This window comes from Thermoanaerobacterium calidifontis (genome assembly GCF_055381745.1).
On the sequence record NZ_AP042436.1, the window covers coordinates 1979633 to 2441005 of the forward strand.

Annotated in this window: 447 protein-coding genes, 12 tRNA genes, 1 other RNA gene, 3 pseudogenes, 6 riboswitches and 3 other annotated features (2 of these 472 only partly in view); of the genes and pseudogenes, 79 read left to right on the top strand and 384 right to left on the bottom strand. The window is 35.9% G+C overall.

Features of this window, described 5'->3' with window-relative positions; genetic code table 11:
* Positions 1–6, bottom strand: partial view of a DUF134 domain-containing protein gene (locus ACZ42G_RS10345; protein WP_014759310.1) — the 5' portion only. 363 nt of this gene lie to the left of the window's left edge; 6 of the gene's 369 nt are visible here — the first part of the coding sequence; it begins with the start codon at positions 4–6; the stop codon falls past the left edge of the window.
* A gap of 153 nt (positions 7–159) precedes the next feature.
* On the opposite strand from ACZ42G_RS10345, the gene ACZ42G_RS10350 reads away from it, so the two are divergent.
* Positions 160–489, top strand: coding sequence for a hypothetical protein (locus tag ACZ42G_RS10350; RefSeq protein ID WP_014759311.1), 330 nt, complete (start codon positions 160–162; stop codon positions 487–489).
* Positions 490–517: 28 nt separating this feature from the next.
* On the opposite strand, the gene eno is transcribed toward ACZ42G_RS10350, so the two are convergent.
* The 9 genes from eno to ACZ42G_RS10395 all read right to left on the bottom strand — a co-directional run bounded on the left by eno (position 518) and on the right by ACZ42G_RS10395 (position 10202).
* Positions 518–1804 carry a phosphopyruvate hydratase gene (gene eno, locus ACZ42G_RS10355; protein ID WP_014759312.1) on the bottom strand — a complete coding sequence of 429 codons (1287 nt, stop codon included), beginning with the start codon at positions 1802–1804 and terminating at the stop codon, positions 518–520.
* Between the two features lie 20 nt (positions 1805–1824).
* Positions 1825–3366, bottom strand: coding sequence for a 2,3-bisphosphoglycerate-independent phosphoglycerate mutase (gpmI, locus tag ACZ42G_RS10360; RefSeq protein WP_464850360.1), 1542 nt, complete (start codon positions 3364–3366; stop codon positions 1825–1827).
* Between the two features lie 12 nt (positions 3367–3378).
* Entirely contained in the window at positions 3379–4125 is a 747-nt protein-coding gene (gene tpiA / locus ACZ42G_RS10365) for a triose-phosphate isomerase (RefSeq protein ID WP_464850361.1), read from the bottom strand.
* A gap of 13 nt (positions 4126–4138) precedes the next feature.
* Positions 4139–5320 carry a phosphoglycerate kinase gene (locus tag ACZ42G_RS10370; RefSeq protein ID WP_464850362.1) on the bottom strand — a complete coding sequence of 394 codons (1182 nt, stop codon included), beginning with the start codon at positions 5318–5320 and terminating at the stop codon, positions 4139–4141.
* A gap of 56 nt (positions 5321–5376) precedes the next feature.
* A complete protein-coding gene (gene gap, locus ACZ42G_RS10375; RefSeq protein ID WP_085111559.1) occupies positions 5377–6384 on the bottom strand; it encodes a type I glyceraldehyde-3-phosphate dehydrogenase in 1008 nt (335 codons plus the stop codon).
* A gap of 51 nt (positions 6385–6435) precedes the next feature.
* On the bottom strand, positions 6436–7458 hold the full coding sequence (locus ACZ42G_RS10380) for a sugar-binding transcriptional regulator (RefSeq protein WP_085111560.1): 1023 nt from the start codon (positions 7456–7458) through the stop codon (positions 6436–6438).
* A gap of 169 nt (positions 7459–7627) precedes the next feature.
* A complete protein-coding gene (gene rpoN / locus ACZ42G_RS10385; RefSeq protein WP_464850365.1) occupies positions 7628–8977 on the bottom strand; it encodes an RNA polymerase factor sigma-54 in 1350 nt (449 codons plus the stop codon).
* Between the two features lie 97 nt (positions 8978–9074).
* Positions 9075–9347 carry an acylphosphatase gene (locus ACZ42G_RS10390; protein WP_085111562.1) on the bottom strand — a complete coding sequence of 91 codons (273 nt, stop codon included), beginning with the start codon at positions 9345–9347 and terminating at the stop codon, positions 9075–9077.
* 30 nt (positions 9348–9377) lie between these two features.
* Positions 9378–10202 carry a Cof-type HAD-IIB family hydrolase gene (locus ACZ42G_RS10395; RefSeq protein WP_085111563.1) on the bottom strand — a complete coding sequence of 275 codons (825 nt, stop codon included), beginning with the start codon at positions 10200–10202 and terminating at the stop codon, positions 9378–9380.
* Between the two features lie 193 nt (positions 10203–10395).
* Between ACZ42G_RS10395 and perR the strand changes: the two genes are divergently transcribed.
* A complete protein-coding gene (gene perR, locus ACZ42G_RS10400) occupies positions 10396–10818 on the top strand; it encodes a transcriptional regulator PerR (RefSeq protein ID WP_464852161.1) in 423 nt (140 codons plus the stop codon).
* A 21-nt stretch (positions 10819–10839) separates the two neighbouring features.
* On the opposite strand, the gene ACZ42G_RS10405 is transcribed toward perR, so the two are convergent.
* The 18 genes from ACZ42G_RS10405 to ACZ42G_RS10490 form a co-directional block, all read right to left on the bottom strand.
* Positions 10840–12324 carry a VanW family protein gene (locus ACZ42G_RS10405; protein WP_464850367.1) on the bottom strand — a complete coding sequence of 495 codons (1485 nt, stop codon included), beginning with the start codon at positions 12322–12324 and terminating at the stop codon, positions 10840–10842.
* 82 nt (positions 12325–12406) lie between these two features.
* Positions 12407–13051 (bottom strand): endonuclease III, encoded by a 645-nt coding sequence (gene nth, locus ACZ42G_RS10410; protein WP_464850368.1) that lies wholly within the window; start codon positions 13049–13051, stop codon positions 12407–12409.
* Complete coding sequence (gene queG, locus ACZ42G_RS10415; protein WP_464852163.1) at positions 13032–14174, bottom strand: tRNA epoxyqueuosine(34) reductase QueG; 1143 nt, start codon at positions 14172–14174, stop codon at positions 13032–13034. The genes nth and queG overlap by 20 nt, the downstream gene beginning before the upstream one ends.
* 1 nt (position 14175) lies before the next feature.
* Positions 14176–16545 (bottom strand): Lon protease family protein, encoded by a 2370-nt coding sequence (locus ACZ42G_RS10420; protein WP_464850369.1) that lies wholly within the window; start codon positions 16543–16545, stop codon positions 14176–14178.
* A gap of 134 nt (positions 16546–16679) precedes the next feature.
* Complete coding sequence (locus tag ACZ42G_RS10425; protein ID WP_085111569.1) at positions 16680–16898, bottom strand: alpha/beta-type small acid-soluble spore protein; 219 nt, start codon at positions 16896–16898, stop codon at positions 16680–16682.
* Between the two features lie 72 nt (positions 16899–16970).
* Entirely contained in the window at positions 16971–17159 is a 189-nt protein-coding gene (locus ACZ42G_RS10430) for a ferredoxin (protein WP_013787592.1), read from the bottom strand.
* A 63-nt stretch (positions 17160–17222) separates the two neighbouring features.
* Positions 17223–17423, bottom strand: a complete 201-nt coding sequence (locus tag ACZ42G_RS10435) for a hypothetical protein (protein ID WP_014759327.1) — start codon at positions 17421–17423, stop codon at positions 17223–17225.
* A gap of 69 nt (positions 17424–17492) precedes the next feature.
* The gene (locus ACZ42G_RS10440; protein WP_464850372.1) at positions 17493–18152 is read right to left on the bottom strand and encodes a helix-turn-helix domain-containing protein; all 660 of its coding nucleotides are present in this window, start codon (positions 18150–18152) and stop codon (positions 17493–17495) included.
* 49 nt (positions 18153–18201) lie between these two features.
* A complete protein-coding gene (locus ACZ42G_RS10445) occupies positions 18202–19542 on the bottom strand; it encodes a radical SAM/SPASM domain-containing protein (RefSeq protein WP_464850373.1) in 1341 nt (446 codons plus the stop codon).
* A 109-nt stretch (positions 19543–19651) separates the two neighbouring features.
* The gene (locus tag ACZ42G_RS10450; RefSeq protein ID WP_274893172.1) at positions 19652–21295 is read right to left on the bottom strand and encodes a nucleoside kinase; all 1644 of its coding nucleotides are present in this window, start codon (positions 21293–21295) and stop codon (positions 19652–19654) included.
* A 93-nt stretch (positions 21296–21388) separates the two neighbouring features.
* Positions 21389–21565: non-coding RNA, 6S RNA (gene ssrS / locus ACZ42G_RS10455), on the bottom strand.
* A gap of 65 nt (positions 21566–21630) precedes the next feature.
* Positions 21631–22134, bottom strand: a complete 504-nt coding sequence (locus ACZ42G_RS10460) for a PTS sugar transporter subunit IIB (RefSeq protein ID WP_206198988.1) — start codon at positions 22132–22134, stop codon at positions 21631–21633.
* A gap of 79 nt (positions 22135–22213) precedes the next feature.
* Complete coding sequence (locus ACZ42G_RS10465) at positions 22214–23098, bottom strand: PTS system mannose/fructose/sorbose family transporter subunit IID (protein ID WP_085111573.1); 885 nt, start codon at positions 23096–23098, stop codon at positions 22214–22216.
* Positions 23099–23112: 14 nt separating this feature from the next.
* Positions 23113–23892, bottom strand: coding sequence for a PTS mannose/fructose/sorbose/N-acetylgalactosamine transporter subunit IIC (locus tag ACZ42G_RS10470; RefSeq protein ID WP_013787585.1), 780 nt, complete (start codon positions 23890–23892; stop codon positions 23113–23115).
* Between the two features lie 79 nt (positions 23893–23971).
* Positions 23972–24412, bottom strand: coding sequence for a PTS sugar transporter subunit IIA (locus ACZ42G_RS10475; protein ID WP_464850376.1), 441 nt, complete (start codon positions 24410–24412; stop codon positions 23972–23974).
* 130 nt (positions 24413–24542) lie between these two features.
* Positions 24543–27197 carry a sigma-54-dependent transcriptional regulator gene (locus ACZ42G_RS10480; RefSeq protein ID WP_274893174.1) on the bottom strand — a complete coding sequence of 885 codons (2655 nt, stop codon included), beginning with the start codon at positions 27195–27197 and terminating at the stop codon, positions 24543–24545.
* Between the two features lie 226 nt (positions 27198–27423).
* A complete protein-coding gene (locus ACZ42G_RS10485) occupies positions 27424–28371 on the bottom strand; it encodes a phosphoglycerate dehydrogenase (RefSeq protein WP_274893175.1) in 948 nt (315 codons plus the stop codon).
* Between the two features lie 234 nt (positions 28372–28605).
* On the bottom strand, positions 28606–29154 hold the full coding sequence (locus ACZ42G_RS10490) for a rubrerythrin family protein (protein ID WP_274893176.1): 549 nt from the start codon (positions 29152–29154) through the stop codon (positions 28606–28608).
* A gap of 124 nt (positions 29155–29278) precedes the next feature.
* Between ACZ42G_RS10490 and ACZ42G_RS10495 the strand changes: the two genes are divergently transcribed.
* Entirely contained in the window at positions 29279–29584 is a 306-nt protein-coding gene (locus ACZ42G_RS10495) for a hypothetical protein (protein ID WP_464850378.1), read from the top strand.
* Here ACZ42G_RS10495 and ACZ42G_RS10500 read toward each other — a convergent pair.
* The 5 genes from ACZ42G_RS10500 to ACZ42G_RS10520 form a co-directional block, all read right to left on the bottom strand.
* Entirely contained in the window at positions 29571–29936 is a 366-nt protein-coding gene (locus tag ACZ42G_RS10500; RefSeq protein WP_464850380.1) for an ATP-binding protein, read from the bottom strand. The genes ACZ42G_RS10495 and ACZ42G_RS10500 overlap by 14 nt on opposite strands.
* A gap of 86 nt (positions 29937–30022) precedes the next feature.
* Positions 30023–30598, bottom strand: a complete 576-nt coding sequence (locus ACZ42G_RS10505) for a hypothetical protein (RefSeq protein ID WP_464850381.1) — start codon at positions 30596–30598, stop codon at positions 30023–30025.
* 63 nt (positions 30599–30661) lie between these two features.
* Positions 30662–31261, bottom strand: coding sequence for a hypothetical protein (locus ACZ42G_RS10510; protein ID WP_464850382.1), 600 nt, complete (start codon positions 31259–31261; stop codon positions 30662–30664).
* A gap of 35 nt (positions 31262–31296) precedes the next feature.
* Positions 31297–32037 carry a hypothetical protein gene (locus tag ACZ42G_RS10515; RefSeq protein ID WP_464850383.1) on the bottom strand — a complete coding sequence of 247 codons (741 nt, stop codon included), beginning with the start codon at positions 32035–32037 and terminating at the stop codon, positions 31297–31299.
* Between the two features lie 270 nt (positions 32038–32307).
* Positions 32308–32823 carry a hypothetical protein gene (locus ACZ42G_RS10520; protein ID WP_274893179.1) on the bottom strand — a complete coding sequence of 172 codons (516 nt, stop codon included), beginning with the start codon at positions 32821–32823 and terminating at the stop codon, positions 32308–32310.
* Positions 32824–33035: 212 nt separating this feature from the next.
* Here ACZ42G_RS10520 and ACZ42G_RS10525 point away from each other — a divergent pair, with 212 nt between their 5' ends.
* Positions 33036–33677 (top strand): DUF1906 domain-containing protein, encoded by a 642-nt coding sequence (locus tag ACZ42G_RS10525; protein ID WP_085111582.1) that lies wholly within the window; start codon positions 33036–33038, stop codon positions 33675–33677.
* A 58-nt stretch (positions 33678–33735) separates the two neighbouring features.
* Here the strand turns inward: ACZ42G_RS10525 and ACZ42G_RS10530 are convergent, their stop codons facing one another.
* Positions 33736–34827: a VPS10 domain-containing protein gene (locus tag ACZ42G_RS10530; RefSeq protein ID WP_274893181.1), complete on the bottom strand. Its 1092-nt coding sequence runs from the start codon at positions 34825–34827 to the stop codon at positions 33736–33738.
* Between the two features lie 310 nt (positions 34828–35137).
* Between ACZ42G_RS10530 and ACZ42G_RS10535 the strand changes: the two genes are divergently transcribed.
* From ACZ42G_RS10535 to ACZ42G_RS10550, 4 genes are all read left to right on the top strand, one after another.
* Positions 35138–35362: a hypothetical protein gene (locus ACZ42G_RS10535; RefSeq protein WP_464850384.1), complete on the top strand. Its 225-nt coding sequence runs from the start codon at positions 35138–35140 to the stop codon at positions 35360–35362.
* Between the two features lie 57 nt (positions 35363–35419).
* Entirely contained in the window at positions 35420–35623 is a 204-nt protein-coding gene (locus tag ACZ42G_RS10540) for a helix-turn-helix domain-containing protein (RefSeq protein ID WP_143588951.1), read from the top strand.
* Positions 35610–35966 (top strand): sigma-70 family RNA polymerase sigma factor, encoded by a 357-nt coding sequence (locus ACZ42G_RS10545; protein ID WP_085111586.1) that lies wholly within the window; start codon positions 35610–35612, stop codon positions 35964–35966. The genes ACZ42G_RS10540 and ACZ42G_RS10545 overlap by 14 nt, the downstream gene beginning before the upstream one ends.
* 104 nt (positions 35967–36070) lie before the next feature.
* Entirely contained in the window at positions 36071–36697 is a 627-nt protein-coding gene (locus ACZ42G_RS10550; protein WP_168170168.1) for a DUF1906 domain-containing protein, read from the top strand.
* A gap of 55 nt (positions 36698–36752) precedes the next feature.
* Here ACZ42G_RS10550 and ACZ42G_RS10555 read toward each other — a convergent pair whose 3' ends face one another.
* Positions 36753–37583, bottom strand: a complete 831-nt coding sequence (locus ACZ42G_RS10555; RefSeq protein ID WP_085111588.1) for a hypothetical protein — start codon at positions 37581–37583, stop codon at positions 36753–36755.
* A gap of 48 nt (positions 37584–37631) precedes the next feature.
* Entirely contained in the window at positions 37632–39095 is a 1464-nt protein-coding gene (locus ACZ42G_RS10560; protein ID WP_274893185.1) for a YCF48-related protein, read from the bottom strand.
* Between the two features lie 261 nt (positions 39096–39356).
* On the opposite strand from ACZ42G_RS10560, the gene ACZ42G_RS10565 reads away from it, so the two are divergent.
* A complete protein-coding gene (locus tag ACZ42G_RS10565) occupies positions 39357–39605 on the top strand; it encodes a peptidoglycan-binding domain-containing protein (protein ID WP_464850385.1) in 249 nt (82 codons plus the stop codon).
* Between the two features lie 110 nt (positions 39606–39715).
* Here ACZ42G_RS10565 and ACZ42G_RS10570 read toward each other — a convergent pair whose 3' ends face one another.
* Together ACZ42G_RS10570 and ACZ42G_RS10575 are read right to left on the bottom strand one after the other, a co-directional pair.
* Entirely contained in the window at positions 39716–40816 is a 1101-nt protein-coding gene (locus ACZ42G_RS10570; protein WP_464850386.1) for a LolA family protein, read from the bottom strand.
* Between the two features lie 4 nt (positions 40817–40820).
* Positions 40821–41330: an RNA polymerase sigma factor gene (locus ACZ42G_RS10575; RefSeq protein WP_045410697.1), complete on the bottom strand. Its 510-nt coding sequence runs from the start codon at positions 41328–41330 to the stop codon at positions 40821–40823.
* 155 nt (positions 41331–41485) lie between these two features.
* Here ACZ42G_RS10575 and ACZ42G_RS10580 point away from each other — a divergent pair, with 155 nt between their 5' ends.
* Positions 41486–42379 (top strand): radical SAM protein, encoded by an 894-nt coding sequence (locus ACZ42G_RS10580; RefSeq protein WP_274893189.1) that lies wholly within the window; start codon positions 41486–41488, stop codon positions 42377–42379.
* Here ACZ42G_RS10580 and ACZ42G_RS10585 read toward each other — a convergent pair.
* Together ACZ42G_RS10585 and ACZ42G_RS10590 are read right to left on the bottom strand one after the other, a co-directional pair.
* Complete coding sequence (locus ACZ42G_RS10585) at positions 42362–43222, bottom strand: RluA family pseudouridine synthase (RefSeq protein ID WP_085111590.1); 861 nt, start codon at positions 43220–43222, stop codon at positions 42362–42364. The genes ACZ42G_RS10580 and ACZ42G_RS10585 overlap by 18 nt on opposite strands.
* Before the next feature lie 18 nt (positions 43223–43240).
* The gene (locus ACZ42G_RS10590) at positions 43241–43447 is read right to left on the bottom strand and encodes a YgiT-type zinc finger protein (RefSeq protein ID WP_274893190.1); all 207 of its coding nucleotides are present in this window, start codon (positions 43445–43447) and stop codon (positions 43241–43243) included.
* A 189-nt stretch (positions 43448–43636) separates the two neighbouring features.
* On the opposite strand from ACZ42G_RS10590, the gene ACZ42G_RS10595 reads away from it, so the two are divergent.
* Positions 43637–43768, top strand: a complete 132-nt coding sequence (locus tag ACZ42G_RS10595) for a hypothetical protein (RefSeq protein WP_274893191.1) — start codon at positions 43637–43639, stop codon at positions 43766–43768.
* A gap of 41 nt (positions 43769–43809) precedes the next feature.
* Here ACZ42G_RS10595 and ACZ42G_RS10600 read toward each other — a convergent pair whose 3' ends face one another.
* From ACZ42G_RS10600 to ACZ42G_RS10645, 10 genes are all read right to left on the bottom strand, one after another.
* Positions 43810–45045 (bottom strand): aminopeptidase, encoded by a 1236-nt coding sequence (locus ACZ42G_RS10600; RefSeq protein WP_464850387.1) that lies wholly within the window; start codon positions 45043–45045, stop codon positions 43810–43812.
* Entirely contained in the window at positions 44987–48283 is a 3297-nt protein-coding gene (locus ACZ42G_RS10605) for a UvrD-helicase domain-containing protein (protein ID WP_274893193.1), read from the bottom strand. The genes ACZ42G_RS10600 and ACZ42G_RS10605 overlap by 59 nt, the downstream gene beginning before the upstream one ends.
* On the bottom strand, positions 48201–51311 hold the full coding sequence (locus ACZ42G_RS10610; RefSeq protein ID WP_464850388.1) for a PD-(D/E)XK nuclease family protein: 3111 nt from the start codon (positions 51309–51311) through the stop codon (positions 48201–48203). The genes ACZ42G_RS10605 and ACZ42G_RS10610 overlap by 83 nt, the downstream gene beginning before the upstream one ends.
* A gap of 135 nt (positions 51312–51446) precedes the next feature.
* Positions 51447–53006 carry a citramalate synthase gene (gene cimA / locus ACZ42G_RS10615; RefSeq protein ID WP_274893195.1) on the bottom strand — a complete coding sequence of 520 codons (1560 nt, stop codon included), beginning with the start codon at positions 53004–53006 and terminating at the stop codon, positions 51447–51449.
* A gap of 67 nt (positions 53007–53073) precedes the next feature.
* Positions 53074–53901, bottom strand: a complete 828-nt coding sequence (locus ACZ42G_RS10620) for an ABC transporter ATP-binding protein (protein ID WP_014759357.1) — start codon at positions 53899–53901, stop codon at positions 53074–53076.
* Positions 53861–54514: a hypothetical protein gene (locus ACZ42G_RS10625; RefSeq protein ID WP_464850390.1), complete on the bottom strand. Its 654-nt coding sequence runs from the start codon at positions 54512–54514 to the stop codon at positions 53861–53863. Before ACZ42G_RS10625 ends, ACZ42G_RS10620 begins: the two co-directional genes overlap by 41 nt.
* A complete protein-coding gene (locus ACZ42G_RS10630; RefSeq protein WP_464850391.1) occupies positions 54507–54863 on the bottom strand; it encodes a GntR family transcriptional regulator in 357 nt (118 codons plus the stop codon). The genes ACZ42G_RS10625 and ACZ42G_RS10630 overlap by 8 nt, the downstream gene beginning before the upstream one ends.
* Positions 54864–54870: 7 nt before the next feature.
* Positions 54871–55974 carry a hypothetical protein gene (locus tag ACZ42G_RS10635; protein WP_464850393.1) on the bottom strand — a complete coding sequence of 368 codons (1104 nt, stop codon included), beginning with the start codon at positions 55972–55974 and terminating at the stop codon, positions 54871–54873.
* A gap of 115 nt (positions 55975–56089) precedes the next feature.
* Complete coding sequence (locus ACZ42G_RS10640) at positions 56090–56671, bottom strand: YdeI/OmpD-associated family protein (RefSeq protein ID WP_464850394.1); 582 nt, start codon at positions 56669–56671, stop codon at positions 56090–56092.
* Positions 56672–56699: 28 nt separating this feature from the next.
* On the bottom strand, positions 56700–57716 hold the full coding sequence (locus ACZ42G_RS10645; protein ID WP_464850396.1) for an alpha-hydroxy-acid oxidizing protein: 1017 nt from the start codon (positions 57714–57716) through the stop codon (positions 56700–56702).
* A 151-nt stretch (positions 57717–57867) separates the two neighbouring features.
* Here ACZ42G_RS10645 and ACZ42G_RS10650 point away from each other — a divergent pair, with 151 nt between their 5' ends.
* On the top strand, positions 57868–58485 hold the full coding sequence (locus ACZ42G_RS10650; protein ID WP_464850398.1) for a nitroreductase family protein: 618 nt from the start codon (positions 57868–57870) through the stop codon (positions 58483–58485).
* Between the two features lie 30 nt (positions 58486–58515).
* On the opposite strand, the gene yfcE is transcribed toward ACZ42G_RS10650, so the two are convergent.
* The 9 genes and pseudogenes from yfcE to ACZ42G_RS10695 form a co-directional block, all read right to left on the bottom strand.
* Entirely contained in the window at positions 58516–59067 is a 552-nt protein-coding gene (gene yfcE / locus ACZ42G_RS10655; protein ID WP_464850400.1) for a phosphodiesterase, read from the bottom strand.
* A 49-nt stretch (positions 59068–59116) separates the two neighbouring features.
* Positions 59117–59611, bottom strand: coding sequence for a preQ(1) synthase (queF, locus tag ACZ42G_RS10660; protein ID WP_013787561.1), 495 nt, complete (start codon positions 59609–59611; stop codon positions 59117–59119).
* 15 nt (positions 59612–59626) lie between these two features.
* On the bottom strand, positions 59627–60115 hold the full coding sequence (locus ACZ42G_RS10665; protein ID WP_274893202.1) for a QueT transporter family protein: 489 nt from the start codon (positions 60113–60115) through the stop codon (positions 59627–59629).
* A 207-nt stretch (positions 60116–60322) separates the two neighbouring features.
* A pseudogene (locus ACZ42G_RS10670) lies at positions 60323–60472 on the bottom strand (sugar phosphate nucleotidyltransferase); the annotation flags it as partial.
* A 40-nt stretch (positions 60473–60512) separates the two neighbouring features.
* Positions 60513–62732 carry a YhgE/Pip family protein gene (locus ACZ42G_RS10675; protein ID WP_274893203.1) on the bottom strand — a complete coding sequence of 740 codons (2220 nt, stop codon included), beginning with the start codon at positions 62730–62732 and terminating at the stop codon, positions 60513–60515.
* A 95-nt stretch (positions 62733–62827) separates the two neighbouring features.
* Positions 62828–63400, bottom strand: a complete 573-nt coding sequence (locus ACZ42G_RS10680; protein ID WP_085111605.1) for a TetR/AcrR family transcriptional regulator — start codon at positions 63398–63400, stop codon at positions 62828–62830.
* 75 nt (positions 63401–63475) lie between these two features.
* The gene (locus tag ACZ42G_RS10685) at positions 63476–64351 is read right to left on the bottom strand and encodes a DNRLRE domain-containing protein (RefSeq protein ID WP_085111851.1); all 876 of its coding nucleotides are present in this window, start codon (positions 64349–64351) and stop codon (positions 63476–63478) included.
* Between the two features lie 31 nt (positions 64352–64382).
* Positions 64383–66158: a TPR domain-containing glycosyltransferase gene (locus ACZ42G_RS10690; RefSeq protein ID WP_274893204.1), complete on the bottom strand. Its 1776-nt coding sequence runs from the start codon at positions 66156–66158 to the stop codon at positions 64383–64385.
* 44 nt (positions 66159–66202) lie between these two features.
* Positions 66203–66856: a DUF6385 domain-containing protein gene (locus tag ACZ42G_RS10695; RefSeq protein WP_274893205.1), complete on the bottom strand. Its 654-nt coding sequence runs from the start codon at positions 66854–66856 to the stop codon at positions 66203–66205.
* Between the two features lie 185 nt (positions 66857–67041).
* Between ACZ42G_RS10695 and ACZ42G_RS10700 the strand changes: the two genes are divergently transcribed.
* A tRNA-Leu gene (locus ACZ42G_RS10700) sits at positions 67042–67125 on the top strand.
* Positions 67126–67235: 110 nt separating this feature from the next.
* On the opposite strand, the gene ACZ42G_RS10705 is transcribed toward ACZ42G_RS10700, so the two are convergent.
* The gene (locus ACZ42G_RS10705) at positions 67236–67943 is read right to left on the bottom strand and encodes an arginase (RefSeq protein ID WP_274893206.1); all 708 of its coding nucleotides are present in this window, start codon (positions 67941–67943) and stop codon (positions 67236–67238) included.
* A 237-nt stretch (positions 67944–68180) separates the two neighbouring features.
* Between ACZ42G_RS10705 and ACZ42G_RS10710 the strand changes: the two genes are divergently transcribed.
* Positions 68181–69992 (top strand): ABC transporter ATP-binding protein, encoded by a 1812-nt coding sequence (locus ACZ42G_RS10710; protein ID WP_274893207.1) that lies wholly within the window; start codon positions 68181–68183, stop codon positions 69990–69992.
* A gap of 506 nt (positions 69993–70498) precedes the next feature.
* Here ACZ42G_RS10710 and ACZ42G_RS10715 read toward each other — a convergent pair.
* From ACZ42G_RS10715 to ACZ42G_RS10880, 34 genes and pseudogenes are all read right to left on the bottom strand, one after another.
* A pseudogene (locus ACZ42G_RS10715) lies at positions 70499–70860 on the bottom strand (IS110 family transposase); the annotation flags it as partial.
* Between the two features lie 229 nt (positions 70861–71089).
* Positions 71090–71983, bottom strand: coding sequence for an MFS transporter (locus ACZ42G_RS10720; RefSeq protein ID WP_274893209.1), 894 nt, complete (start codon positions 71981–71983; stop codon positions 71090–71092).
* Entirely contained in the window at positions 71967–72410 is a 444-nt protein-coding gene (locus ACZ42G_RS10725; protein WP_274893210.1) for an MFS transporter, read from the bottom strand. The genes ACZ42G_RS10720 and ACZ42G_RS10725 overlap by 17 nt, the downstream gene beginning before the upstream one ends.
* Before the next feature lie 33 nt (positions 72411–72443).
* On the bottom strand, positions 72444–73766 hold the full coding sequence (locus tag ACZ42G_RS10730; RefSeq protein WP_274893211.1) for a helix-turn-helix transcriptional regulator: 1323 nt from the start codon (positions 73764–73766) through the stop codon (positions 72444–72446).
* A gap of 159 nt (positions 73767–73925) precedes the next feature.
* Complete coding sequence (locus ACZ42G_RS10735; protein WP_274893212.1) at positions 73926–75095, bottom strand: MFS transporter; 1170 nt, start codon at positions 75093–75095, stop codon at positions 73926–73928.
* Between the two features lie 766 nt (positions 75096–75861).
* A tRNA-Lys gene (locus ACZ42G_RS10740) sits at positions 75862–75934 on the bottom strand.
* An 8-nt stretch (positions 75935–75942) separates the two neighbouring features.
* Positions 75943–76018 (bottom strand) — tRNA-Gly (locus tag ACZ42G_RS10745).
* Positions 76019–76026: 8 nt separating this feature from the next.
* Positions 76027–76113, bottom strand: a tRNA-Leu gene (locus ACZ42G_RS10750).
* 39 nt (positions 76114–76152) lie between these two features.
* Positions 76153–76225 (bottom strand) — tRNA-Lys (locus tag ACZ42G_RS10755).
* A gap of 4 nt (positions 76226–76229) precedes the next feature.
* Positions 76230–76305: transfer RNA gene (locus tag ACZ42G_RS10760), tRNA-Gln, on the bottom strand.
* 4 nt (positions 76306–76309) lie between these two features.
* Positions 76310–76386 (bottom strand) — tRNA-His (locus tag ACZ42G_RS10765).
* 34 nt (positions 76387–76420) lie between these two features.
* Positions 76421–76497: transfer RNA gene (locus ACZ42G_RS10770), tRNA-Arg, on the bottom strand.
* A 4-nt stretch (positions 76498–76501) separates the two neighbouring features.
* Positions 76502–76575, bottom strand: a tRNA-Gly gene (locus ACZ42G_RS10775).
* An 82-nt stretch (positions 76576–76657) separates the two neighbouring features.
* The gene (locus ACZ42G_RS10780) at positions 76658–77185 is read right to left on the bottom strand and encodes a metallophosphoesterase (RefSeq protein ID WP_274893245.1); all 528 of its coding nucleotides are present in this window, start codon (positions 77183–77185) and stop codon (positions 76658–76660) included.
* Positions 77182–77778, bottom strand: a complete 597-nt coding sequence (locus ACZ42G_RS10785; RefSeq protein WP_085111614.1) for an XTP/dITP diphosphatase — start codon at positions 77776–77778, stop codon at positions 77182–77184. Before ACZ42G_RS10785 ends, ACZ42G_RS10780 begins: the two co-directional genes overlap by 4 nt.
* Positions 77744–78523 carry a ribonuclease PH gene (gene rph, locus ACZ42G_RS10790; RefSeq protein ID WP_013787537.1) on the bottom strand — a complete coding sequence of 260 codons (780 nt, stop codon included), beginning with the start codon at positions 78521–78523 and terminating at the stop codon, positions 77744–77746. Before rph ends, ACZ42G_RS10785 begins: the two co-directional genes overlap by 35 nt.
* A gap of 146 nt (positions 78524–78669) precedes the next feature.
* Entirely contained in the window at positions 78670–80424 is a 1755-nt protein-coding gene (locus ACZ42G_RS10795) for an N-acetylmuramoyl-L-alanine amidase (protein ID WP_274893246.1), read from the bottom strand.
* Positions 80425–80596: 172 nt separating this feature from the next.
* The gene (locus ACZ42G_RS10800; RefSeq protein ID WP_085111616.1) at positions 80597–81556 is read right to left on the bottom strand and encodes an ABC transporter ATP-binding protein; all 960 of its coding nucleotides are present in this window, start codon (positions 81554–81556) and stop codon (positions 80597–80599) included.
* The gene (locus ACZ42G_RS10805) at positions 81546–82580 is read right to left on the bottom strand and encodes an ABC transporter ATP-binding protein (protein ID WP_085111617.1); all 1035 of its coding nucleotides are present in this window, start codon (positions 82578–82580) and stop codon (positions 81546–81548) included. Before ACZ42G_RS10805 ends, ACZ42G_RS10800 begins: the two co-directional genes overlap by 11 nt.
* Positions 82581–82594: 14 nt before the next feature.
* The gene (locus tag ACZ42G_RS10810) at positions 82595–83512 is read right to left on the bottom strand and encodes an ABC transporter permease (RefSeq protein WP_085111618.1); all 918 of its coding nucleotides are present in this window, start codon (positions 83510–83512) and stop codon (positions 82595–82597) included.
* Between the two features lies 1 nt (position 83513).
* The gene (locus tag ACZ42G_RS10815; RefSeq protein WP_013787532.1) at positions 83514–84443 is read right to left on the bottom strand and encodes an ABC transporter permease; all 930 of its coding nucleotides are present in this window, start codon (positions 84441–84443) and stop codon (positions 83514–83516) included.
* Positions 84444–85035: 592 nt separating this feature from the next.
* The gene (locus tag ACZ42G_RS10820; RefSeq protein ID WP_274893248.1) at positions 85036–86718 is read right to left on the bottom strand and encodes a peptide ABC transporter substrate-binding protein; all 1683 of its coding nucleotides are present in this window, start codon (positions 86716–86718) and stop codon (positions 85036–85038) included.
* Positions 86719–87143: 425 nt separating this feature from the next.
* Entirely contained in the window at positions 87144–88574 is a 1431-nt protein-coding gene (gene gatB, locus ACZ42G_RS10825; protein WP_274894076.1) for an Asp-tRNA(Asn)/Glu-tRNA(Gln) amidotransferase subunit GatB, read from the bottom strand.
* A complete protein-coding gene (gene gatA, locus ACZ42G_RS10830; protein ID WP_274893249.1) occupies positions 88574–90043 on the bottom strand; it encodes an Asp-tRNA(Asn)/Glu-tRNA(Gln) amidotransferase subunit GatA in 1470 nt (489 codons plus the stop codon). Before gatA ends, gatB begins: the two co-directional genes overlap by 1 nt.
* A 10-nt stretch (positions 90044–90053) precedes the next feature.
* On the bottom strand, positions 90054–90341 hold the full coding sequence (gene gatC / locus ACZ42G_RS10835; protein WP_013787527.1) for an Asp-tRNA(Asn)/Glu-tRNA(Gln) amidotransferase subunit GatC: 288 nt from the start codon (positions 90339–90341) through the stop codon (positions 90054–90056).
* Positions 90342–90399: 58 nt separating this feature from the next.
* Positions 90400–92379, bottom strand: a complete 1980-nt coding sequence (gene ligA, locus ACZ42G_RS10840; RefSeq protein ID WP_274893250.1) for an NAD-dependent DNA ligase LigA — start codon at positions 92377–92379, stop codon at positions 90400–90402.
* Between the two features lie 12 nt (positions 92380–92391).
* Positions 92392–94542, bottom strand: a complete 2151-nt coding sequence (pcrA, locus tag ACZ42G_RS10845; protein WP_274893251.1) for a DNA helicase PcrA — start codon at positions 94540–94542, stop codon at positions 92392–92394.
* Between the two features lie 115 nt (positions 94543–94657).
* Positions 94658–94957, bottom strand: a complete 300-nt coding sequence (locus ACZ42G_RS10850; RefSeq protein WP_013787524.1) for a YerC/YecD family TrpR-related protein — start codon at positions 94955–94957, stop codon at positions 94658–94660.
* A gap of 156 nt (positions 94958–95113) precedes the next feature.
* The gene (locus ACZ42G_RS10855) at positions 95114–95431 is read right to left on the bottom strand and encodes a PTS sugar transporter subunit IIA (RefSeq protein ID WP_045413042.1); all 318 of its coding nucleotides are present in this window, start codon (positions 95429–95431) and stop codon (positions 95114–95116) included.
* A 187-nt stretch (positions 95432–95618) separates the two neighbouring features.
* The gene (locus ACZ42G_RS10860; RefSeq protein WP_464850405.1) at positions 95619–96872 is read right to left on the bottom strand and encodes a transposase; all 1254 of its coding nucleotides are present in this window, start codon (positions 96870–96872) and stop codon (positions 95619–95621) included.
* A gap of 205 nt (positions 96873–97077) precedes the next feature.
* Positions 97078–98397, bottom strand: a complete 1320-nt coding sequence (locus tag ACZ42G_RS10865) for a PTS sugar transporter subunit IIC (protein WP_045413038.1) — start codon at positions 98395–98397, stop codon at positions 97078–97080.
* A gap of 11 nt (positions 98398–98408) precedes the next feature.
* Complete coding sequence (locus tag ACZ42G_RS10870; RefSeq protein WP_013787521.1) at positions 98409–98735, bottom strand: PTS sugar transporter subunit IIB; 327 nt, start codon at positions 98733–98735, stop codon at positions 98409–98411.
* 6 nt (positions 98736–98741) lie between these two features.
* The gene (locus ACZ42G_RS10875) at positions 98742–98942 is read right to left on the bottom strand and encodes a hypothetical protein (protein WP_464850406.1); all 201 of its coding nucleotides are present in this window, start codon (positions 98940–98942) and stop codon (positions 98742–98744) included.
* Between the two features lie 43 nt (positions 98943–98985).
* Positions 98986–101070 (bottom strand): BglG family transcription antiterminator, encoded by a 2085-nt coding sequence (locus ACZ42G_RS10880; protein WP_464850408.1) that lies wholly within the window; start codon positions 101068–101070, stop codon positions 98986–98988.
* A gap of 213 nt (positions 101071–101283) precedes the next feature.
* A riboswitch (SAM riboswitch) is annotated at positions 101284–101384 on the top strand.
* A 76-nt stretch (positions 101385–101460) separates the two neighbouring features.
* Here ACZ42G_RS10880 and ACZ42G_RS10885 point away from each other — a divergent pair.
* The 3 genes from ACZ42G_RS10885 to ACZ42G_RS10895 are packed head-to-tail and all read left to right on the top strand — an operon-like array spanning position 101461 to position 104007.
* A complete protein-coding gene (locus ACZ42G_RS10885) occupies positions 101461–102483 on the top strand; it encodes a methionine ABC transporter ATP-binding protein (RefSeq protein ID WP_464850410.1) in 1023 nt (340 codons plus the stop codon).
* Positions 102470–103147, top strand: coding sequence for a methionine ABC transporter permease (locus tag ACZ42G_RS10890; protein WP_464850411.1), 678 nt, complete (start codon positions 102470–102472; stop codon positions 103145–103147). The genes ACZ42G_RS10885 and ACZ42G_RS10890 overlap by 14 nt, the downstream gene beginning before the upstream one ends.
* A gap of 14 nt (positions 103148–103161) precedes the next feature.
* Positions 103162–104007, top strand: coding sequence for a MetQ/NlpA family ABC transporter substrate-binding protein (locus ACZ42G_RS10895; RefSeq protein ID WP_464850413.1), 846 nt, complete (start codon positions 103162–103164; stop codon positions 104005–104007).
* A gap of 32 nt (positions 104008–104039) precedes the next feature.
* Here ACZ42G_RS10895 and spoVB read toward each other — a convergent pair whose 3' ends face one another.
* From spoVB to ACZ42G_RS10985, 18 genes are all read right to left on the bottom strand, one after another.
* A complete protein-coding gene (gene spoVB / locus ACZ42G_RS10900; RefSeq protein ID WP_464850415.1) occupies positions 104040–105599 on the bottom strand; it encodes a stage V sporulation protein B in 1560 nt (519 codons plus the stop codon).
* A gap of 50 nt (positions 105600–105649) precedes the next feature.
* Positions 105650–106090 carry an S-ribosylhomocysteine lyase gene (locus tag ACZ42G_RS10905; RefSeq protein ID WP_464850416.1) on the bottom strand — a complete coding sequence of 147 codons (441 nt, stop codon included), beginning with the start codon at positions 106088–106090 and terminating at the stop codon, positions 105650–105652.
* Between the two features lie 143 nt (positions 106091–106233).
* Positions 106234–106413, bottom strand: a complete 180-nt coding sequence (locus ACZ42G_RS10910; RefSeq protein WP_014759400.1) for a hypothetical protein — start codon at positions 106411–106413, stop codon at positions 106234–106236.
* Positions 106414–106657: 244 nt separating this feature from the next.
* Positions 106658–107893: a M20 metallopeptidase family protein gene (locus tag ACZ42G_RS10915; RefSeq protein ID WP_464850418.1), complete on the bottom strand. Its 1236-nt coding sequence runs from the start codon at positions 107891–107893 to the stop codon at positions 106658–106660.
* 21 nt (positions 107894–107914) lie between these two features.
* Positions 107915–108706, bottom strand: coding sequence for a glutamate racemase (gene murI / locus ACZ42G_RS10920; protein ID WP_464850420.1), 792 nt, complete (start codon positions 108704–108706; stop codon positions 107915–107917).
* A gap of 108 nt (positions 108707–108814) precedes the next feature.
* Positions 108815–110065 carry a phosphoribosylamine--glycine ligase gene (purD, locus tag ACZ42G_RS10925; protein ID WP_464850422.1) on the bottom strand — a complete coding sequence of 417 codons (1251 nt, stop codon included), beginning with the start codon at positions 110063–110065 and terminating at the stop codon, positions 108815–108817.
* A 31-nt stretch (positions 110066–110096) separates the two neighbouring features.
* Entirely contained in the window at positions 110097–111623 is a 1527-nt protein-coding gene (gene purH, locus ACZ42G_RS10930) for a bifunctional phosphoribosylaminoimidazolecarboxamide formyltransferase/IMP cyclohydrolase (protein ID WP_464850423.1), read from the bottom strand.
* An 11-nt stretch (positions 111624–111634) separates the two neighbouring features.
* A complete protein-coding gene (purN, locus tag ACZ42G_RS10935; protein ID WP_014759405.1) occupies positions 111635–112243 on the bottom strand; it encodes a phosphoribosylglycinamide formyltransferase in 609 nt (202 codons plus the stop codon).
* Positions 112240–113250, bottom strand: a complete 1011-nt coding sequence (gene purM, locus ACZ42G_RS10940; protein WP_274893263.1) for a phosphoribosylformylglycinamidine cyclo-ligase — start codon at positions 113248–113250, stop codon at positions 112240–112242. Before purM ends, purN begins: the two co-directional genes overlap by 4 nt.
* A 16-nt stretch (positions 113251–113266) precedes the next feature.
* Positions 113267–114664: an amidophosphoribosyltransferase gene (gene purF, locus ACZ42G_RS10945; RefSeq protein ID WP_464850424.1), complete on the bottom strand. Its 1398-nt coding sequence runs from the start codon at positions 114662–114664 to the stop codon at positions 113267–113269.
* 9 nt (positions 114665–114673) lie between these two features.
* A complete protein-coding gene (gene purC / locus ACZ42G_RS10950) occupies positions 114674–115381 on the bottom strand; it encodes a phosphoribosylaminoimidazolesuccinocarboxamide synthase (RefSeq protein WP_045413006.1) in 708 nt (235 codons plus the stop codon).
* Positions 115381–115872 carry a 5-(carboxyamino)imidazole ribonucleotide mutase gene (gene purE, locus ACZ42G_RS10955; protein WP_464850425.1) on the bottom strand — a complete coding sequence of 164 codons (492 nt, stop codon included), beginning with the start codon at positions 115870–115872 and terminating at the stop codon, positions 115381–115383. Before purE ends, purC begins: the two co-directional genes overlap by 1 nt.
* 79 nt (positions 115873–115951) lie before the next feature.
* Positions 115952–117400: an NCS2 family permease gene (locus ACZ42G_RS10960; RefSeq protein ID WP_045413002.1), complete on the bottom strand. Its 1449-nt coding sequence runs from the start codon at positions 117398–117400 to the stop codon at positions 115952–115954.
* Between the two features lie 191 nt (positions 117401–117591).
* Positions 117592–117693, bottom strand: a riboswitch (purine riboswitch).
* 144 nt (positions 117694–117837) lie between these two features.
* Complete coding sequence (locus ACZ42G_RS10965) at positions 117838–118143, bottom strand: type II toxin-antitoxin system RelE/ParE family toxin (protein ID WP_045413001.1); 306 nt, start codon at positions 118141–118143, stop codon at positions 117838–117840.
* Complete coding sequence (locus tag ACZ42G_RS10970; RefSeq protein ID WP_464850426.1) at positions 118136–118423, bottom strand: type II toxin-antitoxin system Phd/YefM family antitoxin; 288 nt, start codon at positions 118421–118423, stop codon at positions 118136–118138. The genes ACZ42G_RS10965 and ACZ42G_RS10970 overlap by 8 nt, the downstream gene beginning before the upstream one ends.
* A gap of 136 nt (positions 118424–118559) precedes the next feature.
* Positions 118560–118694 carry a hypothetical protein gene (locus ACZ42G_RS10975; protein WP_269318783.1) on the bottom strand — a complete coding sequence of 45 codons (135 nt, stop codon included), beginning with the start codon at positions 118692–118694 and terminating at the stop codon, positions 118560–118562.
* On the bottom strand, positions 118691–118873 hold the full coding sequence (locus ACZ42G_RS10980; protein ID WP_045412996.1) for a hypothetical protein: 183 nt from the start codon (positions 118871–118873) through the stop codon (positions 118691–118693). Before ACZ42G_RS10980 ends, ACZ42G_RS10975 begins: the two co-directional genes overlap by 4 nt.
* A 183-nt stretch (positions 118874–119056) precedes the next feature.
* Positions 119057–119221, bottom strand: a complete 165-nt coding sequence (locus tag ACZ42G_RS10985) for a hypothetical protein (RefSeq protein WP_156097272.1) — start codon at positions 119219–119221, stop codon at positions 119057–119059.
* Between the two features lie 276 nt (positions 119222–119497).
* On the opposite strand from ACZ42G_RS10985, the gene ACZ42G_RS10990 reads away from it, so the two are divergent.
* Genes ACZ42G_RS10990 through ACZ42G_RS11000 form a run of 3 tightly spaced genes read left to right on the top strand, consistent with a single transcriptional unit; the run spans position 119498 to position 120674 of the window.
* Positions 119498–119713, top strand: a complete 216-nt coding sequence (locus tag ACZ42G_RS10990) for a helix-turn-helix domain-containing protein (protein ID WP_045414007.1) — start codon at positions 119498–119500, stop codon at positions 119711–119713.
* A 17-nt stretch (positions 119714–119730) separates the two neighbouring features.
* Positions 119731–119928 (top strand): hypothetical protein, encoded by a 198-nt coding sequence (locus ACZ42G_RS10995; RefSeq protein ID WP_052410020.1) that lies wholly within the window; start codon positions 119731–119733, stop codon positions 119926–119928.
* Positions 119925–120674: a Fic family protein gene (locus tag ACZ42G_RS11000; RefSeq protein WP_045413273.1), complete on the top strand. Its 750-nt coding sequence runs from the start codon at positions 119925–119927 to the stop codon at positions 120672–120674. The genes ACZ42G_RS10995 and ACZ42G_RS11000 overlap by 4 nt, the downstream gene beginning before the upstream one ends.
* 309 nt (positions 120675–120983) lie before the next feature.
* Here the strand turns inward: ACZ42G_RS11000 and ACZ42G_RS11005 are convergent, their stop codons facing one another.
* Complete coding sequence (locus tag ACZ42G_RS11005; RefSeq protein WP_045413279.1) at positions 120984–121487, bottom strand: hypothetical protein; 504 nt, start codon at positions 121485–121487, stop codon at positions 120984–120986.
* 22 nt (positions 121488–121509) lie between these two features.
* Between ACZ42G_RS11005 and ACZ42G_RS11010 the strand changes: the two genes are divergently transcribed.
* Positions 121510–122148 (top strand): hypothetical protein, encoded by a 639-nt coding sequence (locus ACZ42G_RS11010; RefSeq protein WP_464850429.1) that lies wholly within the window; start codon positions 121510–121512, stop codon positions 122146–122148.
* Here the strand turns inward: ACZ42G_RS11010 and guaA are convergent.
* From guaA to ACZ42G_RS11045, 7 genes are all read right to left on the bottom strand, one after another.
* Positions 122129–123667 carry a glutamine-hydrolyzing GMP synthase gene (guaA, locus tag ACZ42G_RS11015; RefSeq protein WP_045413284.1) on the bottom strand — a complete coding sequence of 513 codons (1539 nt, stop codon included), beginning with the start codon at positions 123665–123667 and terminating at the stop codon, positions 122129–122131. The genes ACZ42G_RS11010 and guaA overlap by 20 nt on opposite strands.
* Before the next feature lie 12 nt (positions 123668–123679).
* Entirely contained in the window at positions 123680–125134 is a 1455-nt protein-coding gene (gene guaB / locus ACZ42G_RS11020; RefSeq protein WP_085111641.1) for an IMP dehydrogenase, read from the bottom strand.
* Positions 125135–125217: 83 nt separating this feature from the next.
* Positions 125218–125315: riboswitch (purine riboswitch) on the bottom strand.
* A 79-nt stretch (positions 125316–125394) separates the two neighbouring features.
* Positions 125395–127020: a chaperonin GroEL gene (gene groL / locus ACZ42G_RS11025; RefSeq protein ID WP_014759415.1), complete on the bottom strand. Its 1626-nt coding sequence runs from the start codon at positions 127018–127020 to the stop codon at positions 125395–125397.
* A gap of 13 nt (positions 127021–127033) precedes the next feature.
* Complete coding sequence (gene groES, locus ACZ42G_RS11030; protein WP_013787499.1) at positions 127034–127318, bottom strand: co-chaperone GroES; 285 nt, start codon at positions 127316–127318, stop codon at positions 127034–127036.
* Positions 127319–127517: 199 nt separating this feature from the next.
* Entirely contained in the window at positions 127518–128522 is a 1005-nt protein-coding gene (locus ACZ42G_RS11035) for a hypothetical protein (protein ID WP_464850432.1), read from the bottom strand.
* A gap of 372 nt (positions 128523–128894) precedes the next feature.
* Positions 128895–129086 carry a hypothetical protein gene (locus ACZ42G_RS11040; RefSeq protein ID WP_013787495.1) on the bottom strand — a complete coding sequence of 64 codons (192 nt, stop codon included), beginning with the start codon at positions 129084–129086 and terminating at the stop codon, positions 128895–128897.
* Positions 129087–129202: 116 nt separating this feature from the next.
* The gene (locus tag ACZ42G_RS11045) at positions 129203–129388 is read right to left on the bottom strand and encodes a hypothetical protein (protein WP_013787494.1); all 186 of its coding nucleotides are present in this window, start codon (positions 129386–129388) and stop codon (positions 129203–129205) included.
* Positions 129389–129686: 298 nt separating this feature from the next.
* Here ACZ42G_RS11045 and ACZ42G_RS11050 point away from each other — a divergent pair, with 298 nt between their 5' ends.
* Positions 129687–130928 carry a S8 family peptidase gene (locus ACZ42G_RS11050; RefSeq protein WP_085111644.1) on the top strand — a complete coding sequence of 414 codons (1242 nt, stop codon included), beginning with the start codon at positions 129687–129689 and terminating at the stop codon, positions 130926–130928.
* A 16-nt stretch (positions 130929–130944) separates the two neighbouring features.
* On the opposite strand, the gene ACZ42G_RS11055 is transcribed toward ACZ42G_RS11050, so the two are convergent.
* From ACZ42G_RS11055 to ACZ42G_RS11070, 4 genes are all read right to left on the bottom strand, one after another.
* Entirely contained in the window at positions 130945–131463 is a 519-nt protein-coding gene (locus tag ACZ42G_RS11055; protein WP_464850434.1) for a hypothetical protein, read from the bottom strand.
* 73 nt (positions 131464–131536) lie between these two features.
* A complete protein-coding gene (locus ACZ42G_RS11060) occupies positions 131537–132328 on the bottom strand; it encodes an ABC transporter ATP-binding protein (protein ID WP_085111647.1) in 792 nt (263 codons plus the stop codon).
* A gap of 15 nt (positions 132329–132343) precedes the next feature.
* Positions 132344–133204: an ABC transporter permease gene (locus ACZ42G_RS11065; RefSeq protein WP_013787489.1), complete on the bottom strand. Its 861-nt coding sequence runs from the start codon at positions 133202–133204 to the stop codon at positions 132344–132346.
* 25 nt (positions 133205–133229) lie between these two features.
* Positions 133230–134219: an ABC transporter substrate-binding protein gene (locus ACZ42G_RS11070; protein WP_085111649.1), complete on the bottom strand. Its 990-nt coding sequence runs from the start codon at positions 134217–134219 to the stop codon at positions 133230–133232.
* A 306-nt stretch (positions 134220–134525) separates the two neighbouring features.
* Between ACZ42G_RS11070 and ACZ42G_RS11075 the strand changes: the two genes are divergently transcribed.
* The 5 genes from ACZ42G_RS11075 to ACZ42G_RS11095 all read left to right on the top strand — a co-directional run bounded on the left by ACZ42G_RS11075 (position 134526) and on the right by ACZ42G_RS11095 (position 139132).
* The gene (locus ACZ42G_RS11075; protein WP_464850437.1) at positions 134526–135707 is read left to right on the top strand and encodes an ABC transporter substrate-binding protein; all 1182 of its coding nucleotides are present in this window, start codon (positions 134526–134528) and stop codon (positions 135705–135707) included.
* A gap of 88 nt (positions 135708–135795) precedes the next feature.
* Complete coding sequence (locus tag ACZ42G_RS11080) at positions 135796–136680, top strand: branched-chain amino acid ABC transporter permease (RefSeq protein WP_274893285.1); 885 nt, start codon at positions 135796–135798, stop codon at positions 136678–136680.
* A 9-nt stretch (positions 136681–136689) separates the two neighbouring features.
* The gene (locus ACZ42G_RS11085; RefSeq protein WP_085111653.1) at positions 136690–137646 is read left to right on the top strand and encodes a branched-chain amino acid ABC transporter permease; all 957 of its coding nucleotides are present in this window, start codon (positions 136690–136692) and stop codon (positions 137644–137646) included.
* A complete protein-coding gene (locus ACZ42G_RS11090) occupies positions 137627–138427 on the top strand; it encodes an ABC transporter ATP-binding protein (RefSeq protein WP_464850440.1) in 801 nt (266 codons plus the stop codon). The genes ACZ42G_RS11085 and ACZ42G_RS11090 overlap by 20 nt, the downstream gene beginning before the upstream one ends.
* A gap of 3 nt (positions 138428–138430) precedes the next feature.
* A complete protein-coding gene (locus ACZ42G_RS11095; protein ID WP_464850442.1) occupies positions 138431–139132 on the top strand; it encodes an ABC transporter ATP-binding protein in 702 nt (233 codons plus the stop codon).
* Between the two features lie 36 nt (positions 139133–139168).
* On the opposite strand, the gene ACZ42G_RS11100 is transcribed toward ACZ42G_RS11095, so the two are convergent.
* The 11 genes from ACZ42G_RS11100 to ACZ42G_RS11150 form a co-directional block, all read right to left on the bottom strand.
* Positions 139169–139585, bottom strand: a complete 417-nt coding sequence (locus ACZ42G_RS11100) for a HutP family protein (protein ID WP_464850444.1) — start codon at positions 139583–139585, stop codon at positions 139169–139171.
* Positions 139586–139621: 36 nt separating this feature from the next.
* Positions 139622–140308 carry a DUF554 domain-containing protein gene (locus tag ACZ42G_RS11105; protein WP_464850445.1) on the bottom strand — a complete coding sequence of 229 codons (687 nt, stop codon included), beginning with the start codon at positions 140306–140308 and terminating at the stop codon, positions 139622–139624.
* The gene (locus tag ACZ42G_RS11110) at positions 140309–141205 is read right to left on the bottom strand and encodes a DNA-3-methyladenine glycosylase family protein (protein WP_464850446.1); all 897 of its coding nucleotides are present in this window, start codon (positions 141203–141205) and stop codon (positions 140309–140311) included.
* A 99-nt stretch (positions 141206–141304) separates the two neighbouring features.
* A complete protein-coding gene (locus tag ACZ42G_RS11115) occupies positions 141305–142153 on the bottom strand; it encodes an Asp23/Gls24 family envelope stress response protein (RefSeq protein WP_464850448.1) in 849 nt (282 codons plus the stop codon).
* 75 nt (positions 142154–142228) lie between these two features.
* Positions 142229–142372, bottom strand: a complete 144-nt coding sequence (locus tag ACZ42G_RS11120) for a hypothetical protein (RefSeq protein WP_014759433.1) — start codon at positions 142370–142372, stop codon at positions 142229–142231.
* Between the two features lie 150 nt (positions 142373–142522).
* Entirely contained in the window at positions 142523–143353 is an 831-nt protein-coding gene (locus ACZ42G_RS11125) for a sensor histidine kinase (protein ID WP_464850450.1), read from the bottom strand.
* A gap of 31 nt (positions 143354–143384) precedes the next feature.
* Positions 143385–144116 carry a LytR/AlgR family response regulator transcription factor gene (locus tag ACZ42G_RS11130; RefSeq protein ID WP_464850452.1) on the bottom strand — a complete coding sequence of 244 codons (732 nt, stop codon included), beginning with the start codon at positions 144114–144116 and terminating at the stop codon, positions 143385–143387.
* A gap of 244 nt (positions 144117–144360) precedes the next feature.
* A complete protein-coding gene (locus tag ACZ42G_RS11135; protein ID WP_464850454.1) occupies positions 144361–145629 on the bottom strand; it encodes an Nramp family divalent metal transporter in 1269 nt (422 codons plus the stop codon).
* A gap of 44 nt (positions 145630–145673) precedes the next feature.
* Complete coding sequence (locus tag ACZ42G_RS11140) at positions 145674–146333, bottom strand: redox-sensing transcriptional repressor Rex (protein ID WP_013787472.1); 660 nt, start codon at positions 146331–146333, stop codon at positions 145674–145676.
* Between the two features lie 80 nt (positions 146334–146413).
* Entirely contained in the window at positions 146414–147139 is a 726-nt protein-coding gene (locus tag ACZ42G_RS11145) for an OmpA/MotB family protein (protein ID WP_464850456.1), read from the bottom strand.
* Positions 147126–147944, bottom strand: coding sequence for a flagellar motor protein (locus ACZ42G_RS11150; RefSeq protein WP_045411191.1), 819 nt, complete (start codon positions 147942–147944; stop codon positions 147126–147128). The genes ACZ42G_RS11145 and ACZ42G_RS11150 overlap by 14 nt, the downstream gene beginning before the upstream one ends.
* Positions 147945–148070: 126 nt before the next feature.
* On the opposite strand from ACZ42G_RS11150, the gene ACZ42G_RS11155 reads away from it, so the two are divergent.
* On the top strand, positions 148071–149963 hold the full coding sequence (locus tag ACZ42G_RS11155) for an ABC transporter ATP-binding protein (RefSeq protein ID WP_274893293.1): 1893 nt from the start codon (positions 148071–148073) through the stop codon (positions 149961–149963).
* A 12-nt stretch (positions 149964–149975) separates the two neighbouring features.
* On the opposite strand, the gene ACZ42G_RS11160 is transcribed toward ACZ42G_RS11155, so the two are convergent.
* The 29 genes from ACZ42G_RS11160 to ACZ42G_RS11300 form a co-directional block, all read right to left on the bottom strand.
* A complete protein-coding gene (locus ACZ42G_RS11160; RefSeq protein WP_464850457.1) occupies positions 149976–150953 on the bottom strand; it encodes a D-2-hydroxyacid dehydrogenase in 978 nt (325 codons plus the stop codon).
* 128 nt (positions 150954–151081) lie between these two features.
* Positions 151082–152095, bottom strand: a complete 1014-nt coding sequence (gene tsaD / locus ACZ42G_RS11165) for a tRNA (adenosine(37)-N6)-threonylcarbamoyltransferase complex transferase subunit TsaD (RefSeq protein ID WP_464850459.1) — start codon at positions 152093–152095, stop codon at positions 151082–151084.
* Positions 152096–152106: 11 nt separating this feature from the next.
* Positions 152107–152553, bottom strand: coding sequence for a ribosomal protein S18-alanine N-acetyltransferase (gene rimI / locus ACZ42G_RS11170; RefSeq protein WP_085111674.1), 447 nt, complete (start codon positions 152551–152553; stop codon positions 152107–152109).
* 16 nt (positions 152554–152569) lie between these two features.
* Complete coding sequence (gene tsaB / locus ACZ42G_RS11175; RefSeq protein ID WP_464850461.1) at positions 152570–153250, bottom strand: tRNA (adenosine(37)-N6)-threonylcarbamoyltransferase complex dimerization subunit type 1 TsaB; 681 nt, start codon at positions 153248–153250, stop codon at positions 152570–152572.
* Positions 153250–153708, bottom strand: coding sequence for a tRNA (adenosine(37)-N6)-threonylcarbamoyltransferase complex ATPase subunit type 1 TsaE (gene tsaE / locus ACZ42G_RS11180; protein WP_274893298.1), 459 nt, complete (start codon positions 153706–153708; stop codon positions 153250–153252). Before tsaE ends, tsaB begins: the two co-directional genes overlap by 1 nt.
* Positions 153709–153830: 122 nt before the next feature.
* Complete coding sequence (locus tag ACZ42G_RS11185) at positions 153831–154415, bottom strand: ECF transporter S component (protein WP_085111855.1); 585 nt, start codon at positions 154413–154415, stop codon at positions 153831–153833.
* Between the two features lie 61 nt (positions 154416–154476).
* A riboswitch (FMN riboswitch) is annotated at positions 154477–154603 on the bottom strand.
* A 64-nt stretch (positions 154604–154667) separates the two neighbouring features.
* Positions 154668–155612: a carbamate kinase gene (gene arcC / locus ACZ42G_RS11190; RefSeq protein WP_464850462.1), complete on the bottom strand. Its 945-nt coding sequence runs from the start codon at positions 155610–155612 to the stop codon at positions 154668–154670.
* A gap of 102 nt (positions 155613–155714) precedes the next feature.
* Positions 155715–156656 carry an ornithine carbamoyltransferase gene (gene argF, locus ACZ42G_RS11195; protein ID WP_464850464.1) on the bottom strand — a complete coding sequence of 314 codons (942 nt, stop codon included), beginning with the start codon at positions 156654–156656 and terminating at the stop codon, positions 155715–155717.
* Between the two features lie 26 nt (positions 156657–156682).
* Positions 156683–157840 (bottom strand): amidohydrolase, encoded by a 1158-nt coding sequence (locus tag ACZ42G_RS11200; RefSeq protein WP_464850465.1) that lies wholly within the window; start codon positions 157838–157840, stop codon positions 156683–156685.
* 92 nt (positions 157841–157932) lie between these two features.
* Positions 157933–158610 (bottom strand): TVP38/TMEM64 family protein, encoded by a 678-nt coding sequence (locus ACZ42G_RS11205; protein ID WP_464850466.1) that lies wholly within the window; start codon positions 158608–158610, stop codon positions 157933–157935.
* Between the two features lie 11 nt (positions 158611–158621).
* A complete protein-coding gene (gene prpE, locus ACZ42G_RS11210) occupies positions 158622–159359 on the bottom strand; it encodes a bis(5'-nucleosyl)-tetraphosphatase PrpE (protein WP_464850467.1) in 738 nt (245 codons plus the stop codon).
* A gap of 34 nt (positions 159360–159393) precedes the next feature.
* Positions 159394–161532: a Tex family protein gene (locus ACZ42G_RS11215; protein ID WP_464850468.1), complete on the bottom strand. Its 2139-nt coding sequence runs from the start codon at positions 161530–161532 to the stop codon at positions 159394–159396.
* 55 nt (positions 161533–161587) lie between these two features.
* Positions 161588–162686, bottom strand: a protein-coding gene (gene prfB, locus ACZ42G_RS11220; RefSeq protein ID WP_240495752.1) for a peptide chain release factor 2 whose coding sequence is annotated in 2 segments (ribosomal slippage) — positions 161588–162616 and positions 162618–162686 — 1098 coding nt in all. Because the reading frame shifts where the segments join, the coding sequence is not laid out codon by codon here.
* Positions 162687–162709: 23 nt separating this feature from the next.
* A complete protein-coding gene (gene secA / locus ACZ42G_RS11225) occupies positions 162710–165394 on the bottom strand; it encodes a preprotein translocase subunit SecA (protein WP_464850469.1) in 2685 nt (894 codons plus the stop codon).
* A 140-nt stretch (positions 165395–165534) separates the two neighbouring features.
* On the bottom strand, positions 165535–165939 hold the full coding sequence (locus tag ACZ42G_RS11230; protein WP_464852165.1) for a bacteriohemerythrin: 405 nt from the start codon (positions 165937–165939) through the stop codon (positions 165535–165537).
* Between the two features lie 54 nt (positions 165940–165993).
* Positions 165994–166506, bottom strand: coding sequence for a 3H domain-containing protein (locus tag ACZ42G_RS11235; RefSeq protein WP_464850470.1), 513 nt, complete (start codon positions 166504–166506; stop codon positions 165994–165996).
* 34 nt (positions 166507–166540) lie between these two features.
* Positions 166541–167104 (bottom strand): DUF5317 domain-containing protein, encoded by a 564-nt coding sequence (locus ACZ42G_RS11240; protein ID WP_464850471.1) that lies wholly within the window; start codon positions 167102–167104, stop codon positions 166541–166543.
* Complete coding sequence (locus ACZ42G_RS11245; RefSeq protein ID WP_085111856.1) at positions 167094–168368, bottom strand: HD-GYP domain-containing protein; 1275 nt, start codon at positions 168366–168368, stop codon at positions 167094–167096. The genes ACZ42G_RS11240 and ACZ42G_RS11245 overlap by 11 nt, the downstream gene beginning before the upstream one ends.
* 215 nt (positions 168369–168583) lie before the next feature.
* The gene (locus ACZ42G_RS11250) at positions 168584–169225 is read right to left on the bottom strand and encodes a hypothetical protein (protein WP_085111693.1); all 642 of its coding nucleotides are present in this window, start codon (positions 169223–169225) and stop codon (positions 168584–168586) included.
* A gap of 125 nt (positions 169226–169350) precedes the next feature.
* Positions 169351–169890 (bottom strand): ribosome hibernation-promoting factor, HPF/YfiA family, encoded by a 540-nt coding sequence (gene hpf / locus ACZ42G_RS11255; RefSeq protein ID WP_085111694.1) that lies wholly within the window; start codon positions 169888–169890, stop codon positions 169351–169353.
* A gap of 143 nt (positions 169891–170033) precedes the next feature.
* Positions 170034–170756: an amino acid ABC transporter ATP-binding protein gene (locus tag ACZ42G_RS11260; RefSeq protein WP_464850472.1), complete on the bottom strand. Its 723-nt coding sequence runs from the start codon at positions 170754–170756 to the stop codon at positions 170034–170036.
* Positions 170743–171405, bottom strand: a complete 663-nt coding sequence (locus tag ACZ42G_RS11265; protein ID WP_013787448.1) for an amino acid ABC transporter permease — start codon at positions 171403–171405, stop codon at positions 170743–170745. The genes ACZ42G_RS11260 and ACZ42G_RS11265 overlap by 14 nt, the downstream gene beginning before the upstream one ends.
* 28 nt (positions 171406–171433) lie before the next feature.
* On the bottom strand, positions 171434–172210 hold the full coding sequence (locus ACZ42G_RS11270; protein WP_464850473.1) for a basic amino acid ABC transporter substrate-binding protein: 777 nt from the start codon (positions 172208–172210) through the stop codon (positions 171434–171436).
* Positions 172211–172384: 174 nt separating this feature from the next.
* A complete protein-coding gene (locus ACZ42G_RS11275; RefSeq protein WP_014759476.1) occupies positions 172385–172579 on the bottom strand; it encodes a zinc-ribbon domain-containing protein in 195 nt (64 codons plus the stop codon).
* Between the two features lie 138 nt (positions 172580–172717).
* Positions 172718–173185, bottom strand: a complete 468-nt coding sequence (flgN, locus tag ACZ42G_RS11280) for a flagellar export chaperone FlgN (protein ID WP_464850474.1) — start codon at positions 173183–173185, stop codon at positions 172718–172720.
* Positions 173186–173191: 6 nt separating this feature from the next.
* Positions 173192–173578 carry a flagellar export chaperone FliS gene (fliS, locus tag ACZ42G_RS11285; protein WP_013788616.1) on the bottom strand — a complete coding sequence of 129 codons (387 nt, stop codon included), beginning with the start codon at positions 173576–173578 and terminating at the stop codon, positions 173192–173194.
* A gap of 36 nt (positions 173579–173614) precedes the next feature.
* The gene (gene fliD / locus ACZ42G_RS11290; RefSeq protein ID WP_464850475.1) at positions 173615–175396 is read right to left on the bottom strand and encodes a flagellar filament capping protein FliD; all 1782 of its coding nucleotides are present in this window, start codon (positions 175394–175396) and stop codon (positions 173615–173617) included.
* A 12-nt stretch (positions 175397–175408) separates the two neighbouring features.
* The gene (locus ACZ42G_RS11295; RefSeq protein WP_085111701.1) at positions 175409–175735 is read right to left on the bottom strand and encodes a flagellar protein FlaG; all 327 of its coding nucleotides are present in this window, start codon (positions 175733–175735) and stop codon (positions 175409–175411) included.
* Between the two features lie 72 nt (positions 175736–175807).
* Positions 175808–175984, bottom strand: coding sequence for an aspartyl-phosphate phosphatase Spo0E family protein (locus ACZ42G_RS11300; RefSeq protein ID WP_274893321.1), 177 nt, complete (start codon positions 175982–175984; stop codon positions 175808–175810).
* A gap of 144 nt (positions 175985–176128) precedes the next feature.
* Here ACZ42G_RS11300 and ACZ42G_RS11305 point away from each other — a divergent pair, with 144 nt between their 5' ends.
* Positions 176129–177400 carry a putative DNA modification/repair radical SAM protein gene (locus ACZ42G_RS11305; protein WP_464850476.1) on the top strand — a complete coding sequence of 424 codons (1272 nt, stop codon included), beginning with the start codon at positions 176129–176131 and terminating at the stop codon, positions 177398–177400.
* A 21-nt stretch (positions 177401–177421) separates the two neighbouring features.
* Positions 177422–178156, top strand: a complete 735-nt coding sequence (locus ACZ42G_RS11310; protein ID WP_464850477.1) for a TIGR03915 family putative DNA repair protein — start codon at positions 177422–177424, stop codon at positions 178154–178156.
* Here the strand turns inward: ACZ42G_RS11310 and ACZ42G_RS11315 are convergent, their stop codons facing one another.
* The 12 genes from ACZ42G_RS11315 to ACZ42G_RS11370 are packed head-to-tail and all read right to left on the bottom strand — an operon-like array spanning position 178157 to position 189991.
* A complete protein-coding gene (locus ACZ42G_RS11315; protein ID WP_464850478.1) occupies positions 178157–179458 on the bottom strand; it encodes a C40 family peptidase in 1302 nt (433 codons plus the stop codon).
* A gap of 35 nt (positions 179459–179493) precedes the next feature.
* Entirely contained in the window at positions 179494–180204 is a 711-nt protein-coding gene (locus ACZ42G_RS11320; RefSeq protein WP_085111707.1) for an acylneuraminate cytidylyltransferase family protein, read from the bottom strand.
* A gap of 1 nt (position 180205) precedes the next feature.
* Entirely contained in the window at positions 180206–181267 is a 1062-nt protein-coding gene (locus ACZ42G_RS11325; protein WP_085111709.1) for a nucleotidyltransferase family protein, read from the bottom strand.
* Positions 181267–181929, bottom strand: a complete 663-nt coding sequence (locus ACZ42G_RS11330) for an acetyltransferase (protein WP_085111710.1) — start codon at positions 181927–181929, stop codon at positions 181267–181269. Before ACZ42G_RS11330 ends, ACZ42G_RS11325 begins: the two co-directional genes overlap by 1 nt.
* Before the next feature lie 32 nt (positions 181930–181961).
* Positions 181962–183023, bottom strand: a complete 1062-nt coding sequence (neuB, locus tag ACZ42G_RS11335; protein WP_276204884.1) for an N-acetylneuraminate synthase — start codon at positions 183021–183023, stop codon at positions 181962–181964.
* Positions 183024–183026: 3 nt separating this feature from the next.
* Entirely contained in the window at positions 183027–183689 is a 663-nt protein-coding gene (locus tag ACZ42G_RS11340) for a PIG-L deacetylase family protein (RefSeq protein WP_085111711.1), read from the bottom strand.
* On the bottom strand, positions 183686–184570 hold the full coding sequence (locus ACZ42G_RS11345; RefSeq protein ID WP_085111712.1) for a methionyl-tRNA formyltransferase: 885 nt from the start codon (positions 184568–184570) through the stop codon (positions 183686–183688). The genes ACZ42G_RS11340 and ACZ42G_RS11345 overlap by 4 nt, the downstream gene beginning before the upstream one ends.
* A gap of 1 nt (position 184571) precedes the next feature.
* Positions 184572–185735: a UDP-N-acetylglucosamine 2-epimerase gene (neuC, locus tag ACZ42G_RS11350; RefSeq protein ID WP_085111714.1), complete on the bottom strand. Its 1164-nt coding sequence runs from the start codon at positions 185733–185735 to the stop codon at positions 184572–184574.
* A 4-nt stretch (positions 185736–185739) separates the two neighbouring features.
* A complete protein-coding gene (locus ACZ42G_RS11355) occupies positions 185740–186858 on the bottom strand; it encodes a LegC family aminotransferase (protein WP_085111715.1) in 1119 nt (372 codons plus the stop codon).
* Entirely contained in the window at positions 186851–187837 is a 987-nt protein-coding gene (locus tag ACZ42G_RS11360; RefSeq protein WP_464850481.1) for an NAD-dependent 4,6-dehydratase LegB, read from the bottom strand. Before ACZ42G_RS11360 ends, ACZ42G_RS11355 begins: the two co-directional genes overlap by 8 nt.
* 31 nt (positions 187838–187868) lie before the next feature.
* Entirely contained in the window at positions 187869–189638 is a 1770-nt protein-coding gene (locus tag ACZ42G_RS11365) for a motility associated factor glycosyltransferase family protein (RefSeq protein ID WP_085111717.1), read from the bottom strand.
* Positions 189638–189991: a DUF8042 domain-containing protein gene (locus ACZ42G_RS11370; RefSeq protein ID WP_085111718.1), complete on the bottom strand. Its 354-nt coding sequence runs from the start codon at positions 189989–189991 to the stop codon at positions 189638–189640. Before ACZ42G_RS11370 ends, ACZ42G_RS11365 begins: the two co-directional genes overlap by 1 nt.
* A gap of 246 nt (positions 189992–190237) precedes the next feature.
* Here ACZ42G_RS11370 and ACZ42G_RS11375 point away from each other — a divergent pair, with 246 nt between their 5' ends.
* Positions 190238–191251 (top strand): endonuclease, encoded by a 1014-nt coding sequence (locus tag ACZ42G_RS11375; RefSeq protein ID WP_085111719.1) that lies wholly within the window; start codon positions 190238–190240, stop codon positions 191249–191251.
* Positions 191252–191642: 391 nt separating this feature from the next.
* Here the strand turns inward: ACZ42G_RS11375 and ACZ42G_RS11380 are convergent, their stop codons facing one another.
* The 12 genes from ACZ42G_RS11380 to ACZ42G_RS11435 all read right to left on the bottom strand — a co-directional run bounded on the left by ACZ42G_RS11380 (position 191643) and on the right by ACZ42G_RS11435 (position 201045).
* Positions 191643–192431, bottom strand: coding sequence for a flagellin N-terminal helical domain-containing protein (locus ACZ42G_RS11380; RefSeq protein WP_464850484.1), 789 nt, complete (start codon positions 192429–192431; stop codon positions 191643–191645).
* Between the two features lie 122 nt (positions 192432–192553).
* A complete protein-coding gene (gene csrA / locus ACZ42G_RS11385) occupies positions 192554–192781 on the bottom strand; it encodes a carbon storage regulator CsrA (protein WP_464850485.1) in 228 nt (75 codons plus the stop codon).
* On the bottom strand, positions 192762–193211 hold the full coding sequence (gene fliW, locus ACZ42G_RS11390; RefSeq protein ID WP_464850487.1) for a flagellar assembly protein FliW: 450 nt from the start codon (positions 193209–193211) through the stop codon (positions 192762–192764). The genes csrA and fliW overlap by 20 nt, the downstream gene beginning before the upstream one ends.
* A 22-nt stretch (positions 193212–193233) precedes the next feature.
* On the bottom strand, positions 193234–193791 hold the full coding sequence (locus ACZ42G_RS11395) for a DUF6470 family protein (RefSeq protein WP_464850489.1): 558 nt from the start codon (positions 193789–193791) through the stop codon (positions 193234–193236).
* A gap of 12 nt (positions 193792–193803) precedes the next feature.
* Positions 193804–194700: a flagellar hook-associated protein FlgL gene (gene flgL, locus ACZ42G_RS11400; RefSeq protein WP_464850490.1), complete on the bottom strand. Its 897-nt coding sequence runs from the start codon at positions 194698–194700 to the stop codon at positions 193804–193806.
* A gap of 16 nt (positions 194701–194716) precedes the next feature.
* On the bottom strand, positions 194717–196153 hold the full coding sequence (flgK, locus tag ACZ42G_RS11405) for a flagellar hook-associated protein FlgK (RefSeq protein ID WP_464850492.1): 1437 nt from the start codon (positions 196151–196153) through the stop codon (positions 194717–194719).
* 34 nt (positions 196154–196187) lie between these two features.
* On the bottom strand, positions 196188–196667 hold the full coding sequence (locus ACZ42G_RS11410) for a flagellar protein FlgN (protein ID WP_464850493.1): 480 nt from the start codon (positions 196665–196667) through the stop codon (positions 196188–196190).
* 13 nt (positions 196668–196680) lie between these two features.
* Complete coding sequence (locus tag ACZ42G_RS11415; RefSeq protein WP_464850494.1) at positions 196681–196959, bottom strand: flagellar biosynthesis anti-sigma factor FlgM; 279 nt, start codon at positions 196957–196959, stop codon at positions 196681–196683.
* Between the two features lie 46 nt (positions 196960–197005).
* Positions 197006–197416, bottom strand: a complete 411-nt coding sequence (locus ACZ42G_RS11420) for a TIGR03826 family flagellar region protein (RefSeq protein WP_085111732.1) — start codon at positions 197414–197416, stop codon at positions 197006–197008.
* Between the two features lie 6 nt (positions 197417–197422).
* Positions 197423–198112, bottom strand: coding sequence for a ComF family protein (locus ACZ42G_RS11425; protein ID WP_464850496.1), 690 nt, complete (start codon positions 198110–198112; stop codon positions 197423–197425).
* Between the two features lie 75 nt (positions 198113–198187).
* A complete protein-coding gene (gene recD2 / locus ACZ42G_RS11430) occupies positions 198188–200404 on the bottom strand; it encodes an SF1B family DNA helicase RecD2 (RefSeq protein WP_464850498.1) in 2217 nt (738 codons plus the stop codon).
* 68 nt (positions 200405–200472) lie between these two features.
* On the bottom strand, positions 200473–201045 hold the full coding sequence (locus tag ACZ42G_RS11435) for a hypothetical protein (protein ID WP_274893342.1): 573 nt from the start codon (positions 201043–201045) through the stop codon (positions 200473–200475).
* A gap of 235 nt (positions 201046–201280) precedes the next feature.
* Between ACZ42G_RS11435 and ACZ42G_RS11440 the strand changes: the two genes are divergently transcribed.
* Positions 201281–201883 (top strand): HD-GYP domain-containing protein, encoded by a 603-nt coding sequence (locus ACZ42G_RS11440; protein WP_085111736.1) that lies wholly within the window; start codon positions 201281–201283, stop codon positions 201881–201883.
* 109 nt (positions 201884–201992) lie between these two features.
* On the opposite strand, the gene metK is transcribed toward ACZ42G_RS11440, so the two are convergent.
* From metK to ACZ42G_RS11470, 6 genes are all read right to left on the bottom strand, one after another.
* On the bottom strand, positions 201993–203180 hold the full coding sequence (gene metK / locus ACZ42G_RS11445) for a methionine adenosyltransferase (protein ID WP_464850501.1): 1188 nt from the start codon (positions 203178–203180) through the stop codon (positions 201993–201995).
* Positions 203181–203255: 75 nt separating this feature from the next.
* A riboswitch (SAM riboswitch) is annotated at positions 203256–203357 on the bottom strand.
* 128 nt (positions 203358–203485) lie between these two features.
* A complete protein-coding gene (locus ACZ42G_RS11450) occupies positions 203486–203989 on the bottom strand; it encodes a rubrerythrin family protein (RefSeq protein ID WP_014756965.1) in 504 nt (167 codons plus the stop codon).
* 19 nt (positions 203990–204008) lie between these two features.
* Positions 204009–204509 (bottom strand): peroxiredoxin, encoded by a 501-nt coding sequence (locus ACZ42G_RS11455; RefSeq protein ID WP_085111738.1) that lies wholly within the window; start codon positions 204507–204509, stop codon positions 204009–204011.
* 223 nt (positions 204510–204732) lie between these two features.
* A tRNA-Tyr gene (locus ACZ42G_RS11460) sits at positions 204733–204818 on the bottom strand.
* 46 nt (positions 204819–204864) lie between these two features.
* Positions 204865–204940 (bottom strand) — tRNA-Val (locus tag ACZ42G_RS11465).
* 5 nt (positions 204941–204945) lie between these two features.
* Positions 204946–205021: transfer RNA gene (locus tag ACZ42G_RS11470), tRNA-Pro, on the bottom strand.
* 321 nt (positions 205022–205342) lie between these two features.
* Between ACZ42G_RS11470 and ACZ42G_RS11475 the strand changes: the two genes are divergently transcribed.
* Positions 205343–207712: a phosphodiester glycosidase family protein gene (locus ACZ42G_RS11475; RefSeq protein WP_464850503.1), complete on the top strand. Its 2370-nt coding sequence runs from the start codon at positions 205343–205345 to the stop codon at positions 207710–207712.
* Between the two features lie 23 nt (positions 207713–207735).
* Here the strand turns inward: ACZ42G_RS11475 and ACZ42G_RS11480 are convergent, their stop codons facing one another.
* Complete coding sequence (locus tag ACZ42G_RS11480; RefSeq protein WP_464850505.1) at positions 207736–208401, bottom strand: hypothetical protein; 666 nt, start codon at positions 208399–208401, stop codon at positions 207736–207738.
* Between the two features lie 76 nt (positions 208402–208477).
* Between ACZ42G_RS11480 and yyaC the strand changes: the two genes are divergently transcribed.
* Positions 208478–209023, top strand: a complete 546-nt coding sequence (yyaC, locus tag ACZ42G_RS11485) for a spore protease YyaC (protein ID WP_464850506.1) — start codon at positions 208478–208480, stop codon at positions 209021–209023.
* A gap of 6 nt (positions 209024–209029) precedes the next feature.
* On the opposite strand, the gene ACZ42G_RS11490 is transcribed toward yyaC, so the two are convergent.
* The 3 genes from ACZ42G_RS11490 to ACZ42G_RS11500 form a co-directional block, all read right to left on the bottom strand.
* Positions 209030–210484, bottom strand: coding sequence for a Gmad2 immunoglobulin-like domain-containing protein (locus tag ACZ42G_RS11490; protein WP_464850508.1), 1455 nt, complete (start codon positions 210482–210484; stop codon positions 209030–209032).
* A gap of 81 nt (positions 210485–210565) precedes the next feature.
* Entirely contained in the window at positions 210566–211960 is a 1395-nt protein-coding gene (locus tag ACZ42G_RS11495; protein WP_464850509.1) for a sensor histidine kinase, read from the bottom strand.
* A 9-nt stretch (positions 211961–211969) separates the two neighbouring features.
* Positions 211970–212647, bottom strand: coding sequence for a response regulator transcription factor (locus tag ACZ42G_RS11500; protein ID WP_013788657.1), 678 nt, complete (start codon positions 212645–212647; stop codon positions 211970–211972).
* A 99-nt stretch (positions 212648–212746) separates the two neighbouring features.
* Here ACZ42G_RS11500 and nagA point away from each other — a divergent pair, with 99 nt between their 5' ends.
* Positions 212747–213889 carry an N-acetylglucosamine-6-phosphate deacetylase gene (nagA, locus tag ACZ42G_RS11505; protein WP_464850512.1) on the top strand — a complete coding sequence of 381 codons (1143 nt, stop codon included), beginning with the start codon at positions 212747–212749 and terminating at the stop codon, positions 213887–213889.
* Between the two features lie 9 nt (positions 213890–213898).
* Here nagA and ACZ42G_RS11510 read toward each other — a convergent pair whose 3' ends face one another.
* The 3 genes from ACZ42G_RS11510 to ACZ42G_RS11520 all read right to left on the bottom strand — a co-directional run bounded on the left by ACZ42G_RS11510 (position 213899) and on the right by ACZ42G_RS11520 (position 216057).
* Positions 213899–214909: a LacI family DNA-binding transcriptional regulator gene (locus ACZ42G_RS11510; RefSeq protein WP_014756974.1), complete on the bottom strand. Its 1011-nt coding sequence runs from the start codon at positions 214907–214909 to the stop codon at positions 213899–213901.
* Positions 214910–215038: 129 nt separating this feature from the next.
* Positions 215039–215173, bottom strand: a complete 135-nt coding sequence (locus ACZ42G_RS11515; protein ID WP_274893354.1) for a hypothetical protein — start codon at positions 215171–215173, stop codon at positions 215039–215041.
* 62 nt (positions 215174–215235) lie between these two features.
* Positions 215236–216057 carry a Cof-type HAD-IIB family hydrolase gene (locus ACZ42G_RS11520; protein ID WP_085111744.1) on the bottom strand — a complete coding sequence of 274 codons (822 nt, stop codon included), beginning with the start codon at positions 216055–216057 and terminating at the stop codon, positions 215236–215238.
* Between the two features lie 201 nt (positions 216058–216258).
* Here ACZ42G_RS11520 and ACZ42G_RS11525 point away from each other — a divergent pair, with 201 nt between their 5' ends.
* Positions 216259–216930: a YetF domain-containing protein gene (locus ACZ42G_RS11525; protein ID WP_085111745.1), complete on the top strand. Its 672-nt coding sequence runs from the start codon at positions 216259–216261 to the stop codon at positions 216928–216930.
* A gap of 8 nt (positions 216931–216938) precedes the next feature.
* Positions 216939–217322: a DUF4363 family protein gene (locus ACZ42G_RS11530; RefSeq protein ID WP_274893355.1), complete on the top strand. Its 384-nt coding sequence runs from the start codon at positions 216939–216941 to the stop codon at positions 217320–217322.
* A gap of 35 nt (positions 217323–217357) precedes the next feature.
* Here the strand turns inward: ACZ42G_RS11530 and ACZ42G_RS11535 are convergent, their stop codons facing one another.
* Together ACZ42G_RS11535 and ACZ42G_RS11540 are read right to left on the bottom strand one after the other, a co-directional pair.
* Entirely contained in the window at positions 217358–218527 is a 1170-nt protein-coding gene (locus ACZ42G_RS11535) for a DUF6612 family protein (RefSeq protein ID WP_464850513.1), read from the bottom strand.
* Between the two features lie 95 nt (positions 218528–218622).
* Complete coding sequence (locus ACZ42G_RS11540; RefSeq protein ID WP_085111748.1) at positions 218623–219201, bottom strand: HDIG domain-containing metalloprotein; 579 nt, start codon at positions 219199–219201, stop codon at positions 218623–218625.
* 169 nt (positions 219202–219370) lie between these two features.
* On the opposite strand from ACZ42G_RS11540, the gene ACZ42G_RS11545 reads away from it, so the two are divergent.
* The 4 genes from ACZ42G_RS11545 to ACZ42G_RS11560 all read left to right on the top strand — a co-directional run bounded on the left by ACZ42G_RS11545 (position 219371) and on the right by ACZ42G_RS11560 (position 222482).
* Positions 219371–219730, top strand: a complete 360-nt coding sequence (locus ACZ42G_RS11545; RefSeq protein ID WP_274893358.1) for a BlaI/MecI/CopY family transcriptional regulator — start codon at positions 219371–219373, stop codon at positions 219728–219730.
* Between the two features lie 69 nt (positions 219731–219799).
* Positions 219800–220849, top strand: coding sequence for a M56 family metallopeptidase (locus tag ACZ42G_RS11550; RefSeq protein WP_464850516.1), 1050 nt, complete (start codon positions 219800–219802; stop codon positions 220847–220849).
* A 57-nt stretch (positions 220850–220906) separates the two neighbouring features.
* A complete protein-coding gene (locus ACZ42G_RS11555; protein WP_430349469.1) occupies positions 220907–221380 on the top strand; it encodes a hypothetical protein in 474 nt (157 codons plus the stop codon).
* 103 nt (positions 221381–221483) lie between these two features.
* Complete coding sequence (locus ACZ42G_RS11560; protein ID WP_274893362.1) at positions 221484–222482, top strand: hypothetical protein; 999 nt, start codon at positions 221484–221486, stop codon at positions 222480–222482.
* A 25-nt stretch (positions 222483–222507) separates the two neighbouring features.
* On the opposite strand, the gene ACZ42G_RS11565 is transcribed toward ACZ42G_RS11560, so the two are convergent.
* Entirely contained in the window at positions 222508–222699 is a 192-nt protein-coding gene (locus ACZ42G_RS11565) for a DUF86 domain-containing protein (protein ID WP_464850518.1), read from the bottom strand.
* Between the two features lie 235 nt (positions 222700–222934).
* Positions 222935–224032, bottom strand: coding sequence for an RNA-guided endonuclease InsQ/TnpB family protein (locus tag ACZ42G_RS11570; protein WP_464850520.1), 1098 nt, complete (start codon positions 224030–224032; stop codon positions 222935–222937).
* A gap of 410 nt (positions 224033–224442) precedes the next feature.
* Between ACZ42G_RS11570 and ACZ42G_RS11575 the strand changes: the two genes are divergently transcribed.
* The 4 genes from ACZ42G_RS11575 to panD are packed head-to-tail and all read left to right on the top strand — an operon-like array spanning position 224443 to position 227306.
* Complete coding sequence (locus ACZ42G_RS11575) at positions 224443–225288, top strand: Rossmann-like and DUF2520 domain-containing protein (protein WP_464850521.1); 846 nt, start codon at positions 224443–224445, stop codon at positions 225286–225288.
* A complete protein-coding gene (gene panB, locus ACZ42G_RS11580; protein WP_464850523.1) occupies positions 225281–226105 on the top strand; it encodes a 3-methyl-2-oxobutanoate hydroxymethyltransferase in 825 nt (274 codons plus the stop codon). The genes ACZ42G_RS11575 and panB overlap by 8 nt, the downstream gene beginning before the upstream one ends.
* Positions 226102–226953: a pantoate--beta-alanine ligase gene (gene panC / locus ACZ42G_RS11585; RefSeq protein ID WP_464850524.1), complete on the top strand. Its 852-nt coding sequence runs from the start codon at positions 226102–226104 to the stop codon at positions 226951–226953. Before panB ends, panC begins: the two co-directional genes overlap by 4 nt.
* Positions 226953–227306, top strand: a complete 354-nt coding sequence (gene panD / locus ACZ42G_RS11590) for an aspartate 1-decarboxylase (RefSeq protein WP_464850525.1) — start codon at positions 226953–226955, stop codon at positions 227304–227306. The genes panC and panD overlap by 1 nt, the downstream gene beginning before the upstream one ends.
* 45 nt (positions 227307–227351) lie before the next feature.
* Here panD and ACZ42G_RS11595 read toward each other — a convergent pair whose 3' ends face one another.
* The 21 genes from ACZ42G_RS11595 to ACZ42G_RS11695 form a co-directional block, all read right to left on the bottom strand.
* Entirely contained in the window at positions 227352–228428 is a 1077-nt protein-coding gene (locus ACZ42G_RS11595; RefSeq protein ID WP_464850527.1) for a CapA family protein, read from the bottom strand.
* A gap of 113 nt (positions 228429–228541) precedes the next feature.
* A complete protein-coding gene (gene tyrS, locus ACZ42G_RS11600; protein WP_464850528.1) occupies positions 228542–229759 on the bottom strand; it encodes a tyrosine--tRNA ligase in 1218 nt (405 codons plus the stop codon).
* Positions 229760–229802: 43 nt separating this feature from the next.
* Complete coding sequence (locus ACZ42G_RS11605; RefSeq protein WP_464850529.1) at positions 229803–230393, bottom strand: HD domain-containing protein; 591 nt, start codon at positions 230391–230393, stop codon at positions 229803–229805.
* Positions 230394–230477: 84 nt separating this feature from the next.
* Positions 230478–232400 (bottom strand): aconitate hydratase, encoded by a 1923-nt coding sequence (locus ACZ42G_RS11610; protein ID WP_464850530.1) that lies wholly within the window; start codon positions 232398–232400, stop codon positions 230478–230480.
* A 17-nt stretch (positions 232401–232417) separates the two neighbouring features.
* Complete coding sequence (gene nifV, locus ACZ42G_RS11615) at positions 232418–233569, bottom strand: homocitrate synthase (RefSeq protein ID WP_014756991.1); 1152 nt, start codon at positions 233567–233569, stop codon at positions 232418–232420.
* Between the two features lie 120 nt (positions 233570–233689).
* Entirely contained in the window at positions 233690–234526 is an 837-nt protein-coding gene (gene glcT, locus ACZ42G_RS11620) for a glucose PTS transporter transcription antiterminator GlcT (protein ID WP_464850531.1), read from the bottom strand.
* A gap of 28 nt (positions 234527–234554) precedes the next feature.
* Entirely contained in the window at positions 234555–235043 is a 489-nt protein-coding gene (locus ACZ42G_RS11625; protein ID WP_464850532.1) for a PTS sugar transporter subunit IIA, read from the bottom strand.
* Between the two features lie 100 nt (positions 235044–235143).
* The gene (gene nagE, locus ACZ42G_RS11630) at positions 235144–236532 is read right to left on the bottom strand and encodes an N-acetylglucosamine-specific PTS transporter subunit IIBC (RefSeq protein ID WP_014756994.1); all 1389 of its coding nucleotides are present in this window, start codon (positions 236530–236532) and stop codon (positions 235144–235146) included.
* A 154-nt stretch (positions 236533–236686) separates the two neighbouring features.
* Positions 236687–237637: a DUF7916 family protein gene (locus ACZ42G_RS11635; RefSeq protein WP_464850534.1), complete on the bottom strand. Its 951-nt coding sequence runs from the start codon at positions 237635–237637 to the stop codon at positions 236687–236689.
* 129 nt (positions 237638–237766) lie between these two features.
* Positions 237767–239413: a methyl-accepting chemotaxis protein gene (locus tag ACZ42G_RS11640; protein ID WP_085111763.1), complete on the bottom strand. Its 1647-nt coding sequence runs from the start codon at positions 239411–239413 to the stop codon at positions 237767–237769.
* Between the two features lie 96 nt (positions 239414–239509).
* Positions 239510–240805, bottom strand: a complete 1296-nt coding sequence (locus ACZ42G_RS11645; protein ID WP_085111764.1) for a pyrimidine-nucleoside phosphorylase — start codon at positions 240803–240805, stop codon at positions 239510–239512.
* 15 nt (positions 240806–240820) lie between these two features.
* Complete coding sequence (locus ACZ42G_RS11650) at positions 240821–241990, bottom strand: phosphopentomutase (RefSeq protein ID WP_085111765.1); 1170 nt, start codon at positions 241988–241990, stop codon at positions 240821–240823.
* A gap of 58 nt (positions 241991–242048) precedes the next feature.
* Positions 242049–242444, bottom strand: coding sequence for a cytidine deaminase (locus ACZ42G_RS11655; protein ID WP_085111859.1), 396 nt, complete (start codon positions 242442–242444; stop codon positions 242049–242051).
* Positions 242445–242458: 14 nt separating this feature from the next.
* Positions 242459–243181, bottom strand: coding sequence for a GntR family transcriptional regulator (locus ACZ42G_RS11660; protein ID WP_085111766.1), 723 nt, complete (start codon positions 243179–243181; stop codon positions 242459–242461).
* An 8-nt stretch (positions 243182–243189) separates the two neighbouring features.
* Positions 243190–244113 (bottom strand): ABC transporter permease, encoded by a 924-nt coding sequence (locus tag ACZ42G_RS11665; RefSeq protein ID WP_085111767.1) that lies wholly within the window; start codon positions 244111–244113, stop codon positions 243190–243192.
* Entirely contained in the window at positions 244110–245165 is a 1056-nt protein-coding gene (locus ACZ42G_RS11670) for an ABC transporter permease (protein ID WP_085111768.1), read from the bottom strand. Before ACZ42G_RS11670 ends, ACZ42G_RS11665 begins: the two co-directional genes overlap by 4 nt.
* Before the next feature lie 2 nt (positions 245166–245167).
* Complete coding sequence (locus tag ACZ42G_RS11675) at positions 245168–246694, bottom strand: ABC transporter ATP-binding protein (protein ID WP_464850538.1); 1527 nt, start codon at positions 246692–246694, stop codon at positions 245168–245170.
* A gap of 51 nt (positions 246695–246745) precedes the next feature.
* Positions 246746–247804 carry a BMP family lipoprotein gene (locus ACZ42G_RS11680; RefSeq protein WP_085111770.1) on the bottom strand — a complete coding sequence of 353 codons (1059 nt, stop codon included), beginning with the start codon at positions 247802–247804 and terminating at the stop codon, positions 246746–246748.
* A 206-nt stretch (positions 247805–248010) separates the two neighbouring features.
* A complete protein-coding gene (locus ACZ42G_RS11685) occupies positions 248011–248646 on the bottom strand; it encodes a cyclodeaminase/cyclohydrolase family protein (protein WP_085111771.1) in 636 nt (211 codons plus the stop codon).
* A gap of 58 nt (positions 248647–248704) precedes the next feature.
* Entirely contained in the window at positions 248705–249601 is an 897-nt protein-coding gene (gene ftcD / locus ACZ42G_RS11690; protein ID WP_464850541.1) for a glutamate formimidoyltransferase, read from the bottom strand.
* A 111-nt stretch (positions 249602–249712) separates the two neighbouring features.
* Positions 249713–251581, bottom strand: coding sequence for a DUF4914 family protein (locus ACZ42G_RS11695; RefSeq protein ID WP_464850542.1), 1869 nt, complete (start codon positions 251579–251581; stop codon positions 249713–249715).
* A 576-nt stretch (positions 251582–252157) separates the two neighbouring features.
* Here ACZ42G_RS11695 and nifJ point away from each other — a divergent pair.
* From nifJ to ACZ42G_RS11710, 3 genes are all read left to right on the top strand, one after another.
* The gene (nifJ, locus tag ACZ42G_RS11700) at positions 252158–255685 is read left to right on the top strand and encodes a pyruvate:ferredoxin (flavodoxin) oxidoreductase (RefSeq protein ID WP_464850543.1); all 3528 of its coding nucleotides are present in this window, start codon (positions 252158–252160) and stop codon (positions 255683–255685) included.
* Positions 255686–255830: 145 nt separating this feature from the next.
* Positions 255831–257042 (top strand): NADP-dependent isocitrate dehydrogenase, encoded by a 1212-nt coding sequence (locus tag ACZ42G_RS11705; protein ID WP_085111775.1) that lies wholly within the window; start codon positions 255831–255833, stop codon positions 257040–257042.
* 72 nt (positions 257043–257114) lie between these two features.
* Positions 257115–258062: an AEC family transporter gene (locus ACZ42G_RS11710; RefSeq protein ID WP_085111776.1), complete on the top strand. Its 948-nt coding sequence runs from the start codon at positions 257115–257117 to the stop codon at positions 258060–258062.
* 33 nt (positions 258063–258095) lie between these two features.
* Here ACZ42G_RS11710 and ACZ42G_RS11715 read toward each other — a convergent pair whose 3' ends face one another.
* On the bottom strand, positions 258096–258644 hold the full coding sequence (locus tag ACZ42G_RS11715; RefSeq protein WP_464850544.1) for a hypothetical protein: 549 nt from the start codon (positions 258642–258644) through the stop codon (positions 258096–258098).
* 216 nt (positions 258645–258860) lie between these two features.
* On the opposite strand from ACZ42G_RS11715, the gene ACZ42G_RS11720 reads away from it, so the two are divergent.
* Positions 258861–259319 carry an FMN-binding protein gene (locus ACZ42G_RS11720; protein ID WP_085111778.1) on the top strand — a complete coding sequence of 153 codons (459 nt, stop codon included), beginning with the start codon at positions 258861–258863 and terminating at the stop codon, positions 259317–259319.
* 127 nt (positions 259320–259446) lie between these two features.
* Positions 259447–260532 (top strand): VIT1/CCC1 transporter family protein, encoded by a 1086-nt coding sequence (locus ACZ42G_RS11725; protein ID WP_085111779.1) that lies wholly within the window; start codon positions 259447–259449, stop codon positions 260530–260532.
* 3 nt (positions 260533–260535) lie between these two features.
* Here ACZ42G_RS11725 and ACZ42G_RS11730 read toward each other — a convergent pair whose 3' ends face one another.
* From ACZ42G_RS11730 to ACZ42G_RS11835, 22 genes are all read right to left on the bottom strand, one after another.
* Positions 260536–261042 (bottom strand): hypothetical protein, encoded by a 507-nt coding sequence (locus tag ACZ42G_RS11730; protein WP_464850545.1) that lies wholly within the window; start codon positions 261040–261042, stop codon positions 260536–260538.
* Positions 261043–261054: 12 nt separating this feature from the next.
* Positions 261055–261666 carry a J domain-containing protein gene (locus tag ACZ42G_RS11735; RefSeq protein ID WP_464850547.1) on the bottom strand — a complete coding sequence of 204 codons (612 nt, stop codon included), beginning with the start codon at positions 261664–261666 and terminating at the stop codon, positions 261055–261057.
* Positions 261642–262544 (bottom strand): DUF5685 family protein, encoded by a 903-nt coding sequence (locus ACZ42G_RS11740; protein WP_464850549.1) that lies wholly within the window; start codon positions 262542–262544, stop codon positions 261642–261644. The genes ACZ42G_RS11735 and ACZ42G_RS11740 overlap by 25 nt, the downstream gene beginning before the upstream one ends.
* 79 nt (positions 262545–262623) lie before the next feature.
* Positions 262624–263115, bottom strand: coding sequence for a QueT transporter family protein (locus ACZ42G_RS11745; protein ID WP_274893394.1), 492 nt, complete (start codon positions 263113–263115; stop codon positions 262624–262626).
* Between the two features lie 217 nt (positions 263116–263332).
* Complete coding sequence (gene cobS / locus ACZ42G_RS11750; protein WP_274893395.1) at positions 263333–264091, bottom strand: adenosylcobinamide-GDP ribazoletransferase; 759 nt, start codon at positions 264089–264091, stop codon at positions 263333–263335.
* Between the two features lie 13 nt (positions 264092–264104).
* The gene (cobU, locus tag ACZ42G_RS11755) at positions 264105–264671 is read right to left on the bottom strand and encodes a bifunctional adenosylcobinamide kinase/adenosylcobinamide-phosphate guanylyltransferase (RefSeq protein ID WP_274893396.1); all 567 of its coding nucleotides are present in this window, start codon (positions 264669–264671) and stop codon (positions 264105–264107) included.
* Between the two features lie 24 nt (positions 264672–264695).
* Positions 264696–265745, bottom strand: coding sequence for a threonine-phosphate decarboxylase CobD (cobD, locus tag ACZ42G_RS11760; RefSeq protein ID WP_464850552.1), 1050 nt, complete (start codon positions 265743–265745; stop codon positions 264696–264698).
* 10 nt (positions 265746–265755) lie between these two features.
* A complete protein-coding gene (locus ACZ42G_RS11765; RefSeq protein WP_464850554.1) occupies positions 265756–266487 on the bottom strand; it encodes an AIR synthase related protein in 732 nt (243 codons plus the stop codon).
* A 9-nt stretch (positions 266488–266496) separates the two neighbouring features.
* Complete coding sequence (locus ACZ42G_RS11770) at positions 266497–266982, bottom strand: ECF transporter S component (protein ID WP_085111789.1); 486 nt, start codon at positions 266980–266982, stop codon at positions 266497–266499.
* Complete coding sequence (cbiB, locus tag ACZ42G_RS11775) at positions 266983–267933, bottom strand: adenosylcobinamide-phosphate synthase CbiB (RefSeq protein ID WP_274893399.1); 951 nt, start codon at positions 267931–267933, stop codon at positions 266983–266985.
* Between the two features lies 1 nt (position 267934).
* Positions 267935–269449, bottom strand: coding sequence for a cobyric acid synthase (locus ACZ42G_RS11780; RefSeq protein WP_274893400.1), 1515 nt, complete (start codon positions 269447–269449; stop codon positions 267935–267937).
* Entirely contained in the window at positions 269439–270821 is a 1383-nt protein-coding gene (locus tag ACZ42G_RS11785; RefSeq protein ID WP_274893401.1) for a cobyrinate a,c-diamide synthase, read from the bottom strand. The genes ACZ42G_RS11780 and ACZ42G_RS11785 overlap by 11 nt, the downstream gene beginning before the upstream one ends.
* Positions 270814–271614 carry an ABC transporter ATP-binding protein gene (locus ACZ42G_RS11790; RefSeq protein ID WP_274893402.1) on the bottom strand — a complete coding sequence of 267 codons (801 nt, stop codon included), beginning with the start codon at positions 271612–271614 and terminating at the stop codon, positions 270814–270816. The genes ACZ42G_RS11785 and ACZ42G_RS11790 overlap by 8 nt, the downstream gene beginning before the upstream one ends.
* Before the next feature lies 1 nt (position 271615).
* Positions 271616–272566 (bottom strand): FecCD family ABC transporter permease, encoded by a 951-nt coding sequence (locus tag ACZ42G_RS11795; RefSeq protein WP_206198997.1) that lies wholly within the window; start codon positions 272564–272566, stop codon positions 271616–271618.
* A 40-nt stretch (positions 272567–272606) separates the two neighbouring features.
* Positions 272607–273557 carry an ABC transporter substrate-binding protein gene (locus ACZ42G_RS11800; protein WP_464850555.1) on the bottom strand — a complete coding sequence of 317 codons (951 nt, stop codon included), beginning with the start codon at positions 273555–273557 and terminating at the stop codon, positions 272607–272609.
* Between the two features lie 150 nt (positions 273558–273707).
* A riboswitch (cobalamin riboswitch) is annotated at positions 273708–273879 on the bottom strand.
* Between the two features lie 402 nt (positions 273880–274281).
* Entirely contained in the window at positions 274282–274944 is a 663-nt protein-coding gene (locus ACZ42G_RS11805; RefSeq protein WP_274893404.1) for a hypothetical protein, read from the bottom strand.
* A 67-nt stretch (positions 274945–275011) separates the two neighbouring features.
* Entirely contained in the window at positions 275012–275647 is a 636-nt protein-coding gene (locus ACZ42G_RS11810; protein WP_085111797.1) for a hypothetical protein, read from the bottom strand.
* Complete coding sequence (locus ACZ42G_RS11815; protein WP_274893405.1) at positions 275634–275765, bottom strand: hypothetical protein; 132 nt, start codon at positions 275763–275765, stop codon at positions 275634–275636. The genes ACZ42G_RS11810 and ACZ42G_RS11815 overlap by 14 nt, the downstream gene beginning before the upstream one ends.
* 170 nt (positions 275766–275935) lie before the next feature.
* Complete coding sequence (locus ACZ42G_RS11820; protein WP_085111798.1) at positions 275936–276799, bottom strand: Rpn family recombination-promoting nuclease/putative transposase; 864 nt, start codon at positions 276797–276799, stop codon at positions 275936–275938.
* A 193-nt stretch (positions 276800–276992) separates the two neighbouring features.
* Positions 276993–277544, bottom strand: coding sequence for a hypothetical protein (locus tag ACZ42G_RS11825; protein WP_274893406.1), 552 nt, complete (start codon positions 277542–277544; stop codon positions 276993–276995).
* Positions 277545–277926: 382 nt separating this feature from the next.
* Positions 277927–279870 (bottom strand): TolB family protein, encoded by a 1944-nt coding sequence (locus ACZ42G_RS11830; protein WP_464850558.1) that lies wholly within the window; start codon positions 279868–279870, stop codon positions 277927–277929.
* Between the two features lie 2 nt (positions 279871–279872).
* On the bottom strand, positions 279873–280361 hold the full coding sequence (locus ACZ42G_RS11835) for an RNA polymerase sigma factor (protein ID WP_274893408.1): 489 nt from the start codon (positions 280359–280361) through the stop codon (positions 279873–279875).
* Positions 280362–280613: 252 nt separating this feature from the next.
* Here ACZ42G_RS11835 and ACZ42G_RS11840 point away from each other — a divergent pair, with 252 nt between their 5' ends.
* A complete protein-coding gene (locus ACZ42G_RS11840; protein WP_085111801.1) occupies positions 280614–281171 on the top strand; it encodes an RNA polymerase sigma factor in 558 nt (185 codons plus the stop codon).
* Positions 281168–281920, top strand: coding sequence for a DUF4367 domain-containing protein (locus ACZ42G_RS11845; protein ID WP_085111802.1), 753 nt, complete (start codon positions 281168–281170; stop codon positions 281918–281920). The genes ACZ42G_RS11840 and ACZ42G_RS11845 overlap by 4 nt, the downstream gene beginning before the upstream one ends.
* 232 nt (positions 281921–282152) lie before the next feature.
* On the opposite strand, the gene ACZ42G_RS11850 is transcribed toward ACZ42G_RS11845, so the two are convergent.
* From ACZ42G_RS11850 to ACZ42G_RS11860, 3 genes are all read right to left on the bottom strand, one after another.
* Entirely contained in the window at positions 282153–283604 is a 1452-nt protein-coding gene (locus tag ACZ42G_RS11850; RefSeq protein ID WP_464850561.1) for an amino acid permease, read from the bottom strand.
* A gap of 159 nt (positions 283605–283763) precedes the next feature.
* Positions 283764–284900, bottom strand: a complete 1137-nt coding sequence (locus tag ACZ42G_RS11855; protein WP_085111804.1) for a THUMP domain-containing class I SAM-dependent RNA methyltransferase — start codon at positions 284898–284900, stop codon at positions 283764–283766.
* 90 nt (positions 284901–284990) lie between these two features.
* Positions 284991–285725 (bottom strand): class I SAM-dependent DNA methyltransferase, encoded by a 735-nt coding sequence (locus ACZ42G_RS11860; protein ID WP_464850563.1) that lies wholly within the window; start codon positions 285723–285725, stop codon positions 284991–284993.
* Between the two features lie 154 nt (positions 285726–285879).
* Here ACZ42G_RS11860 and ACZ42G_RS11865 point away from each other — a divergent pair, with 154 nt between their 5' ends.
* From ACZ42G_RS11865 to ACZ42G_RS11875, 3 genes are all read left to right on the top strand, one after another.
* Positions 285880–286743 (top strand): DUF2156 domain-containing protein, encoded by an 864-nt coding sequence (locus ACZ42G_RS11865; protein ID WP_085111806.1) that lies wholly within the window; start codon positions 285880–285882, stop codon positions 286741–286743.
* A 73-nt stretch (positions 286744–286816) separates the two neighbouring features.
* The gene (locus ACZ42G_RS11870) at positions 286817–287305 is read left to right on the top strand and encodes an Lrp/AsnC family transcriptional regulator (protein ID WP_085111807.1); all 489 of its coding nucleotides are present in this window, start codon (positions 286817–286819) and stop codon (positions 287303–287305) included.
* Complete coding sequence (locus tag ACZ42G_RS11875; protein ID WP_085111808.1) at positions 287302–288465, top strand: aminotransferase class I/II-fold pyridoxal phosphate-dependent enzyme; 1164 nt, start codon at positions 287302–287304, stop codon at positions 288463–288465. Before ACZ42G_RS11870 ends, ACZ42G_RS11875 begins: the two co-directional genes overlap by 4 nt.
* A 14-nt stretch (positions 288466–288479) precedes the next feature.
* On the opposite strand, the gene ACZ42G_RS11880 is transcribed toward ACZ42G_RS11875, so the two are convergent.
* The 4 genes from ACZ42G_RS11880 to ACZ42G_RS11895 all read right to left on the bottom strand — a co-directional run bounded on the left by ACZ42G_RS11880 (position 288480) and on the right by ACZ42G_RS11895 (position 291359).
* Positions 288480–288632: a FeoB-associated Cys-rich membrane protein gene (locus tag ACZ42G_RS11880; RefSeq protein ID WP_464850564.1), complete on the bottom strand. Its 153-nt coding sequence runs from the start codon at positions 288630–288632 to the stop codon at positions 288480–288482.
* 16 nt (positions 288633–288648) lie between these two features.
* Positions 288649–290463, bottom strand: a complete 1815-nt coding sequence (gene feoB / locus ACZ42G_RS11885; protein WP_464850566.1) for a ferrous iron transport protein B — start codon at positions 290461–290463, stop codon at positions 288649–288651.
* A 21-nt stretch (positions 290464–290484) separates the two neighbouring features.
* Positions 290485–290712 (bottom strand): FeoA family protein, encoded by a 228-nt coding sequence (locus tag ACZ42G_RS11890; RefSeq protein WP_464850568.1) that lies wholly within the window; start codon positions 290710–290712, stop codon positions 290485–290487.
* A 95-nt stretch (positions 290713–290807) separates the two neighbouring features.
* The gene (locus ACZ42G_RS11895; protein ID WP_464850569.1) at positions 290808–291359 is read right to left on the bottom strand and encodes an undecaprenyl-diphosphatase; all 552 of its coding nucleotides are present in this window, start codon (positions 291357–291359) and stop codon (positions 290808–290810) included.
* 151 nt (positions 291360–291510) lie between these two features.
* On the opposite strand from ACZ42G_RS11895, the gene ACZ42G_RS11900 reads away from it, so the two are divergent.
* From ACZ42G_RS11900 to ACZ42G_RS11915, 4 genes are read left to right on the top strand one after another with little or no spacing between them, the layout of a single operon-like run.
* A complete protein-coding gene (locus ACZ42G_RS11900; protein WP_464850570.1) occupies positions 291511–291936 on the top strand; it encodes a Fur family transcriptional regulator in 426 nt (141 codons plus the stop codon).
* The gene (locus ACZ42G_RS11905) at positions 291933–292817 is read left to right on the top strand and encodes a metal ABC transporter solute-binding protein, Zn/Mn family (protein WP_464850572.1); all 885 of its coding nucleotides are present in this window, start codon (positions 291933–291935) and stop codon (positions 292815–292817) included. Before ACZ42G_RS11900 ends, ACZ42G_RS11905 begins: the two co-directional genes overlap by 4 nt.
* A gap of 19 nt (positions 292818–292836) precedes the next feature.
* The gene (locus ACZ42G_RS11910) at positions 292837–293610 is read left to right on the top strand and encodes a metal ABC transporter ATP-binding protein (protein ID WP_274893420.1); all 774 of its coding nucleotides are present in this window, start codon (positions 292837–292839) and stop codon (positions 293608–293610) included.
* Positions 293611–293624: 14 nt separating this feature from the next.
* A complete protein-coding gene (locus tag ACZ42G_RS11915; RefSeq protein ID WP_085111814.1) occupies positions 293625–294425 on the top strand; it encodes a metal ABC transporter permease in 801 nt (266 codons plus the stop codon).
* Between the two features lie 218 nt (positions 294426–294643).
* On the opposite strand, the gene ACZ42G_RS11920 is transcribed toward ACZ42G_RS11915, so the two are convergent.
* Positions 294644–295204: a VanZ family protein gene (locus tag ACZ42G_RS11920; protein ID WP_274893422.1), complete on the bottom strand. Its 561-nt coding sequence runs from the start codon at positions 295202–295204 to the stop codon at positions 294644–294646.
* Between the two features lie 596 nt (positions 295205–295800).
* On the opposite strand from ACZ42G_RS11920, the pseudogene ACZ42G_RS11925 reads away from it, so the two are divergent.
* Positions 295801–296208, top strand: a pseudogene (locus ACZ42G_RS11925) (IS1380-like element ISTps2 family transposase); the annotation flags it as partial.
* Positions 296209–296226: 18 nt separating this feature from the next.
* Here ACZ42G_RS11925 and ACZ42G_RS11930 read toward each other — a convergent pair.
* The 23 genes from ACZ42G_RS11930 to ACZ42G_RS12040 all read right to left on the bottom strand — a co-directional run bounded on the left by ACZ42G_RS11930 (position 296227) and on the right by ACZ42G_RS12040 (position 324756).
* Complete coding sequence (locus ACZ42G_RS11930) at positions 296227–296904, bottom strand: ABC transporter ATP-binding protein (RefSeq protein WP_274893423.1); 678 nt, start codon at positions 296902–296904, stop codon at positions 296227–296229.
* Between the two features lie 17 nt (positions 296905–296921).
* Positions 296922–299477, bottom strand: coding sequence for an ABC transporter permease (locus ACZ42G_RS11935; protein ID WP_274893424.1), 2556 nt, complete (start codon positions 299475–299477; stop codon positions 296922–296924).
* Positions 299478–299513: 36 nt separating this feature from the next.
* A complete protein-coding gene (locus ACZ42G_RS11940; RefSeq protein WP_303264761.1) occupies positions 299514–300176 on the bottom strand; it encodes an ABC transporter ATP-binding protein in 663 nt (220 codons plus the stop codon).
* Between the two features lie 18 nt (positions 300177–300194).
* Positions 300195–302750: an ABC transporter permease gene (locus ACZ42G_RS11945; RefSeq protein WP_274893425.1), complete on the bottom strand. Its 2556-nt coding sequence runs from the start codon at positions 302748–302750 to the stop codon at positions 300195–300197.
* A gap of 284 nt (positions 302751–303034) precedes the next feature.
* On the bottom strand, positions 303035–303562 hold the full coding sequence (locus ACZ42G_RS11950; RefSeq protein WP_274893426.1) for a hypothetical protein: 528 nt from the start codon (positions 303560–303562) through the stop codon (positions 303035–303037).
* 311 nt (positions 303563–303873) lie between these two features.
* Positions 303874–304296, bottom strand: coding sequence for a hypothetical protein (locus ACZ42G_RS11955; RefSeq protein WP_274893427.1), 423 nt, complete (start codon positions 304294–304296; stop codon positions 303874–303876).
* A 43-nt stretch (positions 304297–304339) separates the two neighbouring features.
* Positions 304340–304930, bottom strand: a complete 591-nt coding sequence (locus ACZ42G_RS11960) for a hypothetical protein (RefSeq protein ID WP_464852167.1) — start codon at positions 304928–304930, stop codon at positions 304340–304342.
* A gap of 243 nt (positions 304931–305173) precedes the next feature.
* Positions 305174–305362: a hypothetical protein gene (locus tag ACZ42G_RS11965; protein ID WP_274893429.1), complete on the bottom strand. Its 189-nt coding sequence runs from the start codon at positions 305360–305362 to the stop codon at positions 305174–305176.
* Positions 305363–305473: 111 nt separating this feature from the next.
* Positions 305474–306208: a YiiX/YebB-like N1pC/P60 family cysteine hydrolase gene (locus ACZ42G_RS11970; RefSeq protein WP_085111863.1), complete on the bottom strand. Its 735-nt coding sequence runs from the start codon at positions 306206–306208 to the stop codon at positions 305474–305476.
* 101 nt (positions 306209–306309) lie between these two features.
* The gene (locus ACZ42G_RS11975) at positions 306310–307068 is read right to left on the bottom strand and encodes a TSUP family transporter (protein WP_274893430.1); all 759 of its coding nucleotides are present in this window, start codon (positions 307066–307068) and stop codon (positions 306310–306312) included.
* A gap of 31 nt (positions 307069–307099) precedes the next feature.
* Positions 307100–308071 (bottom strand): tRNA dihydrouridine synthase DusB, encoded by a 972-nt coding sequence (dusB, locus tag ACZ42G_RS11980; protein ID WP_274893431.1) that lies wholly within the window; start codon positions 308069–308071, stop codon positions 307100–307102.
* A 151-nt stretch (positions 308072–308222) separates the two neighbouring features.
* On the bottom strand, positions 308223–311849 hold the full coding sequence (locus tag ACZ42G_RS11985) for a 5'-nucleotidase C-terminal domain-containing protein (RefSeq protein WP_274893432.1): 3627 nt from the start codon (positions 311847–311849) through the stop codon (positions 308223–308225).
* A gap of 460 nt (positions 311850–312309) precedes the next feature.
* Positions 312310–313236 (bottom strand): N-acetylmuramic acid 6-phosphate etherase, encoded by a 927-nt coding sequence (gene murQ, locus ACZ42G_RS11990; RefSeq protein WP_464850577.1) that lies wholly within the window; start codon positions 313234–313236, stop codon positions 312310–312312.
* Positions 313237–313240: 4 nt separating this feature from the next.
* Entirely contained in the window at positions 313241–314323 is a 1083-nt protein-coding gene (locus tag ACZ42G_RS11995; RefSeq protein ID WP_274893434.1) for a DUF871 domain-containing protein, read from the bottom strand.
* A gap of 37 nt (positions 314324–314360) precedes the next feature.
* The gene (locus ACZ42G_RS12000) at positions 314361–315734 is read right to left on the bottom strand and encodes a PTS transporter subunit EIIC (protein ID WP_274893435.1); all 1374 of its coding nucleotides are present in this window, start codon (positions 315732–315734) and stop codon (positions 314361–314363) included.
* A 117-nt stretch (positions 315735–315851) separates the two neighbouring features.
* A complete protein-coding gene (locus ACZ42G_RS12005; RefSeq protein WP_085111824.1) occupies positions 315852–316334 on the bottom strand; it encodes a PTS sugar transporter subunit IIA in 483 nt (160 codons plus the stop codon).
* Positions 316335–316345: 11 nt separating this feature from the next.
* On the bottom strand, positions 316346–317188 hold the full coding sequence (locus ACZ42G_RS12010) for a MurR/RpiR family transcriptional regulator (protein ID WP_085111825.1): 843 nt from the start codon (positions 317186–317188) through the stop codon (positions 316346–316348).
* Positions 317189–317317: 129 nt separating this feature from the next.
* Positions 317318–318628, bottom strand: a complete 1311-nt coding sequence (locus ACZ42G_RS12015) for a 6-phospho-beta-glucosidase (RefSeq protein ID WP_085111826.1) — start codon at positions 318626–318628, stop codon at positions 317318–317320.
* A gap of 41 nt (positions 318629–318669) precedes the next feature.
* Entirely contained in the window at positions 318670–318993 is a 324-nt protein-coding gene (locus ACZ42G_RS12020; RefSeq protein ID WP_274893436.1) for a PTS sugar transporter subunit IIA, read from the bottom strand.
* A gap of 25 nt (positions 318994–319018) precedes the next feature.
* Complete coding sequence (locus ACZ42G_RS12025; RefSeq protein WP_274893437.1) at positions 319019–320110, bottom strand: DUF871 domain-containing protein; 1092 nt, start codon at positions 320108–320110, stop codon at positions 319019–319021.
* Between the two features lie 119 nt (positions 320111–320229).
* Positions 320230–321543: a PTS sugar transporter subunit IIC gene (locus tag ACZ42G_RS12030; protein ID WP_274893438.1), complete on the bottom strand. Its 1314-nt coding sequence runs from the start codon at positions 321541–321543 to the stop codon at positions 320230–320232.
* Positions 321544–321581: 38 nt separating this feature from the next.
* On the bottom strand, positions 321582–321887 hold the full coding sequence (locus ACZ42G_RS12035) for a PTS sugar transporter subunit IIB (protein ID WP_274893439.1): 306 nt from the start codon (positions 321885–321887) through the stop codon (positions 321582–321584).
* A gap of 166 nt (positions 321888–322053) precedes the next feature.
* Positions 322054–324756, bottom strand: a complete 2703-nt coding sequence (locus ACZ42G_RS12040; RefSeq protein ID WP_274893440.1) for a sigma 54-interacting transcriptional regulator — start codon at positions 324754–324756, stop codon at positions 322054–322056.
* 168 nt (positions 324757–324924) lie between these two features.
* Here ACZ42G_RS12040 and ACZ42G_RS12045 point away from each other — a divergent pair, with 168 nt between their 5' ends.
* Positions 324925–326313 carry an APC family permease gene (locus ACZ42G_RS12045; RefSeq protein WP_274893441.1) on the top strand — a complete coding sequence of 463 codons (1389 nt, stop codon included), beginning with the start codon at positions 324925–324927 and terminating at the stop codon, positions 326311–326313.
* Between the two features lie 31 nt (positions 326314–326344).
* Here the strand turns inward: ACZ42G_RS12045 and ACZ42G_RS12050 are convergent, their stop codons facing one another.
* From ACZ42G_RS12050 to ACZ42G_RS12065, 4 genes are all read right to left on the bottom strand, one after another.
* Positions 326345–327976, bottom strand: coding sequence for a peptide ABC transporter substrate-binding protein (locus tag ACZ42G_RS12050; RefSeq protein ID WP_085111834.1), 1632 nt, complete (start codon positions 327974–327976; stop codon positions 326345–326347).
* Between the two features lie 191 nt (positions 327977–328167).
* The gene (locus ACZ42G_RS12055; protein ID WP_085111835.1) at positions 328168–328782 is read right to left on the bottom strand and encodes a DUF47 domain-containing protein; all 615 of its coding nucleotides are present in this window, start codon (positions 328780–328782) and stop codon (positions 328168–328170) included.
* A gap of 13 nt (positions 328783–328795) precedes the next feature.
* Positions 328796–329794, bottom strand: coding sequence for an inorganic phosphate transporter (locus tag ACZ42G_RS12060; protein ID WP_274893442.1), 999 nt, complete (start codon positions 329792–329794; stop codon positions 328796–328798).
* Positions 329795–329876: 82 nt separating this feature from the next.
* Positions 329877–330743 carry an aldose epimerase family protein gene (locus ACZ42G_RS12065; RefSeq protein WP_464850581.1) on the bottom strand — a complete coding sequence of 289 codons (867 nt, stop codon included), beginning with the start codon at positions 330741–330743 and terminating at the stop codon, positions 329877–329879.
* 141 nt (positions 330744–330884) lie between these two features.
* On the opposite strand from ACZ42G_RS12065, the gene tlp reads away from it, so the two are divergent.
* Complete coding sequence (gene tlp, locus ACZ42G_RS12070; protein WP_085111837.1) at positions 330885–331154, top strand: small acid-soluble spore protein Tlp; 270 nt, start codon at positions 330885–330887, stop codon at positions 331152–331154.
* A 22-nt stretch (positions 331155–331176) separates the two neighbouring features.
* Here the strand turns inward: tlp and leuS are convergent, their stop codons facing one another.
* Positions 331177–333621: a leucine--tRNA ligase gene (gene leuS, locus ACZ42G_RS12075; RefSeq protein WP_274893444.1), complete on the bottom strand. Its 2445-nt coding sequence runs from the start codon at positions 333619–333621 to the stop codon at positions 331177–331179.
* 48 nt (positions 333622–333669) lie between these two features.
* Positions 333670–333863 (bottom strand) — a binding site (T-box leader).
* Between the two features lie 55 nt (positions 333864–333918).
* Positions 333919–334623, bottom strand: coding sequence for a YjgB family protein (locus ACZ42G_RS12080; protein ID WP_274893445.1), 705 nt, complete (start codon positions 334621–334623; stop codon positions 333919–333921).
* A gap of 188 nt (positions 334624–334811) precedes the next feature.
* Between ACZ42G_RS12080 and ACZ42G_RS12085 the strand changes: the two genes are divergently transcribed.
* Positions 334812–335324, top strand: coding sequence for an ECF transporter S component (locus ACZ42G_RS12085; protein WP_274893446.1), 513 nt, complete (start codon positions 334812–334814; stop codon positions 335322–335324).
* 14 nt (positions 335325–335338) lie between these two features.
* Here ACZ42G_RS12085 and ACZ42G_RS12090 read toward each other — a convergent pair whose 3' ends face one another.
* From ACZ42G_RS12090 to ACZ42G_RS12265, 36 genes are all read right to left on the bottom strand, one after another.
* On the bottom strand, positions 335339–336532 hold the full coding sequence (locus ACZ42G_RS12090; RefSeq protein ID WP_274893447.1) for a M28 family peptidase: 1194 nt from the start codon (positions 336530–336532) through the stop codon (positions 335339–335341).
* A 317-nt stretch (positions 336533–336849) separates the two neighbouring features.
* Complete coding sequence (locus ACZ42G_RS12095) at positions 336850–339426, bottom strand: transglycosylase domain-containing protein (RefSeq protein ID WP_274893448.1); 2577 nt, start codon at positions 339424–339426, stop codon at positions 336850–336852.
* Between the two features lie 137 nt (positions 339427–339563).
* The gene (locus ACZ42G_RS12100; RefSeq protein ID WP_274893449.1) at positions 339564–340730 is read right to left on the bottom strand and encodes a pyridoxal phosphate-dependent aminotransferase; all 1167 of its coding nucleotides are present in this window, start codon (positions 340728–340730) and stop codon (positions 339564–339566) included.
* Positions 340731–341131: 401 nt separating this feature from the next.
* A complete protein-coding gene (locus ACZ42G_RS12105; protein ID WP_085113128.1) occupies positions 341132–342304 on the bottom strand; it encodes a sugar ABC transporter permease in 1173 nt (390 codons plus the stop codon).
* Positions 342305–342323: 19 nt separating this feature from the next.
* Positions 342324–343823, bottom strand: coding sequence for a sugar ABC transporter ATP-binding protein (locus tag ACZ42G_RS12110; RefSeq protein ID WP_206199045.1), 1500 nt, complete (start codon positions 343821–343823; stop codon positions 342324–342326).
* A 120-nt stretch (positions 343824–343943) separates the two neighbouring features.
* Complete coding sequence (locus ACZ42G_RS12115) at positions 343944–345119, bottom strand: sugar ABC transporter substrate-binding protein (RefSeq protein ID WP_274893450.1); 1176 nt, start codon at positions 345117–345119, stop codon at positions 343944–343946.
* A 177-nt stretch (positions 345120–345296) separates the two neighbouring features.
* Positions 345297–346364 carry a sugar ABC transporter substrate-binding protein gene (locus ACZ42G_RS12120; RefSeq protein ID WP_284700596.1) on the bottom strand — a complete coding sequence of 356 codons (1068 nt, stop codon included), beginning with the start codon at positions 346362–346364 and terminating at the stop codon, positions 345297–345299.
* Positions 346354–347949: a response regulator gene (locus ACZ42G_RS12125; protein WP_274893451.1), complete on the bottom strand. Its 1596-nt coding sequence runs from the start codon at positions 347947–347949 to the stop codon at positions 346354–346356. The genes ACZ42G_RS12120 and ACZ42G_RS12125 overlap by 11 nt, the downstream gene beginning before the upstream one ends.
* Positions 347946–349451, bottom strand: coding sequence for a sensor histidine kinase (locus tag ACZ42G_RS12130; RefSeq protein WP_274893452.1), 1506 nt, complete (start codon positions 349449–349451; stop codon positions 347946–347948). The genes ACZ42G_RS12125 and ACZ42G_RS12130 overlap by 4 nt, the downstream gene beginning before the upstream one ends.
* Before the next feature lie 11 nt (positions 349452–349462).
* A complete protein-coding gene (locus ACZ42G_RS12135) occupies positions 349463–350470 on the bottom strand; it encodes a substrate-binding domain-containing protein (protein ID WP_274893453.1) in 1008 nt (335 codons plus the stop codon).
* Between the two features lie 142 nt (positions 350471–350612).
* Complete coding sequence (locus ACZ42G_RS12140; protein ID WP_085113134.1) at positions 350613–351140, bottom strand: tryptophan transporter; 528 nt, start codon at positions 351138–351140, stop codon at positions 350613–350615.
* Positions 351141–351194: 54 nt separating this feature from the next.
* Positions 351195–351426: a binding site (T-box leader), on the bottom strand.
* Between the two features lie 135 nt (positions 351427–351561).
* Positions 351562–351726: a hypothetical protein gene (locus ACZ42G_RS12145; RefSeq protein WP_013788773.1), complete on the bottom strand. Its 165-nt coding sequence runs from the start codon at positions 351724–351726 to the stop codon at positions 351562–351564.
* An 89-nt stretch (positions 351727–351815) separates the two neighbouring features.
* Positions 351816–354044 carry an alpha-galactosidase gene (locus ACZ42G_RS12150; protein WP_274893455.1) on the bottom strand — a complete coding sequence of 743 codons (2229 nt, stop codon included), beginning with the start codon at positions 354042–354044 and terminating at the stop codon, positions 351816–351818.
* Positions 354045–354057: 13 nt separating this feature from the next.
* Complete coding sequence (locus ACZ42G_RS12155; protein ID WP_274893456.1) at positions 354058–354675, bottom strand: hypothetical protein; 618 nt, start codon at positions 354673–354675, stop codon at positions 354058–354060.
* Between the two features lie 98 nt (positions 354676–354773).
* Positions 354774–355553 carry a 2-dehydro-3-deoxy-D-gluconate 5-dehydrogenase KduD gene (gene kduD / locus ACZ42G_RS12160; RefSeq protein ID WP_274893457.1) on the bottom strand — a complete coding sequence of 260 codons (780 nt, stop codon included), beginning with the start codon at positions 355551–355553 and terminating at the stop codon, positions 354774–354776.
* A gap of 14 nt (positions 355554–355567) precedes the next feature.
* On the bottom strand, positions 355568–356398 hold the full coding sequence (gene kduI, locus ACZ42G_RS12165; protein WP_274893458.1) for a 5-dehydro-4-deoxy-D-glucuronate isomerase: 831 nt from the start codon (positions 356396–356398) through the stop codon (positions 355568–355570).
* A gap of 86 nt (positions 356399–356484) precedes the next feature.
* Positions 356485–357474, bottom strand: coding sequence for a LacI family DNA-binding transcriptional regulator (locus ACZ42G_RS12170; protein ID WP_274893459.1), 990 nt, complete (start codon positions 357472–357474; stop codon positions 356485–356487).
* 114 nt (positions 357475–357588) lie between these two features.
* A complete protein-coding gene (locus ACZ42G_RS12175) occupies positions 357589–359205 on the bottom strand; it encodes a mannitol dehydrogenase family protein (RefSeq protein ID WP_464850585.1) in 1617 nt (538 codons plus the stop codon).
* A gap of 19 nt (positions 359206–359224) precedes the next feature.
* Positions 359225–360625 (bottom strand): NADP-dependent phosphogluconate dehydrogenase, encoded by a 1401-nt coding sequence (gndA, locus tag ACZ42G_RS12180; RefSeq protein ID WP_464850586.1) that lies wholly within the window; start codon positions 360623–360625, stop codon positions 359225–359227.
* 18 nt (positions 360626–360643) lie between these two features.
* Entirely contained in the window at positions 360644–362128 is a 1485-nt protein-coding gene (locus tag ACZ42G_RS12185; protein WP_464850587.1) for a gluconokinase, read from the bottom strand.
* A 15-nt stretch (positions 362129–362143) separates the two neighbouring features.
* Complete coding sequence (locus ACZ42G_RS12190) at positions 362144–363124, bottom strand: D-isomer specific 2-hydroxyacid dehydrogenase family protein (RefSeq protein WP_464850589.1); 981 nt, start codon at positions 363122–363124, stop codon at positions 362144–362146.
* Positions 363125–363143: 19 nt separating this feature from the next.
* Entirely contained in the window at positions 363144–364592 is a 1449-nt protein-coding gene (locus tag ACZ42G_RS12195; RefSeq protein WP_464850591.1) for a tagaturonate epimerase family protein, read from the bottom strand.
* 32 nt (positions 364593–364624) lie between these two features.
* Complete coding sequence (locus ACZ42G_RS12200; RefSeq protein WP_274893465.1) at positions 364625–365389, bottom strand: DeoR/GlpR family DNA-binding transcription regulator; 765 nt, start codon at positions 365387–365389, stop codon at positions 364625–364627.
* A 157-nt stretch (positions 365390–365546) separates the two neighbouring features.
* Positions 365547–366422, bottom strand: a complete 876-nt coding sequence (locus ACZ42G_RS12205; RefSeq protein WP_464850593.1) for a sugar phosphate isomerase/epimerase family protein — start codon at positions 366420–366422, stop codon at positions 365547–365549.
* Positions 366401–367738, bottom strand: a complete 1338-nt coding sequence (locus tag ACZ42G_RS12210; protein WP_274893467.1) for an MATE family efflux transporter — start codon at positions 367736–367738, stop codon at positions 366401–366403. Before ACZ42G_RS12210 ends, ACZ42G_RS12205 begins: the two co-directional genes overlap by 22 nt.
* Positions 367739–367762: 24 nt before the next feature.
* A complete protein-coding gene (locus ACZ42G_RS12215; RefSeq protein ID WP_464850594.1) occupies positions 367763–368734 on the bottom strand; it encodes an AEC family transporter in 972 nt (323 codons plus the stop codon).
* Positions 368735–368748: 14 nt separating this feature from the next.
* Positions 368749–370239: a UxaA family hydrolase gene (locus ACZ42G_RS12220; protein WP_464850596.1), complete on the bottom strand. Its 1491-nt coding sequence runs from the start codon at positions 370237–370239 to the stop codon at positions 368749–368751.
* Between the two features lie 2 nt (positions 370240–370241).
* A complete protein-coding gene (locus tag ACZ42G_RS12225) occupies positions 370242–371693 on the bottom strand; it encodes a tagaturonate reductase (protein WP_464850597.1) in 1452 nt (483 codons plus the stop codon).
* Positions 371694–371756: 63 nt separating this feature from the next.
* A complete protein-coding gene (locus ACZ42G_RS12230) occupies positions 371757–373322 on the bottom strand; it encodes a glycoside hydrolase family 28 protein (protein ID WP_464850599.1) in 1566 nt (521 codons plus the stop codon).
* 15 nt (positions 373323–373337) lie between these two features.
* Positions 373338–374243, bottom strand: coding sequence for a carbohydrate ABC transporter permease (locus ACZ42G_RS12235; protein WP_085113153.1), 906 nt, complete (start codon positions 374241–374243; stop codon positions 373338–373340).
* Positions 374243–375124 carry a carbohydrate ABC transporter permease gene (locus ACZ42G_RS12240; protein WP_085113154.1) on the bottom strand — a complete coding sequence of 294 codons (882 nt, stop codon included), beginning with the start codon at positions 375122–375124 and terminating at the stop codon, positions 374243–374245. The genes ACZ42G_RS12235 and ACZ42G_RS12240 overlap by 1 nt, the downstream gene beginning before the upstream one ends.
* Positions 375125–375218: 94 nt before the next feature.
* A complete protein-coding gene (locus ACZ42G_RS12245) occupies positions 375219–376562 on the bottom strand; it encodes an ABC transporter substrate-binding protein (RefSeq protein ID WP_464850601.1) in 1344 nt (447 codons plus the stop codon).
* An 88-nt stretch (positions 376563–376650) separates the two neighbouring features.
* Positions 376651–377799 carry a glycoside hydrolase family 88/105 protein gene (locus tag ACZ42G_RS12250; RefSeq protein ID WP_464850602.1) on the bottom strand — a complete coding sequence of 383 codons (1149 nt, stop codon included), beginning with the start codon at positions 377797–377799 and terminating at the stop codon, positions 376651–376653.
* Positions 377800–377839: 40 nt separating this feature from the next.
* Positions 377840–378859, bottom strand: coding sequence for a LacI family DNA-binding transcriptional regulator (locus ACZ42G_RS12255; protein ID WP_464850604.1), 1020 nt, complete (start codon positions 378857–378859; stop codon positions 377840–377842).
* A gap of 13 nt (positions 378860–378872) precedes the next feature.
* Entirely contained in the window at positions 378873–380273 is a 1401-nt protein-coding gene (uxaC, locus tag ACZ42G_RS12260) for a glucuronate isomerase (RefSeq protein WP_464850606.1), read from the bottom strand.
* Positions 380274–380407: 134 nt separating this feature from the next.
* Positions 380408–380776: a LysM peptidoglycan-binding domain-containing protein gene (locus ACZ42G_RS12265; protein WP_464850607.1), complete on the bottom strand. Its 369-nt coding sequence runs from the start codon at positions 380774–380776 to the stop codon at positions 380408–380410.
* Between the two features lie 120 nt (positions 380777–380896).
* On the opposite strand from ACZ42G_RS12265, the gene ACZ42G_RS12270 reads away from it, so the two are divergent.
* Positions 380897–381325, top strand: coding sequence for a PPC domain-containing DNA-binding protein (locus tag ACZ42G_RS12270; protein WP_013788801.1), 429 nt, complete (start codon positions 380897–380899; stop codon positions 381323–381325).
* Positions 381326–381363: 38 nt separating this feature from the next.
* Here the strand turns inward: ACZ42G_RS12270 and ACZ42G_RS12275 are convergent, their stop codons facing one another.
* From ACZ42G_RS12275 to ACZ42G_RS12300, 6 genes are all read right to left on the bottom strand, one after another.
* Positions 381364–382419, bottom strand: coding sequence for an NAD(P)/FAD-dependent oxidoreductase (locus ACZ42G_RS12275; protein WP_464850609.1), 1056 nt, complete (start codon positions 382417–382419; stop codon positions 381364–381366).
* Positions 382420–382454: 35 nt separating this feature from the next.
* Positions 382455–383531, bottom strand: a complete 1077-nt coding sequence (locus ACZ42G_RS12280) for an FAD-dependent oxidoreductase (protein WP_464850611.1) — start codon at positions 383529–383531, stop codon at positions 382455–382457.
* Entirely contained in the window at positions 383528–383989 is a 462-nt protein-coding gene (locus ACZ42G_RS12285) for a DUF2383 domain-containing protein (RefSeq protein WP_464850613.1), read from the bottom strand. Before ACZ42G_RS12285 ends, ACZ42G_RS12280 begins: the two co-directional genes overlap by 4 nt.
* Before the next feature lie 94 nt (positions 383990–384083).
* Positions 384084–385019 (bottom strand): L-lactate dehydrogenase, encoded by a 936-nt coding sequence (locus ACZ42G_RS12290; RefSeq protein WP_085113163.1) that lies wholly within the window; start codon positions 385017–385019, stop codon positions 384084–384086.
* A 167-nt stretch (positions 385020–385186) separates the two neighbouring features.
* Positions 385187–385459 carry a colicin immunity domain-containing protein gene (locus tag ACZ42G_RS12295; RefSeq protein WP_085113164.1) on the bottom strand — a complete coding sequence of 91 codons (273 nt, stop codon included), beginning with the start codon at positions 385457–385459 and terminating at the stop codon, positions 385187–385189.
* Positions 385452–385793, bottom strand: a complete 342-nt coding sequence (locus ACZ42G_RS12300) for a hypothetical protein (protein WP_085113165.1) — start codon at positions 385791–385793, stop codon at positions 385452–385454. Before ACZ42G_RS12300 ends, ACZ42G_RS12295 begins: the two co-directional genes overlap by 8 nt.
* A 235-nt stretch (positions 385794–386028) precedes the next feature.
* On the opposite strand from ACZ42G_RS12300, the gene ACZ42G_RS12305 reads away from it, so the two are divergent.
* The gene (locus ACZ42G_RS12305) at positions 386029–386556 is read left to right on the top strand and encodes a hypothetical protein (protein ID WP_085113166.1); all 528 of its coding nucleotides are present in this window, start codon (positions 386029–386031) and stop codon (positions 386554–386556) included.
* A gap of 148 nt (positions 386557–386704) precedes the next feature.
* On the top strand, positions 386705–387439 hold the full coding sequence (locus ACZ42G_RS12310) for a DUF881 domain-containing protein (protein WP_464850616.1): 735 nt from the start codon (positions 386705–386707) through the stop codon (positions 387437–387439).
* Positions 387440–387477: 38 nt separating this feature from the next.
* Here ACZ42G_RS12310 and ACZ42G_RS12315 read toward each other — a convergent pair whose 3' ends face one another.
* The 5 genes from ACZ42G_RS12315 to galT all read right to left on the bottom strand — a co-directional run bounded on the left by ACZ42G_RS12315 (position 387478) and on the right by galT (position 393009).
* Positions 387478–388590 (bottom strand): GNAT family N-acetyltransferase, encoded by a 1113-nt coding sequence (locus ACZ42G_RS12315; protein ID WP_464850617.1) that lies wholly within the window; start codon positions 388588–388590, stop codon positions 387478–387480.
* Positions 388563–389183 (bottom strand): DedA family protein, encoded by a 621-nt coding sequence (locus ACZ42G_RS12320; RefSeq protein ID WP_085113169.1) that lies wholly within the window; start codon positions 389181–389183, stop codon positions 388563–388565. Before ACZ42G_RS12320 ends, ACZ42G_RS12315 begins: the two co-directional genes overlap by 28 nt.
* 108 nt (positions 389184–389291) lie before the next feature.
* On the bottom strand, positions 389292–390458 hold the full coding sequence (gene glgA / locus ACZ42G_RS12325; protein WP_464850618.1) for a glycogen synthase: 1167 nt from the start codon (positions 390456–390458) through the stop codon (positions 389292–389294).
* On the bottom strand, positions 390451–392028 hold the full coding sequence (locus ACZ42G_RS12330; RefSeq protein WP_464852168.1) for a hypothetical protein: 1578 nt from the start codon (positions 392026–392028) through the stop codon (positions 390451–390453). The genes glgA and ACZ42G_RS12330 overlap by 8 nt, the downstream gene beginning before the upstream one ends.
* A gap of 9 nt (positions 392029–392037) precedes the next feature.
* The gene (galT, locus tag ACZ42G_RS12335) at positions 392038–393009 is read right to left on the bottom strand and encodes a galactose-1-phosphate uridylyltransferase (RefSeq protein ID WP_464850620.1); all 972 of its coding nucleotides are present in this window, start codon (positions 393007–393009) and stop codon (positions 392038–392040) included.
* A 331-nt stretch (positions 393010–393340) separates the two neighbouring features.
* Here galT and ACZ42G_RS12340 point away from each other — a divergent pair, with 331 nt between their 5' ends.
* A complete protein-coding gene (locus ACZ42G_RS12340; protein ID WP_349290107.1) occupies positions 393341–393394 on the top strand; it encodes a hypothetical protein in 54 nt (17 codons plus the stop codon).
* A 236-nt stretch (positions 393395–393630) separates the two neighbouring features.
* Positions 393631–394623 carry a sodium:calcium antiporter gene (locus ACZ42G_RS12345; RefSeq protein WP_464850622.1) on the top strand — a complete coding sequence of 331 codons (993 nt, stop codon included), beginning with the start codon at positions 393631–393633 and terminating at the stop codon, positions 394621–394623.
* On the opposite strand, the gene ACZ42G_RS12350 is transcribed toward ACZ42G_RS12345, so the two are convergent.
* The 21 genes from ACZ42G_RS12350 to ACZ42G_RS12450 form a co-directional block, all read right to left on the bottom strand.
* Entirely contained in the window at positions 394624–395127 is a 504-nt protein-coding gene (locus tag ACZ42G_RS12350) for a flavin reductase family protein (RefSeq protein ID WP_464850624.1), read from the bottom strand.
* Positions 395128–395231: 104 nt separating this feature from the next.
* Positions 395232–396164, bottom strand: coding sequence for an SPFH domain-containing protein (locus tag ACZ42G_RS12355; protein WP_085113174.1), 933 nt, complete (start codon positions 396162–396164; stop codon positions 395232–395234).
* Positions 396165–396166: 2 nt separating this feature from the next.
* On the bottom strand, positions 396167–396559 hold the full coding sequence (locus ACZ42G_RS12360; protein ID WP_464850626.1) for an NfeD family protein: 393 nt from the start codon (positions 396557–396559) through the stop codon (positions 396167–396169).
* A gap of 238 nt (positions 396560–396797) precedes the next feature.
* Entirely contained in the window at positions 396798–398195 is a 1398-nt protein-coding gene (locus ACZ42G_RS12365) for a family 4 glycosyl hydrolase (protein WP_464850627.1), read from the bottom strand.
* A gap of 54 nt (positions 398196–398249) precedes the next feature.
* On the bottom strand, positions 398250–399107 hold the full coding sequence (locus ACZ42G_RS12370) for a carbohydrate ABC transporter permease (RefSeq protein ID WP_464850628.1): 858 nt from the start codon (positions 399105–399107) through the stop codon (positions 398250–398252).
* 1 nt (position 399108) lies between these two features.
* Positions 399109–399996: a carbohydrate ABC transporter permease gene (locus ACZ42G_RS12375; RefSeq protein ID WP_464850630.1), complete on the bottom strand. Its 888-nt coding sequence runs from the start codon at positions 399994–399996 to the stop codon at positions 399109–399111.
* Between the two features lie 65 nt (positions 399997–400061).
* The gene (locus ACZ42G_RS12380; protein WP_464850632.1) at positions 400062–401390 is read right to left on the bottom strand and encodes an ABC transporter substrate-binding protein; all 1329 of its coding nucleotides are present in this window, start codon (positions 401388–401390) and stop codon (positions 400062–400064) included.
* Between the two features lie 111 nt (positions 401391–401501).
* Positions 401502–402383: a glycoside hydrolase family 43 protein gene (locus ACZ42G_RS12385; RefSeq protein ID WP_464850634.1), complete on the bottom strand. Its 882-nt coding sequence runs from the start codon at positions 402381–402383 to the stop codon at positions 401502–401504.
* Between the two features lie 19 nt (positions 402384–402402).
* A complete protein-coding gene (locus ACZ42G_RS12390; protein ID WP_464850636.1) occupies positions 402403–404466 on the bottom strand; it encodes a hypothetical protein in 2064 nt (687 codons plus the stop codon).
* A gap of 15 nt (positions 404467–404481) precedes the next feature.
* The gene (locus ACZ42G_RS12395; protein ID WP_464850638.1) at positions 404482–406248 is read right to left on the bottom strand and encodes a sensor histidine kinase; all 1767 of its coding nucleotides are present in this window, start codon (positions 406246–406248) and stop codon (positions 404482–404484) included.
* Between the two features lie 7 nt (positions 406249–406255).
* Positions 406256–407050, bottom strand: a complete 795-nt coding sequence (locus ACZ42G_RS12400; protein ID WP_464850640.1) for a response regulator transcription factor — start codon at positions 407048–407050, stop codon at positions 406256–406258.
* Positions 407025–408452: a rhamnulokinase gene (locus ACZ42G_RS12405; protein ID WP_464850642.1), complete on the bottom strand. Its 1428-nt coding sequence runs from the start codon at positions 408450–408452 to the stop codon at positions 407025–407027. The genes ACZ42G_RS12400 and ACZ42G_RS12405 overlap by 26 nt, the downstream gene beginning before the upstream one ends.
* 27 nt (positions 408453–408479) lie before the next feature.
* Complete coding sequence (locus ACZ42G_RS12410; protein WP_464850643.1) at positions 408480–409757, bottom strand: L-rhamnose isomerase; 1278 nt, start codon at positions 409755–409757, stop codon at positions 408480–408482.
* 348 nt (positions 409758–410105) lie between these two features.
* Complete coding sequence (locus tag ACZ42G_RS12415) at positions 410106–410810, bottom strand: class II aldolase/adducin family protein (protein WP_464850644.1); 705 nt, start codon at positions 410808–410810, stop codon at positions 410106–410108.
* 184 nt (positions 410811–410994) lie between these two features.
* Positions 410995–411756 carry a DeoR/GlpR family DNA-binding transcription regulator gene (locus ACZ42G_RS12420; RefSeq protein ID WP_464850645.1) on the bottom strand — a complete coding sequence of 254 codons (762 nt, stop codon included), beginning with the start codon at positions 411754–411756 and terminating at the stop codon, positions 410995–410997.
* Positions 411757–411939: 183 nt separating this feature from the next.
* Complete coding sequence (locus ACZ42G_RS12425; protein WP_464852169.1) at positions 411940–412794, bottom strand: Rpn family recombination-promoting nuclease/putative transposase; 855 nt, start codon at positions 412792–412794, stop codon at positions 411940–411942.
* Between the two features lie 244 nt (positions 412795–413038).
* On the bottom strand, positions 413039–413449 hold the full coding sequence (hepT, locus tag ACZ42G_RS12430) for a type VII toxin-antitoxin system HepT family RNase toxin (RefSeq protein ID WP_464850646.1): 411 nt from the start codon (positions 413447–413449) through the stop codon (positions 413039–413041).
* A complete protein-coding gene (gene mntA / locus ACZ42G_RS12435) occupies positions 413442–413852 on the bottom strand; it encodes a type VII toxin-antitoxin system MntA family adenylyltransferase antitoxin (protein WP_464850647.1) in 411 nt (136 codons plus the stop codon). Before mntA ends, hepT begins: the two co-directional genes overlap by 8 nt.
* A gap of 41 nt (positions 413853–413893) precedes the next feature.
* Complete coding sequence (larAH6, locus tag ACZ42G_RS12440) at positions 413894–415147, bottom strand: nickel-dependent malate racemase, LarAH6 family (RefSeq protein WP_464850648.1); 1254 nt, start codon at positions 415145–415147, stop codon at positions 413894–413896.
* A 26-nt stretch (positions 415148–415173) separates the two neighbouring features.
* Entirely contained in the window at positions 415174–417636 is a 2463-nt protein-coding gene (locus tag ACZ42G_RS12445) for an MBL fold metallo-hydrolase (protein WP_464850650.1), read from the bottom strand.
* 11 nt (positions 417637–417647) lie between these two features.
* Positions 417648–418376, bottom strand: a complete 729-nt coding sequence (locus ACZ42G_RS12450; RefSeq protein WP_464850652.1) for a fumarylacetoacetate hydrolase family protein — start codon at positions 418374–418376, stop codon at positions 417648–417650.
* A 140-nt stretch (positions 418377–418516) separates the two neighbouring features.
* Positions 418517–418747, top strand: a binding site (T-box leader).
* Positions 418748–418795: 48 nt separating this feature from the next.
* Here ACZ42G_RS12450 and aroF point away from each other — a divergent pair.
* Entirely contained in the window at positions 418796–419803 is a 1008-nt protein-coding gene (gene aroF / locus ACZ42G_RS12455) for a 3-deoxy-7-phosphoheptulonate synthase (protein WP_085113051.1), read from the top strand.
* 254 nt (positions 419804–420057) lie between these two features.
* On the opposite strand, the gene ACZ42G_RS12460 is transcribed toward aroF, so the two are convergent.
* From ACZ42G_RS12460 to ACZ42G_RS12485, 6 genes are all read right to left on the bottom strand, one after another.
* Positions 420058–420432 (bottom strand): type II toxin-antitoxin system death-on-curing family toxin, encoded by a 375-nt coding sequence (locus ACZ42G_RS12460; RefSeq protein WP_085113052.1) that lies wholly within the window; start codon positions 420430–420432, stop codon positions 420058–420060.
* The gene (locus tag ACZ42G_RS12465; RefSeq protein WP_085113053.1) at positions 420429–420671 is read right to left on the bottom strand and encodes a type II toxin-antitoxin system Phd/YefM family antitoxin; all 243 of its coding nucleotides are present in this window, start codon (positions 420669–420671) and stop codon (positions 420429–420431) included. Before ACZ42G_RS12465 ends, ACZ42G_RS12460 begins: the two co-directional genes overlap by 4 nt.
* Positions 420672–420890: 219 nt before the next feature.
* Positions 420891–421361 (bottom strand): tRNA (uridine(34)/cytosine(34)/5-carboxymethylaminomethyluridine(34)-2'-O)-methyltransferase TrmL, encoded by a 471-nt coding sequence (trmL, locus tag ACZ42G_RS12470; RefSeq protein ID WP_013788852.1) that lies wholly within the window; start codon positions 421359–421361, stop codon positions 420891–420893.
* 15 nt (positions 421362–421376) lie between these two features.
* The gene (locus tag ACZ42G_RS12475) at positions 421377–421883 is read right to left on the bottom strand and encodes a DUF6106 family protein (RefSeq protein ID WP_085113054.1); all 507 of its coding nucleotides are present in this window, start codon (positions 421881–421883) and stop codon (positions 421377–421379) included.
* A gap of 68 nt (positions 421884–421951) precedes the next feature.
* A complete protein-coding gene (locus tag ACZ42G_RS12480) occupies positions 421952–423319 on the bottom strand; it encodes an MATE family efflux transporter (protein ID WP_085113055.1) in 1368 nt (455 codons plus the stop codon).
* 10 nt (positions 423320–423329) lie between these two features.
* Complete coding sequence (locus tag ACZ42G_RS12485) at positions 423330–424469, bottom strand: DNA polymerase IV (RefSeq protein ID WP_464850653.1); 1140 nt, start codon at positions 424467–424469, stop codon at positions 423330–423332.
* Between the two features lie 188 nt (positions 424470–424657).
* Between ACZ42G_RS12485 and ACZ42G_RS12490 the strand changes: the two genes are divergently transcribed.
* Positions 424658–425023, top strand: coding sequence for an ArsR/SmtB family transcription factor (locus ACZ42G_RS12490; RefSeq protein ID WP_464850655.1), 366 nt, complete (start codon positions 424658–424660; stop codon positions 425021–425023).
* Between the two features lie 55 nt (positions 425024–425078).
* On the top strand, positions 425079–427172 hold the full coding sequence (locus tag ACZ42G_RS12495; protein WP_464852170.1) for a heavy metal translocating P-type ATPase: 2094 nt from the start codon (positions 425079–425081) through the stop codon (positions 427170–427172).
* Positions 427173–427191: 19 nt separating this feature from the next.
* Here the strand turns inward: ACZ42G_RS12495 and ACZ42G_RS12500 are convergent, their stop codons facing one another.
* The 7 genes from ACZ42G_RS12500 to ACZ42G_RS12530 form a co-directional block, all read right to left on the bottom strand.
* The gene (locus tag ACZ42G_RS12500; RefSeq protein WP_274893498.1) at positions 427192–427971 is read right to left on the bottom strand and encodes a serine hydrolase; all 780 of its coding nucleotides are present in this window, start codon (positions 427969–427971) and stop codon (positions 427192–427194) included.
* A gap of 121 nt (positions 427972–428092) precedes the next feature.
* Entirely contained in the window at positions 428093–428722 is a 630-nt protein-coding gene (locus ACZ42G_RS12505; protein ID WP_464850657.1) for a TetR/AcrR family transcriptional regulator, read from the bottom strand.
* A gap of 18 nt (positions 428723–428740) precedes the next feature.
* A complete protein-coding gene (locus tag ACZ42G_RS12510) occupies positions 428741–429541 on the bottom strand; it encodes an ABC transporter permease subunit (protein ID WP_464850659.1) in 801 nt (266 codons plus the stop codon).
* Positions 429542–429553: 12 nt separating this feature from the next.
* Positions 429554–430351, bottom strand: coding sequence for an ABC transporter permease subunit (locus ACZ42G_RS12515; RefSeq protein ID WP_464850661.1), 798 nt, complete (start codon positions 430349–430351; stop codon positions 429554–429556).
* A 12-nt stretch (positions 430352–430363) separates the two neighbouring features.
* Positions 430364–431164 carry an ABC transporter ATP-binding protein gene (locus ACZ42G_RS12520; protein WP_464850662.1) on the bottom strand — a complete coding sequence of 267 codons (801 nt, stop codon included), beginning with the start codon at positions 431162–431164 and terminating at the stop codon, positions 430364–430366.
* 172 nt (positions 431165–431336) lie between these two features.
* Entirely contained in the window at positions 431337–433820 is a 2484-nt protein-coding gene (locus tag ACZ42G_RS12525) for an ASKHA domain-containing protein (RefSeq protein ID WP_464850664.1), read from the bottom strand.
* Positions 433821–434146: 326 nt separating this feature from the next.
* On the bottom strand, positions 434147–434311 hold the full coding sequence (locus ACZ42G_RS12530) for a hypothetical protein (protein ID WP_464850666.1): 165 nt from the start codon (positions 434309–434311) through the stop codon (positions 434147–434149).
* Between the two features lie 200 nt (positions 434312–434511).
* Between ACZ42G_RS12530 and nikR the strand changes: the two genes are divergently transcribed.
* The 5 genes from nikR to ACZ42G_RS12555 are packed head-to-tail and all read left to right on the top strand — an operon-like array spanning position 434512 to position 437498.
* Complete coding sequence (nikR, locus tag ACZ42G_RS12535) at positions 434512–434937, top strand: nickel-responsive transcriptional regulator NikR (RefSeq protein WP_274893504.1); 426 nt, start codon at positions 434512–434514, stop codon at positions 434935–434937.
* Between the two features lie 12 nt (positions 434938–434949).
* A complete protein-coding gene (cbiM, locus tag ACZ42G_RS12540) occupies positions 434950–435642 on the top strand; it encodes a cobalt transporter CbiM (RefSeq protein WP_274893505.1) in 693 nt (230 codons plus the stop codon).
* Entirely contained in the window at positions 435639–435956 is a 318-nt protein-coding gene (locus ACZ42G_RS12545; protein WP_085113067.1) for a PDGLE domain-containing protein, read from the top strand. The genes cbiM and ACZ42G_RS12545 overlap by 4 nt, the downstream gene beginning before the upstream one ends.
* A complete protein-coding gene (gene cbiQ, locus ACZ42G_RS12550; RefSeq protein ID WP_085113068.1) occupies positions 435949–436779 on the top strand; it encodes a cobalt ECF transporter T component CbiQ in 831 nt (276 codons plus the stop codon). Before ACZ42G_RS12545 ends, cbiQ begins: the two co-directional genes overlap by 8 nt.
* Complete coding sequence (locus ACZ42G_RS12555) at positions 436770–437498, top strand: energy-coupling factor ABC transporter ATP-binding protein (RefSeq protein ID WP_274893506.1); 729 nt, start codon at positions 436770–436772, stop codon at positions 437496–437498. The genes cbiQ and ACZ42G_RS12555 overlap by 10 nt, the downstream gene beginning before the upstream one ends.
* 26 nt (positions 437499–437524) lie before the next feature.
* On the opposite strand, the gene ACZ42G_RS12560 is transcribed toward ACZ42G_RS12555, so the two are convergent.
* The 3 genes from ACZ42G_RS12560 to ACZ42G_RS12570 form a co-directional block, all read right to left on the bottom strand.
* Positions 437525–438670, bottom strand: coding sequence for an MFS transporter (locus ACZ42G_RS12560; RefSeq protein WP_274893507.1), 1146 nt, complete (start codon positions 438668–438670; stop codon positions 437525–437527).
* 267 nt (positions 438671–438937) lie between these two features.
* Entirely contained in the window at positions 438938–439528 is a 591-nt protein-coding gene (locus tag ACZ42G_RS12565) for a TetR/AcrR family transcriptional regulator (protein ID WP_464850668.1), read from the bottom strand.
* A gap of 19 nt (positions 439529–439547) precedes the next feature.
* Positions 439548–441545 (bottom strand): oxidoreductase, encoded by a 1998-nt coding sequence (locus ACZ42G_RS12570; protein ID WP_464850669.1) that lies wholly within the window; start codon positions 441543–441545, stop codon positions 439548–439550.
* A gap of 251 nt (positions 441546–441796) precedes the next feature.
* Here ACZ42G_RS12570 and ACZ42G_RS12575 point away from each other — a divergent pair, with 251 nt between their 5' ends.
* Entirely contained in the window at positions 441797–442303 is a 507-nt protein-coding gene (locus tag ACZ42G_RS12575) for an RNA polymerase sigma factor (RefSeq protein WP_464850670.1), read from the top strand.
* Positions 442293–443387 (top strand): anti sigma factor C-terminal domain-containing protein, encoded by a 1095-nt coding sequence (locus ACZ42G_RS12580; protein WP_464850671.1) that lies wholly within the window; start codon positions 442293–442295, stop codon positions 443385–443387. Before ACZ42G_RS12575 ends, ACZ42G_RS12580 begins: the two co-directional genes overlap by 11 nt.
* A 54-nt stretch (positions 443388–443441) precedes the next feature.
* Here the strand turns inward: ACZ42G_RS12580 and ACZ42G_RS12585 are convergent, their stop codons facing one another.
* From ACZ42G_RS12585 to ACZ42G_RS12640, 12 genes are all read right to left on the bottom strand, one after another.
* Positions 443442–444716 carry a PTS ascorbate transporter subunit IIC gene (locus ACZ42G_RS12585; protein ID WP_464850672.1) on the bottom strand — a complete coding sequence of 425 codons (1275 nt, stop codon included), beginning with the start codon at positions 444714–444716 and terminating at the stop codon, positions 443442–443444.
* 25 nt (positions 444717–444741) lie between these two features.
* Complete coding sequence (locus tag ACZ42G_RS12590) at positions 444742–445017, bottom strand: PTS sugar transporter subunit IIB (protein ID WP_206199043.1); 276 nt, start codon at positions 445015–445017, stop codon at positions 444742–444744.
* Positions 445018–445051: 34 nt separating this feature from the next.
* Positions 445052–445786, bottom strand: coding sequence for a sugar isomerase domain-containing protein (locus tag ACZ42G_RS12595; protein ID WP_464850673.1), 735 nt, complete (start codon positions 445784–445786; stop codon positions 445052–445054).
* Positions 445764–447926, bottom strand: coding sequence for a BglG family transcription antiterminator (locus ACZ42G_RS12600; protein WP_464850675.1), 2163 nt, complete (start codon positions 447924–447926; stop codon positions 445764–445766). The genes ACZ42G_RS12595 and ACZ42G_RS12600 overlap by 23 nt, the downstream gene beginning before the upstream one ends.
* Positions 447927–448086: 160 nt before the next feature.
* Positions 448087–449022, bottom strand: a complete 936-nt coding sequence (locus ACZ42G_RS12605; protein ID WP_464850677.1) for a sugar kinase — start codon at positions 449020–449022, stop codon at positions 448087–448089.
* 14 nt (positions 449023–449036) lie between these two features.
* Positions 449037–449666 carry a bifunctional 4-hydroxy-2-oxoglutarate aldolase/2-dehydro-3-deoxy-phosphogluconate aldolase gene (locus ACZ42G_RS12610; protein ID WP_464850678.1) on the bottom strand — a complete coding sequence of 210 codons (630 nt, stop codon included), beginning with the start codon at positions 449664–449666 and terminating at the stop codon, positions 449037–449039.
* Positions 449667–449692: 26 nt separating this feature from the next.
* Positions 449693–450718, bottom strand: coding sequence for a LacI family DNA-binding transcriptional regulator (locus tag ACZ42G_RS12615; RefSeq protein ID WP_464850680.1), 1026 nt, complete (start codon positions 450716–450718; stop codon positions 449693–449695).
* A gap of 148 nt (positions 450719–450866) precedes the next feature.
* On the bottom strand, positions 450867–452480 hold the full coding sequence (locus ACZ42G_RS12620) for an MBL fold metallo-hydrolase RNA specificity domain-containing protein (protein ID WP_274893519.1): 1614 nt from the start codon (positions 452478–452480) through the stop codon (positions 450867–450869).
* Between the two features lie 116 nt (positions 452481–452596).
* Positions 452597–453799, bottom strand: a complete 1203-nt coding sequence (locus tag ACZ42G_RS12625) for an ROK family transcriptional regulator (RefSeq protein ID WP_350494223.1) — start codon at positions 453797–453799, stop codon at positions 452597–452599.
* A 245-nt stretch (positions 453800–454044) separates the two neighbouring features.
* Complete coding sequence (gene xylB, locus ACZ42G_RS12630) at positions 454045–455550, bottom strand: xylulokinase (RefSeq protein ID WP_464850682.1); 1506 nt, start codon at positions 455548–455550, stop codon at positions 454045–454047.
* A gap of 66 nt (positions 455551–455616) precedes the next feature.
* Positions 455617–456936 carry a xylose isomerase gene (xylA, locus tag ACZ42G_RS12635; RefSeq protein WP_085113082.1) on the bottom strand — a complete coding sequence of 440 codons (1320 nt, stop codon included), beginning with the start codon at positions 456934–456936 and terminating at the stop codon, positions 455617–455619.
* 272 nt (positions 456937–457208) lie between these two features.
* On the bottom strand, positions 457209–459017 hold the full coding sequence (locus tag ACZ42G_RS12640; protein WP_464850684.1) for an NAD(P)/FAD-dependent oxidoreductase: 1809 nt from the start codon (positions 459015–459017) through the stop codon (positions 457209–457211).
* Positions 459018–459155: 138 nt separating this feature from the next.
* Between ACZ42G_RS12640 and ACZ42G_RS12645 the strand changes: the two genes are divergently transcribed.
* A complete protein-coding gene (locus ACZ42G_RS12645; RefSeq protein ID WP_464852172.1) occupies positions 459156–460037 on the top strand; it encodes a selenium metabolism-associated LysR family transcriptional regulator in 882 nt (293 codons plus the stop codon).
* A gap of 6 nt (positions 460038–460043) precedes the next feature.
* Here the strand turns inward: ACZ42G_RS12645 and ACZ42G_RS12650 are convergent, their stop codons facing one another.
* Positions 460044–460766: an SGNH/GDSL hydrolase family protein gene (locus ACZ42G_RS12650; RefSeq protein ID WP_464850686.1), complete on the bottom strand. Its 723-nt coding sequence runs from the start codon at positions 460764–460766 to the stop codon at positions 460044–460046.
* A gap of 80 nt (positions 460767–460846) precedes the next feature.
* On the bottom strand, positions 460847–461373 hold the 3' portion of the coding sequence (locus ACZ42G_RS12655; protein WP_464850688.1) for a hypothetical protein. Its footprint extends 499 nt past the window's final position; the window shows 527 of its 1026 coding nt (coding positions 500–1026); its start codon lies off the right edge, out of view; its stop codon occupies positions 460847–460849.

The window sequence follows — 461373 nt, forward strand, 5'->3', positions numbered from 1 at the left end:
CGGCATTTTATCACATCCCATTTCTTTTTTTGCGTAATCATATTACTATTTTATCACTTATAAGCTAATCATATCAAGATACTTTTAAATACAATGTACACATATTCAAGATATAATGAATAGCATAAATTAGTCAACAATATATGAAGGATGATTTTTATGACACCATCTTCCATTATTCAAGAATTATCGTCTGGAAGCTCTTTGGCAACAGCTATCGGTTATATACTTTTTGCAATAGGAATAAATGGCAATGTAAAAACAAAAGAAAATCTTGTACTTTCTGGCAGATGGATTATTTTCATAGGAACTTTTTTGCTATACGCCCTAAATATAATATCGCTAAGGCAAAATGAAAATAAAGATGAAGCCACCATTGAAAATCCTGATTTGCTTATTTTAGCCGGCAGCTTTATGATTGCATCAGGCGCATTTGCAGACGCAGTCGGATTCGAAGTCAAAAATTTAAAAGAAGCTCAAGTATGTTGATACTGAGCTTCTTTTTTTGCATAGACAATTACTTTACGTTGTAAAATGCGTCTTTTCCAAGGTATTGTGCTATTCCGCCTAATCCTTCTTCTATCCTCATCAATTGATTGTACTTGACGACTCTATCTGTTCTGGAAGGAGCGCCAGTCTTGATCTGTCCCGCATTGACAGCAACGACAAGATCTGCAATAGTTGAATCTTCTGTTTCACCTGAGCGATGTGATACGACAGCAGTGTATCCTGCTTTCTTCGCCATCTCTATCGCATCAAGAGTTTCAGTCAATGTACCTATCTGATTAAGCTTAATGAGGATAGAGTTTGCAACACCCATCTTAATTCCTCTCGAAAGCCTTTCTGTATTTGTAACAAAAAGATCGTCGCCAACTAATTGGATTTTCTTGCCTAATCTTTCTGTTAAGAGTTTCCATCCATTCCAATCCTCTTCTGCCAAGCCATCTTCAATTGAAACGATTGGATATTTATTTACAAGCTGCTCCCAGTAATCCACCATTTCTTCTGATGTCCTTACAACACCTTCACCATCAAAATGGTATTTGCCGTCTTCTTTGTACATCTCAGATGAAGCTGGGTCAAGTGCTATCGCTACATCTTCACCAGGTACATATCCTGCTTTTTGGATTGCCTCCAATATTACCTGTATTGCTTCTTCGTTTGATGTAAGGTTTGGTGCAAAACCACCTTCGTCGCCAACTGTAGTGCTTAATCCTTTTGATTTAAGCACTGATCTTAAATTGTGGAAAACTTCAGCGCATGTCCTTAAAGCTTCATGGAAGCTTTGTGCGCCAACAGGCATTATCATGAATTCCTGTATATCCACGTTGTTGTCAGCGTGCTTTCCGCCGTTTAAAATGTTCATCATTGGCACAGGAAGCACTTTTGCATTTACTCCACCTAAGTACTGATAAAGTGGCAAGCCAACTTCTTCAGCAGCAGCTTTAGCAACTGCCAATGAAACGCCTAAAATTGCATTTGCACCCAAGTTTGATTTATTTGGAGTTCCATCTAAATCAATCATGGCTTTGTCTATTGCTACTTGGTCTATTGCATCCATTCCAATTATTTCTGGAGCAATCTTTTCATTTACATTTTCTACAGCCTTCAATACACCTTTTCCTAAGTACCTGTTGTTGTCGCCATCTCTCAATTCAACAGCTTCAAACTGACCTGTTGAAGCACCAGATGGAACAGCAGCACGACCTACAGCGCCGCTATCTAATTCCACTTCCACTTCTACTGTCGGATTTCCTCTTGAATCAAGTATTTCTCTTGCATAAACATCAACAATTATAGACATAAATATTCTCCTTTCGTTTTTTATCTTCCTATTATGAGGGACTTACCTGTCATTTCCTGTGGCTTCGGCAGCCCCAATATGTCAAGCACCGTTGGTGCTATGTCTGCTAAAATACCATCGTTTCTAAGCGTTATATCGCCTTCCCCTATCACTATGAATGGCACTGGATTTGTAGTGTGAGCAGTCTGTGGCTCTTTTGTCACTGGATCAATCATCTGCTCAGAATTTCCATGGTCAGCAGTTATAAGAATAGTACCGCCCACTTCCTGACAAGCCATCACTATTCTGCCAAGGCACTCATCAATTGCTTCTATAGCTTTGACAGCGGCGCTAAATACGCCTGTATGTCCTACCATGTCAGGATTTGCAAAGTTAAGCAATATAAAACCATACTGTTTGGATTTTATTTTTTCAACTACCGTATCTGTAACTTCGTATGCACTCATTTCTGGCTTTAAATCGTACGTAGCTACTTTAGGAGATGGTATAAGTATCCTGTCTTCTCCTTTATTTGGCTCCTCTACGCCACCATTAAAGAAGAATGTAACATGGGCGTATTTTTCTGTTTCCGCTATTCTAAGCTGTTTTATGCCTTTGTCGCTTAGGTACTCACCGAGGGTATTCTTTAAGTTCTCAGGCTTATACGCCACATGTATATTCTCAAATGTTATATCGTACTGCGTCATTGATACGAAGTAAACGGGAATATATCCTTTTTCTCTATCAAAAAAGTTAAACACTTCATCGATAAAAGCTCTTGTAATTTGTCTTGCCCTATCAGGCCTGAAATTAAAGAAGATTATAGAATCATTAGCATCTACAGTCGCAGTTGGTTTTCCGCCATCTAAAATAACCGTCGGCTCTACAAATTCATCTGTCTGATCTTTGCTATATGCAATATCAATCGCTTCTTCAGGCGAATTAGCAAAAACGCCTTTTCCCAATGCTATAGCATCGTAAGCTTTTTTAGTCCTTTCCCATCTTTTATCGCGGTCCATCGCATAGTATCTTCCAGATATCGTGGCGATTTTGCCGATCCCAAGCCTATTCGCTTCATCCTCAAATGCCTTTATGTATTCTTTTGCACATGCCGGAGGAACATCTCTTCCATCTAAAAATGCATGGACGTATACTTCGTCTAATCCTTCCTCTTTTGCAAGTTTCATAAGGGCAAAAAGATGGGTAATATGGCTGTGAACGCCGCCATCAGACAGAAGCCCAAAAAGGTGCAATTTCGAGCCATTCTTCTTTACATTTTGTATGGCGTCAAGGAATTCCTGCTTTTTGAAAAAAGCACCTTCTTTAATCTCTTTGCTTATCCTTGTAAGCTCCTGATAGACTATTCTGCCGGCACCTATATTAAGATGTCCTACTTCCGAATTTCCCATCTGTCCTTCAGGAAGCCCTACAGCTAAGCCACTTGGTATAATCTTTGTATTTGGATAATTTTTGAAATAATAATCTAAGTTTGGTGTATTAGCTGAATAAATGGCATTTCCTTCTTTGCTGTCAGAGATGCCAAATCCATCTAAGACAACAAGCATCACAAAGTTTTTGGGCATGCAATCCTCTCCTTAATAATTTACAATTTTAGCGAAATCCTGCGCTTTAAGGCTAGCTCCGCCCACTAATGCACCATCAATATCGCTTTCTGACATAAGCTCTTTAGCATTATCAGGTTTAACACTGCCACCATATTGTATTCTTACCTCATTAGCGATGTCTATACTGTATATGTCTGCAATAGTCTCTCTTATGACCTTTATTACATCATTCGCATCTTTCGATGTAGCTGTTTTTCCTGTTCCAATAGCCCAAATAGGCTCATAAGCTATGACGACATTCAAGACATCTTCACTTTTAATGCCATCCAATGCTTTTTTTGTCTGTTCTCTTACTACATTGAAAGCTTCCCCTGCTTCTCTTTGAGATAATGATTCGCCTACGCATACAATAGGCTTAAGTCCATGACTTAATGCAGATTTGACTTTTTTATTCACAGTCTCATCCGTCTCCGCAAAATACTGTCTTCTCTCTGAATGGCCGATTACGACGTATTCTACGCCTATCTCTTTAAGCATAATCGGCGAGACTTCTCCTGTAAATGCGCCTTTTTCTTCCCAGTGCATGTTCTGTGCACCTAATTTTATATTAGAGCCATCTATGGCCTTTTTTACGTCCACAAGATCCACAAATGGCGGTATTACTACAACTTCTGCTTCTGCACCAGACACTAAAGGCTTAAGCTCATTTACAAGATTTACAGCTTCGGATGGCGTCATGTACATCTTCCAATTACCTGCAATAATAGGTCTTCTCAATCAAAACACCTCTTTATTTGTCGTTTAATGCAGCTATTCCAGGCAATACCTTGCCTTCTAAGAATTCTAATGACGCACCGCCACCAGTCGATATATGTGACACTTTGTCTGCATAGCCTAATTGTTCTACTGCCGCTGCAGAATCTCCGCCACCGATTATAGTAGTGCCACTGCACTCGCTCATGGCTTTTGCGATTGCCTCTGTTCCCTTTGCAAATTCTCTGATTTCAAATACACCCATAGGACCATTCCAAACTACTGTCTTCGCATCTTTTATGACTTTTGAAAATTCTTCAATTGTCTTTGGTCCAATATCTACGCCGATCTTGTCATTAGGCATCTTGTCTATATCAACTACTTCATAAGGAACACCTGATTTTAATTCTGCACTGACTACCGTATCAACTGGCAAAAGCAATTTAACGCCTTTTTGCTTAGCCTTTTCGATCAAGTTTTTTGCAAGCTCTAATTTGTCTTCCTCCAAAAGTGATTTGCCTATTTCATAGCCTTCAGCCTTTATAAATGTGTATGCCATACCGCCGCCAATCAATAGGCTGTCAACTTTGTCTAAAAGGTTTGTGATAACACCGATTTTATCTGAAACTTTTGCGCCGCCCAGTATTGCCACAAAAGGTCTTTCTGGATTTTCCAAAGCGCCACCCATGAAGTTTAACTCTTTTTCAATTAAAAATCCAGATACTGCTGGCAAGTAACTTGCAACTCCCGTCGTAGATGCGTGCGCTCTATGTGCTGTGCCAAATGCATCGTTGACAAATACGTCAGCTAATGACGCCAATTCTTTTGAAAAATCTGGATCATTTTTTTCTTCTTCAGCGTGGAATCTGACATTTTCCAAAAGCAGCACTTCACCGTCTTTTAATGCGTTAGCTTTTGCCTTAGCATCTTCACCTATTACATCATCAGCTACAATGACTTGTTTTCCAAGTAACTCTGAAAGCCTTTTTGCAACAGGCTTCATAGAATACTCCATGTTGAACTTGCCCTTCGGCCTTCCTAAGTGTGATACTAATATCACCTTTGCATTATTGTCTAAAAGATATTGGATAGTAGGCAAAGCGGCTTTTATTCTCGTATCATCAGTGATGTTTTTTTCACTGTCCATAGGAACATTAAAGTCTACCCTTACAAGGACTCTCTTGCCTTTTACATCGATATCCCTTACAGTTTTTTTCATGATATACCTCCTATCGATATATTTTAGGACAAGGTTATAAGCCTTGTCCTATGATATTACAGTCTATCTGCTACATACTTAGCAAGGTCAACAACCCTGTTTGAATAACCCCATTCGTTGTCATACCATGAAACAACTTTTACCATATTGCCTTCCATAACCATCGTTGACAAGCCATCAACAATTGATGATCTTGAATCGCCTTTGAAGTCCATTGATACTAATGGTTCATCTGTATATCCAAGAATGCCTTTAAGTTCGTTTTCTGCTGCTTCTTTCAATGCTGCATTTACTTCTTCTACAGTTACGCTCTTTTCAAGCTCTGCAACAAGGTCAACAACAGATACGTCTGGTGTTGGAACTCTCATTGCAAAACCGTTTAATTTTCCTTTTAATTCAGGCAATACAAGTGCAACTGCTTTTGCAGCACCAGTTGTTGTCGGAATAATTGACATTGCTGCTGATCTTGCTCTTCTTAAATCTTTATGAGGAAGGTCCAGTATCCTCTGATCGTTTGTGTATGAGTGAACAGTTGTCATTAAACCTCTCTTAATTCCAAATTTGTTATGTAAAACTTTTGCAAATGGTGCTAAGCAGTTTGTTGTGCATGAAGCATTTGAAATAACATGATGTGCGTTTGGATCGTATTTGTCCTCGTTAACACCCATAACGATTGTTATATCTTCGTTTTTAGCAGGTGCAGAAATTATTACTTTCTTTGCTCCAGCTTCAATGTGTTTTACTGCATCTTCCTTGTTTGTAAATCTACCTGTTGATTCGATAACTATGTCAACACCTAATTCCTTCCAAGGTAATTTTGCAGGATCTGTTTCTTTTAATATCTTTATTTCCTTGCCATTTACAACAAGTGAATCTTCTTTTGCGACGACTTCGCCTTCGAATTGACCGAATGTTGAATCGTATTTTAATAGATGTGCTAATGTTTTTGCATCAGTAAGATCGTTGAATGCAACAATATCAAGATCTACATTTTTCTTTAATGCTGCTCTAAAAAAGTTTCTGCCTATTCTACCAAAGCCATTAATACCTACTTTTACTGCCATAATATTTCCTCCTTTAATTTTTATTTTTTATATTAAACACCTTTCGGTGTATTAACAACTTTTTAATATCTCAAATGCAGCGCCTTCATCAGTTATAAGGACATCCACCATTCCGCTTATGCAAGTTGATATAATCGCATCAGCTTTGCTTTTGCCACCTGAAACAGCTATCAAATTTTTGACGTTTTTTAAATCATCTTTTGTGAGAAATATGCTTGGCGTCTCATAAACTGTTTCACCGTTTATGTTTAAGTAAAAGCCCAATGCTTCTGACGTGGCACCAACATTCTTAAGATACTCTTTAGTCGATGAAGGTAAATTTCGCCTGTCAGCCATCACATCTGCACGTCCTATGCCAAAAAGCACTACATCAGCTTCTTTCAATATGTCAATAACGCTTTTTATGTCTGGCTCATTCATAAGGGTCTCTATAGCTTCTTTGCCTACGTTGTCAGGAATATGAAGCATTTTGTAAGAACCGCCCAACTTTTTTGCGAGGACTGATGCAATTGTGTTTGCTTGTTTTTCCACTTCGCGACCTAAGCCACCTCTTGCAGGCACAACCATTATGTCTGATTTGGTGTAGCACTGAGGCATTTCATTTGCAACTTCCATCACGCTTGAACCGCCAGTCAATGCAATGATGCTGTCATTCTTTATTATGCTTTTAAGGTAAGCTGCAGCAGATTTGCCCATGTCTTTTTTTATAAGCCTATCATTATCGACATCACCTGGTATCACGATGACCTTTTTTAGTTTCAGGCGATCCTTCAAAGTTTTTTCCATGTTGTTTAAGCCTTTTAACTCATGGATAAACTCCTTAAGCTCCTCCAAAAGTTTCTCGCCGTCTTTAGTCACAGTCATTCCTAAAGGATTTATATCGATAAGGCCTTGTCGCTTCAAAAAAGATACCTCTGTCCTTATTATCCTCTCGCCAATATTAAGCTGATATGACAAAGCTCGCCTTCCTATTGGCTGGCTGAAATATATATTACGCATTATAGTATACCTTTTTTGCAGCAGTTCTATTAGCTCAGGCACAATTTTCTGTTGTAATGATATTATGTCATTCATGTATCAAAACCTTCTTCAGGACTTTTATAGACCCGTTGTATTTTAACTGTCCCACCAAAACATCAAATAAATGTTTTTACCTTCAATACTATTTTATATTAAGACTTCTAATTTTTCAATAGACAAGATTATAAAAGAGAGCATTTTCTAAAATTATTGCTCTCTTTTATCAATATCTTTTTCTCTTGCTGGACGATGGAATATTCATCTCTTCCCTGTACTTAGCAACAGTCCTTCTCGATATCGTTACGCCTTTTTTAGATAAAATCTCAGCGATTTTTTGGTCGCTTAAAGTATCTTGAGGGTCTTCTTCGTTTATCAGTTGCTTTATCATCTCTTTTATCATTTCCTGCGAAAACATCTCACCGTCGCCATTGCCGATGCCGCTTTGGAAGAAGTATCTGATTTCAAAAACACCTAAAGGTGTATCGACGTACTTTCCGTTTACTGCCCTGCTTACCGTCGATTCATGAACTCCTACTGCATCTGCAATCTTCTTTAAGTTCATAGGTTTAATGTACTTCTGTTCTCTGTCAAAAAATGACCTTTGCTCCTTTACTATCGCATTTAACACTTTGTACAAAGTGTCCCTTCTCGACTCAATGCTTTTTATAAGCCACATGGCTGACTGAATTTTATTTGACAGGTACTTCCTTGTATTGTCATCATCAGTGACAGTCAAAATGCTTTCATACGACTTATTTATCCTCAAGCCAGGATACAAAGACTCATTTATAAGCACAACATAATCGCCGTCTATTTTCTTTATATAAGCGTCTGGAATGACGTATTTGATATCGTTATAGCTTGAAAAACTACTTCCAGGCCTCGGATTTAGCTTTTTTATCTCGTCTACGGCATTCTGCACTTCTTTAATATCCACATTTAATTTTTTTGCTATAAGCGAAAGCTTGTTGTCCGCAATTTCGTTTAAATAATTTTCCACAATTTCTTTTACTACGCCATTATACATGTTTTTGCTTTTTAACTGAAGCATGAGGCATTCCGTTAAATTTCTCGCTGCGATCCCCGGCGGGTCAAATGATTGCACTACATTTAAAGCCATCAATACATCTTCTTCACTGTAATTGTAATCTTCGCTGAGTTTTTTGATATCATCGTTTAGATAGCCATTGCTGTCAAGATCGTAAATTATGACTTTGCATATCTCTTTTATTTTCTTCGTAAGAGGTGTTATATGAAGTTGAAACAGCAGATGATCTGTAAGGGACGTATCAGTCGAGACCATGTTTTCAAAGCTTAAGTCATCTCTCTCTTCGTCATCGCTGCTGTAATTGTACTTATCAAGGTCACTATTCTTATTTAACTCATGGTAAATCTCGATGACGTCTTCCTTATCTTCGTACGCCTCCAACATGGGGTTGGTTTCCAATTCACTTGTGATAAGCTCATTTAACTCGTACGAATTTAGCTGTAATATCTCGATGGCCTGTTTAAGCTGAGGCGTCATCAATAATTTCTGTACTTGTTTTAAATTAAGTCCCATATCCAGCTTCATATTCTACACCCTCATATACATCAATATTCACATTTCAATTATACCATATTTGTAACCGTTTATAAAATGGATATTTTTAGTTTGACGACAGGTAAAACTACATTATTTCAAAAGAGTGATACAGACCTTGGTAGTCATCCCATTTTTGAGCTATACTTTCTACCCTTGCCCATCTTAGTCCATTTTTTATGTAATCGATAAGCATGTTTATGTCTTCTTCATTGCCTTCTGCTACAATCTCAACGCTTCCATCGTACAGATTCTTTGCATATCCAGTTATATTAAGCCGCAAAGCCATGTTGTAAACAGAATACCTAAGTCCAACACCTTGCACATGGCCTGTCAAATTAAGATGGACTGTTTTTTTCACAAAAACCCCTCCTTCCAAAAGCAAATCTACTTACAAGATAAATTTATTTATGACGTAAGCGACGCCGTTTTCCATGTTTGATTTTGTGATAAAGTCTGCCGTTTTTTTAAGTTTATCTATGGCATTTTCCATTGCCACACCAAAACCTGCGTATTCAACCATCTCTACATCATTTTCACTGTCACCTATTGCCACCATTTCTGATCTGTCCACTCCCAAATATTCTCCCAATATCTTGAGGCCGTTTCCTTTGTTTACACCTTTATTTAATATTTCTATATTATTGTGAAACGAGCTTGTAGTCTCTAATCTATCGCCTTTTTCGTTATCTATCGTTTTTCTCACTGCTTTTATTTTCTCTGAATCTTCGTCAAACATTACAAATTTCACAATGCTGTCTTTCAACTTGCTTTCAAATTCTGTATGAGAAGGTATATTCTCCACTTCTACTCGTAATGTTTCAGCGTACAATCTGTTCCACTCCCCATACTTTTGGAATTTACTGGTAATCTCCGGTGAATAAACTATTTTATCGCTGTAAAAATGATAATAAAGGTCGTTTTTCTTTGCCAAATCTATCAAATACGACAATATGTCTATATCAAGCACACTTTTATAAATTTCTTCATCATTGTCATCTATCACCATGGCTCCATTGCTGGCAATGATGTATGGCTTGAATCCTAAGAATTCCGAGTATGCATAAGCAGAAGCATAAATCCTGCCCGTTGATATGACAACATATATACCTGCATCACGAGCTTTTTTTAATGCTTCTAAGTTTTCTCTCGATATTTGCTTGTCATGCGTCAAAAGTGTATCATCCATATCTATTGCAATTAATTTATATGACATCATAGTCCCCCATTCATCAGAATATTTTTTCAATATTACTATACCATTACTGACAATCAACTTCAAGTTTTCACGATTTTCACTATGCATTTCAAAAAATGATTGACAGCATAAAATCGCAATAGTATAATGTAACTATAAATATTACATGAGAAATTTTATTAATTAATATTCCATAGAAAGAAGGGATATGATGGACGATATCTCGTCAATCCTGAAAGAAAAGGGATTAAAAGTGACACCGCAAAGGCTTGCTATCATCAACATGCTTAAAAATACCAAGGAACATCCAAGTGCTGAAACCATATACAAGACGCTGTCGTCCGATTTCCCAACAATGAGTTTGGCTACTGTCTATAAGACGCTTGAAATGCTAAAGAGTATAGGACTTGTGCAAGAACTTAATGTTGGTGAAGGTAGTTTCAGATACGACGCAAATGTCAATTCACACCCACATTTGATATGTTACAGATGCAATAGGGTAGACGACCTTGACGACTCAGCATTAGATGATCTTCTTGGTGAAGTAAGCAAACACACAGATTATCTTTTGATGGATCAAAAATTGTATTTTTATGGCTATTGCCCTGATTGCAAAAAAAAGGTGACAAATTAAAAAACGAGCGATGCTCGTTTTTTAATTTGTAGGATTTATGTTTTGCGGCTTCCCATTTAAATCATCTGTAGATACATTCTTTTCATCAATTTGGCTTTGAACACTTTCATTATTACTTACTTCATCTTTTTTCACGCCCCGCCTTATGACGCCGTCAACTGGCTTATATATGTCTGTATACAAAAATTCCTTTTTCACCAAAACATTGTTCTCATAAATGAGCCTGTAAGTATTTACCTTGTATCCTGTATGCTTTTCCACATCTACCTGCGTGACTCCTTCAGGCAAAGTAGGATCATCAACATATGTTACTTTTGGCTCGTACTTTTCCACAATCTCAGAATATATGTCGATCCTTTTGCCTGGATCTTCCGGATATCCGTAAAAGTTCACTATAAAGTTATTTCCGCTGATGTACGATTCAATGTATATAGGGTATTTTGTTGGATTTTCAAACTTTAAATCGAGAACGTCTCCTGAGATTGTAGCATCTTGCCCTGGCGAAACGTATCCGACAGGAAATGTGTGATGATATCTCTCATCAATTTTCATATCTGCTCTTAACGCAGCATTGTAAATGGTAGTTGCAACTTGACACACACCACCACCTATGTCGGGAACCAGCTTATTACCGATAATCACAGGCGCTTCTTTATATCCATTCTGTATGATTCTCGGCCCTAACGTTTTATTAAGAGAAAAAACTTGCCCCGGCATAAGCAGCTTGCCATTTACAGCTTTTGCAGCTACAGCAAGGTTTTCCGACCTATTTGCATCGCCAGTATTGAATTGTGTAGAAAAACTGACAATTTTGCCCTTTATCATGCTGAGTTCTGAAGCCTTTATGTCTGCATCGACTTTTTTAACCGTGACAGGAACTTCTACATAATCTTTATCACCTGTCATAATCACATTCTTTACCGCACTTTTTATACTTTCAATTGTCTTATTTGCATCGACTTTTAATCCCGAAATATCATTTGTAATGTTTATCTTACCGTCAGACACGTATATTTTAGCATCAACAGGATTTTTGTCTATGTTTTTCGATACGTCCATCACAAATTTATCTAAACCGTTAAAATTGGCTGTGGGGCTGTATTTAAGATATTTACCGTTCTTAGATACATCGTATATGGTCTTTATTCGATTTATGAAGTTCCCACTTTTGCCTATAGAATAAGCTTCATTGACGATAGCGTCATAGTCGTAACTTATTTTAACGTCACCGCTTGGAAGTACAAACTGCTTGTCGTTGTACTTTAAAACGACTTTTAAATTGTTTACCGTCTTAAGGTTATCTTGCAGTCTTAAATGGGCTTCAGATTTAGTAAGTCCACTAAGACTAATTCCATTGACAAAAACTCCCTTTGCAATAGTATTTTGATTCATGACAGCATAGAACATCACAAATGAACCAGCAAACACAGTTATTATTAATAAAAGAAGAATGATGTAAAAATAATTGCTTTTACTCTTTATGCTTTTTGTGTCCTTTGTCTCCATTTTGATCTCCCCATTATTTAGTTTTTAAATTTAGAACAATTTAATTATATTACAAATACATTGCAAATAAATTACATACTGATTAATTTTTTATAAAATTTTTATAAAACTTACAAATATGATTGATAGGGCAAATATCGCACTTAGGCTTCCGTGCCGTACAGATGTTTCTTCCATGGTATATGAGAAGGTGATGAGACAAAGACCACAAACTTTTAGGTATAATATCCATAAGCTGATACTCTGTCTTTAAAACATCATCGCTTTCAGCAAGGCCAATCCTATTTGACACCCTAAAAACGTGGGTATCAACCGCAATCGCATCCTGTTTAAAGGCATTGCTTATAATCACATTTGCAGTTTTCCTGCCAACACCCGGTAACTCCATAAGCTTTTCCATATCATCAGGCACAATGCCACCGTACTTGTCACACAAAATTTTGCAGGTGTTTATTATGTTTCTGGACTTATTCCTGTAAAGACCGCAATCCCTTATTTCTTCTTCAAATTCCAATGGATCAACGTCTTTTAAGTCAAATGGCGATTTGTACTTTTTAAAAAGTTTTTCTGTAACAATATTGACTCTTTTGTCGGTACACTGTGCTGATAGTATTGTGGCTACCAATAGCTCAAAAGCATTTTTAAAATGTAAACCGGGTTTTGCATCAGGATATGTCTTTTTAAGAATTTCTATAACTTCCAACGCTTCATCTTTCGTTATCCTCAAAAGTCTCACCTCTAATATTCGTTATGGCTTTCTTCATAAATTCCTTTGTAGACTCATCTTTTTCATTTAAATAAGCTTTTTTAATGTATGGAAAAGCATTTTCTTTGTCAAGGATGCTTAAGGCGTATGCGCTATATCCTCTTATATAAGCACTTTCAGAGTTTATAAGCTTTTTCAACGGTTCGATTGAATCCTTGTCATTTGAGTTGATAGCCGCAATTATGGCATTTCTTATTATAGTATTCTTGCCTCTCCAGGATGCCGATGTAGCTCCAAATAATTCTTTAAACTTTTTATTGTCAAGGCATAAGATGTCTTTCAAATCGTGTTTAGGTTTAAGATTTTGTGGCATAAATTCACGCCTTGTGACTTTCTTTGCTTTTTCATTAAATGGGCAAACATCCTGGCATGTATCACAGCCATATATTCGAGTTCCTAATCTTTTTAATGTGCTATCGCTTAAGTATCCTTTCTTAATTGTAGCATACGACAAACACTTATTGGCGTCTATTTTGTATTCTTCAATCAATGCTTTCCCAGGACACGCTTTAAGGCATCTTGTACAACTGCCACACTTTGATTCAATTTTGGAGTCCGGTTCAAATGGCACGTTTATCAGCATCTCTCCCAAAAATAAATATGATCCAAATTCCTCATTTATTATCATATTATTTTTCCCAAAAAATCCAATACCCGCATTGTAAGCAATGGCTCTTTCCAAAAGCGGATTGTTGTCAACAAGCAAAACAGTCTTGGTGCCACCACATTTAGATGAAATAAAATTTTCCAATTTTTTAAGCAAATCAATCATGACTTTGTGATAATCTGTGCCCCATGCAGTCTTTGAAATAACGCCATATCCAGACTTTAGGGCTTCAAATTCATAATCTACGTTGTATGAAACAGCGACAGATATTATGGTCTTGACATCGCTAAAAAGATAATAGGGATTTATCCTCTTTTCTACATCCTTTTCTTCAATGTTGCAATTTAAACCATTGTTAAGTCTATAAAGCAATAAATCCCTATACTCAAAAAGACAATCAGGACTTGCAAAGCCTATCACGTCAATACCGGATTTATAAGCAAACTCCTTAATCTCCTCTTTTGTGACACAAGTCACATCAAACATTCCTTTCTTTATCAGATGACTTTTCTTTTGTCAATATGTCGTAAAATGATCTTAGCTTATCTTTAACCCTTTCGTTTATATCACTCATCTTATGACCTGTCAATATTTCCATACCTTCATCTATCGTATTTACAGTGTATATGTGAAATTTTCCACTCTTGCATGCATCTATTACTTCATCGTCCAGAACAAGGTTTATTGCATTCTGCTCCGGGATTATGACACCTTGTCTACCTGTCAATCCCTTCACTTTGCATAATTTGTAAAATCCTTCAATCTTATGTGTTACACCACCTACAGGCTGTATAACTCCAAATTGATTGACAGAACCAGTTACGGCTATTTCCTGTCTGATGGGAATGTCTGATAAACTTGAAAGCAGCCCATAAAGCTCTGTGCTGGAGGCACTGTCACCTTCTACGCCTTCGTAAAGCTGCTCAAAACATATTCTGGCTGATAAAGTAAGCGGAAAATCCAATGCATACCTATTACCTATAAATCCTGTTATTATCATGACACCTTTGTCATGAATGTGACCACTCATTTTGGTTTCCCTTTCGATGTTTACTACACCTTCTTCGCCTGGATAAGTGGTAACCGTTATTCTGGAAGGCTTCCCAAATTGATAATCACCCAAATTTATGACAGAAAGTCCATTTACAATCCCAACTTTTTCACCGTCTACATCCATCAAAAATGTTCCATTCTTAAAATATTCTATATACTTTTCCTCTATCATATTGACACGCTTTACCTTTTCCTTTATAGCCTTTTCCACATTGTGAGCCATGACGACTTTACTTCCATCTACTTCTGCCCAGATGTTTGATTCATATAGAATTTCAACAATATCATTAAACTGTGTCGATAATTTGTTTTGGTCTTCCGATATCCTTGTCGAATACTCAATGACTTTTGCCACTCCTGTCTTGTGGAAAGGCCTTAAATTGTCTTCAATACAATGTTTCTTTATAAAAGAAGCCATTTTTGAGATATTTTCTCCGTTTAAATCCATCACGTCGTTGAAATCAACTTTAACTTTAAAAAACTTTTTAAAGTCATCATCATAGTTATAAAGGATGTAATATAAATAAGGCGTCCCTATGAGTATTATCTTTACATTTAAGTCAATTGGTTCCGGCTTTAGTGATGATATGGATAAAAGGCCGTAGGACGACGCAACATTTTCTATGACTATCTTATCCGTCTTTAGCGTACGCTTAATTGCATCCCATACATATGGATATGTCAAAACATCCTTAGCCTGCAAGATGAGATATCCGCCGTTTGCTTTGTGAAGGGCACCTGCTTTAATTTTTGTAAAATCAGTAATTGCCACTCCAAAGTCACTTTCATATTCGATATTTCCCAATACATTGTTGTAGTTGGGATTGTACTCTACCACAACAGGCGCACCATTTGTATTGCTGTTATCTACAAAAAGATTTACACTGTACTTTTTAAAAACATCTTTTTTGTTCTTTCGCATGATAAATGGAAATTGATTGTCTTCATCATCATCGCTTCTAAAACTGTCGATGTTTTCCAGTATATCTCTCTGAAGGCTGTCAAGATATCTCATTACACCGTCATATTGAGCGTATTTATTTCTTAAATCATCGATCAAATGTCCAACAGCCATAAGTCCTACGCTGTTGTCAAGCTCGTGAACAGCATCTCTCGTTTCTTTATCTATATTTTGTATATCCTTCCATATCTGCAGCGCTTTTTCCTCAAAGCTTGCCGCTTTGGCTTCTATTTCTTTCCTTTTCTCATCATCCAATAGCTCGTATTCTTCATTGCTTATCTGCTTACCGTCTACAACAGGTATGCTTACTATGCCAGTCTTTGTCTCTTTAAGCACAAAGCCAAAATTCTTTGCCAAATCATTTAGCTGTTGGATCAATTGATTCTTTCTATCCTGAAATTTCTTCACGATTTCATTTTTTTGCAAATCGTATGCTTTTGAATTAAATGCCTTAGGAACTTCTCTTTGAAGCTGCTCCACAAAATCTCTCATGTCGTTTTTAAATCTCTTGCCATCACCTGGCCTTAAATTTATGGCAATAGGCTGTGATGGTTTATCAAAATTAAACACATACACCCAATCGTCTGGTACCCTTTCTACCGATGCGACTTTAGAAACACTGCTTATGGCAAAGCTGGATTTTCCAGTGCCAGTAAGCCCAGTAATGAATATGTTGTATCCTTTTTGCTTGATTTTTAAACCAAACTCCATGGCATCTTTGGCTCTTTCCTGTCCTATGAGATCTTTCAAAGGTTCTACATCATCCGTAGTCTCAAAGCCAAGCAAATCCGGATCTATATGCTTTTTAAGATTTTCTGCTGTTAATTCCCTCATTTAAAGCCCTCCTTTATAAATAAGAATTCGACATAGATCTTTTTTTCCCTTCTTTTACAATACTAATGATTGCTTTATCATATGATTTGACTTATTAATAAATATTAAGCTGAAGGATATCCTTCAGCCTAATATCAATCTATCTTGCCATCTTTTTCATCCATCTGTTTTTCAGCGTATTTAATCATCTTTTTGACCATGTTGCCACCGATTTTCCCGACTTCTCTGGTGGTCATATTTTCATAACCTCGTTCCTTTATGTCATCATCAAGGTGTAATTCCTCAGCAACTTCTTCTTTTAAACTTTCAAGCTCGTCTTCCGCCTTTTCATACAATTTCTTTCTCTTTGACATAGAAAAAACACCTCCGCTTTTATTTTTCCTCCAGCGAAGGCATATATCCCAAACTTGTATATTTGCCAAAACTTATATTTCTTTTATTGCCTCAGTAGGGCAACCATCTATGGAATCACGGCAAGCCTGTTCTTCTCCTTCTGGCACTTCATCGACTATTGCCTGCGATTTGCCTTCGTCATTCCAGTCAAAAACCGCTGGACACGTGTCGATGCATAGGCCACAAGCTATGCACAAATCTTGATCTACATATACTTTCATAGTTTTACCTCCTATGCTATTTTATACATCTAATATAACATATTTTTGCAAAAAACAAAATATTTATTTTATTATATAGTAACACGCTTCCAAATCATCATCTGCAGCATTTACAATCCTGTTTTTAAACTTGTCAATAGTTTCTTCATTTACTTTAGCGCCTTTATCACCTAAAATCCGCGACACTACCATTTGACTGGCCATAGATTCTTTATATCTTTCCACAAAGTCCATTATCTCACTTATCTCTTTTTCTCTGTTCATAAAAGCACCTCCTAAATACTTAGTTTCTTTAAAAAAATTTTTATTATACAAAAAAAGACCTAAACGGTCTTAAATGTACAAAAGCGATTCTTTCAAAAAGTTATTTAACAATGTTTTATCATTCGCGCTTAGCTCTTTTATATATTTGTGGAATATATTAACCTTCTCAAAAACTTTCCTGCTTTCACTGGCTAAATGATAATCGATGTAAAATCCAATTACGATTCCCACAAACAAAATCACAGGCGCTTCACTGCCATTAATGTTTATGGAATTTTTTATGTTTTCAATTACTGCTACATCAAGTGTCTTAATCTGTAAAAGCAGCGTTGTCAATGCGTAAGCGCAAAATTTAAGAGGCTTTAAAGCAGCTTTTTTTTCGTTCATAAAATCATCTACTGATATGGAATCATCATTTTTTCTGATCACATTCAATAAGACTTCTTTTACGCTGTCCCACTCATGTATGCTGCTTTTATTTACAACGTCATAAGCACTTTCATTAGGCATGTAAACCAATATAGATCTGCCTATAGATTTATCCTCGCCAATAAAATACTGCCGTTTCACATAGCCCAGTTCTTCTAACTCTGTCAGCATATCATAGGCAGTCCATTTGCTTATGCCCATATAATTTGCGACGTCAGCATAGTGGACAGGAGCTTTATCCTTGTCGTAAAGCTTTATAAGCGTTTCCAAAAAGTCTACCTTTCTTTTCGTTAAAGGCACACAAACACCCCATTTCTCTTACATATAATAGGGTATTTTGCCTTCACAGTCAAGCTTCTTTTTCGGTAGAGGCCTTTGAATTCCAAATATCATCCGCTACTTCTCCCCATCTTTCTGCAACTTTCTCTAAATCGCTGTACAAATTTTCAATATGCGATGCATCGCTGTTTTCCGTATGCTTTGCCTTGGATTCCCTCACTATATTTAAAAGCTCCTCTGGATTGTCTATGAGTGGACATGGCCTCAAATGATTTTGATTAAACGGCATCCTCTTTCTATACGCTTTCATGATAGGAGACATGAGAGCTTCCTTCAGACTTACATCATTTATGTTGACATTAGCGTAATGGATGAAAGCACATGGCTCAACATCTCCTGCTGCATTTATGTGAAGATACCTCTTACCACCTGCTATACACCCTCCACTGAATTCTCCGTCATTCCAAAAGTCGATAGCAAATAGCTCTTTCGTAGCTCTTATATAGTTAATCCTTTCATAAGCGTATTTCCTCTGCTCAGGCGATACCATGAATTTTACATCCTGATCTTTTCCAACAGGAATGTAAGTAAAGTACCATGCAAAGTAAGCACCTTTGTCTATCATCATATCTACAAACTCATCACTGAATATTTCTTCAATATTAGTTTTAGTGTATGTAGCAGAGTAACCGAATAATACCCCATTTTCTCTCATAAGATCCATGGCTTTCATCACTTTATCAAAAGTGCCTTTGCCTCTTATCTCATCATTTTTGTCTTTTAAGCCGTTAATGCTTACTGCAAATGTTATATTTCCCACTCTTTTTACTTCTTTTACCATGTCCTCATCTATAAGCGTACCATTTGTAAACAAATGAAATACTTGATTCTTATGATTTTCAGCAAGTTTTATTATGTCCTTCATCCTGACGGTCGGCTCACCGCCAGATAAAACTATGAAATAGACCCCCAGTTCTTCTGCTTCTTTGCAAACTCTATCCATCGTTTCAAATGATAGATTATGAGGATTGTACTTTCCTGCCCAACAGCCCACACAATTTAGATTGCAAGCTTCAGTAGGATCCATAAGTATCGCCCACGGAACATTGGCATCTAATTTTTGTTCCCATTCTTGCTGTTTCGGAATGCCTTTAAGGCTGGCATTAACAAGGAAGTTTATCATGAGCGTCTTTAAGATGTTCTTGTCAATGTTTTTGATCCCTTTGACTGTGAACTTGTACCAGTTGCTGTCCTTGTCGTCTAAAAACGATTTTACACTTTCTATTTGCTGTCTGTGATTCGGCAGCACCGCTATTTTTGACATTAGATTGGCCATTGCTTGAAGGTTTTTCTCTGGATCTTTGTCGATGTAATTGATAATGGCTCCAACAACAGGATCGATGATGTTCATAGCTTCTCCTCCTTAACCAATAAAATTAAAATTACCAAAAAGACCAAAATTCTTCTTAAAAAAATATTAGCACTAATAATATATTAATTCAATACCCTTTTAGAACTTTTTACACATCCAAACAACTTCCGCCAATGAATTCTTTCATCAAAGAATTTGGTGGTATAGCAGATTCATCTTCTAAATTTACAAAGTAACTCAATATCTCTAAAAGCTCCTGCGCAACCGAAAACGCCTTGCTGTCTTTATTTATCTTTCTTAAAAGTGGCTCAGCGTACTTTTTTATAACAGGCAATTCATAAGGAAGCGAAGAATTAAACATGATATCTGCATCTTCCTGGTATGGGAAAATATAGTTTTCCTCACCTTTCCTTACAGAAGGCCACATAAGAATTGTCTCCTCGGCATCGCTGGAGCGGAACTGATTATCTCTCACAATCCTTCTTAAAAGTCGAGTCTCAGTAGTAGATATTCTGTTGTGCTCATCAAGATTTAACTGTGTCAAAGCGCTTATGTATATCCTGTACTTGCTGTCTTTTGGTATATCCTTTGTAAGCTTTTCGTTTAAACCGTGTATGCCTTCTACAAGGATTATGTGATTTCTGTCAAGTTTAACCTTTCTTCCTACTTTTTCTCTTTCTCCTTTTTTGAAGTTAAAAATCGGAAGCTCTACTTCTTCACCTTGCATAAGCTTTATTATGTGATCATTAAAAAGCTCTAAATCCAAAGCATCGATCGTTTCAAAATTGTAGTTGCCAAATTCGTCTTTTGGCGTCAATTCTCTCGGCAAAAAATAATTGTCAAGTGATATTGGCAGCGGTTTTAATCCATTTACTCTAAGTTGAACACTTAATCTGTGGACAAATGACGTTTTACCGGATGAGGAAGGACCTGCAATAAGGACCAACTTTATCATTTTATTTTGATATATATGATCTGCAATGGTGGCAATCTTCTTTTCATGAAGCGCTTCCGATATTAAGACAAGCTCTCTCCCATTGCCGCTTTTAATCATATCATTTAAAGACGCTACATATCCTATATTAAGTATATTTGCCCATTCCTCAGCTTCTTTAAATACAGATGCCAATTTAGGAACATCTTCAAATACAGGAAGCACATCTGGACTTTTTGGTTCAGGAAATAAAAGTATAACTCCTGGAAAATAGAGTATAAGATCGAACAGCTTCAAATAGCCTGTAGATGGAACACATGGGCTGTAGAAAAAATCTACAACATCTTCGCAAAAATAAACAGGGATTTTTTCTTTATCGCTGTACTTAAAAAGACTTACTTTTTCTTCTAAGCCTTCTTTCGAGAATAGATTAACAGCACTTTCTTTGTCTAAATACTTTTTTATTATGGGATAATCTGCATCTATTATCTCTCTCATCCTGCACTTTATATCATGCACGATTTTATTGTTTACAGTAGAACCATGAATCTCACAGTACAAACCTTTACCTAAAGAGTGCTCAATGGTAACTTTTGAATCAGGCAAGATGTCTTTTGCCGCTTTAATCAATACAAATGTGAGGCTTCTTCTGTATACCATCATCCCTTCTTCTGTCGACATATCGACAAATTGTATCTCACACTCTCTATCTACACTTGTAGACAAGTCAACCATGAGATTATCAACTTTTGCCGCAACTATCTTATACTTATGGTTGTCTTTAAACTGCTCTGATATTTCTTCCAATGTCACATGATCTGGAAAAGTAAAGACAGTACCTTCTACTTTTAGATTCATAAAATCACCTCACCATAAATTATATTACAATTGAAGATCTTTTTAAATCTGTGTATAAAAAAAACCGGCAATTGCCGGTTTTTTTTACATCCAATCTATCCCGCGAAGCCGTTCGGCTATGTTTTCAAGCCCGCTTCTAAAGTGGGTATCCTGTCAATTACTTCTGAAGTCCCATCAATGTGGGCTTTTCATACGTAATTGAACCCAAATTCCCGTTGTCATGGTGTTGGTTGAAAACAAATTCACCGTAACTAAACTCCTCAGGACCATCTTGTTGACTACAGTATATACCTAAATGCTTTTCATTGCAATAGTAGATTCTTGGAAATATGAAATCATCTTTTAATGTTAAACACACCAAGCGCAGCGTCAAGTCCAACTCTCTTGCTTTCAGGCACTGTCTGGAAGAATATTTCCACACCATAATTTTCTTCAAGCTCTAAAAGTGATTCCGTCTCTTCTTTGTTAAGGCTTACAGTAGGTATTATGAATTTTCTGTCTGCGCTTTTTGCTATACCGCCAATGTTTAGCTTCTTTATAGGCAGTCCTTTTTCAATGGTGTCTTTAACTGTTTTTATGTTTTTAAACAATAATATAACTTTAAATCCGTCGTAATGATCTTTCTCCCACAATTTTATTGAATCATCGACGGTCAATATTTTCAATGTAATATTAGCAGTAGAAGCAGACATGATGTAAATATTTTTCATAAATTCATCTTTTGCTAATTGGTCGTCAATGACAAATATTGAGTTGCAATTATACCCTTTTACCCATTTTGTCATAACTTGACCATGTATCAGTCTGTCATCTATTCTGGCAAAAATGATTTCTCCCACAGTGATCATCCTTTCTCATGATTTAAAATAGAGGTTTAGCTAAATCGCCTTTAAAGGCAATTAAGCTAAACCATGAATATTATAAAAGTCCTGTAAAGCCTAAAACCGCAAATATGACTATTAACCACAAAAGCACTTTCACTATTTTTAAACCTTTTCTTGAGAAATACCAATATACAAGCATAACTGTCAACAGTGGCAACAAGCCAGGCAATACTTTGTCTAAAATATCCTGTAAGACGAATTGTTTTCCTGACAAAGTCCATTTTAACGATGTATTTACTGTCACATAAGAAGCCGCCAAAATTCCCATCATAAAAGTACCTAAAACAGATAATCCATCAATGATTTTTCTAATTCTTGCACCACTGACAATTTCAACAACTGCAGAACGCCCAAGCCTATATCCCAATTCAGTAAAATAATATCCGTATGTGAATGTCAATGCAACAAACAATATCCAAGGAAGAAAAGCTCCCAATGCACTGCCAGCTTTTGCCCACGGTAGGAATATGCCTATTAAAATATACTGTACCGTACCTGAATCTATTGCGTCGCCTATGCCTGCCAAAGGTCCCATCAATCCAACCTTCGTGCTATTTATGATCTCTGGATCAACTGCTTCATCGATTTTGCCTTCATTTAGCTTTTTAGCCCTTTCCTCCTCCAATGATGCCGTTATTCCAAGTATTGTGCCACCGCCCCATACTGCTTGCGTATTGTAAAACAAAAGATGCCTTTTATACGCTTCTTTAAGATCCTCATTCTTTTTGTATATTTTCCTTAAAATAGGCATTAACCCAAACAAAAGTGAGGGTGCCAACATTCTATCAAATGTATGAGGTATTTCATTGGCGTACCACCATCTAAACCATCCTAAAAGCAAATCTTTTCTTGTGATTTTTTTACTGCCGTCATCAATTTCTGCCGAATTTACACTGTTTTTCGCTTTTACATCTTCCATGCCACTTACCTCCTTCAAATTTGTTGGCTATCTGCTTCTTTGCTTGTAAACATAACGTAGAGATATGCCATTATTCCTCCTAAGACAGCGTATGTCACAGTATTCACATTTAACGATTTTAGTATGACAGCCATAAAGTATGCCAAGAGGAAAAATACGACAAATTTTCTCTTGCCTATAACTGTAAGTGTCAACGCAATTCCTAGCGCAGGCAATCCTCCACCTATTACCGTCAAAACATGGAATAGCTTGCCGGCTGTAACGGTTTTTATCAACGCTGCTATCAATGGAGTCCCTTTGTAAAGTGCTATAAATATGGCTGGGAAGAATAATACAAGGCTAACTAAAATAGGCAAAACAATTATTGTCAATGTCAAACCTCTATCATTTAATTCTTCTGCATACTTATCCGTAAGTCGTAATACAAACGTATTCAAAAGGAATCTAAAAGAATACAAGTATGACCCTAATAGTCCTACAGGCACTGCGATTGCAATTGCTGCTGATGGATCAAGATGTGCCATAACCGCAACCGGAACTGCTATAGAAGCCGCAACTGCTGGCTCACTTGGCAATGTTCCACCAGGTGCGATTAACCCCATGTATATTAGCTGTATGGCAGCGGTGACTACCATGGCTTCCGGTACATTGTGCATGACGATACCTACTACAAGGCCTGTCATCAATGGCGTGAAGCGAAGCATCAATGTTGAATAACCAAGAGCACGTGCCTCAACTATAGCTACCCATAAAGCAATGATTGCAGCTTGTGATGCACTAATACTTACATGCATATAAAGTCCTCCTTTTTTTATTAAGTTTTTATATTTAAAGATAACTCTAAAAGAGCCATCTTTATTGCGGCGTATAAATTTACTTGCTGAGAATTTCTTTATTCATGTTTCTAATCCCTTCAATTCCTGATTTATAACACATATCAGCTAACATATTGACGTCGCAGCTATGCCTTGACGACAATGCTTCAATAAGCATAGGCAAATTTACTCCTGTCAAATAATTAAAAGTCAATTCCTTCAAGTTGGCTGACGTCACATTAAAAGGACTTCCTCCAAACATATCTGTCAAGACCAGCACACCTTCTCCTTCATCAAGCTCAATGATACCTTGCCTTACTTTATCTTTTAGTTTTAAAACATCATCACCTTCATTTAATCCTAAACATATGACATTTTCCTGTTTTCCTAATATTAATTCAGCACTTTTTAATAATTCCTTGCCAAACTCACCGTGTGTTACGACTAATATCCCTATCAAGATCATCATCCTTTCAAAATGTGATGTTTTGTCTTTCATAAATTTTATATTGCAAAAACCATGCCATAAAAATGACCTATCCGCAAGTGAATGTCTCTTAGGAGAGACATTCACCGTCTTTAAAATGTGTGCCATTAAAACACTTCTTAATGTAAATGTTTTTATCCAATCAAATGTGTGTCATGTCCCTAATATCAAGTGTGTCAATATATGTGTCAATCATCTCTGCTACATAGGCGTACTCACTATCTGGAATCTCTATTCCAAAGAGATTTTCTACAGCCTCAAAATGCTTTTTTATCAATTGAAACGAACCATTGTTGCGGTTTTTTATTACATCCAAATCGCTATTTGGCAAATAGTCCTTTCTAATCGCCCTCTCTATCAAACAAGCACAATGAAATAAAAATTTTATCCATATCTCGTCCTCTACTTTTTTATCCTTCTCATTGAGAATATCATTTAAAATTCCTTTTAAGACAGGATAAACCTTATCAGGATTTAAAAAATTTAATGTCTGTGCTAAAAGGTCTTTTAAATTCTTTTCATAAAGCGAGATATTGGTGGTGCCTGAATTCATATCACCCATGTTGCTATCGCCACTTAATAATGGATGCAAAGATACTATTTCGTCTACCAAATTGTCTATATCCATATCTGGAGTCAAGGCCTTTCTTGTAGCTTCAAGCACTAATGGAGTGCTGACCATTTCAATCGTCCTGGTTTTTATACCGGTTTTTTCGGTAATAATATCCGAAAAAGTTCTGAGAAGCCCCATATCGACCAGAATCAGCACACCTTTGCCTTGATCGATTTCTTTTATAATGTTGATAGCCTTGTCAAGAGTTACCTCTGGTTTTTCTTCCAGTGGCATATCCAACGCTCTTACATGATCAGTGCCAAGAAGTCTATTTGTAACTTCTGCAATACTGCTGGCAGTGCTATTTCCATGCGCCATAACCAATATTCCAATTTTGCTGCTGTTTTTCCCATACTGCAACGCCTGTAAAAACATCGCTATAAAGGCTGTCTCATCTTCAGGTATATCTATATTCAATTTTTCTTCAAGCCTCTCTTTTATGACATTTGCAGCACTATAAGCGGATTTATAACCTCTTGCTATACTTTCTCTATCAGGATGCGAAATAGCAATTCCTACTTTAAGCCTCTCAATCATGGTCTTTATGTGAAATGACAATAGATAAATTGCTTTCTGAGTTATTACTCCATCAAAGCTTTCACGGACGGCATTAAAAGCGTATTCCACAGCAGTCAATATATACGGATCAACAAACTTAAACAAAACACTTCTGTTGACGCCGTCAGTATCCTGTTCTATTGGATATAGATAATTTTTATAGTACAATTGTATCTGATTTTCTATGTTTTCCCTTATGTGCTCTGATGACATCCCTTGTCTGTTAAACTTTTCCCAGTTATCCATTATGAAGTCATACAAATCATCATCTGCACTGTAGGAACTTTTTAGAAAATTAATGTTCAATTTATCTTTTACGCCTACGGTGTTTTTGCTAAATACTATATCTCCATTATTGCTTATTTCCTTGAATACAATCTCATCCCTCAAATTGTGAATTTTTAATAGGCCTTCTTTTGCATTTTGCGGTAATGTTGATAAACAGACCTCTACCATCTCTTTTTCCTCAATGATATAATCCAAAAATGCTCTTGCACAGATTAACTTTATATCACTTTTCAATTGTCCAATATTGCCTGGACAGTCATAAAGCATTATTGCTTTTAACGCATCATTTTCTAATTTAATAGGCACATTTAGTCTTTCGTATTCCTCATAAAAGAACTGATATATGAATAAAAAGCGCTCAATCAACGTTCTTTTGTCAAGGCTTGGCAATTGAATTACCATAGGAATGCGCCTTAAGAAAGTGTGAAGCAAAGCCGAATGAGGATTTTCAGTTGTTGCTGCAATAATCAGAACTTTTACACTTCTAACATTTTCAGTCTCTCCAAGTCGTCTGTATTTCCCATTGTCAATAAGCGTAAATAGCATCTCCTGCCCTTCCGGTGGCATGCGGTGAATTTCGTCTAAAAACAATATACCGCCATCAGCTTCTTCAATGAGGCCTCTTTTTTCTTTGTCTGCTCCAGTAAAAGCACCTTTAATATGGCCGAATAATTGAGACATAAGCAACTGTGGATTTTGAGCATAGTCAGCACAATTAAACACTACAAAAGGAGAATTGCTTTTAAAAACTTTAGCTTCTACGCCAAACTTATACATCATTTCGGCAAATGTGGACTTCCCAACCCCTGTAGGGCCAATTATCAGCGTATGAAGCCCATTTGGAGGATACAATATGGCTGCTTTTGCTTTTGAAATTTGTTCTTTTAAGCTGCTTTTGGCACCGATGATATTATCAAGTATGCTTTCAGAATATTTATTGTTGATCTTTTTAGCGTTAATAAATTTATTGTGATTATTTTGACTAAGTTGAAATGATTCTCGGTTCAGTATTCCTGCGCTTGTTAATGTATTCACAAAATCTTTTCTATCTTCAAAAACAGACTTTGTAAAACGGTAACTGAATTTTTCCTTAAAATACAATCTATCTAAATACAAAACCGGCTTACCTTTTATTTTTATCGCTTTTCCTGATTTTAATAGCTTGTTAAGTTCCCTGCTGGTATTGCTTCTGGAGATGTTTAGTATCTTTCCTATATATAAAGCGTCATATCCTAAAGGACCGTTAAAATCATTGAAGTTTAAAGATTCCGTCAACTCCTTTAGTTTTTTATAAACTTTATCGCTTCTTTTTATGCTTTCATTACTTTTGAAATCCATTACCTATACCAGCTCCTTTTACAATTAATAGAAATAATGCTTTAATTATCACAAAATCTTTAGAAATAAAATGCGAAATTTTCAAAAATGATATTAAAATTTTATCACCAGTAATAATTTTATTCAATCTGAAATTTTTGCTGATTTCTTTTAAAAAACGCAATTACACCCATAATTAAGCCAGATAACAAGTTTTTTGCACTTTATCATTTTAAGCTTTGGCACATTATGCATATACAAATTTAGGCTCCTTACCTTCTAAGATGCTTTTAAGTCCTTCTACAGCCATCATGTTCATCCTATTTATGGCATCTTCTGTAGATGCACCGCAATGTGGAGAAAGTATCACATTTTCCAGTTTAATCAATTTGCTATTATATGGAGGCTCTATCTCAAATACGTCTAATGCCGCACCAGCCAATCTTTTTTGCTTTAAAGCTTCGTACAAGGCTTCCTCATTTATAAGTTCTCCACGTGAAGTGTTGATTATATATGCAGTGGTTTTAATCATTTCTAGTTCTTCTCTATCTATAAAATGATGCATGCTTTCTGTAAACGGTATGTGAAGTGTTATATAGTCTGAATTTTTTAGTAAAGTCTGCAAGTCAACATATTCCATCCCTATCTCTTTTGCAAATTCATAGTCAGGAAACATGTCATAGCCCAATATTCTCATGTCAAATCCTGTAGCCCTTTTGGCAACACTTTTGCCGATATTTCCCGTGCCGATTATACCAATGACCTTTCCATATACTTCCCTGCCAATGACTTTATCCCATCTATTATCTCTTACGATTTTATCCATCTTAAATAGTTGCCTGCTAAGTTCCAATATCATCGTAAACACTAAATCAGCAACAGATTCTTTATTAGCACCAGGCGTGTAAGTTATCTTTATGCCTAACTTTTTGGCGTATTCTATATCAATATTATCCAATCCAACACCGTACTTTGTGATAACCTTTAATTTTTTAGCATTATCTAAAATTTCTTTGGTTATTTTATCGACTCCTACAATGATGCCGTCAACGTCTCGAATAAGCTCATTTAATTCATTTTCAACAAAAGATCTTCCACTCTCATTCATTAGAACTTCGTAATCACTAAGCATTTCAATTATATCATTTTTCTTATGACACAAAGATCTTGGAGTTATCAAAATCTTTCCTTTCATTGGCTCTCCTCCAATCAATATTGTAATTTAGACGAGACAATCTTCCCCCATATATAAAGTGCAAATTTGATGCCAATGTTGCAACGCACAGCAAAATAAACCCTTAGGCTTAATATAAAAAAATGTGTGCAGTGAAACACATTGCAAGAAATTCATTTAGATGTGATTCAAATGTGTGTCAACTAAAATGATTAAGTGTGTGAAATTAAAAGGAAGGTTATAATCCCTTCCTCTTTAAAAAGACACAAATTTCGTTTTTTCTGCTCCACAGACGGGACACTTCTCAGGTATAGGTCCTACTGTTGTATAACCGCAAACACTGCATATATGTACTTCATTAAATCCTACGTCTTTCCCCATATCTACTGATAGTTTCGCTTCTTTGAAAAGATCAGCGTGGATTTTTTCCGCTTCTCTTGCCCATGTAAATGACTTTAAAGCTTCCTGTTCCTGTTGAAATTCTGCTGTAGCAATATACGTCGCATACATCTCGTTTACTTCAAAAAGCTCTCCGCTTATGGCTTTACCTAAATTGTTAGACGTATTTCCTATGCCGAATCCAGCCATTGATGGCACTAAAAAATCTCCTTCAATATCTTTATGTGCTTTAAAATGATTTCCTGCATGAACTTCCTCTGCATACGCTATGGCATTAAAAAGTTTTGATACGTTTTTAAAGCCTTCTTGCATGGCAATTTTACCCCACGATTTGTACCGTTGATATGCCATGCTTTCCCCGCCAAATGCAGAGCGCAGATTTGCTGCCGTCATATTATTTTTCATAAATACACCCTTTCTTTATGAGTTTGTCTATATTTTTTATCAAATTTGTTATTTTATACAATACATCATCATCTGTATGAACGTATATATCATTTTTTTCATAAATTGTATTGGGGGTTATATCATGGTTAATATAAAAAGTATATTAAATATGGCAAAAAAATTATTTAAAAGAAGCAGAGGATACGACAAAATAACATTAAGATTGTACGGCCTTGATGTAGAGGTAGAAAGGAAGACAAACATAGATGTGCCACATGAAGTCACAGTAGTTGTACCAAGAGTGGAGTTTAGAAAAAAAATAAAAGACGGTGAAGAAGATGTAGAAATAATCATGAACAGCATCACTGTGGTTCATTCACCACGCCACAAAGAGCTTGGTACATCTTCTCAACCGCCAAACATCCCTAAAAGGATCAACCGTGAATAAGAGCCGGAAGACATCTTACGCAGACTTGCTTTACCTCTCCTTTGTATTTATACGTCAAAATTGGCGCATCATCATCGCTGTTGCCACAATATGAACATCTATCTTTGTCAATGGTAGCCTTGTGCTTCAATGCAGCTTCTTCGTTAAAAGGCATTGCTTCCCTTTCTTCAATAGACAAAGCGCCTGTTGGACACACATTCAAGCATACACCTGCGCCATCGCAAAGCTCCTCGCTTATGACTTTGGCTTTCCCATTCACTAAAACTATTGCGCTTTCAACACATGGTGAAATGCAAAGTCCACATCCATTGCACTTCTCTTCATCGATCTTTACTATCTTTCTTTTGACCATTTGATAACCTCCATTCATTTTTGTCCAATATATACTATACAACAAAAACAGCGCAAAGTTTGTGACAAATATCACAGATTTTGAAATTAATCTTTTATAGAATCTAATACAGAATCTAAAAAATGTGAATTTATTTTGCCGTTAACTATCTTATAAGATTTATAGCTATTTATGTTATTGTACCAGTTAAAAAAGAATAAATGGTAAGTTTTAGCGGCATTTACGGCAACATCAATATATTTATCATTTGTCACACTTATTCCGACTCTTTCATCTTTTTTATTGGCATAAAAGACAATATCGTAAGAATAATTGTTTGTACTACTATATTTGCCATTATATTGCACAAGTTTAAATTGCTTTAAATACGATATCAAGTCATTTATTGTCTTTGTATCATTGGTGCTTTTTATGATGCTGTTTTTATCATTGTCATTATTTTTGACCAACATAACCGAAACAATTTTTGAATTGTCGAAGTTATTTAAAACCAGCGAATTAAACGACCCTATTCTAAAGTAGTCTAAGTAAAGATGAACTGCAAGAAGTATACAAAGAAAAAAAGCTACAGCATACCTAATCTTTGGTCTTTTAGATTCTGGATATTTTGAAGAAATAATCAAATATATTACCACTATTGCAAAAATCAATATAATGAGCAAATAAATTGACCCCCTTTAGATTATTTGTAACTAATTGGTTTGTTTATTTCTATCACTCATTAACTACCTTAGTGCATCCTGCCACTCCTTTGGCAAAGGATAGCTTTTAGTAAAAGCTTGACCATGATATACAGGAATTACATCAGCTTCAACAGCAGGCTTTAAAGGCACATGCTGTGCAATTATTACAGAACCTGGCGGTATATCCCCAAACATCGGTACAGGGCACCAATACCTTCCGTCAGGAGGTAAATATAGAAAGACAACGCCTTGCAATGTTATATACAAAAATTTATCGTTGGCTCCATTGCTTATGGATACAGGATCGGTTTTGTCGCTTTCAGAATAAATATATTTTTGCCATGCTTTAGGCACTTTCCAAGAAGTAAATGAATTTGATTTTGTACCTAAATCCTGCCAAACATGCCCATAGATATCTGAGCCTACAACTGGTATTTGTGACACATCAAAAGTTGGGTTTGTTTTCAATTGTTTTAAAATTTCTTTTTGTGATATTGGATTTTCCATATCGACACTTTGAACATTTTCAGATATCCCACTGCTATTGCTGTCATAAATGCTTGTATGTCTTGTTAACATTTGAGATAGCAGTATACCAACTATTATTCCTATTGCAAATATCATTACATTTTTTACCTTCATACAAGGACCCCTCTTTATCTTATTTTTAAACCTGATTAATATGTGAAATTAAATACTTTGTTTTTATCCAGTGAAATAACACTGATTGTGTTTTTTCCCCATTGTATCAGTGAATTTTGCATCGTCATATCTTTCTCTGAGATTTCGCCTACCGTATTTATCTTATGAGTTTTCATTTCATAAAGTTTTAAAAAATGACTTCCGTTCGGACCATTTACTTCTGCTGACGGCAAAAAAGCAAACTCATCTTCATTATTAGGGTTAAATGAAATTCTCATCATGCTTTCTTTTTTTGATTCATCATACCATAATATACTGCTTTTATTTGTGTCAGTATCGACAATGACACTAATTGGAACGTCTTGAGAAAACTCTAAAATGATGTATTTCCCTGACGGAGAAGCAGTCATATAATCAATGCCATTAAACAAATCGTACTTCAACGCGTATTGGGTTAAATCTATAGTCTTTACGACATTATCCTTTGCATAGCTAAGCTTTATATAACTTTTATCACCATCGTGACTTTCTTTTAAATCACCATTTTCAACAAATAAGAATTGATTCACCCAAGCTGATACGTGATTACCATTGTATGTAATAAGCTGTGGAATATGTTGGTTAATCTGTGTAGCAACTATACTATCGCTATTATTTTTTACAGTATTTGAAATTTGAGCCTTTTGCAATTTACTACGGTCACCTTCACTCATTTTGTTTCCGCATCCATTTAAAAATAGAGTTAAAATCAACAAGCTTACAAAAATCTTTTTCACATATAACCCCTCCTCACAACTTTTGACAATATTATACAATAAATTGAATATTTCTTTAAAATAAACTATTAAACATTTTGATCACTGGGCTTGTGTCAATAGAATAAATATAAGTCCAATCTAATTAATTTGATTTAACCAAAGCACACTCATTTTTATTTACAAATGTATTTGTAGTAAATTCTTATGGATGTTAATTATATTTTACGTTTTATCGCTGTCATTTGTGATAAACAATACATTGTTTATTAAAACATTCGATCTTGTAATTTATTCCAATTGATAAATAATATTATTTTTGATTATTCCTTTTTTTATGGTAACCAATATGACATAAATGGTATTTTCATCTATACCTGAAGTCTGTTTTACCACACCGGTTGTATCAGTGTAAATATATAAATATTTATTATTAACTTCAATATTTTTAATATAAAATTGTGGAACATATGTGGGTTTCGGTGGATATATTACAACACAAATAAGATTTTTGTCTGTAGTATCGAGAGAAATATTCGGAAATTGATTATTACTCAAAAATGCAACATCCTCAAAATGCTCTTTTTTAAATTTATCCCATTCTTTATCATTTTTAAACACATATATTCCTTCTTTTGGAAATTCAGACATATCTGTATAAGTTAGAAAATTGCTATATATAGTATAATATTCTATAGGTTTTAAATCTTTATAATTTGAACTCATATTATTACTTTTAATAGTATCACTTCCACATCCAGTTAAAAATAAAGCTAAAATTAAAAGGTAAGCTAAAAATCTTTTCATATTCACATCCCCCTGATACTTTTAACATTATTATACATCTAATTGAACTGTAAAATATTACATAAACATTAAAAATAATTAAGAAAAAATTAAATTTAAAAATACCTTTAAAAAAGGTTGTATTTTAAAAATAAAACACTCTTTTATAATATAGAAGGGTAAATCGGCCGATAAAATCCTTCTTAAAAAACTAACGAAAGTGAGGTAAAAAAATGGGTAATGGAATTCATACAGCAACAAATGTGTCTAACGCTTTAACATGTTTAAAAAATCAGGGTAAAACCTTTATAGGACGATACTTTGCTGTTACAAATACGTGGAAAGCTTTAACAGCAACTGAAGTACAAAAAATCTCTTCGGCAGGGTTATATATCGTATCTATATGGGAAGATGGTCCTGCCAATAGTCCTAGTTATTTTACGTACAATCAGGGAAAATTAGATGGAGATAATGCATTCAATTATGCCGCTGATTTAGAGCAAAGCGCTGATACTCCTATATACTTTGCAGTTGATTTTGATGCTACTACGACCCAAAAGCAAAGTATTTTGGATTATTTTAAAGGAATTAATGATGGATACCTTCAGTATATTTACGAACGCCAAAAGGCTGGCGAACAAGTTGTACATTATAAAATTGGTGTTTATGGAAGTTATGATGTACTAACATGGTGCAAAGATCAAGGAATTGCAACTTACTTTTTCCAAGCATATGCGCCAGGTTGGAGTGGTGGCAGAAATACAAATCCATGGTCCGGATATCATTTAAGGCAGACAGCTTCAAATCAAACACTTTGTTCAATAAATGTAGATCTAGACATATCAAATGATGCAGCTGGAGGATGGAAATTATAATAGAATATAACGAAAAAGAGAAGGCTTTATAATAAATTTATCGCCTTCTCTTCTTCTTTTAAAAAAGATTTTCCCATGAAAGTCCACCATTATTACTGTATTGTAGGTTTGTACCCAATTGTGATTTAACTAAAGCCCACCCATTTTTAGAATCTATAAATTGTATTTGTACTGTATTCTTAGGGATATTAACTTTATTCCACGTTTTACCGTTGTCATTTGTGATAAACAATACATTGTTTATTAAAACATTCCAATTATTTTTATCTACTAAATTTATCTCAATCGGTTTTTCTTTTATTGAAAATGACGATACTTCTTTCCATGTTGAACCATCATCACTACTGTCCATAAAAATTATTCGGTAATCGTTATGCTTAATATCGTAAATACAAACTGGTAAAATTACAATAGTTTTTTTCTCATAATCAAAAAATTTAGGAGAATAAAATAAAATGCTATCATCTTTGAATTTTGAAAGTAATGGTATATCTTTTTTATTCCATGTATAACCACTATTACTGCTTAAGTACAATCCATGTTTTCCCGGTATACGATATTCTGCTGTGATAATACCAGTCTTAGCATCAGGCAAAAAAATGAAAGATGTCTTTTCTCCTTCAAATGAAATTGAATTATCATCTATTAATGAATTGTTTGGCATTTTCCCTTTGCTAATAAGTGTCCATTTGCTACCTATTAATTTATACACATCAACAGGACTATCTCCAGATGCCGGTCCATATTCTTTTAACATCCAACCACTCAATTCTTCCTTCGTTTGAAGAAAAAATAATTTACCCATTGTAAAAGGAACTTTCGAACCAACCCAACTTTTACCTTTATTTCTAGTCTCATATAAAGTTCCATCTGAATATAGCACCCAAGAATAATTTTCGTTTAAAAAGTACCATGAAAAAATGTTATTTTTATTGGCAGGTGATACATTAATCCATGTCTTACCTTTATCGCTAGTAATATAAATTTTATTTCCCCCTAAAGCCCAACCGTTGTGTTGTGTCGTCATTTTAATATACTGAAAATTATATGTTTGCTTAGCATTATTATTCTTTATAACATTACTTGTTTTACTTCCACACCCACTTAAGAATATTGTTAAAACCAACAAAGCGATAAAAAATCTTTTCATGTAATCTTCCTCCAACTTAAAACTTTTAATAATATTATACAACTAATCGTTTCATTATTTATTACGCAAATATTACAAATTATTAAAAATTATTAAAATAAATTACATTAATTTAAAATTATGCTATAATATGCACAAAATAATAGATTTCGATGGGGAACAGGGCAAATAAATTGTTATGCCCTGTTTTTACTTTCTTATTTATATAATTGTTTTTCTTAAAAACTACAATTAATGGGTTGTATTTTTTATAAATAGGTACTCTTTAATAGATAAAAGGAAAATAGATAATTTTAAAACTTTTCCTTTTATGGAGGTGTTGAAGTTGCAAGAGTTTTTCAATTATACATCTCTTAGCACGTTGGCAGGTAATGTTGCAGCAACAATCCTCATAGCCCAACTCATAAAAAAGTTAAAATTAATAAAGAAAATTCCAACACAGCTGCTTGTCCTTATTATCTCATTCTCCATCATTACATTTACATCGGCTGTAACTGGTAAATTTTCTTTTAAGGATATTCCCCTGTATTTTTAAATTCTATATTGGCTGCATCATCGGCCATAGGTACTTATCATACTATTAATAGTGAAAATGAGAAGAAGTCTAAAAGAGTTGATTAACGATATAAATACAGGGGATAAAGATGCACTGTGGGAGCTAATTCAGAGATTTAAGCCATTGATAAATAAATATAAAAGAAAATTGGGCTATGACGGTGCAGAAGAAGACATAATTTTATGGCTTGTAAAAACTGTTAAAAAGTATAAAAAAGGTGAGAAGAATGATAAATTTTGATGATAATAAAATTATAGCTTATATAGCTGAAGGCATGAAAAATGAATATATAAGACTCTCAAAAAAGAATGTAAAAATAAAAGAAAATGAATTTCTTATTCTTGATGATAAAGAAATTATAGTTGATAATTTTGAATATGAAAATGTAGAGAACAAAATCTTTGTACAAGAGGTTTTGAATAAGCTTACACCACTACAAAAAATGATAATACTGGAGACAATCATATATGAAAAAAAAGAAATAGATATAGCAGCCAAATTAAATATATCACAACAAGCGGTAAGCAAGACAAAAAAGAAAGCTTTAGAGAAAATGAGAAAGTTTTTAGAAAAAAATCATTGAGAATTGGTTGTTAAATTCAATATAAAGCACTCTTTCATAATATAGAAGGGTAAATCGGCCGATAAAATCCTTCTTAAAAAACTAACGAAAGTGAGGTGAAAATGATGAGTGTAGAAGGTGTAGATTATATGTATGCAGTTCCAGCTAACACTGTTAGTTGCTTTGCACAAAATGGAATAAAATTTATATGCAGATATTATGCTACTAGCAATAATACAAAAAATTTGACACAAAGTGAAGCAAAAACAATATCTAGTAACGGGATTGATATAGTAACTGTTTATGAAACGAATCCGACATATGCAAGCTATTTTACTTATAACCAAGGCTATAATGATTGCCTTGATGCAGTTTCCAGAGCAGGAGAAGTAGGGCAGCCATACAATAGTGCTATATATTTTGCTGTTGATTACGATGCAAGCAATGATTTACCCAACATAAATAATTATTTCCATGGTGTAGGTGATGCGATGCAACAATATGCAAAAATGAATGGCGGAAGCAAATGGTATATTGGTGTGTATGGAGGTTATGCAGTTGTTAACTATATAAAAGGTAAGTGGGGAGTTTCTTATGTTTGGCAAACATCTTCATGGAGCAATGGAAATATTTATCCAGGATATAATATTTATCAATACGAAATCAGTACGAAGTCAAATCCTGTTAAATTATGTAATGTAGAAGTAGATAAAGACCGTTCACCTGGCAATTACGGCGGATTTAGGATCTAATTAAAAAAATATTCAATAGATCTGAAAAATAAGTAAGATCTATTGAATATTTTCATTAAAATAAACTATTAAACATTTTGATCACGTCCATATTACTGGCATGTGGATATAACCAATAATTGTAACCTATTTTTGATGTCCATTTTATGTATTGGAAAGAGTTATTTTCAATAAAAATTTCTCCTTCTTTTATATCACTTTTAAATAATCGAAAATATGACAAATAACTTTTAACTTCTTTTATCATATCATTATTATCATAACCCCGTATATAAATATCCCAATTATTATATTTTGTATATGCTAACTGTCCAGGAAAATTTTCGCCTGTTAAAAATTCTACACCGTCAATTACTACCTTTTTAAATGATTTATTAGGTTTAATTATTGGATATTTAATCTCATCTTTAAATTTGTTTTCACCAGCCGAAAGCAAAAAAAATGTGAGAGGGTCTAAACCGACCGGAACATAAGTTAAACGTTCATCGTTAATAGGAATAATCGCATTTATAGTATCTATAGCGATAAAATAATAATCTTTATTAGCTTCATATTTAATGGCATAGTATTTATTATTTCTAACAGAAGAGCCAAGAAAATTAAGTGTTTCAATTGTTGGCACATAGGTTGGCAATATAACTGGCACATTCGTAACTTTCTGTATTTGAGGTTTAATTGTTTTTAAAACATCATAAATATTACTATTATCTATTTTAGACTTTTGCAAATCTGCTTCTTTCGAATTAATTTTTGAAGTTGAGTTAATTTCTGCTTTTGCTTTATTGTTTAAAGAGTTATCTTTTGAGTGAATATTTGTATTATTAATACTTCCACACCCACTTAAGAATATTGTTAAAACCAGCAAAGCGATAAAAAATCTTTTCATGTGCACACCTCCCCAAAATCTTTAACAATATTATGTGGCAACCTGTCTTTACTTCCATATAACAGATTTCTCGCTAAATGATTTTATATCTTCGGAATTTAATTTATTGACAACTGAATATTTGCCATCTTTTAAATCAATAGTGCACAGTTCAAAATCACTATTCTTTTCGCCTATAAAAGCAATGCAATCACCATCGTTATTCCAAAAAATTTTCGCAACATTAATATAAGGAACATGAAAATTTTTATAAACATTATTTTCAGCATCGTACAAATATACTCCACCTTTACCTATTGTGCCGGATGTAAAAGCTAATTCATCATGGTTAGGAGACCAAACCCCATTAGTCGCGCCTCCATATCTATCACCAAATTTTATAAACTTTCCATCATTAGCATTAATTATTATACTGTCAGTATCTTCAGGCAAATTGAAATTAACATATATGAATTTGTTGCCATAAGACAGAGATACAGATTTTACATCAGCAACACTTGTAATTTTGTAATCTTTCATTATTACATAATTTGTTAAATCAAATTTTTTAATCTCACTTTTTGTGTTTAATTTTACAAATATATGTTTATTTTCATCATACGCGTATACATTTGCTGACCAAGTGTTCCCACCGTCATTTGTCACATAAGTCACAGTGTGATTTTCAGATTTACCATTGTCTGTTCTATAAAAATCGACATCTAATGTCCCATTTTTATCGTCTTTAAATACAGGTACTGTAGCCGACAAGATACAATACTTTTCATAGCCTTGTGGTGTAGGAACTGAAACTTTACTCCACGTATTGCCACCATCAACTGTTCTATACAGGATCACATCCGCTGATACCGGATTTGATACACCTATCCATCCATTATCTGTACCATAAAATTTCATATCAATTGATGTTCCTACAATTGGTAAACCTGAATAAGAATCTGATGAAGTAACATTTACTTTTTGCCATGTCTTACCTCCATCATTTGTTTTGAGTAAATATTTAATTTGCTGTTCCGCTGCCGCATCAGATACAGCCAGAAGCCATCCTGTACTTTGCGTTACAAATTGGATTTTCGAGATGCTTTGTGACAATTGCTGTGGCAGTTTATAACTTAGTTTGTTCCACGTTTTGCCTCCGTCTGTTGTCTTAATCACATACAATGTAGTATCGCTATTATTTATCCATGAAATCCAACCATCATTAGAGTCTAAAAAATATGGGACAACATTTTCTACATAGACGTCATTATATGCATCTTTTGGAAAAACGTTTATAGGTAAATTTATTTCAGTCCATGAATTACCTCTATCTGTTGACTTGAAAATCTGTAGATTCTCTAATGTTTTATGATTGTCTTTAAAAGACCATTTCCACATAATATCAGATTCATTTGATTTTGAAAAGCTCTTAGACATTGTATTTTGGCTAATTGTAGTATTCTGTTTTCCACCAATTCCACATCCAGTTAAAAATAAAGCTAAAATTAAAAGGTAAGCTAAAAATCTTTTCATATTCACATCCCCCTGATACTTTTAACATTATTATACATCTAATTGAACTGTAAAATATTACATAAACATTAAAAATGATTAAGAAAAAATTAAATTTAAAAATACCTTTAAAAAAGGTTGTATTTTAAAAATAAAATACTCTTTTCTATATAGAAGGGTAAATCGGCCGATGAATTCCTTTCAAAAAATAATAAAAGCGAGGTGAAAATAATGACATATCCCTTTACGCGTACATTAACTGGGGGCAATACGGGACAAGATGTGTACAGATTACAATATGCATTAAATGCCGTCGGCAGATACTATTTAATTTCAAGCTGTCACTGCAAAGCAGATGGCATATTTGGACCAGAAACTAAAAATGCTTTAATGTCTTTTCAAGCTTGGGACAATATAACTGTAGACGGAATTTTCGGAAATATAAGTTCAGATCACCTTGTAAAAAGATACAATGCTGGTCCAGTTGCAGTATGGGGTGAAAAACCGTTAGATCAGGTTTTTCAATCTTAAATATGAGTGTCATAAAAATAAGCGTATGAGTGAGAATATATTTTCTCTCACTCATATGCTTATTTTAAATATCATTTATTATCTAATTTATGTCAATAAAATATATTTGCCTATTTATTCAAATCATCCTTCAATTGTTTTAATACGTCGTCATTTAAATTTGACACAATATTTACAGTTGTCTTATCTTTATGATATTCTTGTATAAATATAAATTTTGTAAAATCCTCGTTGTAGTAGTCAAGCTCAATAGCATTTTCATTTTTATATTTCCGTACCTCAAATAGCTTAAAACCTTTAGGAATCTTATCTGGTACAATTATATCAAAATTTACAGCTTTCTGGACATCACTAATTGAACGAAAAATATCAAAATCACTTAGTCTATCAATTACAGGAACGTTTGAAGGAAAATTAGGTTTTAAACTTTCCTTGTCAACGCCAGAAGTAAAGTCTGTCTTATACATTATTACAGTTTTAATGTTGTTATGGACAGTTTCTTGTTTTAAAATGAAATTTGTCTCTTTATCTATCCAATAAGTGTCTATCCAGCTATCATCCTTAGAATTACCTGATGTTACTTCAATTACATTGGTATCAATTCCACCTATTTTTTCGCTGCCTACCAGTTTATAACTATCATTTTTTGCTATATCATCTATTTTTGATTTAAGGGCTAAGAAAGGTGAGCCAGTTGGATCTGAAGGAATTATTTCAATGCGATTTAAGTCTTTGTAATAATTCCATGACTTGTCACCATTTACAATTCTTATAAAATCATGTGTTTCATATCTATAGTTTAATGGACCAGCATATATTTCTTTCCAGGAATTATTAGATAAAACCACATTTGTCTTCATGTTTGTTGATATTTCTTTGCCCTCAATTACAATAGTTTTGACATTGTCATAAGCTTTTTGCATTGCATAAACAATATTATATGATGGACTTAAAGTAACCTTAGGAGCAATCCCATTTTCCTTATTCAATCCCCAAAAATGTATATTAATAAATATTATTGACAAAGACATTAAAATAGCTGCTGCTATGAATGATGTCAATAAATAATTCCATACTGACCTTTTTTGATGCTCTACGCTTGTATTTTCTGTATTTTCGTTTAAAGGTGCCTTCAATACCTTTTCTAATACATCTGGCGTATGCTCATTAGCATACTTGCGACACTCCTTATAAAAGTAATGCAACTTCATAATATCATCTCCTAATATTTTTTAATAATTTACGAAGTTTTTTCTTGATTATGGAATATTTCCACCGTACAGTACCTTGTGGAATATTCAAAATCTCACTGATTTCTTTATGCGTATAACATCCAAAAACATGTAGCGAAAATATTTCTCTCTCATCATTACTGAGATAATTCAGCACATCATTTATCATTATAGAATCCGTCACAAACTCATCAACATTTACAGCTTCTTCAACATTAGCATTTATTTCTTCATAATTTAATAATTCAAACTTTCTATCCCGCAAACAATTTAAAGCAAGATTCCGAGCAATTTTCATTATCCATGTTCGTAAATTATTAATAGAGCCATATTTATAGATGTTTGTTCTCACTCTTATGAATGTTTCTTGCATGATGTCTTCTGAAAGTCCAGCATCTTTCAGGATAGATAAAAGATAAAAATACACAGGTGTTTTGTACTTCATATATATTTTTATAAATTCATCGTCATTTTTTTGTTTTTCGTCATGCAATTTTTTCCCTCCTCAATCTAAACTAACACACTCTATAGACACTTCGTCAATTCATTTTGTTGGCAAAAAGTTATATTTTAATTATAAATTCTAGAGGAATTTTTCATACTTTGTTTATACACTAAATATGTTAAAATACTTATGAGGTGTTTTAAATGATATCAGAAGTATGCAATATATGTCCGAGAAATTGTAATGTTGATCGCAGTACAAAAGTAGGCTTTTGCGGCATGTCAAGTGAAATACATGTGGCAAAAGCATATCTTCATGAATGGGAAGAGCCTTGCATAAGCGGCAGCAGAGGGTCTGGAACAGTATTTTTCACAGGATGCAATTTAAGATGTGTATTTTGCCAAAACTACAAAATCAGCCAAGAAAATTTTGGTGTAAGTGTTTCACCAGAAAAGCTTGCAGATATTTTTATGAATTTAGAAAAAGCAGGTGCTCACAATATCAATCTCGTGACACCTACAATATTTGTACCAAAAATAAAAGAAGCTATAATCATAGCGAGAAATAATGGGCTTAGCATACCTATCGTTTACAACTCAAATGCTTACGAGAGTGTAGAATCTCTAAAATCTTTAGAAGGGCTCATAGATATATACTTGCCTGACCTAAAATATTACAGCGATGAAGTTGCTGTAAAATACTCTAATGCACCACATTATTTTGAGTACGCCACAAAGGCGATTTTAGAAATGTATCGTCAAGTAGGTGACCCTGTCTTTGACAGTGACGGCATAATGAAAAGGGGAATAATTATACGCCATTTGATATTGCCAGGGAAATTAGATGAGACAAAAATGATACTGAAGTGGATAAAGGATAATCTGTCTAACGAAGCGTATGTAAGCCTTATGGGACAATATACACCATTTTACAACGCCAATAAATACAAAGAGCTAAATAGAAGGATAAGCAAAAAAGAATATGAAGAAGCGATAGAATACTTCTTCGAAATAGGTTTGGAAAACGGATTTGTACAGGATGATGAAAGTGCATCAGAAAACTTCATTCCTGATTTTGACTTAGAAGGCATTCTTTAAAACAGCCTTCATGTCATCTGGAATTGGCGAATAGAGAGAGATGCACTTTCCAATAAAAGGCTGCTTAAATGTGAGTCTATAAGCGTGGAGTGCCTGTCTTTTTATATAAGATGTATCCGAACCATATAGCGTATCACCAATTATGGGATGCCCTATATGGCTTAAGTGAACTCTTATCTGATGCGTCCTGCCTGTCTTTAATTCTAACTTTACAAGGCTTAACCTTTCTCCTCTCTTTAGTAAACGAAAATGTGTCACTGCCGTATCTCCTTCATCGTCTACCATTCGCTCAATTGTGCTGCCTGGTTTTCTTTTTATAGGCAAATCTATCGTTCCTCTGCCATCCATATCTCCTTCGACTATTGCAATGTACAATTTTTTCATAGGAGATACTATTTGCAGATAATTTTGCATAAAAGGATTTTTGGCAAAAATGATTAAGCCGGATGTATCTCTGTCAAGCCTATTGACAGGCCTTATTGGCGCCTTAATGTTATTTTTTTCATAATACCAGGCAACACCATTTGCCAGTGTGCCATCAGGATGCCCGGCTGTAGGGTGGACAACAATGCCAGCATCTTTATTAACAACTAAAATGTCTTCATCCTCATAGCATATATGTAAATCCATTTTTTCAGGCCTTACTGATGTGTTTTCGTCATCCAACAAAAGCTCCACAACGTCCCCTTCAAAGACAAGCCTATTAACTATCGAAATTTCTCCATTTACAAGCATCTTGCCGCGATTTTTGTACTTTCTTATTAGAGTCGGAGAAAAGCCTTTATTTAGCAAAAACTCCTTCAACGTCAAATAAGCATCTTCTTTATTAACGACTACTTTCATTCCCTTACACCTTAAAAATCACGCTTTAATCAACCCAAAAAGAGACTTTCTCTCTTCTTTTTTCAGTAATTTATCCAATACTTCTGTGTCGTAATATTTAGCACCGCATTTTTGACAAACGTAAGTTGGAACATTTTTATAAACTACCATCTTTTTCCCCTTAATCAACTCATATTCTGCCATCTCTATCTTTACATCTCCCCCACAGAAGCATCGATTTAGCATTATTGACCTCCTTACATATCTAAGTTCCATACATTATATCGAAAAAACGACAAAAAATTTTAACATTTGACATAATCATTATATCATTATTTGTAGAAACAATGAATATTTTATACCGTAACAAAAATATTTTTTTATCATAATATGTTATTGTATCTATTCCCATCTATATAAAAAGGGGGTATTGTAATGTCTGGAACTGACTGCAAGAAGAAGCCAAAAGACGATTATTACTGGGTATGGATAGTTTTGATAATTGTCATAATACTGCTTTTAGTACCAGGTGTATTTGTACTCGATAAGCAAGAACCTACAGTATAATATTAAAAAGGCGTGGCTACATGCCAACGCCTTTTTTCAGCTTACAAAACACTTTTAATAAAATGGCCATCTTTATAGAAAAGTTCACCGTCTGCATATATTTCTCCGCCTTGCCTCATGTCACAAAGCATATCCCAATGAATGGCAGAACGATTTTTACCACCCGCTTCAGGCATGGAATCACCCAATGCCATATGTACCGTGCCTCCTATTTTTTCATCAAAAAGCATATTTCTCGTAAATTTTTGTATGCCGTAATTGGTGCCTATGGCTACTTCTCCAAAACGCTTAGCACCGTCATCTGTGTCCATCAAAGCGTGCAATAAATCTTCGCCTTTTTCTGCCGTGGCTTTTACGACAAGTCCATTCTCCACTTCCAGGTATATACCTTCTATGCTTTTACCCATGTATATTCCTGGGAAGCTAAACGTGATGTGTCCATTTATTTTATTTTCCACAGGTGATGTAAAAATCTCTCCATCAGGAAAGTTCTCTGTGCCACTGCAGTTTATCCACTTCCTGCCTGATGTATTGACGTATATGTCAGTCCCATCTGATACTATGTGCAGTTCTGACTTTTTATTCAGATAATCAACCCATATATCTTGCTCCATGCGTATCTTTTGCCACAATGATATAGGGTCATCGCTGTCTAATAAACCTGCGCCATAGACAAAGTCCTCGTATTCACTTAGGCTCATTTCAGCTTCCTGAGCATCTGCCTGAGTGGGATACTGTGTTCCACACCACCTTAAAGAACCATTGCCCATCCTTTCTGAGTAAACCTTTCTCCATGACGATGCACCTTTGGCTGCTAGCTGCAGCTTTAATGGATCTACATTTGAATTTGCTTTTGTGTTTTTGTTAGCCCAAGCAGTAAGCCATACATCTGCTTTTTCAAGAGCTATCCTTTGTATGTACTTTTCCATGAGAAGCTGTTCATCTGTGGCATTTTTTAAAATAATCTCTGATACATCAGGAATGTCAACCAATGTCTCAACATGAGCCCCTGCCTTAACTGCCTCCCTAACTACTTCGCTTATCCACGGTATAGCGATATCACCTGCTTGAACCAATACAAAATCTCCTCTTTTAACCTTTGTTGAGTAATTCACCAACAGATTTGCAAGCCTTTTTAACCTTGGGTCTGTCATGTGCCCACCCCCCATTAAATAATACTTAACCATATTATTACATATTACAGACGAAAATCCAATACTATTTGCAAATTTTGTTGTATAAACACATACTGCAATATTCACTTTTTCGCTTGACATATTCTTCAATCCCTTTAGCACCTAATAAGAACGGCACAACTTCACAGATTTTCCCTAATGTCTCCATGACATAAAGATCAGAAATGTCAACTTCAACGTACTTGCCTACATCTAAAAAGTACAAAAAAGCACCTTTCAAAATTGGTGAAAAACCACTGATTGTTTTTAAGCGCCGTAAAACATACGAATAAAGATGAATCTGTGGTGTATAATGTCTTGCCATTTTCTCCAAATCATCATCGCTATCTATTTTATTTGTCTTATAGTCAAAAATGTACGCTTCAATATTTCCATCATTTTCGTATATGTCGATTCTGTCGATTACTCCGTTTAAATTTATGTTGTCGTTTATGGGCACCCTAAATTTATACTCCTTTAATCTTTTTAGTAGTCTGCCATTTATCTTCTTTCTATGTTCATCTTTCAGCATGTAGTAATTGTCAATATACCTTTTGATGCTTTCATCATTTACACTACTTACATCAATATAGTCATCATCATCTAAAGTTTCAAGTATCTTATGAATAAACGTCCCTCTCTCTAAAGCACTTATTTTTCCATCATTTTCTGAGTAAATATCATCGCTGTTTTCATCTGATTCCACATATCCATCATCAAGCGACGCAATACATTTATAATAGTAAAGCACAGGACACGTCAGATAATCAATATATGCAGTTACAGAAACGTTGCCTTTAACGTTAAGAGGTATTTTGTCTATCAATTCACCAAATAATTTCATTTTATTTACATTTTTATCCAATTCTTTTGTATAATCAGGCTTGTTTTCTGCATATGATTGTAAACAACTGCCATCAATGTAGTCTATGTTAGAACAACCATCTTTAATAGCAAACAGCAACTGTTTCATAAATGAGTTTAGTTTGCTGTCTTCATCAATGTCATCTATATTGTCTTTCATTTGCCCTATAAACGCTAAAAACTTCTTTGCCCTTGTAGAAGCTACATAAAAAAGCCTCCTGCTTTCCATATTTTCCTTTTCAAGATACTTGTCATATTCCTCTTTATATAAGCTGTTTGCCGATTTATCCAAATCTCCATCATCGTTGACACCTATGCCAAAAATATAGCCTTCTTCGTCTAACACAAATAAAGGAGCCTTCCTCACCGATATGCCATCAGTAGCTTTATCCATGTCAGGTATTATTACAGCATCAAACTCCAGGCCTTTTGATGAATGAATAGTCATAATCTTAACGGCATTACTTTCTTCAGTATCCAAAAAAGCTTCAGAATCAAGCCCTGATGACTCTTTCAAAGCATCTAAATACTCAATCAGATCTTTAGGATCGAGTATGCCTTTTTCTTCAAAGCTTTTGATTATACTCTCCAATTTCTCCACATTTCTGAATTTTTGATATCCATTTGGCAAAGAAATCAAAAGTTTTTTATACTCTGTGATTTTTAAAATCATCTTAAATATCTCATACGGACTGTATATACCATTCATTTTCGAAATCTTATCCAAAATGTTGCAGGCTCTTTTTATGACCCATTTATCGTCACCAAACATTGAAGAAAATCTTTTTAATGTTTCAAATAAATCATCTGCGGATTCGCCATTGTACATATTCATGAAAGCAAATAAATCATCATCGCTAAATCCAAAAATAGGCGATCTTAAAGCTGTAAGAAGCGCAATTTCATCCGATGTGTCAAAAGCCAATTTGTAAACCGAAATGATGTCAATTATCTCCCTCTTATCCCAAAATCCAATCCCACCTATGATGCAATACGGTATGCCGCAATCCGCAAGTGCGCCTTCAATGCTTTTAAGACTTGACCTGCTTCTTAAAAGTACGGCAATATCCTTATATTCAAATCCTTCGCCTACAAGCTTTAAAATCCTACCTGCTATAATCTTGCCCTGAAAATCCTTTCTTGAATTAACCAAAGCTCCGTCTTCCATCAGCAACTCATTAAGCTTTTCTTTATTGTCATCGTCTTTCAAAAGTTGTTTTATCTTTTTATATCTTTCATTCTTTTCATTAACTATATCATCTTTTTTGTAAGTAATGAGTTCTACTTTAGGGCCTTCGTCGGCAAAGCTTTGATACTTCAATTCTTCGTATGGATCAATCAAATTTTTAAAGACACCATTGACTGTTGATATGATGTTTTTTGTGCTTCTGTAGCAATTGCTTAGATTAAGCACTTTTCCATCTACTTCTATTTTTCTGCAAAACTCATCAAATATCCTAAAATCCGTCCCTCTAAAACCGTATATTGACTGTTTTATATCTCCTACAATAAACAATTTGCCATTTGGAATCTTTCCATCTTTCTCAGTAAGCTTTAAAATAATCTCTTTTTGAAGGTGATTGGTGTCTTGAAATTCATCTACGAGAATGTATCTGTATCTTTCAAAATAATCATTTCTTATGATATCGTTAGAAAGAAGTCTTAAAGCAATCATCTCTAAGTCGTTAAAGTCAAGCAAATTCTTGCTTGATTTGAATGCCTTATAATTTTCCTCTATTTTCTCTAAGATTATAAGCGCCAAATTTTCCATGGCTTTTGTTGATTCGTCGCTGTCGAAAGATAATTTTATGTCTTCAACTGATAGTCCGGCTTCTTTCATGCGGAAATATAAGCTTATTACCTCAGATTGAAACATTTTTCCCGTAAATATCTTTGAAGGATATTTCTTTAATGCAGTCTCTAACATATATTTGTTGTTTTTATCGTTTATCACTTCATCAATCGCAATTCCTGCTATCTTTTTAACTGCTGTGCTAACCTCCCCTTCATCCATAATAGAAAACTTAGGATCGACTGAGGCTTCAGCAAAATTATCTCTTATCATTTTCTCGCAAAAACCGTGAATTGTATCGATGTTGGCAAATATCAGTGAATCTCTAAATACAGTCCACTTTTTGCTGTCCTTATCTAATTTACACAGCAATTCTATCTCTTTTCTTATCCTTTCTTTCATTTCAGCAGCAGCTTTTCGAGTAAATGTTATTGCGACAATATCGTCAATCTTGATACCAGCCACATCACTTAAAAGCTTTATGTACCTTTTAGTCAATACCCTCGTCTTGCCAGAACCTGCGCCAGCCCTTAGTACTACATTTTTACTTATATCAAGAGCTTTTAATTGCTCTTGGCTTAGATCTTCTTCAATCAACACGCTACGCACCATTTTCACCTCTTTTGCTTTCACGTTTATCATACCTGCATATTGATGCATAAGGACATCTAATATTAGAATCATCGTATAGGCATCCTTCAGGCAGATTAAAAGAACCTGTCATCATTCTGCCTACATTTTCAATTCCCTTTTTTTCGATCCAATCCATTATTACATCAAAGCTACTTTCGCTTAATACATCTTTAGGACCTGCATTCCCTTTAAAAATGTATTTCTTGTATTCATCAAGCATAATCCCATTTCTTTTGACATTTTCTACGCTGTAGTACAACAATCCTAAACAGGATGGATTTTTTATGCCAAGCTCATTTATTAGAATTTCTTCTGCAGCCATGTAATACGTAGGCAATTGAAAATCCAAACCATCTATGCACTGCCTCAGCCCTCCTACTGCCCCTAACTTATAATCGTATATAAGGTATTTCCCCGTCAAATTGCCATCTATGCTTCGCTCTAAATCGATTCTATCTATCTTGCCGTAGAAACTGTAACCACCGTAATGACTGTCTATCTCAAATTTCTTTTCAAACATTGATGGAATAAGCTCAGCGCCAGTCTTCCTATAATAATTAAGCCTATTTGATATATCATCTGCTATAAGCTTAAATAAAGTGTCATACATCTCTTTTTTAAACTTCTCAAGTATAATATCATTCTTAATGCCATCTAATTTCTCACAAGTTTTATCAATCACATCTTTAAGTTTTTCTTCATTTACATCGTAAAGATCCTTATTTTCGCTGTAGTATTTCATCAAAATCTCATGGTATGTAGAGCCCATGTTTTTCTTGAATTCAATTGACTCATCTGAAACTTTGATGTCCAAAAGCGTCTCAACAAAAAACCTAAAAGGACAAGCAACATAACTGTTTAAACTTGATGCGCTTAAGTGAACCCCATCAAGTATCTTTAAATTTTCTTCTTTGCGTATTTTGCCTGTGTATTCATTCATCTCATTGCATGTCACTCTTTTTCTCTCTAATGATGATAAATAACTAATATCTTGGTACGTTTTTGCAAGATTTGTCCTATATGACAAAATGTTCAAGTCAACATCATCGCATTTCGAATTTGCCAAAAAATACATTATTTCATCTTCGCTGGATAAATTGCTAACTTCATAAGCAAATCTGTCTTTCATGTAAACAATAGGAGCAACTACTTTTCCCAATGATATTTCATCAAAAAGACTTTCAACTTCATATACAAATGGTGATTTAATCATTTTATTGCCTTCTTCATCTGTCGTTCTGTAAGATATATAAACATCACCTAAAGAAGAAGCTATGCAAGAATTAAACCTTATTTTCTCCCTTTCTATTTCGAAGTTTCGGCTAAATACATAAAGATGGCTATTTTTCAAATAAGCTTCATCTTGTGAATCAAAAATCGGATTGATAGAAGATGTACTTGGAAAATCCCCCTCATTTGCACCAAGGATAAACACTGTATTGTATCTCTGTCCTCTTGCCAAATCCGGATTTACCACTTTCACACCTTCAATGTCAAGATTTTTGATCATTATATCGCAGTTTGCCATCATGTCTAATAAGTCCTCTTGAATAGCCTCAATGTCATCAGAAGAAGTTCCTCCATACCGCTTTTTTAGTTCCACAACATTTTTTAAAATTTGTTTCATCGCTTCTAATGCTTTCAAACTGTATACAAAATTCCTTCCGTCTATAATGCCTGATTCGTACAACGACATAATGTTTGAATCGATTTTAAGCATCTCAATGATATTTAAAATACTTTCCAAAAATTCACTTATATCTTTATACTGCTTTTCCTTGAAATCTACAAGCATATAAATGTATTTTTTTAATTTTTCAAACTCCCCATCGTTCAATGCAGATAAAATTTCTTCTTCATAATTGCTATGAGATACATCTATCAGCTTTGATGCTTTATTGTATACATCAATTATTTCATTAGGCATCAGATACTTTGATTTCATTATGCTGTCAAAGCTTTTAAAATCATGATTTATCTTATATGTGATCAAACTGTAAATATCACCTGAAATCATCATTGATATTAATTTCTTGCCATCATTAAACCTTAAAGGAATGCCCATCTCGTCAAAAATGTCAATTATGTTTTCTCTGTAGTCATCGATATTCCTTACAAACACAGCAATATTTTCAGGTTTTACTTTTTCAAATACTATCTTCTTCTTTATTATCCTTGCAGCTTCTCTTACTTCATGTTCTATGGAAGGACTATTCAGGATCATAAGAGTGCCGTCTACGCTTTTAATAATCTCTTTCCCTGAATACAAATATTTAGAAACTTTCTCTGCATTGCTGCCATCTATACTTTCTTCCATCATTTCATTTAGCCTAAATCCAATCTCCAATAAGTCTTTCACGATGCCGTTTTTTATAAAGATTTCATTGTACTCATTTTTAAATGGAATATTCACGTAAATATCATAATCGCTATTTAAAGCCATCTTCCTCAATAATTGCATATTTACACCGTCTAAATTTATAAAGCCGTCTACAATGACAATTCCTATCTTACTAAAATAATTTGAAATATTGACATATTGTATGGCGTTAACTGAAATGTCATCTACATCAATCAATCCATTTTTATTCTTGTAATCCTCATAATTAATGTAAATTTCCGCTAAATTATTCAACTTTTCTCTTAACACATTTCTTTCTAAAACATTGGCGATTTTTTTGATATCATTAGGATCTATCATGTTTCTCTTTGCTGTCTTTATAAAGCTTAAGACAGATTCTAAGAATCCTGCCTTATCTTTTACATTTCGATAGTAGCCATTGTAGTAAGACTTTCGCAAAATGCTTCTCAAGATTTCTTTCATCTCATAAGTCGATATTACTGTGTGATTTTTTATAAAATCGTTGCACAAAAGCATCGCCATATCTTCAAACACAAATATATCCGCATCTACGATGCCGCCATTTAATCTGATAAACTTATCTCTTACATCAAACATAGCCTCACGGGAAGGCAATATGTATAAAACCTTTTTCCCATTTCTTATAGTTTCCATCGACTTTTCAATAAGCATATCTCTAATATTGTTGCAAAAAGGCCCAAAAAATATCTCCTTCAATTTATCAGCTCCCACAAAAACAAATCACATATTTATTTTATTACATATGCTAAGGCGTCTCAAGGTAAAACTGCGTATTAAAAAAGACTGATGCACTGTGAACTATTCAGTCATTTGTGCAGCAGTCTCTTTTCATCATTTTTTATTAAGCTTATACTCTATTGAGTCTACAAGCGCTATCCAACTGGCATCTATTATATCTGTCGACACACCAATGGTGCTCCAAACTTCGTTTCCATCAGACGATTCTATTATTACCCTTACTTTCGCTGCTGTAGCAGAATTAGAATCTAACACTCTTACTTTGTAGTCTGTAAGTTTCATCTCCTTGACTTCCGGGTAAAACCTCTCTAAAGCCTTTCTGACTGCCTTATCAAGTGCGTTTACAGGTCCATCGCCTTCTGCAGCGGTTATTTCTTCTTGCCCGTCTACTTCTATCTTTATGAGGGCAGACGAATTTACATCGTCAACAGATGGTTCATTGACTATTACTTTAAATTCTATAAGCCTAAATGAAGGTTTATACAGCCCCAGAGTCTTCAATATCAAAAGCTTTAACGAACCTTCAGCACCTTCGTACTTATATCCCTTAGATTCCATTTCTTTTAGTCTATCTAATATTTCTTTCGTCTTATCAGAGTCGCGGTCTATGGTTGGGTCTACTTCATTTACTATACCTATTAAAGCGCTTCTGCCAGCTACCTCTGATAATAAAAGCACTCTTTCGTTGCCGACAAGCTCTGGATCGATGATTTCATACGACCTTGTGTTTTTGCAAACAGCATCTGAATGCATACCTGCCTTATGGGCAAACGCGTTTCTCCCTACATACGGTGCTCTTTCATCTGGTGCCGCGTTGGCTATTTCACTTACTCTTCTTGAAAGTACCGTAAGCTCTCTCATCTTGTCGTCTTCAACGCATTTTATTCCTTTTTTAAACTGCAAGTTTGGCAAAATCGTGCACAGATTTGCGTTTCCACATCTTTCACCATATCCGTTTATCGTTCCTTGGACTTGTACTGCACCTGCCTCTACAGCCATTATAGAATTGGCAACAGCCATACCATTGTCATTGTGAGCGTGTATGCCTATCTCACAATCAAATTTATCTACAACCTTTTTGGTTATGTCGTATATCTCTGTAGGAAACATGCCACCTTTTGTATCGCAAAGGCAAATGCTGTCTGCTCCTGCATCATACGCCACCTGAATTGTTTTCAATGCGTAATCAGGATTCTCCATAAAGCCATCATAAAAATGTTCTGCATCAAATACCACTTTTTTGCCCTGCTTTTTCAGGTAATTTATCGTATCATATATCATATTGAGATTTTCATCTAAAGTCGTTCGCAATATCTCACTAACGTGGAAGTCCCATGACTTCCCAAATACTGCCACATATTCTGTCTCTGCCAATAGAAGCGAACTGACATTAGCATCTTTCTCCACCGACGTGTTTGCCCGCCTTGTGCTGCCAAATGCTATCAACTTGGAATTTTTCAAACTTTTTCTTTTTATAATATCGAAAAACTCCATGTCTTTAGGATTGGAACCAGGATTTCCAGCTTCAATGTAATCTACGCCAAAATCGTCTAAAAGCTCAACAATCTTTATTTTATCTGATACTGTAAAGGAAATCCCCTGTGATTGAGCTCCATCTCTCAATGTAGAATCATAAATAACAATGTTTTTCACTTCAATGTCCCCCTTTGAACATATTCAACTATATCTATATATAAAGATATTTTATCAAATCAAATCATCAAAGTGAATAACTTGTTTGAAAAATTTCATCTGTGCTTTTTAAATAGCCCACAATAATTTGATTTAAACGAGGGTAATCGCCCACATCTTCATCTGTCTTAACCAAAACCTCGTCATTGATTACAGCTATAACTTTCATGTCCTTTACATTTTTGTTTGCACTTAGTATCCTATGCTTTTGTTTCGCTTCATCTATTGAATCGGTGTAAATTATTCTCCCGTTTTTTATAATAGCAAAGCTTGAAGCGTACTCCTCCAACTCGTATATCTCGTGTGAAGAAAGCAATACAGTTCCTTTTTTGTCATTGACATATTCTTTTATCATTTCTATAAGCTCAAATCTTACTGCTGGATCAAGGTGTTGAGTTGGTTCATCGAGAATAATGAGTTTTGCATTTGTAGAAAAAGCTAAAATCGACATCAAAATCGTCTTTTGTCCTTCCGAAAATTTTTGCATCTCTTGTTTTAGATTAAATCCATATCGCGATATGAGGCTTTTAAAAAAGTTGTCATCCCAATTTGGGTAAAGCGTCTCATATATCTTTCGATAATTTTCTAGACTTAAATTAGCAAAAACCTTTCTGTTTTCTGAAACAAACGCCATATCTGTTTTAAGTTTTGTGCTAAAAGGCTGCCCAAAAATGAATATTTCGCCTGCATCTTTTCCTATAATGCCCATTATACATTTTAATGTGGTGGTTTTCCCTGCACCATTAGGCCCAACAAGTGCGATTATTTCTCCTTCTGCCACAGAAAAGCTTACGTCTGATATAATTTGTTTGCCATCAATTTGTTTGCTTAAATTTATTACTTCCAAAGCTTTCATGGTGGTTTTCACCATCCTTTCGCGTATATACTAAATAGCTAATAAAACAAATCAATATTGAAAATACCAGTGACATAGCCAAATTCCCTTGCTTTGAAAAACTTATCAAACTGTAAGGATTAAAATTAGAACTATTTATATCAGGTGTGCCAAAATTACCTAAAATTGCATCGAAAATCACTGCAATAAAGCTAAAAACCACTGCGTCAACATTAAATTCAGAGAGTATAATCTGAATCCCAAATATTGAAAATATTAAAATCAAACTTCTTAAAATAAAGTCTAATTTTTCAATAATTGTATTGCCCAATAGAATTTCTCCAAAAGCAGAAGTGATAAAAACGGCAAGACACAAAAAAATCAGGTTGAAATTAAACAATTCTTTTTTGGAAAAAGGCAAAGAATACAGAAGTTCAGCATTTTGATGCCGTATATCATAAATCAGCAGCGATGATGATAAAAACAGTATTGCAAACTCCTTGACAAAAAAACTTGGCAATAAAAGTATCAACATCAAAATTGCAATTCTTCCTGTTTTTTCCGTTAATTCTTTTTCAAGATAAACGTCCATCTTTTTAAGCTCTAAGGTAAAGCTGCTTTTATAGTCACTCATTTTTCCAGACCTCCTCAAATATCAATATGGCCGTATAATAATCTATACTATTGTCTTTTAACTTAGCTACACATGTTTTTATTATCTCTATAACCTTTTTATCTACATCAAAATCTTTTTTAACAAAGTATCCAACACCTTGTTCAGCTTCAATATACCCTTCTGATTTTAACTTTTCCAATGCTTTTAATACAGTATTTATATTCACATCAAAGATTTGTTGCAATTCACGTATTGAAGATAGCTGCGATCCTTTTTGAAGGTTTCCAAGCAAAATTTCTGATTTTATCATATTCGCTATCTGCAGATAGGCAGGAACTCCACTGTGTTTGTCTACTTTTCTCAACATTTTGCAATCACTCTTTAGCTATTTTTATAAAACCGGAAGTATTGATGTCTACAGGTGCTTTATTCTTATTTACTACAGTTAATGTCCCGCCTGTCGAATTTACAGTAAGATTTCCTCTTTCATTGCTGCTGTTTAAAATATCGATTCTACCGTAAAGTCCAGTTGCATTAATATTTAGCTCACTAAATCTCGACATCTCATTTATAGCTAAACCTGTTGAATTGACAATTATTTTGTTAAAATCTAATTCTCCATTCAGAGTTGTACCAGAACTATTAATGTTCAAGACCTTTCCCTTTAAATTCCCAGTCACTTTAAGTCCGGCACAACTTAAATACACATCATTATTAGAAGATATATTGCCATTTATTGAAGAACCTGCAGAATTTAAGATGAAATTATTGAAATTACCGCTTCCAGTTATCTCAATACCTGCAGATCTTATATCTACAGCCTCATTTGGATTAGTTCCCAATTCGATCACATAAGTGACGTTTTGCTTTGGAGTTTTTTCAAAAACTGTCAAATTTCCATTATCGCTTTCCACGTTCAATTCGGATGGAATGTAAATAGTGTCATCATTTGTAAACTTTATTTCTATTCCACCTTTTACGGATAAGTTGACATTCTTTACATCTTTTAATGATATTTTCTTATCAGGCATTATTCTTTCGATTCCATCAATGCGTAGGCTATTATCCACTGTGCTCTTTACGTCTATTGGAAAACTGTTTGTTATCCGCAATACGCTATTTGATACGCTCCCAACACCTTGATATGAGTATAGTCCTGCAAGCCCTAATGCAACAAGCCCAAAAAGTATAACCGCAATCCCTATTGATATAAGGGAAGCGCTCCTTTTAATGGGAAAGATGCTTATTAAAAGTCCAAAAGCCCCGATAGCCATCAACATCTTGACAGAAAACCATGGCATAATCCAAGCTAAAAATATACATACCAATGAAAAAATCAGCCTCACCATTCTGCTTTCATTAAATCTCTTAAGCAATTGCATATTAAACGTCTTTTTAGAAATGACAACTGCAAATCCAACAAGAATCACGATAATCGATAAAAGGAAGACAATTGCTTCAATCAAATTATTTCTCATAAAACAACCTCCTTAAGTATTATACTGTTATATAATTATATAACACTATAATACATAAATGTCAATAGTCTTTACAATGTTTTATAAAAATAAAATAGGCGGAAACATCCGCCGTTTAGTCATTTAATCCCTTTCCGCTTAAGATTTTTCCTATATATTTATCAACTCTTGCCTCTCTCGTCTTAGATTGCTTCGGTTGCGAAAAATAAATAATGTACGCCCTCTGCCGCCCAGGGGTCAATGCAAAAAAAGCTGATTTTAAAATAGGATCTTCATCCAATTTAATCTGAAATTCATAAGGTATTTTAGTCTCATCGTTCTTTTTAAAATCTACTTTCATTCCCAGCTTTTCAATTTCAATCGCTTTAGTGATGTATTCCTTTAAAACATCCTCTTTCTCGGCAATTTCTTCAATGCTTTTAAACCTGATCTGTCGAGATGCCTGAGAATTTTCGCCAGGTTTAATTAAGATTCCTTTTTCATCATTTAGCAAAGAGCCCTTGAAGAATGAAATCGCACAGTATTCCTTAAATCCTATCAGTATGGCAATATTGCTTTTATTGTATGAATAACACGGCTTACCCCATTTTAAATCTTCCTCTAATTGAAACTCCAACATTATTTCTCTTAACTTTTCTAACTCATCTTTCCAGTTTAAAACTTTTTCTAAATACTCATCAACTTTAGGGTTTGTCATAAAATTACCTCATTTCTATCTTTTCATATCAGCTTGCTTTATACATTTCTGGCACGTTCTTTAAGTCTTTGCATCCAGTGAGGATCATGGCCTGATACAGCTCGTCAGCAACCTTGTTGAGATAAAACTCTATGGCTTCTCTTCCTCCTCCATGTGCAGCAATCATTATAGGTCTTCCTATTAAGACGGCTTTTGCTCCCAATGACAACATCTTTAAGACGTCTATCCCTGTTCTTACGCCGCCATCCACCAGTATATCGATTTTGTCACCAACAGCTTTTGCAATGTCAGGTAGGACATCGGCAGTTCCCATCGTGTAATCTAATACTCTTCCTCCATGATTTGAAACGACAATTGCCTTTACACCTGCTTCTGCCGCAATCATCGCCTCTTCTGCCGTCATGATACCCTTTAATATTAAAGGAAGCTCAATATTTTCAGCTATCATCTCGATCTCTTTTCTCGATTTTGGCCCTACAAACTGGCCGCTTCTTACCATCATAATAAGCCCAGCTCCATCCACATCGACGCCAAATGCTATAGCTCCTGCTTCTTTAGCAATTTTCGCCTTCTCTATTATCTCATCTACTGTCCGAGGTTTAGAAAATGGTATTCCTAAAACACCTGTTGATTTTATAGCATCGATGCCTGCAGGATACATGTCCTTATCATTTGCATCACCAGACATAAATATGGTTCCTACATTTTTGCACGCCTCTGCAACCATCATATCGTATTCACGTTCAGACAAATATCCGCCTGCATTTCCCTTAAGCCCTGTCATTGGAGCAGCAAAAACAGGCATCTTGACTTGAAAGCCAAAAAGTGATGTGGTTATATCAGGCTTTAGAACATCGTGAAGCGTCTTCAACTTGACTTTCCATCTGTCTAAAGCCTTTACGTTTTCGATAAATCCATTTCCCGTACCTGTACCGCCCATACCAGGGACTTCACCAGCACATGCAATGCCGTCACATCTTTTGCATCCCCTGCAATAGCCTTTCATGTTTTCCCTTGCTTTTTCCCTTATCTCATTCCAATCCATAAAAAGACCTCCAATGCAAAATTTTGTCCACATATATTATACAACTTTTTTCGATCTAATCATATTTCATAGTATGTCTATCCGATTTCTTTGTTTTTCGAAAAACATGTGATATAATTTAGGTGTAATTTCAAAATTAGGAGGAAATATTATGAAAGATTTAAAAGAAGTGTTCGAAGAAAGGCGTTCTGTTAATTTCTTTGATAAGAATAAAGAACTTGATGAGGATACATTAAAAAAAATAATTGACTTAGCAGTTTTGGCCCCATCTGCATTTAACTTGCAACCTTGGGAGATAATCGCTGTAAAGTCAAAGGAAGCAAAGGAAAAACTTTACGATGTGGCGTTGAAACAGCCAAAGATTCTTGATGCGCCGGTCACTTTAATCATGATAGGCGATAAAAACGCATATAAGGAAGATAATCCTGCATGGTGGTACATGAGAGATGTGGGAATACCTGATGACAAGATACAAGGCAGCATCGACTTTGCTAAAAACATGCTGTACAATACAGACCTAAAGGCAAACAATTTTGCCGTCAGAAATACATCGCTCTTAAGCATGTCCATAATGTACGCTGCAAAATACTACGGAGTTGACTCACATGCCATGATCGGCTTTGAGGAAGATAAGTTAAAAGAAGCCTTTGGTATACCTGATGACAAGGTCGTAGTGATGCTTATATCTCTCGGGTACTTTGATGAAAGCAAAACGCTTTATCCAAGATTAAAGAGAAATGGATATGAAAAGATAGTAAAAGTTGTATAGATATGATTAAAACCACCTATTTAGGTGGTTTTAATTTTTGATTTCAATTATCTTATTACCTGTCTCTATGTCTAAAATATATATGCCATCGTCATCAATTATGCTTATAGTATTTATTCCATCATCTCTTTTGCTTAAAGATGTAGAACCTGGATTTACAATTATGCAGTTGTCATGTTTCTTTAACACTGGAACATGGGTATGTCCAGTAACAAAATAATCAAGTTTGTACCTGAAAATCAAATCATGTATTTCGTCTTGGCTTATATTGTCGCCGTGCTGTACTAAAAACCTTTTGTTCTCAATCACTGCAAAGACGTAAGGCGATTGAATAGGGATGTTCAATACCATTTGATCTACAGATGCATCACAGTTTCCTTTCGATATCAAAATAGGTATTTTGCAATCATTTATGGCAGCAATAAGTTTCTTAGGATTGTATCCAGATGGAATGTCATTTCTAGGGCCATGATACAAAACATCACCCGCATGCAATATCAAATCAGCATCGTGAAGATAGCTAATAGCTTTTTCCCACGATGTATAATCGCCGTGTGTATCGCTTATTACCCCTATTTTCATGTATTGCATCTCCTTTAACGTCAATTGATATTTATATTATATCACAAAATCACCTGTTATCTACTTTTTCAGGGTACATATCATGGTAAAAAAGCCTTTTTTGTGCCACATCTTCCCACTTCGTACCAGGCCTTCCATAGTTGCAGTAAGGATCTATAGATATTCCACCTCTTGGAGTAAACTTGCCCCAAACTTCGATGTATTTTGGATCCAACAGTTTTATTAAATCCTTCATGATTATATTTACACAGTCTTCATGAAAATCCCCGTGATTTCTAAAGCTAAAAAGATAAAGCTTTAATGATTTACTTTCAACCATCAGCTTGTCTGGAACATATGAAATGTATATTGTTGCAAAGTCAGGCTGTCCAGTCTTAGGACAAAGGCTTGTGAATTCAGGACAATTGAACTTTACAAAATAGTCATTCTCTTGATGTTTATTAGGGAATGTTTCAAGCAAAGATGGATCGTAATCGAAAATGTATTTAGTCTCTTTATTCCCTAATTGAGATAATCCATTAAGCTCTTTCTCATCTCTTGGCATGATACTCACACTCCATCATAATTTGTTTTTCAACTGTTTGACTAACAGTACACCTACAATTCCAGGTATAATCTGACCTACTGTAACGCTTATGGCCAATATGTGATACGGTATTTTAAGCAAAACAGAAAGCCAAATTGGCACTATAAGGCCTGGAAATAATATTATAGGAATTGAGATAAACCAATCATTTAGACGATACTTTCTAATAAGGTAAACTGCATACGACGTCAATATGCCTACAAAGAAGCCTCCAATCATATCAGGAAGCCCTAAGCCTCCCATTAAAATATTACTAAGCATATTGCTTAATCCCATTGGCAATACCAAAAATGGGAAAATAGCAGCCAAGGCATAAATCGATGTTGCTATTCTTATTTGGTACTGGCCAAAAGCGAAATTTTGTGTAAAGTACATTACAACAAGGTACAATGCCATTACCAATCCAGAGATAGTCAATTTTTGAGTAAGGCTGTACTTCTTTTTTAAAAATCCTCCGTTCATGCTATACCTCCTAAAATTTCCAGTTATCACATCCTTCCATAAACATAATGAAAAAAAGCACAGTCCACCTGTGCTCATATATGCAAACTTTTGATTTGCAATGCCCGTAGTTTTGTTTATAGACAGGATGGTTTCGAACTGTCTTATTCAATTACTTATTTATTTTAACACCTCTATAAGATTTACACAAGATTTTTTTGTTTATACCTCTATCTCCAATTCCAATTCTATCGATCTGTCGAAGTGGTCCTCTATCGCTCTTTTGTTTCTTCGTGTTATTATGAGTATATCCTCTATGCCTGAGTTTACGGCTTCTTCAACTATATACTGAATCGTAGGTTTGTCTATCATTGGCAGTTTCAAAATTATTAAATATTTATGTGAATCTTATGTGAATTTAATTTGCAGCATTTAACTTTTCATCAATTTTATTCTTATCTCCTACTTTTCCCGACAGCAAAATTGACAAAAGCATAAATAAAATACCAAAACATGCTAAGATAAGCAAGTCGTGAATAATTAGCCCAATATTAGAACCTGAAATAGCTTCTCTCAATGCTTGAGTACCATATGTCATTGGGAAAAATGGATTTAGAATATTGAAGAATTTCGGTTCTAATTCCATAGGAAATACGCCACCAGATGATGTCAACTGCAGCATCAAAAGAACAACGGCGAAGAATTTTCCTGCCATGCCAAGAAGCATTACAAAAAATCCGATAATAAACACAAAAACCACAGACATTACAGCATTTATAACGTAATAGTATAGCAAATTGTTCACAGGCAATTTAAGTGCTTCTATCAATACAAAACCAGAAACTATCGATTGAAAAATTCCTAAAATGCTTAAGCTTAGCAGTTTACCTACGACAATTGAAGCGTTGCTAATATCTTTATAGCCGTTTTTATCGTAAATATCAATTATAAAGAATAAAATCAATGCGCCAACCCAAAGTGATAAAGGTATGAAATACGGTGTAAACCCAATGCCATAATTCGCTACTGGATTTAATCTCTTAGTATCAAGAATAATAGGTTCATTTATCATGCTCTTTTTCTCATCAGTTGTACTCATCACTTCTATTTTATCAGATGCATCACTAAGTTTTTTATAAAGAAGATCTTGATTTTTGTATAGTTTCTCCATGTTCTCTTGTATCTGCTTGCTGCCATTAGATACCGTCACCAACCCGCTATTTAAGTCTTTAGAGCCATTGTATAAACTAGAAGCACCTTGTTTTAATGCATTAAGTCCATCATTAAGTTTTAAAAGCCCGGATGTAATGTCGCTCATCTTTTGATTTAACAACGATATTCCATTTGCATACTGAGAAATGCCATTGCTTAAATTATTTTCACCATTTATAATTTGTGTTACTACTGTTTGCAATTGTGATACTCCATCATTCAATTTGTCATATCCAATTGTTAAATTATTAGTAGCGCTGTCTAATTTTTTAAGAGAATCGTTCAATGCATCCATCTTGGCCTTGTTAGTTTCAAGTCCATTGATTATTTGTTTTAATCCTGAATTTGATTCTGACACAACGGTAATCGCCGCCTTAAAATCCGAATCTGACATGGCCTCGGGGTGTTTATCAACATAATTGTTTAATGCAGCAACGGCGCTGTCCAAATTTGTCTGAATACTGTTCAATCCATTGCTTACCGAATCAAATTCTGTTAAAAATGACGATAGACTCTGACCAATTTGATCGTAACCATTTGTTACAGCGGTCGAGCCGCTTTTCAATTGGTTTATGCTGTTGCTTATTGCATTAAGACCTTGACTCACTCCATTTAAACCACTCTTTAGATTATTCATTCCATTTAAAATCAAATTGCTGTTTTTATCTACTTCATCTAATTTCTGAGATAAAATCTGAGCGCCATTTGCTAAATTTGACGCGCCATAATATGCGTTATTTGCCCCAATGCTTAAATTATACAACCCATCTTTAAATTGATTTGTTCCAGCCAAAGCTTTGTTAATGCCATCATTCAATTTTGAAACGCCATCATTTAGCATTTTTGCACCATCTGATAATTGTTTTTCCGCTAAAGAAGCTTGTTTTAAACCATTTCCAATGTCTTCAACATTTAAAAAAACAGTATCTATATAGCTTTTCCTTATCGTATCAGATATTTTTTGCGTCAAATTTTCTATGGCTTTATTTCCAAGCTGTGTCGCCAAAAAATTCTTTTTGTCATTTGTTATATACTGAATATGAGCTTTTTCTACGGCATTGCCATTGACACTTAAAATATTTTTGGAAAAGTCCTTTGGTATCACTATCATAAAATAATATTTATTGCCTTTTAAACCATCTAAACCATCATCGTAGCTTACAAAATTCCATTTGAAATCATGATTGCTTTTTAATTCCTTTACAATGTCATCCCCAAAACTTTTATATTTTCCATCGTATAGCACACTTTTATCCTGATTCACAACTGCAACTGGAAGTTTGTCTAACTTGCCATATGGATCCCAAAATGCATACAAATAAAGAAAGCTGTACAATAGTGGCATAAAAATAATCACTATTACTGCTAATCTAATAAATCTGTTTTGGGCCAATCTTTTAAGCTCATTAAAAATCACACCTGTCATAAATACACCTCCAATATTTTTTATACTGACCGGTCAGTTCTAACTTATTATAGTATCTTTGATCTTAAAAGTCAATAAAAAAACCATTATAAAGATTAATCTCTATAATGGATTCCATTAAATGTATATTCAATAACACTATCTGCTATATGTTCCGGGTCTATAACATCATTATTTCTAAATTGAAAGATAATAAGAGAGCTTATCATGCCAAAAAAAGCAGAAGATAGCAGTTTTTTATCACATCTTTCTATTAGCTTTTCTTCAATTCCTTCATCAATGATGTCCTCAATAATCTTTAAATAATCGTATATTTTTTCTCTAAAGCTATTTTGAATATCTTCTTTTCCCCACAATTGACTTAGCAATATAAGGACAAAATCTTTGTACTTAAATAAAAAATTCGACTGAACCACAATTATCTCCCTTAGTTTTTCTACAGAATTTTTCATGTGGCTTATTTTCTCCAGTATTTGATTCTTTAAAAGCGACAATCCTTCATCTATTAAGAATATCAATATATCATCTTTGCTATTAAAGTGATAATAGAGGGTTCCTTTGGCCACCCCTGCTTTATCTGCAATTTCATCCATTGTAGCCTTATAGAAACCTTTCTGAGAAATTATATCTATGGCTGCATTAAATATCTTTTCCTTTGTCTTATTCATTTAAAACTATCCCTCTTCATTCGATATTATACTATTAATATTATAATGCATTTTTTTAATTTGTGCTGCAATTTTTTAAACTTGTGCCTCAAACCACACGGTAATGTTTGCTCCTTTTCCTGCATCTTTGTTTTTATATGATAACCTTGAATATTGAGAAAATAAATAAGGTACCAATGCAACTGTTTTGCCTGCATCTAAAATTATTTCATTGCCATCCTCTATCCATAAATCGTCACCAGGACTTATGAGGAGTTTTACTATAACTGGATTTTCACTTGTATTATACACGAAGTACGTATATTTGTCATATGATGAGCAATCATTTACATCTGTAAAATTTTCATCATCATATGCCGTGTAAGTAAACTTCGCCTTCACAAATCTTCTTTCGTTTAGCGTAAATGGGTATCCTCCTATATAAGTCAGTTGTAACATTGGTCTTAAAGATATGTTTATTGATTCATCTTTAGAATAAAAACTTTTCGTTTCAAAGTTTTGCGCCTCTGGAGTTTTAAGCATTATCCCGTTGTTTTTGTAGATGCCACTTATCCATCCATTAACTATATTCGTTATATTAAATCCATACCAGCCCTCTTTAGTCACAGCCTTGGTAGAGCCAAATACTGTTTCATCAATATTCGGCCCATTATTCCATGTTGCTGTATTTTCATCCCATTCATCCACAATTAAAAACGGTGTAATATATGCAGGAATTGATGGATTTGTTGCATAATTGAAATAAAGCTTTAAAATAGCTTCAACCACGATAGAACCTTGTGGCACCATGCCTAAATCAAACTGTATAAGAGCTCTGTACACCGATTTCCCAGAAAAACCAATGTAATACCTACCGATCCAAAGTGTAGGATCACTTCCTCTATTGCTGTTGGGGTAACCCGATTCTAATGACGTATCTTTTGTGGATGGCTGTATAATTATAGAAGGCATTTCATCACCCCTACAAACAAAATCAAAACAATCAACTAATTTTATCTTCCTTTTGCCCACACAAACTGCTTAATATAATCATACCTTCTTCATCGATTATATCAAATAGCTTCATAGAACGTGCCAATTCTTCTTCAGCAAGTTTGTACGCTCCATGCCGATAATAAAGTTTTCCTAATCTCAACAAAACATCTTTCTCATTTACCATATTAAGCATATTTAAAGATTTTTCAAATAAGTCAAATTCCTGAATCTCAAACAGTTTGTCGAGTACAATAAAAATAACATTTGTATATGTGCCAGTGTCTTCGACGCCTATTGGCAATATCACATCTTTTTTAAGCAATAGGTCAAATTTGAAAAATACTTTATAAGCCTCTATAAAACGTTTTTTTAACAACAACATTTGATTCTTAATGCTTTTTCCAATCAACAAGCGGCAAATAATATTATTAATATAACTATCAATGGTGTATTCACCGCCATCCACCATTTCAAAACATTCTGCAGCTTCACCATATCTGTGTAGATACATCAATGTTCTTCCCTTTACATAATACGTTATATTATTCTTCAGTGAATTTAGTGCCATGTCTATAAATTTTAGCGATTCATGATACTTGCCATTTAAAAAAAATATATCGCTTATAATCGTATACGCTTCAGGTGACAAATCAAAATGCGAAACAATCTTCTCTATCGCAGTCTTCTCATCGTATCTGCTGAAATAAGCGTATGATAATTTATACAGTATTGCTTTATTAGTTGGATTAAGTCTAAATGAATTTAAAAAACATTCAATAGCATCGTCAAAATTTTTTGCATCCATAAAAACTTCACCCATGGCAAGGTAAGCTTTAAATCCGCCTACGCCTGTTATAAATCTATCGATAAGCGGCGGTTCACCCATATCTATACATCTTCTAAAACAATTTATGGCTTCTTGGTGATAACCAATCCTATGGTATAACATGCCTTTTAAGAACACCACATCAGTTACATTCGGATATTTTTCAATAGACTCATTGCATAAACTAAATGCTTCGTCAAGCCTATTTAATTGATTTAAACAAATGATCATCCTGATAATCAGTTTTGTCGTATAGCCAGTTTTAATGTTTTTTGAAAAATCAAAAGACTTCTTAAAGTAATTATACGCGCGTTCATAATCGCCCAACGCCATGTACTCCGCTCCAATATTGAAATTGTGAAAGGGATTGTCTGGATCTCTTTTTAGCTCTTTTTTCAGTATAGACATGTTCCTGTTTCTTTTATCTTTTTCTTTGATATTTTTGTGCAAATAGCCGTAGTGATAAACTTTTATCGGAACTTCTGCTACATTTCCACCATGATTTAATATTGAAATCAATATCTGTTCATGAATGGACCCAATAAATCTGTACTCAGCTTTATTCTTAATGATCCTTACATTTAAGTTGGAAAGAGCATCTGATCCTTCTTCATCTCCTACATAGCTTATGGTTTCAAACAAATATGCATCAATTTTATCGTCTTTCAAAAGCGCCTTTATCATTTTTTTACCAGCTTCATCAAGCTCGTCGTCAGCATCCATCAGCAAAATCCAATCGCCTTTTGCCTTATCTAATGAAAAATTTCTGGCTGCACTAAAGTCATTATTCCATTTATAGTAAAATACTGTTGCACCGAATTTTTTCGCTATGTCAACAGTTTTATCAGTACTGCCAGTATCCACGATTATAATTTCATCGACTACGTCGTAAACGCTTTTAAGGCATCTTTCAAGATTGTCCTCTTCATTTTTTACGATCATGCACAGGCTTAACATTTGAATCCTCCTTTCGAAAATATATGGGGCATAAAGCCCCATCGTTAAACCTGAGCGTTGTAATAAAATTCTGCAGTAGCTGCGGCACCGCCCGTGTCGTAATACAATCTTGTATACTGCATAAATTTTACAGCAGTCAAGACTGTAATAGATCCGCCTGCCAGACTAATACTATTGATGTCGTCAACAAAATAGGTGTCAGTAGTAGTAGGACTTATCTGGAGTTTAATGGAAATGGTATTAGTGCCTGTATTCGTTATATAATAAGAGTACATGGATTTGTTGCCTGTATTCTCCATTAGAACAACACCTGTTCCAGTTACACCTGCAATGCTTGTGGAGTCTTCTAAGAATGTCCTGCTTCCAAGTGTAAATGAATCAGTTGAAGCAGTAAGAGGTCTTATATCTAATGATGACGCAGTTACAGTCACTGTTCCAGCAACTGTGACCGTACCACTGCTAATAGTCACAGAATCAGTTGCACCACTTAGCGGTCTTATATCAAGATTTGATGCAGTAACCGTTAAAGTTCCTTGTGCCGTTACTGTACCTGCTACAGTCACAGAGCCATCAACAGTTGACAAAAGCTTTCCTGTCGTCGAATCTAACAATAGAGGCGTTGGTGTGGTGCCTTGCATTCCATGAACCAAAGTTTTTAGTTGTTCCGCCACTGGATTAAAAACTATATTGTTAGGCATCTATATCCCCCCTCTTTTTATATATTATGGAGATATAGCTCTTTTGTTACAAAAAATATATATTATAATATGTATAGAAAAACTTGTATATAGAATTGTACTTTCTAAGCCTTATCTGCTATTGACATTTTAATGAATATTAATTATAATACCATTGTTAAGGTTTTTGACTTAAAGATTTATGTGCGGATGTGGCGGAATTGGCAGACGCGCTAGACTTAGGATCTAGTGTCTTTGACGTGGGGGTTCAAATCCCTTCATCCGCACCAAAAACATATAGGCTGTAATAGAAATTTACATAGAAAAAAAGGCGCTGACCTACTTTTAGGTTAACGCCTTTTACTTTTAAGAATATCAATACATACTATCCACGGATCTTTTATGAAAAGTTGAGATAATAAAGTAGGTCTGAAAGTTGCGTTTTTTCAATGTCCCATTTCCTTTTATAAAGTTTAACCACTTTATATGGCAGGTTTAGGTTATTTACAAGCTTAAAAAACTCATCGTCAAGCCAAGGTGGTGTCCATGCACCCGATCTGCATATATGTATAGCTGCTGTATATATACCCTTAGGCAATTCATCAATATCATTGTAATACCTGACCGGAAAAAGTTTATTAAAATCTTTAAAGTCTTCTGGCTTTTCAGTCGTATGATGGCTGTACACTATATGAGCCTTTTTTATCCGACCTTCACTTAACAGTTTACCCATCCAATTAGCACAATTCAACTTAAAGTTTACCGAACTAATTCCTCCATATCCTAAATCAGCATGCGTATCTAAAGAGTACACTTCTTCACATTTATTATTTATAGCTATATGATATGACAACATGTGAGACTCAGACACGTACACTTCAATGTCTTTTGCAAAGATAAAATGTTCCCTTATCTTATCCCAAAAATCATCCAATCTATAAGATATGGACACTGATTTTTCTATGTCAATACCTCTCAAATAGCTTTCTAAATGCCTTTTATACCATATCCACTCTATATTTCTTTGTGTCTCAGTGTAAGAATTCAACCACTCTTTTTTTAAAGGAATAAAATAATCCCAATCTATACTTAATAGACTGCGAACCATATCCCTTCATCACCTAAAATGCTTAGAATAGTGGTTTCTCTCTATTTTTCAAATCCCATCCATTATTATATCACAATGAACAGAATAAGTGAGTTCATCTTCTTTATGCTTGCATACAATAAGTACCTCTTGCCATAGAATATTGACGTGTTTTATGACTGCCCTAATAAAAAAACATTTTTGACACATTGACTATAGTTTTGATATAATTTATTCGTAATTTCTTTTAACGAAAGAATGATTCAAATGCAATCAATGGGATATCGTGGCAAGAGATTTTACAGAGAGACTGATGAAAAGCCTCATATCACGAAATCACTTATTTTACGCATACTAAAGTATTTTTTGCCATATTGGAAGCTAATGATAGTATTGTTTATGACTGTTATTTTTACTTCCATATTAGGCGTAATTCCATCTATACTAACTAAAAACATAATAGATATTGCACTGCCAAAGAAAAACTTGACGCTTTTGGTTGTATATATTCTTTTGTCGTTTGCAACGACATTATTGCTTAATATTATTGCTGTTGGACAATCATATTTAAACAGCATTGTCTCAAAAAGCATAATCAGAGACCTAAGATCCATCATGTACAATCATTTAGAGCACATGTCTATAAGCTTTTTTTCTAATGCAAAAACAGGTGAAATAACTTCCAGAATCAATAACGACATTGGTGGAATAGAAAGTGTATTTTCAAATACGTTTATTCAGCTTTTGTCTGGTATATTTGTATTTCTAACAACTGCAGCAACTTTGTTCTACACAAATTGGATGCTTGCCATCGTCAGCCTTCTGACATTGCCTTTGTTTGTAATACCTACAAGAAAGGTTGGCAAAAGACGCTGGGAAATAGCACTTAAAACCCAATCAAAACTTGCTGAATTGACAAACATAATAACTGAAACTCTAAATATAAGCGGTATGTTCCTTATTAAGCTCTTTACAAAAGAAAAAGAAAAATATAAAGAATTTGAAAAAGTAAATAATGAAGTGACACAACTTCAAATAAGGGAAACGATCATTGGCAGATGGTTTTTTATGACAATACAAACTTTTATCGCAATAGGGCCGATGCTTATATATTTGGTTGGAGGGATAATACTCATAAAGTATAACAGTATTACAATAGGCGGAATAGTCATGTTTGTATCACTGATATCAAGGCTATATGGCCCAGTAAACACATTTTCAAATATACACGTGGATATTATTAGATCATTGGCATTGTTTGAACGAATTTTTCAATATTTAGATTTAAAAAGCGAGATTTATGAAAAGGAAAATTCCATCGTTGTTAATAACGTAAAAGGTGATATCAAATTCGATCATGTTTATTTTTCTTATGATGGTCTGCACGATACTCTTAAAGATATCAACTTTGAAATAAAGCCTGGTCAAATGGCAGCTTTAGTTGGACCAAGCGGAGCTGGGAAAACTACCATTACTTATCTTCTTCCCAGACTTTATGATGTGAAAATGGGAAAAATTTTTTTAGATGGAGTAGATATAAGAGATGTCTCACTTACTTCTCTAAGAAACCATATAGGAATGGTTACACAAGATACGTACCTTTTTAATACAACTATAAAAGAAAATCTACTTTTTGCACGCCAAGATGCCACAGATGAGGAAATAATAAATGCGTGTAAAGCAGCATATATTCACGATTTTATCGAATCTCTTCCTAACGGATACGATACAATTGTAGGCGATAGAGGTATAAAATTGTCTGGCGGTGAAAAACAACGCATATCCATTGCAAGGACATTACTAAAAAATCCCAAGATTATAATATTTGATGAAGCTACATCAGCACTCGACTCCAATTCTGAGTTTTATATACAAAAAGCATTAGAACCTCTTTTAAAGTCCAGAACCAGCTTAGTAATTGCCCATCGTCTATCCACAATAATTGCTGCAGACATAATATTTGTTGTAGTAAATGGTGAAATAGTTGAAAAAGGAAGCCATGAAGAACTTTTAAAAAAAGGAGGCGTCTACAAAGATTTGTATAACACCCAGTTTAGAATGAAAGAATGACGCTTTGATTTTAAACTCTGCGCCATTAATATCTTTCAAAAACTTTTTTGTTTTTTAGTGTGTTTTTATTTAAAAAGTGATTTCGCATACAAAAAGGGTATCGATAAAATCTCGATACCCTTTGATTGACTTAAATATTAGTGCGCCATTAGGGACTCGAACCCCAGACCCGCTGATTAAGATTGAACATTTTATTTTTTAAGTAGTTTTATTTATTGCGTTAGCAAAATGTTAGCATGTTTCGTTAGCATATTTCTGATTTGAAGCAGGCATTATACTCATTTTAAGAAAACACATTAGGAAACATCCAATAAGCCATAAAAAACAAAATACATAAAATTAAAGAATAATACAAAATATATTTCCAGCTTTTGCTTATATCTCGAATATCTTTATGAAAAATTAATCTAAAAATAAAATCTGCGACAAAAATTATTATCATTGTGCCGATAAAAATTAATAAGTATTTGTACAACTTTAAAACCTCCATAGCGAGTTGTCGCGCATTTTCTTTGTTCCCTATCATGAACATAGCTATACTTGAGAACCATGCTGAAAAAGATCTGCAATCCATTCTGCGTCTTTTACATCTGTCTTCCGTCTAGGAACAGCCTTCATGTCTCTTGCATTTATTACTATAGCACCTAATCCGAAAAGCTCGAATATATTGTATAATGGTTTCCAATAAGAAGCAGTGCTGTCCATGGCTATCATTTCACACCTTTCATTAAGTAGCCATGCAGTGAGTTCTCTTAATTCTGCTGTTGTTGTTCCGTACTCACGGATTTCCTCATCATTGCCACATTTAAAGCAATCATTTTTTGGTGTGTACATCAATCCCCCAACAACTCTCGTATAATCTATCCATCACTTTTCACCTCATAAATGAAGATTTTACGGCGCGGTTCCTTTATATTCCCTTATTTTACTATACGTCCTTTTGAACATTTTGTTATGGAAAGGTGGTTATACAAAAAGAAAGCCCCATCAGTTTATTTTACGAATTTGAATCTCAAATAGTCCCCACTCTCTGTGCTGTACACTCTAATTATACCACGATTATTACTGTCTATCGTGATGCTGTCAAAGCATAATGTTTATTTTGCATAATCTGGCAATTTGTCTATATCCGATAGAGATTTATTTTTAAAAAATGAGTATATAACAATAAACAATGTGATTCCGGATAGAATAAATACCAATCGATAATTCAGCACACTTACACCTAATAGATTCTTAATAAAATCAATGAATCTATTGTCTACAGTAAGAATGTTTTTGAATCCAACATCTGTAATAGGACCTACAATAAGATATGCCACAGGCATAATGCAACGAATAATCATGGATCTTGCTGTATAAACACGTCCTTGCAGTTCCTTAGGCGTTTTTAACTGCCAAAGTGTCCCAGCAGCCACATTTGAAATCGGAATAAATAGCAAAAATAGCATTCTGCAAAGCGATACGGTAATAAACGATGCCCTAATTCCTATTAAAAGTAAGAAAACTGACGCACTAAGAATACAACTCTTTATCGTTTTTGTGTAGGAAGCATCGCTTTTATGTAATGTAGCAATGAAACTACCAATAAACATGCCAATTCCGCCAAATGTCTGAACAATACCTAACTGAGTGCTGTTTCCAATTGAAAGCATTAAAGGAGTAATGAGTACAACAGCAAGATTATCCAGAAAATTAGCAATTGCAAAGAGAAATACCAATAATGTAAGCCCCTTTCTTGCAAAAATAAACTTAAAACCATCATTCAAATTATTAATAAATTGATTCCAGCTCCATCTGTTTTCTCTCACTTTTTCATTTTCAAATTCCTTATTAAATATTCTTGCAGGGAAGAACATCCAGATAGCCATGGAGATGACGTATGTCACCAGATCAATTATAATGATTCCTTGTAATCCTATAAATGTATATAGAATGCCTGCAATTACAGGTGTCAATAAGTTATTTAATGAATCACTTACTTGATTCATGCCATTTTGCTGTTTTCAGATTTTCTTTGTCTACAATGTACACAATTGATGATTGGACAGCAGCACTCTCAAACAGATTAAATGCTGCAATCAACAAAATAATGATGTAAGTAATAAATAAGTTAAAATAGTTATTTCTTAAAAGGAAAATAAAAGCGAAAGACACAATAGCAGCTCCTGTATTAAAGAATATAACTACTTTTTTTGTATTAAACTTATCAGCAACAAAACCTGCAATCTGCGAAAGAAATATTGCAGGCAATACTGAAAAAAGTATAGAAATAGCCAATGGCGTAGCTTTGCCTGTTTTCTCATATATCCATACACTTAGTCCAAAGTCTGTTAAGCCACTTCCGAGAATAGATATTAATTCAGCAAACCAAACGAAGACAAATTGCTTATTTATTTTTATCTTTGAATTTAACAATGATATTACCTCTTTTCTTATAATACCATAAAGTCAACGAGGCTTTATAAAAATATTCGAATACAGTCTCATTGATCCTGCAATTTTATCAGCCTCACTCAAATGATTTCTACACTTGTCTACATTATCATCTTCTAAATACAATTTTGATAGCTTTATGTGAACTTTTAACAATTCTTTTACGCTGTTTATATTTTTGACAACTTCCAATATTTTGTTGTATGTGTTTATTTCTTTTTCTCTATCGTTTAATTGCTTATAAATATCAGCCAATCTGTAATTTCCCATTATGATGTATTCTATGTCATTGTTTTTATTAGCTATCGAAATGCCTTCTTCCATGAGACTTATAGATTCTTTGGTGTCCCCTATTTTAAATAACACGTTGGCTTTTTCAATAAGTGTATGGGACAATGATTTTTCATCTTTGCTGCGCCTTATCTTCTCTGCTTTATCAAGATACTCTAAAGACTTTTCATAATCATTTAGATCTGCGTAAATTTCGCCAATATTGCTGTAAATAAATCCTGCTATTGAATCTTCATCATTAACACCGTTTAGTAAATTTTTATATACGTCTAAAGATTTTTCAAGAAAGCCCATCGTTCTAAAGCAATTGGCTTTTATAGAACTTGCATAAATATAGTTAATAAGTTCATCTGATTTGTTACAATCTTTAAGAAATTTCTCAGCATATTCTATTGCATCATCATATTTGCCAATGTGTTTATAACATAATGAAATGTTATAAATCGCTTTATTTCTTATGCTTTTATCGTTTATTTCATCAGCAAAACTCATGGCTTTATCAAAGTAAAATATTGCTTCTGCATAATCAGTTATATTCATCTTGCAAACGCCTAACATATTATAAACGTATGGTATCTGTTCCTTGAATCCATACATCATCAATAGTTCAAGGGCTTTGTTGTAGTTCAATATTGCATCTATATATTTATTTGCATTATACATTATGTCGCCAATTTTAATGCTTATCAGTGCGTTTACTCGCTTTCTTCCGTATTTTTCTGCAATTTCAAGCAATTCATTTATTTTGCTTAAATCATCTTCATTGTTAATCTCTTTTAATTTTTGGACACAATAATATTCGGCTTCTTCAGCAGGCGTCATTAAAAGGTATTCACCATCTATGTTTAGATTTATGCCAATCTCTTTGGCTCTTTTATTAAATTTCTCTGCTATGACAGAAGCTGTTTCTTTGCTCATAGTGCTTCTACCGCTTTCAATCATGCTTATAAAGCCTCTGGTAATGTTTTTATCCTGTAGTTCTCTCTGTTTCATCTTAAGCATTTTCCTAATTTTCTTTAGCCTTTCACCTTGAGTTGAAAATTCCATATAAATTTCCCACTTTCTTTTTTATATACTGTCTTAAGTCTTAAATTAATATCTATTATACAATAAATGATTTCTAAAGACTATTGGTATAAAAGATAAAACATTTAATGAATTTACGTTTTTTATTTCATTAGAATATATAGATAGTCTTTTGCCTTTTCAAGATGTTATCTCTAAATGTATTTTATTTCGTGCTACAAATCCGCTAATTAATACTATAAAACCACCTATTAACAGTACTGCCCTTACGCCCAAAAATTTTGCTGCAATACCCCCAAATGCTAATGAAATAATCGATGTTATATTTATTAACATTGTATTCATGCTAAATGTCCTCCCAAGGTATTGATTATCACAATTTTCCTGTATAATTGTAGTCCTTGAAATGGAATATAATGCATTGAATATTCCATTAAAAAATTGTATCAAAATTGCTAAAACAAAGAATGTATTTAATGGAAATACAGTAGTAGAAATTCCTAACCCTATCAATCCTAACTTAAAAATAACATCAACTGATACATTTTTTAGATATTTATATAAAACAAGTGAAGTCAGTATCATTGCTAACCCTTTAAAAGTAAGAATTGCACCATATCCCTGCGAATCTGTTTTTAAAAATTTATAAACATACATGATTAGTAATCCATTTAACATGCCAGCGGCTAATCCAACCATCATATTTATTGATAATGTATTGAAAATTATACAATTATCTTTTATATACTTTAATCCTTCGATAAATGAAATCTTTTCTGTTCGATCCAATTCTACATCATTTGGGGACTCATCTTTATATAATTCTATCAAGAAAATCATTACCATAGATAATAGAAAAGTCAAAGAATCAATATAAAAGCAATATTTAATATCAAATTTTGAAATAATAAAACCACTAATTGAAGGCCCTAATACCATCATTAATGAACTATATGAACTGCTTAAACTATTGACTTGTCTTAATCTGTCTTTTTTAACTATTTCCGGCAATATACTACTTTTAGCTGTATCATAGAATATAGAAATACTAGATACAATAAAAATTATAATAAAAACATATTCTTTAAAAAAAGGTATTAAAAAAACTAAGATAGCTCTAAAAAAATCTCCTAAAATTAGAATTTTCTTCTTATTATAAATATCAACTATTTTCCCAGCAAATACTCCAAAGATTAATGAGGGCAATAGCATCATAATAGACAAAAACGACATATCTATAGATGAGTTATTAATGTTGTATACTAATGTTAAAACAGCAATTCTATCTATCCAATCCCCTATATCAGAAATTACCTGTGATGATATGAAAAGAAAAATATTTCTACTCACATTTTTCCACCTTTTATTGGATTTAATTGCACGATTTTAATAGTATTGCCAAATTATTAAACCATTATCATATTAAACAATATTATAAACACTTGAACTATTCAAAGTTAAAGCTTTTTTTATTCATCTTAGTTTCCTCCTTAAACCAAATTTTTCATATTATTTACTTTATTATATCATATCGAAATTCAAATGCAATATATTTTTTTATTTTTATTGCACTATTCAATAAGGAATTCAATTAATAATTTCCCAGGTTTTTGACAGTTACAGCATTTCAAATAGTTCCTAAAGCCTTACAATTAGCCCATTTTTGTGTCAAATTTCATTTATTTAAAAATGAGTAATATGAATAATTTTTTAAAAAAAATATCTTAACTTTCTGATTGAAATTTCCGATATTTAAAATAGCGTTAATTGCAGTATTCTTGAGGACTTTCAAAAACATTACTCACTTTTTATAAGCATCAATAAGTTGCAAAATGTAATATTTTCAATGCTTCTTAAGCTTTTTCTTTTCTTCAACTGTCAAAAAAGGGAGTATAAACTTTTTTAGTAGCTTATACTAACTTCAATATACTCTGTAGATTTTTGTACACATAGCTTTTACAGTTAACCATCATTTGCATAATTATTAAAGCGGAAATAAAAAAAGATATCCGCCTTTTAACGGATACCCCTTCATTTTCACATTAGCACTTTTTACACTTTTAATTTTTAAGCACTTCTCAAGCACTTTTTTTATTTTAAAATCCTTAAATACTAGTGCGCCATTAGGGACTCGAACCCCAGACCCGCTGATTAAGAGTCAGCTGCTCTACCAACTGAGCTAATGGCGCATGATGTATGGAGCGGACAACGAGACTCGAACTCGCGACCCTCACCTTGGCAAGGTGATGCTCTACCAACTGAGCTATGTCCGCATGATATATGGTGCGGGAGAAGGGACTTGAACCCATATGCCATGACTGGCACTAGAACCTGAATCTAGCGCGTCTGCCAATTCCGCCACTCCCGCATTAACGCCAGATTGTTCCTCTTTCAATATCTTTTTAAGCGACCCATCCGCGATTCGAACGCGGGACACCCTGCTTAAAAGGCAGGTGCTCTGCCGACTGAGCTAATGGGTCATGCTGGCTGGGATGGCAGGATTCGAACCTACGAACTGCCAGAGTCAAAGTCTGGTGCCTTACCACTTGGCTACATCCCATCAATGGGGTGGGTAGTGGGGCTCGAACCCACGACCTCCAGAGCCACAATCTGGCGCTCTAGCCAACTGAACTATACCCACCATATTATAAACACAAATCGCATTCTTCAAAAAATGGTGCGCCTGAAGAGATTCGAACTCCCGACACACGGATTAGAAGTCCGTTGCTCTATCCAACTGAGCTACAGGCGCATATTGGAGCGGGTGATGGGAATCGAACCCACGTAGCTAGCTTGGAAGGCTAGAACTCTACCATTGAGCTACACCCGCATATACAGTTGTCATCGCTTGTTTCTGCCTCATCGCTCTGACAGTTTTAAATTATATCAGGAATATTTATCTTTGTCAACACCTAAAATTCAAATTTTGTTCCACTTTTTTTATTTCCAATGTATTCCTCCATATCATCTATATTTATTAGTTGCGGCACAATGATGCCATCTTCTATATTTACTATGGATACTGTCCGTGATGACCCTTCACGCGGCATTGAAGGGCTTCCAGGGTTCAATACAAGCATATCACCATCCCTATATATTAGCGGCACATGGGTATGGCCATAAAACACAGCATCAACCCCGTATTCCCGGGCTTTTTCTATTATGATGCTTTTTTCAAATTTGACATAGTACTTATGTCCATGTGTTAATAATATTTTTTTACCAGCTACTTCAATAATCTTTTCGTACTTCTCTTTGTCGCCAAAATCGCAATTACCATATACATATACAGTTGGTATTCCAAACTCTTTATCCAGCGCTTCTGCATCTTTGTAATAGTCACCTAAGTGTATAATGTAATCAATATTTTTAATATTTTTTAAAATATTCCTGACTGATTGCAACATTCCGTGAGTATCACTTGTAACAAATAGTCTCATTTGCGGTCCTCCAAATTATTTTTTATATATTCTTTTAATTTTTTCAAAGCATTTGCCCTATGACTTACTTTATTTTTTTCTTCTAAGCTAAGCTCTGCTAATGTCTTTCCTATTTCATCAACATAAAATATAGGATCATACCCAAAGCCATATTGTCCTCTTGGAGCATCAATTATCCTACCATCCACTTTTCCTTCTATTATAGCTTCTCTTCCTTTGTAAATCAATGCTATTACGGTTTTAAAAGTAGCTTTCCTCTTTTCCATCGGAACACCTTTTAATAAGTTTAAAAGCTTGTTGTTGTTGTCTTCGTATGTGGCATTTACACCGGCAAATCTTGCAGTATAAACTCCTGGTTCACCATCTAAATAGTCCACAAACAAACCTGTATCATCTGCAATTACCAGTTCATCGGTTAAATCTGCTATAGCCCTGGCCTTTAAAAGAGCATTTTCTTCAATCGTCTTCCCTGTTTCTTCTACTTCATCATATGATCCAATGTCGTCTGCCGACAATACTTCATAATCTTCTTTAAAAAATTCCCTTATCTCATCCACTTTATGCTTGTTGTGGCTCGCTACAACTATTTTCATCGCTTTCAACTCCAATTTCTAATGATATATCTCCCAATGATTCTTTTTGAACCTGTATGATTTTATTCAAGCCTTCCTCCGCTAATTCTAAAAGCTCTGAAAAATCACTTTTGCTAAAAGGCCCACCTTCACCAGTTCCTTGTATCTCGATGAATTCGCCTTTATCCGTCATGACAATGTTCATATCAACGTGTGCATTGCTATCTTCTAAGTAACAAAGATCTAAAAGCTTCTCATTGCCTACAATTCCTACGCTTACAGCAGCGACAAAACTTTTTATAGGGAGTTTACTTATAGCGCCCTTTTCCTTAAGTTTATTCATGGCATCTACAAGTGCCACAAACGAACCTGTGATGGAAGCTGTCCTTGTTCCACCATCAGCCTGTATTACATCGCAGTCAATCCATATCGTCTTCTCACCTAACGCATCTAGATCGACAACAGCTCTCAATGCTCTTCCAATGAGCCTTTGGATTTCCATGGTGCGTCCTGATTGTTTGCCTTTTGTTGACTCCCTCTGTGTTCTGGTTTCAGTAGCTCTCGGAATCATTGAATACTCACTTGTAATCCATCCTTTGCCAGTCCCTTTTTGAAATGGCGGTACTTTATCTTCAATTGATGCTGTGCAAATGACCTTTGTATTGCCGACTTCTATCAAAACAGATCCTTCTGCGTATCTGTTGAAATTTCTCGTTATCTTTATAGGTCTTAATGATCTGGAATCCCTTCCATCTACTCTTTTCATTTCTTCAGCTCCTTTATATTTTATATTATAATTTTAGCCTTATTTAATTTTCATTATCCAGAGCGCAAACCATAATATTATTTTAAAACCTTTTAAATCAATTTACAAGAAAGCATATAAAAAAAACAGGCGATTTGTTGCCTGTTTTAATTGCCGCCATATACGGAGTTTGAAACAGTCATGCTTATGCTGCCATTAGATAATTTGTCAAAATAATCGACAATCCCATTGTATATTCCTTGTGCAACTTTCCACTGAAAATTTTCATCAGTCAGAAGCTGAGCATCTGTAGGACTTGTGACGAATCCAGTCTCCACCAAAACAGCAGGCATCTTCGTCTGATTGAGAACGACTAAATTAGGCCTTTCTGAAAGCCCTCTGTCAGTGGTATTTATCTGTTTCATCAGATCATCATGAATTATCTGTGCAAATGTCTTTTCATCTCTTGTATCGCCATTGTAACCGTTTGGGTAATACAAAACTGTTGTGCCGTTTGCTGATGGCGATTCAAAAGAATCAGAATGAATGCTTACAAAGACATCTGCTCCTGCATTATTCGCTTGTGAAGGCCTGTCATAAAGACCCACATCAGTGTCTGTTGTTCTGGATATCATAGTCCTGTATCCTCCATTGTCCAACAGCGTCTTCAATTTTAATCCAATGGCAAGATTAATATCTGCTTCGTGTATCCCTCCGACACCTATAGCACCTGGATCAGAACCTCCATGCCCTGGGTCTATGTATACTAACTGCTTTTTGTTAGGGTCTGGTTTTGTTATTGTAAGCAATACGCCCTGAGGAGTTGGTTGAACACTAAAATCTGCTTTAAGGCTTGTCTCCGCAACAATCCTTACTGTATTGGCATCAAGCTGAGAATACCTAATCCCTGTAACTACGTTTCCGGTATACGATATGCTACCTGCCAGTTTACCATCAGACATTGTCAGACTTGCACCTGTCACATCTATAATGATCTTGTTATCACCATATCTGGATGGGCTAAAGTGGTCGGCATCTGTATTTATCGTTATCTGATCGCCATTGTTGACCTTAGCAGCTAAAATGTTCGTCACCTTATTTTGCCCTATTTTAAACGATATGTCAAATTCTTTTTTATCTTGTGACTGTGTTATAGTATATGGCATTGAATAGTCCATATTCACAACAAGTCTTGTTACTGCTGGTTGTAACTTGTTCTGCCCTATGTAGGCCTGATTTAAGCCATTTTTGTCTATCTTTATCTGCTTATTAGCAACAGTATTTATCGCATTGTTGAAGTCAAAGTAAATTCTTATGCTGCTGTCATCATTTACAGAACCACGCGTATACGTTAGAGGTCCATCACCTTTAACAGTTATGGTATACATACCATTTGTGTAATTTGATGTAAAACTCACAATATTGACATTGTTTGCAGAGGGAGGATCTACTTTCTTAGTAGCTTGAATTAGGTATTTGTCTGCGACCCATTTCACATCATAACCTAAGTTTTCAAACAAAAACCTCATAGGCACATACGTCGTATTGTTGTTTATAAGCCTTGCTGGAACATCCAACGATACATTATTGCCGTTTACTGTAGCGTAATTTTTACCTATAACCAATTTAATTACTTTGTCCTTTGAAGTCACAGTAACTGTCTGAGTCTTACCATCCCAGTCGACTTTTTGACCTAATCCTTCGCTAATTGCTCTAAGCGGCACTATTGTGCTATTGTCAATGATAAGCGGCGGATTATTGCCAGTGTCAAATTTTCCTCCATCGACGGTAATCGACACGTCAGGCACATTGTAGCTTATAGGTTTGTTATCAAGTACAATCGTAGCTTTATATGCATAGGCAGTTATGTAAAACGTAGACAAAAGCAGTAAAAGCGCAAAAAAAGCGATGACCTTTTTCAACATTTTCCCCCCTTTGCATATAAAATCGGCATTTTTTTCATCATATTTATATATTATTATACATATATTACAGACAAGTTACAAACATATTAAGATTTTATTAAGATGTTAAACGTTATTACTTTGAAATTAAAACTACAATGCAAAAAAATAAAGCACTCAAACGAGTGCCTTATTTATCAAAAAGATGACATGCAACAAAGTGTCCACTTCCAACCTCTTTCAATTGTGGCGTAACTTGGCTACATATGTCCATGGCATATTTACACCTTGTTCTAAATTTACATCCTGAAGGAGGATTAATTGGGCTTGGCACATCTCCTTCAAGTATGATTCTCTCCCTCTTTCTCTCCACTTCCGGATCAGGTATTGGAACAGCAGAAAGAAGCGCTTGTGTATATGGATGCAATGGATTTGTATACAGTTCACCGCTTTGTGTAAGTTCTGCAATCGATCCTAAATACATAACTGCAACTCTATCGCTTATATGCCTTACCATGCTTAAATCATGAGCAATAAAGAGATACGTCAATCCCTTTTCTTCTTGTAAATTCATAAGCAAGTTTACAATCTGGGCTTGTATGGACACATCTAATGCTGATATAGGCTCATCGCAGACTATAAACTCTGGCTCAATTGCCATTGCCCTTGCTATGCCTATCCTCTGCCTTTGTCCACCAGAAAATTCATGAGGAAACCTATTGGCATGTTCTTTATTTAAACCTACCATCTCAAGAAGGCTGTATATCCTTTCTCTCCTCTCTTTTCCAGTGTACAAACCATGAATGTCTATCCCCTCTCCTATGATATCGCCAACAGTCATGCGAGGATTCAGCGATGCGTAAGGATCCTGAAAAATCATCTGAGCTTTTCTTGCAAATTTCTTTCTTATTTCATTGTTCATTTTATGAACAGGTATATCGTCAAATATCACCGAACCACCTGTAGCCTCATAAAGACCAATTATAGTTCTACCTGTAGTAGACTTTCCACATCCCGACTCACCAACAAGCCCCAATGTCTCACCTTTTTTTATGCTAAAACTTACATCGTCAACAGCTTTTAACACACCGCCGCTGACGTGAAAGTATTTTTTCAAATTCTTAACTTCCAGTATTACATTATCTTTCACCTGCGTACGCCTCCTTTTCAAAAGGATTTTCAACCTTCGGCGCGTATGGATGCTTCAACCAGCAGGCAACCTTATGCGTATCAGTTTCATTGGTATACTCTGGTTGAGCCTCATAGCAAATTTTCATAGCATAGTTGCACCTTGCAGCAAATGGACATCCTACAGGAGGCGCAAACAAATCTGGAGGCGTTCCGACAATCGGCACAAGCTTCTCTTTATTCTGAGCATCAAGTCTTGGAACAGATTTTAAAAGTCCCCATGTATAAGGATGCTGTGGATGCTTAAATATCTCATCAGATGTGCCTGTCTCTATAACTTTACCTGCATACATGACTATGATTCTCTCTGCTATATCTGCAACAACACCCAAATCGTGCGTAATCATTATTATAGACGTATTGAATTCTCTTTGCAGATCTTTCATCAAATCGAGAATTTGCGCTTGTATCGTAACATCAAGCGCAGTAGTAGGTTCATCAGCAATGAGAAGTTTCGGCCTGCATGCCAATGCAATAGCAATCATGGCCCTCTGCCTCATGCCACCCGAAAATTCATGTGGATACTGATTTATACGCCTTTCAGCATTTGGTATACCTACTACGTCCAACATTTCCTTAGCTTTTTTCATCGCTTCAGCTCGTGTAACCTTCTGATGCTTCAAAATCACTTCGGCAATTTGTTTTCCAATTGTCATTGTCGGGTTTAAAGATGTCATAGGATCTTGGAATATCATGCCTATTTCTGATCCTCTTATTGCTTGCATTTGCCTTTCACTAAACTTTGATATCTCTTTCCCGTCGAATATGATTCTTCCACCTTTAAATCTACCTGGAGGCTCAGGGTTTAACCTCATGACAGCCTGCATCGTGACTGATTTTCCACATCCTGATTCTCCGACTATGGCTAACGATTCACCTTTCATAACTTGAAAGCTGACATCTCTTACTGCCTTTACTTCGCCTGCATACGTGTCAAATGAATATTCCAAATTTTGTACATCCAACAATACTTCTCTATCTCCCAAAATACTTACCTCCTTTAACGGCGAAGCCTTGGATCTAATGCATCTCTCAAGCCATCACCAAGCATGTTAAATGCCAGCATCGTTATGCTTATGAAGAAGCCCGGTATGAAAAGCTGCATTGGATACATTAGCAAAACTTGTGTAGCATCATTCGCAAGCGTACCCCAGCTTGCCAGAGGCGGCCTTATGCCAAGACCGATGTAACTTAAAAATGCTTCTGCAAATATTGCATTAGGAACATCAAACGTCATTGACACTATTATTGGACCCAGTGCATTCGGTATCAAATGCCTCAATATTATCCTGCCTGGGCTAGCTCCAAGTGTCTTAGCAGCCAACACAAACTCCTGCTCCTTAAGCTGCAGCACTTGACCTCTAACTATTCTGGCCATACCTACCCATCCCGTCATAACCATTGCAGTAATGATAGTCCATAAACCTTGACCCATCACAACCATCAAAAGAATTACGAGTATTAAGTAAGGTATGCCATAAAGTATATCGACAATACGCATCATGATATTGTCAACTTGCCCACCAAAATAACCGGCTATACCACCATACGTAACACCAATTACCGCATCAAGTAAGGCAATCGTGACACCGATAAATAAAGATACCCTTGCACCCATCCAAACTCTTACAAAAAGATCCCTTCCAAGGTAGTCTGTCCCGAACCAATGAACTTTAGAAAATGGCTTATTTGTATTGAACAGATCCTGATGAGCGTAGTCAAAAGGCCTCAAATGTGGACCTATTATCGACATTATAACGAGAAGTATCAAGAAAATCAAAGATCCCATAGCAACCTTGTTCTTTCTAAGCCTTCTCCATGCATCTTGCCAGTAACTAATGCTTGGTCTTACAATCGACTGGCTTTCAGAAGCATTTGCTCCTACTATTTCAAATTTATCCTTGCTTATGTCCACCATTCTACTTTCCTCCCTTTGCCAGTCTTACTCTTGGATCTATAAGTCCATAGGCAATATCCACTATGAACATCATGACTACCAATATGATGCTATAAAATATGGTCGTACCTAATATCATGGAATAATCTTCATCGTATATGCTTTGCACAAAGAACTTTCCAAGACCTGGTATGCTGAAAATCTGTTCAATGACAAACGTTCCTGTCACTATTCCAGCAAATAATGGACCTAATACTGTCACAACAGGCATAATGGCATTTCTAACCATGTGCTTCCATATTATCTGCAACTGTGAAAGTCCTTTCGCTTTTGCCGTCTTTATATAATCCTGCCCAATGACGTCTAACATACTTGTTCTCATCATACGAGAAATTATAGATAGTGTAGCGAATGACAAAGCGATGGATGGCAATATGGTGTATTTAAATGAACCCCATCCCGACACAGGAAGCAACTTTAGCTTAGATGCCAAAAGAAGCTGCAAAAGCGTAGCTATTATGAAGTTTGGAACGGAAATTCCAATTATCGCTAAAAACATCGAAAAATAATCCCATCCACCTCCACGCTTCAATGCTGCAACAATTCCAAAAAATAATCCGAAGACAACACCAAGGAAAATTGATTGCACTCCAAGCTGGAATGAAGCTGGAGCAGATTGCTTAATTATATCGTCTACTGTTCTATTTAAATATTTGAGGGAGATTCCTAAATCACCATGCATTAAATTATCCAAATAATACCCATATTGTACAATGAGAGGTTTATCGAGATGATATTTTGCCAACATATTTTGTCTTATTTGCGGTGGAACCTTTTTTTCACTCGTAAAAGGATCACCTGGTATCATGTGCATCAAGAAAAATGTCAATGTTATGATTACCCATATTGTAATCAGCATGTATACAAATCTTTTAATTGAATAATTTAGCAACCAAAACACCTCCTATAAATATTCGTTTACCATATATATGTTAACTAAATTTAGATTCAATACCTGTTTATCATTGTTGATATTTTACATACTGTTTGCAGTAATCCCCCCGCGGACTGTAACAATCGCGCTCACTGATTGTGAATATATTCTTATGTCACTTTATCAATTTTCCTCCTATAGTAAATAAAAGTGAAAATAAATAGTACTTACCCCCAGCTATACCTAAAAACACCCCCCGCTATTTGTATTTTTTGATTTATATGATAATTGAATTTTTTATATACATAAATTTTATTACATTTAGATTTATTAATCAATAACAAATTTTTACCCGTTACATTTACAAAGAAACCGATATAATTTACTTATTTTAAACTATGAAAAATTCTGCCACAAAAATTTCACAAAAATATTGTTATTTGTAAACTAAATACTTTTTAAGTATAGCACCATTGGCAATCAATCTCAATATTTTAAAGCATTTCGGCAATTTTTTAGAGTTGGTTAAAATCTTTGTTGAATTGCACGAAAATTTGCAAACATGCAAAAACCGGGGAATTGACCCCGGTTCATCCTCATTGATGAATTCTTATTGGTTCTTACCTTCTATATATGCCCACTTAAGTTCCCAATCAGTACCAAAATTCGGCACAATTAGATCTTTAACATAACTCTTTGTGACAATTGCATAAGCTTGGAAGTAAAGTGGACCTATAGCCATATCATTCATGGCAATCTTCTCCGCCTGTATCATGTCATCGTTTCTCTTCTTCAAGTCTGGCGTCGACTTTGCATCATCAATCAACTTGTCGTATTCTGGATTGCTGTAGAAAGCAGTGTTATTACCGTTGTTTGTCTCCCACATGTCAAGGAATGTCATTGGGTCATTGTAGTCTGCGCCCCATCCAGCCAATACCATGTCAAAATTTCCTTTATTCATATCGTCTAATCTTATCTTAAATGCCTCATTCTTTATCTGCACATTTACGCCAAGATTTTGATTCCACATTTGCTGCAACGCTTCGGCATTCTTTTTAGCTGCACTTGTATCATCTGCTGTAAATGTGATTGTAGGCAATTCTTTTAAGCCTAATTCTTCAAGCCCTTTCTTCAGATAATCTTTTGCAGCCTGCACATCATTGTCTTTAAAGAATGGTGAACCGTCTTGCTTTGAAAAATCCTCCCCGTTATATCCAGGTACACCTGGCGGCACTATCGACTCTGCCGGTATAGAGCCATTCTTCAAAACCTGCTCTGTAAATGCTTTTCTGTCTATAGCCAATGTAAATGCTTTTCTGATATTTACGTTTTTAAATATGCCTTTCTTGTCATTGAATTGTATATACCAGTTGGTAGCAACAGGCTTTATTGAAAATTCTTTTGTATTCTTGTACTTATCCATCAGATCGCTTGGAACCCTCATCTGATCAAGCGTACCATTGTCATAATTTTGAGCTTGTGTATTTGCGTCTTTTATTATCAAAAGATTAACCTTCTGTAGCTTAACACTGTCTTTGTCCCAGTAATCAGGATTTTTCTCTAAAACGAGATTTTGATCGTGATTCCACTGCTTTAATACGAATGGACCACTATAAACTAATGTATCTGGACTTGAACCTAATTTATCGACTCCTACTTTTTCTACAAAAGACTTCTCTTGTGGCAAATATGTTCCAAATGCAGTAAGACCTAAGAATTGTGGCGCAGGAGCTTTTAACTTGACTTGTAACGTCTTATCGTCAAGGGCCTTTATTCCTACTTGGTCAGCACTGCCTTTGCCAGAGTTGTACTCCTCAGCGCCTTGGATGTAATAAAATTGATATGCATACTGTGATGCTGTCTTAGGATCTAATACTTTCTTCCAAGAGTACTCAAAGTCATAAGCTGTTATTGGATTTCCATCGCTCCACTTTATCCCATCTTTTAAGTGGAAAGTATAAGTTAGACCATCACTTGATATATCCCAGCTTTTTGCGAGGCCAGAACCTGGCTTAAGCTGTCCATCTTTGTCATACCTTGTCAATCCTTCAAGAACATCATTCAATACATCAAATGATGCAACATCTGTTGAAGTAAATGGGTTTAAGTTTGGCGGATCTGCTGCTAAATTTAATGTCAGAACTTGCTCATCTGTCTTTGCAGTTTGAGTACCTGAACTGCTATTGTTTTTGCTTTGAGAGCTGCTGTTATTATTTGCTGAACACCCTGCCAATAGCGCAGAAAGTGCTAATACCAATGTCAACAATAAAGCTAACCAATTTTTTCTCTTCATCAAAAATTTCCTCCCATCAAAATATAATATTTTTGATTTTACTCCCCCCAAAAATAAGTCCTCATCTCTCACCCCCAGCTATGTATGATTTATTTGAAGAACTTCTTTGGCAACACAAAATTTTAATTTAAAGTACAACCGAAAATCAAAATCTACTGCATGTTTAAGAACATTTTACTCATAATATACTATGCATGCGATATTGAGATAAATTTACTGTTCACAATTTTAAAACAATTTACGAGGATTTTTATTTATTATATCATTAGATGTTTTGCTATACAAGTATATATTAAAAATTCAGTGAAAATTGTTTATGTAATACTACTATCTTGTATTTTTTAGTATATTCTGAAATAATATTAAATTTAAAAAGCATACACCGTTTCTAATAGTGTATGCTTAAATTTAAAAAATAATAATATTTATTTTGAGAGCTCTTCTAATAAAATTTTATTTGCCAATTGTGGATTTGCTTTCCCCTTTGTTGCTTTCATTATTTGTCCAACCAAGAAGCCTATTGCCTTGTCTTTGCCATTTTTATAATCTTCAACAGATTTTGGATTATCCTCAATGACTTTTAATGCAATCTCTCTAAGTTCATCTTCATTGCTAAGCTGCTTTAGGCCTTTCTCCTCTACGATTTCTTCGGGATTTTTACCTGTTGCAAACATTTCCTCAAAAACTGTTTTAGCGATAGAACCTGTAATAGTACCATTGTCTATCAAGTTTAAAAGCGAAGCCATCTGATGTGGCTTAATCAAAATTTCTTCAACTTCTTTTCCCGTCTCCTTTAAAAGCCTCATCATTTCACCCATTATCCAATTGCTTACTGTTTTAGCTGATGAGTACTCTAAAACGCACTTCTCAAAAAAGTCTGCCAATGGTTTTGATGAAGTAATTACAGATGCATCGTATTCTGGAATGCCATATTGTGTGACAAATCTTTCCTTCTTATGCTCAGGCATTTCAGGAAGTGATTTTCTTATTTCCTCTTTCCATTCATCAGAGACTATTATTGGCACAAGGTCTGGATCTGGAAAATACCTGTAATCGTGGGCTTCCTCTTTGGAGCGCATTGACTCTGTAATGCCTTTTTGCTCGTTCCAACGGCGAGTCTCCTGCACTATTGTTTCTCCGCCCTCTATGAGTTTTATCTGCCTTTTTATTTCGTATTCCAATGCCTTCTGAACTGCTTTAAATGAATTTAAGTTTTTAAGCTCGATCTTTGTCCCAAACTCTTTGCTGCCAACAGGTCTTACTGATACGTTTGTATCAACCCTCAAAGATCCCTCCTGCATTTTGCAGTCAGATACTTCAGAGTATTCAAGGACGCTTTTCAGTTTTGTTAAGTACAGGTAAGCTTCCTCAGGAGTCCTCATATCTGGTTCAGATACTATCTCAATAAGCGGCACACCTGTCCTATTGTAATCTACTAATGATCCATCTACGTTCTCATGCATTAACTTGCCAGCATCTTCTTCTATGTGTATCCTGGTAAGCCCTATTTTCTTTTTTACCCCATCAGATGTTTCAATTTCTACGTATCCATTTTTGCAAAGCGGTAGGTCGTACTGAGATATCTGGTATGCTTTAGGCAAGTCTGGGTAAAAATAATTTTTTCTATCCATTTTGCTAAATTTAGATATTTCGCAATTTAGCGCAAGTCCAGCCTTCACAGCATACTCTACAACTTTCTTGTTCAAAACAGGCAATGTTCCTGGTAATCCCAAACACACTGGACAAACATGTGTATTTGGTTCACCGCCAAATTCAGTAGTACAGTTGCAAAATATCTTCGTCTTCGTAAGAAGCTCTGCATGTACTTCAAGTCCTATGACTGCTTCGTAATTCATCATTTAGCACCACCTTTAAAACTTGGTTTTGCATTAAAGCTTAAAGCTTTTTCAAAAGCATATGCTGCATTTAATATCGTTCCTTCATCAAAATGCTTACCGACGATCTGAAGGCCTACAGGAAGTCCATCTGAAAGTCCACAAGGCAGCGACAATCCCGGAAGTCCCGCTATATTAACTGGAACCGTATATACATCAGCCAAGTACATTGCCAATGGATCTTCAACTCTTTCACCGATTTTAAAAGCCGTCGTAGGCGACGTTGGGCCAACTATCACATCCACATCTTGAAAAGCCTTCTCATAATCCTGTTTAATAAGTGTCCTTACTTTCAGCGCTTTGTTGTAGTACGCATCATAATACCCCGAACTTAATGCGTATGTGCCTAACATTATCCTTCTCTTTACTTCTTTTCCAAAGCCTTCGCTTCTGGATACCATGTACATATCGATAAGGTCTTCGTATTTTTCTGCTGCGTGGCCATACCGTATGCCATCATATCTGGCCAAATTTGAACTTGCCTCTGCAGATGCTACTATGTAATACGCCGCCAGCGCATAATCCATGTATTTAAGGCTTATTTCCCTTATTTCGGCTCCTAACTCCTCAAATGTCTTTAACGCGTCTTCAATGGATTTCTTTACTCCTTCATCAAGCCCTTCTCTAAAGAATTCTTTTGCAAATCCTATCTTCATTCCCTTTATATCGTCTTTCAGGAATTCCTTATAATCACTTTTTCTTACGTTGTCTACAGAAGTAGAATCTTTTGGATCATGACCCGCAATGGCATTTAGCACAATAGCACAGTCTGTCACGTCTTTTGTGATAGGGCCTATTTGATCTAAAGATGACGCAAAAGCGACAAGTCCATATCTGGAAACAAGGCCATATGTAGGTTTCATGCCAACGACACCGCATAATGACGCAGGCTGCCTTATAGAACCACCTGTATCAGATCCAAGTGAAAATGCACACTCATCAGCAGCAACTGATGCAGCAGAACCTCCAGATGAACCTCCAGGCACTCTTTCCAAGTCCCATGGGTTTTTAGTCGTCTTGAAAGCTGAATTTTCGGTAGATGAGCCCATCGCAAATTCATCCAAATTTGCCTTTCCAACCATCACAGCACCAAGATTGTTAAGGTTCTCCACCACTGTTGCATTATAAGGAGGAATGAAATCTTCAAGCATTTTCGATGCACACGTAGTTCTTATGTTCTCTGTACACATATTGTCCTTTATGACAACAGGTATACCTGTCAAGTCATTTATGTTTCCATCTTTAATCATTTTGTCAGCTTCTTCGGCTCTTTTAAGCGCAAAATCCTCTGTTTCGCATATCAACGCGTCTACTTTTGGTTCAATTTCATTTATTCTTTTTAAATACGCCTTAGTCACATCTACAGCGCTTACTTCTTTTTTCCTTAAAAGTTCATTAAGCTCATGTATTGTTAATTCATGCAATTCCATCAATACCACCTCACTCGATTATCTTTGGTACTTTAAAGCATCCATCTTCTTTTTCTTTAGCATTCATAAGGATTTTTTCTCTATCCATTGATGGCACAACTTCATCTTCGCGGAAAACATTGCTTATTGGGACAATATGCGCTGTAGGCTCTACGCCATCTGTATTTAGCTCATTTAACTTGTCCACATATTTTATAATGCTATCAAGCTGATGAGAAAATTTCTCTAACTCGTCATCAGAAAATTTAAGCCTTGCCAATTTTGATACGTGGATAACTTGGTCTTTTGTAATTGACATGCATACACACCCTTTCAACTCTTAAATACTAATAAAAAGCATCATTTAGTTAATTTTATCATTGTTTCAGCATGTTTTCAAACTGTTCTTCATTTAAAATCTTTACTCCAAGCTCTTGTGCTTTTGAAAGCTTTGAACCTGGATCTGCACCTACAACGACATAATCTGTCTTTTTGCTGACAGAACCTGTCACTTTTCCCCCTCTTTCTTCTATAAGCTTTTTAGCCTCATCTCTTGTGTACTTTTCAAGTGTTCCAGTTAAGACAAAAGTAAGTCCTTTAAAATTGTCATTAACATTTATTGCATCCTTCTTGCGCATATTTACACCAGCAGCTTTCAATCTGTCTATTATATTGAGATTTTGCTTTTCCTTGAAAAAGGCTACTACACTGTCTGCCATCTTAGGGCCAATTTCCTCTATTTCAGTAAGCTCCTCAAAAGTAGCTTTCTCAAGAGATTCCATCGTCTTGAAATGACTGGCTAAAATGCCGGCAGCTTTGCTTCCAATGAGATCAATGCCAAGCCCAAAAATCAATCTGTCTAAATCTCTGCCTTTGCTTTCTTCTATAGCATTGATGAGATTCTTTGCTGATTTATCTCCCATCCTATCAAGTTTTATCAAATCATCGTACTTCAAATAATACAGATCTGATATGTTGTGTATAAGATTGTTGTCAAGAAGCTGTCCTATTACCGCTGGTCCTAATCCATCTATGTCCATGGCATCTTTAGATGCAAAGTGTATTATGCCTCTTTTTAACTTAGCAGGACAATTTAGACCTGTGCACTTAGTCACAGATTCACCGGGAAGCCTCACCGTTGCAGCACCGCATTCGGGACACACTTCTGGCATGATAAAAAACTTCTCGCTGCCATCTCTTTCTTCTGCTACAACACTTACAACTTCAGGTATGATTTCGCCTGCTTTTTGGATTATCACCGTATCACCGATTCTTATGTCCTTTTCTCTTATGTAATCTTCATTGTGAAGCGTCGCTCTTGATACAATAGAACCTGCGATTTTCACAGGCTCTAATATGGCAGTTGGCGTCAATGCACCGGTCCTTCCAACCTGAACTACTATGTCTTTGACTTTCGTCTTTTGTCTTTCTGCTGGATACTTAAATGCGATTGCCCAACGAGGATCCTTTGCAGTAGAACCTAAAATATCCCTTTTCTCCAAATCATTTACCTTGACAACAGCGCCATCTGTTTCATAAGGCAAACCATCCCTTATGTCCCTTATGTAATTTATGTCAGCAATGACTTCGTCTATATTTCTACATACTTTAATATGGGGGCTTACTTTAAATCCTTGATATTTCAAAAATTCTAATGCTTCGGCATGCGTTTTTAATTCTATTCCATCTATTCTCTGTAAATTAAATACGAAAATGTCCAGATCTCTTTTAGCCGTGATTTTAGGATTTAATTGCCTAAGTGATCCAGCAGCAGCATTTCTCGGATTTGCAAAAAGGCTTTCTCCGTTTAATTCTCTTTCTTCGTTTAACTTTTCAAATGAAGCCTTAGGCATAAAAACCTCACCTCTTACGATGAGGTTTAAATCATCTTTAAGTCTTAAAGGAATTGATTTAATGGTTTTTAGATTGTTTGTCACATTTTCACCTATAATTCCATCACCTCTCGTGGAGCCGACAGTAAAAAAGCCATTTTCATATATAAGCTCCACAGATAAACCGTCAATTTTAAACTCTACTACGTATTCTACATCACCGACAGATGCTCTTACTCTCCTGTCAAAATCTCTAAGCTCGCCTTCAGAAAAGGCATTTGCCAAACTTTGCATCGGCACTACATGTGTAAATGGTTCAAACTCTTTCAAAGGTTCGCCGCCAACCCTTTGAGTGGGTGAATCAGGTGTCTTAAATTGAGGGTACTTTTCTTCTAACTCAATGAGCTCTCTCATCATCATGTCGTATTCGTAGTCGGATATCTCTGGCTTGTCCAGTACATAGTACATGTAGCTGTGATGATTAAGCTTATCTCTCAATTCATTTATCCTGTCTTCTATCGTCATAAATACACCACCTTACGATATAGCCCTGATTGGAGCGTACTTCAAAGACAACCTCTTTATGCCAACATTAGGAAATGCAACAGTCAATTCCTTGTCATCGCCGCTTCCATCCACGCTCACTACAGTTCCAATGCCCCATAATTTGTGCTCAACCTTATCTCCTGGGTTGTAGTTTTCTTTATTATTCGCCTTCCTGGCAAAAGTATTTATATACGATGAAACTGAAACATAATCATTTCTTTTAACAGTGCCTTTGTCGTATTCGATGACCAAATCTCGAGGAATTTCATTGATAAACCTTGAAGCCGTATTGTACTGTGGCTTGCCGTACAGATTTCTATTTCTCGCATAAGTCATAAAAAGCCTTTCTTTTGCCCGAGTTATGCCTACATAACACAGCCTTCTTTCTTCCTCCAGTTCATGCTCGTCCACAAATGACATAGAATTAGGAAATATCCCTTCTTCCATACCTGCTATAAATACGACGGGAAATTCAAGCCCTTTAGCTGAGTGTAGCGTCATTAAAACTAGGCTTTCTCCTATTTCACCTGCCGTATCAATATCAGATACCAATGTTATGCTTGACAAAAAAGCTTCTAAAGACTTGTCCTGGGAGCTTTCCATAAATTCACGTGCTGCACCGATAAACTCATTTATATTTTCTATTCTTCCTTCAGATTCTTCAGTGCCGTCGGCCTTAAGCTCCTCTATATATCCAGTTTTATCCAGTACATAATCGATAACTTCAGTGACAGTCATAAAGTCAAGCTGGCTTATCAGATCGTCAATAAACTCTTTAAAGCCGTCAAGCGCCTTTCTCGTTCTTCCGCTGACTTCAACATGAGGAATCGCAAAGTACATGCTTGTATCATGTTCCAAAGCGTATTTTTCTAAAGAAGCTACAGTTGACTCACCAATGCCTCTTTTAGGCACATTTATTATCCTTTTTAATGATACATCATCGTATGGATTTATAAGAATCCTTAAATACGCAATAATGTCTTTTATCTCTTTTCGATCGTAAAACCTCAATGCTCCAACTAATTTATACGGTACGTCATTCGCCATACAAGCTTCTTCAAATATACGGGACTGGGCATTTGTCCTGTATAAGACAGCAAAATCCGAATATTTTCTCCCCTCAGAAACCAAGTTTTTTATCGTCTCTATGATGAAATTAGCCTCATCCCTCTCATTTTGTGCTTCCCATACGACAATCTTTTCACCGTTTTTATTATCTGTCCACAGTCTTTTTCTTTTTCTTTTAACATTATTGTCAATGACGCTGTTGGCCGCATCAAGTATAACCTGCGTTGAGCGGTAATTTTGTTCAAGCTTTATAACCTTAGCCTCTGGATAATCTTTCTCAAAGTCTAAAATATTCTTTATGTCGGCCCCTCTCCATCCATATATGCTTTGATCATCATCACCTACGACACAAAGGTTTCTGTACTTTTGAGCCAATAGATTTACAAATTCATACTGTGGCCTATTTGTATCTTGATACTCATCTATCATTATATACCTGAATTTGTCTTGATAATACCTCAATATGTCCTCGTTTTTTTGAAAAAGTTCTATGGTCTTTATTATTATATCATCGAAATCCAGTGCATTGTCCTTTTTAAGCTTCTTTTGGTACAGCTTATAAACATCAGCAATTTTTTTATTTCTGTAGTCATTGCCAAATTCCAGCAAATAGTCGTCTGGCGATATCATCTTGTCTTTTGCCTTTGATATGGCAGCTAACATTCCTTTTATTGTGTACTGCTTGTCATTTAAATTCAACTCTTTTATACAGTCAGAAATCAGCGTTTTTTGATCTTGCGTATCGTATATTACAAAATTTCTATCGTACCCTATCTTTTCAATATCCCTTCTCAATATGCGGACACATGCTGAATGGAATGTAGAAACCCATATATCTCCTACATATCCTAAAAGCGACTCAACTCTGTCCTTCATTTCTTCTGCTGCTTTGTTTGTAAAGGTAATGGCGATGATGTTAGCTGGTGACACATTTTTCTCCCTTACAAGGTATGCAATTCTATGTGTCAAAACTCTCGTCTTGCCGCTGCCTGCACCAGCCAAAATCAAAACAGGTCCTTCTGTAGTGACAACTGCCTCCTTCTGTCTGTCATTTAATCCTTCAAGAATATTCATCTAATTCACTCCAAATAAAATATTTGCACCTAAACTTACGATTATATTGTATATGTAACTTTTCAATTAATCAACCACTTTATCGTCACGTCTATAATCAAATAAAATCTCGGATCTACCGAGATTTTTCCTTTAATCTATCTAAAATCAAATTGTATCCATTCGCTCCATAATTAAGCGCCCTGTTGACTCTGCTTATTGTAGCGGTGCTGGCTCCTGTCTTTTCGGCTATTTCAATATACGTCTTCCTATCTCTTAACATTTTAGCCACTTGAAGTCTTTGAGCCAGCGATTTAACCTCGTTTATGGTAGCTATATCTTCAAAAAAACGATAACATTCTTCCATGTCTTTAAGCATTAAAATCGCTTCAAAAAGCTTGTCCACGTTCTCGTCCTTTATTTTAGAATCGTACATCGACAATCCCTCTCTCTTAAAATTTTTTATAAAATGTCCATCTCCATTGTACAAAATTTGCACAAATTATTCAATACTTTAAAGCAAAAAAGATAAAAAGCAATCTAAAAAGACAAAATTAAAAGGTGAGGATTGACTCACCTTTTAATTCAATATTTATTTTACCTTCTTTTCAAGAGCATCTAACCTCTTGTAAAGATCCACAAGTCTTCTTATGAGGTTCTTTTCTGCAAGAGCCGTCATAAGCTGGTCTTGAGCGTGTATAACAAGGAAATTAGGTGTTTCGCTTTGTTCACCTTGCACCAATGCGTTTTGATAATCATGGCCTGCGTAAAATTCCTCATCAGCCTTTTCTAGATGCTTCTCGGCAGATTCAAAATCCCCTTTTTCTGCTGCATCTAATGCTTCATAAGCCTCGCCTCTGGCGTTTCCACCGTGCAAGACTAAATTGTATATAATTTGCTCTAATTCCATCAAAGGGTTCCTCCTTAACAGAGATTTTGCATTAAAATTCCAGTAAAAAAATTGTTTTTACAATAATTTTTATTTTTTACATCTAGTTGAATATATGGCAATAACAAATTCATTTGGATGCTAAAAATAGTTGCACCTCCCCCTTACCCCACAAATCTTAATAATGAATTTCCAGTTTTGTTTCAAATTATGTCTTCACAAACAGTGGATTACTCCATCCAGTTTCTATGATAAATATCTCATCTTTTATATCTTCAATAATATCTATCTGAAGCATATGCTTTTCCCTAAAATTTCTTATACATCTGAAAAAATATAATTGCATTAAATTAAATGCTATTATTATAAACATTAACACGGTTTCTACACCTTCAGGACTGTGCAGAAAACAGTGATTTAAATGCCATTCTGTTTTTAATTGATGAAAAGCATTGTTTTCAATTTCCCATCTTTTATGTATTATTTTCCATAGAGTTTCTACTGAAGTAACTTTAGAGGTAGTTATTATCCATGATTCTTTTATTTCTACTTTGCCTGAGCTATGTATCTCTTCTATAAATTTTATAAACCTTACTTCTATGTCGGAATTAGGCATTTGAAAATTGTCTTCGTCCCAGGCTTTAATTTTAATATAATTGTTACTTTTTTTCTTAACACTCCATTCTTTATCTGCTTTTCGACACTTGAATAAACCAAGAGCATCTTTAACTATATTTAATCTTTCGTCTTTAACTCTTACTACTGCATCCATCCCTATTGATAAAACTTCTTTAATCCAAGTAGATTTACAATATAATGCATCAGCTACTATGATGTCTGCAAAATGATGAAATTCTTTATGCAATTTCTTAATTAAACGCTTGCCTGCTGTAATTTCTCCTTCGTCTTTATCTGAAGCATCTCTTTTAGGTTCAAGCATTTCCTGACCTATGATAAGATGTGGATCAGAACCTACAGTTGCACATATTACTGACCTATGAAAGTAATGAGTAATCCCGTCCTTTTGGACTCGTGTAAGACAATTATCACAGCACTTATTAGTGCTTTCAAATAACTCTACACCATCTATTGCAACAACTTTTAGTCCATCTATAGTTCCTTTTCTAAAAACCTTATTTTTTGTACTTGTCTTGATTATACTATTATTAAGTTCATTTAAGCCATCTAAATCAAAATTACTTAAAACACGCCTAATAGTGTCAATACGAGGAATTTTAGTCTTTTTAGGTAATACTTTTTTAAATTTACCTTTTTTAAGCCAATGTTCCAACCTATTAAAACTCCTTATTTGAAGCATAAATCCAAATAATACTACAAAGGTAATTGTTGAAATTTTTACTGAAGATTTTGCTCTTTTATCTTTTAGGGTATTGATTTTTTCTCCAAGATGGTATATCTTAGAGAAGTAGATAAGCATTTGTTTAAAACAACTTTTGTTCATTTTATCAGCATCCTTTCTATTTGGTTTGTGACAAAACATATTATAGAAAGGATGCTTTTATTTTGCAATTTTTTTCTTTCAATTTCCAGTAAAAAACGGAAAATATCATATTTCTAGTTACACTTCGTTAAACTATATAAATCAGTTGATTTATGGTTCTAAAAATTATTAGATGCGAAATCTCTGCCTCCTTAATATATTTTAATTATTTTTCCTCAAGCTCTCTTTCATTCTTCAAAAGCTGTGCTTCATACATTTTGAAGAATGGATAGTATATGATACCTGCTACAATCAGGTTCACAAGTTGTAGAATTGGTCCTCTCCAGTCAAGACCACTTGATATGAAACCACCTATAAATACAGGAACTGTAAATGGAAGCTGGTACAATGGTCCTGTTACTAAGTGGAAATGGAATGCGATGTAGTTTATCGTAACAACCGCTGCAGGTGCAATTATAAATGGTATCATCAATATAGGATTTAAAACTATTGGAGCACCGAAAATAAGCGGTTCATTTATATTGAATATAGCAGGGATAAGCTCTGCTGTACCTATCGTCTTAAGCTGTTTTGATGCTGAGAACAAGAACATTATGACAAGAGGCCATGTTGTACCTGAACCACCAAGGTGTGTGAACATATGGAAGAATGGTTCTGTGACAATACCTGTCATAGGTTGATGTGCATTTAATGCTTTTACATTTGCAGCAAGCTGACTCATCCAGAAAGGATATGCTATAGATGATACGACATTCATGCCGTGGATTCCAAGTGACCACAAAAGCATCATAAGGATTATCTCAGCTAAAGCTGCCCAGTAGCTATTTGATGCTGCAACAAGCGGCTTAAATAGCTCTATTACTAACTGTGGCAATGTGACTTTGAAGTTAGCCCATACGATCCACTCTACTATCCAAGCCGATACTACCATGACAAACATCGGTACAAGTGCCATAAAGCTTCTTACAACATAAGGTGGCACGGCTTCAGGCATCCTTATTACAAGGCCTTGCTTATTGAAGAATCTAACCACAACTGCTGTCAACACGCCTATTATTATAGCTACAAACAAACCTTGTCCACCAAGGTAATTTAAAACATCACCGAAGCTTACCTTTGTAACGTCTGATGCTGGGAATGTTGTTACTAAAAATGCTAACATGGAAATAATACCTGTCATTGCTTCATCAAGATCCCAGCGAGTAGCCAAACTATATGCTGTACCAAATGCAACCATCAAAGCCATAATGCCAAACGATAAGTTAAAAGGAATCATCAACTGGCCAGCAATAGGCTTAATAGCATTTGCCCACGCCACAATAGGACCCCAATTTGCGCCTTCTGCAAGTGGTGGATTGGCTATTATCAAAAACAATGAACCTGTCAATATAACTGGCAATGCGAAACTTGAAAAAGCATCTCTTATAGATTGAAGTATGACATTTTGAGCAATCCTTGCCAGTACAGGCATCAAAGATGACTCCATCCATTTCATAAACCAATTGTTAGTAAGTCTTTCGTTCATCTTATTACCTCCTATGCATCTTTCCCATTTTTCTTAGCAAGCTCGATGATCTGATTCAATATCTTTTTTGCATCCATAAGTGCAAAAGCCTGCATATCAACGATGTCAACAGGAATGCCAAACTTTTCAGCTATCGTCTCAACTTCCTTCTTTAAATGCCTTACCTGCGGCTCTAAAAGAGCAACATCGTATTCTTCAGCTTTTTTCTTGAATTCACCTGTGCCTCCTGCATCTACTGTAACATCTAAACCTTGCTTTTTTGCTTCATCAGTCACTTTTTTTGCCAATGCACTTGATGTAGCACCCCAACTGCACAATATAACACCATGTATTGCCATAGTAAATTACCTCCTTTTTTTGTTTTTCTTTTTTATTTCATTTTTTAAATTTTTGTCATACAATTTAAGCATCCTTATCATGTACGCTTGTATAAGGGCAATTCCCGCAATGAAAAATGCACCAAACAAAAGAATCTCTAAGCCATGTGCAAATGTATCATTTATCATAGAATACACAGCAGTTGCAATCCACACCAAGGACAGCATCGTATAGAAAATTTTTCGTTGCTTTACCGAAATACTAAACATTTTAATCACCTACAAGATTTCTCTTTATTTCATCGTAATACTTATCCATCAAGGCCTTCTTCACAAATTCCTTCGCCTCATCAATTTTGTTAATCTCATTGAGATTTTTTACCAAGTCTTTGCTTTCAATAAATGAAACACTTAAATCGCCAAGTATCTCTATCCACATCTTGTCGTCATCCGGTGCAACCATTAGAAAAGCTGTCTTTATGATTTCATACTCGTTAATCAAATTTTTCATCTTGACATGGCTTTTCACTTTTCCAAAGACGAGGATTGGCTCCACCAAATCAGATGCTGTACAGTGGTAGATTACAAACCCTTTCCCTGGAAGTATTATCTTCCCAAGGCTTTCTCTTCCCAAAAGCTTATCCTCTATCTGCTTTATTTTCTCATTATTAATTCCATCATTACCAGCAAAATCTTCTAATAGAGAATCTATGATGTCTTTCGAGTTTTTGCCATAGACATCTTTAAGTTTAAGGGAATCGCATAGCTCAATTATCCTTTTGCCATACCACGCAATGTGTTCCAATTCTTTGTACCTGTCGCCTATGACTTTTTTCTCCGAGAAGTCCATTATAAAATCTGTGTTTAAAGCGTCTTTCAGTTTTTTTACGTCTTCATCTAAAAGCAGCGGATTGACTATTATTGTCTCTTTGTCCTTTATGTCCAGCGGAATTGTAGACACTATCAAGTCAATATCATCTCTATCTTTAAAGTCTTTAACTCTCAAGCTGGAAACCGTATCTACAATATTCAATTGTGGAAACATCTGAAGCTTAGATAGAAGCATCCTTGATGTCCCTATGCCGCTGGCACACACGACTAAAATATTGTGCCTTTTCATCATATCGCTTTTTCTTGCTATAGATGCGCCAAAATGCATCGCAATATAGCCAATTTCATCATCAGGCACATCAACATTAAGCTTGTCTTTAATCACATTTGCAATAGATATACATTTTTCAAATAAGCCGCTGTACCGTTCTTTTATGTCATTTATAAGCGGATTTCTAATCGCAAGACCCATGCGAAGTCTAAAGATAGTAGGCCTTAAGTGCGTCTTTAAACCGCTTAAAAGCATCGTATCGCCTTTAAGATCAGTGCCAAATTCATCTTCTGCAATGCTGACCATCTCATGCAGTATTTCATTTAACAGCTCGTCATTTACGTCTTCGGTATTTGCCCTGTACCTTGCTCCTTGTAGATGAATCGTTATATATCCGATTTCATCTTCTGGAATAGAAATATCGAATTCTTCCTCCAGAAACCTGGCAAGCATTTCTGCAAACTTATACTCATCTGACTTCCTAAGCTCATAGAGACTTTCATTACCTATTTTTATCTTTTCGCCTTCTTTTATTCTTTTTAGCGCCAATGCCAGATGCACCGTAAGCCCCATGTAGGAGCTTTCTGCTAATTCGTAATCAAGGGATTTCTCCAATTTTTGTATAGCCTTCTCTATCTTTAAAACCGTATCGTAGTCTATAAGCCTGAGTAATCTATCATTTATGTCTTCACTAAGCTTGTTTATATTATTGTACCCTTTATTTAAAAACTCAATTAGGTCTTTTGTCTCCACATTGTCATACAGAAAATTTATTATGGCCCTTCTTATATTGCTTTCATCGCCTTTTACGTATATGCCAACGCCAGGCTTAGTTACAATTGTAACATTTTGCTTGTTTAGCCACTTATCGATCTCTTTAATGTCATAGCTTATTGTTGCCGTAGTCACATTGTATTCTTTAGCGAAGTACTCAAGTTTTACAGGTTCTTTCATCTGCAAAAGCTCAGATAGTATCAACTTTCGCCTTTTATCAGCGTCAATGCTTGGCCTATAACCTATTACATCGAATTTGAATTTTTCGATATCATTATCAGTTCCTTCTAAGACTAGTACTCCATCGTCATTTTTAAGCTTCAAATTGTATTCTTTTATATATTCATTTATTGCATTTATTTCTCTGTAAACAGTCCTTTTGCTTAACTTGTACAAAACGACGATATCGTCCAAACTGGAAACTTCTTTTGAAATAACCTTTTTGAAGATTTCTAATTGGCGCCTACTTAACTCTTTCATAGATATTTGTCCTTTCGTCTATGACAAATTATTAATAAGTTAACTTATCTTTCATCTTAATTATAATCAATTTATTGATTAAATCAACACAAACTTGTGAATACACTGTCAGATTTATTATGACAAAAATTTAATATTGTCGCATGAAAATTTTGCTTGACTTTTCAACATCCATCCTATATAATCATTTTAACAACTAAAAACGAAATTATTCTCTTATCTAGAGAGGTGGAGGGACTGGCCCGATGAAACCCGGCAACCGGCACGTATGTGCAATGGTGCCAATTCCTGCAGCGATTGCTGAGAGATGAGAGAGGACGAAACCTCTTTCATTGGAGGTTTTTTTTATTGCTTTTTTAAACTACATTTGTGAAAAGAAGGTGAAATGATTTGATCGAAATAAAAAACTTAAGCAAAGTTTACAACACAAACGGAAAAGAGGTAATAGCTTTAAAAGACATCAACTTAACTATACGTGATGGTGAAATTTACGGCATAATGGGTCTAAGCGGTGCCGGGAAATCATCATTGATAAGGTGCATAAACATGTTGGAAAAACCTACATCTGGCAGCATACTGATAAACGGCGTAGAAATGACAAAGCTAAAGCCAAAAGAACTGAGAAATATGAGAAAGAAGATTGGCATGATATTTCAGCATTTCAATCTCCTGATGAACTCTACAGTGTATGAGAACATAGCATTTCCTCTTAAGATCTCGAAAGTCAGCGACTCTGTCATAAAAAAGCGCGTTGATGAGTTGCTGGATGTAGTAGATTTAAAAGACAAAAAATATGCATATCCTTCGCAGTTGTCTGGAGGTCAAAAACAGCGTGTAGGCATTGCAAGGGCTTTAGCAAATAACCCAGACATAATTCTATCTGATGAAGCCACATCTGCTTTAGACCCCACCACGACAGAATCCATTTTAAATCTTTTAAAGAACATAAACAAGCAATACGGAATCACAATCGTGGTGATAACTCACGAAATGTCTGTCATAAGAAATCTGTGCGACAAAGTGGCAGTCTTAGAAGACGGTAGAATAATCGAGGAAGGAAATGTAATAGACATCTTTTCAAACCCTTCAACAGAAACGTCTAAGAGATTTTTAAAAGATATGATAGCTGAACTTCCGCCAGATATATTGCTTGATGACGAAAATCCAAACGAGGAAATCTTAAGATTATCGTTTTTTGGCAGCAGCAGCAATCAGCCTGTCATATCCCACATGATAAAAAATTTTGATGTTGAAGTTAATATCATTTCTGGAAATATCGAAAGGGTGCAAAACTTACAAATAGGAAATCTCCTAATAAAAATAAGTGGTGAAGAAAACTCCATAAAAGATGCGATAAAATTCTTAGAAAATAATGGTCTTAGAATAGAGGTGCTTAAAAATGGTATCGTCTAATACATTGCAGTATTTGTTAAACTTGTGGCAGCTTATGGAAGAGCCTCTTTGGGAATCTTTATACATGGTATTTTTCTCAACGCTTTTCTCAGTAATCATAGGAATGCCTCTTGGCATAATACTCGTCATAACTGATAAAGGTCATATAAAGGAAAATCTAAAGTTAAATCAGATATTAGGTACTGTGATCAATGTCATGAGATCTGTGCCATTCATAATTCTCATAATCGCGATCTTCCCATTGGCAAGGCTTATAGTTGGCACAACTATAGGACCTACTGCATCCATAGTGCCACTGTCCATTGCAGCGGCACCATTTGTGGCAAGAGTTATAGAGTCATCCCTAAAAGAAGTAGACTGGGGCGTCATTGAAGCATCTATATCAGTTGGCGCTTCAATACCACAGATAATATTTAAAGTCATGATTCCAGAATCATTGCCATCGCTTGTACTGGGAATAACCCTTACAGTGATAAACATCTTAGGGTATTCTGCTATGGCAGGTGCTATCGGAGGAGGTGGTTTAGGAGATCTCGCTATAAGATATGGGTATCAAAGGTTTCAGACAGATGTGCTTATTGCCACAATCATAGTCTTAATAATTTTTGTAGAAATCGTGCAAAGAATAGGAAACTATCTCGCAAAAAAAGTTGATAAAAGATGAAAGGATGGTATGTAATGAAAAAATCATTGTTACTTCTCACGCTTATATTAACATTTGCATTTATCTTATCAGGATGCACAAAGTCCAACAATGTATCCACTGCGTCCAATGCAAACTCAAATGCAGATAGCTCTAATAAAACGACGAAAATAGTCGTTGGCGCAACGCCAAACCCACACGCAGAAATACTTAACGTAGTAAAGCCTATCCTGGCAAAAGAAGGCGTAGATCTCGAAATAAAAGAATTTACAGATTATGTGACGCCAAATACTGCACTTGTCGACAAGCAAATCGATGCAAATTTCTTCCAGCACGTTCCGTACCTTGAGGACTTTGAAAAGAAAAATAATGTAAAATTAGTCCCATTAGTCAAAGTGCACGTGGAACCGATGGGCGCATATTCAAAAAAGATAAAATCAAAGGATGAGTTGAAAGATGGCGCAACAGTAGCTGTACCAAATGATGCCACAAATGAAGGAAGAGCACTGCTGCTACTGCAAAAAGAGGGACTAATCAAGCTAAAAGATCCAAATGGCCTTACACAGACTCCGAGAGACATCGTAGATAATCCAAAGCACCTAAAAATTGTAGAGCTTGAAGCACCTCAGCTTCCAAGGACACTTCAAGATGTGGATTTAGCCATTATAAACACTAATTTTGCATTAGAGGCAAACTTAAATCCTCTAAAGGACGCAATTTTTATGGAAGACAAAAATTCTCCTTATGCTAATGTATTAGTCGTAAGGGAAGACAATCAAAACGATCCAGCGATACAAAAGTTGGCAAAAGCCTTAAATTCTGATGAGGTCAAGAAATTTATCGAAGACAAGTACAAAGGCGCTATAGTTCCAGCTTTTTAACATGAGAAAAAACCCGTTTTAAGCGGGTTTTATTATTTATTTCTGGAAAATATCAGTCTGTTTAAGTCCTCCAAGTATGGAAGCTTCACAAGTTGACATGATATAATGTACACTAAAAATCCCGATAATACTGTAATAGACATTGTAATCCATTCGTTCGCAATTGCTGCAGTCAGATTAAAATAAACGATCGTGTCATAAATGCCCATTATAAGTGCAGCTATAAGCGGTTTTAAGAACCAATTGTTAAAATCAATTTCTAAATTAGTAAGCTTAACTAATGCTTTAAAATTCAAAAAGAAGACAAAGGCATCAGCGAATATGAAGCCGTAAATGTACCCGAAAAGCCTTAAGCTAGGTATAGGTACTAATAAATACATGGCAATCACAGAGATTGCAGTCCATATAGCAGAATTTCTCAAAACTAAATTTTGCATTCCAAGCCCATTTAATATGCTTGTGACTATTGATTCAAGATACGCAAAAATGCTTCCTGCAGCTATAAGCTTAACCAGTACGCCGACGCCTGGACTTTTAGGGTAAAGCAGTGAAGCTATTTCATCAGGTAACATTACAAACAATACGGCTGCCGGTATGCCTATCATAGTAGTATACCCTATCGCTTGATTTATCCTCTGTCTTACTGTATCCCATCTTTTTAAAGATGCCGCTTCTGAAACGGCAGGAAGCACTGTAACTGATAAGCTCATTGTTATAACCGCAGGCATGTATGCAAGAGGATAAGCCATCCCAGACAGCTTACCAAACTCAGATATAGCTTCTTTGTGTGAAAGTCCCGATTTAACAAGCTTTGAAGGTATAATTAGAGATTCAAACAAGTCCAAGATGTTTACAATCATTCTTGAGATGGTAATTGGAAAAGATGTCTTTATTACTGTCTTTGCAATATCTGCCTTCTTCCATATTGTACCTTCATTTGGCATTTCCTCATTTATGTATTTTAATTCGCGCCTGTAGTAAAATATGTACATGATAAAACTTGTTACTTCTCCTATGGCTATTCCAAACACGGCTATTGCTGCAGCATACTCCAGCTTCATTCCTGTAAATACGCTGAATAAATACAATGTCAAAAAAACTCTCACTATCTGCTCAACAATCTCAGACACCGATGCAGGAACCATGTTAATTAAACCTTGGAAAAAGCCTTTGAATATAGAAGATGATGAAACCACAATAAGTACAGGTGAAAAAATCAATATTGATAGATACGCTCGTGGCTCGTGAAGCAAGTTGTTTGATATGTACTTGGCATTAAAAAATATTATAGAAGAAATTGCTATACCCATTACAATTACGATAAAAAAAGAAACTTCCATTATGCTGAAAATATTTTTTTTGTTATTTTTGGCTCTTTCTTCAGACACAAACCGGGACGTAACTGCCGTAATGCCTGATGTTATAAATGTTATCGATACAAAATAAATCGGCAGGGCTATTTGATATATGCCGGTTCCTTCAGAGCCCAGCAGATTAGAAAGAATGATTCTGAATACAAACCCAATAGCCCTATCAACTATATTGGCTATAGTTAAAATAAAAGCACCGCGAACAAAAGATCTATTGCGCATACATGACACCTCACAATAGTTTATTCGCGGCTTTTAATATATATTACTCATCAAAGTTTTTCCAAAACAGCCTTCGCATACTCTTTCGCTGTAAAAAGAGAATGGTCTCTATAATTTCCGCACTGAATCTCATTTGTAGCAGGCACATCTTCTTCTTTTGTAGCTAAGACCCTTTCCAAGACTTTTTTCAAGGCATCTTTTATCTCGTCAATTGATGTGTCTCCAAACTTTGTAAGGTAAAATCCAGTCCTGCACCCCATAGGTGAAATATCTATTATGTCGTCGAAATAATCTCTAAAGTAAGTAGCAAATAAATGCTCTAATGTATGAATGCCACCTGTAGGTATTGCATCTACATTTGGCTGTGTCAACCTTATGTCGTATTTGGTTACAACATCACCGTTAGGTCCAACTAAAGTGCCTGATTTTCTCACGTACGGTGCTTTCACCGTTCTATGATCTAATTTAAAGCTTTCAACTTTTATCTCCATTATATCACCTCGTTGATTGTTGATACATTATATTTTATCATTTTTCTTCACATTTACCAACATTAAGCCGATGGGTTCGGGGCAGAAAATAAAAATATCCGGCATAGCCGGATGTAGTGTTTTAAATGGGAGGAATCTTTCATCTATCTTAACTTGTAACTATACGCTAATTCACTGAAATCTTCATTTTTAATTGCTGTATCAACCGTATCTTTGTAGCCAAACTCACTTCTTAAAAACTCTTCGTACTCAGTGTTGTCTTTCTCTATCGTTGCGGGTACAAATATCATTATAAATGCCATCAATGTTATTATAAATAACATCTTTCATCACCCACCCTTCAATACATATTATGCATCAAAAATCTAATTTTGTCAAGATTTACTTCATATAAATTATTTTTGCAAGATTTCCTGTATTTTTGCAAATATATAAACCTATTCTCAAAATTATACATCAGCATTGCTATATATGGCAAAAAATCATGCATAAATATGTATCAAAGGCGTTTTTGATTTCCAATTTATTTTTATTGGTTACAAAAATTTTTTAATAAAATTGCTAATTCTATAAAGAGTCGCTGTAATTAAGCATATTTTTAAGCGTCCTCTTTTGCTTAACTGCATCTTTTGAGTCATTTTTTAAATAATTTATGGCAGTCAATACATGTATAGCTATGCCATAAGGAATGCAGCTTTCATCAACGTCAAACATGTTGTTGTGAATGGGCTTATCTATTCCCTTCTCCTTATTTCCACATCCTAATTTATAAAAGCATCCGGGAACTTTCTTCAAGTAGTATGCAAAATCTTCAACGCCAAGCGTCGGCAATACGCTTATTACATTGCTATCACCTACGATTGATGCAGCACTTCTTTTCATTATGTCTATCATACTGCTATCGTTTATAAGGCACGGATATCCTTCCACGCGATTAAATTCGGCTTTGCCTCCCATCGCTTCTGCAGTATTTTTAGCTATGTCTTCAACCCTTGAGGCTATCTTGTGGCGGTTTTCCTCATTTAGCATCCTTATTATTCCAGACATGCGCACTTTGCTGGCAATGACATTTCTGGCGTATCCGCCTTCAATGCTGCCGATAGTTATGACAAGAGGCTCTAATGGATTTGATTCTCTGCTTACGACTGCTTGAATCATGTTGATTATGTTTGCAGATATTACTATAGGGTCTACAGATTTGTGGGGTTCCGCTCCATGGCTGCTTTTGCCTATTACGTTTATGTCAAACATATCCGATGACGCGTAAGCTTTTCCATATGTGTAGCCAATTTGTCCAACATTGAGGTCTGGGTCTACGTGCAAGCCTATGATCGCATCTACTTTTGGATCATCAAAAACACCTGCATCAAGCATAGGCTTAGCTCCTCCTGTAGTCTCCTCAGCAGGTTGAAAGATAAATTTCACATTGCCATCAATTTTATCTTTCATCTTAGATATAAGCTTAGCTGCTCCAAGAGCAATTGCCGTATGCACATCATGTCCACAAGCGTGCATTTTGCCAGGTACAGCCGAAGCATAAGGCAAATCATTTTCTTCCTGTATTGGAAGTGCATCCATATCAGCTCTAATAGCTATAGTTTTCTGACCATTGCCGTAAATCGTCCCTACAATGCCGGTCTTTGCAATTGTCCTTGTTTCGATTCCTAAACTGCCAAGATACCTCTTTACAAGTTCAGACGTCTTTGTCTCCTCAAATCCAAGCTCCGGCTCTCTGTGTATTTTTCTCCTTATCTCTACGATTTCCTCTTGAATCTTTATGGCTTCTTTTAAAATCTCATTCATGTTTCTCCCCTCTTTATAATTTTAATATTTCTCTATGTCAACGTAGCTTATGTTCTCAATATCTTCATTTAGTATGAGTTTCGCAACATCTGCAAATTTTTTCGCATCGCCGCTTACAAAATAATGAGTTTCACCGCCAGTTAAATTAAGCATATCATTTTCTTTCAAATAATTCATCACATCATAAGACAATCTAATAGCCGGATCAACTATTAGCACATCTTCCCTTACGGCATTTTTGATGGCATTTAAAAGTATCGGATAATGGGTACACCCTAAGACAAGCGTATCGATTCCCTCCTCGTTTAAATTTTTTAAATATTCCTCAGCCAATTTAAACGATTCGTCACTTTCTGATAGCCCTTTTTCCACCAATGGAACAAATCCTGGACAAGCTTTTTGGAAAATATCTGCATCTTTATTTTTAAGTTTTATAGTTTTAGCGTAGCTACCGCTTTCTACTGTCCTTGTAGTAGCTATTATACCAACTTTATTGTTCCTTGTAATGCCGGCAGCGCTTTCGGCCCCAGCTTCCAAAACACTAAAAAGAATCTCATTATATTCACTCTTATCGATTGAAGCACACGTAGTATTGCAAGCAATAACTATTATCTTAGTGTTTTTCTCATTCATAAAATTGATTATCTGCTTTGCATACATTTCTATTTCGCCTTTAGGCTTATCACCGTACGGCACTCTTTTTGTATCACCAAAATATATGTAATCCTCATTTGGCAATAGTTCCTTTAATTTCTTCAATACTGTAAGTCCGCCTACACCTGAGTCAAACACTCCTATCGGTCTTCTATCCATTTCACCACATCCTATTTTGTTGATATTCTATTATATAATATCACAAAAAGTGTGGATTGATAACAAAGATGCAAAAAACCCGCATGGCAAAACCATACGGGTTCACTTTCAAATGATGCCTATATCGCTTCTAAAATACATTCCTTCAAAGTGTATCTTCTTAAGCTCATCATACGCTTTTTCTCTTGCTTCTTCGTAAGTATTTCCCAGCGCTGTGACTTCCAAGACTCTCCCACCAGACGTTTTGTACTTGCCGTCTCTTTTTACAGTTCCTGCATGGTAGACAAAAACACCATCTGTATTTTCAAAACCTGTTATATCATGCCCTGTATCAAACTCACCAGGGTAACCTTCTGACGCCGCCACTACGCAGACAGCTTTTTTATCCTCCCATTCTATTTTCATATCACTAAGCCTTTCATCGATTATAGCCTCTACTATGTCAATAAGATCTGTCTTTAAAAGTGGAAGGACAACCTGTGTCTCAGGATCTCCAAACCTTGCATTGAATTCTAAAACTTTCGGTCCATCTTCTGTAAGTATTAGCCCAGCGTAAAGGACTCCTTTGTATACTATCCCTTCTTTTTTCAGAGAAGCTATGACTGGTTTTAATATGGTTTCCACTACAACACTAAGCAGTTTATCACCAAAGTAAGGATTTGGAGCTATGTTGCCCATGCCACCTGTATTTGGCCCTTTATCCCCATCGTAGATTCTCTTATAGTCCATAGCAGATACCATCGAGACTATTGTATTTCCATCAGTAAATGCCAACACAGAAACTTCTTTTCCGAAAAGCATCTCTTCTATTATCACTGTATCGCCAGATGTTCCAAACCGTTTTTCCTTCATAAGTACATCTAAAGCTTCTTTTGCCTCTTTATAGCTGTATACTAAAAATACTCCTTTGCCTTGCGCTAATCCGTCAGCCTTTATGACAACAGGATACCATACATCCTTTAAAAAGTTTAATGCCGCATCATATCTGTCAAAAGCCTTAAATCTGGCAGTAGGAATATTGTACTTATGAAGCAGCAGTTTTGTAAAATATTTGCTACCTTCTATAGCAGCGGCATCTCTTCTCGGTCCAAAAATTCTAAGTCCGCTGCTTTCAAATTCATCAACTATGCCTTTCATCAGAGGAACTTCAGGACCCACGATCGTCAAGTCCACATTGCTATCAATAGCAAATTTCTTAAGCTTCTCCACATCAGATACATTTATATCAACACATTCTGCTATATCAGAAATACCACCATTTCCGGGGGCACAATATATTCTATCTACCTTTTCGCTTTCCCTGATCTTTTTAACTATGGCATGCTCTCTGCCACCGCCACCTATAACAAGAACATTCATACTCTCTCCTCCAAACAATCGGGGATTCTATTTAATGCTTAAAGTGCCTTATGCCTGTAAATATCATTGAAATTCCTGCTTTATCTGCCGCATCGATAGATGCATTGTCATTTATAGATCCGCCAGGCTGGATAATAGATGTAATACCAGCTTTTGATGCTTCTTCCACAACATCAGGGAATGGGAAAAACGCATCTGAAGCCAACACACTTCCCTTTGCTTTTTCACCTGCTTGTCTTATGGACTGCTCTGTAGGCCAAATGCGGTTCACCTGCCCTGCTCCAATTCCAACAGTCATGCCGTCTTTAGCCAAAACGATGGCATTTGATTTCACATGCTTTACGACTTTCCAAGCAAACCTCAAATCCTTAAGCTCTTTTTCACTTGGAGCATTTTTTGTGACGACAGTCAGTTTATCATCGTACAGGTCAACTTCATCTTTTTCCTGAACTAATATTCCGCCTTCTACCTTCTTCAAATCGTACTCTTTTACATATCCATCTGAAAGTTTGAGAATCCTGACATTTTTCTTTTTCTCAAGAATCGCCAACGCTTCTTCCTCAAAGTCAGGAGCTATTATTATCTCTAAGAATATCTTCGAAAGCTCTAAAGCCGTATTTGCATCTAATTTGCGGTTAAACGCCACAATGCCGCCAAATATTGAAACTGGATCGCATTCGTAAGCTTTCTTGAAGGCATCGTATATATTGTCTGCAACTGCAACGCCACATGGATTTGTATGCTTTACTGCCACTGCGGCAGGTTCATCAAACTCTTTAAGTAGTTCAGTCGCAGCATTTGCGTCGTTTATATTGTTGAAAGAAAGCTCTTTCCCATGCAGCTTTACGCATTCAGATATTCCAAAAGATTTCAATGAGTTTTTGTAAAATGCAGCTTTTTGATGTGGATTCTCGCCATATCTCATGTCCTGCGATTTCTCAAAGGAAAAGGTTATTGTATCAGGAAACTCTACGCCATTTTTATCTAAAAGATAATTGTATATAAGTGAATCGTATGAGGCGGTGTGTCCAAATGCTTTCATCGCAAGGTAAAATCTGGTTTCTTCCTTCGTATTGCCGTATTCCTTTATCTCCTCAACGACTTTATCGTAGTCGTCAGGATCAACTAAGACTGTCACGTATCTGTAGTTTTTAGCCGCAGCTCTAATCATGGAAGGTCCGCCGATGTCTATATTCTCTATTGCATCTTCCAGCGTCACATCGTCTTTCAATATCGTCTCTTTAAAAGGATACAGATTTACTGCTACTATGTCGATAGGCTTTATACCATTTTCCTCCAACTGCCTTCTATGGTTTTCATCGTCTCTTATGGCTAAAAGTCCTCCGTGTATCTTAGGATGCAGTGTTTTGACTCTGCCATCTAAGATCTCAGGAAAACCTGTAACATCTGAGACTTTTACGGCGTTTATGCCCATATCCTTTAATAGCCTGTACGTGCCGCCAGTCGATAATATCTCATATCCCATCTCATCTAACTTCTTTGCAAAGTCTACAATTCCATCCTTTTTAGACACGCTTATCAATGCTCTCTTTGACATCATCATACCTCCTATTTTATATAAACCTTTCTTCCTTCAACTTTAAGCCTTCCTTCAGTAAACAGCTTTACAGCATAAGGCAGCAATCTGTGCTCCAGCTTCAAGACTTTAGATGCCACCGTTTCAGGTGTATCGTCATCTTCAACCTTTACCACATCTTGCATTATGATAGGCCCCGTATCTGCGCCTGAGTCAACAAAATGAACTGTGCAGCCAGTGTATTTTACACCGTAATCAACGACAGCCTTGTGGACATTTATGCCGTAGTACCCTTTGCCACAAAACGATGGTATTAAAGACGGATGTATGTTTATTATCCTATTATGATACTTATTTACGATCTCTTCGTTCAATATCGTTATGAAACCTGCCAAGATTATTCCATCTGGATTTATCTCATTGATAACATTGGCAAGCTCATTATAAAACTTGTCTTTTAACTTCTTTTTAGGGATACAATAAGCAGGTATATTGTTCATTTCAGCCCTTTTTAAAGCGTACGCTCCTTCTTTATCGCTAATAAGAGCCACAATTTCAGCGTTGATATATCCGCTTTTAATGCCATCTATGATAGACTGAAAGTCAGTGCCATTTCCTGACGCCATAACCAATAATCTCATAGCAATACCTCTTTTTCACCATTTACAATTTCTCCTATTATAAATGGTTTCTCACCTGCAGCTTTTAACCGGCTTACTGCATCGTCACATTGATGATTTGGAACAATAATGATCATCCCGATTCCCATGTTAAACGTCCTGTACATTTCCATGTCGTCAATGTTTCCAGTGTCTTTTATTAGGCTAAATATGTGCGGAACATCCCACGATTTTTTGTCTATTCTGGCAGATACGCCGTCTTTTAACGTCCTCGGTATATTGTCTACAAATCCTCCGCCTGTTATGTGGGCCATCCCTTTAATGTCTATGCCTTTTAAGGATTTAAAAGCTTTCACATATATTCTGGTAGGTTTTAAGATGACTTCCCCTAACGACAGTCCGTATTCCTCTATATAATCATCAGTGCTCATTTTGCCTACATCAAACAAGACTTTTCTCACCAATGAATATCCATTGGAGTGTATCCCTGATGATGCAAGTCCTATTATTGCATCACCGACTTCAATATTTCTGCCGTCGATTATCTCGTCTTTTTCAACAGCGCCTACTGCAAAACCAGCAAGGTCAAATTCGCCTTCATTGTACATGCCTGGAAGCTCTGCTGTCTCTCCTCCTATCAATGTACACTCCGCCTCACTGCATCCTGCTGCAATGCCTTTTATAACTTCAATGCCTACATCGCTTTGCAGCTTCCCAGTAGCAAAGTAGTCAAGGAAAAATAAAGGTTTTGCACCACTGACGATTATATCATTAACACACATGGCAACTAAGTCTACACCTATAGTATCGTACTTTTTCATCATAAAAGCAATCTTTAGCTTTGTCCCAACCCCATCTGTGCCTGAAACCAAAACAGGATTTTTATAATCTGTCAGTTGGTAAAGAGCTCCAAAACCGCCTATTCCATTTAAAACACCGCCTTTTATAGTGGCTTTAGCAATAGGCTTTATCATTTCTACAAATCTATTTCCCTCATCTATGTTTACACCAGCATCTTTGTAGTCCATGGCATCCTCCTTAAATTTACTTTTTTTCAAAAAGGTATTTGCTGCCTTCTTTTGGGACTTCCATAGGATACTTTCCATCAAAACATGCTGCACAGATGCTTTCTAAGCCCACACTTTCCTTTAAACCTTCTAAGCTTAAAAAACTTAAGCTGTCTGCTCCAATGTAATCCCGGATATCCTTCACTTCCATGTATGAACCTACCAGCTCTTTCTTAGTAGGAGTATCTATTCCAAAATAGCAGGAATACTTGACAGGAGGAGAACTTATCCTTACGTGTACTTCTTTTGCACCGCCTTTTTTCAAAAGCGACACAAGCCTTTTCATAGTAGTGCCTCGTACAATAGAATCGTCAATCAATACGATTCTTTTATCCTTTACCAGCTCTTTTAAGACATTTAATTTGACTCGCACACCGATTTCCCTGTCTTTCTGTTTTGGGCAGATAAAAGTTCGTCCTATATACTTATTTTTAATAAGCCCCTCTCCTATTGGAATACCTGATTGAAAAGAGTATCCTCGCGAAGCCGGCACTCCAGAATCAGGAACGGGTACCACCAAATCAGCATCTACACTGCTTTCTATGGCTAATCTCTTTCCCATTTCATACCTTGCCTTATAAACGCTAACTCCTTCTAATACGCTGTCAGGCCTCGAAAAGTATATATACTCAAAAACACATGGCATCTTTTTTTCAAAAGTGCCTACTTTCACAGAGTTTAAGCCATTTTTGTCTATTATAACTATCTCTCCAGGCTCTACATCTCTAATAAGCTCTGCTCCGATCACATCCAGTGCGCACGATTCAGATGATAGATAGTAATTTCCATCCTTTACGCCTATGCAAAGTGGTCTGATGCCATTTTTGTCTCTTATTCCTATTAGCTTGTCTTCCATCAATATGACCAATGCGTACGAGCCTTTAATCTTTTCTATCGTCTTTACGAGAGATTCCACCAGTCCGTTGCGATAATACTTAGCTATCAAGTGAAGTATGATCTCGCTGTCAGATGTGGTCTGAAGAATCCTGCCTTCCTCTTCCAGCTCTTTTCTAAGCTCTAACGCGTTTATCAAATTGCCGTTATGCGCCAAAGCCATATATCCACTGCTAAAATTCGCAACAAATGGCTGCGCATTGCAGGCATCGCTGTTTCCAGTAGTCGAATATCTTACATGACCTATTCCTACATTTCCTTCAAGGTCATCTATGTTTTCCTTAGAAAACACTTCTAATAAAAGCCCCATGCCTTTTATGCAGTTTACATATGAACCTTTTAGCACAGCAATTCCTGCGCTTTCCTGACCGCGATGTTGCAGTGCTTGAAGTCCATAGTATATATGGTGATGTATTGGGCTATTTAAGCTAAATGCTCCAAATACTCCACATTCTTCTTTTAACTTTACAGTTTCAATCATAATTTTACCTCACTGTTTTTCAAGTCGATTCAATACTTCCACATAAGCTCCTTCTACATTCCCGAGATCTCTTCTAAACCTGTCTTTGTCCAGTTTTTCCTTCGTTACACTGTCCCAAAATCTGCACGTATCCGGTGAAATCTCATCAGCCAAAACTATACCATCTTTAGATTTGCCAAATTCCAATTTAAAGTCTACTAAAATGATGTTTTTTGATGTGAAAAATTTTGAAAGTATATCATTGATCTTAAAAGAATATTCTTTTATAGTCTCTACTTCTTCCTTTGTGGCTAATTCCATCGCTTCTATGTGGTACTCATTTATGAAAGGATCTCCAAGTTCATCGTTCTTGTAGCAGAACTCTAAAACCGTCCTTTTAAGTTTTGTTCCTTCTTCTATCCCTAATCTCTTTGATATGCTTCCCGCCGCATAATTCCTTATTAAAACTTCAATAGGATAGATTTCTACGCTTTTAACAAGCATTTCTCTGTCACTAAGTTTTTTCACAAAATGTGTTGGAATGCCTTCTTTTTCAAGTAGCTCAAACAAAATCGCAGATATTTCATTGTTTAACACACCTTTATTTTGAATAGTGCCTTTTTTTATACCGTTAAATGCTGTAGCATCATCTTTGTACTCAATAATGTAATAATCCTCATCTGTAGTCTTATAGACCCTTTTTGCTTTACCTTCGTACAACATGTTTAACTTTTCCATTATAAAATCTCCCCCTGTAATTTTTTATCTTTTTCAATAACTTCCTCTGCCAAATTCTTTTTGTACTCAACGATTTTTTCCATGATCTCAGGATACTTTACTCCAAGTATCTCTACTGCCAACAATGCCGCATTGTACGCTCCGTCTATGGCAACAGTGGCAACTGGTATCCCCTGAGGCATTTGAACAGTAGACAAAAGCGAATCCAAACCATCTAATGTAGATGATTTTACAGGAACTCCAATGACAGGAAGCGGCGTCATAGATGCCATGACACCAGCTAAATGAGCTGCTTTTCCTGCTGCAGCTATTATGACTTCGTATCCTTTATAAACCGCATTTTTTGCAAAATCGTGCGCCACATCTGGTGTCCTATGGGCCGAAATGACCCTTACGTCGTAGTCAATTCCAAACTGCTTAAAGACATCTAATGCTTTTTTCATCAATGGAAAGTCTGAATCACTTCCCATGACAACTGCAACTTTCGCCATAACGTTAGACTCCTCCTCTATATTTGTTTTATTTGCAAAATGCAGAAAGGAAATTCTTCCTTTCTGCATTTTAACTGCTTTACCCCATAAAGAATGCAAATCTTAACAAGAACAAAAGTCCAATTATATACATTAATGGATGAACTTCTTTAGCTTTACCAACAACTATCTTCGTGATTGGATAGAAGATAAATCCTGCAGCTATGCCGTTTGATATGCTGTAAGTAAATGGCATAAAAGCAATTGTCATAAAGGCAGGAAATGCTTCACTAAAATCTTCAAAATTAACCTTCGTCACAGAGCCTATCATCAATGCCCCAACGATAATGAGAGCAGGAGCTGTGGCTTGAGATGGCACTATTCCTATTATTGGCGCAAAGAACAATGACACCAAGAAAAGAATTGCAACTACAGTAGATGTCAAACCAGTCTTGCCACCCTCACTTATGCCTGACGCACTTTCAACATAAGTAGTTATAGTGCTTGTACCCAAAAAAGAACCTAACGTTGTGCCTATAGCATCTGCAAATAAAGCTCTTTCAAATTTCGTCTTGAAACCGCCATTTGATTTTTCAAAATCATCTTCTTTAAAAATCCCTGTCTTTGTACCTGTGCCAATCAATGTTCCTATTGCGTCAAACATATCAGCCAAGCTAAACGCCAGTATTACAGTTATAAGACCTGTAAGTATCGAAATGATATTTCCATCAGTGCCAGGCTTTAATAATCCAGCAAAATCCAACTTCATAAATGTTGGTGCCAAGCTTGGAGGCATCTGCACAATCGTCTTAAGATTAGAAATGTTCGTTATTCCCATCGGTATACCTATAATCGTCGTTGCAATTATGCCTATCAGTATAGCGCCTTTAACGCCTCTGCTCATAAGTATGGCAATTATTGCAATTCCGATTACAGTAAGTATTACGCCAGGATCCTTGAAATTTCCTAAAGTTATAAGAGTATCACTGCTTTTCGTTACAATACCGCCATTTTCCATACCTATGATTGCAATGAAAAGCCCGATTCCTGCACCAATAGCGCTTCTCAATGACTGCGGTATAGCCTTTATTATAAGTATCCTTAATTTAGTAGCAGTAATAACGATATTTATTATACCGCTTATAAGTGCAAGTGATAGTGCAGCTTGCCAAGAATAGTGCAATGTCAATACAACATAGAATGTAAAAAAGGCATTCATGCCCATTCCTGCTGATAGAGCAAATGGAACATTTGCAAACAACCCCATGACTAAAGTAGCAGCTACAGACGATAATATAGTAGCGACAAAAACAGCGCCTATTACAGGGTCATTTGCTATAGACAAACCTGCTTTTACTGCTTGAGTGCCTAAAAGACCTTTCGCATTCATGCCAGCCTGCATAAGTATTGACGGATTTACAAAGATGATGTAAGCCATCGTGATGAAAGTCGTAATACCAGCGATGACCTCTGTCTTTACCGACGTGCCATTTTCTTTAAGCTTAAAGAAATTGTCAAGAAAGCCTCTCTTTTCGTTGTTTTTTACCATTATAATCCTCCTTATGATTGAAATAAAAACGAATTTTAAAAATAAATAAGCCCGAAAGGATAGATTCCAACACATAGAGTGAAACCTATCCTCCCGGGCTTTTATCCCACAGGTGTGGCAATACAATGCCTGTACCGCTCGGTCCGAACGCCTTTAAGCTTTCAAAAGCATGAACAAATAAGACTGGAACCCTCAGGTACACTTTCACTCATAGTCAGACAATTTACGGTTGTCTGGTAGAGACTTCTGAGCCGTATTCTCAGAATTATATGAGCTATTATTTACTTGTCCTGATACAATTATAATATCAAGTTTTTCAATTCAAGTCAATAATTTTACGAATATTTTTTTGATATTTTTAAAAAATGTTCGTGTTGCTCTCGCCCTGTGTTTAGATCTTTTTCATAAAGCTCATCTATTCCGCAGTGTCAATCATATTACTTTATGATCTTTGTTAAATTCATTTTAGCATATATAACCCTGTGAATCTCAACAACATCTTCTTTAACTACATAAAATACCAAATAGTTTTTTACAGGTAATATTCTATATTCATTTTTAAGAGATTTTTCAGGTTGATACACCCTGCATGAATACGGAAACTGTGCAAGCCTTGATATAGATGTATCCAATTCATTAATTAGATCCATTGCTGCATTTGGTGCCTTTAATTCATCTGCAACATAAGATACAATATTTGATAAATCTCTACTTGCCAAAGGCAAGTATCTAATATCATGCATTGTCAGATTCCATTCTATCAGAAATTTTCGCTCTTAATTCATCAAAAATTTCTTTATGGGAATATCTCTTATCAGTTGTTTGTGCTTCCAGTTCCGCTTCCTTCAGCTTAATGTAAATTTCACTTTCAAACAGTTTTCGTTCATAAGCTTCCATGCTCATTACAACCATATCTCCATAACCATTCTTGGTTAAAAAGACTGGCTCCCCAGTTTCATGGACGACTCTTGATATATCTGCAAAATTATTTCTCAAATCTGATACTGGTCTAATATATGGCATACAATCATCACCCCTTTATTAGTTTAGCATAATTTTATCATAATTATGCTAAACTATCAACAGAGCTTAAATCTTATTCCCACTCTATTATTAAAGTTTTATTCGTCGTTATTCCTATTGTTTTCTGTTATTTCTATTATTCATAAGCGATCTGCTGCTTGCCTTCCGTCTCGCTTATGGCTGGATGGAATGTATAAACGGTTTCGATTGCTTCATATTCTGCATCCGTGAAATCTCGCTTTGAAAGACGCTTAAATTCCTGCTTTGTCATTTCGTAACCTCCCTTTTTAATTCTACAATTAAACTGGCTACATTTGTTTGCCAGGTTATTGTGTTGTAGTATTTTGAAAAAATATTTGGTTTTCTGTTCTTAATTTCATCTAACAAAAGCGCTTCTTCAGTCCTATCCCAGCATGTCTCAAGTCTCTGAATAATTTCAACATCTGTCATTTGTCGAATGTGTTCTCTAAATATGCTTTGAATGTCGTCTCCCTTAACTTATTCCTCCATTTGTTATTAATTGAATTATGGGAGCAGGTCTGGTATAATCATAGTACAGGCCCGCTCCGGTTGGTCTGCGCGAAGCTCTTTACATCAAAGCTTTTAGTCGGGTGCTGATGTAAGGGGCTTTTCTTATGACACCGTGAAGCGGCGAGTTTCTATTTCCTTCGTGTATTGCTTATATAACTCGGCATGTGTTGCCTTAAATGCTGCTGTATCAAAGCGGCTGCTTTTTACAACCTTCCAACGGATCTTGAAAACATCAACAACCATTTCATCAACTCCTCTGGCGCTCATCTAAGCTTTAATCGCATCCTGAATACTATTTATCTCTGCCTGAAGCTCTTCTGCCATTGTCTGAAGCTCTTTAAGTTCTCTAACTTTGCTTAGTAATTCATTTGTACTCATGTAATCACTCCCTTTAATTATTTCTGTTTATAATATAAACGATATTGTTTATGGTGCCAATGACCAATTTAACGATTCTCAATAAAATAGAAATATTATCGTTGATTTATTAAATATATTCGTTTATAATGAGAATATCGAAAGGAGAGGGAAAGGAGTGGTTATATGTCAGTATCTGAACAGCTGAAAATTCTATGCGTAAAGCTTGGAATAAGTGTCTCCGAACTTGGAAGGATGTCTGGGAAAAGTCCACAGGCCTTTAATCAAAAGATGAAGCGGGAAACTTTCACTGTCGATGAGTTAAAAAAAATAGCCGAAGCTGCCGGATGTAAATACGAGAGTTCTTTTATACTGCCATCTGGCGAGAAAGTCACATACTAAAAAAGGGAGGTATTAAATTGCTCAATAATGGCATATACAAGTGCATAGCCTGTGGTAAACGATTCGCTGTAACCATATCAAACGCAGGATATCCCGGTGGGAAAGAACGAGAAAGCATAAATTGTCCGTGGTGTGGTGCTGAAAATGGCAGCGAAGTAACAAGCGGAATTATTACCACGCAAAAAGTGGTTACGGAGGGTGGTGTTAATCAATGACTATATATGAAAAAATCGACCGCTACAAGCTGGCCATTGATGAAAAGCGTCCCTTTGAAGGCCATTTGCTTCATGAAATTAAAAACTACTATCGCATAGGCCTTACATGGTCCAGTAATGCTCTTGAAGGAAATACTCTCACTTTAAGTGAAACAAAGATCCTCCTGGAAGATGGATTGACTGTCGGAGGAAAGCCTCTTCGAGATACATTCGAAGCCCTGGGACACGCAAAGGCTTATGATTTCATGTTTACATTGCTTAATAGTTATCAAATAACCGAAGAAGACGCCCTTACAATGCACCGAATGTTCTATACAGGTATTGATGCCGAGGAAGCAGGAAAATACCGCGATCGCCCGGTCTTTATAACCGGCTCAAAATATGAAGTATGCCCAGTAGAACGGATAGAAGGGGAAATGAAAAAACTGTTCCAATGGGCATGCTCCGAACGTAATAAATACCATCCGGTTCAATTTGCCGCCCAGCTGCATAAACGGTTTGTATTTATTCACCCTTTCATAGATGGAAACGGGAGAGTAGCTCGGTTGCTTATGAATACAGCGCTTATTCAAGATGGTTATATGTTGGCCATAATTCCACCGGTCTTACGTCATGAGTATATTAGCTTACTGGAGCAGGCTCATGAAGATGATCAACCTTTTATGGACTTTATTGCCGAACGCGTTTTGGAGTCTGAAAAGGAGATTATGAGATTACTGCATATTCCTTTTCCTAATCAGTCATAAAATAAAATAAGAGCGGCATCTAATCCTTAAGATTCCGCTCAAAATATACCCAGTGGTAATATTTAAGCCATTCCGCTTTTATATAAAAAAGAGAGCCTATACCGTGATAAAGTCCTGGAGGCTCTCTTTGTGTTCCTGGTGTAGTTTTATTGTATGACATGGAAGGGCTATGGCCGTTAATATTCATTTGGAAAGAGGATTGTCGTCGCAGATCTGTCCCATTCGGTAATAATCCAGATCTTCCCCTTGCTGGTCTCATATGCTTCCAGTATTCGTTCGCCTGTCTTAACTGCCAGATCATTCAGCTCCTTATCCACTTGGGAAAGGGCTTATGTCGTCGGTCATTTCACGGATATAGGCTTTCAATATGGCCACCACTTTGTTTTCGTCAGTGTTATCTCCGCTGCCTTCGATCGTGAATTTAGGCTCTGCCTTGACTCCCACTTTGATGGTTATGTTTTGACTGGCTTTTCCGGTTGCAGAAGCTACCGGGATTTCATCCGGTTCCTCGCCTACTATTCCGCCGTCTTCATAGGCCCTAACTCCGAGGAGTTCACCGGTCCGCTGCCATAAGTCAAGGCCTCTTTGTCTCTTGCTTGGGCTTAATGGAATAAGGCTTTCAGCTCCGTCCTCGGCCACGATGCCCATATGCGGTTTTGTCATTATACCGCCCCATGCATGTTCTTGTATAGAGCTGCCTTTTCCGGCTTTGTATCCCGCACCGAAGGAGCTTTTTACCTTATCCCAAAGGCCACCGAAAAAGCTCGGGATTGTGTCGGTAAAGAAGCTCTTAATGCTTACCCATACGTTCATTGCCAGTGTTGGCAAAGTCTGCGTGAAAAATCCGCTTATCGAGCTCCACAAGTTTCTGAAAAAGCCAGGGATTGTCTGCGTAAAGAATGGGACTATATTGTTTTCCCATACGCTGGTCGCCCAGGATGGTAGCGTTGAAGTGAAGAATGTTGAAATCCCATTCCATAAATCTGAAAAGAACCTCGGCACATCCTCTGTGAAAAAGACCTCCGCTTTTCCTACGGCATATCCTACCGCATACGGTACGGTCTCGGTGAAGAAATCGCCGACGCTATTCCAGAGCTCACCCTATTTCTCCGGTATAGTTTCTGTGAAGAAAGCCGATGTTTTTTTGGTTAATCCATTCCACCATGTTGGTATGCTGTTGGTGAAAAAGTTTCCTACTCCTCCTCAGAATTTATTCCATCCCTTTGGAAGTGTATCGGTGAAAAAGTTACCGATAGCATCTCCGATATTTTCCAACCATCCCCCTTTATCGGTTGCGTCTGACAAGGCTTTACCTGCTTTGTCTCCGGTTAAGAAAGCCGCTGCGCCGCCTATTCCGGCACCAATTAAGGCACCAATTCCGACCATTCCTGCTTTAGTTTCTGCGGTTACATACTCATCTTTAGCAGCTTTGCTATTGCCTGCCTTGCTTGCTTTTATTCCCACTCGATTGTAGCCGGTGGTTTCGATGTAATGTCATACAAGACTCTGTTTACACCGTATACTTCATTTACAATGCTTGTAGATATGTCTTCGAGAATGTCGTATGGCATCTTCACCCAGTCTGCCGTCATTCCATCGTTGCTTTCTACAATCCTTAAGATTATCGGGTATGCATACGTCCTGTCATCACCCATGATACCGACGCTTTTTATATCTGGCAATACAGCAAAAGACTGCCATACATTGTTGTACCAGCCGTATTTTTTCATCTCTCTTAACACTATGCTGTCGGCTTCTCTCAATATGTTTAATTTTTCTTCTGTCACTTCCCCGAGTATCCTGACTGCTAAACCTGGCCCTGGGAAAGGCTGCCTATTTAAAATCTCATCAGGCATACCCAGTTCTCTTCCAACCTGTCTTACCTCATCTTTAAAAAGCATCCTTAATGGCTCAATGAGCTCAAATCCTACATTTTCAGGCAATCCGCCTACATTGTGATGGCTTTTTATTGTTGAAGCGACAGGACTTCCACTCTCAATTACATCCGGATAAAGGGTGCCTTGCACTAAATATTTCACATCTCCTATTTTCTTTGCTTCTTCCTTAAACACCTCTATAAACTCGTTTCCTATTATCTTTCTCTTTTCTTCAGGATCCTTGACTCCCTTTAGCTTCTCTAAAAATCTATCCTTTGCATCTACTTTTATTATCTCCATATCAAAATTGGTTTTAAAAGTGTCGACTACCTTCTCAGCCTCGTTTTTCCTGAGAAGGCCGTTATCTACAAAAATACATATTAACTGGTCGTGTATTGCTCTATTTACCAAAACTGCGGCAACAGATGAATCAACACCACCGCTTAGCGCACAGACAACCTTGTCATTTCCGACTTTTTGTCTTATTTCTTTTACAGTCTGCTCTATAAGTGAATCCATTGTCCAATCTGCAGAGCAATCACATACTTCAAACAAGAAATTCCTGATTATCTCAGTACCTCTCGGAGTATGTACTACTTCTGGATGGAATTGTACGGCGTACTGCTTTCCTTCAACGTTGGCGATTGCTGCAATAGGGCAATTTGCTGTCGATGCAACGACTTTAAAGTTTTTAGGAGGTAATTCTATTTGATCCGTGTGACTCATCCAACAACTTGTCTCTTTTTCAATCCCTTTAAACAAAGGAATGTTGTTGTTTATCACAACATCTGTTTTCCCATACTCTCTTACAGGTGCTTCCGCAACCTTGCCGCCTTGTATCATCGTCATAAGCTGTGCACCGTAACAAATGCCGAGTATAGGATATTTTAGCTTAAATATACCTTCATCGCACATTGGCGCATTTTCTGTATAGACGCTGGCAGGTCCTCCTGACAAGACCAAACCCTTAGGCTGTCTTTTATCAACTTCTTCTGGCTTTATATTGTACGGAACAATTTCGCAAAACACATTTGCTTCCCTTATTCTCCTTGCAATAAGCTGCGTATATTGGCCGCCAAAATCAAGTATCAATATGACTTCTCTATTAATCCCCATCAAAATCCTCCTTTATTTAATACTATAATTTGGAGCTTCCTTCGTAATAATTATATCATGTGGATGGCTTTCAGTTAATCCCGCATTCGTTATTTTTATAAATTTTGTCTTCGTCCTGAGCTCCTCAATATTGTGGACACCGCAGTAGCCCATTCCAGCCCTTAAGCCTCCGATCATCTGGTAAACAGTATCCTTCAAAGGTCCCTTGTAAGGCACTCTACCTTCTACACCTTCAGGAACAAGTTTTTTCATGCCTTCCTGGAAATATCGATCAGAGCTTCCGCTCTTCATTGCTGATATTGAGCCCATTCCTCTGTATACTTTATAGCTTCTTCCTTGGTATATTTCTACTTCACCAGGGCTTTCCTCGGTCCCTGCAAAAAGACTTCCAATCATCACTGTAGATGCACCAGCAGCAATCGCTTTGACGATGTCTCCACTGTACTTTATGCCGCCATCTGCGATTACGGGTATACCATATTTATCGGCTTCCTCCGCACAATCATAAATAGCTGTAATCTGAGGAACTCCGATTCCTGCTACGACTCTCGTTGTGCAAATTGAACCAGGCCCAATGCCTACCTTAACGCAATCAGCACCTCTTTCTATTAAATCTCTTGTAGCCTCTGCAGTCGCCACATTTCCAGCAATAATCTGAAGATCAGGAAATCTATTCTTTATCTTTTCCACCGTATTTAAGACACCGACAGAATGTCCATGAGCCGTGTCAACCACCACAACATCTACATTGGCATCTACCAGAGCTTGAACTCTTTCCATGACATCCGCAGAAACACCTACAGCAGCACCAACAAGCAATCTTCCTCTCGAATCTTTTGCAGAATTAGGATATTCTACAGCCTTTTCAATATCTTTAATGGTAATCAATCCTTTTAAATTGTTGTCATCATCCACAAGAGGCAACTTCTCTATCTTATGCTTTTTAAGTATTTCCCGAGCCTCATCTATAGTAGTCCCAACAGGTGCAGTGACTAAATTCTCTTTTGTCATGACTTCTTTAATCGGCCTGTCTAAATTGCTTTCAAATCTTATGTCTCTGTTGGTGATTATCCCCACAAGTTTACTGCCAACTGTTATAGGCACTCCCGATATTCTGTATCTTTCCATAAGCTCTACAGCGTCTTGTATCTTGTGATCTGGTGTCAAATAGAAAGGATTTGTGATAACACCGTGTTCCGACCTTTTAACTCTATCTACCTCTAAAGCCTGTCTTTCTATGGACATATTTTTGTGTATTATGCCAATTCCTCCTTCTCTTGCTATGGCAATGGCAAGGGAAGATTCCGTCACAGTATCCATTCCTGCGCTAATCAATGGTATATTTAACATTATACTATTTGTAAGGCGTGTTTTAGTGTCAACCTCCTTCGGCAGCACATCAGATTTTGCCGGTATAAGCAGTACATCGTCAAACGTCAGTCCTTCTTTAACGAATTTATCAACCATTTTTATCCCCTTCCTCTAAAATTTATTATGCCTTAGTTTATAATAAAAATGCCCGAACAGAGAATTTCGTTCAGGCAAAAAAGAGTACAACAATAACTCCCCATAGTAAAGAGTTACGGCTCTTTGTAGATACTCCAGTGCCTATTCACCAGATTATATGCGGATAAGAATTTATTATTAAATTACTAAACAATATAACAAATTTAGATGTCCATGTCAACAGTACAAAAAAAATAACCGGGCATCCCCGGTTATTTTTCTTACATCATGTCCATACCTGCTCCTGCTGCTGGAGCTGGTGGATTCTTTTCTGGTATGTCTGCCACAACAGCTTCTGTTGTCAATATCATTGACGCAACAGATGCAGCATTTTGGAGTGCTGACCTTGTAACCTTCGTTGGGTCGACTATACCTGCTTTTAACATGTCTACAAATTCCTCTTTGTATGCATCATAACCAAAAGCAGGATCTTTTGATTCTTTTATCTTCTCAATGATCACTGAACCGTCTACACCAGCATTTCTTGCTATCTGCCTTACTGGTTCTTCTAATGCTCTAAGCACGATCTGAGCACCTGTTCTGAAGTCGCCTTCTAAAGAGTCAACTACTTTTTGTACTTCTGGTATGACATCCAACAGTGCTGTGCCACCGCCAGGAACTATACCTTCTTCCACAGCAGCTCTCGTAGCTGAAAGAGCATCTTCTATCCTATGTTTCTTCTCTTTAAGCTCTGTCTCTGTAGCAGCACCGGCTTGAATTACTGCAACACCGCCAGAAAGCTTAGCCAATCTTTCTTGCAGTTTTTCTCTGTCATAATCTGATGTCGTCTCTTCGATTTGAACTTTTATCTGATTTATTCTGTTCTTTATGTCTGCAGCATTTCCTGCGCCGTCAACTATTGTAGTGTTTTCTTTTGTAACTTTTACTTGTCTTGCACGACCAAGCATGTCTATTTTAGCTTCTTTGAGATCAAGACCTACTTCTTCAGATATTACTTGACCACCTGTCAAGATAGCTATGTCTTGAAGCATTTCTTTTCTTCTGTCACCAAATCCAGGAGCTTTTACTGCAACGCATGTAAATGTGCCTCTTAATTTATTTACTACTAATGTTGCAAGTGCTTCACCTTCAACATCATCCGCAATTATCAAAAGCTTCCTTCCTTGTTGTACTACTTGCTCCAGAAGTGGCAACAAGTCTTGGATATTTGAAAGTTTCTTGTCTGTGATGAGTATTAAAGGATCGTCCAAAACTGCTTCCATCTTGTCTGTATCAGTTACCATGTACTGTGAAATATATCCTCTGTCAAACTGCATTCCTTCAACTATTTCAATAGTCGTGTTCATTGACTTTGATTCTTCTACTGTTATTACACCGTCTTTGCCCACCTTATCCATTGCTTCAGCTATTAAGTTGCCGATCTCCTCGTCAGCCGCTGAAATTGATGCAACATGTGCTATAGAATCTTTTCCTTCTACTGGCTTTGAAATATTTTTTAATCCTTCAACAGCAGCATCGACAGCTTTTGCCATACCGCGTCTTAAAAGCATTGGGTTCGCACCAGCAGCTAAGTTCCTTAATCCTTCCAATACCATGGCTTGTGCCAATACAGTGGCTGTTGTCGTACCATCGCCAGCTACATCATTTGTCTTTGTTGCAACTTCCTTTAAAAGCTGTGCGCCTTGATTTTCAAAAGGATCTTCTAATTCAATTTCCCTTGCGATTGTAACACCATCGTTTGTAATTGTTGGTGAACCGTATTTTTTATCTAAAACAACATTACGGCCTCTTGGTCCTAATGTTACTTTAACTGTGTTGGCAACAGCATTTACGCCTCTTTCCAAAGCCTTTCTTGCATCTTCACCGTACAAAATTTTCTTTGCCATTTCTTCTACCTCCTTATTCTACTACAGCTAATATATCGCTCTGCCTTAAGAGAAGATATTCTTCTCCATCAAGTTTTACTTCTGTGCCAGCGTATTTTGAGAATATTACTTTGTCTCCAACTTTCACTTCCAACTCGACTCTTTTCCCATCTATGTATTCACCAGAGCCGACAGCAAGTACTTCACCTTGTTGAGGTTTTTCTTTTGCAGTGCCAGGCAATACAATGCCGCCTTTTGTTACCTCTTCGGCTTCAGTAACCTTTACTACAACTCTGTCACCAAGTGGTTTTAATCTCATAATATCCCTCCTCGAATTTTGTTAGCACTCATTCATGGCGAGTGCTAATCATCACACTTTTTATATTAGTTTAATTACAAGTTCATGGCAAACTCCAAATTCCTCTAATTTTTGCCGTTTTAGACGATTATTATAGATTTTTCCCATTTATCTTCTAATTATACGATTAATATTAAATTTACGCAAAAAAATGCAGGCTTTAGCTGCCTGCAACATTATTTACATTGCCATTTGAACTTTGTTGTTTCAGATAATTTATCATGTTGTACATAAACTGCTGCTGTTCTTTCGTAAGCATTGATTTAAGACCGTTTACCACTTCCGACTGCTGCTCTGTAAGTCCAAGATTTTTCGATACATCATCCTCTCTTGTTTCCCTTTCAGCATCATTGCTTTTTACATCTTCCACCATTTCATCACTTACGACATCTTTTGCATCTTTGATTTCTTCTATCTTTTTATCTTCTTCAGATCTGTCAAACAAATTATCCTTCACATCGCCTTTATCGCTTTCTCCCACCTTCTCGTGCCTTGATTCACTATTTTTTGAATTCATAATGCTTTCAGCCTTGTTCAAAGCTTCTACAAGCTTTATGTTTTTTATGATTTTCTCCGCCATATCCTTTTTATCATCTGGAATAACAGGTTTTATCGCTTCAAAAATGTCCAGAATTTTATCTATAATGTTATTTTTATCTCCTTCCACTTCGTATTTTTTCATTTTTTCGTTTAGATTTTGTATCCCTTCATGAAGCTTTATAAATTTGTCTATGATTATCTGCTTATCTTCTTTCATGTACGGTTTTACCGCTTTTAACATTCCGATCTGATCGAAGTCATCTTCTTGCATTTCGGCTTCTTGATTAAATTCCATCAACTGTTTGTGGCATTCAAGTATCTCGGCAATTTTTGTGAATATATCTATGTAGTACTGTTCTTTCCTGTGTAGATACGGTTTTACGCTTCCCATAAAGTTTTTGCTTTTCTCTATTATCTCAAATATATCCAAATCGCTTTTCTTCTCGTCGTTCTTTTTACTTTCTGTTTTATCATCTTTATCGTGTTCCACAATTTCCTCCCCTTCTTTTTTCTTTAAAAGCTGCCTTTCTCCTTCAATGCTTAAGCCATCAAAAATTTGAAACCTTATAAAAAATATTATGAAAAGTTCAATTATCAATACCTTTAGTAATTTTTCTTTATCCACGGCAAATCCCCCACTTCTTTAAATACTTCTTAAATAATATATGTATAGGGCAGGTTTATTATCACCTGCCCCATGCTTTTATTTCTTATCCACCACAAAAATACCTGGGACAAACAAGAAGATTATAAGGATCACTATTATGATCCAAATCCATCCACCGCCCCATGCTGCTCCTTTTCCTTCAGGCATATGAAAACCCCCTTCACATTATTTATCGACCACAAATATTCCAGGTACAAAGAGGAAAATTATTAGTATTATGATTATGATCCAGATCCATCCGCCACCCCATGCTGCTCCTTTTCCTTCAGGCATACTAAAAACCTCCTTTATTTTTTGGCCTCAAGGACCTAATACATTATACGTGATGTGTTAAATATTGTTACTGAAATTCATGGTGGCTAATGACCATAAAAAGCGCCTTGCTTTTTTTCGCGGTTTGTCTTGCTGCAAGACGACTAACAAAAGAAAGAAAAACAGCAAATCTTCGAATTCAAACTTTACATCCATTACGACAGTCAATATGACAAAAAAGAATAGAAGCGTATTTCCAGATATATTCATAAGATCAGCTCCATTTAATTTACTTTAATTCATTATATTCTTATTTTTGATTATTGATATTGATTTCGTTTTTTATGTAAAACAAATGGTCCTACCGCAAGATAGGACCATTTACTTTATTTGACTTGATTCAAGAATAATCCCATTCCACCGTCCATGATTATGACTAACAGTACGAAGAAGAACAGCAATGTTTCCATTGACCATGCTCCGCCAAACCATCCGCCGCCCATAAGGACAACGAGAATTAAGAAGAAGAACAGCAAATTGCTTTCGCCAAATACTGAACTTGTTCCTGCCATAATAATCCTCCTTTTAAAAATTTAAAATTTAATCAAGCTTTAGGCTCTTCAACTATGAAGCCAGGTACAAACAAGAAGATAAGAAGTATTATAATTATAATCCAGAACCATCCACCGCCTATCCATGATGCACCTTTCTCTGTGGGCATATAAATATCCCCCTTTCGCAAGATTTATGTCAGGTCTTTTTGACCTAATACATAATATGACACCGCCAATATTTGTGACACTCCCAATTTAAAAACTAACAAAAATTTGCCTTAAACATATTCTGATATAAGAAAGGGGGATTCAATCTATGGATATAATTTCTGCGCTAATTTTATCAGGTGTTATTCAAAGCCTTTATCCCAAAAGCAAAATAGACTCGAGGTTACTACGAAAAGCTTCCACATATAGAAGTGAGTGTGTTAGCGCTATTGTGTATTCCAATTTGCCATACGATGCGCTTAAAAAGAAGATAGAATCAATTGGAGGAACGATAAAGTACGAACTGCCTATTATTAACGGTTGGGCTGTAAACATACCGTGCAACAAGCTAAACAGCATCGCAAAAAATAAAGGTATCAAATTTATAGCCGAAGATTCAACTGTAAAAACACAGCTTAACATCGCCACACAAGAAATCAAATCAAGAGAGGCAAATGATCATGGATACACTGGTAAAGGCGTCACAATCGCTTTTTTAGACACAGGAATTTACCCTCATCCAGACTTCACTAAGCCCAAAAACAGGATAATTGCATTCCACGACATTGTAAACGGAAAAAAAAGTCCATACGATGACAACGGCCATGGCACACATGTAGCAGGTGATGCCGCATCCAGTGGCTACTTATCAGATGGCAAGTACAAAGGTGTAGCGCCTGAAGCAAATATAGTATCAGTAAAAGTTTTAGATTCCAGAGGCAGCGGCTCAACATCAGATATATTAACAGGTATGCAGTGGATACTTGACAACAAAGATAAATACAATATAAGAATCGTATCGCTTTCCATCGGTGAAACGCCATCATTGCCGCCTTTTTTAGACCCACTTGTCAAAGGAGTAGATAGACTCTGGAGAAGTGGCTTAGTCGTTGTAGTAGCAGCCGGTAATTCAGGACCATCTATAAACTCCGTCACATCGCCAGGAAACAGCATGAATGTTATAACAGTTGGTGCAGTTGATGACAAAAGGACTGTTGACACTTCAGACGATGAAATTGCCAATTTTTCAGGAAGAGGATCTGCATTCTTGCCGAAACCTGACGTAGTAGCACCCGGTGTAAAGATCGTATCAACTGCATCAGGAAATGTGCCTTTAGGGACTGACGACAACATCCTTCTCAACAAATCGTACAGAACAGCGTCTGGCACATCAATGGCAACACCAATTGTAGCAGGTGCTGCCGCACTGCTTTTGGAGAAAAATCCATCACTGACAAATTACCAAGTAAAAAATATTTTAAAGTCGACTACAACAAATGTTGACCACTATAGGTACTATTCGCAAGGATATGGAATGATAAATATAGAAATGGCATTAAAAAAAGTATGAGGTATTGCCTCATACTTTAATCTTTTTTTACGTCATTTTCATTAGCTGGAATCAGCGTCGGCAAGCCTCTTATCAGGTTAGCCGTAGCACCCGGTATGAATGTATACGTCAGTGCCGCATAAATCGCATACAGATACTGAAGATTGGAAAAACCTAATAGCGTAAAAATAGAAAGCAATGTAAAGCCAAAAAAGGTATCCATACTTATGCCGGTTGGCGGAGGAAATACAAGCTTAGGAAGCTTGCTGTTTTCATTTGGTGCTTCGAGGGAAATTGGCTCGGCAGCATAAATATTGTATATGGCTGGGAAAAATGAAATAATATCCGAAGCGGCCAAAAGTGCATTCAGTGCAATGGCAGAAAATTTTGTATCGTTAATCAAGATAAGTAAAAAAACAAAAAGTATGAACTTTGCTATATAAATAGGCTGTGTATCTGTCTCCATCTCCTCTAAAATCGGCGATATCGCATCCATCAATTTTTCCAATTTTTCTTCATCCATCGCATCAAAACTTTTAATATCTTCATTATCCATTAAAACACCTCATTTCTCGTTGAATCCTTTTAATCTCATTATATTCACAACGAGAAACGGGTGTGAGTAAATTCTATGCCAACATCACCCTATCATCCACAAATTCAGTACCATTGACCTCATTAAACATCTTTAAAAGCTTATCTACAGTAAGATTTTTCTTTTCCTCCTTCAAATCAAGCACGATACGTCCTTGATGCATCATTATTATCCTATTTCCAAATTCCAAAGCGTGCTCAAGATTGTGAGTAACCATAAGCGTAGTCAACTTATTCTCGTAGATGATCTTATTTGTAATTTCATTTATTATATTAGCAGTCCTTGGATCTAAAGCAGCGGTGTGTTCATCTAATAAAAGCAGCTTAGGCTTTGCAAATGTAGCCATAAGAAGTGTCAATGCTTGCCTTTGTCCTCCAGATAAAAGCCCAACTTTCGTCTTCAATCTGTTTTCCAGACCTAATCCTAATTCAGCCAACTTTTCCTTGAAAAATTCCCTATTTTTCTTGTTAAGCCCCATTTTAAGGTTTAGTCCAGTGCCTTTTGAATAAGCAATTGATAAATTTTCATCAATCGTCATAGATGGAGCTGTTCCTAAAAGAGGGTTTTGAAATACCCTGCCTATATACCTGGACCTTTTATATTCAGGATACGATGTCACATCCAAATCATCGATGACGACAGAACCACTGTCAACAGGATACGCTCCAGCTATCAGATTGAGAAGCGTAGATTTGCCTGCGCCATTGCTGCCCACAATCGTTATAAAATCACCGTCATCTACTTCGAGATTCAATTTATTAAATACCTGAATCTCATTAGGGGTATTTTTATAGAAATATTTATCCACATCTATAAGCTTTAACATTGTAAATCCCCCTTTTCAGTTAGAGCTTAAAACAATTTTCTTCAATCCAGGCAGTGACAATGCCACAACTACTAATATGGCAGTCAAAAGTTTTAGATCTGTCGGATTAAATCCTATTGTAAGGGCTATTGCTATTGCACTCCTGTAGACTATCGATCCTACGACGGCAGAAATCACTGCCCACAATATATTTCTCTCTCTTATCAATACTTCACCGATAATGACAGAAGCAAGTCCTGCAACAAGTGTTCCAATGCCCATGCCAGCATCGGCAAAGCCTTGATACTGCGACACTAACGATCCTGCCAAAGCAATATAAGCATTTGATATTACAAGTCCCAGCGTAATCGTAGCATTTGTGTTTATTCCCATGCTGCGAACCATCTGCTGATTGTTTCCTGTGGCTCTCAGCGCAAATCCCGTCCGCGTCTGCAAAAAATAATTTGTCAAAAGCAACATAAAAACGACAATAAGTCCAAAAAATAGTATGTTTTTATAGCTTCCTGCAAAATCAAAGTAGTCAAATATAGATCTATTGCTAAGCATAGGTATGTTTGACTTTCCCATTATGCGCAAGTTTATAGAGTAAAGAGCAGTCATCGTAAGTATACCTGCTAATAACTCCGTGATTTTTAGCTTCGTATTCAAAAATCCCGTGATTAAGCCAGCTAATCCCCCAGCAATGATGGAAATAAAAATAGAAAAAACAGGGTTTGCACCACTTGTTATGAGTTTTGCTGTAACGGCAGCCCCTAAAGTGAAGCTGCCCTCTACAGTCAAATCAGCAAAATTTATTATCTTAAAAGATATATAGACACCAAGTGCCATTATGCCATAGACAAGCCCCTGCTCTAATGTAGAAATGGCAAAAGACATTGTATAGACCCCCAATTATATCTATTTATTTGATGACCTCTTGTGCTTTCTTCATGATAGAATCTGGTATTTTAAAACCAATGGCATCTGCTTCTTTTTGATTTAGTATAAGCTGCAGATTCTTAGCAGTTTCCACTTTTATATTGGCAGGCTTTTCACCTTTTAAAATCTTAATAGCCATTAAACCTGCCTGATAACCTAAGTCGCTGTAGCTTATGCCAAGCGTAGCCAATGAGCCGCCTTCAACCATTCCTTTCTCTGCTGCTATTACAGGTATCTTCGCTGAATTAGTGACCTTTATTATAGCCGCAACAGAAGAAGCAACAGTGTTATCTGTCGGCAGCCATATGGCATCAACTTTCCCTACTAAAGATTGTGCCGCTTGGCTTACTTCGCTGCTATTTGATACAGTAGCTTCTTTTACGCTAAAGCCTAATTTTGCTGCATCGTCTTTCGCAATCTTCACCTGAACTGTAGAATTGACTTCACCTGCATTGTATATTATCCCTATCCTTTTAGCATCTGGAACCAAGTCCTTTATCAATTTTAACTGATCGTTTATAGGCTCCATATCGGAAGTACCTGTCACATTTCCGCCAGGATTATCCAACGATTTTACAAGCCCAGCAGCGACAGGATCTGTAACAGCAGTAAACACAATTGGAATAGTAGAAGTAGCTTTTTTAACTGCCTGTGTAGTAGGCGTCGCTATGGAAAAAATTAAATCGACATTTTTATCAACGAACTTTTTGGCTATTGTCTCAGCCGTCGACATATCACCTTGAGCGTTTTCCTTGATATATGTGACATTTTTCCCTTCTTCATAGCCATTGTCTTTCAAAGCTTTTATAAACCCTTCTCTTGCGCTATCAAGCGCTGGATGCTCAACTATCTGTGTGATGCCAATTGTTATCATCTTTCCCGTACTACCAGTAGACGTTGTCTTGCTTTGGCATCCAGATACGGCAAAAGATATTATAAAAAAAGCTGCCAAAGCAAAGATAGACTTTTTCATAAAAACTCCTCCCCTTGCATGGCAACAACAAAAATCCTACCGTGCTACCATGCTAAATTTCAAATGACACTTTTGATAAAATTTTCATTAATTAATAAAATAGTAAGATAAAAACATTTATTAGTCAATAAAAGTTTTTTGTAATATTTATTAGAAAATTTGAATATGCCTTAAAATAATTAATCTTGATGTAAATATCATCAATAAAGTATAATTATAGTAAATTTATCGTCTGTTTTCTTTAATTTTTCTACCGGTAGAGAAAAATTTTAATTTTATTAAATTTTAAAAAATGGGAGGATTTCTATGAAAAATTCGTTTAAAAAAGCATCAATGCTTTTAGGCATCGTAATGACAGCTTCACTTTTGTTTTCAGGCTGCATCAAAAACACCAGCGCTACAAGCAGCGACAAAATAAACGTAGGAGCCCTTTTTGAATTGACAGGACAGGTAGCCTCATACGGAACTTCTGAGTACAACGCGGTAAAACTGTATGTAGATGATGTAAACAAAAACGGTGGCCTTCTTGGAAAACAGATTAACCTTATCAAGGCTGATAACAAATCCGCAACAGATGAATCAATAAATCAGGCTACAAAACTTATCGTTGAAGACAACGTAGTGGCAATATTAGGACCTGCAACAACAGGTAACACAAAAGCAGCTTCTTCAATTGCATTAAGCAAAAACATACCTCTTATAACCCCATCTGGCACGTCTTTTGATGTAACTGTCGATCCAAACACAAATAAAGTAAAAAGCGAAATATTCAGAGCATGTTACACAGACCCATATCAAGGCAAAGTGATGGGCGAATTTGCCGCAAAAGATCTAAGTGCAAAAACTGCTGTCATATACATTGACGACAAAAGCGACTACAGCAAAGGCCTTGCTCAAAGCTTCAAAGATCAGTTCGAAAAACTTGGTGGAAAAGTGATAGATCAAGAAGCTTACGTTGCAGGCGATCAAGATTTTAAGTCGACGCTTACTAAGATAAAGGGGTTAAATGCTGACGTCATATTCATACCTGGATACTATCAAGACACGGCAAAGATAGCTAAGCAAGCGAGAGAGATGGGTATAAATACGCCTTTACTTGGCGGTGACGGCTGGGATTCACCTGATCTACTGAAGATAGCAGGTGCATCTGCATTAAACAACGTCTATTACAGCAACCACTTCATATCGACAGATCCAGATCCGACTGTTCAAGACTTCATAAAGAAGTACAAAGACGCTTACGGTACAGAACCTGATGCTTTTGCCGCTTTGGCGTATGACTCAGCAGGTATGTTGGTACAAGCGATAAAAAATGCAAATTCAACTGACCCGGCAAAAATAACAGAAGCCTTGGCAAATTTGAAAAACTTCAAAGGTGTTACAGGCAATATTTCCATAGATGCTCAACACAATCCTATAAAACAGACAGTAATAATAGAATTGAAGGACGGTAAACAGACACTTAAGAAAAAAGTAAGTGCTGAATAAAAATCGTAAGATAACTTTAGAAAATACGGCAATGCGGTCACCTTGTGGCCGCATATATTTTAATATATTTAAACTTGAGGTGATGTTTATGAAGACATTTATTGAGCAGCTTATAAATGGTCTATCCTTAGGAAGTATATACGCGCTTATTGCCCTTGGATATACCATGGTTTACGGCATAATGAAACTTATAAATTTCGCTCATGGCGACATATACATGGTAGGTGCATTTACAGGATTCTTCGCATCCACATACTTTCACCTTGGATTTATACCATCTCTCCTATTGGCAATGCTGGTAAGCCTTATACTTGGCGTGACAATAGAGCGTGTGGCATACAGGCCATTAAGAGATAAGTCAAAAATCTCAATATTGATTACAGCCATCGGCGTCTCACTTTTGCTGGAAAACGGAGGCATAATCCTTTTGTCTCCGCAAGTCAGAACGTATCCTCAAATTTTCAAGCAGCACATGTACTCATTTTTAAACGGCGTAATCACCATATCAAACCAGCAGATCGTCATATTTGTCGTATCCATAATCATGATGGTGGGACTTCAGCTTATCATCTACAAGACAAAGATGGGAAAGGCCATGAGAGCTGTCTCCACAGACCCTGATGCTGCAAGACTTATGGGAGTAAATGTGGATAGGACCGTTTCATTCACATTTGCCATAGGCTCTGCCCTTGCCGCTGTCGCAGGTGTCTTAGTTGGCATATACTACAACTCCATAGATCCTTTAATGGGTATAATGCCAGGCTTAAAAGCATTCATAGCAGCAGTATTGGGAGGAATAGGCATAATACCAGGTGCTATGGTTGGAGGCCTTTTGATGGGTGTCATAGAAGCACTTGTTTCAGGCTATGGCAGCTCCCTATACAGAGATGGCGTTTCATTTGCAATACTCATAATCATATTGCTAATAAAGCCAACAGGACTCTTTGGCAAAAATGTAAGAGAGAAAGTGTAGGTGGTAAAGTTGAAGCAAATATTGAAAAACAGATTACTTATATTTTTAGGGCTGTTGGTCTTTTACGCCATAATACAGATTTTGCTGTCGACAAACATATTAAACGACTATTACGAAATAAACATTGTTCTCATGTGCATAAATGTAATACTTGCTGTAAGCCTTAACCTTATAAATGGATTTACAGGACAATTCTCCTTAGGACATGCAGGATTCATGTCAATCGGTGCATACACATCAGCTATCATAACGTACAAATTGGGACTTCCATTTCCATTGGCATTATTAGTAGGAGGCATAGCAGCAGGCATAGCCGGAATCTTGATAGGAATACCATCATTGAGATTAAAAGGAGACTACCTTGCTATAACAACACTTGGATTCGGAGAAATAATTAGGGTAATCTTTTTAAACACCGAATACGTGGGTGGAGCCAGCGGCCTATCTGGAATACCAAAGTACACAAACTGGACGTGGGTATTCTGGATGGCAGTCATAACCGTCGTCTTAATCAGAAACTTCATAAATTCCAGCTACGGCAGATGCTGTGTAGCAATCAGAGAAGACGAGACAGCAGCCGAATCTATGGGCATAAACACAACTTTCTACAAGACATTGGCATTCACGATAGGTGCATTTTTCGCAGGAATAGGCGGTGCCCTTTACGCTCACAACTTCTACATCATACAGCCAGAAACATTCAACTTCATGAAATCATTCGATATCTTAACAATGGTTGTATTAGGAGGACTGGGCAGCATAACAGGGTCCATCCTATCAGCCATCTTCTTGACTTTTGTATATGCACTTTTGCAGGATTATGCTGCACTAAGAATGGTAATATACGCTCTCCTTTTGATCATCGTAATGCTATTTAGACCAGAAGGATTGATGGGTACAAGAGAATTTTCTCTCAAAAAACTATTCAAGAAAGGGGAGAAAAGCAGTGAGTTTACTGTCAATTAAAGACGTATCTATAGACTTTGGCGGCATAAAGGCCCTGATAGATGTCAACATAGAACTGGAAAAAGGCTCTTTAACAGGACTTATAGGACCAAATGGTGCTGGAAAGTCAACAGTATTCAACATAATAACCGGTATATACAAGCCTACATCAGGAAAAGTGACATTTGACGGAAAAAACGTATCAACAAAACCGTATAACAACACAAAGCTTGGCATAGCAAGGACATTTCAAAACATACGTCTATTTAAAAACCTAACTGTCCTTGACAATGTCAAGATAGCTCAGCACATTCACGTGCAATACGGACTTTTAAGCTCCTTTATTCAGCACAAGAAATACTTAGATGGAGAAAAAACACAAGACAAACAAGCGATGGATCTCCTTAAAATATTCAATCTTGATAAGCACGCTTTAAACCTTGCCAAAAATCTGCCATACGGCGAACAGAGAAGACTTGAAATAGCAAGAGCACTGGCAACAAAGCCAAAGCTTTTGCTCTTAGATGAACCTGCAGCAGGAATGAATCCACAGGAGACAAAAGAGCTTACAGACACAATAAGATTCATAAGGGACAAATTTGACATAACAATACTCTTGATTGAGCACGACATGTCTTTAGTAATGGATCTTTGCGAAGACATATACGTCATGAACTACGGGAAAATAATAGCACATGGCACACCAGACGAAATCAAGAAAAATCCAGAAGTAATAGCTGCATACCTTGGAGAAGAAAGCCCTGATGAAAGTGAAATTTTATCAATTGAAGGAGGTGCTTAAAACATGTTAGAGGTAAAAGATCTCAACGTATCATATGGAATGGTCAATGCCTTAAAAGGCATTGATTTAAAAGTAAATAACGGTGAAATTGTTACGATAATAGGTGCAAATGGCGCAGGCAAAAGCACTACTCTAATGACAATATCAGGCATATTGAAGCCAAAAAAAGGCTACATCAAATTCGATGATGTAGACATAACAAAAAAACCTGCTCAAAATATAGTGGATATGGGTATCTGCCAAGTGCCAGAAGGAAGAAGAATATTTGCCAACATGACTGTAATGGAAAACCTTGAGATGGGAGCATATCTCAGGAAAGACAAAATGGTAAAAAGCGACATAGAAAAAGTATTTCACCTATTTCCACGTCTAAAAGAAAGGCATAAACAGATTGCCGGCACTTTAAGCGGTGGTGAGCAGCAGATGCTGGCAATAGGGCGTGCATTGATGTCAAAACCAAAAGTGCTTTTGCTAGACGAACCATCAATGGGACTTGCGCCCATCGTAGTGCAAGACATATTTAAGACGATAAAAGGCATAAATGAAGACGGCACCACCATCCTTTTGGTAGAGCAAAACGCTAAAATGGCTCTATCTATTGCAGACAGAGCATACGTCCTTGAGACAGGCAACATCTCACTTGAAGGTGCTGCATCTGTCTTAAAAGACGATGAAAGGGTTAAAAAGTCGTATTTAGGAGGTTAAAAAGTGGGTTCGCAATGAACCCTCTTTCTTATAAATTTAATATTTCAATGATCTATGCCCAAGTCCAATGGCAACTTCGTTTAAGTTTAGCATTCCAACGGCGAAAAATGCACAGACGCAAAGGTGTTCGCCATAAAATGCTATTCCAATCTTGCCACCTATATTAAGCCCCATAGCTTTATCTTTTAGCTGTATTATTGCCTCATGTGTTGCACCTGCAACAGCGCCTTCTCCCACATGATTGTCCTCCACAACACCTTCTCTTTTTGCCGCAACAACTGCCCTTTCTATTATCTTTGAAATTGAATTAATGTATTCGCCGCCATAATCCACAGCCGCTACCTTTATGCCCTCTTTCCCATACTTCTCCTTTAATACGGCTTCGTCTTCTCTCCTTGACATAGCCATTCTTATGGCTACTCTTGCAACATCTATGCTCCTTATTTCTTTCATATTCACAGCCCCTTCAAAGGGCACCTCCTTCATGATTTAAAATACTTTCAGCATTATTTCGTATACGATAGGTATAAATATTGACGGAAGCAAATTCCCAATCTTTATCTTTGTCAAATTCAGCATATTTAACGATATGCCTATTATCAAGACGCCGCCAATGGCAGACATGTCCGCTATCACGTTAGCATTCAATAAATCTTTAAGAAGCGATGCGCACAAAGTTATAGAGCCTTGATATAAAAGGACGCTTATGGATGATATCATGACGCCTATCCCTAATGTAGATGCAAATATTATGGAAGATATACCGTCCAACATGGATTTGGCAAACAGTATACTGTGATCACCTTGCAAACCATCCTTTAATGCACCTACAATCGCCATCGCTCCAACGCAGTATATGAGGCTTGCTGTTACAAAGCCTTCGCTTATCTTATTTTCACCATTTCTCGATAATTTCCTCTCTAAAAAATCGCCAAATTGATTAAGCTTTTTCTCTATGTCCAGCAGTTCACCTAAAATACCGCCTATTGCTAAACTTATTATCACTAATAGCAAATTTTTGTATTTCAATGCACTGTCAAATCCTATTATCAATACGCTTAAAGATATAGCCTGCATAACCGTCGACTTTATTCTGTCTGGAATGCCAATTTTAAATAAAGTACCAACAAAACTACCCACAACAATAGATGCTGCATTGACAAACGTTCCTACCATCTAATTTTTCCTTTCTTTAAACACGTCTTTTGACACATGATCTTTTGCATAGTTAAAAAGGTATTGCTGCGCAAATCCAGACAAATCACCGAATTTTTCTTTAGCAAAGCTCTGCACATCAGAATTGTTTGTCTTCCTCTTTAGATATAAAAATTCTACAACTCGCTTTATCCATACATCTGTTGGAAATGCCTCATATCTTCCGATGGAATAAAGCATGACACAGTCTGCAACTTTTGGCCCAACGCCTCTTATGCTCATGAGTATATTACGTACATCGTAAGTATCGTAAAGCTGCAACTCAAAAAGATTTATTTCGTCATTAAACACTTTTAGCGCTGCATCGATTATATACTTCGATCTGAATCCACATTTGCTTTTACTTAGCAATTCCAGATCTGCCATTATGAAATCCTGAACTTTCGGAAATGTGTAATAAGTCTTATCCCTATAGACAATAGGATGGCCCAATAACCTGCTTAAATTCTCTATGACTTTTTTTATCTGTGGAATCCGATTGTTCTGAGATATGATAAATGATATAAGCGTCTCCCACGTGTCTTGCCGCAAAATCCTTATGCCTTCGCCATACTTTATGGCTGCTTTTAAAATCTCGTCCTGCGAAAGCGTCTCTTTTATCTTGCCGTAGTCTCTTCCCAAGTCAAAGTAATCATACCATATATCATTAAAATCTGCCAAAGTGGTATTATCAATCGTCAATATATCTCCATCTAATTTTACATTTATTACCCTGTCAAATGCGACCCCCGTATAACTTCCATCATCTTCTTCATTCCATCTGAAACATTGTCCACATTCTAATGTCTCTTTAAGGTTAAAATCCTTGATTCCATGCACTATAACCTTAGAACCGGACTGTTCAACTAAATATCTCATTCTCCTCATCACCCACATATAGGTTTTTTACTGCCTTACTACATAATATTTACTGACCTCTACAATTATTATATAATTTTTTGAAGATAAAAAAAAGGCTTATTTGCCTTTATCAAGTATTTCTCGGGTTTTAAGTATCTTGTCATTTCCCTTTATATAAAGTGATTTAACGTGAATCTTTATGTCAAGCACATTTAAAGATGTCATGTACTCTACGACACTTTTTATCTTTTTTATAGCTCCTCTTAAAACGCTGTTTATAGGCGTACCATGCACCATTACAATCTCTATTTTTATTATTATTCCTTCTGTGTAGTTCTCTGTTATGACTTTATTTATTTTATAAATGCCTTCAAATTTCTTCGCTTCATTTAATACAATAGAGTTTATTACATTTTCAGAGATTGTGTATTTGCCAAGATAGCTGTAGTATGGCCTCACTACCGTCTTCTCAAAGTCTATCTCTTTTCGTCTAAATATCCTCAATGGATCTATAAAATACCCTGAAAAATGCTTTTTGACTTCAAATGTCGGTACAGGTATTACATGCATCCCTTCCTCATATCTTTTCTTTCTTGCAAGCTCTATCTCATCATGTGATAATATATCTTCTATATATATTCGCTCAGCAACAGGCGGTAAATTAAGCCTTTCAGCGATTTTGTCCACCATCTTGTCAGACGTTCCTATTATCAATATTTTATCTGGATTTATTTCTTCAATCGATTTTTTAACCTCTCTGGCGTGCTCATCATCTGTAAAAATAGCTCTTCTTATAGCTGACAATTTTGTCTTTTCTCTTTTGGCAGAAACCCCTGATATGATCCTGTTTTCACATATTAAAAGGCCATCATCTATGATGTACTTTATACCGTATTTCCCTGCAACAAACGACGCATGATGACTTTTGCCGCTTCCACTGGCTCCAACAAAAGAATATACCTTCAATTGATACCCTCCATGATTAAAAATGATGACTATAGGTTATATTATACGGCAACAATTGTATTTTGCAATAAAAATTTAATTTTTCTTTTTTATGCTTAGTTTTACCAATGTCTGTAAAAATTTAATGGCAAATTCCATGTCTATATTGCTTTTAGAAAATGTTATTATAAACACTAAGATGACTATGCTTACAGCTATGAAAGTCAACTGCATATCCATCTTTTCACCCCACCTTCACATGAGTTATAATGGCCTCAATGAAAGTGAATCAAAATGTTTTGTTGTGCCATCACGTATGATTATACAACTTTTATCGGTAAAAATGTGGACTTAGGAATCAAAATGTCATTTTAAGGAACGAAAAGATTATCATTCGTTTATCTCATAAGACGGTATTAAGACAGTCACAGAAAAATATTCATCATCGATATTTATGTTTATATCCCCATCATATCTTTTAACAATATCCCTTACGATAGATAGCCCATTGCCCCTTCCAGTGCCTTTCGTTGTAAAGCCATCACATAAGATGTTTTGTTTAACATAATCACTGACAGCCCAGGTATTTTTGACAACAAAGATGTAGTCAACTGGATCTGAATTTAAAATTATCTCCATCTTTCTATCCTTTTTTAGCCTTTCACATTCTTCTGTAGCATTATCTATCAAATTTCCCAAAATAGAGCATACATCATTAACCACTTTCTGCCTGATCTTCAAATCAACCGTACAAATAAATCGAACTGATATATCCTTTTTTATCGCCTTGCTTATTTTAGAATACAAGAGAAGATCTAATATGTCGTTTCCAGTATCAACTTTTATAAGGCTACTGCTTATGTCGTCAATGTAAGTCTTTAAAAATTCTTCAGCATCTTTGTACTTCATTTGTCTTATCAATTCATACAAAATCAGTATATTGTTCTTCAATTCATGTTTATTTTTTCTGTATAAATTATTTTGTTCTTCTACAAACTTGAGTTTAAAATCATTAATGATATTTTGGTACTCGTTTTTTCCATTTGTATATATCATCCTTATTATGGTAAAAACCAAAATATTTATAATGAAAATCGTAAAAAATAAAAACAATTTAAAGTCAGCCGGCATGAAATACCCTTGTTTATAGTAAATGCTGTTGCTTATCGTAATTATGACAAAAGTCATATACACAAAAAACAGTGCAATTATCTTATTCAAACTTTTCCTTACCATGTCATCACCACGAGATCTAATTTGCTTTCATATCATCCGGCTGGCTTAATATATCTTTCAATCTATCTCTGAATTCACTGTATAATTTCTTTGTTAGATATGCCTTTTTATTTTTATCTCTAAAGCTTATTTCAAGTGATGTTCTACTTACAGGTTTAATAGAATAAACTTTATATAGATTTACTATATAAGATCTGCTGGTCTTAAAAAACACTTTTTTGTTGAGGAGTTTGTAGACATCGCTAAGAGAAGTGTTTGACATAAAATCTTCAAACGCAGTGCAGAAAAAGGTTTTTTTCCTGTTAGCCTCAATAAAGTATATGTCATTTGTATTGACTAACCTCACGTCTTCACCGCATCTTACCTCTATTACAAAAGATGAATCGCTAAATTTTCTCTTTACCCTTTCAATAGTATTAATCAACCTGTTGTAATTTATAGGCTTTACAATATAGTCAGCAGCATATAGTTTTACAGCATCTTTTATATATTCATCATACGACGTTACGAATATGACCTCTGTATTTGGCAGCAAATCTCGAATATTTTTAACGACTTCTATTCCTGTCATTTGTGGCAGTTTTATATCCAATATGGCTAAGTCAGGTTTCACCTTTAGTATGGCATTTAATAAATCTCTTCCTTCGTTCGTGATGTATTCAACTTGAACATCGCTTATCTCCATGACCCTTTTGCTTATCTCTTTTCTAAGCGAATCTTCATCTTCAGCGATTATGGCTTTTAACATAACATCACATCCCTTTATGATTTTCCAACAATATAAATATTCGATATAAAAGAGAGAATTCCTTCAAAAAATGATAACCAATAGAAAAAAGAGAATAAGATGTCCTCATTCCCTTATGCAGAAATGAAAATGCCTATTTAATTGTACATCTAATATGTTCTACACTAATTATACAACAATTTTTAAAACTAAAATCGATTTAGAACGAAAATGACAAAATAAGGAACGAAAATGCAATATACCATCAAACCAATGTATCGATTAAAAGTTTTACGTTTAGAGCAGTTATAATCACCGCTAAAATAATTAAAACAGCTTTACTGGCTTTGCTGTTTGCATAATCGCCCATGACCTTCTTCGATGATGTAAGATAAATTTGAGTAAACACTGTAATCGGCAATTGTATGCTTAGTATCATCTGAGAAAATATCAAAACTTGAAATGAGTCTTTAAATAAAAATATTACAATAATCGCTGCAAAAAGCGAGATAAATATTCCTGTAAGCGTGTGTTTGTCTTTTATGTTGTAAGGTTCTTTAAAAATCCCAGCGTATATGGAACCACCTGCAATTCCAGATGTTACCGTTGATGAAAAACCTGAGAACAAAAGTGCTATTGCAAATACCAAAGATGCCTTCCCTCCAACAATAGGCTTCAAAAGCTCTCCTGCCTGCTCCAGCATATCCACAGCAATGCCTTTAGTGTAAAATGCCGCAGCCGAAAGAAGTATCATAGCACTATTTATGGCCCAACCTATAATCATCGAAAACAATGTATCAAGAAATTCAAATTTAAGCTGCTTTCTGACAACCGATTCATCCTGCAAGTTCCATTGGCGGCTTTGAATGATTTCCGAGTGGAGGAACAAATTGTGTGGCATTACGACAGCACCTAAAACGCTCATGATTACAACCATGGAACTATGAGGTATTGATGGATTTATCCAACTTATAGCTGCTGCTTTCCAATCGATCTTCACCATGTATACCTCAAACAAAAATGAAAGTCCTATAAGTGACACAAACCCGATTATGATCTTTTCTAAGCGCTTGTAAGAATTTGTATAAAGCACTAAAGATATGACTAATAGCGCTAAAACCGCCCCGATTTTTACAGGTATATTGAAAAGCATCTTTAGAGCTATAGCTGTACCTAATAGTTCTGCTGTAGATGTAGATACTGATGCAGCAACAGCCGACAGCAGGATAAATTTCGAAAGCCTGCTGTCTATAAATATGGATGTAGCTTCAGACAAACAGTAGCCTGTGACGATTCCAAGATGCGCTGCATTGTGCTGCAATATGATGAGCATTATTGTTGACAGTGTTATAACCCACAGCAGCTTATACCCATATGTTGAACCTGCAGAGACATTCGTGGCCCAATTTCCCGGATCTATAAAGCCTACCGTAACCAATATCCCTGGTCCAACGTATTTCAGAAAATTGACGAAAGGGACGACACTTCTATCTTCCTTAAGAAAATCTCCAATGGTTTTTATAAATTTCTTCATCTTTGCCTCCAAAGCAATACAAAAAAATAAATGGATTGTACCATTTATTTTTCTTCGACTTTAGCTTTAAGCAGATTTTCTTCATTTATGCGATACGACAATGTCAACAAGCTATCGCTTAAATGCACATTTTCCAGTATCACGTCATCGGGAACCTTTAAATCTATAGGAGAAAAGTTCCATATGGCTTTTATGCCTGCTTTCACTAATCTATCGGCCATAATCTGCGAATTATCCTTTGGTATGCAAAGTATGGCAATGTCTATCTTATTTTTAGACAAAAAGTCCTCTAATGTCTCCACATCCATTATCTCTATATCTCTTATTTTAAGTCCAAACAATCTTGGATTGACATCAAAAATTCCCTTTAAGCTAAATCCAGTTCTCTCAAAATTTGTGTAGTTTGCTATGGCCTGTCCAAGATTACCTGCACCAATGATAATAGTGCTGTATGTCTTATCTAAACCTAAAATCTTTGTCAGAGTATTGTAAAGCTCTTCTACGTTGTAACCATAACCTTGCTGTCCAAATCCGCCGTAATTATTGAGGTCCTGCCTTATCTGCGAGGCAGTCACGCCCATCCTTTCGCTTAACTCTCTGGATGAAATCCTTTTTACATCATTTTTCAATAATTCTTCTAAATATCTATGGTATCTCGGCAATCTCCTTATTACAGGCATTGGCACTATTGTTTTTTTAGTCATAAAATCACCCCAGACAAAATCCTAATAAAGAAATTATATTACATTGTAAATAATATGTCAACCTGGAAATATCTATTTTTTTACTGAGCAGGTTCCCACTTGTTGTAATCGCTGTTCATTATCACTATATCAACTCTCCTGTTAAGCTGCCTATTTTTATCGCTGTCGTTTGGCACTATTGGACGATACTCACCATACCCTACAGCCGAAATTTTTGCCGGATCCATCTTTACGTCATTCACCAAAATCTCAACCACATTTGTGGCTCTTATGACAGAAAGCTCCCAGTTTGAATGAAATTGATTATTGTTTATGGGCACATTATCTGTATACCCCTCGACGCGGATGTAATTGGGCATCGATTTTAATATGTTTCCTATTTTTATCAATGTCTCTTTCTGCTCAGGTTTGACATCTGCTGAACCAGTATCAAATAGCAATGTATCATTTAGGCTTATGACAAAACCTCTCTCGTCCACCTTGTAAGTCACCATGTTTTGAAGGTTGTACTGCTTTATAAGCTTGTCGAGCTGTGATGCAATCGAATTGTCGTTAGTGCCATTTGTACCTGTAGTCTTAATGCTGCCAAGTATGCTATTTCCACTTTGTTGACCTATGACGTAATTCGTTCCATCAAAAGTTTTACCAAGTGATGCAGCAATTTGCTGAAATTTCTGAGAATTAACCGTACTTATAGTATAAAGCACAATAAAAAATATCATTAGCAGCGTTATCATGTCAGAATAAGTAAGCAACCATCTTTCACTGTTGTCCTTTTTCCCTTCATCTTCTTCATGCCTTATCATCAGCAATTTCACCTTTCACACTTTGTTCTTTTGCTTTAGCAACTGATTCCCTTTCAACTACAAATGTCAGCAACTTCTTCTCCACTATCTTAGGATTTTCACCAGCCTGCAGTGAAAGGCTGCCTTCTAAGATTATCTCCTTTTCCGTCTTTTTGATCTGCGCTTTGTTCTTAAGCTTATTGCCTATAGGCAGCCATACAAGGTTAGCCATACTTACACCATAAAGTGTAGCTATAAAAGCAACAGCTATTGAAGGCCCCAACTTATCTGGTTCACTGAGATTTCCCAAGACGTGAACAAGTCCCATAACCGTACCTATGATACCCATGGTTGGGGAATATCCGCCAGCAGCTTCAAAGATGCTGGCTTCTCTTTTAAGCTCTTTATCTTCTATGTATATCCTATTTTCCATAGTAGTCCTTATAAGCTCAATATCCGCACCATCTATGACAAGCTCAATGCAGTCTTTTAAAATAGGATCGTAGTTTTTAATTTCATCTGACTGCAACTCCTGTTCAAGGCTTAAAAGTCCTTCGCTTCTGGCTTTTTGAGCGAGATACACAAAATACCTGATTATATCACCGTATTTGTTGCCTTCCTCTTTAAAAGCCTTCCCAATCAATTTCGGAAGTTTCAACATATCTTTCATCGAAAAAGAAGTCATAGTAGCGCCTATCGTTCCACCTAAAACTATAAGTGCTGCCGATACACCTATTAAAGACGCAACGCTTCCACCCTCCATGACAAATGCTAAGATGAGAGAGCCAAACCCTAACAAAATCCCTAATAACGTCGAAAAATCCATACACATTCACCTCGTTAATTTTGACATATATAATATCGGCAACAAAACCATAAAAATTAAATATCAATTGCACTTTAAATAGGACATAATCTTTGATATATTATATTATAACAGGAGGAGTATTAAATGGCTATAATATCAGCAAATAACGTAAATTTATCATACGGAATAAATAGCATATTAGAAAATATATCTTTCATTGTAAATGAAGGAGATAAAATAGGTGTTGTAGGAGATAATGGAGCTGGAAAATCGACTCTATTTAAGCTTATAGTAAAAGATCTTCAGCCTGACATCGGAAACATATCGATGCCACTAATAAGCGTAGGATATCTTGAGCAAAACGCCTATATAATAAGCAACAAGTCTATTTACGATGAAGTCAAGACAGTCTTTCAAGACATTGAAAATCTTGAAAATGAAATAAAGAAGCTGGAAAAATTGATAGCAGATACAAAAGATGAATCTAAATTATATAAGCTTCTTGACGAATATTCAAAGTTGACAGATGAATACAACAAAAAAGAGGGTTATTCGGTTGACAGCAAAGTTCGAGGCGTGCTTATAGGATTAGGCTTTAGCCAAGAAGAATTTGATAAACCTGTTTCTACCTTAAGCGGTGGCCAAAAGACAAGGCTTATGCTGGCAAAGGCGCTTTTAAAAGATCCTGACCTTCTTCTTTTAGATGAGCCTACAAATCATCTTGATATACCTTCCATAGAGTGGCTTGAGCAGTATTTGAGATTTTTTAGAGGAACTGTAATGGTCATATCACATGACAGATTTTTTCTCGACAGAATCGCAACTCGAATATTTGAGATAGAAAATAAGACATTGAAATCCTACGATGGAAATTACACAGAGTACGTAAAGAAAAAGAATGAAGAAATAAGCATAATGATGAAGGCTTATGAAGAGCAGCAAAAGGAAATCAAGAGAATACAGGAAATGATAATGATACAGAAAAATCGCCGCCGCGAAAAATCAGTAAAAATGGCTGAAAGCAAGCAAAAACTTCTGGACAAGATGGAGAAAATAGATAAGCCTTCTATAAACAATGAAACAATTAAACTTTCGTTTGATTTTATAGAAAAAAGCGGAAATGATGTTTTAAAGGTATCTGACCTCTCATTGTCTTTCGATAAACCTGTATTTCACAATATAAGCTTTGAAGTCTACAAAGGAGATAGAATAGCTATCTTAGGGCCTAATGGCGTAGGAAAAACTTCTCTCCTTAAAACCATCGTAGGCGAGATTGCAAATTACGAAGGAAGCATAAGCTTAGGCACAAATGTATCGATAGGCTATTATCAACAGGAGTTTTCAAATCTAAACGATGAGAAAACAATAATCGACGAAATATGGGATGAAAATCCTTATCTGACTCAAACAGAAGTAAGGACTATGCTGGGCTCTTTTTTGTTCAGCGGCGATGATGTGTTTAAACAAATAGGCAAGTTAAGTGGCGGGGAAAAAGCAAGAGTTTCCCTTTTAAAGCTTATCCTTTCAAAAGCCAACTTTCTACTTTTAGACGAGCCTACAAACCATCTCGACCTGAAGTCAAAGGAAGTGCTGGAAAAGGCATTGTTAGATTTTGGTGGCACACTTCTATTCGTGTCACACGACAGGTACTTTATAGACAAAATAGCCACAAAAGTATTGGAAATGTCCAGCGATTCTATTAAGGAATACTATGGGAATTATTCGTACTACGTAGAAAAAAGAAATGAAAATAATACAAAAGAAGACGAAGAGGAAAAAAAGACAAAGACACAGCTTAAGAACGAAAAAATGCGAGAAAAGCTAAAGCAGAAAGAAGCCAAAAAGCAAAGGGAATACATGGCACGAATAGAAAACGAGATAATAGAAACTGAAGACGCCATAAAAGAACTGGAAGAAAAAATGTGCAATCCCGATATATACAAAACTGGAGAAATCGTCGACACACAGTCAAAATACAATATGTTAAAAGAAAAATTAGAAAAACTGTATGAAGAATGGGAAATTTTAAGCGGGTAAATTATACCCGCTTTAATATTGCTTCTTCAAATCGATGACGTTTATGTAATCACCATCGCCCATATATGCTTTAAGGTTGTGTTTCAATATCTGTACTGCCCTTTCCATGTATCGAGGCGATATGCCTGCCGTATGCGGTGTGATCACCACATTTTCCATGTCCCACAGAGGACTATCTTTTGAAAGCGGTTCATTTCCAAATACATCCAATGCAGCGCCTCTTATGTTTTTTTGCCTCAACGCATCAATTAAGGATACCTCATCGACAACACTTCCTCTGCCGATGTTTATAAATACGCTGTCGCTTTTCATGCTTTTAAAAAACTCAGCATCTAAAAGATGGTATGTGTCATCAGTCAAAGGCAGCGCACATATTACGTAATCAGCATTTGAAACTGCATATATCATATTTTCATCTGTGTACATCTCATCTATAAAGGGACTTGACTTGCCTGATTTTCTCACTCCAACGGTTTTCATTCCAAATTCCCGTGCAATCCTTGCTATTTCTTCTCCAATGCTTCCGACGCCAAGTATGCAAACCGTCTTTCCGTACAATTCAGAAACCCTTACAGATTTGTCCCATTCTCTATTGATTTGCTTTCTTATGAAGTAATTTAATCCTCTTTCAAATAAAAGCATATACCCTAAAACTTGTTCAGATATCTGATACTTGTGAACACCTTTTGAATTGGTCAAGATTATATTCCTCTGCTTAAGTATATCAAACGGCATCGCATCAGCACCAGCACTCAATAGGTGAATCCATTTTAAGTTTTTGGCATCGTCTATCAATTCCTTTTTAGCATCTCCATCAAAGCAAACCAGCACTTCCACATCTTCAATATATTTGGAAATGTCTTCTACGTCGTCTTTGCTTATTACATTAAAATTTGTCGCAATGCTTTGTATCTCCTCAATATACTTTTTGCCTACCTTTGACAGAAAAAGCATGTTATTCATAATAGAAAGCCCCTTTCTTTTTTCCATTTGATTACATAATATCCAAACTATTAAAGTTAATCACAGTATCCACAAAGTTATCCACAGACACATAACAGCATCATGTCAGATTTAAAGACAATTTTCCACAATATGCACAGATTTTTCGCCAACAATCAAAAAAGTTTTAAATACGGAACAGCATTTAAGTCTAATCCTGAAACTCTTCCGCGAATAAAGTCAAAATACCCTGCACTTGCTATCATAGCGCCATTGTCTGTGCAGTACACTTGTTTTGGAAAATGAATCACAAACCCTTCTTCATCTGCCAGTTTTTTTAATCTTTCTCGAAGAAGGCTGTTAGAAGCCACACCGCCTGCTATGGATATTTTTTTTATGTTTTTAAACTTAGCAGCCTCAATAAGCTTTGATGACAAAACATCGACTACATTCATCTGAAAGCTGGCAGCATAGTCTGCCACATTTATCTCAATGCCATTTTGCCTTTCTTTGTGCAATTGATTTATGACTGCTGTCTTCAATCCACTAAAGCTAAAATCAAAATTATCCTTTTCCATAAAAGACTTTGGAAAGTTATACCGATATGGATCACCGCTTTTTGAGATCTCATCTATTTTAGGACCACCAGGATAGCCAAGACCTAATGCTCTTGCCACCTTGTCAAATGCTTCTCCTGCAGCATCATCCATCGTTCTGCCGAGAACCTCATACTGTCCATAGTCTTTTACAAATACGATGTGACTGTGTCCACCTGACGCTATAAGGCAAATAAACGGCGGTTCAAAATCGCTGTCAAGGTAATTTGCAGATATATGCCCTTCAATGTGGTTTACGCCAACAAATGGCACGCCTTTCCCGTATGCCAAAGCCTTTCCGTACGAAAGCCCTACCAGCAATGCACCTACAAGTCCCGGACCGTATGTAACAGCAACAACATCAACGTCATCAAGCGTCACATCTGCCTTCAAAAGAGCCTCTTTCACCACATTTCCAATGGCTTCAATGTGGTTTCTTGATGCTATCTCAGGGACAACACCGCCAAATTCCTTGTGTATATTTATCTGCGAATATATGACATTAGACATCACGATTTTACCGTCTCTTACGACACTTGCCGATGTCTCATCGCAGGATGTTTCAATCCCTAATACTATCGTGTTTTCCCTCATACAATCTCTCCTTACATATCGTATTTCCACATTATAACTGCATCTTCATTGTTGTCCTGATAATACCCTCTTCTCTTGCCAACAGGTCTAAATCCGTATTTTTTATAAAGCGATTGTGCTACAAGGTTAGATTCTCTCACTTCCAGCGTCATAGACGTTATGCCTTTATTTTTGGCAAGTTCAATAAGCCCTTCAACGATGGCAGAACCTACACCTTTCCCTCGAAAATCCGGATGAACGGCAATGTTTGTTATATGTCCTTCATCAACAACCACCCAAAAACCACCGTATCCAGCCACCTTGCCATCTACCTCAGCAACAATGTAGTGTGCACAACTATTTTTCGTAACTTCCATCACAAATGATTCAAAAGACCATGGCACAGAAAAGCTTAAATACTCAATTTCCATGACTTTGTCTATATCGCTTTTTACCATAGGGCGAATCTTTATATCCATAAAACCCTCCAAAACATCACTTAGAATTTTCCAACGGTGCAGGCTTTCTAATATAATACGGTTTAAAGTCAAGATATGTGCATATCTCGCCCTTTGATATTTTTTTAAGTGCCATCATTCCAACCGATGACGCTCTTGATATGTTGTTAATCGGCGATGCAAAAAAGGCATCTGGCAACGCACTTTTTAATGTGTCTTTATAAGCAATAGTACCATCTCCGACGAATAAAACTTCTTCACCGTATCCCTTTACTATGTCCATAACTACGCCTAATTCTTCCAGTGACACATCTTTAAGTCTATTTAACTCACTTCCACCTTTATAAAAAGCCGTATAGACGTTTCCTCTTAACGCATCAATAATAGGGCAGATGATGCCTTTAAATTCTCCTACGTTATAGGCAAGGGCATCTAATGATGATACGCCAACAATTGGCACATCAAAAGATTGAGCTAATCCCTTCGCAGTAGCGGCACCTATCCTTAAACCTGTAAAAGATCCTGGTCCTTCACATACAGCTATATGGGTTATTTCCTCCTTTTTTACCTCCGCCATTTTTAAAAGTTCATCCATCATTGGCATCAATATAACAGAATGCCTCAGATGATTTATAGAAAATTCACCTATTAAGCCACTTTCATCCACTAAAGCGACAGTAGCCGTCTTTGACGATGAATCTATTGCAAGTACCTTCATCACTTCATCTCCTTAATCACTTCATCGTATTTTGCACCATGTGATTCTATCTCTATTATCCTCTCATCGAAAGAATCACCCATGAAAATATGCACAAATATATTTTCCTTCGGGATAAGAGGCATTATCTTTTCAGGCCACTCAATGACACAAACACCGTCACCGTAAAAATATTCCTCATAGCCTATATCGTACAATTCCATGTAGTCGTCAATTCTGTACACGTCAAAATGGTAAAGAGGAATTTCTCCCATATGCTCATTTACAATCATGAATGTAGGGCTTGTGACATAGTCCCATATACCCATACCTTTAGCAATGCCTTTTGTCAAAACTGTCTTGCCTACACCTAAATCTCCAGATATAAGCACGATACTTCCTCTTTTTAGCAAACTGCCTAACTTAACTCCTATCTTTTCCGTTTCATCAGAGCTTTTTGTCCTAAAATGTATTTTCATTGAGAACACCACCGTGAAATTTATACAAATATTATATACCAAGTATACCATAAAACAAACGCCTAATGGATGAATAAAAAAGCGCAAAAAAATAACGGAACACTGTCCGTTATTTTAAGTGACTACATCTTCAACATTGGAGATAATTTCTTGTAAATGAGGAACGTGATTAGAGATATTACTAAGCCTTTCAAGATGTTGAAAGGAAAAATACCGTACGCTATCAATGTCTTCAAATCAACTATATGGCTATTTACCGCCTTTCCCATTCCAACGATGGCGCTTAACGGCCAACCCATTATCTTCTGATATAATGGCAAAAATACATAGTAGTTTAATACTGATCCCGCAATAGCCATGACAATAGTTCCTAAAATCATTGCAAATAACGCTGACTTTTTAGATTTGTTTCTCATGTAGATTACGCCAACAGTAAATACGTAAATAGAGCCTACAACGAAATTGGCCACTTCTCCTATACCTGCAGATTGACTAACTGGAAGATGTATCACATTCTTTACAATCTCCACAAAGATGCCGTATACAGGCCCTAATGCAAATGCTGCTAAAAGAGGCGGTATATCGCTAAAATCAAATTTTAAAAAACTTGGAAATAGTGGCAATTGAAATTCTAAGTACATCAGTACAAATGCTATTGCGGAAAGCAGCCCTACAGTTACAATCACTTTTGTCTTGCTGTGTTCCATAAATGACACCTCCAAATTTAAAAATCCCGAAGAAACATCTTCAGGATGAAAGCAAACAAAAATAAATCTTCTTCCATCCAGACTGTACTGTCGGCCTTGGAATCTCACCAAGTCCACCGCATCTGCGGGTCGCGGGCTTGCTTACGCTTACCGCCGGTCGGGAATTTCACCCTGCCCTGAAGATATTCTCCACTGGTTTATTCAATTCTAAATATTATAATGTCACAAATATATCAATTTGTCAAGTATTTTTTAATCGTCAACCACAACAGTGCCTGTATTTCCTGATAAAGCATCATGTGCCTTTTCTAAAGACGTTATTATGGCTCGCCTTCCTTTTCTTGACCTGGCAAACCTTATTGCAGCCTTGACTTTCGGCATCATTGAGCCTTCTGCAAAATGGCCTTCGTTTAAATACATCTCTATATCATGGCTTGAAATCACATCCAGAGGCTTTTCATCAGGCTTTTTGTAGTTGATGTACACTTTTTCTACAGCGGTCAATATCAATAAAATATCTGCATCCAAATCTTCTGCCAATTTCTCAGATGCCAAATCTTTATCTATCACAGCAGCCACACCTTTTAAGCTGCCATTTTCCCTTACTACAGGTATTCCTCCGCCACCCGCCGTTATTACAACGACACCGTTTCTCTCCAAAAGCTTTATTGTGTTTAATTCAACTATCTCTTTAGGCTCTGGTGATGCTACGACTCTCCTATATCCTCTTCCACTGTCCTCTACCATCTGATATCCTTTTTCCTTTTCCAATAGCTCCGCATCTTCCTTAGAGTAAAATGGCCCTATTGGCTTTGTAGGATGTGAAAATGCAGCATCATCTTTATCTACAACAACCTGTGTAACGATTGTTGCAACATCCTTTTGTATATTCTTCTCTTTAAAAACCTCGCCTAAACATTGCTGAATCATATAGCCTATCATTCCCTGGCTTTCCGCGCCGCACACATCAAAGGGCATGGCTGGTATTATGTTAGACGCTGTCTCGTTCTGTATTACGATGTTTCCTACCTGTGGCCCATTTCCATGTGTCACAATGACAGAATACCCTTCTTTTATGATGTCTGCAATGTACATAGCCGTCTTTCTAACTGTATTCAATTGTGATTCGGCTGTAGGCACCATATCCTTGTCTTGCAGTGCATTTCCCCCAAGCGCAATTACTACTTTTCCTTTCATCGTATCCTCCTACTTACGCAAATAATGACATTCTACATTATATCATTTTATTCGCGATTTGAATAGTATGTGAAAAAGCCAAGGCAAATTGCCTTGACTTTTTTAGAGAATCGTCGCTATCATGACAGCCTTAATGGTATGCTTTCTGTTTTCAGCCTCGTCCCATACCCTCGACTGCTTTCCTTCAATCACTTCGTACGTTACTTCCTGTCCTTTTACAGCAGGCAAGCAGTGCAAAAATATCGTGTCAGGCCTATTTGTCTTTTTCATAAGCTCGTCGTTCACTTGGAATGGCCTTAACAGCATTTCTCTCTCTTTTTGCTTTGATTCTTCTCCCATAGATGCCCATACATCTGTGTAAATTGCATGTGCGCCTTCTAAGCCTTCACCAGGCACATCTGTCAGAGTAAATGTCCCTCCATTTTCGGCAGCCATTTCTCTAATCTCATTTATGTAGTCCTCTTGAGGCCAAAGCTCTCTTGGCGAATTAATAACGTATTCCATGCCCATCTTGGCACAGCCGATAGCCAGCGTATTTGCCATGTTGTTTCTTCCATCGCCGACAAACACCAATTTTGTGCCTTTTAAGTGTCCAAATTCCTCTTCTATCGTCATTAAATCAGCCAAAACCTGTGTAGGATGGTATTCGTCTGTAAGCCCATTGTATACAGGGACGCCTGAATACTTTACAAGAGCTTCAACAGTGCTTTGATTGTATCCTCTAAATTCGATGGCATCAAACATCCTGCCGAGAACTCTCGCAGTGTCTTCTATGGATTCTTTTGCCCCAAGCTGAATATCATCTGTCGACAAGAAGACAGGGTGTCCTCCTTCTTCGCCAAATGCTGTCTCAAATGCACACCTGGTCCTTGTTGAGCGCTTTTCAAATATCAATGCGATTGTCTTTCCTAAAAACCTTTGATGGACTATTCCTGCCTTTCTTTCTGCTTTAACCTGCTTTGAAATGTCCAGAAGATACCTTATCTCCTGCGGTGTATAGTCTTTTAAAGATAATAAACTCCTGCCTTTTAAATTAAATCCCATTTACTTTACTCCTTTCAAAACTATATTTATCTTTTAAATACCAATTGTCCATTTATGAATACAAACTTTGTCTTAGTCTTTATCTCAATTGGATTTCCGTCAAATACGGCTATATCAGCATCTTTTCCCTTTTCTATGCTGCCAACTCTATCGTCTATTCCGACGATCTTAGCTGGATTTATCGTAATAGCCTTTAATGCCTCCATCTCATCCATACCTTCTCTTACTGCAAGACCTGCACAAATCGGCAAGTAATTAAGCGGAATGACAGGATGGTCTGTCATAATGGCTACATCCAACCCTGCTTTTGATAAAATCCCCGGCGTCTTAAAAGTAAGGTTTGCAAGCTCCACCTTTGATCTTTCAGATAATGACGGACCAACGATGACTTTTGCCTTTTCCATGACAAGGTAATCAGCTATAAGATGGCCTTCAGTGCAATGGTCAATGGTTATGTCCACGTTAAATTCCTTTGCTATCCTTAAAGCAGTGAATATGTCATCAGCCCTATGGGCATGTGCCTTTAAAGGTATCTCTCTTTTTAATACTTTAACCAAAATCTCAAGCCCCAGATCTCTTGACGGCTTTTTCTCATCATCAGAAGGATCTTTCTCCATGTCCTCCATGTACTCTTGGGCCTTTATAAGCTCCTGTCTAAGCAGTGCAGCAATGCCCATTCTAGTCATAGGCATCTTGTGCTGTTCATTGTAGACAGATTTCGGGTTTTCTCCAAAGGCCACTTTAACCGCCACAGGTTCTTTTACTATCATATCGTCGATGCGTCTGCCATAAGTCTTGATGGCTACAAATTGTCCACCTATGACATTAGCACTGCCAGGACCTGTAACAGCCGTAGTAACGCCTGCCTCGTATGCTTCTTGAAAATACTTATCCATAGGGTTTATGCCATCAATAGCCCGCAACTGTGGTGTGATAGGATCTGTCTCCTCATTTCCATCTGCCCCTTCAAACCCTACGGCATTTTCCCACATGCCCAAGTGGCAATGAGCATCTATCATGCCTGGCATCACTGTAAGCCCAGATACATCTATGACTTCCGCATCAAGCGGTGCTATTATTTCCTCACCTACATCTAATATCTTTCCATCTCCTATAAGTACATCAGCCTTTTCATAGTTTTTCCCTGCCATAGTCAATACTTTGCCGCCTTTTAAAAGATACACCGTAAAACCCCCCGTCTTTAGAATTTTTCAAATGAAAAGAACCTAAAAGATATTATACTACACTGATAAAAATTGTAAACAGAGTAGCAAGTTTAATTTATCTTCTTGATTATCTTGTCTTTATTTAAAAATCCTATGACAAATAGAATAACCGCTATCACTGAAACAACGGCAGAAACCATGTAATTTTTATGTTCAATGTTTGAACCAATATATGAAGAAATAACTATTCCCGGAAGTCGAGCTAAAGCCGTTATGAAAAAATAGTTTACAAATTTGACTGGTGTTAATCCTGCCACATAAGACAAAGCATCTTTTGGAAGCCCTGGCATCAAAAATACAATAAAAAGCCCCATCTCGCCTTTTTTGTTGTTTATGATGTAGTCAAACTTTTTTAGCTTATCCTCTGAAATCATTCCCCTCACAAACTCATAACCCAAAAACCTTGCTATGGCAAAGCACAAGAGGGAGCCAATGGTTATGCCGATCAAAGAATAGAGAGAACCTAAAACAGCACCATAAAGGTATCCACCAGCTACCTGCACCACTTCACCAGGTATTATAAATATTACAACCTGCAGCACCTGTATAAGTATAAACACCAGCACGCCTTTTGCACCAAAGCCTAAAATCCACTTTTCAAACTTTGCAGGGTCTTTTAAAAGGTACGTAAGGTAGTCGCCATACCGAAACAGTACCCAAAAAAACAAAAATACAAAAGCCCCTATTAACAAGCTATTTACGAAAAGCTTATTTTTATTTCTCCTCATCTATTTTCCTCCTAAAGATTTCTAAACCTGCTTTCATCGTAAGGCATCGAAGATTTTACGCTGTATACCTTCATTTCAGGATACCTTAAAGCAGAAAGCTTCCCTCCAAATACACACCCTGTATCTATATTAACCGTATTATTTAAAAACCTCGGCTCTTTCACAGGCGTATGGCCGTACACGACAATCGGTTTGCCTTTATAGTCCTTTGCCCAGTCAAGCCTTACTGGCGTGCCATCTAGATTTTTTTCACCTGTTATATCTCCATATAAGACAAATTGCCTTACGTATTTCCCGTAAAAGCCTATGTATTTTTCTTTAATTCCCGCATGTGCCACAACAAGCTTGCCATCATCTAAAACAAGGTACATTGGAGCCATTTCGTAAAGCTCTTTAAAATGTGAAATGACTATTCTTTTTTGCTTCTCGCTTAAGTCATTTAACTCGGCTACTGTTGTCTCTAATCCATGTATGATTTTCACATTGTGACCTATAAGATAGCGGTAAAGCTTGTTGCAATGGTTGCCAGGCGTGTAAAGAGCTTTTTTAGCCTTAACATTTCTATACACAAGTTCAATGACACCTACAGAATTAGGCCCTCTATCTGTAATATCGCCTAAAAACACAAGTTTTCTATCATCTTTATGGAAGTATACACCGTCTTTTAATGTGTAGCCCAATAAATCTATTAATTCTGTAAGCTCTTTATAGCAGCCGTGAACATCTCCGATAACGTCATAAGCTGTCAATATAAAACCTCCATTTGTTCATATCATACATATATTATTTCATTGAAAGTGATATTCTATTTCTTTCTACATCGACGTCAATTACTCTTACCTTAACTACATCACCTACAGATACCACATCCAAAGGATGACTTACGTACTTTTGAGACATCTCTGATATGTGGACGAGTCCATCAGTATGAACACCTATATCTACAAAGCACCCAAAGTCAACGACGTTTCTTACAGTCCCCATCAATTCCATCCCAACTTTAAGCTCCTCTATCGTCATCACATCAGATCTCAAGATTGGCTTTGGAAGGTCTTCTCTGGGATCTCTGCCAGGCTTTTTTAATTCATTTACAATGTCATTAAGCGTAGGAATTCCTATGTCGTATTCTTGTGATAACTTCAAAAGTCCATACTCCTCAAGTTTGTAAGCAAAATCCCTCAAGCTTTTAATATCTAACTTATCCTTAACATATCCAAACTTCAAAAGAAGCTTTTCCAATACCTCATAACGCTCTGGATGTACACCTGTAGAGTCGAATATGTCGTCACCATTTAATATCCTTAAAAAGCCTGCACATTGCGTAAAAGTCCCTTCACCTAACCTTTTGACTTTTTTCAGCTCGTTTCTATTTCTAAACTTGCCAACCGTATTTCGATACTCAACTATGTTTTTCGCTATGGTCCCATTTATACCTGCTACGTACTTTAAAAGCGATACAGATGCAGTGTTTAAGTCGACTCCTACGCTATTTACGCAGTCTTCAACGACACCATTTAAAGCTTCGCCCAGCATCTTCTGGTTTACATCGTGTTGGTACTGCCCTACTCCAATAGACTTAGGATCGATCTTTACAAGCTCAGCAAGGGGGTCTTGAAGCCTTCGCGCCATCGATATGGCCCCTCTTAAGCTTACGTTTACGTCAGGAAATTCCTCTGTCCCTATCTCTGACGCCGAGTACACCGATGCACCAGCTTCATTTACTATGACGTACTTCAAATCTCTGTCCATCTCTTTGATTAGATCTGCTATAAAAATTTCGCTTTCTCTCGATGCAGTTCCATTTCCTAATGAAATAAGACCAACATTGTACTTCTCTATCAAGTCTTTCAAAACCGCCTTTGCTCCATCTACATCGTTTTGAGGCAGCGTAGGGTAGACAGTGGCAGTATCTAAAAGTTTTCCTGTTTCATCTACAACGGCAATCTTGCACCCTGTCCTGTACGCTGGGTCAAACCCCATCACAACATATCCTTTGACAGGTGGCTCTAAAAGGAGGCTCTTTAAGTTCATCTTAAACACTTTTATAGCTTTATCTTCAGCAATCTCAGTAAGCTTATTTCTTATTTCCCTCTCTATAGATGGTTTGATAAGCCTTTTGTATGAATCAACTATTGCACTTACATGATACTCTTTAAAAATCGATTGATTATTTACACTTTCTGCGATTAATCTATTCACTATCTTTTCATCATCTACGTCTATCTTGACAGAAATATACCCTTCTCTCTCAGCTCTGTTAATAGCTAGAATCCTGTGAGGAGGTATCTTTTTAATTGACTCTCTGTAGCTGTAGTACATCTCATAAGGAGATTTTTCATCTTTAAGCTTTTCTGTAACAATACTGCCATTTTCCCAAATGGTATCCCTTATGTACTTTCTCGTATCTGCATCATCAGATATGTCCTCTGCCACTATGTCCATCGCGCCTTGATAAGCTTCTTCTAAAGTTGCCACTTTGTCATTTAAAAACTTCAAAGCGTAGTCATCTGGATTTCCTTCTTTGACATTGCCTTCAGATATCAACTTAGACAGATCTTCAAGCCCTTTTTCTTTCGCCACAGTTGCCCTTGTCCTTCTTTTTGGTCTAAAAGGCCTGTAGATATCATCTATTTCCTGCAGTGTCTTGCTGTTTTCTATTTTTTCTCTTATCTCATCCGTAAGCTTACCCTGTTCATCAATCAAACGAATCGTATCGGCTTTTTTCTCCTCTAAATTCCTTAGGTACAAAAGCCTATCGTAAAAATTTCTTAAAACTTCATCTGACAGGCTTCCTGTCGCTTCTTTCCTGTACCTTGCGATAAATGGTATAGTATTCCCGTCGTCAATGAGTTTGATGGTATTCAGTACCTGAAAATCTTTCAATCCAAATTCCTGCTTAAGTGCTAATGCAATCTTATCCATAAAACCTTCCCTTCATTTTTAAAATTTAAAATAAGGGATATCCTCCGATATCCCTTTATGACACCTTCTGCTTTAAATATGCGTTGATAAAGTCGTCTATCTCCCCATCCATAACAGCATTTACATTGCCAACCTCAAAATTCGTCCTATGGTCTTTAACCAGCGTGTAAGGTTGAAATACGTAGGACCTTATCTGATTTCCCCAACCTGCTTCTTTGTGCTCGCCTTTTAAGTCTTCTATTTTTTCCTTCTGCTCTTTTATCATCATATCCATCAATTTTGCCTTAAGCATCTTCATCGCAGTTTCTCTGTTTTGCATCTGCGATCTTTCTGTCTGACACTGCACGATAATGCCCGTTGGTATATGAGTTATCCTGATAGCCGATTCTGTCTTATTGACGTGCTGACCACCTGCACCAGATGACCTGTAGGTATCTATCTTCAAATCCTCAGGCCTTATATCCACCTTAATATCATCGTCTATCTCCGGCAAAACTTCAACAAGCGCAAATGAAGTATGCCTCCTTCCGGCAGCATCAAACGGGGAAATCCTGACTAACCTGTGAACACCTGCTTCGCTTTTAAGATATCCATACGCGAAAGGACCTTTTACCATAATCGTCACGCTTTTTACACCGGCATCATCACCAGGCAAGTAGTCTACCGTCTCCACATCGTAATTTTTCGATGACGCCCACCTCATATACATCCGCAAAAGCATCTCAGTCCAATCCTGCGCTTCTGTACCACCTGCACCTGCGTGTATAGAAAGGATGGCATTGTTTTTATCGTAAGGCCCGCTTAGCAGCGTCTTTATCTTCATGTCGTTTACCTTTTTGGAAAGAGCTTTGTACTCCTCGTGGACTTCCTGTGAAAGGGATTCATCCCCTTCCTCCAAACCCAATTCGATAAGGGTATGAAGATCTTCCCACTGCTTTTCCAAAGCCTCGTATTCTGAAATAATCTCTTTTAAATCTTTCTGCTTTTTTGAAAGCTCTTGAGATTTCTCTAAATCACTCCAAAAATCAGGCTCCGACATCTTTTTGTCAATCTCTGCTACTTCTCTTTTCAATCCTTCGATGTCAAAGAGAAGCCCCCATTTCTTTTATAGTATCTATCATGTTCAAAACTTCTGTCTTATAATCTGCTAACACTCAATCATCTCCTTCTAAAATTTTTAAAGATTTGCTCCACAGCATTTCTTGTACTTCTTACCACTGCCGCATGGGCATGGATCATTTCTTCCAACTTTCTTTTTCTTGACTACAGGCTTCTTCGGTTCATCGCCACTTTGATTTGTAGCGATAGGCTTAGCCACCTGCTCTCTATGTGGCATATTGTCATTTCTTATCTCTATGTGGTACAGGAACTTCACCGTATCTTCCTGTATAGAATTCACAAGATCCTCAAACATCTCATATCCTATTTTCTTGTACTCTATGACAGGATCTACTTGTCCGTAAGCTCTCAATCCTATGCCTTGGCGAAGCTGATCCATCTCGTCGATGTGATCCATCCACCTCGTATCCACAACTTTTAAGAGGACTATCCTTTCTATCTCTCTCATCTGTGGACCTATTTGCTGCTCTTTTTTCTCATACTGCCTTACAGCTTCTTCATATATTATATCTGCAAGCATCTCCTTATCGAGCCTACCAAAATCAACATCTATTACTACGCTGTCTTTTTCCAAAAATAAATCGTAAAGATGATTCAATAATCCCTCTATGTCCCACTCTTCAGGATATTTGCTACCTGCAGTGTAGATTTCCACATTCCTTCTTATGATGTCTTTTACCATGTCAAGGATGTACTGCCTTAAGTCTTCTCCTTCTAATACCTTTCTTCTCTCTTTGTATATTATTTCCCTTTGTTTATTCATTACATCATCGTACTCAAGGACATTTTTCCTGACATCGAAGTTTATGCCTTCAACTTTCTTCTGTGCTTGTTCTATCTGTTTTGTCAATATCTTATGCTCGATAGGCTGATCGTCTTCTATGCCTAAAGTATTCATCATGTTTTTTATTCTCTCAGAGCCAAAAAGCCTCATAAGGTCATCCTCGAGAGAAATGTAGAAACGGGACTCTCCAGGATCGCCTTGACGTCCAGAACGCCCTCTCAACTGATTGTCTATTCTTCTGGACTCGTGCCTTTCTGTGCCGATTATATACAATCCACCCAGTTTAACAACTTCTTCATGCTCTTTTTCCGTTTCCTTCTTTATCTCATTTAAAAGCTCCTGGTATCTCTCTCTGGCCTTTACAAGTTCTTCGCTGTGCAATGGTCCGTATCCAGATGCTTCATTTATGACATCTGGAGAATATCCTTCTTCAATCATCTTTTTCTTCGCCAAAAATTCGGGATTGCCGCCTAAAATGATATCAGTACCACGCCCAGCCATGTTTGTAGCTATCGTAACAGCGCCTTTTCGTCCTGCTTGCGCTATAATCTCTGCTTCCTTTTCATGGTACTTAGCATTTAAAACTTGATGCTTTATGCCCAGTTTCTTAAGCATATTGCTTAATTTCTCTGATTTTTCAATGGTAATAGTACCCACAAGTACAGGCTGTCCCTTTTTATGATGTTCCACTATATCTTCAACGACAGCCTTAAATTTTGCTTCTTCCGTCTTGTATATGACATCAGGATGATCTATCCTTATCATCTCTTTATTGGTAGGTATTACCACAACATCAAGACCATATATAGCTCTGAATTCCTGTTCTTCGGTAAGAGCAGTACCAGTCATACCTGCTAATTTATCGTACATCCTGAAATAATTCTGAAAAGTGATTGTGGCAAGAGTCTTGCTTTCTCTCTCGACTTTTACGCCTTCTTTGGCCTCTATTGCCTGATGCAGACCTTCGCTGTACCTCCTGCCAAACATAAGCCTTCCAGTAAACTCATCTACTATTATGACTTCTCCGTCCTTTACAACGTAATCCTTATCCCTTTTCATTATGGCATGTGCTTTTAAAGCCTGATTTATATTGTGGGAAATCTCTATATTTTCAAGATCAGCCAGATTATCCAAATTAAAAAACTTCTCAGCTTTTTCCACACCTTTTTCAGTCAAGCTTACTACTCTGGCCTTTTCATCTATTGTATAATCTTCTTCATTTTTCAAAGTTCTTACAAAAGCATCGGCTCTTTTATATAGATCCGTAGACTTTTCGCCAACGCCAGAAATGATAAGCGGTGTTCTGGCTTCATCTATCAATATGCTGTCGACCTCATCCACGATTGCATAATTTAGATGCCTTTGCACCATTTCCTCTTTATATATCACCATGTTGTCTCTCAAGTAGTCAAAGCCAAACTCATTGTTTGTACCGTAAGTTATATCAGCAGCGTAAGCTTTCTTTCTCTCCTCTGAGTCCATATCGTGAAGTATGACGCCAACGCTTAAACCCAGAAATTCATATATTTTACCCATCCAGTCACGATCCCTCTTAGCAAGGTAGTCGTTAACTGTGACGATGTGAACTCCCTTTCCTTCCAAGGCATTTAAATAGGCTGGCAGTGTCGCAACAAGCGTCTTTCCTTCACCAGTCTTCATCTCAGCTATTCTGCCTTGATGTAGTACAATACCACCTATTATCTGCACTCTGAAATGTTTCATCTTAAGCGTACGCCATGCAGCCTCTCTAACGACTGCAAAAGCTTCCGGCAATATATCGTCAAGGGTTTCTCCATTTTTAAGCCTATCCTTAAATTCCTGAGTCTTGCCTCTTAGCTCATCATCTGAAAGCTTTGACATCTCTTCCTCGTATGACAAAACCTCATCTGCTATAGGTTCTATTCTCTTTACTTCTCTCTCACTGTAACTGCCAAATATCTTTTCCAAAACTCCTAACATTAACTCACCTTCTCAAGGTTATTATCATTCAAGTATATATTATATCATTATATCGTGACCATATCAAGGAAATGAGGTATTGTCCTTAAATATAAAAAGATCCATGTTATTCTAATTGTCTAACATGGATCTTTAATTTCTCAATTTAGCGGATGTGCCTTTATGTATTCACCGTATTTTTTGTCTACTTTGCTTATATGGTTTATAAGCCAATCGACTAACTTGCGGTTTAAAGTGGTTATTATTGATACGCTGACACCATTCTTTTTAACGTCGTTTTCTATTTCTTGTATGTCACTTACAAATTTCTCGTGAAGCTTTTTATGCTGAGGCAATTCCGGGTATTTGTATTTTTCTAAAAGTCTTTCTTCATCGCCAAAATGTTTCACTGTGTATTCTCTTAAAAATTCCAGTATCTCATAGACTTTGTCTTGGCCTTGTTGCTTCATACACGCGTCAAAAACATCGTTAACCCTATTGAAAAGTTCTTTGTGTTCCTCATCTATCATGTCTATGCCGACAGACAATGACTGCTGCCACTTTATCACTTCAAATCCCCCTCTCGAAAATTCTTGTTACATAATAATTATAATATATATTTATTCGACAAAAAATCCTTTTTCTTTAAGTTTTTTTTCGATTCTATCTAAAACTTCTTTTGAATCAGCTTCTACAGTATGCAGATGAACGCCTTCTGTCAATGATGACAAAAGGGTTGCTTTAGCATTTTTCACGCTTTCCATAAATCTTTCAACATCATACCGAGATGAAATCATCAATAGTCCTCTTATTTCGCCATAAAGTGGATGTTCGACAATCACGTCTAAGACTTTTCCTCCGTTATCCACAATAGTATTCAGTTCTTCCTCAGTTCTATCAAAATAATGTTTGCTTGCAATTACTTTTGTATATTTGCCTTTATCGCTTGAGCTTAATATGTAGCCTTGCGGAGTAGACAATATCTTTATGCCCTCTGCTCTTAATATGGCTATGTCTTGCACAATTACCTGCCTCGTAACACCCAAAACATCCGCCAATCTATTGCCTTTTACAGGTTCTTTCTCTGCTTTTAAAATCTCTAATATCTTATCTCTTCTATCTGCCGAATTCATCCATCTACACCTCTTAAAGTCACAAAATGCACATTTATATTTTAACTCTCTTAGAGGCATTTATCATGGCATTTGAAACCATCAGAAAAATTCCTGTAGCTATAAATAAGTCACCTACGCTGAAAGTCTTTGGAAGAGGATATGGCTTTGGCAGGTAAAGAACATCACACAAAAATTTTAGCTTCGTAGATGAAGTCATGGCTTGATGAGTCGGAATGATGTTTTTTGTAAGCTCAGGCACTAAATAGCCGATACCTGCCGCTTTAAGAGAATTAATCGATACAGGCATCCTTCCACCATTTGCAAAAATGACTATGAAATTTAAAATGATGCCTACGGCTATTATTCTCATATATTTGTTATGTCGATTGTACCACAGTCCTATAAAAAGCATCAAATAATCCAAAAAATGTATGTACGCTCTATACGTCATTATGATTGGGTATTTATCCGTTAAATTAAGCACTCCAAACTCAAGTCCAAAGCCAAGTATAAAAAAAATAGGCATTTTTATATCTATGTCGGCAATGCCGCTTATTTTCCCTCTCCTTAATAGAAAACCGTATATAAATGAAGCGCCAAGAGAATCAAAAATCATGTTTGAAATCCTCCTTGTTCTTTTCGTATGCCTTTTTAAATAGCTTTATTACTCTCGGGCTAAACTGCGTACCTTCATTATCAACTATTATCTTGTACGCTTCTTCTCTCGTGTAGGCGTTTCTGTAAGGCCTATCTGATACAAGCGCATCAAACACATCTGCAATGGCCAGTATCTCTGCCTCCAGTGGTATCTGCCTCCCGCTTATCCCATCAGGATAGCCATTTCCATTGTACCATTCATGGTGATACCTAACCCAATACCTTACGTTTTTTAAAAAAGGCACATCTTTCAATATCTCATAACCGCTTACAGGATGCTGTTTGATATGGTCGTATTCTTCTTTTGATAGTTTTCCAGGTTTGTTTAAAATATTTTCAACAATGCCTATCTTGCCTACGTCATGCAAAAGCGCAGCTATACGCACCATTTCAGTGTGTGCCTCGCTGAATCCAGCTTCTCTGCAAAGATAAACGGCTAATTTCTCAACGCTTTTAGAATGTCCCAAAGTATACCTATCTTTAGCCTCTAATGCTTTTGTAAGGGCATTTATGGTGTCATAGTAAGACTGTTTAAGCTCCATGTATAGTTTAAACATATATCTAACCATCAACAGTGGTACAAAAAAGATTACCAAAGAAATATATCCATAAGCAACAAATGTAAATGCCATTAAAATACCTATAAATGCTAAAAATAAGAAATTTGTTACCATCCAACTAAAATCTTTGAGCCACGTCTTTATAAAAGATTTACTTAATAGTAACGAAACTAATACAGTTACCAATATATTATTTAAAAAATAATATACTATTGCAGCAACAATAGCTTGCAAAATATAATTTGGATATACCAAAGTGCCTGTTTTACCACCTAAATATTTATATATCAGACCACCTAACCCAACGCTAATAGCTATTTGAGAAATATTAAATAAAGTCTTATAATATGGTTTATTAAAAACACATTCAATACTGTTATCCCTTTTTTTTACAATTTCTAAAAGATATCCTAATGTCCCTATTATGGCTGCTTCATATGGACCAAATATTAGTAACGCCATTAAATCAATAGCGTATCCAACCGAAACAGTTACCTGCTTATTAATATATATAGGCAATGATTCTGTTATTGCAGCAATTAGTCCAAAAACAATAATTTCTCCAATGTAATTGTAGTTTATGTTTAATATAGAATATATTATAAATGTTATACCTATTGTTGTTATTAATGTAATATACACTTTTGTTTTATTATTAAGCATTATATCCTCCCCAAAATTCAAAAATTACCACCCAAACCTTAATTCCATTGTAAGTTTGCTCCTCCAGCAAGTGCTAATGCCAATAAAGCAAGAAGTACTTTTATGATTGTTGCTTTTTTCATCCTGAAACCCTCCTTTACCAAAGATGCTCTCAAGCTTCTCAAGCTTCAGGCGAAACGCTACGCTTAATAAAGGTTTGGGTAAAAATAAGCTATTTAATTATCGACTGTCGAAATGACACGCCTGTTTAAAGCGTCTAATGTCGCTTTTACAAGTGCTTCACCTTCATCTTTTTTTACGATGCTGGAGCCTACAAGAAGCTCCTCTCCTTGAGGTGTTGCATGTGTCACTGCGACTATGGCTATACGCTTTTTGGCAAAAGAATATATATCAACATCTTCTAAAATGAGATTGTGATCATCTGGAAGTATTTTGGATACACACTCAAGTGTGGCATTCACGATTATCCTGTTTTTGTTCCTCTCTGTATTTACACCTTTATATACACCTTCATACATTTCAGAACCCTTTGTAAGGACAACGGTTGCTTCTAAGTTCACTCCATTGTTGGCAAACGTTAAATTTGTAAAAGCAATCCTCTCATCGTTATAGTATCTGCCACTTGTCTCCACCTGTGCGACACTAATTATCTTGTAGTTTACATCTACTTTGAACTCAGCCATTAAAACCGATTGTACATCTCTTGCAATCTGCTTCGCATTTCTTGATGTATCAGCTAAAACGTGAATCTCCGCAATCTGTCCGTTTTCAGCTATAACTCTACTTGATATTACACTTTGTACCCTATTTATCAATTCTTCCATAGAATTGATAACTTCTTTTGTAAATTCAATCAACGTGCTCACACTCCATTTTTTCAATCAACTTTTACACATACAGGAATAATATTCTACAAAAAATTCTATTTTCCTTCTTTATCGCATAAAAAAATTGAGGGTTTTTTTAACCCTCAATTTTATTTTCACATTGTCGGCTCTATCAATCCATATTTACCGTCTTTTCTCTTATACACTACTGTAAAATCGTCTGTCTCGGAATTCGTAAATACGAAGAAATTATGTCCTAAAAGATTCATTTGAAGTATAGCTTCCTGAACCGACATAGGTTTTACAGCAAATCTCTTAGTCTTTACAACTTCAAACTCCGATTCATCCTGAACATCATTTTTTATGTAATCCTGTTGAACATCAAATCTTATAGAATCTGGTGTAAAATTGTTTTTCAGTTTCGTCTTGTACTTTAATATTTGCTTTTCAAGCTTATCAACGACATTATCTATCGAAGCGTACATATCGTCGCTTACCTCTTCAGCTCTAAATATCATCCCTCTAAAAGGTATCGTAACCTCTGCAATCTGGTTATTTTTCTGAACACTCATGACGACACGTGCTTCTGTGTCATCCGCAAAAAACTTCTCTATCTTGCTTAAACTCTTTATAGCTGCATTTCTAAGTCCATCTGTTATAGCCATGCCATTTCTACCGCTTACTGTAATCCTCATACAATACAACTCCTTTCTTTATGTCTATATTATTATAATTCTACATGAAATCTAATATTCCTGCATAAATTCTTATTAATATTTTGCGAATTTTGCAAAATATAATGATAAATAAAAAAGGGTGCTTCTGCACCCGGTAAAACTTACAGTATTTTGCTGAAAAATTCTTTTGTCCTTGGACTTTTAGGATTGGCAAAAAGCTCTTCAGGCGAGCCTTCCTCCACAATCACTCCGTCATCTACAAAAATGACTCTATCTGCAACCTCTCTTGCGAAGCCCATCTCATGTGTCACTACTACCATCGTCATGCCTTCATTTGCCAGCTCTTTCATGACATTCAATACTTCCTTAACCATCTCTGGGTCCAGTGCAGATGTAGGCTCATCAAAAAGCATCACATCTGGCTGCATAGCCAGTGCTCTGGCAATAGCAAGTCTTTGCTTCTGACCTCCAGATAGCTTCACAGGATATGCATCTCTTTTGTCTTCCAGACCAACTTTCTTTAACAATCTCATTGCAATATCCTCTGCAGTTTTTTTGTCCATCTTCTTTACTTTGATAGGAGCCAGCGTTATATTGCCGATAGCCGTCATATTCGGAAATAAATTAAAGTGCTGAAAAACCATGCCGACTTTTTGACGTATCTTATTTATATCAGCTTTTTTGTCGTTAATTTTTTCCCCTTCGATGTATATGTCACCTTTTGTCGGCTCCTCAAGAAGGTTTATGCACCTTAATATAGTGCTTTTCCCAGAACCACTTGGACCGATTATTACCAAAACTTCACCTTTTTTTACTTCTAAGCTTACACCTTTTAAGACTTCTAAATTGCCAAATCTTTTATGGAGGTTATCAACGCGTATCACCTGTCCTTAACCTCCTTTCAAACTTGCTTAAAAGCCTTGAGAATACCAGTGTCATCACAAAGTAAATAGCTGCTATTATTATAAGCGGCTCAAATGCCCTGTATGTGACACTTGATACTATCTCTGCTTGCCTTGTAAGATCTGCAAAGCCTATGACAGACACTATAGACGATTCTTTCAACATTACGACAAATTCGTTGCCTAAAGCCGGCAAAATATTCTTTATTGCCTGGGGAATTATGACGTACCTCATCGCCATGCTGTGGGACATGCCTAAAGAGCGAGAGGCTTCCATCTGTCCCGGATCCACTGCCTGAATGCCTGAGCGTATTATCTCCGCCACATAGCCTGCACTGTTCATAGAAAGGGCTATTATGCCTACTACAAATCCAGGGAATTTTATGCCAAATTGAGGCAAACCGTTGTATATAATGAGTATCTGCACCAAAAGAGGTGTGCCTCTTATTATCTCAACGTATGCTGAGCCAATAAAGCTCAATATTTTCACGCTGGACATCTTCATCAAGGCAACAATCAATCCCAATACAGCGCCTATTGCCACAGATATAATAGTAAGCTCTATTGTCATTATAAGTCCATTTATAAAAAGCTGTGTGTATTGTGGCATACTTGAAAAATCAAGATTCATTAACCTTTTTTTCTCCTTTCAAGAGGCTTTATTTTCCCATCCATTTATTTAACATTTTTTCGTATTCGCCGCTGTCTTTAAGCTCTTTTATTACGCTATTTATCTGGTTTACCAGATCCTGATTCCCTTTTGCGACAGCAACCGAATATCCTGGCACAGCTTCATTTATCTCTTTTATGTGAAGCATCTTCATGTCTTTATACTCTTTTAAGTATGCATCTGCAATTGTGCTTTCCATTAATATAGCATCTACCCTGCCGTTTTCTAATGATAAAAATGCATCGCCTAATCTATTTAGCTCTTTTATGTCTATTCCTTTTATCTTCTTAGCCGCATCATCAGACGTAGTTCCAAGCTGTACAGCTACCGTCTTGCCTTTCAAGTCATTTAAGTTATTTATACTACTGGAATTTTTCACGACTAAAACCTGCTCAGAATTATAATACTCATCAGAAAAATCAACGTTTTTCTTTCTCTCTGGTGTGGCATTCATGCCTGCAATAGCCATGTCAATCTGACCACTTTGAAGAGCTGGAATAAGCCCTGTAAAATCCATATCTTTTATCTCTAGTTTTACTCCTAATTTTTTAGCAATTGCATTAGCTAGATCCACATCAAAGCCCATTATTGTGTCTTTACCATTGACAACTTTGTGAAATTCAAACGGTGGGAAATCGGCACTGGTACCCATGACGATAACCCCTGATTTTTTCACTCTGCTTAGCGTAGACTGTTTCGAACAACCGCTTAGTGCGATAGACATAATAGTGATAAGAATTAAAGATATTATCAACCTTTTTTTCAATTTTTTCTCCTCCCGACAATAGATAATTTACTAAATAATTATACTATCACATGCATAATATTGCAATATATTTTTTAACACATCAAAAAATTTTCTGGTGGAAAAATGATTAAAGGGCATCCCTTTTGGAATGCCCTCAATAATCCTCTTTACTTCTTGCAAAAGTGAAGGGGATTACTTATTTGCTCCAGCAACTCTTCCTCTCCTGGAGTTAAATTGATTGTTTCTCTGCTTTTTAGCATCTCTGCATGATTTGCACCTTACTGGCGCATTTTGAAAGCCTTTCTGAGCATAAAATTCTTGTTCACCGGCAGTCCACACGAATTCTGCCCCACAGTCTTTGCAGACCAATGTCTTGTCTTGATACATAATAAATAATCCCCTCACTTTGACATTTATTTACTGTATAGCCAATTAGACTATACAGTAATATTATACCACCGGCTAAAAGTTTTATCAATAAATTTTAAAATTTTAAAAATTGCATAATTATTACCACATAAACATTTAGCGCTTTTTATCCACAAAATAGCTGCCAGGTGTGTAATACTTAAGATACTCTATATATCCTTTTTTCCCTTTTGATATGTCGCTTATTTTTTCTTCAAGATTTTTAAAAGCGCAGTTTATATCATCTAAATTTTTATCTTCAACTTCTTTTATTTTTTCTAATGTGCCTTTTATATCTATCAGTATTCCCTTTAACACGCTTTTATCTGCACTATTGCTGGGCGTATTAAAAATGCTGTCAATCCTGTTTACTTTCTTGTACAGATTGTACATAGGCAAAAATTCACTGTCTATCTCATCAATGCTTGCTATGATTTCTTGTTTTTTCTCCAATATGTTTTTTATGTCATCAAGCCTTTGTGAATTTATGGCCATGTTTAACTGATTATTTAGTTGAAGCATTTCGTTTAAATAATTTAATTTTTTTTCAGCCAACTCTATCAATTTTTTTACATCGCTTACCATACTATATCAACCTTTAGAATAAACTTTTGCTCGAACTTTTCCCATCGCTTCTCCCCATGTATCTCTAAGCTCTGTTATCAAAGATATCACTTCGTCTAACGGCTTTTTATCTTTTTTTAAATTGGCATCTATCAGCCTTCTTGAAATAAAATCATAAATGCTGTAAAGATTTTTCGATATATCATACTGCATGTCAAGAGTCGCCATAAGCTCTAATACTATGTCCTGCGCTCTTGTTATGCTGTTATGAGCTTTTTCGATGTTTTTATCATCTATCGCTTGTTTCGCTTCATTTGCAAAGCGAATAATTCCATTGTAGAGCATCAAGACCAATTCTTCCGGACTTGCTGTCATGACAGAATTTCGCTTGTACTCCATATACGGATCAATCATTTATCAATTCCCCTTCCTGTTTAAAGCAAAGAATCTTTATCCATTAAGCTGCTGACTTAACCACTGGCTTTGAGAATTCATCTGCGACATGTACGTCTCTAATTGCGTAAACTGATCATAATACTGTTGCTCTAATGTATTTAGCTGATCTTGCATGTCAGACATCCTTTGGTTTATATCGTTAATCTGCTGACCCAAAAAGCTATTATCATATAGCTGATACTGCCCCCCACCAGCTTCTTGCGTTATAGAGTTTATGCCATTATTTACTATGTAGTAAAGCCTTGCAGCAATACCATCGTTTGAGCTTGAACCAGGTGTAGCATTTACATCCGTAGTAGATTCCGTTATTTTTGTGAAAAGATCCATTACCTCTTGAGGATTATTTTGTATCGCATTTTTAAGTTTTGTATCATCTATATAAAGCTTACCGCCTTCATACCATTGACCTGTAGTTATCCCTATAGAACTCAATGTCATCTGTGTACCGTCAGTAGCTGTTACAGTGCCTGATATGGCATTTCTCATGCTGTAATATATGGATGTAAGGTTGTCATTTCCACTTAAATCACCGCTTCTGGCTTTCTGTTGCCATGCGGTAATGTCGTCTTGGCTCATCTGCTTTTTCTGATCATCTGTCAATGGCTGATAGTCATAATACCTTTGCTCTGTCAATTTTGAATTTATAGTTGTGATCACGTCGTTATACGCATCAACGAAACTCTTTATGCTATTGTATATGGTATCTGTATCCGTCTGAACAGAGAGGGTTGTTGAACCTATACCTGTAAGATTTATATTGATACCTGCAACAGATACATTGTTTGTCGAAGTAGTCATGTTGACTCCATTAAATGAAAATGAAGCATCTGTACCTTGAGAAAATGGCAAATGAAGATTATTCAACAAAAAATCATAATCTCCAGATATACTAACCTGTGAACCATTTTTGCTACTTATTGTTATAACACCATTGCTATCAACACTTGCATTTACAGAAGAAACATTGTTGTTTATATCACTAATTATACTATTAATATCTTCATTAGTTGATATATTTATTTGTGTACCATTTATTGATATGCTTGTACCACTTCCAGTATATGTAGTATACGCTGCTGTTCCAGTGTATGAACTGGAATTGAAACCTAATTTCAATGTGCTTGTCAAGAATGTAAGTCCTGTAGAATCTGTACCGCTAAAATCAATCTTTGAACTTGAACCTGTTGAATTTGTTATTAAGAATAGTCTATCTGTGGTCGTATCATAAGTCGCATTAACGTGGGTTGTACTTGATACGCTATTAATTGTTGAAACAATATCGTTTATGGTTGATCCTGCTTTGAATGTAATACTATTGTTATTTAATCGAATTGTGACATCCGAGCTTATTAAAGGATTATAAGTCACACTACCATCAGAATTTTTCGTGTAAGCACCAATGGCAGCAGTGCTGGCAGAAGTTGCTCCTGTAGCCAGTTGATTTACAGTTAATTGATATGTCCCATTTACAGCATTTACACCCGCTGTAGCCGTCGCAATTGAGGTATTTGATGAAACTGTTTTTGCAAGATATGTCCCTTGTAACTTCATGCTAAACAGTGTATTGTCCCTTAGTGTCAAAAGCTTTGTATTTATATCCTGAAGATCCTGCTGCTGCCACTGAAGCCACTGCTTTTGCTGCTCCAATTGATAAAGGGGCTGACTCGCAGCCTGCATAAGCTGACTCACGATTTGATCAGTATTAATTCCTGATGCAAGACCGCTTATTCTCAGTAAGTTGCTGGTAGTAGAGTTTTGCATTGTAATAGGATCCATACTACACTCCTCCTAAATTTTTCTATCAACAAAAAGCCCTGCTATTTTCCACAATCCCGCCACCAAATCCAATATTTTTTCTGGCGGGATCTCGTCTATGACTTCATTTGTCTTGCTGTCTACAATTTTCACCACTATTGTATTTGTAGGTTTGTGAACAGAAAATTCAAAATATGTACCGTCATTTTTCTTGATTTTATTGTTGACGTCGTTTATTTCGTCTTTTACCGTTTTCTCATCAACCGGATTTTTGAAAATCTCTTTTACGTCATCAATCTTGTCAGTCAATAAGCTATTTAGCTTTCCACTTCCTCCTTCTAATGATATATTTTGAATCATCTATATACCTCCCTAAAAATAACTCACATGTTAATTTCTATATCGGCAAAATATTTAAAAAAATTAGTGAATTTATTTGGCGCTTTTTTCGCAAGACATGTATTCTACAATAAGCTTATCTAATTCCTGACTTATCTCCAGCGCTTTCGCCATATCTACTATGTTCTTATTAAGCTCCTTCTTCAATAGCTTTATCTTCTCCTCCACTGAATCATTTTTATAGTAATGTTCTCTTATGATCTTTGCCATTTTCTCCTCCATATAAGCTATTGTAACTTACTTCATTTTTATATATCGGCTTTAAGAAATTTTTATTAAATTTTTTTCAAACACTATATAAACGCTTTTATCTGAACATATGTTTGTGTTATAATATCATTGAGGTGTTTTAACATGGATCTTCTCAAAAAGATAAGTATATTGGCTGATGCAGCAAAATACGATGTATCATGCTCATCCAGCGGAAGCGATAGAGAAAACAAAAATAGCGGTATAGGGAACGCAGCTTTCTATGGCATATGCCACAGTTGGTCTGAAGACGGCAGGTGCATATCCCTTCTTAAAATACTTTTTACAAATATCTGCATCTACGACTGCTCATATTGTGTAAACAGATGCTCAAATGACGTAGAGAGAGCATTATTCACGCCTGAGGAGCTTGCTGACATTACGATAAATTTTTACCGCAGAAATTACATAGAAGGATTGTTTTTAAGCTCTGCTGTATACAAAAGCCCTGACTACACGATGGAGCTTCTCATTAAGACTGTCAAAAAACTGAGGGAGGAATACAATTTTAACGGATACATACATTTAAAGGCTATCCCAGGTGCAGACGTAAATCTCATTAGGCTGGCCGGCCTTTACGCAGATCGCATGAGTGTAAATATCGAGCTTCCATCAGAAAAGTCTTTAAAATTATTGGCACCTCAAAAGACAAAAGAATCAATAATAAAGCCAATGAGCTTCATACACAATCAATTGATGGAAAAGAGTGAGTCAAAAAAGCTGATGCGCCGCACAGATAAATTTGTGCCTGCAGGACAGACGACGCAGCTTATTATAGGTGCAACACCAGAAAGCGATAGGACCATATTAAAGCTGTCAGAAAATCTGTACAAATATTATGACCTTAAAAGAGTGTATTACTCCGCGTACATCCCTGTTTTTAATGACAACAATATTTTGGGAGTATCATCACCTCCTCTTTTAAGGGAACACCGCTTGTATCAAGCTGATTGGCTTTTAAGGTACTACAATTTCAAGGCTGATGAATTACTGACTGAAGAAGAGCCAAATTTTGATGTATCATTGGACCCCAAAATCAACTGGGCCATGAAAAATCTAAACCTATTTCCTGTTGAAGTAAATACTGCAGAATATAACATGCTTTTACGAGTACCAGGCATAGGTTTAAGGACAGCAAACCGGATTGTAAAGGCGCGAAAAGCTGCTTACCTTAACTATGATTCACTTAAAAAACTGGGAGTCGTATTAAAAAGGGCAAAATACTTTATAACATGCAATGGAAAATATTACGGTGGATGCGAAATAGAAACAGATAAGATAAAAAATAGACTTTTGCCAAAAAACAATGTCATAAAAGGACAGCTTAGCATATTTGACATCGATAATACTTTGAACAATTTACCGATAATCGTATAGCTTAGTTAGGAGAGTAGATACATGGTAAACTACATATTCGACGGAACATTTGATGGTCTCATGACCGTTATATACGAGGCATATTACAGTCATCAACATCCCAATGACATTTTTTCTGAAATCAATCATCAAATAAACTTTCTTGGCCATGATGTATTCGTGACAACGGATATAGATAAATCAGATAAGGTGCAAAATGCCATTACGACAAAAATATCAAAAGAAGCACTCAGAAATATTTACTATGTTTATCTATCAGAGTTGGAGTCGTCATATATGCTGATATATAAATATATCAGGTTAGGCTTTAAAATAGGCAAAAAAATAGACTACTTCATTCAAAATGACGTAGTCCATGAAGTGACAAAATTAAGCCAAAGAGTAAAACATGAAGCGTACAAGATGATAGAATTAATCAGATTTAAAGAGGTCAAAAAAGGATTGTTTATTGCAAAGATACATCCAGACTACAACGTACTGCCTATCATAATGCCTCACTTTGCTGAAAGATTTCAAGACCAGTATTTCATAATACACGACGAAAAGAGGAACTTGTCGGCTGTATATGATAAAAAAGCATGGATAATCACCGATATGCCTCTTGAAAATATATCTAATATGAAAGACACAGAAGACTACGAAATCCTATGGAAAATGTATCATAAAAGCATCTCTATAGAAGAAAGAAAAAACCTAAGGCTTCAAAGACAACACATGCCTAAAAAATACTGGGATATGCTTACAGAAAAGCAATAACTACATCTCAAACTGAATGGCAGAAGAAAATCTCTCTATAAATGGCATGCCATTTGATGTAGGTATAAGTGATGATGTGACCATGACCTCATTAATCGGCATAAAATTATACTTATCTCCATTTTTTGCTCCATATCCAGTAAAATCATGTATGATGTAAGGCACTCCGCCATCCATTCCAACGTACATCATAGCATGACCCGGCATGTATAAAGCTGCGCCAGGCTTAATCTTATCAAAAATCTTTATTCTCTCATCTAATGGTAATCCATCAGAAAATTTATAGACTATTCCTGGACATTTTTCATGCTCATCAGCATTTCTTGGAAGCTTAAATCCAAATGTCTTGTATACGTACATGATAAAGCTGGAGCAATCCCTGCCATTGAAGCTATCTCCCCATCCATATCTATCGCCAATAAGTTTAAATGCCTGATTTAAAATATTGGCTCTTGTGTATGGGACATAGCCCCAATGGACATCTTCTTTCATCGATATAAGACCATCTTTAAATACTAAATTGCCTTTATCATCCCTTGAAGGCAGCTTAACAACATAATTGCCATAAGTAGATTGATTGCCTACACTGTAAATCATATCTTTTTCCAGTGGTATTTTCGTTCCCATGTCAAACTGAATTTCAGATACATCTCTATCATAAGGATTAAACTGCGTTTTGACATGATTTCCAGTCACCATTATGAAGTCATCTGTATCAAGATAATCAAACACTTCTTCCTTATTTTTGGCGATTGCTATATCACATGCCTTTACCCAACCTCTGTAGTTGTATATCTGTACAAAATACCATTTTTTATCCTTGCTTTCATGAAGCACCAAAACAGGCTCTAATGCTTGACACGATGTCTCTTGAAATCTATCAAATTCGATATCGCCTTTCTTGCTGTACACCGCTATTTCCGTAGGAAAGCTTCTAAGAGATGTCTTTCTTATGGTGATACCGTACTGTACTGGATTGACTTCTTTTATTTCAGTGATATTTAAATTGCCATTTATGTGATAATAAAAATCTCTTTTCACTACTTCACCATTTCTAAAATACATCTCTTTTTCTGGCAATTTATATTCTTTTATCAAAGACAACAACTCATCATAAGTAAGACTATCCCTGTAGCTTTTTAAATCATATACGCTACCGCATTTTTCTACAATCTTTTGATTGAACTTCATAATATTATTTTGCGTCATTATAAGGCTATCAGCATCGGGTATCTTTTCTATCCAGTATTCGGCATCAAGCATCTCTAACTTTGTATTGGGTATAATATAGAACACCTCCATGGATATTTAATGATTATAAAAATTTTAATATATGTCTATTTTTGTATATGAAAATTATTCATCAAAAATTCAGCAAATTTTAAATCCAGTTCTGTATCAATATCTATAGATCTTTCATTAGGCATAATATACGCATATGTTTTTTCACCAAAGAAGCCTTTATTTTGTATTAAATAATTCCAATCCGATACATATATTGCTCCATTTATTCTATAATATTTACTTATTTCTTGCCTATTTTTATTTAAAACATCTTTTCTTAGAAAATCTTTCATACACAAATCCTCGTTTAAGACGTTCATCCATAAAGGAGAATGCTCAGCCTCACAAACCGAAACCACCGCCCTTGCTTTTTTTTCATACAAAATGTCAATCGCATTTTTTATGTCATACGCTTTTCTTAACGGTGATGTTGGTTGTAAAAGCATAACTAAATCATATACAGCATGATTTTTTTCCAGCCAATTCATCGCATGAAAAATAACATCTATCGCTTTTGCATCGTCAGAAGCTAATTCAACGGGCCTCATAAAAGGAATTTCTGCTCCAAATTCCTTTGATATACTTGCTATTTCTGGATCTTCTGTCGAAACAATTATTTTATCTAAAAAATTCGCTTGCAACGCAGCCTCAATAGTATATGCTATTAGAGGCCTGTTCAATAAAGGTCTCACATTTTTTCTTTTAACCCCTTTTGAACCGCCTCTTGCAGGTATTATCGCTAATATTGATTTTCCTTTATACATCTTATACACTATCCACCTTTTTGAAATATTCCAATGTACTACGATATTCTTCCCATTGTCCAACATCAAACCACTTCGAGCTTACAGGATATACACCAACTTTATATCCATAATCTTTTGACTTTAATAACAAATCCGGCATATTAAAAGATTGTCCATCTGGAATCAACCTGATCAATTCGGGTTCTAAAACATATACACCTGAATTTATTACAAAATTATACTCTGGTTTTTCTATCATATTTATTAATTCACCATTGTTAACATCCATAACGCCATATGGAATCTGCATATTTTTAACTACACCTACTATTGTAGCATCATTGCCACTTTTCTCATGGTATTTTAAAAGTTCATCGAAATCAATATCTATGATTACGTCACAGTTCGATACTATAAATGTATTATTTAACTTATCAATTGCAAGCCTTAATGAGCCTGCTGTTCCGAGAAATTCTTTTTCATGAACAAAATCTATATTATATCCGTCTGGATTTTCTGCAAAATATAATTTTATAATTTCGGCTTTATAATTAAGTGAAATTATGAAATCATTAAAACCGTAATTTTTAAAATTTTTCATTATAATCTCTATTATAGGCTTATCACCTATAGGTATCAATGGTTTCGGAAGTATTTTTGTAAACGGATCTAACCTTGTACCCTTACCGCCAGCCATAATAAAAACACTGTTATTCTTCTTTGAATATTCACATTTTACTCCAATAAATTCTTCCATCAGTATTAAATCGATAACTCTTTTTTCATTATCTATTACAGGAATAGTTTTTATTTTATACTTTATCATCAACTCTTTAGCAACTTCTTCTTGTCCTCTATAAACATATTTTGGTTTCTTATTCATAATGGTAGAAACAGGCTGTTCCAATGATACATTATCCAATATCGCCCTTCTTATATCTCCATCTGTAACAGTTCCAACAAACCTATCATCATCATCAACAACTAAAAGAATTTGTAATCTATTTTCATTTAACTGCTTTATAGCATTTTTAATAATACATTTATCGCTAATAACAACGGATTTAACCTTATTCTCCATTATTGATTTCTCCCCATATCATACCTATATTTTTTTATTGTCCCTGGAATACCTACAACAACAGCATTATCAGGTACATCATCTAAGACAACAGTACCAGCTCCAACTAAAGAATTTTTACCTATCTTTATTCCCTCAATAATAACAGACCCAATTCCAATATGACTTGCTTCACCTATTTTAACTCCTCCTGCAATTTTAACGCCTGGAGCAATATGAACATGATCGCTTATTATGCAATCATGTTCAATAATAGATCCTGTATTTACTATCACGTTATTTCCAACTCGGGTATCAGGACCTATAAAAGTACCAGCCATTACAACATTTCCTCGCCCGAATTTTACATGCTCTGAAATAATAGCTGATGGGTGAAATGCATTAATAAAGGTAAAGCCGATCTCCTTTACTTTTTCATACAAATTTTTTCGCAAATAATTATCTCCAACACTTCCAACAACTATTAGTGCATAATTTATCTCACGTTTTAATAAATCATTTAATTGCTCATCAGTTGCAATAACCGGTACGCCTAAAACTTTTTTGCCAATCTCATCAGATTTGCCTATTAGTCCTTCAATATGTATTTTATTATTTTTTTTCAGTATATCTATCACCGCTTTTGCATGACCACCTGCACCAATTAAAATTAATTTATCCAAAAGAATTCCTCCTTGGAAAAAGCATATAATTATTATTCAAGCATAGAAAAGTCAATAATTGTATCCTTTAAAATATGAATTCTGGCTTTTTTACCAATTAAATAATCAAAAAACTTAGGAGGCAAACCAGTTCCTGGCCTTTTTGTAATTAGCATCTCTTCCGTTATGACACTGCCACTGGGTATATCTTTAGCTGCAATAATTGACTTCCTTGCTACATCTCTAACATTTTTTTCATTCTCTCTACATCTTTTTATCCCATTTCCTAATGCCGCCTCTATGTTTCTAATGCTTTTAATCATAAGCTTAAGTTCGCTTGGCTCAAGTGAAGCCTTGTGATCAGGGCCTATCATTCTTTTATCAAGAGTAAAATGTTTTTCAATAATCAATGCTCCCATCGAAACTGCTGCTATTGCAACTTCAATGCCAAGAGTATGATCTGAATAACCAACAGGTAGCTTAAAAGCATTTTTCATAGTGATCATTGCATTTAAATTAACATCTTTGTATTCAGTTGGATAATTTGATGTACAATGCAATAAGATTATACTCTTATTACCAGTATTTTTAATCACTTCTATCGCTTCTTCGATTTCACCTAAATTAGACATTCCCGTGGAAAGTATTATTGGTTTCTTTTTTTTTGCAATGTATTTTAAGAAGGGAATATTTGTAATATCACCAGAACCAATTTTAAATGCAGGTACGTCAGCTTGTTCCAACATATCGGCACTTTCATAATCAAAAGGAGTTGCTAAATAGATTAAATTTCGCCTTTTGCAATATTCCATTATTTTGATATGATCATCATAAGACAATTCTAACTTTTTTAACATATCATACTGTGTTTCATCTGGAGATGTAGTCAATTTCTGGTATTCAGCTTTCTCTGCATCTTTATTTACTAAATTTTCCGTTTGAAATATTTGGAATTTTATTGCATCTGCACCTGCTTTAGACGCCGCATCAACTAATTTCATAGCTGTTTCTAAATCACCATTATGATTCACTCCTGCTTCAGCTATAACAAATACAGAAGAATTTTCTGATATTGTTCTATTTGCTATTTTAAGCATTATATCATCACGCTCCAACATCTAATCTTCTATAAATTTTAAAATTCTAAAACCTTCAGCATATCTACAACCTGAAGCACAACCTCTAATTAGAGCTAAAGACTTTACACTATCTTCGCTTCTTGGAAAAGGGTGCTCTTTAATCTCATCATCATAAATATTTAATATTTTAATCTTTTTCTCAATAAAATCACTAATATCTATAAAGTAATTTGGAACAAAACCATTATCAGAATTTGCATAATCAGATTCAGATGGAATTTCCATCATTAAAATACATTTAATAAAAGGAAATCTAAAAACTTTCGTACACGAATTTAAAACATCAAAAACGACTTTATGATCTGAATGAATATCGTATCTATACGGTAAAATTATTCTATTAGGCTCAATTTGTCTTATTATATTTGATACCTCCTCTATTAAATCTTTTTTATGATACTTATCTAAACCGGATGGTTGCAATTTTAAATTGTAAAAGTAATCAAAATCATACGATTTAATCACATTATTAATTTGACTAGTTCTCTTATCTACTTCAGTTATAGAATATCCATATTCCTCCTTCTTATCAGTAAAATTTAACCAAGCAATTTTATATCCATTCTTCTTATATCTAAGTATTGTGCCTCCGGCTCCAAGTGTTTCATCATCTGGATGTGGAGAAACTACCATTAAAATCATAAATATTCACCTTCCATAATTATTTCTCCTAAATCACAATCCGTAATCTCAATGCAATTATCTCCTGCTTTTATTAATAATACACCATTGTTATTTTTAATAACTTTGCCAGGTTCTAAATTGTCATATCTATTAGTTCTTACCTCATTTACTTTCCAAACCCTAACTTTTTTATTCTTATAAAAAAAATATGCACCAGGATAAGGCCTAGTTAAAGCCCTGACTAAATTATAAATTGTATATGATGACATTCTCCAGTCTATCTCTCCGTCTTTTTCGCTTCGCTTTCTCCAATAATTGGATATAACATTATCTTGTTTAATTGTTTTATAAGTTCCATTTTCCAATAAAGGAATAAAATTTTCAATTTGTTTAAGTGCAATGGATGTAATCTTTTCATATAAACTTTTGGCATCATCTGAATAATTTATTTCAATTTTCTCCTGTGATAAGATATCACCACTATCTGCATCCTCATTCATAAAGAAGAATGTAGATCCTGTCTCCTTTAAGCCTAGCGCCAATGCCCATATTATCGGATGTCTACCTCTATTTTGCGGCAACAAAGCTGGATGATAGCCTAAAACTCCCATTGGAGGTATATTCAATAGTTCCTTTCCTATTAGCTGTGATAAGCCAAAACAAAATATAATATCTGGTTCTTTACTCTTTATATACTTTATAGTTTCAAATTCGTTAATATTATTAAAATATTTATATTCCAAATTATTGTGAATACATAATTCAGATAAATTTACAAAATCAGAATTATACTTAGATTTTTCTTTTGTTAATACAGACACAATATTACAGTTTAATTCTATTAATTTTTCTAATATCCTCTTTGAAAATTCAACAGTTCCAATAAATAATATCCTCACTTTACATCACCATATCATAAAAAGTCTTCTTAATTGATATATTTGTATCTAAAATCTTCTTAAGTATATTTATTATTCTTTCTGATGATTTGCCATCACCATATGGGTTATCAATAGTTTTACATAATTTTTTAAATTCTGTAGACAATGCTTTTTTTAGTGCCAATACTATCTTTTCAGAATTCGCTTCACAATCTATTACACTTTTCGCCTTTATTCTTCCCTTTTGTCTGTCTCCGATATTTACTGTTGGCTTTTTAAATGTTGGTGCCTCAATTATTCCACTTGATGAATTCCCTAATATAACATCAACATTTTTCATCAAAGATAAATACTTTAAGCGTCCTAACGAAGTAAAACTTGCTGCCCTATCTGTATTAGTTTTTACATAGTTATCTATAAGCATAGATATAATTCTACCATCTGTATCGGCATTAGGTTTTGTAAATATTATTTTTACATTTTTAAAACTATCCAAAGCCTTTAATAATTCAATAAATTGGGCCTGTGAAGTATTATTTTCAAGTGTAACAGGATGATATGTAACTAAAATATTTACTTCTCCTAACTTAAACGACAATTCTTCTTGTAAATCTTCCCTTGAAAGCAACTTAATATTTTCTATATTGTCAATTCCTAAAGCCCCCACATTAAAAACTCTTTCAGGATTCTCTCCAAGTTGAATAACTCTATTTTTATAAACCTCGGTAGATGTAAAATGATATGTACTCATTTTTGTTATCGAATGTCTAATAGCATCATCAATTAGACCTTCAGTTAATTCTCCTCCATAAAGATGAGCTATTGGTATTTTAGCAACTAAACATGCTACAGCAGCAGCAAATGTTTCAAATCTATCACCCAATAAAATTACTATATCAGGCCTTAATCTATTCAATGCATCTGCAAAACCAATTATTCCTAACCCTATTGATTTTGTAATGCCTATTTCTGAATCACTTGATAATAGCATTTCTATTTTTTCATTTATCTCAAATCCATCATCAATAATTTCTTTAAAAGTTAATCCAAATTCAGGCGATAAATGCATTCCTGTAACTATTATTTGAAGATCAAATAAATTTGTTTCTTTAATTTTTTTTAATAGAGGATAAAGTAAACCATACTCTGCTCTTGTACCTGTAACAACTGCAATCTTCTTCATATACTCACCTCTTTTTTATACCTAAAATATCTAATAAAGTTTTTGCAACATATTTTATATCTTCATAAGTATTTAATGTTGAACCAGGTAAATTTAAGCCGTTTTCATATATTTCATAAGAATTACTATAGCTTCCTTTCTTGTATTTTTTATAAGGAGGAAAATCTACTATAGGATTAAATATTCTTCTTGTTGGAATGCCCCTTCTTTTTAATTCATCTTGAATTTGAGGTATAGCCATACCTACTTTTTTACAATCAATTTTTACTGAAGGTAACCAAGCAGAACTTTCTGCACTTTCATATTCTTTTTGCAAAGAAATTTCTTCAATCCCATCAAAAATTTCCTTGTAAATCTCAAAATACATCCGCTTTTTTTCTAAAAATCCTGCCAATCGGTCAAGTTGAGCAATTCCTAAAGATGCTTCTAAATTTGTCATTCTATAATTAAAACCTATTTCTGTATGAAAATAGCCTTGAGTCATATCCCTCGCCTGATTTACCAAAAATCTTATATGTGAGGCCCATTTTTCATTATTCGAAGATACCATACCCCCTCCTCCTGTAGTTATTACTTTATTACCATTAAAGCTAAAACATCCTACATGGCCTATTGTCCCTGTCATACTTCCTTTATATGAAGCTCCAAGACTTTCCGTTGCATCTTCTATAACATAAATATTGTTCTCCATTGCTATCTCCATTATTTTATCCATATCACATGGATTGCCATATAAATGTACAGGAATAATTGCTTTTGTTTTAGGTGTAATCGCTTTTTCTATTTCTCTTGGATCTATGTTCCATGTGTCTTTATCAACATCAACAAATACAGGAGTTGCTCCGCAGTAAACTATCGGATTAACAGTCGCAACAAATGTAATAGAAGGAACTATAACCTCATCACCGTCTTTAATGCCTAATTCATAAAGTGCCATGTGCAGTGCTGCTGTTCCACTTTGAACCGAAACACAATGATTTACATTTAAAAATTCAGCAAATCTTCTTTCGAATTCAGGAACAAAAGGACCAGCAGTAGATACATAACCACTTTCAATGCATTTCACTAAATAGTCCTTTTCTTTATCGCCTAAATTAGGCGAATCAAGTTGTATATTATACATTATATACCTCCGATTTATATAAGCTGATATTATCCTTAATCCATCTAATCGTTTCTTTTAGCCCATCTTCAAGTTGATATTCGGGTCTCCAATCAGTATATTTCTTTATTTTAGAGCTATCACATACTAATCTTTCAACTTCACTTTTTTCTGGTCTAAATCTTTGTTCGTCTTGTACTATTTCGATATTAGCATCCATTAACTTTAAAATCATCTCTACTAAAGAACCTATCGAAATTTCATGTCCAGAACCAACATTTGTAATGTTCCCAACTAGTTCATCACATTCAGCAATTTTTATAAATCCATTAACTGTATCAAAAACAAAATTCAAATCTCTTGTAGGTTTTAAATTGCCAATTTTTATATATTTTTCTCCATTTAATATCTGAGTTATTATAGTAGGAATAACAGCTCTTGCTGATTGGCGTGGCCCATACGTATTAAAAGGTCTCACAATTGTTACAGGTAAATCAAATGAATTATAAAAACTTAAAGCCAAATTATCAGCACTTATTTTAGTCGCTGAATATGGTGACTGCGGTTGCAGTGGATGTAATTCATCAATTGGTATATATCTTGCCGTTCCATAAACTTCACTTGTTGAAGTATGTATAACTCTTTCTATATCAAGCTCTCTTGCAGATTGCAATACATTGTATGTTCCTTCTATATTAGTTTTTATATAGGCAAGAGGTGATACATAGGAATATGGAATTCCAATTAGCGCTGCCAGATGAAATACAACATCCACTCCTTTCATAGCATCTCTAACACTATCATAATCTCTTATATCACCTCTATAAATTTCGATCTCATCTTTATACTTAGACTTTTCTAACCAACCCCAATTATTATTAGAATTATACCTAACAAACGCTTTTACTTTTGCACCTATTTCCACTAATCTTTCTGCTAAATGGGAACCAATAAATCCTCCTGCCCCTGTAACTAAAACTTTTTTATTTTTTAAGTTCATCACATATCCTCCTAAAAAGTCTTCAACTTAATCATTGTTTGATTTCGTCAACTGTCTTTAATGCTTTCTTTAAACCTTCCAATGACTTCTCTATCGCTTCATATATTCCTTGATAAAGTGTATATGACATCATTGCAATTCTTAATTTTTTTTGCTTTTCCGTCTCATCCTTTTCAGGTTTAAAACCTTTTAGAACTTTTGTAGTAACTATGTTTAATATAGAAGTTATATACAAAAAACTATCTTTTGAGTTTTTTAATCTTTTGTCTATTTTATCTAATATTGATACTATATGAGATACGTCTGCGTTAACATCCTTCTGATATTCATTATACATTTTTTTTGAAAGCTTTGCAGCACGAATACAGTCATTTTTAATTTTTTCTAAGTTTTTAATTGCATCTTCAAACTCTTTTATAAATCCATCGATCTGCCTTTTATCTAATTTAATCTTTCCGTTTTTCAATGTACTGTCTATCTCATCACTTATATTTATTTCTCTTTTCATAAACAGCTCGATTGCTTCTTTAAATCTTATTATTTTAGTTCCTTTTATAAGAGCACCACCTTCTGTAGCATTTATGTATATCCTATCCGAATGCCCATATATATAATTTTCAAACCATGTCTTAAACGAAAGCAAAACACGATCAGTCAAAACTTTTTCTTCAAAGTTGCCTTTAACATATATGTACTCTTTTCCGTCAGTATTCTCTTTTATTCTGTCTTTTTCATAAGTTGTCCCAGATGCATGTGTCCTATGATCTGAATACGCTAAATCTTGCCCCATAAAAATAATAGGGTTGCATCCTAACATATATGCAAAATCCAAAGATAAATTAGCTACAGATGGCCCTGTGCTTAATTTTCCAAAATCTAACGATAATTTGTCACTAAGCAATTTCGTATATTCTGATGCAATCTCTGCAATGATAAGTGGCCCCTCATATTCTTTTAATATTTTAGGATATAAAGTCAAATCGTACACGAGTGGAGATTTGACTTTATGTCCATCAAAATGCTCAAAATTCTTTTTTCCACCATCTATTGATACAACAAAATCCGGTTCAATATTTTTTTTCAAAAGCGCTTTTAAAGCTGTCCCAACACATATTATGACACATTTACCCTTTGCTTCTTTTAATTGATCAATGTTTTTGTCAAGTGAAGGACCAGCAGAAACTATTACTGCAGGAATATTTTTAAATACATCAAAAAAAGACTTAACAGGTACACTTCTAAAAACAAACTCCAAATTCTCCATAAAATTTGATTGCCATTGTTCAGCAAAATAAAGTGCCGTATTCCTATTAATTCTCATAGAATTAATAGTTTCCAGCAAGCATTTATTAAATTTTTCATAATATTCTCTAAAAACGATAGGATACTGTTTAAATTCTTTATATACAACATTTTCGAAGTTGTCCCACGGTATATAAGCCTGCAGTATTACATTTAATTTTTCTTCTGATTCTTCACTTATAAAATATAAATTCTGTCTATTTTTAAATTTATCGTAATATCCATTATTTAGTGCAAATTGAAATATTTCATTTGATGGTTCAACCAATATCAGCCGATTATTGGGTGATAATCTACCTAAAAGATAATTAACATGATAGCCTAATCCTATACCATAGATAATCAATATAGATTCATCATTAATTTCAATGACATCAGCCCATTCTTTTGCTTCTCTGTCTGGATAATAAGAACTATGTAAAAAATTTCTTTTTCTTCCATCCATATATACCAAAGTGTCATTACCATCTTTGGCTTTTAAAATTTCGAATGAACTCATCAGTTAAGCTCTCCTTTTTTGCAGTGATTCATATATCCAAATAATATATCCTTAATCTCATAATTCAGCGAATCAGATATTAATTGATAATCTGAGTTTTCAATTCCATTCATTAATGCGTTTAGACTCTCATTCACTTTTTCAACATCCAAATCAAAGCCATGAAAAGGCATAGTCAATGTTATTGCTTTTATTGACCAATTAAGCCCATCTATAACACTTATAAGCAACGAATTTGTTTCTGCGTACCTACCTTCATCTATTAACCTTATCACATCATCTATACCATTAATAAGCCTCGGCACATACTTAAGGCTCTCTTCTACTGTTTCTTTCATCATATCATTAAGCATATAAACCCACCTAACATTTTTACATTTCTACAATAATTATCGGCTTAATAGAATGAAAGTTTAAGCTTATAACAATATTATTTTATACTTAGATTAGTCGCACACAATATTTCTATTTGTAATTTTTGGTATATAAGAAATGTAAAAAGGCAGACGCGTACCCATGATGGGCGTATGTATATTTGACTTACATTTTTAAAATACATTATAATATAACAAAACATTCGTTCGAAAGTTGGTGCTATTGTGGATAAATTAGAATATATACAAAAATATTATCCTAATACGGACAATAAAGTTTTAGCACAAAAACTAGGTATAACTGAACAATCCGTGAGGCGATTAGCATCAAAATATGGTATAAGAAAAAGTCCTGATTACATAAGAAAGCAGCATGAGTCACTAACAAATGCTCGTAAAGAAAAATATATTGCAAATATTCCAGATATCCATCCAAATAATTATCAGCTAAATATAATCGTCGGTAGTATTCTGGGAGATGGAAATTTATCATACGCGCCAAGAGGTAGAAATGCTTTTTATAGAGAGCATTTTTGCCAGCAACAATATGAATATAGATTCTGGAAATGTGCACAGTTAAGGAATTTAGGTTTTAAGATAAACAGAAATAATACTCTTCAATCAATATCGCACCCAATATTTTCAGATTTATATGAGAAATTTTATATTAATAAGCATAAAACCATAACATATGATAATATTAAGTTACTTAATGAACCTGTTGGAATTGCCTGTTTATATATGGATGATGGCAGCCTCGTAATTTCAAAAAATAATAAACACAATATAACTGTAAATCCTATTATAACATTATATACACTGAATTTTAGTAAAGAAGAAAATATGATAATGCAGGAGCATATTTATAAAACTTTCAATGTTAAATTTAATTTAAAAAAGCATCCAGATGGCAAAAAATATATTTTAACAATTGGAAAAAGAGAAGAAGTATTTAATTTTTTAGACATTGTAAGACCATATGTTAGTCAAATAGCAAGTATGAACTATAAATGGGATATAGAAAAAAGGATTGACGATGAGTGCAAAAAGGATAAGCGAATAAACACAAGAACTTTTTACAATAGGAAGTTTTTATCGTACACTGATGAAGATATCGATAAAATTATCGATATGAAGCAAAATGGCTATAAGGACAAAGATATTGCTAATAGGTTGAATAGATCGTATTGGGGCATCGTATGGAAAATAAGAGATCTAAAATCTAAGAATATGATTTAAGGGAGGCTCTGCCTCCCTTTTGTATTATCTTAGTAATTGTAATACTGTCTGCGGTTGTTGATTTGCCTGAGCTCTTCCAGGCCGATATCTTTCGATATCGAATAGATCATATCTTCATCCTATATCAAATAGGAGCCGGGCACTTCGGGATTCATCCCTACGGACTTCATCACCATGAGTTTTTCTTTTAGGTGGTATGTCCTGATCGTTGAACCTTCCCCAACCTTTCGGTACAGGGGCTTGGCTGCTGATTGCCCAATCCTTATACTTTTTAACCTGTCACATTTATCCTTTCGGATTATGTTGTAGGGTATAAGGCTTAAGGGTTTTCCAGCAATTCACCCGGTGGTAATCCTGAAAATTACTCTTCAGGACGCCTGTGTGAAATAGCTTATGCAGCTATTCCCTCAAGCATTGCTGTGGCTGCTTGGTTTAGTATGTTGTCCTTCGTGAATTCCATCATTTCTTGAGCCATATCTACATCTCTTATACGAGAATTTGCAGCCGTCAGGTTTTCTGATGCTGTACCAAGGTTGTTTATTGTATGTTCAAGTCTGTTTTGATATGCACCTAAATCAGCTCTCTGACCTGAAACTTTATCGATAGCAGTATCTATTGTTGAAATTTGTGCTGTTATTGCTGATGCTGCCTGACCAGAACCAACGTTTATAGAATTAACACCCAAAGCTGATGCCTTCATTGAATTAATAGTAACAGAAATGGTTTGATCTGTATTAGCTCCAATTTGCAATGTAACTTTGGCACTACCAGTTAAAAGATTTTTTTGGTTGAACTGTGTTGTTGAAGCTATTCTGTTGATTTCAGTTATAAGCTGATTAACTTCCTTTTGAATATTAGCCCTATCTTGATCTGTATTTGTATCATTTGCAGATTGTACCGCTAATTCTCTCATCCTCTGGAGAATTGACGTCGTCTCATTTAATGCACCTTCTGCTGTCTGCAAAAGTGATATACCGTCTTGAGCATTTCTTTGAGCTTGATTTAAGCCAGCTATCTGCGCTTTCATTTTTTCAGATATTGCAAGTCCTGCTGCATCATCTGCTGCACTGTTAATCCTGTAGCCTGATGATAATTTTTGCAATGCTTTTTGTGTGTTTGTGTTGTTTGTCTCAAGTGCTCTCCATGCGTTTATAGCACTTAAGTTTGTGTTGATTACCATATTTTCTTCCTCCTTGAATTTTTATTTGGCATCCATGCCATATTGACCATAGATCTTTCACAGTTGGCCAACTGCTTATCATTTGTTTTACACTATATATATCGATTTTATTTTTTTTTAGTTTAGCCTTTTTTTATAATTTTTTCTAATTTCTTAAGCGATGATTTATCTATATTAATCGCTTTTTTATTTTCGTCTTTTACTTCTAAAAGCTCTTTTCTCATGACAGTTACATTCTTTGGAGCGGATATGCCTATCTTTATATTATCGCCATCGATACTAACGATCTTTATCTCTACATCATCCCCTATAATCAGAGACTGCCCAATTTTACGGGTTAGTATCAGCATTTTTTAGCTCCTTAAGTATAGGATGCTTTATCATGTACTCATCATTGTCGAGAAGTATCTGCATCCCTTTATTGTTTTCTGCATTTATGATTATAGGGGCTTTTAGGTTGGCAGTCATCTTTTCAATTTCATCAGGTATTACAACGATGGCAAAAACGAGAATATGATTTAAGTCTTTTACGTCCAACGCTTTTACCGTTTCCACATCTAATTCGACTTTATAATCTTTTATTATAGCTTTTGGGTCGACTATCACAAACGCTATATCCGTATCATCGAGGGACTGAAGCCACTTAAAGGGGGTAAATTCTTCAGAGCTTAGAAGAATGAAGCTTTTAAGTCCCTCGAAGCCTGGTATGCCTTCATCAAAGTGAAGTACATCTTCTTCGCTGTAGCTGACAACACCAAAATTTCTTGTCTCTATATCCATCGCTCATGCCTCTCTTTCGAATTCAAACTATTGCATCCACATTCTGACCTATGTAGTCGATTTTTATAGACGGGTACTGCAGCATATATATATTTACATTTGCCCTTGTTGCATCTATCTCCGGCTTTTTAGGTGTGGCATCTATATGCGCCTTACCATCCTGCCAGTTTATGTTGAGATAACCGTCAAACCATATCTTAGGCCTTGACTTAGGCATAAGGTCTACGTTAAAGTCTATGTTTTCAACACCTGCCTGAGACGCCAACTCTGGTATGACATTCTGATGGTTCTCTATGGCTGCCAAAGTATCACCATCTTCAGCAATTTTCCCTATTGCTTCAAGTCCTACTTGATAACTTCTTTCCGCTTCGTCGTGTATAAGATCAAATACGCTCTTAAGCCCAGACTCGTAAAAGCACTGATACTGATCTATATGAACCTGTGGCAGCTTCTGATCAATCTCTACCTTTGGCATCTCCTGATGTATATTAAGATCTGCATTCTGATTGTGTATATTAATTGCGGCAGGAGTAGTGTCAATGCCTATCCTGCCGAACGTTTGATGTATTGCTATATCCATAGTATCGTTCCTTTACCTCAGAAAATCTACCAATGATGGTTGAATGATCATGGCACCTGCAGCTAATGATGCTCTGTACACATTATCATCCATCTTTAGATTGGTGATGACCTGCGCTATATCCGCATCTCGATTTTTTGAAAGTAGCGCCGTAAAGTTATAGTTATCATCACTTAATCTATTTGCGGTAAGATCTACCCTATTCGCTTTTGCCCCTGCATCAGCCCTGATTGATAAGATATTTTGCATTTGGTTGTCTATATCTCCTATTATGTTACTGACAGCTTGGTTATCTCCCGATTTCAATGCATTTGAAAGCTTGTCCATCACAGAAAGAAGCTGTGAAGTGCCAGAAGATACGTCAAATACCTTATCGCCTGTCACATTCACTTGTATGGTATTGCCACCTGCGCCTACCTCAAACTTTATGGCGCCATCATCGCCAGCATACCCATTTCCATTACTTGTATCGTCAAAGGGCTTTGTATCAGTCTTGTATCCGGCGAATATGTATCTTCCATTGTACTGTGTATTGCCTACTTGTATAATCTGCTGTTTTAACTGATCTACCTGCGCCGCTAAGTTTTGCATGTCGCTTTGAGTTAGAGTGCCATTGGAACCTTGCACTGCTAACTCTCTGGCATTTTGCAGCATATCTCCTATTTGTCCTAATGCCGTATCAGTAAGGCTAAGCCATGACTTTGCATCGTCTGTATTCTTCGTATATGCGTTATTTCTCGCAATTTCTGTCTTTATCCTTAAAATACTGGCCACTGCAACAGGATCGTCCGATGGCTTGCTTACTTTTTCACCAGTTGACAGCATATTTTGATCTTTCTGAAGCCTTTCAAGATTTTTGTTGTAGTCATTCATAAAATCCATAACAAGCATGTTATTGGTTACTCGCATTGTCTACACCTACCTTTTACGTTACTCCCATCTTATTTATAAGCGTATTTAAAAGCTCATCCATGACCGTTATCATCCTTGCTGATGCTTCATAAGACTTTTGATATTTAAGCATATTCGTCATCTCTTCATCCAGAGAAACACCAGACACAGATTGTCTGTTGTAATCAACCTGTTTCACCATAGTGCTTTGATTTGTCTGCATCTGATTTGCCTGCTGTGCATCAACACCAAGGTTGGAAATCAAAGAGCTTATAAAATCGTCCAATGTTCCATTGTTCAACCCGCTGATCTTCGTATCTCTAAGCGCTATGAGATTTAATACATTTGTATTGTCTCCAGGCAATGAATTAGGATCCGACGCTGCGGCGATCTTTTGAAGTCCATCATCTGCAAGTATGTCTGATGAAACCTGAATATTTTTAGCATATTCAGTAGTTGGATTATATGTAGTATCTGTTATGTTGAAAAAATTGATGCCTGTGCTTCCATCAAGCCCATACCCTTTAGAATGCTGTGCATTAAAAACCGTAGCAAGGTTGTACGCAAACTGATTCAATTGCTGTTTATAGTAAGGTATCCCTTTCACACCATTTGTGCCATCGCCATCTCTCATATCCAGAAGTCCTTTTAATATGCCACCTGTCGGATTCACAGGTGTTCCCGCAAGATCCCACTTTATTGTCCCTGTATTATCTATGCTCATTGTGTATGCATTGTTCCCATCTACGAGGGCTTGTCCGCTTATATCTACTCTGAAATTTTTATTTGAATCTTCATAAGTATTTATGTTGACTATCTCCGAAAGCTTATCTACAAGTAAATTTCTCTGATCTCTCAAGTCATTGGCTGTCTGACCTGTAAGCTCAAATCTGTAGATCTCATTGTTCAGTTTCGATATTTGCTCTGCATATGAATTGATTTCCTGCACTCGACTTTGAATGGTGCTATTTATTTGGTTTTCTTGGTCATCAAGGTGCTGATAAATAGTATTAATGGTATCCGTCAGTGATATACCATTTTCTCTAACTTCAGCCCTTACTTCAAGGCTTTCCGGGTTTTTCGACAAATCTTGAAGTGAATTAAAAAAATTGTCTAACACAGTTGTAATTCCCGTATCAGATGGCTCGTTTAGTATACCTTCTATAGAAGACAATGTATCTGATTTCGTCTCCCATTCACCAAGTGTAGTATTTTCTCTCCTGTACTGCTGATCTAAAAATTGATCTCTTATCTGTCGATAACCATCAACATTGACACCACCTCCTATGGCCTTGCCCCATTGGTCAGCCATGCCGTAAGTTGTAGGAGGCGCTATCGCAGACAGATCTATGACTTGTCTCGTATACCCAGGCGTGTTTGCATTTGAGATATTATGTCCCGTCAAGTTAAGCGCCTGTTGGCTTGCAAAGAGACCTGTTTTTGCTATCTCCAATCCTTGAAAAGTAGACACTGCCTTTCATTCCTTTCATAGCTATAATTATTTATTAAGCCTTTTTATCGATGATTCTATTTATACTTTTTGATACGCCACCTTCGCCGTATATGCCATTGTCCTCTAACAAATTGTTTGATATGACGCCAATCGAATAGTTTACGAATTCAATGGACTGTTTGAGAAGCGATTTATTCAAGTCATTTCTATTGCTAAGTGCTTTTAAAAGATCATTAAATTCCTTTTGAACTGTTTTTAATTTTTTAGCATCACTTTCAGGCAGTATGCTGCAAAGCTGACTTATTGTCACTTGACTGTCAAAATTGTCGTTTAAAAATTTTTCTCTTTCATCTTCCAAGTCCATAAGCTTACCTATTATACTACCCTCTACTTTTGTCATGCTGTCCAGCTCCTGTATTTCTCCCCGCACTATCACATCAGTCTTTTTAGTAGCTATGTCGTATAAATCTTTGTACAAAAGCATTTCCCCATTCAATACAGAAATAAGCTCATCTATATTCGGATTTGGCATAATTATACCACCTTTAAACTTTTTTATCGAAAATAGCCCCTTTGATTATGGACTCAGCGATATCATCAGATTTTATGTTGTAATTGCCACTATCAACCTTAGCCTTTATATCCTGCACCTTTTCTTCTCTCAATTTGTCATATTCTACAAAACTTTTGCTGATCTTAGAAGCATTATCTGATATTTCCACTTTGTCAACTTTGTTTGCCTTACTTTTATTTAAAGCATTGGCATTTGCAGACTTATACATGTCGTAAATATTGTTAACATTGATATTATTGTATATTTTCATTCCATTCCCACCTTCCCAATATTATATCGGTTAAATTCAATTTCACTTAATATTTTCTTTTAATGTCTTTTTTATCGTCTCTCAAATAAAGTTTTTCAAAACTTTCGTCTCTTTTATCAACATCTAATGCGCTTTTTAAAGATTTCTCAAGTTCTCTTGAACATGATTCACAGTATCTGCCTGACAATATCTTTTTACCGCACCTTTCACAAGTCAATGAAATATTGGTGTTTTTAGAGCCCAATATGAGTCTGCCTTCTTTTAAAAAGTCTAATATTCTTTTCACCTCAACATCTGTAGCTTTGGACACCTCTAAAACCGTCGCCTGCGGATTTCTATCAATGTAATCTCTGATTTTCATAAAATCCTCTTCATCTTTGTTGAAACATTCTGGGCATAAATCGAACCCAGTATAGTTATAAAGTTTTCCACACCTTTTACAATTCCTTATATTCATAGAACCTCACACATTCCTTCCTGTTGCTATTGTAGCTGCAAAAACATCTTTTGCACAGCTCTCTCTTAAAACTTTTGCGCATTCATCAAGGGTAGAACCTGTTGTCAAAACATCATCCACTAAAAGTACGGTCTTGTCTTTGACAAGATCAGCGTAAACCACTTTAAAAGCACCTTTTAAGTTTTTCATCCGTTCTTCTCTTTTAAGTCCAGTTTGAGATTTAGTGTTTTTTATACGCCTCAATGGCTTTGACATGATTACATCGAATCTATAAGAAAGCTCCCGTGCCAAAAGCTCTGATTGGTTGTATCCACGCTCATCCAGCTTTGTCCTGTGAAGCGGAACAGGCACTATCGTATCAAATTCTACACCGTCTTCTTTAATATATTTATACATGTATTCTGCAAAAAATTCAGATAAACTTCTCTCTTTGTAGTATTTGAATCTGGCAATCAACGATTTTATCGTATCGTCATACTCAAAAGGACTTATGCTGCGAGTAAAAACATGGTTTGTCTCCATGCAGTCAGGGCATTTGTCGCCATCTATGATAGGCTTTCCACAGATAACACATTTATTGCCAACAATAAACGGTAAATTGCTTTCACAGTCAAGGCATATCTTTCCTTCTCTTATCACCTTTCCGCACAGTATGCAATTTGTCTTTGGTGGAAATAGCAAATCGAGAAATATCATAGTACATCCTTCCGTCCATCTATTTAATCTTTATATCGGCATATCTTAAAATTTATTTAACATTCTTGAAATTAATCAACTTTCTTCCACCATGAATTTAAGGACTTTCCTAAGTTTAGGCAAAAGCCCTGAATACCTCTTTGATATGAGATTGTTGTCGATCATGTTTTTTAAATATTTTTCCTGTCCGACTATTACCACAAGTTTTTTAGCCCTCGTTACAGCAGTGTAAAGAAGGTTTCTTGTAAGAAGCATAGGCGGTCCAAAGCTCATAGGCATGATGACAGCCGGAAATTCACTTCCTTGGCTTTTGTGGACAGTCACACAGTAAGAAAGGCTTAGTTCGTCTATATCTGCAAAATCGTAAACAACTCTTTTATCATCATCAAATAAGACAGTAAGCTCCTGCGAATCATTATCGATAGACTCTATGATACCCATATCGCCATTAAAGACACCTTCGCCTTTTTCATCACCTTTTGTCCACTTCATCTTGTAGTTATTTTTTATTTGCATCACCTTGTCTCCCACTCTGAAAGTAAAATCTTTCATCTGCCTTTCATCCAGTCCTTTTTTTGAAGGATTTAAGCACCTTTGCAGTTCATTGTTCATGTTTATAACGCCTATCAAGCCTTTTCTCATAGGGCTTAAAACTTGAATATCCGTAAATGGGTTGAATCCATACGCTTCAGGCAACCGCCTTTTACATAAATCCAATATAGTATTTAAAATTTCGTCTTGCGATGAAGCATTTATAAAGAAAAAGTCATTTTCTTTATCGTTTAGCACAGGATACTCGCCATTGTTTATCTTGTGGGCATTTACTACTATCAAACTTTCCTTCCCTTGCCTGTATATCTTATTAAGCCTTATCACTTTTACCAAGCCGCTATCTATGATATCTCTAAGCACATTGCCAGCTCCAACAGATGGAAGCTGATCGACGTCTCCCACGAGTATCAATCTTGAGCTTAACGGAATAGCTTTAAGTAGAGCATTCATAAGCAATATGTCTATCATCGAAGCCTCGTCCACTATTATGACATCTTCTGTCAATGGATTCTTGTCGTCTTTGCCAAAGCCTCGTCCTTCTTCTTCTGTGTATGAGTATTCCAATAGGCGATGTATCGTCTTCGCTTCAAACCCTGTAGCTTCGGTCATCCTCTTTGCAGCTCTCCCTGTAGGCGCAGCTAACGCTACCGATTTTTTAAATTTTTTAAAAAGCTTTATTATGAAATTTATTATTGTAGTCTTTCCCGTTCCAGGTCCACCTGTTATGACAAGAATTGAGTTCTTGACAGATTCTAAAACTGCAATCCGCTGATTGTCTGCAAGGTGAATCCCCATATCTGATTCTATCTTCCATATTTCATTTTCAATATCAATATCCTCAGGCTTTACATCTGTCAGCGTCATGTTTAAAATCTTATCTGCAGTGTTGTTTTCAGCTACAAAATACGGTATATAATATACACCGTGAGAACCATCTTCAAATGTCTCAAACTTCACTTTTTCGCTTTGTGCCAAAAGAACCAATGAATCGTAAACTTCTTCTTCTGATACTTCAAGAAGCCTTGCTGTTTCTTTAAGCAAAAGTTCCAGCGGCACATACGTATGACCATTTGATGCATATTGTATCAAAACATACTTTGTGCCAGATGAAATCCTGTATCCAGAATGCAAGTCAACGCCCATTGCTCGAGCTATCTTATCAGCCGTCCTAAAGCCAATCCCAAAAATTTCATCCGATAGTCTGTACGGATTTTGCTTTATGAGTTCTATAGAATCATCGCCGTATTGCCTGTATATCTTAATTGCATTCGTAGTGGAGATGCCATAACCTTGTAAAAAAACCATCACGTACCTCAATGTCTTCTGCTGCTCATAAGATTCTGATATCATCTTTACTCTTTCTTCGCCTATTCCAGGTATATCCAACAACTTTTCCGGATGAGATTCTATGATGTTTAGAGAATCGACGCCGAATTTTGATACTATCTTTTTTGCCATAACAGGACCTATGCCCCTTATGAGTCCAGATGACAAGAATCTCTCCATCCCATACAATGTCGACGGCGCTATCGTCTCGTACTTTGAGACCTTCACCTGTTCCCCATAGTCAGGATGTACCATCCACTCGCCTTCAACTTTAAGCGTCTCACCTATCCCAACAAAAGGCATATATCCTACTACTGTAATAGTATCTCTTTTCGAATTAAGTTCTAACACAGCGTACCCATTTTGTTCGTTTTTAAAAATTATTTCCTCAACAGTACCTATTATTTCAACCATAGCTATCCCTACTTTTTTATTTTCTATCTACAATTGTATATTATTTTCATAGATATTTGAAGCGCGCATCATATTTTTTCAATTTTGTACTTTATCTTCACGATTTCTTCATACAAAAGAGCTATGTCTGCTTTCGTTGCTGGTAGGTTATACATAGATCTGTTACTTTCAAAGTTTAATGGACTTAAATTAGCAAAAAAAGTCTTTATCATGGCAGCATCTCTCAAGTGCTTCTCGATCGTAATCTTCTTTTGATATACTTTTATCTTAGCGTCACCAAGATTTACAATGCAATACGTAGAATGCTCCTCTATCTCTTTTATCTTCTCATAGCATACATATCCGTAAGATACATCCTTTGCCACCTTTGGAATTCTAACTTTTAATTGCACAAGCGTAAAGTTAGAAGCTATAGGAATTGGAAAAGTATTTTTAATGCCAAGGCTTTTGGCGTACTTTTCTTTTATGGCACTTAAATCTACAGCATACTTTTTCAAAGTCCTCTTTAGACAACTTTTGACACTGGATTTTATATGCAATACATTGCCATTTAAGTCTATTAATTCCGTCCCATCTCCGTAATCATCAAGATAACAAGGCAATATGGCAATGTAGACATCAGGTATATCAAAATCCTTCATCTCCATTACTCCTTTACGAACTAATGTTTGTACTTATTATATAAAATAACAACTTCAAAGTCAATATATGGATATGCGTTTAAAAATTTTCCGAATTTTTTTTTTTTTTTTTTTTTTTTTTTTTTTTTTTTTTTTTTTTTTTTTTTTTTTGAATTTTATTACAATGCATGAAATTATTGACTGGTACAAAAAATTATAATATAATATTAATTGTCGAAAAAAGGGGAAAAATGAGATGAATTATGATGAAGAAAAACTGATGTCGCATCTTTTGATGTCACTAAAAAACTACCATTACGAGACGTACAAGCACAGCATAAGAGTCGCAAAGTTATCATACAATGTAGCAAACATGATGCGGCTTAATATAAAGGAAAAAATAACGATATACAAGGGTGCATTGCTGCACGATATAGGCAAAGTGATGATTCCGATTAGTATTCTTGCAAAACCAGATAAACTTACAGAATTGGAATACGACGTCATGAAATTGCATCCCAAATACGGCGCCGATATACTGGAAGCCTTAACACCACTTGCATATTTGACATCTACTGTGCTATATCATCACGAAAGATTAGATGGAACTGGCTATCCTTATGGACTAAAAATCATTCCATTTGGCGCACAGATTGTAGCAGTGTGTGATTCTTTCGACGCAATGACAAACGATAGACAGTATAGAAAAGCTAAAAATGCTATTGAAGCAATACAAGATTTGAAAGAGTGCGATGCAAAGTACAACCAAATGCTTGTTTCAGCATTAGAAAATTTGGTTAAAACAAAGACACAAATTCTCGAAAAAGAAAATAGAGAAAGCAATGGAATCGCCATCTAATTTATGCTATAATAAAAGTAGCGGAGCGTACAATTTTTATAAAAATCGCGGCTATAAATATAAATATACAAGCCGCAAAGCCCGGAGGAAACTCCGGGCTTTAAAATTATTATTTATTGAAAGCAAGTTTTTTCAGTATCTCAACTCTGTCAGTTCTCTCCCATGTAAGGTCAAGATCTGTGCGTCCAAAATGTCCATATGCTGCAACTTGTCTATAAATAGGCCTTCTTAAATCAAGATCTCTTATAATAGCAGCAGGTCTCAAATCAAATACTTTTTTAACTATTTCTGATATCTCTTCATCAGATATTTTCCCAGTGCCAAAAGTATCTACATTGACTTCTAATGGTGTAGCTACGCCTATAGCGTACGCCAATTGAACTTCACACCTTTCAGCAAGCCCAGCAGCTACGATGTTTTTCGCTACATACCTTGCAGCGTACGCAGCAGATCTGTCTACTTTCGATGGATCTTTGCCAGAAAAAGCACCACCGCCATGTCTTGCATATCCACCATAAGTGTCGACTATTATCTTCCTTCCTGTAAGGCCGCTGTCTCCTTGTGGTCCACCGACTACAAATCGCCCTGTCGGATTTACATATATCTTCGTGTCATCATCAATAAGCTCTGGTGGAACAATGGGTTTTATTACATACTCTTTTACGTCATTTTCAATCTTATCATGATCCACATCTGGTGAATGCTGTGTCGACACAACGATTGAGTCAACTCTCTTTGGCACATCGTCAACGTACTCAATCGTCACTTGTGTCTTGCCATCAGGCCTTAGATAATCTAAAGTGCCATTTTTCCTTACTTCCGCTAATCTGCGGGCAAGCCTGTGTGCTAATGATATTGGAAGAGGCATAAGCTCAGGCGTCTCTGTGCATGCGTATCCAAACATCATCCCTTGGTCTCCAGCGCCTTGTTCTTCAAGCTCATCGTAGGAAATGCCTTTTTTTACTTCCAGTGCCTTATCAACTCCCAATGCTATATCTGGAGACTGTTCATCTATTGAAGTAAGCACAGAACATGTATCAGCATCAAAACCGTACTTTGCTCGAGTATACCCTATCTCCTCTATGACCTTTCTTGCGATTTTTGGTATGTCGACGTAGCATTTTGTAGATATTTCCCCCATCACCAATACCATACCTGTTGTAACGGCAGTCTCGCAGGCTATCCTCGCATAAGGATCATTTTTTAAGATCTCATCTACAATAGCATCAGATATCTGATCGCAAATTTTATCTGGATGTCCTTCAGTAACTGATTCTGAAGTAAAATACTTTTTCATCTGTATCCTCCTTTTTTAAATCACATAAAAGACCTAAAACAAAATAAAACCTCTCCAAAAGAAGAGGCACATCCACCCTCATCTTTCAGAAGTAAACTTCTGCGAGAATTAGCACCTTGTCGTAAGACAGGTTGCCGGGCTTCACAGGGCTCTTCCCTCCACCTCTCTTGATAAGAGTTTCACTTATTTAACTTAAAATATAATATCACAGTACAACTAATAAGTCAATTAGAAAGTGAAAAAGTGCTTGACGACTGTCAAGCACTTTAAAGTTAATATATGATAATGAAGGGGTTTTATGCCTTTTAGAAAACAACAAACTTATCTCTTGGAGCTCCACAAACTGGACATTTTTCTGGAGCCGTATCAATTGCCGTATATCCGCAAACAGGACAAATGTACACTTTAGAAATAGCTATGTCTTCATTTTTAAGTGCCGCTGCTTTTGCATCTGTATACATCTTAGCATGTAACTTTTCAGCTTCAAGAGCATAGTTGAAGCTTTTATCTGCAGATTTCTCCTCCTGCAAATCTGCTACGGCTTTATATGCTGGATACATTTCTTCTACTTCAAATGTCTCACCTGCTATAGCTTTGTCAAGGTTTGATACTGTGTCTTTTACTTCTCCCAATGTCTTATAGTGATTTGTAGCATGGACTAATTCGGCATAAGATATGGCTCTAAAAAGCTTTGCTATGTTTGGCTTACCCTCCTTTTCAGCCACATCAGCAAAAATTTGATACCTCATGTGAGCCTGGCTTTCACCTGCGTATGCATCGCTTAGATTTTTTGTCGTCATTTCTCTCATTTCAAAATCTCCTCCTTTTTTAATCTAATACTTTGTCCCCTGGTTTCCAACCTACAGGACAAGCATGACCTGTTTGAAGTGCATTAAGCACTCTCAATATTTCATCGACATTTCTGCCGATTACTGGCTCATGTACAACTTCGTAATCAACAATTCCCTCAGGGTTAATGATGAATGCAGCTCTTAATGCTATGCCAGCATCTTCAATAAGTATTCCATACTGCTTCGTGACTTCTTTGTTGTAATCAGATAAAAGCGGAAAATCAACACCACCGAGGCTATCTATCCATGCCTTGTGTGAATAAACGCTATCTGTGTTGATACCTAATAGCTCAGCATTGAGCTTGTCAAACTCAGGTTTCATCCTATTAAACTCTGGTATCTCAGTTGAACATACTGACGAAAAGTCCAGTGGATAAAAGAAAAGCACTACCCACTTACCTTTATAATCGCTTAAGGATATTTGACCTTTTGTGCTGTCTAACTTAAATTCAGGAGCTTTCTTACCTACCAACGACATATGTACCCACCTCTCATCTATTCTTAGTCAATCATCACATCGGATAAGCTATTAATATTTTATTTCTATTAATAACTATTTTCCCTTCACAAGTATTATTATACATCAATTATTTTTTATGTCAATAGGATTTGGAAAATTTTTTATCGATGTTTTTAAAAATCATTATGATAAGGAAATCTTGAAAGGCAAAATAAAAAAAGGCCCTTTAGCCTTGTATTCATGGTGGAGGGAGATGGATTCGAACCATCGAAGGCACCAGCCAACAGATTTACAGTCTGCCCCCTTTAGCCACTTGGGTATCCCTCCATGATTATTTTATTTTAATGTGAGAAAAAATATTCACAAATAGAAATGGTGGTCGCAATAGGGCTCGAACCTATGACCCCCTGCTTGTAAGGCAGGTGCTCTCCCAGCTGAGCTATACGACCAATCATGGTCGGGGTGGAGGGACTCGAACCCCCGACCCCATGCTCCCAAAGCACGTGCGCTACCAACTGCGCTACACCCCGGCGTCTCGCGACATATTTGATTATAGTTGAAATCTATCAATTTCACAAGATTTATTATTCCTCATTTTAGCCGGTTTCCATCAGTTAATTTGGCATTTTTTCGATATCTTTCGCTTATGCTCCATTTATCTTTTATAATCATTATACACAATTTAGGCAATAATAATATTAGTTTTTATTTTTATTTTATGAAATTGTAACACGGCTGTAATATACAAAAGGTACAATATGGTTGTATAGGTATGGAAAATTTATCAACCGCGCTAAATTGCCGAAGATAAGTTTTAAAGAACAATTGCTAAATACATAGGAGGGATTTTCGTGAAGTACCGAAAAGTTATAAGCATGTGTATATCTTCAATAATCATTTTTTCATCGGTTTTTATGAATGGTATTGCTGCAGATGCTTACACCGTAATAACTTCAAATGAAAGCCAGCAAATATTAAGTAAAGGTGTTACAGAAAAAAACATTACATATTTTACGACAGATGGTTTCATCAATATCAATGTTTTGGATGTGGACTTAAGCGACAGTAACACATCAATATCCACCATTTTTAATCCATCTGGTTTTAAAGACAGAATGGATGTAGAAGACATGGCAAATGGAAACGGTGCTATAGCCGCAGTAAATGGTGATTTTTTTGACACGAAGCAAGGGTTTATCGTAGGAGCATCAGTTAAAGACGGAAATCTTTTAACTGTCCCATACTATCAAGGGAATTACGCCACATTTGCCATAGATAAAAACAATGTTCCATCAATAGGATATTGGAAAAGCACTTCTCTTAGCATAACACTACCTGACGGCAGTCAAGTTCCAGTAAGTGCTTTAAACAACGTAGGTTCCATAGGCAGTGGTACATCTTGCGTCATATTTACAAAGGACTGGAATGATGAGACACCGGGTCTAAGCGATAGCTATAAAGACCTTGTTGAAATATTAGTTGACAAAAACAACAGCGTCTTGGAGGTAAGACAGGGTGAAGGTCCTGTAGCAATTCCCGATGGAGGCTATTCTATAGATGCAACAGGTGATGTCGCAAAGATTCTTTTAAATCTAAAGCAAGGAGATAAAGTCATCAAAAATATCTCTACAGATCCTCCATTTGACAACTTTAAGATGGCTGTAAGCGGAGGAACCATTTTGGTACAAAACGGTTCAATACCGTCGCAATTTACCGACAATGTAGACGGCATATACGCAAGGACAGCTATAGGCTATACTGAAGATAAGAAGCATGTAATAATAGCAACAGTTGACAACGCCAACACGAGAGGAATGACAGAAAGTGAATTAGCGCAGCTTATGTTAAGTTTAGGCGCTTATGATGCTATGAACTTAGACGGCGGCGGCTCAACTCAAATGGCCATAAGACCTTTAGGAGATAGTCAAGCAAAGCTCCAAAATGAAGTTCCTGGTTTCGAAAGAAATGTAGCCAACGGCGTTGGAGTATTTAACACAGCACCAACAGGAAATCTATACGCTATAAAAGTTGAAGCAGATAGCCCAAATGTCTTTGTAGGCACCCACAGAGCAATCATTGTAAAAGGATATGATGCGAATTATCAACCAGTAAAAATCGATCAAAACTCCGTATCATTTTCAATAAGCGGCATAGCAGGAAAATTTGATGGAAATGAATTCATGCCTCAAAGTGCGGGTGATGGCGTAATAATAGCAAGAGTAGGCAATGTGACTGGTACATTGAAAATAAAGGCTTTAGATGCTATAGCAGACATAAGATTTACGCCTTATTCGGTCAATGTCGATAAAGGCGGGACTACATCAATATCTGTGATAGGCAAAGACATAAACGGCTATAGAGCACCTATAGAAGACAGAGACATAAGCTGGACTGTCTACAACAATGTAGGCACCATTTCAAATGGAGTCTTCAAAGCAGCCAATAGCGATCTATCTGGTGCTTTATCGGCAAATATAAATGGAAAAGTAGGAAATTTAATGGTAAAAGTGGGGCAAGGATCAGATTTTGATGCGTCACAGCTTCCAAAGCCATTGGACTTTGAATCTATTGACAGCAAAAATAAGGAAGTAAGCGTCAGCAACACTAACGATTCGTTTAAATTCATGGTATTTGGGGACACAGATTACAATACGCTTTTGAAGCTTCAAATTTCCTTAAAAGCTGCCAGCATAGCCAATAAAGACTATCCTTTAGTAGTTTTCACAGGGGATGTAAATGACAAAGTCTTAAAATCACTTACGATTCCTTATATAAAAGCAGGTAATTCTTATGGAGTATATGACTTTAGAAATTCGACATTTATCATGTTAGATGATACTAATGGAGGTTTGCTATCATCAAATAAGGATCAGTGGAGTTGGTTTTTAAACACATTAAACAGCGTAAAAGGAGATAATCTATTTGTAGTTTTGCCAAAACCTGTATGGGGCTCCGATGGGTTCAAAGATACTAAAGAAGCACAACTGTTTGAGGATACACTGCAAAAATTCAGAGAAGATACAGGTAAAAACGTATGGATAATATACAACGGAGATACGCCTTTTTATACGACATTGAATGACAACATACGGTATATATCTAATTATGGAACAAATAATGGCAGTGGTAGTATGGATATATACAATGACGCCAGATACATTTCAATAATGGTAAATGGAAAAGACATTTACTATCAAGATAAAAATTTGTTTACAAAGTAAAAGATGCGCTTTATACGCATCTTTTACTTTGATGTATTTTTATCATCAAAATACTTTTTCACCACACTCTTTAAAAAATCTATGTCATTTTCTGACAGGTGCTTTTTAAGTATATCCATCATCTCGTAGCTTTCTTCTGCTGTCACACCATCTTGAGACATTTTCATGATCTCGCCTATGCCTGACGGACCTAATTTCATCAATATGCCTATAGCCTTAGATTTTGTTGCAAAATCCATCTCTCTTTGAACACTTAATATTTTTTCAGGCGTCACAACTATTCTATTCAAGTTTGAATTTTCACTGCTTTCTTTTGAATTGTTGTTGCCGTTTATATTTGTAAAATTTCTGTTCCTCTCTTGGATTAATTTATCCAGCGATTTTTCATCAAATTTTCTTATGTCATTTTCCTCACCGTTCTTTTTATCCGAATTTTTCTTATCGCTTTTTTCATTATCTGCTGCCAATTTATCTTCATTTTCTTTCAAATTTGGAGTGGTATTGAAAACAGGTACCTGCAACTCATTTTGATTGATTTTATCCGTAGATGAGTAGTATGTACTTTCATTCTCCGGTTTTAAGACTTCATTTGGAGGTGGCTGTTCTTTTATAAAAGCATCAAGCATAAATATAATACTGGCAGCCGTAATAGCGACAACGATCCCAATGCTAAAGGTTGATTTCTTCACCAAAAAACACTCCCTTCGAATACTTTTATTATTTCATCCTTAGCTGCATTTAATACAAATTTTGGAGGAAGATTTTATGGATGAATTGCGGGTTAGATATGACGACAAAAACGCCATCAATCTCATGTCGGCGTATTTAGCAGATCAGATAAACTTTGATTCGGTGATACTTTGCATAGGTACCGATAAATGCATCGGAGATTCGTTAGGCCCTATTGTAGGAGACATGTTATCAAAAATTACCAGCGGCATAAGCATATATGGAACATTAAAAAATCCGATACATGCAATGAACCTTGAAGAAAACATCGCACACATAAAAAGAAAGCACCCATACAGCAACATCATTGCTGTTGATGCTTGTCTTGGAGATAAGGACAACATAGGTAAAATATCCATAAAAAAATCGCCAATATATCCTGGTAAAGGAGTAGGAAAAGTATTGCCTGCTGTCGGCGACATATCTATAATAGGCGTGATTGACGCCTTTGACATAATACCTGTACATAATACAAGGCTTGGATTTGTATTTGAGATGGCAGAAGTCATCGCCATGAGCGTACATAGAGCTTTTTATTTGAAAGCAGCCATAAAAAATAACTCTGACATAAGTCAGAGCTAATCTTTTTTACTTTAGGTACAATGGTATTGATACAAGATCTTGAACAGAGCCATCTTTTGGACTTAATGAAAATACCTGTAATGTGCCATCTTGTGGTGTTGATAATGGATTGTACTGTATGTCTGCCTGAAAATCTCCCCAAGATGGTGCACCCGCACTTGCCTGCACAGACGTCTGTGTCAATATATTGCCATTTGAATCTAACAGTCTTATATTCACAACAGCTTCAAAAACTCTGGCCTTTCCTACCACTTTTATAGGGCTTGTCACGCTGTTGTTTCTCATAGGCGACAGCACGATTATGTTTGCCTCTTGGCTGCTGTAGGATGTGATTATGTTTTTGTCAGAATCAATCACAGCCCGCGCTTCTTTGTTTTTCGTCAAAATCATGCCAAGCTCATCACCTACTTTTATATCTGTAAAATCCATGTCTGTCTCTGAATACTGGTAACCACCTTGACTGTCATAGCCGATCTTTGACTGGCGGTGTATTATGGCATTTGGCAATACCTTAATATCTGGGCCTGCTACATTGTTTATGTCACTTGTATCTTGATATTCCCGCTCTATCGTAACGACTCTCGTATCGTAATTGATGGCTTTTACGATGCCATATATGAATGTCTCTCCTTTTGTAGGGTCTGCTTCAGGTATCTTCGTGAATTTCGGCTTAACATCACTTATGACCCATATATTGCCTTCCTTATCTCCTTCAGGTTGGATAAGTGTCACAAGATAAGACTTATTGTCATGGATAGCATTTATGAGTGCAATCCCACCCTTTTTAGATTCCAATGAAAAATCGTCATCAGGCGAAAATCCAACAACACCGCCTTCCTCTTGTATCACTTTCATCGGATCCAGTCTCCATGAATCCTTTCCAAATGACGTACTCTCCTGAAGCTTTTTTACCCTGTCCTTATCAATGTACACTTCTCCTGTAAGCACAATCCTACTCAATGGGTCAAGGCCTATTTTGTAACCATAAAGTGAATCTATCTTGTTGCCTTCCACTAAAATCTGGACACTGTTTACATTTGGAAGCCCAGTAAGTGTATTTACAAGTGCAGCAACCATGTACTTTGCCGTAGTCCCATCGATACTTGTTGAAGATGTATAATCTTTAGAAAAATTGACATAAGCCGTAGTATCCTTCAACTGAACCGATAAAAGCTTTGTGTTGTCAGGAATTATCGGCTTTGAATATTGGTCTTTAGGGCCTTTCATCAACTCATTTATCACCTGTTTCAGTAAGTCCGCATTTTCGGATACGCTTCTTACTTCCATATTCAATCCTGACATCTTGCTATTTAAAAAATACAGTGAAACTTCTTTAACAGCTTGAACAGTAGATTTCGGACTTATAGGGGCATTTTTTTCCGTCTTAGTTTTCGTGTTTGTAAAGCAACCTGACAAAGAAATTGCAGCGATCAATATCAAGACTAAAAACGCCTTCTTCATTGTTATCCCCTCCTAAAAATATGATACAACATTTTTATTACACCTGTATTAACAGAACCTTAAAATTTAATAAATTTTTATTTAAATGTTTTTAACCGGAATCGTTATGTAAAAAACGGTGCCTTCACCGACAGTGCTTTTAACGTCTATGTGTCCTTTATGCAAATCTACAATCTCCTTTACTATGGCCAAACCTAATCCAAAACCTCCCGTCTTTTGAGATCTTGCCGTATCGCCTCTGGAAAACCTTTCAAACACCTTAGGCAGCGTTTCCTGACTTATTCCTATTCCTGTATCAGATATGGTGATGTAGACATTTTTATCGTCTGAATCAAGAGCCAGTTTAACCGAGCCGCCACTTGGAGTGTACTTTATGCCGTTTTCCACGACGTTGTATATCATCCTGTAAAATCTATCTGCATCAACATCTGCAAAAATGTTTTTCTCGTTTTCAAATATCAGTGAAACGCCTTTTTGATCAGCTATCGCTTCAAGGTTTTCAATGACATTGTAAGCAATCTCACTGATATTTTCCGTTTTATTTTCGATTGAGCGTATTTTATCAATCTTTGCTAAAACCAACAATTCATTTACAAGCCTCGTCATTCTGTCAACTTCAGAATTTATGTCCTTTAAAAACTCCTTATACACAGATATATCAACATTATCGCTGGATATAAGCGGTTCTACAAGGGCTTTTATTGCCGCCAATGGCGTTTTAAGCTCATGGGATGCATCGGAGACAAATCTTTTTCTCTCCTCGTCTATCTTCATAAGCTTTGTGCCCATATCGTTAAATGCATCTGCCAGCTTGCCTATTTCATCATTTCCCTTTACATCAACTTTGTAGTCAAATTTGCCTTCAGATATTATCTTCGTAGCATCTGTAAGCCTTTTTAAAGGCTTAGTTATAAAAGCAGCGACTATGAGGCTTAGTATGCTTACGATAGAACCTATGGCAGTAAATGTGTATATCATCTGCATTTTAATTGAGTACAAAAAATTCATCACATCGTCAATAGACGTAGATAATAGGATACTACCTACAATCTCATTTTTTATAGTAACAGGAACAGCAGAATACATGGTCCAACCGGAACCTGTGATGTAGTGTATGCTTGTAGAGCCTGTCCCTTTTAAAGCAGACTTAATATCACTGTAGTTATTTATATCTTTGCCTTCGATACCGCCATTTCCCGCAGAGTCAACTATCACTTTTCCATTTACATCAGTAAAAAGGATCCTTGAGTTAATCTGGTTTGCATAGTCAACAATGGTAGGCTCAATCAAATACGAGGAGACGCCTATAAATTTAGAAACCAAATTTGCAATCATATTAGCCTGCGTCAAATTAGTGACTCTTTCATTTGCAAGGTAGCTTTCATAAATATTGTTGAAAAGATAAATGCCTGTAGAAGCCAGCGAAACTATTAGGATAATAAAATAAATCGAAAATATCTTCCACCTTAAACTCAACGTATCACCCTATTTCATGTAGTAGCCAGAGCCCCACTTTGTGAAAATATGCTTTGGATTTGCCGGATCGTCTTCAATCTTCTCTCTAAGCTTTCTTATATGGACATTTACAGTATTCGTATCTCCATAGAAATCAAATCCCCATATTAAGTCCATCAGTTTGTCCTTAGAATAAAGCTTTCCCGGATTGGAAGCTAAAAGAACTAATAATTCAAACTCTTTGTTTGTAAGGTCGATGTCTTTGCCATTCTTCTGGACTATCTTGTCAGGAACATTTATCGTAATATCACCTAACTTTATTACATCGTGTTTTTTTACATAAGGTGTCGTTGTCCGTCTGAATAAAGCCCTGATTCTGGCAATCAATTCCCGCGTGTTGAAAGGCTTCGCAAGGTAGTCATCTGCTCCCATCTCAATGCCTACTATCTTATCCACATCTTCGCCTTTGGCTGTAAGCATTATTATAGGTATATTTGAAAATGACCTTACCTCTTTGCAAAGTGTAAGACCGTCGATTTTCGGCAACATCAAATCTAATATGACTAAATCATAATTGCCATTTTTTATTTTTTCCAAACCTTCTTCACCATCATAGGCACAATCGACGTAGTATCCTTCTTGAATGAGGGATAGCTTCAACCCTTTTACAAGCATTTCTTCATCATCGATAATTAAAATGTTTTCCATAGCCGATACCTCCATTTTTAGTATATCATATTCTATGTGAAAATTGTATATAATTGATTTTATGTTTAAATAAGTCTAAAATTTAATTGAGGTGATAATATGAAGACGCTAATCGTAAATGGTAGATTATTAATTGGCGGAAATATAGTAAGTAACAAAGATGTATTGATTGAAGGAAATAAAATAAGGGCTATCGGAAACGGTCTTTATGGCGACAACATAATAGATGCTGGAGGAAACTACGTATCGCCAGGTTTTGTAGACATACATATACATGGTTCTTCCGGATTTGATACAATGGATGGGACTTTTGAAGCAATAAATACAATATCGAAGTCTGTGGCAATGCACGGCACCACGTCATTTCTCCCCACAACCATGACTGAGGATAAAGGCAAAATCAAAAATGCTATAAAAAATGTGTTTGATAACAAAGACCGTGTTGAAGGTGCTGAAATCTTAGGCGTACACATGGAAGGGCCTTTCATAAACCCAAAGCAAAAGGGAGCGCAAGATGATAAATTCATTTTAAAACCTACAGTAGAAAATTTCACTGAAATTTGCGGCGAATATGTAAATATTGTGAAACTTGTAACAATAGCGCCTGAAGTTGATGGAGCATTAGAGCTTATACGTTATTTAAAAGAAAAAAACATCGTCGCATCTGTTGGACATACTGATTCTACTTATGATGATGTAGCTTTAGGATACAAAGCAGGTATAACACATGCCACCCACGTCTTTAACGCCATGAAAGGATTTCACCACCGTGAAGTAGGAACAGTAGGAGCAGTCTTCGATCTCGACATAAGCGCAGAAGTGATCGCTGACGGAATACACTCAGTCTTCCCAGCCATAAGGGCGCTTATAAGGTTAAAGGGAAAAGAAAAAGTAAATCTTGTAACAGATGCAATGATGGCTGCAAACTTAAGGGACGGCCTTTATCAGTTGGGCGGTCAAGACGTATACGTCAAAGACGGTGCTGCAAGGCTAAAAAGCGGTGTCTTGGCAGGAAGCACCCTTACATTAGACAAGGCTATCAAGAATATTTCATCCAATACAGATTTATCACTACCTGAATCTGTCGCACTGGCGTCTTACAACAGCGCAAAAGTAATAGGTGTTGATGACAGAAAGGGCCTTATAAAAGAAGGATATGACGCAGATATAGTAATCTTTGACGAAAATATAGAGATAAAAAAGACGATTGTCGGTGGGAAAATCGTCTATGAAAAAAAATAGCCAATAAGGCTATTTTTTTTCTTCACCATATCCTGTTGATTCTCTGACGATAAGCTGATGAGGCAAAACCACGTGCATATCATCAATAGGCTCTTTAGCAAGCAGTTTCGTCATAAGCCTCATGCTTACAGCACCTATATCGTATGCAGGCCTTTGTATAGTAGTTATCGTAGGCCTAAACATATACGAAAGATACGTGTTATCAAATCCGATAACGTGAATGTCTTCAGGCACACTAAATCCAGAGTCAAATATGGCATTTATTGCAGCGGCAGCCATCTCGTCTGATGCTGCAAAGACAGCGTCAACATTGTTTTCCAAAAGCTTTAGCATTGCAAGGTATGCTTGCCTTGCTTTGAAACTGCCTTCTACAACAAGCGACGGCTTAAATCTTATTTTCGCTTCAGATAAGGCTTCTTTGTATCCATTTGTCCTCTGTACGCCTCCGATAGGATCATCAGCAGGTCCGGATATCATGCCTATTTTCTTGTGCCCTAAAGAAATCAAATATTTGACAGCATCATAAGAGGCTTTTTTGTTGTCTATATTTACATTTGGAAACTCCGACTCGGCATCCTCTGTACCTGCTAAGACAATCGGTATACCTATGTCTTTTAACTGCTGCTTTACAGAATCTCTAATTATATCGCCCATGTATATGATGCCATCAACTTGCTTTTCGCTAAGTATCTCTATATAATTCATCTCTTTTTCTTCTTTTTGGTCTGTATTGCATAGAAATATATTGTAAGAATACATGCTGGCAATGTCTTCTATGCCTCTTACAACTTCAGGATAAAAGGGACTTGATATATCAGGCACAATAAGCCCTATCGTGTGAGTCTTCTGTATCTTCAGGCTTCTGGCTAAAGCATTTGGCTTATAGCCTGTCTTTTTTATGGCATCCAACACCCTTTGCTTTGTCTCATCAGTGACAACAGCGCTGTTATTTAAAACTCTCGACACTGTAGCTATAGAAACTTTCGCTTCCCTAGCCACATCTTTAATAGTAGCATTCACTATTTACCACCTCTAAGTTATCGTTTTCTCATACCTTATGGATATTTTACTTTTTTAATGAAAATTTGTCAATAGATTTTCGAAAAAATTTTACATTGTTTTTCATAAATCAACAAAAAAAGACGAAGATCACTTGTCTTCATCCTCATCAACATCTTTTTTTCTATCTTTTAAAACAAACAAAGGTATAAAAGACATGGCCATGTACATTATGCCTACAACTAAGACCACAAGAATGCTTAGCTTTACGATCAACTGTTCCACAAAACCACCTCCGGTATTTATAAAGCCTACTACATTATATGCAAAAGGTGGTTTTATGGTCTTTAAACGGCTATAATTTGTTGCCTTGCAAAAATCCTATTTATCGCAAATGCGATGCCATCTTCATTGTTTGACTTCGTGACGAAATCCGCCTTTATCTTTACAAGCTCTGGCGCATTTGCCATTGCAACACCAAAACCTGCGTACTCTATCATTGATAAGTCGTTGAGATTGTCTCCTACAGCAGCAACAAGCTCCCTCTTAATGTTGTACATATTTGCCAAAGTCTTCAATGCATTGCCTTTGCTGACACCTTTAGCATTAAGCTCCAAATGGCCACCGCCAGATGTGGAAACAGAAACTATCTTTGAAAGCTTATCATAAACTTCCGGATCTACAGGGGCAGGATTTTTAATGTCACCTATTGCGTATATTTTAGCAGTGCCTTTTCCCGTATTTTTGATGTATTCAGCAAGATCACCAACAGCATCAACTTCAACCGTATTAAACGACAAATACCATTCAACCCTTTCATTCATTTCTTCTACCACTAACTTGTCATCGATATATAGATTTACTTGATAGCCACTGCTTTTTAATACATCGATGACTGCTATGGCATCATCAGGTTGAATCGGGTTATAATAGTACACTTTTTTCGTGTAAATATCTTTTATCAAAGCTCCGTTAAAGCAAATGACAGGTGCATTTACCCTAAGCTCTAAAGCATATGGTAATATTGATGAAAACATCCTACCTGTGGCAATGGTATAAATGACTCCCTTTTCTCTCAGCTCATTTATGGCGTTAATATTTGCTTCAGATATTTTGTTATTGCTATCTAAAAGGCTTCCATCGGCATCTGTTACAAATAACTTACACATATATTTCAACCCCTACGTTTATTTTTCTATATCTATATTATAACAGTTTGTAAATTTACATACTATATCATAATTTAGCATAAAACGTTAACACTGAAAATTTTACATTTTCATTTTTTATTTAACAAACTTTTTACAGTGTATATTTTGCATCAATACTCTCAAAATATATTTGAACATATTAAATGGAAGGGTGGGCTTATGCTTATTATATTTTTTCGCACGTTAATCCTTTATTTCTTGGTAGTCGTCGTCATGAGAATAATGGGAAAACAGCAGATAGGGCAATTGCAGCCGTACGAATTGGTTGTTGCAATAATGATAGCAGACCTGGTTGCCGTACCTATGCAAAACAAAGGTATACCACTTTTAACAGGCATAATACCTATTTTTACTTTGCTTATATCACAGCTTTTTTTATCGTATGTGTCGATGAAAAGCCTGCACGGTCGCGAAATCATCTGTGGAAAGCCTACAGTTCTAATTGACAAAGGAAAAATCCTGACAAAAGAACTTCAAAAAGAAAGATACAATATAAACGACCTTTTAGAAGAGCTTAGAGTCATGGGCTATCCAAATATTGCAGATGTAGAGTATGCAATATTGGAGACAAATGGCTGCTTAAGCGTAATACCAAAAGTCGATAAAAGACCTGTAACACCTAATGACTTAAATCTGACACCACAATACGAAGGACTACCTCTTCCTGTAATAATAGACGGAAAAATAATAGAAAAAAACATGGAAATAGCAAATGTGGATATGAATTGGCTTAATGAACAATTGAAGATGTGGAATATAAGCAGCGTAGATAATGTAATACTGGCATCACTTGACCCCAATAACGTATTGACAGTTTACAAGAAGGAGTGATACATGAAATGAAGCACGTGATTCCATTGATTGCAGCCATAACTGTCTTAATAATACTTGTAGACATAGCTTCGTACAACTACTTATATACTTCATCCAACAGCATGGAAAAAAAGCTTGAAGTTATAGAACAAAACATAAAGAGTGAAAAGTGGATGAGTGCCAAAACAAATGCTGATGATTTAGAAAAAACTTGGGGAAAAGTAAGCAACAAATGGGCAATTTTAGTTGAGCACAGAGAAATAGACGACATTGATATGAGTCTTTCAAAGCTTAAAAGCTTTATCGAAACCAAAGACAAAGATTTAAGCCTATCAGAGCTTAAAACATTGAAAGAACTTTATAGCCACATACCATCAAATGAGAAGCTGACACTTGAAAACATACTATAAAGACCCGGACTCCCCGGGTCTTTATAGTTTACAAATTAATTTTGTGCTGGAACTGTCAACTCTTTCGCGTTTTTAGCATTGTCAGGCAACACCACGTTGACATTTCCATTTATATTCGAGTAAACCATTGAGCCGCTTACCATTTCCCATTTCAATGGTATCTCGACTCCTCCAATTTTTGCTCCTTGCTTATAAACGATTTTTACAATCATATCAAGCTTAGACACCTGATTTGTAGTTGCGTCTATATAATAAACACTTCTTCCATACGCTCCATCGACTAAATCGCTGTACTTCATACCATTCAAAATACTTCCAAGGCCAAGAGCATTTACTAAATCATCAATTTTTGACATATCCGTAATTTTAGTGTATGCATATACCACATCTACCGCTTTTCCGTTTAAATAGCTTGTACCAGCATATCTATAAAGTACGTCTTTGCTGAAGAGATTATTTTGTTGTTGCAATTTTTCCAAGTTCATGATGTTTGACATACCTGGAACCGTCATATAGCTCCACTGACCATCAGGTGATTTTACATAAACCTTATCGCCCATCATGTACTCTTCTACATCCATTGAGCCTTCATTTGGAATAGTCATGCTAATCGATTCATGGATTCCTTGGTCTAAATTGAAATCAGCATAAACTTGTGTAGAAACTGTATCAAATGGCAATGCAACACCATTGTTAAAGCCGATGGCAACTTTCATATTGCCACTTATGCTGCCACTCTTCATTGTAGAATTCTTGCTGCTATCTATCATATCTTTAACTTTATCGTAATTGTCGAATATATTTGACAATAACTGCTGCCCTTCATCTTCTGTTACTTTATCATTTAGAGAAACATCTTGAGGAATCAAGCCTTCTTCTAAGGCATATACGTATTCAGACCCTTCTATCTGATGCGCATCTATCATCGATAGTCCATAAAATCTGCTTAATATGGTAGCAACCTGCTGGTAAGTGATTGGATCTGAAAGCATCAAATTTCCTTTGCCATCGCCTTCTAATATATGGTTGTTTTTCACATACTGAGAGATATCCTGTCCAGATAAATCAATCCCATATCCCTTTACAAGATCATTTACAAACTCCTGTCTCGTCATGTATGATGGCGACGGCTGCGCTGCTAAACCAAACACTGGAATAGCTGCAACCAGCATAACTGATAAAAAGATAGAAACAAACTTTTTCACAATAACCCCTCCTTGACTTGTTTGTTAATTTTCAATCAGTTATATTTTACCACTTTACCATATTTTAATCAATAAAAATTTTCTAAATTTTTGAATCACAGATTGCCTTTTAGCCCTATCTCATCCGCTACACTTCTCATTCCTATTATGGTTTCTTCTATCACTTTATCTAAGTCCATGTTAAGCATTTTTGCACCTTCTTCTATGACGTCCCTGTTGACACCTGCTGCAAAACTTTTTTGCTTCCACTTTTTCTTTACAGATTTCACCTCTAAATCAAGTATGCTTTTGCTGGGGCGCATAAGCGCTGTAGCTGTAATAAGTCCTGTCAGCTCATCAATTGTGTACAAAACTTTTTCCATTTTATGTACCGGTTCTACATCCGAGCACAATTTCCACCCATGGCTTTCTATTGCATGAATGTACTCTTCAGGCCATCCATGCTCCTTTAATATTTCTCTTACTTTCTTGCAATGCTCATTTGGATACATCTCATAGTCAAGGTCATGCAAAAGTCCTATGATGCCCCACTTTTCTTGGTCCTCACCAAAAAGCTCAGCAAAATGTCTCATAACCGCCTCAACAGCCAACGCATGTGTGATAAGGCTTTCACTTTTGTTGTACTCCTTTAATAACTTATAAGCTTCATCCCTATTAATTAAAGCATTCTCCATAATGAATACCCTCTTTCGTATGATATTATTTTTAAATAGAATTATACCACAATGAGGGACGTTATCAAAATTATATGAATATATAAAAAACATATTGACAAATTAACCTACACGATGTAGAATGAAATTAAACTACATCGTGTAGATTCGAAAGGAGTATCTTGAGACGATGCAAAGAATGTCAGATTCTGAAAAAAAGATAATGGAGTATATTTGGGCTGCCGGGCATCCTGTAACAACTTCTGAAATAATTAAAAATCTGCCTGAGGCAGCGGAATGGAAACAGAACACAGTGATTACTTTTTTAACTCGCTTAATTAGAAAAAAAATTCTTAAGGCAACCAGAATAGGCAAGGCTAACCAGTATGAGCCTTGCATTACTGAACAGGAATACCGTAATTTTGAAATAAAGCAATTTATAAAAGATGTCCATAAAGGTTCTATATTAGGATTCATTTCTTCATTATGTGATAATGGCGATATAACATTGGAAGACATTGAAAGCCTAATGAAACGTTTTAAAAAGTAGGTGTTACTTATGATTAAAATAATCTATAATCAATTGCTTATAATGTCGGTTGTGGCTGGAGGACTATATTTGATTTTAAAACTTTTAAGTCTATTTACTTTTAAATATTTTTCCTCAACCTGGCATTATTACAGTTACATATTTATGTACATGTTTTTCCTAATACCGTATCACAGGTTGGTATCTTGGCTTAATTTGAGCTTTGCACAATATCTATCTTGGTATATAAGTTCTGCTGCCAATGGTATCACTACATCAAGACATGAAATACATGCATCTATATCACTTTACCTTGATTTGATCCCATACACATTGATGGCAGGAACACTGGTAGCAACAATTACAACTGTTGTTCAGAATTATAGCCAATACAAACGTATTTTCAGCATGTGCCGTTTGGCCAATGATACTAAGACTTTAAATGTATTTTTAAAATGCAAGCAAGAAATGTTAATAACAAAAGACATAAAAATTTACATCTCTTCCTGCATGACTACACCCTTTCTGTATGGTATCTTTAAGCCTAGCATCGTTTTGCCTGACATTGAATTTACCAAAGAAGAATTGAAGCATATTTATCTTCATGAACTTACCCACTGGAAGCGTCATGATCCATATCTAAAGATTTTATTTTTACTCATTAATTTACTCCATTGGTTTAACCCTTTGGCATATATCGCAAGACATGATATTGAGAATTATTGTGAGCTCTCATGTGACGAAAGTGTTGTAAAACCAATGGACAGCTACGAAAGGAGGCGATATTGTGAATTAATACTAAATGTGCTCTGGAATGTGGCAAATCAAAATGTCAAGCTGTTTTCTGCATTCAGTGATAAGCAGAAACAGCTGGAAAGGAGGTTAAATAAGATTTTGGGCGAACAAAACTCACCTTACAAGCAAAAGAAAAAATGGGTAGCCATATCTGCAATCTTAATAACATTGCTAATAGCAACAATTGGCACAGGTATGGCATATGCCACAGATGAAATCATTTCTGCGGCAGGAGAAACATCAATCTCTGTACCCAGTGGTGGAGTGGAAGTAACACATCAATCTCATACTAACATGCCTTTTCTTGTAGAAGGAGAAACATCAATTTCTGCCCCATCACAATAGACAAATAATTTTCTTCAATATATAAAATTATAAAATAAACCGAAAGGAGAATCAATCATGATATCAAAATACGAAGGATTTCAGAACAAAAAAATGATGAGCATACTAATTGCCATCATGCTGCTGATCATTGCATCTTGGTTATTAGGACCAATTACAACGTATGCAGCAGATAAGGATGCTACAATAGCGGGAGAAAAATCAATTTCGGCATCTTCTTCTCCGTCTGGTATCGGCATACTTGCATCTTGGGGAAAAGTTACCCTTACTTGGAACGGAAGAAATTATGCATATGCTACAATGTCTACTTATGCCGGAACAGCTTACTACTTATATGCAAAAGTATCTGGCACAGATGGACTAGGCAGCATTCCAGCATCAACTAATTACGCTTATAATAGTTCTTCTACAACTACTGGAAAAATTTTTAGCCGTACGACTGATTCACCTGTCACGTGGAAAGGATATGGTGAAATTCAAGACACACCTACATCTGGTACTCAAACAGCTTCTACTTCAACGACTGTTTAGTTTAACTTATATCTATTTCAAATAAGATGTGGAAACTTTGTTCCACGTCTTATTTGAAATATTATTGATATTTAATAATATAGAAACGAGGATGATAAATTTGATGAAAAAAAGATTAACAGTTCTATTTTTTATCGTAATTATTATTTTATCTGGTTGTAGTAGTTTTAATAAAAATATTAATAGAATTCATAAATGGGATAATTCAAAATACGAAAATTTTCCTAGTAGCATAGGAATAAATGTTTATAATGAAAATAGTTTTAATACAGGTATAAAAAATGATCCTAATAGCTACAAAGCAAATCACACATTATATATTTCTGATTTAACTAAACCAATTACCGTTATGTTTAACAATAATGGAAAAGACAGAAAGTTTATAATGAATGTTTATTATGATTACGAACAAATAAAATTTAAAATTAATTCAAACGGAAAATTCGATCAAAAATATATTTTTAATTTAAATGATGGATATGAAATTGAACTACCATTATATCTTCCTCAAAATTTGACAAAGTCTGGATCTCACAAATTGCTCATAACTTTTTGCATTGCCCCGGATTTACACTCATCTGACTTAAATCAAACCATAGACTGGTATGGAAGTGCAACAATTCAAGATATTATTTTTAATTCGGAAAATATCAATTTTGACAACACAAAAGAATTCGAAATACCAAAAAATCTTATTAAATCCAGTTATAATTATACGTTAAATCAAGACTATGATTATAGCATACTTAAAACGAAAATCTTGCCTAATCCTCCAGTTGTTTTCACAGTAAAACCAAATCAAAAGTTTAAATTAATCTATAACGTCTCTTCCCCTTCTGCAAAGGAAAGCAGTCAAGTTTTATTATTGACAACCATTGGATACAAGCAAGTCTTAATAAATAATAAACCTTATTTATTACTGGAAATTCCAAAAGGCAGTACAGGAATAGGGGAAATGGAATTGATTGCTCCTAATAAACCAGGACTGTATGAGATTATTAGCTATAGCGTTTGTAGTCCTTTTAATAAATTTGACGGAAAAGACCTTTTATCTTTCAACATAGAAGCAAGTCAAAGATTTACTTTAAAAGTTAAAGAATGAAACTGACAATTATGGACATAACTTCTCATACACCAATGTACCTGCTTATTATATCAACATATTTGCTAAAATCCTCTATTGCCATTTTGACACTGTTGTACACAATTTTATCATCAATTTTTTCATACTGGTGCACTAGTCTATTTCTCAAACCAGAAGCTGGAGCTATCTTAACTGCAAAATCTACATCCAGAATTCCAGCTTCACTTATCACCATTTTATTCACCTCTCAGCAATTTGTCTATTTCTTTTCTCAGATACTGTCTCCTTTGCTCTCTCAAAAACTGAGTATCAGCATATCTGAAAGATGCATAACACGTGAACCCACTCCATCCTATAGAGGCTGGAGCTTCCTACTTCATAGACCGTTGCCTACTGCTATTCACAGCAGGTCTTACACAATCTCCATAGGCGTAACTTCGGGAGGAACCTTCCCTACAAAATTATTACTCTTATGCTGCTATGCCTAATTGTTTTAATCCTTCATATAGTACATTTATTGCTGCATTTACATCTCTGTCTATCTCTAATCCGCACTCGCATTTGTGTATTCTTACTGATAAGTCTTTTTCTACTATTTTCCCGCATCTTGAACATCTTTGTGATGTATATGCTGGATCTACTTTTACGAAGATTTTTCCCTCTTTTTCTGCTTTATACTGGAGATATTTGTCTAACATTCCCCATCCTGCATTTGCTATCGATTTTGCAAGTTTATGATTTTTCATCATATTTTTTACTTGCAAATCTTCAACGCATATGATGTCATTATGTTTTACTATGTTATAGCTTATCTTATGTAGATAGTCCTTTCTCTGATTTGCTACTTTTTCATGAAGTTTCGCTAATCTTTTCTTTTGCTTTTCTCTATTTTTGCTTCCTTTCTTTTTTCTTGATAATTGTCTTTGCAGTCTTTTTAGTTTCTTCTCTGATTTTTGTAGCCATTTAGGATTTGAGTATAATTCTCCATCTGATGTCGCAGCTATTGAGTTTATTCCTTTGTCTACTCCTATTGCTTTTTCTTTTATGACTGTTTTTTCTTTTCCTTCTTCTACTTCAACTGATAGATTTATATACCACTTTCCTGCATGGTATTTTATGTTTATTGTTTTGACTTTTGTTGGATCAAAGTTTCTATGTGCTTTGATTTTTATATGCCCTATATTTTTTATGTATACATATCCTTCTTTCCCAAAGTTTCTTTTTGTTTCACATTGTGGAAGTGTTATTGATGTGTAGTGATATTTATCTTTGAATTTAGGATATTTGGCTCTTTTGTCAAAGAAGTTTTTATATGCTCTATCTAATCTTCTCAACACATCCTGTAATATTTGCGATTGTACTAATTTGTATTCTGTATGTTCTTTTTTATATTTTGGAAGCATGTTCTGCTGTTCTTTATATGTAAGTCCTTTGCCATATTGTTTGTAATGTTTTATTCTTTGATCTAGTGAATAGTTGTATAATTTGCGGCACAAATACAATGTATAAAAAAGCTTTTCTTCTTGTTCTTTTGTTGGCTCTATGAGAAAATGCTGACATGTCATCATCTTTTCTTACCTTGGCTTTCTACAATAAAATTTTCTGTATCTATTATGGCATATTATTCTATGGAAAACAATAAAAATACATCTCCCACCTATAGAGGATGGGAGACTTCTTTCAAGCTTTTATTAAATCTTACCATTTTCCATGTATACAATCAATAAATTCGTTGCTATATTAGATGAAATTTTACCATACAAATCTTAAGACAAGCAAATTTTCTTGACTTTATCGAATCAAAGTGCTATTTTTATTATGATGGTATCCCGAGTGGAACCATACATAATGTTAAAATTTTAAAAGTTTATACCTCGCCAGGATCATATGACCGGGACGGGAGATAAGATGGTGTATTATGCCTTCCGTGCGGAAGGTTTTTTTGTTATCTCCCACATTTGAAGGGAGTGTTGTTTAAATGAAAGTGGGTTTCATAGGTGCAGGAAAAATAGGCACAGGTTTAGGTATTTTATTGTCACATTCTTCAATAAAAGTCTCTGGATATCTAAGTCGAAATGTAAATTCATCATTGAACGCATCATCACTTACAAATTCTGCTGCTTTTTCAAAATATGAAGACATTATAAACGCATCAGATGTAATCATAATAAGCACAAAAGACGACTGTATAAAATCTATCGTGGAAGAAATCCTGAAACACAAATCTATTATAAACAATAAAATCTTTGTCCACTTAAGCGGCTCAATATCTATTGATGTACTAAAGCCTCTTAAAAAATATGGACACACGATGGTCATACACCCGATTCAAACATGCCCATCAATAGAAGCTGCCGTCTCTCTGCTTCCCGAAAGTTACTTTACAATTGAAGGAGATGACATTGCTGTAAATGTCGGAATAAGTATAACTAAAGCAATAGGAGCAAAGCCAATAGTAATTAATGGCATTAATAAACCCCTTTATCACGCAGCATGTGTCATAGCATCAAATTACCTTGTTACACTTGTAAAAGCTGCCAATGAACTTTTAAAAGCTTCTGGATTTCCTTTTGACAAACATCCAGATCTGCTTTTACCGCTTATAAATGGAACTTTGAAGAACATAAGTGAAAGAGGATGTGACGCATCATTGTCAGGTCCTATTGCCAGATGCGACATAGAAACGGTCAAAAAACATGTGGAAAACATAAAAGACGGCGATATTTTAAAGTTATATAAAGCCATGGGAAATACCACAATAAGACTTTTTAAAGGCTCAAGTGATGAGAAAATATCGGAATTGGAGGAGATATTTAATGAATGATAAAATAACAGTTTCTACTCTAAAGAAATTAAAAAAAGATGGCATAAAGATAACTGCATTGACTGCCTATGATTATCCGACAGCAAAGATATTGGATGAATGCGGTATTCATTTTATACTTGTAGGTGATTCCCTCGGCATGGCAGTATTAGGATATGATAGTACCATACCTGTCACAATGGATGACATGGTACACCACACAAAGGCTGTCACAAAAGCAGCAAAAAATGCTTTTGTTGTGGCTGATATGCCTTTCATGTCTTACAACATATCTAAAGAAGATGCACTTAAAAATGCTGCTCGCCTTTTGTCTGAAGGAGGCGCACAAGCCGTAAAGCTGGAAGGCGGCATCGAAATAGCTGAAACTGTAAAGGCGATCGTGAATTCCGGCATTCCAGTAGTAGGTCACATAGGCCTCACACCTCAATCTGTAAACAAATTAGGTGGATACAAGGTTCAAGGCAAGGATGATAAAACAGCATCAAAGTTAAAAAACGATGCAAAATCATTAGAAGATGCCGGTATCTGCGCTCTTGTCTTAGAATGCGTACCGATGGATCTGGCAAAAGAAATCACTGAATCTCTGTCAATACCTACAATAGGCATCGGAGCAGGGCCATACTGCGATGGTCAGATACTTGTACTTCACGATATGCTGGGACTTACACAGGGGCATAAGCCAAAATTCGTAAAGCAGTACGCAAACATCAGCCAAATAATAAAAGATGCCGTAGGAAGCTATATATCAGATGTCCAAAATCAATCCTTCCCAACTGATGAATACTCATTTGCTAATAGAAAGAGTGATGAAAAATGATGGTCGTTGAAAAGATACAAGATGTCAGAGAAATCATAAAGTCGCAAAAGAAGCAAAATAAAAAGATAGGGCTTGTGCCAACCATGGGCTATCTTCATGAAGGGCACCTTTCCCTCATAAAAAAAGCTAAAGAAAATTCGGACTTCGTATGTGCCAGCATATTTGTAAATCCAATCCAATTTGGACCAAACGAAGATTATGACAAATATCCAAGAGATGTTGAAAGGGACATTAAACTGTTGGAAAATCAAGGTTGCGATCTTGTTTTTATACCATCGGTAGAAGAAATGTATCCAGACGAAAGGCTTACGACAATAACCGTAAGTAAAATCACAGACAAGCTTTGCGGTGCATATAGACCAGGACATTTCGACGGTGTATGCACTGTAGTGGCAAAACTTTTTAATATATTTACGCCAGATATAGCAGTATTCGGCCAAAAGGACGCTCAGCAAGTAGCTGTAATAAAGAAAATGGTGGAAGACTTAAATATACCAGTCGAAATAATCGCATCACCTATAGTAAGGGATGAAGACGGATTAGCACTAAGTTCAAGGAATACTTACTTAACTGATGAGGAAAGACGTGCAGCACTAATTTTAAACAAGTCACTAAAAGAAGCAGAAAAACTCCTTGTATCTGGAGAAAGAAGTGCAGAAAAAATCTTAGATGCTGTGAGAAAAACTTTAGAAGATGAGCCTCAATGTAAAGTACAGTACGTCTCATGTGTTCACCCTGATACGTTGGATGACCTAAACACTATAGGTGATAAAGCATTGATTGCAATTGCATGTTATATAGGAAATACGAGATTGATTGACAATCTACTATGGGGTGTTGATGAATAATGCAGCGATTTATGATGAAATCTAAAATTCACAGAGCAACCGTCACAGATGCAAACCTAAACTACATGGGCTCTATAACTATTGACAAGAGATTAATGGATCTTGCCGACATTTTGCCCGGGGAAAAAGTGCAGATCGTTAATAACAACAACGGTGCAAGATTCGAAACGTACGTCATAGAAGGAGAAGAAGATTCAGGCACTGTATGTTTAAACGGTGCTGCAGCAAGACTTTGCGTCCCCGGTGATATTGTGATCATAATTTCATATGCAATGATGGATGATGAAGAAGTTAAAACTTATAAGCCGAAAGTAGTATTTGTTGACGAAAAAAATAGGCCTTTAAAAGATTAAAAATTTAAAAAGAGCAGTGTAATTTCAATACATTGCTCTTTTATTTTATTTAATTCCATTTGATAGATCCGCAATCTTTTTCAATACCCTTTCTTTTTCGCTACCTTCTAATATGACAGGTGTAAAATCATTCCGATCTTTTAAAGAGGAAATCGATATAGGTATTAAATTCATGTTTGATAAACTGATTAGTCTTTTTGAATCATCAAACGTGAAAGTCTGTTGAAATATAAATGCATCTTTGTCTGATGGGTTTCTGTTGCCGCCAAAGATAAAATTGCCTAAAGAATAGACTATGTACTTGCCATTGTATCTTTCTATGCCCTCTATCACATGAGGGTGTGTGCCCAAAACAAGATCTGCTCCTTCATCAACTGCATAATGTCCTAATGCTACCTGTATCTTATTGGGATAGTACTTTCCCTCATCACCCCAGTGAAAGCATACGATGACTAAATTGGTTTGCCTTTTCATATCCTGAATATCTTCTCTTATTTGCTTTTTCAAATCTTCAGGAAAGCTCCAACCTGTATAACCTAAAACTCCTACTTTTATTCCTTTGATTCCCTTTATGTACTTATACCCATATCCAAAAAAGCCTATTCCTGCTTTTTTAAGGGTATAAACTGTATCATCAAATCCTTGCCTTCCATAGTCAAAAGAATGGTTATTGGCCAAATTTACAGCATCAACACCACCATCTTTCAATATATTTACATAAATGGGATTGCCTCTAAACTTGTACTCTTTGTCGGCCTCTTTTGAAGCATTTGTCAACGTGCCTTCTAAATTGACTATTGTCATGTCATCATTTGTAAAGATGCTTTTCACATTTTGAGTAAAGTACCCGTAATCGCCACTGTGCTTTTGAAACTCTGCGTCAAACGTGTACTCTTTGCCAAAGCTTTCATCAGATCCCAGCGTCGTATCACCTGCAGCGCTTACGGTAATTTCTATCGGAGCATTATTTACATTTTTATCATCTATCGATGCTATCTGCTTTAAATTATCATTGCCAACTTTAGAGGTTTCTTGTATGATGCCGTTTTTACCCATTGTCACCTCATACGATATAAAAAATGCAGCTATCAATACAAGTACAGAAATTATAAATTTTTTCACAATGCCCACCCCTTTTATCTCATGTATAATTATATAATATTTTACAAATAAGTAATAATTAATAAATTATAAAATTTATAAAAAAATATGGCGCACACTATGTACGCCACACATCATGTAAGGATTATCTTGTTGTAAGACTTTTTACCTCGTCTTAAAATCATGTAACCTTCCTTAAACATGTCTTCTGTAACTACAGCATTTACGTCTTTTACATTTTCATCATTTACGTAAAGGCCACCTTGAGTAATAAGCCTCCTTCCTTCGCTCTTTGAAGGAATTATGCCAGTCTTTACAAGAACATCCAACAAATTTGATCCTAACATGTCACTTGTAATCATGGAAGTAGGCACATTGCTTAAATCTCCTCTGCCCTCAAACAAGGCTTCTGCTGCCTTTTTCGCTTTTTCAGCCTCATCCACACCATGTACAAGTTTTGTAACTTCGTACGCCAGAACTTTTTTGGCTTCATTTATCTCCTTATCCTTTAAAGAGCCAAGTCTTCTGACTTCATCCATAGGCAAAAATGTCAACAATGAGAGGCACTTTTCAACATCTAAATCATCTATATTCCGCCAATACTGATAAAAATCATACGGCGGCGTCTTATCAGCATCAAGCCAAATAGCTCCCTTTTCAGTCTTACCCATCTTCTTCCCTTCACTTGTAGTAAGCAAAGTAAATGTCATGCCGTAAGCTTGTTTTCCTTCTTTCCTCCTTATCAGATCGACGCCTGCCAATATGTTTGACCACTGATCGTCTCCGCCCATCTGAAGCACACAGCCGTACTCTTTGTTTAGCATAAGAAAATCGTACGCTTGCATAAGCATGTAATTAAACTCTAAAAAAGAAAGTCCTCTTTCAAGCCTCGTCTTGAAGCATTCGGCAGTAAGCATCTTATTTACAGAAAAATGTACTCCTATATCCCTTAGAAACTCCACATAGTTAAGATTTAAAAGCCAGTCAGCGTTATTGGCAAGTATCGCTTTGCCATCTGAAAAATCTATAAAGCGGCTCATTTGTCTTTTAAAAGCTTCGGCATTGTGTGTTATCTCCTCTTTCGTCAGCATCTTTCTCATATCTGTCTTGCCAGTAGGATCGCCTATCATGGCAGTGCCACCACCAATTAAAGCAATAGGCCTGTGTCCTGCCCTTTGCATGTGAGCCATAACCATAAGCTGCAAAAAATGTCCAACATGCAGGCTATCTGCCGTCGGGTCAAAACCTATGTAAAAAGTAACCTTTTCTTTCTCAAGTAATTCTTTGATTTCATCTTCATGCGTCATCTGCTGTATAAAATTTCTCTCTTTCAATACATCAAAAACCGACATCAAATTGACCTCCTATATTCTTAATATTTATCAAAAATTTTAATTATCTTTCAATATATCCCTTGTTTATTGCATCTTCCAATATATCATTGATAAACTGCCATAGCTCTGGCGCTATCTCGCTGACAATTTTGTTTCTCTCAAGAACTTGATGGCTTTTTACCCCATGCTCTCTCCACGAATGCCCATTCGTATAGTAATTATGTATTATAGGCTGCATCCTATCAAGGGCAGATGCAAATTTTGCATCTTTAGTTTTGCGTTCTTCAAATTCTTCCCACAAGGCTTTTATCTCGTCTGCCTGATCTTTAGGTAAAATATTAAATAGCCTCTCTGCCGCTTTTTTCTCTCTTTCTGATTTGTCTTCATATCCCTTCTCATCGTATACAAATGTGTCACCAGCATCAATCTCTACTATATCGTGTACAAGAACCATCTTAATCACATGGCTAACATCGATTTTCTCGCTTGCGTATTCAGAAAGGACTAACGCCATCATTGCAAGATGCCAAGAATGCTCAGCATCGTTCTCATGGCGCGTGCCATCCATAAGAAGCGTCTGCCTAAATACTTGCTTTAACTTGTCTATCTCTTTCAAAAACTCTATCTGCTTTTTAAGCCTTTCATTTTCCATAAGTAAATACCCCTCTTTTCGCATATATTTTTATTATATACCAAAGAGCTTACTAAAAAAAGCATGCCGTAGCATGCTTTTTCATCAAACCTTATCTTTTTTTCTCACGTAATTTATGAGTCCACCTTCTATTAGGATTTCCCGATTTCTATCGCTGACGTCAAGATCTACTTCAAATTCATACCCTTTCGTCACATTCTTAACGACAATCTTGCCTTTTGCCTTGACTTGATTTACAGCACCTTCAATCTTGAGCACATCGCCTTCATCGATCTTGTCATAATCATCTTCACTTACAAATGTTAAAGGAAGAATTCCGCTATTTACGAGGTTTGCCTTGTGTATCCTTGCAAATGACTTTGCAATTACTGCTTTCACTCCCAGTTGAAGCGGCGCCAACGCGGCGTGCTCCCTGCTGGAACCTTGACCGTAGTTATTTCCGCCAACTATTATGCCACCGCCATTTTCTAAAGCTCTCTTAGAAAAATCAGGATCTATCGTCTCAAAACAATGCTTTGAAAGCTCTGGAATATTAGATCTGAGTGGTAAAAGCTTAGCATTAGACGGCATAATGTGGTCTGTCGTAATGTCGTCCCCTACCTTTATCAAGACGGCCTTTTCAATATCTGCAAGAGGCGTATTGATAGGGAAAGGCTTTATGTTCGGGCCTCTTACAACATCAAATTCATCTGCATTCACAGGCGGCTTTATTATCATATTGTCATTCACCAAAAATTCACTCGGCATCTCTATCTTGATTTCTTCTCCTAATTCCCTCGGATCTATGAGATAACCAGCCAATGCCGATGCAGCAGCTACTTCAGGACTTACCAAATACACTTTTGCTGACTTTGTGCCACACCTTCCATAGAAATTCCTATTAAACGTCCTAAGTGATATGGCATTTGTAGCAGGAGCCTGACCCATGCCTATACATGGTCCACAGGCTGTCTCTAAAATTCTGGCACCAGCCGAAATCATGTCTGATAATGCGCCGTTTTTTGCAAGCATGTTTAAAACTTGTCTTGAACCAGGAGATATGACTAAGCTTACTCCTTCTGCGATAAGACCACCTTTTAATATGGCCGCTACTTTCATCATGTCCATGTAGGACGAGTTTGTGCAAGAACCAATTGCCACTTGATCGACTTTAAGCTTTCCTGCATCTTTCACTTTTATTACATTGTCTGGACTGTGAGGCAATGCCACCATCGGCTCTAATTCATCAAGATTGATTTCTATGACGCCATCATACTCGGCATCGTCGTCTGGCAGCAGTGCTTCAAAGTCGTCTTCTCTCTTTTGGGCTTTTAAAAATTCATAAGTACGGAAATCAGACGGAAAGATAGATGTAGTCGCTCCTAATTCAGCTCCCATATTTGTAATGGTAGCTCTTTCAGGAACGGACAGTGTTGCAACTCCATCTCCTGTGTACTCAAATACCTTTCCAACCCCGCCTTTTACAGTAAGCCTTCTTAAAAGCTCAAGTATGATGTCTTTCGATGACACCCATGGTTTTAATTTTCCAGTAAGTCTAACATTGATCACTTCTGGCATAATCAACCTGTAGGGCTCACCAGCCATAGCCAATGCCACATCAAGTCCTCCAGCACCAATGGCCAGCATACCTATGCCACCGCCTGTAGGCGTATGGCTGTCAGACCCTAAAAGCGTCTTACCCGGTTTGCCAAATCTCTCAAGATGGACTTGATGGCAAATACCATTGCCTGGCCTTGAGAAGTATATTCCATGCTTCGCAGCAACAGTCTGGATGTATTTGTGGTCATCTGCATTTTCAAAACCTTCCTGCAGCATGTTATGATCGACATAAGCCACAGAAAGCTCCGTCTTCACTTTGTCTACTCCTAAAGCCTCCAGCTCCAGATAAGCCATAGTTCCTGTAGAATCCTGCGTCAGTGTCTGATCTATCTTAATAGCGATCTCCTGTCCTTTTACAAGTTCTCCTTCCACCAAATGCTTCTTCAAAATTTTTTGCGTTAAATTCACTTGTCATCCCCCTCTAATTAAATTGCCTTAATCTTAGATATGTGCTCCTCATAAAGATATATCAATTCTTTGTCAAAAAGCGGCCTTTTAAGCTGAATAGACAAACTCCTCACATAAGGCAAAAGTTCTTTTGCTTCCTCCTCAGGCAATACCCTTCCGTACTCTTTGAATTTGTTTATTAACGCTGCTGTGCCCGAATGCTTGCCTATCACAATCTGTCTTTCAAGACCTACTTCATCTGGGTCGAATATTTCATACGTATGAGGATCTTTAAGAGCTCCATCAACGTGAATTCCCGACTCGTGTGCAAACACATTTGTGCCAACAATCGCCTTCCACGACGGCAGTTGCCTTCCAGATGCTGTAGACACATACTCTGAAATCTCTCTAAACCTTTTTGTGTCTATATTGATGTCGTACTTATATACATGCTTTAGTGCCATCACTACTTCCTCTAATGCTGCATTTCCTGCCCTTTCACCGAGGCCATTTACAGTGACGCCTATAAAGTTAGCACCAGCTTTAAAACCAGCAAGAGCGTTTGCCGTCGCCATTCCAAAATCGTTATGCGTATGCATCTCAATATCTATATCTATGGCTTCTTTAATCTTTTTTATGATGTCGTATGTCTTAAAAGGATCCAATATGCCTACAGTATCGCAGAATCTCAACCTGTCTGCACCTGCTTGTTTTGCACACCTTGCAAACTCTATGAGAAAGTCCATGTCTGTCCTGGACGCATCCTCTGCATTTACAGAAACGTAGACCCCATCTTTTTTGGCGAATTCAACTGCGCTTGTCATGTGATCCAAAACCCACTGCCTCGAGGTTCTAAGCTTGTGTTCTATGTGTATATCTGAAGTCGAGATCGAAATCGCAACAGCATCAACACCGCATTCTAACGATTCTTTCACATCATTTACAACAGCTCTGTTCCATGCCATTATACTGGCATTAAGTCCAAGTTTTGCAATTTTTGCAATAGTCTCTTTCTCATCTCCGCCCATCGTTGGAATTCCGACTTCAAGTTGATGCACGCCAATTTCATCTAACATTTTCGCAATCCTGATTTTTTCACTATTAGCAAAAACAACACCGGCTGTTTGTTCTCCATCTCTCAGTGTTGTATCGACGAGGTACAATTTACCATCCTCTTTTTTGAATTTCATCGAACTTCCCCCTTCTTAAATCAAAGAAACTTATGTATATATTTTATTCATATAAAGAAATAAAGTCAATAGTTTTTGCAATTTTTTATATTTAAAATTGCAAAAGCCAGATTATACGTACTAATCTGGCTTTTGCACATCATTCATCAATCTCTGTATGTGTATGGCTAAATAACCTATTTCATCTTCAGGCACATTCATCCCTAATGAATTTCCGATGTGTTTGGCAATGGTTGCAGCTATCTTATAAGCTTTCTTAAATTTTCGCTTTATCGGCAGAAGAAGTTCATTCGAAATCGGCATACCTCTTTCTATTCTGTCTACTGCAAATTTTAAGTGTGTAATAAGCCTTAAGTAATCAATAGAATCAGTCTCAATCTTTCTGCCTATCATTTCTTCAATACTTTTTACAAGTTCCGAAACAAGCCTCGTGTTTTTCATAGTGACTGACACACCAGAATTTTCAAATGCCGCATGAAGATGCAGCGCAATAAATCCCGCCTCATCCTCAGGAAGCCTTACGTTTAGCCTGTCGTTTATTAAATCTATAGCCTTAAGTGCTATTTTATAGTCATCTTTGTAAAGGGCACTTATCTCTTGATTAAAAGGGTTCTTTATGTCTATTCCACCTTTTATTCTTTCAATGGCAAATGCTATATGATCAGGCAGCGCAATGTGGATGTGTTCATTCAATTTTCGCCCTTTCACACTTTCAGCGTATGCTATGAGTTCCTCAGATATTCCAATAACTTCATCTCTTATATTGTTAAGCAATTCTGAAAACTTCATAACATTGGCTTTCTCCTGCAGATAATAGACTTTTTCAATTCTTTCATTTATCACATCACCTGGCTTTTTAGAAAATCCTATACCTTTTCCTACAACTATACACTCTACATTCTTTTCATCACAAGCCATTACGACATTGTTATTTAATACCTTTAAAGCAGTGAACATTACCCTCCCCTCCTAAAATTTCTATATGTCATTTTAAGTTTATTTTCATTATTTCAGTTTTTCCTCCTTCAACTGTGACGCCGCTTTCTCTTTTCTTCATCTTATCTACAAGTTCCATATTCGTAATAATTACAGGACTTATGATAGGATGATTTTCCTTTACCTTGTCAATATCAAACACTATAAGCTTATCACCTGCTTTGACTTCTTCTCCTTCTTTAACAAGGCTTTCAAATCCATCGCCTTTCATCTCTACCGTATCCATGCCAATGTGAATCAAAATTTCAAGTCCACCAGGTGATCTTATGCCTATGGCGTGCTTCGTAGGAAAAAGTTGAATTACTTCCCCATCTACAGGCGAATACACTACGCCGTCTTTAGGCTCAATGGCGACACCATCTCCAACCATTTTTCCTGAAAATACTGGATCAGGAACATCTTCAATATTTATCACTTTTCCGTTAAATGGTGATACTATTGTTTCGCCTATAAATTTCTTCTTAAATATATTGAACATAAGAACCAATCCTTTCAATAATATTGTGCATAAAATAATAATATATAATTTATTGTTAATAGTAAAATATATTTTAAGCGGCCATAGAGGCCGCTAATGATCATTTTTTCTTCATACGTTTCTGCATCTCTTGTGCTATTAAATCTGCCTTTGTGCCAACGATAACTTGTAATGCTCCTTTGCCCATCCTTATAACGCCATTCGCTCCAGCTTTTTTAAGTTCATCGTCGTTTATGACAGTGTCATCTTTGACGCTTAAGCGAAGCCTTGTGATGCATGACTCTAAAGATACGATGTTGCCAGCTCCTCCTAAAAGAGCTAAATAATTTTGAGCCATCTCACCAATGTCAGAACTTGACAATTGCTCGTTACTTTCATCCGTGTCTTCATCAAGCCTTCCTGGTGTAGGCAAATTCAATTTGACGATGAGGAAGTAGAAAACAACGAAGTAAACTACAGCGTAAATTATTCCTATCAGCAATAAAAGCAGCGGTTTAGATGATATTCCAAAGCTAAGGATATAGTCAATAAGACCTGCAGAGAATCCAAAGCCCATCCTTATTCCAAGCAAATAAGTTATTGCCAGCGACAAACCTGTTAAAATTGCGTGTACAACGTACAAAACAGGTGCTAAAAACATGAAAGCAAATTCAATTGGCTCTGTTATACCTGTGAGGAAAGCCGTAAGTGCCGCAGAAATCATGATACCAGATACTGCTTTTCTGTTCTTTGGCTTAGCAGCCATCACCATAGCAAGTGCTGCTGCAGGCAGTGCAAACATCATTATAGGGTAGAAGCCTGTCATAAATCTACCGGCAGTTGGGTCTCCTGCATAAAATCTATTTAAATCACCAGTTACAACTGCACCAGATGCAGATTTAAACGACCCAAATACAAACCAAACGAGGCTATTAATCACATGATGAAGTCCAACCGGAATAAGCAACCTATTCAATACTCCATAGATAAATACGCCAAATGCGCCTGCACTTATTATCCACTTTCCTAAAGCGTATATGACATTTTGTATTGGCGGCCATACATAACCTGCCGCAAAAGCCAATACCAAAGCTGCCAATGATGTGATTATAGGAACAAATCTCTTGCCTCCAAAGAAACCTAAGAAATCGGGCAATTTTACGTCGTGGTACCTATTGTACAAATAACCAGCTATGATACCTATAAGGATACCGCCTAAAACGCCCATGTTTATGTCTTTATTTATCGTCGTTGCACCTTTCGTCAAAACCAAATATCCGACAGTAGCTGCCAGGCCAGCAACTCCATCGCCGCCAGCGAAGCCTATTGCTATGCCTATCGCAAAGATAAGTGGCAAGTTGTCAAATATGGCACCGCCAGCATTTGTGATAAACGGAATGTTGAATACATCCTTTGCGCCAAGCCTTAAAAGCAATGCAGCAGCAGGTAAAACTGCTATTGGAAGCATCAAGGCTTTGCCGAGCTTTTGTAAATTACCTAATCCTTTCATTGACTATACCTCCTTAAATTTTTTTGGCATAAAAAAGAGCTGGCAAGGTATCAAAACCTAACCAGCTCATGCCTGCTTTACCAGTAACACGCTGAAATCATCATTTATTCGTTTACAATATCATTATACTCTATACTTTTTATCTTGTCAATACCTATTTCTTTATCGAATAAGCCATCCTTCTGTACGTATGTCTTACACCTCTTATGGCGATAGATAAAGCCATTATATTTTCTGGTGTTGCTATTCCAGGCGCGAATCCAGCGTCGCCTATATGCTGTATGTCGCTGCCAGCCATCTTGGATTGCAGCGCAATGTTCTCAATTATACTTTTTTGCGATCCTTCTTGAGATGTGCCAATAGCAGTCAGCGCTAATGCACCTGCATCGTGCACAACATCAATCATCTTTTTTGCTACAGACAAATCGATTCCCGGTACAGTTCCCGGTGCAGGTATGAGTATACAGTCAGCACCAGCTTTGACAAACTTTTCAAGCAATTGTGGATCGTATATATTGCCTGACCCTGCACCATGCATCTTGCCAGCAATTATCATCATGTCGTCACCTAATAAGCTTCGCGCCATTTCAATGCCATTAGCTATTGTTTCAACACTTACTCCCGTATTTGGATTTCCTGTTATCATGATGTAGTCAAAACCATAAAACTTAACCTTTTCAAGGTTTTCCCTGTTTAATTTCCTGCCCTCTACATATTGGACATCATCAGGAACAGGTTCTACGTTGACGCCAATTACCCTACCAGTTATTTCTTTTAATTTCTTGATGTAATTTGGATCGTTTAAATTCCTTGAGGCTCTTTCTGCGAGCATTCCTATCTCTCCAAATCCTTTAGAGATATTTACATCCAGATCATCAATTCCGAATATAAAAGGGCTTTTAAAATCAAAAAAGTTTAGCGTTATTAAATCTGCACCAAATGCTGCCGCTAACTCCGGATTTGATACACCATAAATTGGCGTTGGAAAAGTCACTATCGTCTCTGCCATGACAGTCCTTCCCTCAGATAGCCGTATGGTTTCAATCAATTTCCTGCCCGTCATGTTCATGATGTCGCTTGATGTTAGCTCAAAAATTCTCTTCATAAATTACCATCCTTTCTTCCTAAAAAATAATAGCCGGCAAGGTAATAAAACCTCACCGGCTAATGCCTCATTAAGAGTTACACGCCATCTAATGCAATTATACCAAATCTTTTTAAAAATGTAAAACCATCATAACTTTTTGACTACTTTCGTTATACTTTCCATATTGGCCTTTTGTTCTTCTGTAAACGCAACCTGATTATTTACATAATCTAAATTCTTTGTGTTGTTTTCGTCTACTCTGTTTATAATATCCAAAAGTTGCTCAGAAGACGCCAAAAGCTCCTCTACTTGAGCTGATATGTTTTGTGATGCGCCCATGACGCTCTTTACAGCATTTAAAGTCTTATCAGAGCTTGCCGCAGTTTCAGAAGTCACGCTGGATATGTTCCCAATAACAATAGAAATCTCGTCAAATGCCTTCTTTACATCGTTAAATATATCCAATACTTTGTTGACTTCCATTGCTGCTTTAGTTGAATTGTCTATGTCATTTATTACGCTGTCAATTGTCACACCTGTGTAGCTGGTTATGTTCTCTATTATTTCGCTTATCTTTACGACGCTGTCTGTAGACTGTTTAGCCAATTTTCTTATCTCATCTGCCACAACCGCAAAGCCTTTTCCGTATTCTCCAGCTCTTGCGGCTTCTATAGCAGCATTTAAGGACAATAGATTCGTCTGATCGGCTATCTCTGATATGGCTGACAATATCTCTTTTATTCCACCCATCTTCTTGTCCAACTCTTTCAGTTCGTTGGAATTGACTTTTGAATTTTTAAGGCTTTGATTCAAGGTATTTATAAGATTTCTTACAACATCGCCTTGACTTTTTACATTTTCCTCTATTTCTCTTATCTTTGATATAGCGCTATTCATATCACTTAATAAAGTATCAGAAGATCTTGCCAATTCTTCATTAACTTCAGAAACATTTGATATAGACATAGCCACTTCATTGGCATTTTCTGCAATAGTGTTGATGCTTTCGGTAAGCTGCTCAATGCCGTCTCTCGACATTTTGATGTTCCCGGTATTCTCCTCCGCCATCTTCTTAAGATGTATTGAAGAATCAAGAACCTTTTCAGAATGCTCCATCGACTTACTTACTTCGCTGTTTATAAGCCTTGATAGCTTTCTCAATCTCCTTACGGTTATCAGTGAGTAAATGATTATCACAATTAGGATTACTGCGCTGATTGCGACAGACATCTTAAATGTCCTGTCATTTTGCGATATCATGTCGTTAAACATTGGCAAAAATCCCTGCGAATATTTATTGCTAAAGTCTGTCATGCTGTTTTGTATCTGTGTTGCGTAATAGCTTACCTTCAATGTCTTATCGCTGTCTTGATCGAGTATGTACTTCTCATTTAAGCTGTCTATGGCCGAACTGATATTTTTTATGCTGTCATTGATGCTATCAACATCTGATTTTAGCTGATTGTATATATTAGTGCCTTTGAAATCGTCTAAAGCGTTTCCAAGATTGTTTACATTTTGGGATATATTGCTTAAATCTGTCCTTAAAGCACTTTTTGTGCTTTGTCCCATCGTGTAATTATTTACATCATTGAGAAGGACACTGCTGTACTGCGCCAACTGCACCTGTGAATTTGAAATGTAAAGCACCTGGTTAATGACAAACTTTTTTAAATTGTTGATGTTATTTTTTGTGTTTATCATTCCCAGATTTACCGTAAATGATAATACCAAAAGCAAAATGCCGATTACTACAAATGCTCTTATAAGTTCGCCCCTTAATGTTTTTGTCATTTACACCCCTCCATAGATAAAACCTTTTGACTACTATATCGGCATTAATAGTAAAATGTTAAATGATTGCAAAAAAAAATTCCTCATTGAGGAATTTTACATGTAAATCAGTTGAGGTCTCTCCACATATTGACCAGATACTAATATATATTTTTTGATTTCATTCATCGCCCAATCCAGCTTATTTTTATCATTAGCATATACTGTAGCAATAGGTTGGCCTTTCTTTATGAAGTCGCCTATTTTCCCGCCTAACATTATGCCAACCGATAGATCTATTGTGTCTTCTTTTGTAGATCTTCCAGCGCCTAACCTCATGGCGATAAGACCTAAGTCTAATGCATACAAATCTTTTATATACAAATCTTCATCAGCAATCCACGATTCAACGTATTTAGCCTGTGGCAGCAATGAAAGATCATCTACTATCCTTTCATCTCCACCTTGAGCTTTTATAAACTCTCTAAACTTTTCCAAAGCCTTTCCACTTGTCAATGCTTCTTCCATCATCTTCTTTGCTTCATCGGTATCTTTTGCAACACCAGCAATTGTAAGCATATCAGCACCTAAAACCATGCACACATCGATAAGGTCCTTCGAACCATTTCCTTTTAAAACATCAATAGCTTCTACTACTTCCAATGAATTGCCAATAGCAAGTCCCAATGGCTCATCCATATTTGTAACGTGTGCTATTGTCTTTCTTCCAACGGAATTGCCTATCTCAACCATGAGATTTGCAAGCTTTTTGGCGCTTTCTATGTCCTTCATAAAAGCACCGCGGCCCACCTTTACATCCAGCACAATTCCATCAGCACCAGACGCAATCTTCTTGCTCATTATAGAGCTTGCTATAAGTGGTATCGAATCGACTGTGGCGGTTACATCTCTTAAAGCGTAAAGCTTCTTATCGGCTGGTGTCAGATTGCTGGATTGCCCTACGACAGCTATGCCGTATTTATTCACATTGTCTATAAATTCTTGTTCACTTAGTTCAACCCTCATGCCCGGTATTGATTCAAGCTTATCTATCGTACCACCGGTATGGCCCAATCCTCTTCCAGACATCTTTGCAACAGGAGCACCACACGCTGCCACAAGAGGCGCTAAAACTAGAGTAGTAGTATCTGCGACACCGCCAGTAGAATGTTTATCAACCTTAATACCTTTTATTTCCGATAAATCAAGCACATCACCAGAATGGGCCATAGCCATCGTCATGTTTGCTGTCTCTTCGTTCGTCATGCCATTAAAGTATATAGCCATCAAAAGAGCACTCATCTGATAATCAGGTATATAGTCTTTTGTGTATGAAGATATGATGAAATCTATCTCGTCTTTTGTAAAGGTGCCTCCATCTCTTTTCTTCATTATAAGGTCGTACATTCTCATAAAAGATCCTCCTTATCAAAATGGCAATTCATTAAGAAATGACGTTCCATGGCCAGTTCCCTCAACGTCAAATATTTCTGCAATGGTTGCGGCAATATCAGAAAATGTCTGTCTTACGCCTAAATCTGTACCATGTGTAAATTTGCGGTTGTACACCAAAAGCGGCACATACTCCCTTGAATGGTCTGTGCTGGCCGTCGTAGGATCATTTCCATGATCTGCTGTAATAATGAGCAAATCATCATCGTTAAGCTTTGACATTATTTCAGGAAGGTGGTCATCAAAATATCTAAGTGCATCTGCATATCCTTGAGGGTTGTTTCTATGTCCGTAAAGCATATCGAAATCCACTAAATTTGTGAATATAAGGCCATTTTTTACTTTATCCAATGCTTTTAAAGTCGCAATTATGCCATCCTTATTATTAGTAGAATGGTCTTTTCCCGTTATGCCACATCCTGCAAATATGTCTTCAATCTTGCCTATCGCAAAAACCTCATGCCCTGCGTCTTTTAACTTATCCAATATAGTCGGGCTAAATGGTTTTAAAGAAAAGTCCCTTCTGTTTTCCGTTCTCACAAAATTCCCCGCTTCCCCAATAAAAGGCCTTGCAATGACTCTGCCTACCGCATAATCGCCTGTCAGTATTTCTCTGGCTATCTCACACATCTCATAAAGCTCATTTAAAGGTATAACGCCTTCATGGGCAGCGATTTGAAAAACGCTGTCAGCCGATGTGTAAACTATCGGATAACCTGTCTTTACATGTTCTTCTCCTAATTCTTCTATTATCTCTGTCCCCGATGCAGGCTTATTTCCTATGACTTTTCTTCCTATTCTTTCTTCAAACTTATTTATCACTTCATCAGGAAATCCATTTGGAAATGTAGGAAAAGCCTTATCTATCCAAAGACCTGCTATCTCCCAATGTCCCGTCGTCGTGTCTTTGCCTGCAGAATGTTCTTGCATCTTCCCATAAGCACCTATAGCCGACTTATCAGCCTCTACACTTTTTAGCGGCAGTATGTTGCCAAGTCCCAATTTCCCTAAATTAGGAAGCTTTACTCCTGTCACATCGCATATGTGTCCAAGAGTATTTGAACCTACGTCACCATATTTATTCGCATCTGGCGCTTCACCAGCTCCAACGCTATCTAATACAATAAGTAAAACTCTGTTTACCATTTAATCACCTCTATCAATAATGCCCTCAACAAATAATATTAAATAAATATCACGAATATTATTTTTCATCTTTCAGAGAAAATGCATACGGAAGAAGATCTTTCGCTTTTTTTATTACAAAATCTCCTTTCATGTTTCCCAAGATGACAGTCATGTCTTCTCCACCTAACTCGTACATGACTTGTCTGCATGCGCCGCAAGGTGACACAGGTCCATCTGTATCGGCTACAACTGCAATCGCCTCTATATCTCTATCACCATTTGCATAAGCGCTAAAAAGTGCAGTCCTTTCAGCACAATTAGTAAGTCCATATGAAGAATTTTCGATATTGCATCCTTTATATATCTTCCCATTACTTGTTATGACGCAGGCACCGACTTTAAATTTAGAATATGGTGCATAGGCACTTTCCCTCGCCTCTTTTGCAACCTCCAACAGCTTTTCGTAATCCATAATCATACCTCCCATCAGTCCCGCTTCCTGATGACGTAAAAGTCGAACTTATCAGCATTAAAATAATTTGATGAGAAAAGAATCGGCCTATTGTTTTCATCGTAATGTATTTGCTCTAAAAGCAAAACCGAACCATTTTTCCCTATATTAAGCTTTTTCTCCAATATAACATCATTCTTCACGACTTTAATGCTTGATACAGCATACGTTATCTTTATGTTGTACTCTTTTTCCAAGAAAGTAAACATAGATTCTTGGAAACCGCTAAAATTATCTCCTACAATTTTGTAGGGCAATCTATCAACACAGTAGACAACAGGTATGTCATCAGCAGTCCTTACCCTCTCAACTTTGTAAATTTCTTCACCAGGATTTAGCTTTAATTTTTCTGCCTCACTTTCTAAAGCAGGCAATCTGTAGAAAGTAAAATCCTTTGTGCCAGGCTTCATCCCTTGCCTTTTAATAAGGGACGTGACGCTGAAAAGCTCCTCAAGCCCACTTCTTATTATCGGCTTTTTCCGGACAAATGTCCCGACGCCTTGCTGCTTCGTTATAAGGCCTTCATCTTCCATTATTCTCATAGCTTCCCTGAGTGTAGCCCTGCTTATGCCAAATTCTTTCGATAGAGAAGCTTCAGAAGGAAGTTTCATTCCTTCCTTCCATACACCAGTCTTAATAAGCTCCTCCATCTTATTCAATGCTAATTCATAAAGTGGCTTTTTGTCAGGAATTAACATATTAATCCTCATTTCTTAGGAGTATACGGAACACCATCTGCCGCAGGTGATACACTCTTGCCGCCAACACCTACCAAAGCCAAAACTGTGAGAATATATGGAAGCATCATTATTATATTCTTGGACAAGGCACTGTTTTGAAGCTGCATGCTTAAAGCAGTAGCAAAGCCGAAAAGCAAAGCCGCACCAAAAGAGCCGAAAGGCGTCCATTTACCAAATATCATAGCTGCCAAAGCGATATAACCTCTTCCGCTGGACATATCTGTGCTAAAGCTGTTTAAAAGACCTATTGACAGATATGCACCGCCTATTGCTGAAAAAAGACCACTTAAAGTAACTCCTAAATACCTTAACTTTATTACATTGATTCCCGCAGTCTCAGCCGCTTCAGGATTTTCTCCAACGGCTCTTATCCTTAAGCCCAGATTAGTGTGAAATAAGAAGTAATCTGAAGCAAATATCAATATTATCATTAAATATACTATGACGCTGTTACCGCTTAATATCTGCCCTATAAATGGTATATTTTTAATAATAGGTATATCTATATTTGGAAGCATGGGTGTATCTGTAGGCGTACCACTGAAACCGAAAATTGTATTCAGAAGGTATGCTGTAAAACCCGATGCAAATATATTTATTGCCATACCGAGAATAACCTGATCAGCAGTAAGTGTTACTGCAGCCCAGGCAAATATCACAGCAACTATCATGCCAACTATAATCGCACCTAATAGGCCAAGCCATGCGCTGCCTGTAAGATGGGCAAATAGTACCGCAAAAAAAGCCGCAATAAGCATTATACCTTCCATAGCGATATTTACGACGCCAGATCTCTCAGAAAAAGTTCCTCCAAGGGCTGGCAGCGCCAATGGTGTTGCCATGGCAAGGGTTGCCGACCACAACTGAGGATTTAATAAAATTTCTTTCATGATGCTAACTCCTCCTTTTTCTGCTTCTTAAACATGGTTTTAAACAATTCAATGATCTTGTCTGCGGCAACGAAGAATATGATGAGACCTGTTATGACATCTGTCAACTGGCCAGGCACCTGTGCATTAAGCTGCATGTATTGGGACCCTGTTCCAAGCGCAGCAAACAGAAGGGCTGAAAATACGACGCCAATAGGATTGTTTTTTGCCAACAGTGCCACAACTATTGCAGTATATCCATATCCTGATGTAAAGCTGTCGTAAAGCCTATGTTGAACGCCTAAAATTTGAACTGCTCCTGCAAGACCTGCAAATATACCGCTTAAACTTAATGACAAAACGATGTTAAATGGCACATTCATTCCAGCGTATTTTGATGCTCTCTGATTAAACCCAACGGCTCTCATCTCATATCCCCAGACAGTCTTATACATAAGCCAGTAAACAAAAAGGGCTGCAACCAAAGCTATAACTATGCCATAAGACAATTGCGTGTTTGGCACGATGGTAGGTATCACAGCAGAATTTCTGATAAGCGGTGATTGAGGCACAGAACCTTTTTCCATCATTGGACCAAACTCCAATAGGTAATGGCTAAAATAAATTGCCACATAACTCATCATCATAGTCGTAATGACCTCATGTGCGCCAGTATATGCTTTAGCAAATCCAGGAACTATTCCTCCCCACAATCCTCCGGCAATCATCGCAGCAATAAGTGCAAAAGGTATGTGGATATACCATGGAAGACCTTTAAAGGAATAGCCTATCCATGTACCTACAATAGCGCCAATCCAATACTGTCCTTCAGCACCTATATTGAAAAGCCCTGCATTAAATGCTATCGCAACGCCAAGACCTGTTATTATAAGCGGAACAGCATTTGCCAGTGTATTTGCTATATTAGGTAATGTTCCAAACGCACCTATGAAAAGCGATGTATAGGCAGCTACTGGATTAAAGCCTGTAGCCAACATTATTATAGAACCAATAATGATTGCAATTACAACAGCTAATATTGGCATATAAATGCTTTTTAATACTTTACTCATGATCACACCTCAACTTCCTTTGCGTCAATTTGAGAACCTGCCATAAGCAGTCCAATTTTTTCCCTTGTAGCAGATTTGCCATCCAATACATCCATTATTACACCGTTATGAATTACTCCGATTCTGTCAGACAACGACATTATCTCCTCTAATTCTAATGAAACAAGCAGTATCGCTGAACCTCCATCTCTAAGCTCTAAAAGCTTTTTGTGGATGTACTCAATAGCACCGACATCCATTCCCCTCGTAGGCTGAACAGCTATCAAAAGCTTCGGATTAGAACCAACTTCTCTTGCAAGGATTATCTTTTGCTGGTTGCCACCTGAAAGGTTGCCTGCTAAAAGAGTATAATCAGTAGGCCTTATGTCGTATTCATCAACCTTCTTAGATGCATTTTCAAATACTTTCTTATACTGTATTACGCCATTCTTCGAATAATGGCTATCTTTGTATTCCTTCAAAATCAGATTGTCTGCGACGCTAAACTTCATGATAAGCCCTTCCTGCTGTCTGTCCTGAGGAATGTAAGATATGCCCAGCTTGTACCTTTCCCTCGTAGGAAGTTTTTCAATATCGGTATTTTGGTACTTAATGATACCTGATTTAATCTGCCTAAGTCCCATCAAAGCCTCAATAAGCTCTGTCTGGCCATTTCCATCAATGCCTGCCAATCCAAAGATTTCTCCGCTTCTTATTTCAAAGCTTACGTTTTTCACCTTTTCAATGTTTTGTTCATCTGCAACAGTCAAATCTTTAACTGAAAGAACCACATCACCAGGTTTGTATTCTGATTTCTCTACTCTTAAAACGACTTCCCTTCCCACCATCAAATTAGCCAATTCTTGCTCGTTTGTATCTTTTGTATTGAGAGTACCTACCGTCTTACCCCTTCTCATTACTGTAACTTTGTCAGAAATCTCTTTAACCTCATCCAGCTTGTGGCTGATGAATATGATAGAAATGCCCTGCTCTTTTAATCTCCTCATTATCTCAAACAATTCTTCCGTCTCCTGTGGAGTAAGCATAGCAGTAGGTTCGTCCAAAATGAGAAGCTTAGCATGTCTGTAAAACGCCTTTAATATCTCTACCCTCTGTTGAAGTCCAACAGATAGATCTTTCACCTTTGCATCTGGATCGATTTCAAGATGATAGTTTTTTGATATCTCTCGAATCAATTCATTGGCTTTTTTCTTGTTGTAAGAAATGCCACCAGGTTCAGCACCGAGAACTATATTTTCTGCAACCGTCAAAACCGGTATCAACATGAAATGCTGGTGAACCATCCCAATGCCTTTTTCTATGGCTTCATGAGGGCCGCTTAGATTTAAAGTTTCGCCGCTTAGCTTTAATTCTCCAGAGTCAGGCTTATATAATCCGTAAATAATATTCATCAAAGTAGATTTGCCTGCACCATTTTCACCTAAGATGGCATGTATTTCTCCTTCTTCTACAGTCAGATTGACACCATCATTTGCCCTAACCTTAGGAAATATTTTTGTAATATTTTTAACCTCTAATAATACACTCATTAACATACCTCCTAAAAAGGGGCTGAACTCCGTCAGCCCCTAAGTTAGCCATTATTTCTGTACTTGATCTGAAACTTTTATCGTACCGTCTTTTATCTTATTAGCATATTCATTAACTTTATCAATTATAGATTGTGGAACATCTTTTATCGGCTTAGCGTAGCCAACGCCATCATTTGCCAAGTCGAAGTACACGAGACCACTCTTGAAGTTGTTATTAAGAGCATTCTTTATAGTCTCAAATGTTGCAACATCAACTTTTTTAAGTGCTGATGTCATAACTGTATCAGGAGCCATGTAATTTTGGTCTGCGTCAACGCCTATTGCGTATACATTTTTTTCTTTAGCAGCATTTATAACGCCATCGCCAGTTTGTCCTGCAACATGGAATACTATATCTGCTCCTTGGCTTATTTGTGTCAAAGCCATTTGCTTTCCTGATGCTGGATCATTGAAGTTTCCTGTGTAGCTTACAAGTACCTTTGTATCAGGATTTACAGCTTTTACGCCTTGTTGGAAACCTGCAATGTAGCTGTCAACAGGTGGAATCTGCATTCCTCCTACAACGCCAACAACGTTTTGATCATTAAGCTTTGAATTCTTTTCTTTTTCCATAAGACCTGCCATCACACCTACTAAGTATCCGCACTGCTCTGTCTTAAATGTAGCAGATGCAACATTTGGCCTGTCAGTAATGTCTGAATCGATGATCAAGAACTTCGTATCAGGAAATTCTTTTGATACTTGTTCAACTGCATCTTTCATAAGGAAGCCTACAGCTATTACTAAGTTGTACTTTTGCTGAGCGAACTGTGTAAGGTTTGTAATGTAATCTGTCTGTTGCTTTGATTGAATAAAGTTAGCTGTAACACCAAGCTCACTTTTAGCTTTTTCAAGACCTTGATATGCCAACTGGTTGAAGCTATGGTCATTTATACCGCCAACGTCTGTTACAAGACCTACTTTAAAGTCTTTGTTCTTCGCATTTTGAGTCGTATTGTTTGACTGTGATGACTGTTGTTGTTTTGTAGCTGAAGAACATCCTGATAAAAGTGATAACGTCAAAACAAATGCCAGCATTAATGAAAGAACTGCACGTAATTTTTTCATTACTTCATCCTCCTATTTTTGATATCGTTTTTCTAATATTTAGCTTTCCAATTTCCGTCTGTTGTCTGACATCTAACAACATTATAATTCTAAAACCATTCATTCACAACATTATTTCTAAGCTTGTATTACAAAATTATCTCATCTTTTCTCTATCTTTCTCACTTTTTCTTGTCTTTTAACACTTTTACACTTAAACTTATCTATCACAAATTTTTAATAGAAATACTCAGTATCTCGTCTTTTACAGGTTCATACCTTTTTATCAAACTCTCACATTCTTCAACGGCGCTATCTGCCAGTGATTTGTCTTTTAAAAATTTAGCATTTACTTTTACATTTATATAAGCACTTTGAAGCCCTGCGAATAGAAGCAACGCACCAACTGCCGCATCTGATATTGCATTTGGATTGCCATACTGAGCAATAAGCAAAGTAGGTGCAAACCCTTCGCTTAAAAGTCTCGCTAACTTAAGCGGCACATTTATAGCTTTTAAATAAGCTTCATCTAATTTTTGACTTCTTAAAGCCTTCTCTTCATCATTATTTTTAGGCATTTTGATGGCTTTTATGACATCCTCGTATGCATTTTTATCTTCATCTACTAAAGGCATTAACTCCGATATAAGCCTTTCGCATATTTTAAGTCCGTTTTCAATCTCATCCTTTATATCGCTGTCATACTCATCGTAGAACTTTCTGCCGATTGTGAGATTATAAACCATTGATGACAACGCCACGCCTAAGCTTGCCACTAAAGCAGATACACTTCCACCACCAGGCGCAGGTTTTGAAGATGATACATCTTTTACATATTCTTCTAAAGTTTCGTTTACCAACATAAATTTGCCTCCTTTGTCCTTTTTCTTAATTATACCTTATTTCCCTTATCTTGAATACCTACTCGTAAATTCTATTTTCTATGACTTTATCATAGCTAAAGTTCTCCATCATCAGATAGTGCTCAGCAGTATCAAACAGCGCTTTAGCGGGTATAAGACCGATAAGTTCGCTGCCAACGATATTTACTCCATACCTTGACGCTTCATTTTTAATGACTTCAAAAACCCTATACAGTGGCGTCTTCTCATAGTTTGTAAAATTCATTGAAACCTGTACGACATTTCGCTCCTTCAAATCTACCCCCATCGCCTTTAAATATCTGAAGCCACCTGAAGAATGCCTTATTGCCTTTGCTATTTTCTTCGCGATATCTATGTTAGTTGTTCCTAAATTTACATTGAAAGCTATCAGAAAATTTCTTGCACCTACAACAGTGACACCGCTTTTTTCATTCATTACATGCGGTCCGTAATCAGGAACCCAATCAGGCATTTTTATTTTTTCAAAAAAGCCTTCATATCCACCTCTCCTTATGTCCTCAAGGTTTCTCCTTAATGGGTTTCCCTGAGCTTCTTCATAAAGATATACAGGTATCTTAAGTTCTTCCCCTATGCGACTTCCTACATCTTTTGCTATCGCTACACATTCATCCATAGTGACATTCTTAAGAGGCACAAATGGCAAAACATCTAAAGCCCCAACTCTTGGATGCTGTCCTTTATGATACCTCATGTCGATTAATTCCGAAGCTTTTTTGGCCACATTAAAGGCAGCCTCTTTTATTCCATCCACATCTCCACAAAATGTTATAACAGACCTATTGTGGTCTTTATCCATGGTATAGTCTAACAATTTAACGCCATTTACAGATGCCACTTCTGCCACAAGGGCTGCGATCTTCTTTTGGTCTCTGCCTTCGCTGAAATTTGGAATACACTCTACGATTTTATCCATATTTACCTCCGCTATCACAAATTTAATAATTATTTCTCGAATTGAGAATATAATAAAGCGCTTATTTTTTCAACAATTGCGATAAAAAAATACGGATCAAAAGATCCGCATTTACAGAATATTGATATAGTCATCAAAAGAACCGTCATCAAGGCAACATTCTATAATATCTCTGCCCAGTTTTGACAAATCCGGCGTCAAATATTTTTTAAGCTCTTGTTTAAAGAAATCAGTCAATATCTTCGCACCTTTCATAAATGCTTCTTCACCCACTTCAGGCTGCAAGTGTACCTGTAAGAAATGCTTCGGCATAAATTCGCCATCTATTTTAAGGGACTCCAGGGAATACCCTAATAGAGGGCATTTTGACTCTGTCAACTGATCAGGCCTGAATTTTGCGCCACCGCGCCTTGACAAATATTCCCTTGCAATCCATTGAGGCATGAATCCGACTTTATAAGCGCCTATATGTTGATTTGGTATAAGCACGTACCTTGTGGCAGGCGTATTCTGTATTTGTTCTAATATGAGATTTGCATGTCGTACCATCTTTCCTGTGGCAAATGGCCAGTATGAACCAACGCCTTCACTGCTTAGCCCTTCTGTATCTATGATGCTGGGGTTTGCATAGCCTCTTGGAGCCACTAACCTCCAAAGCCAAGCAATAGATGGTGGCAGCACGTGAAGCACACCTAATATGCCATAAGAAGGATTTTCTTTAGTGCAGGGAGGAGTTCTCACACCAAAGCTTCTTATGTCGACTTCTACTGCATCATCTACCGTATTTGCAATGAATCCCCTTGGCATTATGACTCTCGGGTTAGTGCAAGGCTTACCAGGGCTATCTTCTATGTGCTCCCATATTAAACATGTAGAATTAGGTACACCATCAATATTAAGGAAAAGAAGTGGCTCTTTCGGATGGATACACAATTTTTCAAGATCAGGACTTGAACCATACTCTGTAACATGGTCAAGCCTTATAAACCATCCATTTTCCGCATCTTTAACGACTAACTTCTTACTTGTGTCTTGATATGATGGATGACACAATGCCATATCGTCTGTAACAGGCTGCAGTTCGCTGTTTTCTTTAAGTTCCATGTAGAATTTTTCCTTAGTCACGATGTTAGTGCCAAAATGTATCCTTCCATCCAATTCCCTTGGAAGCTGCTCAGTCATCTCACTTTTTCCGCCACCGCTGGCGCCTTCATGCATGATGGTCATTATGTTGTCATAAGGTGTTATGACTCTTACAGTGGATGCATGGGCTGTTATCCACCCTTCTTTTTCACCCACATCTAAAAGAACGCTGTAAACTCCTTTTTTCGCACTTGGACCAGGATATAAATTGTAGGAGAATAGTTCTTGCATGTCTTCAAGCCTGTTATGAACGACCACTTGCTTTCCGTTGAAATGGGTATGTCTGAAAGGAGGTGCTACAAATATGATAGAGCATGGTTTAAAGTTCTCACCGATTTTTTCCTTCGGTATAAAACCTTGGATGTCTGCAAGAGCAAGGACAAAAAAACCAGCATTTTTTGGTGCGATTACCAATGAAGCATATCCTAATCTTTCATCGCCAGCCATAAACGGCATTACAATCAAATCCTGCTTCTTTAACCAGTTAAAAGTCTCAAGCCTTAAAGGTTCAAAGTCTTCACCAAACCTGTCTTTGTACCTAACCTTATCAGTGTCTTTATCATCAGCTATAACCATGCAGTTTGGCTCTCTCCGCCTCATGTACGGTTCAGGGTAATTTACTGCAAAGCCGTTTTTACACTTTGCAACAGTAGCTTCCACGACTTTCCCTTTTCCTGGTACTTCGTATGACACTTCAAACGTGTCATTTCCACTGCCACCTATCGTCAAATCTAATAGTTCTTTTCTGTTTTCAGGAATAATTATTTCTCTTCCGCTTCTTAAAATATCAGAAACTTCATCAGGTAGTATAAAGTAATCTAAAATGCCATTTTCCATCTTTTCTATCTCATTCCTTTCACACGATATGAAAATTTTTGAAATAATAGACGTGATATTATGCAGAATTTTAATATTTGAAATATTTTATAAAAGCCACTATCTATCTATAAATTAGATAAATACTGGCTAAGCGGTAAATTTGCAAAGCAACCCTTTCATAGAAACCCCCTATTTACTTTCCTTCAATGTAGAAAAAATTCATGTAATTTATTTTATCATTTTCAAGCATTAAAGTCAATCCCTGCTTAACAAAATACACAATTAGCCGAAATATTAAATTATAGATGCTGTGGACTTTAATTAATATTATATCACATAATATGACCAGCTCATAATTTTATGAATAAAATTTTGTCAAAAAAATATTTTTATATTTTAATCATCTGTGATATAATTATCGTGGAACTGTTATATAAAGTCTAAAGGTATATATATAAGCATTTTCAGAAAACTGTTATATAATTGCTTAATAGCTGTTGTATAACAGTACATATTTGTTTATGCTGTATTATAATAGTTTGCTTATATAATCCTTAGATTTAAATATAAATTTAAAAAGAGAGGGGAAATACAATGTCGAAGGTTATGAAGACCATGGATGGCAACACAGCCGCTGCACACGTGGCATACGCTTTTACAGAAGTAGCTGCCATCTATCCTATAACTCCATCATCACCTATGGCAGAACATGTTGATGAATGGAGTGCCCACGGCAGAAAAAATCTCTTTGGGCAAGAAGTAAAAGTCATCGAGATGCAGTCAGAAGCAGGTGCTGCTGGTGCAGTACACGGTTCTCTTGCTGCTGGTGCCTTAACTACAACATTCACAGCATCACAAGGATTACTATTGATGATTCCTAACATGTACAAGATCGCTGGTGAGCTTTTGCCAGGCGTATTCCACGTTAGTGCTCGTGCGCTTGCATCACACGCATTATCAATATTTGGTGACCATCAAGACGTAATGGCATGCAGACAGACAGGATTTGCACTTCTTGCATCAGGCAGTGTTCAAGAAGTCATGGACTTAGGCTCAGTCGCACATTTAGCAGCTATAAAAGGTAGAGTACCATTTTTGCATTTCTTTGATGGTTTTAGGACATCTCACGAGTATCAGAAAATAGAAGTAATGGACTATGAAGATTTAAGAAAGCTTTTGGACATGGACGCAGTAAGGGAGTTCAAAAAGAGAGCATTAAATCCAGAGCATCCTGTCACAAGAGGTACAGCTCAAAACCCTGATATATACTTCCAAGAAAGAGAAGCATCCAACAGATTCTACAATGCTGTGCCAGAAATAGTAGAAGAGTACATGAAAGAAATAAGCAAGATTACAGGCAGAGAGTACAAGCTATTTAACTACTATGGTGCACCAGACGCTGAACGCATTGTAATCGCTATGGGTTCAGTTACAGAGACGATTGAGGAAACAATCGACTACTTGCTGAAAAAAGGCGAAAAAGTAGGTGTCGTAAAAGTACATCTCTATAGGCCTTTCTCATTCAAACACTTTATGGATGCTATACCAAAGACAGTAAAGAAGATAGCCGTATTAGACAGAACGAAAGAAGCAGGCGCATTTGGCGAACCACTTTATGAGGATGTAAGGGCAGCTTTCTACGACAGCGAAATGAAACCTGTTATCGTAGGAGGACGTTACGGCTTAGGCTCTAAAGATACTACACCAGCTCAAATAGTAGCAGTATTTGACAACTTGAAATCAGATGCACCAAAGAACAACTTCACGATTGGCATAGTAGATGATGTGACATACACATCACTTCCTGTCGGTGAAGAAATTGAAACAACACCAGAAGGCACTATAAGCTGCAAATTCTGGGGCTTTGGTTCAGACGGTACAGTTGGTGCAAACAAGAGTGCTATACAGATTATCGGCGATAATACTGACATGTATGCACAAGCATACTTCTCATACGACTCTAAGAAGTCTGGCGGTGTAACAATATCCCACTTGCGCTTTGGCAAAAAGCCTATAAGGTCAACATACCTTATAAACAATGCTGATTTTGTTGCATGCCATAAACAAGCTTACGTGTACAACTACGATGTGCTTGCAGGCCTCAAAAAAGGCGGTACATTCTTATTAAACTGCACATGGAAACCAGAAGAACTTGATGAAAAGCTGCCTGCTTCCATGAAGAGGTACATCGCTAAGAACAACATCAATTTCTACATCATAAATGCAGTTGACATAGCAAAAGAATTAGGCCTTGGTGCAAGAATAAACATGATAATGCAATCAGCATTCTTTAAGCTTGCAAACATCATTCCTATTGATGAAGCAGTTAAGCATTTGAAAGATGCTATTGTGAAGTCTTACGGTCATAAAGGCGAAAAGATAGTCAACATGAACTACGCAGCCGTCGATCGTGGAATAGATGCACTTGTTAAGGTAGATGTTCCTGCATCATGGGCAAATGCTGAAGACGAAGTTAAAGTAGAAAGAAATGTTCCTGATTTCATAAAGAATATAGCAGATGTTATGAATAGACAAGAAGGAGACAAATTGCCTGTAAGTGCCTTTGTAGGCATGGAAGACGGTACATTCCCAATGGGCACTGCAGCATATGAGAAACGCGGTATCGCCGTAGATGTGCCTGAATGGCAGATGGACAACTGCATACAGTGCAACCAGTGTGCATATGTATGTCCACATGCAGCAATTAGGCCATTCCTCTTAAATGAAGAAGAAGTCAAAAACGCTCCTGAAGGATTTACTTCCAAAAAAGCTATCGGTAAAGGCTTAGAAGGATTAAACTTCAGGATTCAAGTAAGCGTGCTTGATTGTACAGGCTGCGGCGTATGCGCAAACACATGTCCTTCAAAAGAAAAGTCTTTAATAATGAAGCCTTTAGAAACGCAGTTGGATCAAGCGAAGAATTGGGAATACGCTATGTCATTATCCCACAAAGAGAACCCATTAGGAACAGATACGGTAAAAGGCAGCCAATTCGAGAAGCCTTTGCTTGAATTCTCTGGTGCTTGCGCAGGATGCGGTGAAACACCATACGCAAGGCTTGTAACACAATTATTTGGCGACAGAATGCTTATCGCAAATGCTACAGGTTGTTCGTCCATTTGGGGTGGCAGTGCACCATCTACACCGTACACAGTAAACAAAGATGGTCATGGTCCAGCTTGGGCTAACTCACTATTTGAAGACAACGCTGAGTTTGGCTTCGGTATGGCATTGGCTGTAAAACAACAGAGAGAAAAATTAGCTGATATAGTAAAAGAAGCATTAGAATTAGATCTTACTCAAGATCTAAAGAATGCCTTAAAGTTATGGCTTGACAACTTCAATAGCTCAGAGATAACAAAGAAGACAGCTAACATCATAGTTTCATTGATACAGGACTACAAGACAGATGACGGAAAAGTCAAGGAACTTTTAAATGAAATACTTGATAGGAAAGAATATCTTGTCAAGAAGTCACAATGGATATTTGGCGGTGACGGTTGGGCATACGATATAGGCTTTGGCGGTCTTGACCATGTGCTGGCATCTGGCGAAGACGTAAATGTTCTTGTATTTGATACAGAAGTATATTCAAATACAGGTGGTCAATCATCAAAAGCAACGCCAGTAGGCGCTATAGCACAATTTGCTGCAGCAGGTAAAGGAATCGGCAAGAAAGATTTAGGCCGCATCGCAATGAGCTATGGATATGTCTATGTTGCGCAGATAGCTATGGGTGCCAACCAAGCACAGACAATAAAAGCCTTGAAAGAGGCTGAAAGCTATCCTGGCCCATCGCTTATAATAGCATATGCTCCATGTATCAACCACGGCATTAAGCTTGGAATGGGCTGCAGTCAGATAGAAGAAAAGAAAGCAGTTGAAGCTGGCTACTGGCATCTATACAGGTACAACCCAATGCTTAAAGCTGAAGGCAAGAATCCATTTATCCTTGACTCAAAGGCTCCAACAGCTTCATACAAAGAATTCATCATGGGAGAAGTTCGCTATTCTTCATTGGCAAAGACATTCCCAGAAAGAGCAGAAGCCTTGTTTGAAAAAGCTGAAGAACTTGCAAAAGAAAAATACGAGACATACAAGAAGCTTGCTGAACAAAATTAGCTTCACACAATTAATGAGCGAAATTACTTTCGCTCATTAATTTTTATGTATCGATTTAGTTGCCTCCTTCTAAATTTTTCTCTTGTTTATCTATTTAATGTTTTATATAATTAATGTTATAAACTACGTAAAAGGAGCGGATGATATGAGAGAAAAGATAAAGATGGCAAATCCTATCGTAGAGCTGGATGGCGATGAAATGACCAGAATCATCTGGCAGATGATAAAAGACACCCTTATACATCCTTTTGTAGAACTGAATACAGAATACTACGATCTGGGTCTTAAAAATAGAGATCTAACAGATGATCAAGTGACTGTAGATGCCGCTTATGCTATAAAAAAACACAAAGTAGGCGTCAAATGCGCAACTATAACACCTAATGCTCAGAGAGTCGAAGAATACAACTTAAAAAAGATGTGGAAAAGCCCCAATGGCACCATAAGAGCTATATTAGACGGCACTGTTTTTAGAACACCCATACTGGTAAACGGAATCAAACCTCTCGTAAAAAGCTGGACAAAGCCTATAACGATTGCTCGTCACGCTTATGGCGATGTGTACAAAGACGTAGAATACAGAGTAGAAAAGGCAGCTAAAGCGGAATTAGTAGTGACGTACGACGATAACTCCATCGAAAGGCAGACTATACACCAGTTTGACGGTCCAGGGATTTTAATAGGTATGCACAACATAGACAAGTCTATAAAAAGCTTCGCAAAAGCCTGTTTCAACTACGCATTAAGTCAAAAACAGGATTTATGGTTTGCCACAAAAGATACCATCTCAAAAGTATACGACCACACTTTTAAAGACATATTCAATGATATGTACGAAAGCGAGTACAAAGATAAATTCAAAGAAGCTGGAATCGAGTATTTCTACACATTGATAGACGACGCAGTGGCAAGAGTCATAAGATCAGAAGGCGGCATGATATGGGCTTTGAAAAATTACGATGGAGATGTAATGTCAGACATGGTTGCTACTGCCTTTGGAAGTTTGGCAATGATGACATCCGTATTAGTATCGCCTGATGGCGATTTTGAATACGAAGCAGCCCATGGAACGGTGACGCGCCATTATTACAAGTATTTACAAGGTGAAGAAACATCTACAAACCCTATCGCTACTATATTTGCATGGACTGGCGCATTGAAAAAGCGGGGTGAATTAGACGGAAACAAGCACTTAATGAAGTTTGCTGAAAAATTAGAGGAAGCATCTTTAAAAACAATAGAAGATGGCATAATGACTAAAGATTTAGCTGCAATATCAGAACTTCCTCATAAAAAGGCTGTAAACACCAAGGAATTCTTAAATGAAATCAAAAACAACCTTGAAAAGTTGCTTTGATTAAGAAATGCTCTTTAGCCATTAAAGGGCATTTCTGCCTTTTCAAATACAAATTTCTGCGAGGGATATAAATTGGTATTATTAAATGGAATTGAAAGCATTTTACCCATTGTCCTCATCATCGTCTTAGGTTATATTCTTTCGTATAAAAAGTGGCTGGATGAATCCGCATCTGAGATTTTTTCAAGAATCGTCGTCAAAATATCCCTTCCATGTCTAATGTTTTACACCGTCATCGAAAATCTTGAAAGAAATCAGTTGTCTCACATGATATTTGGCTTAATCGCCGCTTTTCTAAGCATTTTGATAACATATTTAATCGCTAACATGCTTGTAATCTTGCTGAAATTCGATAGGAAAAAAGCAGGCTTGTTTTCTGCCATATTTGCCTTTTCCAACACGATATTTGTAGGTCTTCCTGTCAACCAAGCTCTTTTTGGCAATAAAGCCGTCCCGTACGTGCTTTTGTACTACGTTGCAAATACAACGCTGTTTTGGACGATAGGGCTTTACAACATAAGAAAAGATGTAGAAGACCCAAATGGAGATTTTTCAATGTACCAGGCATTAAAAAAGATATTTTCTGCGCCGCTTTTAGGATACATTGTAGGCATCATCTTCATATTGCTGGGAATAAAAACGCCTCAATTTTTAGTCGACACAGCAAAATACATCGGTCAGCTTACAACGCCTCTCTCTATGATCTTTATAGGAATATCCATCTACATGACAGACTTGAAGGATTTTAAGCTGGACAAAAACGTCTTATTTTTGCTTATAGGTCGCATCATAATAGCACCCATCATAACGATACTGGTACTGCACCTTTTCAAACTTAACATTTTGATGGAAAAAGTATTTGTCATTCAAAGCGCTTTACCTGTGATGACGCAAATAGCGATTGTAGCCCATGCTTACAAAAGCGACCAGAAATACCCATCCATAATGATAGCCGCAACAAATCTTCTAAGTTTAATCGTGGTGCCAATATACATGTACATAATAAGCAATATATTTTAAAGGGCAGTTATCTGCCCTTTTCGACTATTTACCTTAATTTAAGTAATTTAATATATCCTGTTTCTGGCTTTCTGTAATCTTCTTGTCTTTTACAGCTTTTTCAAGGGCATTTTTGAATTTTTTGTACCCATCTCCCCTTTTAAATCCTTTCATTCCGGGAGGAAAACCTGTTCCATCCCATTTGTTTACCTTGTCAGTGTATTTTTTAATAAGCTCATTTGCCTTATCCTGTGAAATCTTCCCACTTTGCACTTTCTTGTTTAAAGTAGCAGTGAAATCACTGATAAGCTTCTGCCGCTTTTGAGAAAGTGTCAAACTGTTAAGCTCTTTTATATATTGTTCTTTTTCATTTATCTTTGAAATCATGCTGTCATACTTCTCTTTGCTTATTTTACCTTGGTTGTACTTTTCAGTAACCTTCGCCTTTATATCCTCCAATTTTTTTATTGGATCTACTTTATTTGGAGCGGCTGTTGAAATGGTGCTTTGCTGTGGTAGCGCAGTTTCATCTGCCAACGCCACCATCGAAAAAAGCATCACACCAAGCATTGTAGCCGCCAACAATCTCTTGTATTTTATCATCGTTCATTTACCTCCTTCTTTGATATTACATAAAATTGTCTAAACAAAATCTGCACCTCCTTTTTCATTTACTATTATGTCCTGAAGTTGTGTCAGAATTTTGTTAAATCGATTAACAAATTGTAAAAGGTGTATGTTAAATTTTAGTGAATTTTTGAATAATATCATCTTCTTGAAGAAAAATAAATAGTAAATAACGAGTTTAGGAGGAATAAGATGAAAGCATTAAGAAAAATCATATCCATAGCTATAATTGCAGTTTTGGCTTTAAGCCTTGTTTCATGCAAAACTATGACAAAGCCATCAACTCAAAAGCCAAAGCCTCAAACTACGCCTAAGGTATCTTACAAAGATGGTACATACACAGGCGCTGGTCCAAAATGGTCTGAAGGCAGTGAAGACGCTACAGTCGTAATAAAAAATGGAAAAATAACAAGCATAACATTAAGACGCTTAGATAAAAGCGGAAAAGAAATAAATTACGACAAATGGACAGGTCAAAAAGACCCAAAGACAGGCAAAGTATATCCTAATTTAAAAAAGTTCAGAGTCGATATGGCCAATGAGATGATCAAAAAGCAAACTTACAATGTTGACACAATAGCAGGTGCTACAGAGACGACTACAAACTGGAAGATAGCCGTCAAAAACGCCTTAGAAAAGGCAAAAAAATAATACTTAGACATGATTAAAAAGGCATTAAAATGTGATAGTAATTCGCATTTTAATGTCTTTTTTATATGATGCCTTGTATGTTTACGGCAAATAATATAAAATGAAATATATGGGAGGAGGAGTTGAAATGCAGGCAATCGAAAAGGCCAAAAAATTTTACTACGATGAATTAAATGCAAAGCAGTTGTACTCTTACCTTGCAAAAGTAGAATCTAAAAAGGAAGTAAAGGAGTTATTTGAGGAACTGTCAAAGATTGAGGCAAATCATACGAAGTTTTGGTACGACTTTTTAAGCGATAGAGGTGTAAAGCTAAAACCAAAAGTGCGCGCTAACAGTCTGTGGTTTTATAAAATTCTGCGGACACTCCTTGGAAGCCGCCTTTTTATAATACTTTTAGAGATGCAGGAATCAAACAGCACTGATGAATACTATGAATACTACAAGGACCCCATTCTAACAGAATCAGAGCGTCAAGGTCTCGCTTTTATTATAGAAGATGAACTGGAACATGAAAAAAATTTAGGCAACCAAAACAAAGAAGCGAATTTCTCCAATATACGAGACTTTATACTTGGCATGAACGACGGATTGGTAGAAATATTAGGAACTGTCACAGGTCTTTCGGCTGTGTACCAAAGCAAACCGCTTATAGTCGGTGCATCTGGCCTTGTGGTAGGTATTGCAGGCGCATTGTCTATGGCAATAGGCGCATATACATCTGTAAGATCTCAAAGACAGGTAAATGAAGGCATCAAAAGCAAGATGGAGCTTCTATTTAACGTATCAAAAAATAGAGCTAAAGAAGAACTTCTAAACAAGTTAAGTGAATCAGGCATACCTGACGATATAAGTCAAGAAATCGTAGAAAAATTAGGCGACAACGAAAATGCCATGGCAAATTTGCTGGTGGAAGAAGTAAAAGAAAATGAGATAAAATCAGCTTTATACACAGGCTTGGCGTATTTGGTAGGACTTTTCTTTCCCGTCATTCCCTACTTCTTCATCACTTCATCATCGGTATTAGCATTGATCCTCTCTGTGATTTTCGCCGCTATAGCACTTTCTATCGTAGGTATGGTAGTCTCAATAGCCTCTGAAAGCCTATCCATAAAAAATAAAATAATCGAGATGGTATTGTCAGGTTTAGGAGCGGCAGCATTGTCTTACCTATTCGGAACTTTTGTGCAGTTTGTATTTGGCATTAATGCGTAGTCATTAATGCCTTTTTACCTTTTTCAGATAAAATGACACAAAAACAGTATATGCGTAATCGTAAATTACAAACGATACTTGCAGCAATGCAAAAACCAACACTGTGGAATAAGAGCCTATAAATATATTTGCAGCAAAAACGTATTTAAACACCACATAAATGATAGATAAAGATAGATTGAATACAATAAGCTTTAAGACGTATTCAAAAAATCTATTTAATGACAGCCTTTCTATATACGATTTTACGATTCCGTAAAATCCAAAAAAGCACGCATAATAAAAAGCTATAAGCTTGTTTGGTATCAATATAAATGCCAACAACGATGTAGCAAAATAAAACGCTGCTCCTACATTAGCATTTGCTTCTATGACCATTATAGATACAGAAAAGGAAGATAAAACCAGCAGAAAAAGTCTACTGGTAGGCATTGCTGCAGAGATGAAAAGCAAAATCACATTTACAGCAGCAAGCATACCCCCTAAAGAAAGCGACCTCTCTCTTGACATAAAATCAACTCCCTAAAAGCATCTAAACATATCTCCGCCCATACATTCGCAGCATGTGTCACAAGCCCATATAGCAAAAAGAGTCTGACAGCAATCATCGTTCATCGTCCTTCGGTAAACATCACCTTGGTAAACACCTCTTTGCATCTCCATGTTGTTTAATGCTTCACGGTACTCAATATTGCCAGGATCCATGTTGACAGCCGTCCTAAAGCAGTTATACGCCTCCCCAAATCTTCCTCTCCTGTAATTTACATGACCGTAGAGATAATACCACTGTGCACTTCTATCAGTCATTCGGTTTAAGATAGCTTCCGCAGCGTACAAATCATTTCTGTTAAGGGCATTTATTACTTCATAGTACATGGAACTGCTGTCACTGCACGAACTATTGCCACTTCCATAAGTTCTATCATTGGCGTAATCACTTCTAAAAGCCTCTCCTTCCATTATAGCCTTATACGCATCGTTAATCTCCCTCAGTTTCTCCTCCGCTAAATCTTTAAGTGGATTGTCAGCATACTGGTCAGGATGATATTTTTTTACAAGCTCTCTATATGCTTTTTTAACTTCTTCAATTGATGCTCCCTCTTTAAGTCCTAAGACTTCGTACGGATTTTGCATGATTTATCTCCTTCCATAACCCTCATAAATTCCATGTAAAGTCCAATTCTAAAAATATTGTCGATTATTCCAACATTCTTTTTGAACTTCAACTGTTCGTACAATTTAACTATCGTAGAAAGCGTAAAAGTCAAATTAAATTTTGTCCACTCCTTGATCTCATCCAGTGTATGTTCCAGCTCATCATCGCCTGTTTGTTTGTAAGAAAGATTGTACTGATATATAAAAGGATTATAACTGCCGTTTTTTAAATCATTCTTCAAATCATCGTAGGCATCTAAAATATACACAAATCTTCCTAAGTGATATGCAATTTGACCGATTTTAGCATAATCTTCATCGCCAATTTTTAGATCCTCTTTTAGAAACACTTCTTTCATGACATTGGCAAATGGTTCAGAAGCCACATCAACAGATGAACACTTCGTTTCTTCTAATCCCTTTAAAGCTTCTAAATACCTTTTTATTTTTTCCGCCTTTTCTAAGTATGACTTATACGCCTTTCTATATTTTGTCTTAAAAAAAGACTCCAATAAAGCTGCGTTTAAAGATTTATCATCTTCTTTGTCGTCCAAAAATTTATAGTACATAAGTATTGCATTCATATCTGCCGCATAAGCAATATACGGGTTTTCTTTCATAATAGGTTTTTTCTTAAACGGATTTGCCACACAGCTTTCTTTTCTTATGCATATCTCCTCGTCAGACAAGGCCGATAAAAAAATTGCAAGATACGTAAGCTCATAGTTCAAAGTCAATCGGCTTATCTCGCCATATTTTCTTCCGATTTCCTTGCATAGGCCACAGTAATACGCCTTAAAAACATCGTAATCTTTTATCTTCATCTCAGGTTTGTAAGGCTTTATATATCCAAACATAGCATCTTCCTCAAAAAAATAATCCTGATTTTATTTTATCAGGATGTAAAAGCTATTTCAAATTAAATATGTATTAAGTCTATCCGATAACGCTTTTTATCTTGTCATTTTTATCTATGTACAAAAGCAATGGTAATCCCAGCACATAGCACGCTATCATCTCACCTAATCCAACCCATAGCATCGAAGCTACAAGAGGAAGTTTGTAAAGGAAATTTAATTCTATTCCGATGATGATTCCATTTATTATAACAGGCGGCAACGGTGCTAAATACCGCTTATATCTAAGATTCGATTTGCCAATATAATACGTTATTACAGCGCTAATTAACGTCGCTAAAGAACCAAAAACCACATCGAATATTCCATTTCCGCCTATCATATTTGCAATTATGCATCCAACAAAAAGTCCAAAAATGGAATACGACGAAAAGAAAGGCATGATTGTCAATGCTTCAGCAACCCTTACTTGAACTTGCCCATAGCTTATAGGCGCAAGGGCCACTGTGACGGCTGCGTACACTGCAGCGATCAATGCTCCGTAGACTATCTTCTTAGTTTTACTGTTCAATTTTATCTCCTCCGTAGTTTTGTTTATAGACAGGATTTTGCGAACTGTCTTTACTCCATTATACAGTTAAACGGCTATATGGTCAAACAGTTTAACGCCGTCTATCATTTTAAAATGTCCATCAAATGAGAATATCATCATATCATTTTTTATCGCTAAATAAGCAATAAGCACATCTGACATTGGTATGGTTTTGCCATCTCTCCTTTTTAAATACCTACAATTTTATGGCGCTCATTAGATACATCGAAACAGCAATCACAAGCTCTGCAAATTCATTGACAGCACCTAATGTATCACCTGTCATGCCACCTATTCTCATAGATATGTACTTAGTGATAATATACGTGACAATTGATGAGATAGCTAAAAGCTTCAGTAATGCTGTGAAATGAACAAAATATATGCCTATAACTGATGTAAACAATAAGCTTAATATTAACTCCACCGTAGATATTTTCCCTATGATAAGTCCTCCCAGCCCTTCTCCACCTCTTGCTGATTTCGATGCATACGCTGCTAAAATTATGGAAAAACGTCCAATAAGAGGCATCAATATCAATGTAGAATATATGTTGCCTTTGATGTCATTTAAAAGCAATATCTTTAAAATTATTAAAAAAACCAAAGCGAGAACTCCATTCGTCCCAAGCCTTGAATCCTTCATTATCTCAAGCATTCTATCCCGACTTCTGTTGCTAAAAAGACCATCGAATGTGTCTGCAAACCCATCGATGTGCATAGCACCTGTCAGAATGTACGATGATGCTACAGCTACTGTGACGGCTATTTCCCGGGGAAATATATTTTTAGAAGCAAAAAACATGAAACTTGCAACAGAGCCAACAACCCCACCTACAAAGGGAAAATATTTGACCATCCTGTGAAAGTCATTTTTATCTGCATCAATTTGAATATTAATAGGTATCCTTGTCATAAATTGAAACGATAATATAAAAGCCTTTATCTCATCCATCTTATTCATCACATCACCGTAAGCTATTATTTTTTATTTCTAAGGGTATGCCTGAAACCATAAAATAGACATAATCGGCATTCTCAGCAATTTTTTTGTTCATTCTACCTGATATGTCCCTAAATATCCTTCCCAATTTATATTCTGGGACAAGTCCCATTCCAACTTCATTTGTCACGACTATTACATCTTTATCCTTCTCTTTAGAGGCTTTTATAAAGCCATCAACTTCCCTGCTTATTTTTTCTTCGGCTCTTACTACATCTTCTAAATCTTTCTCTTCCCACGTCATATCTATCTCTAAAAGCAGATTAGACACCATCACTGTCAGACAGTCTAAAAGCACAGCTTTCTTATCTGTGCTTCTTATTATATCAAAAATGCCTTTGTAAGCTTCTACTGTTTCCCACTCCTTTGGCCTTCTTTCTCTGTGCCTTCTAACTCTTTCTTTCATCTCATCGTCAAATGGTATAGATGTGGCTATGTAAAGGACACTGTTACCAGCATATTTTACAGCAAGGCTTTCTGCAAACTGGCTTTTGCCAGACCTTGCGCCACCTGTCACCATAATCAAAGCCAATAAAAACACCTTCTTTCGGAAAAATCATTTTAGAACTTCTTTTATAGATTCTACCAGTTTTACATTGTCACAATGGCTTTTTACAGCCACTCTAAAATACTTATCGTCCAAATACCTGAAATTTGATGCATCTCTTATCAGTATCCCTCTTTTTAACAATTCTTCTTTTAAATCATTAACTCGCCGGTTCTTCAACTTTATAAGCATAAAATTGACCTGCGTATCAAAAACGACTAATTCATCTACCTTTTTAAGCTCATTCGTCAAATAATCTATTTCCTCTTTTATGTATTTTCTCGTATTTTCCATAAATTTGACATCATCAAAAATCTTTCTCCCTGCTGTATCAGCAAAAACATTTACCGTCCAAGGCTCTTTATAAGCTTCCAATCTCTTTATCAAATTTTCACTTCCAAAACCGTATCCTAAGCGCAATCCAGGCAGCCCAAAGAATTTGGTGGCAGCTCTTACGATAAAAAGATTATCGTAGTCATTTATAAGATCTAAAGACTGGTATTCTTCATAATCGTATATAAATTCTATAAACGCTTCATCTATCATCACCGGCAAATCAAGCTTTTTCGCTTCCTTCACCATGTATTCCACATCTTTTCGCTTTAATGCCTTTCCTGTAGGATTGTTTGGATTTCCTATGATGATAGAATCCACTTCTTTGAGGCGATTTATCATTTCATTTACATCAATCACGTATCCATTTTTTTCAGAAATCCGGTAGTACAAAGGATTTCCGCCTGACAATGTAGCTGCTCTTTCGTATTCCAAAAAAGCAGGTGATGGAATAAGAGGCTTTTTAATAGAAAATGCCCGTACAAAAAGGTAGATAAGTTCAGAAGCGCCATTTCCTACTATTATATTTTCACTTTTCAGCCCTGTATATTTTGAAATAGAATTTTTTAATTTTGTGTAGTTTACATCAGGGTACTTTGTCAAATCCGCAATATCAATGGAATCTTTTATACACTCCGGAAAGCCAAAAGGATTTATGTTTGAGCTAAAATCTATCACATCTTTATCGTAAATATAAATATTGCCACCATGTTCGTATTTATCCATTCAATTCACCTCAAAAGAGTCTTCCTAACCGAATAAATGGCTTGTCTAAGAGATTTTTAACTATCTGCCTATCATCTTCTTTGTAAACTACAATGCAACATGTGGAAGGTCCACCTGACTTTTCATCATCAATCTCGTCATCGTATTTTCTTAATAAATCTAGTCCAGAAGTAAATTTAAGAACATCAAGCTCATACTTTACTCCCTTTGACCCTACAGGAATTGCTTCTGCTATTTCATTGCATCTAAATATTTTCACATAGTCTTTAAGGGAAAGAATATCATTAAAACGCAAAACCTCTTGTCCAACACGGGGGTAACCAAAAAGTCCTACTTCCATGCCTGCCATAGCCTTTCGCACTTTCAAATCCTCTTTCGCTGCCCTTCCAATTGCTGTCACGCCAACACCTGTCATAGTTGAGGGGAAATTTTCCTCTGTGCTGCCAGTTAAAGCAACGTCATATATCTCATTTTCAACAAGCTCTTTTTTTATTCCATCTATGATCTTAATGCCAGTGGGCTTCATTTCATTTGACAAGGCATCTGATATTGCGATTGGCCAAGCACCAATACACAAAAGCTCTGATAATGCAACTTTTATGGCTGCTCTACCTACCATCTCAGCATCTACCTTTAAAACATCATTTTCCTTTTCCCCGATTGCACCTGTGCTGTCACATGATACGGCGAATGCAACATCGCCTTCGTGTATGATTAAAACATCCCTGTACTTCTCTATCATATACATCTATCACCTTTTTATCATTTTTAAAACTGTCTTATAGATGATAGACGCCAAAAGGACATTTGCAAAAGATGCAATAGTAAGCGGCAACACCATCTGAATGAAAAATCCCCAACCGTACTGCGGTACAAAGATAAGTGTTGCAACGGGCCCATTTAATATGGTACCAACAGCGACTGCCACATAGCTGTTAAACTTCTTATACGCCAATGAATAAAAATATGCACATACAGCCATCGACACAGCAATGATGATGTGATTTGGTATTCCAAGCGGAAAGCCGGATGTAAGTGCAGTAAAAATGTGGCCTAAAGAAATGACGATCGCTCCTATGTATCCTCCAAAATAAAGGGACGCAAAATATCCCGGCAGTGAATCAAACGCCACCGTATTGTAAACTTTAATCATGGCACCAACGGCACTCATGGCGATAAGCATAGCCACAAGCGTCAATGTTTTAACATTTTTAATCGTTGTTGTCTTTGTATTCATCTATATACCTCCTGTTAATATTGTTTTAAAAGAAAAGAATAAAATAAACCCCAGAAAAGATGTCATATACATTATCTTTACAGTATCCTTGATGTGTTTTAATTCAAGTGCTTCTTTGCCATCTCCCAACTTCGGTTTCAGTTCAGGCTTTCCAAAATAGTAGTTAAGCCCTCCCAACTCCACATTTAGCGCACCTGCAACAGCAGCTTCCCCGTGTGCACTGTTGGGACTTTCGTGCTTTAATCTATCCCTTTTTAAAATGCGAAAACTATTTTTATAATCATATCTCAGCAAAAATGATGATGCTACAATCAAAAGTCCTGTTATCCTGGCTGGCAGGAAATTTAAAATATCGTCAAGCTTTGCAGAAGCATATCCTATGTTTAAATATCTTTCATTTTTATAGCCAACCATCGAGTCAAGTGTACTGGAAGCCTTGTAAGCCAATGCCAACGGCGCACCGCCTATAAAAGCGTAAAACAAAGGCCCAATTATACCATCAGATATGTTTTCCGCCACTGTCTCAATGACACCTCTTATGATATCACTGTAGCCTAAATTTTCCGTATCACGGCTTACAATGAAAGACAACATCTTCCGAGCTTCAACAATGTTGTCTTTTTTAAGAGGATTGTATACTCTCATAGCTGATTTCGCTAAATCATTAGTTGCAAGGCAAGTGTAGATGAGAAGCATATCTAAAATCTTGCCCAAATAGACATTTATTTCTTTTACAATGTAAATGATAAAGTACCCGCTTATATAGCTTGTAAAGACAACAATGGCACACAAGAAATAACCGGCGATTCTTTCTTGCCTTTCAGTTTTAGCAATCTTTCTAAATTTGCACTCTAAAAAGCTGATTAGTCTTCCCATGAGTCTTACTGGATGAGGATATCCTGGCGGATCGCCTATCATTAAATCTAAAAAATATGCAGCTATCACTTCCATATCAAAGACTACCTTTCATTATCTGGTAAATTTTATTTATGTCTAAGCTCTTTCTTACTACATCTGCCAACCTGTCGTACTCTCTTTCTTTAAATTTCCTGTAGTCTTCAATGTAATCTATATCTTTTAACCCCTTTGAGCTTCTTAAAATATTTACAAGTCGCATTGTGAACTCCGTGTTTTCAAATATTCCATGCATATACGTACCAAACACTTTCCCATCACTGCTTACACATCCGTCACTGACAGATATTTTTTCATCGTTTCTTGTAATGATATTGGAAAAACTTTTTTCTCCTGTAGAACTTATGCCCATGTGTATTTCGTATCCATCTACAAACAGTTCTCTAAGCGGTGATAAAAAATCAGGCAAATCATCAGAAATTTGAGCTTTCACCTGTGTTGTGATCTTTTCATTTAAAATAACTGTCTCTATGTCTAATAATCCTAAACCTTCCATCTCACTAACAGGTCCTTCTATGTGTTGTGGATCAGATATCCTTTTTCCCAACATCTGATATCCTCCACATATGCCGATTATAAGCTTTCCCATTTTTCTCAAATTCAAAATCTCATGATGTAGTCCGGCATCTTTAAGTGCTTTAAGATCTCCTATCGTATTTTTCGTACCTGGTATTATCAATACATCGCAGTCGCCGATTTTCTCCCCTTTATTTACGTACCTTACATTTACATCTTGAATCTTCTTCAATGGTTCAAAATCAGTAAAATTGGATATGTGGGGAAGATTTAAAATCGCAATATCAATAGCCCCACCGCTTTTTCTCCCGTAATAAGCATCCGTTGCACTGTCCTCCTCATCAACATATACATCCATGTAAGGAACTACACCGATGACATCCTTTTTAATTATGTCCTCCAGCATCTTTAAGCCCGGCTTTAATATCTCTAAGTCGCCTCTAAATTTGTTTATTATGACTCCTTTTACCCTTTCTCTTTCATCATCATTTAAAAGCAATAGTGTGCCTGCTATCGATGCAAAGACACCGCCTTTATCTATGTCGCCTACTATCAATACCGGTGAATCCACCAACTCCGCCAATCCCATATTTACAACGTCTTTTTCTCTAAGATTTATCTCAGCAGGACTTCCAGCACCTTCAATCACTACTATGTCGTACGACTGGCTAAGCTTGTCAAAATCCTCTTTTATCATGCTTAAAAGTTTCGGCTTGAATCTCTGATAGCAAGATGCATCCATGCTGTCATAAACTTTTCCTCTTAGTATAACTTGACAATTTTTGTCTGAACTTGGCTTTAAAAGTATAGGATTCATAAGCACCGACGGTTTTATGCCTGCAGCTTCAGCTTGTACAGCTTGTGCTCGTCCCATCTCCAGACCCTCATCTGTTATAAAAGAATTAAGAGCCATATTTTGTGACTTAAATGGTGCAACTGAATATCCGTCCTGCTTAAATATCCTGCAGAGAGCAGCCACCAACAAACTCTTCCCAACAGATGATGCCGTACCTTGAATCATTATCTTAAGTGCCATACTTTCCCATCCCCCGACCATAATCTTTGCAATGGTTTATAAATCTGTCTACAGCATTCGGGTATTTCAATAAGTTGATGTGAACATAAGTACCTAAACAATTTTTGTACACATATCCGCACAGCCACTTTTCTTCAGAATGTGGTTTATGCACTTCATATGCAAATTCATCGTGTATCCCCGACATCTTCGAGTTGTGAAAAACATGACCAAAGATGACATCTCCTTTTTTAAATAACACATTGTCCTTTACGACTTCCGCCTCAGCGTAGCCAAAATTGACTAACCTTTTCGTCATGATGGCATCTAAATCGAATATTCCCACCATATTGTATCCATCTCCATTTAGATCAACAATTTTTTTCGCAAGGTACATAAAACCACCGCATTCCGCATAGACTGGCATTCCCTTTTCAATGCTTCCTTTAATTGAAGATAACATGGAATGATTTTTGCTTAATCTTTCAGCAAAAACTTCTGGAAATCCTCCACCTAAGTAAATTCCAACCACATCTTTAGGAATAGCTTCATCACGTAAAGGACTAAATGGGATTAACTCTACTCCTGCATCGTTCAATGAATCTAGGCTATCCTGATAGTAAAAATTAAACGCCTCATCGTATGCAAATGCAATCTTGATATCTTCTTTTGTCTTTGCTGCCGCTTTTCCATCGTCTAAATCATCTTTTTTCAATTCCACATCGCATGCATCGAGAATGCCATCTACATCTATGAACTCACCTATTCTATCGTACAAAATGCTGAAATTGTGATCTCCATTTGTCTCATATATAGGCATAAGACCAAGATGTCTCTCAGGTAGACTTATCATATCATCCTGTGGAAGGTATCCAAATGCCTTTATACCCAAATCTCTTTCGACACATTCTTTTAAAAGCTTGTAGTGTTTTTCACTGCCAACCCTGTTGAATATTACCCCTTTAATCTTTACATCTTTATCGTATTCTATATAACCTTTAACTAAGGCAGAAACACTTGCAGCCATACCAGATGCATCTACGACAAGTACGACAGGTAAATTTAAAAGTTTTGCCACATGAGCACTGCTGCCATAGCTTGTATTATTGATTCCATCGTACATCCCCATGACGCCTTCTATGACTGCCACATCCCCAGATAAAGCATGGTTTAAAAAGGACTTTTTTACGTACTCATCTCCAAGCATGTAGACATCCAAATTGTACGAAAAATTGCCAGATGCAAATCTGTGATATGCCGTATCTATGTAATCAGGACCTATTTTAAACGGAATGACTTTGTACTTTCTAGAAAGATATCCTATTATGCCAATAGTAATGCTAGTCTTCCCCGCACCAGAATGAGTCCCGGCTATCATAAATGCTTTACCCACTTGTTAAACCATCCCCTTGTCTTTTTGAAATAACAATAAGCGGTGTATCTGTAATGGGATTTCTGATTACATCTGCATTCACAGAAAAAGCCGTCTTCATATTTTCTTCAGTTATAACTTCATTTGGCGTCCCAATTGATATAATCTCTCCATCTTTCATTAGCAAAATAAGATCGCAAAATTGAGACGATAAATTGATGTCATGAAGGACAGCAAACACGAGTATTCCTTTTGTGGTCAACTGCTTAAGTATTGAAAGCACTTCTATCTGATATTTTACATCTAAATGTGAAATCGGCTCATCCAATAACAAAATCTTAGGCTCTTGAGCCAATGCCCTTGCGATGTAAACCCTTTGCCTTTGCCCACCACTTAATTCATTTACGTATCTATCCTTAAGATCCCATGTGTTTGTAAGAATCATCGCTTCTCTTACGCTTATTACATCTTTTTCGGTTTCTCTTTGAAATCTCCTTAAATAAGGAGTCCTTCCCATCATCACAACGTCGTAAGATGTAAATTCAAAGTCAAAATACATATCCTGCGGAACATAGCCAATAATCCTCGCCCTATCTTTCGAACGCATTTTATAGACACTTTTGTCCATTATAAATACATTGCCTTTGCTAGGCTTCAAATAACCTGAAATGTTTTTCAAAAGAGTTGTCTTGCCAGAACCATTGCTTCCCAATATACCAACCATTTTATATCCATCTATCTTAAAATTTACACCTTTTAAAGCCTGAATATTGCCATAACTATAATGGAGATCTTCAACATTTACTATTGTCATTTCACTTAACCTCTTTATTTTTATTTTTGACAAGAAGGTATAAGAAAAACGGACCACCGCAGGCAGCAGTTATTATGCCAACTGGTATTTCTACAGGAGCCATCACAGTCCTCGCCAGTGTGTCAGCTAACACCAAAAACGCTGCACCCAAAATACCGCTAAAAGGAACTAAAAATCTGTTGTCAGAACCTACAATAAGCCTCGATATGTGTGGCACTATAAGCCCTACAAATCCAATTATACCACCTGCTGAAACAGAAGAAGCCGTTATTAAAGACCCTACAATCAAAATAATTTTCTTTACTCTTTCAGTATCTATTCCCAAATGCTCCGCTATCTCTTCACCTGTCATAATGACATTGAGATCTCTTGAAAACACGTATAACGTTATACACCCAATAAATATGATTGGCACTGTGTAAAAAGTCTGACTCCAACTAATAAGGCTAAATCCACCCATTGTCCAAAAGACTATCTGGGACATCTCATCATGGTTTAAAAGCATCATGAGAGAAATAATAGATGACATAAAAGCACTGATGGCAATGCCTGCAAGAAGCATCGTCTGCATTTTAATGTAAGGTCCTTTTTTGGATATGATGTACACTACGTAAATAGTCATGATAGCAAACGCAAACGCAAAAAATTGAAGACCAAGAAGCCCAAACCCCAAAACAATGGCAATAGATGCTCCAAATGCAGCTCCTGATGATATGCCTAAAACATAAGGATCTGCCATAGGATTTTTTAGAAGACCTTGAAAGAATGTACCTGCCACAGAAAGTCCCATCCCTGTAAAAGCAGCTTCAATTATTCTTGGGAATCTGAGATTTAACAATATCATCTTGTCTGTAGCATTGCCACCGCCAAAAATGACATCAATAATGCTTTTTAATGGCATTTTGACTGCACCCACTGATGCAGAAAACATCAAGGATGCAATCAAAACCATTGCAGAAATTATCAAATAAAAGCTTTTTCTCACTTTCAATTTATTTAAATGCCTCCGGATGCAAATCTTTTGCAATTTCTTCTAATCCTAAGACAATTCTATTAGAAGGCTTAGTGACAATGTCATCGTTGGATATTATAAATATTTTGCCATCTTTCGCCGCTTTTGTATCCTTATAACCTGCCATATTTTTTATTTCATTGGCGTTTGCAGCATGTGGTGATGTGATTATCACATCAGGATTTTTCTGTACCAGTTTTTCCATGCTGTACTGTGCCCATCCGTTTGCATCGCTGGCTACATTGTTTCCACCAGCCAATGTTATAAGCTCATCGATGAATGTTCCCTTGCCAGCCGTCCAGTTCCCATTTGTATCAACAACATAAAACACATTTACTTTCGGCAAATCCTTCACTTTATCATTGATCTCTTTAATTTTATCTTTCATGCTGCTTATTATTTCATTTTCCTTTTCTACATTGCCTGTTATCTCACCTAATATCTTTATTGAATCATATATTTGGTTTATGTTTTGAGCTTCCAATACCACCACTGGTATGCCTGATTTCTCGATAGTCTCCATCTGGTCCTTCCCAGAAAGATTTGATGCAAAAACTATATCAGGTTTCTGAGCCATTATAGCTTCAATATTAGGCCCTTCATATCCTCCAACTTTCGCAACGCTTTTTACCTCCGGCGGATAATCGTCGTAATTAGTAACACCAACAACATTTTTGCCAGCGCCAATTGCGTAAATCAGCTCGGTCGTTGATGGAGATAAGGATACGATCCTCTTAGGCTCCTTTTTTATCGTAACTTGCCTACCCATAAAATCAGTAATTTTCAATGGGAATGTAGCCTTAACTTCCGTCTTCACAGAATTAGCATTAGTAGATGCTTTTTCCTTTGTAGTTTGAGAACATGAAACAAGACTTAATGAAAGAACTGCTACTATGATGAAAATCGAAATATTTTTAATCCACTTTTTCACTTAGATCTTTCCTCCTAAATTATTTATAAAGATTTGAAACATAGCCAAAGCACTTAAACATTAACTCAAAAAACTAAGGCATACCGAGAAGGTATGCCCCATATTTTCCAAAGCAAATATGTATCACATTACCAACCTCCCCTCCGAAGGTGTTTTTCACATCTTAAGGCAGGTCTCCTGGCTTGCGACTCATCTTTAGCTCAACCTTCCCAGTTTCACCAGTGGTTTTTTGAGCCTCATCATCGCTTACAGTAGCGGGGGCTGCAGCGGCTTCTCACCGCTTTCCCTATTAACCTTTCGGACCTTAAGACCATATTTAGTTTAACTATATTATATCTTTAATGCAAAATTGCGTCAATGAAAATAAACGGCCTTTTTTTTGCAATAATTTGTCATGAATTTTTTCATCTCATCCTGTATAAATTTTTACTACTGTAATATCCAAAATCACAAACATGATGAATACCGCTAAAATAATTGAAATCAAAATAAATGCCTTTAAGATAAACTCTCTGTATTTTTTCATCCCGCGCTCTGCCTCCAATTTCTATAAAACAGATTATCTATATAACGAAAATTTCACGAGATTAATTTCCTCTCTGAATATATAGACAAATTTCTTCCTCATTTTGTTACAGTTTTTTAAAAAAATTTTTATGTATAAAAAAATAGCCCAAAGGGCCAATTATCAAATGAAATGTGCAGTATCAAAAAGCACACTGTTTTAATGAGTTTCAAAACGCAAATCCGATGTAAGTTCGAAACTATCATAGTAAAAGTACAATATCCCTGATTTAGTATCCAAAAAGAATAGTTTATTAGTCGTATAGTTAGTTCTAAAAGAAGTTGAACCTTTGGACTTTGTATTTGTATATAAATAATAGTATCCATCCTTTTTCACTTTTGGAAATGGATATTTTTCCCCAAGCGTTAAATTAGGTTGTGGCAGTGATTTTGCTAATGAGTACGGGATGACAGAACCAAACTTCCATCCTTTTTCTTCTGCAGCTTTTATGAAATCATCCATTTGGGTCTTATTGAACTTTAAAATGATATAATGCAATTCTTCATCCCTATCACCTGTATAGTTATTCTCCAGCACATTAACTGATCTTGGAATGTAGATGCCAGTTTGGGAGGCGACAAAATATTGTGGCCCAGAAAATATCTTAGAAAAAATCAGTATACACAATCCCAAAGTAAAAAGAATACCAACTGTTATCCCCCACCATTTTATGAGATTCCTATTTCCAGATCGCCTCCATTTATAAAGCGAAAAGCCAAGCCAAACAATCATCAATACAGCTACATTAATAAGAAATATTTCATATATGTAAACCATGCGATTGCCTAAATTGCCTAAATACAATTGCGTATGCAGATTCATTTATATCACCTCACATCATATAGCGAATGTAGTAGCTGTTCAAGAAAAATAGCCCCATTAAGGGACATCAATACATTTTTATATCAAAATTTTGCAGCAATAAGTCTTCTTCCCCGCCATCCCATTTTATTATCAATTTTATAGGCTTTTTGATTGAATCTAATATTTTCTGCCTTTCATCTGCATCTATTTGAGAGAAATTGGGTAGCCATGTAGATCTGCTAACATCAATACAATTATCTTTTTTCTTTGTATTTGGTACATTTAAATCTATTCTCTGTTGAATTGGTGTTCCAAAATACACAAGTCCAGATACTACATAAGGCTCAAGCCCTTTATCAAGAAATACAACAATTTTAATGTTATTTAATTTTTCCTTACTAATGTTCTCAACTCTTATAGTATAATTCAGTGAAGTGAATTCATTTGAATCTTGTGTTTTTTGGATGTCTTCAGCAGAATCCAAACCATTCGTCTTTGTATTATTATTTTTCCCAATCTCAATCGTTGTATTGATTTTAAAATGTTTGCTTTTCGTCGTATAATTCAAATTAGGTGCATCGTTTGTTTGATATAGATAAATTTGAAAATGACTTTTATTATAGCTGTAGTAATCATAATATATAAAAAAGCTCAATACAACTACTGCTATTAAACATAAGATTATTATGCGCTTATTTTTTATAAAATCACCTCCAGCCATATTCTTCAGTTATCCTATCACCCATACGATAATTGTACTCGGCTTGTTGTGTAATCCAATTTTCATCATAATAATGTGGTATGACATTAGCATAAAGATCTGCAGGAAATGGCGCCAATTTCTGTTAATGATATTATAAACCAATTATCGTCATCTGGGAAGGTGCTAAATTAGGTCAATTTTTCTGTCACCCTTTGTCAATCTATGTAATATATTGTCGAAATCGCCACCGTTTTTCGGTCATAAATAAACCACATAAAAAAACAGGCTTGAAGCCTGTTTATGATCCTAATTCATCAATTTTTTTATCTCATCTTTTGACAACTCTGTAATTTCTGCTATTCTGTCGATGTCCATACCTTCTTTTAACAACTTCTTTGCTATTTTTATACTTTTTTCTTTTTCGCCTTTTTCAATACCTTTTTCAATACCTTTTTCCATGCCTTCTCTAATACCTTGTTTAATGCCCTTTTCTAATATCATTTTGTACGTCTCAGATTCTTCAATCCTAAACATCCTCATCACCTCCGAAAAAACTTTCTCAATAACTTCTTTTTTAAAGACTATGCCCGATAATATCTCTGCCTTAAACGCTATGTCTTTCTTTTTGTTTATGTCTAATGGAATATCTTTTATAGCCTCAACACATCTTTCCAGATATTTTTCTCCTTCTTCTTTCCTTCTATTTTTGTCCATCAGCGGAAGAAGGGAATACAAGTCATAATAGTCTGTCTTTAAAACATCAGTATATTTTATGTCACCAACATTTATTGTTCTATATTTATAGTCTAATATGTTCTGTTCTCCAAAGTCGTAATTTAAGCTACTTTTGATGTTTGCATTATCTTTGCCTATATAAATTACTATCTGATATGGCAAGAGATCATGCTTTTCCATTATCTCCAGGGAATATCTTAGCATCCTGTAAGGCATCTTTTCATCATTTTTCGATTGAAATTCTATGTGCACAGCCACATTTCCTTTGTCAGTAGTACATTTAAATATCATATCGCTGTCTCTGCGTTCTACTCTTGCAAATTCTATATTTAGTTCATCAATCTTTGTGTATTGGAGACCTAAAAAATAGCTCATTATGTCATCAGCCATATCAGAAAAAATATTTTTCATCGTTATATCGTATTTCTGGCTCATACTTCTTCCTTCCATCTCTCTTTATCTTACCTTTATTATATCATACGAATATTAAAAATACAGATTATTGCTCTAACATTTTTATATCAAAATTTTGTAACATTAAGTCTTCTTCCCCACCGTCCCATTTTATAATCAATTTTATAAGCTTTTTGATTAAATCTAATATTTTCTGCCTTTCATATAAATTGATTTAGTTTGTAATATCGTTATGGACTGTAATTTCTTTTTTCTTTAATTGATCGACGTAAATGTATATTGTGAAATCATTCTGTTCTTTTATCAATTTGTCTAATTCATCGTCAGAAATGTCTGGCATATATATGCTAAGAACAGAAGACATTGTCTGATTATTGTTATTGTTGGGATATACATAAGCTATGGGCGTCATATTACTCCCTATCAAATCTGCATATTTCTTGGGATATATTATTTGAAATCCAATTTTATGATTTTTTATAGCATTATTTATTCCAGGTAGTGTGTATGTCACAATAAAATTTAATCCCTGTCCTACTTTATCGGAAACCTCCATTTGACACCTTTGTATTGATAAATTGCTTACTTGCACATTGTTAAGAAAAAATTTTTCTTCGTCTTGTTGTAATTGTTTCATATTTGTTGATATGGTTGTATAATTAACGGTATTTCCCTTGTGTGCGAAAATAAAATACAAACCCAGTAATACAATCACGATGCCAACAATTGTGAAAATAATTGTTTTCTTTTTAATTTTTATTGACATTGAAACGTCCTCCAATCTATAATCTACAATCTTCCATGGTATTACACTTTCTTCCTTCAGACAATCAATTGCGTATCTATCTTTATCACAAAGTGCAAAAATATCCTTGTTTTAAGAGATTAGCAAATAGACCTTTAGGACTAAAATCGTACCACCCTAAAACTTTTTTCGCTAAATTAGCTCTCCATAATATAAGACAAATTTTTAAAGAATTTGTTACAATTTTTTAAAAAAACTTTTTAAGTATAAAAAATAGCCTTATTGAGGGCATTAATATATTTTTATATCAAAATTTTCTAGCAATAAATCTTTTTACCCATCATGATTTGCTTTTTGAAGTATATAAGGTTAAGGATACTTTTCGTATCATTAACCTTATACATTATGGAATGCTTATTTCAAACTTTTCAGGATTGTATTTATAATAAAGATACTGATGGTTTGTATTTACATTAAACATAAGCGTTTTACCATCCCAAAAATTTGAGTTTAAAGCTTGAATGGTTGTGTCTTTAATCAATGTTTGCAAATCTATTTTTTTGTTATCATTTAAATCGTAGACATACGTTTTCGCTGTATTTTGTGCTGTTATATAGTTTGCCGCAAGGTATCTTCCGCTTTCATCGATCTTAAGTTCAAAAAATCCGCCGCTATTAATGCTATCGATCATTTTAAATTTCTTGCCGTTTAATTCATAACTTATCAACTTCACACTTGGTTTACCTGTATTTTGTATTGTAAATACAAGCGTATTCGTCTTGCTACTGTACGCTATTGGTCCAAGTCTATAGTCTCCGTCTGGCAAATACTGCTTTGGAATGTCTGTTTTGTCAAATAGTTTTACATTGCTTTGTCCTTCTACCATGTACAAAGATCCATTCTTATTTATATATTCTGCTTTGCTTAAGTTTTTTATGCTATCTATTATATATCCATTGCTGTTGGGTATCAGATAGTACCTCGATTTTTCTATAGAGTAGTAGCTTTCCATCGTATATGCATAGTTTAACTCAGCATCTACATATATCTTTCCGTTTTCCGTGCCTGACGACAGTATTGTGTATCCCACCGGGTGAGGATTTGATATTGTAAGCAGCTGTGGCGGATTTTTCATAAGCATTCTCGCGAAATCATCGTCTCTAACTACCAATGCTTGTAAATACCTTCTTACAACATCTTGTGCACTGATTTTTTCTTTGCTTATATCTATCTTCATTAAGCGCATAGCATTGCCGCCTGTGTCTACATTTGCATTTTTGAGAACAAATATGCTATTTGAGCCGCTGTTCCAGACAGGATCAAAATAGCTGTACAACCCATTCGTCTCGAAAGTTTGAGCCTCATCAGAAGGTTTTATGCTTTTAAGCCAATCTTCAACAGCGATTTCATTAGATATATTAGACGTTACCTGTCTTTTAGTGGCAAAATTTACTGTGTCTGTAACCCATATATTTGAAACTGATTCTTTTACGCTTATATTATCTTTTATCTTATCTGTTTTTAACTCGCTTTTTTCGTATGCAATATAATTGCCATCCGGAGAGACGGAAGGGAATCTTCCATCATCGACAATCTTTTCTTTGTTATAATTCAAATCTTTGTATATTATTTTATTGTCCCTTTCAAATACAATTGCATCAGCACCTTTGATAAATGAGCCATATGAACCGTCTGCGAGTTTAGTGGACTTCAATGTTTTTAGATCTATTTCATTTAAAGAAGACTCTTTTATATCAAATCCATGTGTCTCTCTTGGTGATATGACTTTTCTTGTATAGATAATTTTATTTTCATCAGGTGAAAACGAAGGTTCATCATAGTAAATAGACACTTCATCACCTTTTAATATTACTGTTTCTTTATTTGTTTTAAGATCAAGCAAATAAATATTTCCGTTTGAAGAGTAAACAAGTTTATCGCCATCGTTAGAAACACTAACATAATTAATTTCCCTATTTGAAATCTTTTTAAAGCCTTCTTTGTTGTATTCAAATAAGCCTTTATCACTTATTGGCATATAAATTGTTCCATTATATTCAGTAATTCTTCCGTTGACTCCTCCGCCGATATCCACAAACGACATTTGATTAGCTATCTTGAGATCTGCTGCGTTGACTTTTGGAATGATTGTGTCAGGAATCTTCTTGATATCAAGGGAGTAAAACACCGTCAATAGGCATGCCACAGCAGCCATTCCTACAAAAGTTCTTTTTATCCAATTGTTATTTTTTTTAAATCTCTTGCGGAGCTTTCGCTTTAGTTCCATATTAACAGGTATTTGCTCTTTTATTTTATTAAGGTTATTTTCTATTCTATTCTCATCCATTTTTATCCCTCCAAACATATATTGACTAGTTTTTTAAGCTTTTGTACAATCCTATATGACTTCATTTTGACTGCATCTTCTGTTTTATTGAGTATTAGCGATAATTCCTTGTTTGTCATATTTGAAAAATACTTTAGGTTTATGATTTCGACTTCCTCCTTTTGCAGACTGTATATTGATTTCTTTAGGCAATTCAGCTCCGCCTCTTTATCAAATTTATCCTCAAAAATATCTGGATAGGCGTATTGCTCAAGGCTTTCACCTATAGCTATATCTTTTTTCTTTTTATAGAAGTCGATAACTGTATTTCTTGCTATTGTAAAAAGCCACGATTTAGGACTAGCATTAAGGTTTCTGTACTTTTCATAGGCTTTTTTAAAAATGTCGCTGACAATATCATCTGCATCCCATCTGTTGCCCACTTTGAAATACACATACCTATACACATCATCAAAATAGCTTTCATACATATCTAAAAAATCATTTTGCACCATTAAACCTCCCTCCGTATATAAAGACGAATCAACCAAATCATAGTAACACTTTTTCCTTCTAATATAATAAAATAATTTACGTTAATTTAGAAAAAAATACTCAGTATGAGTGAACTTATATCTTTTTTCATAAAAATAATCTTTAAATCTTTTAACATCGTTAAATATCTCACATAAAAAGTTTTATGATATAATCTATTTGACATGCTTAAATTTTTATGGGCAAGCATGGACGAGGGAGGGAGGAAATTGTTTATCTTATTTGACACGATTACAGACGAAAGTCAAAGAAAAAAAGTCGAAGATATATATGTAAAGTACAGCAGAGATATGTTTAAAGTGGCATACAACATTTTAAACGACTATCAATTGGCACAAGATGCGGTCCAATCTGCTTTTATAAATATTATCAATTATATCGAAAAAATTTCTGATTATGACTGTAACAAAATAAGAGCATTAGTTGTTATTATAGTTAGAAACATCTCAATAAATATGTACAATAAAATAAAGCGGCAAAAAAATTTATTTATTGAAGATGCGGATGAGTTTTTCCATGATGACTCAGAGCCGTTTGACGAGAAGGTAATAAATGATGACATTTTTAGAAGAGTATCTGAAAAAGTAAAAGAGCTAAAGACAGAGTACGCAGACATTATTTCTCTAAAATACTACTACGGATACTCTAATAAAGACATCGCAAATCTTTTAAACATCACAGAAGACAATGTAAGAGTAAGACTGTATCGCGCGCGGCAAAGCCTTAAAGATGCTTTATACCAGTATAAAGGAGATGTGGAAATATGAAAGACCTTTACGATGAAAAGCTAAAATCTGAAAGCAAAATATTTGAGGCATTGCTGGAATATGCAGGGGCTTGCCATGTAAACAACATAATTAATGATCTGGAAGAAGCCAATGGTGAAGAAATACCTTACCCTGAAGAATTAAGCATTAAAATTAGAAAGATGTTAATACATCACAAAAGAAAAGAAGCAGTCAAAAAATTCTTCACATCGGCAAAAATGATCTTCCCAAAAGTCGCGGTATTCTTCTTTGTGGTTTTTATTGGCTTCACTGTGGCAATGACGACTGTTTCTGCTTTTAGAGCTCGCGTCTTTAACCTCATAATTGAAATCAAAAAAGATTATACAGACATAAAATTAAAAGAAAACAATGAACCCAGTACGTCTTCTTCCACATCGCTGGTTCCATCCAACTGGGAAAATGAATATTATCTTTCATACGTGCCACATGGCTTCAAGATAAGCAAGGTAGAATCACAGGAGGTAACCAAAATCATTCAATACACAAATGACAAAGGCGATTTCATAATTTTCAGTCAAAGCTCTAACGAAAACACTGACATGATGGTTGACACGGAAAATGCTATAACACAAAAGATTGATATAAACGGCTATGAGGGCATCTTAGTTCAAAAAAACGGTTTAAACACTATCGTATGGCGTAAAGACAACAATTTATTCTCCTTAATGTCGAAAATCGATAAGAACGAACTTATAAAAGCTGCCAATAGCATCAAACTGAAAAAATAATTTATTTTAACTGTAACAAAATTAATGATTATTTGTCTAATATATATGGAGAAAAAACTAACATAGAGGGGATTTAATGTTGAAGAAGAATTTTGTTAAAGCATTTATTATAGTCTTTTTAATCGTAGTCGTAAACTATGCGATATTTTACGGCATATTTTCTCTATATATGTCCATTCACCCATAATAAAAAGGAGCCTTGGTCATCCAAGGCTCTATAATCATACTTTTTTTAATAAAGGGTTTCGGTTTTCACACATTTGTAATCATTTTGTGCCAGCTTGCTGTGCCTATATCCATAAAACACATATACGACAATTCCCAACACAAACCATACTATAAACCTTATCCACGTCTCAAGAGGCAGTGAAACCATCAAAAATACAGTTGAAGCAATGGATAAGATAGGCACTAACGGAACAAATGGACATCTAAATTTTCTCGGAAGTTCAGGCTTTGTGTACCTTAAAACAATAACAGCTACCGATACAAGGACAAAAGCAAACATGGTTCCTATATTCACAAGCTTTGCAAGTTCATCGATAGAGAAAAATCCTGCAACAACTGCTGCAAATAGCGCAACTATTATCGTACTTGCAACAGGCGTCTTGTGCTTTTCATGAAGTTTTGAAAGAAATGGCGGTAAAAGTCCATCTCTTGACATAGCAAAGAATATCCTGGTCTGTCCATACATCATAACTAAAAGAACCGTCGTTATTCCTGCTATCGCACCAAAAGAAACTAATCCCGACGCCCAGTTTATGCCGAGGCTTGTTAGTGCAAATGCCACAGGTTCAGGCGTATTAAGCTTTGTATATGATACGACACCTGTAAGTATTGCAACGACGACTATATACAAAATTGTGCTTATTCCTAAAGACCCTAAAATTCCTATAGGCATATCCCTTTCAGGGTTTTTTGTCTCCTCGGCCGCCGTCGACACAGAGTCAAACCCAATGTAAGCAAAAAATATTATTGCAGCGCCTGAAAATACTCCCTTCCATCCAAATGGTAAAAATGGCTTCCAGTTTGATGGATGTACATGCCATACAGCGACAGCTATAAAAAACAATATCACCATTACTTTAAATATAACAGCAATATTATTTAGTATCGAACTTTCTTTTGTTCCAAAAAGTAGAATTATTCCCAAAAGCAATACTATGCCTATAGCCGGTAGATTTATTATTCCACCAGGTGCAGAGCTTGCCGAATTTGCAGCCCATACAGGTATGTTAATGCCAAAGCTGTGAAGCAAACTTGTAAAGTACCCTGACCAACCTAATGCAATGGCAGGTATAGCGAATGCATACTCCAATATCAAGTCCCATCCTATTATCCATGCGAATATTTCACCAAGTGCCACATAACTATAGCTATACGTAGATCCTGCTGCAGGAAATGTAGATGCAAACTCCGCATAACTTAGCGCAGCAAACGAGCATGCAATACCTGAAAGAACAAATGACAATATAAGACCTGGTCCTGCATATTTTGCAGCCGCAACGCCAGTCAATACGAAAATACCTGTGCCAATTATTGCGCCAATGCCAAAGAGAATAAGGTCAAACCATGATAGCGATTTTTTCAATGCGTGCTTTTTGTCCTGTGTGTCATCTATTATCATGTCAAGAGATTTTTTTCTTAATATATTTAAATTACCAGTGTTTTCCTTGCGAGCCATCTTATATTTATCCCCCCAGTTTTAATTAGATTTAATTATTTTAGATTGATTATTTAAAATAGGATATTTTATTTTATTATAATTAAAATTATATTGAGCCGCAAATAACTTTTTCACAACTATTAAAATTTTTTCGCAAAAACAAAAGACGCTTACGCGTCATTTTTTCGGCGGCCTTGGCCCAAAATACTGATAATATGTGGTTTTTATCATGCCATTGTATAGCTTCCTTCTTTTGCTTGCATCCCTTCCAAAAAGTTTTTCAAAATTTTCATGCGATGTTATTATATAGTAGGACCACGTATCAAGCCTCGTAAATACTCTTCCCATCTCCCTATACAATTTCTCTACCTCTTTTAATTCCCCCATCCTTTCTCCGTAAGGCGGATTGCAGACTATTATCCCATACTTATCATCGGTTTTCAGATCTTTCAAAGATCGCTTTGAAAATTTTACATAGTCACTGACACAAGCCTTTTTAGCATTGTCTATGGATAATTTCACTGCATCTTCATCGGCGTCATATCCATTTATGTTTAGTTTTACATCTTTTTTGATTAAATCAAAAGCTTCATTTCTCACGTCAGTCCACAGCTTTTTTGGTATCTGTCTCCATTTCTCCGATGCAAATTGTCGATATAGCCCAGGAGCCATATTTGCACCAATTAACGCTGCTTCAATAGGTATAGTTCCTGATCCGCAAAATGGATCCATAAGTGGTCTATCGTACCTCCAATAGCTTAGCATTATCATGGCGGACGCCAAAGTCTCCCTTAAAGGCGCCACATTTGACACAGCTCTATATCCTCTTTTATGAAGTCCCTCTCCACTTGTGTCTATCATCAGTACGGCTTTGTCTTTCATTAATGAAAATTTTATCTTGTATATTGGACCATCTTCCTCAAACCACTCTCTTTTGTACTTCTTCTTAAGCCTTTCAACTACCGCTTTTTTCACTATCGACTGGCAATCAGGCACACTAAAAAGCTTCGACTTAAGAGAGTATCCATCGACGGGAAACTGTCCATTTTCAGGAATCCACTCTTCCCACGGCAAAGACTTTACACCTTCAAAAAGCTCATCAAAAGTAGTAGCCGTAAATTCACCAACTTTAATGTATACCCTCTCAGCAGTCCTTAACCACAAATTTGACTTACATATAGCAGATATATCACCACTAAATGTAACTTTACCATCTTCTACTTTTACATCATCATAGCCTAAAGATCTTATCTCATCAGCCGTCACTGATTCGATTCCAAAAAGTGTAGGCGCTATCAATTCAATCTTTGACATATCACTATCTCCCATTTATTAATTCCAAATTTATTAATTCCAATATTATATTATTGCACTAAATCCCTTTAATCACATCGTCACATTGTCTTAAATGTTGCAGAGAATGAAAGCTCTATCTAAACTATCTACATCTTCAACAATATCAAATTTTCTATTCATTATGTTGACACTTTTAAATCCAGCCATTTTTAATTCATTTACAACTTCGTCTAATGAAAAACTCATTTCGTGAACTGTTTCTTCATATTCTTCATACAGCCTTCCTTCTTTCTTTAAAAAGGCGGTAAATGTTATAAAAGCATTATCTCCAAAAGATATGCTTTTGGAAATATAGTAATCACCGTTTGGATACTTCCTTATATGGATATTATTCCAATTATCGCTTAAATCTTTCAATGTGTTCATGTCAAACATGAAAACTCCCTTTTCGTTAAGATGTCTTTTAACACAATTAAACATAGATTTCCACTTTTGAAAATCCGTCATGTGATTTATAGCATCAAATGTGCAAGTTATAAGGTCGAATTTTTTGCCTAAATCAAAATCGCTCATATCGCCAAGATGAAACTTTATATCGTAACCATACTTTCTACAATTTTCAACTGCCTTCTTAAGCATTTCCTCAGATAAATCAAGGCCTTCTACATTTATGCCATCTCTTAAAGCGCCTATGCAAAAAACCCCAGTTCCACATGCCAAATCCAACATAGTCTTAATATTAAAACCAGATTTGTCTAAAAATCTTTTAAAATCTGGCCACAACTCCTTAGCATAGGAATCCCAGCCTAATCTATCGTAAAATTTAGCAAATTCGTCGTACATAAAAACACCTCTTAATTATTTTTTTATCATTCTTCTATATTATATTATCACAATGCTTAAGTCAATTTTGTTATTCAATAACTGTGTGTTATAATATTAACACGTGCAAATAACTATATTTAATAAATAATTATTATCCAAGAGGTGAAAATAGTTGAAACCATTATCCATAGAAGATAAAAATATTTTTGATGAATACTTTTGTGCATATCCACCAGAAATATCAGAATACACATTTACAAATCTCTTTATGTGGAATCATGTTTACGACATTAAATATGAGATAATCGATGGGTGTCTTTTGATTGCTTCAGGCAATAATGTATTTCCTCCTGTAGGTCCATCTGAAAATACATTAAATGCACTGGAAAAATTTTGTGAAATGCTTAAAAAAGATTACTCTGAAATCAATCTAACTCGCTTTGACAATGATTCTGCCACTAAGATTAGAGAAAATTTTAATGTTGAGATGGAACCAGATGAAGACAATTTTGACTACGTGTACAATACACAAGACCTTATCAATCTTTCTGGTAGAAAATATCACAATAAAAAAAATCATATAAACAAATTTATGAGAACTTATGATTATGTTTTGGAAGAACTTCGCAGTGAAAATGCTTTAGAATGTTTAAATTTTACTGAAAAATGGATTTCCTTAAAAGACATAGAGGAAAATCCCGGAATACTAAAGGAATTTGATGCGATAAAAAAAGTTCTGGAAAACTACGATTTTTTTAATGTAAAAGGAATTGTATTAAAGATAAACGGAAAAATAGAAGCATATTCATTCGGAGAAAAATTAAATCCAGAAACGGCAGTGACTCACATAGAAAAGGCAAACCCAGAGATTAAAGATGCGTACGCATTTATAAACATGTGTTTTGCTAAGCTAATGTCTGAGTACAAATATATAAACAGGGAACAAGATTTGGGAATCCCAGGGCTTAGATATGCAAAGAAGTCATACCACCCTGCAAAGATGATATTGAAATTCAAAGGAAAGTTGCAAATTTAAAACTTTAATAGATTGAATTATTATAATTTTTGTATTATAATGTGCATAACATTATTTTTGGGAGGTGCCATAAATGTCTAAAAAGATGGATATAGTCGAGCTTCTTCATGAAAACAGCCGTTTGACAGACAAGCAAATATCCGTAATCACCGGGCTCAGCGAAGATGAAGTAAAGGATATAGTAAAAAGCCTTGAAGAAGAAAAAGTTATATTAAAGTACAGCACATTGGTCAATTGGGAAAAAACCGAAAAGGAAGTAGTGCGAGCACTTATTGATGTAAGAGTCACACCACAGCAAGGGCAAGGTTTTAACGCTATTGCTGAAAGAATTGGACAATACGATGAAGTAAAATCTGTCTCTTTAATCTCTGGCGGATACGATCTATCAGTAGAAGTAGAAGGCAAAACCATGAAGGAAATAGCTATTTTCGTGGCGGAAAGACTGGCTCCTATTGACGGTGTACTAAGTACAACTACACATTTCATACTTAAAAGATACAAACAAGATGGGGTGTTTTTTACAGACGGTCCCGAAGACAAAAGATTGGTGGTAACACCATGAGCAATAAATACATTTCAGATGTAGTAAAAAACATCCCTCCCTCTGGAATAAGAAAATTTTTCGACCTTGTTACAAATTCTCGCGATATTATCTCTCTCGGTGTTGGCGAACCAGATTTTGTGACGCCATGGACTGTGCGAAAAGAAGCCATAGATGTGCTTGACAGAGGTGCTACTACATACACATCAAACCTTGGACTCTTAGAATTAAGAGAAGCCGTATCATTCTTTCTAAAAAATCATTACGGCTTAAATTACGATCCTGAAAATGAAATAATGATAACCGTAGGCGCCAGCGAAGCCATAGACTTAGCACTTAGATGCCTTATAAATGATGGCGATGAAGTTTTAGTGCCTGTACCAAGCTATGTCTCTTATTCACCTTGCATAGAGCTTACAAGAGGGGTGCCAGTATACGTACCTACCTATGAAGAAAACAATTTTATAATAACACCTGATGATCTGAAATCAAAAATAACCAGTAAGACAAAAGCACTTATACTGCCATATCCAAATAATCCCACAGGTGCTATCATGAAAAAAGAGGATTTAGAAGCTATAAAAGGCATAATAATAGAACATGATTTGATAGTCATTTCCGACGAAATATACAGCGAACTTACTTATGATGGAAAGCATGTAAGCATAGCTTCACTGCCTGATATGAAAGAAAGGACTATCGTTTTAAACGGCTTTTCAAAAGCTTTTGCCATGACAGGTTGGAGATTGGGATACATAGCAGCGGAGCATAGCTTCATAGAGGCTATGAATAAGATTCACCAGTATACGACAATATGCGCTCCCATAATGGCACAATACGCAGGCATAAAAGCGATATACGAGTGCGAAGACGATATAGAAAAGATGCGTAAAACTTACGATCAAAGAAGGCGCCTCATAGTAAATAGCTTCAGAGAAATAGGATTTGACTGTTTTGAACCAAAGGGAGCTTTTTATATATTCCCTTCAATTAAAAAAACAGGCCTTTCATCACAAGAATTTTGTGAAAGGCTTTTAAAAGAAGAAAAAATAGCCGTCGTACCAGGAGATGCGTTCGGTCCTGGAGGAGACGGATTCATAAGGGTATCTTATGCGTATTCTATCGATAAGATTATGAAAGCCCTTGAAAGAATAGAAAGCTTTGCTAAGAGAGTGCTTTAAAAAAGTAGGTTACCCTACTTTTTTTGCTTTACTGCAGAAAATTTAGGACAACTGGAAGAACAACTACCGCAGTTGCATTGTCCAGAAGCACTTTTCTTTATGTTTTTATAAAGAATAAACACCGCTGCCGTCACTATTGCTATAGTTGCAATCGCTTCAATAATCATATGACCACTCCTTTTATTAAAATATTCTCAAAATTAAATTTCCGCCATTGTAAACTATAAATGAAACTACCCAAGCTAAGACCAACTGATATGTTACAGAGAATGCTGCCATCTTTCCACCGTATTCTTTTTTCATTGTGGCAATTAGAGATATACACGGTGTGTACAAAAGCACAAAGACGAGAAAGCTAATAGCTGAAATCGGCGTAAAAACTGTCGGCAAAATCTTTGTCAAATTTCCGCCGTATATAACCCCCATAGTTCCTACTACCACTTCTTTTGCCATTATTCCTGTAAGAAGTGATACTGAATTTTGCCATGAAGCAAAACCTAATGGTATAAAGATAGGACTTATGAATCTCCCTATATATGCGATAAAGCTTTTGTCTATTTCCGTCATACCTGAAAAATTAAAGTTTGATAAAATCCAAACAATTATAGACACAGAAAAGATTATAGTACCTGCTTTTTTTAAGAATCCCTTGCCTTTTTCCCACGTGTGTACTGCCAATGACTTAAGTTCAGGCAACTTATACTCAGGAAGTTCTATTATAAACGGCTCATCATCTTTCTTGAATATGGTATTTTTGAAAAGTATGCCTACGAAAAACGCCATAATGACGCCTAATGCGTATAAAGATGCAACAACCAAAGCTTCGTGGCCTTTAAACAAAGCACCTGCCATAACCAGATAAATAGGCAACCTTGCATTACAAGACATAAGCGGCAAAAGAAGAGCCGTCATCTTTCTGTCTTTTTCACTCTCTAAAGTTCTTGTTGACATCACTCCAGGAACATTGCATCCAAAGCCAATTATAAGTGGAATAAACGCCTTTCCGGATAACCCCATTTTCCTGATTATCTTGTCCATTAAAAAAGCTACTCTTGCCATATATCCGCTGTCTTCTAAAAACGATATACACAAAAACAAGGCTAAGATTACAGGAAGAAATACTATTACCGATCCTACGCCGCCAATAATGCCGTCAACGATAAGTGACTTAAACCAGCCATTTGCACCAGACAGCAATATGTTAACATGCGGTACAAACCAAACATTGACAAAACTGTCCAGTAAATCTGCCAATGGTTGGCCAACCCAGCTAAAAGTAAACTGAAAGATTAAATATATGATGGCTATAAAAATCGGATAAGCCAAAAATTTATTTATTAGGATTTTATCTAATCTCTCTGTGATAGTAACTGTATTTTCAGATGTGTACGTAACACACTGTGATAAAATGCCTTCTATATATTTATACGTTTCAGCTTCACTTTTAAAGCGTGTATCGTCACGATAATGATTTTCATTATCATTGATTGCTTTTGAAAAAATGTCATTCAATAAAAGTTCCTTAATCTCGTCTACACCCTTTCCTTTTGAAGCCACAATCGGAACAACCATGACATCAAGCAATTTAGACAATTTTTCATAATCAATTTTTATGCCCTTATTTTCAGCAACATCCACCATGTTTAATATCAATACAATAGGTATGTTGAATTCTTTAAGTTGCATAGTTAAGTACAAATTTCTCTTAAGATTTGAAGCATCTACTATATTCAATATCAAATCCACATTGCCATTTTCCAGAAAAGACTTGGAGATTTTTTCTTCGTTGGAGTAAGTATCCATTGCATAAATGCCTGGCAAGTCGACGATTTTTACATTGTCATTTATAAAACCTTCCTTTTTTTCAACAGTGACACCAGGCCAATTGCCTACGTGCTGGTTTAATCCCGTAAGCAGATTAAAAAGAGTTGTCTTGCCAACATTGGGATTACCAATCAAAGCAGCAGTTATCATCCGTTTTGCATCCGAAACTACCATACGCCACCTCCTTCACATATCTTAAACAACATCTTTTACCACGATATTTTTTGCATCTTTTTTTCTAATTGCCAAATCAAATCCCATAAAATTTATTATTATAGGATCTCCTAAGGGCGCAAAGCTTTTGACTTTTACTTTTACGCCTTCATTTGCTCCAAGGGCACGCAATCTTTTGGCTAACTTTTCGTCACCTAAAATACCACTTACTAAAGCCGTTTGCCCTGGTCTTAAGTCGTATACGCTCATCATTACCACCCCTTCATTGATAATCATTCTCAATTCCTGATTCTATGATACTATATATTCCCCTTCGTGTCAATAAAATATAAAAATAATATTTATCATATCTTTATAAATCTATGCCATATCTTAAGAATTTGATTTTCAAGGGGATCCAAAATGCCTTTTAGATATTTCACAAGCTTGCTCATCAAAAATCCTATGACAAATCCAGCCACAACATCCACAGGATAGTGAACTCCAACATATACTCTCGCTATAAGCAGTAAAACCGTCAAAACCATCATGATAGCACCAATAAGCTTATTTCCTTTTAACTGAGTGAATGCAATGGCAGAACCTCCTGATAGGTGATCACTTGGAAAAGACGCATCACTTGGATGTTTAACAAGCAAATTCACTTTATGTGTAACAAAAGGTCTTGGTTCAAAATAAAATCTTGAAATGATAAAATTTGCGCTCAATGCTATGACCGCAGCAAAGAACTCTTCCATCGATACCCTTTTCCCATCATCACCTCCAACAAACCATTGGATAACCATTAGCAGCCCATATATAATAGGAGAATACAACGCAATAAATATCATCACCTTATCTAATATGCTATGATGACCCGCAAATCCATTGATAAATTGAAAAATAGCGTAATTCATTTTCATCACCTCGTATTAAGATTTTAACCTTCAATTCTTAAAATAAAATTAGATACAGATTAAAAAATAATTAAAATTTCTTGACAAATATGATAAACAATTATATAATCCTAAATAGTAAATTATTCTTATTTAGAAGGAATGAGGGATTATGACAAAGGAAGATATTTTAAAAACCATAAAATCCAACAACTTTAAGATAACTCCCCAAAGAGAGCTTATCATAAACATAATGCTAAATTCCAATGGTTACTTATCTGTAAGGGAAATCTACGAAAAAGTAAAAAGTTCATTTCCACAAGTAAGTTTAGATACTGTATACAGAAATTTAAGTCTTCTAAAAGATATAAATGTATTAAGTGAAGCAACTATAGGCAACAATATTATGTATGAAATCCACAAAGACATGCATGAACATATAATGAAATGTCTAAAATGCGGCAAAATCTTTGAACTTAATATATGTCCCATAGATCTTTGCCGAAACAAACTGGATGGTTTTGAAGTTGTAGACCACAAAATCGAAATCACTGGATACTGCAAAAATTGCAAAAATCACGAGGAGGATTGTAGATGAAAAAATTTATTTCAATTTTTTTGATAGTTTTGATAGTATTTAGCTTGACGTCATGCAATACAAAAATTTCAAAAAAACCCAGCAAATTAGCTGTATATGCAACTTTTTATCCTTTATATGATCTTACAAAAAAAATAGCCGGTGATAAAGCAACAGTCCAAAACATAATACCGCCAGGCGTGGAGCCACATGATTGGGAACCTACGACAAAACAGATAGCAGACATAGAAGGAGCTTCTCTCGTCGTGTATTTAGGACTTGGCATGGATTCATGGATAAGCAAAGTAGAATCATCTGTATCAGGACCCAAATTTGTAGAAGTGTCAAACGGTATTGATGCTATAAAAGTCGGAAATGCTGTAAATCCGCATGTATGGCTTTCTCCAAAAGAAGCACAGATATTGGCGAAAAATATAAAAGATGCTTTGGTAAGTGCTGACAATAAAAACGCAAAATACTACGAAGATAACTATAATACTTTGTTAAATACATTAAAGCAGTTAGACAGTGAATACACTGAAAAACTTAAAAACACCAAAACTAAGACATTTATAGTATACCACAGCGCCTTTGACTATGTAGCGAGAGATTACGGTTTAAACCAAGTATCTATTGTCGGTATGAGCGAAGAAGCTGAAGCAAGTCCCGCTAAAGTCGCTGAAGTCATACATCTCATAAAAAAAGAAAACATCAAGTACATCTTTACAGAGCCATTGACATCACCTAAGCCTATTCAATCAATTGCCAGCGAAACAGGTGCAAAAGTACTTCCATTAAATACTATTGAAGGGCTTACTAAAGATGAAATGAAGAAAGGCTACGATTATATAAAATTGACGCAGCAAAACTTAGACAATCTTCAGAAAGCATTAAATTATTAATTTAACGAAAGGGATTTTTATGAGTAAAATTGTTGAACTTAAAGATGTCAGTTTTTCTTATGATGATAAAAAGGTGCTTAATAATATCAATCTAACTATTGATGATGGTGAATTTGTTGGCCTTATCGGGCCAAATGGCTCAGGCAAAAGCACTCTCGTAAAGATCATGATAGGAGATCTTACGCCTTCATCAGGCGAAGTCCTTATAAACGGGATAAGCGTAAAAGACATAAAAAAAAGATCTATAATAGGATATGTCCCACAAAAATCTTATTCTTTCAACGCTTCATTTCCGGCAAGTGTGAAAGAAGTTGTATCGATGGGGCTTTACGGGAAATTAGGGCTATTTAAGAAACTTTCCAAAGACGACTGGGAAATCGTAAATAATGCTCTAAAAACTGTCGACATGATTGATTACAAAGACAGGCTTATCGGAAATCTGTCTGGAGGACAACAGCAGAGGGTATTTATAGCAAGAGCGCTTGTCAGCGATCCTAAGATTTTATTTTTAGATGAACCTACAACAGGCATAGATGCAAAATCAGAAGACACGCTTTACAAAATCCTTGATACTTTAAATAAACAAAATAAAATAACGATTATTATGGTCACTCATGATGTATGGGCCATATCCGACAAGGTATCTCGAATCGTATGCATGGGAAATGGCAGACTATATGATAGGTGCGACACTTTAGACTTTTCAAAAAAAGAATTGGCTGAAATATACGGATACCCTGTCAAACTGGATATGCACCATCACCAAAGTGAAAATATCAATAATCGACTTTAGATTGAGGTGTTATAATGCTTAATATTTTTACATACGACTTTATGATTAGGGCATTTCTTGCAGGCGGATTTATATCGATAATAGCACCATTAGTAGGAAGCTTCTTAGTATTAAGAAGGCTATCACAGATGGGTGATACGCTATCCCACGTAGCACTGGCAGGCGTAGCAGCAGGATTTCTCATAGGTATAAATCCTACAATAGGCTCTATAATCTTTGTGGTACTATCATCTTTCGGAATTGAACGCTTGAGAAAATCCTACTTTAGATATTCGGAAATATCTATTGCAGTTGTCATGTCTGCAGGAATGGCAATCGCAGTAATACTTTTAAGTTTATCCAGCGGAAGTCCTGCAAACATAATGAATTACCTTTTTGGAAGCATAATATCAATTAACAACACAGACGTTTTGATTTCATTCATACTAAGCATTGTTATAATAGCTGTTATTTACATCTTCTACAAAGAGCTTTTGTACATTACATTTGACGAAGAAGCCGCTTTGATATCAGGTATTCCTGTCAACATGGTTAATATAATATTTACCATGATTGTGGCCATAACTGTAGCAGTATCCATGAGAATAGTGGGAGCTTTGTTGGTATCGGCATTGATGGTAATACCTGCAGCAGCCAGCCTTAAAATCGCCAAAAACTTCAGACAGACTATTTTTTATGCCATACTGTTTTCCTTCATATCTGTATTCGCAGGCATAATACTGTCTTTTTATCTAAATCTCTCGCCTGGCGGCAGCATTGTAATAGTTTCTCTCATAATCATGGGTTTAGCAAGTATAAAGAAGGCAGGTAACTAACCTGCTTTTTTTGTTTTTATCTGGGATAATAAAATGTACTGATTTTAAGATTTTCGTTTAAGTCTTTCTCTATTGGCTATATCTTAAAAATATATATCCCACATACAAAAACAACAAAGTAGCAATCAAATCTATTATATTAGACATATTTGCAAAAAGCTCTATGTATTCCAACTCATAAAACCTCCTAACTGAAAAAAATCCATTAATATCAATAATTATTCAATGTTATGCTGTGACGATTCACAAAATAAATGATTATCTTTTTTGAATATAGGTAGCAACATCTTAAAAAAGATGTAGCCAACTAATGCTCCAAATACGTTTAATATAAAATCATTTATATCACAAATTTTATATGCAAAACCGTATATTAATGAAACAAGCAATTGTGTTATTTCAATACAAAAAGATGTTATTGCACATAAAGATATATTTTTTCTAAATGAAATATATTTATAGTTAATAAAAGGCATTAAAAATGCCAAAGGCATCAAAAGTACAATATTTCCTATTATTTGTATTTTTGTGTAATGTAGCATTGGTAATAACGGAATTAAATTATATGACTTATTTTTTGTGCCTTTTAAAAACTGAATCATATCACTTTCTATTGGTATAGGAAAAAACACGGTATTTATTAAAACTGCAATATAAACAACTAAAGCCGCATATATAATATATTTTTCAAATTTAGCTTTTTTATAATATAATTTAAGAACTATTATCACATAAATAACAAGAAATAAAATTTTAAAAAGAATATTAAATTCCAACATATCGCAAGAGCATCCTCCTTGAAAATTATTGCAGGATCCGTCATCGAACTTGTAAGCCCCGCTTATACGCATCTTTTGTATGAATAAAGTATTTCATCATATATTTTCATATTTCCAATATAAACCCCCACGCAAAACTTGTAAATTCATTCTCTCACAATATAAAACAATTTCTAAGGAATTTGTTACAGTTCTTTATAAAAATTTTTATATTTTTTTATAGTAAACAATCAATTGTATCTTTGTGAACAAGTACACAAATTCCCACACCTTTTCGCGAATATCTAATTCTATGAAAATCCTTTACCTCCTCAAACAGAAAATTCCCCAAACAATAAGTCTGCGGGAACATAAAACACACTTCAATATTTAATTAAAAATCTTTAAAGCCTTTGATTTCAACATATTTATTCTTACTTTTATTAAACTTGGATTCAGCAGATGAATTTACAAAATGTCCAAATAGAGCTATTTAAAGACTAAAAAATGTGAAAAAAATTTTTACAAAAAATATAAAAATATATGGAAATTCTCCTTTTTCTGATAAAATTTAAGTGTCAAACAAAAAAATTAACAGAAAGGAGAATCTCCATAATATGGGTTTAACACTTAATCTTACAAGAGAAAAGGGGTTTTTAAAATATATTTTACCAACAATTTTTGACAATTTTACAGTATCAAATAATGTAACCTTCACATATATACAAGCATTCAAAGAAAAAATCGGCTTTGATAAAATTCTTTCAAGTATATTATCCTTTAAAAAAGCGCCAAATGCTGTCTTTCAGCCAGCCGAAGTTATTGACTTTATGACTGATTCTGTAATTCAAGGAAATACTCGCTTTCTTCACATGGACCAATTGAGATATGATAATGCGTACACAAAAATTAAATGACATAAAGCCCCCAGCAAAAAAGTATGCAGAGACTTAATTAAAGCCATGCCTAAAAGTTCTCTTGAAGAATTAAGACTTATAAACAAACCTTTGCTTTCATTGCAATCAAGCTGTAAAAATACCCTCCTAATTGTTCAAGTAGCTTAGAATCTTGCCATCTTGTATTGTTATGCATACATCTGCTGATGCTGCTATATCTTTATTATGAGTTACCATAATCAAAGTCTGTCCAAATTTTTCTACACAGAGTTTAAAGAATTTCATCACTTCCTCTGCTGTTTTACTGTCTAAATTACCTGTTGGTTCATCTGCAAATATTATATCTGGTTTGTTTGATAGTGCCCTTGCTATTGCTACTCTTTGCTGCTGTCCTCCTGAGAGTTCATTTGGAAAGCTTTTTATCTTATTCTCTAGTCCTAAAATTTCTATTATTTCCGATATGTAGTCCTTATCTATTTTTTTATTATCTAATGATACTGGCAATGTTATATTTTCATACACGTCTATAACTGGTATAAGGTTAAAGCTTTGAAATACAAATCCGAAGTTTCGCCTTCTCAGTATCGAAAGTTTTTCTTCTGATAGATTAAATATATTCTCACCATTTAATAATACTTCACCTGATGTAGGCACATCTAGTCCTGCCATGCAGTGAAGCAGCGTACTCTTACCTGAACCGCTGGGGCCTATTATAGTAGTGAATTTTCCATTTTCTATAGAAACTGATACTTCCTTTAAAGCCTCTACTTTATTGTCACCTTTACCGTATATCTTAGTCAATTTTACTGTCTCTAATATGCTCATAATCTCCACCTCATCTTTTATTCGGTTATATTTAAGCCTTCTACTATATTAAGCTTTTCTACTTTCTTTGCAGATACATAAGATGACAATATGCATATAACTATAACTATAGCACTGTACAATAGTATTGGTATAACTGGAAATTTAAATTGCAGCCTTTCGCTTATGTTAAATCCAGCCTTGTACTGCCTGTTTACCAAACTGTAAAATGAATAAACGTTGTAACTGCCTATTAAAGCCGCTATTATGCTGCTCAATACACCATAAATAATCGATTCTTTTATTATCATGCTTTTAAGCTGCTTGACTGTCATGCCTATTGCTCTAAGTGTGGAAAACTCATTTGTACGTATCAATAAGTTGGTTTTTAGCGTATTATATACATTCATGCCTGCTATTAGTAATATCAATGCTACGATCACCATGTCTGATTCCAATACTCCCGTAAATCCTTTTTGGCTCTTTTCTATATAACTTAGCTTGCTTTCCACACCTGCAAAAGGCTTGTCCTTTAGAATCTTGTTTATACTATCATACACATAAGTGTCCTTTCCCGCTTCAGACTGCACGCTGATCTGGTCATATGTACTTTTCCCTGAAATGTTCATTAAGTACTTTTGAGGAAGGATTATCTCCATCCTGGCTCCCCGTGTACTGTCACCTTTAGCTGTCCATTCCTGCTTTAATAGTGCACCTACTCTGATATTTTCCTCTTCATATGCTATTTTGCCATTTCTGATAACAGGAATCCTTATTGCCATGGTATCACCAACTTTTAAATCTTTTCTAATTCCCTCGAGCTTATGTTTAAAAATATCATAATAGTAATTAAATACTATTGCATTTGGATATTTATCTGATGAATTATTCAGCGATGACATGTCCCCTTTATCTATATACTTCTTAAATCCCTGCAACTGATCATCATCATAGCCTTTTACTTCTATCATTGTTTCCACATTTTTATTTGTATCTGAAATTCCATTGTACTTTTTAAAGTCATTTTCTAAATCATTTACATCAGATTCCAAAAAACCTTCCATAGATACTTTTGTACCTACTTTTTTCACTCCTTCTATCTGAGATATGGCTTTTACATCATCATTTGTATAACCTGTAAAATATAGATCTATATTTGGACCAAACAACAATTTAAAATCATAGTCCTGCATGTTTAAAACATATGGTGTTGTATTATACACCGCATCTCGGTTGTTAAGAAATGCAATATCATCTATAAATAAATATCCTGCCATTGCTACTGATACAACTATTATTATAGTCCTCCACTTATTTCTCCACACATTTTTATATGCCATCTCACCTGTTATGCCAGATATCTTTTTTATAAACTTATGGTATCCTCTATTTCTTTGCTTTCCACCTGATCTATCGCTCTTTCTCATAGCTTCTATTGGTGATATCCTGCCTGACATCCATATCGGTATTATGCTTGAAACTATGACAGTTAAGGCTCCAACTATTACTGCATTCCACATGTTTTTCCCACTTATGCACACTGTTGATTGTGATACATCTAAAAATGCAAAGTTAAACAACTTCATCCCAATATATGAAAATGCAATACCCATCAATAGACCAAGAGATAATCCAATGATGAGAATAAATAAGCTTTGAAATCCTACTATCAGTCTCACTTGTTTCTTTGACGACCCTATAGCTCTCATCATGCCTATTTGTTTTATCATGTCTATTAAAGATATATTAAACATGTTATATATAAGAAGAATCGCTGTAATTACTATCAAAATATTAAAATGACGTACAGAATCATTCGTATTTTGAGAACTGTAATCATCAAGTGCTGTTACCAGTTGTATATTTAGATCATAATCCCATCTTCCTATATTATACCTCTCTCTTATCTGATTCAACTGACCCGATAGATTAGCCTTTGATTTCAATTTGACGATTTCTTCATATGTTATAAAATTGTTAGGCAGTACATTATTTTCACCTTCTTTAAAGTATGTAAATCCTCTCAGTGAATAGTACCCCTCATAATATTGTTTGGGCTTATCTAATATCCCCACCAATTTGAAGGACTTGCTTTCCATGCATATTTGGTTCAGGCCGTTTTCATCTTTATATTCCTTTTTGATTTTAAAATTTATTGTCTCACCCAGCTTTTCTTTAAGTCCCATCTTTTTTAAAGCCTGTGATTCTAATACTATTTCTCCTTGCTTATTTGGCAAATGACCTTTTGTAAGAGTGTATCCATTCATTTCTATATAGTCTTTGTCTGTTGAATTTAATATCATTGAAATTCCATTATCAGTAACGAGATTTCCTAGATTAGCTGCTACTGCAGATTTACTTACGTCTTTATCATTTTTTATTTTCTCAGTCAAGTCTTTATTTAGATTAGTAAATATGCCCTGATATGTTCCATACATTTTGTAAATATTAGCAAGCTGATTTCTGCTCTGGCTTTCAAATATAACGTTAGTACCAAATACAAGCATTACTGCCAAGGCGACACCTAATACTAAAGCAATCGTCCTTCCTCTTTGTTTTTTCAGATATGCTAATGCTAAATGTATATATATCATCTCTATCCCCCGATTAAAACTTAAATAATATTATCTCTATTGTATTTCTCCATCAACGATAGATAATATTCTGTCTGCACTTTGTGCTATATTTTCATTATGTGTTATCAATACAAGTGTCTGATTATATTTTTTAATAGAACTTTTTATCAGGTTCATTACTTCACCTGTCGTTTTTGTGTCTAAATTCCCCGTGGGTTCATCTGCTAATATTATACTGGGCTTTGCTGCCAATGCTCTGCCTATTGCCACTCTCTGCTGCTGCCCTCCTGAAAGCTGATTTGGTAAATGTCTTTGTCTTTCTGTTAACCCTAAAAATTCTATCAAATCATCTATATATTCTTTATCTGGTATTTTTTTATCTAGTCTTACTGGCATTTCTATATTTTCTCTTACATTTAATACTGGTATCAAATTGTACTGCTGAAATACGAATCCTATATTTCTCCTCCTGTATATAGCTAATTTGTCCTCAGATAGCTTATATATATCCACACCATCTATCTCAACTGTTCCTTCTGTTGGTTTATCAAGTCCTCCTAATAAGTGGAGCAATGTTGATTTTCCACTTCCGCTTGGTCCTACGATTGCCAAAAATTCACCTTTTTCTACATTTATGTTTATATCCTTTAGTGCGTGTACTTTATTTTCACCCTTTCCGTAAACTTTGTTTAAATTTATCGTTTTTAATATAACCATATATAAAGTGCTCCTCTCCTAATTTATTGCGATAATAGATTCTACTATACTCATACGCTTTACTCTTCTTGATACAATAAATGTAGCTGAAAATCCTAAAAGGATATTTATTATTATGATGAAAAGATATATTTTCCAATCAATTGTAAATTTTGGAGTGATTAAATTTGGACCTAAGTATTTAAATAATATCACCTGTCCAGTCAGTCCAAATATCACAGACAAAATACTTGAAAATATTCCATATGTCATACCTTCAAATGTTATCATCTTTCTGAATTCTTTATTTGTAATGCCAACGGCTCTTATCATTCCAAACTCATTTACTCTCGATATTAAACTGTAACTTACATTATTGATTATATTTAAGAAGCTTATGGCAAATAGTACTATTACTATGGTATTTATAAATATAAGCTGATTTGTCGCAAATGTTTTTATCTTCTGCTTTTCATTGCTTAGATTTAAAACTGTTGCTCCCTGTGTTCTTTTAGCAATTTTTAAAATCTGATTGTACAATTTTTCACTGTTATAACCTGGTTTTACATTTATATCAATGAGTCTATAATTTTTAAATCCGCTTATTTTCTGTAAAATATCGTTAGATATGACAACTTGAACACTATTATTGCCTGCATAATAATCGGAAGAATCTATTAATTTTTCTACTATTGCTCCTACAGTAAATTCTTCCTCTTTAAATTGTGCATTTGCATCTTCCATTCTAAAAAATTCTTCTCCTGTATCCCCATCTTTTCTAAAACTTTCCGTTATCTTGTCTCCAACTTTTAAATTCACCACATCAGGACTTAAATGTTTAGTGTTCATTGGATGAGGTATAGCAATGATAGCAATTTTTTCCTTTTTCATTTTTTCTATGTCTATCTGTCCTTCTTTTACATATTTTTTCATCTCTTTAAGAAGCTTATCATCATATCCATAAATATCATTTTTCAATATGTACTCGTCACTATTTTGTTCTTTAACAAGCAGGCCATTAAGTACTTCTTTAAAATAAGGAGAGTCATTTATCTGTTCAAAATATAAAGGCTCAGCTATATTTTCTTTTTTCAGTTTCATTCTCCCGTATATCGGCTGTATTGTTTTAACTTCTTCTATACCTTCTAAGTTTTTTATTTCTTGGATGTCTTCAAGGGGAATACCCACTGATAAATTTGTACCGGGTACTATTTCTATTTTATAATCGGTATTTATCTTTGATGTTTCGGCCTCTTTATTTATTTGAGCTGCTGTAAGCTCTGCATAAAAATTTGATACTATGAATATAGTGCTCCCCAAGCACATAGATAGAATTATCATATAGAAACTTTTTTTATTTCTAAAGATGTTTCTAAGTGAAATGTATTTTGAAAATGGTAGAATTCTATATAAGAAATCTGTCTTAATTAATACTTTTTTGTATTTTATATCCGTGTTTAAATTTTTTCTTATTGAGTCAATAAGCGTTAGCCTTTTTACGCTTCTATATGTAACCAACGTAACTATAATTATAGAAATAAGGTTAATTATTATGGACATCAAGAAAACTCTCGGAGATAGAACTATATTTTTTATGTCGACTTTTCCTTCTGTGAATAGATTTCCTGCTATTGAACTTAAAAGTTTCGCTCCCGCAAGACCACCCACAATTCCGATTGGTGTGCTAATAAATAGTAAGGTTAATAATTCATAAAAAAGCAGCATCAAAATTTGTAAGGAACCTGCTCCAACTGCCCTCATTATTCCATATTCAGATAGCCTTTGTAATATGGCTATATTGAAAATGCCTAAAATTACTATTAATGATACTACCCCTGCAATAAGTGATATCAATAAAAAAGTAGGATCTAATTTTTCGCTGGTTCCTAATGATTCCAGAAGCATATTATTTTTTCTCACATATTTATTATCTATTTTCAAGTCCTCGGCTATGTTTTGTATATCTTTATTTATGTCAGTATTTTCATCAAACTTTACATAAACTTGTGCATCTTTATAAGAATCATTTTCATTTAGATTAAGGATGGCTTCCATCTGCCCTGATGATTTTAACCGTGGCCTGTCTTGTAAAATCCCGGTTAAAATGTATGTTTCGTTAGTCTTTTTTCCATATAAATTGAAATTAATCTTAGTACCTGGCTCCGGATTTACCCCCATGTTTTTTAAAACCCATTCTTCTATAGCTATTTCATCATCTTTTACCGGAAACCTTCCTTTTATTACCTTAGAATTAGTTAACTGTACATAATCTTTATTTGCCTTTATTATATTTAGAATTATTCGCCCATCAGGTACAGTAGAATCGTAATATGAAGAGATGCCAACTTTTTCAACATTCGGTTCATTTTTTATCATTTTGAGTTTTGATTCATCTATATCGATATTATACCTAACATGGTAGATTCCGCTTTCATATTTTGTTTTAGTTACATTAGCATGCTTGGCACTATCAGCTAGAGTTCCAACTCCTACTATTAATGCTGTACATAAGATAATGCCAAGACAAATAGCTAATGATCTTGATCTATACTTTTTTATATATGCTGAAATTACTTTAAAAAGATATTTATTCATTTTTGCCTCCATTTTAAATTTATTGTAGGATCTGTCATCGAACTGGTAAGCCCTGCTTTTACGCATCTTTTATAGGATAATCAAAGGTATTAACCAAAAGATATATTAAAACGCCATTTATTATGAGACATTTGCTCCACTCCTATGATTAATATTGTTATAGTGTGATAACAACATATTAATACCATAGAAGTGAGCATTTGTCTTTATTTTTTATTAAATTTTTTCATGTAAGTTTATTATTATGGTAGTTTATGTCAGTGAATTTTCTCATCTATAGTATATTATTTTAATTTTAAACTTTTTGCAATGTTTAAAGCAGTTTGTTCATTAACATCAGCAGTATTAAAATATAGGTCATAAGCAATCTTTTTTTCCTTGATAATAAAAAACAGGTTTACCTGCTCGGTTACAGTTGTTTCACCAGATGCAGCCGGAGGTGTAATTTTAAGTTTTTCCTTCACTACTTCCGTAAAAAATCCTTCAAGTGTTTTTGATTCGATAACTTCTGAATGGTTTGGCTCAAGCTGTGAAATTGGTTGTTCTGGATAATATCCCAGAATATCCAGTCCACCTATCTTTTTGTTTTCTTTCTTGAATGCAAGCATATTCCCATCTAATTTCTCTGCTGTCCATTCTTTTGGAATTGAGATTTGATAAAAATCGGTCTGAATGTTTTGTTTCAATTGTGTATTTGGGGATTGATTCAATTGCTGTTCATGATTAGTGTTAAGTTTTTTGGTTTCATTTGAGCAAGATGTAAAACTCAACAAGAATATGACTGAAAATAGCAAAATAAATAATCGATTCATTTACATACCTCCTCTCATAATATAAGACAAATTTTTAAAAGATTTGTTACAGTTTTTTATAAAAAATTTTTTTAAATGAGGAAATTGCACAATTAAGCTTTTAACTAGGATAAAATGTACTGACTAAAAGATATATTAAAACGCCATTTATTATAATGAAGAACCATATACTTAGTAAAGCCATTCTAATGTTTTTATGATACACGTACAATTCATAAATTGCAATATTACATGCTATTAATGCTATACTTATCAAAGTTCTAAAAATGATCATGGATTACGCTCCTTAAAATTTATCTATAAAAAATGGATTAATATATCTCACATTGATTTAGCAATACCGAACTTCTTTTATTATCGTATTTTATAATCACTGTATATTTTTGATTTTTATATTTTTTATAAAATTCGTCTGACTTTAATTCGACTTTGTATTGCCCAAATTTAAACTTTGGATCAGGAATGTATCTTAGTCTACCGGTAAATAAACGTTTATTGTTAATAACAATGTCAACATTGATTTCATCAGGTATCACAAAATCCTCATTAAAAGGTTGAATTATTAGTTCACTATAATGAGGTACAAAAATTGTCAGAAATACTAACCAATAATGATTAGCACCTTTTAAATTTACTGAAGTATCTGGTGGATATTGCGGCGTACATGCACTTAACATAAATATTGAAATTATTATCATAATAGCAATAAATATTTTTGAAAATTTTTTATTCATCGAGAAAGCCTCCTTAACATATTTGCAATCATCTAACAAAAATTTATGGGAAATACACATTTCGCTTTAAATATATTTTTTTGCCCATTAATTCCACAGCATTACCACTTAATTTCTTTACTGAAATATCATAAACATGATCTTTTCGAAGTAAATTTTTAACAAGCAAAACACCTTTTATGACTTCTTTTTCCTGTCTAACTGTTATTCCATAATCAGTAGTAGCACCAAAATTTGTTCTATAAACCACAACAGAACTTGATTCAAACCTAATATTGTGAATTGGCATAAACGCCTCATTTACATTAAGAGTAATAGTGGTAAATAAAATAATGACTGCAATTGTTGCACTTATTACTATTAATATTATTGAAATCACACTATTCACTATCTTTGCAGAAATATGTTTAAATCTAAAGCCATTTATTAACAGTATTAATGGTATTATCTGAATACACAAAGAAAAAATATCGTTTAATCTTAAAGACTTAAATCTTATAAAAGGATAAAAGTAATCTAAATTCAATATCCATAAAATATAAATAGCCAATAGAGTCATATGGATAATGTATTTATTATTTCGAACTAAACTATTCACTAATATCACCTGCCTTCCGTTTAAATCCATTATCATTCTTTCCAATCTAAAACAGATGGAAAAATGCAATCACATCTTTTCCATGTTTGCAATACTTATCAATTGGATTAAATTTATTTTACAAATTCATTCTCTCACAATATAAAACAAATTTCTAAGGAATTTGTTACAGTTTTTTATAAAATTTTTTTCAAAATAAAAAAGACCATTAAAGGCCATTAATACATTTTCCACATATCTTGGTTCTACAAGTCTAAAAGATATCATAATTTTTGTTCATCAACTGTGTCTTACTATTATATATCCTAAATATAGCATCAATATGGTGATAATAATACTCTCTATATCATTTATGCTAAAAGAAAACTTGGCATATTCTATTTTCATCACAAACCCAAACGCATTCCATAGCCCAACCAATATTAAAAGCCCTCCACCAAACCTGAATTTCCACTTATCGTAATGCATTAAACATCCCCCTATTACAATAACAAAACAAAATTATAATTTCCTAAATTATACATCACAAACCTATAACATTCGATTGCATTTTAAAAGGCAGGTTAAAATCCTGCCTTATTAATTAGAATACTCAAACACTTCTGTTTCTTTTGATGTGAAGATGTCAATTGGCAACACCCAAAAGCCTCCATTTCCATCTATGTCTATTCCTGATGATTTTTTGTATGCGGACCATGGTACTTTTGAGCAATACCAGTTTTCATCATCGTTTTTGTCAGCCCTCCAATTGTATGGCTTTCCAACAAACTTTGACACTTCATCAACAGCTTTTACTCTTTCTTCTATTGTGGCCTTTGGAACTGTCAGACCCCATGCCTCACTGAAATTTTCTCTGTAAAACCTTATTGTCTCATAAATCACGCCTTGGTCTGGTTCTGCCGTCAATAGGCATTTATCGTCGATGCTTCCATGATATCTCCTGCTGTCAAATATCGCAGCATGTCTTATTGCACCTTGCACGTGAAAACCTGGACTTGTAGCAACTATTATGTCTCCAATTGTAAACTTGTCGAATGATATACTGTTTTTATAAACAATCTTTTCACTGCTTCTTGAAGGAAATTTCACACCAAATACTTCTTCAGAGTTGATATTTTTAATTAAATCGTATAAACTTACATAGAATTTATTTACTTCTCCTGCATCAAATGGTTTTGATATCATGATAGCTCCATTTAAGGTGAGAAATCTTTTATAAAAGTCCTCCTTTTTAAAGAGGTTTTTCCTCTTTAAGTTTTCTTTAAAATTAAACTCTTCAATATCCACACCAGATATTTCAATCTGTTTCGGCATTTCACTGCTACTTGATAGATACTTACTGTTAGGCAGTATGAGCATTCCTACATCCCCCTTCTTCATAATCTATGCTGTCATAGAAGGGTTTTGTGCATGTCTCATTTAACAATATCAAATACCATTTTTATTGCGTACGCAATAGCAACACATATGAGTATAGGTCTAATCAATTTTGCGCCATTTTTTATTGCTACTTTCGTGCCAAATCTGGCACCAATTATCATAGCTACTGCCATAGGAATTGCTGCAGAATAAATTATCTTACTGCTTATAGCAAATAGAACTAATGATGTAACATTGCTTACAAAATTAAGTATCTTCCCATTTCCAGCGCTTATTCTAAAATCATACCCCAGTAATATTATAAATAAAAAAATGTAAAAAGAGCCTGTACCAGGTCCAAAAAAGCCATCATAAAAGCCCAAAACTATTGATATAATAAGTCCAATTGCTATCGTCTTTTTATTAACACCTTTAAAATTATTTACATTACCAACATTTTTCGATAGCAATGTATATATTGCAACAAATATCATCAATATTATTATGATGATTCTCAACTTTGAACTGTCCAATGACAAAACCGCTTTAACACCTAAAATTGCTCCTATTAATGTCCCGAAAACAAGATATTTCAATAAGTTGATATCATATACTTTGTATTTTATGAAAGTCATAGAGCTTGTAAAAGACGCACACGTCGATGCAAATTTATTAGTCCCAAGAGCATATGCAGGAGGTACCCCTAAAACCATAAGCCCAGGAAGGCTTATTATGCCTCCTCCACCTGCTATAGAATCAATAAATGCAGCAATAAATCCTATTACACATAATGACAGTACATATTTTAATGACAAGATATCTTCCCCCAAAATACTTGGCGTAATTCTATATAGAACTTTTAATACTAAGTAACAGGTCTTTAACCTCTTTATAGTTAGACATCGTAAATACCATCTGTTTTATCTTTGATGCACCCCGGATACCTTTTAGATACCATGCTATATGCTTTCTCATCTCCAATATTCCTATTTGTTCACCTTTGTATTCTATCATCATGTCAAGATGCCTTAAAATCATGTCAATCTTTTCACTTACGGTCGGCTCTGGCAGAATTTCACCTGTATTTAGATAGTAAAGTATTCTTTTGAAAATCCATGGATTCCCTTCTGCCCCTCTGCCAACCATCACTGCGTCACAGCCTGTCTCGTCTATCATCCTTTTTGCATCTTCCGGTGAAAACACATCTCCATTGCCTATTACAGGTATTTTTAGATTATCCTTGACTTTCTTTATTATATCCCAGTCAGCATTGCCTGAGTAAAACTGTTCTCTCGTTCTGCCATGAACCGCTACAGCTTTTACGCCGCAATTTTCAGCCATCTTAGCAATCTCAACAGCATTTATGTGATCATCGTCCCATCCTTTCCTTATCTTTATAGTTACAGGCTTAATAGAGTTTTTCACTACCGCTTTAATCACGCTTTCTGCCAAATCAGGTTTAAGCATCAAAGCAGAACCATCGCCGTTTTTCACTATCTTAGGCGTTGGGCATCCCATGTTTATATCTATCACTTTTGCATTTGACGCATTTAATCTCTTTGCAATTTCACCCATTATATAGGGATCAGAGCCAAATATCTGAAGCGCCACATTTTCATCATCATCTATGTCTGTAAGGAATTCTGTATTCTCGCTGCCATAGTAAAGGCCTTTAGCGCTGACCATTTCAGTGTATGTAAATCCACAACCCATCTCACTGCATATACGCCTATAAGGCTTATCTGTGACACCTGCCATAGGCGCCAAAAACACATTGTTTTTGATTTCTACGTCTCCTATGTACAACTTCCTCTTCATTCCCTTCTTGCTAAGTCAACATTATCATATTTATTCTCCTATTATTCTATCATTATATTTGTCTCTATCCAACTGACTTTTATGCTGTTTATGTATGGCAAAAGGGAAAGCTGCCATCTTAAAGCTTTCCCTTTTTGCTAAGTTTATCTTTCTATTTTGTGTATTTTGCGTAAACAAATCCGTATATGCCGTTATACTGAACCTTATACCATCCGTCGTATTCGCCGACTACTTTTAATTCATAGCCGTACGGTACTGCTCCTATTTTTAACGCGCTTATGGAATTATTTAATCTGACATTAAGTCCGTCTTTAGCAGTCACCTTCACCGATTTTAATACGGTTACATTTGATAAATCTGGGGACGAAGCTACATACTTGCCGTATACATAACCTGTCTTTCCATTGTAGTCAATTTGATACCAGCCATTATTTTCGCCTACTATGTTGATAGATTGTCCAGCCATTAATACGCCTATAACTTTGTAATTTGTACCAGCACCTAATCGCACATTTAAAGCTGACGCTGTGACAATGCCTTTACTTACAACATTTCCTTCTGAAACTGGTGTCTTAGATATCGTCCAGTAATTGTCGACAACGGGATCTATAGTTCCTTTCATCTTTATATAACTTATCATCAAATTTCTTACCTGTCCATCATCACCATAAGCTTTAGCCGAGTCAAAGACTACAACAGGATTTGTTATGCCTGCTGCCTTCATGAAACCTCCGCCGCCATTAAATCTGTAGTTGTTTATTGCAACTGTAAACACATCGTCGTCTTTCACCGGTTTACCATTTACCGTAAGGTTCTTAATCCTGTTTCCGACAGGCTGTGTAAGATCTATCGTGTAACTTGCTCCATAAAGCTGATCAAGGTTGTAATCCGGTATATTGAGGGTCTTATCCTTTGTTATAGGATCATCTGAAGATTTGACCTGCTGATAATATCGGGCAGACCATTCCATCCAATCCTTTAACTGCTTACCAGTCATCTTTATTCCGTACAAATAATTTTCAAACACATATACACTCATCATGTCTTGTATTGTAACATCGCCTTTTAATATCTGAGCAGTGCTACTTAATGGTGCAGCTATTGAAAGATCTGTCTTTGCATAGTATTTTTGCACCTTGTTTATAAGATCCATCAAGGCCGTTTCCTTTGTCAACTGATCTTTCCCTAAGAAGTCACCAGAAGCTGTGCCTATCTTTGTTCCTACGTATTTAAGCGTCGCTTCTTGGTATGGCTCTGCAAGCTGCATTATGTTTTCATCAGGCTGTATAGAGCTATCCATTGCAACAGCTTTGCTTGTCTTGCTGTCAATTACCCATTTTCCATTTTCATCTTTAGATATGTTGAAATCTATCCTTGAAACGTATTGCCCCCATTTGCCTGGCTCTGTCACTATTACATCTTTGCCTTCTGGGTTTTTAAATGTATCCATTTGTATTACAGCATGTGTATGGCCCGCTATTATCGCATCTATCCCATTTACACCTTGAGCTACAGCTTTTACCTGATTTTCCGGTATGGTATCTGATGGGCTTTCCTCACCGGAGTGCATAGCAACAACAACTATGTCTGCGCCAGCAGCTCTCACTTTAGGCACCCATTTATTTGCCTCTTCTACAAGATCATTGAATTTAAGCCCTGCATAATGAGATTTGTCCTCCCATGAAGGAATTTCTTTTGTAGTAAGTCCTAATATGCCTACTTTCACATCACCCATAGGTGTAGTTATCGTCTTAATATAGTAAGGCTCTACAAAGTTGGTACCATCATCTTTGTAAGTATTTGCAGACAAGACATGAATGTTTTCTTTCTCCATATCAGCGATTACTCTGTTTAATACATCCAATCCATAATTGAATTCGTGGTTGCCTAATGTCCACGTATCGTAGTGCATAGCACCCATAGCTTTTGCCATCGGATATTCAGTCTTCGTGTCAATTTTATCGTAGTAGTATGAAAGTGGCGTGCCTTGAATCGTATCGCCATTGTCTACTAATACGACGTTTAGATTTTCAGACCTTACTTTGTCAACATAACCTGCCACTTTCGCAAGGCCCTGATTAGCTTCTTTTGCACTGCTGTAGTCCCATGGTACCAGATTCCCATGTACGTCAGATGTGGCTAAGACTGTTATAGTCGTCTCATTAGAAGCTATCATTGTAGCTGGAGATATCCTATTGTCTATTTTTGCCGTTATATGACCTTGTGCTTTTACAGCATCGATAAATGCATCTCTCACCAATTTCTGCGTATCTATGTAAGATTTCTGTACATCGGGATCAGTAAATTCTGTAAAGCCATCTCCACCAGTTCCCATGAAATTATTGGTCGCTACAAGATATCTTGCATTCATATCTATTGGTGTACCATCAGATTTCTTCATGTCAAATACTCTATTCATAGATGGCTTATTCGGATCGTACTTAAATGAAAGACCTGCAACCTGAATCCCTTTGCCACCATCCTGAACAGCTTGTTCCAATACCTTCTTAATCTCTGCACCAGTCATGCTTACTGTGACAATGGTATTGTCAAATGGCATCAACGTATACATTGTTCCAACAGTGATATCGCCTTTTAATACGTCTGTTCTAAGTCCGCCATTGTTTCCAAAAGCAAAATCCGCATTTACAGCGTCCTTAACGACTTCTGACGTCCAATTTCCTAAAATCGAATCTCCAAAAGGATTTGCACTTTGAGTTCTCGTCAAATCTACATCTGCAGTGCCAATGACCTGGCTAAATAGTGGTCCAGCATCTTGTATGGCTTTATCGACTATGCTTTGAACATCTTCGTCAACTATCGGTGTCTTCGTATTGTAATAGCTGTAATCATCGTTGTAAACCATATCTCCTGTGCTTACAGTTCCATCACTATTTACTGTTATCTTAAGATCTATAAAGCCCATACCTGCATTGTTGGCGACACCTACAGGGATTCCATTTACTCTCGTTGTGACAATCGTATGTGTATGACCGCCAAATATGGCGTCTACGCCTTTTACGCTCTTTGCAAAATCAATGAGATTACCTATTGTCTCACCTGTATTCTTATCAGTCGTAGCTCCCATATGTGCTAAGACGACTACAATCTGCGCGCCATCATTTCTTAACTGCTGTGCAAGACTATTTACGATCGGCACAGGATCTTTAAAATCTACATTGCTTATAAGAGATGGCAAAATTATAGATGGGAATTCTTTGTTATCAACGATGCCGATGATACCGATCTTTACTCCATCTCTTTCAATTACAACGTATGGTTTCGTGTAACTTACAGGTTTGCCTGTAGTTTTGTCGTATACATTAGCTGCTAAAACAGGTATCGTGGATCCTTTTAAGACTGCGTTTCCTGTATCGATGACAGAATTAATGCCCCAGTCGTACTCATGATTTCCTAATGCCATCGCATCAAAGCCTATGCTTTTCATCATATCGATGACAGGCTGTCCTTTTAAAACGTTTGAAAGAGGCGTACCCTGAAACATATCTCCGCCAGATAGTATGACAGTATCAGGATTTGCTGCCTTTATGTCCTTTATCCTTTTTGCCAGTACCGATCCTCTCTCCTGAGTGATAGGCGTTCCATCGCTTAATTTACCTGATGCTTGCAGATACCCGTGGAAATCAGTGACTTCTACAAAATCAAATGTCTTTGATGTAGCTGCGTATGATATCTGAGACATACTTGAAAATACCATGCCAAATACCATCACAAATGTCAAAATGATACTTAAAACTTTGCCTCTACCTTTCAACATATGAACCCTCCTACTCCTCTTATTATTTGAAAATATTTTTAAGTATAAACACAATCCCCCCTTATGTCATATTCGTTTAAACACTGATGCATTGGAAACGTAGATGTGCATTAACTTAAAGTCAAGAAATTTTAGCTGCTTTGATGAATGGTGCAACTTCTTACATATTTAATATAACAGACAATTGTAAAGTTATTATTAAGCAAGCGTTAAGACCGTGTAAACTTAAACTTGTGTAAGATTTTAATTGTAATATATCAGATGTCAGACAACTTTTAATATAATTTTATATCTTTATAAAAACAATTACAAACTCCAAAAATTGCTTCTATCCAAAATTTATGTACATATATCTTAAAAATCCTCTCAATATTAAAAAATTATTCCAATTTGCTATGAATTTAAAAGCTGAAGAAAATATTTTCTTCAGCTAAAAACAACGCTATACATCATATTTGCATTATGCATTGATAGTAAAATTTCTTTTCAACCTATTTTCTTTCAACGCTTTTTCTATATGACCTTCTGCCTTTTCCAAAAGTTCCTGAGCTTCAGGCTTTTTAAGGCCTGTAAGTATCATTAGTATAGTCAATTTAACATCATAACCTGTCTCATTTAATATCTTCTCAATAGCAACGTCATCAGCTCCTGTTGCAAGTTTAACTATCCTCCTTGCCCTGTGAATTAATTTCTCGTTTGTCGCCTGTACATCAACCATCAAATTGCTGTACACTTTACCAATCTTTATCATAACTCCCGTAGAAATCATATTTAATACAAGCTTCTGAGCAGTTCCCGCTTTCATCCTAGTGGACCCCATAATAACTTCAGGTCCAACAACAGGTGCTATCATTATATCAACTAGATTTTTCATCTCAGAGTTTGGATTACACGATATGCCTATTGTCGCTGCTCCAATTTCTTTAGCATAATGAAGTGCGCCTAAAACATAAGGTGTTCTTCCACTGGCTGCAATTCCTACCACAACATCATTGTTGGATAAATTTCTTTCAATCAAGTCCAATCTGCCAAGTTCTATATTATCTTCTGCGCCTTCGACAGCTTTTCTTATAGCTATGTCTCCACCCGCGATAATTCCCTGTACCATTTCTGGAGATACGCCAAATGTAGGAGGGCATTCAGAAGCATCAAGTATTCCAAGCCTGCCACTTGTACCAGCACCAATATATATAAGCCTTCCGCCCTTTTTTAATTTTTCCGCTGCAATATCTATAGCTTTTGCAATATTGGGTATTTCTTTTTCTACAGCCATCGGAACTTTTTTATCTTCCTCGTTTATTTTTCTTAACATATCCTCTGTGCTTAACTTATCTATATCCACTGTATCCGGATTCCTTCCTTCGGTCATTAGTACTTCTAAGTTCATGATATCAGCCCTTTCTAAACTTGAATTTTGCGCCTGGTTTGATTAAATCTGCTAGAATGTGCTCTTCTTCAGGTATATATCCTACTACATTTACCCTTTCATCTTTAGGTAAATCAACCATGCAGATATTTAGCTCTCCAGAATACCTTTTGAAATTTTCATTGTCTATTGTTACACAGTATTTTTTTCTATCGATACAGTTATGGGCTTTTATTTTCATTCCAATTTTTGCATATCCTCTTGATTCTTCTGATCTTACAATATATTCTGACGAATCAGACCTATTTGTATGGATACAATTAAAAATCAAATCTTTTTCACAATCTATAATATCATTAACTAAATTAATTTTTAATTCAATGACATTATTATCAATTGACGTAACATCATTCATCTCATCAAAAGATGCATACGCATCTCCAAAGTATACATCATCAATCCCTGAATAGATTAAATGTTTTGCGGCTATATCTGGTTTTATATTTCTATGAATTTCAAGAGTCGGTAATCCTTCACATATTGGACCTCGTTTACCTTTCTGAGATGGAATAAATGCCGAAACTTTAAGTCCATAGCTTTTTATCATCAAAGTTTTTTCTCTAAAAAACTCGTACGAAAGCCCTGTATATGGTTTAGGATAAAAATTGTGGCAGGCGCTTAAATTTTTCAAATCAGCATTCCTATTTATCAAATCATTTATTTGTTGTTTTGTTATCGTGCTTGCATTTAATTCGATTTTTATGCCGTATTCATTTTTAGTCATTTCAACAATTTCATCTATCGTAAATCCATAATCAAGTCTCAAACAATCTATCCCTAACTCATAAAATAATTTAAGGTTGTTTGGTGACGACCCTAATATATTCATAGTAACAGGTGAAATATCTATTGTAAGTTTCATGTCTAATAATTTAATATACTCCACTAAATCTTTAATCTCATTTATTTTTCTTCCATATTCTATCTCCGGAATATGCATTGATGTAAATACAGAACATATGCCCAAACCTTTTGCCATTTTAATATATTCTTTATTTTTTTGACTTGAAAAGTCATCCGTAGTATAAACAGATACGCCAAATGCCATACAATCAACTCCTTAAAGGGGCAAAACGCCCCTTTTTTTATGCATCAAAACTAAATGGTTGAGTATCTTTTATCTCTTCATCTACTGGATCTTCAAATCCCAGCAAATAAGTTGCTATAAATCCTGCAATATATGATATAATTAAACCGATAATATAATAAATTATTTTATTTGGTTCTATTAAAGCAGCAAGAGGTATACCAGATATTCCTAATCCTCTTGCTCCTACAACTTTTAATGCTTCAAATGCACCTCCAAAAGCTGCCCCAATACATGCTCCTATAAAAGGTCGTCCGAGAGGTAAAGTAACGCCGTAAATAAGTGGTTCACCAATACCTAAAATTCCAACAAGTATTGAACCTTCTATAATCTTTTTAAGCTGTTTGCTTTTTGTTTTGACATATACTGCAATTGCCGCACCGACTTGCCCAGCACCTGCCATTGCTAAAATTGGAAGCAGTATTGTAACACCTGTAGATTGAATAAGCTGCATGTGTATAGGCGTAAGCCCCTGGTGTAAACCTGTCATAACTAACGGCAAGAAAGTACCTGCAAGTATAAATCCTGTAAATATACCAGCTTTACCTGCAATCGCAACTGTCACAGCTTTGCCTATGGCATCGGCTATAAAACCACCAAGTGGCTGCAATACATAAAGTGTTGCAAAGCCTGCTATCAAAATTGTCAATAAAGGAGTCGCAAGTAATTCTATACTGTTTGGCATCCTCTTCCTAATGTTTTTTTCAAGCCAACTTGCAAATGCGGCTGCAATTAATACAGAGATTATTCCACCTCTACCGACAACAAGTGCACTGCCGCCTATTTTTATATCCGCCAAAACAGGATTATAGATGATACCCGCAAGTATACCACCAAGCGTAGGTGAACCTCCAAATTCTTTAGCAGTATTCATGCCTATCATTATGCCCATATAAGTGAAAATTGTGCTTCCAAACAAACTTAACATAGCCAGCAAATTTTTATCAGCAATCCAGTTAAACTTTGTGGCAACATTGGTTATGCCAAGTATTAATCCACCACCTATTAATCCTGGAATCAAAGGAATAAATATGCTGGCAATTCTTCTTAAAAGAAGTTTAAAGGGTGTTTTGTTTTTTTCATTTATTGCAGCTTTGATTTCTTGTGCATCTCCCAATTTAATTCCTATTTTTTTAGATGCCTCACCTGCTACTTTTGACACCAATCCTGGTCCTAAAATAATCTGCAGCTCTCCTCCTTCTTCGTTGACTTTAATGACGCCCTCGACTTTTTTAAGTGATTCATAATTGATTTTGTCATAATACCTTGCTAACACTCTTAATCTTGTCATACAATTAGTGATTGATACGACATTTTCTTTGCCACCCAATTCCCTAATGATACTTTCGGCTATGTCTTTTTCTCTTGACATTTTTCATCCTCCTTTTTTTTATCTTTGAAAACTTGATATTCTTTACTATCCCCCTTTCATGTTACATTACTTCATAAATAAATTATATTTATGAAAATTTAATTCATGATTAAACAATTAAATAACTGCTTCTATAATATCTGTTTCTCCAGCAGTTACACTACCAATGATTTTATTCATCTCTTTAATTCGCTCCGTATTTATTATGATGATTGGCGATATGAGCGACTTTGCCTTTGATTCTAAAATCAGTTTATTTATTTGCAATAATTTATCTCCAACTTTTACTTTATCGCCTTCATTTATAAATGTCGTAAACCCCTCTCCGTTTAATTTTACGGTATCTACACCAACGTGTATCATTATCTCGATTCCTTCTATTGTCTTGATGCCTATTGCATGTTTTGTTGGGAAAACAGTTGTTATGACACCTTCAACTGGTGATACAAAAATATCCGATTTAGGATTTACGGCTACTCCATCGCCTACAAGCTTTTGAGCAAATACTTCATCTGGAACTTCTACTATATCTACTATCTCGCCATCAACTGGTGCCTTTATCAATAATCTTCTGCAACTTTTTCTGAATATATTTAACATAAAATCCTCCTTCAATATTTTCTTGATGAAACAGCTTCACTTGTATTTTCTAAATATTTAATTATATCTTCATATTTTCTACAAGCAATTACAGAAAACAGTATATCTATGACATTTAATTGTGCTATACGTGATGCCATTGCACCACTTCTAAAAATCGCTTCCGTAGAATATACAAAAAGTTTGATATCTGAAACATTTGTTATGGATGAATTTCCAAATCTTGTTATGCAAATTGTCGTAGCACCTGAATTTTTCGCTATTTTCAAAGCATCTACAGTATCCATTGTTTCACCGGAATAAGATATTCCTACCGCAACATCCCCATTGCTTAGATTTGCAGCAGATGCAAGTTGCATGTGAGAATCGCTGTAAGCTGTACAAGATTTATTTATTCTCATAAATTTCTGTAACATATCTTGTGCAACAATAGCAGATGCTCCAACACCATAAATATCTATTCTATTAGCATTTAATATAGCATCAGCAGCTTTTTGCAGCTCATCTCTATCAAGCATATCCATCGTCTTTTCTATTGCCTGCATATTATTCTTTGATATTTTAACAACGATAGAATTTATATCATCGTTTATATTTACAAAACCTTGAATGCTTTTTGTTTTATATGTATAATCTGCTGAAATTTTTATTTTAAGATCTTGATAACCTTTGTATCCAAGATTTTTGCAAAATCTTACGACACTTGCCTCGCTTGTACCGCTATTTTTCGAAAGTTCACCTATAGATAGTTCCGAAATTTTATCAGCATTTTTTATTATATACTCTGCAACTTTCTTTTCCGACGGCTTTAGATTATTTATAACTGCTTTAATTTTTTCTATATCTCCTGCCATGTTAATGTTTTCACCTCTTCCTATTTATAATTATATTACATGTGAAATAAAATTTCAAGTGTATTTTATTATTTTGTAATTTAGTTTCACAAAATGTCTATAAAAAGCCGGAAAACCCGGCTTTTTTTGTTACCTATATTGTGGCAAGTAATCTATGTTTTCTCTGATAATATCGTCCAAGATTTTTTTAGCTACTGTTGATGATGGTACAAGCGGATGTATTGTTAAAGCTTGAAGTGCAGTATAGTAATCGCCTGTCACACCAGCTTCTATTGTCAATTCCTCGTAAGCTTTCACTGATTGCATCAAACCTCTTATCTTTGTCGGTACATGCCCTATATTTATTGGATGTGCACCATTTTTATCTATCACGGCATTTGTCTCAATAACCACATCATTTGGCAAATCTAAAATTGTGCCATTGTTCTTGACATTTACCACATGAATGTCTTTTTTATCGTTGTATATTGAGTTTATCAGTGAACATGCTGCATCGGAATAGTGAGCTCCACCTCTTTTCTCCAGTTGTGGTGGTTTTACATTGAGATTTGGATCTTTATACAATTCAAACAGCTCTTTTTCAAGCTTTTTGACTTGTTCACCCCTTGTCCCTATCGTTGCTGCATCTTTCTTTTCTTCCTCCAGCATTTTATCTGTAAGATAATAATACCTGTGATATGGGCACGGATACATTCCAAGAGATTTGATAAACTCTGGTTCCCATGGTAAGTCAGGCACATTCTTCATAGACATAGACTTGCCACCTGCAAAGCTATCTATCAATTTCTCTGTTATGTCTTCACCATCCAAATACACATGGGTACCCCATACAAGATGATTAAGCCCTGCAAAATCTATTGACACCCGCTTTACATCTACATCAAGCATTTCTGCAACGCCATATACCATACCTATTGGAACATTACATAGGCCTATCACTTTCACCTTTGTATGCTTTAAAACTGTTTCTGTAATTATACCTGACGGATTTGTAAAGTTAATAAGCCATGCATCTGGAGATAATTCTTCTATATCCTTGCATATATCGAGTATCACCGGTATCGTCCTCTGAGCTTTTGCAAACCCACCAGGACCTGTCGTCTCCTGTCCTATCACATCATATCTTAAAGGTATTTTCTCATCTCTAATTCGAGCATCCAAAAGTCCAACCCTAAACTGTGTAGTCACAAAGTCTGCATCTTTTATTGCCTCACGCCTGTCTAAAGTTAAATGAATATTAATGTCCACACCAGCCTTTTCAACCATTCGCTTTGCGAGATTTCCCACAATCTCTAATTTTTCTTTTCCTTCCTCAATGTCCACAAGGTATAAATCTTTTACAGGCAGCTCATCATACCTTTTTATGAAGCCTTCCACCAATTCAGGCGTATAGCTTGAACCTCCACCTATGGTAGCTATTTTCAAACCTTTTTTAGACATTTAAAGAACTCTCCTTCCCGTAGTTATTTTTGATCCTACGGTTATTTTACACCTTTTGCAGAATAAATCAATTTATACAAATCGATCATCTCAGTAATCAGATCCTTCGCCAAAATCGCAGACATCATATGATCCTCTGCATGCATCAATAGAAGTGTAACTATTTGATGATCACCGTTTGCTTCTTTTTGAAGCATACTTGTTTGTATATTATGAGCTTTAATAATCTCTTCTTCTGCTTTATTAATATAATTTTCCGCCGATTTAAAATCACCATCTTTAGCACTTTTCAGCGCATCAAAACAATTGCTTTTAGCATTCCCCGCATTTAATATAATTTGAAATACAATCTCTTCTAATTCCATTGTTTTGCCTCCTAAACTATAATGACTATTTGCCTTCTACAAAACTAAATTTTGACCATGGTTTTAAATAATCTAATAAAAATATTTCTCTTTCATCGATTCTACCCACAACGTTTGTCTTACCTGTATTTTTAATATCTTTTAGCGCTATTTGTAATTCTCCCGCATAATTTTGATATAAATATGTGTCTATTAATACATCTCCTCTTTTAATATCTGTCACATTGTATGGTAAAAATTTATGGTCTTTATATTTAACTCTGCTTTGAGTAGATCTTAATAAGTATTCTGAAATATCTCCTCTAACAAAATGAAATTCTTCCAATACTATTTTCCTATCTATAGGCGTAATGTTGTCAACTAGGTTTACTCTAAATTCTATTATATCTTTATTTATTTGACTAAGCTTTTTTAGTTCACTTTCAGATGCAAATGCATTACCAATAATCACATCATCTATTAATCCTGTAGCAAATAAATGTTTTGCCTGAATATCGACAGGAAGATCTCTATGCATTTCCAAAGTACAAAGCCCTTCCGAAATAGGCCATGGCCCAAAGTTTGCATCATTTGAACTCACAAATGCAGCAGTCCTTACTCCAAATTCTTTGAATTTACGACTGCATTTATAAAAATGTTCATAACTTAAACCCGTGTATCTATGAGGATAAAAATTATGACATCCAATAATGTTGTATATATTCGGACTATATGATAGAATATTTTCTAAATAATCCGTTCCATTGCTCATATTTAAGACAATTTTTAATCCATGATTATTAAATGTCATTATTGATTCTTCCAATCCGCTATATCCTAAATCGAGCCTTACTCCGTAAAGTCCAATTTCAGACAATTTTTTCAAATTTGTATAAGAAATGTTTAACTTTTTTAATATTTCAGGTTCCACATCCGCAATTACTTTCATTCCAATATCGTTAGAATATTTTACTAAGCTAATAAAATCATTGTAATATTTATCAAAATTGCTATTATTTATAGATATCAAAGTCGTAAACACTATTTCAAACCCGTATTTTGATGCCAGATTAATATATTGCATATTATCTTGCAAACTATTGCTATTCAAATAAACTGAAATACCTAATCTTTTCAATATAATACACCTCAATTTCAATAAAAATAATTATTAATATTGGCATGATAAGCAAAACCTTTTATTGTCAATAGGCAGATTCATTGCTTATCACGCCATTATACAATCAAAATTAATATCTATCTAACTTTTTCTTCCACTAATGCTTCTTCATTTGTTTTATTAGATTTTTCTTCAATTTTTTCTGCCGCTAATACAAAAGGTAAATATATTACTACACTTATAATTAGATTTACTAATGCAAGTATAGCACCTCTAATCGATCCTGTTACCAAAAAGCCTCCTATTATCGGTGGTGTTGTCCAAGGCATCATAGCAATAGTTCTTGGTACTATTCCCAATGATATGGCAAAATAGCTAATAATTGTGAGAATAATTGGTGTCAAGATAAACGGTATGAAAAATATAGGATTTAAGACTAACGGCATACCAAAAATCATCGGTTCATTAATATTGAATATTCCTGGTGCAATAGCTAAATTGGCTATATTCTGCATCTCATTTCTCTTTTTCTTTCTTCTTGATGCAATGTAGATAGCTATAATTAATCCAATGGTTGTGCCGGCACCACCCAAATGAACGAATGCGTCAAAGAATGGCATTGTCACTATATGTGGAATAGCTTTCCCTGCCTTTAATGCAGCTATATTGTCATTTATAGCAGGCAAGTAAACTGCATTTAATATTGGTCCTAATATATTTGTGCCATGTAATCCAAAGAACCATAAAAAATGTATAAGAAATGCAACTACAATTGCAGAACCTAATGTATCAGCTAAGCCAGTTAATGGAGCTTGAATTGCATTAAATATAGCTTGATGAATGTCTGTTAACCCTAGAGCTACAGTTATTGATTTAAACAAAGCCCAAATAGATAATACTATCAAAGATGGCAATAATGCAGCAAAAGATTTTGCAACAGCAGGTGGCACTCCTTCAGGCATTTTTATAACTAATTTTGGATTTCCTAATAAGCGCACAAATATTTCTGTAGAAATAAGAGCGACAATTATCGATACGAATAATCCCTGAGCTCCTAAAAATGCATACGGTATTGCCCAATCTTTGGCTGATGGTGTATACAACATCAATAAAGATGCAAATGACACTAACCCGGCACCTATTCCATTTGACTCATATGACAGAGCCAAATTATAGCTTATTGATACAACAAGTATAATCGACATTACTGCAAAAGTACCATTCCACAAATTCCCACCAAAAGTTGTCCACGATTTGCCAAATATTCCAACCATAAAATTCTGATATGCTTGTATTGGCAAATTGTTTATCAAAACTGCAAATGCACCAGCAAGTATAAGAGGCATTATCATTGCAAATCCATCACGAATGGCAACTAAATGTCTTTCTGAACCAAACTTTGCAGCAATGGGAACAAAATACTTTTCCAAAAAACTCATAATTTTTTTCACATTACACTCCTCCTGCTTATAAATATTAAATTAGTTCTCTACTTTTTTAAGATGCTTAAAGCTTTATTCAAAACTCCTTCACCGTCAACTTTACCGTAAAGTTTCGATTCAATTACATCTACAGCAATTCCCTTTGGTTCAGCAATTTGCTTGATTTTTTCAAGCAAATATCTTACTTGTGGTCCAATCAATATAACGTCTACATTTTCTAAGTTACGCTTCAAATCAGCTTCGGCATAAGCTTCAATCTCAACTTCTACACCTTTTTTGGCTGCTGTATCTTTCATCTTTTTTACAAGCAAACTTGTTGACATCCCTGCTGAACAAACCAAAACTATCTTCATCTAATTTCATTTCACCTCCAATTTAATTTTCTGCTTATAGATAATGCAAATACCGTGCCAAAGCAATTTCGAGTAGCAAAAGCTTGAATTTCATAGCTTTTCGTATCGTTAAAAAACCTGTATCAATCTGTATTGTTTGTAACCGTAATCAATACACATATGTGTATTAAAGCGAAAAAACTATCATCATTATGCTCACATATTCATCATCTGATAAAGCCATGTCAAAAGCTTCGTTTACTGGTTTTACGGCAGTCTTTATCATTTCGTATTTTGATGTGTTGTTTTCTATGATTGATTTACAGTTTTTGATCCGTATTAATTCGCCATCATTTAATACACGTTCTATTGCACAAGCAAGATGAAGTATTAGACCGATTATTTTGTCATTATCGAGAGTTACATTGTTTTCTGCAATGTTTAGATAAAATTCTTTAAACGCATTGATGTATTTTCCCGCATCAATATTTACGTTTTCTGCGATTATCTCTTTCATGTTGTCTATGGTTTCAAGTGCATCTCTTGAATCAATCATAGCTTTTAAAGATCTTAATTTACGGTTGTCAAACACATCAGTAGTTGAAATGTATTTAACTGTATCATCGCCTGGGTCAAATGCGCTTACTACTGCTAATACATTCTTTTCCCTTTTTATATTCTGTAGCTTTCGCTTAAATTCTCTTTTGTCTTCTATATTTAAAGGTATGATGTCAATGCCTGCTGATTTCAGATCGAGTTTTTTCTCTAAGATGGATTTTAATTTCAATGCTGTGCCTTCACCTGTGATGCAGGCAGTTATTATGACGTCATTTTTAAATCCGTTTTGCATCTCAAAGTTGTCCTTATATATCCTTCCTATATAAGGGCTTAAATTAAGCGCAGAATCGTAAACTTCATCAAGTGATGCATTTAATAATGCTTTTCTTCCTGCTTCTAATACCATAGGTGTTGATGCCATTTCAACCGTCTTGACTGGAATACCTGTTTTTTCGTATACCATATCACCAAAGAAAACTAATGAACCCATGTCTACAAGAAGCAATACACCTTTTCCCTTATTCGTCTTCTTAATTAGGTCACATAGGTTGTTAAGAGCGATTTCAGGCTTCTGGTCAAGTGGCATATTGTACCCTACGACAAAATTTTCCCCCAGCAATCTATTTGAAACATCTGCTATGGATGTAGCCGTAGACTCACCATGCATTGCAACTATGACGCTGACCTTTTCTTCATCTTTTTCTTGTTTTATGTCGAGGCACAAAAACATGGTTATAAAGCCTACTTCATCTTCTGGAACCTCTATGTCAAATTCTCTCTCTATCAATTTTTTAAGCTCTTTAGAAACTTCAAACTCATCCTTGTATATCCTTTTTATATCGTCTAATTGATGGTTTTCTATTTTCTTACCACTTGATATCCTTTCGATTGAGCTGGCAACGTGCATAGAAAGACCATACAGTGTCTTTTCACTAAACTCTCTTTTTAACATTTTTCCTGCATGATTCAGAAAATTATCCACAATATCAACAATTCTCTTGTCGACAACTTTATAAAGTTCCTCTAAATTGTACCTTTTAGCTTCATCAATATACCTTTTTAGATAAGTTTCTATATCCAAATTCATTATGAGTTTTATGTCATCTTCATTTATACCTTTTTTCTCCAGAGATTTACGCTTCTCCTCCAGCGCTTCGTAAAAGTTGAATGATTTACTATCTTCAGATGGAATGATGTCCATTTTGTCTATAGAAAACATTATTTTATCGTCTTTTACAAATTTATCGATTTTATCTTTTTCCTCTTTGTATTTGAAAAGCCCTCTTTTTATATACTGTGGAAGATCTTCTGTGTGTATAACAACTTCTTTGTCCCTATTCATCATGAATCCAAGGTATGCTTTTGCCGCACAAAGCTTTATGTCGCTTTTTAGCTGCCCTATGTTGTTTGGACAATCATAAAGCAGAAATGCTTTCAATGCGTTTGATGTTATTGATATGTCGTTTTTGATTATAGATGCCTCGTCAATCATAAAATTCTTTATTATTTCAAATCTCTCTTCATAAGTTCTTTCTTTTAATGATGGCAAATTTATCACCATCGGGATTCGCCGCGTAAAAGTCTTAAGAAGTATTGATTCTACATTTTCTGTAGTCGCACATATTATAAGCACATCCGCTTTATGCTGTGCGTCTGTTTCACCTAAGTGTCTGAACATCCCTTTGTCTATAAGATAAAAAAGCATCTCTTGTCCTTCTGGTGGCAATCTATGGACTTCGTCGAGAAATAGTATTCCTTTGTCCGCTTTCTCCACTATCCCTATCTTGTCTTTATCTGCACCGGTGTACGCCCCTTTTTTCACTCCAAATAGCTGCGCCATGAGAAGCTGTGGATTGTTGGCATAATCAGCACAGTTAAAAGCCACAAATGGAGCATTTGTCTTGATCCTGCCTATCTCTTTGGCGTATTCGTACATTGTCTCCGCAAACATCGACTTGCCTGTACCCGTTTCACCTAATATTAATGTATGAAGTCCATGTGGAGGATACATGATAGCCGCTTTTGCTTGTTGAACAGCATTTTTAAGGCTTAGATTTGAACCAATTATCTTTTTAAAAGCGTCGTCTTCCACTGTATTAAGATTTTTGGTCAATTCATCTTGCCTTATGCTGAATAAGACAGGCTTTCCTTCGATTTTATCTATCTTGCCATCCTTGTACATTTTATTTAGATCGCTTGATACATTTGCTCTATGAATATTAAGCTCATTAGATAGATCAATTGCAGAGCATCCTTTTATCACGCCATCATTTTTTAGCTGTCTTAAGCATATCTCTTTAAGCTTCTCGTAAACTTTATCAATCCTTTTCATAAAAAATACCTCCTACAAGGCTATTATATCATAACATAATACACATCAAAACACTTCTTCATGTGTAAATCAAATTTATAAGATTCTTTTTTCTGCAGAATATATACATAGGTATATTTCTATGATAAAATTATTTTGCTAATTAAAAAATTTTAAGGAGGCAAAACTGTGGAAAAAGAAAAGATTCTTAAAGTGCGTGACATCGTCCTTATGAATGTAGTGGCAATCATAGGTTTAAGATGGCTCCCACTTGCCGCAAAATACGGTGCATCTTCTATAATGCTGTGGGTCTTAGCTTCTATTTTGTTCTTCATACCGCAAGGACTTGCAGTAGCTGAGCTATCTACAGGATGGCCTTATGAAGGCGGCTTGTATGTATGGGCAAAGGAAGCATTTGGCGACAAATACGGCTTCTTAACGTCATGGTCATATTGGCTTACAAATGTAGTGTATTATCCGTCTATGCTTATATACATAGCCAGCACCGCTGCTTACATGGTGAACCCTAAGCTTGCAGATAATGACCGATTCGTATCCATATTCATATTTGTACTTTTTTGGATAATAACGCTTGTAAATGTCAATGGTCTTAGCTTAAGCAAATGGCTTTCAAATGCAGGCGGCCTTTTTGGAACAATAATACCGGGAATACTGCTTATCGGTTTTTCTATATACTGGGTTACAGGGCTTCATCAGAAAATTCAAGCAACGTACACGGTTCCATCGCTTTTCCCTAATCTATCAAGTTTAAGCAATATCGTCTTCTTTTCATCCATGATATTTGCTTACGCAGGGCTTGAATTAGCACCGACGCTGGCAGAAAGGACGCAAAACCCTGAGAGGACTTTCCCGAAAGCAATAGTTTTATCTGCTTTCATCATACCAGCATTGTATATCCTGGGCACTATATCCATAACCTTCATAGTTCCTCAAAAGGAAATAGGTTTGGCGACTGGGATAATGCAGGCAATACAAATCATATTCGACAAAATTGGCTTAAAATATTTAATAGGCGTCGCTGCATTTTTGATATTCATAGGAGGCATTGGCGGTATAAATGCATGGATAATAGGCCCAATAAACATGATCTTCACAAGCTCAAAAGGCATCATGCCTAAATTCTTTACAAAGTCCCACGATAAATATGGTACGCCTGTAAATGCCATGGTTACGCAGGCAGTCATCGTAAGTCTTCTTATACTTATGGCTTTTTCGACTCCTACTGTAGAGTCAGCGTATTGGCTTTTATCAGCCATGACATCAATACTCTACTTCATACCATACCTTGTGATGTTTTCTGCACTGATCGTCTTAAGGTATAAAAAGCCCGATGTCAAAAGGCTTTATAAGGTTCCATTTGGAAATTTTGGAGCTTGGCTTGTCGGTGGAATAGGCTTCTTAGTCGTGTTGTTCTCAATAATCCTTTCTATTATTCCACCTGCAGGCATGAATTTAGGAAGCCTTCTTTGGTATGAAGTCAAATTAGTCGGAGGAACACTTCTCTTCTTGATATTAGGCTTCTTAATATACAGAAATTACGAAAAGAAACTTAAGTAAAAGGCATTCCACAATGTGGAATGCCTTTTAATCAGTGCTTTTCTATATACGTCCACTTCCAGTCGCTATCAACTCCGACAGAATGCCTTACCCAACCTTTTACATAGTCTCTCTGAACGTAAGCCGTTGCAGAGTAGAACAATGGTCCTACCGGCATATCATTCATCAATATCTTTTCCGCCTCTTTCATCTTTTCCATGCGTACAGCATTGTCATTTGTTGACTTTGCCTCATTGATAAGCTCATCGTATTTAGGATTTGAATACTTCACATTGTTATTGCCAGCATTTGTGGTCCATAAATCTAAAAACGTCATAGGATCGTTGTAGTCGGCTCCCCACCTTGTCAAGCAAACATCATATTGCTGCTTTGAAAACATTTGAAGCCTTATCTTGTATGACACGTTTTGAATGACAACATCTACACCAAGATTGTTTTTCCAAAACTGCTGTATTGCTTGAGCTTCTTTTTTGGCAACATCAGTATCATCTGTAAGCAAAGTTATCTTTGGAAGCTGTGTTATATTTAATTCTTCCATGCCTTTTTTAAGAAGGCTTTTCGCCTCATTTGCATCTTCTTTGAATAAAGCTTCACCAGCTTCTTTTCTGAAATCTCCATTTAACCCTGTGATGCCATTAGGAACAAACGCATAAGCAGGAATAGAACCATCCTTCAAGACATTTTCTGTAAAGCTCTTTCTGTCTATTGATATTGTAAATGCCTTCCTTATATTAGCATTTTTGAAAACCGGATTCAAAGTATTAAAACCTAAGAAATACGTAAAACCATTTGGATGCACTTTAACCTGATCTTTATACTTTGGCACGAAATCACCGCTTATATTGATTTCGTCATATTGACCGGAATCATAGCCCTGTGCGACAGTATTTAGATCTTTTACCATGTCAAAATCTATCTCGCTTAATTTGACATTATCCTTATCCCAGTAGTTATCATTTTTAACAAGGACAATGTTTTGTTCATGGTTCCATGTCTTCAATACAAATGGACCACTGTATATTAAATCAGACGGACTCGATGCCAACTTATCTCCTTCTTTTTCTACAAAAGATTTCTCAAGTGGCAAATACGTGATAAAAGCCGTCAAACTTAAGAAATAAGGTGTAGGCTCCTGAAGCTCTACTTTAAGTGTCTTGTCATCCAATGCTTTTATACCTACAGAATCAGCACTTGCCTTACCTGAATTGTAGGCTTCTGCATTTTTTATAGGATACATTATGTAGGCATATTCCGATGCAGTTTTAGGGTCTAATGCTCTTTTCCAAGAATATTCAAAATCATAAGCTGTTATCGGGTTTCCATCGCTCCATTTGATATTGTCTTTTAAATGGAACACGTATGTAAGACCATCATTTGATACATCCCAGCTCTTTGCTAACCCTGATCCTTCTTTAGGCTTTTCATCAGAGCCTATTCTTACAAGTCCTTCTAACACAGCATTAAGTATTTGAAATGAAACGCCATCTGTTGATTTTGCTGGATCAAGCATTGGAGGTTCATCACCAAGATTCAAATGCAAGACTTGCTGAGTCGAATTTGAGTTGCTTTGAGTAGATGTCTTGTTGCTGGTATTTCCACAACCTGATAAAATGCTTGCTGTCAAAAGAATTGACACGATTAGAAATGCAATAAACTTCCTCACCTAAATCCCCCCATTCAAAATTTAAAAAAATTATACCATCAAATGCATATTAATTCAAAATAAATTATTAATATTACTAATATATTTTAATAATTAAAAAATATTTGTATATTGTGCTAAACTATCCGTTGATTTTGTGTATAATTTAATAAAAAATGGGCATTTATTATCATGCCTTTTAGTATAAATATTCATATTTCCTTCACAAGGATATGGCCTAATATTTCTCCAGCCAAGTCCATCTTATCGGCGCAATTGCTCAAATGTCTGTATATCTCCCGCATTTTTAAAATGTATTTTATATCATCATTCTTTAAAAGCTCCGCTAGATATTTTCTATAATATGACTCCATCTCATTTTCAAGTTTTTTAGCTTTTAGGGCGTAATCCATTGCTGATTTTTTGTCTTTATCGAGATTATAAACACTTTTATCTATAAGCTCTGTACCTCTCAATATGACATCCACCATTTCCCTAAGCTCCGCTGTCGGACTAAGCTCATATATCTCCATTTCTTTTACTGTCGTCTCGCAGTAATCCAATATATTGTCAATGGCACTGGATAGCTCGTATATATCTTCTCTTTCAATAGGTGTAATAAATGTGCTATCAAGCTCATCAATAAGCTCTTTTCTCTTATTGTCAGCCTCTTTCTCTATATTTATCACTTTTTCACCATCGTCATCTTTGCCAGTTGTCATATATAGAGCCAATGCCTGAACACCTTTTAAAGCCAAATCAGAATGTTCCTGCAACAATTTGTAAAAATCTACGCCTTTTGAAAATAGCCAATTAAACAATCCCATTTGCACCACACCTTTATACAGTTTTCCAAATCAAAAATAAAATTGAAGATATCGCAAAAGATGCCGGTATTGTGATAAACCAAGATGCAAACATGCCTCTTGCAAACTGCCACCTTACAGCAGTAGGTCTTTCTCTTGCACCAACTCCAAGTACAGAAGAATTGATTATCTGCGTTCCACTTGTAGGCAGTCCAAATACTGCAGCAGCTATAACTATGAATAGGGACGATATCTGCGCATTAAAAGAGTGAAACGGCTTAACCCTGTATATTCTGGTTCCAACGCTTTTAATCATTCTAAGACCGCCAAAAAGAAGTCCAAAGGATATCATAAAAGCCGATAAAACCTTAATCATGTTATGAAATTCACTGCTTCTTGAGAGACTACTTCCTATCGTCAATATATATATAAGACCCATTCCTTTTTGGGCATCATTAGCGCCTTGACCGGCATTTAAGATAAAGAGAGTCAAATATTGAAGCTTTTTTAAAACAGTATTGACTTTTACTCCAGCACTTCTCAAAATACGGCTTGTGGAATACATCACCAAATACCCTATCAAAAATCCAAAAACAGGAGATAAAAAAAGTGGAATTACGACTTTTAGCAATATTCCGTAGATGTTAATAGAATCAATCCCATATTTAATTATGAAAGGCCCTATCATGCCTCCAACTAATGCGTGTGAAGAGCTGGAAGGCATACCTATATACCACGTGATAAGATTCCAAACAACAGCACCAAGCAAGCCTGTAAATATCATGATATAAAGATCATTGCCAGCAATTGTAATGTATTTAAGCTTAAGCACGTCTTTGCTTATGGTGGATGCGACTGTAGTGCTTAATGTAGCTGTCCCGATAAATTGAGCTAAAGACGCTGTTATGAAGGCACTTCTTATGCCGATAGATCTTGACGAAATAATCGTAGCTATGAGATTTCCTTCGTCGTGAAACCCTGTAATAAAGATGTATAATAAAATAAAAGCTATTAAAGCATAGTGCAAATCCATTTTGACACCTCAATATATTTCTTGTGGTACATTATATTATGTGCAAATGACTCAAAACGTTAATGTACCACAACCATAAATATTATTCCATAGAAGCTCTTATGCTAAACACTGCTTTTAGCTCATCACCAGGCTTTAAAATTTTGACATCTTCCTTTGTATTCATGGAGTCAGGCTTAGCCATCCAAGGCTCAACACATATAAATTCTTTATCGTGTAATGCCCATACAACTACGTATTTAAAAACTTCATCGTATTCAAGAATAATTTTCATACTTCTTTTTTTATCTAATATAGAACACTTATTTGATTTAGGCTCAAAAATAAGATTTACCTCCGTCTTTTTAAAGTCAATCTCTCCATCGAAAGCAATCTGCTTTTTATCTATTGCATCATAGCATACATCTGAATCAACTGATATTAAGGCATCGCCCTTATTTTCAATATAAAAATACGGGTGAAATCCAGAGTAAAATATCATATTTTTCTCTGACTTATTTACATATTGTTGTTCTATTGTCAGCATTCCGCTCTTGAGAATATATTTAAAAATAAGTTCAAAATCAAAAGGGTATATTTTCCTTGTCTCGCTACTGCTTGTAAACTTTAATGTTATCGACGCAGAATCATTAGCATTTGTCTCAACTACATCCCATTTATAAAGCCTTGCAATACCATGCTGTTTCATGTTGTACTCTCTGCCATCTATCGTATATTTCTCATCTTTTAGGTACCCACAGATTGGAAAAAGTATCGGTATTCCTCCTCTTAAATTTTTCGTCGCATCGTACAGTGTTTCTTTGTCAAGGTATAAAATCTCTTTTCCATTATATACAAATTTCGTTATAACTCCTCCCCGCTCTGGCACAACTTCAAAAAAGGAATTATTTTTCAAATCATAAAGCTTGTATGTTTCAAATTTGTCCATATATTTTTCCACTTTATACATTTTTCAGCACCTCTTTTATTATTTTGTCTAAAACCTATTATACTATAATACCCATAAACTTTTCTAATTTTTTCAATACATATATTAAATATAAAAGTTAAAAATAATTTTGAAAAAATACTTTTTAGGAGTGTGATAGAGATGGCTGAGGGAAAAGGGCGTTATAAAAATCCTCCAAAGCCGGATGATCGTTCTGATAATGTCGGAAAATTGCAGGATATGATTCACGATACGATAGAAAATTACAGAGAAGCTGAAGATTATTTGAAATTGCACGCTGAAGAACTTTCTCCAGAAGAAATCGCAAGAATCAAAGAGAAAAATCGCCATAGACTTGAAAGCATCCATGGCATGAGAGACGAAATCGTAGACGAAGTAGAAGCCGGAAACGGAGTAGACAAAAAAGATTAAAAAATAGGCAGTTTCTCACTGCCTATTTTACAACTATATTCACAAGCCTACCTTTTACAACTACGACTTTAACTATTTCTTTGCCGTCAATGTATTGTTTTATGCTTTCTGCTGAAAGCGCAGCATCTTGAATTTCCTTCTCACTCGCGTCTGGAGAAACTTCGAGACGTCCCCTTACCTTACCGTTGACTTGTATTGCTATCTCAACAACATCTTTTACTAAAGCTTTATCATCGTACTCTGGCCATTTTTGATTAAAAACAGAATAGGTGTATCCCAATCTGTCCCACATCTCTTCTGCAAAATGCGGTGCAAACGGCGCCAGAAGCCTTACAAGATCTGCAATAGTTTCCTCGTACAATTTTGTGTTTTTAATTTCCACGTCAGCATCGTATTTATAAAGAGCATTTACAAGCTCCATTATCCTTGCTATGGCAGTATTAAACTGAAACTTTTCAGCATCTTCTGTGACGCTCTTTATGGTATAATTTCTCACATAATTAAGCTCTTTCTCATCTTTTGAAATCTCATCTTTGCCTTCTTTGCCTCTGTCTTCTATAAATTTATCTACAAGCCTTTCAATTCTCTGTATGAAGCGGGACATAGCTTTTATACCGTCATCATTCCACGGGCCACCTTCAGTAAAGGCAAAGCCAAACATCAAGTACATCCTAAATACGTCTGAACCGTATTCATTGATGTACTCATCAGGTGATATTGTATTGCCTCTTGATTTGCTCATCTTGTTTCCATCAGGCCCTAAAATTATGCCTTGATGTATGAGAGATTTAAAAGGTTCATCGAAGTCCAGATATCCTAAATCTCTCAATGCCTTAGTGACAAATCTGGCATATAAAAGGTGCATGCATGCGTGCTCGGCACCGCCTATATATTTGTCAACTGGTAGCATCTTATCAATAAGCTCTTTGTTGAAAGGCTCTTTGTCGTTTTTGTTGTCAGGATACCTTAAGAAGTACCACGATGAATCAACAAATGTATCAAGTGTATCAGGATCTCTTAATGCTTTGCCACCGCATTTAGGGCATGTAGTATTCATAAACTCCTCAGATTTTTTAAGGGGCGACTCCCCATCCGGTGAAAACTCCACATTGTATGGCAAAAGAACCGGAAGATCTTTTTCAGGCACGGGCACCAGTCCGCATTTCTCACAGTGTATTATTGGTATAGGTGCACCCCAATACCTTTGCCTTGATACAAGCCAATCCCTAAGCCTGTAATTTACCTTAAGTGCTCCTTTGCCTTCTTTCTCAAGCATCTTCACTATTTCTATCCTTGCATCTTCTGATTTACTTCCTGTAAAATCACCGCTGTCTACAAGAATACCGTATTCAACAAATGGCAGTGAGTCGTCTACGCCATCATTTCCCTTGATGACTCTCTTTATTGGCAAGTCGTACTTCTTAGCAAATGCATAATCTCTCTCGTCATGGGCAGGTACTGCCATGACACAGCCTGTCCCATATGTAGCAAGAACGTAATCGGATATCCATATAGGCACTTTCTCACCTGTAATAGGGTGAATAGCGTACGCTCCTGTAAATACGCCTGTCTTCTCTTTTTCCGTTGAAAGCCTCTCTATCTCGCTTTGTTTTCTGGCGTATTCTTTATATTCTTCTACATTTCTTCTATGCTCATCTGTCGTTATGAGATCTACTATCTCATTTTCTGGAGCTAAAACCACGTATGTAACACCGTATAGCGTGTCAGCCCTTGTCGTAAAAACTTTAAACGATATGTCTTTGCCATCGACTTTAAACTCTATCTCAGCACCATCAGATTTTCCTATCCAGTTTCTCTGCATCATCTTCGTCTTCTCAGGCCAATCCAGCTCATCAAGCTTATCTAAAAGTTCTTCTGCATAATCAGTTATTTTCAAAAACCATTGTGTCAAATCTTTTTTAGTGACTTCAGAGCCACATCTTTCACAAGTGCCTTCTACAACTTGCTCATTTGCGAGGACTGTCTTGCAGCTTGGACACCAATTGACAGGAGCCTTTTTCCTATAAGCCAAACCTTTCTTGTACAGTTGTAAGAATACCCATTGTGTCCACTTGTAGTAATCAGGCAAACAGGTTATAACCTCATAATCCCAATCAAATGTGGCACCCATCTCTCTTAACTGTCTTTCCATAGTCTTTATGTTTTGAAGGGTAGAATCCTGTGGATGTATGCCTGTCTTTATGGCATAGTTTTCTGCTGGCAATCCAAACGCATCAAAACCCATTGGATGAAAAACTTCATAGCCCTGCATCCTTTTCATCCTTGCCCATGAATCAGCAGGCCCGTAGTTATACCAATGCCCTGCGTGAAGCTTAGCACCTGACGGATACGAAAACATCTCAAGACAGTACAGCTTTTTATCAATGTTTTCCGGGTTAAACTTGTATAGTTTTGTATCCTCCCACTTCTTTTGCCATTTTTTATCAATATCCCTTGAATAAGCCATCTTCTCACTCCTATTAATATTTTTTTGCATAAAAAAGGCTTTACATCACAAAGAGACGAAAGCTACGCTTCCGTGGTACCACTCTTTTTGACGCAAGCCCACTTGTTTCATATAACGGTACAACCGTGCATACTTTTAATATGCATGCTCAATGGCGAGTTCAGCTAACACAATGCCTTTTCCCACCGTCATAAGGCTCTCTGAAAAAGTCTTAGCCTACTACTCCACATCATTGCATTATCAATATATATTTATCAATATTTTATTACAAATGCTCTTAAAATGCAATATGATAAATCACCATTGGCGACCTGGATCGTCTGCCATAGAATTAACTGTTGCCGCAGGATACAGCACATTTACATGGTCAACAAGATTTGTCGTATCTGATATGACAAATTCAAGCTTGTAGTCAGAATTCATCGTATATCCTAAAACAGTTTGGCTTGTAGTGCCGCTTATAGTGGCTTTATACAAGGCTTTTCCCAATACATTTTCAATATCGCTTCTTGAAATGGCTTGTAATCTAGGATCAAATGACCTTGTCTCAAAAACCTGCATTCCTTTATTAAATCCAAATACAAGATCCTTCTTTGTAAAAGTCGTATAAGTTCCCTTTGCAGATGAAATATACTCTTGCTTGTCAGGGTTTCCATACACCTTTTCTATGTCATCTATAGTAGTTTTACCTGTGACAAAATCGCAGTTTATTACTTTACCTTCTTTAGCAAGGCTTACTATCTGATTTAACAAACCAACGTTGCGATTGTCTACAACAGGATTCTGATCTCGTTTATCACTATTGCCATTATTATTATCATTGCTGCTCTTATTTTCATCTTTTGCATTATTATCAGAAGTTGAATTATCATTTGTTGCAGTTTTTTGGCTTTGCGATTGTTGGTTTCTTCTTTGTGCTGTATTAGAATTATTGTAAAGCAGGTATCCGGCAAAAATCGATACAGCAACAACAAGTGTTATCAATAAGATGTATTTTTTCATAATCAATCCTCCAATTTTTTATTTATTCCCCCACACAAATGATAACCTTATGCAATGCCTTTCGTCAATGGCTTTAAGGGAGATTTAATACATAATTAATGTTTTTAATACTTTTTTGATAATTGCTTAACAACATTACACTATAGTGTTAAAATATAGTTAAATAGATTGATGTTGGAGGTGATATTATGGTAAATGGCACATCACCCAAAAAATTTGACGCAAAATTTATAACAAGAACAGCTATTTTACTGGCATTGACTATAATCGTACAATTTATCAAGATGCCACAGCTTGTAACAGGCTCAATCGTAAATGCGATGCTTATTGTATCGGCTTACTTTGTAAGTGTCTGGTCTGGCATCACAATAGGGCTTTTGACGCCAATCATCGCTTTTTTAGTAGGACTTATGGGATTTCCAATGCTTATACCATTTATAATGATTGGCAATGCACTGTACGTAGTGCTTTTCTCGGCTATTAAAAACAACATCATAGGCATGATAACAGGGGCAGTTGTAAAGTTTTTATGGCTGGCAGCTTCCGTAAAGTACATTCTCGTAATGTTTGGCGTAAAAGTACCGCAAAAAATTGCAGCAGCCTTTACATTCCCGCAGTTAGCTACTGCTATAATCGGTGGAATACTATCCATCTTTTTAATATTCATCTTGACAGGTTATTTCAATAAATCAAAGGAGTAGGTACATACCTACTCCTACTCAATTGCTTCAACATTTTTTAAATTGGTCATCTTATTTGAAACCCTTAAAACATATTCTATCAAAAAGCTTTCTTCATACCTTAAAAGCTTTGAATCAACGTTTTCTATAGTATCTGTAAACCAATGATAATTTTTTATAGATCCGTCTTCATCCATGGATAAAAACGCTATAGCGTCGAATCCACTTGCTAAGACAGGCAGTGCATCTGTGGGCAAAAGCAAGTTTTTCCTTCTCTGAACCGTATTTTTTGGATACTCTTTTGCCATAAGATCTACAACATCTAAAAGCATTTTGCCTGCTTTCCTGTATATTAACATACCTTCTCCTTCAAGGTATGTCAACTTTCCTGCCCCAAGATTATCCAGTATTACAAACTGTGTATCACCACTTAACAACTTTCTATATTTTTTTAAGAAATATTTCATTCCCCTTTCGCCAGTCTCCTCGCTGCCTGTAAAGAGGAAAATTAGTTGCACGTCGTCCGGAAATTTATCCATGTTATTTGCATAGTGATCTGCAATTGCTAATGCCAAAGATACACCAGAACCATTGTCATTAGCGCCGTTTGTGTACTTTCCACCTAACTGGCATATAAGCAAAAACACGACCATTGCAAATGTTATAAGTATGCCTAACCCCAATAAAACGTTTGATACAAAAGAAATGTTCATCACTTTAAATGCGATACCTAATGGTATCAAAGCAAATCCCACATAGCCAACGTTAAAAATCATTTTTAATCTGCCAACAATTTTGGGACTAAACATCAGGCTGCCTTTTTGAGTATCAATGTGGGCAGATATAATTATCTTCTTTTTGTCGTTTTTTTCGAATTTTGTGAATACGTTTTTAGATCTGTGTTTAGGCATTATGCTTGTTTCAAAAGACCTGCCGCTTAGCTCTAAAACCAGCAAAAATACTGCAATAATGGAAATTAAAAACTCCACGACATTTAAAAATTTATCGTATACAAGCGATGCCGATCCCATAATGAAAAGAAGGATACCAAACTGAAGAGGCAAAATGTAAAGATTGTCTCGTGTCGTTTTAAATTCCTGTACACCCACATCATAGCCTAAAATTTTAAGCTTTTCTGCGATGTAGTCTGCTGCCCTTCTTTCATTCTTTGTGGCTGAACCACGGTGTTCAAACCTCGAAAGCTCTTTTAAGTAATCCATACTTTTCATAGTATTCGCCCCCTAACTATATATTTCTACAGACTTTTCAATATTCCTTCAATAATTTTTTCCTATGAGTTGATACATTATTCACAATAGGGAAATTACTTGAGCTTCCAAAGCCAGCGAAATAAAAAAACACCTACTATGCAGGTGCGTGACAAGAGTTATACAAAAAATCACCTTTCCGTTATTATAGAGTTGTTCAAGCTACTATATAACAAAAGGAAAGGTGATTTAATGGCTAATAAACGAGATAAAATGGCATGCACAAAATAGATGTGCCAATACCACATTTATTCACTACTAAGTATAGTGGTTATGATTTAGTGGCCAAGTATAGAGTTTATTATATTTCCAATGCCCTTTTGATTCGTGGTAGAATTTCCTTGTCCACTGCTATTAGCATTACTGCTATTTGTACCGCTACTATTGCTTTGCCCGCCATTGCCGGATGTACTGTTTTGTCCCGTATTTTCAGTATTCGTGTTTCCCGGTTCCGTGCCATTTGTCGGAGCAGTAGTATCGCCACTATTTGTCGATGGATTCCCAGTTTGTGCTCCGTTGTCATTCTGATTATTTCCCGGCAATACATCGCTTCCACTGTCCGACTGTGTAGGCAATACGTATTTGCCATCGGCAGCGTACGCATTCTGCTCTGGCGTCCTTCCTGGCGGATTGATAAACACCTCTTGTTTCACAAGGAAAGGCGGCGTCCATGAAGATGCCAGTTTCCCTGTCAATGTATCTATCTGGGCTGATACGTGAACAGTACAATACTCTGTAGGCTGTGTGCCTGCAGCAAACATCTCAGTATATGTCCTGTCCCCTCTCGGATCTTGTCTACACAAATCAGTCGGCAATTCTCCAGAATCTTTGCAGACCGTCTCATATACTATTCCAGATGGTTTATCTGTAAAATGTGTTGGTGGAAGATTTTGATGTATTTGTGCCATGACAGTCCTCCACATCTGAGCCGGGAAAGTACCGCCTACCTGCGGCACACCGTAATTTTTCACAGGATTATTTGATGATGGATAACCCATCCACACAGTGCCAACGTAGTAAGGCGTGAAACCTGAAAACCAAATGTTGCCTGAATTCTCAGATGTGCCTGTCTTACCTGCTACATCCATATTTGAAAGCTTCGCAGCAGTACCTGTCCCATGGTCTACAACATCCATCATCATGCTTCTCAATATATAAGCATTTTGCTCACTTAGCACCACATGTTCTTCAGGTTTATTGTCTACCAATACTTTCCCTGTAGAGTCTGTAATCTTTGTAAAAGTAATAGGGCTTATATACATGCCTTTATTGGCTATTGCTCCATAAGCAGCCGCTTCTTGTATAGGCGTAATGCCTTGACTTAAACCACCTAATGCCAATGCTGGAAGGTACATATCGTTTTTAGTTATGTCAAGGCCAAATTTTTTTCCGTAACTTGCGGAGACATTTATGCCTATCTTATTGACAACCTGAACAGCAGGCACATTCAACGAATCTGTAATTGCTTCCCTTAATGTAACTAACCCATGGTAATAATTGCTTTCATAGTTGTGAGGTGTATAAGGTTTTGCACCAGGAAGCGTAAATGTGGTAGGAACGTCATCTACAACTGTAGCAGCAGTAAGCCCGCTTTGTAATGCAGGTCCATAAACGGTCAAAGGCTTTATAGATGACCCTGGCTGTCTCTTTGAGTCAGCAAAGCTTATACCTCTTGTGACATACTTAAAGTCATTTGTATTTCTACCACCTACAATACCCTTAATTTCTCCAGTCTTCCAATCTATAACTACCATCGCACCCTGTACAGCCTCTTTTGTAGTCGGATCTACAGGGAAAAGCTTTGGATTTTTAAACGCATTTTCCATTACCGTCTGTATATTTGGATCCATTGTTGAATATATCCTAAGACCGCCATTGTATATTTCATTTAATGCTTCAGATTTAGTTATGCCAAGTTTTTTGACAAGAGCATCTGTAGCATCATTTATGACTTGATCTATAAAATAGCCGTGACTATACGTAGACAAATTAAGATTTTTAAAGACAAAATGCAGCTTTTCATTTATGGCAGCATTGTACTGTTCTTGAGTGATAAAGCCCTGTTTCAACATTTCACTCAAAACGAGGTGCTGCCTCTCCGTCGCTTGCTGTATATTGGAATCAGGCGAGTACATAGAAGGATTGTTGGTAATGCCTGCCAGCATAGCACATTCTGCAAGGTCCAACTGGCTTACATCCTTGCCAAAATACTGAAGGGCTGCTGCTTGAACACCATACGCATTTATATGTGGACCGCCTAAATAAATGGTATTAAGATATGCTTCCAGTATCTGCTTTTTCGTGTACTTCTGCTCTAATTGCCATGCTAATACAGCCTCTTGAATCTTTCTCGTCAATGTCTTTTCATCTGTAAGCATAGTATTCTTGACAAGCTGCTGCGTTATGGTGCTGGCACCTTCCACAGGTTTGCCACCGGCCTTTATGTCAACTAAAAGTGCACCAATTATCCTCTTTGGATCAATGCCTAAATTATTCTTGTAAAACCTCTGATCTTCTATGGCCACAACGGCATTTTGCAAGTTTTCAGGAATTTTATCTATAGAAACCCAAAGTCTGTTATCAGAACCGTGTAAAATCGCAGCTTGGCTCCAGCTTCCATCGCTGTTTTTAGCGTACACTATGGACGACTGTTTCATCTTCGTCAAAGCATCCTGCGACAGTGGAGGCGTGTTTTTTATTATAGCTAAAACTTTACCGCCAACAGCGCCAATACCTATCAAAATCAGTATAATGACACCCCACAGCACAACATTGAAGGCTTTCTTAAAGGCGCTTTTTTTGCTTTTTTTCTTTTTATTTCTATCACTACGCCTAAGTTGTGTATTATTCTCCATAACATATCCCCTCAAAAAAATTTTAATACTAATATTATACCATATCATATTATATCATATTTTATTTTCAGGCAAATGTCGAAATTATTAAAAAATAATTAAAAAACCACAGGACCTTAAAGATCCCATGGTTTTTCCTAAAATTCCTTCATAAACTCCCTTATCCTTTTTACCGCCTCTTTTAGATTTTCCATGGATGTGGCATAAGACATTCTTATGTATCCCTCGCCATGCTCACCAAATGCGCTTCCTGGCACTGCTGCAACTTTCGCCTCATATAAAAGCTTTTTGGCAAATTCCAATGAGGTTAGTCCAGTCTCTTTAATCGATGGAAATATGTAAAATGCTCCTTTAGGCTCAAAGCACTTAAAGCCCATATCAATTAAGCTTGCGTACAAAAATTTCCTTCTTTCATCGTATTTCTCCCGCATGAATTTCACATCATCATCGCCGTTTCTTAAAGCCTCCAAACCTGCATATTGCGATTGGGTGGATGCTGACGTGACATCGTACTGATGTATCTTTGTCATGTGCTTTACAAAATACTCCGGTGCGGCTATATAGCCCAGCCTCCATCCTGTCATGGCATAAGACTTAGAAAAACCATTTATCAAAACAGTCCTTTCCCACATTCCAGGCAGTGATGCAAAACTTACATGCTTAAAGCCATCGTAAACCAGTTCAGAGTATATCTCATCCGTCACAACCAGCAAATCGTGCTTTAATACTACCTCAGCCAATTTCACCATTTCCTCATAAGGCATGACAGCTCCTGTTGGATTATTGGGATATGGCAAAATCAAAACTTTCGATCTATCTGTCACATACTTTTCTAATACATCTGCTTTTAAGACAAAGTTATCTTTTTCATATGTAGGGACAAAAACAGATTTGCCACCAGCCAATTTCGTACATGGATCGTAAGCCACAAATGACGGCTCAGGTATCAAAACTTCGTCACCATCTTCCACAAGAGTATTCAGTGCTATGTAAATAGCCTCCGTCGCACCGATTGTGACGAGTATCTCACCGTCAGGCTTATAATCTACATCGCAACTTCTTTTAAGATATTTTGATATCTCTTGCCTTAATTCTATAAGCCCAGCATTTACAGTATATCCTGTTTTGCCTTCTAACAATGAGACATACGCTGCATCGATTATGTGCCTTGGTGTAACAAAATCCGGCTCCCCAATCGTCAGCGATATGGCGCCAGGCACTTCTTTTGCCATATTAAAAAAATACCTTATTGTAGATATCTCTATAGATTTTGCACGTCTTGAAACTCTATCTTCGAAACCCACCATGCTCCCCCACTTTCAATAAAAACTCTTTATTCAATTATAATACACAATTTCAACAATTTAAAGCATCATAATTTTTTCCTCTTTTTAGGGAAATATCTACCAATACTGCGATGACAAGAACAATAACTACACTGCAGCTTTTTTGTTTCCACCAATCGCATAACGCCATTGCCAAACTTGGTATGGTTTGCTGCAAATGTAAAAAAGCACTACCGTGACTGAAAAAGTACAAAATTAGGAGTAGAAAGACAAAAAGCATAGGCATACGCCAATATAAGAAAAGGCTACTGGAGAATATCCAATAGCCAAATACTCAAAACGATCATTATAAGTAAATACTTTGATGACGCTGAATAAAATAATTATTAAGCTCTACTCAATTGACTGACACCATTTAATCAGCCAACAGCTTGAGAACGACGTGTAAGGATGTCAAATACAACAGCTAAAACAAGTATTATACCTTGTATTACGTATTGAATAGAACTTCCAAGTCCCATTAAATCCATACCATTAGTTAGTGATACCATAACTAAAGCACCTATTAATGAGCCTGTAACTTTACCAACACCGCCGTTTGCAGAGCATCCGCCGATAAATGCACCGGCAATTGCCAAGAGCTCAAAACCTGTGCCTGCTGTCGGTGAAGCACTTTGCATTCTTGATGCAAAAAGTATTCCTGAAAGTGCAGTCAAAGTTTCCATAATAACAAATGTATAAATTAAAACATTTGCCACATTGATACCAGAAAGTTCAGCTGCTTCAGGGTTACCACCAACAGCATAAATGTGGCGCCCAAATGCTGTTTTATTTAATATCACCGTAAATATAGAAACAACTACAAAGACAATAACAAATGTCCAAGAAATACCATTATTCATCGCCAAAACAAGTATTAATGCTGCAATCAAGGCAACAACAAAAGCGATTTTAGCAATAAAGAAAGGCATAGGTAAAACTTCAAAATTGTATTTTTTCTTTGTGTTCCGAGCCTTAAACTGAAAATAAATAAACAATACTATACCAATTAAACCAATTACAAGAGTTGACACTGCAAATCCGCCAATTTTTCCGAAACTTGGTATAAAACCATTACCTATTTCATTAAAGAATTTATCAGTAATGTTAATTGTACCGCCTGCCTGAGTAGCGAATAGCAATAATCCATGGAAAGATATCATACCTGCAAGAGTTACGACAAACGCAGGTATACCAACCTTTGCAATCAGTACACCAAAGAACAAACCAATAACTGCACCTAAAGCCAGTACAATTAGTATTGCGAGAATAGCTGGAACATGATAATTCATCATCAATATTGCAGCTATAGCTCCTAAAAAGCCTGAAAGGAAACCGACTGACAAGTCAATTTGCCGAACAATAATGACAAGCGTCATACCAGTAGCTAACACTGCTATATAACCTGTTTGATTTATCAAACTTGATATATTATATGGAGAAATAAACGTACCATTAGTTAAAATAGTAAATAAAACGAAAATCACAGCTAATGCAATAAACATACCATAATCACGTATGTTTTTTCTAAGAATTACACCTAGTTCTTTCATAATATCCCTCCTTAAAATATCAGGCCGTAGCCATTTCCATAATTTTCTCCTCTGTTGCGTCCTTGGCGTCTATAACACCGGTCATAGTACCATTAGACATAACATATATCCTATCGCTCATACCCAATATTTCAGGTAACTCAGAGGAAATCATTATGATGCTCATACCCCTCTTAACAAGTTCATTCATAATTGTGTATATTTCAAACTTGGCTCCAACATCAATTCCTCGAGTTGGTTCATCCAAAATCAACAGATCTGGCAAAGTAAAAAGTCCTTTCGCTACTGAGACCTTTTGCTGATTTCCACCAGACAAAGTCCCAACAACTTGCTCGATAGAGCGTGCTTTAATATTTAACTCATTAAAGAACTTATTGGCAGCATTTACTTCTTCATGTTGATCAATAAAAAGCCCATTCAGTAACTGCTTGAGATTGGAAAGAGTTATATTAAATTTTATGTCTTGAATCAATACGAGGCCATTCCCTTTTCTATCCTCTGTAACATATACAATTTTCTCTTTAATGGCTTTCTCAGGAGAACTTAAATGCTTTTTGACTCCATTAACGTATAATTCGCCTTTTATATTATAATGCTTTGTATTGCCAAAAATGCTTAGGGCCATTTCGGTACGCCCTGCGCCCATAAGCCCTGCAATACCAACAATTTCACCTTTGCGGACTTTAAAATTAATATTATGGAGAATTTCACGCCCTTTGCTTGGATCAAAAGCTGTCCAATTTTTCAATTCAAAGCATACATCTCCATATTTAACATCTTCCCTCTTTGGATAAATGTCTTCTATCTCTCTGCCAACCATATACTTAATTATTTCTTTTTCCTCAACTTTGCGTTTAGTAGCATCAATCGACGTAATTGTCTTTCCATCTCTTAAAACCGTGATTGTGTCGGCAATAGAGATAACTTCTTTTAATTTATGCGATATCATTATACATGTTATGCCTTGTTTCTTTAATTCTCTTAAGATTTGCAGCAAATTCTCACAATCAACTTCACTAAGCGCTGCTGTCGGCTCGTCTAAAATCAAAAGTTTAACGTCTTTACTTAAGGCTTTGCCTATTTCAACAAGCTGCTGAACTCCAACACCAACATCCTTAACTTTAGTTTCAGGATTAATATTTACGCGAATTCTTTTAAGCACTTCTTTGGCTTTAATAATCGTTTCATTCCAATCTATAAACGGACCTTTTTTGATTTCATGTCCCAAAAATATGTTTTCATAAATTGTGAGTTCCGGTATTAAAGCAAGCTCCTGATGTATTATAGCAATTCCTGCTTTTTCACTATCTTCAATACTTCTAAAATGTTGTTCAGTAGAATTTAAAATGATTCTTCCTGTAAATGTGCCTGATGGGTAAACACCAGAGAGAATCTTCATCAACGTTGATTTCCCTGCACCATTTTCACCAACCAAACAGTGAATTTCTCCTCGCTTAACCTTGAAGTTTACACCATCCAGTGCTTTAACGCCAGGAAATGTTTTTCCGATATTATCCATTTCAAGAATGTATTCAGCATCTTTCAAGAGTTTGCACCTCCTAAATTAAAGTCGAAGGGTATGATAAGCAAAAGTTTATCCTACCCTTCCAAATTGTATAGCGTAATAATAAACAGTCGATTATTGTATTGGAGTAACTTTACCGTTATCCAGTTTATACAATCCTGAAGAATTAATAACGCTTTCAGCATTATCCTTTGTAACGATAATCAAAGGAGCTTTTGTTGCAGGAACGTCCGTGCTGCCATTGTTATAAGTTGTTACGATAGATGATGGCTTTGTATTGTTGCTGATAGAATCAACTATATCTTTAACGTCAGCAACAAGTTTTGCATCTGATTTCCAAATTGTCATGCTCTGTTTGCCATCCAGAATGTACTGCAACGAAGCCTGTGTAAAGTCCTGACCTGTTGAATAAATCTGAGTAACATCTTTGTCTGCTCTGAATGTATCTGTTATAGCACGTGATGTATCATCATTTGGAGCAAGAACATAAACAACGCCCTTCTGATCCGCCTTTGCTTTTGCCAAGTTAGCTTGTGCTAATGTCTTAGCAGTTGCTGGATCCCAGTTTGTTGTAATCTGACCTATAATTTGAGCTAATTGGCTGTGTGTCAGTGTTGCTGTGTTCTTTAATGAATCAGCAATACTTGAATTTTCTATTACAAATGTACCATCAGCGATCTTTGGTTGAAGAACACTCCAAGCACCTTGGAAGAATAAGAATGCATTGTTATCTGATGGAGCGCCTGCGTATAAATACAAGTGATTGCCTGTACCTTTAGCGTTGTCTACCAAATATTGAGCTTGAGCTGCACCAACAGCTACGCTGTCAAATGTTACGTAGTAGTCAACATTTGGTGTATTCATTATAAGTCTGTCATAAGAAATAACCTTGATACCTTTACTATGAGCCTCATTTACTTCAGCCGCTGCTGCAGTTGCATCCTGCGGAACAATAACAAGAACCTTTACACCTTTAGATATAAGACTTTCAACATTTGTTTTTTCAGTAGCGGTATCTCCGTTACTATAAAGAATTGTAGCACCTGGCAATGCTTGTTCGAATTGCTTCTGTGCCATTGGCCATCTTGATTCAGCTTTTGTTGGAAGCACTATACCAACATTTGAATACTTACCTGTACTATTTGAGCTTGTATTGCTTGAACTCGTATTACTTGAACTTGTATTGCTTGAGCCTGTGCTGCTTGAGCTTGTGCTATTTCCACAACCTGCAAATGCAAAAGTTGCAAAAACCATCAAAGCAACTACAAGCCATAACCTAAATGTTTTCATAAATACTATCTCCTTTCTGTTGTTTATATTTTCGCTATATATATTCTACAAACATCTTTATTTCGCCTCTAAACCATTTTTTGTTTTCGTTCATTTTTTTGCTTTAAATAATTTTATTTGAAATTTTATCTGGATTATTTTATGACAAAAAAATAAAGGCTTTAAGCCTTAAAAAAATCAATTGGTATATCTGTACACATCGTCGCGGCTATGAAAGCCATCTTTAATCACAGTATCGTCTATGTTAGTCTTGTCAACCGCTATTGGCTCCAGCTTGTAATATGGAACATTGTACTTCCCATCGTAAATCGTATTGCTTACGTTTAATTTCTCCCCTTTTGCCAATTTCACTGCCAACTTCGCCGCATCTCCAGCAAGTTTATCAATTGGCTTGTATATAGTCATAAGCTGAGTACCCTCTATTATTCTCTGACATGCAGCAAGGTCGGCATCTTGCGCCACAACAGCCACCTTGCCTGCCAGCCTGTGTTCTGACAATGCTTCAATTATGCCATTTGCCAATCCGTCGTCACCTGCAATTATTGCATCTATCTTATAATTTTCCTGTATATATTTTTCAGTAGATTGAAATGCGTATTCTGACATCCAGTTTGGAGACCATTCCTCTCCTAATATGCGTATGTCTCCGCTTTTAACCTTTGGAAGCAATACGCTGTCATACCCTTCTTTAATCATCTTTGTGTTGTTGTCATTTGTCGCACCATTTATTATGAGATAATTGCCTTTTGGATACCTTTTAATAAGATATTCTGCCATTAGCTTTCCGACCTTTACATTATCAAATGAAATATATAAATCTACATTTGAATTTAAGACAAGCCTGTCGTATGAAATAACCTTAACACCTGCTTTTTTAGCCATCTCCACCGCTGCAGAAGCTTTCTTAAGATCGTTTGGAACAATGACAAGCACGTCAATCTTCTTGTCCAACAAATATTTCACTTGCTTTAGCTGATCCTCGTCATCATTGTTTGCATTTTGCACAAAAACTTCTGCTCCCAACTCTTTCGCTTTTGCCATGAATATATCCCGATCCTTTACCCATCTTTCTTCTTTTAAAGTACCAAGGGAAAATCCTATCTTTATCGCATTTTTATCACTTGTATCGTCAACATATTTGCTAGCTTCATAATATTTGTAAATCCTGTTCCCTAATAACACCAGAAGAACTAGCAATATCAACGTAAGCAGCACTAATATCACATCTCTTAGTTTAATTTTCAAACGCAACACCTCCTTTTGATACTCTATTTTTGTAATCCGTAGGAGTCATGCCTGTCTCCTTTCTAAATATCCTGCTAAAATAGTTAGGATCATTGTATCCTACCTTAAAGCAAACCTCCTTTACACTTATGGTTTCGTCCTGCAAAAACTCTTTCGCCTTTTCTATTCTTACTCGAGTGATGTAATCAACAAAATTGCACTTTGTCTCTTCTTTAAACATCTTGCTGAAATAGTGATAGCTTATGCTTAGCATCTGGGCCACATCATAAAGTTTTACCTCTTTATGGTAATTTTTATTTATATAATCAATAGCCTTCGCAATAAGTCCCGTGTAGTATTTCTCCCTATTTCTGTGCAATTTCGTTATAACGTTTGATATAAATTTTGAAAACATATCTTTTAGGCTATCTATTTCGTCAGTCTTTAAAATATCGATAATCAAAATTTCTTCTAATACTGACGTAACATCACAGTACGTGTTGATTTTAGTCATAACTTCAATAAGAAGGCTAAAGACCTTCGATTTAATCTGTTCTACACTACCTTCATAGTTATGTTGCAATTTTTGAAAAATGCTGTTGACATTAATTAAAGCTCCGTCAATGCTATTGGATATGATATTTTCTACAAGCTCAGCCGTATCATAATTTAAACCAAGTTCTTTTGCTTCAGATAGCTTAATGTCGTCGAAATGTGTTATAGCGTCAGAACCTGTCTTTATGGCGAATAAAGCTTCATCATATGACTTCGAAAAATAAGCTGTCTCATATGGTCTGCCTATGCCTATTCTGACTCCTATCTCAAGGTTTCTCGTTTCTTTTAAAATCATTTCACAAAAGCTAATTGAATCATTTTTAATTATATATAGATCATCATAAGCTACTGTAGGAACATAGACTATTATCCTGTCAAGCAAAATAGTTGCAAGGCAATCTTTTAAACTTTTTATATATTCTTTAAGGTACATCAGATTTTCGTGCACTTTAACATTTCCCATAAAGATATCCGAATCTGTGCTATCTTTATCAAGCAAGACGACTACGGCAAAACCCATATCTAATTTAATATTAAATATATTTCCATAAAAATCAATATCTTCCTGCTTAAAATTAGACGATGATAAGGAATATATCATTTCATTTTCAATATAAGGCAGTATCGCTGTCATTTTTTCCTTCATTTCCAATTCTTTTGCCATATCTTCGCGCTTTTTTTCTATCAATCTTTTAACTTTTTTGACGGTATCTATGACCTTATTTTTATTTAGCGGTTTTAAAAGGTAGTCTACCACATCTAGGTTTATTGCTTCTTTTGCATAGTTGAAGTAATCATAAGCTGTGATTATGACAAACTCTATATCATTGTGGCTTTCCTTAATTCTCTTAATTGCCTCTATGCCATCTATGCCAGGCATTCTTATGTCCATGAATACAACATCAGGCTTTAACATGTGAGCTTTTTCTATGGCTTCTCTTCCCGATTTTGCAAAACCTACAACTTCCACATCTTCACAGTTATTATCAATGATAAATTTTACAGAATCCACCACTATCTGCTCATCATCTGCTATAAGTATTTTTATCATGCTGCACTACCCCTTCCATCAGGAATCTTTAAAGTCACCCTTGTTCCATATCCTATGCGGCTTTCTATCTCTATGACATCACTTATATTGGGCTTATTGTAGTATAGCCTTAAGCGGTTTATCACATTGTGCATTCCAATGCCTGTGACATGCTTATTCTCATCATTGTCAGGATCATCCGCAGCCAGAATCTTCTCAATACTTTCCTTAGGCATTCCCATACCGTCATCTATGACATCAATATGAATACTTTCTCCTACTCTTTTAATCTCTATCTTTATATGGCCATCTCCATCCATGTCTTCTATACCATGAATGAATGCATTTTCAACAACAGGCTGAACAATTGTACAAGGCACCTTTACATCTAAAAGTTTCTCATCTATGTCCGCCTGAAATTCCACCTTATCGCCAAATCTTGTCTTTAGAATGTACATGTAATTAAACACATTGTCTATTTCTTCTTTCAGCGTAACTGGTTTATCAAGTTTTCTAAGATTGTACCTAAAAAGATCCGCCACCTTTTCTATAAATTCAGATGATTTTTCTGCGCCCTCCATCATAGCGATTTGTGATGCGGCATTTAAAGTATTAAATAAAAAATGTGGATTTATCTGGGACTGAAGTGCCTTCAACTCCGATTCTCTCAAGATATTTTTCATCTTAAGGTTCTGCATCTCTTGTTCTTTAAGACGCTTTTCTACTTTAGCCTGCATTTTTATCTCATCTATATAATTTTTAATGTTAGTAACCATATTGTTAAAAGCATCAGCCAAGATATTAACTTCATCGTCTGTCTTTATTTTAATTGGATCTATGTCAAAATCTCCTTTTGAAATCCTCATTGCTGTGTCAGATAACTCTGAAATCGGCTTTGTTATCCTATATGTGTATATAATCGCTAACACGATATTTAAAACCACAGATATAACTATCAGAAAAATATTTAAAAAGCTTATAAAAACCATATTCTTAGATATTTTGTTGTACTTTATCGTACCTTCTTGAAGTTTATTGTACATTAAATTATTGATGTACAATTTTATATAATCATTTATTTTATTTGCTCTTGTGAAATACTCTATATATTCGCTACTTATTCTGCCTCTCTTGGCATTTACAGCTTTATCTGTCTCAGATAGAAGGCTTATTATCATATTGCCAATGTCCTTTTGCATGAGGCTGTCATTATCATATGTTGCTATGCTTATCATGTCTTCAGCACTATTGTTTAGCTTGTTGCTAATGGTGTAATAATTTAGAAGCGAATCGGAAGATTTTGTAGAAAGATACTTTTCAACTTCTGTTTCCAGAGAATTTATGTCGTTGTTAAGGCTGTTTAAGTAGACATAATCAGTAAAAATAGACTTTAACCTGTCTATTACAATTTTCGCATTATAATAAGAGTATATGCTTGTAATCCCCATAATAAGTGTAGTTATCAAAAGATGTGCAAATATTTTTCTTCTTATACCTTTAAACTGAAATAAACTCTTATTCACCATAACACCTACTAATCTTTTTGTTTTATCTTATCCTCATACTCTTTTACATTGTTTTTAGTTATTATATTTACGCCTGTGTCTATAAAAGTAGAAACATCGTTATTTTTTTTGATCTCAATCATGGCTTTAATGCTTTCATAACCCATCTTATATGGATCGCTCACCACTGTACCATAAATTATGCCTTTGTCAACGTACCTTAATATATCAGGCGTATCTCCATATCCAACTATAGATACTTCACCTACCTTGCTGAAATCCACCACCACTTGTGCGGCACCAATTGTATCCACAGAATCTGTAATGTACAAAGCATTTATACCATCGTTGCTATTTATGATGGATTGAGTTATTTCTTCTGCACTTAAAGCACCTAACTGTGACGTATATACCTTTGAAACTTTCATACCCGGTACACTGTTTATAATGCTTAAGAATCCATTCAGTTTTAAGTTCTGGCTTGTTGTATCATTTCCTACATCATTGCTCATGATAACAGCTATATTGGCTTTGCCTCCTGTAGACTGTTTCATAAGCTTTCCAGCTTCTTCTCCCAAAATAAAGCTGTTGGCACCTACAAAAGACTTCCTTTTGCTGTCTTTTAAATCATTTTCAATTGTAACAACAGGTATATTGTTTGCATAAGCTTCATCTATCAGCGTATTGAAGTCCCCATCATATGAAACATGTGTTATAATACCATCTACTTTTGATAAAACTGCTATATCGAGAAACTCCAATTCTTCGTTAATATTATTAAACTTTGGAGCATTAAATTCGACAGCGACGTTATAGTATTTTGCAGCATCTTCCGCACCTTTTTGCACTTCCTTCCAAAACGGATCCACCGAATTTTGTGCTACTAAATAAAAGTGATATAATGGTTTACCTGCTAAAACAGGTTCCTCGATCTGCTGAAATTTATATAAAAAAATGCTTAATACTGCAATTAGCGTTATCAATATCAATATTATATTTTTCTTAAAGAAATTAAAGATGCTATGCAACGTTTTCATAATTATTTCTTGCCCCCTACCCCTAAATATTACAACAGGGATTGAAATTTTTCAATAGTCACATATTAAGTCAATGTCACACAATATTTTATTCTACAAAAAACAAAAAATCCTCTTTCGAGGATTAATATGTGTCAAAGTGCTATTTATTTATAGCAAGTGTGGACTTGGAGACTTTCTTTATGATGTAGTATCCAATGACAGTAACTATAGTATTTACTACTGCTGTAGGTATTACAACCGTCAACATCAATAGATAAAATGGTCCTGGAAGCCCTGCTACAAGTGAAACAACTCCTAAAAAAACGGAACCTGAAATGATTGTCCCTATGATACCAACTACTCCAGCGATAATTCCTTCATTTACTCTATTTCTCAACACTTTAAGCATCAAAATTATGATTGTTGCTGTGACAAGTTTATCGATTGGATTTGCAATCTGACCTCCAGGCATAGATCCTGTCAATGCCGTCAATATTCCTGCGATGATCGCTGTTACATAATTGATTTTTAGATCGTCAACGATCATCAGTGATATGAAAAGCATTGAAAGCATAAAATCTGGCCTCATATTTAACATGAAAGCAGGTGTGATAAAATGCAGTACTACACCAATAGCCATAAGCAGTGCGCAAAGTACAAACTCCCTCAATGTCTTTCTTGTATCCACACTCTTCACCTCCCTCCTTAAAAAAATGCAAATTAAAAAGCCTTCCACCCCAAATGTAGGGGCGAAAGGCTACGCTTCCACGGTGCCACCCTTCTTAAGACAATATGTCTTATCTCTAAGCACACCAACATGTGCATCACATATAACGGTGTTTACCGGCTCGGCTACTACAGTTCACCTCGCATCTCACAGGCCCATTCGCTAAAGCTATAATAATCAGGCTCACACCATCCCTGACTCGCTTGTATTAGTCGCTTAAGCTACTATTCCTGATCATCGAAAAATCTTTTACTTTTTTATCATTATACAGCAATAAAATTGATTTGTCAATCATTTTTTAAATTTTTGGACAATATTCGCATTCGAAATTTTATCGCAATAAAAACAATCTCCTCAGCAAAAAAACTGAGGAGATATTGTGCTATCTTTGCACTGTCGGCCTAAACATGTCTAAAACTCCTAATACTACGTGAGCCAATCCAAAGCCAGTAATTCCAGCACCCAGCATTCCACCTGTCATAAGTCCCGCAGCCGTTACAGCCGCTCCAACGCCAGTAACAACCCAACTCGTAGTTCTTCCATTCATAATATGCGCCTCCCCAATCAATATTGTTTGTAAAAAAAGAAAAAAATATGACTGGAAAGGAAGTTTTAAAATAAAAATTTTTATTATTGTTATTCAGCTTTTATCACATAAATCTTTGATCTAAAATCTGCACTATCACCTTTATCTCTATTAAATATTTCAAGATAAAAATTATCTAAAGGTAATCCAGAATACATCAATTCATCACCATAATAACATTCTGAACTACCTACAATTCTATACAAATACTTTGTATTAAGTCCCTTAAGACGCAATTTTTTTAAACCTTGATTTGGTTGTGCTAATACTTGATAATATCCTATAATTGCTTCTTTAAGATCCTCAGAAACAACCATCCATGATGTTATATTTCCATCACCTTCAAAAGGACTATTTATTCGATAAAAAATTCCTTTGTGAATTAATTCTCTATACTTTTTGAAAAATTTTACTTGTTGTCTTATCTTTTCTTTCTCTTTATCCGTTAGTTTATTCAAATCAAGTTCATAACCAAATGTACCAAAATAAGCCACATTAGCTCTTGTTTCTATTGGAGTAATTCGACCTACTTGATGATTAGGTACATCCGAAACATGTGAACCAATAGAATTTATTGGATAGCAAATAGAAGTACCATACTGTATTTTTAATCGCTCAATTGCATCTGTATTGTCACTTGCCCATGCCTGAGGTGCATAATAAAGCATTCCTGGATCAAATCTACCTCCACCACCAGCACAAGATTCAAACAATACATCTGGAAATTCAGATGTCAACCTTTCATAAAGAGAATATACTCCTAATATATATCTATGAAATACTTCTCCTTGCCTTTCTGGAGGAAGCACAACAGAATATGGTTCTGTAATATTTCTATTCATATCCCATTTTACATAAGAAATAGGTGCTTCCCGCAATATTTTTGATATCATCTCATATATGTAATTTACGACTTCATTTCTTGAAAAATCAAGGACATACTGATTTCTACCGTGAGAGACTTTTCTTCCAGGCACTTTGATTATCCAATCCGGATGTTGTTTAAAAAGATTACTATCTTCATTAACCATTTCTGGCTCAATCCAAAGTCCAAACTTCAGCCCCATTGCCGTTATCTTATCCGCTAAGCCTTTAATACCATTTGGAAGCTTTTTTTTATTTTCAAACCAGTCTCCAAGTGAAGAAGAATCATCATTTCTATTTCCAAACCATCCATCATCTAATACAAAAAGTTCTATTCCTAATTCGTTTGCTGCTTTTGCAAGTTCCAATATTTTTTCTTCATTAAAATCGAAATAAGTAGCTTCCCAATTATTAATAAGTATTGGTCGAATTCCATCCCTAAATTTCCCTCTTACTAGTCTATTTCTATAAAGTTTATGAAAAATTTGACTCATGCCATTTAATCCTTTATCAGAATAAACCATAACGGCTTCAGGTGTCTGGAAGCTTTCGCCAGAATCTAAAACCCAGCCAAAATTAAAAGGATGTATACCCATAATAACGCGTGTCACGTTATCATAGTCAACTTCTACCTGTGCAAGGAAATTTCCACTATATATTAAGTTAAATCCAAATACTTCTCCTTCATCTTCAGTAGTCCAAGGACGTTTTAAAGCTATAAAGGGATTCTGCTGAGCGCTGCTTGCACCTCTTATGCTGGATACTGATTGTATTCCCGGTTGAAGTTTGCGATGTTTAATGTATCTCTCTCGTGCCCATGCGCCTGATAAATGAAGCATATCGTAATCAGCATCTGGCAAATCAATGCTCATGCTCATTGCTCTCATCAATTTTAACTTCTGTTTTCCATTGTTTGTAAATTTAGCACTTCTTGTTATTACTGCATACTCTTCAAAAATTGTATATATTAATATTAGATCCATATTAATTAGACTATCTTTTAGCCATATCTCCAGTGTTAGTGCTTCAGAATCATTTTCACTGTAAGTTGAGGGAAGCCCATCAAGTTCTGGCTTTCCGTTGTATATTTTATGATTTTGATACTCAAAATTCGTTATTATACTCCCATTTTCCTGCTTTACTTGATATGCAGGCTCTCGAAAATCAGTCGTTCCATAAGATGGATATTCTTGTCTTAACAAATCTAAAGAAAACTTAAAATCGTCTTTAAAAACATACGCGGTATATGCTCTTGGCAATACATTCATAAGATGCCCAAAAGATTCTCTATGATTTAATCGCTTCCCAAAATATAAATGTCCAAGCTGATTATTTTTCATTATCTTTATTATATAGCTTATATAATCGTTCTGTAGATGAAATTCTCTTTCTGTTTCATTATAGTATATTTTCACTTAACCCACCTTCTTATTCGACTTTTACCATTACATTTTTTTCTCCTAAAGACCTAGACCTTACTTTTATATTAATTACACCCGATTCATTTATAGTTTCAACCCAAAATGCTATTGCCCCACCTATAAGTGCTACTTCATTTGGCCCCTGAAGCTTCGCAGGTCCTTCTATTTCTATTTTAATTACTTCATTAATAAATGGCAAAAGATTTCCGTACTGATCAAGTATTTTTACTACAATTCTAGTTGCATCTTTTTGAGAAGCATCAAGCAAAAAATCATCTGGCATAACACACAATTCAGTTGGGACAGGTTCGGTTGAGTATTTTTTTTCGATAACCACATTATTTTTATAAAATCCTCTTAAATATAAGTCTTCCCATTTCATGCCCCAAGAACCTACTTCTTCAGGCTTTATAATTGAATAATCTATTATCACTGGTGGATATGGTATACCTTTATATTCGTCTTTTTTCGGAAATATTTTATCTATTTTTGTCTTACTGCCATATTGCAACTCAATATAATCGCAATTAGTAAATATAACAAGCGGTATAACACCACCGATACTTCTTTCACCTCTAGCCCAAAATGTCACAGGTTCCAATACAGGTTCTACATCTGGAGACACCTGTGATTTGTATACATATGACGCAAACTTATTGTTAATTAAAAATTTTTATAAAGCGTATTAAAAAAAGAACGGCACTTTGCCATGCCATTTTCCTATCACCTTACAAGCCAGCCGCCATCGACAGCCAATACGTGTCCGTTTACATAGTCTGAAGCTTTACTTGCCAAAAATACTAAAGCTCCCATCACATCAAACGGATGACCCCATCTTCCTGCAGGTATCCTTGAAAGTATCTCGGCATTTCTGCTTTCATCAGCTCTTATTGGAGCAGTATTGTTGGTTTCAATATATCCTGGGGCTATTGCATTTACCTGTATGTTTTTATCCGCCAATTCATTTGCAAAAGCCCTTGTAATTCCCACGACGCCATGCTTTGATGCTGTATACGCCGGCACAAATTTTCCGCCTTGAAACGAAAGCATTGAAGCTATGTTTATGATTTTCCCTCCACCTTGTTTAACCATTACCTTAGCCACTTCATGGCTTAAATAATACACTGCATTTAGATTGATGTCTAAAACAGCCTTCCAATCTTCATCTTTGTATTCAAGCAGAGGAGATCTTTTTATTGTACCTGCATTGTTTACAAGTATGTCTATCTTGCCATAAACCTCAAGACATTTATCTACAACTGCATTTATATTCTCTCTAATCGATAAATCCGTCTGAAAGAATTCTACCTTTTTCCCTTCTTTTTCGATAAGCTCTCTCGTTTCATCAAAGCGATTATTATGAGTAACTATGAATAAATCAGCTCCGGCTTTTGCCAATGCCACCGCATATCCTTGTCCTAATCCTGTATTCCCACCTGTCACGATTGCTACTTTTCCGTCCAATCTGAAAAAGTCCATTGAAAAGTCATTAATGCTAAACATAATTAACCCCTTCCTTATCTTAGATCTTTTGTAGGTATAGTATCCATATCAGTGAATGTCTGATTCTCGCCTACCATTCCCCATATAAATGTGTAATTCTTTGTACCTACGCCTGAGTGAATCGACCAGCTGGGTGATATGACCGCTTGCTCATTTTTGACGACAATATGCCTTGTCTCATTTGGCGTGCCCATAAAGTGAAATACAACATTATCTTCGTCTATATTGAAATAAAGATAGACTTCCATCCTTCTGTCATGGGTATGGCACGGCATTGTATTCCATATACTACCAGGTTCTAATATAGTCATGCCCATGACTAATTGACAGCTTTGGCATACCGCAGGGTGGATGTACTGATTTATAGTTCTCTTATTGCACTCCTCATCAGTGCCTGCTTTTACTTTATTTGCATCGTTTAAGCCTATTTTAACTGTAGGATAACTCTTATGGGCTGTAGCGCTATTGATGTAAAACTTTGCAGGCTTTGAAGCATCTACGCTTTCAAAGCTTACTTCCTTTACCCCCATGCCTACATACAGGCCATCGCTATTTTTCAGCTCATACTTTTTGCCATCTAAATTCACGATGCCCGTTCCGCCTATATTAATTATGCCCATCTCTCTCCTTTCCAAAAAATAATCTGTCCCTAATTCTTTGCTTGTCTCAAGGCGAAGCACCTCATTTATCGGTACAACGCCTGCCACAATTATCCTATCTACATGGCTGTAGATCATATTAATCTTACCTGTCTCGAATAGATTCTCAATTAAAAAATGTCTTCTCAATTCAGATGTATCATAGTGCTTAACGTCTTCATAATGAGTTGCATACCTTATCTCCATAAAAATCCCTCCTGATTTTTCTGTTACCGTTAACGTAACATCTAAATAAAGTATACTCTTTATTTTGGAAATAGTCAATGACACTATCAACTTTCCCTTAAAGATTTTCTTACCACAAGCTGTGGTTTGAGAATTATTTTCTTCGAAATTGTCGCGCCACCTGTTAATAGATTCAACATTGTTTCTGCAACTACTTTACCCATTCGACTTCCATTTTGATCCACCGTAGTCAATGGAACAGGCAACATAGACGATTGCTGAATATTGTCATACCCTGCAATACCTATATCATCTGGTATTTTAATATTGTTTAAATAGCAATATTTTATGACTCCTAAAGCAACGGTATCATTTATCGCAAATATGCTGTCAACGCCTTTTTCAATTAGAACTTTTGCCAAGTTAAATCCATCATCAAAAGTAGCGTCACTTTCTAAGATAATATCGCTCTGATATTCCATGTTATTTTCCGCCAGCACATCTTTGTATGCTCTCAACCTTTCATTTGAAGCACTGGAGCTTGTTGGTCCAAGTATAACCCCAATCTTCTTGAATCCTTGTTTTACCATGTGCCGTATTATCTCTGATGCTCCATGATAGTTATCATTGCCGACAAAGTTCGCATTAAGCCCATCCACGTAATTATCTGCCATAACAAGCGGTACTTCCTTTAAAATTTTTTCATAATCTTCTTTCTTTGGCTTTACAGGGAAAATAATTATGCCGTCAACTCTGCCTCCTGCCAAAAAGTCGAGATACCTTTTTTCCTCTTCTTTTTTTCTGTCGCTATTGCAAAGCAAAAGCCCATAACCATGAAGGCTTAGATATGAGCTGACGCCTTTGCTTACCTGTGAATAATATTGATTTGTTATATCAGGTATAATGAGCCCTATCATGTTGGTTTTCTTTGTGACGAGGCTTCTGGCAGCAAAATTAGGCCTGTATCCTAATTCTTCACAAGCTTTCAATATTCTTTCTTTCGTTTCTTTTGATATTTGACCGCTGTTATTCAATGCTCTCGATACAGTCATGGCTGAGACTCCACAGTATTTTGCTACATCTCTTATGTTAACCAAACCAGTCCACCCTTTTTCAAATGATGTATCTAATCATTTTTTCTTTTATTATAATTTATTTTTCCTCAAATAAAAAGTGCAGAAGAAATCGTCCTCTGCACTATCCATCTTATTTTAGCATTCAAGGTATTTTTTAAGGGTATTTCTCACTGCGCCAGTATCAGATATAAGCTCTTTAAAGTAGCTTTCTACCATCTCGCCTAATCCTGCTTCGTATAAATCGAGTCCAAATATTTGCTTGTTTGATAAAATCGGTCTTAGGTTGTCCTTAACTGATTCTACGTCCCCAAGCTTTATATTTGACACATGGGATTTCAAATCATTTAAAAGTGGATCTGGACTTAGTGCCATTTCATTGCCGTTATCGTCAATACTCATCAAATACCTGCACCATCCTGCTATGACTAACGGTATATACTTTAAGCTTTTTACATCAAGATCGCTTCTTTGCATGTATGATTTTATCGTCTCTCCAAATCTTATACCCATCTTTTGCGATGTGTCTGTGGCAATTCTCTGAGGTGTATCAGGCATGTACGGATTTGGCAGCCTTACTTCGATTACTTCTTTTATGAATTCTTCTGGGTCAAGCACTTTAGGATTTATGACAACAGGCATGCCTTCCACATATCCCACTTTTTCAACAAGCTTTTTTAAGCAACTATCTTTCATCTCATCAGCAATCGTCTTGTAATTCAAAAGGCATCCGTATATAGCCAATGCTGTGTGAAGCGGATTTAGGCATGTGGTGACTTTCATCCTTTCGACTTTTTCTACGGTTTCTTTATCAGTTAAGATGACCCCAGCTTCTTCTAATTTCATTCGCCCATTTGGAAATTTGTCTTCTATGACAAGGTATTGAGCTCTTTCCGCATTAACAAAAGGCGCAATTACGGTATTTTTCGAAGTTGTTATTATGTCCATATCCTCTAAGCCACTGTCTTCAAGAGATTTCTTGACTATCTCATGTGGCCTTGGAACGATTTTATCAATCATACTAAGCGGGAAAGAAACCTTCGATGGATCGTTTAAGTATTTAATAAATCCATCTTCCACATAACCTTTCTTCGACCATTCCTCTGCTATAGTCATCACTGCACTTTTAAGTCTTTCGCCATTTCCAGAAAAGTTATCAAGGCTTACAAGTGCCAATGGATGCCCACCTGCTTTGTACCTTGAATAAACCAGAGATGTAAGCTTTGACACTACATTTTTCGGCCTTTCAGGACCTGCCTCAATGTCTTCTGTGACTTCTTTTATAAAATTGCCTGAGAAATCTTTAAGATTATAGCCTTTCTCTGTTATTGTCATGCTTACTATCTGCAATGATTGATTTTTGAAGATGTCGTTTAATTTAACCCATTGAGCTTCGTTTGATGGATCTGCCATTACAATATCGGCAATGCTTCCTACGACTTCTTTTTCCAGTGTGCCATCGGCATTCATGATGACTCTCAATCCCAAATTGTCGTAAGGCTTATATATTTTCTCAGAGACTTCAAAATCGTAAGATTCAACTGCAATTATTCCTGTGTCTATAAGATCTTTGTTCAAGAGGGTTTGCATAAGCATTGCTATAAACCCTCTGAATATGTTGCCTGCACCAAAGTGAATCCATGTAGGCCTTTTCGCTGTAACATCGATCATCTTTTCTACGTCAAACTTTGGAAGCTTTATGCCTGCATCTTCCCATTTTTTTCTATCTTTTAGCTCAGCCCTTCTTAATTTCATAAATTAATCCCCCTCATATTTAATCCTGCTGCCACTCGGTGTGGAATATTCCATCCATGTCAATCCTCTTGTAAGTATGTGCACCAAAGAAATCCCTCTGCCCTTGTATCAAATTAGCAGGAAGGTTTTCCTCTGACATGCTGTAGAAATAGTCAAGAGAAGCATTTACTGTAAGCATAGGGATGTAATTATCTTTAGCAAGTTTTGTCACCTTCTTAACTGCATCTATTTTTTCTTCTAAGAATTTCACAGATTTCGGGTTAAGAAGCAAGTTATCATTATCTTCTGAGATTATCTCCATCAAAAAGTCCAGAAGCCTTGCCCTTATGATGCAACCACCTTTCCAGATTCTCAAAACTTCTTTTAAATCTATGCCATAACCATAGACTTTTGACGCCTCTGATATAAGCCACATGCCTTGCGAAAATGATGAAAATACTGAGAACAACAGCGCATTTTTCAAATCTTCTACGACTTCGTCTTTATTTAAGGCATTTTCAGGATAGTTTCTATTGACCATTTTCGAAAGCCTTACCCTGTCATCTTTAAAGAAGGAAAGAGTTCTGCCGACAACAGCAAGATTTAAAGATGGCGTAGGAATGCCTAAATCAAGAGACGTCTCTGCGGTCCACTTGCCTGTTCCCTTTTGCTCTGCTTCATCAAGTATGAGCTCTACCAAAGGCTTACCTGTCTTGTCGTCTTTGTGCTTCATTATCTTATAAGATATTTCCATCAAGAATGAATTAAGCTCTCCGTTATTCCACTTCTCGAAAATATCTCCGATTTCTTCACTGGTAAGCTTTAAGACTTTTCTCATTACGTCGTACACTTCTGATATTGACTGCATTATAGCGTATTCTATTCCATTGTGCACCATCTTTACAAAGTGCCCTGCAGAATCATTGCCAACATATGTGCAGCATTCTCCAGAATCAGTCTTTGCTGCTATCTTAAGAAGCAACTCCTTTACCATTTCATAAGCTTCTTTTGTTCCGCCAGGCATAAGTGACGGTCCATTTAATGCGCCAAATTCTCCGCCAGATACACCCATGCCTAAGTAATGTATTCCTTTGTCCTTTAGCTCTTTTATCCTTCTGTCAGTATCTTTAAAGTACGAATTACCGCCGTCTATTATGAGGTCTCCTTCATCAAGGTATGGCAAAAGCTCATGAATCACGTCATCTACTGGCTTTCCCGCCTTCACCATGAGTATTATCTTCCTGGGCTTTTCCAAAGACTCAACGAATGACTTTATGTCGTAGTACGGATAGATTTTCTCATCCTTTACTTTTTCTTTAACGAATTTTTCAGTCGTCTCATGTGATCTGTTGTAACCAGAAAGGCTGTAACCTTTTCTGGCTATGTTTAAAGCTAAATTCTGTCCCATTACTGCAAGGCCTATCAATCCTATATTGTTCATTTCTCTTACCTCCAATTTTTATAGTTTGTTGTGAACTTCAAACAAGTTTTTAAGCTCTCTTGTCATAAGCTTAAAGAATTGAAATCCCTTTTCATACTGCTGTACCTTTTCCTCTTGAGGCATGAACACTTTCTTAATCTTCACCATCTTGTAAGTTGCCTCTAATACATCTTTATAGACTCCTAATGCACAAAATCCCAACAAAGCCGAGCCTAAAAGCTCAGGTTCTTCCACATTTGATACCTTTATAGGCAGTCCCAATACAGATGAGAAAATTTCCATCCAAAGCTCAGAGTTTGTGCCACCACCTCCAGCTCTTATCTCTTTTATATTTATATTATTGTCTTTTACTGCCTCAAAAAGCATTCTCAATGAATATGCAACGCCTTCTAAACCTGCCTTTATCAAATGCCCTTTTGTGTGACTGTTTTTCAATCCAAAATAGACGCCAGAAGCTATGTTGCCAATTTCTTTGTCCCTCTCTCCTGTGATATAAGGCAGGAAAAACAGATTGGACGTATCAGCACTTAATGCTTCCTTTGTCAATTCGTCATAACTCATGTTAAAGATATTGTCTCTAAGCCACCTTAAAATTATGCCTGCATTGTTGATGGCCGCTCCTACAAACCACTTTCCTGATGAAAGGTAGTAAGTTTGAAGCCTCATTAAATCTTCTTTATCTAAAACGGCTTCTGGATACGCAACTCTAAACATTCCTGTTGTGCCTATGTTTATTGCGCCAACTCCATCGTCAAATGCTCCAATGCCTATTCCTACAGCGCCACCATCGTACACGCCAGGCAGCAGCTTTACATCCCCATTCAATCCTAAAAGCTCTTTCGATTTGTCGGGAAGGTCAGCTAAAATCACATCTGAAGGCACAATCTCAGGAAGCCTATCCTCGTCTATGCCTAAGGCACCAAGTGAGTAGCTATCCCATTTAAGGGTATTTATATTCATCATTCCTGTGGCAGATGATATGCTAGGTTCTGTATACGGCTTATTTAAAAGCTTTGATATGATGTAGTCTTTTGAGCTTAAAAAGTATTTTGATTTTTCAAAAATATCTCTTCTCTTTCTCTTAAGCCAATATATCTTAAAAAGCGGCGCATGGAACGTAGGAGCAAATCCAGTCCTCTTGTACATCTCATTTACGTCAATATCGTTTAGCAATTCTTCGTAAGTTTCTTTCGACCTTGTATCAAGAAGCGTCATTATGCCTGTCAATGGCTCTAAATTCTCATCGACAGGTACAAGGCCAAACATGTACGTAGACGGTATGACAAGAGAAATCGCATCCTCATAACCTTTCGACGCTTCTTTAGCCGCTTTTACAAAAGTAGAAAACAAGACTTCAGGATCGTGTTCCGCTTTCCCGTCGTCGCCTTTAAAAAGTGGTATCTCACACCTATAAAGGTTTAGCACATTTCCTTCCTTGTCTACGACACCTGCTTTAAGATTTGTGGTGCCTATATCTATACAAAGAGCTAATCCCCTATCCATATTAATCCTCCACGACTATAATTTTATCACTCCGTCAGGCTCTTGACCATTCAATACTTTCTCTATGTCTGATACAACTTTGTCGCCCATGCCTTTTAAGCATTCTCTTGTGTAAGCAGATATGTGAGGCGTTATCACCACATTCTCATATTTCAAAAGTGGATGATTCTCGTCTATAGGCTCGTTTTCTACAACGTCTAATCCAACACCTGCCACTTTTCCATCGTCGAGAGCTTTCATCAAAGCCTCGTTGTCTATAAGCTCCCCTCTGGCTGTATCTACAATGTAGACACCGTCTTTCATCATAGAAAATTGCTTAAATGATAGCATGTGGTAATTGCCTTTATTAAGAGATGCATTTAAGGATATCATGTCTGCTGCTTTTAAAAGTTCTTCTAATGTCTCTACAGGTTCAGCACCTCTTTCACGTATCAAACCAGATGGCACGTACGGGTCGTAAGCTATAACTTTTGCATTAAACCCATACCTGAGTATTTCACAAACTCTGCTGCCTATATTGCCAATACCTATTATGCCTATAACTTTGTCCCTTAGCTCTGCGCCCATGAAGCTAGCTCTTTCACTCCACTTGCCATCTTTTACTTTAAGGGATGCTCCTCTTACTTTCCTGACCACATCCAATAAAAGCGTCACAGCCGACTCTGCTACAGCTTCTCTTTCAACATACCCATCGACTTTTGTGACGTACGTACCTTTCTCTTGAGCACTTTTTATATCGATATTATCATACCCAATGCCATGCCTTGTAATAAGCAGCGTCTCATCCTTGTGCTCAAAAAACTCTTTATCGTAGTAAGGCTTGACGCTGGCTACAATGATAGAATATCCCATAAGCTTCTCTGCCAGTTCTTTGCCGTGCATGTCGTAAGGGAATTGGAATCTGTCAACTTCCCCAAATTTTTTTAACTTCTCCAAATGCTCAGGAAAGTTCCTGCCAAAACTGCTGGAATTTACAATCGCTATTTTCACACCCATTTTTTTCTCCTCCTAAGATTTATTTTTCATAGAATATTTCTTTCAAATGGTTTTCTATGTTATCAGAAACCATTTTATAATGTTCTTCTTCATAATCGTAAAGCATGTCTTTAATCTCTTTCCCCTTTAAGTCAAGCAAAACACCAAAGGATATGTGAAAAAGCTGCTTTATCTCTGGTCTAATCATAAATTCTGGATTATCAAGCTCAGGTTCATCTTTAAAGTCATCCTTTTTAATCAAAACCTTGTACGATTTTTTGCTTTCTTCCAGATTTGATAAAGCTATCTTGTAAAGTTCTCTGTAGAACTCCTTGTCAGATTTGTAAATGAGATTTACAGCCTGTAGCCAACTTGTGCCAGACGTCTTTATGTGAAAATTCTTCTCAGTTGTCTTGCTAAAAATCTTGTAAATGCTAAATTTATCGCTGCCTGAATGTAAGCTAAGCTTATAACCGCCTATTAACTTAGTAAGATCGTAATGTTTTTTAAGCTCTCTTTCAAATTCATTTACGTCTCCTACGTAGTCAATGGCCTTTTCAAATTCACCAGGAAATTTAGGTGCAATGCTAAAAAAGTCGATGCCATTCCGATGGAGATACTCTGCTACAAAAAGGTGATCCTCCAAAGTCGTCACTTTTCCGCCTTCATCGATGGAGATTTCAAGGTCAAAGTCGTTAAGTTTTTCTTTTAAGATGTCATTTACTTTCTCCACAAACTTCATTGCAGTCTCATAGGCTACAGCAGACTTTAAAAGCTCGTCTTCTGAGACTAAATGACCACCAAAACCCACATTTAGAGATTTGCCTGAAAAATCTTCCACAATCTTTCTGCTTACATCTGACAATGTTTCTGCCTTTTCTTTGATTTCTGATGACGTTGCACCGCTTACATCAAAAAGCTGTTCACTTAAGTCCAGCGTGTACATGGTGTAACCAGCATCTATGCCTTCTAAAAGGTACTTCTCATCCTTTATATGGTCTGCATCAGCCCCATAATGGCCTATATATCCTGTCTCCAAGACACCTAACACTACTTTTAAAAGCACATCTTTAAAGTTCCTGTTTGTCTTTACAAGCTCTCTTGGGGATTGCTGCGCCAAAATAGGGAATACATTGAATTTTTTTAAAGCATCAAGCTGTGCTGCTGTTACCATCCCAAGCCTGTCACCTGTGCCAAATGAGGCATTTTCCCTGCATATAGTAGGCCCTATGTGAAACCTGCCGTTTAATGTCACATAGTTATCGAAGGTAAAAGGATAAACATTAAATTGGAGGCTGTCGCTTATTTTCTTATTCTCTGAAAAGTATGGTTCTTTAAGCTTCAACTCGTCATTAGACAGTATGCCGATCATTTTTTCCTTTTGCTTTTTCACTACAAATATATATGTGTTTTCACCAAGCTTCCTTAAAGAATCTGGATATATCTGAAACCCGCTTTCTTTAAGCACGGATGATACATTTCCAACCATTTCTCATCTCTCCTTTCAAATCGAAAAACATGCTAATTAGCCAAATCTATTACAACATGATTTTTCAAATCATCTATCACATCCATGTTTTGCACTCCTGACGTTATAACCCTATCAACATCACCTATATTGCAAAATGACACCATAGCATCTTTGCCAAATTTACTGCTGTCGACGACGACAATCGATGTTCTTGAAGATCCAATCATAGACCTTTTGACTTCTGCCTCAAAGATATCAGACGTGGTAAATCCCTTTTCTAACGACACTCCCGCTGCTGCGAGGAAGGCAATGTCAGCATTGTACTTTTTTACGTACTCTACAGCATCTGGACCTATTAAAGAATAATTGACGTTTTTAAGATTTCCGCCTGTCACGTGTAAAGTTATATTTGTGTTTCTTGCAAGTTCGGCAGCTATGTTAAGTCCATTGGTTATGATCGTGATATTCTTTAAGCCTTTGTAGTTAATATACCGTGCTAACTGATAAGTAGTAGACCCTGCATCAAGAAAAATGCTCATTCCCTCTTTAATCGCATCTATTGCTTTATTGGCTATCTTCTCTTTTTCTTCGATGTTTTCTTCCATCCTGAATAAGAGTGGAGGAACAACGATGTTTTTCTTTAGCACGCCACCGCCGTAGTTTCTCTCTATAAGCCCTTCTTTTTCAAGCTCATCTAAGTCCCGTCTTATGGTCTCATCTGACACTTGAAACATCTCACAAAGCTCTGATACTTTTACAGATTTTTCCTTCATGAGTATTTCTTTTATCTTATTTCTTCTCGTGGAAGCCAGCATATGACACCATCCTATACAAATTATCATCTATCTTAAACTCATCATTTATTATCAAAAAGAACGAATAACTTTTTCTAACTCTATATTAACATATATTCGACGTAAAACCAACAATTCCTCCTTAAAATCCAAAAATTTTTATGTGGTTTTTGTGGTATTATTGGACTACGATTTCGTATTTACCCTTAAGATACGAAATCCCACTTTTTATAAATGTGCCTTTTGTGTTTTCCATCAAGATGTTTATATACGGTTTTGCGTACTTTAAAAACTTGAATATTGTTTCGTAATCCAGCAGTCCCTCACCTACAGGCACAAATTCAAACTTTCCTTCATTCATCGAAAAATCTTTCGCATGTACTGCTACAATCCTATCTCCAAACAATCTAAAGGCCTCTTCAAAAATAATCTTTTGGCTTTTGTAATTTTCCTCAGTCAAAAGGTTGGCCGGGTCAAATATGACTTGCAAATTGCTGGACTTTACATCATCTATAAGCCTCCTCATGACTTTGGGAGAGTATATGGGATGGTTGACACCTGGCTCTATGCCCACTATGACTCCAAATTTTTCAGCTTCCTCAACTAATTCAGATACGCTTTTCACCACTTCATTGTAAGCATCTTCTGTGAAATTATCAGTCGTGTATCCCATCTTCTCATGCACATTGCCTGTCTCTGTAGCAACAATGCTGCAACCAAAATCCCTTGCATACCTTAAATGTTCTTTAAAAAGCTCCAATAACAACCTCCTTTCGCTTAAATCTGGATGAATGATGTTTACATAGCAGCCCAACACTGCAATTTGAATGTTATGACTTCTGAAATGGCTGCATATATAGTTAGCCAAGCCTGGTGTCAGACTTCCATTTTTAATGTTAAGTTCTGGAAATGATTTATTTAAAGCCAATTGAACCGAAGAAAGTCCCAATTTCGAAACCTCTTCAGGCAGTCTTTCCAAAGATAATCCTATTAGATCATGCGCTCTTATTCCTAAATTCATGAAATGCACCTCTACACAATTGCTTTTTGCCACTTGGTACCCCTAAGCCTTATAAGGTAAAGAGTCCCTCTTACTGCCCAGTCTGTAAACATGCCTATCCATACTCCTACAAGTCCAAATTTCATCACTACTCCAAGTACATATCCTAAAACTATCCTAAAAGCCCACATGCCTATTATAGATGTCATCAATGTGTACTTGGCATCTCCTGCACCTTTTAAGCCTGCAGGCAGCACAAATGACAATGACCATAAAACCATACAAGCTAAATTAAGTCTAACGACTTTCACAGCGATATCTATGACGTCCTGATTTGTGGTGTATATAGATACAAGAAATCTTGCAAAAGGAAACGACACTGCACCAAGTATACCCATACATATACTGGCAAGCCACGTCATGTAGTAAAGGGACTTTTTTGCGGCTACAGGATCGCCACTGCCCATATCCTGTCCTACGACTATAGTAGAAGCTATGCTTAAAGCGTTGCCGGGAATATTGAATATCTGTTGCACAGAAAAACCTATGGAATTTGCTGCAATTGATGCAGTGCCAAAAAGCACAACAAATACTTGCGTTATCAATTTGCCACCGCTAAATAGAAGCGACTCAAGGCCGGCAGGAAGTCCTATGTTAAAGATAGATCTAAGCATTTTCATGTCAGGTTTGTAATGGCGCAAATCGTAAAGCTTCACAACACTTGTACCCTTAATCAAGATGTACAATGCTACTATAGCACCAATGAGTCTGGACAATCCTATGCCTATTGCAGCACCTTCCACACCTAAGCCTTTGAGATTAATCATCTTTATGCCATATATGAATGCGTAACTTAATATGACGTTTAAGACATTTATAAACACGTTTATATACATAGGTGTCTTTGTGTCGCCAGCACCTCTTAATACCCCAAATGCTACCAACTGAGCTGTTATAAATGGGTATGTTACAAGGCTTATGCTTAAATACAATATAGTATTGTCAAATACGATTTTTTCTGCTTTGCCAAAAAGCAAAAGCACTATAGGATGCCTTAAAATCCATATGAGAATCGTAATAAATATGGTTATAAGCTCACCTGAATACATTATCTGTTTGCTGGCTTCATTTGCCGCCTTTTGATTTTTCTGCCCCACATACTGTGCTACAACGACAGTTCCACCAACTGCAAGAGCCGAAAAGAATCCTATTAAAATGTTATTTATAGAATCAGCCATCCCGATAGATGAAATTGCCTCTTTTCCAAGTCTGCTGGCCAATATTGTATTTATTATGCCCATAGAGCTTATAAACGTCTGCTCCGTTATTATAGGTCCAATAAGTTTGAGTATGTCTTTCTTGATAATCATCTATTAACATCCTTTTAGCTAAATTCAAACTGGAAATATAACCCTTGACACATAAATGACCAAAGTCAAAGTGATAGTGCTAAGCAGTGTTGAAACCATGACCAACTGCGACGCATAGTCTTTGCAATTATCAAATTCTACGGCAATTAAAGCAGTGTTTACTGCGGAAGGAGTAGAAGATGATATCATCAATGCCTGTGCCACAACGCCAGAAAAACCGAATATCTTTATTAAAAGAAATGCGATTATAGGGCCACCCAATAGCCTTGTGACTGCTGATAAATAGACTTCCTTGTTTTTAAAGCTTATATTTGTATACGAAAGTTGAGCGCCTAAAGATATAAGTGCAAAAGGCACAAAAGCATTTTTGATGTACTCAGCAGCAGGCCATATTGGTATTTTTGTCAAATCAACAGGCAACAGTTTTAAAAGCAAGGCCGCTGGAATTGCGTAAATTGTTGGCATAGAAAATATCTTTTTCATGCTGTCTTTAAAGTCCATAGATGCACTGCTGGCCAGAAAAAATCCTATGCTGTTTGTAAATATGTTTTGTATCAAAAGCACCATTATCTGTGCGGTAATCGCCATGTTGGCGTAAGGAGTCTTTCCATGTATCAAATACGGTCCCGTAGTAAACACAAGTGTTATAAGCGACAGCCCTATATTGCCGGAATTGTAAAACATGATGGAATTCCTAAAGGCATTTTTATAGCCTTTGTCATAGTTTCTAAACTTAGCTATGATGCTGCCGATTGCCACATTTGCCAGAAGCATAGATATGGCAAATACCAACACTTTCATCATGTCCAATGGTATCTTAGTAGTATAAATATTTACAAATATAAATCCCGGAACAAAGACGTAAAAATTTATCTTGCTAAAAGAATTAACGTCTAACTTAAACTTGCTGCCAAGGACATATCCTATAAATATTATCAAAAATATAGGAAGAATATCAGATGTCAAAATGTAGTAAAATATTCTCACATCATTCACCTTTGCTTTTCAATTTACAATGTCACACCTGACTTGAAAATGGCGATTTCTTTGAAATTATTCTTCTCATTGTTGACTTTATCGCCGCTGGCTACTTTTAAAACGTAGTTTACCAATCTATCTAAGACTACATCTATCCCTTCATCTTCTATGAGCGTTCCTGCGTTAAAATCGATCCAATTTTTCTTCTTCCTATAAAGCTCCGTATTAGTAGAAATCTTTAAAGTAGGCACAAATGTGCCAAAAGGCGTTCCCCTTCCTGTTGTAAAAAGTATCAAATGGCATCCTGATGCGGCTAAAGCTGTAGAAGACACAAGATCGTTGCCTGGGCCGTACAAAAGGTTAAGTCCTCTCTTTTTCACTGTATCTCCATAATCTAAGACATCTACCACGATTGATTTTCCACCTTTTTGAACACAGCCTAAGGACTTCTCCTCCAATGTAGTTATACCGCCAGCCTTGTTTCCAGGCGATGGATTTTCGTATATAGGTTGATTATGTTCTAAAAAGTACTGCTTAAAGCCATTTATCATATTGACAGTCCTGTTGAAGACATCTTCATCTTGGCATCTTTCCATGAGAATCTGCTCTGCCCCAAACATCTCCGGAACTTCCGTCAATACTGCACTGCCTCCATGGGATACGAGAAAATCTGTAAATGCACCTAACAATGGATTCGCAGTTATGCCTGAAAATCCGTCAGAACCGCCACATTTAAGCCCAACAACCAACTGACTTATGTCTACATCGACTCTTACATCCTCTTTCATCTTCTGATACAACTCTTTTAAAAGCTTCACTCCTTCTTCGATGTCATCGTCAACTTCCTGGGCAATCAGAAATTTAACTCTTTCCTCATCGTATTGACCTAAATTTTCCTTAAAAGAAGGTATGTTGTTGTTTTCACAGCCTAAACCCAAGACTAAGACACCGCCGGCATTTGGGTGCTTCACTATATCTGATAAAATTTTTCTGGTGTTTATGTGGTCATCTCCCAACTGGGAGCACCCATAGCTGTGTTTAAATATCTGGATATCATCGATTCCTTCGATTTTGACTTCTCTTTTAAATCTCTCTATTATCATCTCTCCTATGCCATTTACACAGCCTACCGTAGGAACGATCCAAAGTTCGTTTCTTATGCCAACAGCGCCAGTTTTCCTTTTGTACCCTTTAAACGTAATGGTATAATCATACTCCATAGCTGCAACAGCTTCTTTTTTATCATAAACGTAGTTTAAAATATCTCCTAAGTTCGTCTTAATATTATGGGTATGAACCCATGCACCTTCAGGTATATCTGAAAGTGCATGTCCTATGGGGTAACCGTACTTTACAACGTCATGTCCTTCTTTAATCTCCTTTAAAGCAAATTTATGGCCTTTTGGCACATCATCGACAATGACTAATGTCTTATCGCCTAACCGAATAACATCGCCTTTTTTTAAATCTCTCAAAGCGACAGCCACGTTGTCTGAAGGGTTTATTTTTATGAAATCTTTCATGGTTACTTTAGCACCTCTTTTAAAGACTCTTTTATGCCGTTCTTCTCAATCGAGTACAAATACTCAGTAACAGCATCATTTAACCCAGCTACTTCATTTAGGTCCATCTTCCACACTTTATCGTACGATAAAACATTTGTTACAATATCCTTTATTCCTTCACGACTGCCATCAAAGTCTTTCCACAGTTCTTGATACATCTTTAATATGTCAGGATCGTCGTTTAATGGTATTGCTTCATCGCCTCTTTTCCCTTTGTAAAACTCTATATATGCGGAAAGGGAAAATACCAGTTTTTTAGGTAGTTCTCCATATGCTTTTACGTACTGGAGAAGTGAGGGAAGTACCCTCGTCTCGTATTTTGACATGGAATTTAAAGCAATGCTCATAAGGTAGTGCTTAACGTAAGGATTTTTAAACCTGTCGAACACTTCCCCAATAAATTCTTTAATTTCATCATCCGGCAAATCCAATGTCTTCATGATCTCATCGTAAGCCACATCTTTGATGAATTTTCCTACAACATCATCTTCCATGGCTTCCCCAACAGTGTCAATCCCGTAAAGATACGCCACAGGTACCATAGTTGTGTGCAGCCCATTTAAGATTCTCACTTTTCTGTCGCGATACGGGGTCACATCATCAACAAATCTTACATTTAAGCCTATCTCCCTTGCAGGAAACTCTTTTTCAATCCATTTAGGTCCCTCTATAACCCACAAGTGAAATAATTCTCCCACATCGATCAAGCTGTCTTCATAACCCAATTCCTTTTCAATTTCTGCAGCATCATCCTTCGGGTATCCTGTCACGATCCTATCTACAAGGGTTGTGCAAAAAACATTCCACTTCAAAACCCAGTCGGCAAATCCTTTTTCAAGATTCCAATAATCTACGTACTTAAGAACCATCTCTTTTAGCTTTTCACCGTTTCTGTCAATAAGTTCACAAGGAAGAATTATAAGCCCTTTGTCACTTCTGCCATTAAAATATTTATACCTTCTATACATGAAAGCAGTAAGTTTTGCAGGAAAACTGTTGTGTGGAATAGCATCAAACGTATCATTTTCATCAAATGCAATGCCTGCCTCTGTAGTATTGGAAATCACAAATCTTATGGTTTCTGATTCAGCCACATTTAGAAAAGCTTCGTAGTCATCATAAGGATTAATACCTCTACTTATGCTATTTACAACTTTATAAGTCCTTTTAGCCTTTCCATCTTTTATCCCTTGAAGTATAAGGGTATAAAGTCCATCCTGCTCATTTAATTTATCCACCAATCCACCTCTTAAAGGCTGCACAACGACAACGCTGCCATTAAAAACACCTTTTTCATTCATTTCGTCAATCATCCAGTCTGCAAACGCCCTTAAAAAATTCCCTTCACCAAACTGTACAACTTTCTCTGGATATCTTTTATAATCCTTATATACCTTCGACGATAACCTCATCATTTTCTTCCTCCTTAGTTCGATTTTTAGCACACGTGAACATTTTATTTTAAAAAAAATATTTCATTGAATTTCATTGTCAATATTTAACTTTGTAAAAGGCTCTGTCAAAGCACCTTCTACTACAACATTTTTCAATCTAAGGTTTTTAATGTTGTTAAGGTAAAAACCATTTCTACACATTTCTTCTACAAAGCTAAGCATCTCAGGATAATCAGGCTTAGCGCTTAAATCAAAGCTTACATAGATATTCTCCATATCAACTCTCTCAATTTTCCTCTCTGGAAGGCCATACATGTATCCTGCTGCAACCTGAGTATCAATGCATGTTATATTTTTTAGATAAATATTGCCGACATATGGCGTCCTGTCATCTACAGGAAGCTTTTCCTTGCTCCACACGTATTCAGTCTTACCATCAGCATCGCAAAAGTAAAAGCTATTTATAGTAAAAGGCGTCAAAACCCCTTCCATTCTGATGTTTGATGCGTGTATCTCATCGATGACTCCGGTCTTGCCTCTGCCTCTTCTTGTCTTTATGCGTATGCCGCGGTCTGTCTTTCTAAATATGCAATTCTCAACATGGACATTTTTTACACCGCCTGACATCTCGCTTCCTATTACGACAGCACCATGACCGTATTCCATAAGGCAGTTTCTTATGATAAGATTTTCTGACGGCATAGGAAGCCTTTGGCTTACAGACAACTTGCCTGACTTTATGGCAATGCAGTCATCGCCAACGGAAAATCTGGTGCCTGCAATGATGACATCTTTACACGATTCAGGATCGAGACCATCAGTATTTGGTGCATCTTTCGGATTTTCGATGTTCAAATTCACAAATTTAAGGTTTTGCGACATTAAAGGGTGTATCGTCCACGACGGCGAATTCTTTATTGTGATGCCTTCTATCAGTACGTTTTTGCACTTGTTTAAATAAACTGTTCTCGGTCTCCATGCGATTCTTTTAACTTTCGCGTCGTACCACCATGTATCAAAACTGGAATTGCCGTCTATAACACCATCGCCTATTATATTAACATTTTCCACAGAGATGCCAGTTATGAGGCTTGCAAACATATCGTTTGCTTCCCCTTCCCAAGATCCCAAATAGCCATTTTTAAATTCTTGGCTATCTATCTCCCCTGGAAGGATAGGGTACATTTCCCTCTCTTTTGCTCCTAATAACACAGCACTTTTACCTAATTCTATCGTTATATTGCTTTTTAAAAAAATCGGGTATGTCAAGTAAACACCTTCAGGAAAATACACCCTTCCTCCATCAGGACACGCCATTATGGCTGCTTGTATAGAAAAAGTATCAAGACGCTTTCCATCACCAACAGCACCAAAGTCCTTTACATTAATATACGCTGTCTCATGTTTTGTCTGTTGGAATACAGTTAATCTTTCTCCTGTTTCTTCGTTCTTTAGTGTAATTTCGTATTGACTGTTTGGCTTTAAATTTTTTACCGTCCACACACTCCTATCGACATCGCCCATATAATCTGAATTAACGTACAACTGATACTTTTTCTCTAAATAATAAGAATTTGAACCTTTCAATTCAAACGTAATTGTGGTAGATGTAGTTGATATGACATTTAATTCTTCCAATCGAATCACTCTTTCTTTAAAGAATCATCCCTTTAATCCGCTTGTAGATATACCTTCAACAAAATACTTTTGAGCCGAGAAGAATACTACGATTGAAGGTATAAGAGCTATAACCGACATTGCGATTATCTTGTTCCACTCAAAGTTGCCTGACGTAGCATCCATTGCCATCTTCAAAGCTATTGAAACAGGGTACTTGCTGACGGTTGAAATGTAGATAAGAGGTCCCATGAAATCATTCATAGACCACATAAATTGAAATATCGTTACAGACACAATTGCTGGCGTAATCACCGGCAGCAATATCCTCGTCAGTATCGTAAATGAATTACATCCGTCTATCTTCGCAGCTTCATCAAGCTCCTTTGGTATTCCCCTCATAAACTGTATAATCATGAACACGAAAAACGCTTCTGCCGCAAATATGTCATTTGCATACAGAGGAACAAACGTGTCCAGTAAATGCAATTGCTTCCATAAAAGATATAGCGGTATCCTTAAAACGATCTGTGGCAAAAACATCGTTGAAATAAGTATCGCAAACAAAGGCTTTTTAAACGGAAAATTAAATCTTGAAAAGCCATACGCTGTCAATACTGATGAAACAACTGTAAAAATCACTTTAGGGATGACGTACTTAAAAGTATTCATGTAGTACGTTGCAAATGTGTACTGCGTACCTGTTATCCAGCCCTTTACATACGGCGTAAAGTCTATCCTTTTTGGTATGAAGCTTATTGATGAGAATATCTCGCTGTTTGTCTTAAATGAAGCTCCTACAAGCCAGACAATGGGGTACAACATTATAATAGCGCCAATTGTCAGTATCGCATATCTAATTGCCAAATTGACTTTTCTTCTGAACTCTCTTTTTCTATACCCCTTATCCATCCTAAGGTTTACATTGTTGAATGCTGTCTCATTGTTCATTATGACTCGCCTCCTCCTTCATCTGAATAAAACACCCAGTACTTCGACGATGAAAATACGAACATTGTAAATATCATTATTATTATGAAGAGGAACCATGATATAGCGCTGCCATATCCCATATTGAAGAACTTAAATGAATTGTCGTAAATCATCATTGGCAAAAGATACGTCTTATAAAGAGGTCCACCTTGCGTTATCATGTAAGGTCCATTGAATTCCTGGAAAGCCTGTATTAACTGCATTACCAAGTTGAAAAATATTATAGGTGTCAAAAGCGGTATGGTGACTTTAAAGAATGTTTTGATCTTGCCTGCACCGTCAACTGCCGCTGCCTCATAAAGCTCTTGCGGTATATCCTTTAAACCTGCCAAGAAAATCACCATGGTAGAGCCAAATTCCCATACCCTTAAAGCGCTTATGGTAAATATCGCTCCTAAACCTGTGGAAAACCAACCTACTGGCTTTATGCCAAATACTCCCAGGACCTGATTTACAAGCCCTGTATTTGCAAATACAAACTTCCACAAAACAGCTATAGCAATATTTCCGCCAAGAATCGATGGGACATAATACGCAGTGCGGTAAAAATTTATTCCTCTTAGCTTGTAATTCAAGATAAATGCTATAAAAAGTGAAAATATAAGCTTTAGCGGTACTGTAATTACAACATACTCCAGTGTTGCAGTAAATGACGTCCAGAATGTGCTGTCATGAAACATATTGACGTAATTTTGAATACCGATAAATTGCGGTGCATTAATAATATTGTAATTTGTGAAACTTAATATTAAAGATGTCACAAACGGATATATGGTAAATATCACAAGGCCGATAAGCCACGGCAGTATATATAAAAGCCCTATGCGCCTGTTTTCCATCAAAACCCTCCTATCAATACAAAGTGGATGCAATTAATTAAATGCGTGGAACTACAGTTTTCTCTCTGTAGTTCCACAAATTGACCACAGTGTTTTATTTTGTTATTTGACTTAGCACATTCTGAAGATTTGTATACATCTCTTTTGCGGCTTGATCAACTGTTTCTTGATTGTAAGAAATCTTGTCTATGGTCTGATCATATACTTGTTGAAGCTTTGGATCTTCCAGATATGGGCTTAATGGCAATCCTGGCTTTGACTCCAATATCTGCAATCCTTCATACTCTAAGCCTGATATCTTTCCGTCTTTTTTAAGTGTATCTACAGCAGATTTGCTTACAGGTATGCCCCTATTTGTGCCCATAGCTTCTACGCCTTGTGGATCATTCAAGATGAAATTCAAGAATGTGGCTGCTTCTTTTGGATATTTGCAATCCTTATTGATGGCAAAAAGCATTGATGGCTTTAATATAGCCGCTGATGTCTTAGCATCGGAATTCATAGGAAGTCCTGCTGTCACAAGCTCCATGTTGTTCTGTTTTATTGGAGTAGCTTCTTTTGATATTGCACTTGTCCATTCAAACAAGCCTGCAAATTTGCCATTTAAGAAGCTTGGAAGCTGTGCTATTGGTGCAAGTCCATTGCCACCTTCTGCAGCTATTGACTGAATCGGAGTAGTGACTTTTTTGTCTAACAAAGTCTTGTAGAACGACAATGCTGTCTTTATATCGTCTTGAGTGAAGTTAAGCTTGCCATCTGTTGTCAAGAAAGGTTTTCCTGTCTCTTGTTCTGCATAAGTCATAGCTAAAAGCCAAGAATCATAAGAACCTGTTACAATTGGGTAACTGCCACTTGGGAACTTCGAAGCATCATTGATAAGGTCATCCCATGTTTTAGGTATCGTAGCACCGTATTTATCATACATTGTCTTATTTACATACAGAACTCTTCCAGTCATAGCTACCGGTATGCCATTTAGTTTACCGTTAACGGTTCCTGTAGCCAAAATATCCTTAGAATAATTGTCTAAACCCAGCTCGCTTGACAGCTTGTTTAAATCGTAAAAACCATTGCCGTCTTTAGAGAATAGTGGCAACCAGTTCCAGTTTATCTGCATTATGTCTGCAGCAGTGCCACCTGCCATTTGTGTTGTCTGTTTGTCAAGGTAGCCATCCCAACCAGCATACTCTGCCTGTATCTTTATATTTGGGTATTTTTGCTCAAAAAGCTTTATAGCATTTAAAGTCGCCTGATGTCTTGTGTCATCACCCCACCATGAAAATCTCAGCGTTACTTGTTTTGCTGGCTGGCTTTCAGATGTCTTTGTACTGCTATTTGTGTTCTTCTGGCTCGTCGAATTACCTGATGAGCCACATCCTGTAAGTAATGTGGAAATACCTAGAGCTGCCGCAAGTGCTAATGCTACTAGTTTTTTCATAGATGATCCTCCTTAAAAATTTTTTTATTTTTGCATGTACAAAGATGTTGATTTTGACCTCCCTTTATCACCCCTTTCAAATACAGATTTAATTTATTTTAATTATTTCACTGTATGCCATCATTAATGCTCCTACGCCTTTAGGGTCGTCATATACGACTTTTTCCGATATATAGTAGTCATAGCTTCCATCTCTGTACGGATTATTGCCTAATCCTGCAACAGAACATATACCTCCAAGCGCCAATTTTCCTTCATCTTCTACAAGGTATTTATTGACTGTGCCTTCAAATGCCTTTACACCATGCTCTTTATATTCTTGTGGCAAAAGGTTTAACCTTATACCCTTAAGTATGCTGTACGAAATCATCAGCGTGGCAGATGTTTCTTGATAATTTCCTTTTTCGCCGCCTTTATCTAAAACCTGATACCACATGCCAGTTTTTTCATCTTGGTAAATAATGAGTCCATTTATTGCTTCGTTGAATATTTTAAGAAGGGCATCTTTTTCAGACTCCATTCTTTCATCCATCTCTTCCAGCACATCAACAAGGGCCATGACAAACCAACCTTCTGCTCTTCCCCAAAAATTCTGAGAAACACCAGTTTTTTTATCTGACCATGCTTCTTTTCTACTTTCGTCATATCCATGATAGTAAAGCTTTTTCTCATTGTCATACATAAGCCTTCTTACATTAGCAAATTGATTTACAATATCAGATAAATCTTTAAGATCGCCAAAATTTTTGATGTATTTGATGTAAAAAGGCATCACCATATACAGTCCATCAAGCCATACTTGATGAGGATATATGTCTTTGTGCCAAAAATTCCCTTCATTTGTCCTGGGCTGTGTCTTAACTTGATTAAAAATCGTCTCTATGGCTTTCTTGTACTTCTCATCACCAATCATTTTGTAAACATCAAACAGCACTTTGCCTGAATTTACATCGTCTAAATGATGATTTTCCATGTGGTAACCTTTTATCTTGCCGTCTTTTTCTATAAATTCATCAAGGTATTTTAATACAAATGTTTTGTACTTTTCATCATCTGTTGCACTGTACAGATCAAGTGCACCTTTTAGTACGCAGCCATCTTCATAATTCCACGATGGTTTGTAGCTTTTGTAATCTTTAATGTAGCCATCTATAAATTTCTCAACTTTGTTCAAAGCTTTCAATCCTCCAAATGATTTTTCAATTTCCAGCGACAATTTTCGATTAAAGCTTTTCATATAAGCTGCTTTGCACACGTTAACTGGATTTATGCGAAAATTATTTTATTGCCATTACAGAATCTCTTATCTTTAACTTTGTAGGTACGTATATCTTTTCTCCGCTGTTTTCGTCATTTTCAATCATGGTCATCAATATTTCTGCACCTTTTTGGCTGACATCTTTTATAGGCTTTCTCACCGTTGTGAGAGCAGGTATTATATACCTGCAAAATTCACTGTCATCGAAGCCTACCACTGAAATGTCATCAGGTACCTTAAGACCTTTTTCATATATAGCCTTTATAGCACCTACCGCCATGTCATCGTTGGAGCAAAAAACGGCTGTCGGTTTTTTCTTTAACTTTAAAAGTTTGTTCATGGCGCTGTAGCCGCTTTCTATGTCGTACTCCCCACTTACGATGTAATCATTGTTAATAAGTATCTTGCTTTCAATAAGTGCCTTCAAAAAGCCGTCTTTTCTGTCAACAGTCGATTTGAAGCCTTCTTTGCCTTCAATTATGGCTATATCCCTATGTCCATTTTCAATCAGGTACTTCACTGCATTGTAAGCTCCTGTCTTCTCTTCACTCAGTATATTGACTACAGATTTTTCGTTGACTTCTCTGTTTAAAACAACCAAAGGTATACCTTTTCTCATGACGTAGTACATAAATTCATTATCGCTTTCGCTTTGGCTTGTAAGTATGATTCCATCAAAACGGTTTTTTTCGATAGACGAGTAATCCTTATACTCGTCTATCCCTCTTATGATGAGATTGTAATTTTTTTTGATTGCACTGTTTACACCCCTTACAGTCTCATAGAAAAAACTGGGGGATGTTCCTTTGAAGATTGTAGAAAAGAACAAGCCGATATTATATGATTTATTGAGAACAAGGCTTTTAGCGTTGTAATTAGGCACGTAATTAAGTTTTTTTGCGATTTCTTTTATCTTCTCTTTCGTCTCCTCTTTTATCTGCGGACTGTCGTTTAAAGCTCTGGAAACTGTAGTATGTGATACATTTGCAAGTTTTGCTATATCCTTTATTGTAACGCTCATCTCAAGCACCTTCCACATTCATTATAGAAGACTATACTCCAAAATAATTGACTGCATTATTGTAGGATATGTCCTGAACTATCTTTCCTAACAAGTCTATATCGTAAGGCACCTCGCCTCTATCTACCCATTCGCCAATCAAATTGCACAGTATCCTTCTGAAGTATTCGTGCCTTGGATATGACAAGAAACTCCTTGAATCGGTTACCATTCCAACGAATTTGCTTAATAGCCCTACATTCGCCAGTGTCTTCATCTGCTCTCTCATTCCGTCGATGTTGTCATTAAACCACCATGCAGAGCCAAATTGCATTTTACCTGGAATCCCTTCTCCTTGGAAACACCCCATAAGGGTTGCTAAAACGTAGTTATCTTTGGGGTTTAGCGTGTACAATATGGTCTTCGGCAAAGAACCAGTTAAATCTAATGAGTCTAAAAGCTTCGCCACTTTTTGTGCTATATCTACATCATTTATTGAATCATATCCAGTGTCAGGACCAAGCTTTCTAAACATCCTGGTGTTTGTATTTCTTAAAGCTGCAATGTGAAGCTGCATAGCCCATCCGAATTCTTTATATTTTCTTCCCAAAAATTGAAGAACACTTGTCTTGTATTGGTCAATTTCAAATTTAGAAAGTTCTTCGCCTTCTAAAGCTTTCTTGAATATTTCATTCACTTTGATTTTTGTGCTTTCTTCATAAGATACAAAGTCGAGGGCATGATCTGACAACCTGCATCCTAAGCTATCAAAGTACTCTATTCTTGAATTTAAAGCATCTAAGTAATCTTCGTAATCTTCAATATCTTTCCCGCTTACTTCTCCAAGCTTTTTGACCCAATCTCTAAAACCGTCCTTGTCAATATTTATACCCTTGTCTGGTCTAAATGCAGGCAAAACCTTTACATCAAAACTTTCGTCATCTCTCAAAAGCTTGTGATACTCAAGGCTATCTGTCGGATCATCTGTTGTGCACAGTATCTTTACGTTTGAATTCTTAATGATATTTCTGACGCTGAATTCGCTACTCTCCAATACTGAATTGACTTTTTCCCATATCATTGGAGCTGTTTTCTCATTTAGAAGCTCATTAACACCAAAGTACCTTTGAAGCTCCAAATGTGTCCAATGAAAAACAGGATTGCCGATAGCCATAGGCATAGTCTTTGCAAACTCTAAAAATTTGCTGTAATCATCAGCATCGCCTGTAATGTACTTTTCATCAACGCCATTGCTCCTCATAAGTCTCCATTTATAGTGATCGCCATATAGCCAAACTTCCGTGATGTTTATAAATTTCTTATCTTCATAAATATCTTTAGGATTCAAATGGCAGTGAAAATCAAATATAGGCATCTTTGATGCATAGTCATGAAATAGTTTAACAGCAACTTCGTTGTTTAATAGAAAATCATCATCCATAAAATTCTTCATAAAATCAGCTCTCCCACGAAATTTTTGTTCACGTTAACATTTATTTAATTTAATTATATAACTGCCAATGATGATTGTCAAGTTAATGTTAAAAATTTTTTTGCTTAAAATTACCCTGCTTACTCAGGGTAATTTTATCCTGGCGAAGGCAAGCATATCACCTGGCCTACCACAAGGTTATTTGGATCTATATACGGATTTAATGCAAGAATCTTATCGACAGTAGTTCCTACAGTTTTTGCTATTTTATAAAGGGTATCTCCAGGTGCTACCTCCCAATATATGCCTGTTGGGCATTCTGTCGTCTTGCCATAAGGTATTATTGACGGCAAGCATATTACTTGTCCTACCATCAATCTGCTTGGATCTATACCAGGATTCACTTTTATAATGTCGTCTACAGGCCTATTGATTTTCTGAGATATAAGCCACAACGTATCTCCAGGCTCTACAGTGTAATACCTTCCCGATGGACAATATGGCATTGTAACACAACCTTTCATTTAATTTTTTTGTACCATTATATTCACAAAAAAGCTCATTGACATATTTTTTCAAAATATGCTGTGGTATAATATGTATAAGAATTGATACACATAAATTCAATTAGAGGAGGTTTTTGTATGGGTCATATTAATATAGATGTGAAAAGAAGGTTTATGGGTCGCTTTAAGTACGATAACGATCTTTTGCAGGAGATAACGACTTTCATAACAAATGAGAATATAAGATCTGGCGAGATAAGGATTATAGGTGCAGTAAAAAAGGCCCGGTTCGGCTACTTTAACCAATCTACAAAGGAATACAAATTTATCGAGAAAAACGAGCACATGGAAATACTGAGTGCCATAGGAAATATATCCTTAAAAGACGGCAAACCATTTCCACATGTACATATAATTCTTGCTGACGAAAACGGAAATGCCTTCGGCGGTCATCTCATGGAAGGCACAAAAATATTTGCTGCTGAATTTGTCATCGTAGACTATGGCGAAAACAACTTAGAAAGGGTCGATGACGACTACACTGGATTATCTCTTTGGAATCTATGAAAAAAAAGCTTAAAAGGTTTTTGACGCCTTTTAAGCTTTTACTTTATAAACTTCAGCATCGTGTGCCCGTATTTTATCACATCTATATTGGTGTTATACACTATATGCCTAATAATCGGCATACCTAATATCTTAACCATTCTGTCATAATCGCTGTTACTGAATTTATCCAGTTTATCTCTGTAATCTGAAAGCATTTGTACCTTATCAGTTATAGTTTTGACCATTTTTTCATAGTCTTCGCCTGTTGCAATTGATCTTGCAGCGTAAATGCCGCTTTCTAAAGCGTGAAATGCTCCAAGCCCTAAAAGTGGATCTAAAAATCCAGCGGCATTTCCAACGAAATACACATTGTCGATTTTGTGCTCTTTAGCAATACCTGTATTTAGCTCTAATTCATAAGTCTCCACCATCTCATAGCTAAATCTCTCAGTTTTTAAAAAAAGCTGCCATAAACTGTCTAACTCGCCGTGCTGTGCATAGGTTGTTATAAGAACTAAAGATGCTTTGGTCTTATCAAAAGGCATGATGTATCCGTACCCAGATCTTGCGTAATCTGTGTTAAACCACATCTCTGCCGTATGTGGTTCGAAATTCCCTAAGATTGTAGCACCTTTTATCCATGTAGTAACGGTAGTCTTCCACTCTGTAAGCTTTTCCAGTATCCCGGAATTGCCAGTGGCTACGACTACAAAGTCAAATTCTCTTGATAGCTCTTTGTAATCAGGGTCTGCATTAAAGTTTACCTTTGACTTCACACCTCTTGCCAGCTGATTGTCAAGTGAATCCGCATCTTTGCTTCTTAAGACAAAATACCCATGATTTCCTTTTACTGTTGAAGTGTACATCGGAGAATGCATGATGATCTTTGTCATCTTCTCAACAGGTGTCAATGATATGCCATAGGTACGCCTAAAGTAGTAAACCGGATCTTTAATCGGCCTATCTTCCATGTTTAAAAATGAGCCGATGTTAGGCTGAATCGTCCCTATAGCATTTTTTCTCTCAAAAATCACACACGTTATTCCAAGCCTTTCAAGCTCATGAGCACATGCAAGCCCTGATATTCCTGCTCCTATTATGGCAACCTTCATAGCCTAAAATTCCTTTCATGTAATTTTTATCAACATTAAAACTTAAATAATTCATTGACGGCATACCGTATTATGAATGAAGAATATTTTACTATGTTAAAATTTGTATCGTAAATAAGCTGCTTTATGAGTGGAGTTGTCAAAAACTTTATAAGCCTGTCTATCTTATCATTATCTACAGTGTCGATGGCTTTTCTAAACTCTAAAAGCTTTAAATTTGCATTTGTAAGATACGCCATTTCATTTTCAAAGTTGCAGCCTGTTGCAATGCTTTTTGCTGCCAAAGCACCACCTAAAATTGATGCAAACTGACCAAAACCAAGGAATGGCTCGATGGCCCCTCCTGCATTACCTACAAAGTACATGTTCTCGTACGTATGTGGAAACGCATTGCCTGATATATGCTCATAGTCATAAACACTTACTACGTCATATCCGATCTTCTCTATTTTTAAAAACATCTCCCAATACCTGTCTATTTCCTCTTTTGTGATGTAAGGAACTATAAGTGCTAAAACCGCCCTTTTATCGTCAAAAGGAGCAAGGTATGCATAACCGCTTTTGCAGTAGACTGTGTTCATCCACATTATAAGCGTATTTGGATCGAATTTACCGATTACCTCAGCTATTTTAAGCCTCGTATCAACCAGCGTCTGCCAACATCCTAACTCGTTTGGTATCTGATGGTTTCCAGTCGCCACAATGACATAATCATAAACTTCCTTTAGATTCTTGTAGTCTGCGTGGACATCAAAATTGACATTTGTCTTTAATTTCTTGTATAGCTGGCTTTCTACAGACAATTCTCCTTGCCCTTTCAGCATAAAGTATCCCAGCCTTCTGCCTTTAATAGTACGAGTGACAGTTGGCCCGTGCATCACAATCTTGTCTATGTTGTTAAGCGGCGCAATAGCTACATCAAAATTATTTTTTAAATACTCCAAAGGATCGTTTATTGGCCTATTTATGACATTTAAAAGTCCTGCTACATGGTTAAAAACATCGCCGACTTTAGATTTTCTCTCAAATACATCAGGCTTTATTCCATAAGATTCAAGCCTTATGGCTGCAGTTAAGCCTGCCGAACCTGCACCTATAATAGCTACTTTCATTTATTTTCCCTTGGCGTCGTATATACTATGCTGTTGGGCTCAGTCGGCTTTGATTTTAGAGATTCTATATTCTGCTGTATGATAGTAATAAATCGCATCTCATCATCCCTCATCTGGGTAAATATCTGCCTCACATACGGATTAGTTATGTTTACGAGATTTTCGTTGTAGAACATCTGCTGATTTATCAAATCCTTTTCTATATCCTGTAAAGCATCCATCATATCATAAGACATATTCTTCTTTACAAGGGAATCTATCCGCATCGTCTTTTCAGCAGCGACAATCTTGTCTACATGGTTTAAAGCAGTAATCTCTATCTGTTTCAATACTCCTTTGACTTGACTATCTGGTATGTTTTTGCCGTAATCTTTTGCCTTTTTGTGTATAACATCTTCGTAATTTTTAGCCTTTTTAAAGGCACTCGATATAATCTCCTGCGGGCTCATATTCTGCATTTTGCATCACCGTTATTAGATTTTCCACATTGCATCCCTTATATACATGAAAAGAGGCTTCATCACATGGATGTAAAGCCTCATAAATATTTGATCATATATCCAATTGCTTTATGACATCTGCCATGACACTTGCTGAATGCCTAAACTTCTCCACTTCTTCGTCAGATAAAGGCAAGTCCAAAATTCTGGCAACGCCATTCCTGCCTACGATAGACGGCAAGCTTAATGAGACATCCTTCACGCCGTACTGTCCATTTAATGGAGATGATACTGTGAGAATGGAATTTTCATCTCTTAAGATGCACTCCACAATTCTTCTCACTGCAACTGCGACAGCATAGTATGTAGCACCTTTTTTGTCTATTATCTTGTAAGCGGCATTTACGACTTCTTCTTCCACTTCTTTTCTAAAATTCGTGTTGCAGACACGCCCACATATGCTGCAGTACTCATTAAATGATATACCCGATATGTTTGTTATGCTCCACGCTGCAAACTCTGTATCTCCATGCTCGCCAATTATCCTTCCGTGGACATTTCTCGGATCTATATTGCAGTGCTTGCTTAAAAGGTATCTAAACCTTGAACTGTCAAGAACGGTGCCAGAACCGAAAACTCTCCCCCATGGAAGTCCAGAAATCTTGTATGTAACGTACGTCAGTATGTCTACAGGATTTGTAACAATCAAATATATGGCTTTGTCATTGTACTTTAAAAGCTCAGGTATCATGGACTTAAATATGGCTGTATTTTTCTTAACCAGGTCAAGCCTCGTCTCGCCTGGCTTTTGAGCAGCACCTGCTGTCACAACTATTACATCTGCCCCTTCCACATCTTTGTAGTCGCCTGCATACACATTTACCGGTTGTATTAGCGGTATGCCGTGGCTTATGTCCAGTGCATCTCCTATAGCCTTGTCCTTGTTTAAATCTACAAGCACGATATCTGTCACAGTCCCACTTAATGCCAGCGTAAATGCCGATGTTGCACCGACAAAACCAGATCCTATTATAGCTACCTTACTCATTACATCGCCTCCTAAATAATATATATTTTCCTTTAATAATATTATAACATAGTTTTGATGAAATTGTCTAAATTTTAATCTTATTTTGTCCTTATTGATTTGAAATATTATCTTTATAGTTAGTTTGCATAAAAATACCGCTTTAGGTATAATACCTTAGCGGTTTATTATGCAGCTAACTTTTTTACAAGTTTTTGCACTTTTTGTCTTAACTCATTTTCTCCAATATACAAGTGATATTCATTTCTTATATTTTCATCCCGTTCATAATATTCACAAGCCATATAAATATCATCAAACAGACTCATTTCTTCATCTGTCAATAAATCTTGCTTTTGTTCATAAAGCACTTGGAAATTTTCGATAAATCCATCTATGTTTAAATTATTATTTACATATTGCCGACAAATTTCTATTAATTGTATTGCGACATTACTCATTAATTCGCCTCCATTCTTTTACTATTCGTTTCCTTGGAGTTATAGTAATTATCCAGCCATGTTCTCTATCGATATGTACTGATATACCATTTTTATACCTGACTATATTGCCATTAGGTTCAATATAATTTTCACCATTTTGTAATACATCCAATAACATCTGTTTGTCAGCTGGCAATCTTCCAGAAGCTGTTTTCCTCAATATTTCATTCAATGCATGTTCAGTAAGAACAAAGCCATTATCAGTAAAAAATTTGGCTAAATCAAGCAACTTTTCTTTATATTCAGGTTTATATTTCCCTTTTAATATTATATTGCCCTTTTGCTTTTCCATACATTCATTATACTGCTTTAATATGCTACCGTCAATTTCTATTAAAGCAGGGTTGTATTTTTATTTGTATACTTTTTAAGCACGCTCTTAAAGCCTTTACGCCACCGATTCCAAGCAGTTGTATTTTTATTTGTATACTTTTTAAGCTTGAATCGTGGATTATTGGTTTAAAAATTACTATAAGTGGAATATTAGAAGTAAGTATATAAATGTTTTGTGAAAGGATTGAATTTAAATGAGCGATATAGATGAGATAAAAAAATTGATGGAAAGACTTACAGAAAGCGAAAAAGACAAAGAAGAAGCCAGCAAAAAGATGCAAGAAGTATTGGGCAAATCCATCAGAGAGGTAAAAGAAATACTGCTGACATTAAAAAAATACATAGCCAATGAAAATATAACGCTGAGAAGCTACAGCGGCAAAACATTTGCCACCGGAGAAGGAATCATAATCTACGACAAAGGCATAGACGAAAAAATAATTTTAAAATCAGACAGATGCTTTTACCTTTATAAAGTGGAAAATGACCAGTTGGTGACAGAAAAAATAGAGGATTTAGACATACACGACTACATGAGCTACGACACTCTCTTTGACAGCGTGAAGAAATCTTTGATAAAATGCATACAGAAAAACGAAGAAGACATATTGGCATACAAAAGCACTATGCTTAAAATTGACAAGTACAACAAAGATTTAGAGGAGATATTGGCTTTAAAAAATGCGACTGAAGAAAATAAAGTAAACGAAGAAGATCAATGATTTAAAAGAAAATGAATTTATTACTAATCTGTAACACAATATTAATATTTTTTTAATAAATTTTATCTTTATACGTGATATTATTATATATAGAATGAAAATGAAGTTTTCATAAGTGGATATATCAGCCCATGGGGAGGATGAAAAAATGAAGGGTAAGGTTTTTCAAGTTGTTTCTTTTGTCATGGTGTTTTTAATAATGGGCTTTATGATATCAATGGAATTTAAGACTATACAAGGCAGTGTAAAGACTGCAGCAGATACATCTCGCGGAAGCAGCGTAAATGTTGATGAACTAAGCAGCGAACTGCAGAACATGACTGACGAGAGAAATGCCTTAAAACAACAAGTGGCAGATCTTAATAAAAAGCTTGATGAATTAAACAGCTCATCATCAAAATACGAAGCGACTTTAAATGCTCTGTCACAAGATGTAGAAAAGTATAAAGAGCTTGCAGGTTTTACTGCCATGACAGGTCCAGGAGTCATAGTCACTTTAAACGACAGCGACCTTCAGCCAAAAGATGGAGAAGACCCAAACATGTTTTTGGTACACGATGAAGACCTGATAAAAGTAGTAAACGAGTTAAAAGCTGGCGGAGCTGAAGCCATATCTATAAATGACCAAAGGCTTATAGCTACATCTGAAATAAGATGTGTAGGTCCTACCATCAACATAAATTCTACAAGATATGCTCCTCCATACGTCATAAAGGCGATTGGAAATCCTGACACATTAGAAGCTTCACTAAATCTTAAAGGCGGCATTGTAGATACTCTTAAATATTATGGAATAAAAGTGGACATACAGACATCTAAAAACATCGTAGTACCTGCCTACTCAGATCCAATAAGCTTAAAATACGCTAAAGCGACAAATTAACTTTGCCTCTTACCTTAATACATTTTATTAAGATAGGTTCAGTCATGACTGAACCTATCTTTTATCTTGTTTATTATTTTATTTTCAGCAATGATGTAGTAAAGATAAAACCTGCCTGCAACAGAAGGATATGAAGCAACAAGCCTCATGTTTCTCTTTTTATCCTTAGTCCAATCTTCTTTGTACTTTTCATCTCCCCTTAAAAAGTCGTAGACTTCATCTCCAACTTCTATTGAGCGCTTTATCGATAAACCTAATGTTACAGCTCCAACGCTTAATCTGCTGTAATCCAAATCGTAGCCGCTTATGTAGTAATACCTTTTCCCACCTACATGGTAACTTAATAAGCTTGCGACGATTTTATCATTGTCTTTTAATTCAAACAAGCTTAAAATACCCCTGTTGAAAAAGTCAAATGCCAAAGCCTTGTGAAAAGCCCTAACCCTTTTAGAATAAAATGCACCCGGCATATGTCGTTTTCTCCACCTTGCCTGATGCAGCTCTATTAGTCTATCCATTGAATCATCTATCTCATTTTCATCTGCCACGCACATGAAACTTCCATCGCACTTTGTGAAAAATCTCTTGATCTCGTACTTTATATTTCTTCTAAATTTGCCGTCAAGGGATGCCAAGTATTCATCCCACGTTGCCGGCAACTTTATGTATGGGCATACATCTTGAACATCGTAATCGTAGTAAAGCCAGCTATCCATTATATACGGATATATGCCGCTGCTCTCTGGAAGGTGCTCCAAGTCTAACACTGTAAACCTGTCTATTGTCGACTCCAAATACTTTATAAGTGAGCGATAAAATATATCTTCATATCCGTATTTCACTATAAAGTCAAGGTAATCGCTGTTATTAGAGCCTATGAATTTTATCCTCTTTACAGGAAGCCCCATCTCACCAAATGTAATCATAAAAGGAGCTATTCCAATAGGGCCTTGATCGCCAACTATCAAAAGAATCCACAGCTTTTTGCCGCCGCCGAAATACTTCCACCAATTCACGACCCATTCAAAAGTGTTAAAAGGATAAACCTTAGAATTCTCCTCCAGTTGATGCCATATATCCTTGATGCTTAAAAGAGTCTTTACGTCCCTCACTATCTTTATCTCTATGTCAAGTATCTTTCTTTCATCCATAAAAATATCCTCCAAACGACGTACATAAATAGGATAAAGCCTACAAGCATTAACAAATAACCCCACCACGGGTACGTCCTACCGATTAAGTCTATCTTTAAAATCTGCATCGACACTAAATACGAAACAGACGTCCAAAAAAGTGACCATAAAAGATCGCCGATGGCAGAAAACACAAAAAACGACTTGAAGTCCATCCTTGTTATGCCTGAAGCCCAGATGGCAGGCGTCCTTGGCAATCCTATGAGACGCCCTAAAAGGTTAGTAACACCACCATATTTTGAAAACCAACGGTCCATGCCTTCTAAGTCTTTAACAGTTATCTTTAAAAAATGGCCATATTTCTCTACAAAAGTCCTGCCTGATTTGGCACCTATTATGTACGCTAATACATTCCCCGACACATTCCCTAACGCTGCAATCAAAACTACAGCCAAAAAGCTCATCTGACCTCTTGATATAAGGTAACCTGCCGCCAGGAATAGTATCTCCACAGGTCCTGGCATACCAGTGCCTTCAACCAGCAATGACAGAAACAATGCCAAATAACCGTAATCTATTATTAAGCTGTATAAGATATTAGTATTCTCCATAATTACCTTCCAATCAAAAATTTCTATATAATAGTATACATCTTTATCGCAAAATTTAAAAGCAAATGACACAATAAAAAAGAGCCTTTAGGCTCTCAAAAAATCCATTTATTTTTTGTAATTCTCGATGACATTTTTGTAAAGGTCATAAGTCTTTTTTGCAATTGATTCCCAGCTAAACATGTCTTCTACTCTCCTTCTGCCGTTTGCACCGAATAAAGCAGCTAAATCCCTATCATCAAGGAGAATATTGATTTTTTCCGCTAATTCATGTGAATTGCCAGGCTCCACTAAAAATCCAGTTTCCCCATCTACGACTACTTCTTTTATTCCACCTGTAGCGCTGGCAACAACCGGCGTGCTGCAAGCCATTGCCTCAAGATTTATAATGCCAAAAGGCTCGTATATTGATGGACATACAAAAACATCGGCATTGCTGTAAAGCTCTATGACTTCTTCCTTTGAAACCATCTTGTCAATCCAGATGATGTTTTCATAAAGCTTGACTTTTTCCTCCATCTCTTCCTTGATTTCCTGTGTATCAGGTGATGAAGCGCACAATACGACTTTTACATCCTGTGGCAAATATTTTACAGCATCTATAAGATGAATTATTCCCTTTTGCCTTGATATCCTTCCTACAAATAAAATGTACCTTCCCTCTATTCCGTATTTTTCTCTTGCCATGTTTGAATCCGTCTTCTTGTACTGGTTTAAGTCTATTCCATTGTATATAACCTCAATCTTATCTTCTGGCACATTGTAGCACTTCATGATATCTTTTTTAGAATCATTAGATACAGCTATTATCTTGTCTGACGCCTCAACACCTGTTCTCTCCATCCATGTGCTTAAGTGATACCCATTTCCAAGCTGCTCTTCCTTCCAAGGCCTTAGAGGCTCTAAGCTATGAATGGTGACAATAAGCGGTATATCGTAAAGCATCTTTGCCAGAAAGCCTGCCATAAAGGTGTACCATGTGTGACAGTGGACAATATCTGACGAAATCCCATCGCTTACCATAGCAATATCTGTTGTCAATGGTCCCAACACTTTTTTGAATTTATCGTCAGAAGCTTTTTTCAACACATCCCATTCTCTGTAGCCTTTTACTTCCATGTTTTCAAAATGATTGTCTTGATCTCCAAAGCATCTGACATCAACATTCATAAGCTTTGACAATTCCCTCGTCAAATAATCCACATGGACACCTGCGCCACCGTAAATATTAGGCGGAAATTCATTTGTAAATAAAGTGACCTTCAAATTATCCATTGTATACCTCCAAACTTGAAATATTTTTTAATTCATCTATACACTCGATAATGCCTTTTAGGGGTATCTTAAACCAAGATGGCCTGTTGTTGACTTCATAAATCGCTTCAAACACGGCTTTATCCAGCTTAAACAATGCTAAAATAGCAGTAATGTATTTTTCATCAGGTATTAAATCTGCGTCGTGTTCATTGATTAGATTTACATAGTTATCAACAAACACGTTTGTTATAACGGTTGCCCATGTGGACAAAAGATTTTCTACTTTTTCTAAATCAATACCACCTTTACCATTTTCCTTGTATTCAAAAAACTGTGAGTAAGCAGCATAGTTAAATGACCTTATCATGCCAGCCACATCTTTTAAAGGGGACATATGCCTACTTCTCTCAGAAATAGGTTTTGTAGGCTCTCCTTCAAAATCTATAAGTATATAACCGTCTTCTTTCTTTAAAAGCTGCTCTAAGTGCAAATCGCCATGGCATCTTAAATATTTGCCAAAGTATGGCGCTAAAGATTTAATATTTTCGATGCTTTCCAGCAACAAATTCTTGTCAGTAATTATCTCTTTTATAAGGCTTTCAACATCTTCACTGTAATCCTGATTTTTCATGTAATCCAAAAGCAAATTAAAATTAGATATTATCTGATTTGTAATCTCATCTATGTTAGACTCATTAGGCTCTAAGACACCAAAATTGCCTTCATTAATAAGTGACAGCTTAATATGCATATTGGCAATAAGCTCCGATATCTTCTTCACTTCGCCTATATAATCGCTGCAATTTTTGTATACAAAACTTGCAAAGTCGCTTCCATCGTACTTCTTCACAAAATCCTTCAAGTATTCTTGAGTGTACTGCCACATATCAGCAACATTTTCGATGTACTGCGAAAACATTGAAAGAGTGTATATGGTGCCTTTTCCATCGTCGTACAAAAAATACCCTCTAATATCTTGCACATCGTTAAAACCGTGTTTTCTAAGCATGTAAGTCATTTCAAGATCGGGATTCATTCCATTAGCCATTCTCCTAAAAGTCTTCACTATCTCATTTTTGCTAAGCAATGTAAGGCTATTGCTGGACTTGTTGTTTAATCTTTTTGAACTGTATATGTCGTGATTTAAAATCATGTAAGGTTTAAATCGGCCACATGATTTAAACTCAATTTCTTTTCCACCTCTTAATATATAATCTAAGCATCTGATGTACTCCACATCATCAACAGCATCATATACGCCGTACACACAATCGCCATCATCATATATGGTAAGACAGCTATCATCAAAAGAATTCTTTCTTACAATAATAGGAAAATAATACCGAGATTTTTTTTCTTCACCACTTATGGTTTCAAAAATAAAATCTATAAGTGCTGCAATAATAATAAACGATCTATCAATACCTAATATAGCATAGTCAAAAAGCATCTTATCTTTTATATAAGAGGCCTTTTCCTGAAACCATCTGAATTCTTGAACCTTGTCATCTTTGATGGTTTTTACAATATAATCTATCTTCGACAAGAAACCATCAAAATCTCCTTCTTCAATGTGCACATAAACCATTCCTTTCAATTAATCTAACCTTAAGATTGAAGCTGCTTCTTCTGGCGGCGTAGGATTTATATATGCTCCTGTTGCAAGCTCAAATCCCGCAAATGTGGTAAGCCTTGGCAATATCTCTACATGCCAATGAAAATCCCGTCGATCATGATGTGGCACTGTATGAATGACTATATTGTACGGTGGATTGTCAAAAAGATCTTCATACTTCTTTATAAGCGATTTAAGTAGTGATGAAAGACTTCGTATGTCATCGTCGTCCATCTCGTTAAAAGCCTTGACATGTTTTTTAGGAAGTATCCATGATTCATACGCAAATTGCGATGCATAAGGGCATATAACTATAAACTTATCATTTTCGGCAACGATTCTTGCCTTTTCTTTCATTTCTTCATCGATGATGTGGCAGTAAGGGCATCTTCCGGTATCTGCCTCATGCCTTTCAACGCCTTTTAGCTCTCTCTCTAAAATCTCAGGTACAAATGATACGCCCATAATCTGCCAATGTCCATGTTCTAAGGAAGCACCACCGTTTGCACCAAAGTTTTTAAACATCTGAACGTACTTAATCTTCTCATCCTTCGCAATATCATCGTATCTTAAGATGAGTGCCTTCATGATGTTCTCAATGCCTTCTACTTCCATCTGCCCCAAAGTCATATAATGATGCTGGCTTTCAACGATAATCTCTGCCACACCATACCCATCGTCTGCCTTGTACAATTCACCTTCATGCTTAGCCACATTCACATCTTTTTTAAAAGCCGCAAACTTGTTGTTAAATCCTCTTAATGTCCACATGCCATCCTCCCCACGAAACTCTACAAGCGTAGGTGGCGTCATAGTTTCATTTCCAGGGCAAAATGGGCATACTCCGCTACTTTTTATGACATCTGCCTTCTTAAAATCGTGAGGCCTTTTACCTCTTTCAGTAGAAATAACTGCTATCTTGCCTGTAACAATATCATATCTAATCTCCGACATATCATCACCCTTATCAAAAAATAAAAAGCACAATTGAATCAACTAAGTAAGAAAAATCAGCTATATGTTAATCGCATGTATGTGCAACCGAGTGCACTTCTTAAGTATATAATATACTTTTTTATATAAAATGTCAATCTAATTTTTACAATCTATCGCAATATATGCGGTTTTAATGAAGCAAACAAAAAAGCACTCAAATTGATGAGTGCCTAATGCATTTATATATGTTATAATTATACTTGAGGTAGTCGAATAAGCAGGGTGCGGTTGCCACTCTCCTCATAAGGAGGTGGTTGCTATGATGAATACATATCAAACGTTGTCTTTAATGATAATGTTTGGAATGTTAATTATAGCAGTCCTCGATTTTAAGAGGAAATAACCGCCCTGCTAGCCCCAGAGCGGTTTAAAATTTTTGTAAACCGATATTAGGGCAACCGCATTTTGCGGACGGCTGCCTCTCTATTTATATTATAGCATAATTCTTAAAAAAATAAACAAAAATTTAGCTGTCTTAAATCTACTATTAAACTAATATTCCATGAATATAATCTCTCATTCCAAATTATAATTTAGTGTAGTCTTACGCTTATTCATAAATAAAAGGAGCTGTTTATATTGGCTTTGCTTACAATCATGCTTTTAATGAGCCTGGCGTTTATATTGATTTCGTGCGCTTATTTTACAAATGCCGTAGAATGGTTAGGCAAAAAGTTTAACTTAAATCAAGGAGTAATCGGAAGCATCTTTGCCGCTGTAGGAACAGCAATGCCAGAGACGATTATACCTGTAATTGCAATCATATTTCACAATGGCCAAGCATCAGAAGAAATAGGTGTTGGTGCGATAGTCGGCGCTCCCTTCATGCTGTCGACACTTGGCTTCTTTGTCACAGGTGCATCTGCAATAATATACGCTTTATTTCACAAGAGATCTTTAAAAATAACCCCTTCGCTGACTGGATTTCAAAGAGACATGTCGTATTTTATAACCATGTACTCTTTAGCCGTCATCACTTCCATAGTGAATAACTACATAGATATTAAAAACATTGTATCAATTGCTATACTTGTTTCATACTTCGTTTACGTCATCCGCACATTTTCATCCAATGATGAAAGCATAAATGATGTAAAAAATTTGTACTTCTCGGCCAATTTTCATTCAACGCCTACTGTACATCTCATCCTTTTGCAGCTTATACTTTCCCTTTTGGGAATATCCTATGGCGCCCACATATTTATAAAGTACACAGAACAAGTATCTGCGATAGCAGGGATTCCTCCAGCCATACTGTCATTAATCATAACGCCTATAGCAACCGAGCTTCCAGAAAAGCTTAACTCTGTCTTATGGATAGGTCAAAAAAAAGATACCCTTGCCCTTTTAAACATAACAGGGGCAATGGTATTTCAATCATCTGTGCCTGTCGCCATAGGCATGATGTTTACAGAATGGCATTTGACTGGGCTTACTATGCTTACAACCATGTTATCGCTTATATCATCATATATAAGCCTCTTATATGCATCCAACAAAAAAAGTTTAAGCCCATTTGTTTTGATGTCAGGCATCATTTTCTATGCAATCTTTTTAATGGCACTGCTTTGACTATTCTTTTATGTATGATGCAACAATTTCGCCAAAGTAAAACGTATGGTAATCTGGATACCATCTTTTATCAATATCAGCATCCAGATTTTCCTTTATCATCTCCTGTTTGTATATGACTTTACATTCATAGTGAAGTGAACACTCGCCTATTATAGGAGTCTCAATCTTTTGCGATGGAATAGGTGTAAGATTGCACTCCTTAAACTTATCAAAATCCCTACCTGATTTTGTGCCGCAAAATGCAATGGCTTTATTTAAGTCCTCATTTAAAGGCACGCTAATCGTAAATTCACCTGATTTTTCGATTTGATTGTACGTAAAGCGGGACTTTCTCACTGCAACTAAGAATACAGGTTTCCCCCAAAAATAAGTTATTCCTCCCCAGCCAATTATCATGGTATTTAACTTATTCTCTTTAGTAGTCAAAAATATGCCTCTTGACGTAAGCTTTTGATTCACCTCTTTTAAGTACATATCGTAAGGCACTTCTTTAATAGTCATGTTTCATCCCTCCGCAATATTTTTTACATTATACATTTTATAGCTTAACCTTAAAAAAACCAAATCATATGAAAAAGCCTCGAGTAAACTCGAGGTGTAGAAAGCTATTGATTTTTAATGAGATCTGCAACTGCCGTTATGCTTCCTAATGTTCCAACCAATTTATCAGGAATAATAAGCTTATTGGCAGGATTCTTTGCCATCTCCTGCAATGCTTCTATTTGCTTTAATGCTATGACAGTCTCATTTGTACCTGACTCTAATATGGCCTTATTTACCAATTCAATGGCCTTTGCCTGTGCTTCAGCAATCGCCTCAATGGCCTTCGCTTTGCCTTCCGCCTCTAATATCTGCGACTGCCTTAAGCCTTCAGCCTTTCTGATATTTGCTTCCTTCTCAGCCTCTGCCTGCAAAATTTTTGCCTGCTTTTGACCTTCAGCGACAGCTATGGCACTTTGTTTCTCACCTTCTGCCTGAAGTATTGTAGCTCTCTTATCTCTTTCTGCTTTCATCTGCTTTTCCATCGCTTGCCTTATTTCATCTGGCGGAGTAATATCCTTTATCTCTACAGACAGTATTTTTATGCCGTATGCGTCTGTAAGCTGATCAATCACTTTAAGAAGCTCTGCGTTTATCTTGTCCCTGCCTGACAAAACTTCGTCAAGCGTCATATCTCCAATGATGTTTCTCATGTTTGTTATTGTAGAATAGACTATACCTGATCTGTAGTTCTCTATGTTGTATATGGCATCTTTTGCACTCATTACCTTATAAAATATTACATTATCGACAGATATTTTCACATTGTCCTTCGTAATGACGTTTTGCGGCTCAATATCCAATATCTGCTGCTTTGTAGATACTTTCGCCCGTACATAATCAACAAAAGGTATCACAAAATGCCAACCCGGCTCCAACACCTTGTAAAACTGTCCCAATCTCTCAATGACGTAAACATAACCTGTTTGAACGACTTTTATGGACGCTACAGCAGCAATAAATATGAGAAGAAGCAATATTATAAACAAAATAAACACTTTTATTCCTCCAATCTCTTTACAATTAATTTATTTCCAGATATACCTGTTATAACCGCGTTGTCACCGCTTTTTAGGGGCACATCAGATTTGACAGTCCAATATATGCCTTCAAAAAATACCTGACCAGTCTTGCCGATATCGTCTTTTATCTCTATGGTCCTACCTATATACTGGTTTTCATATGGATAAGTCTTTGGTATGTTTTTAAATTTCTTTCTCAAGTATTTAAACGAAAAAATGAGTGAAACAATTCCTACTGCGAGAAATGCAAAAATCTGAATCGGTGTATTAGCTCCTAATAGATCCGCACATATTGCAAAAAAAGCTCCCATTGAAAAATTAAAAAATATGAAGTTGCTTGTAATAAGGTCAATAGCTATACCAATTATCATTATTGAAATCCATAATGTCAATAGGCTTTCCGTATTTATCCCCCTTTCTTGTTAAAAATTTGATATTTTATCTTAGTATACCACAGTATGTGTCCAACATAAAGTAGTTAGACAAGGTATTTTATAAATTTTCTATAAATTTTTTGGGCAATATAATAGAGCCGATCGCATAGTATCGGCTCTTTTAAGGAGGATCATCAATTTTAGTTTACAATAAATAGCCGTAATTATAAAGATGTTATCCTTTTATTTTCCATCCATCTAAATATTTTTTCGTATTTTCAAGCATTTCATTAAATAATTTTTTCGCATCTTTTAAAGATATTGTAACAAGCGGATCATTTACAAAAGCACTAAAAGCTAAGTCGTAATCTTTCTTTAAAGCAGCTTTTAACGTCGTTTCTTGGTTGTATAATTGCCTTAGCACAAGGCTATTTACATTGTCAGGCAATTTCCCTGATAATACAGGCTTTAGTTTATTTCCTGAAAATAAAGCATTTGTTTCAACTACCGCACCATATGGTATTCCTTCAATCTGTCCATAGTTGGGAATATTGACATTAGTCACTAAATCACCTAAGCCTAATAGCGCTTTAATTTGCCTAACGCCTTCTTCACCTGTTTCCTTTAACTCAAATTTTTCCTGGCCTGTCTTAAGCCTTTTACTTCTTTCAAGCCTGCGCTTCAAGTCTTCTTTTCTCCAACTTACAGTCGTTAAGCCAAACATCCATTCTCTGACTGTCTCTGGATCTTTTAAATACCAATATCCCGGCACAAATTCCGCCAGATGTCTATCACCCGCTGCAGCTATCACTCGATATCTTAAAAACAGATCAAATTTTACTCTCTCTGCAGATACAAACGAATTGTTCATCCAATTATTGTTAGCATCGCTGACAAATCCACTTTCATAGTACTTATTCACAAATTGTTTATAAACATGCATTAAATCTATGTCTTTGTATCTTGCATTGTCGATCCATGTAAAATGATTTATCCCTAAAACATTTATCTTTATCTCTTCTCTTGTAACATCATTAATGCCTTCTATATCCTGCAAAGCACGAGATAATAGCTTTTGTGTGCCAAAAACTTCATGGCAACATCCAAAAGCTTTAACTTGAGGGAAAATTTCATATAATGTCCTGACACAAAGCGTCATAGGATTTGTATAATTTATGACCCACGCATCAGGACAATGCTCTTTAATCGCATTGGCAATATCCACAAACATCGGAATTGTCCTTAAAGCTCTGACTATTCCACCAGGTCCTACTGTATCACCTACTGACTGGTAAATGCCATACTTTTCTGGTGCATGAACATCAGATTCCATCTCATCGAACGTACCTGGCAAAATAGATATTATGACAAAATCAGCACCTTTTAGTGACTCTTCTAATGTCTCACAGGCTTTATAAAGCCATTTGCCTTTAACGTCTTGTCTCATTGATAGAGCATTGCCTATTATCTCATTGTCATGTGCCGCATCATAATCTATGTCGTACAGCTTTACTGTGCCAGAAATGCTCTCTTCCTTTGCTAAGTCGGTCATTAAATTCCACGCCCATCCTCTTGAGCCACCACCGATATAAGCAATAGTGATGTCATTCACCTTTCCATCTGTATACCTCATTAAGCTTAACCTCCTGACCTAAAATAAAATTTATTGAGTAGATTTATACTTAGTTTAGTTCTTTAATCCAGTTGTTGCAATACCTTCAACGAAGTATTTTTGCGCTGAAAAAAATATTATAATACTTGGTATCATTGAAATAATTGTCATTGCCATTATTTGGTTCCAATTTACAACTGAAGTCCCATCGATTGTCATATTAAGCCCGAGAGAAACTGTGTATTTTTCTACACTATTGATATATATCAATGGATTAAAAAAGTCATTCCAGGTCCAAATGAACTGAAATATACACATAGAAATAATTGCAGGTTTGCACAATGGTATTAAAATTTTTATAAGTATTTGAAATGAGTTGCAACCATCAATCGTAGCGGATTCTTCTAATTCTTTTGGAAGACCTCGTAAAAACTGTACCATCATAAAAATGAAAAAAGGTGTTGTTCCGAACAAAGCAGGAACGATAAATGGTTTATAAGTGTTTATCCAGCCTAACCAATTAAACAATATATATCTTGGTATCAAAACCGCAGTACCCGGCAACATCATGGTAGATATCATCAACGTAAACAAAATAGTTTTAAGCGGAAATTCAAATCTTGCAAATCCATAGGCTACAATTGTCGATGATATAGCAGTAAAGACAACAACAGGTACAACAAGCGTAATGCTGTTTAAAATAAATGTGCCAAAAGAGTATTGTCCCGTACCTTTCCATCCTTCAAAGTATGAATTTGTCACAATGTGTTTTGGTATAAGACTTATCGACTTAAAGATTTCATCATTTGATTTAAATGATGATGCAAAAACCCAAAGCAAAGGATATATCATGAAAATACCAAAAGCAACCAAGAAAACATATATAAATACTTTTCTGGCTATATCGTTCTTTTGACTATTCTTTGCTTTCATGTCATCTACCTCCATTTTCATAATACACCCATGTATTTGAAGATTTAAATATTATAACTGTAACAATCAATATTAGCAAAAATAAAATCCAAGACAAGGCAGATGAATAACCCATCCTAAAATACCTAAAAGCATTATCATAAATCAACATGCTGTATACATAAGTAGAGTTCATCGGTCCTCCACCAGTTATTACATATGGTCCTGTGAATTCCTGGAAAGCATTTATAGTCTGCATAACCAAATTGAATAATAGCACAGGTGATATCATAGGCAAAGTTATTGAGAAAAACCTTCTTATTTTACTGGCACCATCTAACATAGATGCTTCATACAACTCATTTGGGACCTGTTTTAGGGCCGCCAAGAATATTACCATAGAAGACCCAAATTCCCACACTGACAATAAACTTATAGTAAATAATGATATGTGTGGGTTCCCAAGCCAACTTGGCCCGTGTATATGAAAGTATGAAAGAAATTTATTCATAATACCATTATCCATGAATAAAAACTTCCATATAACAGATAAAGCAACACTTCCTCCAAAAATAGAAGGTAGATAATAAGTTGTTCTAAACACATTAACTCCTTTAATATCAACATTTAAGATCATTGCAACAAAAAGTGCAAAACATAATTTTAAAGGAACTGTCATTAATACATATTTTATAGTATTAATTAAAGACGGCCAAAAATACATATCTTTAGTAAACATAGTTATATAATTGCCTAATCCAATAAATACAGGTGATTTTGTAATACTGTAGTTACAAAACGAATAGATAAAAGTCATAGCAAATGGGTACAGAGTAAATATCAAAAAACCTATAAGCCATGGACTAATATATAAATAGCCCATCAAATTTCTTTTTTTATTGTAACTCATTAAATTAACCACTCCTTCATAATGTTTCATAGGGTGAGCTTTAACACACCCTATGAAACTAATTTTTATTGCTGGCTTTTTAATTCTGGAAGTTTCTGTTTATAAGTATTTATCAATTCATCAGCAGCCTGCTCCGGCGTTATCTTTTTATAAGCCAATTCTTGTATGATATCAGTATTTATCTTTTCTAACTCTTGATTACCACTTATACCGTTTTCAGGAGGTGCCATCTTTTCCATAGCTTGATTTGCATTATCAGTTAGAGTCGAATCCAGCAAGTTATTTTCTGATAAAATTTTGCGTGCATCTACGGTAGCCGGAACTCCTCTAACATCTTTAAGTGTCTTTATAGCATCTGTATCCGTAAAGAACCAATTTAAAAATTTTGCTGCTTCATCGATATTTTTAGAATCTTTATTAATAGCAATAAGCTGTGATGGTCTTACAACTATGCCTGTCTGTTTTGCATTAGGATCAATCGGCGGCAATGCCAATGACAAATTCTTTATATTTGCTTTTACACCAGCATATATAGATGACCAGTTCCAAAGCATACCTGTTTGACCATTAAGCCACATAGGATTTTGATCAGGTTTTCCCTCGTATGGAGCACTTTGAGAAAATGGCTCTATAGCACCTACTTCAAACAAATCGTTTAAATATTTAAATGCTTCTGTCAACGTCTGCTTATCAAAACCTAAAGTGTAATCATCTTTTACCCATTGATTTCCAGTTTTTTGCCCCACGTATGTGACCAAAATATAATCACAGATAGTAGAATCAGCATCTAAAAGATAAGCATTTTTATCCTTTTCATGTACCATCTTAGCAGTTTGCAAGAGATTATCCCATGTCCAAACTGTCTTATCATCTATGCCAAATTTATTAAAAAAGTCTTTGTTAATATACATGGCCGAATTATTTATTCCTGTTGGCAAACCTATCAACTTATTGTTGACATAGCAATAATTTTTAAGAAAATTTTGATCAAATGCATTCACATTGATATCTTTTAACTTACTTAGATCTGCAAAAAAATCACCTTGGCTAAAAAGTTGCTGCAACCATGTTACATCTATTTGTATAAGATCAGGTGCTGTACCACTACTTAATTGAGTTATCAGCTTTTGGAGATAGTCAGTAACGCCACCATATTCAGCATTAATCTTTACATTGGGATGTTCTTTTTCATAAAGACTTATAGCATCAAGTGTTGCTTTATGTCTGGCATCTCCACCCCACCACATAAATCTTAGTGTTACAGTTTTTTGATTAGTATTATTTTCAGAACTATTTTTCGATGAACTCGAAGAATTCGAAGAGCTGCTACATCCTGCAACTAATGAAATTATCAAAAGAAGCGATATTAACAGAGATGTAAGTTTTTTAAACATTTTCAATACCTCCTTAGAAATTTATTAACTACTCTAAAAACATTATATTATGTATATTCAATGTGTTAAAGGTATTCAATTTAATATATGGTATCATTATTTGTCATCTAATCATAGGACATCATTAAACACAGATTTTTCTAAAGTTATAAAAAGGGGCCGTTCTTCTTTCCTTTTATTAGGTGTGTGTAATGCCAATGTTAGATTCCCTTCAAAGGTTTTAAATATCATACCATGCCCGCCATCACATGCAAAAATTGGACTTTCACTGTGCACCCATGGACCAGTTATTTTACCTGTTTTCGATAATGATATGCCAACAGCGTATATATTGTTTTCAATAAAACTAGACCAAAACATATAAAGCTTTCCCTTTTCAGACTTATAAATAAAAGGACCATCTGTAACGTAGCATTCATGATCATTAATCTTTTTAATACTTCTTGTCCAATTGGCATTGGAAGCTTTAAAAAGTGTAATAGGATTTCCTACCATTGTTTTTAAATCTTTCGATAATCTTACAGCACAAATTTCCCCATCATATATTTGAACCCATTCATGGCAAAATATCATCCATGGTTCCCCATCTTCATCTACATAAAAAGTCCCATCTAGACACATCCAATCTTTTGGTGTCACCGGTTCAATACTCCATGGTTTATATGGCCCACTTATTTTTTCAGATACTAAAATTTGCGTTCCTCTATTTCTGCCATCAGCGAAAAATGTAGCAAACATATAATACATATCATTGTATTTATGCACTTCTGGAGCCCAAAAATTTTTATCCCAAATGAAGTTTTTATCCGGCCTAAATGCAGCAAAAGGCCCTTCAAAATTTTCTAAATCGGATGACTTATAGTAATCAAATCCAGTTGCTTTCTCATCATTCCAACAGTTCATATCAGTAGTACCAAACATATAATACATTTTTTCATCTGGTACTGGAATTATAAATGGATCTCGTATATAAAGATCTTTTCGTTTAATCATTTCCAATTCCTCCAATTCATCATATCATCGGTTTTAGTCCTTCCCATTCAACATCCCACATTCCATTTTTAGGAAATCCAGGTGTATCTTCATTATTCCCATCCCAACCAGCCGTCATAAGAGCCATTGCCGCCAACAGTCCACCATTTCCGGGTAAATATACTGGTAGTTCTTTATTCGGTATTTGATTGTTATGACCATTTACCATATAAGTATTTTTTGGTGAATCCATTAAAAGAATATTTATTGCTGTCTCCGGTTCATTTAATCTCGTTGCAGTCATAGCCATCATCGGAAAATCCCAACCCCACATTTCATCAAATTTCCACTCTTTTAATACTTTATGCAAAGTCCTCCTCATCGTTTCCTTGTCAACTTTGCGGCCTGGTAACATTCCCAATGCTGCAAGCATAGATGGATGGTCAAAATTAAATTTCTCATAAGTGTTAATACATCTTTCATGCGATATATACACACCGTCTTTTGAAGGTAAATTAGCTAACTTAAAACGTATTTCATTCCACTCTGAGCTTACGTTTAGTCCTAACCTTTCCATCCATTTAACTGCTATTTCCAATGCAAACGAAAAATACTCCAATTCAAATGCTGGGTTCAATGTCGCATTAGGGGCATGATTTTCTTGTGCTGGAATCAAAGGTGGTGCAAGTATATATCTATCATTTTTCCTATCATATACAACAAATGATGCAATAAAATCAGCAGTATTAATTACTATGTCTTTAAGCATATCTAATGTTTCTTCTGAAGGATTTTCTCTAAAAAACAATTCACTGTAATACATAATATGAGGCTGCTGCCAAACAAGCAATGGCCCTATCGGAGAAGGACTTTCCCTTCCATCCGGTCCAACCATTTTAGGCCAGCGCACACCTTTGTATCCTTGCTTTCTCGCAATGTCACGTGATACACTGAAAATGCTCCTGTACCACCACATACTTCTGCTCAGCAAAGGCATTCTACCCCATAAAGCAAAATGTACGGCATGCCACCAATGCATTTCCAAATGAAATTTTCCATACCAGCTATTACAAGTGAGTCCTGTCTCTTGCGGCGGCATAGAACCTGAGCATTGAATAGCTGTAAGATATTGTGAAAGTATTACTCTCCTCTCCAATTCAAAAGCTCTTTTATCCTCACACCTTGAAAAATCTATTGCACCACCTCTGCTCCAAAAGTTATTCCAATATTCTTTACATATTTTTTTGCTTTCTACAAATGAATGTGAACATTTAAAAGGTTTTTGCTTCGAAAACAAACACGAAAATTCTATTCTTCCATTATACTCTTTTTGCTTTAATGCAAAATGATTTTTCCCGATTCTATCTAAATAAACGCCTTTTGAGTACTCTATTTTTACAAAATAAGCATCTTCATCGATAGTTCTCAATAATTCAATAAAATCTCTACCATAATCAACCACATTTGTATCATGTCTATCATTTCTATCCCAATCGGAGCCTGATATATTGGCCGCACCATATGGAAATTTCATTTCAACATACATCTTATTTTGCTTTAACAGTTCTGACTCAACAGAAAAATTTATCATATCTTCGTATGGATGGCAAAAAGTTTCAACGTGAACAGGTACTTTTTCGACTTTAAAATCACTTATTAATATTCCGTTCCACAAATCTAATACTTGGTGTATTTCGAAAATATCTTTCAATTCTGCTTTTGTGCCATCGTTGAGAATTATATTTAATCCTATATTGCATAAATTAATCCTATGAGGATTGCTCCTCAACCAGTCAAATACATTTTCTTGATTTTCTGCTGATGTTGCATATCCAACTTTTCGGTCAAATACATCGTAATACTTGAGATTCAAATCTTCCAAAGTATAATAGCCCTTATCATTCTGTGCCGGCGTAGTATGAAATCCCCATTGTGACATTGTACATAAAGGAATACTTTTATAGTCATCAATAAAAGTTTGCATTCCAGTTATATCAGCTGTAAAAGCAATTTCTCCATTACCTACTGACAATGGATTTTCGATATCTGCTTTTTCTAAAATCACATTATGCCTTTTTACAAGGTCATATCTGTTAATTCCCATGTTTTCATCCTTCTTTCACTTATTACAATCATCATTATTCTGATTTTTTAATTGATATGGAAAAATTATATATACGGCAGTACCAATATTCAATTTACTTCTCATTAATATTTCATAATCTTTCCCATAAAGAAGTTTTAACCGCTCATTTGTATTCATTAATCCAATATGTTCATTAAAATCAAAATCTGAGTCAAGAATTCTTTTTACATAATTTAACCTTTCTTTAGACATTCCTATACCATTATCAATTACCGAAATTTTTATTTTCTTTTTATCAACTGCTTTTATTTTGATTTTTATTGATCCTTCATAATTTTTCTTCTTGAGTCCATGTTTTATAGAATTTTCTATCAAATGTTGCAACATCAGTTTCATCATAAGACACGATAAAATACTTTCATCATAAATTAAATTTACTTTAAATTTATCTCTATGCCTGACCTTCAATATTTGTATATATGCCTTTGTATTTTCAATTTCTTCTTTTACAGTTACTGTTTCATTCGGATTGCTTAACAAGTACTTCAAAATCTGTGACAAATTTTCAATCATTTTTGTGACATCATTAGGACCGTTTGTATATGACAATGCCCTAAGATAAATAATCTCCAGCGCATTAGACAAAAAATGAGGACTAATTTGTGATTGCAACGCTAATAACTCCATTGCTTTCATTTTATACTTCTTTTCTGCTAATTCCATCTTCAACTGACTTTTTTCAATATAACTATTAATAATATTGTAAATTATATAGCTGTACTCATCTCTACTTTCTACTGGGATTTCTGGAAATATCTCATTTGTCTTTTCTGCGTCTATAATCTTTAATATTTTATTTACATTTTCGTAATTTCGCTTAGTGATTCTAAATGTTATCAAAATCACAAAAAAAATTGACGTTAAAAGTAAAACTAAAGTCATCTTTAAAAGCTTTATAGGAACTTCATAAAGATATTTTTTAGGAACTATAGACACATATTTTACATTATAATTTGGAGATTCTAATTTTGTTATTATATTTGCTTTGCTATAATTATCTAAGTCTATTTTCCCAGTAAAATTCCCATTAATATTTTGACATATTAAATTGTCGTGAGCATCTAATATAAGAATTTTTTGGTCAGGAAATATTGTTGAAGTATTAAGCAAATTTTCAATATAGTCCAAATATATATTTAGTACAAGTACACCATCAATTTTATCCCCATTAAAGTTTGCAATTTTTTTGTATATGCTTAGAACTTTTATCCCTTTTTTATCAAAACTATACAATTTTAAATTTCTAACCTCTATCCAAGAAATCTCATCTTTTGGTGCATTTAAAAAGCTGTCATACCATTTATTATCAATATAATTTTTTACAGAATTAATACCATTTCCTGTCACCAAAAAATTTTTATTAGAATTGTTAAAATACAAATAAATTGACTGTATATAAGATTCCGAAAACGACGTAGAATCAAATAAGCTTTCTATCATGCTAAGATGCCACATATCATCTAAAGAATATTTATTAGTATTTAAAATTCTCTCCAAATACAACGTCACATCTTTATTTGTCCCAAACGTTAAATAAATTTTATTTATATCGTTAAACAAAATTGACAAATCATTACTACTCTGTTTTAATATTTCTCTACTATTTTTGTATATTTCATCTCTAACATATCTTTCTGTTATTAATATTGAAAATGAACCTAATACAATGACAATTAAAATTAACGGCAATGCTAAGATTAAAAGATTTTTATAAAAAAATTTGCTGTTTAACTCTTTCATCTATAAATCATTCCTCAAAATTTATTGCTGAATTTACAAATTCTCTTGGGGATTTTTTAAAATATTTTTTAAATGCTCTAGTAAAATTTTTCGGATTTTTATATCCAATCATATAACTTATTTCATAAGTTTTGTACAAAGGATTTTTCAGAAACTCTACGGCTTTTTTCATCCTAACCTCTGTTATATAATCAGAAAAATTCATGCCAGTTTTTTGTTTAAAATATTTGCTTAAATAACACGGATTCATATAAACTACCTTAGCCACATCTTCCAATGTCACATCGCTGTAATGTTCATCAACATATTTTTCTATGATTGAAATTATACTGTTGTACTGATCAATTTCATTGTTATATGAGTTATTTATTTCCTTTGTATTTTCATTGTCTAATTCTTTTTTTATTCTGCTGAAAACATCAATTATTTCATTATATTTAGTAGGTTTTACTATATAATCTTTAACACCATATCTTAACGCCTGTCTGGCATATTCAAAGTCAGTATAACCACTGATTATAACTACTTTAGTGTTTATATTACTTTCAAAAATTTTCTTTGCCAACTCTATACCAGACATAACTGGCATTTTTATATCACATAAAATTGTATCAACCTTATTTTTACATAAATACTCAAAACATTCTCCACCATTTTCAAATTCTTCCACAACAGTAAAGCCCATTTTTCCCCATGGAAAGCAGTTAACTAATCCTGTTCTTATCTCATATTCATCTTCTACTACTACAAGCGTATAAATATTAGACACCACCTTCCTATTTAACAAACATCTTCCCATCATTCTCTATAGACTTCTTTATTATCTTTCTTCCTTCTCTCAAATCTTTTATATATCCCAATGCCATAAGCTGAACTATCACATTGCCATAGATTGAAGCTTCTACAGGACCTGTTATGACTTTTTTACCTGTGATATCCGCAGTTAACTTGCATAGGAACTTATCCTGTATACCGCCACCAACCATATGGATAGTATCTATTTCTCGCCCTACAATATCTTCTAAATTGTTTAAGCAATTCTTGCATTGTTCGACTATACCATTGTAAGCAGCTCTCGCTATATCACCAATATTCTGCGGCAAACCCTGTCCCGTTTCTACACAATATTGCTTTATTGCTTCAGCCATATCATCGGGAGCTATAAACAATTTGTCATTGGGATTTATGATGAATTTTTCGTTCTCTGCTTTAGATGCCATCTGGCTGATTTCTGGAAATCCTATTTTAATGCCATTTGAATTCCAGCTTTGTTTTAATTGCTGAATAATCCACAAACCATTAATATTTTTAAGTAGCCTTATACAACCTTCTACTCCACCTTCATTTGTAAAATTGTACTTCTTTGTATTTTCATTTATTATAGGTTTTTCACTTTCAACACCTAATAATGACCAAGTACCACAAATCAAATAAGCACTTGAACCATTTTCAATAGGTGTGCCTGCAACTGCTGACGCCGTATCATGGCTGCCAACAGAAATCACGGGAATATTAGATAGCCCCGTTTCTTCCTGAATTTCTTTTGTCAGATAACCTATTATATTCCCTGGCATCAATATCTTTTGAAAAATGCCTTCTGGCAAATTTAACTTTTTCATAAGGTCTCTTGCCCAATCTTTCTTATTAGCATCCAGCATTTGCGACGTCGATGCAACGGTATATTCATTGTATTTCTCATTAGTCAGATAAAAGTTAAACAAATCTGGCATAAATAACAATGTCTTTGCATTATCCAATAATTCTGGGCGCTTTTTATAATCACAATACAGTTGAAATATTGTATTAAACTCCATAAACTGTATGCCCGTCACGTCATAAATCTCTTGCAACAACGCCATATTTTCAAAATCTTTTATTATCCCCTCTGTTCTTTTATCCCTGTAATGAAAAGGATTTGATATCAATTGATCGTTTTTATCAAGCAACCCATAATCAACACCCCATGTGTCTATGCCAATACTGGATATTTTAATTTTTCTTTTGGATACTAATTTTAATCCGTTTTTTAATTCGTGAAAAAGCCTCAAAAAACCCCAATAAAACGATTGTCCCAGCTTGACTGGCTCATTTGGAAATCTATAAATCTCTTCAATCGTGATTTTTTCGCCATCAAACGCAGATAGCATAAGGCGTCCACTTGAAGCTCCAAAATCAAAAGCCAGATTATATACAATATCTTTCATTGAAATACCATCCTTTAGCTTTAAATTTTAAGCTCTATTTTTTACAATTTCTTTTTCATATTCCTTAACAGCATCAATCCACAATGTACCAATAGGCACATTTTCGTCCATGCAGTACTTGTTCCAAACAGAGTAAAATGGCAATGTTTTGAATTCCTCCATCAAAGCAAGCCTTGCACCAAAATTGCCTTTATTTTCTTCCTCTAAAAGTAAATGCACAGGCTCTAATAGTGATATTAATATGGCTTTTAGCGTTGCTCTCGCGCCTATTACCCACGCCATTATCCTATTTATGCTGGCGTCAAAGAAATCTAATGCAATATATACTCTGTCATATGCATCACATCTTCTTATTTCTTTTGCTAATGAAATTAAATCATCATTTAAAATAACTACATGATCGCTATCCCAGCGTACTCCACGACTTACATGTATCAGTAAATTATCATTAAATGTCAGTATCGACGATATTTTATCAGCAATATTTTCTGTTGGATGGAAATGCCCCATATCAAGGCATACCATAACATCATTCTTAGATGCATAATTTAGATAAAATTCATGTGATCCTACTACATAGCTTTCAGATCCGATGCCAAATAATTTGCTTTCAACAGAATCAACGATATTTGCTTTGTCGTATTTTGCTGAAAATATCTCATCTAAAGATTCTTTAAGTATTTTTCGATGTTCAATTCGATTAGCAGGTAAATCTTTAGAGCCATCAGGAATCCAAATATTGTTTACACATTGTATATTTAATTCTTTTCCTATCTCATTTGCGATTTCGCGGCATCTTTTGCCATGTTCAATCCAAAATTTTCTTATGTTTTCATCTTTACTTGAAAGCGTATAGCCATCATTTGCTTTAGGATGTGAAAAAAACGTAGGATTGAAGTCAAGACCAAGTTTTTTTTCTTTTGCCCAATCTATCCATTTTCTAAAATGCTCAACTTTTATTTCATCTCTATCCACATATTTACCATCAGTTTCTGCATAAATGGCATGTAAGTTTACTTTGTGTTTGCCAGGTATAAGGCTTAAGGCTTTTTCAATGTCTTGCCTTAATTCTTCGCCATTTCTTGCTCTACCAGGCCAATTCCCCGTTGCCAAAATGCCTCCACCACTTAATCCATTGGCACTTCTTTCAAATCCAGTTACATCATCGCCTTGCCAGCAATGAAGTGAAATACGAATCTTCTTCATTTTATCTAATATTTCATCAGTGTCTATGTCAAACTTGGCATAAATTTCTTTTGCATTATAATAATCATTTAAAATTTTATCTTTTTCTGCTTCATACATAATAAACATCCTTTCAGAAATTGATAAATTATACTGCCATATATCATTTATTTTACAGATTTAACGTTTACTACATTAAAAATTATCATCAATAAACCAAATATTTTTAATATTAAATATTAAATTCGACGTTTTATTATAATTCCCTTCTTTTTTGATAAGTTTTTATATTAATTATTTTATATTATTTGATTTACATGACAAATTTATGGTTTTATGTTAATTTATTTATATTCATGTTAATAAAATTTTATTTTGTCAAAAGATTCAAACTGTATTATAGTCATCAATTCAATAATGTACTAGTCGCAACAATCAAAACAAGCATATTACTATATTCTATACTTATTAATTATCTGTTTTTTGTTTATTTAATGTACTGCACAAATCGCCTGGATGTCTTCCTTTTAAACCGAATTTTCTCCTAATTTCATAAAGCTTTTCTACTTGGCTATCTGATAATTCTTTTGGACCTCCGAGAAGTGTAGAGATGAATGTCAATTTTGCGTAAAATTCAAGTGATTCCATCTTATAATATGCACTGATCAAATCTGGGCCGTATGTCAGTGCACCGTGATTTTCTAATAAAAGCGCATCGTAATTTTGTAAGTATTTAGAAACGGCATCTGGCAGCTCTTCGGTTGAAGGCGTGCCGTATTCAGCTATTGGCACACAGCCTAAAGATATGACAGCTTCTGGCATTATCGGCTTTGTAAGCGGGATACCTACAATAGCAAAGCCTGTGCCAAATGGCGGATGTGCATGTATGACTGATTTGACGTCTGGTCTTTCTTTATAGACTCTAAGATGCATCTTTATCTCTGTGGACGGTTTGTAATCGCCTGATGATTTTAATACTTCGCCGTTTAAATTAATATTCAATAGCATATCTGGAGTCATAAACCCTTTGCTGACACCTGTAGGAGTCGTTATTATTTCATTTTCACCGATTCTTACAGTGATATTGCCGTCATTTGCTGCTACAAACCCATTCATATAGATTCTTTTTCCTATTTCGCAGATCTGTTTTTTTACCTCATATTCAGAATACACTTTTTGCCCTCCTTTAAATAAAGTTAATTTTTATTGAATTTATTTTGATTTATGTCTGTTTTATTTTGTTTATCTTTATTATATCAGTATTTAATAAAATGTCAATAGTATTTTGCGTAATTAACAAAATTTAAGATAGCATTTCCTTAAAATAAAAAAACATCCCACAAAACGTGGGATTTAGCTAACAATAGATTAAATCGATATTGTGTTTTTTCAAGAATTCTTCCCATTCTAAAGACAACTTTCTATCGGTAAACAGATAATCAATTTTATCTAAGTCAAACATCTTTACGAACGACGACTTATCAAATTTGTTGTGATCAAGCAGCAAAAACACTTTTTCTGCCGAGTTGGCCATGGCTTTTTTTACTTCAGCTTCCATTTCGTTTGACTCCGTAATGCCATTTGTCATGTCAAAACCTTTTGATGATATTATGGCTTTGTCTACACAGAAATTTTTAATCATATCTTCTGCAAAATTTCCAATTAGCGACATGGAATTTTGCTTCAATACCCCCCCTGTTGAAATGACTTTGCAGTCTTTCGCATTTGCTAATTCCAATATTATCTTTTCCGAATTTGTTATAACCGTAAGCTTCTTTTTGAACTTTAATTGCTTTGCTACTTGAAGGACTGTAGAGCTTGAATCAAGCAAAAGCGTATCACCATCTTCAATGTATTCAGCAACCTTCATGCTTATGGCCTGTTTGCTTTCTATATTCGTTATTTCCCTTATATTTAGGGGAATATCTGCACTTGAATTTTCATTTATAACAGCACCACCATAAGTCCTCTTTAAAAGCCCCTCTGCCTCAAGTTTCTCCAAATCCCTTCTTATGGTCTCCTCTGTCACATTAAACAATTTGCTTAACTCTGGCACTAACACACTTTGGTTTTCTTGTATAAGCCTCATTATCCTCTTCCTTCGTTCTATCGCAAGCATACACTTTCCTCCAGTTTTCTTAAATTTTAATTAAATTATATACTAAAAATCAACAATAAACAACATATTATCAAATAACACAATAGAAAATAAATAAAAGCATGATAAAAACATCGATTTTTTTGCATAAAAATAAGGCGGCTTTAAAAACCACCTTTGCATATGCCAAACTTATTAACTTTTTTAATGCTGAATTAATTTTTTTACCTCATCTTTGCTAAGCTCAGTGATGTCTGCTACTTTATCAACGTCCATACCTTCCTTTAATAATTTTCTTGCTATTGCAATTTTTTCTTGTTGTGCCCCTTTTTCTATACCTTTTTCGATTCCCTTCTCAATACCTTTTTGCATACCTTTTTCGATTATCATTTTATACGTCTCAGATTCTTCAATCCTAAACATTCTTACCACCTCCATAAAAGCTTTTTCAATAACTTCTTTCTTATATACAATACCCGACAATATCTCTGCCTTAAATGCTATATCTTTCTTCTTGTTTATGTCTAATGGAATATCTTTTATGACTTCAATACATCTTTCTAAATATTTTTCTCCTTCTTCTTTTCTTCTATTTTGATCCATCAATGGTAGAAGGGAATATAAGTCATAATATTCTGTTCCTACAACATCAGTATATTTTATGTCACCGACATTTATTATCCTGTATTTATAGTTTAATGTATTTTGTTCCCCAAAGTTATAATTTAAGCTATTTTTCATTTTTACATTGTCTTTGCCTATATAAACGACTATCTGATATGGTAAGAGATTATGCTTTTCCATTATCTCCAGGGAATATCTCAGCATCCTGTAAGACATCTTTTCGTCATTTTCTGATTGAAATTCTATGTGCACAGCGACATTTCCTTTGTCTGTTGTGCATTTGAATATCATATCGCTGTCTCTTCGTTCTACTCTTGCAAATTCTATATTAAGTTCATCAATCTTTGTGTATTGTAGTCCTAAAAAATAACTCATTATGTCATCGGCCATATCAGAAAAAATATTTTTCATCGTTATATCGTATTTTTGGCTCATACTTCTTCCTTCCATTTCTCTTCATCTTATATTTATTATACCATATGCAGCTATAGAAAACCAGTTTTTGTACACACTAAATATACTAAAAATCAACAATAAACAACATATTATCAAATAACACAATAGAAAATAAATAAAATAATAAAAACATCGATTTTTTGCATAAAAATAAGGCGGTTTTAAAGACCACCTTTTCATATGCCAAACATCTTTCTTCCATCCCTCGTCAATAATTCCATATCTAATTATTATATTGTTGCAGTATTATTTTTGAAAAGACTATCAAATCATTTAAGCCATTTTCAATCAAATCCTGTACAACCTTTAAATCTATCAATTGATAATTATGCACAGCGATATTTCTAAAACCAACCATGGATTTTAGTTTCTTCTCTAACACGTCATCTATGACACCATTCTTACGAAGCAGTTCAAATGCGTCTCTACTATTTTGAGGAATACCAAAAGATTTTTCTGCTACAACATGCATCGCTAAATCTATACAAGCTTCACAAGCCCTTTGTATATTTAACAATATTGAATCCTGTTTTGTATAATTTTTGAGATTCATAGGGTTTCCTTCATATTCTTCTTTGATTCTATTTATACATCTTTCAATAATTTCCGTTTTATTAATTACCACATCATTCACTGTAAATCCGCCCCCTTTTTAATATTTTATCAATTATTTCAGCTCTTTCCTCATTTAATTTCGCATAATCTTTCAATGCATACATTTCGAAATTCATTCGCCTTAAATCATCATTACAATAAATTATTTTTTTCGTTCCTACCACCTGAGCTTTGAATACAGTTGATGTTTTTTGCAAATCTATTAAATCCACATCCCGTTTTAGTAAATCCGCTAATTCCTGCGAAATCATAAATAAATCATAACTGCTAATATCTTTATCACTTAAATACGCAATATCAATATCACTATCGCTTCTAAATATACCATTTACAGCCGAACCAAACAGATATATTACATACGGCTCTACTTTATTTATAAGAAAATTCTTTATTACATCGACTTGTTCATCGTTAATATTCATCGTCATCACCACCATTCATTATGATACATATGATTTTAATATCAATTCTCCACGTATGGCAGCGTGGAATTTGCGTATGGAAGAACAAGTACCTTAGGATCGTGATATTTTTTAATAGCTTCATCAAGTGCATCCTGCGGAGTCTTTGCATATTTAAAGAATATCTTTTCAGTAAAGCTGCTGTCAAAAGACGACACAAGGTAGATATCAGCCCTTTTTAATACTTCGCAGATTACAGCGGCTTTATGCGCTCCAAGCCTGAACTCTTCTTTTATCCACTTTAATGGCTCATCTACAGATGATGAATTTACCATCCAGTCTGAAAAAAGCTTCTCTCCAAGCCCTTCTCTGCATTCCGCTACCAATATTATAGTTCCACCGTCTTTTACAGAATATTGGGCGTTGTCAAGGCCTTTTTGCGCTTGATAAAGGTTAATGTCTTTTGGGTATCCTCCGCAAGATGCTACAACAATATCAGCTTTTTCTGGAATAACTCTTTTGTACATCTTATCGATGTATTTAGCGCCTTCTCTGTGAGCTTTTATGGGATCCCCTGACACTACTTTCACTATCTCTTTGTGGCTATTTAAGACTGCGTTTACTATAAAATCGACGCCGGCCAGCTTTCCTCCTTCTTCGATGTCTTCTCTCATAGGGTTTCCATCGATTTTGCCTGGCATCGCTCCTTCTGAAAACATGAGAACGTGATTTCTTTCTATTGTATTTTTGCTGCAAACACCAGGTAGCAGCGCTTTATGTCCTCCGCTGTACCCTGCCTTATAGTGAAGCTCTAAGTTGCCTGTAGCTATGATGAAATCTGCATTGTATACTTCACGAAAGACTTCTACAGGCGTACCTCTTTTTGTAGTGCCAACGTATACGCAGTCATTTATATCATGGTCGATGCACTTTATCCTATTAAACACTTCTTCACCAACAAGCGTCTTCTTTTCATCATCTGTATGCTTTCTATGGTATCCAAGCCCAAAAACGATTTTTATGCTGTCATCACTTATACCAGCCTTGTTTAATTCATCGATTATAGGCGGTATTAGAATGTGAGACGGCGACGGACGTGTTATGTCGCTGGCTAATATTACGACATCTTTTTTGTCCTTAACCAAATCAGATAAAGGCGCTTTACCAATTGGATCTTTAAGCGACATCGATACTTCTTCCACAGGATTTTCAACGCCGGGTAAGTCCTCAGGATAAAGCACTGTAGACATATTTTCATCTACTTTTACATTTACTGTACCTTTTCCGTATTTTAATGAGATCTCTTTATAACCCATCACAAACCTTCCTTTACAATTTATATTTACCTAAGTCTCAAGCCTGTCATATCGTACAGCGTGTCATCTATTTTTTTAATAATCTCATCATCTGCATCGCCATCTATTGATATGCCAATCGTCATGTCATCTAAATAAACGCTTGGATTTTTCTTAAGTTTTACTCCCATTTCTCCAAATACTCTCTTTACAATATTTATGGCTTCTATCTGATTGCACCCATTTCCTACTAAGATCTGCCAGCCAGTCCTCTTTATAAGCTCGTCTATTTTTTCTTTGTACCTTTCACCGACTACTTTAGATATGAATGATAGCTCAATATACTTGATGCCGTTTAATGTCTTTATGCTTTTTTTATAGGGCTTATGTGGCAAATCCTTAAATGCCTCATCTATGATCTTAAGTGCTTCATTCTGTTCCAGTTTATCATCACCTGTATCGACAAGGCGAATTGTATCAACTGGCACGTCTTGCCCATTAACGTTAAGCTTAAGTCCTGTCTCATTGTAAAATTTATCTTTTACTTCCTCAATATTTTCAATTTCTCCGTCGATCTTTACAGATACTAATTTGTCAGCCGCTTTATAAGAAACTTTGTTAATAGTAACATTCGGCATAAGCTTATATATAACGTCATTTATGGCCGATGTGTTTATATTCTCGTTTAATTCAACTGTCCATCCTGTCCTCTCCTCAAATTCTTTAAATAAATCTGAATACTTATTTTTAGCTACATCTGGAAAATCAAAGTATAAAATAGCTATCTTCTCATCAAATCTGGCGCCTTTTTTGTAAAGTCCCGTTTCTCTGCTGAAGTATTCATCAACTAACGACAGCATCTGATTCACTTCCATAGGGCCTTCATCTTTTTCTGACTTTAGTTCTTCTTCTGATATAGCGTGATATAAAAACATCATCTTTTTATCAGGTTGGAAATATAATGAGTTATTTAATAAATCTTTTAAAGCATCAGTATCCTCTATACAACCCCATATTCCCCCTATATCTTCTACAGATAATGCGGCATCTGCACCGATTCTGTCAAGTACAAATCTCCAAAGCTTTTCTATATTGATTTCGTTTAAAGCTTCTTCCATTTTCATTGAAGGATATGGATTTCTTTTAAGCTGTTTTCGCGGATTTTGTATATCAATCTCCTGCACATCGCCATTTTGTGGCACGTACACATCTGTTTTAATGTCTTTTTGTATCTCTCTTCCCAAAAAATTTATCGTATCTGGATCGCCATGGATTAAAAACACTTTTTTAGGATAAAGGAAATTTACAAGCGACAGTATCTCGCTCATGTCAGCATGTGCCGAAAGTCCAAACTTGTCAACCGCACATTTTACCGGTATTTCTTTATCCGCCAATTTAAGCTTTTTATCATCGTCTTTCTCATCCGTAAGCTCCAAAAGCCTTCTTCCTGGAGACTCCTCGTCTTGATACCCTGTTATGGCTATCAGATTTTTTTCATCTCCTGCCAGTTTTTCAGCATACCACTGGCTAGGACCGCCTGTAAGCATTCCTGAGCTTGATACTATAACGCATGGCTCTTTTATGATTTCTTCCCTCATTTCAAATTTGTCAACTGGCATTACATTGTCATCAAAAAATATTTCTCCGCCTTTAAAAATCTTCTTAGCCAAAGTTTCCCTTAGGTAGTTTGGATTTAACTTGTAAATCCTGCATATATCTTTTACCATGCCATCTACGTAAACCTTTGTACTTATCATGCCTTTATTTATAGCCTTTTTAAGTATGAGGATTATTTCCTGAGCTCTACCCAAGGCAAAGGCAGGTATCAACACTTTTCCGCCATTTTTTACTACAGATCCTATCTTCTCAACAAGCCTTGATTCTTCTAATTCTCTATTTGCATGAAGCTTGTCACCATACGTAGATTCAAAAAAAGCTACATCAGGCCTTAATTTAGGTATGGAAGCGCCTTCTATCGCATTCTGCCTAAATCTTGAGAAGTCACCTGAGTAAAAAAAGCTTCCCTCATTTCCGACTATGTATATTGACGCTGCACCTGCTATATGGCCGGCACTGTAAAATGTCACCTTTAAATCAGAATCTAAAAAAGGTGAAAATGTATGCCCAGGCGTATGGCATATTATCCTGTTTAACATTTCTTTTACGTGTATCTCAGCATAAGCAGGTATCTCCGCTTCTCTTTCCATTATCTTCAAGCTGTCATACAAAAGTACCCTTGTCAAATCTTTTGCAGCATGTGTCATGTATATCTTGGCATCAGGGTAAATTCTTGATATTATAGGCAGTGCGCCAATGTGATCCATGTGAGCATGGCTTATCAATATCACATCGACACCGCCATTTTCCTGGATAAGCTGAAAATCAGGAAGGTTGTCCTTACTTGACGACATCCTTATGCCACAATCTAATAAAATATTTTTTCCGTCTATGTTCACCAAATAGCAGGATGCACCTACTTCACTTGCTCCGCCGCAAAAATAAAACTTCATGTGTATCCCCTTTACTTGACTTTATTTGTAAGCTTGCCTATTCCTTCAATTTCAATTGTGACCACATCCCCTGACTTTATCGGTCCCACTCCCGATGGGGTTCCTGTAAGTATTACATCGCCAGGATTTAATGTCATGACATGGGATATGAATGATACAAGCTTAGGTACATTGAATATAAGGTGCTTTGTGTTGCTGTGCTGCTTCAATACGCCATTTACGTATGTTTTTATCTCTAAGTTTGAAGGGTCTAAATCGGTTTCAATCCAGGGCCCTATAGGCAAAAACGTGTCAAATGACTTTGCCCTCGTCCACTGTCCGTCTTTTGACTGCAGATCTCTGGCTGTGACATCATTTGCGATTGTATAGCCAAGTACATAGTCTAATGCATCATCTTCTGAAACATCCTTCGCCGCCTTTTTTATGACGACAGCCAGTTCTCCTTCGTAGTCAACTCTCTCTGACATTTCAGGAATCACTATGTAATCATCAGGCCCTATCGCTGCAGTTGCAGGCTTTATAAATAGAGTAGGCTCATCAGGGCGCCTGTCCCCCATCTCCTCGATGTGATCTCCATAATTCAATCCGACGCATACAGCTTTTGTCATATCGCATGGCGGCAGAAGCTTCACATCGTCAATCTTTAAACTTTTAATCAAACTCCCATCTATTGTAAAAATATTTTCACCATCTACTATTCCATACTTTTTTCCTTCATCATCTATTCTTACAATTCTCATGTATATCGCTCCTTTTTATATCTTTTTATAGATATTTTAGCATAATATAAAAGAGGTGTAAAAACATTTTAGTAATTTAAAGTAAAAAATTTTATTGACACAAGGGTCTTTTTGTTGTATTATTATTACAATAATTTGAGTGAAAGACGATGAAAGAGGAAAGTAGGTATGTGGAGGATTATAGAGAGTCCGGGATGGTGGAAGCCGGATATCTTAAACATATTGAAGTTCCCTCTTAAGTTGCGATCTGAAACCATAGTAGGTGATGCCGGAGTCTTCTACCGTTAAAAAGAAGGGAGTATGATTGTACTCTTAGAGTGAACCTTTCATGGTTAATAAAGGTGGTACCGCGGAAAATCTCCGTCCTTTGGGATGAGAGATTTTTTTTATAAGATAATATGTTAAAAGGGGTTGATTTGATGGTCATTATAATGAAAGAAAATGCCACAGAAGAGAATATAAAAAATGTCTGCGAATACGTAAATAAATTCAATCTATCGACGCACGTAGTAAACGGCGCCGAAAGGTCTATAATCGGCGTCATCGGAAATGTGGAAGTCCTGGAAGATAAGCCTATATCATCAATGGAAGGCGTATACGACGTCGTCAGGATTTCTTCACCGTATAAGCTTGTGTCAAGGTCTGCAAAGCCTGACAGCACTGTCGTAAGAGTCAAAGATGTAGACATCGGCGGAGGCAGTTTCGTCATGATGGCAGGTCCATGTGCTGTAGAAAGCTATGAGCAAATGCTTGAAGCTGCCAAAGCAGTCAAGAAATCAGGTGCAAAAGTTTTAAGAGGCGGTGCATACAAGCCAAGGTCATCACCATATTCTTTCCAAGGATTAGAAGAAGAAGGGCTTAAGATACTAAATGCCGTCGGGCGAGAAACAGGTATGGTCACTATAACAGAGATAGTCAGCAGCTCCCACATAGAAAAAGTATCACAATACGCAGATATACTGCAAGTAGGCTCAAGGAACATGCAGAATTTCGAGCTTTTAAAAGAGATAGGCAAGTCAAACATGCCGGTTTTACTGAAGCGTGGCTTGTCATCGACTATAGAAGAATGGCTTAATGCAGCAGAATACATCATGAAAGAAGGAAATCCCAATGTCATACTTTGTGAAAGAGGCATACGCACATTTGAGACGTACACAAGAAACACTCTTGACTTAAATGCTGTGGCTGCAGTAAAAAATTTATCACATCTTCCTGTAATAGTCGATCCAAGTCACGGCACAGGCAGGCGTGACCTTATAGCGCCATTATCAAGGGCTGCCGTGGCAGTTGGAGCAGATGGACTCATCATAGAGGTGCACCCGCATCCCGACATGGCCCTTTCAGATGGTGCACAGTCATTGACCCCTGAAGAATTTGACAAAGTTGCAAAAGAAGTGAATAAAATTCTTTTGGCATTGAAAGGTTAAAGCTAAAGCTGGATTATCATACGATAGCCCAGCTTTTTTTATCAGCACACATTAGATTTTTCTATGTTTTACAAACATTCAGCATAGAATAATATACGAAGTTTTAGATGAAGAAAGAGTTGTAAAAATCTACAGGATGTAGACACACTACCAGTAAAAACATTATTCCGTTGATATTATATTACAAACAATGCAGGTGAACTGTCCAAGAAATTAGTCCACCTGCATTGTTTATAAAGTTCGATTGGCATAAACTATCTATGTTGAAATATCCATTCCAATAACCCTTTGTCATCCATTTCTCCACTGGCAAGCTGCAAACCTGCATTAATAATATCTTGATCCGTACAACTAAGCTGTACACCATTCAATTCAAGAAAGACCATCATAGCAAGCATTCCTATACGCTTGTTTCCATCTATAAAAGGATGATTTCGTATTATTGAATAACCAAGTCGTGCAGCCTTTTCTTCAAGGGATGAATATACATAAACGCCGTCAAAAGTTTGAAAAGGTGCGTTAGCAGCAAGGTCCAGAAGCCCGCTGTCACGAATTCCGTCAATTCCACCCGTCTCACGAATCAGAATACTGTGCATTAGTACAATCTGTGGTACACTTAACCGTATCATTTAGCTAATTCCTCAAAAGCACTACGGTGCTTGGCAATTAATCGGATTGCAATGCTTTCTATATCTTCATTTTTTGCAATCTGCTCATCTTTATATTCTTTAAACTCTGTTATAACATATTTCGGAACATTGTTTTTCAAAATTACCACAACACCATTTTTATCTACTAACCTTGCAACTTTCGAAAAGTTTTGATTAGCCTCCGTGATAGAAACCATGTTTTCTGTATTAATCTTCATGCTTTATACACCTCCTACCTTTATTATATCCTAATGTAGGATAAATTCAACCTATTCCCATTAAATAGTAGTAGTAATATTATGACAAACTTGAATTCGCAAGTAATAATTCTATTATTCATAAATTAAAAATATAAAAAATAAATAGCAGCTAAAGCATTTCTTTTAGTATTTTGCGGGCGCTTAATAAAGAAACACTGATTTTAGCTGCACTTTATATCAATACATATTGGGAAAACCCAATTGTTTTAAAGCTTCATAAACTACAATTGCTACGGAATTTGACAAGTTTAAAGACCTTTCCGCCTTTACCTCGTTCATAGGTATCCTTATGCAGTCATCTTCGTACTTCTCTCTAAGCCACTGAGGAAGGCCTGCTGATTCTTTCCCGAAAAGGATGTAAGACTCATCTTCGTACTTTACTTCGTGATAAAAGTGTTTGCCTTTTGTGGTAGCTAAATAATATTTACATCCTTTCGTAGACTCTAAAAATTCCTCTAAATTTTCGTACACCTTTAAGTCAAGGTATGGCCAATAATCAAGTCCAGACCTTTTTAAATACTTCTCACTTAGAGAAAAACCAAGCGGTTTTACTAAGTGAAGCTTAGATCCTGTAAGGACACAAGTCCTTGCTATATTACCTGTATTTTGCGGTATCTCCGGCTCAACCAATACTACATTTATGGGCATTTGCATTCCTCCAGTTTATTTAAAGAACTTCCTTGGTATGTACTTCCACATAGCTTCTATCATCTTATCATTAGGTTCAAAGTAGAGAATCGTCCTTTTGCCGCTATTTTCAAAGACAGCGAAGTACACGTCGGGTGATGTCATCGAACTTACGGCTTCCACCTTGTTTGGTATCTTTCTGTACTCATCTGAATACTTGTCACTTGACACCTTTGCTACAATCTCAAAGTCTTTGCAGTCAACACTTAAAAGTCTTTTCCTTCTGCTTTCAGCTACTATCCTATCTACATCCAGCTCACCGTTGGTATATGCGTACTCGTATTCAATGTTTTGTGATTTAATCACGTAGTAAGCAAAAAAAGGTATGGCAACGATAAAAAAGATGAGGAAACCTTTCACAAAAGGTATAAGTGGTATTATGAAAAAAACAACTACCAATGAAAGTAAAATAAGTCCCAAAGCTTTCAGCATGTCCTTAGATGTCTTTTGTTTTTTTACAAGCTTTTCAATAAATATATCCACAAAATCAACTCCCAGCTTAATTATACTTTTATAATAAATTTATTTTATCAAATTTGCAACATCATTATTTATACCATGAGATATTTCCACTTTCCCTGCTTAAACCTATATGTGTACATGAAAGAACGAACGACGAAGTCAAAGCATATCCCTATCCATATGCCATATATACCCATGCCCATCCACTTGCCTAAAGCGTACCCTATGGCAATCCTAAAAAGCCAAAGCCCTATAAATGCCGTCACGACTATATACACCAGATCTCCCGCTGCCCTTAAAACGCCAGACAATACATTCATTATGGCAAGCATCGGTTCAATTGCAGCAAATATCCTTATTACTACAGACCCCATCCTTATGACTTCAGGATCTGTTGAATAAAGCGCGGCAAGCTGACGTGCAAAGATAAACATGATTATACCTATGACCGTTATTATCCGCACAGCTATTTTATTCGACAGTTTTCCGTACGTCTCCGCCAACATCATCTTTCTGGCCCCCAAGCTTCTTCCAACCAAAGAAGTAGCTGCCAGTTGAAATCCGAATATAGGCATAAATGCAAGGCCATTGGCATTCATGCCTATTTGGTACACTGCAATAGACGCAGTGCCCATTGTAGAAACTATAACCTGCATTATCAAAAATCCGCCTTGCATTATAAGCTGCTCTAAGGACGCAGGGACGCCAACTTTCACAATCCTTAACATCATAGGAAAATTAAGCTTCACGCCGTCTTTTATGCTTAAATTAATCCTTCTCTTTCCAAAGTAAAGAACATAAAGCTGTATAAAACCACCTATGACCCTGGCTATAGTGACAGACATGGCAGAACCTTTTACTCCAAAAGCAGGTATAAGCTGATGTCCACCGATATTTACTCCAAATACCGTAAGGGAATTTAATATTAGGCTTATCAAGTTTATGGTAGCCGTAATGTACATGGGCGTCCTTGTATCACCTGCACCTCTTAGCGCACCGCCTAATACAATATCTATTATTACAAATGGCATGCCCAAAAGAATAATCTTGTAATACATAAGCCCCAGCTCAAATACATCTTTTGCTACAGAACCAAAAAACAATTTTATCAGTGGGACAGCAAAGATGTATCCGAAAACGGTAAACAAAATAAAAATGATTATGCACATTACAAGCGCCTGCATAACAGCAAGCTTTGCATTTTCATCGTCATCTTCTCCTATTAGCCTAGCAACGATTACCGTGCACCCTGTTGACAGCCCTGCAAAGATAGATTGAAAGAAAAACACCAAAGTATTTATCATTCCTACTGCCGCTATAGCCGCTGTGCTTATGTGGCCTACAAATATGGTTGATACCATGCCAACCATCATTATAAGCATTTGTTCAGTTATAGAAGGCCATGCCAGCTCCAATATTTCCTTTTGAAGGCTAAATCGCTGTTCAGCTTTCTCCATTTTGACCCCCCTATATATCGCTTCCTCTTTTTACAAAATATCCTCCAAGCTTTTTATTCACATCATACACTATCTTATCGATCTTCAAATTTCTCTTGACATCCAAGTCAAAAAGTGACAACTGCTTTATCTTCACGGCACTTAAGTTTGACACAGAAAGCCCTATAAGCCTTACAGGCTGTTTCATTTTAGCCTCTTTAAATATGGCCTCAGCTACAGAATAAATATCATCAGGCAAATCTATGTATTCATTTAATGTACGGCTTCTTGTGTGGACAATAAAATTCGAAGTCTTTATCTTTACGGTTATAGTCCTGCAGTAAAGCCCTTCACTCTTAAGCTCTGATGATACTATGTCGGCAAATCCTCTTAAATACCTTAAAAGCAAGTCTACATCGCTGGTGTCTTTTTTAAGTGTCGTCTCTTTACCTATCGATTTCGTTTCCCTGTACGTTTCAACAGGTCTTGAATCAATGCCTCTTATCCTGTCGTATATCTCTTTGCCGTACTTTCCAAATATATTCGTAAGCTCATCCTGGCTTAATTTAAGCAAATCATCCACTTTCTCTACGCCTATTTTTTTAAGCCTTTCCGACGATTTTTTCCCAATACCGTAAACTTTCGATACGCTTAAAGGTCTCAATATGTCAGGCACCATGTCTTCAGTTATGACCATAAGCCCATCAGGTTTATTCCAATCAGACGCAATCTTGGCAAGAAATTTGTTGTATGAAACGCCTGCAGACACAGTAAGCCCTGTCGTCATATACACTTTCTCTTTTATTTCCTTGGCAATATCTTCTGGATTTTTGTCGATATCAGTCACATCCAGGTATGCTTCATCAATCGACAGCGGCTCCACAATATCAGTCACTTCATATAAAATATCAAATAATTTTTCAGACACTTCTCTGTACCGCTGAAATCTTACTGGCAAAAAAACGCCGTGTGGGCATAAAGTCTTAGCCATGTACATAGGCATAGCCGAATGAACACCATATTTTCTCGCTTCATAAGAGCATGTAGATACAACACCTCTGCCAGATAGCCCGCCTACTATTACAGGTTTTCCTCTAAGCTTTGGGTTATCATGTTGTTCCACAGATGCAAAAAAAGCATCCATATCAACATGGATTATCTTGCGCATCATCTTTATCCCTCATAACTGAATTACTAAAATATATTATAGCACAGCATCACATTAAACCATAATGAGCATATGACAGTTTAATATATGATTTTCTCATACTAACTAACAAAACAAGTTGACACAAATTGAGATAAATTATAAAATATATATGAACAAATATTCATATATTCAATTATAGAGGTGTTTTTATGAAAGACAATAAAAGCAACAATGACGTGTGTGAAATAACTGTAATACACCAAGACATTGTTGACAAAGTAAAAAAGCTAATGCCTGAAGAAGAAAAATTGTACGATCTTGCTGAGCTTTTTAAAATATTTGGCGATACAACAAGGATAAAAATATTGTGTGCTTTGTTAAAGTCCGAAATGTGCGTATGCGATATTGCAGCAACACTTGGCGTGAATCAATCTGCAGTATCTCATCAGTTAAGGATATTAAAGCAAAGCAAACTTGTAAAATACAGAAAAGAAGGCAAAGTCGCTTACTACTCTCTTGCAGATGACCACGTCATAAAGATATTTGACCAGGGTTTTAGCCATATAGAAGAATAGCCTTTATTTGGCTTAAATTTATATGAAAGAAGGGATAGTGTTGGAATCAAATAGCATGAAAGGCTCAAAGAAGACATTCCTGTTAGAAGGATTAGACTGTGCTGTATGCGCAGCAAAAATAGAAGATAATGTAAAAAAGATAGATGGAATATGCAATGCCAATGTAGATCTTGTAAATACAAAATTGACTGTTGAATTGGAAGATATAAACAATATAAATGATATAAACAAAATTATAAAGAAAGTCGTAAAAGATGTGGAGCCAAATATTCATATTTCTGATTCTGAAAGCAAAATCGCAAAAGACAAAGACATCCGCTTTAATTGGAAAATCGTGCAATTATTATCTGCAGCAGTTTTATTTATTTTACCTGTTATTTTTAAACTTCCTGAATACGCAAAGTTATCCTTTTTCTTCATAAGCTACATTATTTCAGGTGGAGAAATAATTGCATTGTCTATCAAAAAAATCTTGAAAGGTCAGTTATTTGATGAGAATTTTCTCATGAGCATATCCACAATAGGTGCCTTTGCTATTGGAAAGTACGAAGAAGGCGTATCCGTCATGCTTTTCTATCAAATAGGAGCACTTATTGAGGATTACGCTGTAGACAATTCTAGAAAATCAATAAAAAATTTGATGGATATAAGACCTGACTACGCAAACTTAAAGATAGAAAATGATATAAAAAAGGTACCGCCAGAAGTAGTAAACATAGGCGATATCATCTTAGTAAAGCCAGGTGAAAAAATACCGCTGGATGGAAAAGTAATAGATGGCAAATCATTTGTAGATACATCATCACTGACAGGAGAATATTTGCCAATGGAAGTTACCATCGGTTCTGATGTATTAAGCGGCTTTATAAACAAAAGCGGCCTTCTCACCGTCAAAGTCGAAAAGAACTTTAAAGAATCAACTGTATCAAAGATTCTTGATTTGATAGAAAATGCCAGCAATAAAAAAGCACAAGCCGAAAACTTTATAACGAAATTTGCAAAATATTATACACCAGCCGTTGTCTTATCCGCTTTATTTATAGCTACAATCCCTCCTATAATTTTAAACGAGAACCTTTCAAATTGGATCTACAGAGCGCTGGTATTCCTAGTTATATCATGTCCATGTGCCCTTGTCATATCGGTACCATTAAGCTTCTTCAGCGGCATCGGTGCCGCATCAAAAAGCGGTATCCTTATAAAAGGCAGCAATTACTTAGAAGCTTTAAATGATGTTAAAACAATAGTTTTCGACAAAACCGGCACATTGACAGAAGGCACTTTCAAAGTGACAGAAATCTGTGCGGAAGACCCATTTAAAAGCGATGAACTGCTTAAATATGCTGCATACGGAGAATATTACTCAAATCATCCCATAGCATCATCTATCATAAATGCTTACGGCAGCAAAATTGATGTAGGAAAAATAAAAGATTATGTTGAGCTTGCCGGCAATGGCATAAAAACTATTATCGATGATAAGAAAATCCTTATAGGAAATTCAAAATTGATGAAAAGCCATAATATAGCATGTAAGGATGTCAGACCGTACAGTGCTGTCCACATAGCAGTAGACGGAAAATATGCAGGATACATCGTCATATCTGATACAATAAAAAAAGACTCCAAAGATACTGTAAAAGCACTTAAAAGCTTAGGTGTAGAAAAACTCATAATGCTTACCGGAGATAAAAAAGAAATAAGCGAATATATATCAAATGAGTTAGGACTTGATGGTGTTTACTCAGAGCTTCTGCCTGATGAAAAAGTTAATGTCGTCGATAAGCTGTGCAGCAATACTGATTTAAAAGGCAAAGTAGCTTTTGTTGGAGATGGGATAAATGATGCTCCTGCTTTAACAAGAGCAGACATCGGAATTGCAATGGGAAAAATCGGCACTGATGCTGCTATAGAAGCGGCAGACGTGGTGCTGATGACAGACGAGCCTTATAAATTGGTTGACGCCATAAAAATAGCAAAGAAAACTCATAAAATTGTTTTAGAAAATATAATTTTTGCATTAGGCGTTAAATTATCTGTTCTCACCTTAGGAGCATTGGGTTTTGCAACAATGTGGGAAGCAGTATTTGCGGATGTGGGGGTAACTGTGCTGGCAGTGCTTAACTCCCTTAGAATCTTGACAAAATAAAGCAGCGAGATTAGCTGCTTTATAATTTTACGTATTCGTCGTAAACCATCTTTGATATTTTCCCTATAGCCATTCTCCCATCAAGATTCGTATTCATGTTGTTTGTCATCACGCTTATTATGTAGTCGCAATCTTTTAAAAACACTATCCCTACATCGTGCTCTAATGACTTAAGTTCCCCAGGCTTATGAGCAATCAATACATCATCTGGCAGGTACAAGTTAAGCCTCCCAAATTCCTGCTGCTTCTTTAAAATTTCTATCATCTTGATGCTGTACTCCTCATCTACAACTTTTCCAGAGTACATCTGCTCTAAAAGGCGCGTCATATCCTTTGGACATGTATAGTTGTCTTTCCCAGATTTTATAGCTTCAAAATCCATCATCTTTCTCTGTATCTTAGTATGAAACAAACCTAAATCTTCTGCCATCTTATTTATGTTTTTCATATCTGCTATATCGATCAAAACATTTGCGGCAGTGTTGTCACTTATAATGATCATCAGTGTTATAAGTTCTTCTATGGTGAATTTGTGCTTGCTATTTAACTGGTACAAAATCCCGCTGCCATCTGTTTTCATAAAGTCAGATAAAACGATATTGTCAGTCAGTCTTATATACCCTTCTTTAGCCATCTTATATATCTGTGCCATGATAAGTATTTTTATCGTGCTGGCAGATGGAAACATCATTTCTTCATTTACGCCTATCATTTCTCCAGTCTTCAGATTTTTTACAGAAACACCTATGTCTCCACCAGCATTACTGACGAAATTCATTATGTCATCATGTAAACTCATAATTAAGCACTTCCTTTTCTCATAATTCCGTACGTCTTAATAGTATCACTTTTGAAGAAAAAATCCAGTACCTATTTAAAGGCAAAAAAATCAGGTGTATCAACCACCCAATTTTATTTAGTCACTTCTCATATATACCATACTTAAGCATGTTTATGCAACTTTTTAAATCATCAATGATTTTATCTTTATCTGCAATAAGTCTGTCAATGTCGTGATTATACATCTTTATATAATTGTTGGCAATGGCTTCAATAGACGTCATGATAAAGCTTAAAGACCTACTAATATCTACATCTTTTCGAAATCGCGACAAGTCTAAATTTCCCATAAACTTCTTCATGACTTCACTGCTTATTCTCTCATATCTTTTCAATATGTCATCTTTTATTTCTTCTGGCGAATCATAAATAGATACTGTCAAAAATCTGTACTCCAAAGGCTTTTTGTAATACAATCTGAATTTAACCATTGTCCAGCTCATAAGCCTGTCAAATATATCTGAAGACGAATCATCTATGAATTCATAAAAAGCAGCAACAAACTCATCTACAATGCGATCAAAAAGATACAAAAATAAATTCTTTTTGCTCTTAAAGTAGTGGAAAAGAAGGCCCTTTGATATTCCAGCATTTTTGACAATTTCGTTTGTAGAAGCCCTCATATATCCTTTTTCAGAAAACTCTCTTAGGCTTGCTTCAATTATCCTGTTTCTCTTTTCATCGCTTAAATTTTCAAAGCTTTCGTACAAAAAGATCCCTTCCTAAAACTATATTTTCAAATCCCTCTTTTGATAGAAAACATAAGTCCCGCCAATGCACAATACCACAATCAAAGCAGATATTACAACGTATATTATCTCAAATCTTTTTCCATTCATCAAATTCTTTGCGTCAAAATACTTAAAAGGCGTAAGGTACTTTAAGCGAGAAAGATGATTGTCTATATCTATGGCAAGAGATAAAATATACGTTGCCAGTATCACACCTATAGTAATAGGCGAAGACAATCTGGGATTTTTTAAAAACCCTGAAAAATACAATCCCAATGAAACATATATAAGCTGCAGTGCAAATACTCCCAACATCAATTTTAGCACATCACCGCTAATGTTTTCACCTTTGCTGTAGTATCCCACAAAGTACAAAGACGAAATGAAAGTAACAGCATTGAAAATGATTATATTTGTAAGCGCAGCAAAAAGCTTTGACGTAATAACATTTGCTCTCGGTACAGGTTTTGACATCAAAAATTCCGCAGTCTTATCATCTTCCTCTTTAGAAAGTATATTAGAGCCAATCAGTGAAGCGTGCAAAGCAGCCATCAATACGATGTATATAAACATGGCACCGTAAAAACCTATAGCTTTCGATAAGTCAAAATTTCCACTGCCAAACATGGATTTTAGCGCGTCAGGCATCTTTGAAATCATGTCGTTAAGAGATTGACCAGATATAGACGAGCTGGCAGCGTACTTTCCCATTGACGAAGCTACAAAGGCAATCATAACCAAAGACCATATAATCAACGACTTAACGCTGGATTTCATCTCTTTAATGTAAATATTCACCTATATCCCCCCTTACATTGCGTAAATGTCTCTTTTTTGGAAAAAGACATAGCTTAAAAAAATCGACACAACGACTATAAGCAAAGATATGATGGAAAAATGAATGTCATATGAGGAATTCTTCATGATATAGCTTAAATCAAAATATTTGAAAGGCGTCAAATATTTCATGTTGTCGTCGTTTAAAATAGCCTGAATCATGCCAATTACATAAAATGCAAATACCACTCCTAAAGATATAGAAGTTGTAGACTTGATCTTCTTCACAACTGATGACAACAAAACCCCCAGCGATAAAAATATCATCTCTACAAACAAAAGTGTGACAGAAATCATGAAAAAGAGTTTGATGTTAAAGGGCTCTTTCGTCACTGATTTTGCCATGATAAATGCAGATAAAAAGTAAACAGCATCTGTAATCAGAAGTATGACGATGGATGACAAAATCTTTGACGTCAAAATAGATCCTCGCTTTACAGGTTTTGTCATGAGAAAATCAGCCGTCTTAAGCTTAATCTCCTTTGATATTGCAGCAACACCGTAATTCATGGCTTGTATGGCGCCTAAAAGCACCACATAAGAAAACACATAAGAATAATAGCCTAAAAACTTAATTATATCGTCTATGGAAATGCCAAAAGCCTTCCTCACAGCTACAGGGTAGCCTTCTAATACATCCTTAAACAAAGACACATTCTTGTAAAACGTAGGATACATGGAAAGTAAAAAAACTGCCACAAAAGCTAATGATATAGACCATACGGCTAAAGACTTTGTTTTTGATTTCAACTCGTACAAAAATACGTTCATATTGACACCCCCTTAAGTGTAGTAGTGCATGAAGATTTCTTCTAAGCTAGGTTCTTCAATGGCGATATCTGATATGCTTATCTCTGCTATCTTTTTCATTATATTGTTTATATCACCTTTAAATAAAAAGCTGACTGTCCTGTCTTTTACCTGAAGATCGCTTACACCATCCATATTAAAATGCTCAGCCTTTAAAGGAGCATTTGCCTCAACGTAAACTTTCTTATAGCTGTTTTCCCTCAATGTGCTTATCTTCTCAAGGCTCACTATTTTGCCTTCCTTTATGATAGCCACCCTATCACACAATTTTTGGACTTCGCTTAGTATATGAGAGGAAAATAAAATTGTAACACCTTTCTTGTTTTCCTCTTTTAAAAGATTGAAAAACCTTTGCTGCATAAGTGGGTCAAGTCCGCTTGTCGGCTCATCTAATATAAGCAGTTTAGGCTCATGCAAAAGCCCCTGGACTATGCCTACTTTTTTTCTATTGCCATATGAAAGGTCGTCGATCCTTTTGTTAAGCTCCAAATCCATAAGTTCGGAAAGCTCTTTTATCCTTTTGCTGCAGTCTTTATTATAAAAACTTGCAGAATACCTTAAAAGGTCTATCACCTTCATGTTGTCGTAGTAGAATACTTCTGATGGCAGATATCCTATATCCTTTTTTATATCTGGGCCGTACTTTATGCAGTCCTTGCCAAAAATCTTGGCACTGCCAGATGTGGGATAAATAAGTGATAAAAGTATCCTTATAGTGGTGGATTTCCCTGCTCCATTAGGCCCTATAAAGCCGAAGATTTCACCTTCTTCCACATCAAAGCTTACATCCGATTATACCTCTCGATTTCCCGTAATACTTGGTCAAGTTATTAACTTCAATGATTTTCATAAAAGCGCCTCCTTTTGACCATTTGGTCAATTCCCAATTCGATTATATCTCTAATTGACCATGCAGTCAATACACTTTTAAAAAATAAGAGGGATTTTAAAAGTACAGGGATTTTAAAAATTCCTCTTGAAAATATGGGTTATTTGAAAGTTCGATGTACTTGACCTTATCTCTTATCTCTTTAGATTTCTCAAACATCTCATCAGAAAGAAGCGCAAAAGATGCTCCTAACCCCGCTGCGTTCCCTATTTGAACTGCCTTTTCTTTTAATCCCTTTGGTATAAGCCCTATTGCTGCAGCGCTTTCTACGCTTATGTAGCTGCCAAACCCTCCTGCTAAGTAAACTTTTTTTATATCTTCTTCATCAATATTCATCTCTCTCATGAGAATATTGATTCCAGCCTGTATAGCTCCTTTTGCCAATTGCACCTGCCTTATATCCTTTTGTGTAAGGTATATGCCACCTGCCTCGTCTATTAAAAACGATGGCATATCGTCGTATTGCACAATGCGATCTAAAAACTTTTTACCAACTACGCTTGTCACTTCATCTTTATCCAATATCCTTCCAGTATTATCAACTATTCCATGCTTAAAAAGCTCTGCCACCACATCCACGATACCTGAACCGCATACACCCTTTGCCGCCTTTCCTCCAATAGTAGTAAATATGGGATCTCTTTCAAGATCCACATGATCTATTGCACCTTCTACTCCGCTTAAACCAAAAGTGATGCCAGCTCCTTCAAAGGCAGGCCCTGCAGCAGCGGAACAGGATATGAGAAAGTCTTTATTCCCCAGCACTATCTCTCCATTTGTGCCTATATCTATCAGCAAAATGATATCATCACTTTCACTGATGCGGCTTGAAAGTACAGCCGCCACTGTATCCGCTCCTACGTATGAAGCAACCATAGGAAGCGTCACAACGTATCCTTCTCTGTTTATATCTATCCCCAAATCTTTCGACTTCACTTCAATCGATGACGTAAACGCAGGTATATAAGGCGAATTAGCGATATTCTCAGCAGGTACTCCTAAAGCCAAGTGGATCATGACAGTATTGCCAACCATCACTACTTCATATATATGTTCATTTGAAATTCCTTGTCTTTCACAAAAATAATCTACTATCATATTGATTTCTTCAATCATCGCCACGTGCAATCTATAAAGTCCATCTTCTTTAGCGATTGTGTAATTTATCCTCGATATGACATCGGCGCCATAGGACCTTTGTGGATTTGTTCCTGAAAAGACGTCTATCATTTTCCCTGTGGCAATGTCGTACAAATATGCAGCGATTGTAGTGGTGCCTATATCCAAAGATATGCCGTATAAACTGCCAACAAAGTCAGTACCTTCAATGGATATGATCTCATTCTTTCTCAATACACAAATGGCATTGTAACCACTTTTATCTAATACACCTGGAAGCACCTTCAATACGCTTAGTGGAATTTTTGCGTCAAATCCTAATGCGTCGCATATCCTCTTAAAATCATCTCTCTGGTCATCCAGTGTAGGCGTATCAAGCTTTATGGGGATTTTTTTGACTCTCGGGTTTAGACTGTCAACTTCAAATAGTCCAACGCTTTCAGTCAAGACTGATATTTCTCCTTCATCTAAAACTGTGATAGAAAGATCTCTATCAACATTTACAAAGCATGAAAGCCTTACGCCTTTTTCAAGCTCTACATCGCTTAAATTTTTCATCTCCTCGGAAGTCACAGGAAGCTTATAATCTATTATAACTTTGCACTTTCCACAATTGTGATAGCCACCACATGAATTAGGCACTGGCACGCCATTCTCTATCAATGTTCTAAAAAGGTTTGCACCATCTTGTGCTAAAATTTCCTTGTATTCATCTCTGTATTTGACTTTCAGTGTGTGATACATCTTTTTCTCATTGCGGTAGATACACTGAAAAAAATCGCATTTGCTGCAATCGTGGTGTGACGATGATGACTTAATATCTTTTCCTATTCCTAATATGAAGGACAGAGATTTTACAGGATGCATCATGTTACTTTCATCCAACGTAACACCTATCTTAGATGCATCCAGGTGTTTGAATATAATCTTCTGTGACGCTATATCCCACTTGTCATCGCCAGGGAACATCATCTCAGTCAATACATACCCTTCTTTTGACGCATAATTTGCCACATCGCTGTAAAACTTCTCACAAAGCTTATCTAATGCCGCATTTCCAATGGCATCGTATATCATTCCATCCATATACTTCCCATCATCAAAAAGTCTTGATGATACATTTTCAATGCTGTCTTTAATAGTGACAACAGCCATGATGACATATTCTGCGCCTTTTAATCTTTCTACTATGTGCTTTTCATTTATCACATCATCGCTTAGAAACCTTATATCATCATTTTCATGGTCGTACTCAAAAGAAACTCTGTCAAAGCAAACTACAGGCTCAATAAGAGCATAAGCATCGTGTATAGCATTTCTGATTTTATCTAATAAACCTTTATAAGGCTGGGAATCCTTGTATCCCAAATACCTTAAAACAGACTTCTCATCTATCTCTATTTCATAAGACTTTATATCCATCTTCTCCTCCTCATTTTGTTTCATTATAGAAACTACTTCTGTCAAAACCAAACTTAGCCAACTATTGAAATGGTGGTAAAATTCGTCATCTGGATTTTCCGTATTTTATTATCGCCCATATTCCTAATATTGCTACAACACTTACGCAAATTAAAACCAAAATTATAACTATCGCCATTTTATACCTCATATTTAAAAATTATTTGTTTATTTTTCAATGATTTTGGTTTATAATATATATTGCAAGGAATTGCAGGAAATTGTCATTTGGATATAAAACGCATTTTTAGATTATGCTTTTGGGCATAATCTAATTTTTTTATCTTTTATATTTCTACTGAAAACTCTGTCTTAGCCTTGTCTACTATGTTTGCTTTTGTTTGGACTTTTACCGCAATGTTATCTCTATTGTATACTACCATCGCTACTATGCCCACAATTGCTACTATCGTTGTGCAAAAAATTAATGTTATTTGTACACTTTCACTCACATACTCACCTCCGCGCTTTGCTCCTGCAATTCCTTGACGGTGTAGAAGAGGTGAGCAGTATTTTATATCCAAATCCCCTTATATTATAACATATCTATACAAAAAGGTATCAATTAAGCTTATTTATGAATTATTCTAAATCTCTATTGATTATCAATCGATTTAGTGCTATTATTTTTATAAAAGTAACACAAAAGGAGATGATACATCTGGAAGAAATTACACGTTTCGGAGTCTCGATGGAAGCGAATTTACTTTCACAGTTTGATAAATTGATTGAGTCAAAAAATTACAAAAACAGGTCTGAGGCAATAAGAGATTTGATTAGAGATTACATAGTGGAAAACCATTGCCAATCAGATGACGCCGAATCAATCGGCACTGTCACGTATGTCTACAACCATGAAGTAAGGGAGATAAGCGACAAACTTGTGGACATTCAGCATGGACACCATGAAAACATAATCTCCAGCATGCACGTCCACCTTGATGAGCACAATTGCCTAGAAGTGATGGTTGTAAAAGGCACTTCAAAGACTATATCGGCTATAGCCGACGAGATAATAAGCACAAAAGGCGTAAAGCATGGAAAGCTTGTCATGACGACGACAGGCAAAAATTTATAAGGGGGAGTTTTTATGCATATACCAGATGGATATTTAAGTCCTTCCACCTGTGCTGTTATGGGTGCTGCAATGGTACCTGTATTAGCTGTGGCAACAAAGAAAGTAAATGAAACTTTTGATAAGAAGGACGTACCTACAATGGCAATAGGTTCAGCCTTTGCCTTCACCATAATGATGTTTAACGTGCCTATACCTGGTGGTACAACAGCCCACGCTGTAGGCGCCACGCTTTTGGCCATCGCATTAGGTCCATGGGGAGCCAGTATTTCTCTTACAGTCGCACTTCTTATACAATCGTTGTTCTTTGGTGATGGTGGCATATTAGCATTAGGTGCAAATAGCTTTAACATGGCATTCGTAGCACCTTTCGTTGGATACGGCGTATACATGCTGCTTCAAAAGTTTAAAGTAGGAAAGGTGATATCGTCTGCCATAGGTGCATACATAGGCATAAATGCAGCAGCACTTGCCGCATCAATAGAATTAGGACTTCAACCTGTGCTTTTTCACACAGCAGACGGTCGTGCCTTATACTTCCCATACGGGCTTAGTCAGTCTATACCTGCCATGATGTTGGCGCACCTTACAGTAGCCGGGTTAGTAGAGGCAGCGGTAACTGGACTTGTAGTTTACTACCTTATTAAAGCTGGTGAAGACAACATGCTTTATAAATTCTCTTACAGGCTAAGGGGTGAAAATAAATGAAGAAACTTTTGATAGCTGCTATAGTGATAATACTGCTTACACCGATTGGACTTTTAGCACCAGGATCTGCATGGGGTGAGTGGGGCATAGATGAGATAAAAAACATGGTGGGATATGTGCCAAGCGGAATGAAACACTTTTCAGATACAGTAAAGGCTTTATTCCCTGATTACGGCATACCTGGCTTTGACAAAAACTTTTTCCAGCAATCAATAGGTTACATATTCTCAGCTATCGTAGGAATCGCAGTAATTGCCATAGTGTTTTTTATCCTTAGCAAAATGATAGGTAGACAAGAGGGAAAAAATGAGTAATTTCATCGAAAAGACTGTATTGAGTATACAAAGTACATTTCAAGATATGTTTGAGTCAGACGAAATTGCCATAAAACACGGCCTTATGCAATCACTGGACACGAGAGTACGGCTTTTATCTATATTGCTTTTGATCCTCTTATGCAATTTAAGCAGCTCATGGCAATTTCTGTGTTTGATGGTTGTATACTCTATTTTTGTTGCTATACTTTCGAAAGTGCCAATAAAGTCCTATATATTCAGGGTATCATCAGTATCCGTAATCTTCACAGGGATCGTATTAATACCGTCATTGTTTAACATTGTGAAGCCAGGAAATCCGCTTATATACATTGGCAAAAACTTGTACATTACAAGGAGCGGAGCTATAAGCGCATCGATTTTCATAATGCGCTCTTTTGTCTCCCTTTCTTTCATATACATTTTGATACTGTCCACAAAGTGGGTGGAGATTTTAAAAGCCTTTAGATACTTCAAGTTGCCGAAAATTTTCTCTGCCACACTTGATATATCGTTTAGGTATATAACTCTTTTCCTGGATGTGGCGTCAAACATGTACCTTGCCAGAAAAAGCAGAAACGTAGGAAAGTCTAAAGGCAAAAGCGAGAGAAGATTTGTAGCATCGTCAATGGGAAATCTCTTAATAAGATCTGAACATTTAAGCAGCGAAGTCTACAGTGCCATGATTTCTCGCGGATACAAAGGCGAATACAAGACAATAAGCGACTTTAAATTTGATATCTTTGATGCAATCTGGATATTGTTCAACATATCATTTTTTGCAGCAACTTTTATTGTAAAAGGAGGCAGACTTTGGATATAGTATTTGAACTTAAAAGCGTTTCGTACTCATATATAAAGCCACAACCTGCACTTATTGATGTGAACTTTAGCGTATTAAATGGAGAAAGTCTAATAATTTTAGGTGCCAACGGCTCCGGAAAGTCCACTCTATTAAAATTAATGGATGGCTTGATAAAGCCAGATAAAGGCGATATATTGGCATTTGGCAAATCCATATTGGATCTGAAAGGCGACCAAGAATACCATTTTAGGAGAAAAGTGGGTTACCTTTTTCAGGACTCTGACGTCCAGCTTTTCAACACATGTGTTTTCGATGAAGTAGCATTTGCTCCACTGCAGATGGGATTAAATCCAGATAAGGTAAAGTCGATGGTAGAAAATACTCTTGAGTCGTTTGGCATCGCAAAATTAAAAGACAGACCGCCATACAGGTTAAGTGGCGGTGAAAAAAAGAAAGTGGCTTTAGCATCAATAATGGTAATAAATCCAGATGTGTTGCTTTTAGATGAGCCTACAAATGGCCTCGATCCAAGGTCGAGAAAATGGCTTTATAAAATGTTAAGCGACCTAAAAAACGAAAGAAAGACGCTTGTAATATCTACACACGATTTGGATTTAGCCAGAATCATTGCCGATAGAGTCGTTGTAATGAATGAATCACATTCGATAGAAGCTGTAGGAAAAGCCAATGAAATACTTGATGACAGCACACTGCTTGAAAATGTGAATCTGATATGAATTTAGCTCCCACAATCGGGAGCTTTTTATTTAGAATACAGTTTAAGCGATGACTGAAGAACATTAAGCATTACAATCACCAGCACCATAAAAACTACGATAAATGAAAATCCCACAAACACGCCGAATAAATCGCTTAGCTTCCCTATTATAAAATTGGCTACCATGTTTATAGACGAACTTACAGTAACTATGACGCTTATGACAACACCTGTATTTTCTTTAAAGCTCTTCATTGCCAATGCCATAGTCGTAGGATAAATTATAGAGTAAAATAAACCTGCCATAGACAGAAGAATCGATAAATCCTGACTTACCATGCTTAAGGTCACAAAAGATGCTGCTAATGATGCAAATATAAATATGCTTTTTATATACCCTATTTTCTCAACCACAAACCCGCCTAAAAGTCTGCCTATTGTAAAAGCAGCAAAGAAAAGCGACAAGTACATAGAACTTTTTACGCTGTTCATGCCGTAAGATCCTTTAAGGTACGTCACAGCCCAGTTGCCTATGCCGACCTCTGATGCGATGTAAAATCCTAACATGACTGAAAACAAAATGACATGCCTATCTTTTAGTACATCCAAATATTTTACTTTACCGCTACCTACATATTTAACTGTGCCAGGAAATCTCGTAAACAAAACCACAATAAGCATTAAAAAAGCTATAATGCCTCCAAAAAGATATATACTTTGCCATGAATACTTTAAAGCCACAAGCCTTCCTGCCGCATTTGGCGAAATCGTAGCACCTAAGCCGTAAAAGAAATGCAAAAGGTTCATCATTATGGCCTGATTAACCAAAAATGCAACTGCAGCAGTGGCATTTATGCCTATCTCCAGCATCCCTATGCCAAAATTCATGCAGAAGAAGAAAATCAAAAACACAAAGAAAATCGGTGATGCAAAATACCCTAAAATCCCTATGATGATAAAGACAAGTCCTAAGGACAATGCCATCTTGCTGCCATATCTATTTACAATCATCCCACCAACAAACGAAGCTATGATAAAGCCAAGGCTTCCTATAAACAGAAGAAGCCCAATGTACGTATAATCAACATTGTAAAACGACTTAATTGGCGATAATACAGGACCTTTTATGTTATCGACAAGACCTATTAAAAGCATCAAAAGGTAATTTAAAACAACAATAAATATCTGCATTTTTTCCTCCCTTATCAATAATGCCATATTTCATTATATAGCATTAAAGGGAATAATACAATGAAATATACTCTTACACTTAATAGCCATAGCCTCCAAAGAAAGGGAGATAAAGCTAATGTCCACCAATAAAAAAAAGGCGGAAACAAAACCGCCAAATAGATTTGTACAAAATTTTCGAGCTAACGCTTAAACTGTTAGAAATAATATTAGCTTTTTATTATAACACAAATTTATGACTTGTAAACCAAAAGAAATATCTTTATTCTACTTTTCAATATAGCTTTCTGCCATTCTGGATATTATGTCTTCCATCTCAGCTAAAAGATCAGTTTTTCCGTCTTTTAAACACCAGTCGAATATTACACCTCTCGCTACAATAAATAGCTTCTCTGTAATTTCCTCACAGTTAAAAGTGCCGGGTATCTTGCCTTTTTCCTGCTCATTTTTTAATATTTGAATAAGCATATTCTGCATAGAACGTCCATGTGTTAAAAACATCTTATTCGTGGGAATATACAGATTTTTAGCCATATCTACTCCATCATTTATTGCAAGCTTGGCATATATGAGAAAATACTGAACCAATATATCCTTGCAGTCTGTATAAGCCTCTAAGATCTTCGGCACTTCAGCCTCAAAAAATTCATCGCCATGCTTAAATATCTCCACTAAAAGATCATATTTGGATCTAAAGTAGTGATAATAATTTCCTATAGAAACATTGGCCTTTTCTGCTATGTCTTTTACAGTTATGTTGTCATACCCGTGTTTTTTTATAAGCTCTACACCGCAACTGTATATCCTCTTTTTAGTGGCAATGGCCTGCTTTTCTCTGGAAGTTAAACTTTCTGGCACCAATCTCTCTCCTGTTCTTCTAATCTATATTTTTAGCAACCTCAAAGGCATTCCATATTGCATACATTATATTAGAAACATTGCCGGCATCGCCTATAAGATACACGTTTGAAATTTTATCCTTTATTTCTCTATACAGAGAATCAGACGGGGCATATCCAACCGCAAGAATAACTGTATCTGCTGCGATGTCTATATCACCATCAGGCGTATTCACTTTAAGCACCTTTCCGTCATATGCAGTAGCTTTTGCAGATGTTATAGTCTTTATTCCTTTAAAAGGTATCAATTCTTTTAGCATATCGCTATTTGCATGGCACAATGGGCCATTTACAGCCAAAAGCTTTGGAAGCGCCTCAACTATCGTCACATTTTTGCCCATATCTTTAAGCCACAGCGCTGTCTCGCACCCTACAAGTCCACCGCCAATTACAACAACATCATTCCCTATATCAACTTTGCCTAATAACGCATCTTGAGCGGTATATAAAGGTCCTTCTCCCAGTGAAAATACTTTTGGCTTTGAACCTGTGGCGACTATCACTGCATCTGCGCCAAAATTAATGACATCATCAGCATCTAATTCTGAATTTAGATGGACTTCTACGTTTAACTTCTTAAGTTCATTCTCATACCAAGCCACCAGCGCATGATCATCTTCTTTAAATGATGGCACGCCGCCTGGAATAAGGTTTCCACCCAACCTATCAGTTTTTTCATACACGATTGGCTCATGTCCGCGAAGTGCTAATACGCGAGCTGCTTCACATCCTGCTACACCGCCACCTACAATTAAGACTTTCTTTTTGTGCTGTGTCGGTATAAGCCTCTCAACGCTTTCGCGACATGCCTGTGGATTTACTGCACAGTTTAATGCGGAATACTCCTGTATGCGTCCCATACATCCTTCATGACATGATAAGCAAGGGCGTATAGAAGCAGTATCACCTGCTTTAAGCTTATTTACATAATCAGGATCAGCCAAAAGTGGACGGCCAAGTGATACTATGTCGCATGCTCCATCTCTTACAGCGTCTGATGCAAGGTCTGGATTATCCATACGTCCTGCGCATATTACAGGCACGTCTACTACATCTTTTACCATCTTTGCATATGGGATGTAAAGGCCTTTTTCTTGGTACATTGGCGGATGGCTCCACCACCATGCATCGTAGCTTCCTACATCTACGTCCAAAGCGTCGTATCCGTATTCAACCAAAAGCTTAGCTGCCTCTATACCTTCTTCGATATCTCTGCCTTTCTCTACAAACTCCTCACCCGGAAGGCCACCTTTACGCCAATCTTTGATGAAGCTTTTTACACTGTACCTTAGCGTCACCGGGAAATCACTGCCACATGTGCTTTTTATCTCCTCCAAGACTTCCCTTGCAAAGCGCAGCCGGTTTTCAAGGCTTCCGCCGTATTCATCTGTTCGATTGTTAAACATAGATATGGCAAATTGGTCTAAAAGGTATCCTTCGTGTACCGCGTGTATCTGCACGCCGTCAAATCCTGCTCGCTTCGCATTGTAGGCACCTTTGCCAAACTGCACAACTATCCTGCGAATTTCCTCTTTTGTAAGAGGACGGCATGTCTTGTCAAGCCAGCGGTGTGGGATAGCCGATGGCGCAACAGGCGGATGTTCTCCTAAATTTGTAGGAATCGTGACCCTTCCAAATCCACCAGATAATTGTAAAAACACCTTAGAACCATAAGCGTGTATTTTCTCCGTCATCTCGCGAGCAGTCCTAATGAAATGAACTGGATTATGCGTAGAGCATGGGCAATTAGGCATGTCATGCTTTTCTATATCATTGTCAACAAATGTGACACCCGTTATGATAAGTCCTGTACCACCTTTAGCTCTTTCAACGTAGTAATCAATTCCTCTTTGATTGAAACCACCTTCGGAATCGCCAAGGCCTAATGGTCCCATAGGAGCCATTGCAAAGCGGTTTTTGATGACACAGCTTCCGATAGACACTTCATCAAAGAGAATGCTGTACTTTTTGTCCATAAAAAGTCCCCTTCTTTTCTTAATTTTATTGAACATGTTCACCGAATGCATTCTACGAAAATTATATCAGTATGTTAATTAATTGTCAAGAAGGTAAAAGATTATTTAGCCATCATTATTTATAGTTTGCTTAATAAAATAAATTTTAAAAGTTTGTATACATTTGTTTATCTGTTTTGTTATATTAATGAAAGGACAAAAACGGCGCCGTTATATAGAATGCATCAGACATTATACTGGGGAGGTCAGTCATGAAAGATGAGAGGTTTGAAGACTTCTTAATAGATAAGATGGCCATAATTTACAAATATCTCATTAAAATCGGTGCATCTTATGAAGATGCAGAAGACATCGTACAAGAAACCATTTGCAAAGTTGTTGAGTATGTTGACTCCATAAACACAGACGACATCTATCCATGGCTGTTTAAAGTATCAATAAACAAATATTATAATCTGTACAATAGGAAAAAGAAGGAGGAAATCGGTATCGATGATAAAATCCTTAATAGCCTCTATTCAGATGGAATGATAGAAGAACACGTGCTTAATGAAGAATTAAAATCAAACGTTCATAAAGTCCTTGGTCTATTAAAGGAAAGCTATAGAACCCTCTTGATTTTTAAATATTTTGTTGGATTATCTTATAAAGAAATAGGCGAGATCTTAAATCTGGATGAAAACAAAGTAAAAACATATCTTTACCGTGCAAGAAACAAATTTAAAGAATTATGGGAGGTATCGAATTATGGCAGATGAAAAAAATATAAATAATGATGAGAAAGAACTTGATGAAATTTTTGAAAACACAAAGAATGATAAATTTAATAAAGCAATTAAAAAAGCAAAATGGCGCTCTATTCTAAGAACTACAGTTATAAGTTTGATAGTCATATTAATTGTTTCAATAAGCACCATCTTTATAGGAATCAAGGTAACACAGTCAGAAAGCTCTGATATAAGTTTTGCCTTATCAGTATTCAACGATATCTCTGCTCCTGACATGTATATAGGAAAATCAATAAGATATGAAGGAATCTTTGGAGGCAAGACAGTTTATTCAACTTACAAGATAATAGAAGGCAAAGTAGTTTATACAGGTCAGCAGGAATACAGCTATGGGCTTTTCAACACTGTGGACGTACAGGCTATCAATTCACCGGCTATAGTATGGGGAGAAAGTTTTGATGAAGACAGTTTAAATAAACCTACGTACAACGAACTTGGTCAAAGGGAAATGATTTTCTTCTATCCATACGTAAAATACAAAATGTACAAAAATGATCTAAATCTACTGGAGGACATAGGAAATGACAAATATATAGAGATGGCATTATCTTTTGATAAAGCCTACAACATCGACGAAGTAAATAAAATGATGCCAAAAAACGTAACTTTAACGTGGTATTGGATTGACGATCTAAATAGCAAAGAAAAAGAAGCACATGAACCACATAAAAATAAACAAAAGCTTCCTGATGGAAAGACAATTGATGTAGATAATCCAGCAGATGTATGTTCTGAAAGAGCCGCATACGGCATAAAGGTCTATGACAGCAATGGAGACAGATTAAAAAATCCAGAAGAACTTTTTATAGGAGCAATCGAAAACAATATAAATCAGTTAGAAAAACTTAAAACAGATATTCATAAGGTAAATGGCATCAAGTATGAAGTTAAAAGGATTTACGATAATCTAAAAGACAAGAATGGAAAAATAAAGAAGGAAGATTTAAAGATACAAGGCGTCGTCGTAACAGGTACTGCAGAAACCTTAAAATCTCTTAGAGGTTTACCTTTTATAAAGGCATCATCATTAGGTGTTGTCACAGATAAGTATTGAATATTAAAAGCTGCTGACTTTTAATCAGCAGCTTTATTTTGTTACTTTCACATATTATATTCCAAAAATTTTCAAAATCCATCCAAGAATAGAACCAAGTGTTACCATATCGGTATCACCAGCCCATCTCATAAAATCAGTAATTGTATGTGCAACAACAGGTAATACAAATGCTTGACCAAATATGATTATTAATCCTGCAATTATTCCACCAACAATTGCGCCTCTTAAACCACCAGTCGAATTTCCAAAGACACCGGCAGGACCGCCATCAAAAAAGAATGGTATCATAGCAGGTAAGACAACCCATGGATATCCAGTAAAACCTAATATTAAAATTGATATTATCCCTACTATCAAGCTTGTTATAAAACCAATCATAACTGCAGTCGGTGCATAAGGGAAAATCATGGGACAATCAAGAGCTGGAATTGCATTTGGTATCCATTTCATTGTAATTCCTCTAAATGCAGGAACGATTTCTGCTATAAACATTCTGACACCAGTAAGTAAAATTGTAATTCCCGCGCCAAATGTTAAGCCTTGGATAAGTGCGTAAATTATAAAATTTTGACCATTGCTTATTTTTTGCTCAACAAAAACAGGCCCTGCAATTAAAACTGCTATCAAATAAACTACCGTCATTACCAGTCCTGTTGATATTGTCACATCTCTAAAAAAATCCAAGCTATCAGATATTTTTATATTTTCAGTATCATTCTTTTTATTGCCTACTAAACCACCAATATATCCTCCTAAAACAGCGCCAATAGTAGACGTGTGACCATATGCAAATGTATTTCCACCTGTAATTTTTCTGATAAATGGTTGCGCTAAAGCTGGCATGAAAGTAATATATAACCCCATTAATATAATACCAAATACTATTAAAGCAGCTCCCTTTACACCAGCATCAACCAAAACTGCTACCCATACAAAAGACATCCAAAAGAGTAAATGCCCTGTTAGCCAAACATATTTTAATTTTGTAAATTTAGCAACTAATATATTTATGATAAATGCCCCAAGCATAACTAAACCAATAACACTACCATACTTTGTAATAACTTCATTTGTGCCTATACCTGTATTATTTACCTGATTTATACCATAAATATGGTTGAATATCGTTGCTAGAGGATTTACTGTATTTGTTATAATGCCGGCCGCAGATGTCATGATCAATAAGCCAATGGCTGTTTTCAATGTTCCTTTAAGTATGTCACTAAAACTCTTTTTCTGCAAAATCAAACCAATAAATGCTATTAAAGCCATGAAGATCGCTGGTTGCTGGAAAATCTGTGTAACAACAAAATTTAGAACTTGCATATATTTACTCCTCTCCTCATTAAAATTATTTAATAAATGGCATCAATTTGCCACTTATCTCATTTTTATTTATAAAATTGTCTATAATCACTACAGGAACATCATCTCTTCTGATAATTTTAGCTATTTCCTTAGATGTCAAAATTAAATCACATGGCTCACTTACAGCTGTTCCAGCATCACATGCGCTGACTTCAGCCTTTATTCCGTTTTCACTTAAAATATCTTCAACCGTCATCCTCAATATTAAGCTAGTCCCTGAACCAACACCACAAACCGTCAATATTTTCAATTTATTCATATTCAACACCTCTTGAGAACGTATTTAACAAAAACTATAACATTTTGATTAATGGTCTATATTTATTTATCAAATTTTTATTAAATTCATCCGAACCGTCTATATTTCCACTCATGAATACAGGAACATCAACACCCTTTGTTGCTAATTTTTCAGCCACATCAATAAAAATACTATTTATGATCGTTGCCCCAATTATGGTCGATGTTGGACCTATTTTAACTTTTAACCCGTCTATGCTAATTGAAGCATCCCCAACATCACACATATTATCGATATAATAATCAACAACTTCGTATAATTTTTTCCCACTAATATGTTTAGAAGAATATGCATTTGAATATTTTAGTGATGTTATGGCTACAGTTGTCAAACCATTATTTTTGGCTTTTATGGCAAAATCAATGCTAACGGGATTTCTACCGGAAGTTGAAAATACAAAAAGTACATCACCTTTTCTTAAATTAAAGTTATCATAAATTATCTCTCCAAGATAATTCATACGCTCTAACTTACTGCTTTTTTCTGCACCCTCATGTAACATCAATACTGGTTCTAATATAGGATTTACACATGCTAATCCTCCGGCTCTATAAAAAGTTTCTTCTGCAAATATATGAGAATGGCCACAACCAAATATGTCTACAGTATATCCTTTTGAAATACTATCAGCGACAATATCTTCAATCTCATTCAATATTTCTCTTTGTTCTATAAAAATTTTATCTATTTTATTCTTAATGACTTCAATATATTCTAAACTTTTCATGCTTCTCACCTTTTAACTCACAATCTTTGATATAATCTAAAATATTTTTAGAATCAACACATTTTAGCATGTATTCGACTTTCTCATCATCCCCCAACAATTCCACCAATTCCGATAATGCTTTTAAGTGTGATGAATGGTCAACTGCACACAAGCATACGACTATTTTTACTGGATCGTTTTCTTTATTGCCAAAGTTGACTGGATTTTTAAGAGTGATGAGGCTCATGCCTATTTTCTTAGCTCCTGATTCTGGTCTTGCATGTGGCATTGCTATACCTGGTGCAATGACGATATACGGTCCTATCTCTTTTACAGAATCTATCATTGCGTCTATATATCTATGCTCTATAGCACCTTCTTTTTCTAAAAGTTCACCTCCAATCCGCACTGCTTCTTCCCAATCCTTTACTTCAACATTCAGCTTTATCGTCTTTTCTGTCAAAAGGTCTTTTAACAATGGTTCTGCAACTCCTCTCTCTTCGTTTACATCTTCTATATCTAAGAATTCTTTAAGTTCTTCGATCAGTTTTTGCCTGTTTAAAATACTGCAATGCTTCTCAATAATTTCAATTAGATCGTCTAACTTGATTGCGTATGTCCTGTCATTTCTTATAAACAATTTCAACTTCTCAATGTCATTTTCAGTTAACAAGGGATTTACAACTACAGTCTTAATTCCTTCCGCATTCACTGGAACAGTAGACACTATCAAATCAACATGCTTTTTCTTTAATTGGTCTTTTACTTGATGGTATGCAACAGTTCCTTTTATATTTACATTGAAAACCGATTGAAGCCTTGATGACAGCATCTTTGCCGTTCCGATTCCTGTGCCGCATACAACAAGCACATCCATTCTATTCATCACCGGTGATTTTTGCCTCTCTATCGCTGCACCAAAATGCATCACAAAATAACCGATTTCTTCATCATTAAGCTTATTTCCTGCATATTCCTCTAAAGGTTTTAAACAACCTTTCACTATTTCAAAAAGCCTGCTGTAATTCCTTTTTATTTCATCCAATACTGGATTTTTCAACTCTAAGCCATGGCTTAACCTGTATATTGTAGGTCTTACATGCTCTAAAAGCCCTTCAAAAAGCTGCACATCTCTGGATAAGTCTATATTTACTTCTCTTTCTACGTTGCTTATAATTTTCTTCGTAATAAGTTCCAGTTCAAGCCAATTTTTATCTTTGTTGCTTTTTTTATTTGTCACATTGCTTCCCAAAAGATGGACAGTTATATAGCCAATCTCGTCTATAGGTATGTTGACATTAAAATGCTTTTCAAGCATCTTGGCTATATTTGAAGCGACGCTGAATTCCTTCGTCATTTCCAGCGATTTTAATTCTTCTGTAGGCATTATGATGTCTCTTCCAAGCTCTATCCTCTTTATAGCAATTGCAATATGAGCAACTAACCCTGTAAAGGCTGCATCAGAAAATACCGTCTCCAATTCATTTTCCGCAATTCTTATGCATTCCTCAATGTACGATATATCAATATTTTGAAAAAGCCTTTTTATTTCGTTGTCCATGCCTACGTTTATCTTCGTGTACATAGGCGATTTTACGATGTCAAGCACTTTTTCTATATCTACCGTTTCTGTAAGAAGCTCTATAGCGGCTTTTCTAAGTTTCTTTTCATCACCTATGACTTTCAATCCATACTTTGGCACTGACTTAAGCTCAAGCCCATGCTCTAAAAGCCATTCCCTCACTTTATCAAGGTCATTTATTATAGTGCTTCTTGACACCAATAATTTGTCTGCCAGCGTGTTTATCGTCGTATAATCTTTCTGTCCCATAAGGCTACTCAAAATAATGTTAACCCTTTCTTTCTGCGAAAGCGCATAATGGTAAATACTTACGTCGTCTAAAATCTCTAATGCTTTTTTTCTGTCTTCCAATGATTCAGAAAATTTCACACCTACATTTGGTTTTCTTATCAATTGTGGCAAACTATTGTACTTTAAAAATTCATCAATTGCATCAAGGTCATACCTTATCGTCCTTGAGCTTACCTTAAATGAACTGGCCAGTTCAGTGATCTTGACCGGGAGGCTTGAATTAACAAGCTTCATCAATATGTGTGTGCATCTTTCATTGAGTATGATAATTATCACCTCTTTCATTATCAATTATATTATCATTTGTCTTGCTTGAAAAGCTTAACATTTTTCAAATCAATTATGGCAAATTTGCACTATATATTATACTGTATTTCTAAAAACAAAAATACCGCCTCGACTTTTAGTCTTGACGGTATATTTATCTATCTGATAACACTCACATTTAATTTTCATTCATAAATTTTTCCAATGTATCTCTATATGGAAGTCCATCGTTGTCACCTGGCGACATAATTATTATCGCACCTATTGCATTGCCCCTTTTTACTGCATCTTTTAGCGTAAGCCCTTCTAACAGCCCGCTTATTACACCTGTTGCAAATCCATCTCCAGCACCAACTGTGTCAACTACTTTTTCAACTTTATATCCACTTACAGTGAAGCTCTCGTCTTTTGTCTTGACATATGCTCCTCTGTCGCCGATTTTGATTATAACAGCTTTAACTCCTCGTCTTAAGTAAAAATCAGCTATGACATCAACATCATCTGAACCTGTCAAAATAAATCCTTCTTTTATGCCTGGCATTACAATATCGCAATTGAACGCGATCTCATTCAGCGTTGCCACCATCTCATCTTCGCTTTTCCAAAGGCTCTTTCGTATATTGGGATCAAATGAAATCCTTATGCCATTTTCTTTTCCAATCTGAATCATTTTGTAGACAGTATCCAATGTATCTTTTGAAAGAGCCGCTGTTATGCCTGTAATGTGTATGTGGTTGATCTCACTTGCATCACAATCAATGTCATTTGGTGTCATGTGGGATGCTGCAGAACCCTTTCTAAAGTAAAATATGTCTGGATCTCCTTTTGATGTCTTTGATTTAAGCATAAAACCTGTCGGATATTCATCAGTAAATTTTACCGATGAAACGTCGATTTTTTCTTCCAACAATTTATTATAAATGTACTTGCCAAAAGGATCGTTTCCAAGCTTCGTAATGTATTTAACATTATGCCCCAGCCTGCTTAAACCTATGGCCACATTTGCTTCTGCACCTGCCAATGCCTTCGTAAACTTGCTGACATTGTCAAGGGTGCCTTCTTCATCTGCAATGAACAATGCCATAGGTTCTCCTGCCAATAAAACCTTTGCCAAAATGTATCACCTACTTATCCAATTTGCTTCAATGCATTTACGAGCCTTTTTGCTCTTTCTTCCAAAAGATCCAGATTGTCAAAGTTTATTCCCTTTGTCAGATAACCGCCTACGCCAACTGCATATGCGCCGTTTTCAAACCACTCATTTATATTCTCGTCATTTACGCCGCCTGTAGGCATAAACTCCAGAAATGGAAATGGTCCTTTGAGAGATTTTATTATCTTTGAATCGACAAATTCTCCAGGGAAAAGCTTAATGACTTCTGATCCCATTTTGTAAGCTTTATACATCTCCGTAGTTGTAGCTGCTGCCATCGAGAAAAATACATCATTTTTCTTGCAATATGCAGCCACTTCCTCAACAATGCAGGGTGTCACCACAAAATCTGCACCATTTCCTACAGCTTCCTCTGCCTGACTTAACTCCAATACCGTCCCTGCACCTATTATCTTATCAGGGTATTTCCTTTTAAGCTCCTTAATAAGCTTTCCTGCACCTTCCACAGTGTAGGTTATCTCTATTATGTTTATGCCGCTTTCTATGACTTTCTCTGCCATTTTAAGCCCCAATTCATAATCTTTGCACCTTATGACTGAAAATATCCCGCCTTTTGTTTTCTCTTTTATTTCCTTAAAACTCACAGAAATCATCCTTTCTTTATATTTATTTAATGAGATCTTGTAGATCCCCTTATTACAAGCTCTGCCTTCAAAACAACCTTCTTAGGTTCAAATTCATCGCCTCTACTTATCCTGTCAATAAGCATTTTAGCTGATTCCACGCCAACTTCATAGGTAGGCTGCGATATGGTAGTAATCCCTGGCGGTATAAGGGACGCCCATCCCCAATCGTCGTAACCACATACGGCAACATCATCAGGTACCTTTAAATTCATCTTATTTATGACTTGCAGTACATTTAAAAGCACAACACCATTTACGGCAAATAATGCCGTCCTGCACCTCCTATAGTCTCTCATCATTGATACTATATTTTCTTCAATTTTGCTTAAATCATCGTCTACTTCAAATATCAAATTGTTGTTATCTATTCCGTATTTTTTTGAGACATCTGTAAATGCCTGCTTTCTTTCGGTTCTGGTGCTAATATCGCCTATCCTTTCAGTAAAAAAGCCTATTCTTTCATATCCATTTTTTATAAGGTGCAAAATAAGCTCTGACGTAACTTCGTAGTTGTTGACAACAACGGTATCAAATACCATGTCTTTTATGCTTCTATCAGCTAATACTACAGGTAAGCCTTTTTTAGACAGTTCTATCAAAAACTCGTCATTACCACCTGCTGTGTTTATTATAAGCCCATCTATATTGTTGTCTAAAAGTGATAAGATGTACTCTCGTTCTTTTGTGGCATCATTATCTGTGCTGGCTATTATTAAATTATATCCATTTTCCTTTAAGACTTTTTCTATTCCTTTAACAAGGATGGACGAAAAATGGTTGCCTATGTCCGACACAAGTACGCCTATGAGGTTCGACCTATTCAGTTTTAAGCTGCGAGCCAGATTATTGGGTCTGTAGTTAAGTTCATCTATGACCTTTTTGATGTTTTCCCTTGTAGCATCTGACATGTACTCAAATCGGCCGTTTAAAAACCGGGAGATAGTCGTCTTTGAGACACCTGCTTTTTTCGCCACATAATCGATCGTGATTTTAAAGTTATCATTGCTCATGTCATCACCAACATTTGTTTTTTAGAAACCAGTTTACGAAACCGGTATATATAATATATTCTACATTAAATTTAAAAATCCTTCTTTTTTTATTTAATGTAAACAAATTTATTTCTATAAAAAAAGTGCGCACTATGGCGCACAATAATTAGCTAAATCTTCTTTTTAATCTGGACAATACATCTGACATTGCTGCCAAATCGCTGCCGACTTCTTTCACCTTTCCTCTATTTTGACTTATGATGTCTTTAAGCCTTGACAGAATCTTATCATTTTCCGCCCTCAATTCTTCTATCTGCTTCAATATCTCCTCATCTGAAGGCAATGCAATCTCTGCTACATTTACTTCATCGGACTCAAAGTCATACGTATCGTACTTTGATGGAATGATCGTTTCAATGTCAAACACATCTTTTATCTTCTCTGAAAGTACTTTTTGAGCACTATCTTCGCCGTGAACAATAAATATTTTCTTAGGCTTTTTCTTAAATGACGATATCCAATCCATAATACCCTTTTGATCAGCATGCCCAGAGAAGCTTTCTATGTTTTGGATTTCCGCATTGACTGTTATTTCCTCTCCAAATATATTCACAGTCTTTTCACCTTCTAATATTCTCCTGCCAAGGGTACCTTTAGCCTGGTAACCTACAAACACTATTGTGCTGTCAGATCTCCAAAGATTGTGCTTTAAGTGATGCTTTATGCGGCCAGCTTCACACATGCCACTGGCTGAAATAATTATGACAGGCTCTTTAAGGTCATTAAGCGCCTTTGATTCTTCTGCCGAATGTGTAAAATGCAAATTTGGAAAATCCAATGGATAATCACCATTTTCCACATATCTTCTGGCTTCATCATCGAAATAGTCAAGATGCTTTCTAAAGACGTCTGTGACAGATGTAGCAAGGGGACTGTCTACGTACACAGGCACTTTACTTATATACTCTATCTCATTTTTGTAAAGTTCCTCATCTTTGTGTATCTCATATAACAGTTCTTGTGTCCTTCCTACGGCAAATGATGGGATTATCACATTGCCTCCTCTTGATATAGTCTTTTTTATTATCTCCATAAGCTTTTTGGCTTTGTCGCCTACGTCTTCATGCAGCCTATCACCGTATGTGGATTCACACACAAGATAATCTGCCTCATCTATTATCGCAGGATCTCTCAAAATCGGTATATTTTTGTTTCCCAGATCCCCCGAAAAAACCACCTTCGTCTCTTTTCCACCTTCTTTTACCCAAATCTCCAATATAGATGAACCCAGCATATGTCCTGCATCATTGAACTTTACTTTTACATCATCTGATGGCTCTATTATCTCATCATAATTGACACCGTAAAAAAGCTGCATTGCCGCTTTTCCATCGTCAGCAGTGTAAAGCGGCATCCTAAGCGTTTTTCCCGCCCTCTTTCTTTTGCGGTTTTTCCATTCGTTTTCAATCTGCTGTATATGCCCACTGTCCTGCAGCATGTATTCACAAAGATCTACCGTGCCTTTAGTTGCGTATATCTTTTTTCTATATCCTCTTTTATATAGAAGTGGAATCCTTCCACTGTGATCTATATGAGCGTGTGTCAAAAGCATGAAATCAATGTCTTCAATATCAAATGCAAACTCTTGATAGTTGTACTCATCTTCTATTTCGCTTCCTTGAAACATGCCACAGTCTATCAGAAATTTTGATTTTTCAGTCTCCACAAGATAGCACGAACCTGTTACTTCCTTCGCAGCACCTAAAAAAGTGATCTTCATCATATCTCTCCTCTCGCAATTGATAAAAATATTCAAGATTTTATCAATAGTCTTAATAATATTATACTATAATTAACAAAAAAAGCGAGGAAGAACTTACATGCCTTACCTCGCTTTTACAATCCGGGATATGAAAACACTTCAGATATGACAAGTGTAACAGCGCCTATAGCTCTTTCCAGCATTCCAAGCTTTGATATCTCGATGGCAACATCATTGTACCTTGATACAAGACATTTTTCTCTCACGTACTCTTTGACAGCGTCTATCAACATATCGCCAATAGCAGATAATGTATTGCCTATAAGCACCAAGTCTGGATTAAATGTATTAACTATATTTACAATTCCAACGCTTAAATTCTTAGAAATTTCGTTTATAGCATCGATAGCAAGCTTGCTTCCTAACTCTGCATAACCTGCAATATCGTTTATATCAAGAGAATCAATATTTTCACTGTCTATAAAGTCATCTTCCTGTCCTGATTCAAGCTTTTCTTTTATATATCTGAAAAGAGATTTTTCGGATGCGTAGTTTTCCCAGCAACCTCTGTTTCCACAACTGCACATGTGGTCATTTATATCAATTGTCATGTGCCCTATCTCGCCTGCTAACCCACTGGAGCCTCTATAGAGCTCATTATTGATTATGATTCCTGTACCTATGCCAATGCCTGCACTGACATAGACAAAATTTTTGGCGTTTCTGCCTCCTCCAAACCACTTCTCACCTATAGCACCTGTATTAGCTTCATTGTCTATATACACTTTTAAGTTGAATCTCTCTTCTACCATCTTTTTAAGCTCCACATTTTCCCAATTCAAGTTTGGAGCTTTTAGCACAACGCCTCTTTTATAATCTGTAATACCAGGCACACCGATGCCTATGCCTAATATTCCCTTCACCGTATTTGGCGAATTTTTTATAGCCTCATCTATAAGTTCCAGCATCTTAGATATGATGTCTTCCTTGCTTTCGCCGATCTTTAAATGTATCCGCTTTTGCCACAATATGTTTGCAAGTATGTCTGTCAAAATGACGAGAATATAATTCACATCAAGATCGACACCAATGACGCAACCAGCAAGGCTATTTATCATAAGCATTATAGGCTTTCTGCCGCCTTTTGACTCTCCGGGCCCTTCTTCCTCTACAAAGCCTTCTTTTATAAGTTCATCAACCAAAGAAGAAACTGTTGATTTATTAAGCCCTGTAATATTTGCTAAGTCAGCCCTGGATATTATGCCTTTTTTGCGGATAGTGTTTAAGACGATGGATTTATTAATTTGTTTTATCAGCAATTGATCACCTGTTATCATTTAATCACCTTGCAATACTTCGTTTTCACCAGCATATTATACCATATTAAAATGTGCTTTCTCAATGATACGGCCTTAACATAATAATCGAAAAACACGTACAAAAGTTTAACAATTTGACGAATTTTCAATGACTTTATTCAATTCTAAAATATATACTCCAATAGCAATTGTCTCCCATCTAAAGATGGGAGACGATTTTATCTGTTATTTCAACAATTTAGTTGTCAATTTTAAGTCAAACTTTACAATTTCAGCTTCCCAATTTCTTCAAATGCACCTTTAAGCCTCGAATATAAGCTTACGTAGATTGGATACAGCTTGTTGTACTTTTCGACGTTTTCTTGGATTGGGTATACGCTATCTGTAACTTTTATTAAACTATTGCAAGCGTCATCTACATTTTTGTAAAGGCCATATCCTACAGATGCCATTATGGCTGCACCGAATGAAGGTCCTTCTGTAGCATTTATCATGTCGATCCTTACATTGAATATGTCGGCAAGTATTTGCCTCCAAAGCCTGCTTTTAGCGCCACCACCACTTACCCTGGCTTCATTTACAGGTATATTTAAAGCCTTTATAAGCTCCAGCGAATCCCTAAGTCCAAATGCTACACCTTCTAATATAGATCTCGTCATGTGGCTTCTATTGTGAGTAATAGTTAAACCTACAAAGCTGCCTCTCGCATAAGGATCGCTGTAGGGCGTCCTCTCACCCATAAGGTAAGGCAAGAATATTAGTCCATCACTGCCTGGTTTCACCTTTTCTGCTTCTTCTAAAAGTCCGTCAAATGTCATAACATCAGTCTTGTAATTATTTACATCATCCACCCACCATTTAAGACATGATGCAGCCGAAAGCATTACACCCATCACATGCCATTTGCCATTCGCATGACAGAATGAGTGAAGCCTAAGCTCATCATCTGCTGCGTACTTATCCTGTGATGCAAATACAACTCCTGAAGTACCCAATGCGATGGACACTATACCGCTTTTTACTGTGCCGGTACCGACAGCACCGCTGGCTTGGTCACCACCACCGCCCACAACGATAGTACCTTCATGAAGCCCTGTCAAATCTGCTACTTCTTTTGTGACATACCCTGTGACATCTGTTGATTCATAGCACTTAGGAAGGGCTTTTTCCGGTATTTCAAATATGTCTATCATTTCTTTTGACCATCTTCTATTTTCCACATCGAAGAGAAGTGTACCTGATGCATCTGAAACTTCCGTAGCGTACTCACCTGTCAATTTAAACCTTATATAGTCCTTAGGTAAAAGGATATGAGCAATTCTTTCATATACATCCGGAAGATGTTTCTTTACCCACAATATCTTTGGTGCAGTAAAGCCTGTCAATGCTTTATTTCCCGTGTACTTCAGAAGACCTTCTTTCCCTATTTTTTCGGTGATGTAGTCGCATTCTTCCTGTGTTCTTTGGTCACACCAAAGTATGGCCGGTGTTAAAACGTTATTATCTTTATCCAGAAGCACCAGTCCATGCATCTGTCCGCTTAAGCCGATGCCTTTTATGTCATAGCCATTTACGCCGCTTTTTACAATAATCTCTCTTATTCCATCCCTTGTGCTACTCCACCAATCTTCTGGATTTTGTTCTGCCCAGCCTGGTTCTGGATAATATACAGGATATTCTTTTGAAACGCTTGATATCACATTGCCGCTTTCATTCATCAGTATTATCTTAACTGATGATGTTCCTAAATCTATCCCTAAAAAATACATACATTTACCTCCATGATATTTGTTAAGGGCAGCTTTAATGAAGCATGAAGCTGCCCTCATGTTTCATTATTCTGCAAACAAATACTGATTTAGGATTGACTCCAATAGCTCTTGTCTTCCTGATTTGTTGACAATCTGGCTGTGCTCTAATGCATACTTCTCAAGGCTCTTGAAGTCAGCCTTTCCGCTTACAATATCAGCGCCAATGCCATCTTTGTAGCTTGCGTATCTTTCCTCGATAAACTTGTCGAAAACGCCATCTTTCACAAGCTTGTAAGCAACCTTGAAGCCTTTTGCAAAGGCATCCATTCCAGCTATGTGACCTAAGAAAAGATCTTCTGGCTCAAATGAAGCACGTCTTACTTTTGCATCGAAGTTAAGGCCGCCTTTGTCAAATCCCCCCATCTTTATGACTTCATACATGGCAAGTGTGGTCATGCGTATATCTGTAGGGAACTGGTCTGTATCCCATCCTAAAAGCATATCACCTGTATTTGCGTCAATTGATCCTAATACGCCGTTTATTCTTGCATATCTTAGCTCATGTTGGAAATCGTGGAATGCCAATGTCGCATGGTTTGCCTCTATATTCACTTTGAAATATTTGTCAAGATCGTATTTTCTCAAGAATGCCAATACATTTGCCACATCAAAGTCGTATTGGTGTTTTGTAGGTTCCTTTGGCTTCGGCTCAATCAAGAACTGGCCTTCAAAGCCGATTTCTTTTGCATAGTCAACAGCCATGTGCAAAAATCTCGCAAAGTTGTCAAGCTCAAACTCCATGTCTGTATTGAGAAGTGTTTCATATCCTTCTCTCCCACCCCAGAATACGTAGTTTTCGCCGCCAAGCTCCTTAGTAATCTCGAGGGCTTTTTTGACTTGCGCTGCGGAATATGCGAAAACATCAGCATTGCACGATGTTGATGCACCATGCACAAATCTCGGATTTGAGAAAAGATTTGCAGTACCCCACAAAACTTTCGTCTTGCTGGTCTTCAAGTAGTCCTTTATCATGGCAACTATTGTATCTAAGTTTTTGTTCGTCTCTCTAAGGGTGTCTCCTTCAGGTGCAATATCCCTGTCATGGAAGCAGAAGAAAGGTGCATTTATCTTATCAAAAAATTCAAATGCTGCTTCTACCCTTGCCTTTGCTATGTCCATAGGATCTGTATAGTGGTTCCATGGTCTTTGCATGGTAGCTTTGCCAAATTGATCTGTTCCATCGGCAGTAAAAGTATGCCAATAAGCTATAGAAAAGCGAAGATGCTCTTCCATCGTCTTGCCATCGATTACTTCCTCAGGATTGTAAAATTTAAAAGAATAGGGATTGTTTGATTTTGGCCCTTCATATTTTATTTTAGATACATTCTCAAAATATTTATTCATAAAGTTTCCTCCTTCTATTCGTTTGTCTGTCCAACAAACATTATATATTATATATTCTACACAAATTTAAAAAATCCTTCTTTAAAAATAAAAAAATTTTAGACTTTAATAAAAAAATTAATCTTGTTGTTGCAGGAATCATTTTAGTTTATGTCTTTATAAAAAAGGCCATAATTTAAAATATAGTTTAAAAAGTTATATAAAAAGCAAAGTATGCTTCATATTTTTTGAATAAAAACATAAAGCATACTTTAAATGATATGATAAACACCCTAAATTGTAAGTGACAGTTCTGCGCCATCCCTTATTGCCTCTACTGCTGTTGCTACTTCTTTACAATCGCCTATGAAAATCACATTGTCGCTTATGCAGCTTTTAAATGTTTCATCTGAAGTATTGCCTATTGCAATCACCACATCGTCTACCTCAACTTCATTGCCATTATTGTAAAAAATTTTTCCGCTTTTTATTTCATCAATTTTTGCGCTCGATATGATTCTTACGCCAAGGTTCCTTAATCTTTCCATCAAAAGCTTCTTATTCATGGCGTATATGTCTTTTCCTACTTCATCAAGCTCTTCTAATACTGTAACGCTTTTACCTATTGTTGCAAGGTACTCTGCCGTCTCCAGCCCTGTCAAACCTCCGCCTATTACAGCTATGCTAATGCCTTGTGGCATTTTGCCACTTAAAACATCTATGGCTTTATAAGGCACTGTATCCATTTTAATCGTCAATTCCTTTGGAATTGAGCCTGTTGCAATTATTACTTTGTCATAACTCATATTTTTTAGTTCATCGCACGCAATTTCTCGATTCAGATTGACTTTTACACCGTACTTTTTTAAATCAGCTTCAAGATAATCTACCACTTTTCCTATTTCATACTTGTGTGGAGGGACTTTTGCCACTTTTAGCTGTCCTCCCAGTGCATCTGACTTCTCAAATAGCTCCACATTGTGCCCTTTTTTCGCCAAGTACAAAGCAGCAGACATTCCAGCAGGACCACCGCCTATTACAGCCACATTAAGCTTATTTTTTGCAATCACATCAAATTCTTTTTCTCTGCCTACCGTGGGATTCATCATACATGATACAGGAAACCCTTTCTGTATATACGCGATACATGCTTGATTGCAGTGGATACAGTATTTTATCTCATCAGCTTTTCCATTGATATATTTAGAAACGCAATCAGGATCTCCTATAAGGCCTCTTGCAATGCCTATGAAATCAGCATAACCATCTCTTACAATCGCTTCCCAGTCATCTGCAGCACCCAGCTTATCAGCAGCAATGACAGGAATCGAAACACCATCTCTTATTTTCTTCGCGTAGTCTATGAGTGGTTTATCATCTATTCCCATTGGCGATATGTGGTACTCTGACGTCGCTCCAACGCCTGATGAAACATTTATTGCATCTGCACCATGATTTTCTAAAAACTTTGCAAGTTTTACACTTTCTTCTATGTCAAGTCCGCCATCTGTATAGTCGCTTCCATTTATGCGGCATATCACAGCCATATCAGCTACTTCACTTTTTACATTGTTTAATATCTCCAGTGCAAATCTGGCTCTTCCATCGAAATCTCCACCGTACTCATCATCTCTCGTATTTACATTTGGCGATAAAAATTGATTTACAAACCATCCATGTGCAAAATGAAGCTCAACAGCATCAAATCCTGCTTTCTTAGCTCTTTTTGCAGCATTCACAAAGTCCCTCACAAACCCTTTTATGTCTTCTACAGTAAAATCCGATGGCTTGTATTTAGGGTTGTGCATAGCAATCTGCACTGCAGCTTTTGCACCATTGCCATGAATGATATCTGCTAATTTTTTAAGTCCTTCAATCTTATCATCGTCGTCTATCCCTAATTGATTTTTAAAAAACTTGCCAAACTTATTTACATACGATGCCTCAACTATGACTAAAGCTACATCTTTCGACCTTCTGTCGTAATAGTCCATCTCTCTTTCGCTGACAAATCCATCATTTGATAAATTTGTGACAGTTGGCAGCATGACAAATCTGTTTTTCAATCTTACATTTCCTATTTTGCCTTCATTTAAAACCACGACAATGCACTTCCTTTTATCTTTTTAATGAAAACTGTATTGTTATTTCTTAAATTTATTGTAATGCTTGCTTTTATATAAGTAAAATAATATAATATTATAAAATATATAAGTTATTGCTTATGACTGGTGATTTATATGAATTTTAGAGAATTGAATATATTTTTATCTGTATGTGAGTATGGCAGCATGTCTGAAGCTGCAAAACACCTTTACATGACACAGCCAGCTATAAGTCAGGCAATTTCCGAGCTTGAAGAAGAGTACAAGGTGAAACTTTTTGATAGGATAGGCAAAAAGCTTGTATTGACACATGCAGGTGAAATTTTAAGAGATTACGGAAAAAAAATCAATCTCTTGTTGATTGAAACTGAAAACACGTTACAGGATATATCTGATAGCAAGGCAGGAAAGCTTAAGCTGGGTGCCAGCAGAACCGTCGGTACATACCTGCTGCCTAAAATAATCGGCAAATTTTTGAAATTATATACAAATGTAGAATTGCCATTTTGCATAAACAATACAGCGGAAATAGTAAATATGATACTAAACAGTGAAATAGATCTTGGAATAGTAGAAGGTCCGATACACTCCGATAGCATCGAAAGTAGACATTTGTTAAATGATAAACTGTACCTTATATGTTCTAAAGAACATCATTGGGCAAAAAAGAATATCATCCAGATGGATGATTTGTCAAAAGCTGATTTTATTATGAGGGAAGTTGGCAGCGGCACGAGAGAAGTGTTTGAAAATACAATGAAATCGCACAACGTCGAATACAACATTAAGCTGGAACTAAACAGCATCGAGGCAATAAAAAAGGCAGTCGAAGCAAACTTAGGGGTTTCAGTAATATCAAAGTTAGCTCTAAATGATGAACTACAAAGTTCAAAACTTATCAAGCTAGAGATAGAAGGAATCAAATTTACGAGAAAATTCAATATCATATACCACAAAGACAAGTACCTATCAGAGCTTCACAAGAAGTTTATAGATTTCCTTTGCAGTGTAAAATGAGGCATGTTATTTTAAAAGGAATCCGTAATATGTCATGACGTAATCTTTTATCCTATCTGCAATCGCCTTGTGACCCTCCTCATTCGGGTGTATTCCATCTTCACATAAAAGCTTTCTGTAATCAGGTCTATCTAAAAACGCACTTCTCACATCTATTATCTTCGTATCAGTGCTTGATGCTATGCTCAATATGGCAGAATTGTATCTTTCCTGCCACCAGTATATCTTTGTGACGCTTCCAAGCCACGTCAATATGTTTTTAGCCATTTCTCTATTGCCTTTACTAATCCAGTTAAAGTATCTGTCTGCATCCAATGGAGGAAGCGTAAGCAAAACCGGAGCTATGTTGGCATTTTTAAGTGAATCTATGAGTTCTCTTAATGTCTCTTTAAACACATTGAAATCAGTGTTTGGCAGATGTTCTTTGTAAGGGTCTTTAGCCACCTCATCCCAATTAAAATCGCAATCATTCCCCCCAAATTCCAGCAGTACAATATCAGGCTTTACTTTGTTTAACTCTTTTTTTAGCCTGTCTTTGCCTCTTAATATAGTGCTGCCAAACTTCGATATGTTTTCAACAGTTCCTTTTAAGCATCCATTTAGAAGATTTGCATAAGAATCCTTCAAAACCACATATTTGTTTCTAATCTTGTCGAGAACCACGCCTTTAGATATGGAATCTCCGCACACAAGAAAGTTGTAATTTTCTTTTATGTTTAACATCTCCATCATTTAGCCTCCCTAACCTTTTAATCTATTATACCACAAATTAACATATTTATTAACAAAAAATGCCGAAATATTCGGCATCATTCTAATTTCAATATTACATCATTATCCTTTTTGTAGATTATATAATTTGCGTTGATACCCAGTATATCGCCGCTTCCCGTTATGGTCTCACCTGTATTTACGTCAATCAAATCTTTACCGTCAAAAGTGACAGTCAAGGCATTGTCCTTCGGCAGTATATACACCTGATTTGTGTCAATTGCATGATTTAGCTTTATGTGACTCCAGTTTTTGAAGCTTTTATCAATTGTTCCGTAGTATATTTCCACAACTTTATTGTCGCTGTCTAATTTGCCTACGTACACATTGTCATTGCTGTCAGTGCCAATAAGTGAATAACCACCACTTAAAAATGTGTAGCCACTGCCATTTTTGATGACCCTTATTATTCCGTTTGATGACTCGTATAAAAGGACATCTTTTCTCTGAAGCTCGTACATTCTTGTAATCCTCTTAACTGGCAGTCTAAAGTTTGTAATCTGTCCCATTATATCTACACGGTACAGATAGCTATACCCATTGGCATCAACCACATTTATATAGA

Bases quoted from the DNA above. Each gene is read 5' to 3' on its own strand.
- ACZ42G_RS10350 (WP_014759311.1), top strand. From the start codon at position 160: ATGACACCATCTTCCATTATTCAAGAATTATCGTCTGGAAGCTCTTTG.
- eno (WP_014759312.1), bottom strand. From the start codon at position 1,804: ATGTCTATAATTGTTGATGTTTATGCAAGAGAAATACTTGATTCAAGA.
- gpmI (WP_464850360.1), bottom strand. From the start codon at position 3,366: ATGCCCAAAAACTTTGTGATGCTTGTTGTCTTAGATGGATTTGGCATC.
- ACZ42G_RS10370 (WP_464850362.1), bottom strand. From the start codon at position 5,320: ATGAAAAAAACTGTAAGGGATATCGATGTAAAAGGCAAGAGAGTCCTT.
- gap (WP_085111559.1), bottom strand. From the start codon at position 6,384: ATGGCAGTAAAAGTAGGTATTAATGGCTTTGGTAGAATAGGCAGAAAC.
- ACZ42G_RS10380 (WP_085111560.1), bottom strand. From the start codon at position 7,458: ATGAATGACATAATATCATTACAACAGAAAATTGTGCCTGAGCTAATA.
- rpoN (WP_464850365.1), bottom strand. From the start codon at position 8,977: ATGAAGCTGGATATGGGACTTAATTTAAAACAAGTACAGAAATTATTG.
- ACZ42G_RS10395 (WP_085111563.1), bottom strand. From the start codon at position 10,202: ATGTCATATAAATTAATTGCAATAGATATGGATGATACACTTTTGACG.
- perR (WP_464852161.1), top strand. From the start codon at position 10,396: ATGGACGATATCTCGTCAATCCTGAAAGAAAAGGGATTAAAAGTGACA.
- ACZ42G_RS10405 (WP_464850367.1), bottom strand. From the start codon at position 12,324: ATGGAGACAAAGGACACAAAAAGCATAAAGAGTAAAAGCAATTATTTT.
- ACZ42G_RS10420 (WP_464850369.1), bottom strand. From the start codon at position 16,545: ATGAGGGAATTAACAGCAGAAAATCTTAAAAAGCATATAGATCCGGAT.
- ACZ42G_RS10425 (WP_085111569.1), bottom strand. From the start codon at position 16,898: ATGTCAAAGAGAAAGAAATTGTATGAAAAGGCGGAAGACGAGCTTGAA.
- ACZ42G_RS10430 (WP_013787592.1), bottom strand. From the start codon at position 17,159: ATGAAAGTATATGTAGATCAAGATTTGTGCATAGCTTGTGGCCTATGC.
- ACZ42G_RS10435 (WP_014759327.1), bottom strand. From the start codon at position 17,423: ATGAACAGAGAAAAAGAGATAAGTGAGATAATGGACTTTGTGGAAAGA.
- ACZ42G_RS10445 (WP_464850373.1), bottom strand. From the start codon at position 19,542: ATGAACATCATCGATCCTGTTGTTGGAGCCATTATCAATTACATCGAC.
- ACZ42G_RS10450 (WP_274893172.1), bottom strand. From the start codon at position 21,295: ATGAATCTAAAAGTAGAAGGTACTGTCTTTACTTTTCCAGATCATGTG.
- ACZ42G_RS10465 (WP_085111573.1), bottom strand. From the start codon at position 23,098: ATGGAAGATGTAAAAGCGAAAAACAGTGTAAATTCGGCAGAAATTGAT.
- ACZ42G_RS10470 (WP_013787585.1), bottom strand. From the start codon at position 23,892: ATGCATGTAAGTATTAGTGCATCACAAGCTGCAATCATTGCTTTATGG.
- ACZ42G_RS10475 (WP_464850376.1), bottom strand. From the start codon at position 24,412: ATGAAAGACAAAACATCACATTTTGAAAGGATGATGATCTTGATAGGG.
- ACZ42G_RS10480 (WP_274893174.1), bottom strand. From the start codon at position 27,197: ATGGATTTCAAAAGTAATGAAAGCATAAAAAGAAGCGATAAAGTTTAT.
- ACZ42G_RS10485 (WP_274893175.1), bottom strand. From the start codon at position 28,371: ATGAAAGGAAAGATTTTGATAACTCCAAGATCTTTGTGTCATAAGAAA.
- ACZ42G_RS10490 (WP_274893176.1), bottom strand. From the start codon at position 29,154: ATGAAAAATAATATGACGGCAGCAAATCTGCGCTCTGCATTTGGCGGG.
- ACZ42G_RS10495 (WP_464850378.1), top strand. From the start codon at position 29,279: ATGGTTAATATAAAAAGTATATTAAATATGGCAAAAAAATTATTTAAA.
- ACZ42G_RS10500 (WP_464850380.1), bottom strand. From the start codon at position 29,936: ATGGTCAAAAGAAAGATAGTAAAGATCGATGAAGAGAAGTGCAATGGA.
- ACZ42G_RS10510 (WP_464850382.1), bottom strand. From the start codon at position 31,261: ATGAAGGTAAAAAATGTAATGATATTTGCAATAGGAATAATAGTTGGT.
- ACZ42G_RS10520 (WP_274893179.1), bottom strand. From the start codon at position 32,823: ATGAAAAGATTTTTAGCTTACCTTTTAATTTTAGCTTTATTTTTAACT.
- ACZ42G_RS10525 (WP_085111582.1), top strand. From the start codon at position 33,036: ATGGGTAATGGAATTCATACAGCAACAAATGTGTCTAACGCTTTAACA.
- ACZ42G_RS10530 (WP_274893181.1), bottom strand. From the start codon at position 34,827: ATGAAAAGATTTTTTATCGCTTTGTTGGTTTTAACAATATTCTTAAGT.
- ACZ42G_RS10535 (WP_464850384.1), top strand. From the start codon at position 35,138: ATGGAGGTGTTGAAGTTGCAAGAGTTTTTCAATTATACATCTCTTAGC.
- ACZ42G_RS10540 (WP_143588951.1), top strand. From the start codon at position 35,420: ATGAGAAGAAGTCTAAAAGAGTTGATTAACGATATAAATACAGGGGAT.
- ACZ42G_RS10545 (WP_085111586.1), top strand. From the start codon at position 35,610: ATGATAAATTTTGATGATAATAAAATTATAGCTTATATAGCTGAAGGC.
- ACZ42G_RS10550 (WP_168170168.1), top strand. From the start codon at position 36,071: ATGAGTGTAGAAGGTGTAGATTATATGTATGCAGTTCCAGCTAACACT.
- ACZ42G_RS10555 (WP_085111588.1), bottom strand. From the start codon at position 37,583: ATGAAAAGATTTTTTATCGCTTTGCTGGTTTTAACAATATTCTTAAGT.
- ACZ42G_RS10560 (WP_274893185.1), bottom strand. From the start codon at position 39,095: ATGAAAAGATTTTTAGCTTACCTTTTAATTTTAGCTTTATTTTTAACT.
- ACZ42G_RS10570 (WP_464850386.1), bottom strand. From the start codon at position 40,816: ATGAAGTTGCATTACTTTTATAAGGAGTGTCGCAAGTATGCTAATGAG.
- ACZ42G_RS10580 (WP_274893189.1), top strand. From the start codon at position 41,486: ATGATATCAGAAGTATGCAATATATGTCCGAGAAATTGTAATGTTGAT.
- ACZ42G_RS10585 (WP_085111590.1), bottom strand. From the start codon at position 43,222: ATGAAAGTAGTCGTTAATAAAGAAGATGCTTATTTGACGTTGAAGGAG.
- ACZ42G_RS10590 (WP_274893190.1), bottom strand. From the start codon at position 43,447: ATGCTAAATCGATGCTTCTGTGGGGGAGATGTAAAGATAGAGATGGCA.
- ACZ42G_RS10595 (WP_274893191.1), top strand. From the start codon at position 43,637: ATGTCTGGAACTGACTGCAAGAAGAAGCCAAAAGACGATTATTACTGG.
- ACZ42G_RS10600 (WP_464850387.1), bottom strand. From the start codon at position 45,045: ATGTCAAGCGAAAAAGTGAATATTGCAGTATGTGTTTATACAACAAAA.
- ACZ42G_RS10605 (WP_274893193.1), bottom strand. From the start codon at position 48,283: ATGATTCTAATATTAGATGTCCTTATGCATCAATATGCAGGTATGATA.
- ACZ42G_RS10620 (WP_014759357.1), bottom strand. From the start codon at position 53,901: ATGAAAGCTTTGGAAGTAATAAATTTAAGCAAACAAATTGATGGCAAA.
- ACZ42G_RS10625 (WP_464850390.1), bottom strand. From the start codon at position 54,514: ATGAGTGACTATAAAAGCAGCTTTACCTTAGAGCTTAAAAAGATGGAC.
- ACZ42G_RS10630 (WP_464850391.1), bottom strand. From the start codon at position 54,863: ATGTTGAGAAAAGTAGACAAACACAGTGGAGTTCCTGCCTATCTGCAG.
- ACZ42G_RS10635 (WP_464850393.1), bottom strand. From the start codon at position 55,974: ATGAGAAATAATTTGATTGAAGCAATTGTCTTCCTTTTATCGATTATC.
- ACZ42G_RS10640 (WP_464850394.1), bottom strand. From the start codon at position 56,671: ATGACAAACCCTAAAGTTGATGAGTATTTAGAAAAAGTTTTAAACTGG.
- ACZ42G_RS10645 (WP_464850396.1), bottom strand. From the start codon at position 57,716: ATGGATTGGAATGAGATAAGGGAAAAAGCAAGGGAAAACATGAAAGGC.
- ACZ42G_RS10650 (WP_464850398.1), top strand. From the start codon at position 57,868: ATGAAAGATTTAAAAGAAGTGTTCGAAGAAAGGCGTTCTGTTAATTTC.
- yfcE (WP_464850400.1), bottom strand. From the start codon at position 59,067: ATGAAAATAGGGGTAATAAGCGATACACACGGCGATTATACATCGTGG.
- queF (WP_013787561.1), bottom strand. From the start codon at position 59,611: ATGCCAAGAGATGAGAAAGAGCTTAATGGATTATCTCAATTAGGGAAT.
- ACZ42G_RS10665 (WP_274893202.1), bottom strand. From the start codon at position 60,115: ATGAACGGAGGATTTTTAAAAAAGAAGTACAGCCTTACTCAAAAATTG.
- ACZ42G_RS10675 (WP_274893203.1), bottom strand. From the start codon at position 62,732: ATGACAGGTGTGATTTTTAATGAGCTTAAAAGATTGGCCCAAAACAGA.
- ACZ42G_RS10680 (WP_085111605.1), bottom strand. From the start codon at position 63,400: ATGAATAAGACAAAGGAAAAGATATTTAATGCAGCCATAGATATAATT.
- ACZ42G_RS10685 (WP_085111851.1), bottom strand. From the start codon at position 64,351: ATGCCTTCTATAATTATACAGCCATCCACAAAAGATACGTCATTAGAA.
- ACZ42G_RS10690 (WP_274893204.1), bottom strand. From the start codon at position 66,158: ATGTTAAGCCTGTGCATGATCGTAAAAAATGAAGAGGACAATCTTGAA.
- ACZ42G_RS10695 (WP_274893205.1), bottom strand. From the start codon at position 66,856: ATGCCTAACAATATAGTTTTTAATCCAGTGGCGGAACAACTAAAAACT.
- ACZ42G_RS10705 (WP_274893206.1), bottom strand. From the start codon at position 67,943: ATGGTTCGCAGTCTATTAAGTATAGATTGGGATTATTTTATTCCTTTA.
- ACZ42G_RS10710 (WP_274893207.1), top strand. From the start codon at position 68,181: ATGATTCAAATGCAATCAATGGGATATCGTGGCAAGAGATTTTACAGA.
- ACZ42G_RS10720 (WP_274893209.1), bottom strand. From the start codon at position 71,983: ATGAATCAAGTAAGTGATTCATTAAATAACTTATTGACACCTGTAATT.
- ACZ42G_RS10730 (WP_274893211.1), bottom strand. From the start codon at position 73,766: ATGGAATTTTCAACTCAAGGTGAAAGGCTAAAGAAAATTAGGAAAATG.
- ACZ42G_RS10780 (WP_274893245.1), bottom strand. From the start codon at position 77,185: ATGAGACTATTTGTTACAAGTGATACTCACGGAATGTTGCAATCAGTC.
- ACZ42G_RS10785 (WP_085111614.1), bottom strand. From the start codon at position 77,778: ATGAAAATAGTTGTAGCGAGCCACAACAAGCATAAAGTGGATGAGATA.
- rph (WP_013787537.1), bottom strand. From the start codon at position 78,523: ATGAAAAGAGTAGATGGAAGGGATTCCAGATCATTAAGACCTATAAAG.
- ACZ42G_RS10810 (WP_085111618.1), bottom strand. From the start codon at position 83,512: ATGGTGGACATAAGCAAGGATAAATTTGAAATAGTAGGAGCAAATGCT.
- ACZ42G_RS10820 (WP_274893248.1), bottom strand. From the start codon at position 86,718: ATGAAGAGAAAAAATTGGTTAGCTTTATTGTTGACATTGGTATTAGCA.
- gatB (WP_274894076.1), bottom strand. From the start codon at position 88,574: ATGAATTACGAAGCAGTCATAGGACTTGAAGTACATGCAGAGCTTCTT.
- gatA (WP_274893249.1), bottom strand. From the start codon at position 90,043: ATGGAATTGCATGAATTAACAATACATGAGCTTAATGAACTTTTAAGG.
- gatC (WP_013787527.1), bottom strand. From the start codon at position 90,341: ATGTCAATTACAAAAGACCAAGTTATCCACGTATCAAAATTGGCAAGG.
- ligA (WP_274893250.1), bottom strand. From the start codon at position 92,379: ATGACGATAGAAGACAGGATAAATGAATTGAGAGATAAGCTTAATCAT.
- pcrA (WP_274893251.1), bottom strand. From the start codon at position 94,542: ATGAATATTCTTGAAGGATTAAATGACAGACAGAAGGAGGCAGTTGTC.
- ACZ42G_RS10850 (WP_013787524.1), bottom strand. From the start codon at position 94,957: ATGTACGATTCTAAAATAAAGGACGAGAACGTGGACAAGCTTTTTGAA.
- ACZ42G_RS10855 (WP_045413042.1), bottom strand. From the start codon at position 95,431: ATGGAATTAGAGCAAATTATATACAATTTAGTCTTGCACGGTGGAAAC.
- ACZ42G_RS10860 (WP_464850405.1), bottom strand. From the start codon at position 96,872: ATGAACAAAAGTTGTTTTAAACAAATGCTTATCTACTTCTCTAAGATA.
- ACZ42G_RS10865 (WP_045413038.1), bottom strand. From the start codon at position 98,397: ATGAACGAAAGACTTACTAACAATTGGTTTATGAAATGGATGGAGTCA.
- ACZ42G_RS10870 (WP_013787521.1), bottom strand. From the start codon at position 98,735: ATGGCAATACATGGTGTTATATTGTGCAGTTGGGGTGCTACATCAAGT.
- ACZ42G_RS10875 (WP_464850406.1), bottom strand. From the start codon at position 98,942: ATGCTGTCCTTGGTGTGGATTGCAACTGCTGTGTATTCTATGATAAAT.
- ACZ42G_RS10880 (WP_464850408.1), bottom strand. From the start codon at position 101,070: ATGAAAGAGTTAAGTAGGCGCCAATTAGAAATCTTCAAAAAGGTTATT.
- ACZ42G_RS10890 (WP_464850411.1), top strand. From the start codon at position 102,470: ATGGTATCGTCTAATACATTGCAGTATTTGTTAAACTTGTGGCAGCTT.
- ACZ42G_RS10895 (WP_464850413.1), top strand. From the start codon at position 103,162: ATGAAAAAATCATTGTTACTTCTCACGCTTATATTAACATTTGCATTT.
- spoVB (WP_464850415.1), bottom strand. From the start codon at position 105,599: ATGCGCAATAGATCTTTTGTTCGCGGTGCTTTTATTTTAACTATAGCC.
- ACZ42G_RS10905 (WP_464850416.1), bottom strand. From the start codon at position 106,090: ATGGAGATAAAAGTTGAAAGCTTTAAATTAGATCATAGAACGGTGAAA.
- ACZ42G_RS10910 (WP_014759400.1), bottom strand. From the start codon at position 106,413: ATGTTATTTATAATAACATTGATGGCATTTATAATGATATTTGTACCC.
- ACZ42G_RS10915 (WP_464850418.1), bottom strand. From the start codon at position 107,893: ATGAATGAGATTTTAAAAGAAGCCATAAAGATTCAAGAGGAAATCGTA.
- murI (WP_464850420.1), bottom strand. From the start codon at position 108,706: ATGGATAGAAGACCGATAGGAGTGTTTGACTCAGGTGTAGGCGGACTT.
- purD (WP_464850422.1), bottom strand. From the start codon at position 110,065: ATGAATGTTCTTGTTATAGGTGGCGGTGGCAGAGAGCATGCCATAGTT.
- purH (WP_464850423.1), bottom strand. From the start codon at position 111,623: ATGTCAAAGAGAGCATTGATAAGCGTGTCTAAAAAGGATGGAATTGTA.
- purN (WP_014759405.1), bottom strand. From the start codon at position 112,243: ATGAGATTATTGGTTATGGCGTCAGGAAATGGCACTGACTTTCAGTCT.
- purM (WP_274893263.1), bottom strand. From the start codon at position 113,250: ATGGACTACAAAGATGCTGGTGTAAACATAGATGAGGGAAATAGATTT.
- purF (WP_464850424.1), bottom strand. From the start codon at position 114,664: ATGATTGAAACTGTAAAGTTAAAAGAAGAATGTGGAGTATTTGGAGCA.
- purC (WP_045413006.1), bottom strand. From the start codon at position 115,381: ATGGAAAAGTTAAACATGTTGTACGAAGGTAAAGCAAAAAGGGTCTAT.
- purE (WP_464850425.1), bottom strand. From the start codon at position 115,872: ATGGCGAAAGTTGCAGTTGTCATGGGAAGTGATTCAGACTTTCCATTG.
- ACZ42G_RS10960 (WP_045413002.1), bottom strand. From the start codon at position 117,400: ATGGTAAAAAACAACGAAAAGAGAGGCTTTCTTGACAATTTCTTTAAG.
- ACZ42G_RS10965 (WP_045413001.1), bottom strand. From the start codon at position 118,143: ATGCATGATATTAGATACTTGCCTTTGGCAAGTAGAGATTTATCAAAT.
- ACZ42G_RS10970 (WP_464850426.1), bottom strand. From the start codon at position 118,423: ATGCCATATATTAGACCAGTATCAGATTTGAGAAATAATTTTGCAGAT.
- ACZ42G_RS10975 (WP_269318783.1), bottom strand. From the start codon at position 118,694: ATGACAAAGCAGGAATTTAAGCGTCTTTCAAAGCGAGATTTCACGGAT.
- ACZ42G_RS10980 (WP_045412996.1), bottom strand. From the start codon at position 118,873: ATGACAGATGTTGAAATTATTCAGAGACTTGAGACATGCTGGGATAGG.
- ACZ42G_RS10985 (WP_156097272.1), bottom strand. From the start codon at position 119,221: ATGAGCGCCAGAGGAGTTGATGAAATGGTTGTTGATGTTTTCAAGATC.
- ACZ42G_RS10990 (WP_045414007.1), top strand. From the start codon at position 119,498: ATGTCAGTATCTGAACAGCTGAAAATTCTATGCGTAAAGCTTGGAATA.
- ACZ42G_RS11000 (WP_045413273.1), top strand. From the start codon at position 119,925: ATGACTATATATGAAAAAATCGACCGCTACAAGCTGGCCATTGATGAA.
- ACZ42G_RS11005 (WP_045413279.1), bottom strand. From the start codon at position 121,487: ATGAACGTATGGGTAAGCATTAAGAGCTTCTTTACCGACACAATCCCG.
- guaA (WP_045413284.1), bottom strand. From the start codon at position 123,667: ATGGGGATTAATAGAGAAGTCATATTGATACTTGATTTTGGCGGCCAA.
- guaB (WP_085111641.1), bottom strand. From the start codon at position 125,134: ATGGTTGATAAATTCGTTAAAGAAGGACTGACGTTTGACGATGTACTG.
- groL (WP_014759415.1), bottom strand. From the start codon at position 127,020: ATGGCAAAGAAAATTTTGTACGGTGAAGATGCAAGAAAGGCTTTGGAA.
- groES (WP_013787499.1), bottom strand. From the start codon at position 127,318: ATGAGATTAAAACCACTTGGTGACAGAGTTGTAGTAAAGGTTACTGAA.
- ACZ42G_RS11040 (WP_013787495.1), bottom strand. From the start codon at position 129,086: ATGAATATATCTGGAAATACGCTTCTATTCTTTTTTGTCATATTGACT.
- ACZ42G_RS11045 (WP_013787494.1), bottom strand. From the start codon at position 129,388: ATGGCAGGAACAAGTTCAGTATTTGGCGAAAGCAATTTGCTGTTCTTC.
- ACZ42G_RS11050 (WP_085111644.1), top strand. From the start codon at position 129,687: ATGGATATAATTTCTGCGCTAATTTTATCAGGTGTTATTCAAAGCCTT.
- ACZ42G_RS11055 (WP_464850434.1), bottom strand. From the start codon at position 131,463: ATGGATAATGAAGATATTAAAAGTTTTGATGCGATGGATGAAGAAAAA.
- ACZ42G_RS11060 (WP_085111647.1), bottom strand. From the start codon at position 132,328: ATGTTAAAGCTTATAGATGTGGATAAATATTTCTATAAAAATACCCCT.
- ACZ42G_RS11065 (WP_013787489.1), bottom strand. From the start codon at position 133,204: ATGTCTTTTGCCATTTCTACATTAGAGCAGGGGCTTGTCTATGGCATA.
- ACZ42G_RS11070 (WP_085111649.1), bottom strand. From the start codon at position 134,219: ATGAAAAAGTCTATCTTTGCTTTGGCAGCTTTTTTTATAATATCTTTT.
- ACZ42G_RS11075 (WP_464850437.1), top strand. From the start codon at position 134,526: ATGAAAAATTCGTTTAAAAAAGCATCAATGCTTTTAGGCATCGTAATG.
- ACZ42G_RS11080 (WP_274893285.1), top strand. From the start codon at position 135,796: ATGAAGACATTTATTGAGCAGCTTATAAATGGTCTATCCTTAGGAAGT.
- ACZ42G_RS11095 (WP_464850442.1), top strand. From the start codon at position 138,431: ATGTTAGAGGTAAAAGATCTCAACGTATCATATGGAATGGTCAATGCC.
- ACZ42G_RS11100 (WP_464850444.1), bottom strand. From the start codon at position 139,585: ATGAAAGAAATAAGGAGCATAGATGTTGCAAGAGTAGCCATAAGAATG.
- ACZ42G_RS11105 (WP_464850445.1), bottom strand. From the start codon at position 140,308: ATGGTAGGAACGTTTGTCAATGCAGCATCTATTGTTGTGGGTAGTTTT.
- ACZ42G_RS11110 (WP_464850446.1), bottom strand. From the start codon at position 141,205: ATGAGATATTTAGTTGAACAGTCCGGTTCTAAGGTTATAGTGCATGGA.
- ACZ42G_RS11120 (WP_014759433.1), bottom strand. From the start codon at position 142,372: ATGGATATGCAGTTGACTTTCATAGCTGTAAGCATAGTCATCTTAGTG.
- ACZ42G_RS11130 (WP_464850452.1), bottom strand. From the start codon at position 144,116: ATGTTAAAAGCCATAATCGCTGAAGATGAAGATTCGCTTAGAAAAGAG.
- ACZ42G_RS11135 (WP_464850454.1), bottom strand. From the start codon at position 145,629: ATGAAGAAATTTATAAAAACCATTGGAGATTTTCTTAAGGAAGATAGA.
- ACZ42G_RS11140 (WP_013787472.1), bottom strand. From the start codon at position 146,333: ATGACTAAAAAAACAATAGTGCCAATGCCTGTAATAAGGAGATTGCCG.
- ACZ42G_RS11145 (WP_464850456.1), bottom strand. From the start codon at position 147,139: ATGATAAGGCATGAAGAAGATGAAGGGAAAAAGGACAACAGTGAAAGA.
- ACZ42G_RS11150 (WP_045411191.1), bottom strand. From the start codon at position 147,944: ATGGATTTTTCGACGTTATTAGGGATTTTGTTAGGGTTTGGCTCTCTC.
- ACZ42G_RS11155 (WP_274893293.1), top strand. From the start codon at position 148,071: ATGGCTATAATATCAGCAAATAACGTAAATTTATCATACGGAATAAAT.
- ACZ42G_RS11160 (WP_464850457.1), bottom strand. From the start codon at position 150,953: ATGGAAAAAAGAAAGGGGCTTTCTATTATGAATAACATGCTTTTTCTG.
- tsaD (WP_464850459.1), bottom strand. From the start codon at position 152,095: ATGAGGGAAAACACGATAGTATTAGGGATTGAAACATCCTGCGATGAG.
- rimI (WP_085111674.1), bottom strand. From the start codon at position 152,553: ATGGATATAAAGATTCGCCCTATGGTAAAAAGCGATATAGACAAAGTC.
- tsaB (WP_464850461.1), bottom strand. From the start codon at position 153,250: ATGAAGGTACTTGCAATAGATTCATCGTCAAAGACGGCTACTGTCGCT.
- tsaE (WP_274893298.1), bottom strand. From the start codon at position 153,708: ATGAAAATACATTTTAGGACAAAAAGCTCTGATGAAACGGAAAAGATA.
- ACZ42G_RS11185 (WP_085111855.1), bottom strand. From the start codon at position 154,415: ATGGAACACAGCAAGACAAAAGTGATTGTAACTGTAGGGCTGCTTTCC.
- arcC (WP_464850462.1), bottom strand. From the start codon at position 155,612: ATGAAAGGAAAAGTAGTAATTGCGCTTGGGGGAAATGCACTGCAAGAC.
- argF (WP_464850464.1), bottom strand. From the start codon at position 156,656: ATGGGATTTAATTTAAAAGGCAGGAGTTTATTATCTTTAAAAGACTAT.
- ACZ42G_RS11205 (WP_464850466.1), bottom strand. From the start codon at position 158,610: ATGAGGAGAAATAAAAATAAGCTTTTCGTAAATAGCTTGTTAATAGGG.
- ACZ42G_RS11215 (WP_464850468.1), bottom strand. From the start codon at position 161,532: ATGGATAAGATTGCATTAGCACTTAAGCAGGAATTTGGATTGAAAGAT.
- secA (WP_464850469.1), bottom strand. From the start codon at position 165,394: ATGTTAGGAGTTTTGGAAAAGATATTTGGCAGTTACAGTGAGAGAGAA.
- ACZ42G_RS11235 (WP_464850470.1), bottom strand. From the start codon at position 166,506: ATGAATTCGGCAGATAGAAGAGATAAGATATTAGAGATTTTAAAAGCA.
- ACZ42G_RS11240 (WP_464850471.1), bottom strand. From the start codon at position 167,104: ATGATTTTTGATTCTCTTGGCGCTTCATTTATATACGGTTTTCTATTA.
- ACZ42G_RS11245 (WP_085111856.1), bottom strand. From the start codon at position 168,368: ATGCTTAATAATAAAACAAAAGTGTATATTACATTAATAACAACAATA.
- hpf (WP_085111694.1), bottom strand. From the start codon at position 169,890: ATGAGGATTACAGTAAGCGGTAGAAATGGCATGGCTATAACAGATGGA.
- ACZ42G_RS11265 (WP_013787448.1), bottom strand. From the start codon at position 171,405: ATGAATCTTGATTTTTCAAGTATGCCACAATACACACAGCTTTTTATA.
- ACZ42G_RS11275 (WP_014759476.1), bottom strand. From the start codon at position 172,579: ATGTATCAAGACAAGACATTGGTCTGCAAAGACTGTGGGGCAGAATTC.
- flgN (WP_464850474.1), bottom strand. From the start codon at position 173,185: ATGGTAAGCGATGTAAAAAAATTGATAGAGTTGGCTGAAAAAAAATTA.
- fliS (WP_013788616.1), bottom strand. From the start codon at position 173,578: ATGATTGATCCGTATATGGAGTACAAGCGAAATTCTGTCATGACAGCA.
- fliD (WP_464850475.1), bottom strand. From the start codon at position 175,396: ATGGATCCTATTACAATGCAAAACTCTACTACCAGCAACTTACTGAGA.
- ACZ42G_RS11295 (WP_085111701.1), bottom strand. From the start codon at position 175,735: ATGATTCAAAATATATCATTAGAAGGAGGAAGTGGAAAGCTAAATAGC.
- ACZ42G_RS11300 (WP_274893321.1), bottom strand. From the start codon at position 175,984: ATGGCAAAGATCATAAGAGAACATTACTATAAAAATGATTCAGTGGAG.
- ACZ42G_RS11305 (WP_464850476.1), top strand. From the start codon at position 176,129: ATGGATCTTCTCAAAAAGATAAGTATATTGGCTGATGCAGCAAAATAC.
- ACZ42G_RS11310 (WP_464850477.1), top strand. From the start codon at position 177,422: ATGGTAAACTACATATTCGACGGAACATTTGATGGTCTCATGACCGTT.
- ACZ42G_RS11315 (WP_464850478.1), bottom strand. From the start codon at position 179,458: ATGGAGGTGTTCTATATTATACCCAATACAAAGTTAGAGATGCTTGAT.
- ACZ42G_RS11320 (WP_085111707.1), bottom strand. From the start codon at position 180,204: ATGTATAAAGGAAAATCAATATTAGCGATAATACCTGCAAGAGGCGGT.
- ACZ42G_RS11325 (WP_085111709.1), bottom strand. From the start codon at position 181,267: ATGGAGAATAAGGTTAAATCCGTTGTTATTAGCGATAAATGTATTATT.
- ACZ42G_RS11340 (WP_085111711.1), bottom strand. From the start codon at position 183,689: ATGATTTTAATGGTAGTTTCTCCACATCCAGATGATGAAACACTTGGA.
- neuC (WP_085111714.1), bottom strand. From the start codon at position 185,735: ATGAAGAAGATTGCAGTTGTTACAGGTACAAGAGCAGAGTATGGTTTA.
- ACZ42G_RS11355 (WP_085111715.1), bottom strand. From the start codon at position 186,858: ATGTATAATATACAACTTGATTCGCCTAATTTAGGCGATAAAGAAAAG.
- ACZ42G_RS11360 (WP_464850481.1), bottom strand. From the start codon at position 187,837: ATGAACTTAAAAAATAAAAAAGTTTTAGTTACAGGGGCAGGAGGATTT.
- ACZ42G_RS11365 (WP_085111717.1), bottom strand. From the start codon at position 189,638: ATGAGTTCATTCGAAATTTTAAAAGCCAAAGATGGTAATGACACTTTG.
- ACZ42G_RS11370 (WP_085111718.1), bottom strand. From the start codon at position 189,991: ATGCTTAATGATATGATGAAAGAAACAGTAGAAGAGAGCCTTAAGTAT.
- ACZ42G_RS11380 (WP_464850484.1), bottom strand. From the start codon at position 192,431: ATGGTAATCAACACAAACTTAAGTGCTATAAACGCATGGAGAGCACTT.
- csrA (WP_464850485.1), bottom strand. From the start codon at position 192,781: ATGCTGATACTAACCCGTAAAATTGGGCAGTCTCTGATTATAGGGGAT.
- fliW (WP_464850487.1), bottom strand. From the start codon at position 193,211: ATGGATATAGAGACAAGAAATTTTGGTGTTGTCAGCTACAGCGAAGAA.
- ACZ42G_RS11395 (WP_464850489.1), bottom strand. From the start codon at position 193,791: ATGGATATAGCAATACATCAAACGTTCGGCAGGATAGGCATTGACACT.
- flgL (WP_464850490.1), bottom strand. From the start codon at position 194,700: ATGCGAGTAACCAATAACATGCTTGTTATGGATTTTATGAATGACTAC.
- ACZ42G_RS11410 (WP_464850493.1), bottom strand. From the start codon at position 196,667: ATGCCAAATCCGAATATAGATGAGCTTATTTCTGTATTGAATGGGGAA.
- ACZ42G_RS11415 (WP_464850494.1), bottom strand. From the start codon at position 196,959: ATGAAAATATACAATAATATCAATGTTAACAATATTTACGACATGTAT.
- ACZ42G_RS11420 (WP_085111732.1), bottom strand. From the start codon at position 197,416: ATGAATATAAGGAATTGTAAAAGGTGTGGAAAACTTTATAACTATACT.
- ACZ42G_RS11425 (WP_464850496.1), bottom strand. From the start codon at position 198,112: ATGATATTTCTCGATTTGCTATTTCCACCAAAGACAAATTGCATACTG.
- recD2 (WP_464850498.1), bottom strand. From the start codon at position 200,404: ATGGTTGAAATAATAGGTACTGTTGAGGAAATAATTTTTAAAAACGAA.
- ACZ42G_RS11435 (WP_274893342.1), bottom strand. From the start codon at position 201,045: ATGAAGGATTTTGATATACCTGATGTCTACATTGCCATATTGCCTTGT.
- ACZ42G_RS11440 (WP_085111736.1), top strand. From the start codon at position 201,281: ATGAATTATGATGAAGAAAAACTGATGTCGCATCTTTTGATGTCACTA.
- metK (WP_464850501.1), bottom strand. From the start codon at position 203,180: ATGAAAAAGTATTTTACTTCAGAATCAGTTACTGAAGGACATCCAGAT.
- ACZ42G_RS11450 (WP_014756965.1), bottom strand. From the start codon at position 203,989: ATGAGAGAAATGACGACAAAAAATCTAAGCGATGCATACGCAGGTGAA.
- ACZ42G_RS11455 (WP_085111738.1), bottom strand. From the start codon at position 204,509: ATGTCGTTGGTAGGTAAGAAAGCTCCTGAATTTAAGTTAGACAGCACA.
- yyaC (WP_464850506.1), top strand. From the start codon at position 208,478: ATGGATGAATTGCGGGTTAGATATGACGACAAAAACGCCATCAATCTC.
- ACZ42G_RS11490 (WP_464850508.1), bottom strand. From the start codon at position 210,484: ATGAAGAAGGCGTTTTTAGTCTTGATATTGATCGCTGCAATTTCTTTG.
- ACZ42G_RS11500 (WP_013788657.1), bottom strand. From the start codon at position 212,647: ATGGAAAACATTTTAATTATCGATGATGAAGAAATGCTTGTAAAAGGG.
- nagA (WP_464850512.1), top strand. From the start codon at position 212,747: ATGAAGACGCTAATCGTAAATGGTAGATTATTAATTGGCGGAAATATA.
- ACZ42G_RS11520 (WP_085111744.1), bottom strand. From the start codon at position 216,057: ATGTGTAAGTTATTTGTAACAGATGCCGATGGAAGCCTTTTAGATAGC.
- ACZ42G_RS11525 (WP_085111745.1), top strand. From the start codon at position 216,259: ATGCTTATTATATTTTTTCGCACGTTAATCCTTTATTTCTTGGTAGTC.
- ACZ42G_RS11530 (WP_274893355.1), top strand. From the start codon at position 216,939: ATGAAGCACGTGATTCCATTGATTGCAGCCATAACTGTCTTAATAATA.
- ACZ42G_RS11540 (WP_085111748.1), bottom strand. From the start codon at position 219,201: ATGGAGAATGCTTTAATTAATAGGGATGAAGCTTATAAGTTATTAAAG.
- ACZ42G_RS11545 (WP_274893358.1), top strand. From the start codon at position 219,371: ATGCAAAGAATGTCAGATTCTGAAAAAAAGATAATGGAGTATATTTGG.
- ACZ42G_RS11555 (WP_430349469.1), top strand. From the start codon at position 220,907: ATGATATCAAAATACGAAGGATTTCAGAACAAAAAAATGATGAGCATA.
- ACZ42G_RS11560 (WP_274893362.1), top strand. From the start codon at position 221,484: ATGAAAAAAAGATTAACAGTTCTATTTTTTATCGTAATTATTATTTTA.
- ACZ42G_RS11565 (WP_464850518.1), bottom strand. From the start codon at position 222,699: ATGGTGATAAGTGAAGCTGGAATTCTGGATGTAGATTTTGCAGTTAAG.
- ACZ42G_RS11570 (WP_464850520.1), bottom strand. From the start codon at position 224,032: ATGATGACATGTCAGCATTTTCTCATAGAGCCAACAAAAGAACAAGAA.
- ACZ42G_RS11575 (WP_464850521.1), top strand. From the start codon at position 224,443: ATGAAAGTGGGTTTCATAGGTGCAGGAAAAATAGGCACAGGTTTAGGT.
- panB (WP_464850523.1), top strand. From the start codon at position 225,281: ATGAATGATAAAATAACAGTTTCTACTCTAAAGAAATTAAAAAAAGAT.
- panC (WP_464850524.1), top strand. From the start codon at position 226,102: ATGATGGTCGTTGAAAAGATACAAGATGTCAGAGAAATCATAAAGTCG.
- panD (WP_464850525.1), top strand. From the start codon at position 226,953: ATGCAGCGATTTATGATGAAATCTAAAATTCACAGAGCAACCGTCACA.
- tyrS (WP_464850528.1), bottom strand. From the start codon at position 229,759: ATGTCGGTTTTTGATGTATTGAAAGAGAGAAATTTTATACAGCAGATG.
- ACZ42G_RS11605 (WP_464850529.1), bottom strand. From the start codon at position 230,393: ATGGAAAATGAAAGGCTTAAAAAGCAGATAGAGTTTTTGAAAGAGATA.
- nifV (WP_014756991.1), bottom strand. From the start codon at position 233,569: ATGAAATTCAAAAAAGAGGATGGTAAATTGTACCTCGTCGATACAACA.
- glcT (WP_464850531.1), bottom strand. From the start codon at position 234,526: ATGTTCACTGCTTTAAAGGTATTAAATAACAATGTCGTAATGGCTTGT.
- ACZ42G_RS11625 (WP_464850532.1), bottom strand. From the start codon at position 235,043: ATGTTCAATATATTTAAGAAGAAATTTATAGGCGAAACAATAGTATCA.
- nagE (WP_014756994.1), bottom strand. From the start codon at position 236,532: ATGAAAGGATTAGGTAATTTACAAAAGCTCGGCAAAGCCTTGATGCTT.
- ACZ42G_RS11635 (WP_464850534.1), bottom strand. From the start codon at position 237,637: ATGAAGAGAATTTTTGAGCTAACATCAAGCGACATCATGAACATGACG.
- ACZ42G_RS11640 (WP_085111763.1), bottom strand. From the start codon at position 239,413: ATGACAAAAACATTAAGGGGCGAACTTATAAGAGCATTTGTAGTAATC.
- ACZ42G_RS11645 (WP_085111764.1), bottom strand. From the start codon at position 240,805: ATGAGAATGTACGACCTTATAATGAAGAAAAGAGATGGAGGCACCTTT.
- ACZ42G_RS11650 (WP_085111765.1), bottom strand. From the start codon at position 241,990: ATGGTAAACAGAGTTTTACTTATTGTATTAGATAGCGTTGGAGCTGGT.
- ACZ42G_RS11655 (WP_085111859.1), bottom strand. From the start codon at position 242,444: ATGGATTACGAAAAGCTGTTGGAGGTTGCAAAAGAGGCGAGGGAAAGT.
- ACZ42G_RS11660 (WP_085111766.1), bottom strand. From the start codon at position 243,181: ATGTTAATTCCTGACAAAAAGCCACTTTATGAATTAGCATTGAATAAG.
- ACZ42G_RS11665 (WP_085111767.1), bottom strand. From the start codon at position 244,113: ATGAAAGAAATTTTATTAAATCCTCAGTTGTGGTCGGCAACCCTTGCC.
- ACZ42G_RS11670 (WP_085111768.1), bottom strand. From the start codon at position 245,165: ATGAGTAAAGTATTAAAAAGCATTTATATGCCAATATTAGCTGTTGTA.
- ACZ42G_RS11675 (WP_464850538.1), bottom strand. From the start codon at position 246,694: ATGAGTGTATTATTAGAGGTTAAAAATATTACAAAAATATTTCCTAAG.
- ACZ42G_RS11680 (WP_085111770.1), bottom strand. From the start codon at position 247,804: ATGAAAAAATTACGTGCAGTTCTTTCATTAATGCTGGCATTTGTTTTG.
- ACZ42G_RS11685 (WP_085111771.1), bottom strand. From the start codon at position 248,646: ATGTTGGTAAACGAAACTTTAGAAGAATATGTAAAAGATGTATCATCT.
- ftcD (WP_464850541.1), bottom strand. From the start codon at position 249,601: ATGGATAAAATCGTAGAGTGTATTCCAAATTTCAGCGAAGGCAGAGAC.
- ACZ42G_RS11695 (WP_464850542.1), bottom strand. From the start codon at position 251,581: ATGGAAAATGGCATTTTAGATTACTTTATACTACCTGATGAAGTTTCT.
- nifJ (WP_464850543.1), top strand. From the start codon at position 252,158: ATGTCGAAGGTTATGAAGACCATGGATGGCAACACAGCCGCTGCACAC.
- ACZ42G_RS11705 (WP_085111775.1), top strand. From the start codon at position 255,831: ATGAGAGAAAAGATAAAGATGGCAAATCCTATCGTAGAGCTGGATGGC.
- ACZ42G_RS11715 (WP_464850544.1), bottom strand. From the start codon at position 258,644: ATGATAAAATACAAGAGATTGTTGGCGGCTACAATGCTTGGTGTGATG.
- ACZ42G_RS11720 (WP_085111778.1), top strand. From the start codon at position 258,861: ATGAAAGCATTAAGAAAAATCATATCCATAGCTATAATTGCAGTTTTG.
- ACZ42G_RS11725 (WP_085111779.1), top strand. From the start codon at position 259,447: ATGCAGGCAATCGAAAAGGCCAAAAAATTTTACTACGATGAATTAAAT.
- ACZ42G_RS11730 (WP_464850545.1), bottom strand. From the start codon at position 261,042: ATGTCAAGAGAGAGGTCGCTTTCTTTAGGGGGTATGCTTGCTGCTGTA.
- ACZ42G_RS11735 (WP_464850547.1), bottom strand. From the start codon at position 261,666: ATGCAAAATCCGTACGAAGTCTTAGGACTTAAAGAGGGAGCATCAATT.
- ACZ42G_RS11740 (WP_464850549.1), bottom strand. From the start codon at position 262,544: ATGTTTGGATATATAAAGCCTTACAAACCTGAGATGAAGATAAAAGAT.
- cobS (WP_274893395.1), bottom strand. From the start codon at position 264,091: ATGGATGAGATAAAGGCTTTTATATTATCGTTTCAATTTATGACAAGG.
- cobD (WP_464850552.1), bottom strand. From the start codon at position 265,745: ATGGATAAATACGAACATGGTGGCAATATTTATATTTACGATAAAGAT.
- ACZ42G_RS11765 (WP_464850554.1), bottom strand. From the start codon at position 266,487: ATGATAGAGAAGTACAGGGATGTTTTAATCATACACGAAGGCGATGTT.
- ACZ42G_RS11770 (WP_085111789.1), bottom strand. From the start codon at position 266,982: ATGAATACAAAGACAACAACGATTAAAAATGTTAAAACATTGACGCTT.
- cbiB (WP_274893399.1), bottom strand. From the start codon at position 267,933: ATGGAAGTGATAGCTGCATATTTTTTAGATTTAATGATAGGCGATCCG.
- ACZ42G_RS11780 (WP_274893400.1), bottom strand. From the start codon at position 269,449: ATGGCACTTAAGATAATGATTCAAGGTACGGCATCATCTGTTGGGAAG.
- ACZ42G_RS11790 (WP_274893402.1), bottom strand. From the start codon at position 271,614: ATGACAATAGTAAATGTTGAAGATCTCCATTATAGTTATGGCAATATT.
- ACZ42G_RS11795 (WP_206198997.1), bottom strand. From the start codon at position 272,566: ATGGTTTTGATTGCATCCTTGATGTTTTCTGCATCAGTGGGTGCAGTC.
- ACZ42G_RS11805 (WP_274893404.1), bottom strand. From the start codon at position 274,944: ATGAATCTGCATACGCAATTGTATTTAGGCAATTTAGGCAATCGCATG.
- ACZ42G_RS11810 (WP_085111797.1), bottom strand. From the start codon at position 275,647: ATGGCTGGAGGTGATTTTATAAAAAATAAGCGCATAATAATCTTATGT.
- ACZ42G_RS11820 (WP_085111798.1), bottom strand. From the start codon at position 276,799: ATGAGCCAGAAATACGATATAACGATGAAAAATATTTTTTCTGATATG.
- ACZ42G_RS11825 (WP_274893406.1), bottom strand. From the start codon at position 277,544: ATGTCAATAAAAATTAAAAAGAAAACAATTATTTTCACAATTGTTGGC.
- ACZ42G_RS11830 (WP_464850558.1), bottom strand. From the start codon at position 279,870: ATGGATGAGAATAGAATAGAAAATAACCTTAATAAAATAAAAGAGCAA.
- ACZ42G_RS11845 (WP_085111802.1), top strand. From the start codon at position 281,168: ATGAAAGACCTTTACGATGAAAAGCTAAAATCTGAAAGCAAAATATTT.
- ACZ42G_RS11850 (WP_464850561.1), bottom strand. From the start codon at position 283,604: ATGGCTCGCAAGGAAAACACTGGTAATTTAAATATATTAAGAAAAAAA.
- ACZ42G_RS11855 (WP_085111804.1), bottom strand. From the start codon at position 284,900: ATGTCAAAGATTGAATTGATAGCGCCTACACTTTTTGGAATCGAATCA.
- ACZ42G_RS11860 (WP_464850563.1), bottom strand. From the start codon at position 285,725: ATGTACGACGAATTTGCTAAATTTTACGATAGATTAGGCTGGGATTCC.
- ACZ42G_RS11870 (WP_085111807.1), top strand. From the start codon at position 286,817: ATGTCTAAAAAGATGGATATAGTCGAGCTTCTTCATGAAAACAGCCGT.
- ACZ42G_RS11875 (WP_085111808.1), top strand. From the start codon at position 287,302: ATGAGCAATAAATACATTTCAGATGTAGTAAAAAACATCCCTCCCTCT.
- ACZ42G_RS11880 (WP_464850564.1), bottom strand. From the start codon at position 288,632: ATGATTATTGAAGCGATTGCAACTATAGCAATAGTGACGGCAGCGGTG.
- feoB (WP_464850566.1), bottom strand. From the start codon at position 290,463: ATGGTAGTTTCGGATGCAAAACGGATGATAACTGCTGCTTTGATTGGT.
- ACZ42G_RS11890 (WP_464850568.1), bottom strand. From the start codon at position 290,712: ATGAGCGTATACGACTTAAGACCAGGGCAAACGGCTTTAGTAAGTGGT.
- ACZ42G_RS11895 (WP_464850569.1), bottom strand. From the start codon at position 291,359: ATGAATTACGCTATTTTTCAATTTATCAATGGATTTGCGGGTCATCAT.
- ACZ42G_RS11900 (WP_464850570.1), top strand. From the start codon at position 291,511: ATGACAAAGGAAGATATTTTAAAAACCATAAAATCCAACAACTTTAAG.
- ACZ42G_RS11905 (WP_464850572.1), top strand. From the start codon at position 291,933: ATGAAAAAATTTATTTCAATTTTTTTGATAGTTTTGATAGTATTTAGC.
- ACZ42G_RS11910 (WP_274893420.1), top strand. From the start codon at position 292,837: ATGAGTAAAATTGTTGAACTTAAAGATGTCAGTTTTTCTTATGATGAT.
- ACZ42G_RS11915 (WP_085111814.1), top strand. From the start codon at position 293,625: ATGCTTAATATTTTTACATACGACTTTATGATTAGGGCATTTCTTGCA.
- ACZ42G_RS11920 (WP_274893422.1), bottom strand. From the start codon at position 295,204: ATGTTGGAATTTAATATTCTTTTTAAAATTTTATTTCTTGTTATTTAT.
- ACZ42G_RS11930 (WP_274893423.1), bottom strand. From the start codon at position 296,904: ATGAGCATATTAGAGACAGTAAAATTGACTAAGATATACGGTAAAGGT.
- ACZ42G_RS11935 (WP_274893424.1), bottom strand. From the start codon at position 299,477: ATGATATATATACATTTAGCATTAGCATATCTGAAAAAACAAAGAGGA.
- ACZ42G_RS11940 (WP_303264761.1), bottom strand. From the start codon at position 300,176: ATGGTTATATTAAAAACGATAAATTTAAACAAAGTTTACGGAAAGGGT.
- ACZ42G_RS11945 (WP_274893425.1), bottom strand. From the start codon at position 302,750: ATGAATAAATATCTTTTTAAAGTAATTTCAGCATATATAAAAAAGTAT.
- ACZ42G_RS11950 (WP_274893426.1), bottom strand. From the start codon at position 303,562: ATGAATCGATTATTTATTTTGCTATTTTCAGTCATATTCTTGTTGAGT.
- ACZ42G_RS11955 (WP_274893427.1), bottom strand. From the start codon at position 304,296: ATGAATAAAAAATTTTCAAAAATATTTATTGCTATTATGATAATAATT.
- ACZ42G_RS11960 (WP_464852167.1), bottom strand. From the start codon at position 304,930: ATGATAATGGATTTAAACGGAAGGCAGGTGATATTAGTGAATAGTTTA.
- ACZ42G_RS11965 (WP_274893429.1), bottom strand. From the start codon at position 305,362: ATGCATTACGATAAGTGGAAATTCAGGTTTGGTGGAGGGCTTTTAATA.
- ACZ42G_RS11970 (WP_085111863.1), bottom strand. From the start codon at position 306,208: ATGCCGAAACAGATTGAAATATCTGGTGTGGATATTGAAGAGTTTAAT.
- dusB (WP_274893431.1), bottom strand. From the start codon at position 308,071: ATGAAGAGGAAGTTGTACATAGGAGACGTAGAAATCAAAAACAATGTG.
- ACZ42G_RS11985 (WP_274893432.1), bottom strand. From the start codon at position 311,849: ATGTTGAAAGGTAGAGGCAAAGTTTTAAGTATCATTTTGACATTTGTG.
- murQ (WP_464850577.1), bottom strand. From the start codon at position 313,236: ATGAACTTAGAAGTACTAATGACCGAAGGAAGGAATCCGGATACAGTG.
- ACZ42G_RS11995 (WP_274893434.1), bottom strand. From the start codon at position 314,323: ATGGCATTTGGCGTATCTGTTTATACTACGGATGACTTTTCAAGTCAA.
- ACZ42G_RS12000 (WP_274893435.1), bottom strand. From the start codon at position 315,734: ATGTCAAGAGAAAAAGACATAGCCGAAAGTATCATTAGGGAATTGGGT.
- ACZ42G_RS12005 (WP_085111824.1), bottom strand. From the start codon at position 316,334: ATGTTAAATATATTCAGAAAAAGTTGCAGAAGATTATTGATAAAGGCA.
- ACZ42G_RS12010 (WP_085111825.1), bottom strand. From the start codon at position 317,188: ATGGCAGGAGATATAGAAAAAATTAAAGCAGTTATAAATAATCTAAAG.
- ACZ42G_RS12015 (WP_085111826.1), bottom strand. From the start codon at position 318,628: ATGTCTAAAAAAGGTTTGAAAATAGCTACCATAGGTGGAGGTTCAAGC.
- ACZ42G_RS12020 (WP_274893436.1), bottom strand. From the start codon at position 318,993: ATGGAATTAGAAGAGATTGTATTTCAAATTATATTAAATGCGGGGAAT.
- ACZ42G_RS12035 (WP_274893439.1), bottom strand. From the start codon at position 321,887: ATGAAGATAGTTTTGGTTTGTTCAGCAGGGATGTCAACAAGTTTGCTT.
- ACZ42G_RS12040 (WP_274893440.1), bottom strand. From the start codon at position 324,756: ATGAAAAGGATTGATAAAGTTTACGAGAAGCTTAAAGAGATATGCTTA.
- ACZ42G_RS12055 (WP_085111835.1), bottom strand. From the start codon at position 328,782: ATGGGATTGTTTAATTGGCTATTTTCAAAAGGCGTAGATTTTTACAAA.
- ACZ42G_RS12060 (WP_274893442.1), bottom strand. From the start codon at position 329,794: ATGGATTTGCACTATGCTTTAATAGCTTTTATTTTATTATACATCTTT.
- ACZ42G_RS12065 (WP_464850581.1), bottom strand. From the start codon at position 330,743: ATGTATAAAGTGGAAAAATATATGGACAAATTTGAAACATACAAGCTT.
- tlp (WP_085111837.1), top strand. From the start codon at position 330,885: ATGGCTGAGGGAAAAGGGCGTTATAAAAATCCTCCAAAGCCGGATGAT.
- leuS (WP_274893444.1), bottom strand. From the start codon at position 333,621: ATGGCTTATTCAAGGGATATTGATAAAAAATGGCAAAAGAAGTGGGAG.
- ACZ42G_RS12080 (WP_274893445.1), bottom strand. From the start codon at position 334,623: ATGAAAAAATACATCTTATTGATAACACTTGTTGTTGCTGTATCGATT.
- ACZ42G_RS12085 (WP_274893446.1), top strand. From the start codon at position 334,812: ATGGTAAATGGCACATCACCCAAAAAATTTGACGCAAAATTTATAACA.
- ACZ42G_RS12090 (WP_274893447.1), bottom strand. From the start codon at position 336,532: ATGAAAAGTATGGATTACTTAAAAGAGCTTTCGAGGTTTGAACACCGT.
- ACZ42G_RS12095 (WP_274893448.1), bottom strand. From the start codon at position 339,426: ATGGAGAATAATACACAACTTAGGCGTAGTGATAGAAATAAAAAGAAA.
- ACZ42G_RS12105 (WP_085113128.1), bottom strand. From the start codon at position 342,304: ATGAAAGAACTAGGTGTAATTCTTAGAAAAAACATACGTGATTATGGT.
- ACZ42G_RS12110 (WP_206199045.1), bottom strand. From the start codon at position 343,823: ATGGATAATATCGGAAAAACATTTCCTGGCGTTAAAGCACTGGATGGT.
- ACZ42G_RS12115 (WP_274893450.1), bottom strand. From the start codon at position 345,119: ATGAAAACATTTAGGTTATGGCTTGTAGTTGCTTTGATGGTTTTTGCA.
- ACZ42G_RS12125 (WP_274893451.1), bottom strand. From the start codon at position 347,949: ATGATAAAAATACTTATAGCAGATGATGAGCAGATAGTGGTGGATTCT.
- ACZ42G_RS12135 (WP_274893453.1), bottom strand. From the start codon at position 350,470: ATGAAAACGTTGCATAGCATCTTTAATTTCTTTAAGAAAAATATAATA.
- ACZ42G_RS12145 (WP_013788773.1), bottom strand. From the start codon at position 351,726: ATGAATGGAAGAACTACGAGTTGGGTTGTTACTGGCGTTGGAGCGGCT.
- kduD (WP_274893457.1), bottom strand. From the start codon at position 355,553: ATGTTTAGCATTAATGACTTTTCAATGGACTTTTTCAGATTGGACGGA.
- kduI (WP_274893458.1), bottom strand. From the start codon at position 356,398: ATGGAGATAAGGTATGCAACTCATTATGAAGACGTTAAGCACTATGAT.
- ACZ42G_RS12175 (WP_464850585.1), bottom strand. From the start codon at position 359,205: ATGAAATTAAGAAGGGCTGAGCTAAAAGATAGAAAAAAATGGGAAGAT.
- gndA (WP_464850586.1), bottom strand. From the start codon at position 360,625: ATGAACAATATAGGATTGATAGGCCTTGCAGTAATGGGACAGAATTTA.
- ACZ42G_RS12185 (WP_464850587.1), bottom strand. From the start codon at position 362,128: ATGGATAGGGGATTAGCTCTTTGTATAGATATAGGCACCACAAATCTT.
- ACZ42G_RS12190 (WP_464850589.1), bottom strand. From the start codon at position 363,124: ATGGGTGTGAAAATAGCGATTGTAAATTCCAGCAGTTTTGGCAGGAAC.
- ACZ42G_RS12195 (WP_464850591.1), bottom strand. From the start codon at position 364,592: ATGGTTGGAAATGTATCATCCGTGCTTAAAGAAAGCGGGTTTCAGATA.
- ACZ42G_RS12200 (WP_274893465.1), bottom strand. From the start codon at position 365,389: ATGCTGGCTTCCACGAGAAGAAATAAGATAAAAGAAATACTCATGAAG.
- ACZ42G_RS12210 (WP_274893467.1), bottom strand. From the start codon at position 367,738: ATGATTATCAAGAAAGACATACTCAAACTTATTGGACCTATAATAACG.
- ACZ42G_RS12220 (WP_464850596.1), bottom strand. From the start codon at position 370,239: ATGAAAGATTTCATAAAAATAAACCCTTCAGACAACGTGGCTGTCGCT.
- ACZ42G_RS12225 (WP_464850597.1), bottom strand. From the start codon at position 371,693: ATGAGGTTATCGTCGAAGGTATATAAGGATTATAAAAGATATCCAGAG.
- ACZ42G_RS12235 (WP_085113153.1), bottom strand. From the start codon at position 374,243: ATGAACAATGAGACAGCATTCAACAATGTAAACCTTAGGATGGATAAG.
- ACZ42G_RS12240 (WP_085113154.1), bottom strand. From the start codon at position 375,124: ATGGAAAACAGGCGCATAGGGCTTTTATATATACTGCCGTGGCTTATC.
- ACZ42G_RS12245 (WP_464850601.1), bottom strand. From the start codon at position 376,562: ATGAAAAAACTAGTAGCATTAGCACTTGCGGCAGCTCTAGGTATTTCC.
- ACZ42G_RS12250 (WP_464850602.1), bottom strand. From the start codon at position 377,799: ATGAAAAGCTTTAATCGAAAATTGTCGCTGGAAATTGAAAAATCATTT.
- ACZ42G_RS12255 (WP_464850604.1), bottom strand. From the start codon at position 378,859: ATGTGGAAGGTGCTTGAGATGAGCGTTACAATAAAGGATATAGCAAAA.
- uxaC (WP_464850606.1), bottom strand. From the start codon at position 380,273: ATGAAGAATTTTATGGATGATGATTTTCTATTAAACAACGAAGTTGCT.
- ACZ42G_RS12265 (WP_464850607.1), bottom strand. From the start codon at position 380,776: ATGAAAGGTTGTGTTACAATGCCATATTGTCCATCGGGAAGGTATTAC.
- ACZ42G_RS12270 (WP_013788801.1), top strand. From the start codon at position 380,897: ATGGGTCATATTAATATAGATGTGAAAAGAAGGTTTATGGGTCGCTTT.
- ACZ42G_RS12275 (WP_464850609.1), bottom strand. From the start codon at position 382,419: ATGAAGGTTGCCATAATAGGAGCAGGAATATCAGGGCTTGCATGTGCT.
- ACZ42G_RS12280 (WP_464850611.1), bottom strand. From the start codon at position 383,531: ATGAAAGTAGCTATTATAGGTGCAGGTTCGGCAGGCTTAACTGCAGCC.
- ACZ42G_RS12285 (WP_464850613.1), bottom strand. From the start codon at position 383,989: ATGCAGAATATGAGCCCGCAGGAGATTATATCGAGTGCCTTTAAAAAG.
- ACZ42G_RS12290 (WP_085113163.1), bottom strand. From the start codon at position 385,019: ATGAGTAAGGTAGCTATAATAGGATCTGGTTTTGTCGGTGCAACATCG.
- ACZ42G_RS12295 (WP_085113164.1), bottom strand. From the start codon at position 385,459: ATGAGTAATGTCGCAATACAATTAATAGAAATTTGTCGGCAATATGTA.
- ACZ42G_RS12300 (WP_085113165.1), bottom strand. From the start codon at position 385,793: ATGGAAAAGCAAAAGGGCAATATAATATTAAAAGGGAAATATAAACCT.
- ACZ42G_RS12305 (WP_085113166.1), top strand. From the start codon at position 386,029: ATGAGCGATATAGATGAGATAAAAAAATTGATGGAAAGACTTACAGAA.
- ACZ42G_RS12310 (WP_464850616.1), top strand. From the start codon at position 386,705: ATGAAGGGTAAGGTTTTTCAAGTTGTTTCTTTTGTCATGGTGTTTTTA.
- ACZ42G_RS12315 (WP_464850617.1), bottom strand. From the start codon at position 388,590: ATGGATGAAAGAAAGATACTTGACATAGAGATAAAGATAGTGAGGGAC.
- ACZ42G_RS12320 (WP_085113169.1), bottom strand. From the start codon at position 389,183: ATGGAGAATACTAATATCTTATACAGCTTAATAATAGATTACGGTTAT.
- glgA (WP_464850618.1), bottom strand. From the start codon at position 390,458: ATGGATAATTTGAAGGTCACTTTATTTACAAATGAATTTCCGCCTAAT.
- ACZ42G_RS12330 (WP_464852168.1), bottom strand. From the start codon at position 392,028: ATGGTTTATGTGCACATTGAAGAAGGAGATTTTGATGGTTTCTTGTCG.
- galT (WP_464850620.1), bottom strand. From the start codon at position 393,009: ATGTCGGAGATTAGATATGATATTGTTACAGGCAAGATAGCAGTTATT.
- ACZ42G_RS12350 (WP_464850624.1), bottom strand. From the start codon at position 395,127: ATGACTATTAAAGAAGTGCCTTACGATATGTACTTAAAAGAGGTGAAT.
- ACZ42G_RS12360 (WP_464850626.1), bottom strand. From the start codon at position 396,559: ATGATAATTGGTATAGCTATTGACCTTATTACAAGCAACTTCATATTT.
- ACZ42G_RS12365 (WP_464850627.1), bottom strand. From the start codon at position 398,195: ATGAGGTATACAGATGGAAAGGTGAATGACATCACTATTGCTTATATC.
- ACZ42G_RS12370 (WP_464850628.1), bottom strand. From the start codon at position 399,107: ATGAAAGCAAAGAATAGTCAAAAGAACGATATAGCCAGAAAAGTATTT.
- ACZ42G_RS12375 (WP_464850630.1), bottom strand. From the start codon at position 399,996: ATGAGTTACAATAAAAAAAGAAATTTGATGGGCTATTTATATATTAGT.
- ACZ42G_RS12380 (WP_464850632.1), bottom strand. From the start codon at position 401,390: ATGTTTAAAAAACTTACATCTCTGTTAATATCGCTTCTTTTGATAATT.
- ACZ42G_RS12385 (WP_464850634.1), bottom strand. From the start codon at position 402,383: ATGATTAAACGAAAAGATCTTTATATACGAGATCCATTTATAATTCCA.
- ACZ42G_RS12390 (WP_464850636.1), bottom strand. From the start codon at position 404,466: ATGGGAATTAACAGATATGACCTTGTAAAAAGGCATAATGTGATTTTA.
- ACZ42G_RS12395 (WP_464850638.1), bottom strand. From the start codon at position 406,248: ATGAAAGAGTTAAACAGCAAATTTTTTTATAAAAATCTTTTAATCTTA.
- ACZ42G_RS12400 (WP_464850640.1), bottom strand. From the start codon at position 407,050: ATGATGGGAAGATGTTTGTTAAATAGGAAGGTGGTGTCTAATATTTAT.
- ACZ42G_RS12405 (WP_464850642.1), bottom strand. From the start codon at position 408,452: ATGAAAGATATTGTATATAATCTGGCTTTTGATTTTGGAGCTTCAAGT.
- ACZ42G_RS12410 (WP_464850643.1), bottom strand. From the start codon at position 409,757: ATGTATGAAGCAGAAAAAGATAAAATTTTAAATGATTATTATAATGCA.
- ACZ42G_RS12420 (WP_464850645.1), bottom strand. From the start codon at position 411,756: ATGCTTGCGATAGAACGAAGGAAGAGGATAATGAGGCTTATACAAGAA.
- ACZ42G_RS12425 (WP_464852169.1), bottom strand. From the start codon at position 412,794: ATGAGCCAAAAATACGATATAACGATGAAAAATATTTTTTCTGATATG.
- mntA (WP_464850647.1), bottom strand. From the start codon at position 413,852: ATGAATATTAACGATGAACAAGTCGATGTAATAAAGAATTTTCTTATA.
- larAH6 (WP_464850648.1), bottom strand. From the start codon at position 415,147: ATGGGTTATAAAGAGATCTCATTAAAATACGGAAAAGGTACAGTAAAT.
- ACZ42G_RS12445 (WP_464850650.1), bottom strand. From the start codon at position 417,636: ATGAAGTTTTATTTTTGCGGCGGAGCAAGTGAAGTAGGTGCATCCTGC.
- ACZ42G_RS12450 (WP_464850652.1), bottom strand. From the start codon at position 418,376: ATGAGAATTGTAAGAATAGATGATGAAGGAAAAAAGTATGGAATAGTA.
- aroF (WP_085113051.1), top strand. From the start codon at position 418,796: ATGGTCATTATAATGAAAGAAAATGCCACAGAAGAGAATATAAAAAAT.
- ACZ42G_RS12460 (WP_085113052.1), bottom strand. From the start codon at position 420,432: ATGATACGGTTAAGTGTACCACAGATTGTACTAATGCACAGTATTCTG.
- ACZ42G_RS12465 (WP_085113053.1), bottom strand. From the start codon at position 420,671: ATGAAGATTAATACAGAAAACATGGTTTCTATCACGGAGGCTAATCAA.
- trmL (WP_013788852.1), bottom strand. From the start codon at position 421,361: ATGCCCATAAATGTAGTATTGGTTGAGCCGGAGATACCGCAAAATACA.
- ACZ42G_RS12480 (WP_085113055.1), bottom strand. From the start codon at position 423,319: ATGGAGAAAGCTGAACAGCGATTTAGCCTTCAAAAGGAAATATTGGAG.
- ACZ42G_RS12485 (WP_464850653.1), bottom strand. From the start codon at position 424,469: ATGATGCGCAAGATAATCCATGTTGATATGGATGCTTTTTTTGCATCT.
- ACZ42G_RS12490 (WP_464850655.1), top strand. From the start codon at position 424,658: ATGAAAGACAATAAAAGCAACAATGACGTGTGTGAAATAACTGTAATA.
- ACZ42G_RS12495 (WP_464852170.1), top strand. From the start codon at position 425,079: ATGAAAGGCTCAAAGAAGACATTCCTGTTAGAAGGATTAGACTGTGCT.
- ACZ42G_RS12500 (WP_274893498.1), bottom strand. From the start codon at position 427,971: ATGAGTTTACATGATGACATAATGAATTTCGTCAGTAATGCTGGTGGA.
- ACZ42G_RS12515 (WP_464850661.1), bottom strand. From the start codon at position 430,351: ATGAACGTATTTTTGTACGAGTTGAAATCAAAAACAAAGTCTTTAGCC.
- ACZ42G_RS12525 (WP_464850664.1), bottom strand. From the start codon at position 433,820: ATGGATATAAAGTCTTATGAAATAGAGATAGATGAGAAGTCTGTTTTA.
- nikR (WP_274893504.1), top strand. From the start codon at position 434,512: ATGATACATCTGGAAGAAATTACACGTTTCGGAGTCTCGATGGAAGCG.
- cbiM (WP_274893505.1), top strand. From the start codon at position 434,950: ATGCATATACCAGATGGATATTTAAGTCCTTCCACCTGTGCTGTTATG.
- ACZ42G_RS12545 (WP_085113067.1), top strand. From the start codon at position 435,639: ATGAAGAAACTTTTGATAGCTGCTATAGTGATAATACTGCTTACACCG.
- cbiQ (WP_085113068.1), top strand. From the start codon at position 435,949: ATGAGTAATTTCATCGAAAAGACTGTATTGAGTATACAAAGTACATTT.
- ACZ42G_RS12560 (WP_274893507.1), bottom strand. From the start codon at position 438,670: ATGCAGATATTTATTGTTGTTTTAAATTACCTTTTGATGCTTTTAATA.
- ACZ42G_RS12570 (WP_464850669.1), bottom strand. From the start codon at position 441,545: ATGGACAAAAAGTACAGCATTCTCTTTGATGAAGTGTCTATCGGAAGC.
- ACZ42G_RS12575 (WP_464850670.1), top strand. From the start codon at position 441,797: ATGAAAGATGAGAGGTTTGAAGACTTCTTAATAGATAAGATGGCCATA.
- ACZ42G_RS12580 (WP_464850671.1), top strand. From the start codon at position 442,293: ATGGCAGATGAAAAAAATATAAATAATGATGAGAAAGAACTTGATGAA.
- ACZ42G_RS12585 (WP_464850672.1), bottom strand. From the start codon at position 444,716: ATGCAAGTTCTAAATTTTGTTGTTACACAGATTTTCCAGCAACCAGCG.
- ACZ42G_RS12590 (WP_206199043.1), bottom strand. From the start codon at position 445,017: ATGAATAAATTGAAAATATTGACGGTTTGTGGTGTTGGTTCAGGGACT.
- ACZ42G_RS12595 (WP_464850673.1), bottom strand. From the start codon at position 445,786: ATGAAAAGTTTAGAATATATTGAAGTCATTAAGAATAAAATAGATAAA.
- ACZ42G_RS12600 (WP_464850675.1), bottom strand. From the start codon at position 447,926: ATGAAAGAGGTGATAATTATCATACTCAATGAAAGATGCACACACATA.
- ACZ42G_RS12615 (WP_464850680.1), bottom strand. From the start codon at position 450,718: ATGAGCAATGATAACTTTAAAATCACGATCGATTATGTGGCGAAAAAA.
- ACZ42G_RS12620 (WP_274893519.1), bottom strand. From the start codon at position 452,480: ATGAAGATCACTTTTTTAGGTGCTGCGAAGGAAGTAACAGGTTCGTGC.
- ACZ42G_RS12625 (WP_350494223.1), bottom strand. From the start codon at position 453,799: ATGATAACAGGTGATCAATTGCTGATAAAACAAATTAATAAATCCATC.
- xylB (WP_464850682.1), bottom strand. From the start codon at position 455,550: ATGTATTTTTTAGGGATAGATTTAGGAACATCATCAGTTAAGATAATA.
- xylA (WP_085113082.1), bottom strand. From the start codon at position 456,936: ATGAATAAATATTTTGAGAATGTATCTAAAATAAAATATGAAGGGCCA.
- ACZ42G_RS12645 (WP_464852172.1), top strand. From the start codon at position 459,156: ATGAATTTTAGAGAATTGAATATATTTTTATCTGTATGTGAGTATGGC.
- ACZ42G_RS12650 (WP_464850686.1), bottom strand. From the start codon at position 460,766: ATGGAGATGTTAAACATAAAAGAAAATTACAACTTTCTTGTGTGCGGA.